A 329613-nucleotide genomic window follows, 5' to 3' on the forward strand; every position below is an offset into this window, starting at 1 on the left:
AAAAGGTAAAGATTATAACAAAAAAACAAAGATCATACTAAACCTGAAGTATCCTCAAAGACTAGGCATTTAAAAACCAATCTTGCATTATTTTTGCCTGATAGAGCTCAAAGATCATAAAAAAACCGTTTCATTCTTCGTCTTCCTATCCTAAAAAGAGCTCACTCATTTTGCAAAAACAAAGGAAAAAACGATGCATGAATTCATGGACCTTCTTGCAAAACATACCCACAATATTGAAAAAAGACTTGATACGCTTTTAAACTATAAAGCTCAAAACAATGAAACCGCTCGTCCTGAAATCTTAATCAAAGCCATGCGTCACGGCACGCTCAATGGTGGCAAACGTTTGCGTCCTTTTTTAGTTATCCAAAGTGCTGCACTTTTTGATATCCCCCTTGAACAATCTCTCGATATTGGCGTCGCATTGGAATGCGTTCATTGTTATTCGCTTATTCACGATGATCTTCCCGCCATGGATAATGACACACTACGGCGTGGAAAACCCACAGTTCATAAAGCATTTAATGAAGCCACAGCCATTCTAGCAGGCAATGCCCTTTTGACCCTTGCTTTTGAAATTGTTGCCCACAAAGCCTATGCTCTAAGCCCCCAAATAAGAATTGACCTTATCACAGCTCTTGCGCAAGCAGCAGGGCTTGGTGGTATGCTTGGTGGACAAATGCTTGACCTTGAAGCTGAAAACAAACCGCAAGATCATCATGCAATCATCACGCTACAACACATGAAAACAGCTGCTCTTATAAGCTTTGCTTGCCAAGCAGGTGCTATAATTGGCAATGCTTCTAAAACTCAGATTGAGCAACTTTCCACCTTTGGAACACATCTTGGGCTGGCTTTTCAATTAACAGACGACCTTCTTGATGTCACCATGAGTACAAAAACTCTTGGCAAAACTGCTGGAAAAGATAAAGAAGCCAATAAAGCCACTTTAGTCAGTCTCCACGGGATTGAAAAAACACAAAAAAAACGAGATACACTCATTACTCAAGCAGAAGAACTTCTCCACCCCTTTGGTGATAAAGCAAAACCTCTCAAACAAGCAGCACACTTTATTGCCACACGCAATAATTAAATGCCTCTCCCTCTCTTAAAATTGTCCCTTATTTTAAAGCGCATTACATCATTTAAACAACAAAAGAAAGAGAAGAAACAAACCACTTGTGTCTCTCTACCCAATTTGTCTAGTTCTGCCCAAAACGCGTGTGGATATAATCACCCAATATGCCTTCAAACTCTTCAGCAATATTGGGTCCACGCAAAACCTTTACCTTTTTGCCCTCAATAAAAACCGGTGCTGCTGGTTGTTCACCTGTTCCAGGCAGAGAAATGCCAATATCAGCATGTTTTGATTCCCCCGGCCCATTGACAATACACCCCATAACAGCCACCCTCAAACCTTCAACCCCAGGATATTTTTGACGCCAAACTGGCATATTCTTGCATAAATCAGCCTCAATTTTTTGCGCCAATGTCTGAAAAACCGTTGAAGTCGTACGCCCACACCCAGGACACGCAGCAACCACAGGCATAAACTGGCGAAATCCCATAACCTGCAAAAGCTCTTGGCACACCTTCACCTCTTGGGTCCTATCACCTCCCGGCTCAGGTGTGAGTGAAATACGAATGGTATCACCAATCCCTTGCTGTAACAAAATTCCCAAAGCCACTGAAGAAGCAACAATCCCCTTTGTCCCCATTCCCGCCTCTGTTAAACCCAAATGAAGTGCATGATCACAACGCTTTGCTAAAAGGCCATACACAGCAATTAAATCTTGTACATCACTCACTTTAGCCGAAAGAATAATTTGATCACGCCCCAATCCCAACTCCTCAGCAAAAAAAGCTGAATGCAATGCCGACTGAACCACAGACTCCCGCATCACTTCAACAGTTGACAAAGGCTTTTCTTGCTTTGCATTTTCATCCATAAGCCGGGTTAATAACCCCTCATCAAGTGACCCCCAATTTACTCCAATACGTATGGGTTTATGATAACGGCAAGCCATTTCAATAATTTCACTAAACTGCTGATCCTTTTTTGAACCAAAACCAACATTTCCAGGATTAATCCGATATTTTGAAAGAGCCTCAGCACATGCCGGGTGGGCTGCTAAAAGTTTGTGCCCAATATAATGAAAATCCCCCACCAACGGCACAAAAATACCTAACCGCTCCAATCGTTCACGTATTTTAGGGACAGCCGCTGCCGCTTCATCCCGATCAACAGTTACCCGTACCAATTGCGAACCTGCACGCCAAAGAGCACTAATTTGCATAACCGTCGCATCAATATCGGCAGTATCTGTATTCGTCATAGACTGGACAACAATCGGGTTATCACCACCAACAATCACATCACCAACTTTTACTCCAACAGATCGGCGACGCTCTAAAGGCTTAGATAAATAATATGGTGCGCTCATCAACTCCCCAATTTTTAAAAATCCACTTTATCTTTTTTCATCACACAAGTCATCATTATACGACCACAATACTACCCGTATCATAGAATAATTCGAACAAATAAATGAGTCAAAAATTGACTTAAAACAAGCCAATACTCGCGCAATGATCAACATAAACCAACAAGTAAGCGTTTTTCTCATGCAACTTTTCAATTTTCAAGTCGTTTAACAAGTCAGTCTTTCAACAAAATTCTAATTTAAAAGATGCTAAAACAATACGAAGGAGTCAACCTATGTGCACATTTCAGCCCCCCTGTTGCAGAGATACTAAAATTAAAAAACATATAGCACAATTAAAAGATGAATTGGTAACAATCAGCCGTTGGCGTCATGATAACAATACTTCAAATATCATTTTTGACCTCTTTGACACATGGAAACAAAAAGGCCGTCACGCTCTTTATCGCATTAACAATCACACTGAAGATCTGAAAAAAAAAGCAAAAGAAAACCCTAAAACAACAATCGTACTTATCACCGGTATTGTTCTAGCAAGCTGCCTGTTGACGCGTAAAATCAAATAACCAGCTCCTCTAAAGCCCGCCCAAAAAGCGGGCATCCCCCTTCTCCAAATCCTAAAAATAACTTACACCCCATATACCAGAACGCAAATATTATAAACCCAACAACATCCTCTACTATCAGCAACCATTTGCTATAAATAAGCAATATAAAAATCAAACCCAAAATAAATATCCTTTAGCCTTTTTAAATATGTCACGAAGTATCCACATATGTAACCACTGACATACCAGGAATAAGTCGCTCAGCCCCTATTTGCCCAGGATCTAAAGCAATACGAACTGAAATACGTTGTGCAATTTTAGTAAAATTTCCAATCGCAGTGTTTGTCTTCAATAATGAAAACTCCGAACCTGTCGCAGGAGCAAAACGTACTACACGACCTGTTAACTTTTGATTATTTAGGGCATCAACAAAAAAAACAACAGGTTGTCCAACGCGCATATGAGCAAGCTGTGTTTCTTTATAATTAGCAACAATCCAAATATCATCAGAAATAACAGCCACCAATTGCGTTCCAGGTAAAACATATTGCCCAACCCGCGCGCCAACAAGCCCAACTTGCCCAGCACAAGGAGAGACAATTTTGGTATGTGCCAAATTAAGCTCTGCCAATTCAACCCCTACCTTTGCCCCAGCAACATCTGACTGTAAACTTTGCCGTTCAAGATCCAATTGCTTTTGTAATCGGCGTTTTACTTCAAGTGCTGCTAATAATTGTGAAAGAGAAGAAGGTGGACGCAAAGTCTCATCAGTCCTTAAATTCTTCATTTCAGAAGTAATATTCGATAGCTTTTGTAAATGGGCCAATTCTGACTCTGCCGCATCAATTTCCTCCTGCAAAAGCTGAGTTTGTAGTAAAACACTTGCAAGCTTTGCATTCTTTGAATCAAAAATCGCTTGCGCTTGAGAAAGTTGTTGCCGAAAAAGAGTATCATCCAGTTCAAATAAAACAGTTCCCTTTTCAACTCTTTGATAATCTTGAATATAAATTTGTGTAACTACACCAGAAATCTGTGGGCTTACTAAAGTGACATCCCCCTTAACTGAAGCATTATCGGTTATTTGAATAGTGCTTACAAATGGTGGAAGCTTCCAAGCCCATAAAATTAATAAAATTCCCACAACTCCTGATATAAATGCAACAATTGTCGCTTTCGACCGCAATGCCCTTATCATCTTTTTTCACTTTTCTTCACTAAAACTGCCTTATCTTTCCAGTTCGGCTCCACAAGAATAAAAGGGCGCAATTGATAAATAATTTTGACAAGAAAAACAATTAATACAACCGCTGCAATATAAAAATAAAGCCGAAAAACATCATCATAAGCCAAAATATTTGCTGTCAACTTTAACTGCCCAATCAGATCAGACATGAACTGCCCACTCCCAATATTGCTAGGACTTAAAGCATTATAAGAAGACGATAATAAGGCATTTATCTCTTTTAAAATAAGAGGATCTGTAATAACAATTTCTTGCCTTAAACACTCAAAATGCTTATAGGCGAAAATAAATTGCAAACTCCCAAAAAAAGCTGCACTCATTAACCCTCCTGTTACCTGAGTTAGCAGAAAAATAGCAATAAAGCTTAAAACATAACTGGGGCCTCGTGCATTTGCTCTCACAAACCCATTAAATAAAGCTGGGGGTAAAAAAAGTGCATAGCCAAAACCTATCAAACCTTGACTCAACATCAGATCCTCTGGGCGCGTTAAGTGATTTACATAACTATCTAAATAAGAACCAAGCGCCAAACAGCTTAAAGACATAAAATAAAAATAGTCTTCACGGCCAGCGCGTAAAAAACAAACACAAATCCCGCCCCCTAAAAGCGTCCCAATGGTAACGGCAAAATACATTGGCGCCATATCACCATTTAACAAACCAAAAAGACCAAAAAAATCTGCTGCTAAAGTCGATTGCTCTGATAAAAGAATCCTAAAGACTAGCAATACCAAAACAACTTGCACCATTTCCTTACTAAAAAGCCAGCGTAAATCAATTAACGGGTGTTCTCTATTCAATTCAAAAATGGTTGCAATCACTAACGACAAAATTGCAAGAGCAAGCCCCCACCCAATCCACGGTGCCTCATGCCACCAGTAAAGCTTACCAACAGACATAATCATTGCATTTAAACCAAGCCCAAATGCAATCAAACTATAACTTACCCAATCGAACTTTCTAATCACCTTGTTGCATGCAACAGGTGTAAGCGGAAGAGAAAAAATACACCCCAAACTAATTAAAACAAGCCCCATCTCCATTGCCGAAAGACTAGAAAAACCCCCATTATTTTCCAGTAAATAAGGTGAAATCAAACGCGATAAAGGAACCGCTAAAGCTGCATTCATATAATTTAAACTAAGGCCAATTGTGAATTTTTTCTCCGGCGCAAAAGCCTCCAACATATATAAAAAAGCTAATGAAGCCATTGGTGCTGCAGTAATACCAGCAAAAAAACGAATAATCAGAGCTGAATGCAAATCTGTAACAAATAATTGCAAAATACAGACAAAAACAAATCCAAGGATCGATAATTCAGCAAAAGAACGCAACCCAAATTGATAACGAATTTTAATCAACATAATCGCAACACTGACATTGGGCGCCATATAAGCAGCAACCAACCATGTCGTTTCAGTAAGTGTCGCACGAAAATTACCAGAAAGTTGAAGAATGTTGGATTGAACCATATTCGCCCCTAAGCCATAAGCCCATTGCAAAATAAAAGAGGCAAAAATATAAACGAAACATTTCGGTAAAGGCCCTGCAAAAATAGGACCCGACTGGGGAAGATCCCCTTCACTTTCTTCAGCAGACATAATCGCGCTTTTTTTGCCGTTCATGTCTGCACTCCCTACATTCGCGCTACACCGCTGTTAACACACCGCCAACAGTCGTCAGTTGATGCAAAAATTCCTCCACCGGATCATTGGCCCCACCATTTAAACCCTCTTCTAACGCTGCACGAACTTTCAAAATCCGCTGTTCAAGTTCATCAAAAGAAAGATGATCAACAGCAACAACAGCCTCAGCCAAAAGAGAACATCTTGAAGGTGTAATGTCCGCAACCCCTCCACAAAGAGCAAACAATTTTTCACCTGAAGATGATAAAACGCGAATACTTCCTGGCATAAGGCGAACCATTAAAGGCGCGTGATTGGCCATAACTGTCAAATAGCCTGAAGCTGAGGGAAGAACAATCGATACCACTTCATCTGAAAAAATAAGTTTCTCAGGCGATATAAGCTCAAACAAAAAACGCTTTGCTCTATTGTTTTCCACAGCAACCTCTTGTCATTCCTACAACAAATATCCCTTACACAATTCCTCTGACATCCGTCATAGTAATTTCTTTATTTACCACAAAACTCCTTTTATGAAGAAGTTTCTGCCATTAAACGCTTGCCCTTTTCAATTGCTTCATCAATTGAACCAACCATATAAAAAGCCGCCTCTGGTAAATCATCATAATCACCAGCACAAAGACCTTTAAACCCCTTGATGGTGTCTTGTAAAGGCACAAGCTTCCCAGGAGAACCAGTAAAAACTTCAGCCACATGGAAAGGTTGTGAAAGGAAACGCTCAATTTTACGTGCCCGCCCTACCAAAGCCTTATCTTCTTCAGAAAGCTCATCCATTCCAAGGATAGCAATAATATCTTGCAAAGATTTATAACGCTGCAAAATCGTTTGAACTTGACAAGCAACAGCATAATGCTCCTCACCAACCACCATTGGATCCAACATGCGTGAAGAAGAATCGAGCGGATCCACCGCTGGATAAATACCTTTTTCAGCAATCGCACGAGAAAGAACTGTTGTTGCATCCAAGTGCGCAAAAGATGTTGCAGGTGCCGGATCAGTCAAATCATCAGCAGGAACATAAATAGCCTGAACAGACGTAATAGAACCTGTTTTAGTACTGGTAATACGTTCTTGCAAAGCTCCCATCTCTGTTGCCAAAGTTGGCTGATACCCCACAGCAGAAGGAATACGCCCTAAAAGAGCCGAAACTTCTGAACCTGCCTGTGTAAAACGGAACATATTATCCACAAAGAAAAGAACATCTTGACCTTCATCGCGAAAACTTTCCGCAACCGTCAAACCTGAAAGCGCAACACGTGCACGTGCTCCTGGTGGTTCATTCATCTGCCCATAAACAAGTGCACATTTTGACCCAGCAGCAGAACCCTTATTGTCTTTAGGGTTCACATTCACACGACTTTCGATCATTTCATAATAAAGGTCATTACCCTCACGTGTACGCTCCCCCACACCTGCAAACACAGAATAACCACCATGCGCCTTTGCAACATTGTTGATTAATTCCATAATCAACACGGTTTTACCAACACCAGCACCACCAAACAAACCAATTTTACCACCCTTGGCATAAGGCGCTAAAAGATCAACAACTTTAATACCCGTAACAAGAATCTCTGATTCCGTTGATTGTTCAACATATTCAGGAGCTTCTTGGTGAATTGAACGCGTTTTAGTCGCAACAATCGGACCAGCATTATCAACAGGCTCCCCAACCACATTCATAATACGCCCAAGTGTGGCCTCTCCAACAGGAACGCAAATTTGTGTTCCTGTATCAAAAACCTTTTGCCCGCGCACAAGACCATCTGTTGTGTCCATCGCAATGGTACGAACCGTGTTCTCACCCAAATGTTGCGCCACTTCCAAAACCAGCCGGTTGCCCATATTCTCAGTTTCTAATGCATTAAGAATATTGGGCAATTCTCCCTCAAACTGCACATCAACAACAGCCCCAATCACCTGCCTAATCTCACCAACTGATCCCTTACCACGAACAGGCTTAGAAGCACTAACAGATTTAGAAGAAGTGCGCGTAAGATTACCAGAACTCTTAGAACTCCCTTGAGACTTCGAGGCGGCTTTTTTTACGCCTGAACGAGCGGCTGATTTCTTTTCTTCAGCTTTTGGTGCTCCCTTTTTTGACGTCACTGCTTTTACCATCAATCCCTACCTTCTCAATTTAAAGCGCTTCAGCGCCCGCAATAATTTCAACTAACTCTGTGGTAATCTGCGCCTGACGCTGACGATTATAAGTCACTGTCAATTTATTAATCATCTCACCGGCATTGCGCGATGCATTATCCATAGCACTCATCTTTGCACCCATTTCACCAGCGACATTTTCAAGCAAAGCACGAAAAATTTGCGCAGAAAGATTACGTAAAACAAGTGTCTCTAGAAGAGAAGCTGCATCAGGCTCATAACTATAAACGGCCGATTGCAAAGCTTCCCCTTTATCCCCCTTCTTACCAACACCAACTTTTTCAACACAACATTCTTGAACAACAAATGGAATCAAACCCAAAGCTGTTGGGCGCTGATTAATCACAGAAACAAATTCAGAGTAAAAAAGTGTGCATACATCAAAAGCACCCTCATTGAATAAATCAACAATGCGCTCACCAATTCTTTTTGCATCTTCAAAACCTATAGATTTTACACAACGCAAATCAATATGGTCAATCATCAGAGCCTTAAAATCACGGCGCAAAATATCAGCACCTTTTTTACCCACAGTTAAAATTTTAACTTCTTTACCCTTAGAGAGAAGAGTGTGAATATGCTCACGTGCACAACGAGCAATATGCGTATTAAAAGCACCACACAAACCACGCTCAGCCGTGCAAACCACCAAAAGATGCACATTATCCAGGCCGCTACCACGCATTAAAAGCGGTGCATCAACCCCATCAACATTAGCGCTAACATTTGCCAAAACATGAGCCATACGCTGAGCATAAGGGCGCGCAGCCTCAGCCGCCTCTTGTGCACGGTGCAATTTTGTGGCTGCAACCATTTGCATGGCTTTAGTAATCTTTTGCGTTGCCTTAACCGAGGCGATACGGTCTCTTAAAGTCTTCAGCGATGCCATCCAAACATTCCATCAATCCGTGTTTTAAGAAAAATTCTTCTTGTAAGCATCAAGAATATCAACCAATTTACTCTTCAGAGCATCTGTAAGTTGCTTTTGATCACCAATCGCATCCAAAAGATCTGGATAATCTCTACGTAAAAGCGCCAACAGCCCCTGCTCAAATCGGCTAACATCACAAACAGCCAATGAATCAAGGTAACCATTCACACCAGCAAAAATCACAACAACCTGCTCTTGTATTTTAAGTGGTGAAAATTGCTTTTGCTTTAAAAGCTCAACCAAACGAGCACCACGATTTAAAAGACGTTGTGTTGATGCATCTAAATCTGAACCAAACTGCGCAAAAGCTGCCATTTCACGATATTGCGCTAATTCACCCTTAATCGAGCCTGCAACTTGTTTCATCGCCTTAATTTGCGCAGCAGAACCAACACGTGACACAGAAAGACCAACATTAATAGCAGGGCGTATTCCCTGATAAAATAAATTGGTTTCTAGAAAGATCTGACCATCTGTAATCGAAATAACATTCGTTGGAATATAAGCAGAAACGTCATTGGCTTGTGTCTCAATCACCGGCAAAGCAGTCAAAGACCCACTCCCATGATCAGCATTAAGCTTTGCAGCCCGCTCTAAAAGACGAGAGTGAAGGTAAAAAACATCTCCCGGGTAGGCTTCACGACCAGGCGGGCGACGAAGCAAAAGAGACATCTGGCGGTAAGCTACAGCCTGTTTTGAAAGATCATCATAACCAATCAAAGCATGCTGACCATTATCGCGGAAATATTCCCCCATAGCACAACCAGCAAGTGGGGCAATAAACTGCATCGGCGCCGGATCAGAAGCTGTAGCCGCCACAATAATTGAATAGTCAAGTGCCCCACGTTCTTCCAAAACTTTAACAAATTGCGCAACCGTTGAACGCTTTTGACCAATAGCCACATAAATACAATAAACTTTATCGTGCTCAGCACCCTTTTCATGGAAAGGCTTTTGGTTCAAAAACGCATCAAGCAAAATTGCCGTTTTACCTGTTTGACGATCACCAATCACCAATTCACGCTGACCACGTCCAATGGGAACTAACGCATCAATAGCCTTCAACCCTGTCACCATCGGCTCATGCACGGACTGACGCGGAATAATACCAGGGGCTTTCACATCCACTCTGCGACGATGCGGTGTCTGAATCGGCCCTTTTCCATCAAGCGGGTTACCCAATGCATCCACAACACGTCCGAGCAAAGCTGGCCCCACGGGGACATCAATAATAGACCCAAGTCGTTTAACACAATCACCCTCACGAATATCACGATCTGACCCAAAAATCACAACCCCGACATTATCCACTTCCAAATTAAGCGCCATACCGCGCACACCATTTGAAAAAGAAACCATTTCACCCGCCTGGACATTATCCAAACCATAAACGCGAGCGATACCATTACCTACAGACAAAACCCACCCAATTTCTGAAACTTCAGCTTTTTGGTCAAAGTTCTTGATTTGCTCTTTTAGGATTTTTGAAATTTCAGACGGTCTAATATCCATCAGCTGACCTCTTTTTTCAATGCAAGCTTAAGCGAAGACAATTTCCCCTCAAGAGAAGCATCAATCTGACATGACCCCAAGCGGACAATAAGCCCACCCAAAATCGTCGAATCGACAGACAAGCGTAGCGAAATTTTTCTCCCAACAACACCTTCCAAAGCCACGCGCAACTCCTCTTGTTGACGAACATCCAACGGATGTGCAGAAATAATATGTGCTGATGCTTCCCCACGAAATGAAGCAACACAACACTGAAAAGCACGTAAAATATCAGACAAAGCAAAAAGTCGACGATTTTCTACAATAACACGCAAAAAATTGCGCATAATTTGACCCGCCCCTTTGTCAGAAAACCTAAAACTCTCACAAATAGAATCAAGCGTTTGAACCTGTTCTTTTGTTGAAAAAAATGGGCTTTGTATTAAGCGCTTTAAATCTGTATTGTGATCCAAAATATCCAAAAAAGATGTAAATGCCTTTTCGAAATCTTTTACATAGCCTGCTTCTTGAACCAAATCAAAAAGCGCTTGCGCATAACGTCGGCTCGCTAATGGCAACGGCATACGAGAAAATGAATCCGACACGAAACCTCGCCTCTTTTCTTTTAGCGATTCTTTAATCTTGATCAAACAAAATGGATCAAATATCTCAAATTTTAAGAATCTTCTTCTTGAAATTCAGAATGAACAAATTTCTTCACTCCTAGCATAGACACAACCGACTCGCAACACCACAAAGCAATGCTTTTTGAAAATTTTAAATGAAATATTTACAATGCCCCTGAAAATTGCTCTTCTAATTCGCTATCAGGTCCACATTTTTCTCTCAACCCCTGTTTGATATCTTCAGACATATTTTTCAACTGATTCATATCTGCATCATGAAAAGTATCAAACACTAAAGCAGCAATATCAGCCCCAAACTTAGACAACAATATATCTATTTTTAAATTCTCATCTGTCAAAAAAGCTTCCACCACATCTGCAGAAAGGTTGAGTATATGAGCCTTTTCCATCAATTTGCGATGGGTGTGTAAATGCTCTAAAATTTGTGCTGTCATCACACCCTCCCTCTTTGTTCCATTAAGACTCAACTCTTTATTAAAAGCCATAATATTTTGCTCAAGCACCGTGTCATAAAAGGCTGCATATTGATAAATCAATTGGCGTGAATGCGCCACGGGAAAACCACAAAGAGACTGCATCGTTTGTTGTGGAGAAGTAATCATTGGTTGAAAAATTTTTTCGCTTTCTTTCATTAAGCGATAGGCAAAAACAAAAACTGTTGCATCAATGCTTTGCATTTCTTTTGTTTCATTGCTTTTAATCACATCTGTAACCGATGACAGGATAACCGATGAGTGTGCTCCCACTCCTCCTAAAAGCCAAGCGACAATAAAAACCACAAACCTCATCATTTTGTTCAAAACTATCCTCTCTCAAACAATATTTTTTAAAAACAAACGCATTTATTTTTATTGCTTTATTTTTTAAAGAAAACTTTGCGGATCAATATCAATTTGAACTTGAACTGAACCAGGTCTTTTGGGTGCATTTGCAATCATTGCACGAATAAACCCTTGCATATCAAACGAGCGCTGCCCATGCAGCAAAAGCCGAAAACGATATCGCCCGCGCACAAGTGCCAATTGTGCTTCTGCTGGCCCCATCAAGGAAACACCCTGCACTGTTGGCGCAACCCGGCGCAACGCACGTGCATAATTTTCTGCAGCTTTGCGCTCTTTTGAAGATACAATTAAAGATGCAAGCCGTCCATAAGGGGGTAAATGATAATGCTGACGCGTGGCAATCTCACGCGTATAAAAATTCTCGCGCTGTTGCGAAAGCAATGCTTGTATGACCGGATGATCTGGCTGATAAGTTTGCAACAATCCTAAACTTTCCAACCCCATACGCCCAGCCCTTCCTGTAACCTGCGACAAAAGCTGAAAAGTGCGTTCACTTGCCCGCAAATCACCATTAGCAAGACCAAGATCAGCATCAATCACCCCAACCAGAGAAAGACCAGGGAAATGATGCCCCTTAGCCACCAACTGTGTTCCAATAATAATATCTACATCCTTGTTTGTAATCGCTTCCAATTCCCGTCGTAACTGACCTATCCCACCTTTTAAATCCGTTGACAAAATCAGCAAACGTGCCTGTGGGAAAAGTTCGCGTGTTTCCTCTGCAATCCTTTCCACCCCCGGACCACAAGCAACAAGATGATCAAGCGTGCCACATTCAGGGCACGCCTCTGGAATAGGCTCGTGATAACCACAATGATGACATTTAAGTTGACCATACAAACGGTGTTCAACCAACCAACTTGAGCAATTGATACAATGAAAACGATGCCCACAAACCCGACACAGCGTTAAAGGTGCATAACCTCGCCTGTTGAGAAAAAGAAGAGCTTGCTCTCCTTTTTCTATAGTTTGTCTTAAAGCACGTTCAAGAACAGAAGAAATAAAGCGCCCCTTTTCTACCCCCCCTTTGCGCATATCCACCACTTGTAAGTGTGGCAGTGCAGCTGCTTGGAAACGCGATGATAAAGCAACCCGCTGATAACGCCCCCATAAAACATTAACCTGGCTTTCAATTGAAGGTGTAGCCGAAGATAAAATAATAGGGCACTTTTCAAAAGAACCCCGTGCAACAGCCATATCACGCGCATGATAAAAAACACGTTCTTCCTGTTTGTAAGAACCATCATGTTCTTCATCAACAACAATCAAACCAAGATCTTGAAATGGCAAAAAAAGTGCTGAACGCGCACCCGCAACAACTCGCACCTGCCCTTCTGCAACTTGCCTCCACACACGTTCGCGACGACGCGGTGTTAAATCTGAATGCCACTCAACCGCTGGTGTTCCAAAACGTGCATGAAACCGATCTAAAAACTGTTGTGTCAAAGCAATTTCTGGCAATAAAATCAAAACCTGCTTACCACATGTTAGTGCTTGAGCAACAGCCTCAAAATACACTTCCGTCTTACCTGCCCCAGTAACCCCATCAAGCAAAAAAACTTGAAATTGAGAAGACAAAACACCTTTGCGCAGAAGAGCTGCTGCCGATTTTTGCTCCTCTTCCAAAACAGGTACACAAAAATCAGGATCCGGCATTGCCACAAGTGGAAGAGCTGGCATCATCACTTCTTCAAAAACCCCAAGCCCCTTTAACCCCTCAACAACCGAGACAGAAGTCCCCGCTGCACGGGCAAGATCAGAGTGTGTCCACACCAGTCCCTCACGCGCCACCTCTAAAACTCGTGAACGCGCTGGTGTTAAACGGCCAACATCTCCCCCACAATAACGCAAACCTAAAGTCTGTGCTTCCGGCTCTAATGCTGTTGGCACACGCAAAACCAACCGTGCAACAAAGCCAAAAGGCGTCATTGTATAGTGACTGACAAAACGCAAAAACGCAATCATTTCAGCCTTTAGAGGTGGACAATCAAAAACATGCGTAATCAAGCGCAGCTTTTCACGCGCTATAGGAACAGCTCCCTGCCCCTCTTTATCATCTGTCTGCTCATCAACGGCCACCACAAAACCGCAAACCTCACGCCCCATTACAGGAACACGAACAAAAGACCCAATCTCCACCCCCATAGAAGGAGGAACCTCATAGCTATAAGCATGGGGAACAGGAAGTGGCACCAAAACCGAAACAATTTTTAGCTCTGTCACGTTTGATTTCCCCTTTTATACGAGCATTTCTTGGCATTGCATTGAGTTTAACAACTCTTAATCTCACCTTACTTATTATTCTTCCTTGTCGCTCCCCCACCCCATATCAACAATAATCAACCAATATTCCTTATTTATTCTCACTCCAATCAACCAGCCTTGCCACTTAAAAAACCTCTTAAGATCACCAACCTCACCACTTCACTTAAATCTCGCAAATCACACATCCCTTTATTTCTACCCCCCCTTTGCCAGAACATTCAATAATTATACAATCAATGCTTAGAAGCTGCTTTTATGAAATTTGCATCACACAAGATAAATAATACAAAACTCAAACCCTCCCCATTTGCACTATCTTTAACATTATTCATCCTGTCAAAAAGGCCACATTAAACAGTGCAGACGTAAAGCCTTTTTGTCAGAAATAATCTTATGTTCAAAATATCTTGTAATTGATAAACACCTTATCATTGATAAAAAAATGACAAATATTTCCAATCAATTGGTATTTTGACACCTCCTTTGTGCAAAAACCAACCAAACTTTCATTATGAATAAACTATTGCATAAAAAGCACTTAAAGTTTTACCAAGTCTTTTGAAAGTAACATAAAAATTTGCTCAGCCAACTCTTCAGCTACACGCTTTTGTGCATTTTCTTCAGCTTGCACTGTCGCATATTCTTGACGAAGCCGGTCAAAAGATGCACTCATAGCGCCTTTACCTTTAGCAACAACAACATTATTCATATCTCTTAATATATAAGAAGCCCTGCTTATCACTGTCCCAACAGAAGAACGCCCCATTCCATCTGGATCTTCATAAATTTCTACTTGCACAGATGTGTGCGTAGCAGCTGATGTGTGTAGTGATAATTGATAAACCGGAACTGAAGGTTTGCTTCCATTCCCATACATAAGAAACAATAAATGATTGCGAACCATCTGACCAAAACGATCTGAAGGTTCTTCAACAATAACTGTAGCAAATTTTGCAGCAAGATCTGAAGAAACCGCTTTTGAATGCTTCCCATGCAAGGCAGCACCACCCACTTGTGACGACGCCACCTGCACCCCCATTTGTGATCCCACCTGTTCCCCCCCTTGAACCTTTTGACGATAAAGAGGCTCGACACGACACCCATAAAGAAACATGAACAAACAGGTAAAACCAGCAAAAAATGCCCACTTAAATAACGACATTGATAATCCTTTGTGGAACAATAATAACTTTCTTCACCGGCTTTTCTACCAACTGCGCTTTAACACATTCAAGAGCCAAAACTGCCTCTTCAATTTCCTCTTTATTGGCTGTCACACAAAGGGTGATATCACCGCGTTTTTTACCATTAATCTGCACCGGCAAAGTAATAAACTCTTCAACTGTCAATGCAGGGTCAAAAACAGGCCAAGAAAGTTCACAAATGAGTGTTTTTCCCCCAAAAGCAGCATGACATTCTTCTGCCAAATGTGGCATTATAGGTGCAATCATTGCAAAGAAAAAATCCATTGCTTGGCGCAAAGCAGACTTCATCTCATCATCAATATTTTCCACTTTATTTAAAAATGGCGTCATCGTATTTAATAATTCATAAAGGCGTGCAACTGCCCGATTAAAGGCAAGTTTTTCTAAATCATCCTCCACAGCACAAAGCGTGCGATGTGCTGCCTTTGAAAGCTCCAAAGCTTCACCATGACGGCCTGTGCGCGGTTCAACTTCCTTTAAAACTGAAGCACTCAAAGCCACACAGCGCCAAATGCGTTGCACAAAGCGATGGGCTCCTTCAATTCCTGCTTCTGTCCAAATGACATCACGCTCAGGAGGAGAATCAGACAACATAAACCAGCGCACCGTATCTGCCCCGTAAGAAGCAATAATATCATCAGGATCAATGATATTCTTTTTTGATTTCGACATTTTTTCAATTGAACCAATCGTCACATGACTTTGATCAGTCAATTTATAAGCCTGGCGTTTCCCGTCTTTTTCAACAATGGAAACTTCTGCTGGTGCAACCCACCCTTGTTCATCACGGTAGGTTTCATGAACAACCATGCCTTGCGTAAACAACCCTTCAAAGGGCTCATCCACACTAACATGGCCAGAAATCTTCATCGCACGCATAAAAAAACGTGCATATAAAAGATGTAAAATCGCATGTTCAATACCACCAATATACTGTTGAACAGGCAACCACTGTGCCGTTTCTTTCTGGTCTGTTGGTTCTTGTGCTTGAGGCGCGATAAAACGCGCATAATACCAAGAAGAATCCACAAATGTATCCATTGTATCGGTTTCGCGCTTTGCCAACTGCCCGCAAGAAGGGCAAGTGACTTCTTGCCACTTTTCATGGCGTGTAAGAGGGTTGCCAGGCTTATCAAAAGTCACATCATCAGGCAAAACAACTGGCAAATCAGTGCGTGCTACAGGAACCACTCCGCAAGTAGCACAATGAACCATAGGTATCGGGCACCCCCAATAACGTTGACGCGAAATTCCCCAATCACGCAATCGAAACTGCACAGTTCTTTTCCCTTGAGGTTGACCATTTAAGATCTGTTCTTCAAGGCGTTTAGCAACCGCTTCAAAAGCCTCCCTCACCGTAAGACCATTCAAAAAGTCTGAATTAATCATCACGCCTTCACCACTGTAAGCCGTTTTGGAAATCATAAAATCCTCGGCATCAGCATCTTTTGGCAAAACCACCGCTCGTACGGGAAGATCATATTTACGCGCAAAATCTAAATCCCTTTGATCATGAGCAGGACACCCAAAAATAGCACCTGTTCCATAATCCATGAATACAAAATTAGCCACATAGATAGGAATACGCACCCTTGCATCAAATGGATGAACAGCTAAAAGCTTTGTGCGAAATCCTTGTTTTTCAGCTGTTTCAAGTGCTGCAGTTGTTGTACTACCACACCGACAATTCTCAATAAAAGCAGCAAGTTCTTTGTCTTGTTGTGCTAGTGTGTGCGCAATCGGGTGATCTATAGAAAGAGCCAAAAAAGACGCTCCAAATAAAGTATCCGGACGGGTTGAATAACAAACAACCTCATCAAATTCTTGGCATATATCATCAGCAACATTTGTCTTATCTAAAGCCCAGCTAATTAAGAGGCCTTGTGACTTACCAATCCAGTTTTTTTGCATAATGCGGACTTTTTCTGGCCATTTATCAAGCCTTTCAAGCCCTGCCAATAAATCCTCACTAAAGTCACTGATTTTGAAAAACCACTGCGTCAATTCTCGCTGTTCAACCAAAGCACCAGAACGCCAGCCTCTTCCATCAACAACCTGCTCATTGGCTAAAACTGTGTGGTCAACAGGGTCCCAATTTACCTTGGCCACTTTGCGTGCAATCAGTCCCTTTTCATAAAAGTCAAGAAAGATCATCTGTTGACGATGATAATATTCCACATCGCACGTTGCAAACTCACGCGACCAATCTAAAGAAAGCCCCAATTGCTTTAATTGCCCACGCATCACGGCAATATTTTGATAGGTCCAAACTTTTGGATGCACCTTATTTTGCATGGCAGCATTTTCAGCTGGCATACCAAAAGCATCCCACCCCATGGGATGGAGCACATTAAACCCTTTGGCACGTTTATAACGTGCAACAACATCTCCCATAGTATAATTGCGCACATGCCCCATATGAATGCGCCCTGAAGGATAGGGAAACATCTCTAAAACGTAATATTTTTCACGTCCATCATCATGAGAGGTTTGAAAAATTTGTCTCTCATCCCAAACCGCTTGCCATTGTTGTTCACGTGCACGTGGATTATAGCGCTCAATTGTCATTCCCATTATACTCTTTACAAAATTGAACCAAAAAGCTTTGTAAATGCTTCACCATGGATTAAAGCTATCGTCAACCTCTTCAATAGAAATTTTAAAAGCTTTTATAAACAATGATTCAAAACTTTAAACAAAAAACAGGAACAACAAAACATGAGCACACTCAATACCTCCCCCATTGAGGCGTGGAAAAACCTTCAACAAGACATTGCTGCAACATGTAAAGACTATCACCGCTCATTAGAAAGTGTTGAGCTAATTGCTGTTTCAAAAACTGTTGCTGCACAACAAATTGTTCCACTATTACAAGCAGGTCAACGACTCTTTGCCGAAAACCGTGTACAAGAAGCAGCACAAAAATGGCCTCGCCTACAAGAGCAATTTGAAGCCATAAAACTTCACCTTATCGGCCCTTTACAATCCAATAAAGTAGCAGAAGCTGTCAAAATTTTTGATGTTATTCAAACGGTTGACCGCGAAAAAATAGCCCAAAAATTATCCGAAGAAATGAACAAACAAAAAAAATATCTTCCCTGTTATGTTCAAGTCAATATCGGATTAGAACCACAAAAAAGTGGCATTGCACCACAAGAAGTGGCTGATTTTGTAACCCAATGCAAAAATCAACATGGGCTTGATATTATAGGCCTTATGGCAATTCCACCAGTTGAAGAAAATCCTGGCCCCTATTTTGCTCTTTTAGCTAAACTTGCAAAAAAAGCCGGTGTTTCAAAATTGTCTATGGGCATGTCAAATGACTTTAAAACCGCTCTTCAATTTGGTGCCAATGTCCTTCGTATTGGCACAGCTTTGTTTGGACAACGTCCACTCTAAACACCCTTTTACTTAAAATTATATACCCCTTTTTCCAAAAGGTGGCTCATATATCCACTTTCAAATCACCAATCAATTAAAAAGAATGACAAAGGGAACATTAAAGAACAAAGAACATTGAGTGTAAAAACTGAAAAAACTTGAAACTACTATAAAAAAAGTCAATGATAATGACTTAAATTCAAAAGCAAAAGTGGTAACTCAGAGTGATTCGTTTTGAAAATGTCGGTTTGCGCTATGGGATGGGGTCTGAAATCCTCCATGACATAAGCTTTCACATTCCGCATGGATCATTTCAGTTTTTAACTGGGGCATCGGGCGCAGGTAAAACATCCTTAATGCGTCTCATGTTTCTAGCCCTCAGACCAACGCGTGGTCATATTGATCTGTTTGGAAGTGATACAGCCTTACTTAAACGACAAGAGCTTCCTGCTTTAAGACGACGCATTGGTGTCGTCTTTCAAGATTTTCGCTTACTTGACCATATGACAACTTATGAAAATGTTGCATTACCTTTACGCATTAAAGGGCAAGAAGAAGCAACATATCGCAGTGAAGTGGAAGATCTCTTGCAGTGGGTTGGTCTTGGAAACCATATTCACGCTTTACCACCTGTTCTTTCAGGTGGAGAAAAGCAAAGAGTAGCAATTGCACGCGCTCTTATTGATCAGCCTGAAATTCTTCTTGCTGATGAACCCACAGGAAATGTTGATCCGCCTTTAGCAAAACGCCTCTTGCGCTTATTTATTGAATTAAACCGTTTTGGAACAGCTGTTGTCATTGCCACCCATGATGTCACATTGATGGAACAAGTCGCAGCACGACGTATGATTCTTCATAATGGACGGATGACAATTTATGACTAAGTCTTTCCCCATTTCTCACATTCAAAAATCAATTTTTATACGCAATAAAACAACTAAAACTGCTATTATTCCTAGTGACAATATTTCCGGACAAGCTTTGGTTGTTGTGATTGCTATTATGACATTTCTTGCAAGCTTAACATTAAGCAGTGTTGATTTAGTGCACCGGGCTGCTCACAATTGGAGTACTCAAATTAGCCATGAAGCAACAATTCACATACAGCCTGTTGAAAATGTCGATATTGAGCAAGCTCTGCGCAATGCAGTGCAATTAGTCACCACATTTCACGGTGTGAAGGAAGCCAAAATTGTTGATCAAACAGCCACTGAAAAATTGCTTGAGCCATGGCTTGGAGAAGGCTTAACTTTAAGCAAATTACCCATTCCCCGGCTCATTATTGTTACTTTAAACAAGGATGAAAAAACCGACTTTCACGCCATCAGCCAAGCTATAAAAACACATATCCCAGGTGGCCAATTTGATGATCATCGCTTCTGGGTCAATCGTTTTGCAACAATGGCACAAACAACTGTTTTTATCGGCTTTTCAATTTTAGCACTGGTTTTAAGCTCGCTTATGCTCACAATTATCTTTGCAACACGCAACGCTTTGGCAGAAAATTCTCATGTTATCAATGTCTTATATTTTCTGGGGACTGAAACCCATTTCATTGCCAAACAATTTGATTGGCATTTTTTCAAAACAGCACTGCGTGGTGCATTGTATGGTGGTGTGACAAGCGCACTTGTCTTTAGCGCTTTTTTCTTCTGGATAAACAATAACCTTGGCACAGCACAAAGCAGTCAAATCACCGCCTTGTTTGGGCATTTTTCGATAAATCTCACCACTTATTGGAAAATTCTTGGCCTTATTCTTTTTGTGTCCCTTCTCACCACACTAACAAGCCGGATTACCATTTTAGCACAACTTAAAAAAATTGATCACCACGAAAACGGTTTATTTTAGCGTCATGCTCCACAATTCACCTCATCCTCAATTATCACCACGCAATAATCAGCAAAAATGTTGCATTGCAAAATCCACCACAAGTGCCTTACGGTTTTATAAACGCTTTTCACGCTATGTGCCATTAACAGTCCTTGCTCTTTTCATTACAATTTTACTCATTGGTGCTACATTTGTTACTTTCTCGGAAAAAATTGAGCACTTAACCCCTCCAAATCCCTTACCAAAAGCAGATGCAATCATCGTCCTTACAGGTGGAGAAAACCGAATAAAAACAGGGTTTGATCTCTTGCAAAAAGGGCTTGGCTCTCGACTATTAATCAGTGGAGTCAACTCAACAATTGACCTTAATAAACTGATTGACGCCACATATATCAATCCGCATCTTTTGGTTTCTCGTGTTGATTTTGGATATGAAGCAACAAATACCAAAGGCAATGCTGAAGAAAGCGCTGCCTGGATCAAACAACACAACTATAAGACAGTTTATATTGTCACGCATGATTATCATATGGTGCGCTCTTTGCTCGAACTTAAATATTTAATGCCCCATATAGATTTCATTGCATATCCCATTAAAGAGAATACTACAGGCAGTTGGATCAAACAAATCAATCAAATGCGCATTCTTGTTTCCGAATATATCAAAAATATAGGAGTATACATCAGAACCGCATTTTAACCCTCACACACCACTTCACTTGATTTTACTTGTCATAAATTTTCTTCATTAAAACATTTAAGCTCTTATTTTTATCACCCTCAGGTCACACAAAACTCCCCTTCTTATACTCCATTACACCTTTGTGCTATAAGCACAGTTTCATATCTTGATTTTTTTAACAAACATTAAAACGTCCTCCCATCTTCCCTCTCATTAAAGCCCATTCAAAGGCTCTCATAAGGCTATCCCATATAGGCGCCCCATGCCCTTTACGCACAATCGTATTTTCCTGTTTATGAATCTTGCAAAATGCAAGAACCCTTTTCAAATTTTAAAGTCAATTAAATACGCAAAAATAATGAGCATTCAACTATAACAACTATTAACTTAAATCCCATTGTCTCTTGATCATATACAAAAAGTCAAATTATAAACTCAAACGCAACATCATCAGCTTTATGTTCATTAAAACACACCCATCAACGCTGTTGCACACTTATTCAACGCTACTGCACGCTTATTACGGCAATTATAATTCTTCTTTAAATTGATCCCTCAATCACGTGCCAGAGCAATCACAGGATCAAGCTGTGAAGCCTTGCGTGCTGGAAAAAAACCAAAACACACTCCAATAAAGGCTGAAAAAACAAAGGCTATAACGATTGAATTTATCGTATAAACCAATTGAATAGGTAGAGAAAACAGCGAAAACAAGCTGCCAACAGAAAGCCCTAAAAGAATTCCAAAACTCCCACCAATTGCACACATCAAAACTGCTTCGATCAGAAATTGCTGTAAAATATCACTTTGACGTGCACCAACTGCCATGCGCACCCCAATCTCACTGATCCGCTCAGAAACAGTCACAAGCATAATATTCATCACCCCAATGCCCCCCACAATCAGTGAAATTGCTGCAATTGAAGTCACTAAAAGCGTTAAAATCTGTGTACTCTGCATAAGACGTTGACGAAACGATTCTGAATTTCTAATGAAAAAATCTTCCTGACCATGGCGCGTAATTAAAAAACGCCGAACCTCAGCTTCTGCTAACTTTGAATCGACATCATCAGCAATTTTCACAGTAATTGCACGAACAATTGTGGTTCCAAGAAAACGGGTTTGCACCGCAGTATAAGGCAAATAAACCTGGAGTGTATTTGACGCACCTGCCTCATTGTTTGAAGCCACAACACCAATAATACGTGCAGGCACCTTACCCACACGCACCACTTTCCCAACAGGGCTTTCATGACTATGCGGAAAAAGAGAAGCAATGGCCTCCTTTTCAATCACCAAATCAACTGCTCGATCATGCACACTTTGTCGATTAAACAATTGTCCTTCAACAACGCTAAACCCGTGTGTCTGAAAAAATTGTTCTCCTACACCAGCAACCACAGCATTGGCTTCAATCCCCCCATAATAAACTGTCGAGCTCACTGAAATCTGAGGTGTTACACCATCAACATAAGGTAGCCCCGATAATGCTTGCGCATCATCTTCAACTAAACTTGTTATCTTGTCTGCTAATGGATCAGAAAAACTCTTACCCGGTAAAATTGTTAATATATTTGTGCCCAAACTCTTAAAATTTTCAAGAATTTTCTTTTGAGTCCCATTACCCAAAGACACCATCGCAATAACTGATGCAATGCCGATAATCACCCCAAGCATTGTTAAAAAAGTTCGCATCCGGTGTGCATTCATCGCAAACAAAGCCATAGTAAATGCTTCATAGAAACGATCCATAAAAGAACGAAAAACCCCAAGCTGTTGATGATCTTTTAAATCTTGCCTTTCATGAAGAGGCTCAATATCAACCTTAACCTTTTTAACTTTCGACACATTATCGGAAATAATTTCCCCATCACTGATCTCAATAATGCGCTGCGCTTTTTGAGCTACATCCATATCATGGGTTACAATAACAATGGTGCGCCCTTCTTGATGAAGCTCGTCTAAAATACGTAAAACTTCTTGCCCACTGTGTTTATCTAGTGCACCTGTTGGTTCATCTGCAAGAATAACATCAGCATCATTCATCAAGGCACGAGCAATTGATACACGTTGCTGTTGACCGCCTGAAAGTTGATTGGGGCGGTGGTTCATACGTTCACCCATCCCTAAGCGTGTTAAAAGGCTTTGTGCACGCTTTCTTCGTATTGCCGATGCACATCGTGCATAAACGGCTGGCATTTCAACATTCCCAAGAGCTGTTAATTCATGCAACAAATGATAACGCTGAAAAATAAATCCAAAATGGTTGCGCCGTAAAGCCGACAAGTCATCTGCTGAAAGTGAAGCAATCTCTTTTCCTGAAACCCAATAACGTCCCCCACTTGGTCGATCAAGGCAACCTAAAATATTCATCAACGTGGATTTTCCTGAACCAGAAGCCCCTACAATGGCCACCATTTCACCACGTTTAATGGTTAAATTAATATTTTTTAAAATAGGAACCAATGTTTCCCCTGCACGAAATTCGCGCGTGATATTTTCCAAGACAAGGACAGCATCTGTCTGCTTTGTTTCCATGTTTTAGATCTCGTCTTCACTTTGCCAATCGGTATCTTCTAATATCAATCCACCGTTTGAGCCGGTAATCACTACATCACCCTCATTTAATCCTGAAACAACCTCAGCCATCACTTTATTATTGAGCCCAATAGTCACCTGTTTTGCAACCACCCTATTTTTACCAACCAAAAGCCGAACCCACGCTTTATGATCTTTTGTCTCATCATGTAAAGCATCGCTTGGCACCAACAATACATTATGAGCACGACCTAAGATAATATGGACTTGAGCGGTCATATAAGTGCGCAAAAAATTGTCTTTATTGTCAACATGCACAAGCCCATTATAATAGATAGCTGATGATGCCAAAGCACTGCTCCCTCCAGACATCTCAGGGTGAATACTAATATCATTACGAATAGCTTCAGGTGCAGGCTCTATCGTTTCTAATATCCCATTATAACGGCGCTGTGAATCACCAAAAATCGTGAAATAAAGGGCTTGTCCAGCGTGAACTTTCAAAATATCAGCTTCTGAAATTTGCGCTTTCACTGTCATTTTTGACAAATCCCCTAAAATAACAATTGTTGGCACTGACTGAACTGCATTAACATTTTGTCCCTCTTCAACAACCGTTGCTAAAACCGTACCTGATGAAGGCGCTGTTATCCGCGTATAGCTTAAATTAACCTCTGCACTTTTAACATCAATTTGTGCCTGCACAATTTGTTCTCGAAGCTGAGCAATTTGAGCTTCACGTATTTTTACTTGTATTAGAGCATTATCAAAGTTAGCACGTGAAACTGCATGTGCTTTGACCATCTCTTTTTGACGTGCCAAATTTTTCTGCGCTAAAGTAAGGTTAGCTTCTTGCTCAACTAAACTGGCATAATAATGAGATAAAACAGCTTTTTTCCTTTTCAGATCATTTTCCTGATCTGTGAGATCAATCTCTGCCAATAAATCTCCTTCTTTCACAACACTACCAGGAGAAACATGCATTGCAATAACACGCCCTGTCGCGCGTGCACCAACAGCAACAAGCCGATAAGGGCGCACAATACCAGAAGCTAAAACACTTTCTTCAATATCACCACGTTTCACCACCGCTGTGATATAAGCCTGGGTGGAGTTTCCAAAAAAAAGAGCACGGATAAACCCTAAAAACACGACAAGAAAAGCCACAATGCATAAAATAAGCTTTTTGCGTTTCATGTTGTATTTCATCATAATTAAACTTTTTCTCCCTCATTTACTCTCAAGCGTAAACCCGTCACTCATCCACTATTTCCGGGCGTGAAACATCAACCACACCATCCCAACCACCACCTAATGCTTTCATCAAAGCAATATACTGTAAAGCCACATTAACATAGCTATTTTTAAGCGCCATTTGCGCAGAATAATATGAACGACGCGCATCTAAAAACTCAAAGAAACTAATATCCCCATTCTCAAAAAGGAGCTGGGAAAGCTTTAATGAACGCAAAGCAGCCGTATTTGCAACCGTCAGCTTTTCTAAACGCTGATGTTCCTTATAAAGTCTCACCAGTGCATTTTCTACATCTTCTAAAGCACCAAGCACCTCTGCTCGGTAAGTAATAAACGCTTGATCACGTTGTGCACGCGCCACTTCAACCGATGCAGCTCTCTGCCCCCCATCAAAAAAAGGAAATTGAAGACCAGGCCCAAAAGACCACCCAATGGTTGAACTTTCTCCCAAATGGCCAATCTGTGTTGCCATTGTTGAAATACGACCCGTTAAGGTGAGCGATGGGTAACGCTCTGCCTCACGCTGGCCAATGCGTGCTGTAGCTTGTGCATATTGGCGCTCTGCACGCCGTAAATCTGGACGCGTTAACAAAATATCAGCTGGAATTCCTGCAGGTATCGGCCATTGTGGTTGTGGAATTGCCCCTTCTTTTTTAGCACTCTTTTGTAAAAAAGCCTCCAAAGCCGTAGGAACACGACCAGTCAACACAGAAAGACGATGAATACTCATCGCTAAACTAGCTTCCATTTGGAATATATCAGCCTCTGTGTTAGCCATTTGTGCTTGCGCATTTAAAAAATCAAGTTCTGAAGCTTCACCAGCAGCCAATTTGGTACGCATAAGTTCAAAAGTTTTACGCTGTGACACAACAATTTGGCGTGCAATCAACAATTTTTGTTGCCAACCACGCATTTCAACATAATTTGTTGCCACATCTCCCAACAATGTTACCATTGTCGCTCGCATATCTTCTACAGCACTATCAAGACCATAACGGGCTGCCTCAACCGCTCGCTTATGACCTCCAAAAAGATCAAGCTCCCAGCTGGCATCAAAACCACCACGATATTGACTTAAAGATACATCAGGCTGTTCAGAAAAACGATTGCCTGAAATTGAACCAGAAACACTTGGTGCAAGATATCCTGCTGTTTGCCCCACACTGGCACGCGCTTCACGAACGCGTGCTTTTGCAACAGCAACGTTATTATTGCCAGATATCGCATCATCGATTAGCTCATTTAAAACAGGATCATTAAAACGCCGCCACCATCCCGCAAGTGCAACTGAGTGGTCAGATATTTGAGCAGATTTTCTCCCCCAAACTGCTGGAACACTGAAAGATGTCTTATGATAATCAGGGCCAACAGCACATCCTGACAACATCAAAAATACACAAAGGAAACTATAGTAAAGATTCTTTGAAGCAATCCACTTTAAAGTACTCATCCGCATCCACCCTCCTTGCGTGGTCTTCAAATCAACCTAGCTATGTTTCTTCAAGCATTTATTTCAAACTTCACGTGAAAAATCAAATACTGTCTGTACTGGAACGTGATCGGAAGGTTGAGGTTCCCCCCGTGCAGCACGGAAAATCGAAAGATCATCCATAAAAGGTGCTAAATCTGGTGAAGACCAAATATGATCAAGCCGTCGCCCACGGTCAGAAAGAGCAAAATCGCGTGCCCGATAACTCCACCAGGTATAAAGCTTAGCAGGAACTGGAAATTTAATGCGCATCAAATCAATCCATCCCCCTTCACGGCATAATGCTTGTAAACGCTCGGTTTCAACAGGCGTATGACTGACAACATTCAATAATTTCTTATGAGACCACACATCATCTTCCAAAGGAGCAATATTCAAATCGCCCAGTAAAAGAGAAGATAAACCATCGCCTTGATCCGCTCGGATAGAAGACATTTCCTCTAAAAAATCAAGCTTATGACGAAATTTTTCATTCACACTAATATCAGGCTCATCACCCCCAGCAGGAACATAAAAATTATGTATCCGAATCGTCCTACCACAGGGCTGAACAACCACTGAAAGATAACGGCATTCTTCTTTTTGACAAAAAAAACGCTTTTCAACATCCAACAAAGGCAAACGTGAAACAACCGCCACACCGTGGTAAGATTTTTGACCACTTAGTGCAATATGCTCATAACCTGCCGCTTGAAAAGGCTCACGTGGGAATAAATGATCTGGGCATTTAGTTTCTTGTAAACACAAAATATCTGGCGCAAAGAAATCCAAATATTGAAGGACTTGCGCAAGGCGTAAACGAATAGAATTAATATTCCAAGTAGCAATACGAAAAAACATCAATTTCCATTCCGATTGCGCGATATTGCAATATTTTTATAAGGAATCGTAAACATTCCATCAGCAAACCGAATCCCCGTGCGCACGTTCATAATTTGAACCGTTGTTTCCAAATTCTGCTGATCAACAATCGTCCATTGGCGCAAACTATAGTCTTTAGAATCAAAAATCATTCTTATCTGCCCTTTGCCAATGCTCTTATCATGCAAAACAATCGTTATCGCCCCAGGATCTTCACGAAGCGCTAATAAATTCTTCGATGATATATTAATTTTATCATCCAATAGAAATTTCATCGGTGTTTGAGAAAGTTGATAAAGGTTCCAAGTATTAAGCGCACGATTGTTCACGCCCACCATTTTACCATCTGCTATAATCTGCAAAGGCACCCCTTTATAACCAAAACGAATCCTACCAGGACGCTCTAAATAAAATGTTCCTTCACTCATTTTGCCCTTTGGGCTAAACTGAATAAAATCCCCTGTCATCGTTTTAATTTCGGAAAAATGATTAGCAATAGCCTGAGCCCGCGCTACCTGACGAGATGACTGCGCAAAAGAAGGCACAGCCAACAGCACACAAATAATAAAACCAAAAACAATAAATGCTCTTCTTGATGATAAATAATATGTCATCACAGACAACGCTCCTAATCGCTTAAAGCAACATATACTCATTTGAAAATATAAGAAGCAAACTTCAAAATATAAGTATCAAACAGGCCTTTAACTCGTAAATATTCATTAAAGTATTGTTTAAAAAATTCATTTAAAGGCTTTTATTTTAGCACGGCTCTTCTTCAGCAGGTACTAAAATTTCTCGTTTTCCCGCATGATTAGCAGAGCTAATAATTCCTTCTTCTTCCATTCGCTCAATCAGTGAAGCAGCACGATTATATCCAATCCCTAAACGACGCTGAATATAAGAAGTTGAAACCCTACGATCACGCAAAACAACTGCAACAGCTTGACTATAAGGATCATTTTGCGCAGGAGTGACAAGAGAAACATCAACGCCATGATCTGCCGTTTCTTGTGTAACAGCCTCTAAATAATCAGGCTGCGCTTGAGCTTTCAGATGAGCAACAACCTGTTCAACTTCATTATCAGCAACAAAAGGACCATGAACACGCTGAATACGCCCCCCTCCCATCATAAAAAGCATATCCCCTTGCCCTAGCAATTGTTCAGCTCCTTGTTCACCAAGAATTGTCCGACTATCAATCTTTGAACTAACAGAAAAAGAAATACGTGTAGGAAAATTAGCTTTAATCGTACCCGTAATAACATCCACCGAAGGACGCTGCGTGGCCATAATCACATGAATACCAGCAGCACGCGCCATTTGTGCTAAACGTTGAACTGCTCCTTCAATATCTTTCCCCGCAACAAGCATTAAATCTGCCATTTCATCAATAATAACAACAATATAGGGCATAGGATTTAAATCGAGAGTTTCTGATTCATAAAGGGGCTCACCAGTCGTGCGATCAAATCCCACTTGGACCGTTCGTGTCAATGTCTCGCCCTGACTTTGTGCCTCTTTTAAACGCGCATTAAACCCATCAATATTACGAACGCCAACTTTTGACATTTTACTATAGCGCTCTTCCATTTCACGAACAGCCCACTTAAGAGCAATCACTGCTTTTTTAGGATCTGTTACCACCGGCGTTAATAAATGCGGAATACCGTCATAAATCGAAAGTTCAAGCATCTTAGGATCGATCATAATTAAACGACATTGCTCAGGTGTCATACGATAAAGAAGTGACAAAATCATTGTATTAATAGCAACAGATTTACCCGACCCAGTGGTACCTGCTACCAAAAGATGCGGCATCTTTGCCAAATCTGCAATCACCGTTTCACCACCTATTGTTTTGCCCAAAGCAAGCGCTAAGTTTGCTTTGTTGTGGACAAATTCTTGAGCTTGCAAAATTTCCCGCAAATAAACCGTCTCACGCGTTGCATTGGGCAACTCTATTCCAATCACATTGCGCCCTGGAACAACAGCAACACGTGCTGAAATTGCACGCATTGAACGAGCAATATCATCAGCCAATCCAATAACACGTGAAGATTTAATACCAGCTGCTGGTTCAAATTCATATAAAGTCACAACTGGCCCAGGGCGTGCATTAATCATTTTACCCTTAACACCAAAATCTAATAAGATTGTCTCAAGTTCACGAGAATTTTCTTTTAAAGCAGTAGGAGACAATCTCGCATCTTTCTCAGCCGGTGGAAAAACAGAAAGATAATCCAAAAGCGGAAGCGTAAAACCATTTTTAAAAACAACTTTTGACGGCTTGAAAACACGGCCCTTGGAGGACGAAACAGATTCTTTATGGGGGCAAGACTCCTGCTTTCCTTCTTCTTCAAATAAAACCGGCTCAACCCGACCAAATACATTTTCTTCCCCCTCAGGGAGCCAACTTTGTTGCTCAGAAAGATCATCTCGTTTCTTAGAATTCTTGCTCCATGAAAAAAGGCGCCCCAAACGTGCTTGTAAAAAATAAAGAAAATGCAAAACTGCTCCAAAAACTGTAACAAAAAAACCAAGCAGCACTTCATAGATAGAGTGATGAGCCTCTTCCACATCATCACTGACTGAATCTGTTACTTTAACCTTTTTGTTTTTTTGTTTCTTTTTGTCATCATTCTTGCAACGCCACGCCACATTGCCAGCAAAAGCAGCTATCACAAAACCTAAAGGAGCAAGACAAACACCTATAAAAGCAATTTGTAAGGAAGAAAAAGAAGCAAAAAAGGAAGGAAAGAATAAATAAGCAGTATTTAAAATTTTATCACCCACAACGCCTCCAAAACCAATCGGCAATGGCCAACGCGTAAAAGAGGCAAAATGTGTCAACAAAGCAAAAACAGCTGAAAAATAAATCGCTGATACCCCCCACAAAAAAAGACGAAATATAAAATTACGAATATCTTTTTGTGCCAACAATAAAAGTGACCAAAAAAACGGGGGTAATAAAATGCACAAACTCGCCAAACCAAAAAACTGTATAGCAAAATCTGAAAAAATCGCACCAGGCCACCCCATAAGATTTGTAACCTCATGAGCATTGGCATAAGTCAATGATGGGTCTACAACATTCCATGTTGCTAAAGCTAAAACACAAAAAATAATAAGACCCAAAAGCCCAAGCCCAATGAAGGCACCAATCTGACGCAAAAATAAATTCACAAGACGTGGACTTTGATAATCAAGCCTTTCTGATAAATGATCAGAAGACAAATCTTGGCGCATCAATCAATTCCAAATATAAAACTTTTCATAAAAAACTGGTTGCACAGCTTATAGTTAAAAACATTACAGCTTATAGTTTTAAAATATTAATGCCATTTTAACCATTCTTATTACAACAATTTACAACAATTTCTTAATTAAGACTGTAAAAATAATTTTCAAAAAGGGTATTATTTTCATTTAAGAGCTAATAAACTACACAAAAGTAGAAAGAAATGTAGTGTCTTTTAATATGAATCAAAATATAAAACAATGTGATCTCCTCATCGCAGGGGGAGCAATTGTTGGTTTAACACTTGCGCTAGCACTCAAACAAGCCGCACCTGAGTTGAAAATAAACATTGTCGATGCCCCTCCTCAAGAGAATACCCCTAGTAAAAAAAGACAAGCGCTAGCTATTTCCGCTGCTTCTATTCGTATGTTAAAGCAATTGCAATGCTGGGAACATATCAAGCCTCATGCTCAACCTATTCATTCAATGCTCATTACTGATGCACGCGTTAATGATCCTTTCAAACCAACCCTTTTAACCTTTGAAGGAGATATCACCCCTGGCGAGCCCTTTGCCGCTATGATTGAAAATAAAGAGCTTACTGCTGCTTTAAAAAAACGTGTAAAAGAACTGAATATCCCTTTCATCAAAACTGCACGTGTTGTTGATTTTCACCAAGAAGACCACCACACAACTGTTACCTTGAGCAATAAAGAAATTTGGCAAACACAATTGCTGATCGCAGCCGATGGAACACGTTCCAAACTACGCGAGAAAGCAAACCTTAAAAACTTTGTGCACCCTTATAAACAAACAGCAATCATATGCACTATCGAACATAAAAAACCCCATCATGGTCAAGCAATTCAACATTTTTTGCCTGCCGGGCCTTTTGCTCTTTTGCCCCTTAAAGGCAATCGATCAGCCATTGTATGGAATGAAGACCATCAAACCGCTCAATATTACCTTAAAGCTGATCCTCTTATTTTTGAAACAGAACTCGAAAAACGTATTGGTCACCGATTTGGAAAACTAACTTGGGATGGCGAACGCCAAGGATTTCCCTTAGCCCTTTCGCTAGCATATTCTTGCATTAAACCCCGTTTTGCTCTTGTGGGAGATGCTGCCCACACAATTCACCCCATTGCAGGTCAAGGTCTTAACTTAGGGCTTCGTGACAGTGCAGCTTTGGCTGAAGTTATCATTAAAACAGCACGGTTAGGTCTTGATATTGGGTCAATCATCGCTCTTGAGCGCTATCAAAATTGGCGACGTTTCGAAACCGTGCGTATGGCCTTGAGTAATGACTGGATCAACAAGCTCTTTTCTAACGATACCCTATTTTTAAGAGTACTGCGTGATATTGGTCTTGGACTTGTTAATCAGAGGCCAAAAATAAAAAAATATTTCATTCAAGAAGCTTCCGGCCTTACCCCAAATGTCCCACGCCTTTTACGTGGACTCCCGCTCTAAATGAACCACAGCACCCCCTCCTCCCCTTTTTAAAAACAGTAAAAGCCCTTATTTACACAACCACACCTATCGTATTGTTCACGAACACAAGTGCGTTTCAAGAGCACAACACATCTCAAAAACACAAGTATAATTTCAAGGTGCTAATAGATTCTAAGATGCACAATACAAAAGAAAAGCAAGTACACAGTAAAAAAATTCAATAACTCCACCTTCCAAAGCACACAAAAAAAAGACAGGGGCACATATGCCCCCGCTTCCTCCTATTGTTTTTGTTGCTAGCTAATTTCTAAGCTAACAAATTTTTTAAAGACGGCGTTCAACCATAAGTTTTTTAATCTCAGCAATCGCTTTAGCCGGATTTAAACCCTTTGGGCAAGTTTGCGTACAATTCATAATCGTATGGCATCGATAAAGCCGGAAAGGATCCTCCAAATTATCAAGACGCTCCCCACTCATTTCATCGCGCGAATCAGCAATCCAACGATAAGCCTGAAGCAAAACAGCAGGCCCTAAATAACGATCACCATTCCACCAATAACTTGGACACGATGTTTGACAACACGCACAAAGAATACACTCATAAAGACCATCAATTTTTTGACGATCAGAATAGCTTTGCAACCATTCTTTTGCAGGCTCAGGTGAAACAGTTTGCAACCAAGGCTCAATAGCACGATGCTGCGCATAAAAACGCTTCAAATCAGGAACAAGATCTTTAACAACCGGCATAGAAGGAAGAGGATACACCTTGATGGGATGTTTCACATCATCCATCCCTTTAGTACAAGCCAGCGTATTGACCCCATCAATATTCATCGCACATGAACCACAAATACCCTCACGACACGACCGACGAAGCGCCAAAGTTGGATCAATATGATTCTTAATAAACAAAAGACCATCAAGAATCATCGGACCACATGCTGAACGATCTACATAATAAGTATCAAGACGAGGATTATCCCCATCATCAGGTGACCAACGATAAATGTGAAATTCTGTCAGCTGTGTCGCACCTTCAGGTTTAGGCCAAATCTTTCCAGCCTTTACACGAGAATTTTTGGGAAGCCTAATTTGAACCATGACTCATTCTCCCCTTAGTAAACACGTTTTTTAGGCACAATGCGTTTTAAGTCTATACCGCCATCTGCCTCAGATGTTAATGGATCCACGTGAACAGGCCGATAGGATAATGTCACTTTCCCATCTTTTGACAAATGCGAAAGTGTATGGCAACGCCAATTTTTGTCGTCACGCTCTGGATAATCTTCACGTGCATGCGCCCCACGGCTTTCTAAACGCGCAGCCGCAGAATGAACTGTCGTAATCGCATTTGCCATCAAATTCTCAAGCTCTAATGTTTCAACCAAATCAGAATTCCAAATCAACGAATGATCTGTCACTTTAAGATCAGAAAGTTCATTCCAGAGTTTACTTACACGCTGACATCCTTGCTCTAAAGAATCTGCCGTACGGAACACTGCAGCATCTTCCTGCATAGTCCGCTGCATTTTTTCACGCAACACCGCCGTTGGTGTATGCCCTTGAGCAAAACGCAAACGATCAAAACGTGCCATAATTTCATCAACAGCTGTTTCATTAATCGCCGGAATCTCTGCATTGCGGTCAATTACTTTTCCTGCACGAATTGCAGCCGCACGCCCAAATACCACAAGATCAATCAATGAATTAGAACCCAAACGGTTGGCACCATGAACAGATGCACACCCTGCCTCACCCACAGCCATCAACCCAGGTTGAACACAATCAGGCGAATCACTTGTTGGGTTTAAAACTTCCCCATAGTAATTGGTAGGAATACCGCCCATATTATAATGGACTGTTGGTAAAACCGGGATAGGATCTTTTGTCACATCAACACCTGCAAAAATTCGTGCTGATTCAGAAATCCCCGGTAAACGTTCATGCAATATAGCAGGATCAATATGATTGAGAACCAAATGAATATGGTCCTTCTTGGCACCAACCCCACGCCCTTCACGAATTTCAAGCGTAATACAACGTGAAACCAAATCACGTGAAGCCAAATCTTTAAAAGAAGGCGCATAACGCTCCATAAAACGCTCACCTTCAGAATTGATCAAATAACCACCTTCTCCACGCGCCCCTTCTGTGATTAAACAGCCAGAACCATAAATACCCGTGGGGTGAAATTGAACAAACTCCATATCCTGAAGTGGCAACCCAGCACGTGCAATCATTCCACCGCCATCACCTGTACATGTATGGGCTGATGTAGCAGAAAAATAAGCACGTCCATAACCACCTGTTGCCAAAACAACCATTTTAGCAGAAAAACGGTGAATTGTACCGTCATCTAAATTCCACGCCACAACACCTGTACACACACCATCGGTCATGATCAAATCAAGCGCAAAATATTCAATAAAAAATTGCGCATTATGCTTTAAGCTTTGCCCATAAAGCGCGTGCAAAATAGCATGCCCAGTACGATCAGCCGCCGCACAAGTACGTTGAACTGGCGGACCTTCCCCAAACTGCGTCGTATGCCCACCAAAAGGCCGTTGATAAATTTTACCCTCTTGTGTACGCGAAAAAGGAACCCCGTAATGCTCTAATTCATAAACAGCAGCAGGAGCATTGCGCACCAAATATTCCATCGCATCAGTGTCGCCAAGCCAATCAGAGCCTTTCACTGTATCATACAAATGCCACTGCCAATTGTCAGGCCCCATATTTGCAAGAGACGCCGCAATACCGCCTTGTGCTGCAACTGTATGTGAACGAGTGGGAAAAACCTTTGTAATACATGCTGTCCTCAACCCCTGTTCAGCCATGCCAAGGGTTGCACGCAAACCTGAACCGCCAGCGCCAATAACAACAACATCAAATTTATGATCTACATAATGATAAGGAGCATGACCCGCTTTAGGGCCCAAAGACGATACTGTAGCCACCATGTTGGTTAAACTCCCAATACGATTTTTAAAAGAGCAAAAATAATGCAACCACCCAAAACACAACAAAATAAGGTGTTTAATACTAAAAATAATATCCGCAAATTTCCATGTGGAATATAATCTTCAATAACAACTTGCATTCCAAGTTTCATATAATAAAGGCTTGAAAAAGTCATCAACCCCATTAAAACCGCCACAATAGGATGCGAAAGTCGCGCATAAATAACATCATACCCCTCCCCCACAAGCGAAATGACAAGAACAATAAAAAATATCCAAAGCAGCACACTGGTAAAACCTGTCAGATTTTCTAACCAAAAATGCCCTGTTCCCTCATGCGCACTTCCAAAACCGCGCACTTTCCCAAACTCTGTTCGAAAATCTTTTTTCATATCTTTCTCCATCCCCTATCAAGACAACCCATATCCAATAACCCAAATTGCGCATGTCACAATAAGGGTAATAAACACAGTTGCCCAAGCAGTCGCAGTTGCTTTTTCTTTTGCTAAAAGACAAGGCTTCATATTCCAAACAAGATGGCGAATACAGCCAACCATATGATGAACCCCAGCAAGCGTAAAAAGAAATAACACACACAACCCCGGGAAAGATCCATAAATCCCATTAACCGTTTTAAACGTATCACTCCCGCAAGCGATTGCCCCCAACCAAATGGCAAAACATATCATTCCAAAATAAAGCGCTACACCAGTGATACGGTGTGCAATCGACATCGCCATAGTAATCGACCAACGATAAATACTCAAATGGGGAGAATAAGGGCGATCTTTTATCCTAGATGTCTCTATCATAAAAACTCTGACCTGACTTTCATTGCAACTTTATCGCAAACGAGAAAACTCATAATAAACGATCAAGTACATTCCAATTTTGATACCTAAAGGCGCACATTACAGGTCGGTTATCTCAAATAACGGATTAAAGGTCGCGCATAAAAAAAACCGATTAGCTTATAGCAATAAACCATAAAGCCTGCTTTGTTTAGTACAATTTTATCTTCACGTCAAAGGCTTAAACATTGTTTCTTCAACGAAAACATGTATTTTTTTCAAACCCGCTCAAATCCCACCCATTAAATAGTAACGAAATACTTCACAATATTTACAGTTTAAATCATTAACTATATTAAATCATTATGAAAAAACGAAACCGCTTTTCTTTATAGAGAACTTTCAAATCACGCTTAACATTAAAATAAACCTCCCCTTATTAAAATAAGCTTCTCTTTTAAAGACACCCCCCTCTCTTAAGAAGATCAATAGATTGAGTACCCCAATAATCCACACATACCAAATTCAACTTCAATAACAATGTTACAGCTTTTTGCTGATATTTGTTCCTTCATCAAACCCGCATTTCCTTCATAAAAATACATTGAAAGACTCATTATAACGAAAATTATTGGAATAACTTTTAATTCACACGACCAAGGAGGCGCCATCCCTACATCTCCTCCAATCTCCCCATTTTTAAATGTACCCATTTTTATAAGAGCATATCGGTTTCTTGATAGTTTTTGTGTAAGCAATTTTTGCATCAAAAAAGTAACAAACAATTCATTACAAAAAATATTGTTAAAGTTACCACTACACACATTTTGTAAGATCAATACAAAGCAAATAAAAAAGACACCTTTCATTTTTCCATGAAAAAAATGATTCTCTAAAATTTGATCACCAAGCATCTCTATAGGGATCTCTCTTATTTTGTATAAAATTCCTTGATAAAGGAGTTTTTTAATCGTAATCCTCCCTCGCAAAGCAAAAAAGCGGCATAAAAGCCGCTTTTTAAAAAACTTTAAGGAAATATTTATTCAGCAGTTTTGTCTTCAACTTTTTCTGCAACGACTGCTTTTTCTCCTCCCTCAGAAACCTTAGCATTCTTACGGTAATCTCTCTTTTCAGCGATACGTGCAGCCTTTCCTCTTAAACCACGAAGGTAATAAAGCTTTGCACGACGCACCTTACCCCGGCGGACAATCTCAACACCTTCAACCAAGGGAGAATACATTGGAAATACACGCTCAACACCTTCACCATAAGAAATTTTGCGCACTGTAAAGCTCTCATTCAAACCACCGCCCGAACGTGCAATGCAAATTCCTTCATAAGCCTGAACACGTGTGCGCGTACCTTCCGTCACACGGACCAAAATGCGCAATGTATCTCCCACCTGAAACGCTGGAAATTGGCGTTTTTCTTCAATTTTTGCGCATTGTTCAGCTTCAAGCTGCGCTATAATATTCATTTCTTTCATCCTTCATGTTCTTTTCGAACAGTCAGAGCCTTCAACTCTTACCACAAAGCTGCCTTTCACATAAAAAGGATATTCTTTGGGTTCTGCTTTAAACACCTGGGCTCTGCTTTAAACAAGAGCGAATACACTATTTTTTTTCTTTTAGAATTTATTTCTTTTAAATCCATAGAAAGCTTTTTTCAAAAAACTCTCTTAAAAGTGCGTTGTGCAATACACCATCTTTAAAAATGAATCAAGCTTTTCGAAGATTTTTGGTATAAAGAGCATAAAGGTCAGGTCGACGTTGCTGTGTTAAACATTCGGCCTGCTCTTGACGCCAATTTGCAATAGCTTTGTGATGGCCTGATGTCAATACCGGTGGAATAGTAAGTCCTTCAAAAACTGAAGGACGTGTATAATGGGGATACTCAAGCAAATTATTCTCAAAACTTTCACATTCTCCAGAAGCTTGATTGCCCATAACACCGGGTAAAAGTCGCACAATTGCATCCATAAGAACCAATGCAGCCACCTCTCCACCTGAAAGAATATAATCACCAATTGAAATTTCTTCTAATTTTCGCGCTTTTATCACGCGTTCATCAACCCCTTCAAAACGACCACACACCAATATCGCGCCTAAACCACGTGCCAAAGAACGAGCATAGTTTTGGTTAAAAGGGCGTCCCCGTGGGCTCAACAAAAACCTTGGCAAATCAGGGGGGCAACTATCAATTGCAGCAGCTAACACATCTGCCCGCATCACCATACCAGCACCACCACCAGCTGGTGTATCATCAACACTGTGGTGTTTGTCAAAAGCAAAGTCTCTAATCTGTACTGTATTGAGCGACCATATCCCTCGCGCTAAAGCCTGCCCTGCTAAAGAATAACCCAATAATCCTGGAAACATTTCAGGATAAAGTGTTAAAATATGTGCTTGAAATCCCATGCTTATTCCCTCATCCCACTCTTTTGTTCAAATCTCCCTTGTTTATTATTCTTCTTTCATGTAAGCTAAACCCGCTGCCACTGGATTGATCACAATAAAACCAGAAGCAACACAAATTTCCGGCACAGCCGCCTTGCTAAATGGAATGAGCTCTCTCTTGCCGCCATCTAAACAGATTTCAAGCAAATCACCAGCACCAAAATTAAAAAAACCGCTCACTTCACCAAGAAGCTTGTTTGCATCATCATAAACGCAAAGCCCAATCAAATCGATTTGATAAAATTCATCCTCAGCCAAATCATCAAGCAATTGATCTCGCTTAATATAAAGGTTAATTCCCTTTAAAGCTTCGGCAGCACTGCGCTCCTCCACCCCTTTAAAACGCACAATTGCATCGTTTTTTTGCACCCGAAATGTTGCAATTTCATAACAGCGCCCTCCTTCATCATAAAGGACACCATAAGCCTTTAAACGCTGAGGTTCACCTCCCAATACCTTAACCCAAACATCCCCCCTAATTCCATGGGCAGCACCAATAATGGCAAGACAAATTGCCTTTTTAAGTTTTTTTCTCTTTTGTTTCATGTATAATATCATCTCTTCTAACAAGAAAGAATCATTATATACTTAATTATTGTCCATTAGAGCTTGTTGCCATACAAAAATCTTATAAAAGCGTATTTTGTGGCATATAGTGAATGAAAAAGGAGAAATCTGATGGCGAATATTATGCTTTTTTATAAAAATGTTACTCCAATCAACAAAACTTTTCATAGAAGTCTTAAATTCAATCCCTCACAAGATATGTCCTTTGCAAAAGATACTCATTGGGTTCCCCTAGCAAGTGATGAATATTTTCAAGCTGCTCTTGACTACCCTATCTTGTTTATGAGTGCAGAAGATGAACAAAAAAAGCGCCATTACACATCCATCGCTCTTGTAGGTCTTTCTAATGATGTAAATAATTACATTACTGCTGATAAAAGTTGGCAACGTGACACTTATATCCCTGCTTTTATTCGCCGTTATCCTTTTGTTCTTGCACAAATACAAGATCAAAAAGAGCTTTCTGTTTGCTTTGATCAACAATCTGGCATGTTTAATGACGTTACAGGCATAGAGCTTTTCAATTCTGATGGGTCTATTTCTCCCTTCATGGAAGAGCGTATCAATTTCCTTGAGCACTTTAAAATCGGTATGGAAAGAACAGCTGAATTTATTGATACCCTTGTCAAGATGGACCTTCTTAGTCAAAAATCAATTAATGTCAAAAATGACAAAGGTCTTTCAGCTCAATTAGAAGATTTCTGGATTGTTGATGAAGAAAAACTGCATAAATTACCGGCTCATCAACTTGCTAAATTGCATAAAAATGGCTTTTTAGGGCGGATTTTTGCGCATCTTTTATCAATGAATAACCTTCTAAAGGTGCTCTCTCTAAAAGGTGCAAGTCAAGCCGCTGCTAATTCTGCTGCCAATTCTATAGAAAAGAAAGAAAAAACAAATGGGCAGGCTAGTCTTGAAAAACCCAAAAAGGGAAAAAATACCCTTAACTAGAAATGTCTCCCAATAATGACAACAAAAAAGGCCAAAATGCTCCTCTGATCCCAGCGGAGCAGGGCCTTTTGGTTGCAAGAAAAAAATGGCTAGAGGGTCTTGTAAAAACGCGTCGTATGGCTACACACACAGCACAAGCTTATGAACGCGATACACGACAATTTTTGATTTTTTTGTGTCATCACCTCGGGCATGAAGTAACTTGCAAAGACCTTGCTGATTTGCGTGTAGCTGATTTGCGTGCTTATTTGGCTTATCGTCGTACGTTAAAAATAAGTGCACGCTCTTTAAGCCGAAATGTGGCGAGTTTGCGCTCTTTTTTCAATTACTTATCGCGTGAGGGAATCGTTGATACCTTAGCTGCTAAACTTATTCGCACACCAAAACACCCAAAGCTTTTGCCTAAACCTTTGAACGTACAAGCAGCATTGCATATCATCAAACCAGAAAATCAACAAGAAGATGAACCATGGATTATTGCCCGTAACGTTGCTGTTTTAGCACTCCTTTACGGCTGCGGAATGCGAATATCAGAAGCTTTAGCACTTACACCAGAACAATTTTCTGATCCAGAGATAACAAGTCTGTCTGTAATAGGAAAAGGGGGCAAAACGCGCCTAGTTCCACTGATTAAAACCGTTTACGAAATGGTCGAGGCTTATCTTAAATGCTGCCCTTACCCTTTAGTGAGCACTCAACCAATGTTTCGTGGTGTTCGAGGTGGCCCGCTACAGCCGGCTATTATTCAACGCCTTGTTCAAAATTTACGTGCTCGTCTTGGTTTACCAGAAACGACTACACCGCATGCATTGCGTCATTCTTTTGCAACCCACCTTTTGTCGCGTGGAGGGGATTTGCGTACCATTCAAGAATTACTTGGGCACGCTTGTTTATCGACAACACAAGTTTACACCCACATTGATACAGACCGCTTATTAGAAGTTTATCAAAAAGCACATCCTCGTGCTTCAAAAGTTATTGAAGCGGAAAAACCATCTTAAGCAGCTTCAACTTCAAGAGCCAAAGCGTGAATATGCGTCGTTAATTCTTGCTGTAAAACTTTATAAATCGCCCGGTGTCTTTCTACCCGTGACATACCTGAAAAAGAAGAAGAAAAAATTTTCACCCGAAAATGCGTTTCCCCATGACTATCAAAAACACCACCTTTATGACGATGCCCCGCATGAAGACTGCTTTCATTAATCACTTCAAGTTTTTGTGGGCAAAAAGCGTCACGAAGCTTTGTTTCGATGACTGTTTGAATCACAGTAGACATTTTTTCTTTACTCTCCACTAAAATGGATAGTGTAATTAGCCATCTTCGACACTACATTAAGTATGAAAATAAATTTTCAAAGTCAATCCTTGTCAAACACACTGATTTTGCATAAACCAAAAACATGGCTACAACATCTAAACTATTTGATTCAATTCGTATCAGCTCCAATAAAAGAAAACAAGGTGAAGCACAAGCCCAACAGTGTCAATGGGAGGGGTGTGAAAAAACCGGGGTGCACAAAGCGCCAGCAGGACGTAATCGTGAAGGGCAGTATTTTTACTTTTGCCTTGATCATGTACGTGCTTACAATAAAGACTTTAATTATTTCTCAGGCCTTAGTGATAAAGATATCGCCAATTTTCAGAAAGATGCCCTCACAGGGCACCGCCCTACGTGGTCTGCTGGGAGCAATAGTGCATCAAAAAAAACATCCCTTCATTATGCAACAATTCGCTCTGGAACAGCGGCTTATCAAAACCGTATGCGTGATCCTTTTTCATTTTTCACCAAACGGCACTCAGCCGGTACAACCTCACGAAAATTAAAACCTTTGGAAGCCAAAGCTTTTGATACTTTAGGGTTACAAGCAAATGCCTCAGCTGAGGATATTAAAACAAAATATAAAGAACTGGTCAAAAAACATCATCCTGATGCCAATGGTGGTAACCGTTCTTCAGAAGAACGTTTCCGCGATGTTTTACACGCCTATAATTTACTCAAGAAATCCGGCCTGTGCTAAAGTGCTAAAGGAGGGGCACCGTGCTTAAAGCAATTCACTTTAGTGCAAGAGTACAAGCTGTTTTCTTGTTTAATTTACTTGTTTTAAAAGCACCATGAAATATTAATCATTATCTCCCATCCCCTCTCTTTCTACAGAGCATTGCATCAGCAATTGATGTCTTGTATTGTTTTTCAACTCAAATAATAAAGAGTGGATACCCTTCCAAAAAAACAATGACAAAACCAAATCACGCTACCGATGTTCCTGATATCACAGTCTGCGCTCGTGATATATTCCATATTGATACAGACATGAAAGTACCCGCTTTTAGTGCAAAAAGCTTACATGTTCCTGACTTAGATCCCGATTATCTTTTTGACCAGCAAACAACTTTAGCCATTTTAGCAGGCTTTGCTTTTAATCGTCGTGTTATGATTTCTGGCTATCATGGCACTGGTAAATCAACACATATTGAACAAGTCGCAGCACGTCTTAACTGGCCTTGTATTCGAATTAATCTTGACAGTCACGTTAGTCGCATTGACCTTGTTGGAAAAGATGCCATCGTTTTAAAAGATGGCCTACAAATTACTGAATTTAAAGATGGCGTTTTACCCTGGGCTTATCAAAATAACATTGCTCTTGTCTTTGATGAATATGATGCAGGAAGACCTGATGTTATGTTTGTTATTCAACGGGTACTTGAAGCCTCTGGGCGGTTGAGCTTACTTGATCAAAACCGCGTTATCGCTCCTCATCCAGCATTTCGCCTTTTTGCAACAGCAAATACCATTGGCCTTGGCGATACAACAGGGCTTTATCATGGCATACAACAAATTAACCAAGCTCAAATGGACCGGTGGTCTATTGTAGCGATATTAAACTATTTACCCCATGACCATGAAGTTGACATTGTTTGTTCAAAAGTCAAATATTTCCAAACATCTCAAAGAAAAAAAACAGTTTCACAAATGGTGCATGTAGCCAACATGGTACGCCAAGCCTTTATCAATGGTGACCTTTCAACGGTTATGAGCCCGCGCAGCGTAATCACCTGGGCAGAAAATACTGAAATTTTTCAAAATGTTGACTTGGCTTTTCAATTAACCTTTCTTAACAAATGTGATGAACTCGAACACTCAATCGTTGCAGAGTTTTACCAACGTGCTTTTGGAAAAGAGCTTACTAAATCACTCAATTTATCCAAATCACTCAATCTATAACGTCTGATCTTTAAGGAATGCGTCAATTATGACGGCAGAAGTTGGTGACAACAGCAAACATCAAATAAACCACTCTCCCAATGGTAAGTTTGACATTGCAGCTTTTAAAAAAGCCGTTTCTATCTGTACCCGCACACTTTCTAGCACATGCAATTTTGAAGTCACTTTTAACAAAAGCAAATTATCTACAAATGACAATTATGTCCACCCATCAATATTACCACCACACATAACACAAAAAGATGTTACCATTACCCGTGCATTGGGAGATTGCATAGCACTACAAAAAGCATGGCATGATCCCCATATTCATGCCAAGTTTGCTCCAACACAACCAGAAGCACGTGCTATTTTTGATGCTCTTGAGCAAACACGTGTTGAAGCAATCGGCACCTTAGCAATGGAAGGAATTGCTCAAAATCTTGATACAATGCTCGCCGATAAATATCAAAAAACCCATTACCAAATGGTGCGCCATCAAAGTGAGGTTCCCCTAGAAGATGCACTTGCACTTTTACTGCGTGAAAAGATAACAAAACGCCCCCCTCCCCAAGAAGCTGAACCCATATTGGAATTATGGCGTCAATCAATTGAACAAAAAGCTGCAACAGAACTGCGTGAGCTTACATATCATATTTATAACCAAAAAGCTTTTGCACATATTGCTCATCAAATGCTTATTGCACTGAAAATTACCGACCAATTGAATGAAAATTCCAAGGGCGCGCACAGTAGAGAACCAAACAATGATCTTGAAACAAAAAGCCCAGATAAAGAAGAAAGCCAAAGCGCAAAATACTCTCAAAATAAAGAACAAAAAACAACTGACCAAAACAATGATAGATACGATAAAGAGAACACACGAAACACCCAATTAAGCGATGATGATACAACTCAAAAAAAACAAGAGAATAAACAAAGGAAATTCAAATGCTTTTCTGATGTTTCTCAGCCAATGGAGAAACTTGCTGATTATAAAATTTTCACGCGTCAATTTGATGAAATTTCAGAAGCGACTCATTTTTGTTCAGAAAGCGAATTAGATCATTTACGCCACTGCCTTGATAAACAATTAAATCATCTCCAAAACATTGTCGGACGCTTAGCAAACCGCCTGCAACGCCGTCTTATGGCACAACAAAATCGTTCTTGGCATTTTGATCTTGAAGAAGGACATCTGGATACAGCACGACTTGCACGCCTCATTATCGATCCTATGCAATCGCTTTCTTTTAAAAGAGAACACGATACACACTTTCGTGACACAGTTGTCTCATTACTCATTGATAATTCAGGATCAATGCGAGGACGACCAATTACTGTTGCAGCAAGTTGTGCTGATATTTTAGCGCAAACACTTGAACGCTGCAAAGTCAAAGTCGAAATTTTAGGCTTTACCACTAAAGCTTGGAAAGGCGGTCAAGCCCGGGAGGAATGGAACAACCAAAATAAACCTGACAATCCAGGGCGTTTGAATGATCTGCTCCATATCATCTACAAAAGTGCCGATACACCATGGCGTCGTGCCCGACGTAATTTAGGCCTAATGATGCAAGAAGGATTGCTCAAAGAAAATATTGATGGTGAAGCACTTATTTGGGCGCATCAGCGCCTTCTATCACGACACGAATCTCGCCGTATCCTCATGGTCATTTCTGATGGTGCACCAATTGACGATTCAACACTTTCTGTTAATCCTAGTTCTTATCTTGAAAAGCATTTGCACGCTGTCATCCAAGAAATCCAAACACATTCACCTATAGAATTAATTGCCATTGGCATTGGTCATGATGTCACACGTTATTACCAACGCGCCGTGACAATCGTCAACGCTGAAGAACTAGCAGATGCCATGACAAAACAATTAGCAACACTCTTTGACCCTAAAAAACCTAATCGCTCACACAATATTTTCAAAAGATAAACATCCACGATAAATGATTTGCATGCACCAAACACGTAAATAAAAGCACATTTCAAATGCCCTTTATTTCCACAAATACACTAAAAATCTGATCATATCTATGAATTGATGATAAATCTTAAAAAAACTAACGAAAAGCTTTCTTTTTAGTTCTCTGGTAAAAGTGAAGCTCTAAAACTTCTCAAAATTGTACCATAAGGCACAAGCATAACCAGACTCATCACTATTTTGACCGAAAAATCACCACAAGCAAGTGAGAACCAAACTGGAATGTCAAACCCAAAAAATATTGTTTTATCCAAGATAGAACTATCAACATAACCTGTCATGTGATCGATAAAGCTAAAATGACTAGAAAAAGCAATAGCAAAAAACAATACCGTATCCAAAGCTGAGCCAGCCAATGCTGCTGCTAAAGGTGCCTTCCACCATGTTTTACGTCGCAAAGGTGTAAAAACAAAAATATCCAGTAATTGCGCAAATAAAAATGCCATACTAGAAGCAATGGCAAGCCGTGGCGTAACTAATACCCAAGAAACAAAAAAAGCCGTTATAAAACCAGCATACACAACACGTCGCGCCGCAGCTGGACCATAAAAACGATTCGTTAAATCATTAATCAGAAAAGCAATTGGATAGGTAAAAGCCCCATAGGTCAAGATTTCATTCAAATCAAACCAATAAATAGGATATTGAACCAAAATATTGGAAGCAGTCACCGCCAAACACATTGCAAAACTTGCAAAAACAATATGCTTTTTTCTTTGCTGCTCTGCTAAAGATTTACAGGTTGAAAACATTCCTTGTAACCTGAGGTATAAACGCGAATCAATCAATAGTATAGCTAAACAACCAAAGATTTAAAATCTCACCCTTAAAAAACAAGAGCAAACATTTTTAATTCTGCCTTGAATCAAAATCAATCAAGCAGCTTGTTCAGCTTTTTTCTTCATGATCTGGCGTTTTAATAAACGCGCACGTTGCGATAACTCTTTATCATCAGCTTTCACCAAAAAGCAATCAAGACCACCACGATGTTCAACTGAACGTAAAGCATGCGCTGAAATGCGTAAACGGTAACTTTGCTGAAGCACTTCCGAAATTAATGTCACATTGCAAAGATTTGGCAAAAAACGACGACGCGTTTTATTATTGGCATGGCTAACATTATTCCCATACTGGACAGCTTTTCCTGTTAATTCGCAGGCACGAGACATAGACTTCACCTTTAAACTTTAAGAAACTTTTAAATTCCAAATCCAGCAATACAAAACGGGTGCCAAGCACACCAAATTTAGCCTTGAACAAGCATCATTGGAAATGTCGGGTTTATAAGGTGTTAGCACTAAAAGGTCAAGCATTTTGATATTTATCAATGCTTATTGATATTTATTTTATCAATTTTGTAGTTCCATCACCAATATCAACCATATTTTTTTCGCGTGATTCCCAATATTACTGCCTTTTTGACAGATATGTTACTCATTTTTGAAAAAACACATAAAATATTTTCTTTAAACACTGAACATGCTAAAAGAGAATTGATGACTAAAATGAAACAATCTCCAATAGAATCATACAACAAAAATATAAGTTTTTTTTCTATTCTGCTTGGCATTTTATGTATAAGCTTTTTTTTGCTTTTCAGTGCACTAGGCGTCTGGCAAATGCAACGGCTAAACTGGAAAACAAATCTTATTGCCAGTGCTAATCAGCGCATTCATTTACCCCCCATCAAAGCTCCCCCCCAAGATCAATGGGAGCATGTCACTTTTGATAAAGATGAATATCGCCCCGTCACACTTACCGGAAAGCTTTTAACAGACAAAAATATTCTTATAACAGCCCTCACTCAAGATGCCACTGGTTATTGGGTTTTAACCCCCTTACAAACAGCCGATAACACTCTAACCTTTGTAAACCGTGGTTTCATTCCTATGGATGCACGCCATCACTTTGAGCAAGAAAACACCCCACTTCATCCCCATTCTTCCACGAATACAGAGCAGACTACGATCACCGGTTTTTTACGTATGAGTGAAGGAGACGGAATATTTCCACGCAAAAATAACCCTGATCAAAATCTCTGGTATACACGCCAACTCCCCGCCATGGCCCAAAAGCTAGGACTTTCCAATGTAGCACCTTATTTTATTGATGTTACACAAAAAATAGCCACACAAGGAAATCTTCCTATTGTCGGTTTAACAGTTGTGCATTTTAACAATAATCACCTTAGCTATGCTCTCACATGGTTCATTTTAGCAGCTGGTGTTTTGGGTGCATCTTTTTTTCTGCTTTCAAAATATAATAACTAAAAAAGACAAAACCCTCAAATATCCCCATCTCATAAAATAAATATTCAAATACCCCCTCTTGTAAGAAGAGCATGCATTACTTAAGATATCATCATATTGTGCTGAAAATTACAGACTTTACTCGGTTTCTTTCAAAAAAACATCATTCATAAACTTGTAAAGCTGATAAGAAAAAAAATTCTCTTTTTTGCTCTCTTCCCCTATTTCTACAATAGGGGAAAACACAAACCCCACATCAAAACACCCCCCTTAAATTTCACACTCAAGTGATCACGTGTAAGCAGCACTTATCAAAAACAAACATCAAAGAGATTTGCGCGAAAAATGCCACGCAATTGAACGAATATCACCCCGATTAATACCAAGATCATTAAGTTCATATGTTGAAAGATTATTTAATGCCTTAACTGTCCGACGATAACGGCGCCAAGAACCAAAAGACTGCAGAATGTTCATGTTTTTTACCCAAATCTTACGTTAAATTCTTGAGTTCCATAAGATAGAGCAAATTTCACAAATAAGTTGTGCTATAATCACATAACTGTCGTGCGTTTATAGCATAGGAGCATATTGCCAAATTTCCTTCATTCGACTGGTAAACAAAAACAAATAAAAAACCATACGCTTTAATGGCGAAAATGGCGCACACCTGTAAAAACCATTGCCAAGTTATGCGCATCAGCCGCTGCAATAACTTCCTTATCGCGCATTGACCCACCTGGTTGAATAACTGCACTCACACTAGCTTCAGCAGCTGACAATAAACCATCAGCAAAGGGAAAAAACGCATCTGATGCAACAACAGATCCCTTGGTTAAAGGCTCTGTTAAACCCATTCCTTTTGCGTTTTCTTCAGCTTTATGAACTGCAATTTTAGCTGAATCAAGACGGCTCATTTGGCCAGCACCAATACCCACTGTTGCACTGTTTTTTGCATAAACAATAGCGTTTGACTTAACATGTTTAACAACACGAAACGCAAACTGAAGATCACGCATCTCATCTTGGGTGGGTGCCCGTTTCGTTACCACCTGGAGTTTCAAATCCTCAACTACTGCATTATCACGCGACTGCACTAAAACCCCCCCTGCAAGTGTTTTAAAAATCAGTCCTTCAGAACGTGGATTAGGCACCCCCCCCGTTATCAATAAGCGGAGATTTTTTTTCTGTGCAATGATTTCACGTGCCCCCATTGTCGCATCAGGAGCAATAATCACTTCTGTAAAAAGCTTAACAATCTCTCCTGCACACTCTTCATCTAAAGGGCGATTTAAAGCAACAATCCCACCAAATGCTGATATGTTATCACATCTTAAAGCATTTAAATAAGCTTCTTTTAAACTCTGCCCTTCCGCAACACCACAAGGATTGGCATGTTTAATAATAGCAACAGCAGCGGTTCTGCAAGGATCAAATTCTGCCACAAGCTCAAATGCTGCATCTGCATCATTCATATTATTATAAGAAAGTTCTTTACCCTGTAAAAGCGTTGCGGTTGCGACCCCAAAACGTTTATCACGCGTATGATAAAACGCTGCCCGTTGATGCGGATTTTCCCCATAACGCATCACACTATCAAGATGACCGGAAAAACTCTGCCAAGATGGCATTTCAACTTTTAAATCTTGTGCAAACCAAGCCGCTATTACTGCATCATAGGAAGCTGTGTGCTCATAAGCACGTGCTGCTAATTGACGACGCAATAAAAAGCTTAAACACCCATTATGTTTCTTTAACTCATCCAAAACCAAATCATAATCACAAACTGATGTCACAACACCCGTATAAGCATGGTTCTTAGCTGCTGCGCGAATCATCGCTGGGCCACCAATATCAATATTTTCAAGAATCGTTTGTGAATCTGCCCCCGATTGAATTGTTGCTTCAAAAGGATATAAATTAACCACAACAAGATCAATCCCACAAATACCATGTTCTTCCATAGCAGCTGCATGATCTGGGTCTTTTCTAATGCCCAATAAAGCACCATGAATCAATGGGTGGAGTGTTTTAACACGCCCATCCATAATTTCCGGAAATCCTGTTACCTTAGCAACATCTTTTACCGGTAAACCAGCATCCTTTAATGCTTTGGATGTCCCCCCCGTTGAAATCAGCTCAATCCCATAAGCGTGAAGCGCTTGTGCAAACTCCACCAAACCAGTTTTATCAGAAACAGAAAGAAGAGCACGACGAACCTGATGAAGATCAGGCGCAGAATAATTTTTTGAAATAGCAGCCATAAAGAAGATTCTAAAAATAAAAGGATTAAAATTCAAGCAAATTTATAATGTATTACTACAATAATATATGCCTTTTCCAAAAAACTGAAAGAACATAATGCTTAAAATTCTGAAATCCATAAATAATAAAACCACCTTCATTCCAACATCAAAAGCATATTCCTACCCTGACTCAAGGCGAACAAAACGCCAATGAATTTTTTCTGTCAACGCAGGGCGGAAATATAAAACAATTTGTTGTGTGCGTTGTGGGCCCGTTAATTCAGCAAAATCAATCGAATCTTCTAAAGAAATATCCGTATCAGGTGATATAAAATGCCACATCTTCTTACCTTCCACAGCCAAATGCACACTGTCCCCATTATGAATAACCTCAACTTTGGGGTGAAGATGAAACCGAACGGCAACACAATGAGACTCATTGCAATCAGCCCTATGACCATTTGAGTGAGCAGTATGCGGCATGAAAAAGCGATCAAACCCTTCAATAATCGCCCCATTTGTCGTTAAAGTAAGACCGCGTTCATGAATAAGATTAAAAGGTCGCACATACCCATCATGGCATGCAATAAAACCAATCTTTTCTGCTTCTTCTATACGTTGTACTTTAATATCCGTCGGTCCTTCAAGCAACAGGGAAGTATTTTTGTTCTTTTTTTTGCGAAAAATGCCCACCGAACAATCATTAATTGTTGCTGTTGAATGTGCCGCTGTGACACGCCCGAAATGCCGATACTCTTCCCCCCCATAAGGGGCAATACCCGCATTGATAATAAAGCGGTTTCCTTGAGAAGACATCTCAAATGATAAACATCCCGAACAAGCATATTCTGAAGCAAAATGTGGTGGAAATTTTCCCGTATCTGCAAGTACAGTTGTTTGATTGGCCTGTAAACGCTGGAAACCAGAATAACGCGCATAACTAAAAGGATTTGCCCCTGTTTCATCAAAATCTAAAATAGCCGATAGGTGCCCCGACATAACAGGACCAACCCCATTAAAATGTGCAAGTGTTTGATCTTCATGGATAAAAAACCGCAAAGCTGGTAACATGCGTTCAACTGAATCAATTAAAACACGTGGCAGTGTTTCATTGCTATGTTTGTAAAGATCACGCAAAGATAATAAATCCAACAGTAAATTGAGCAAAATAGCAGGACTGCGTGAAATATGCCCCCCATCGACAAGAATTTGACGTGAAAGTTCACGGATAAGATAGGTTTGCATTTTCTTCCTTGTGGCAGCACAAACAGGCAAAGCCAAAGAAGCAAATACCAAAGCGATCGCCGCTTGTAAGCGTTGATCATTTTCTTCCATACTGTGAATTAATATACGCAAATAACGAAATTGAAAACCAAGCGAATGTAAAAAACGCTTTTTAAACTGTTCACTTGCACCTTCCAACAATATTTGTGAATGACAAATCCATGAAATCAAACGTCGTGCAACAACCCCCCCACTCCAAGAAAGCCCTTTTATTTTCTTACCACTATGATCAAGCCAATCTTCTAATAAAGAGCGCGCATGTGCTATAGCTAATGGGTTGCGTGCTGGCGTCATATGCCGCAGCCAATGAAAATCATGAAGTGCTGCTTCCCATTCTGGCGTTGGTGGAACTAATGAAAAAGGCGAAAGAGAACCAGACTGAACAACCCGACCAGCAAAAGCAAAACGGCCATGGTAAAATTCATGTGCTACTTTTGAATCAGCTAAGTGCAAATCAATGGGATGGGCTAAAATTCTTTGCGGATGAAAACCCAAAAATCGCCAACGAAATAAAGGCCCCACCCATAAACGCCGTAGAGATTGTAACACCTTATACACAAAAACTGATGTCTTTACCTGATGACTTCCCACCGCAATCGCCACACTTATCTCTCCAGCCATTCTTTATCAAACAAAATGCTCAACCATTTCTTCATCAAACACAATGAATGTCGGCGATTTACGTAAATGAAACGTTAATTAAGCCACCTTGCGTAAACGTGCTGCAAAAAAACCATCCATTCCAAATAACAGAGGGTTTTCAACATCACAATTATCATAGCAACAATCAGCAGGCGTTGTGCGCAAAGTACCATCAGAAGAGAGCAAATGCTTCATAGAACCCATCTCCTCTGTTAAAATGGGATCTAAAATAATATCATCACGCGTAGACAAAATCTTTTTAATAAGGTCTTCTCCCTCTTGTCTTGCCAATGAACAATTAGAAAAAATAATGCATCCACCCTTCTTTACAAAAGCAATTGCTGCCAAAAGAAGATCATACTGCAGAGCCGCTAATTTGGTGATATCGTCAGACGATTTAGTCCATAAAATATCTGGATGACGGCGTATCGTCCCCGTAGAAGAACAAGGTGCATCAAGAAGAACCGCATCAAAAAGCCGCTCAGAATAAAAATCTCTCATATCACCAGTCCAATAATGGGCTGACAAATGAAGACGTTCCATATTTTCCTTTAAACGCTCTAATCGATTAGCCGAACTCTCAACAGCTGTCACATCTGCCCCTTGCAAAGCCAATTGAGCCGTTTTCCCACCAGGGCTTGCGCAAAAATCAACAACCCGTTTGCCACGAATATCTCCTAACAAACAAGCAGGTAATGCTGCTGCAAAATCTTGAACCCACCAAGCCCCTTGCGCATATCCTGGTAAATTAACCACAGAACCATCCAAAGCGCCAAGCCGAATTGAACCATTAGGCAAAACAACACCCCCAAGCCGCTTTGCCCAACCAATACTGTCTGATTTTACAGTCAAATCAAGCGATGGTGCATTATTTTGTATCGCTAAAATCTGATGCGCCTTATCAACCCCATATGTTGACACCAAAAGCTGCCCAAACCAAGCTGGAACATCCTTAATGGTTGGCTCTTGCACACGCAAACACACCGCCTCACGTGCAAAATTGCGTAAAATAGCATTCACTAACCCTGAAAAACGGCGTGTACGTGGGTCAATTTTAGCCATTTGCACCGCCAAATCAATCGCCGCATGATCAGGAATATCAAGATAAAGAATTTGTGCTGCACTGATATGTAAAAGATGCTGAAGCGACAATGCTTGAAGTGGCAAAGGCCGTTTTAAAAAACGCGATAAAGCAGCTGTAATCTGACCTCGATGACGCAAAGCCGCCATTAAAATAGCCCGACATAACAGGCGATCACGGTGTGAAAGCTTTAAATAATGTGGATGTCCATATTCATGATCGGTCAAACCAGAAAGAGACTTATGCTTATCAAGCACCACACCTAAAAGACGAGCACAAACTTGGCGAACAACTAATCCTGGAATATTCTTTTCAGACATACATCCCGCTTTTTTATTTTGCACAATAACACCTCTACACCTCCCCCTTTAAAAACACTATGACCGAGGCTTTTTAAAATTCTGATGACGAAGCCAAGAAGGACGATCTGTTGTACGCCGAAAAGCACCCCTTTCCTGACGATTAAGAGCATCGTTTTGAGCACTGAAATTTAAATCTTCATTCTCTAAATCTAAACCGCTTGCCTTTTCACCAAACATACTCTTTTTACCCTCTTTTATATTCTTGGCTTTGAATATATTCATTTCTTCAGCTTGCTTATAAAGAGCCGCAATACGATTTGCAGTCGCTGGATGAGTAGAAAAAAGACTATCAGCTCCCTCACCTTTCAAAGGATTAACAATAAACATATGAGCCGTTGCCGGATTATGCTCTGCCTGTTCATTATGCACCATATGTCCCCCACCTGCAATTTTACTCAAAGCCGAAGCCAACCATAAGGGATTACCGCATATTTCAGCTCCACGTCGATCAGCAGCATATTCACGTGTACGGCTAATAGCCATTTGCACCAACATAGCCGCAAAAGGTGCCACAAAAAGAGCAATAAGACTACCAAGCACCCCAGCACCATTCGAATGCTCTGAAGAAGAACGCTGCCCTCCTATTAATAAAGCAAAATTACCAAGCATAGAAATTGCCCCTGCAATTGTTGCGCTAAGAGTCATAATCAACGTATCACGATGCTGAATATGCGCTAACTCATGAGCCATGACCCCAGCAATTTCTTCTGAACTTAACCGCTCTAACAGCCCTGTACTTGCAACAACAGCTGCATTGTGCGGATTGCGTCCTGTAGCAAAAGCATTGGGTTGCCCACTGTCTATGATATAGACCTTCGGCTGTGGAAGAGAAGCTTTTTGCGCCAATTCACGCACAATCTTATAATAAACGGGTGCCGAATGTTGATCCACTTCACGCGCACCATACATGCGCAAAACGATTTTATCTGAATTCCAATAAGAAAAAAAGTTTAAGCCCCCTGCCATCAAAAGCGCAATAACCATACCATTGCTTCCTGCAATAAGATAACCCACCCCCATAAAAAGTGCAGTCATAAAAGCCACAAGCATTGTTGTGCGCAGGATATTCATTGCTTTAAAACTCCATGATAATACGTAATAATATCTATATGATAAGGATTTTTTGATTCTTCAATGGAAGAAAGGCATAAAATGGACCAAAAAGACAAGGCGATAAAACAAGATGCAACAAAACAAAATGCAGCTTCCCTTAAGCAGCGCCCCCTTCCCCCAGAAGCACAACGTGCCCTCAAAGAGGCTGCACAAAGGCGTAAACAAGCACTCCATGAAAATATGCCTTTGGAAAATGGTGGGCGCGGCGGAAAAGACCCAGCACGTTATGGAGACTGGGAAATTAAAGGCCGCGCTATTGACTTTTAAAAGGCTCAAATTAATGGCTTAAAAACCAAACCACCTTTTAAAAGACAAGCAAACATCTTTCAGATAAAAACAAGCAATGATTGCCTGCTTAAAACACAAGCTTTCACAACACTTCTCTTAAGTTAAGAGATTTAAAGCGCCTATGCTTCTCCTGATACAGTAGCCTCTTGCGATACAGCTACTTCTTCTGATACAGTTTCTTCAGCAATTGAAGCTGATGCTTCTTCGGCAGCTTGCTTTGCTGCTGCAGCACGTTCTTGTGCTTTTTTACCAGGCTCACCTTTGTGTGGGTTATTACGTGCTGGGCGTTTTTTCAAACCAGCAGCATCTAAAAACCGTAAAACACGATCTGTCGGCTGAGCACCCTGACCAAGCCAATATTGAATACGTTCTTCGTTTAGCTTTACACGCTGTTGATCTTTAGGCAACATGGGGTTCCACGCACCAACACGCTCAAGAAAACGCCCATCGCGCGGACTGCGCACATCCGCAACAACAATATGGTAATAAGGACGCTTTTTTGAGCCCCCACGAGACAAACGAATTTTTAATGCCATCTTTTTCTCCGATCAACTTTAACTTTTATCTAAATTAATTTGCTTTGTTTGTTTGCCTTTCAGCAACGATTATTATGGTGAATCACTTCTAATGGTGAAATTTAAAAACTTTTCAGCAAAATCAGGTTCAAGACAATTGTCCATAACCAATTGTCGCAAACCTGCAACCTTACTTTGCTCACACGTCACATAAATTGCAGATAAATCATAACGAGCTTTTAATTCTCCAATTGCTTGTACACAGCAAAAGCATTTTGCTAAAATATGAACCAGCGCCACACAAAAATTATCAATAGATGTTTGTAAACGCATCAAACCATCTGGTACTTTCTTTTGCATCACGCTTCCTTTTTTCTTGTGCTTTACGATTTCTTCTTAGGAAGCGGAGGTAATTTCCCCCCATTCCCAGAAAGGCCACTAGGAAGACCGGGAAATGGTAATCCACTCTGAGGAAGACCAGGTAATTTCTCTCCTAAATTACCATTTTTAATCTGCTTTTGTAACGCCGATAACTGTGCCGGATCAATTCCCGATAAATTAGGCATATTACCAGGAACACCCCCAGCCCCAAATCCTAGTTTGGAACCAAGCCCTCCTAACATTTTTCCCATCAAACCGCCTTTGCCCTTTCCTCCCATAGCTTTCATCATATCAGCCATCTGACGGTGCATTTTCAAAAGCTTATTAATATCAGCAGCACTTGTACCAGATCCTTTAGCAATTCTTTGTTTACGACTATGTTTCAAAATCTCAGGATTAGCACGCTCTGCAAATGTCATTGATGAAATAATAGCCAATTGACGATTCAAAAGATGATCATTAAGACCTGCAGCCGCTATTTGCTCTTTCATCTTTCCCAAACCCGGCATCATTCCCATAATGCTGCCCATACCCCCAAGTTTTTTCATTTTTTGTAATTGCTCTGCAAGATCATTAAGGTCAAATTTTCCAGCTTGCATCTTTTTTGCAAAATTCATCGCCTTTTCATGATCAATCGCTTCAGCAGTCTTTTCAACTAAAGAAACAATATCCCCCATGCCAAGGATACGATTTGCAATACGATGAGGGTGAAACTCTTCCAAAGCATCTATTTTTTCACCAACCCCAATGGCTTTGATCGGCTTTCCTGTAACAGCACGCATTGAAAGTGCTGCACCACCGCGGCCATCACTATCCATTCGTGTTAAAATAATTCCTGTAAGGCCTACACGTTCATCAAAAGAACGCGCAAGATGAACAGCATCTTGACCGGTAAGGCTATCAGCAACCAACATAATTTCATGAGGAAGCGACAATGCCTTGATCTCAGCCAATTCAATCATCAAAGCATCATCAAGATGATTGCGTCCTGCTGTATCAAGAAGCAAAACATCATAAGCGCCCAATTTTGCTGCCTGCACTGCCCGTGCAGTAATATCAACAGCAGATTGACCAGAAATAATGGGTAAGCTTGCAAGCTGCGCTTGCTCTCCTAATTGACGAAGCTGTTCTTGTGCTGCGGGGCGGCGTGTATCCAATGACGCCATCAAAACTTTTTTATTGTGTTTGTCAGTTAAACGCTTTGCAAGCTTTGCTGTCGTAGTTGTTTTCCCCGAACCTTGCAAACCAATCAACATGATAACAACTGGTGCTGGTGCGTTTAAATCACTAAGGACAGCCTCATCACCCAACATGCTCACAAGTTCATCGTGAACAATTTTAACAACCATTTGGCCAGGCTTAATAGATTTAACAATAGCAGAGCCAACAGCTTTTTCACGAACCCTATCAGTGAAAGAACGCACCACATCCAGTGCAACGTCAGCTTCTAACAAAGCACGACGAATCTCACGCAGCGCTGTTGCCACATCCTGATCTGACAAAGCACCACGCCCTGTCAAATTGGACAGAATGGAACCAAGACGCTCCTGCAAGGATTCAAACATCATCTAACCTCATTGACCACATAACAAACAAATCAAAATGGCACCCGAGGACGCAACGCGTTATCGGATGTTGACCTCTGGGATCTTTTTATACCCTTAAAACTAAGTGGGGTCCCAGTCGGTGGCTCCAAGTTAATTCTTGTCACTGAATGTTTGTTTCTTCAAACAACAAAAACTACTCTTTGTCAAGATTGATCATACACTACCTTTACACACAAAGATTAGGCAAGAAAAAGATATTTACGATCGGGTGAGTAATTTTTCCTCAACACGCATAAAACGCCCTGTTTCTTGTTCTAAGCTCCACAATTCACCGTTTGAAATATCAAACCAAGCACCATGAACTGTCAAAAGCCCCTGATCTTTACGTTCTTTTAACCATGGAAATGTCTCTAAATTTTTCAACGAATAACGAATAGAAAAATGCTCCAACGCAGCCTGTCGCTCTGTTTCAGTCATCGATTCACGACAGCAAGCCCCTTTTCCAACCGAGACCAAAAGATCCATCCATAGCCCCATACAATTATTCGATGACAAGGGTTTATACACCTCACCAAGAACAATATTAATCCCTCCACAACGCCCATGTCCTAAAATAACAACGTGCTTAACTTTCAGTGATTGCACTGCAAACTCAATTGCTGCTGCTGTCGCATCGTATTGATCACCAGGAGAAAAAGGTGGAACAAAATTTGCCACATTGCGCACAACAAAAATTTCACCAGGACTGGCATCAAAAATTGTTTCTGGCGCTGCACGCGAATCACAACACGCAATCATCAAAATCTCAGGCCTTTGCCCTTCCTCTGCTAATTGCCGATAACGCGCCGCTTGTTGCGAAAAATGATTGGTCATAAAGGACCGATAACCGTTTAAAAGTCTTTCTGGTAAATCTGTCATCTTTATATTCATTGTTAGTGTATATTTTTAAGATATGCTACTTTTTCATAGAAAAAATATCAATAAAAATATCTTTTCACTTACGCCAACTGTTTATCCAAAATTTACAGCATTACTCTAACTTGCGAAAAAATTTTATAATTATCTGAATAAATAACTATTCATTCAAAAATAAAATGGTACAATATAAAAATGACATAATAAAGATGACATAAACGACCTGCTCTTGTGAGGAGAAAAGGTCACCAAGAGCAAAAAGGGGAGTATAATTATGTCAAAACAAGAAGCATTAGATATCAAGAACAATCAAAAGCAATTAGCAAAAATCCTTTTCGCCCATACCGATAAAGAAGATATTGCTTGTTATAAAAAAGATGAACTCGAAAAAGCTGCGGCTATTGCTACTGAAGCGCTCAGCTTACATCAAGCAGGAAAAAGCACCATTTGCTTTGAACAAAAAGAGCTAACACGTAGCAGCAAACCTATAACTGCTATCACACTTGTCAATGATAACAAACCTTTCCTGCTTGATTCTGTTTTAAACGTCTTTAATCAACACGCAAACCACATTTATTTAATTGCACATCCTGTTCTTGATTGCCCTTCTGGACAACGTATTAGCCTTATACAAATTCACATTGAAGCATTAAGCAAACAAAAGGCCATAACACTCAAAGATGAGCTTGCCTTAGTTCTTGAACAAGTCAATGCCGCTGTGCAAGACTGGAAACCTATGTTGGAGGAACTTAAAAAGCACATCCACGCCTATCAAACAAACCTCCCGCAAAATTACCAAAAAGAAGGTGAAAAAACCATTGAGTTTCTCAACTGGCTTACAGATAATAATTTTATCTTCCTTGGAATGCGCACTTATGACTTCATTAAAAACAAAGAACCCCAAAACAGTTTGAAAGCTGGCAATATTGAATTGGGTATTCTCACAGATGCATCCATTCGCATTATTGGCGATACACATGTAGAAGAACGCCCAAAAGAAGTCTTATCCTTTATGGAAAGCGATGACCTTCTTATTGTAACAAAAGCCAATAGCCGCTCAAAAATCCACCGTCCCATTTGGTTAGATTATATTGGAATTAAAATTTTTGATAAAGAAGGGCGTGTATGTGGGGAATTACGCATTGTAGGGCTATTCACATCCTCTGCTTATACCCGTTCTGTTTTGCAAATTCCTTTCTTAAAAGAAAAAGCACAAACCATTATTCAACGCCTTGGATACAATCAGGCTGACTATTCTGGAAAAGCACTTATCAACGTTTTAGAAACTTACCCAAGAGATGAAATGTTTCGCTCTGATGTTGATACTTTAACAGAAAATGCCGAACTTATTTTGCAATTAGATGAACGTCCACGTTTGCGCGTGCTTGCGCACACTGATTCTTTTGGACGCTTTGTTTCCATACTTGTTTACGTCCCGCGTGATCAATACAGCAGTAATATTCCTGAAAAAATTGGCGCATATTTTGTCGAAACTTATGAAGGTGATTTCTTTGAATCTTACCCGCTCTTCCTAGAAAGCACACTCATTCGTATTCACTATATCATTCACCGCAAAGGAAACCATAGTGCTCCTGTTATTGAACGCACCATACTTGAACAACAAGTTCGCTCAATAACAAGAAACTGGGAAGATAATGTTCAAGCTGTAGCTCTTGCCCACAAAGCAACAGAACAACAAACGCTTCTAGCAAGCCAATTTCCAAACAGCTATCGTGACTTATTTTCAGCTGAAGATGCCATTGCAGACGCAAATCATATCTTAAGCCTTAATGATGAAAAGCCTCTTTTTGTCACTTTTTATCACACCCATCATAAAGAAAAACGCAACATTTCTCTCAGACTTTTTCACCGCCACGAAGCACTTGCCCTTTCTATACGTGTACCACTTCTTGAAAATATGGGCTTTCGTGTCATCGCTGAACAAACACTTGAATTACCAGATGGGCATGGGAAATATGTGTATCTTCATGATATGCAACTGGAAAGTGCTTTCCAAACTTGTATTGATCTTAATGAAAATGGTCAAAAACACGCTGAAACCTTTGAAGCCATTTGGGCTAAAAATGCCGATGATGATGCCTTTAATGCCTTAACACAAACTGCCCAACTTAATTGGCGTGAAATCGTTATTTTGCGCCATTACGGACGCTATCTCCAACAAGCTGGAATTCCTTATTCACAAAAACGTGTCGCTCAAACTTTAAATGCTTATCCCGACATTACCAAAGATCTTTACGCTTTGTTTCATTTGAAGTTTCATCCAAGCCACCAAGAGAAAGAACGCCAAAACAACGAACAGATCATTCAACAGCGTATTGAAGAAAAATTGCAGATGGTCCCCAATTTGGATGATGACCTCATTTTACGCCGCTATCGCAATCTCATTGCCGCAAGCTTACGGACCAATGCTTTTGTTCCCCTTGCAAATGGTAACCCACGGCGTATTTTGGCAACAAAGCTAGACCCACGCCAAATTGAAGGTTTACCTGAACCACGTCCTTATCGAGAAATTTTTGTTTACGGACCAGAAGTAGAAGGGGTTCATTTGCGTTTTGGTTCTATTGCTCGTGGTGGTATTCGTTGGTCAGACCGCGCATTAGATTACCGTACTGAAGTATTAGATTTAGTCAAAGCCCAACAGGTTAAAAATGCAGTTATTGTCCCTGTGGGTGCAAAAGGTGGCTTCTATCCCCACCACCTTCCCCAAACCAACGACCGCGCTGTGGTAGCAGAAGCAGCTAGACAAGCCTATATTGACTATATCACAGCTTTGCTTTCCATTACTGATAATCTCGTTAATGGCAAAATAAGTGCCCCCAAAAATGTGATTCGCCATGATGGTGACGATCCTTATTTTGTTGTTGCTGCAGACAAAGGCACAGCAACTTTTTCCGATACTGCAAACGCAATCAGCCAAGCAGGTAACTTTTGGCTTGATGATGCTTTTGCTTCTGGAGGATCAGCAGGTTATGACCACAAAGTCATTGGAATCACGGCTAAAGGCGCATGGGAAGCTGTTAAAAGACATTTTAGGGAATTGTTTGATCATGACATTCAAACAACCCCCTTTAGTTGTGTTGGCGTTGGCGACATGTCGGGAGATGTCTTTGGTAATGGAATGTTACTGTCCAAACAAACAAAACTTATCGCTGCTTTCGATCACCGCGATATTTTCATTGATCCACAACCCAACATAGCTGAAAGTTATGCAGAGCGTATGCGTCTGTTTCAACTCCCCCGCTCAAGTTGGCAAGATTATGACAAAGCGAAATTGTCAAAAGGTGGTGGTATCTTTTCACGAGCAGCCAAAACCATTACTCTTTCCCCTGAAGCTGCACAAGCCATTGGTTTTGAAAAACAAACAGGAACACCCTTTGAAATTATTTCAGCCATTTTAAAAGCTCCTGTTGATCTTTTATGGTTTGGTGGCATCGGTACCTACATACGTGCCATAACAGAAACCGATGCTCAAGTGGGTGACCGTGCTAATGATGCACTTCGCATTACCGGCGAACAAATACGCGCCAAAGTCATTGGTGAGGGGGCCAATCTTGGTCTTACCCAACGTGGTCGTATTGAATATGTCTTAAATGGTGGGCGGTGTAATACCGATGCCATTGACAATTCCGCAGGGGTCAATTGTTCCGACCTTGAAGTGAATATCAAAATTGTTCTTGCATCAGCAATGCGTGCTCAAATGCTTACGCGTAAAGAACGTGATACACTTTTAAAACAAATGACACCACAAGTTGAACAATTAGTTCTACGCAACAATTATCTGCAAACTCTTGCCCTTTCTTTGGCTGAAAGTCGTGGCATTATTGACCTACCTTACCAAGCCCGCTTTATACATGATTTAGAACAGAAAAAGCTGCTTGATCGCAGGGTTGAAATTCTGCCTGATGATCAAACTTTGCGCCAAAGAATGGCCCAAGGTCAAAGTCTTACACGCCCAGAACTGGCTGTTATTTTGGCTTATGCTAAATTAACGTTGCAAGAAGAAATCATTAACAATTCCATTGTTGACAATCATTATTTTGATACAACCTTGTTAAACTATTTTCCAACTCAACTCCAAAAAAGCTTTAAAAACGAAATTATTAACCACCAATTGCGTCGTGATATTATTGCCACGCTCATTGCCAACGATATTGTTAATCGTGGAGGGCCTACTTTTGTTAGTCGCCTGCAAGATAAAACGGGACAAAAGGTTGAAAATATTATTCGTGTGTTCATTGCTATTCGTGATGGATTTGAAATTCCTCAGCTTTCTGACCAAATTGATAATCTTGACAATAAAATATCCGGTGTTGTTCAAAATAAATTTTATGCAGCAATTACCTCAATGCTTTTTGAAACAACCAATTGGGGATTGCTCAATATCGATTTATCTGTATCACTAGAAGAACTTGTGACAACAATTCAACAAGCGCGTAAAGCCATTGAAAAACAGCTTACGCACTCCAACAATGAAGATATACATGAAAAAATTGCAGAAAAAGTAGCATTATATAGTGAAGAAGGAATACCAAATACTTTAGCAAAACAATTAGCTCTTCTTGAGGCTGCCCCAATGATTTGTGATATTTCTTTAATCGCAAAACAAAGTCAAAGTGATCTTACAAAAGCTGCAAAAATCTATTTTTCATTGACTCAGATTATTCGCATAAACCGCATTAATGACGCCAGTCAAACAATTCCTGTTCTTGATTATTATGATGGTATGGTCTTAAGCCAAGCTAAAGAAAACATTGCTGAAAACGTGCGGCAAATTGTTATAAAAATCTTAAAAAACTACGGTGATAAAAATGATCCACTTGCAGCATGGGTCAAAACAGAAGAAGATCAAATTTGCAATGTAACAAACCGAACTGGTGCTCTCATTGAAAGTGATCTCAATATTTCTCGCTTTATCTTTGCAGCCAACATGATTGCACAACTCAAAAACACTGCTTTTCAAACTTAAAGCGGTGTGTAAAGCAGTCAAGCTGAAAATACAGTTTTACTCACTCTTACGTGACCTATAACAATGACAATAAGCTGGCTGCTTGCAACTCTTCGAGCTATTAATTAAAAAAAAGCTTAAAAAACGGGCTTTGTGTACAAGAAAACAAACTACTTGCACAGTAGAGAAAGATTTTGCATGCAAAGAAACAGAAACTTAAATTTTGCGTGTCAAATATCCTTAATTATCAAAAGAAAGAAGCCATTTACACCAGATACTCCATCTGTATGAAAATTAATCGGCTATACTACAAAAACATCTCTTCTCTACAAATACCGTTTCCAATCAATTCTATCATCTACTATCGCATCTTCTTCCAAGAAATGAGGCATATCATTGAAACTTCACTCATAAAGCCCTATCAACTTTGAGAAGATCAACAAAATAAGAATGTCGTAAAAATAGAAAATCAAAAGTAACATACCCTAATAAATTATTGCCCTCACGCTTAATTAAAATACTATTATTATACTTTTTAGACTTAATAGATGCGAAACGAAATCCTGTTATCAGCATCACTTAAAAAAATATCTAAATTTCAAAATTTCCCCCTATTGTCTTGCGTACAGATATTTCCTTAACCCTCTGATTTTCAAAAACAGTGAAACGGTAGCAATTTTCCAAGCCCTTCAACTATAAGTCTCTCTCCCTTTCCCTTCCTCATGAAAAGCCTGTTTTGAAGAGCAAAATGTGTTAATATAGCATCAAAAAGCTCTTGTTCTGATATCCATTAATAGAATACCAACAAAACGAAAATTTTCTTTTTCAAAGATCATTTTCAAAATAAACATAATTTTTAAATTTATTTAACACCAAAAATTTGTTGCAATGCATTTTTAAACCACTGGCGCAAAGCTTTGTCATACATTAAGTAGCCTTGTAAATGTGCATAGGCAGGTTGGGCACCTTTTTTAGTCAATTTCTTAGCTGAACGCACGACCCAATGCTGCATCATAGCCCGTGTCAATTCAGCATGAAATTGCAAACCCCACGCATTATTTCCATAACGAAAAGCTTGTACAGGGTATGTTTGACCACTTGCTAAAAGAACTGCCTCTTTAGGTAAATCATAAATACCTTCATCATGAAAATGATAAACCATTTCAGGCCAATCCATAATCGCTCTACCTTGAGGTGTTGCTTCTAGTGGATACCAACCAACTTCAACAATTTTGTCACTTCTCGCACAAACACGCCCACCAAGATTTTGCGCTAACATTTGTGCCCCAAGACAAATACCTAAAAAAGGTTTATTTTCTTTCATGGATAAAGAAATCCAATTAATTTCTTCACGAATATATGCTTCCCCGTCATTGACACTCATCGGGCCACCTAAAATGACAACACCTGCGTAATGTTCCAATGTATCGGGAAGCTTTTGTCCTGCAATAGGGTAATAAGTATCAAGAACAAAACCGTTTTGTTGCAGAAATTGTCCCAAGCGGCCAATGCATGGAGATTGACGATGTAAAACCACTGCAATTCTTGGCTTTTTATTTTTCTGTTCTTTACCAAGATCCATTTTTGCCAAAAAATTCTTTTCAGTTATTATTGCAGCAATATAGTTTAGTTACGCGCTTCTAAAGCACAAGAAAATAATTTTTGTCAACAAAGTTTCCTTTAAACTTTTCTCTTTAAAATAATTGAAATTTCTTTTTTGATGTAGAAACCTTTTTTTTCGTTGTTTTAACGTTTGAATCATCAACATCTAAATGGATCTGATTGAGTGTTTCTTCATCCTGCTTGTTTGTGTAAACCTCAAAGGGGCTATCACTTTCTTTAGGTGGACATTTGCTTAAGAGATTATCTTTAAAAGCTATTTCAGTAACACTTTGTTTATCTTCTTTTTTCAGTACAATGTCATCAGCTCCTAATGTTAAAGGAAACCGACGAGGAGGTGCTTTCCATTCAAAACAGCCCAATCGCCCACTTATTGGAGAAACCGCTGACCAAGAAGAAAAAAGAGTATTATCACAAATCCATGTTGGATCACGTTCTGCATTGCGTGCTAAAGAGAGCCACTGATGCACTAACCCCTGATCATTTCCTTGCACTTCTTCAATATCTGCTAGTAATAAATACACACTTTCACGGGGGTGATAATTTAGTGCTTTTTTTGCTTGTTCTCTTGCTAATGTTAACTCACCTGCATCTAAAGCAGCCTTAGCAATAAGAAAGGCTGATTCAAAAGTGTTTTTATTATAAGAAGCCAGTTTTTTAGCTTTTTTCAAACGTCCAACAGCTCTTTCTTCTCTGCCAAGATAAAGTGCTCCAAAATCAGGATGAGGATCCTTCTTCCAAGCCTCAATGATTATTTTATCAGCTTTGCGGGTTTCATTTAATTTATAAAGAATACCGGCGGTTATAACCGTTATCGGTCCAAAATCAGGTACCAACTTATGTGCTTTTAAAATAGCGCTACGTGCTTTTACAGGATGGATTTTAAAGACATGAAGCGCCTTTCCACTCAATAACAAAGCATGGGTATGATTGCGCTCTGCAGTCAAACGGGCAGAGCGTGGTAAAGCTTTTTGCACTTTTTCAAAAACATCCAGTGCTTCATCCCATTGCCCCTCAGCACTCAATCGATCAAGCACAGCCTGATGAGCCCACACAAGTGATGGTGATAAAGTAAACGCCTCTTGTGCATAGTGCTGTGCTGCTTCATAAGTTTTCGTATCCATAGCCTCACGAAACAAACCATAAAGCCCAGCAAGTTTTGTTGATTTCTTTTGTCTCATCTCCTCATAGAGGTGAATGGCGCGAATAGAATCTTTTTGCAAAACCAGAGTTTGAGCTTGTAAAAGTTTTATCAACGGTTCACAATTTTCTTCAAGATACTTTAACGCCTGTGTTTCCATTTTTTGTGCTGTTAGATGGTCACCAATAAAGGCTGCAAGAAGGCCCTGTGAAAGAGCTTCACGACCACGTCTTTGACGGCGTGTATAAAAATAATTGTAGAAAGCCCCAGGTGCAAAACAAACAACATACAAAAGTCCCCATAAAATCCCTAAAAATACAATAAATGTACTTAAAAAAGCTAACAATGAAATAGATAATCGCGTGTGCATAAATGTTATGGTCACAACACTATTATGACTAGCAACCCATCCAAAAGCTGCACCAAGAACACAAACAACAAAAATATAAATAAAAACACGTATCATTCTTGGCCCCATTTACATTTTTATAGCCTTAGAAGATCCTTGTTGCACAAAAATCAGTAATTGCTGAAAAACACGTTGAACAGTTAAATGCCGTTTTAACTGCTGCATAAAATCTACTGAAATATCCTGAGCACTTTGCGGTAATGTTTGCCACTCTGCTAAAGCCTTTTCGTAATCTCCAACTTGAATGGCCATTTCTATCCGCGCTACAATCGCACCTACCGTCACACCTTCCACGTTTCCAACTGGCCGTAAAACAAATAAACTTTTTATCCAGGCCCAAATGTGTGCAAAAAAACCAGCATCTGGTGCAACAATATTTTGTTGCCCAACAATCGTATCTGCAATACTAGAAAAATCAGCCGCAAGCTTAGCAGGGCTTGGAAGACTTGTATTTGCTGTTTCTTGCAAAAGATCAAGCCCAGAAACTGAAGGTGAAAAACGCTGTATTATTTCCAATTCATTGGCATAAGGTTCACCCCGATCGACGGCATTTTTAAAGGCATTAATCGCCATTAAAAATTCAGGATCTATTCCCCCTTTTGTATCACTCTTAGCAGCAATTTCTTCTCGTAGAGTGTCTATTTGTTGCTTTAACACAGCAAAATCATTTGTATTGCTCTGCCCAGCTAATAAAGCTTCATGAATAGCGTGTGAGATTGCAATTAAATTTTGTATATTCTCTTCAAGAGCATTGACCTTTTTCTCTAAAGCCGCAAAAATTTCCTTACTTTCTTCTTGTGATGCCTCACCCCTTTGGAAAGACTTATCACCTTGTGATGAAAAAATAGAAAAAGCCGTCTTTAATGCATCAAGTTCTTGGATAATATGATGCAATTGCCGCGTTGTTTCTTCAGCTTGGCTTTTTGCAATTTCAGCAATCTGTAAAGCTTGTTCTTCTCTAATATGCTCGCTTCTCAAAAAAGGAGAAAAAAAACCCGCCCATTGCATTCCTATCCAAAAACTTAAGGTGATAAAACTGCCAACAATTACCAAAATCAACGAATGAAACCAAGCAATACCAGATGCTTTCCTCCCTTTTGCTTTTTGTTTGCTTTGTGTTTCCTTTGTCATTGATTCTGCTGAGTTTTGTGTTTCTTGCTCTAAATCACAATCTATCACATCACATTCAATTATAGGTGTTTTACGGTTAGTACCGGTATAATGTGGTTTTGCTCTGGGTTTTGAAAATTTTGCCATAAATGTCTCTTTTCTCCCGCTCATTTTTATTATAAAATAACAAAATGAAAGAAACTTTAAAAAAGCTAAGCATTGATTGAATATCTCGCTTTTTAAGTATTTTTACTCAATTTCTCTTAACTCACAAGCCAGATATTTCAATTAAACCAAATATTTTAATAGCCTATCCTCCCTCAAATATACTTAATATTTTAGAGAAAAAGTCTTGGAAGTACATCAAAATTGATGTTTAAAAAAAATCCTTAAAAATTGTTGATTATAAACAGTAAATGCAACAACCCCAATGTGCTAGCCACTCATTGTTAAAGCAGCCACTCATTGTCAAAAAATTAAAAAACATATCAATTTTGGGATAAACAACATCAAGTGTGCTAAAAACCTAATTGTAAAAAAACTTTCTAAGGTTTAACGCTGCCAACCTCTCACACTTACATCATATGGCTTGTACATCATATGGTTTGACTACAAAATTTCCAAGAACTAGTCACCAACATGACTTACCACATTTTAAAATGCATCCTATACTAAACATTCTACTTTTTTGTTGAATTTTCAAATGGAGCAATCCATCACTGACGACACCCCATAGACTATATCCAGATGCATTGTCTCTCATACACCTTATATTTTAAGAGAACTCTTTGCATCCCTCTTGATCCGTGGTACCCACTACATGAAAAATCTTCAACATAAGGTTATCCTGCAATGCGCCTATTGGGAATAGAAACAAGCTGTGATGAAACTGCTGCTGCTATTATTGAGCACAACAGTAATGGAAAAAGTCGTATTCTTTCCAACATCGTTTGGAGCCAAATTGAACATCACGCGCCTTATGGTGGCGTTGTTCCCGAAATTGCTGCTCGTGCTCATGTTGAAATTCTTGATAGCTTGATTCTTAAAGCACTTACACAAGCTAATATAAAGTTGAAAGATATTGATGCTATTGCAGCCACAAGTGGCCCTGGTCTGATTGGGGGGCTTTTAGTGGGACTTATGAGTGCAAAAGCATTAGCTCTTGCTACCGGAAAACCTTTTATTGCTGTCAATCATCTAGAAGGGCACGCTTTAACAGCACTCATGACTCATGATATAAATTTTCCCTATTTATTGCTCCTAGTCTCAGGCGGTCATACACAAATCATTCTTGTCCACGGAATAGGAAATTACCAACGCTTAGGAACAACCATTGATGATGCCTTGGGAGAAGCCTTTGATAAAACTGCAAATCTTTTAGGTCTTCCTTACCCTGGTGGTCCAGCTCTTGAAAAAGCCGCTTTATTAGGAGATAAAAATCGCATCTCTCTCCCACGACCTTTAAAGGGTGAAAAGCGGTTAGATTTTTCTTTTTCCGGCCTAAAAACTGCTGTTCGCAAAGCCGCAACAACAATGGCTCCTTTAACACAGCGTGATATTGCTGACATCGCTGCAAGTTTTCAAGCAGCAGTCATTGATACATTGCAAGATCGTGTTAGTTTAGCTTTGCAATATTTTACCCACCACTATCCCCTTGCTCATCAGAAAGAATGTCGCCCTCCTGCCTTGGTTGTTGCAGGTGGAGTATCAGCCAATCAAGCTATTCGTTTAAGTTTGCAAGAGCTGGCTTGCCAACATGGTTTTGAATTTATTGCTCCCCCTCCTTCTTTGTGCACAGACAATGCTGCAATGATTGCTTTTGCCGGTGCAAAACGCATAGAACAGGGGCAAACAAGCCCTCTTGATATTGCCCCTCGCTCACGCTGGCCGTTGGATGAAAAAGCACCCCCCTTAATCGGTACAGGACGGCGAGGAGCAAAAGTATGAGAACATAAAATCCCTATGGCTAAAATCCTTCCAACACTTATTTTTTATAAAATTAAACGCAAAAACCAAACACAGTGCATAAAAAAGGAGGCTAAATGGCTTATTGGCTTTTTAAATCTGAACCTCAAAAATGGTCATGGGCCATGCAAAAACAAAAAGGCGCACATGGCGAACAATGGGATGGTGTACGCAACTATCAAGCGCGCAATAATATGCGTGCCATGAAATATGGTGATAAAGGATTCTTCTATCATTCCAACAAAGGGTTAGAAATAGTAGGCATTGTAGAAGTATGTGCACAAGCACATCCTGATTCGACAACTTCTGATCCACGCTGGGAATGTGTAGATATCCGTGCCCTTTATGATATGCCAAACCCTGTTTCGTTAAAACAAATCAAAGCTAATCCAAAATTAAAAAACATGGCACTGGTTAAAACCATGCGCTTATCAGTACAACCTGTCACAGAAGATGAGTGGAAAGAAATTTGCTCTATGGGTGGGCTTAAACCAGAAATGCTTTTAACCTAAAACAACAATTCTTGTCCGCCAATTAATATAGGGTAAAAGACGCTCCATATCACGGCGCGAAAGTGCAATGCATCCTTCTGTTGGGGCATAATTGTCCCGTGCTAAATGCATAAAAATAGCGCTTCCTCTTTCCATTTTGCGCTGTGTGCTATTCCAATCTAGAATAAGGCCAATCGCGTAAAGACCATCTTCACGGTGCATCTTTTCAGCACTTTTAGGGTAAGGAAGGCGTACCAAACGATTATAATTAGCATCACCACTAGCATCACACCAACCATCTTGTGCACGAATACGATGAAAAGGCAAAACTGAACGTGGAAAAGGACGATAAAAATTATCGCGAAATCCTCCTAAACAACGCATATTTGCCAAAGGCGTAGCACCATCACCTTCGCGCTTATAAGGGGAAATACCACTTCGCCCTAAAGCACAAAAAAAACGATGCTGGCCAGCACAAAGAATACCTCGTGTATGGACACCTGCTTGTCGACGGATGACCATAAAAGCAACAAAAGTTTGTTTTTTATAGCATTTCTTTTTTAATTCTACTTGCATAAGATTTTATTTTCATGAAACTACTTTCCACAAAGTATAGCGCATATAGGCTTTATAAGGAAAAAAAATGAACAGCTACACCCTTTTAATTGTTGAAGAAGAGGATGACCTGCGCTCTATTCTGCTAGAACAATTGCAAATCCATGAAGAATTTGAAGTGCTCCAAGCAAAAACAGCCAAAGAAGGACTCGCAATAGCTTATAAAGAAAAAATCGATCTTGCTATTTTTGATATTAAACTGCCTGATCTAGATGGTCGCGAAGCTGTTAAAAAATTACGCAATCAAAAATTTCGTGCTCCCATTATTATGATAACTGACCATGACACAGATTGTGATACTTTTTTAAACCTTGAAGAAGGTGCCAATGACTATGTAACAAAACCCTTTCGTTTTGCAGTATTGTTAGCGCGTATTCGAACTCAATTACATCAATATGAACACCATGAAGATGTAATTTTTCGTATTGGTTCTTACACTTTTAAACCTGGGCAAAAACTTCTGATTGATTGCCATGGCAATAAAATCCGTCTTACCGAAAAAGAAGCGGCGATTCTTAAATATCTTTATAACACGCGTAACAAAGTTGTAAGCCGCGAAACATTGCTGGAACATATTTGGGGCTATAATAAAAACATTGTCACCCACACATTAGAAACCCACATTTATCGTTTACGCAAAAAAATTGAAAAAGACCCCTCTAATGCTCAGATTCTCGTTACAGATCAAAATGGCTATCGCCTTAATCTTTAAATTTTATGAGCAATGATTACCTTTAAAATAATTCTAATATCATCAATTTTTCTCTGAAACAAAATCAGATCCAGACAAGACATATCTCTCGCGGGCCTGTGGTGATAATGTAGGAATGAACACACGTCGTGATTGGCGGCGTTGTATACTGATACCTTGATAAATACGTTTGTGTGCCTGACACATTAAAAGCCCACCAAAATAAGGAAAAAGGTGGCGTATAAATGGTCTATAGAAAAACGAAAACAACCGCGCCGTATAATTTAAAGAAGGTGTATAATATACAATTTCTTGCACAGGTCCGGATATAAAATTTGTTTCTTCAAATAAACGAACAATTTGTTGGCGACTATAAGGTTCACCATAACCAAAAGGTGTACGATCATTGCGTGCCCAAAAACCGCTGCGATTGGGAACAATAACAATCAAATGACCATTAGGTGCTAAAACACGCCATATTTCTTTAAGAGTTTCGCGTGAATTTTCTGTATATTCAAGTGCATGTACCAATAAAACACAATCAATCGAAGCATCAGGAAGAGGTAAATCTTCTTCAAAAACAAGTGCTGTAGCAACCCTATCAGCACAAGGCCAAGGTAAAGCACCCTGACTAGCGGGCATAAAAGCAAAACAGTGTTTTGCACGCGTACACAACACAGAAAGGTAAGGAACTGCATAACCAAAACCCATTACTCGCTTATCAGCAAGATTTGGCCAATAGAAATTCAATTGGTCACAAATTGTCGTTTGCACCCGAAGACCAAGTGCAGAAGCATAAAAATCTTTGAGTGTAACTATATCCAATTTACATTACCGTGTAGAAACAAATATCAAACGTTGCAGCCTTTTATAATCAACTTATATGGGTTTGCACCCCTTTCCCTCAAGAGCAAAAACTTTCACCTTCCACTTTTAACCAAAATAATTCAAAAACAAAGTAACATAAGTAAAATACACCACGGTATTATCACTTCATCAAAAGCACGGTTACTTTGCTGTGTTCTTTATTTGGAGTGCACCTTATTTTATAAAAATTTTTAATGCGCTTTTTCTAATATTGATTTAAATTTGACTAACGAAAGTGAAGCAATCTTTCAAGATAGCTTTTTTCTGCCTCAGGAATACGACCATTATTAAGGCGTTTGCGAATTTCTTCCAAAATCTGTCGTGCACGCATTTGATCATTTTTCTGTGCTCCCCCCACACCTTCTTGACCTTGACCTGTCTGCGAAGAAAGCGGACGTCCTAATGGATCTTGAGGGCCATGAGCATCATTGTGATTATCCCCTTTTTTCAATATCTCACGCATTTCTTGTAGAACACTTTGCGCGCCTTGTCGCAGGGATTCTAAAGCCTCTGACTGATTTTGCATTGACGTTTCATAGTCCCCATTATCAAGAGCGGTCTTTGCTAAGTTCATTTTCTTTTCTGCCTCTTTCAACGCATCATTTTGTTTAAGACCTTGTGCTGAGAGTCCTTTTTCTAATTCTGATAACTCAGACTGCAATTCAATCAGACGATCTTCCAAAGCTTTGTTTTGCTTTTCCTCATTGCTTGTGACATCTGTTTCATCATAACGTTGTTTCTTTTCTAAATGGTGCGTATCATTAAGAATTTCCTGCTGTCGACGCATCAAATCACCAAGTTGATCTAGCTTTTTTTTCATTTGTGTTGCTTGATGATCATTTTCCTCTTTAGCTTGATTGCTTTTTCGATTCTGCAAATGATCAAGTGTCTGCTCAATTTCAGCTAAAAGCTGTTCAGCTGCAGAAGAAGAACCCAACTTAGCCATCTCTTCAATCGAATCCAACTTTTGGGATAATGAATCTTCAGAAAGTGTAGCTCTACGCTCATTGCTATCTTTTAATTCTTTTTCAGGCAAAGCACTAATATAATCATTCACAGCTTGGCGTAAATTTGCCATCAGTCGCTCAATTTCCTCACTTGAAGTGCCATGGCGCAATGCATCACGCAAAGCAGCCTGTGCTTGTTTTAATCTTTGCTGAGCAGACTCAAACTGATCACCTTCAATACCTAAAGCAATTTGCCATAAATAATGAACTACATCACGCAATTGATCATCTGTTTTTGCAGCAGAAAGCCTTATCCATGCACTTTGCAATGCCAGAAAATGTGTCACATTTTGAAGACCATCTTCCGGGCGCACAAGCAAGGCAGAAAGCATGTCAAGTACACGTTCTTGTGCATGTGCATCAAGTGCTAACAAACGACGCTGCTCATCTACTGCACGGGCAATAGGGTTGGCAAAAATACGCTGTGGTAACATCATAATAAAAGTTTTGCTACGCCCCTGCTGACCAGCCCCATCTTCTGCTACCAAAGTGATTTTAACCTCGCTACCAGCCCATGGATGACCAGATATATCTTGGACTGTTCGCATTTTACCTTTTCCACCACGCGCTAAAAGAAGGTTTATCTCAGGCGCTTTATAAAGAGGAGAAGCATTTTTATTCTGATCAAGAAGAGGTTCTATCGCAACAAAAGCCTTTGTTACACCATAATCATCATCCATCTCATAGCGCAATTCTAATGAACCAGCCAAAATCCGCTCTGGTTTTGCAAGCCAATGAATCGTCGGCCCTTTATCCTTAATCATGTGCAAATGCCATTGTTGTTGCCTATGACGCGATGACACAAACAAACGCATTGAACGATCTAAACGTGTTTCAAAACGAGTCATTGGATCATTTAAAGTCGTTTGCTCACTTTTTTCAGTAAGTAAAATTTTGTGTCCACCGTCTTCAGGCACAGCCTTAACCTTAACACCAGCGCCATTAACAACGCGCACAACAACATCACTACCTTCAGGAACAGTAAGCTTTGTTGTCTCACCTTGTGTTAAATAAATAGGTGCAATACCTGTGTAAGCAGGTGGTGTTACCCAAGCATCAATACGTATTGATGATTCATCAACCACAGGGCGTAGATCAAACGCATCCGATAAACGCCCCCCAGATGAGCCAAAAGAAAAACTAAAAGCACACACACACAACAAAATAAATAGTGCCCTAAGAGCTATAGGGTCATAGGCAGCACTATTGGGGTAAGCAAATCCGATTTGAACATGATGCAACTGTTCTGCCATGCGGCGTTGATGTTCACGCCAAATAACCACACTAGAACCATCATCATCTTCAACACACAAACGATCTTTTTGAACACTTAAAGGCTGGTTTTTAAACCCATTTGTCTTTTCAATATAACAATCAACATCCCTTACTGTTGGAAAGCGAAAGCCAAACAGCAGAAACAAACTTCCCAAAATAGCAAAAAGTACAAGCCAAAGAAAAAATAAATGCCACCAATAACTTAAGAGATTAAAAACACCAAACCAACTAAGTGAACATAAAAGACTTAACGCTAAAAAAAATGGTAACAGTCGCGGCCATATCCGCTCAAAAAATAAGAAACACCAAGCGAGAAGGCGCGCAAATAAAAGCCTTATTTTCAGAAAACCTTTGATGTTTTCATCTTTCATAGACAATCATTTGTCCTTTTTAAAATAAGTTTAAGAATCATAAGACCTATACAAAATAATTTGTACCATATAAATCGTTCCATAAAAGTTTATTGGAAACAATGTCAAAGACATTTAAAAATTTTCAACCCAATCTGGAATATGATCAAAGCCTATCAATTGCGCATAATCAAGACGTGGGCGAACAACAGCATAACGCGTATCTTGAACTAAAACCTCCGGTACCAAAAGTCGGCTATTATAGGTATTTGCCATCACCGCACCATAAGCGCCCGCTCCAGTAATTGCCAAAAGATCACCCGCCTCTAACACTGGCAGACAACGATCCAATGCTAAATAATCACCAGTTTCACAAACAGGGCCAACAATATCTGCATTGATCATCATACCATTTAATGGTGTTTTTTTCACTGGTATCACATCATGCCAAGCATCATAAAGTGTTGGACGCATAAAATCATTCATTGCTGCATCAACAATAACAAAATTGCGCCCCTTTCCTCTTTTGAAATATACAACAGATGTTACCAACACACCAGCATTGCCTACAATACTGCGCCCAGGCTCTAAAATTACAGTAATCCCTAAAGGTGCAATATGTTTCTTTACCAGTGCTGCATAATCAAAAGGAGAAGGCACTAAACACGACTCACGACCATAAGAAACCCCAAGCCCACCTCCAATATCTACATGGGTTATGGCATAACCATCATTGCGTAAATGGCGCACAAAATCTGCAGCAATTATAAATGCCTCTTCAAATGGTTTTAAATCACAAATCTGGCTACCAATATGCATAGCCACACCACACACTTGAAGACCAGGCAATTGTGCTGCTTTTTTATAGGCATCATATGCCAACACCAACGGAATACCAAATTTATTTTCAGACTTACCAGTTGTAATTTTCTGATGGGTCTTTGCATCTACATCTGGAGTAAGACGCAACGAAATACGTGCATTTTTTGAAAGTGCAACAGCCCGTGCTGATAATTGTTCAAGCTCCTGCTCTGATTCGACATTAAAACAGCAAATATCATGTGCAAGAGCAAAATCTATCTCTCTAACCGTTTTACCAACCCCAGCATAAACAATACGATGCGCAGGAATACCAACAGCTAAAGCACGTCGTAATTCACCTTCTGACACCACATCAGCGCCCGCTCCATTGCGTGCTAAAAGCCGTAAAATAGCCTGATTGGAATTTGCTTTGACCGCATAAGCAATAAGGCTAGCTATATCATGAAATGCATTTTGATAGTCTTGAAAATGTGTAACAAGTGCATTGGCTGAATAACAATAAAAAGGTGTTCCAACCTTATCTGCAAGTGTAGAAAGTGAAAGACCTTCAGCATAGAGCATGTCTTGATGATAAGGAAAAAAACGCATAAAAACCTCTATTGTATCAATCGATCGAGAATAAAAGGTTTATCCGTCTTTCTTTCAGAAACAAAAGCTCCTTGTGAAAACTCCACCGTTGTTGAAGAAGGTAATTCTAATGCCCCTTTACGCCCGCACCCAACTATAACAGCATTAAAAAAAAGGACAATTATTAAATTCTTTAAAATAGTTCTCATACGCCCTTTTCTTCTTATATCGATATTTTGCTGCATTTTTTGTATTTACAATTAAAATCTATTCACACACTCACAAGATACCTTTTCCAATAAGCAATTTGGCGAAGTACTTCTAAAGGCGCTGTTCTACCAAAACTTTTACGACTTTTAACTGATTTTTCAACTGTTAAAACATCAAAAACCGCTGTATTTACATCAGGATAGATCGTTTGAAGTTCAGCCAATAATAAATCATTAAGACGACATTTCTTTTTTTCCGCCAATGCCACTGATATGCCTAGTAATATAATGAGTCTCACGAAAGAAAAGCCCCAATTTGCGTACAAGCCAATCAGCTAAATCTGTTGCTACTGCATAACCAAAATCTGCTGCTTGTTTTATGAGTGTTTTATTTACTTCCAAATCACCAATGATCCCCGTCATTGCTGCCAGCTGACAATTCCAAGCTCAAAGCCCCATCAAACACATAAGTTTTATCCTCCTGCATATCCTTTGAACCTCTGCATATCCTTTAAATAAGCAAGAAGTAAGCCTTTCATCATTTTAAAAATCCAATAAACGCACCACTCAACCATCCCGATTTCGCCCGTATAAACTCAGAAGCATCAAAATTTCTCTATCAAGATTTCTCTTTTGTGGCATAATAGATGCACCTGTTAAAAAGCATCTGATAAATGAATAAACTGAAATTGTGCCCTCAACCACTGGATAATCTTTTCTACTAAACGTTGAAAGATGCATTGCAAAAAGCGCACCAGCGCTTAAAAATTCCAACGCAAAATCACGATCTGAAACACTATCTATTAAATTGTGCATTAGCTCATGAAACCCCAGTAGCTTGTATTGTCATAAAGCAATCGCTTGGAAAGCTTGTTTTCGCCAATGCACCAGCCCCTAGAGGTGACTCATTCATTCGCTCAAAGCATCACGCATACGTGATAAATCTCGGCCAAATATTTCAACATAAGCCATTATATTAAGCTATCATATAATGACCAAACATTACTGGCTGAGCAGTTTGTAAATGTGTAAAACCTAGCATAAAAATATAAAAGTATCGACATGCTATTCTGCTCAAATGAGCAATTGCTTTATGAATTCTTTTATACTTGCACTATTTTTTGTTCTACTTGCACTATCTTTTGCGTTTCATCACACACTTATAAATGAAAATCAACTACAACCTGATCATTACGAGATACACGCTGTGTGCAAACGGCCTGCTACAGAACCAATCAATTGGCTCAAACCGCGCCTTAATATTCATATGAATATCTTCAAGCTTTCGTGAAAAAGTAAACGTGCCTTTCTTTAACTTCTTGGCAAATAAACTCTAAACCATGCACAATTTTTTCATAATCAGAGTGTGAAATAATTTTCGTTTGTGCTAGCATCATTACATGAGAAAATGAACCTTCAATATCTTGCCGATAAAGTTTTTGATCACAATCAATGGAAGCATTAATGTCTTCCATAACCGCAGCAGGGCCTTGTGCAAAATGGCCACCCTACATTTATCTCAATTTATTATCTGTCATACCTTAAAAGCGCCCATCCAAAGGACAAAAATCATGATTTCTCAAACTTTTATCAACTGGAAAAATAAAAAAACACAACGCTTGCTTACATCCTTTATCATTGCCTTAAGTTTATACGTAACAATAAACCATGATAATAAAGCATCTCTTTTTCCTTATTTTATTTCAGTTGCAAAAGCACAAGAAACAAACGCCAATAAAATAAAAGAAGAAAAGATAACAGCGATCAAAAAAGAAGCCAAAGGCTCTTTTAAGCACCTCCGATTTGCCGATACATTTTATAATGTAAGCCAATTTTCCTTTAAAGATATTCAGGGAAAAGAGCATAAATTCTCCGAATTTACTGGAAAGCCACTGCTTATTAATCTATGGGCCATTTGGTGTGCACCTTGCCGTGTAGAAATGCCAGAGCTAGCACAATTAAAACACGATATGAAGGGAGAGAATTTTGATGTCATAGCCATTAACATCGATAAAGTCGCTTCTCCTGAAAAAATTCAACAATTTTTACGTGAAGTGCATGCTGATAATTTGACCTACTACCGCGACGAAAAAATGAACATTTTTACCAATATCCGCAAACAAGGACTAGCTTTAGGGCTACCCATTACACTCCTTGTTGATCAAGATGGTGACCTTATTGCTTCATTTAATGGTATAGCTCCATGGGCCAATAACGATGCCAAAGCACTTATAAAAGCTATCATTAAAGAAACAAAATAACGCTTTCAATGACCACAAATAACTATGTCTTAAAACCATTCAAAAATAAAAAATGATCATTAATAATAAAAAAGGTAAAGTCCATTTGCAAATTGGCCCACCTTCACAAACCTTCTATTAAAACACCTATCACTAAAGTTTAGTTGATTGAGCTTGCTGAATAAAAATATGCACTACTCAGTATTAAGTATAAGGTAAGCTCCACTTTGCTATTCCCACCCGCATCATCCATTGCCAAGGGCTTTAACCTGTCTTCACAATACACGACATCTCACGGTTTACAATTTACATTCCAAGTCTTGTACCGTCAAACTCCTTAGAAACAGCCTTTGTTAATAAGCGTTTTACTAAATAAGTATTCTAAGTATTGAGAATAAACAAAAGCAACTTAACTTGCCATAATACATATTTGAAACTGATGACGCATAATAAAATATACAATCAATTTTAGCTTTAGGCACAAAGCATCCTTATCAATCACCAAAAAGCGATAGTAGAATGTGCACCTTTATTTCCTAAATAAAAAGTTCTTTCATGAATCTGAATGTTGTAAACGAGTGCGATAAAACATAATTGCTGCGTTTATTTCACCCCCCAAAATAAAAATCGCACTCAACATATAAAGAAAAATAATAGCAATCATAATAGATGCTAACCCAGCATAAGTGGACACATAATTAAACATTGTTAAATAATGCGCAAAAGTAATCGATGCCGAAAACCACAAAAATAGTGTCACGATAATTCCTGGTAAAATATCTCTCAATTTCCTGCGCTTTGCTGGCAACCATTTATGAACAATCAAAAGACTGATAAATAAAACAACCACCGCAATCGTGTAACGCCATAAACGAATAACACCAATATATTCAACAATAAAAGGAAAATGATTTTGTGTAATTTTTATCAGCAAAGGTGCTAAAACTAATAAAAAGCTGATAACACTAATACCAATTGTTCCAATGATCACAAAAAACAAACTTTGAAAACGACAAAAAAGCAAACTTCGCTGATCAACAACACGATAAGCCTTATTCAAAGCTGCACGTAAAGCTTCTACCCCATTTGAAGCAAAATAAGCCGCCCCAACAAAAGAAAGCGTTAATAAGCCTCTTCGTTGCGTTACCAAAACATTGACGATTTCTTTAGAAAAAGGTTCTGCAATTGCATCGGGCAACAAGTGCATAAGCGCTTCAATTTTTTGCGGTGTATACGCAAAATCCCAAAAAAAACTGGCCAGAGACGCTCCAAAAATACAAAAAGGAAAAAATGCTAAAAGCCCTGAAAGTACGATATGACTTGCAAAAGCACTGCCATTATCACGTACATAATGACTTACTGCATTAATGAGAATACGACAGCCATAGTACAATACATTTTTTATCAAATCTTCATACTCTCTGATAACTTTCCTTTAAGTCTCTTTAAGCTTTATAAAAATAATCTAAACTTCATAAATGAAAGTTGTCTCGTATAAAACAGATATCTTTTTAAGGATAACAATTATGATAGCCAAATTTAAAAAAACTATACTAAAATCAACAACGATAAATCAACAAATTTCATTGATACCTCAAATTGTTCAGATCACTGCTTAACTGCCATGTTATCATTGATAAAGGAGTACTTCTTCATATACCGTACCCTAAAATATTAAGTAACCTTGTATTTTATACTTAAATCATGTTGTACAATGATCTTTTTGATCTTGATGCAAATTTGGCAATTACTCAAAACAAACAATGCTTGCTCGTATTACGCGCAATACTACAATCTCATGATCAAAAGCTTTTATGAATTATCATTTTTTGTCTTTTGACAAAAAAATCACCATAAAGGGAAAACATATTTCATAAATTACCCAAGTCACAAAAACACTTTAATGCCGATGGAGCCAATATTTTAAGAAGAGATGCGTTTTTGTGCACTAACTGCCAATCCTAATAAAACTTGATGAACAATAGCTTCACCCAAAAATGGATTTTTACGGCTATCTAAAACAGCGCACTGAATTTTTTCCATAGCATAAGCAATTTGTTCCAACCCCCAATATTTTAGGGCTTTTTCAACTATTTTTTCTCTACGAAAAAAAATCGGTGGCCGTGCTTGAGATATAACTGCAAAAGCAGCTTTCCCTTCAACTTCCACTTGATAGCGCAACAGCTGTAATTGTTGAAAATGCCTTTGCGCTGCACTTAAAACAAAAAAAAGTGTATTTTGCACAGTCGCATATCGACTAAAATGCATCTCAAAACCCGCCACATCCCCCAGCAAAATAGCATCAATGACCTCATCTTGAGAAAGAGCGCTAGCCTCACTTACCACAGCCTTCACATCTTCAAGCGTAACCTGATCTTTCTTTAAAGCATAAAGACAAAGCTTTTCCAATTCACCACGCGAAATAAGACGGTCCGCCCCTAAACTTTCGTATAACCACTTGCGCGCTTCCAAAGAAAGAGTCATTTTAAAATTATTCAAAACCTCATCAATCACTCTATCAAGGGAACGGATATCATCCGTATAACAGGGTAAAGCCAGAGCTGTTGATGCCGTTTCAACAATATTGCGCAACCCCACACCTTTTTTTAAATCCCCTGCTTCAATCAAAATGAAACACGCTTTGGGTGGTTCTTTAATTAAAAGCTTAAGAGCAGCAAGAAAACCTTTTTGATTCGCACCATTGGATATCCATATCAAACGATCACCACCAAAAAGTGATAAAGTATGGGCTTCATCCTGCAATCGTACGGGGTCTTTATCAATCTCAGCTGCATTGAGACGAATCGTAGAAAAAGGATCATCTATCGCCACTTGTGTGAGCTTAGCAAAACGTTGCGCACGTTCACAAACAAGACCACGATCAGGACCATAAATTAAAACAATGGGAAAGGAACGCGAAAAATGCGTGAGAAAATGATCAACTTCATGTGCTTTTTTTACAGCCAAAATATTAATCCACTACCAAAATATCAAATCTATTATAGTGTATCATGAGTATATCATTTCAAAAACTTCATGGTGAACTTTTTAAAGCATGCCAATCATGCCAAAAAATCCTAACATGCAATTTACATTTTCTTGAATACATGTCCAAGATCATTGTTCCACTACGCACCTCTCCATACACTATCTGTACACCGATCCCTCACATTTAAAAACTTGATATATAGAATGCATCACCATAATTGTGATTAGTTTATTCTCTTTAATAATCTTTTCAGTTAAATGTATTACAAAATCAAATAGTTACTAGATCTCAATGCTGAAGCTATATTTATTTAACTCCAAAATATCCACTTGCATTAAAATAGCAATCATAAATAAGCTAAGCCTTATGATATTGCTTATTTAAGTAAACTATCCACACGATTACGAAAAACTTTAGCAAGCTCAAAATCTTATTGAGTAACTCTATTTGACAAAAACTGCCACTTCTTATGATTTAAAATCGAATAAAATTTTTAATGCTCCTCCCAAAGAGTCACAAACACAATTTTTCAATCGTTAAAAAAACCACCCTAACCGGCTAATCAATCTTGAAAAACGCAAACAACGTTGCCAATCTCTTTAACTTATTGATAGATAAAAGAGTGTTTTTCTTAAATTTATAATCACTTAACCCTCCCTTGATAAGGGCATATTTGCTAAAATATAAAGTCAATTATCTAGCACTATTTAAATCATCGGTTGAATAACATTTTTTTAACCTTAAAAAATAAATTTCACTAACATCAAAATAAATTTTACTGAAACGTGATTTTTTTGTTGCAATTCAGACAAGGCTAAGCCATACAAAAGGCGTTTGAGAATGTGTGAGCGGGTGTAGCTCAGGGGTAGAGCACAACCTTGCCAAGGTTGGGGTCGTGGGTTCGAATCCCATCGCCCGCTCCAATAAAATATATTTTACTTCCACCAAAATTCACTTTGTAATACAAAGCACTTCTTCAAGTGATTTCTTATTTTTTGTAAAAATCGTTTTTTGATTTAAGTATTTACAAAAACTAAGTATTTACAAAAATAATGAAGTAAATTTAATGATTAAGCAAAACCCTCTGTAATAAGCTATGTTATCTGAGCATCTTAAGCCATATTTACTTGAATTTTGTATCAAATTGAATTTAATTCGATCAGTTAAAAAGGGCATCGTTTGCGTAAAAAACATAAAGCTATCTTACGTATTTAATACAGTCATAACTAACTACCGCACTTAATATTTTAAGCTTTTATTTCTAATAAAAATTCCAAATTTCTTTGAATTTCAATCTGATAAAAAAGCTCAAGATCAACTAATAGATAAAATTTGTTGAGAAAAGTTTGCTTCTAAAAACTTGTGATATTCTTAGTTTCTTGTTTTATAGTTTTAAATACATAAAAATAAGTATATTATAATAACGATATTTTCACACATAGAGTGGAACAACTAGAGCTTCAGCAAATATTAAATAAAAATATGGTACTTATCCTTCGTTCTCTTCTCTTTACGTTTGCTTTTTATACAACCACTTTTGTGCAAATGATTCTTTATGCCCCTTTTTATTTTTTAATGCCCCGTAAAAAAGCGTGGGTTATCCCTAAAACATGGGCACGTGTTACATTATTTTTACAAAAACATATCGCTGGAACACACTATGAAATTGAAGGCATAGAAAACCTCCCAAAGGGTGCATATATCATTGCTATAAAACATCAATCTGCGTGGGAAACTTTTAGCCTTGTACCCTATTTTGATGATCCTGCTCTTATTTTAAAACGTGAACTGATGTGGATCCCTTTTTTGGGCTGGTATATGGCCAAAACACAAGTTATCCCGATTAACCGAGCAACCCCTATTCAAACTCTCAAAATCATCATACAAAAAGCAAAACAAAAAGCAAAACAAGGGCGCCAAATTCTAATCTTTCCTGAAGGAACACGCCGACAACCCGGTCAAGAACCAAATTATAAACCAGGCATTACTGCTCTTTATAACGAATTAAAACTCCAAGTTGTACCCATTGCCCACAACGCTGGTTTATATTGGCCACGTGATAATTTTCGCCGCTATCCAGGAAAAATTCGTGTGCGTATTCTTCCTCCTATCGAAATTGGCTTAAATAAACGTGATTTTTTAGACCAATTAATCGAAAAAACAGAAAAAGCCTGTGATGAATTGCTCTTATTGGCCGCTCAAGACCCCACTCCTCCACCTATGCCACCCTTTGCTGTTAAAAGGCTTCGAGCGCTTGGTCATCATTGGAAGGGACCTATACGTAATTAAACGTTCCTTTCTTTATTTTATACATTCAAATCTATTGTATTTAAAGCTAAAACAGTTCTAAGTTACTTAAACTTAAACAATAATTGGACTTAAATTATATGCGTCAACTCTTATACAGCCTTTGTTTGTCTTTCATTTTAAGCATGACAAGCACTCTAGCTCTAGCTTATCCCTTTATTTCTGTTGACGCTGCAACTGGACGAATATTACAACATAACCAAGCTTTTGAACGATGGTACCCTGCTTCTTTAACAAAATTAATGACCACTTATGTCATTTTTCGTGCCATGAGCACAGGAAAAATTTCACCACAAAAACACATCACCATCAGCAAAAATGCATCACAAGCTTCTCCCTCTCACTCAGGTTATGAAGCAGGTTCCATCCTTACACTCGAAACAGCTTTAAGCATCACATTAGTTAAATCAGCCAATGATTTGGCCATTGCTTTAAGTGAAGCTGTTTCTGGTTCACAAGAAGCTTTTGTGCAACAAATGAATGTCCAAGCCCAACGTTTAGGCATGTTTGGAACTCATTTTGCCAATGCAAGTGGTTTGCCACATCCAGACAATTACACCACAGCACGCGATATTGCTCTTCTCGCTGTTCAAATCCGTCGGGAATTTCCCCAATATGCTCACTATTTTTCTATTCCAGCTATTGATTTTGGTGATGGGCGAAAAATCAAATTCAATTCAAACAACCTCATCAACCGTTTTAATGGAACAGATGGTATGAAAACTGGCTTTACTTGCGCCTCTGGTTTCAATCTTGTTGCTTCAGCAACCCGCAATAAACGTACGATTATTGCTGTCGTTTTAGGGTTAGATACCATTAATGCAAGAGAAGGAAAAGCAGCACAATTACTTGAAACAGGCTTTTCTCTTCAAGGTTCTGCACAATCAACATTAGCCACTTTAAAACCTTATGGCACTAAAATGACGCAAATCACCGATATGGAAGAACAAATATGCGATCCTGAAGTTGTAAAAAAACGCATAGAAGACACCTTCGATAAGGAAGGAAATGTTATCCTTACCTCTCCTTTAATCACTGCTTTACCTTCTTCCATTCTTCCTTTGACAGTACAACTCATTGCCGCACCACAGACATATAAAACTAATACAAGAATACCGCGCAAAATCCCCATCCCGCATAAACGACCAGCCTAAATATAAATAAATTATTGTTGATGATTCACGTGGAACATAGGAAAATAGCCTATATTTCTATTACCTTTTTTAACCAGTTTTCTACGTTTTTCGGTAATTCTGCTCAAATTTTCTACTAGAGCACGATAATATTATCATCGTAATAAATAGTGATCATTTTTAAATAAATTTAGCAAACTGGTTTTGAAAAATTATAAAAGACACGATATCTTTCATAATAAAATCTATATCTTATGGTCTTACCGCACTTAAACCTTTTTTGGTAAAACGATCGAAAACATAGCGTTTTTCGTAAACATCAATTTTTGAAGGCGCACGCTTGGCCTCAAAGAGATCGTAACCTTCTTTGAGCATCATCCAAAATGGATAATGAGGATTGTCACGATGACGCTCCATATTAGCATCGGTCATACGAAAGGGAAAGGTATGTAACTGAAATTCTTTCTGCCCACCCTTAAAAGCATCCCGTGCAAAAGCATAAATTTGTCCCATATTACTATCAGTCATTGCATAACAGCCTACAGAAGTACAACCCCCATGCACCATAAGATAACTACCCGTACGACCATGTACTTGATCATAAAGATTAGGAAAACCAATATTAAAAGAAAGATAACGACTCGAATAAGGATTCATTTGACTTGCGTTAACAGTATAAAAACCTTCTGGTGTTTGATAATCCCCTTCCTTATATTTAGGTCCAAGTTGGCCTGACCATTTACAAATGTCATAACTTGCCACAAGCACAAAACGCCCGGTGCGATCTTGCTTCCAAACTTCAGCAGTATTTTCTTCCTTAAAAAAACGCATCATAATTGGTGCATATGGATCGACATTATGTTCAACCATTTTATGTTGAATTTCTTTTGGTAATGGTTGCTTAACCTTAGCCTGAATAGAGGCAGGCAAACGCTCCTGACACGCTGCCAACATCCCAACTGCTAACAAAAAAAATGATAAAAAATATCGACTTAATTTCATTGAAATAAAACTCTAACCTATAAAGTCTCTCACACAAACAACTTCAATTAAGCCAAAGAACGGCCAATTTGAAGATATTTTTCCCAACGCTCCCGTTTTATGGTTTCACCATCTTTACCAGCCATAGAGTGTAAAGCAACAGAAATAATATTACTTGTCGTCTCCATCACAGCTTCCTTTCCCCGATGTGCTCCCCCTAAAGGCTCAGGAATAATGCCATCAATAACCTTTAGCTTATAAAGGTCTTGAGCAGTAATATGCATATTGGTTGCTGCATCTTTCGCACGAGTCGGATCACGCCATAAAATAGAAGCCGCCCCTTCTGGTGAAATAACTGAATAAATCGAATGCTCCAACATATAAACCTTATTAGCTGCAGCAATTGCTATTGCCCCTCCAGAACCACCTTCTCCAATAATGACTGAAACAACAGGAACGCGTAGACGTAAAGTTGCCGCTGTTGATTGTGCAATTGCCTCTGCCTGTCCACGTTCTTCAGCACTCACACCAGGATAAGCACCGGCTGTGTCAACAAAAGTTAATAATGGCAAATCAAAACGATCAGCCATTTCCATAATCCGCACAGCTTTACGATACCCCTCTGGGCGAGCAGAACCAAAATTATAGCGTAAACGTGTTTGTGTATCATGGCCTTTTTCCTGACCTATATAAGCAATCGCTTCACCCTTAAAGCGTGCAAAGCCAGCTTGAATAGCTTCATCTTCAGCAAATTTGCGATCACCTGCTAAAGGTGTAACATCACTCAATAAATATGATGAATAATCCATAAAATGAGGTCGATTAGGGTGGCGTGCCACTTGTGTTTTTTGCCACGGTGACAACTTTTTATAAAGATCGCGCAAAGCCGTCTGAGAACGCATCTCAAGACGTGCAATCTCATCCTTCATGTCAAGACTACCCTTTTCTTGAGCAATCTTTTTCAATTCAAAAATTTGCACATCTAGATCAGCAACAGGTTTTTCAAAATCAAGATAATTATACATTGTTCCTAACTTATTCGTGTATAACTTATATATCTATAATCTTTTTAAGTATTTTTCAAAATATTACTTTTTCTTTACCCGGCCTTCTGCTGATCGGCAAGTGGGTGATGCTCATTAACCAAACAATACAGCCTTTCTTCCAATACATGTGTATAAATCTGGGTAGTAGAAATATCACAATGCCCCAATAAATGCTGAACCACACGCAAATCAGCACCATTTTGCAAAAGATGACTAGCAAAAGCATGGCGCAACACATGGGGAGAAAAGTTGCTGCTTTTCACCCCTGCTCTTTCAGCAAGTTCTTTTAATCCTCGTGCAACAAACTGGCGGGCGACATATCCTGTTGATGAGCGAGCAGGAAAAAGATAAAAGCTTGCCGCATCTTTGCCCTGATCACGCAAAACTAACCACTGAGAAATAACTTGGCACGCCTTATCTGATAAGAGAACCATACGTTCTTTTTCTCCCTTACCACGAACAACAATAAATTGCTCCTTTCCGCGTACTGCTTGAACCGGAAGACTTATCAACTCACTAATGCGTAATCCTGTCGCATAAAGCATTTCAATTAATACCTGAAGACGCAACGCACGCATGTGATTTTTCGATCCATAATCTGTTTGATCTACTTCTAGTTGCGCACGATCAAGTAATTTTGTCACCGTATCTTCATTCATGGTTTTTGGTAAAAGACGTCTTTGACGAGGCGTATCAATATCATGAGAAGGGTCATCTGTTCTTAATCCCTCAGCATAAAGAAATTGATAAAACTGACGCAAAGTCGATAAACGACGTGCTTGCGAAGTAGCTGCAAAACCAGCAGTATGCATAAGCGACAAAAGATTGATTAAATCCTCTCTTTGTGCCGAAAAAAGTGAAACAGAGCATGAACACAACTGGTCATGTGCCCATTGTAAATCATTTTGATAAGCAGAAAGTGTATGAGTACAAGCCCCTCGTTCAGCACTCATCATTTCAAGAAAACGATCTATCACAGCATTACTTTTCATGGATTTGCTTTCAAAAACACATTGCATAAATTAAAAGGAACATTGCTACGCATATTTTTTATTATGAAATTCAACCCAAATTATAATCACTATCTATCATAAGACTGGAAAATAGCCGATTATAATGAAAAAACTTATCAAAATCAGGTTAATATTGGCATAAGAAAATAAATTATCCCAAAAATATTCCTAACTTTATTATGTCTAACAAAGATTAACAGAAATTGATTTTAAAGCAGATAAATATCGAAATAAAATCATGGAAAATAAGCAGCTTCAAAATACTTCAATAATACAAATAAAAAACCAACTATTATCACGTCTTAACCAACAAACACTTGTATTCGTTGGCCTTATGGGTTCAGGAAAATCCGTTGTTGGAAAACATGTCGCTGCTATACTCAGTTTGCCATTTTATGATTCTGATCAAGAAATCGAAAAAGCTGCACAGATGACAATCGCCCAATTATTTGAAATGTATGGCGAATCAAAATTTCGCGCTCTTGAACAGAAAGTTATTCTAAACATCATTAAAAAAGGTCCTCTCATTTTAGCAACAGGTGGAGGTGCTTATATGAATGAAAACATCCAAAAAGCCATTCATCAAAATGGTATATCCATATGGCTTAAAGCAGATCTTCATGTCCTTATAGAGCGCGTTTCAGGGTGTTTTGCGCGACCATTGCTTCAAACAGAAAATCCTAAAGAAACGATGCAAAAACTCATGGAGCAACGCTATCCTATTTACGCACAAGCAAATTTAACAATTAACAATCATGAAGAACATTATCATGTAGTAGCACATAATGTGATACAGGCTGTACAACGCTATTTATCCATAAAATAACGATAGAGATAAAAAGCATGCAAACCAAAATCGTTACTGTCAAATTGAATAAACATTGTTATGATATCGTTATCGGCTCAGGTTTAATTGCACAAGCAGTCTCAAAGATTAAGCATTATTTGCATCAAAAGAGTTCTCATCAAAAAATACGTTTAGCTATTGTTACAGATAAAAATGTTGCTGCTTTTCATTTGAACACATTGCAGACAAAATTAGTAGAAAATGAAATCTACACGATCCCTATCATCGTAGAAGCAGGAGAGCAATCAAAGTCGTTTCCAATTTTGCAAAATGTGATCGATAAAATTCTTGTCGCCCGTTTAGAAAGAGGCGATAGCATTATTGCTTTGGGGGGCGGTGTTATTGGTGATCTTGCAGGATTTGCTGCAAGCATCATACGCCGAGGTATGCACTTCATTCAAATGCCTACAACACTTCTAGCACAAATTGATTCATCCGTCGGTGGAAAAACCGGAATCAATAGTCTCTATGGTAAGAATCTCATCGGTACTTTTTATCAACCCCAATGCGTTATTGCTGACACTGATGTTCTCAATACATTACCTTCACGCGAATTTCGCGCTGGTTATGCAGAAATGGTTAAATATGGCCTCATTAATCAACCTCATTTTTTTGAATGGCTTGAAAAAAATTGGCAAAAAGTCTTTTCCAAAGGCCCAACACAAATAGAAGCTATTGCTCGTTCATGTCAATTTAAAGCTGATATTGTAACGCACGATGAACATGAAACAGGCCAACGCGCATTGCTAAATCTTGGTCATACATTTGGACATATGCTTGAAACAGCAACTACCTATGATTCAAATCGTTTAATCCATGGTGAAGCTGTAGCTATTGGAATAATTTTAGCCCACCAGTTTTCTGAACAATTAAATTTAATCAGCCCCACAGTGACACAACGTATTAAAGCACATTTTAAAACCGTTGGTTTACCAACACAACTACAAGATATCCCCGGCAAACTTCCAGATGCCGAAACACTTATGACCTTTATTGCCCAAGATAAAAAAGTTTCGCAAAATAACTTAACTTTTATCCTAACACGCGCACTGGGCCAATCATTTATCGCTAAAAACGTTTCACCAAATACAGTCTTGACTTTCCTGAAACAAAAATTAATGAAATCTGATTAATTTCTATTTATTAATTGATTAATTTTTATACTTTAGTTAAAAGAATAGATGTGATTTGAGTCTGCGTAGCTCAGTAGGATAGAGCACAGGATTCCTAAATGAATTGGGCGCTTTGAGGAGAAATCCTTAAAGTGGATCTGCTCAAATTCGGGGAAAGCTTCACAGGAAACTGTATGCCAATCCCGAGCCAAGCCTGTTTTTAAAAAAACAAGGAAGGTGTAGAGACTGAACGGGCAGTGCCTAAAAAGTGTATACTTCACGGTGAAGAGACAGTCCAGACCACAAACAGCTTACAATAACAAAGACTGGCGATGAAAATCGAAGTGGTATGAATCCTGGGGTCGTGGGTTCGAATCCCGCCGTAGACACCATTTCATTAATTAAGGTTATCACTTATGAGTAAGAAGGAAGCGTCAATGAAAAAAATTCTACCTATTTTAGGACTTTTTGCTTTAGGAGCTTTTGTTATTTTTTATTTCTTGTTCAATAAAACCAATATTTTTTCCAGTTCTTTAGTCATTGAAGTACCAAGCAATTCAAACCCCACGAAAGAAACAATTGTCTACCAATGTGGCACTCAAACTAATAGAGAACGTATCGAAGTTACTTATCTCAACGCTGGCAATATTTCGTTAGTTGATTTCACATGGAACGGTGAACGCATTGTTGGAGCAAATGTAATTTCAGCTTCAGGTTCAAAATATGCGGGAGCTCAATATATTTGGTGGACAACTAAAAATGAAGCCATACTTTATGACCTCATTAATGACCCTAATGAAGAAAAACCCATTATGTGTGAAGAAGAAAAAAACACAAAATAAAACAGATTTTAGATTAAAAGTCATACTGGTTTCAGTGTGATGTTTTATCTTCCAATGTAGGCAGTTTTTCTTCTGTCTCATTTAACAAAAAGGTTGGCGGCTTTTGCAGCCAATCTTCTGAGTGGTCTCGATGCACGGCAGCCTGTGAAAGAAGCATAGTCGTAACAGGTATTGTCACAAGCGTAAAAATTGCTAACAAAGCTTCATGCACAACAAAATGACCATCTACAAATATCGCATAAAGGATTGCAGCAATAACAATGCTTCCAGTTCCCAAGCTTGCACCTAATGAAGGCATATGGAGACGCTCATAAAAACAAGAAAAGCGCATAAGCCCTATTGCTCCAATAAGTGTAAGACCAGATCCCAGCACTAAAAAAATAGTAATAATAATAGCAATCCAAAGCGAAACATCATCTTTCATTCAATAATTTCTCCACGCATCAAAAATTTTGCTAAAGCAACACTTGAGATAGGACCTAAAAAACAAATCATAAGAGCAACATCAAAATAAATATTTGTCCCTGAACGAATATCAAATATAAGAAATAAAAGAACAGTCGTCATATAAAGAGTATCCAACCCCACAACTCGATCTTGTGCCCTTGGACCATAAATTAATCGAAAAAACGCCAGAATCATCGCCAAACTTAAGAAAATCTGTGAAAGGAAAATTCCCCAATAAAGGATCATCATACTCATTAGAAAATCTCCAAAAGCAATTGTTCATATCGTTGTTTGATCAGCTGTTGATAATCATTTCCATCTGCTAAATTGAGAACATGAATGAGAAGTTCACTATTTTTGCTATTATACGCAATCCAAACAGTACCTGGAATTGCCGAAAAGATACATGCTAAAATAGCTAAAGCTGTACGACTCTTAAGTGTAAGAGGAACAATAATAAAACCAGAGTGTTGTTCCTGGTGCTTTTTTGTTAAAATCAACCAAGCCATCATAATATTTGCATAAATAGAATCTACCAACACCCGAAAAACCAACCGAAAAACCGCATTCCAACTTTTAACTGTGATTTTTTCCGGTTCAAGCAGCTGCATCATCCAACCACCAAACAAAGAAATTACACTTCCTAAAAGGAACTGGCCTAAACTGAAACCGTTTAAAATAAGCCACATAAAAACAATCGCACCACTTAAGAAAGGATGAGGAAAAAAGCGCTTCATTGATTCCTCTCAGTGTTTTTGAGAGAAAAATCAAATAAAACACTCTCAATATAATTTTTAGGATCATGCAAAGTCTTAGCGGTTTCAGACATATAATGACTCACAGGGCTAGCTATAATTGTCATAATAAAACATAAAGAAAAAAGAGCAGCGATGGGTGCAAATTCAATCATTTGTATACGTGGAACTTTGCCTTCAAAAGAAACCCAAAAAGTTCGAATGCCCATACGTACCATTGCAACCAAAGTTGCAAAACCAGATAAAATAACAAAAACTATAAAAAACCAATCACGTAAAACTGGTACATAAGTAGAAAAATTTCCCTCGTTTGCGTTTAAAATGGCTGTAAGCATCATAAATTTTGCAACAAAACCAGAAAAAGGAGGCAATCCAATAATCAAAATTGCACAGATACTAAAACAAGCTCCAAGAACAGCCAACGTTACTGGTAAATAAGTACCAATTTCATCTTCCTTTTCTTCTTCATCCTCACTATACAACTCCATCGTAACAGCCAAAACATTAGTAGCCATATCTCGACTACGTTCAACCAATTCAACTAAAAGAAAAAAAGCTCCGAGTGCTAAAGTCGAAGAAACAATATAAAAAAGTATACCCGTAGTCAGTGCCACATTACCTGTTCCAATCGCTGTTAATACTGTACCAGAAGACACAAGAATACTGTAAGATGCCAAACGTCTTAAAACTTGGCTGGCTAACACTCCAATAACACCAAAAGTCAGCGTAGCAAGCCCACCATAAAATAAAACCGTATGACCAAAATGAGCCAAATATTCACTTTCAGAACCAAACCATAACAGCGTTAACCGCAAAATAACATAAATGCCCACTTTGCTTAAAATCACAAAAGAAGCACCAATAGGCGCTGCTGCTGCACTATAAGCTGGCACCAACCAAAAATTAAGCGGCCACATGCCAGCTTTGAGCAAAAAAGCAACACCTAAAAATGTTGCACCTACTTTAAATAAAACAATATCTGCATCAGCTATATGTTTTATTTTGATCGCTAAATCAGCCATATTAAGCGTACCAACCACCCCATAAATGAGTGCCGCGCCAATTAAGAAAAATAATGAAGCAACAAGGTTAATGACCACATAATGCATACCTGCACGCACCCGTGATTGACCCAAACCATGTAATGCAAGCCCATAAGAGGCGGTTAACATAACTTCAAAAAATACAAATAAATTGAATAAATCACCCGTTAAGAAAGCACCATTTATCCCCACCATCAAAAACTGCATCAGCGACTGAAAATGAGGGCCCGCTTTACACCAATAAGCTTGTGAAAAAATCAAACCAGCAGCAATCAACACATTTGAAAGCAAAAGCATCATAGCACTTAAGCGATCAAGAACCAAAACAATACCAAAAGGTGAAGGCCAATTGCCAAGCCGATATACATCTGAAGCTGGAGCTATTTCAACAGTACGCATAAGCAAAACAACAGAAATAACAACCAATAAACCCGCGGAAAAAAGGCTAACGCGTGATTTAAGTTGTGAACGACGTTCATCATAAAATAAAAGAATTGCTCCAATGCTTAATGGCACAAGAACAGGTAAAATAAGTAAATGATGCAGCCAAATTTCTGTCATCTTACTTCATGTCCATCAACGTGGTCTGAATTTGTTAAACCGCGTGAAACCAAAAGGATGACTAAAAATAGCGCTGTCGTTGCAAAACCAATCACAATTGCTGTCAAAACTAAAGCCTGAGGTAAAGGATCAACATAATTTGCAGGATTAATCACAACAGAAGGGTCAACAATAGGCGCTGCATTATTGCGTGGTCTGCTCATTGAAAATATAAAAAGGTTAACCCCATAAGAGAGCAACGACAAACCAAGAATAACTTGAAAAGTTCGTGGACGCAAAAGAAGCCAAATGCCTGATCCAATAAAAACACCAATGCCTAAAGAAAGAACAACTTCCATTAACTTTCCTTTTTCTTTGTAATAGATTTCTTACTAATTCGGTAAAAGCGTATTGATTGATGTGCAAGCGCAATTAAAATAAGAACGCTCGCTCCCAAAACCACAGAAAACACTCCAAAATCAAACAACAAAGCAGATGCTATTGGAATGTTTTCAATTAAAGGGAGATGAATATATTGAAAAAACGATGTTAAAAAAGGATATCCAAAAAACCAAGAACTTGTCCCAGTTAGCACTGATAATAATAAGCCAAAACCAATCCAACGAACAGGTAAAACACGTAAATGGCTTTCCACCCAGCGAATATTAGTAGCAAGATACTGTAGAATAAATCCAACCGCTAAAGTAATACCACCAGCAAACCCACCTCCTGGAAAATCATGCCCACGCATTAATAGATAAACCGCAATAGCGATAATAACAGGAAAAAGCCAATGCATAATAACAGAAGGAATAGTTAAATAATCCGATAAAGTATCTCCAACTTCACGATCGGGTTGCGCTGTATCAAAAGCTGTTTGAATGCGTTGCTGAAAAGGCGCATCAACACTTTCAGGAGCAGGGCGAAAACGCCGCAAAAGAGCAAAAACAGTGAGCGAAACGATACCCAAAACAACAATTTCTCCCATTGTATCAAAGCCACGAAAATCAACCAATAACACATTCACAACATTGCGACCACCAGCCTCAGAATAAGCGTGAGTAAGAAAAAAATCAGAAATTGTTACCCCTTGGGGGCGTGTCATTATCGCAAATGATAACCACGCCATACCTGCTCCTCCCACAAACGCTATGATAAAATCGCTCACACGGCGCAAACGCACAACAAAACCAACAGGCAGTGGAGCAGGATCATACAAACGCTTAGGCAACCACCGCAAACCAAGAAGTAAAAGAATTGCCGTTACAACTTCAACAACCAATTGTGTCAGCGCCAAATCGGGTGCAGAAAGCCATAAAAAAGACGCACAGGTCATTAAACCAGCACCACCTAAAAGCATTAATGATGCAAAACGATGAAATTTTGCATACAAAGCAACTAAAAAAGCACAAACCCCACCAATCAGCCAAATGGCTATGAAGGGTAAATCAAGTGGAAAAAGCAATAATGGACCAGCTGAAATCAAACCATCATGCCATAATAAAAAACCAACAAACGCAAAACAAACCAAAAGTGCCCAATGCAATTGAACTTGTAAACGACGTGTTGACAAAAGAGCTTCTGCTGCACGCGCCCATTTCCAAGAAATCATCATGAGAATTCGTTTAAAAACACGCTGCCTCTTTAAATAACGAAAAAAAGGAGGACCTTCATCACAAGATAGAAAATAACGACGCCCTAAAATATAAAGTAGTACCCCTCCTGATAAAGCGACCAAACTCATGATCAAAGGGGTATTAAAGCCATGCCAAACAGATAAACTATAAGAAACTCTCGCAGGCCCTAAAACAGCTATAACCGCATTATCTAAAATGAATCCCATTGTTAAATTGGGAAAAATACCAACTGCCAAACAAATAAAAACCAAAAACTCTATCGGAAAGCGCATAAAACGTGGTGGTTCACGCGGTATTTTGGGTAAATTGACAGGTTTTGGCCCAAAAAAGACACCATGAATAAAACGTACAGAATAAGTCACGCTAAACAGGCTAGCAAGCGTTGCCACGTAAGGTGCAATCCAATCCAACCACGATTCCATATGTGTTTCAACCGCTTGCGCAAAGAACATCTCTTTTGATAAAAAACCATTCAATAAAGGAACACCAGCCATCGCCGCACCCGCGACTAAAGCAAGAGTTCCTGTAATAGGCATATAACGAAAAAGACCTGTTAATTTGCGTATGTCACGCGTTCCTGTTTCATGATCAACAATACCGGCTGCCATAAATAAAGACGCTTTAAAGGTAGCATGATTAACAATATGAAAAATTGCTGCAACACATGCAAGTGGACTGCCAAGACTTAAAAGTGTTGTAATTAAACCAAGGTGACTAATAGTTGAATAAGCAAGAAGACCTTTCAAATCTTGCTGAAATATTGAAAAATAAGCCCCAAGGAGCAATGTTGTGAGACCTGCAAAACCTACTAGAAAAAACCAAGATTCTGTTCCCGATAAAACTGGCCATAAACGAATAAACAAAAACAACCCTGCTTTTACCATTGTTGCTGAATGCAAATAAGATGATACAGGCGTTGGGGCAGCCATGGCTTTTGGCAGCCAAAAATAAAAGGGAAATTGTGCACTCTTTGTTAACCCTCCCAATAAAATGCAAATAAGCACAGGTGTATAAAGAGAATTCGACCGGATGAGATCCCCAGATTGCAACACCTCATCTAAATCAAAACTGCCAACAATATGACCAATGAGTAAAACTCCCAAAAGTAGCGCAAAGCCCCCAAAACCCGTAACGATTAAAGCCATACGGGCCCCATCACGCGCACTAGCATTATGATACCAATAACCAATCAATAAAAAGGAAAAAATGCTGGTCAATTCCCAGAAAATGACTAAAAAGACGAGATTTCCTGATAAGATTACTCCTGTCATTGATCCCATGAAAGCTAGAAAAAAAGAAAAAAACCGTGGAACCGGATCTGCCGGGTTCATATAATAACGTGCATAAACAACAACAAGCAGGCCTATCCCTGTAATTAAAAGGCAAAAAAGCCACGATAAACCATCCATGCGCAAAGTTAAATTAACACCCCACTCAGGTAACCAAGCAATATCTAAACGTACTACATGATTTCCATAAAGCGTTGGATAAAGTATCAATGTGAAAAGAAGGCAAAAAAACGCTATTGCCCCAGCAAACCACGCTTCGTTATTTTTGGCAGTTGAACCAAAAAAACCGATGATAGCGCTACCACCAAGGGGAAGCAAAACTAGCAATATCAACATTGCTTCCCGTATTGTCATTATCCAAGCTCCACCCTATCTTTAATGCTTTGGTATTGGTAAAATAAAAACTTCTTTATTTCACAATTATGATAATAAAATTTAAACAAAATTAAAAAAATGTCGCAAATTTTCAGAAAATAACTGCTTTTTGAAAGAAAACTATACACACCACACCGTCTTAGCCTCTTGTGACTTTTTAAAAAGCATTTACCTATAAAGCTGACGATACAATAAAACTGATGACACAATGAATAATTATGATTATTTGGATCATAAATGATCAAAACAAAAATCATATACATCTTAAGGGCTGTAATCTTCTTTTCTAAAATTTCTCAAAAAAAGATCATAAATCTTTCTTTGAATTAATAATGCCCTTATAGCCGCCTATTTAACATCTGAATGTGCAAACACAACGAATATCATGCCGAAATATTATCACTTATCACTACATTTATAATAACAACACTGATAATAACGATAATCTTAAAATTCTTGAGCTTCTAACATCTTGTAACTGTTAAAATCTCTAGAGGAAAATAGCTAATGAAATTTTCCCATTTCAATATCGTTTTTATGCTAAATCAGCGGCATTTTTTGTTATTATGAATAACACTTACCCTAGATATAGAAGCTTTTAAAATAGTACAAATTTTAAAAGCAATGCATGTAGCACAAATCTCAAAATAACTTAAAACAATATGAGATAATAGATCATCTTTTTATAACTAGATATAGCAGATTTTCCTTTATGATACTTTTTCCCTTGAGACATCCTATTTCTATAGGTACTAAACATCGGTAGAAATAATAAGATTCTTCATAAGATTCTTCAAAAGAGAATGGATGAGCAATGATTAAAACCCCTTATTATCTTATAGATAAATCCAAACTCATAAAGAATATGGAAATTATTGCTCGTTTACGAGAAATGTCGGGAATAAAAGTCTTGCTGGCTTTGAAATGTTTTGCAACATGGAGTGTATTTGATTTCATGTCTGAATATATGGATGGAAGTACCTCATCATCTCTTTATGAATTACGCTTAGGAAGAGAAAAATTTGGAAAAGAAACTCATGCCTATTCGGTTGCTTGGGCAGATGATGAAATTGATGAAGTATGTACTTATGCAGACAAAATTATCTTTAATTCAATTCAACAACTCCAACGTTTTGCGAGCACTACCAAAACTATTCAACGAGGATTAAGGCTAAATCCAGGTATTAGTGCATCAAATTTTGATCTTGCAAATCCCTCTCGCCCTTTTAGCCGTTTGGGTGAAACCAACCAAAGTGCAATCGAAGAAGTCTTACCCCTTATAAATGGCTTAATGATCCACAATAATTGTGAAAATGCTGATTTTAATCTCTTCAACCAAATGCTTAATCATATTGAAGAAAAATTTAAAAAACTCTTCATCGCTGTTGATTGGATTAGTCTTGGTGGTGGAATTCATTTTACTGCTGATAATTATCCTCTAGAAGCTCTTGCAGAACGTTTAAAACGTTTTTCTCAAACTTATAATGTAACCGTTTTTCTGGAACCAGGGGAAGCTGCTATCACAAAAAGTACCACATTAGAAGTTAGTGTTCTGGATACACTGTATAATGAAAAAAACCTCGCTATTGTTGATAGCTCAATTGAAGCACATATGCTCGATCTTCTCATTTATCGTGAAAATGCAAAATTAGAACCAAATCAAGGATCACATGAAATCATGGTTTGCGGAAAGTCTTGTCTTGCTGGCGATATTTTTGGAACATTCCAATTTCCTGAATTACTTAAAATAGGCGACAGACTGTCTTTTCAAGATGCCGCAGGCTATACAATGGTTAAGAAAAACTGGTTTAATGGCGTTGCGATGCCAGCCATTGTTATTAAAGAATGCAATGGAAATCTAACCATTCAACGTCAATTCAACTATAATGACTATAAAAACAGTCTTTCATAATCAAAATAACATATAAAATTATGCAGCGATATTAAAAAGGAGACCAACTACAATGAAAAAAAATGTTCTCATTATTGGTGCTGGCGGTGTTGCACAAGTTGTCGCGCATAAATGCGCTCAAAACAACGATATACTTGGAGAAATTCATATCGCTTCACGAACACTCAAAAAATGTGAGGCAATAATTGCTTCCATTAAAGATAAAAAAGCAATGAAAGTAGCAGGTGTTCTTAAAAGCCATATGCTTAATGCAATGAACATCGAAGAAACTGTAAAGCTTATTCAACAGACCAAATGTGAGATTGTTATCAATGTTGGTTCTCCTTTTTTGAATATGTCTGTTCTTTCAGCCTGTATCAAAACAAAATGCGCTTATATTGATACTGCGATTCATGAAGACCCTTTAAAAATTTGTGAAACACCACCTTGGTACAACAATTACGAATGGCCCAGACGTAAAGAATGTGAACAAGCAGGTATAACGGCTATTTTAGGCGCAGGTTTCGACCCTGGTGTTGTTAATGCTTATGCAGCGTTAGCACATGATACTTATTTTGACACAATTTCTGACATTGATATTATTGATATTAACGCTGGAAAACATGGACGTTGGTTTGCAACCAATTTTGATCCAGAAATCAATTTTCGAGAATTTACAGGGCAAGTATGGTCATGGCAAAATAAAAAGTGGGTTTCCAATCAAATGTTTGAAATCAACCATGAATGGGATCTACCAGTTGTTGGAAAACAAAAGGCTTACATGACAGGGCATGATGAAATTCATTCGTTATCCAAAAATCTCGATGTTCAAAATATTCGTTTTTGGATGGGTTTTAGTGAACTCTATATTAATGTTTTTACCGTTTTAAAAAATCTTGGACTTTTATCAGAACAGGTTATTAAAACAGCAGAAGGTCAAGAAGTTGTTCCTTTGAAAGTCGTAAAAGCTGTCTTGCCTGACCCAGCTTCTCTAGCGCCAAACTATACAGGAAAAACCTGTATTGGAGACTTCATTAAAGGCATAAAAAACGGAACTCCAAGAGAAGTTTTTATTTATAATGTAGCTGATCATAAACAAGCTTTCAATGAAACAGGCGCACAAGGGATTTCCTATACAGCCGGTGTACCTGCAGCAGCTGCTGCCATTCTTATCGCCACAGGAATATGGGATGTGAAAACCATGGTTAATGTAGAAGAACTACCACCACTCCCCTTCCTTAAACAACTTGATCATATGGGACTTCCAACCTGTATAAGAGAAAAACAAGAAGATAAACAATTACAATTTTAATCCATCAATATGCTAAAATATAAAAAAACCGCCCCTTTTTTAAAGAGGCGGTTAATAAAACCATAAGGTACAAATTAATCTGTAAAACAGATGTCTCTTTCAAGAAACATCATAAAACTTTTTTAAAAATTTTCTTAAGTATGAAGTGGCTTAGAAAATGTCGCTAAAGCTGCTTCTCGTACCGCTTCTGATAAAGTGGGGTGTGCGTGGCAACAACGGCTCAAATCTTCTGATGAGCCACCAAATTCCATCAAAACCGCAATTTCATGAATCATCTCACCTGCACCAAATCCGAGAATGTGTCCACCCAATACTCGGTCTGTCTTTTTATCAGCAAGAATCTTAACAAAACCATCACTTTTTTGCATCGCGCGTGCACGTCCATTAGCCATAAAAGGAAATTTCCCAACACTATAGTCAATGCCGGCAGCCTTAAGCTCTTCTTCTGTCTTACCTACACTGGCAATTTCTGGCTGCGTATAAACAACACCAGGAATAACATCAAAATTAACATGACCTTTTTGACCTGCCAAAATTTCAGCCACAGCGATGCCCTCTTCCTCAGCTTTGTGCGCTAACATCGGGCCTTTAATGACATCACCAATTGCATAAATTCCTGGAATATTGGTTTGCCAATGCTGATCAGTTACAACACAACCACGCCCATCTAACTGAACACCCACCTCTGCTAAACCAAGACCCTCAACATACGGATGACGCCCAGTTGCAATCAAAACAACATCTGCTTCCAAAACTTCTTCTGTACCACCTTTAACAGGCTCAAAAACCACCTTAGCAGTTGATTTAGATTTAGTAACAGCTTTAACTTTCGCACCAAGTTTATATTCAATTCCTTGTTTTTCCATCAATTTTTGGAACTGACGCGAAATTTCACCATCCATTGATCCTAAAACTTTATCAAGAAATTCAACAACAGTAACCTTTGCACCCAAACGGCTCCACACTGAACCAAGTTCTGAACCAATAACACCTGCACCCACAACAACCATACGTGTTGGAACTTTTTCAAGCGCAAGTGCTCCTGTGGAAGATACAATAACCTTTTCATCAATTTCAACATTGACACCTGGAATACTTGAGTTATCTGAACCTGTAGCAATAACAATATTTTTTGTTGCAATTGTTTGTTGGCTACCATCCTTAGCGGTAATTTCAATTTGGCCTGCATTTAAAATCTTTGCTGTACCAAAAAAAGTATCAATTTTATTTTTCTTCATCAAAAAAGAAATACCACTCGTATTAGCCGTTATAACGGTTTCTTTATGCTCCATCATCTTTTTAAGATTAAGCTTAGGTTTGGAGACAGAAACACCAAGTTCTTCAAAACCATGCTGCGTTTCAGCAAATACCTCTGAAGCATGTAACAATGCCTTAGAAGGGATACAACCAACATTGAGACAGGTACCACCCAATGTCGCACGTTTTTCAACAATCGCGACTTTAAGACCTAATTGTGCCGCTTTAATCGCTGCAACGTAACCACCTGGGCCCGCTCCAATCACAACAACATCATAAGACATTCGTTTTTCCTTTCATCCCCAAAACTGCACTTCTACAAATCAAGAACAAGACGTTCCGGATCTTCTAAACTTTCCTTGACACGTACAAGGAAAGTTACAGCCTCTTGCCCATCGACAATACGGTGATCATAAGAAAGCGCTAAATACATCATTGGGCGGATCACAACTTGCCCTCCAACAACCATTGCACGCTCTTTAATCGCATGCATTCCTAAAATACCAGACTGTGGTGCATTTAAAATTGGCGTCGACATTAATGACCCATAAACACCACCATTGGTAATAGTAAATGTCCCACCCTGCATATCAGAAACCGCCAATTTTCCCTCACGAGCAAGGCGCCCTAAACGGCCAATTTCTTTTTCAATCTCTGAAATTGACATTTGGTCTGCGTCACGAACCACCGGAACAACAAGCCCTTTATCTGTTCCAACCGCAATTCCAGCATTGACATAGTTTTTATAAACAATATCCGTCCCATCAATTTCAGCATTAACTGCAGGAAGTTCTTTTAATGCGTGGCAAACAGCTTTGGTAAAAAAACCCATAAAACCAAGCTTAACATTGTGTTTCTTTTCAAAAAGATCTTTATAACGCTTACGCAAATCCATTACTGCAGACATATCAACTTCATTAAATGTCGTTAACATAGCTGCTGTATTTTGTGCATCCTTAAGACGACGAGCAATTGTTTGACGTAATTTTGTCATACGAACGCGCTCTTCACGCATTTCATTAGATGAAGAAACCGACACAGAAGCACCTGCTCCTGTTTTTTGCGTTAACGCATCAAGAACATCTCCTTTGAGAATCTGTCCGCGTTTGCCAGAACCTGAAATTTTATCTTTTTCAATATTATTTTCAGCCATCAACTTTGCTGCCGAAGGAGCAGGAGGCATTGCACCACCACCCAAAGAAGATGAAGCCGGTCCAGATGCTGCAACCGGACTTGGTGCAGAAAGAGAAGATGCAGACGATGACGAAGCACCAGCAGCTCCCGCTTCAATCAACCCTAAAAGAGCATTCACTTCAACTGTATCACCTTCTTTTGCAAGAATTTCTGATAATTTCCCTGCAACAGGTGCAGGAACTTCAACCGTTACTTTATCAGTTTCCAATTCAACCAAAGGCTCATCTACAGCAACGGCTTCACCACACTGTTTAAACCATTTGCCAATTGTTGCTTCAGTAACCGATTCGCCCAAAGTAGGAACACGGATTTCACTAGCCATAATATTTTTCCATACGTCAGAGTAATAATTAAGTTAAGAACCCAACGCGTCTTCAAGAAACGCGGCAAGTTGTTCAAGATGTTTAGACATTAATCCAGCAGCTGGCGATGCACTCGCAGGGCGCCCAGCATAACGCGCACGTGAATATTTTGCATTAATACGGGTTAAAACCTGCTCCAAGTAAGGCTCAATAAACGACCACGCTCCCATATTTTTGGGTTCTTCCTGGCACCAAACAATTTCAGCTTGTAAAAAGCGTGACAGTACATCCGCTAAAGCTTTCGCTGGAAAAGGATAAAGCTGTTCAACGCGAAGCAAATAAACATTATCAATTCCCCTTTTTTCACGCTCCTCATAAAGATCATAATAAACCTTACCCGTACAAAGAACAACACGGCGGATCTTATCATCTTTTTGCAACTTAATCGCAGAATCTTTAAGACATTGCGCATCATCAAGCAATAAATGGTGGAAATTCGTTTTTGGCCCCATTTCGCTTAAAGAAGAGACCGCCCGTTTATGACGCAAAAGTGATTTAGGCGTCATCAAAATCAATGGTTTCCGGAAATCGCGTTTAATTTGTCTCCGTAAAATATGAAAATAATTTGCAGGAGTTGTACAATTAGCAACCTGCATATTATCCTCCGCACAAAGTTGAAGATAACGCTCCAAACGTGCCGAAGAGTGCTCTGGCCCTTGCCCCTCAAAACCATGAGGTAACAAACAGACAAGACCAGACATACGAAGCCATTTATGCTCTGCAGATGAAATAAATTGATCAAAAATGACCTGTGCACCATTAGCAAAATCACCAAATTGTGCTTCCCAAAGCGTTAAACCACGTGGCTCAGCAAGTGAATATCCATACTCAAAACCAAGAACTGCTTCCTCAGAGAGCATGGAATTTACAACTTCATAAAGTGCTTGCTCTTTTTGTAAATTATTCAAAGGAATATAACGTGTTTCATTTTCTTGGTCATAAAGAACTGAGTGACGTTGCGAAAAGGTCCCACGTTCAACATCTTCACCAGAAAGACGAATTGGTGTTCCCTCTAAACAAAGTGAACCAAAAGCCAAAGCCTCAGCTGTTGCCCAATCAATTCCCTCACCGATCTCAAACATTTTAGCACGATTGTTTAAAAAACGCTGAATAGTTTTATGGACATGAAAACTTGATGGAACCTCGACAAGCTTTTGCCCAATTTCCTTTAAAGTTTTCAACTCAACGCCTGTTGCACCACAACACTGTTCTTCAGCATCACCAGCCGCTTTCAAACCTGACCAATTTCCATCAAGCCAATCAGCTTTATCGGGATTATAAGAAGCACCTGCTTCAAATTCAATCTCAAGCTTATCGCGCCATTCTTTCTTTTGGCGCTCAATTTCTTCTAAACCAATAACTCCTTGTGCTACCAACTGGTCACTATAAAGTTGAACTGTCGTCTTGTGGTTACGAATTGCTTTATACATAAGAGGTTGCGTAAAAGAAGGTTCATCGCCTTCATTGTGTCCATAACGGCGATAACAGAACATATCAATCACCACCGGCTTATGAAAAGTTTGACGGAACTCTGTTGCTATTTTTGCTGCAAAAACAACCGCTTCAGGATCATCACCATTAACATGAAAAATTGGTGCACCAATCATCTTCGCAATATCCGATGAATAAGATGAAGAGCGTGAAAAGCGCGGATTAGTTGTAAATCCAATCTGATTATTGACAATTACATGGATAGAGCCCGCAACACTATAACCTTTTAAACCTGAAAGACCAAAAGTTTCCTGAAGAACGCCTTGCCCTGCAAAAGCTGCATCACCATGAATTAACACAGGCATTACTTTTGAACGCTCACTTAACGGAATAACGTCAGTGCGTGCAGGGCCAACAAGTTGATCTTGTTTAGCGCGCGCTTTCCCAATAACAACCGGATCAATAATTTCAAGATGAGATGGATTAGGTAAAAGCGATAAATGAACTTTTTGACCATTAATTTCACGGTCAACTGAAGCTCCTAAGTGATATTTTACATCACCCGATCCCGCCACATCATCAGGCTTATAAGAACCACCTTTAAATTCATGGAAAATAGCCCGGTGCGGTTTTGCCAGAACTTGTGAAAGAACATTTAAACGGCCACGGTGAGCCATTCCAACAAGAACCTCTTGCACACCTAAAGCATTTCCACACTTAATAATTTGTTCAAGAGCAGGAATAAGTGCCTCACCACCATCAAGACCAAAACGCTTTGCACCTTTATATTTTGTATCTAAAAACTGTTCAAAACCTTCTGCTTCTATAAGCTTGTTAAGAATAGCTTTTTTATCTTCCTGTGTGAAAGCACTCTGCTTACCTGATCCCTCAATACGCTCTTGAATCCACACTCTTTGAGCGGGATCAGAAATATGCATATATTCTGCACCAATTGTTGAACAGTAAACACGGTTAAGAATCTCAAGCATTTGTGGAATGGTTGCGTATTCTAACCCTAACACATTATCAATAAAAATCGGGCGTTCATAATCTGCAGAACTAAAACCATAAGTTTCTGGAGATAGTTCTTTATAATCCTCAGGTTTTTCTGCCAACTGGAGCGGATCAAGCCGCGCACGAAGATGCCCATGTGTCCGATAAGCACGGATCATCATAAGGGCTTGAATAGAATCTCGAGTTGCTTGAACAATATCTTGTTTGCTAGAAGCCGCCCCTTTTTGCACAGCGGCTTTTGCCTTTAACTTATCACCTAAATGCTTTTCAAGGGCAGACCAATCACCATCTAAAGCACAAACCAATTCTCCACTTGCCTTTAACGGCCAATGGTCACGCTGCCATGTTGCCCCTTCAGCATTTTTAAGAACATCTTCTTTACTGTCTTGAAAACTCTCAAAAAAATCACGCCATTGCTCATCCACATTCGTGGGATTTTTTTCGTATTCGGCATAAAGCTGATCTATATAATCTGCATTCCCACCATACAGAAACGACGTTTGCGCAAAAAGACCATTTATCTCATTCTGCCTTGTCATATATCTTCCCGGAACATCTCGTTCCGTCTCCTTAATATACCCACATTACTTTTAACTAAGAATCGGGACATTGTAAAAAAAATTTTACTTTTCGGTTTATCTGGATGGATACAAAGACCCACCCAGATAAAACTTTCTTTTATCCCTTCAAAACTGAAACCAAAGTCTTACCAATTTGTGACGGTGAAGGAGAAACACGAATTCCAGCAGATTCCATTGCAGAAATCTTATCTTCTGCACCACCTTTACCACCAGAAATCACCGCTCCAGCATGCCCCATCGTACGCCCTGGAGGGGCTGTACGACCAGCAATAAAACCAACCATCGGTTTTTTACGGCCTTTTTTGGCTTCGTCTTTGATAAATTGTGCCGCTTCTTCTTCAGCGGAACCACCAATTTCTCCGATCATAACAATAGACTCGGTTTCATCATCAGCCAAAAACATTTCCAATACATCGATAAATTCAGTCCCCTTAACAGGATCACCTCCAATACCAATAGCAGTTGTCTGCCCAAGATCTTCACGACTCGTTTGAAACACTGCTTCATAGGTTAAAGTTCCCGACCGTGAAACAATACCAACAGAACCCTTCTTAAAAATAGAACCAGGCATAATACCGATCTTACATTCATTAGGCGTGAGAATACCAGGACAATTAGGGCCAATTAAGCGTGATTGTGACTGTTCTAATTTAGCCTTAACTTCAACCATATCCATAACCGGTATGCCTTCTGTAATACAGACAATTAAACCGATCTCAGCTTCTATAGCCTCTATAATAGCTGCCGCAGCACCTGCAGGGGGCACATAAATAACAGAAGCATCAGCACCCGTTTTTTCTTTACCCTCTGCAACACTGGCAAAAATAGGGAGAGTTTCTCCTTTTGACCCTTCCCACGTTTCACCCCCTTTTTTAGGGTTAATACCACCAACCATTTGCGTACCATGATAAGCAAGTGCCTGTTCTGTGTGAAACGTTCCCGTTTTCCCTGTAAGCCCTTGAACTAAAACTTTTGTATTTTTATTGACAAGAATCGACATAACTTAAGCTTCCTTCACGGCTGTAACAATTTTCTGAGCAGCATCATCTAAATCATCAGCAGAAATAACATTCAAACCACTATTATCGATAATTTCTTTACCGCGCTCAACATTGGTGCCTTCAAGACGAACAACTAAAGGAACTTTCAAACCAACATCCTTAACAGCAGCAACGACACCTTCAGCAATAACATCACAGCGCATAATTCCACCAAAAATATTGACCAAAATGCCTTTAACATTCGGATCAGCGGTAATAATTTTAAAAGCAGAAGTAACTTTTTCTTTTGAAGCACCACCACCAACATCAAGGAAATTGGCTGGCTCAGCTCCATAAAGTTTGATAATATCCATCGTTGCCATAGCAAGACCTGCACCATTTACCATGCAGCCAATCGTACCATCAAGAGCGATATAAGCAAGGTCATGCTTTGATGCTTCGATCTCTTTTGGATCCTCTTCTGAAACATCACGTAACTCTAAAATATCTGGATGACGAAACAAAGCATTATTATCAAAAGAAACTTTCGCATCAAGAACACGCAAATGACCATCTTTCATAACAATAAGTGGATTGATTTCAAGAAGACTCATATCCTTTTCACAAAAAGCTTTATAAAGAATAGGAAAGAGTTTTTCGCCATCTTCACGCGCACTATCATGCAAATCTAATGCATCACAAAGCTTCGTGCAATCTACAGAGGTAACACCCTTTGCGCAATCAATAGGAAGAGTGAGTATCTTTTCGGGTGTTTCTTCAGCAACCGTCTCAATGTCCATGCCCCCTTCTGTTGACACGACAAAAACAACCTGACCAACCGTACGATCAACTAAAAGTGAAAGGTAAAGCTCTCTTTCAATGTCAGCACCATCTTCAATATAAAGACGGTTAACCTGCTTACCTTCTGCACCTGTTTGTTTGGTTACCAAAGTTTTACCAAGCATTTCTTTTACATTAGCAACAACCTCTTCAACCGATTGTGCAAGCCGAACACCACCCTTTGCGTCAGGACCAAGTTCTTTGAACTTCCCCTTACCACGACCTCCAGCGTGAATTTGACTTTTTACCACGTAAAGTGGTCCCGGTAATTTTTTCGCCCACTTTTCAGCTTGTTCTACAGAATAAACAGCCACACCGTTTGCAATTGGTGCACCATATTCGTGAAGTATACGTTTGGCTTGATACTCATGAATATTCATTCGTTTTCCCTTTTCTTTTATGGACCACTAAATCAACCCTCAAACACTTAAAACATATTAATTTTAAGCGTAGAATTGAGCTTTATTTTTTAAGATTAGGTGCAATAGAAACGCAAGCCTCACAGAGCTTTTGCACTGCGTCGACTGACTTTTCGAAAGCATCTTTTTCATCCCTATTAAGATCAATTTCAACCACTCTTTCAACACCACCAGCACCAATAACAACAGGAACACCAACATACATATCTTTGATGCCATATTCACCTGAAAGATAAGCAGCAACAGGAACAACACGCTTAGTATCTTTCAAATAAGCTTCAGCCATAGAAACGGCAGAAGAAGCTGGTGCATAAAAAGCAGAACCTGTTTTGAGCAAACTCACAATTTCTGCACCGCCATCACGTGTACGTTGAACAATTTGATCAAGTTTTTCTTGAGTTGTCCAACCCATCTTAACAAGATCAGGCAAAGGAATACCACCAACAGTCGAATAGCGCACCAAAGGCACCATCGAATCACCATGCCCCCCTAAAACAAACGCTGTTACATCCTTAACAGAAACGTTAAATTCTTCAGACAAGAAATAACGAAACCGCGCCGAATCAAGAACACCGGCCATACCAACAACTTTTTGCACTGGAAGACCTGAAAATTTCTGTAACGCCCAAACCATCACATCAAGAGGATTTGTAATACAGATAACAAACGCTGAAGGTGCATATTTTTTAATTCCTGCACCAACCTGTTCCATAACTTTTAGATTAATCCCTAAAAGGTCATCACGACTCATACCAGGCTTGCGCGCAACACCTGCAGTTACAATAATAACATCAGCTCCTTCAATTGCTTCATAAGCATTAGAACCTGTTAAATTGACATCAAAACCATCAACCGGTGAAGATTCAGCTATATCGAGAGCTTTACCCTGCGGCATTCCCTCCATAATATCAAACAAGACGACATCACCAAGTTCTTTAAGCCCAATCATATGTGCTAAAGTACCCCCAATCATACCGGAGCCAATAAGAGCTATTTTCTTTCGTGCCATTTTTTCTTTCTCAATTTTTATCAGATAACCAAGCGCAAAATTCCCAGCGCCAATAAGATTGAATATTTCCCCTAAATTTATCAAAAATGGGAAAGTATGAAATTAATCACATTTCTCTCTTCATTGACATAAAATCCCTCTATAAATCAAAAATTAGAAATTTACTGCATTTTACCGATAAGATGAATCTTAAAAAAATACAATAGATTATTACAATACTTTTAAATTCAAAGAACTATTATTTTTATAGTTTATCTAAAGACAAAGTAATAATCATTTTATTTTATCCAAAAACTGTTTTTTCCAAATATCTAGATAGTCTTGGCTTTGCATTTCAAAAAGACGTGATTGTATTCTTTGAAACTCAAATGTTTCTGTTGTTTGCCAGTACCCTTGATATAAATCTTCAAGCCCTGCTGCCATCGACATAAACAGTCTTATGTGGCGTTCATAAAGGGTATCAATAAGCAAAATAAACCGTTTTGTTTCATTGCGATGGGTATCATCCATCACCGGAACATTATCAATAAAAATTGTATGATAACGCTCTCCTAACGCTAAATACTCAGCTACCGCCAAAGGTTTTGCACACAGATCTTGATAATCAAAGCGCACACACCCTGCACCAGAACGTGCAATATGAACAAAGCGCCCCCTTACAGATAGAGTATCAGACACTTCTTTTTGACCCTGCAGCACAAACTCCCATGCCTGATTCATACTTGCATCTGCCGCAGGCCCTAACGGTGTTACATACACATGGTGTAGATCTGACTTTTCAAGACGATAATCTGTTTTTGCATCAAGATTAACAACGTTAACATGGGTCTTTAAAATTTGAATAAAAGGCAAAAAAAGCTCTCGATTCAAACCATTACGATAAAGATCATCAGGAGCAACATTCGAAGTGGCAACGAAAATAACCCCATGATCAAACAAAGCCGTAATAAGGCGGTAGAGTACCATAGCATCTGCAATATCTGTTACACTAAATTCATCAAAACAAAGCACGCGCGCTTCTTGTGCAAGATCTTTTGCAACAGCTAAAATAGGATCATCTTGTTTAGCTTTTGTATCTTTAAGCATCTGACGATGTATTTTGATACGTTCATGGACATCAGCCATAAAATCATTGAAATGGGCGCGTTTTTTACTGCCTTGCGGTAAACAAGAGAAAAACAAATCCATTAACATGGTTTTGCCACGCCCTACTTCACCATAAATATATAGCCCCTGAATACGACCATGATTATCATTTTGTTTAAAAACACGTAAACAGGGTTGTTTTTTTCTTTTAAAGCGACGCCAAAATGCCCAAGACTGAAAAGTATTTTGTGCCGAAATTTCTTGCAGCAAACAATCAAAATATTTTATTAAAGCTAATTGAGCTGGATCCGAATTAATTTCTCCTTTGGAAACTAAACTTTCATAGCACGTCGAAACTAAAACCATCCAAGCGTCCCCTTTGCAAATCATTTTCAGTAAAAGAAAAATCCACACACATATTTATGAACAATCTTTCTTTTTTATCAACGGCTTAAAAAAACTGGCTGGTTATCAAATGTACGCCCCTCAAAATAATTCCCATTGGTGGAGTAAAAAGCAGCTACAGCGTGCCCTGAGTCATCATAGAAATATAATCTCTTTCCCTTGATAGCCCATGATTTAACTCCAGAAAATATTTTTGGACAAAGTAAAGGACCAGCACGGTACCCTTGACCAAATTTTGTCTGTGGGGTCGCAACTCGGCAAACCTTACCGTTTACAGACAAATTCCACACACCAGCAATACTGGCAGGAAATAAATCAACAGTATTACCTGGTAGCTCAATACTCGCTTCTTGTATTTCACTACTAGGATATTCACCCTCACTCATTGAAGAAACAGACGTTTCAATTTCTGTAAGATCAGATTCTGTTACAGATTCCGACATCTGCTGAACAGGATAAATAACCTCTTGTGTGTTACCATTATTCCCAAATCGGGATGTTGAACAACCACTTAAAATAGTTATAGCTGATAGTGCAATGAAAACTGAAACTCTTGAAAAGATCATATTTTACTCCTTCCCATAATAATAGCCTTCCATAAATAATAATAAATAAACGTACTCAAAAGACGTGAAAGCATTCTTATATGTGTACTACCATTTATATGTACCATTATATTAAGATAAATTAATAAATAAAAAAAACTCGTGAAATAAAGGCAAAAAACATGGAAATGCGATGAAAATCATCAATCTCGAATAATAATGCCTCTTCTTATTTAGCTTTATCTTGAACAAATACTAGTAATCTGAAAGATTTTCAGTCATATATTGCCTTATTGTGCTTATCATTTACCACTCAAAATAGAGAAATCTTATGAAGATACCTTTCAGCAAAATGAATGGTCTTGGAAATCAAATCATTGTTGCTGATATGCGTGAAAGCACACATAATATCACACCACAAGCAATTCTTACCCTAGCTGTAGATCCCCAAACACATTTTGATCAAATTATGGCTATTCATCCACCAATTCAAAATGATACAGACTTTCGCATCGAAATATGGAATGCTGATGGTTCAATAGCAAAAGCCTGCGGTAATGGTACACGTTGTGTTATCGAATGGCTCTCAAATCACACCCTTAATAAAAGCTTTCGATTAGAAACACCTGCCGGAATTGTTGAAGGTGAACGCCAAAGTAATGGTCTTATTTGCGTTGATATGGGGTGTCCACATCTTAATGCAAAAGATATGCCTGTTTCACGCGAAATAGCCGATACTAATCATGTAAAAATAACTGCCGGCCCCCTACAGGATGCCTGCCTTGTATCCGTCGGAAATTTGCATGCTATTTTTTTCGTCGATCACAATATTCAATCTATTCCATTAGAAAAATATGGACCAAAGCTTGAACATGACCTACTTTTTCCAGAACGGTGTAATATTTCTATTGCTTTTGTAACATCACAAAAAAGTCTAACCTTACGCACGTGGGAGCGGGGGGCTGGATTAACAAAAGCATGTGGGAGCGCTGCTTGTGCTAGTGCTGTAGCCGCTTACCGACGTGGATTAACTGAACGCCATATTGATGTAAATCTACCAGGAGGAACACTTGCTATTCATTATCGAGAAGATAACCATATTATCATGACAGGCCAGGCAGAATATGAATTCAACGGTCTTTTTGATCCCCTAACAGGGGCTTATGAAAAGGATTATTCCTGATGGCTATAAAAATTGTAACATTTGGTTGTCGACTTAATAGTTATGAATCAGAAGTCATTCGTGAAAAAAGTGCTTCTGCTGGTCTTGATAAGCTCAAAGGTGATGCCATTATCTTTAACACTTGTGCTGTTACTGCTGAAGCAGTGCGACAAGCCAAACAAGCTATCCGTAAAGCTAAACGTGAAAATCCTCATGCCCGTATTGTTGTTACAGGATGCGCAGCTCAAACAGAAGCAGAAAATTTTGCTCTTATGACAGAAGTGGATCTTGTTTTAGGGAATGAAGAAAAACTCCATACCCATTCCTATCGTCAATTTCCTGATTTTGGCATAAATCACGATGAAAAATTGCGTGTTAATGACATTATGGAGGTGCGCAACATTGCCCCCCACATGGTTGGTGCAATAGAAGGCCGTACGCGTGTTTTTGTACAAGTGCAAAATGGATGCGATCATCGCTGTACATTTTGCATTATTCCTTATAGCCGTGGGCCATCACGCTCAGTTCCTATGGGTACTATCATTGAACAAATTAAAAAGTTTATAGGCAATGGTGTTCAAGAAATAGTCCTCACAGGTGTTGACCTTACAAGTTATGGTGCCGATTTGCCAGGAAAAGCCTCGTTAGGAAAATTAGTTTCAGCCATCTTGCATCATGTCCCTGATTTACCACGACTACGTCTTTCATCAATCGATTCTATTGAAATAGATCAAGAATTAATCGATCTCCTAGCTTATGAAAAAAGAATAATGCCCTACCTGCATTTATCTTTACAAGCTGGCAGTAATATGATTCTAAAACGAATGAAACGGCGACATTTGCGTGAAAACGCAATCCAGTTTTGTCAAGACTTACGCGCTAAACGCCCTACAATGGTTTATGGTGCCGATCTAATTGCTGGTTTTCCAACCGAAACAGAAGAAATGTTTCAAAACAGTTTAGCTTTGATCGATGAATGTAATTTAACGCATCTTCATGTTTTTCCCTTTAGCCCAAGAGAAGGAACACCTGCTGCCCGTATGCCTCAAGTTAACCGCGAAATAATAAAAACTCGTGCAGAAAAGCTCCGTAATGCAGGAAAAAAAGCCTATCAAAAACATCTTTCTCATTTAAAAAACACTCAACAAACAATCCTTGTTGAAAAAGATGAAATTGGACGAACTGAAGATTACACACTCACACACATCAAAGGTACTAAAGCTGGAACAATCATTAAAGCCCTTATTATTGGCCATGATGGTAATAAATTAATTGCTGAACATATTAAATGGAATGCAGCTTGAATAGGAAAGCTCTTATGACACAGTCTTTTATCAAAAAAATATTCTCTTTCCGTAAATCTAAAGAGCAAACTATCAAACAAAAACAACAAGTTCCTACTCCTCATGAAACTTCTACAGCTGATACAGCTGAACAAACCACAAAGAATAATCACGCTTCTACATCTGAAAATACCCATATTGAAAAAGAAAAACAAAGGGAAACACCAACACAGAACAGTGAATCTTCATCTTTTGAATCTCTTTCTGGAAAAGTGATTGTCACTGACACAATTAAAGAAAAGACAATTGAAGAACACCTACCTTCCTTGCCTATTGAACAAAAAGAGGCATGGTTTGAGCGTCTTAAAAAAGGATTATCTCTTTCTTCTCAGCAATTAAGTGATTCCCTTGGTGCACTTTTTATCAAAAAGAAACTTGATGAAGACACATTGCAAGAGTTAGAAAATATTCTTATCCAAGCGGATCTTGGTGTAGAGACAGCCACACGCATTAGCGACATCTTAGCATCCAGCCGTTATGAGAAAGATTTATCTCTAGATGATCTTTATACCATCATGGCTGATGAAATCAAAAAAGTTCTTGAACCTGTTGCTATCCCGCTGGAACTTGATCTTAGTCATAAACCTCATGTTATTTTGCTGGTAGGTGTCAATGGAACAGGAAAAACAACAACTATTGGAAAATTAGCTGCTAAATTAGCAGAAGGTGGGTTGAAAATCACGTTGGCTGCTGGTGATACATTTCGTGCTGCAGCCATTGAACAATTACATATTTGGGGTGAACGTACAGGAGCTAATGTTATTTCAACTAAACTTGGTGCAGATGCTGCTAGTTTAGCTTTTGATGCTTATGAAAAAGCAAAAAAGGAAGAAAGTGATGTTTTAATCATCGACACCGCTGGACGCCTACAAAATAAAAGTGAATTAATGGATGAATTAGCAAAAATTATTCGTGTTTTAAAGAAACATAATCCTCAAGCACCCCACACAGTCCTTCAAACGCTTGATGCAACAACCGGGCAAAATGCACTCAATCAAGTAGATATTTTCCATAATGTTGCTGGTGTTAATGGTTTAGTTATGACAAAACTTGATGGTACTGCACGAGGGGGAATTCTAATCGCCATTGCAAATAAATATAAATTACCCGTCTATTTTATCGGTATAGGAGAAAAGATTGAGGATCTTGAACCTTTTTCTGCTTCTGATTTTGCGAAAGCTATTGTAGGAAAATCTTCATGAAACATTCTAAATCTAATTCATCCAACAACCCCGATTTGAAAAATATAAACAACAGCCGAGAAACATCCTCACCAACACTTAAACTTCTTTTAGAAATGGGTCCATTAGTTGTTTTTTTTCTCGCCAATTATAAAGGGCAATGGCTAATTAATAATATTGGACTCTTTAAAAGCTTTAACAAACCTATTTTTCCTGCAACTGCTGTTTTTATGATAGCGATTATTATTGCTTTAAGCTTATCATGGTTCATTATGCGCAAAATTCCCATAGTGCCACTTATCTCAGGGATATTCGTCCTGGTCTTTGGGTTTTTAACTCTCTGGCTTCATAATGACACTTTTATCAAAATGAAACCCACAATCATCAATAGTTTATTTGCGCTTATTCTTTTTGGTGGCCTATTATTCAAAAAACCATTATTGCGTTATGTTTTTGATTCTACTCTTAAAATGAACGATACAGGATGGCAAAAATTGACCTATCGGTGGGCATTTTTTTTCGTTTTTCTTGCTGTTCTAAATGAAGTCATTTGGCGTAACTTCAGTGATAATTTCTGGGCTAGTTTTAAAGTATTTGGTGTTATGTCCATAACTCTCATATTTATGCTATCACAAATAACTATCATTATGAAATATTCAACAACCCCTTTGATAAAAAAGGATAAATCTAATTCTCAAGCAGAGTAATATCTATTATCATTGAATGATTTTATAAATTCTTGCCCAGTATTATTTATGAATAAAAATTTATGTTAATCGAGCAATTTATTGATAGGAAAATTTTTTGATAAGCCTATTCATGCATAAAAAATATAATTTAACTTGATTTTCTAAAGACAAAGAAATCCATAATACCAGCTTATCATTGGTATATATTCTTTCAAAAAGGCATTATTAAATATTAAAATCTAAAGAAAGATTGTTAGTTTCTTTGATGAAATACTTTTTATCACAATCATAAAGATATTAAAATTAACGCTCTTTTTGCATTAATTACTGAGCCATATTTATCATCTAAAGAATGGAAAAATCTTTTTTGTCACAATGCAACAATACTATAATTCTACTAACGATTTTAGAACAAGAAAAATTATAAATTCTTTTCATTACTGAAATGAATAATACTTTGTAGAAAAATCTTGCCAACAAAAAAGCAAATAAAGAAAGTTGTTGCTAAAAAACTGTAAAAGAAGGGAATAGTTCTAACCATGTTGAAATTGGCATTGTATGTGTTTTTTATTTTACTCTCTCCCTTTGCGACATATGCTCAAAAAACAATGGCAAATGAAACAGATTATCATTCTGTTATAACATCTACTCTTCCCTCAAATATCGTTGCGAATTATCCTTTAACAGAAGATTTTCTTGTAAAAATGGAACAAATTAAAATAGAAGTTGCGAATTTACCCGCAGAACCAGACGCACCTGGTACTGGAAATGATAATAGTATTGAAGGGCTTGTTGCTTCTGTATCTGGTCGACCAAAACTTGCTGGCGTTTTAGAAAAACACAATATTACACCAAGAGATTATGTTGTTGGTTTTATGGCACTTCAAGCAACATTGGCTGCAGTATCAGCACTTGAAGACAACGATAATTTTGATGAAAAAATTACTTTATCTCAAAGTAATCTGGAATTTGGTCAAAAACATATTAACCGAATTCGTACTCTTTTGTGGACTATTGATTAACTTTGTAAACGCCGACAAATATCATCTAATTCTTCTAATGAAGAATAATGTATTTTTAAATCACCACCATCTTTACCGTGTCGAATGGCTACTTTCATTCCGATCATATCAGTCAATAATTTTTCTAAAGATTTTGTTTCCGTATCTTTTTCCACTAAAGTTCGTTTTTTAAGTTTAGGATTTGCCTGTTCATGTGTAAGCACTTCTGCCTGACGAACAGAGAGCCCTTCATGAATAATCTTTTCAGCCAAATCTTGTGGATTGTTGACAGTAATGAGGCAACGTGCATGACCAGCGGAAAGTTGGCCATCAATCAAAAATTTCTGTACTTCTGGTGGAAGTTTTAACAAACGAAGAGTATTTGTAACATAACTTCGGCTTTTTCCAATAACTTGTGCCAAATCTGCCTGAGTATAACCATGTTCATTAAGCAACATTTCATATCCCATTGCTTCTTCAATAGGATTAAGATCAGCACGTTGAATATTCTCAATAATAGCTAATTCTAAAGCTGTCTTATCATCTACATCGCGAATAATAACGGGTAATTGATTTAAATTGGCTCGTTGTGCAGCACGCCACCGCCGCTCACCAGCGATTAATTCAAACCGACCGGGGTGATGAGGTGAAGGCCTTACAAGAACAGGTTGAACAACACCATGTTGACGAATTGACTGAGCTAAATTTTCAAGTTCTAAATCCGTAAAGTGACGTCGTGGATTATTGGGATTACGTGAAATAAGTTCAATAGATACCAACCGTTCAGAAACGATAGAATCCATATTTGACTTCATTGTGAATCTCGCAGGATTTAATAGATGTGCAGGATCATTATTTAAACTGACATCTCCGATTAATGCTGCCAATCCACGACCTAGTCTTTTTTTTGATTGATCATCATTCATGATTTTACTCTTTGAACTAACCTCACAATAAATTACTTTAAATTACTTTTCTCACACTTTTTAAGCAGCAGTTTTTGCTTGTTTTTCGCGCTGAATAACCTCTGTTGCCAGTCGTAAATAGGCCTGACTACCAGCACATTTAAGATCATAAAGTAATGCCGGTTTACCAAAAGAAGGAGCTTCAGAAACACGTACATTACGTGGAATAACAGTACGGTAAACCTTTTCTCCCATAAAAGAGCGTACATCTTCAACAACTTGATTTGAAAGGTTATTACGTCCATCGTACATCGTTAAAACAATACCTTGAATTTCTAGAGATGGATTTAAAGCATACCGTACTTGTTTTACTGTTTCAAGCAATTGGCTTAAACCCTCAAGTGCTAAAAATTCGCATTGCATTGGCACCAAAACAGAATCTGCTGCCCCCATAGCATTTAATGTTAAAAGATTAAGTGAAGGAGGACAATCAATCAAAATATAACTGAATTTTTGAGACACCATCTGATCTTCACACAGAGCTTTGCGTAACCGCTGAATACGATCTTGCGATGAAGCAATTTCCATTTCAACACCTAAAAGATCAAGTGTAGAAGGTACAATATGCAAATTAGGCACAACTGTTTTTAAAGCAGCATCGACCACAGAAATTCCAGAAATTAAAACATCGTAAGAGGATAAAGGACGACTATTACGATCAATTCCAAGTCCTGTACTTGCATTACCTTGTGGATCAATATCCATAATAAGAATATTTTCACCTATAGCTGCCAAAGCTGTTGCAAGGTTAATAGCTGTCGTTGTTTTACCCACCCCACCTTTTTGGTTTGCAATAGCGATAATTCGTGTTTCGCTCATTTTGCCTTACCCTTTACATGATTGAACATGAGAAATTTCTAAGATAACAGAACTTGTATCAATTTTACTTTGATGTTTTAGCAGATCAAAACGCCAATTGGCAGAGGCATTTTTTATTTCTGTCATATAATCCCGACCTTTTTGAAAAAGAGCTATTGTTTTTTGTGTTAACAGAGGAGATAAAAGTTGTAAAAGAACATCCAACGAAGCCAAACCTCTCGCAGTTATAATCTCTGGCTTATTTATTTTCTGATATACATCTTCAATTCTACAATGATGAACTGTTGCTGGAAGATCCAAATGAGCAATGACTGTTCGTAAAAAAGCGACTTTTTTTCCATTGCTTTCAACCAAATCAATATGTCCTCCTTTTTTATTTTTGAGAAAAATAGCAATAACAATTGCGGGAAATCCCCCTCCTGATCCAAAATCACACCAATGCAAACACTGATTATGTAAAGGATAAATCTGAGCAGAATCTAAAATATGACGTGTCCATAAAGCTGGTACTGTCGCAGTAGATATTAAATTAATACGTTTATTCCATTGAATCACAAGAGATTCGAATCTCATTAAATTTTCTACCGTTTCACGTGAAACAGAAGGAACTAGATTTAAGAGATCCTGATATTTTTGTTCTATCAAGAAAGTCATTAAGTTGATTTTGCCTTTTCACGTCTTTGACGCTGAATAGATGTAATAATTAATGATAATGCTGCTGGTGTCATGCCATCAATTTTTTGTGCATCAGCAATTGAGCGTGGTGATGCTTGTTGAATTTTTGTTTTTAATTCATTTGAAAGCCCAGAAATTGCTTGAATGTCAAGAGAAGCAGGAATTTCTAAACGTTCATCTCGTTGAAGAACAGCAATATCTTGTGCTTGTCTTTCTAAATAAACTGCATATTGTGCTTCAATTTCTAGAGTTTCAACAGTTTTAGCATCGATTGATTGTAATTGAGGCCAAAAAGATGAAAGACGTTCTATATTCATACCAGGATAAGCTAAAAGATCATAAGCTGATCGCCGAACTCCATCATGATTTATATGTAATCCATGAGCAGATGCTTCATTGGGAGTTAAAAAGAGTTTTTGACAAATTGACCGTGCTTGATCAAGATATTTTTGTTTATGTTGATATAATTTCCATCGAGTATCACTAATAATACCCCATTGTTGTGCTAAAGGAGTTAAACGAGCATCAGCATTATCAGCACGTAAAGATAAACGAAATTCTGCCCGTGATGTAAACATTCGATAAGGTTCACAAACCCCTCGTGAAACTAAATCATCAACCATAACTCCAATATAAGCCACCGAACGGCTCAAAATAATTTTCTTTAAATCACCCACCTGACGGGCAGCATTGAGCCCTGCCAAAAGTCCCTGTGCTGCAGCTTCTTCATATCCTGTTGTACCATTAATCTGACCTGCTAAGAATAATCCTGGTAAAGATTTTAATTCTAAGGTTCTTGTCAGTTGTTTAGGATCAACAAAATCATATTCAATAGCGTAGCCTGGTTGTAAAACCTTTACGTTTTCTAATCCTTCAATAGTCTTCAAGAAAGAAATTTGTATATCCTCAGGAAGAGAGGTAGAAATACCATTTGGATAAATAATATCGCTATCTAATCCTTCTGGTTCTAAGAAGATTTGATGTCCATCTCGTTCACCAAATTTAATAATTTTATCCTCAATTGAAGGACAATAACGTGGTCCAGGCCCTTCAATAGCTCCTGAATATAAAGCAGAGCGATGTATATTTTCACTAATAATTTGATGTGTTTGCGCATTTGTACGTGTAATTGCACATTCAATCTGAGGTTGTTCTATTTTCTCTGTTAAAAAAGAAAAAGGTACTGGATATTCATCAGCTTGTTGTTTTGGAAGTATTTCCCAACGAATTGTTTTTTTACTAAGGCGAGGGGGAGTTCCTGTTTTTAATCGTCCAAGCTTTATGTCATATTCTTTCAAGCGCTCAGCAAGTTGCATACTTGATTGTTCACCCATACGACCGGCATGCCATGTTTTATCACCAATATAAATAAGACCACGCAGAAATGTACCTGTTGTTAAAACCACAGCTTTAGAAAAAATATTCCCTTGTTTTTTTAAACAAACACCTGAAACATGACCATTTTCAACAATTAGATCAATAACTTCATCTTCAATGAGCTTTAAATTTTCTTGTTTTTGTAAAAACCCTTGAATTGCGTTTTTATATAATTGTCGATCAGCTTGTGTGCGTGGTCCTCTGACTGCTGGTCCTTTACGCCGGTTAAGAAGTCTAAATTGTATTCCAGCAGCATCTGCAGCTTGCCCCATTAAGCCACCCAAAGCATCTATTTCACGGACGAGATGCCCTTTTCCAAGTCCGCCAATAGCAGGATTACATGACATTGTACCAAGTTCTGATATTTGATAAGTAACAAGTGCTGTTTTTGCTCCAACACGTGCTGAAGCTGAAGCAGCTTCACAGCCGGCGTGACCCCCTCCAACAACAATAACATCATACAATTGCATTTGTTTATTCCATATCAAACTATTTTAAAGTTTCACGTGAATCATTTATTTACCAACACAAAATTGTGAAAAAATAACATCAAGTAAATCTTCAACATTAATATCACCCGTGATTCGTCCAAGTGCATCACTTGCACGACGAAGATGTTCTGCACGTAAACTTAAATCAAGAGAAATATGATTTATTGAAGCATCAATTTCTTGAACAGCTTCTTTTAATAATTGGAGTTGTCTTTTTTGTGCTGAAACAACATTACCAATTTCAGCAACACGATGCAGACAAAATGATTCTATTTCCTTTATAAAATGATCAAAATTTAAGCCACTTAATGCTGAAAACTGTATAGACCAACGTGTTTTATCTCCTTTATAAAGATCAAGTTTATTGCCAACACGCCATATTTCAGCTGATGTTTTTGGTAAATGAATTTCTTGAGGATTATTCATATCATCAACCAAAATAACTAAATCAGCATCTATAATATGTTGTTTTGCAGTTTCTATACCTAATTGTTCAATTTTACTTTCTGTTTTTCTAAAACCAGCAGTATCTGTTAAAAAAACTGGCAAACCACCAAGTATTAATCTAATTTCTAAAGCATCACGAGTTGTCCCTGCTTCTTCCGTTACAATAGCAACAGGTTTTCCAGCCAAACGATTAATAATACTTGATTTTCCAGAATTTGGAGCACCTACAATAACAACTCGTAATCCATCAGTTAAGATATTTGCACGTTCTCCTGCAGCAATATGTTCACAAAGAGAACAGCTAAGTTTTTTCATATTTTCCCAAATTTCATCAGATATAGAATCTGGAATATCGTCTTCATCGGAAAAATCAATCTCAGCTTCTATTAAAGCACGTGCTGTTATAAGCTCATTACGCCAACCACGATAAAGTTTCGTTAAATGTCCACTTGTACCTATAACAGCTAAACGTCTTTGACCTTCTGTTTCTGCCTCTATTAAATCAGCAAGAGCTTCTGCTTGAATTAAATCTATTTTTCCTTCAGTAAATGCTCGACGAGAAAATTCACCTGCCTCAGCAATACGGCACTCAGGAAATGCAGATAATTCATCTAAAAAACGATTAACAACAGCCTTACCCCCATGTAAATGGAATTCTGCACAATCTTCACCTGTAAAACTATGAGGACCAGGAAAAAAAACAGTTAGAGCAGAATCTAAAAAGCTACCATCACGCCCAATAAGATTCCCATAATGCATAAACCGCGCTTTAGGTAAACAACCACAAAGCGTTTTAACAATATTCACAACATGAGGACCAGAAAGTCGAATAACTGCAACCCCTGAAGGTAACAATCCACTTGAAAGCGCAAAGATTGTATCCACAGGACTAATCCTATTTAAAACTATGATATTTCTAAGTATTCATTGAATCAAAAAATTCACTATTATTTTTTGTCTGTTTTAATTTATCAATTAAAAATTCAATTGCATCTGTTACATTCATAGGTGCTAAAATACGACGAAGTACAAAAATCTTATGTAAATCTTGACGAGCTACTAAAAGATCTTCTTTACGTGTTCCTGACTTTAGAACATCCATGGCTGGGAAAATACGTTTATCAGCAACTTTGCGATCAAGAACAATTTCTGAATTACCTGTTCCTTTAAATTCTTCAAAAATAACTTCATCCATACGACTACCTGTATCAATCAAAGCCGTTGCGATAATAGTTAAAGACCCACCTTCTTCAATATTGCGTGCTGCACCAAAAAAACGTTTAGGACGCTGTAAAGCGTTTGCATCAACACCACCTGTTAAAACCTTACCTGATGAGGGAACAACTGTATTATACGCACGTCCAAGACGTGTAATAGAATCAAGAAGGATAACAACATCACGTCCATATTCAACTAAGCGTTTAGCTTTTTCAATAACCATTTCAGCTACTTGTACGTGACGTATTGCTGGTTCATCAAAGGTAGAAGAAATTACCTCCCCCGTTACAGAACGTTGCATATCCGTTACTTCTTCTGGACGCTCATCAATCAAAAGAACGATAAGATAACATTCAGGGTGATTAGTTGTAATAGAGTGAGCAATATTTTGTAGTAAAACCGTTTTTCCTGTTCGAGGAGGTGCTACAATTAACCCTCGCTGACCTTTTCCTAACGGAGATATTAAATCAACAACTCGTGATGACATATCCTTATTCATAGAATCTTGCATTTCCATTTGGAAACGTTCATTTGAATAAAGAGGAGTTAAATTATCAAAATGAATTTTATAACGAATTTTTTCAGGATCTTCAAAGTTAATTGTATTAATCTTAAGAAGAGCAAAGTAACGCTCCCCTTCCTTTGGCCCACGAATAGGACCTTCAACCGTATCTCCTGTTTTTAAAGAAAAAGACTGAATCTGTGCAGGAGAAAGATAAATATCGTCAGGCCCTGGAAGATAATTAGCATCAGCAGATCGCAAAAATCCAAACCCATCTTGTAAAACTTCAACAACACCTTCCCCAATAATCTCTACATCTTGTAAAGCGAGTTTTTTCAAAATAGCAAACATTAATTCTTGTTTGCGCATTAATGAAGCATTCTCAACTTCTAATGTTTCAGCAAAAGTAACAAGTTCAACGGGATTTTTACTTTTGAGCTCTTGTAGTTTCATTTCTTGCATGAAATATTCTCTTTAATTAGAATGGGGAATTGTTTCTGAATAAAAAAATCAATGAGTTTATGGGGAATTTGAAGAATAAAACATTCTTATTCAAGAAGTAAATATTATACACTTAACTCTTTTAAACTGCAAGCATTACTCTATTAATTTGGATTTGTGTTTAATATAATAATTACAGTAGAAGTAATAATTATGATTAAGTTTAGAAATTAAATTAATACTATAAAAAATAACTTATTTTAAAAAATAAAATAATTTAGAGTTTTATTTTTAATTATTATTATACATATATTTTCTATTTTAATTTTTAAAATATTTATTTGTCTTTATATTATATATGTAATAATTCTCAATTATTACATATATAGAAAATTAAATAATTTATACTTTATTTTACTGTAATTTAAGTATTCATTATTATGACTAATTTTTTTCCAAAAAAATTTTCTAAATCTAAAGATATTTAAAAAAAGGAATTCTTCTTATTAAAACCTGTGTTTAATGTGGATTATTAGTTATACTTGTTCGTCCTCAGTTTTGTCCACAAAGAAGAGAGAGAAAAAATAAATAATAAAAATACTTTAGAAGTATTATCCCCATTCTTTTTTAAAAAGAGAAATTTATGTATCATAGTTATCTAGTTTGTGTATAAAAGCAAAATATTTTTTAAAAGTTTTTATTTTATGAATAAGTGTGAAGTTCTATACACATTTGTTAACAAGAAGTTAAAATTTCTATGCAAAAAGAAAAAAAAAGCTTCCATTTGTATATGATTTCTGATGCAACAGGGGAAACATTGATTTCTGCTGCAAGAGCTGTTACATCGCAATATACAATGTATCAGGCAATAGAACATCTTTACCCGATGATTCGTAATAAAATACAGTTGCAAAAAATTCTTGATGAAATTCAAGAAGAGCCGGGTATTGTTCTTTACACAATTATTGATGAAGAAATAAAACAACTTCTCAATAAAGTATGTGCAAAAATAGGCACTCCTTGTGTTGCCATTTTAGATCCTGTTTTAAATGCTTTTCAGTCTTATCTTGGAACACCAACAAATTTACGTGCTAGTGCGCAGCATGGTCTTAATGCAGATTATTTTCGTCGTATTGAAGCGTTGAATTTTACAATAGACCACGACGATGGACAATCTCCTGATAGTATATTAGATGCAGATGTAATTCTTGTAGGAATTTCAAGAACTTCTAAAACACCAACAAGTATCTATTTAGCAAATCGTGGAATAAAAACTGCTAACATACCTCTTATTCCAGGAATTGATTTACCACAAACTCTTTTGGAAGAAAAAAATGTTTTAGTTGTTGGTTTAATTGCTTCAGCTGAAAGAATTTCACATATTCGCCAAAATCGAGATTTGGGAGAAGGTTTTGCTATTGAAAATTATACTGATCGCACTAGCATAGCTAGAGAGTTGATTTATGCAAAACGCATTTATGAACGTTTTGGTTGGCCTATTATTGATGTAACAAGACGTTCTATTGAAGAAACTGCAGCAGCGGTATTTAAACTTTTATCACAATTTCGTGAGAGAAGATGAAAAAAATCATGGATGAAAATATGTTAATATTAGCATCTCTTAGCTCTTACCGTGCACAATTGTTAGACAAAGCTGGTTTAAAATTCTCCATTGAAGGGGCTTCTTTTGATGAAAGAAAAGTGGAAGAGAAAATAAAAACTAAAACTCCTAAAGAAAAGAGTTGTTTCCTTGCGAGTGCAAAAGCAAAAGATGTTTCTAAGCGTTTTCCTCATGCATTAGTTATAGGTTGTGATCAAATACTTGATCTAGAGGGCCAGATTTTTCATAAAGTTTCAAATATTAAAGAAGCACATCAACGATTACGTGTTTTATCAGGAAAAACACACACTCTTCATAGTGCAATAGCTTTAGTCAAAAATGGTCAAGAAATTTGGGTTGAAGCTTTTAGTGCTCATATGACGGTACGTTTTCTCTCATCGGAATTTATTGAACATTATCTAACGCATGTAGAAGCGGATGTTTTAAAAAGTGTAGGGGTATATCAAATTGAAAAAGAAGGAATCCATCTTTTTGATAAAATAGAAGGAGATTTTTTTACTATCATTGGCTTACCATTATTACCTTTGCTGGCTAAATTGCGTCATTTGGGAGTTATTGATGGTTAATTTTGCAATAAATTGCAAAAAAAAAGAGTATCCGTGTGCTTTTATTGCTGGTTATCCTATTCATCATTCAAAATCACCAAAGATTCACAATTTTTGGCTCAAACAATATGGTTTACAAGGTGAGTACCTTGCAAAAGAGGTGAAAACCGAAGAATTTAAGAGTTTTCTTATATCTTCACAAAAAAGGGGTTTTTGTGGAGGCAATGTTACCTTACCCCATAAACAGGAAGCTTTTCACTTAGCAACTTATAAAGATGAGATAGCAACAGCTATTGGTGCTGTTAATACATTATGGTTTGAGGGGCAAAAACTTTGTGCCACAAACACTGATGCATATGGTTTTAGTGCTAATCTTGATGAGTTTACTCCTGATTGGGTTAAAGAAACAGCACTTGTTTTTGGTGCAGGAGGTGCAGCACGCGCTGTTTTATATATCTTGAAAAAACGTGGATTTGAACGTATTTTCTTGCTTAATCGTACAAGACAACATGCAGACGATTTGGCTGAGTATTTTGGAAAACCTGTTGAAGTCTATGACTGGAATAATATTTACAAAATACTTTATCAAGTTGATTTCATTGTTAATGCAACTTCTGTAGGTATGACAAATCTTTATAGCGAACAAAAAGGTGTTTTTTTTGATTTTCATAAAGTTAAACCAACAGCATTAGTAACAGATGTTGTTTACACTCCATTGACAACTCCTTTTTTACAACAAGCAAAAGCTCATGGTTTGAAAACAGTTGATGGACTTGGTATGCTTTTACATCAGGCTGTACCTGGTTTTGAACGGTGGTTTGGAACAAGACCGCTTGTAACAAAGGCATTGCGAACAGCAATTGTAGAGGATATGAGTGAAAATAAAATATGAAAATTATAGGATTGACCGGATCAATTGCCATGGGCAAATCAACAACTGCTCGTTTTTTTGAACAAGCAGGTGTTCCTGTTTTTAGTGCTGATGAAGTAGTACACCAACTTTACCGTAGTGAGCCAGTCTTGTCGCTTATTATACGTACTTTTCCAGGTGTTGTTGAAAATGGTCAAGTTAATCGTTTAAAACTTTCTAAAGTTTTGATAAATAATCACGAAAAACTACAAACTTTAGAAAAAATAATTCATCCCTTAGTTTGGAAAAAAGAAGAAGAATTTGTTAATAGAGCACGCCAACAGGGAAAAAAACTAATAGTCCTTGATATTCCACTTCTTTTTGAAACAAACAGTGAAAATCGAGTAGATAGTGTAATTGTTGTATCTGCACCATCAGCAATACAAAAAAAGCGTGTAATGAATCGTCCAAATATGAGTGAGGAAAAATTTGCAGCGATCAGTACCAAACAAATATCCGATGAAAAAAAGAGAGAACGTGCGGATTTTGTGATTGATACGGGAAAAAGTTTAGATAATACACGTCAACAAGTTTTTCATATAATAAAGAGTTTACTAAAGGATGTATCTTTAAAGAATTAAAGAAATGCGTGAAATTATTTTTGATACCGAAACAACGGGTTTAGATAAAGACAGCGATCGTATTATTGAAATTGGTTGTGTAGAAATGGTTGATCGTTATCTTACGAAACGTCAATTCCATGTTTATTTAAATCCGCAAGGAGTCATTATCCCTGATGAAGTTGTAGCAATTCATGGATTGACCAATGAACGTTTAAAAAATGAAAAGAAATTTGAAGATATTGCTGATGAGTTTTTAGAATTTATCGATGGTGCAACAATGGTTGCTCATAATGCAAGTTTTGACATAAGCTTTCTTAATGCAGAATTAGGGCGGATCAATAAACCGCTTATCAGTGTTGATAATGTCATTGATACACTAGCTATAGCACGGCAAAAATTCCCTATGGGGCCTAATTCTCTTGATGTTTTATGTAAACGTTTTGGGATTGATAATAGTAATCGTGTTCTTCATGGTGCTCTACTTGATGCAGAGATTCTTGCTGATGTTTATATTGAGTTAATTGGTGGAAAACAGGGTGTACTTAGTTTTGATAACAATAGTGACCTTGATGAAAATGTTCAAAATGGCAAGAATATTCCCCATACAATTAAAGCTCGTCCCCACGCTTTACCTTCAAGGTTAAGCGCACAAGAAAAAGATATGCACGCTGATTTAGTTAAAAAAATAGGCGATAAGGCTTTGTGGAATAACTTCAAAATTTTTCAATAAGAATTTAATTCTTTGAAAAAATTATTAAAAATTTGGATTGGGTAATATAATTCTTAAAAATACGGCCGTTGTGGGGAGGGGAACACCACAACGACCTTACCGCTACGTTGTACCTCAGCTATCATAGAAGGAGTAAAATGAAAGCTATCATATCCTATAATAACAAAGAAAAGCTCTCGGTACTGACTATAAAACGCAACGGCTTTATACCTTATAAAAACAAAAAAATGGCTTTTCAGAGGCAACTCTATAAATTTTGAAATGAGATCAAAAAAAATATAAAAATAAATTTATTTTGCGCTAAAATGAAATTATCATGGAAACAAAAGATCACTTATTTTTAGTTGATGGATCAGGTTACATTTTTCGTGCTTATCACGCTTTACCACCCTTAAAACGCAAAAGGGATGGGCTTCCTGTAGGGGCTGTAGCCGGTTTTTGCAACATGTTATGGAAATTACTTTGTGATGCTCGCAATACGGCTGTTGGTATTGTGCCAACCCATTTTGCTGTTATTTTTGATTATTCGTCTGATACGTTTCGTAAACAAATTTATCCTCAATATAAAGCTAATCGTGCAGCCCCTCCTGAAGATCTTATTCCTCAATTTGCTCTGATACGACAAGCTACAAAAGCTTTTAATTTGCCTTGCATCGAAAAAGAAGGATTTGAAGCAGATGACTTAATTGCGACCTATGCGCAATTGGCAACTCAAGCGGGAGCGAAAACAACGATTATTTCCTCAGATAAAGATTTAATGCAATTGGTAAATACGCATGTATCTTTATATGATGGAATGAAAGATAAACATATCGGTGTTTCTGAAGTCATAGAAAAATGGGGTGTAACGCCTGAAAAAATGATTGATTTGCAAGCTTTAGTTGGAGATTCCACAGATAATATTCCAGGTGTTCCAGGTATTGGTCCAAAAATTGCAGCACAATTATTAAATCAATTTGGTACTCTCGATCTCTTATTGCAACACGCAGAAGAAATCAAACAAGTAAAACGGCGTGAAAATATTCAAGCTTATAAAGAGCAAACAAAGATTTCTCGTGAATTAGTAAAGCTTAAAACAGATGTCCCTATAGACAATAATTTAGATAATTTCATTTTAGAACCACAAGATGGCCCGCGTTTAATTGCTTTTTTAAAAGCTATGGAATTTACAACGTTAACCCGTCGTGTAGCAGAAGCAACAGCATGTGATGCAGAGGTTATTGATGCACTTGATATAGATACTGAGTGGACTCAAACTATTCATGGGCCTGACTTGGATAGTAAGAAAGTTGGTCCATTATTAACTCATGATTTTTGTAAAGATTCACCACAGACTTTAGCACAAAAACGTAAAGATCAAGCTCTTGTACAAAAAAATGTAGGAGATTCTTATAAGACCATCCTTGATGAGGAAATCTTAAGAGAATGGTTATTGGAAGCACAAGAGCAAGGTTATTTTGCTTTTAACATAGAAACAACCTCATTAAACCCTATACAAGCGAAAATTATTGGTTTTTCGTTGGCATTACAGCCAGAAAAAGCAGCTTATATACCACTAGAACACACTGAAGGAGGATGCGACCTTTTAGGAGGTGGGCGTGTAGCCACACAAATTGAAACACAAAAGGTTTTAGCGCTTTTAAAACCAATATTAGAAGATCAAGCTGTATTAAAAATTGGCTATAATATGAAATATAATTGGTTGATTATGAAACAATACGCCATTGTGACGCAACCTTTTGATGACATAATGCTCATATCATATGCTTTAGATGCTGGAACTTCGACTCATGATAGGGATATTTTATCTGAACGATGGCTTAAGCATAAACCAATTGCTTACAAAGATTTAACGCATAACGGAAAGAAAATTACTTCTTTTGCACAAGTGGATTTAAAACAGGCAACCTTTTATGCAGCAGAAGGCGCCGATATAACGCTACGGTTATGGCAAGTTTTAAAGCCACAACTTGTTGCACAAGGCGTGACGAAAATTTATGAACGTCTTGATCGACCACTGATAGAAGTTCTCGCAAAAATGGAAGAACGAGGGATTCTGGTTGATAGGCAAATTCTTTCGCGTCTTTCATGTGAGTTAGCGCAGGCTGCTCTTTCTTTAGAAGAGGAAATTTACCAGTTGGTTGGTGAACGATTTAATATTGCTTCACCAAAACAATTGAGTGATATTCTTTTTGGTAAAATGGGTTTATCTGGGGGTGTTAAAACCAAAAATGGTCAGTGGTCAACCTCTGCACAAATTTTAGAAGAATTAGCCGCTGAAGGTCACACTTTACCACGTAAAATCGTTGATTGGCGCCAACTTACAAAATTAAAATCCACTTATACAGATGCTTTACCTTATTACATTTTGCCTGAGACAGGGCGTGTTCACACTAATTATTCTTTAGCAACGACATCAACAGGGCGGTTATCTTCATCAGAGCCCAATCTGCAAAATATTCCAATACGAACGCCAGAAGGGCGCAAAATTCGAACAGCCTTTATTGCTCCAAAGGGATGTGTACTATTATCAGCCGACTATAGTCAGATTGAATTGCGCATTCTTGCACATATCGCCAATATCACTGCATTGAAAGAAGCGTTTGCACAAGATCAAGATATTCATGCTATAACCGCATCGCAAATATTTGGAGTTGCAGTAGAAGGAATGTCCTCAGATATACGCCGACGTGCAAAGGCGATTAATTTTGGTATTATTTATGGTATTTCAGCTTTTGGATTAGCAAACCAATTAAGTATTTCACGAAATGAGGCAAGTCGCTATATTGATATTTATTTTGAAAGGTTTCCAGGAATTAAAGATTATATGGAAACGACTAAATCATTTGCGCGCCAACATGGTTATGTAAAAACAATTTTTGGACGTCGTATTCATTACCCTGAAATAAAAGCGACTAATTCACAAGTCCGCACTTTCAATGAAAGAGCTGCTATCAACGCACCAATTCAAGGATCAGCTGCAGATATCATTCGCCGTGCTATGATTCAAATGGAAGGTACTTTGAAAAAAGAAAAACTGTCAGCAAAAATGCTACTACAGGTTCACGACGAACTGATTTTTGAAGTACCAGAAACTGAAAGTGAAAAAACAAAAGTCCTTGTTACAAAGGTGATGGAAAATGCTGCAATGCCTGCATTATCTTTGTCTGTCCCTCTTAAAGTAAAAGTCACTGCTGCGCAAAACTGGAATGAGGCACATTAGTTTTTCTCGCTTATTTGATCTTTAAATGTCGTCATTACATTGGCAAGGTTAAGATGAGCTTTAATTGGTAAGTGATCTGATGCAACACGTGCTAGTGGGGAATAATGACTTTCAATTTTTGTTACCAAATGGGGAGGAAAAGCAAAAATTCTATCAAGAGCTAAAAAAGGAAAACGAGAAGGAAAACTCGGTACAGTTCCTCGTGTAATATCAAAATAAGGAAAAAAATGATTTAATGACGATTTTTTCCCTACTCGCCATTCATTAAAATCACCAATAAGTAATGTGGGCATAAAAGAACGTTTTTGCAAAAGTGCAAGAAGCATTTTTACTTGCTGATTGCGAGAATGGCGTAACAAGCCAAAATGAGCTGCGATAATGCGAATAAAACCTGTCTCCATTTCTAATTCTGCCATTATAGCACCTCGTGGTTCAATACCAGGTAGGGAGATTTGTAAAATATCATGTACCTTCCCTTGACGCACAAAAAGAGCATTACCATGCCAACCATGGCCATTGGGTGACATGGTATTCAAAGGCACAGGAATCAAATTTGTTTCAGCTTTTAACAATTTAAGATCAATCAAACCAATGCGTTCACCAAAACGTTTATCTGCCTCTTGGAGTGCGAGAATATCAGCTTGTAATTCTGCAATAACACGTACAATGCGAGTAGGGTTGAAAACTTTATCAACACCTACGCATTTATGAACATTATAAGAAGCAACAACAAGATCATAATCTTTATCATAATTAACAGTATTTGGTCGGTAACCAGAACGATTACGAATAACCCTTAAGAGGGGGTTATGAAGCTTTTGCTGAATAAATGCAGTGGGCCAGCGAAATTTTGGTTTATGAGGCTTCTTTATCATTTTATGTTTGAGTTAGTTGTTCAGTACACGTAAATATAATGCTAAAAGATCAAAAAATACGAACTTATATTAAAAACAAAAAAGCCTTGTTTCTTGTATGAAACAAGGCTTTTCAATAAAACAATAACTGTATAGTTAATTGCGATTTGAACCCAAAAATTGCAACAAGAAAACAAACATATTAATGAAATCAAGATAGAGATTTAACGCACCCATAATAATTTTACGACCACGCGTGTCATCTGCATCACCTTCATAATACATTAATTTGATAGTCTGTGTATTATAAGCCGTTAAACCCGCAAAAACGAGAACACCAATTACTGAAATAGCAAATTGTAAGGCGCTTGATCCCAGAAAAATATTAACGACCATAGCAAGTAGCAGGCCGATCAACCCCATAAATAAGAACGACCCCATCGCTGTAAGATCACGTTTTGTAGTGTAGCCGTAAAGCGAAAGAGAGCCAAAAGCTGCAGAAGTGATAACAAAAGTCTGCACAATACTTTCAGGTGTGTAACGCAAAATAATTGACGACAGTGAAAGGCCAACAAGCGCTGCATAACCAAAAAAGAGACTACGAGCAGCATTGGTACTAAGCGTATTGATTTTAAAACTGAGAAATAATACAGCAACAAGTGGCGAAAACATGATGACATAAGATAAAGGTGACGTATAAAATGTCACTCCAAATGATGTTAAGTAAACGCTACCATTAATTTGTGCAACTGCTTGATTTATATCTGCTGTTGTGGCCAATGATGCAATTATATAAGCAGCAGAAGCTGTAATAAGTAAACCAATGGCCATTGTGTTATAGACGCCCAGCATATAACTGCGCAATCCTTGGTCGATTGATGCATCGGCGTGAGAAACAGACGCCGAACGTAAATTTTTGAAATCAGCCATAATAAAAAGTCCTTTAGCATATGTTCCGTCACGAGTTAGGATTAAAAGGTAAAAATTCCTTTTAATAACGTTATATAAGCTATTATTAAGCTCATATAAACAACCCTAAACGCTGCTGGTAAAATTCCAGCATACGCTTTTTCTATTATGGAGATTTATTTAAAAATTACAAGAGACTTTTATTGAAAGGAAAACTTACAAATTCGTAATGAAAGAGCGCATTTTAACTGGAAATATTTAATTGTTTCAAGGATATTTTAAAAGATTAGGTAATCTATTTTATCAGTAGCTGAAATGAACAATTTTGTTTGAATAAATTTAAAAAAAATTAGCTATATTCAGTAATATTTATTAATGCGTATAATTTCAAAAACTTAGCTAAGCACTTTATTTTTTTATGAATACTAAAGATTTTTCTATTTTGGGTGATTAACAATAATTCATAACTAAAGTACTATCCAGGCCAAATTTTAGTTGTCAGTACTTCAATAGCCAAAAGAGGCACTATTTTTATATCGTCAATTTTATAAAAACAAATCAAAATAATCTAAAACAGTAATAAAATCTGCTTTACTAATATCTCCAATATTGTATCATTTACTTGATGGTAGTAAAGGGCGTTAAAAATAGTCTATGAGATGTTAGATTTTAATCTAAAAGCATTTTTTTCTATTAGCTTAAATCCGTAATATTAATCCAGTGTTAGTTTTTTAACAATACGGCTTATACCATAATTATACATTAAAAATACTGCACAAAGCTGGAAGAAGCTTTAATAATAGCACAACTAAAGAATGAATATTGAATTTTTCCTTTGTAAATTAGGATTACAATTTCACTAAGCTCTGTAAAGAAAAAACAGTAGCAAATAGAGTGTAAATACGTTGTGGGTTAACCTTACCAGTAGATAAAATAAGAGGTTATATTTATAGCAGAAATAACTTCATAAATAATGAAGTAGTATATTATTTCGCGGAAGTATTATTATTGAGACAGCCTTTTTTTCGAAGCAAGAATACGGAATTCATCAATTAACACGGCAATGGATCCAAGTGTTATGAAAGTATCAGCGAGATTGAAAATAGCAAAAGAAAAGATGCCATCAATGTGGAATGATATATAATCAGTAACATAATGGAAACGAACACGATCAATAAGATTTCCGATTGCTCCACCAACAATCAAGACAATACCAAAATGTGTTAAAATTTTATCACGTTCGATATTTTTCCAAAACCATAGAAGGAAAATAATAATGATGAGTGTAAAAGCAATGAGTCCCCAATGGGAAAAAGAAGAAAGAAATGAAAATGCAATACCAGAATTGCGTACGTGGTAAAGCGAAATAAAAGGAAGAAGCGGAATTTTTGTTTCTAAAGGTATGGTCTGTATAACCCAAAATTTTATCGCTTGATCAAGTAAAACTGTAATAAACAAACCAGAAAAAAGGAAGGATAATGATTTGTGTGTCATATTTTGACCTCACATGAGTTCAAGTGTTAAATCGCGGGTTCAAGTGTTAAATAAGGACGGCGAATTTCATAAAGCATAACAGCTGTAGCTATAGCCAAATTAAGTGAATCGGCACGTCCATTTTGCGGAATACGCACCAGTTGATCACAGCAATCAACAAGGACATCTGGTAGACCTTGTTGTTCATTTCCCATTAAAAGTATAATAGGACCTTTTTTAAAATCAGCACTACGATAATCAACAGATGTTTTAAGATGTGTTCCAATGATGATGCCTTTAAAGTGTGTAGACCAATTCAAAAAGGCGCTTTCACTAAAACGGTAGAGTGGTACAGAAAAAATTGATCCCATTGTTGCACGTACTGTTTCGGGTGAAAAAGGATCTGTTGTTTCGCCAATCAACATAACCCCTTTTGCTCCCACTGCATCTGCAGTGCGGATAATGGTACCAAGATTTCCAGGATCACGTACACGATCAAGTGCAATATAGACATCTTGAGTTAGTCCCTTTATCATTTCAATAGGGTGCCACTGTTGTTTGAAAATGCCAACAACTGTTTGCGGATTATCACGCCGGGTAATAGATTCCATAACTTTTTGTGAAGCTTTAATGACAAAACCACCATGAGCTACAGTACGTGCAGCTATATTTTCAATAACAGTGTTACCAACTTTATTTTTAGATAAAATAAGTGTTTGAATTGCCCAGCCAAGGTTTAAAGCATCAATCACCAGTTTAAGTCCTTCTGCCATGAAGACTCCATCTCGATTACGGTTCTTCTTTTGATTGAGTGCTTTAAGGCTTTTAATAATAGGGTTGCTAAGAGAGGTGATTTCTTTAACTTGACCCGTTTTTTGTGTATCCATGTTCAAGCAATCCAACGGCTAAAGAGAGAAGTAGAAAGAGCACGTCCTGCAGTTTCTTCACGCAAAATTAGTTCTCCTGATTCAATTATACCACCAAGATTTATCAATTCATCACGCATTAAAGTATGAAGTGCATAAAAAGAAGCACGAATAGTATAGGCTGTAAGCACGATGGATAATGGTTTATCAGATAAAAGGTTGCGACAATTTTTAATCATTTCTGGTAAATGATCAAATAATTGCCAAACCTCACCATGAGGTCCACGTCCATAAGCAGGAGGATCAAGAAGAATTATATCGTAGGTTTTTTTACGACGTAATTCGCGTTCAACGAATTTTACAGCATCGTCACATATCCAACGAATGGAACGATCTGATAGTCCTGCTTTTTCCTGATTAGCTTTTGCCCAAGTGATGGCTTTTTTAGAAGCATCAACATGGGTAACAGTTGCACCTGCACGTGCACCAATCAAAGAAGCAACACCTGTGTAACCAAAAAGATTGAGCAATTTGATAGGGCGCTTGGCTTGAATAATTTGTTCTTCCATCAAACGCCAATGAGCATCTTGTTCGGGAAAAACGCCTACATGACGAAAAGAAGTAAAACGTCCCCAAAAAGGCAAACCATTCCAAAAAAGAGGCCATGTTTCATCAAGTTGTTTTTTAGGAAAATACCAACGACCAATACCCTCCTCGTCTCGATTACCTTTAAAAATGGCATCAACATCTATCCAATTTTCTTGTGGTAGAGCGGGTTTCCATAGTGCTTGACCTTCTGGTCGGATAATGCGGTAAGAGCCGTAACGTTCTAATTTTCGTCCATTACCAGAGTCAATTAAGGCATAGTCTGCACTGGGACTTGTTTCTAAAATAAGAGGTATTTTTTCTTGCGGGTACACACCATTGAAATGTGTTTGAAAGCATTTTGCAGACATATTTGGTGTCATAGTACTTTCTTTGCAAGAAGGTTTATTATGAAAGACTATTGAATTTCTAGAATAATGTGAAAGTTTGAAATTAATTAAACATTATAAAAAAAGCAAGAATGCCTTTAAGATTCATTGTCAAACACAATAAGGGTGAAATTCATTAAGGCGTCGTTATATTAAGGTTTTTAGCAATCGACGTCTTTAATTTCTCAAGCTCTGCTTTACTTTTTTTAAGAGCTTTTCGATATTGACGTTGTATAAGCCAATGCACTGCGCTACTCAACAAAATACCAAGAGCAAGAAAAATAAAAAGCCAAACAAAAAAGGGAGCTTGATAAGTAAAATTTTCAGAATTAGTTCGAAAAGGATCAAGCGTTAAAGTAACAATTTGACGATTAGCTACAGTAAAAGCAATCAAAAAAATTGTAAGAGGCACTAAAATAATTGCCAGAAGAATACGTTTGGTTGTCATTAGTTTACTCATTTATTCAGTCGATCCCGCAAATCTTTACCTGTCTTGAAAAAAGGAACCCATTTTTTTTCAACGACAACGGTTTCACCTGTTCGTGGATTACGACCATTGCGTGCTGAACGACTTTTAACGGCAAAAGCTCCAAAACCACGAAGTTCAATACGGTCGCCATTAATGAGCGCTGTTGAAATTTCTTCAAAAACAGCATTTACAATATTTTCTACATCACGCTGAAGAAGATGTGGGTTATAACGAGCAATAATTTGTATGAGCTCTGATTTGATCAAAATAGCCTCTCTATTTACGCAAAAAAGATTATATTTTACCAATTATGCATTCCATATGCGCACGTTATGCATATAGATTAATAAAAACAGAATAAAACCAAGAGCAGTCAGATTGCAAGAAGCAAAATTTAAAAATACATATTAAGAGATGCTACAGATTGAAAAAAGTAGAGTATTTGAGAGATAAAACAAATATGACTATGCACAATTACCGTGAAGATTTTTCAATAAAATCACCTTCTGATGATATTTTTAAGAAAGCATATCATCATTCGTGTCGAATTCGTTTATTAAAAATATTTTTACCTCTCGTAGCATTGATTATAGCGTTGGTTTTTTCTTGGTTTATATTTTTTTCTTTTTCTGCTTCCTCTGGTAATGTAGTTTTAAAGAGTGAAGATGATGAGATAGTAAAACTGATAATGGTTAATCCAAGATTAGAAAGCTATACGAGTTCTCACAAGCTTTATTGGCTTGAAGCGCAAGAAGCTTTTCAAGATTCTCTACATTCTGAGGTGGTTGGATTACAAGGTATTACAGCTGAAATACCTTCAGGCAAATTGGGGACAGCTTTTCTCCAGGCACAAAGTGGGACTTATGATCATATTAATAATCATTTGAAATTAGATAAGCCATTTACAGTCAAAACACAGGACAATATGGTCGCACAGTTTATAGCTGCCGATATCAATTTATCTGAAAGCCAATTGAAGACCGATCAATGTGTACATATTAAACGTGCAGGCTTATCTCTTAAAGCAAATACTTTGCAAATTCATGAAAAAGGGCAAAAGATATATTTTCAGGGTGATGTGCATTTAGTGATCGACAAACAATAAATTAAAACCAACACAAATCTTTAAATGATGTTTATGGGAGATAAATCTGTACATAAACAATGGAAAAATTGAGGATAATTTAAGTGCAGCCAAGAACATCATATACAAAACAAATGGGGTTATATTTAGCTTTAATCTTGGGAACATTAGGATTAACAATGATTTTAGGACATGCTGAGGAAGCCCATTTCGGGATTAATTTATCAAATAGTAAAGAGCCCATAGAATTGCATGCAGATTCTTTAGAAATACGCGATAAAGAGGAGGTTGCTGTTTTTAGTGGCAATGTTTCAATTGTTCAAGGTGAGCGACTGATGCAAACATCACAATTAATCGTTTATTATGATAAAACACATAAAGCAGTTGATGAAAATAAGAAAAGCATAGAGTCAACATCGCCTGTTGGTTTTGATGTAACAGGTATTAAGAAAATGGAAGCGTTGGGAAAGGTTTATATTAAAATAGCCACGCAAATTGCTACCGGTGATAAAGGTATTTTTGATGGACAATCAAATAAGATGATCTTGACAGGTAATAAAGTTGTCTTGAAAGATAATAATAATGTTGCGACAGGGTGCAAGTTGACAGTACATATGGAAAGTGGAAGAGCTTTTCTCGAAGGTTGTCAGGCGTTTGAGAAAAAGAATCGTGCTTCAATCATTTTAAAATCAAGTCAAAAATAGCTATTAAGGTTTTATGCTTAAAATCAAAAAAACAAAACAAACAACTAGATATGGTCTTGCAAGTGAAGCTTTAAAACAACCTTTAAAAGGAACTTTAGTTGCGCGTCATTTAGTTAAAGCTTATCGAGGAAGGCAGGTTGTTAAGGATGTTTCTTTTAATGTCTGCACCGGTGAAGCTGTAGGTATTTTAGGCCCTAATGGTGCTGGTAAAACTACTTGTTTTTATATGGTTACAGGTTTAGTTGAAGCCGATGGGGGGACAATTGAAATTAATGGGTTTAATGTCACCCATATGCCGATGTATCAACGTGCGCGTTTGGGTATTGGATATTTACCACAAGAAGCATCTATTTTTCGCGATCTTTCAGTAGAAAATAACATCAAGGCTGTTTTGGAAGTGATCGAAAAAGATCGGTTTAAACGTCGTGAAGAATTGGATGCACTTTTATGTGAATTCAAAATTGATCATTTACGCAAAACACCAGCTATTTCTTTATCTGGGGGTGAACGACGGCGACTTGAAATCGCACGTGCTTTAGCTTCACGCCCCAATTTTATGTTGCTTGATGAGCCATTTGCAGGAATTGACCCTATTGCTATTTCTGATATCCAACGACTCGTTCATCATTTAACTCAACGTGGTATCGGTGTTTTGATAACCGATCATAATGTGCGTGAAACATTAAATCTTGTTGATCGCGCTTATATTATTCATGAAGGACAGGTGTTAATTGATGGTTGTCCGAACGATATTATCAATAATGCTGATGTCCGCAGAATTTATTTGGGCAATCAGTTTTCTCTTTGATTATTTTAATGTGCTATAGAAGATCAAATTAAAATTAAAAGATCATAACTATAAAGGGTAAATGCTGCTTTCTATCAATTGCATCTGATTTGCATCTTTATATACGTCAAACCAATTACAAAATGTACACATAGCTTTTAATAGAGTGGTTGAATGTATTTTATACAGCTTTGTCGTTATCATTAATTGTTTTAAACCATACCGCTAATACTCCAAATAAAAATACCACTTTAGCTCAATATGTATGTGATATTATGGAGCTTATTGTGCGAAAGAGAACAATCTTCCAAAGGTTACAAATTAACTATAACAATTGAAAAGTTAATAAAAATGGTGACAGCTATTGCTAGAGCGGGAATTAAATTTTGATTGACACGGTAGTCTTATTTTTGTTTTCCCAATATTGTTGAAAACAAGCTGAACGTGTTTATCATTAAATTAATAGTGATATTAGAAAGATTAATTCATAGCTGTTATGAAAAAATAGCGTACATAAGATATTGACAGAAATCGACAAAAATTCTTAAAAATTAAGACTATTTTGGGATTTGCAAATAAGTATTCAAACGTAAAAAAAAGGAAATAAGTTATGAATTTGAGAGAATTAATTGCACCAGAAGCAATTATTCCGGTGCTTAAAGCAAATTCGAAAAAACAAGTCCTGAAAATTTTAGCTGAGAAAGCTAATGAGTTAACAGGCCTTGATGAGCGTATGGTTTTTGATGTTATTTTGCAGCGTGAAAAATTGGGATCAACTGGTGTGGGAAATGGCATTGCAATCCCTCATGGGAAATTTCCTAATATTGATCGAAATATCTGTATCTTTGCTCGTCTTGAACATCCAGTTGATTTTGAAACTTTTGATGATGAACCTGTTGATCTTGTTTTTCTACTCTTAGCACCAGAGCATGCTGGCACGGATAATTTGAAAGCTTTGTCACAAATTACGCGCATTTTGCATTACTCTGACGTTATTGACAAATTACGCAATACACATGATGTCGACGCACTTGATACTTTATTGCTTCAACATTTAACATTAAATGCAGCCTGAGAGGCAATATTGGTACATATATATTATGGTAGAAGTAATCGAAGGCTGAATATGACATAATTTATGTTAAAGTAATTAATCTTAAAAAAAGAAAAGATTAATATCCTGCTAGTCTCTAGTGTAAATATTTCAAAATTAGAAGGCACATAATATTTGATAATTTTGCGATATTTATTTTGAATAAGCAAAATAAAGAAAAGGCGTAAAATAGCATCACACATAAATTTAAAAGTTGGCTTTAATTGATAAGGAATGTGATGCTTGAGCTTTAAGCACACTATAGTGAGTGAACATAAAGTGCTCGTATTTGTGTATAGGCAAAGAATTGATCAATATAGAGACAAAACTGCTCTTGTATTTTTATGCGTGTAGATCCAATTTTTGATATCGATTAATGATAACAACAAGATTTTAAAATTCAGAATTTCCCACAAAAATATGTTTTTTCAAAGTTGTGTAATAATTCATTTGTATACAGTATGATTCTTACAATTTGTTGCTTAACGATTTGACAATGTATTCATTTTTTGTTCTATTTTGTAATCAAATTATCAAACAGAGTAAGGTATATTTTTATTTTTAAACGGCAGAAATATACTTGTTTACGAAAACATAAGTTCTTTATGCAAAGATAAATTTGACGAAATGAAATCAGAGTCTTGTCTTTTTATCTGGTTATAAATAAAAAAATTTATATTCCATAAAAGCCAAAAGGTTACACTAGAATGAAAGGCTTATTTTAATTGGGAGCCTTATTTTATTGTTAAATAATTAACAACAATAATGCTAAATTTAGCCAGCCTTTGTTGGGCTTTATTAATAAAAGAATTTTGTTAAAGAGAATAAAGAAGTGAGCTAAATGAAGATGTTAAAAAAGACTTTTATCACTACGTCTATTATGATTCTAGCTACTGCTGGGATAACATGGGCACAAACGCCAAACCGCTTAAATCAATTTGAAGCTTGGGGGGCTTATTCTTATAAATCATCAGAAAATACAGTTTGTTATGTGTTGTCAGTACCTTTAAGTGCGCTTCCAACAACTGTTAATCATGGTGATAATTTCTTTTTAGTTACTAAACGTTCTGATTCACCTATTACATTCGAACCGCAATTTATGGCTGGTTATACACTTAAAGAAGGGTCAAAAGTTACTGTAACCGTTGGAGATAAAGATTTTGACTTTTTTACAAAGGATTCATCAGCTTGGTTAGCATCATCGGAGATGGAAAAACAGCTTGTTTCTGCTATGCGTTCGGGTAAAGATATGGTGGTAAAAGCGACCTCAAAACGGGGAACGCATACTACTTACACTTATTCCTTAAAAGGGGTGACGGCTGCGTTAAATATGGCACAAAAATGTCATTAAAGCGCTTATAATTTTAAAAATAGCTATATAAACTGGAAATCAATAGCTATTTTATATGATTTTTCAATCAGGTGGTGCATGTCAAGTGCTCAAAGTAGATGATATTGAGATAAAGGAGAGGCCTAAACTATCCTTAATTGGCTTGTCGCATGATGAAATGGTGCAAGCTTTAGAGGAAATTGGTGTACCAAAACATCAAACGCGTATGCGCGTACGTCAACTTTGGCATTGGCTTTATGTGCGTGGTGTTTCACATTTTGATGAAATGTTAAATATTGCTAAGCCAATGCGCAGAATGCTTCAAGATCATTTTTCTATTGCGCGTCCGGAAATTGTTGAAGAACAAACATCAAACGATGGTACATGTAAATGGCTTTTGCGTTTCCCAGCGCGTGGTGCTGGAAAGCCTGTTGAAATTGAGACAGTTTATATTCCTGAAGAAGGGCGGGGTACTTTATGTATTTCATCTCAAGTAGGGTGTACATTAACCTGTTCTTTTTGTCATACAGGAACACAGACACTTGTTCGTAATTTGACAGCTGAAGAAATTTTGGCGCAATTATTAGTTGCACGTGATCGTTTGGGTGATTTTCCTGAGAAAAATACACCTGATGGTGCAGCTGTTTCAATCGAAGGGCGCAAAGTCACCAATATTGTTATGATGGGTATGGGTGAACCGCTTTATAATTTTGAAGCGGTCAAAAAAGCTTTATTGATTGCATCTGATGGTGATGGACTTTCTTTATCGAAACGGCGAATCACACTTTCAACAAGTGGAGTAGTTCCTGAAATTATACGAGCCGGAAAAGAAATTGGAGTTATGTTAGCAATCTCCCTTCATGCTGTACATGATGCATTACGAGATATATTGGTACCAATCAATAAAAAATATCCACTTGCTCTGTTAATGGACGCTTGTCGTAATTATCCTGGTCTTTCTAATGCAAAACGAATTACATTTGAATATGTTATGCTGAAAGACGTGAATGATAGTTTGGATGATGCTAAACAATTAGTACAATTGCTTAAAGGTATTCCTGCTAAGATCAATTTAATTCCTTTTAATTCATGGCCGGGAAGTCATTATCAATGTTCTGATTGGGAACAAATTGAACGCTTTGCTGATGTCATTAATCAAGCAGGTTATGCTTCACCCATTCGGATGCCGCGTGGTCGTGATATTTTAGCTGCCTGTGGACAGCTAAAATCAGCTTCAGAACGCTTGCGTAAATCTGAGCGATTGCACTGCGAAAATACAACTGGGGATGAATAAGCTTAATTTAGTGCGCTTTGATGATAAGTAGGCGTAAAGCAAAAATAATGAAGATAGCGGCAATAAGCCAATTGAGCATGCGAATGTAAAAAGGGTTTTCCTTTAAACTCGTGGAAAATTTGTTGGCCATAAGAACCAATAAAATTGTAATGGGTAAAGATATAGGAATATAGGAAAGCCCCAAAATAAACAATTTTTGTTTGACCATGGGGTCATTCACGTCGATAAATTGAGGTAAGAAAGTCATATTAAAAAGAATAACTTTGGGATTTAAAAGATTAATTCCAACTCCTGCAAGATAATTACGTTTGAGACTTTGATGTTTTGGTGGAGATGTTTGTTGTAGGGAAAATGTTGAGTTTTTTAACAATGTTTGAAAAGCAAGCCATAGAAGAAAGAAAGCACCAACAATTTTCAGAAGAAAAAAAGCCCTCGGTGAGGTGACAATAAGTGCTGATAAACCAATAGCTACAGCAGTAACTTGAATGGCAAAACCTGTTGCACTACCAAAGGCACACATAATCCCAGCTTTTTTATTTTGTGCAATAGTCCGTCCCACTGAAAGCATCATATCAGGTCCTGGGATAAGCGCTAAAATCAAAGATGTTAGAGCGAATTGTACAAAAATGGGCCATTCAGGGAAAAATGACATTTAAACTTCCTTTATATAAAGAGATTGCTATACCTTCTTAAACTTTTCACATACACATTTTTTTTAAGCTTTTTCATTCTTTTTTGCATCCTTTTAATATTGTTTAAAGGGAATTTGTTTTGATTGTTTGCGTGGGGTTGATTTCTGAATAAAAGAAAAGAAGGAAAATGGTGTAGAGCTTTAAAATGAAAAAATGGCAAGATATTAAGAAAGTTGTCTTATTATTCAGGGGGATTAGATACATTAATCATTCTTAAATGGTTACAAGGCGAACTCGGTGTTAAAGTTGTAACTTTTACAGCTTGATTTAGGGTAAGGGGAAGAATTAAAGCCTGCACGTTTAAAACCAAAATGCTTGGTATTAAGGAAATCTATATTGAAGATTTATGTGAAGAATTTGTACGTGATTTTGTGTTTCCAATATTTCGAACAAATGCAGTTTATGAAGGGGTTTATCTTTTAGGGATATCAATTGCTCGCTCACTTATTTCAAAACATCTTATTGAAATTACTAAAGAAACAGGTGCAGATGCAATTGCTCATGGCGCAACAGGAAAAAGGAATGATCAAGTACGTTTTGAACTTTTTGCCTATGCTCTTGGCCCCAATATTAAAGTTAAAGATGTTGCTGGCTTTATTAAATTAAATGCTTTACGCTTACGCACATTAGCAATGCGTTCATCAAAATTATGAAAATAATAAAAAACTACGTCAATATTTTTTCTGGAAAAATAACTTTTAGACAAAATATTTAACAAAGTTTTTTATTACTCATTTTCACCAACAACAGGTACGTTATTTGTCTATGTTGTCTTCAATATGAGAGGATTTGTTTTCTTTTGGAGTAAGTGTAGTAGGGTAAAGTTTAAAATGACAACACTTAAAAAAGCCAATTAAAGTATAAAAGCAAGGTTATTGTAAAATAATAAAATGAGATAAAAGAATTTTGCTACTTTTAACTTTGCTATTATTGACGAATAAATTCAATGACCATACACCATGGTATTAAACAGTTTAATTTAAGGATAAAAATTATAAATGCGTGATCAATGTGCTGCCCTTAGTCTTACACCCGAATTAATTGATGCAGCTGCCCAGTCGAAAGCTTGGCCGTTTGAAGAAGCACGCAAAATTATCAAGCGTTATGAAAAAACAGGTTATCCAGAGAGCGTTTTATTTGAAACAGGTTATGGGCCTTCTGGTTTGCCGCATATTGGTACCTTTGGAGAAGTAGCCCGCACGACCATGGTACGTCATGCGTTTCACATTTTAACTGAGAACCAAGTTAAAACAAAACTTTTGTGTTTTTCTGATGATATGGATGGTTTGCGCAAAGTTCCTGATAATGTACCTAACCGTGAAAAGATGGAGCGTTATCTTGGTCAGCCACTTAGTCGTGTGCCAGATCCTTTTGGGGATGTTTATCCTTCTTTTGGAGCAGCTAACAACGCGCGTTTGTGCACTTTTCTTGATCATTTTGGTTTTGATTATGAATTTGTCAGTTCTACCGATTATTATAACTCTGGTCGTTTTGATGAAGCACTTTTAAAAATACTTGCTTGTTATGACCAGGTTATGGACATTATTCTACCAACATTGGGTGAAGAGCGGCGGGCAACATATTCACTCTTTTTACCTATCTCTCCTGTTTCTGGAAAAGTCTTACAAGTACCAATGATTGATCGTAATGTTGAGAAAGGCACTGTCACTTATATAGAACCTGAAACAGGTGAAACAATTGAAACAGAAATCACACGTGGAAAGGTTAAATGCCAGTGGAAGGTGGATTGGGCAATGCGCTGGAAAGCGCTTGGGGTTGATTATGAAATGGCAGGAAAAGATCTTATCGATTCTGTCACTCTTTCTTCTAAAATTTGCAAAGTACTTGGTAGTAATCCGCCTGAAGGGTTCAATTATGAGCTTTTTTTAGATGATAAAGGACAAAAAATTTCCAAATCTAAAGGGAATGGTTTGACTATTGATGAATGGTTGACCTATGCACCAACAGAAAGCTTAGCACTTTATATGTTTTTAAAGCCTAAAACGGCAAAACGACTTTATTTTGATGTTATTCCAAAAGCTGTTGATGAATATTATGCACATCTTTCAGCTTATAATCGCCAGTTATGGAAAGAACGGTTAAATAACCCCGTATGGCATATCCATAATGGTTGCCCTCCACAGATTAGTTTGCCTGTATCTTTTGCTATGTTATTGAATTTAGTAAGTGCTTCAAATGCTGAAAATAAAGAAGTGCTTTGGGGATTTATTTCTCGCTATGCTAAAGGAGCAAATCCACAAACATACCCAATGCTTGACCAGTTAGTGGAATTTGCCATTAAATATTTTGGTATTTTTGTAAAACCAAACAAGAAATTTCGCATACCTGATGAAGATGAACGTTTAACATTGGCTAAAATTGATGAAAAATTAGCCAGCCTTCCAGAAACTGTTGATGAAAATACAATTCAAAGTGCGCTTCTTGATGTTGCACGTTTAACCGAGCGTTATCAAGATCATAACAAAAAAAGTCCTGAAGGGGGCCCTGGTGTTTCGAATGTTTTTTTTCAAATGCTCTATGAAGTCCTTTTAGGGCAAGAACGGGGACCAAGGTTTGGATCGTTTATTGCACTTTATGGAATTGATAAAATGCGTGCGCTCATTGCTGACGTGCTTTCACGATTTTAAGGGGGAAATAATGGAAAATAGAGCGCAAGAGGTAAAGCGGCGGCGTACATTTGCGATTATTGCTCACCCTGATGCAGGAAAGACGACGTTAACAGAAAAATTGTTACTGTTTGGTGGAGCTATTCAACTTGCTGGTGAGGTGAGAGCAAAAAAAGACCGTATTCAAACTCGTTCTGATTGGATGAAAATTGAACGTGACCGCGGTATTTCGGTTGTAACATCTGTGATGACATTTGAATATGAGGGGCATATTTTTAATTTATTAGATACTCCAGGCCATGCTGATTTTGCCGATGATACATATCGCACTCTCACGGCGGTTGATAGTGCTATCATGGTATTGGATGGTGCACGCGGAATTGAGCCTAGGACATTAAAGCTATTTGAAGTTTGCCGAATGAGGGACATTCCTATTGTTACTTTTGTTAACAAAATGGATCGTGAGGCGCGTGACCCCCTAGAAATTTTAGATGAAATTGAAGAAAAACTTGCTCTTGATACTGCTCCAATCACGTGGCCTGTAGGTATAGGTAAAGATTTTAAAGGTACTTTTGATCTTCATCATAATTATTTTCGTCAACATGATGATGAAGTAACTCCACAAGTAGTTTCTGGGCCTGTTGAGGTTTCTAATTTACTTCCTGAAAATCAACGTGCATCTTTTGTTGAAGGCGTAGAATTTGCCCGTGATGCATGCAAAAATTTTGATTTTCAAGCTTTCTGTGAAGGTCATATGACACCTGTTTATTTTGGTTCAGCTTTACGTAATTTTGGTGTTCGTGATTTGATAAATGCGTTAGTTGATTTTGGTCCAAGTCCTCGTGATCAGGTGGCTGATCAGCGCACCGTAATGGCTGTAGAATCCAAGATGACAGGGTTCGTTTTTAAAATTCAAGCCAATATGGACCCTAATCATCGTGATCGGATTGCGTTTTTACGGGTATGTTCGGGGACGCTTAAGCGTGGTATGAAGGCAAAATTAGTTCGGACGGGAAAACCAATGACACTTTCGACACCGCAATTTTTCTTTGCTCGTTCACGCCAAATTGCTGATCAAGCCTATGCTGGTGATGTAGTCGGGATTCCTAATCATGGAACTTTGCGAATTGGTGATACTTTGACTGAAGGGGAGGATATTCTCTTTAAAGGTTTACCAAATTTTGCACCAGAAATTTTGCGTCGCGTATGTTTGAACGATCCCATGAAAGCAAAAAAGCTTAAAGAAGCTTTGCGGCAAATGGCTGAAGAGGGAGTTGTTCAACTCTTTATTCCTGACGATGGATCACCTGCTCTTATTGGTGTTATTGGTGCTTTGCAAATTGATGTTTTAATAGAAAGACTGAAAGTGGAGTATTCTTTACCCGTAAGCTTTGAACCAGCGCGTTTTAATATTTGTCGTTGGATTTTTACAGACAATAAAGATGAACTTCAAAATTTTATCACAAACCACCGCTCTGCTATTGCTCATGATTTGGATGGTGATCCGGTTTTTTTAGCAGAAAATCATTTTTCATTAAATTATGAAGCAGAACGAGCCCCAAAAATAAAATTTTCACCTTTTAAGGATTATCAAATCCGTTCTAAATAATAATTTGTTTTAGCAAAGAAAATCGTTTTAAGAAGGTAAAGAACTCTTTAGAACTTCTCTCTTTATATAAAAGTTTATTATAAGAAGATTTAACCAAGCCCCTCTTTAATCCATTCGCAGAGGCGTCCTTTAGAAACGGCGCCAACCATATGAGATGAGATATTTCCATTTTTAAACATCAAAAGAGTGGGGATCGAGCGCACTCCATATTGTGTAGCCAGTTCTGGATTTTCATCAATATTGACTTTGGCAATTTTCACCTGGTCTTGCATTTCTATTGAAATTTCATCAAGGATTGGTGCAATCATTTTGCAAGGGCCACACCACTCTGCCCAAAAATCAACTACAACAGGGGTGGAAGAGGTAAGAACTTCGTTTTCGAAATTGCTATTATCAGTTTTTATACATGTCATTGATTGAGCCTTTATATATTCTTTTACATATTAAGATGACTTTGATTAATGTCAAGTAATGATAAAATAAAGGAGGGCAAGACCTTTTATAAAGTTTTTTTTCTTTATCAGGTAAATTCATTTAAACATGCATCGAGTTTTTTAGGAGTAAGTGTAAAAATTTTTGCTTCTTTACAATAAATAAGAAAGGCATCAATATTTTTATCTGGGTAAATAGTTTGCAGCAATTTTCGATAAAGAGCCATTTGTAATAAATAATTTGGTGCGATAGTCGTTTCATCTTCTGGTGGAATTCCTGTTTTAAAATCAGCAAAAAGAACGCTGTCTTGGGTGACACATAAACGGTCAATTTGGCCGGAAATTATCTGTTCTTTACCATGAATTTTGAAGGTACCCATAAGCGAAACTTCAGCGCGGGAATTATCAGAGAAAAGAGACTTGAGATGTGGATTTTCTAGCAATTTACAAACTTGTTGAAGTGCTTTTTCTCTTTGAATTTCAGGCCAATGGGAAGCCTTGATGTTAAGATAGCGCTGAGCATAATCAAAACGCTGTTGGGGAGGGCACTCAGGTAAATATTGTAGTAAGCGGTGAACCAAATTACCATATTCAATAGTGAAAATTTTGTTTGTATTTTTTTCTCCTAAAACAGGTGAAATGCTAAGGTGTGTTTGATTAGGGAAAGATTCAGCGTCAACATCAATGAAAGGACTAGCAACAGAAGGTCTTAAGGGTTTTGGTAAAGCTGGTTCTGAAGGCATTTTATGATGAAAAAAATCAGGTAAAGGTGGCAATGTTTGGTTGCCTTCATCAAGTATTTCTTTGTTTATTGGGGTAGAAGAAGGTGTAATAGAATAGCGCCAAACTGCTACATCTTCTGTCGGGTCTTTTATAGCAACGGTGTGGGGCTGAAGGGCTTTTTTTACTAATTTTAGCCATGTATTAGGGTTTTCTTGTTGACCGCTATAACCGCAAACAATTAATCGATCTTCAGCACGCGTCATTCCTACATAAAGAAGGCGCTTATACTCTTCTTCTGCACGCTCTTTTAAATATGAAAGTGCTTTTTCAAAAGGTTTTGCATTAAATTGTGTATTTGGGCGCCAAATAAGAGCTTTTCTTCCATTCAAAGGCAATGTGAAAAAGTGTGGTGTATAACGTGAATTCCAGATTGCACTACCTGGGTCAACCAGAAAAACAACAGGGCTTTCCAATCCTTTAGCAGCGTGGACAGTCATAATGCGAATTTCTTCATGGTTTTGATCAAGTTCACGCTTGATTTCTGGTTTATTGGCACTCAATGTTTCTAAAAAGGCTTGTAGTCCTGGCAAACCGGTTTTTTGAATCGTGAGTGTATAATCCATGAAAGCATCAAGAATTTCATTTGCTTCAGATCCTAGACGAGCGAGGATTTTTTGTCGTCCTTTGTCATTGTTGAGAATATGGCTATAAAATTCAAAAACGGGCATTTTATCAACAAAGGTACGGTATTTGCTTAAATTTTCAAAAGCATCTTTATAAGATACATGTGATGAAGCGTGGGTACAAAGGCTTTGCCAAAGCGATCCTGTACGTTTTGCTGCAAGGTGATAGAGTGCATCTTCGCTAAGCGCAAAAAGTGGACTTTTTAAAACACAGGCAAGAGAGAGGTCATCTTGTGGTTGCAAAACAAACTGTGCAAGCGCCATTAAATCGCGCACGCTAATATGGCTGGTTAATTGTAAACGGTCAGCGCCAGCCACAGGAACATTGTGTAATTTAAGTGCGCGAGAAAGAGCTGGTACAAATTGATCATGTCGCTTACGAACTAAAACCAGAATGTCGCTGGCACGCAGCAGACGCCCCTTTGCTGGAAGCATTTCACCTGAGTGCAACCAGTTAGCAATGGTTGCGGCAATTTTATTGGCTAAGCGTATTTCAGGTGTATCCAAATGATCAACAGTTAAATGCCAATCATCAGGAAGTTTGTTTGTTTCTTTGGAAATGGTGTCCCATAAAATAATTTCCCCTGGGCTGTTAATACGAACAGGTTCATGCACTGTTTTTACATTGTCTGCTGAAAGTCCTTTATAATTTTCTGGCGTTTCAAATACAAGATCAACACCTTTGAGGATATCAGCTGTAGAACGAAAAGAATAGTGCAGTTGTATTTTTTCAAATTTTTGATTAATGCGTTGCACTTGTTTTTGAAATGTGCGGCCGTTTTTAGCAAAATTTTCTGGCTGAGCACCTTGAAAAGAATAGATAGATTGCTTTTCATCACCAACAGCAAAAATAGTGCGGATGTTTGTGTGTTGACTATAGTCTGCAAAAAATTCCTGCGCTAAAAGCTGAATAATTTGCCATTGCTCAGGGTTGGTATCTTGTGCTTCATCGATAAGGATATGATCAATGCCACGATCAAGTTTATATTGCACCCACTGACTTGCACCTTTACGCTGCAATAAATAGAGTGTGCGTTCAATAAGGTCATCAAAATCTAACAGGCCATTGGCCTTTTTTAAATCCGCATAGATTTTAAGATAAGTAGCACAAATCTGAAAAGCAGCCATATTGAGTGTGACAAGTTTTACACCTTGATATTTCTCTAATAAAGTAGAAACCTTGTCTTGTTTTTCTTCAATCTCTTTTTGAATAAAAGACGAAGTTTCGTCTGATTTTTTGGAAAGAAGACGTGAAAAATCACGTGGTATGCCGTCAGCTGTAAAGTAAATGCTTGATACAACGTCTATAATATCTTCTTCATCTGAGACGGTCGCTAACTGAGAAAATTTCGCTATAATGTCTGTTGCTTTTTTATTACTGTAGGTTTGAAAATATTTGAAGGTATATGGAGACAATGAAGCGGTTTGTTGAATTTCTTTAAGTATTTGTGAATGTGTTTCATTGGGTGCTAAATTAAAAAATGCACGTAATTGCTGTTCTCCACTTTCAGATAAAATGAACGGTAAGAAATCAGAAAATTCATGCTGTTTTTGAGCAGCTTCATGTAGCAATTGATCAAATGTACTTTCGCTAATAGTTTTAAATAGCTCTTTTAAAGCTGATTGTATATGGTTATGTGCTAAAAGTTGGCAACGGGCTTGGTGCAATAACTGTGTTCGATTTGTATCATCAAGCAGTTCAAAATGACCAGCAATATTAGATTCTAGCGGAAATTGATGCAATAAAGCTTCACAAAATGCATGAATGGTTTGGATTTTTAAGCCACCTGGTGTTTCAAGGGCACGAGCAAAGAGTTTACGTGCATGAGCCAGTTTTTGTGCACTTGTGGGCTTATTTTCAAGTTGCGATAAAACTGTTTGAAGTTGCTCATCATTAAGTTCATTCCAACTAGAGAGTGTGCGAAAAATACGCGATTGCATCACAGAAGCGGCTGCGTTGGTATAAGTTAGACATAAAATACGCGCTGGAGGTGTGCCATTTAAAAGCAAGCGGATGACGCGTTCACTTAAAACGTGAGTTTTTCCAGATCCTGCATTTGCAGAAACCCACACATTTGTTTTCGGATGTGTCGCTTTTTTTTGTGCATCAAGGGCTGCTTCAGGAATAAAAAAAGTAGTCATGATGAACCTGCTTTATAAAAATTACTGGACCATTCCGATAATCGAGCCAAATGATCATAATCACCTTCATAACGATGAGGTGAAGGGAGTGCGTGTGAAAGATAACCTTGTTGTGGATTTTGATAGTACTCAATCAATGTAATAAGACGTTTCCATGCTTCTTGACCAAGTAAGACTGCACTTGTCTGATCTTTTGCTTTTTTTTGGTATGAAATAATCGATTGAGATTTGATTGGACCTTTTCCTTTAAGGGGGACGTAAAATAAGTTTGAAGGAGTAAGATCTTGGAAGTCTGTAAAAGCTCCTTGCATTAACAAAGCTGCTTCCAATGCCAATTGTGGATGTAATAAAGCACGAACCTGTTTAGATGAAGGAGGAGTATTGGTTTTAAAATCAAGAATTTCAACCATTTTATCAGGTAAAATATCAATACGATCAGCACGCCCTGAAAGAGTAATGCCTGTTGTGCCTATAGGCGTTTTTTGAGCAGCAACTTCAATATGTCGTTTACGAGGTCCAAGATTTTGTTCCCATTTAATAAAGCAAGGAGCAAAATTTTCAAAAATTGACCACCAAATTGCTTTAATGTCAGGAGGCAAATTTAATTTGTCAAATTCTTTGCGCCCAATGGCCATAAATGTCGCTAATGCATGAGCAACGTTTGGGTCTTTTATTTGTGTGCAAAAAGCGGCAAGAATAGCATGATATAAAATTCCACGGTCAGCTGCATAGGGGCTATAAATGAGAGCCTTAAGTGGTTTGAGGCGCAAGATTTTTTTAGCATAGATAGCATAAGGATTATAGCGCAATGTTTCTATTTCAGTCACTGAAAAATGACGTGGGCGCATATCGAGTGGCGGTACAGGGCAAGGTCGTGGTGTAAAACCAATCGTATCTGTTTTGTCGAGCATTTTTACCCAATGAAGAAATGTCTCTCCCCGTGAGCAGATTTGTTTCCAAACTTGTTTGCCCACTACTGTTTCTAAACGTTGCAACCAGCGTGAGGGAACAGAAGGAATATGGTTGACCCGCGTAGCTCGGCTCATCACCACTTTATTCATTCCCATGGCCCATTGAAAATCATGTGCTGCAAGGCCAATACGCTTTTCAGGTGGTTCAAGAGTTAGTGTCATTTTCATTGGCCGCGATAAAAAAGCATCATTGCGGGTTGTTGAGGGCCAAAACCCTTCATTAAGGCTGCCAAGAACAACTGTATCGACTGTTTGCAAGCGTGATTCTAAGGTCCCCCAAATAAATAAACGCGGATGCCCACCGGGAGAGGGGCTTACACAACGGGTTGCTATAAGAGCTGAAAACATAGCAGGCCATTCATAAAGATGAAACTTTAATCCTGATTGATCATTCACCAATTCATGCAAAAAAATTGATAGAGCTTTTCCTGCTTCATTTTGATAAAGGTGCACAAAAGAGTTATTATCGTCTCGCCCAAAATTTTCAAATGCCTCAACAGTTGCTATTGCAACTTCATTGATGGTACATTCTTTATCCTGTTTTATCAAAGACGCTAATGGTTCAACTGCTTTAACCAAAAGGTGACAAAGTGATCGTGCCTCTTCGGTTTTTTGTGGATCAAGGGGGCAGGTGTCAGACATGTTATAGGAATATCTTTGCACCCATGTTTCAAGAAATTGATCACATTTGCAAAGGTTGATACGATTAGGATTGCCTCGAAGAACAAATAATTCAAAATTTTCTACTATTTCACGTAAACGTTGACGATTTTGTCCTAGAATTGTGAGTGGGTGTTTAAGAAGAGATAGAAAGGCGATAGGATCACCAGGCTTAAATACATTCTCTAACAGCAGTCGTAATAGGGTTGCAGGTAATGTATGTGCAAGTGGTATTCCACCTGAATCATTTGCTTCAATCCCAAATCGCTGTAATTCAGCGACAACACGGCGTGCTAAGTTGCGGTCATTAGTAATAAGAGCTGCAATTTTTTGAGGCTCTTCAATGGCATTACGTAAAGCAATAGAAATGGCTAAAGCTTCTTCGCGTTCATTACTGGCTTCAATCAGTGACCAATCTGCGCAAACATTTTCATAATCATCACGCACGATTTGTGCCCATTGATCTGTAGTAGAAACGGGTCGTAGCGCTTCTGATACAATGGCAGCGCGTTTTGTTTGCATTATACTTCTTTGGCCAATTTCACTCACATGAATGCGTTGACATTTCATAAGAGATAAAAATTTCTTTAAATGATATTGAGGGTGACTAAAAGCACCAAGAGCATGATCAAAACAATCAAGAGTTGTTGTATCTTTATTCATTGTGCCTAATGCATCCCATTGCGCTTCATCCATATAAAGATCAAGTCCTGGGAGAACAACGGCTCCTTTGGGCAGATAGGCAACTACTTTTGAAAGATGGGCAACTGCAGGAATAGAACCTGTTGCACCAGCAACGATAATAGGTTTATTAGGTTGTGTGCGGTGTAAAATATCTGCTTGTATTTTGAGTGCTTGGTTGCGCCATTCAACCGGATTGCTTCGTTGTTTTTCCTTTAAAATTTGAGGCCAATTTTGTGTAATAATAGTTAAAAAATCTAAAGTAATTTGCCACCATTCAGCAACCATATCAGGGCAAATATCTTTAAGTTTTGACCAATCTGCAGATTCTGTTTCAACTTCATCCATCAAGCTTGCTAAATCTTGCGCAAGCCAAATTGCATCAGCGGTATTAGCAGGAATGAGCACATCTTCTGTACCAAATATAGCACGCAAATGGGCTGGTAGATTTTCACGCCAGGGACGAATAAGGCGTGCTAGAAGGAGAAGACGTTCACTTTCTTTAATAGGGGGATTGAGTGTTAAAATACTATCATGATTTTCAACAAAAAAAGAACTTTCTTCATCCATATCTCCTAAAGGGCGGATAGTGGGCAAAAAGCTCGATCGTGTATGACTTCTTTCAGCAAAGGCTGCACGTAAAGCGCGGGCAGCACGCCGTGTTGGTACATAAATAAGGGTATCAACAAGCGCAGCTTGGATATCTCCATTTGGTGCAAAGTCATCAATAAAGGTACCTGAGAGAAGTGCATCAACAAAATGAGGCAAAAAAGAAGTTCCAGGAGAAATAGAAAATACACGCGGTTTACGAGTCATTGAGCTTTGTTTTTGGAGCATAAAGATTCCATCTTAGTTATCTTTTGATTATTTCCATTGTATATTAATTTTCAATTAGCAAAAGCTTGAAAAACTGCGTTTATACAGTGGTTTTTCCAAAACAGAAGGAGGAGTGAAGTGTTGCGGTTGCATATAATACAACCATTACGCTTTGTTTTATAGTTTTGTGGCACATAGTGATTAAAGCAATAGATTTGTAAGGGCTAAAGATAATAATATCCCAATTTGTATGGAGCAAAAAGATTATGATTAATCAGGAGAAAATCTGCATTTTAAGAATAAGAGAAGACGATTTTGCGTTAAAAAAGTGGTTTAATGATACCAAATTAAATCTCATGAATTGTTTCCTACTCATGAGAAAATATGTATAAGACGCATAATAATATGCTCAATGATTAGATGCTTATAGTGTGTCTGCAAGTATACCCATTTCTTGATAAAGGCTTTGTAAATCAGCAAGAATTGGGTGTGAAAGATTACGGGCAAGATAATCTTGTAGATGGGGTAAATGTTTAAGGTAAGATGATTTTCCATCTTGTTGATGAAGCCGTATAAAAATTCCTAAAATTTTTGAAATTCGTTGAGCACCTGCAAACGCATAAAGTTTACGCAATTCGTTTTTATCAAAAGATTGTGATGCTTGACGGCGTGCATTGCAATAAGCATCGAGAATTTTTTCTTCCAATGTTGGTGAAATATAGCAACGTGCATCTTGCGCTAAAGAAACAAGGTCATAAACTGTTGGACCTTTCAAACCATCTTGAAAATCAATAAGACCAATACGATCGATACCTTTTTTATGAGCGCGCCAAAGAATGTTAGGCGAATGATAATCGCGCATAACAAAGGTATTTTCTCCTTGGATTAACATGTCAAGATAAGGGTGCCAACAGGTAAAAAAAGCTTCACGTTGTTTTTCATCTAAGGGTTTTTGTTTTTGAAAGGGTATATACCAGTCTAGCAGTAAGGAAAGTTCTGCTTGCATAGTTTGGTAATCATAACAGGGAATTTGAAGTAAAAATGTTGCAAATTGTTTTTTTGAAGGCCATGATTTTTGATGAAAAGTCGCCAATAGTTCACTACAAGCAAGATAACGCTCTTCTATAGGATTGCCTGTTTGATCTAAAAGTCCTTCACGCCCTAGATCTTCTAAAATTAAAAGGCCTTTTTCAAAATCTTCAACAAAAATACGAGGAGCAGAAAATCCATTATCCGAAATAAGCCGACTTATCCCTACAAATTGACGGATATCTTTTGCAAGATGTGTTATTTCTGAATAAGCCGAATTGGCATCATGTGTTGTTTGCATAATTGCTGCATCCATGAGAACTTCTTGATGGTGACCATCATCTAAAAGTTCATAGGAACGTGCTGAAGCATCACTTGCTAAAAAATAACGGTGAACATGACCACGGCCATGAGCTGTTAAGAAAGAGCGAATGGCAAAGGACCGTTGCAAGCGCTGGGCAGAATGTGCTGCTGATGTTACGCTAATGTAGCGTCCACAGTTTTCATGTTGTAAGGTGATGGCAAAGGTAGCAGGCCCTAAGAGATCTGCTCCTTTTTCTGGCCATTCTATCAATAAAACACTTTGTTCACGCGCTTCATGAAGCCCTAATTCATCAATTTCTTCCACCATAGAAAGGCGGTAAAAATCAGCATGGATGACTTCAAATTGCGGAAGCTGATAATTTTGAACAAGAGTAAAAGTAGGACTAGGAACATCCAATGTGTTATCGTTAGCAAGTGCACGGATAAGTGCGCGGGCAAGTGTTGATTTTCCTGCCCCAAGATTACCTTGGAGTGTTACAAGGTCACCTGGTTTTAAGGCAAGGGCTAAATCTTGCGCAAAAAGTTTAGTTGCTTCTTCATTTTCGAGAAAAAAACTAAAATTCATAAAGAATTCCATGAAATTTGTAGAAAAAAATTGTTATAATAACTAAAAGTAAGATTAAAAAATTATATCCTCTTTTTGCACTGGAAAAAAGCACTTAACTGTTGTCCCTTGGCCCGTACCGGTTAAAATTTTAACGTGTCCACCGTGGAGTTCAACGAAACTTTTGACAAGAGAGAGGCCAAGACCTGCTCCTGCACGTCCACCATGGTGCGGACGAGAAGAAAAACGTTTAAAGATACGATCCATAATATCAGTTGGGATATCAGACCCTTCATTATGGACGCTGAAAACAATGTTGTCTCCTTGTTTATTTGCACAAAATTCAATCGTGCTTTCTTCCGTTGCAAAATTGACAGCATTACTAAGTATATTAACAAAAATTTGGTGCAAACGTGTTGCATCAGCCAAAATGAAATTTAAAGAAGGAGAAATCTGTTGTGAAAATGTGATATAGCGCCCGTTAAGATGTTCTTCTACTCGGGCAACTGCTTGCGCCATAGCATCGGCAATGTTAACTGGTTTAATATCCAATTCCATAATGCCTGCATCAAGAGTTGCAAGGTCAAGAATATCATTAACAATATTCAAAAGAGCATTTGACTCTGATTGGATATGGCCAAGATATTCATGTTGGCGTTCATTGATAGAGCCAAAAATTTGGTCGCGTAAAATGTCAGAAAATCCAATAATATTGGTAAGGGGTGTACGTAATTCATAAGAAACATGTTGGACAAATTCGTTGCGTAAACGATCAGCACTTTCTAGAGCTTCATTCCTTTCTTGTAGCGCGCGCGCAATGTGAACACTATCGGTAACATTAACAAATGTTAGCATTGTTTGTCCGTTGGGCAATGGCACCAATGTATAATCAATAATCGTTCCATTTTTTAAGTCTATGCGACCTGAATATGCATCACGTTTATCAGCAAAACCAGTGATAAATTTGGTAAATTGTTCCCATTCTTGCCCCACTGTTAAAGTTGAACAATGGGTTTGTAATTGTGTAATATGGGTCCCTTCTACTAATAAATTATAAGGTAAAGACCACAATTTTGATAAAGCTGGATTTGATAAACGAAGGCGACCATCAGTCCCAAAAACCACTACACCTTCTGAAAGTTTATCAAGTGTTTCACCTTGTATTTTAATTAATGTGTTATAGCGTCGCTCAAGATCAATTTTTTCAGTAAGATTTTCGTAAAACCAAGTAACACCTCCTTGCGGATGAGGGCTAGCAATAACCCGCACTGTACGTCCATCGGGAAGATTCCAAATTTGTTGGTCCGATTCTATTTGCTGGTAAGCTTTAAAAAGCTCTTCTTTCCATGCACGCCAATCAGGATGTTCACCAAGCAATCCTTTTTCACGCAATTGTTCCAGAAGCAATGAATGACTTGGTTCACTTTCTAAAAAAGAATTTTCCAGTGGCCATAAAACCTTAAAGGCATGATTGCAGAATTTTAACTTTTGATGAGTATCAAAAATTGCCACAGCTGTTGAAATTTGGTCGAGTGTCTCACAATTATTTTGAAGAATTCGTCTCATTTCTTTGGTAAGATTTTCATGCGCGCTATCATCGCGGGCGAAAGCTGCCATCCCTTCTCTTGTTGTGACACGGGTGAGATGAAAGTGGCGCCGTTCTCCATCAACAACCGTATGCACATGTTCTTGAAAAACTGTTTCTGCTTCATCTGTTTTGCACTGTGTGGCTTCATTGAAAAGGTCAGTTATATAATTGCTGCCTTCTTTAAAGTCTGTTATTTCTCGGAAAGCGCGATTAATAAAGCAGATTTTCCCTTTACAGTCTTGGATCCACACAGGCTCTTGAATATGGTCAAGAAGGTTACGTTGTAGGTTCAGTTCCTTAAGTAACTCGGCGATATTTTTCTGTAAGCGAATATTTTCACTTTGTTGTGTTGAAATATCTTGAAAACGCGCAATGGCCGCTGTTCCTGAAATGACGCCTGTAACTTGCAACAATATTTTATTTGTCGTAGTAATAAAAAGCTCAAAAGGACAACCATTGCAACGCAATTGAATCAACGCTTGATCAAGTTGTCTTAGAGATGATTCTTCTAACCAACGTCCAAAACATTGAAAATTTTTCTGGTTAATTTCCATTTTTTGTAATGCAGAAATATTACCAACTATATGCGGTAAAGCTGTTGGATTTTCCCAAATGAGAAGGCACTGCTCTGTTTCTTCAAAAAGCCACTCATAATATTTAAGCTTTTCAAAAAAATCTGCTTGAATCATTTTCAACGGTTTCCATGAAGCTTTTTTTATAGCCATAATAACCGCTATACATATGAGCAGTGAGGCACAAGAAACACCCCCAAAGAGAGCTAAAATAAGCCATGAACCATCTGGCCAAGTGAAGTTAGAAAGAGAGGGGAATGCTAACGATTGAGCAACAGCTGGCAATGGAGAAAAAAAGAATAAGAAACAAAAAATACTGGTATAAATTTGAATGATTTTTTGAGTTTTTTCTTTGGAGGTATACTCACCAAAGTTGCGCACGATGCATCTCCTTTTTTTACCAGGGACACGTTCTAATAACGGTTATGATTTGGCTTATAAGATTTTTGTAGGTAACTCCAATATAGGTGGCTTATATCTTCCAATAGAACGTTTGATTTTATTTTTAACCGATCAAGATAAAGGTATGCAACTTTTTCATTAAAATATTTGGACAAAACGATTACTTTATTTTTGTAGTTTTCTGTACAAAAAATATATGCTTCACTTAAAGATTGATTAGAAGAAAATTCTTTACGACAAATCATCAGATTGAATATTTCTATTTTTGGCGAGGAATACCAGATTTCTTGCTAGCTATAAACAGAAAGTTCGGTATCTTTGATAACATTTATCATTTTTGTTTCTTTAAAATTACTTTGTTCAAAGTGATTAAAGAAGCTTAAAAAATGCACGCACATATAAAAATTTCTTTATATGTTTATATGATTTTAGATTTTCATGAGCCTATGCGACAATATATTGATATATTGGATGATTATACCCTCAACAAGCAATAAAATATTATAAATTCTATTGATAAAGCAAAACACTAATAGTTTGCAGTGATTTTGACATTGCAAAAAGAGGGACCAAAGAATTTATTCATAAGATTATATTGTCTGAAAAATAACACAATGAATAAGATTTGAGCGTCAGTACATCTGTACTTTTTCTTTTAGATTTTAAAAGTGTAGACATTATCAATTTAATCACAAAAAATGTGTATTAAGCTGATAAACTTTTAGAAAACTGCCCTTGAGGACGAAACCGCCATAGATAACTGGGTAAAATAGCGCTCATTGTTTTAGGGGTAATCCCGACCCCTTCTAAAGTTCGTCCATTTTTAATAGCTTCTTGAGAGACAATATTGTCTATTTGTAGAAAGCGTATTTGATCAGCTGTCATAAGTTCCGGCAATAAGGGTATTTTACCAATATTTCCTAAAATATTTCCCATGAAGAGACCGATGGAAAGAGGCATAGATAAAACTATTTTCTTGCGGTGAATGATTTTTAGTACATTTTCAATGGCATTCTGGAATGTCATAACTACAGGTCCACCAAGATCATAACTTTTTCCAGAAGCAACTTTTCCTTCCAAAGCGCGTGCAACAAATTCAGCGATATCACCAACATAAACAGGTTGCAATTTGCTTTGTCCACCACCAAAAAGTGGTATAATAGGCAAAAAGCGAGATAGATTTGCCAAGGTATTAAAAAAGCAATCTTCCGGTCCAAAAATAACCGATGGGCGCATAATAATTGCTTGAGGATGACTATGACGCACAATTTGCTCACTTGTAGATTTGACATGCGCATAAGAGCACGAGGTATTTTCATCATTGGCGATGAGTGTGGACATGTGAATGAGCGGAATATTCGCTTGAGCTGATAATTCTGCAACATTTTTTGTGCCATCAATTTGTGCATTTTGAAAATTTGACTGGCTTGCTTGTGTTAAGCTTCCAGGAAGAAAGATTGCACCGTCTGCTCCAAGCAATGCGCGGGCAACACAAGCACGGTTCTTAACATCAGTTGCAAGCATTTGGGTTTGGCCCACTTCGCCTACTTGTAACATGTAGTAAGCTTTTTGCGGATAACGAACAGCAATGCGAACGCGATAACCCTGTTTGGTTAAAGTTTCAACGATATGTCGTCCTACAAAACCTGATCCACCGAAAACAGTGATAAGTTTAGGATGTTGATAAAGAGTGTAATCAAGTTTCATGGTAAAAAATTCTATTTATTAAAGCTCTATGAAAGGAAATTTTTTAGCATGGTGGTGTTTCATTGTCACGTAAAATATCACCTGCAAAGTAAAGAGAGCCACCAATAAAGATGATTGCATCTTTATGTTCTAAACTAATTTTATAAAAAACAGTTTGTAGATTAGCTTGTGGGCTAGCAATAAGTCCTACTTTTTGAGCTGATTGAGCTAAGATTGTTGGGCATACACTCGCATCATTGGAATTTAATGGGATCGTGTAAACTTTATCTACGAGATTAGCCAGGGGGCGAAAATAACCAATAGCGTCTTTAGTTTTAAGCATACTAGCAATCATAATAATAGGACGGTTTGATTTTTTTTTCCATTGTGTAAGTTCTGCTGCAACAACTTTTCCAGCAGCGGGATTATGTCCGCCATCTAGCCATAAATCAGTACTGAGAGGAAGTTGATCAACCAGTCGTCCATGGGTGAGGTGCTGCATTCGTGCTGGCCAATAAAGATTGCGCAAAGCTTTGCTTATTGTTTGTTGTGAAAGTTGAAACCCTGCTTGATAGATTGCTTCGATAGAAGCACCAGCATTAGCGATTTGATGAGCGCCGATAAGGTTAGGAAGTGGTAAATCCATTAAGCCTTGATTATTTTGGAATACCATACGTCCATATTCTTCATAACTTTGATAATCCTGGTTAAAAATAAAATAAGGTGCTTTATTTTTATCGGCAAGAGTGCTTAAAACACAATGAGTTATATCATAATTTTGCTTGCCAATGACCACAGGGACAGTCTGTTTGATAATTCCTCCCTTTTCAAAAGCGATTTGTTCAATAGTGTTGCCAAGAAAGGTTTCATGATCATAGTCAATAGGCATAATAAGGGATACAGCTGGCTTGTTAATTACATTGGTAGCGTCAAAACGCCCTCCTAGTCCAACTTCTATAATTATTGCATCAGCTGGATTTGTGCTAAACAACATAAAAGTAGCTGCTGTGAGAATTTCAAAAACAGCGATTGGTTCGTTACGGTTTACTTCTATAATTTGGTGAATTGTTTTAATCAGTTGGCTATCTGTGACAAATTGACTGCTTAGTCGCCAGCGTTCATTCCAACGCACCAAATGAGGAGAGCTGTATACATGAACGCGGTAGCCTGCACTTTCCAACAAAGCCCGACAAATGGCTGAAGCAGATCCTTTACCATTTGTTCCAGCAATGTGAATAATGGGTGCAAGTTTTAAATGTGGGTTGCCAAGACACTCTAAAAGACGAGAAATACGTTCTAAAGAAGGAGCAAATTTTTTTGGATAGCTTTCCAGTAAATCATCAATTACTTTTTGTGTGCGGCTTTTTTTCATAATTTAAGCAGCATTTGTTTCAGAAAATACTGTTTGAAAATTTTGAGATGATGGGTAAGAAGGTTTTTGGGGTGCAGAATGTTTCATCATCAAGCGTAAAAGCCGTGCAATAGTGGCTTTCATTTCCAAGCGTGATACAACCATATCAATCATACCATGATTAAGCAGATATTCACTACTTTGGAAGCCTTCTGGTAAAGTTTCACGAATGGTTTGTTGAATGACACGTGGCCCCGCAAAACCAATCATGGCTCCAGGTTCGGCAATGTGGATATCTCCTAACATCGCGTAAGAAGCAGTTACACCACCAGTGGTAGGATTGGTTAGAACCACAATATAGGGAAGTTTTGCTTCTTTCATCATTTCAATTGCTACTGTTGTACGGGGCATTTGCATTAGTGACAATATTCCTTCTTGCATTCGTGCTCCACCAGAAGCAGCAAAAAGGACTAAAGGACATTTATCTTCAATGGCAGTGTGAAAAGCTTTGATAATAGCTTCCCCTGAAGCCATGCCAAGTGATCCACCCATAAAGGAAAAGTCTTGAACAGTGGCAATAATTGGTAAGCCTTCAATAGTTCCTCGTGCATTTAAAATATTATCATCAATACCGAGTTTAGAGCGATATTCTTTTAACCGATCAGTATAGCGTTTTGTATCACGAAATTTTAATGGGTCTGTGACGACTTTTGGATTTTCAAGTAATGTATAAACACCATCATCAAAAAAATGCATGAGACGATTTTTGGCACTAATGCGCATGTGATGACCAGAAGAAGGACTCACATATTGATTAGCTTCTAAATCTTTATGAAATACCATTTCACCATTAGTAGGATCTTTGATCCATAGATTGTCTGGAATTTCGCGGCGACCTAATATAGAATTAATTTTAGGACGAACATAATTTGTAATCCAATTCATTTGGTAACCTCCCTTTAGATGTTATACACTTTATATGGCTTAAGGGCATATTGGGATTGAATAGTCGGATTCTTTTAACTGATTAATCAACTATTTGTTTTATTTTTACCAGTGTTGGCTTTCAATATATCATTTTAGCTTCCCTTGTTTATTAATAGAGCAACAATGGCATAAGTTGAGAGTATTTCCTTTAATAAATCTGTTAACAATTTTAGCAATATAGTTTGCTTGTTTATTTGAATATTAAATCCTATTGTAGCAGGTAAGGATGTATTGTTTGGTCACTTTAACTATGGAGTTACTCTGGTTAATCAAAGATATTTCCTTTAACATTTGATTAGTGACATTTATTACAAAAACATAATAGACAAAATTTAAACTATTTTGCAAAATTTTTGATATCTGTTTGTTACTAACTGTTAAGATATTAATAGCTAAAATAAAATTTCATTATTCATTTTAACAGGAAAAATTTTTCATCTGTTTTTTCTGATAAGTCAACAATGATTCAATTATCAACCAAATAATGTAAATTTTCAGCCAAAAGAACTTTAATACTACAACATTATAATAACTTATAAAATAATGAGAGCAAAAGTTTATATGGGAAAATGCTGTCCATAAAAATGGATTTTTAAAAAATCTACTTCAATTTATGAATACATGATGTAGGTTTTGAATCATTAATTTATAAGTATATGACTTTAAAAGTGGCATGATAATCTCAATTACAAGTATTACTAGCTTAAGCTGTACCTTTATGAGAAAAATAAAACCAATAAAACAAACACGTTTTATTAATAAAATTAATTCTGGAATGAAATGCCTCTTTCGTAGATCAATTATTTGACTTGATTGAGTATAAATTATTTTTTGGATGTAAGTTATTTTAGTGTAATAAGTGTAGAGTGATTATGGGGGAGCATTTTATATAAATATGTCATAAAGGCAGCCGCAAAAAGTGGTGTTACTAAATTAACAATGGGAATAGAAACGAAAAACGCAATCACCAAACCAGCCCAAAATACTGTCATATGATGGATGCGTAAAAAACTATGAGCTTCTTTCTGAGATTGAAAACGATAAGCAGAGAGTAAAAAATATTCACGACCTAGCATATAACCATTAATAACATAAAAAGCGATCAAATTAACACCTGGTATGAAAAATAAAATAAAGGCAATTGCGTTACCTAAAAGGCTTATGACGGCAAATTTAAAAGAGAGAATAAGCGAAGACGTAAACGACATAGTTTGCCCAACAGGTTCATTGGGATAATCTTCCTTTTCAATAATTTCAGCGGCAGCATCAACGAAAAAACTACCAATTATAGCAGTAGTTGGAGCAATCAGAAAAGGCGCCAAGAAAGCTAGACCAAAGTTAAGAATGATTAATGTGCTAAGTTTTAATAATCCTGTCCAATCTGTTAATATGGGAAAAAAATGCGTAACCCAAAGCCAAAGATAAGGCATAAAAAGCTTGTGTATGAGTAGCCATATAATGATGAAGACAACACAAGTAAGCCCCAAAATTTTCAACATCATGATGCAGTATTGCGGGGTAAAAAGGCGTTTTAGAGCCAAATAAGTAGCGGTAAAAATCATAAACGATAGATAAGAAGAGAAGAATAGAAAACAAGAGATAGATTAAATAAATTAACATCATCATAGCTCGTATTAATGGTGTTTTATATAAGCTTTGTTTGGTAAATTATATGGTCCTTACGTAAATTGTATTAATTAAAATTTATCTCTTATTTTATGTTGTGTTTTTAAAACATCATCAACTTTTAAAAATTTTTATTTTATTGAAACAAGAAGCTTTTTCTTCTTCTAATCAGTAGTAGAAAGAGAATGAAAAAATGACACAATAATCTTTGCTAATTTTTCAGCTACTTGTTGTTTACTCATACATGGCCATTGTTCAACAGTTTTTCTACTGACCAGACAAATTCTGTTTGTATCTCCACCCATTATGCTTGTTCCATCAGTGTGGAGAGAAACATCGTTTGCAAGAATGAAATCTACTCCTTTTTGAACACATTTTTTTTGTGCGTTCACAATAATGTCACATGTTTCAGCAGCAAAACCAACAACGAGTGAGGGGCGGTTTGAAGCATGACCGATAGTTGCCAAAATATCAGGATTTTCAACCATATGCAAAGATGGTGGGATTTTATTATTTTCCTTTTTGATTTTTTGTAAAGATTGCGTTTGGCTACGCCAATCACAAACAGCAGCAACAAAAATAGCACCATCAGCAGGTAGTGCAGCTTGAACAGCTTCTAACATCTGACAAGCCGTTTCCACGTGAATAGTTTTTACATTTTGTGGATCAGGAAGGTCAACAGGTCCACAAATAAGTGTTACTGTAGCTCCCAAGTTGGCTAAAGCTGTTGCAATTGCATGGCCTTGTTTGCCTGAAGAGCGATTGGCAAGATAACGTATCGGGTCAATTGGTTCGTATGTGGGGCCAGAAGTAACAATGAAATGACGACCAGAAAGCGGTTTTTCTTGCTTTCTCAAAAGAATTTCTACTGAGGCTACAATGGTTAAGGGGTCACTCATACGTCCATAACCTATTTCATCTCGTTCAGCCATTTTACCATTTTCTGGCCCTACTATATGAACCCCATCAGCATGCAATTGTGCGACATTACGTACAGTTGTAGGATGAGCCCACATAGCCGGATTCATAGCTGGCGCAATCAAAAGTGGACAACGTGCTGCTAAAAGCACACAACCAGCCAGATCATCTGCTATACCGACGGCCATTTTTGCAATACGGTCAGCAGTAGCTGGTGCTAAAATAATTAAATCAGCATTGCGTGCTAGCCGAATATGGCTAATATCATGGTCTTTTTCGCGTGAAAATAAATCACTATAGACATCACCTCCATTCAGAGCTTCAGCTGCTAAAGGGGTAACAAATTTTTGAGCCGCTTTTGTCATAATAATGTTCAAATGCGCTCCACGTTCTTGTAAACGACGAATCAAATCAAGTGCTTTATAGGCAGCAATTCCACCACCGATAATGAGAAGTACAGATTTTGATTGCAATGATTGCATTTCGACAGTACTTGCTTGTAATGGTGGTGTGGGTAATGCGGTGGGATTACTCAACAAACGACGGGCTTCTTCTTCCATAGAAATACCATTTTGCGCTGCTCGTGTACGCAACATTGCTTTGGTTTCAGGTGAAAGATTACGGATAGTGATACTGGCCATAAAATGCTTCCAAAGGAATAAAGTGATTTCAATGATTTCATAAACTTTATTCTTTTTAGCATATTAAGCAAATTAGAAAAAATGAAAAAGAAAAAAGCCTAGAATAATGAAGCAAAGGGTCGTAATAAATAAATTATAACGGCTATAACGGTGATTACGATTTTGTTCGAAAACAAAGTGCTTAAAGGTGGAGGGGGAAAGATACAGTCCTGTTTTTGTCATTTGGCTGAGATTTTCTTCTATACGTTGAAAGTTTTGCACTAATTTTGGTGTTTGACGTGCCAGTGAAAACAGTGCTTGTGCTCCCTCATTAAAATCTTGGATAAGCCCCATAGGTCCTAAATTTTTGCCAATCCATTCTTTAACAACGGGTTCAGAGGCTTTCCACATATTAAAAGCTGGGTCCAATGTGCGAGCTACACCTTCTACAACAATCATAGTTTTTTGCAGCAACAAAAGTTCAGGTCGAGTTTTCATGTCAAATAATTCAGTAACTTCAAACAAAAGTGTGAGTAATTTAGCCATGGAAATGCTTTGTGCGGATTGTCCGTGAATGGGCTCACCAATAGCTCGGTTGGCTTGAGCAAAACTTTCAATACTGTGATGAGGTGGTACATATCCTGCTTCAAAGTGGGCGCGTGCCACTCGATAGTAATCACGAGTAATAAAACCATAAAGAATTTCAGCGAGGAAATATTTTTCTTTTTTACTAAGCCGCCCTGTAATTCCTAAATCAACTGCAACAATACACCCTTGTTGATCTACAAATAAATTACCAGGATGCATGTCAGCATGAAAAAAACCATCCCGTAGTGTGTGGCGAAGGAAAGATTGAATAAGCGTGGTTGCTAGATTTTTTAAATCAAAACCTGCTTCTTTAAGTGCTGGAATATTAGACATTTTTATGCCATCAATCCATTCCATCGTTAAAACATCGCGCCCTGTTCTTTCCCAATCAACAAGAGGCACTCGAAAACCTACATCATTTTGAATATTTTCAGCCATTTCTGATAGAGCAGCTGCTTCTAAGCGTAAATCCATTTCAATACGGGTAGTTTGTGCCAAAGTTTCAACAACACGAACAGGGCGTAAACGTCGAGAAGCGGGAATATAACGCTCTTGCAAACGAGCAATAAGGTAGAAACTTTTAAGATCTTTGGCAAAACGAGTTCTGATATTGGGGCGGATAACTTTAACAGCACATTTTTTTTTGTGACCTGTTTCATCATAATATTCAGCTGGATGAACTTGGGCAACAGAAGCAGCAGCAATAGGTGGGCAAAAGTCTATAAATAAATCATCCATAGGGCGACCTAGCGAACTTTCAATTTGGGCAATAGCTGCAGTACAAGGAAATGTTTGAACACAGTCTTGTAGCTGTGCCAGATCTTTAGCAATATCACGCCCTACAATATCAGGTCGGGTGGCAAGGAATTGACCAAGCTTAATATAAGAGGGGCCAAGCTTATTAATGGCGTGTGACATATTTTCAGATCGGTGCTTCTTTTTTGTTTTACGCCGTGCTAAAATTCTTGCTATATGGTGACATGTCGCTAAAGGACCATGAAGACCTTCTCTTGGAAGAGCACTAAGGACACCCTCGCGCGCTAAAATCCATCCTGCGCGCATAAGTTGGAAATAAGCGGAAATTTGTACCATTTTTCAGATCTTCCAGCCTGAATGTAATGCTGCAATAGCACCGGTGAGATTGCGATATGACACTCGCGAGAAACCTGCACGACTAATCATATGGGCAAAATCATCTTGTTTGGGAAATTTACGAATGGATTCAACCAAATAGCGATAAGCATCGCCATCACCAGTAATGAGTTGACCAAGTTGGGGAATGGCATGAAAAGACCAAAGATCATAAATTTTATCAAGAAAAGGCATTTCGACATTTGAAAATTCTAAACATAAAAAACGCCCGCCCGGTTTTAAAACACGCAAAGCCTCTTTAAGAGCTTTATCAATATGTGGCACATTGCGAATTCCAAAAGCAATTGTATAAGCATCAAAGCTTTGATCTTCAAAAGGAAGATCTTCTGCATTGGCTTCAACAAAATCAATAAAAGGAGCAAGACCATTTTTATGCGCACGCTCTTTGCCAATGTTGAGCATCGAATTATTAATATCAAGTACTGTAGCGTGAACTTGTTTGCGTGAAGCATTGAGAATACGAAAAGCAATATCACCCGTGCCACCAGCTACATCAAGAATTTTCCAGCCAGAAATCGCTGGTGGAGAGAGCCATGCAACCATGGAATTTTTCCACATACGGTGCAGCCCAAGAGACATAATGTCATTCATTTTGTCATAGTTTGTCGCAACAGAATGAAATACATCATCAACCATAGATTGCTTTTGCATTTCATCAACTTTTGTGAAACCAAAAGAATATTCCATGCCACCGTCAGCCCCTACGCGTTTCATTTCAGTTGGCATATGTGACGACCTTTCTTATTTTTCTTTTATGTAAATGAAGAATAGAGAAAATTCTCACATACAAAAAAGTAATACGCAAAACCCATGGTGCTTAAGCTTAAAACAAAAAAGTACTTTTAGATATCAAGATTGGCAACGCTTAAAGCATTATTTTGAATAAAAACTCGCCGTGGCTCAACTTCATCACCCATTAAACGGGAAAAGAGAGAATCTGCGTCAGTTGCATCATTGATTTTAACTTGTAAAAGAGAGCGCGCATCAGGATCAAGGGTTGTTTCCCAAAGCTGTTCAGCATTCATTTCTCCAAGACCTTTATAACGCTGTAGAGTGATGCCTTTTTTACCGTTTACAAAGATACTTTCTAATAAGCTCATTGGTCCAAAAATATGCTCTGATTTATCTTTGCGACGCAGAAGAGTAGGAGGGTTATATATTTCTGTGAGATTTTGACAAACACGATCAATTTGACGTGCATCTGCTGAATTTATAAGCCCTATATCGAGCACAACAGCCTCTTTAACGCCACGTAAAATGCGCTCAAAACACAAACCTCCATCTGGTGTACTATACCCACTCCAACCACGTTCCATATCATCAGCAATTAAGTCAAGGCGATGCACGACATTATCTATTGTTTTTTGGGTTTTCTCTGGTGTTGCAAAAGCTTCAGAATTAAAAACACCAGCAATTGCTGCTTGTTCAACAATATTGCGGTCATAACGGGTATGAAGACCATTTAAAAGTTGGCGCAACAAACAAGCATCTTGAACAAGTTGGCGTAAATCAGCGCCTGTACGAATCTCACCTGTTGATAATTCTAATGCTGTATCTTCCAATCCTGCATCGATCAAAAATTCTTCAAATGCTGTTTCATTTTTAATATATTGAAAAGACTTACCACGTGATACTTTATAAAGAGGTGGCTGAGCAATATAAAGGTGACCACGCTCAATCAATTCAGGCATTTGTCTAAAGAAGAAAGTGAGAAGCAAAGTACGAATATGGGCCCCATCGACATCCGCATCTGTCATAATGATGATTTTATGATAACGTAATTTATCAGGCGAGAATTCATCTTTACCGATAGAAGTGCCAAGAGCGGTGATAAGTGTACCAATCATTTCAGATGAGAGCATTCGGTCAAAACGCGCCCGTTCGACATTAAGAATTTTACCACGCAAAGGTAAAATCGCTTGATTTTGACGTGAACGCCCACTTTTAGCTGAACCACCAGCTGAATCTCCCTCAACGATAAAAATTTCTGATTTTGTGGGATCACGTTCTTGACAATCAGCAAGCTTTCCTGGAAGTGAAGTAATGTCAAGAGCTCCCTTTCGCCGTGTGAGTTCACGTGCTTTACGTGCTGCTTCACGGGCTGCTGCAGCTTCTACTACTTTACTGATGAGAATTTTCGCTTCATTAGGGTGTTCTTCTAGCCATGCTGAAAGACCCTCATTTACTAAATTTTCAACAATAGGACGTACTTCAGAAGAAACCAATTTATCCTTTGTTTGTGAGGAAAATTTTGGATCAGGAACTTTGACTGAAAGAATAGCTGTTAATCCTTCACGACAATCATCACCAGTTAAGTTGACCTTTTCTTTTTTTGTAATACCTGAAGATTCAGCATAACCATTGATTTGGCGTGTTAAGGCACTGCGAAAGCCTGCTAGATGAGTTCCTCCATCACGTTGCGGAATATTATTGGTAAAACATAATACTTTTTCATGGTAGGAATCATTCCACCATAAAGCAACCTCTACACTCATCCCATCCTTTTCACTTGTAATGTAAATAGGATTATCAATGAGCACTTTTTTAGACTGGTCAATATATTTTACAAATTCAATTAACCCACCGTCATAGTGTAATTTTACTGATTGAACATCAGCATGACGTTGGTCTGTGAGAAGAATATGTACACCAGAATTTAAAAAAGCTAACTCTCGCAAACGACGTTCTAGAGTTTCGAAATCAAATTTAGTTTTAGTGAAGATTTCAGAGCTTGGTAAAAAGCTAATTTCTGTTCCACTTTCTGCATCGCAATCACCAACAATTTTAAGTGGAGAATCGGCCACTCCACGGGTAAACGACATTTCATGGATTTTGCCATTACGTTTAATTTGTAGTCGCAACCAAACGGAGAGCGCATTGACAACAGAGACACCAACGCCGTGTAATCCTCCTGACACTTTATAAGAATTTTGATCAAATTTTCCACCAGCATGAAGTTGTGTCATAATGACTTCAGCTGCTGAAACACCTTCCGTTGGGTGAATATCAGTTGGAATTCCACGCCCATTATCACGAACAGAACAAGATCCATCGGCATGAAGCGTGACATTTACAAGGGTAGCATGACCAGCTAAAGCTTCATCAATAGCGTTGTCTACAACTTCGTAAACCATGTGGTGCAAACCGGAACCATCATCAGTATCACCGATATACATGCCGGGGCGTTTACGTACAGCATCAAGACCTTTGAGAACTTTGATGGAAGCGGCACCATACTCACTACTTGATGATGAGGTTGTTTCATCACTCATAAGTCAATCCATTTCTGTTTTGATATCAATATTTATTGGCTCTGTTCAGGTTTAGTATTCTAATGTGTTATTTACAATATGATTGCGTTAAAACATTTACCGTATATCAAGTATATATTCAACATTTGTTACTCTATAATTAGGTGGATTAATTTTTCCATACGTAAATGGTGTCAAATCTTTATTTTTTGCATTTATTTGATTAAAAGAAGAGCAGGAAAGTTTGATGATATTTTCTATACTCAAAGATCGCTTTTCTTTGTGTTTATGCTTCAAAAACATTTACAATGAGATTTACATTCTTACCTCTCATGTGTTCTGGATAAATGTATGAATTAATTATGTTTTTCTGACAATTTAAAAAAACATCAGACATTTTAGCTTATAAAACGCTCACTATTTTGATCAAGTTATGGCTAGAAGAAAACAATATTTTTGATGATTATGAACCTTAATCTTAATGGCTGAATGACCTAATAAGTTGATTGTTTTATTTTTTTAGGCGCTACTTGTATAGTTTTACAGTTGTCAGAGAGAAAAATGCGGAATGTTTTTGCAAAAAATGCAAAATTAATTAATGCACTTAAGTTATGTTCTTAAAATATTTGGAAATGATGATAAACTAATGAAGTTTTGTTTATATTATTTGCCGATTCATTTTTATTGACGAATAATTTCTTTAACCAATAGTTGTTAATTTTTCATTGTTTAATCGATAGGAAATGGCTTCTGCAAGATGATGGCGTGAAAGTTGATCTGCTTCATCAAGATCAGCGATAGTGCGTGCAACTTTGAGGATACGGTGATAAGCGCGTGCAGAAAAGCGCATTTTTTCACTAATATTTTGTAGCAATGTGGTTGCACTTTGATCTGGAATAGCAATTTGTTCAATAATTTTGCCAGGGCAATCACCGTTGGTGCGAATATGACCAAGGCCCAATTTTGCAAAACGTTTGGCTTGAATAACACGGGTTCGTGCAACGCGTTTTGCAACGTCACAGCTTTTTTCAGACTGTTCTGGTTGCATGAGATCCATAGCTGTTAGGGCAGGTACACAAATGCGTAAATCAATTCGATCGAGCAAAGGGTTAGAAATACGAGCTTGATAATCGCTCTGACAGCGTGGACCTTTAGCACAAACATGGCCTTCTTCGCCTGCCATGCCACATCGACAAGGATTCATTGCAGCAATGAGCTGGATGCGAGCGGGATAACTAATATGGTGATTAGCGCGGGCAACAATGCATTCTCCACTTTCTAAGGGTTGACGAAGAGAATCAAGGACTTGTGGAGAAAATTCAGGCAATTCATCGAGAAATAAAACGCCATTATGCGCAAGTGTTACTTCTCCTGGTTTTCCTTTGAGTCCACCACCAATTATTGCTGCCATGGAAGCAGAATGATGAGGAGAGCGAAAGGGACGATGGCGTGAAATGGTATTGTGTACTGTTTCTCCAGTAATGGAGGCAATCAGACAAACATCTAAAAGCTCACGGCTATCAAGAGGCGGTAAAATAGAAGGTAAGCATTGAGCTAACATAGATTTTCCTGCGCCAGGAGGACCTACAAATAAAAGATTATGCCGTCCAGCTGCACATACTTCTAAAGCACGTTTGGCGGCTTTTTGTCCTTTAATTTCACAAAGGTCTGGTAACTCAGTTTGGATTGTGTATTGGCGTGGTTGTGGACGCTTTAGGATTTGTGTTCCTTTAAAGTGGTTGACAATAGCAAGAAGTGTATCAGGTGCGAGAATATCCATATCTGCATTTGCCCATGCAGCTTCAGGTCCGCATTGGTGGGGACAAATTAACCCTTTATTAAGTGATAAAGCTGTCATTGCGGTTGGTAAAACCCCGTTGACAGCAGTAATAGAGCCATCCAGTGATAATTCTCCTAAAATGATATAATTTTGTGCTATTTTTGGAGGAAGAAGTCCCATAGCGAGCATTAAGCCTATTGCAATAGGAAGATCATAATGTGAGCCTTCTTTAGGTAAATCAGCTGGTGCAAGATTAATCGTAACTCGTTTGTTAGGCATGGAAAGTCCACAAGCATGTAGGGCTGCTTGCACACGTTCACGGCTTTCTGCGATAGCTTTATCTGCCAATCCAACAATAGCCATTCCTATCCTACCAGGAGCAATCATAACCTGCACATCAACAGGGATTGCTTCTAAACCACGAAAAGCAATTGTTGTAACACGCGCGACCATAAGTCTCCCCCTTTTTTTGATTGCGAAAAAACAACCATATCTGCTTATAAAAATCAAGCAGGGTCTGTGTGTGATGCTTTTGATGGAGCAATTTATTTGTACATATAAATAAATATATACAAGTTTTATGGCGTAGTTACAGATGGGGATTTACATAAATTTAACTATGGTAACATTACGGCTCGAGATATTGTAGAATGAGCTAATAAGGATGTTTAAAAAAAGAAAAAAGAGACTATTTGTTTTTATAATATCAGAGGCTTATAAACACGGGAAAATGATATGATATCACTATAAAAATATTGTTTGATGTAATCAAATGTGAAGAATTTAAAAAACAGACATATTTATTTTCTTTTTAGATGTTATGTATAAAAAACATACTATAGAATATTTATTTTAAGAGTATCTGATTTGGTAATATGTCAGAAAAAAGTTTTATCAAAATCAAAAACTATACCCAGCGTATTTGTGGGCTTATCTTTAGTTTTTGCTTTTCCGCAATCGCTTGCAGCGTTTGAGCTTTTTGGCATTCATTTGTGGGGTAAAAAAAAGCCAAATCTTTCTTCAGGTGATATGAGTGGTACGGAAAAATTTTATCAAGTTGAAGTTGTTGTACCACAAGGTGCGCCGCAAATAGGGGCTCAAATAGTTAAAGATGTGTCTTCTCTTGTTGCTGATCAAGATAAAGCAGTTTCCAGCTCTTCTGGTTTGTTGGCTAAAGCTCGTTCAAATTATCAAGCCATTCTTTCTGCTCTTTATGCTGATGGACGTTACGGGGGTGTTATTAGTATTAAGATTAATGGTTTGGAAGTTGCTGATTTGTCTCCTATGACTCAATTGCCAGTTCAATCTACCATTGTTATTACAGTTGATGCTGGGCCACAGTATGTTTTTAGTGCCGCAAGTATTACAGAGGCTGCTCCACTTATAAAAAAAACAAATTTAATGCCTTCAGTTGAAGAGCTGGGTTATAAGATTGGGGCTGTTGCAAAATCTGAAACTATTTTTAAGGCAGAACGATGGGTAATTGAAGGGTGGCGTCGACATGGACATGCTAAAGTTAACATTGTGAGCCGTGATGTGGTTGCTGATCACACTACACACCTTATTGATGCGCAGATTATAACTGACCCTGGGCAAAAAGCTTATTATGGTTCTTTAAGTGTGCGCAATGTGAGTGAACAACCACGCATAGATTCAAATTATGTTAAATGGATAACAGCATTAAAGCCAGGTCAGCAATATAATTCTGATGCATTAGCTAAAGCTAATAAACGGCTTGCACGGCTTGATGTTTTTCGTGCTGTCAATATACAAGAAGCTGATGCAATTAACCCTGATGGAAGTTTACCTCTGACGCTCGTTTTAGAGGAACGTAAACCACGACGTTTTGGTGTTGGTGGTAGCTATTCAACATTAGATGGCGCTGGTTTTGAAGCTTATTGGATGCATAACAATCTTTTTGGCCGTGCAGAGCGCCTTAAAATTGAAACTAAAATAAGTGGTATTGGCGATTATAAAACAAAATCCTATAATCCAAAGAATTTTAATTATCTTTTTGGAACGACATTAACAAAGCCTGGTATAATTACTCCTGACACAGACTTTGAAACAGAATTAAAAATGCAACGAGATAGCTTAGATAATTACACAACACAAGCTATCAAAGGAAAGTTTGGTCTTACCCATATTTTTAATGATAATTTATCCGGGCAGTTTGCTGTAGTAGCTTCTAATGGTCAGTCGCATGATGATTATCTTGGGAGCCGTGATTTTACGATGGTTGGGTTACAGAATGGTTTGATTTATGATAGCCGTGATAATAAGTTTAATGCGACAAAAGGTTTGTATGGTGAAACGATAATTGAGCCATTATATGAAGCGCATGCTAATGATTTTGTGACGAAAATAACAATAGAAGGTCGTTCTTATTGGGTGCTTGATGAACAAGATCGTTTTGTTTTTGCAATACGAACAAAACTTGGTACAATTATTGGGAGCGATAAAGCGAAGTTGCCTTCAGATATGCTTTTTTTTGCTGGGGGTGGAGGGTCTGTTCGTGGTTATGCTTATCACAATATTGGCATAAAGGCGAAAAATGATACTATTATTGGTGGACATGCACTTGTTGAAAGTTCAGCTGAATTACGTCTTTCTGTCAATGATACAATAGGATTGGTCAGTTTTATAGATGGTGGTCTTGTGAGGGCGAAGGCGCATTTTGATTTTTCGCAAGATATTAAATGGGGGGTAGGCATTGGGGGACGTTACATGACAGGTCTTGGTCCTTTACGGTTTGATTTGGCTTGGCCTCTTAAGCGAGAGAAAGGTGATCCACGTGTAGGTTTTTATGTGGGTATAGGGCAAGCATTCTAATGAAAAAAATATTGCGTTTCTTTGCCTTCTTATTTGGATTTTCTTTTCTTGTAATAAGCTTTTTTGTTTTTGTACAGAAAGGTGATTCACCTTTTAAAAACATAATAGGAGGTGAGCGTTCATGGTTTGTTTCTTTTATTGAACACAAACTTTCAACACCTAATCGTCAAATTCATTTGCATAATATACAAGGAATATTATCGTCTGAACCATCGATTGATGCCATTACAATAAGTGATCATAAAGGTGTTTGGCTTACCATTACCAATGCGAAAATAAATTGGAATCGTTTAGCGTTGTTAAGGGGGCGTATTGAGGTTAACGAGCTTTTGGTGGGGCATGTTACGTTTTTACGCAAACCATACAGTAGTTCTACATCTGTTTCTTTTTTGGAAGCTGATCAGTTTTCCATTCCCAAATTACCTATGTCTATTTCTGTCAATATGTTTAAGGCTGAACAGGTAACCTTTGGCCAAAATCTTTTTGGTCTTTCTTCTAATGTATCATTAGAAGGACGTTTAGCTTTAACCAATGCAACTATTGATGCTGCTGTAAAGGCTCATCGTTTAGATGCATCAGGTTATTTTTCTATTTTAACAAAAATATCCAAGAAAAGCCGTATAGCTCAAATTGATATTACCGTTAACGAACCGCAAAATGGTATATTAGCTAATATCTTTAATATTGAGAAACGCCCTGCATTAAATCTTGTCATTAAAGGTGATGGCACCTTTGATGACTTAGTTGTTGCGCTTCAGGCAGAGGTTGATCGCCAACCTATTTTAAATGGCAATATTGTTCTTGCAAGGGTTTTAGATGGTCATAGCCTTTCTGCGCAGTTGGCAGGTACAATTGGCCTTTTGATACCTTCTCAATATCGCAACCTTTTTGAATCTAATGTAACATTGGGAATAGAGGTGGTGATAACAAAAGAGGGTATCACACGCCTTGATCGTATGATTGTTCAAGGTAAAGCAATTAATGTTGTAGCGAATGCTGAGATAACAGCCGATGGATTTTTGCGGCGCCTTTTTGTTGATGGCAATATAGGTTTTGATCAAGCAAATGAATCTGCTCGTTTATTACCGTTAGAAGGTCAAACACATGTGAATAATCTGACTTTAACCATTGATTATGGTCGCCAAGATCAACAAGCTTGGAAAGGTCGGCTTATTGTACATCATTTGAGCAATGAAAATATTCGTATTCGTGATGCAGTTTTTGATATGGGGGGTGTGAGCGAAAATCTAGATGATCCAGCTTCCCGTCATGTTGGCATTCAGGTTAATGGTACTCTTCAGGGGGTTGCAAATACTAAGAATGCATTTGAAAATGGTCTAGATCAAGCGATTCATCTCCATATAGATACAGATGTTGTCTCTGGGAAACCGATATTAGTTCATGATTTTAGCATTGTGGCTCAAAGTTTTTCTGCTTGGTTAAAGGGAGAAGTAAATCGTTTTGTTTTTAAAGGGGATCTTGGTTTAAAAGCACAAACATTAACCCCTCTGGGTATGTTGATTGGGCGACCAATATCTGGCAACACAGATGTTAAAGCCAAAGGGAGTATGAGTTTACTTGGTAGCGCTTTTGATCTTGAGTTGTCAGGAGATGCTGATAACGTGATGATAGGTACTAAGGCTGTTGATTCTTTATTAAAAGGGAGGCTTGCCCTTTCAGGTAATGTTGCTCGAAACACGAAGGGTTTAATTTTACGTCATTTGCGGTTGAAAAGTGACTATGTCAATGTAACAGCTAATGGACATCTTTCAAGTGTGAGTGCTGAGATGGATGTTTATGCTCAAATATCTAGCCTTACCATGTTAGACCCAAGGATGGAGGGTGCGATCACTATACAGGGTGCTGCTAGAGGACATAATAGTCTTATAATGGTCAGTACGCACGCTGATATTACTGAAGCACTTTTTATGGGTAAAAAGCTTCAAAATACAATATTAAATGTCAATGCATTGGTGGATAATACATCGGTTTCTTCTAATGTAACTGGCTTTGTAGAAGGTAAAGGAATTTTTGCTCAACAACCGTTACAATTGTCTGCTTCTTTTGAAAATTTCAACCGTATTTGGAAGCTTCAGAATATCAATATTGAAGGAGCGTCTACAAAAATAACAGGTGATCTTTTTCAAACTTTTGAAGGTTTTATAAAGGGAACTTTGGATATTGACGTTGACGATATCTCAACGTTTGCTGCGTTATTTTCGCAGAAAGGTAGCGGAAAAGTAAGAGGGGAATTTGTTTTTGATGAACACAATGGTAAGCAAAAAACTAATCTGAAAATCAAGAGTGATCATTTAATATTTGCAAAAAATGAAATCAAAAAATTAGCAATGCAGGCTGATATATTCAATCCTTTCAATGCAATACAATTTAAAGGTTTTGTCAATGCAGAGCGTGTTCAAACATCATTTATGGTGGCCGATCGTTTAAAATTTCACGCTAATGGTAACAGTGAGCGAACAGTTTTTAGTGTTCAAGCGGTATTACCTAACAATACAAATACACAGTTTTCTGGTCGCATGATTACAGCAGGACTATCGACTGATGAGCAAAAAATCCAGTTCGATGCTATGGATATAAAATACTCCAATTTTCATGCAAAATTATTCACTCCAGCAACAATCATTTTTGGTGGGAACGGGGTAACAATAAGTGAATTAGGATTTATTGTCGATCAAGGTAAGATTGTGCTTAATGGTACTTTTCAGGATGTTTTAAATTTGCATCTTACTATGAATGCTATTCCTGTAGCTTTAGCTAACCTATGGAAACCGGATCTTGGTGCGGTTGGTACTTTGTCAGGGCAAGTTATGATTCATGGTCGTTTTGAAAATCCTGATATGACCTATGATATAAAAGGTTATGAGCTAACAATTGCAGCTCTCCAAGAGAGAAATATAAAACCTTTTATGTTTTCTGCTAGTGGTAAGGTGATAGATAAAACTTTTACTTTAGGGGCGAATTTAGCTGGAGAAGGGTTGCAAGCGCAAACACAAGGAACTGTATCTTTAGATAAAGGCGAACTTGATCTTCATATTGATTTGAAAAATTTATCTGCGCTTTTGTTTAACAGTTTTATTAAAGGGCAAGCTTTGAGAGGAGAGATAACTGGTAAGGTCGATATTGGGGGGACATTGAAGGATCCATCTGCGCATTTTGAATTTTCTAGTCAAAATTTAACAATCAATTCTATGCTTCATAAGAATGCATCATTAATTAATATAAATGCTCGTGGTTTTTATGAAAAATCAACACTTCATATTCAGCATATAACAGCGACTGGATCTAAAAATTTAGATCTTTTTGTAAATGGGCGTCTTTCTTTGGATAATTCACCAACTGACCTGAGTGTTAAAGGTATAATGCCTCTTGCTTTTGTTGATCAATTTTTAGCAAAACGTGGTGCGCATATAACAGGAATAGCAAAAATTGATGCTGTTTTAAATGGAACACTGTCTCAGCCACAGTTGATAGGATCTTTTTCGATAATAAATGGTGGTTTTTTTGATTCGCAAACAAATTTGGAGCTAAGCAATATAATGCTTAAAGCCAAATTGAATGGTGATCACATAATTTTAGAGCATGCTTCTGCTCGTTCATCTGGTGAGGGATCTGTTTCTGTTTCGGGCCGTATTTCTACAGATCTACAAACAGATTTATCTATTCACCTCGACCATATCAATTATAATGATAGATCTATGATTTTTGCGACGCTAACAGGCAAAACAACAATGACTGGTCATTTATTGAGCAATCTTGTTATTGATGGTGAAGTTACAGTTGAAAAGGCTGAAATTCTTATTCCTGATCATTTTCGAAATGCAACATTTCTTGATATTAGACATCATAATTTAACTAAATTAATTCTAAAAACGCTTGAACGTGCTGATGCTAAAGCTTACAGAAGCAATCATAATATTTCTAAAGAACCTTCTTCTGTTGTGCAATTAAATATGCGAATTAATGCTCACAACCAAATTTTTGTTCGTGGTCGAGGTTTAGATGCTGAGTTGGGGGGACGTATTAGTTTAACAGGTCCGTTACATGATGTACATCCAGTTGGAGAGCTTCAGATGATTCGTGGACGGTTTGATATTCTATCACAACGTCTCAATTTTGATAAAGGGCAGGCAAGTTTTAGTGGCAATCTCAATCCAACTGTTTATTTTGTTACTAACAGTAATAATGGCGACATTCATGTTACTGTAACAGTGAGCGGCACTATTGATAACCTTGATATTCAATTTGAGTCACAACCTATTTTACCACAAGATGAGGTATTAGCACGTTTGATTTTTAAGCGCTCTCTTAATGAATTATCGCCATTTCAAATTGCTCAACTTGCAGCAGCTGTAGCTGAGCTTGCTGGTGCTTCTAATACATCTTTATTGAATACTTTACGTGCTAAGGTTGGTCTTGATGATCTTGACGTTATTGTTGATGAAAATGGCAATACTGGTTTACGTGTTGGGCGTTATGTTCGCGATAATATTTATTTGGGTTTTGAGGCAGGGTTAGATGGCACAACAAAAGGAACAATTGATTTAGATATTTCACGCCATCTCAAGGCAAAAGGTGCTATAGGGAATGAAAACAATTCCAGTTTTGGTTTGTTTTATGAAAGAGAGTATTAAATACAAAGTTTTTAAAAGCTAATCGCCTAAAACTCTTGCTTTTTAAATTGAGTATTATGAAGCTTTTTATAAAGGCCTTTTTTCTTTGCTAACAATTCTATCTGAGTACCTTGTTCAACTAATTGCCCATTTTGTATTACAATAATTTTATCAGCATGCGCAATTGTTGAAAGACGGTGAGCAATCACAAGAATTGTACACTTTTTAGTAAGGTTTTGAATTGTCTCATTAATTTGAGCTTCAGCGTGTGAATCTAAAGCACTTGTAGCTTCATCAAAAATCAGGATTTTACTGTCATGAAGTATTGCACGGGCAATAGCGATACGCTGTTTTTGACCTCCTGAAAGATTATTCCCATTCTCGCCCACTTGTGTATCATAACCTTGGGGCAAATCCATAATAAAGTCATGAGCATTGGCTGCTTTTGCTGCTTTTATAATATCATTGTTGCTGGCACCTTTTTTTCCAAGCCCGATATTATATTTAATAGTTCCTTGAAACAAAAAAGTGTCCTGCCCTACATAAGCTATGAGGTTTCGAAGGGAATGAAAAGTGATGAAGCGAATGTCTTGATCATTAATGAATATAGATCCTTGTGTAGGGTCATAAAGGCGCATAATAAGATTGATAAGGGTTGATTTGCCTGAACCAGATGGCCCCACCAATGCTGTCATTTTTCCTGCTTCTATTTCCAGATTGATGTCGTTTAAGACTGTTTGATTATCCATATAAGCAAAAGAAACATTTTCAAAACGAATAGAACAGTGTGTTTTATTAAAGTCTTTAGCTTCTTTATGTTCTATAACAGTAAGTGGATGATCAAGTATTTCGAACATTGTACGAATGCTGACCAAACCAGATTCAATTTTGACACGCACATTTGCCAATCGTTTAGCAGGTTCATAAATGAGGAGCAAAGCTACAAGAAACGACATTAATTCACCTTGAACACCGGCACGCTGGGTTGCAAGATAGCCGGAAAAACAAATAATAACTGCAATTGCGATGCCGGCAAGCGTTTCCATGATTGGATGTGTAGCAGCTTCAAGCATTGCAATGCTGTTTGCTTGTTTTTCAACATCACAAATAGCTTTATTCATGCGTTTTTTCATCAACTCTTCTAATGAAAAAGCTTTAATTACGTGAATACCAACAGCAGTTTCTTGCATAACTTTGATAATTTCACCTAATGAGAGAAGTTCTTTTTCCATAAGGCCACGAATACGTTTTAAAGCCATTCGAACTCCTAAAAATGCAAGAGGTCCTACTGTTAAGGTAATGGCGATTAACGTAAAATTTTGAATAAACATAACAACCAAAAGGCCAATGACAGAGAGTAAATCACGCACAAAGGTTGTAATAATTATATCGATGATATTACGAGCTGCTGTTGCATTATGGGTTACACGAACAAGAAGACCAGATGAAGAATTATTTTGATAAAAAGAAACGCCTTGTTTCATAAGACGTGCGTAAATTTTACGCTGTTGTTCGGCAATGATACTATTGCCTGCTTTACTCAGACAATAGGTTTGAGCAAAAGTTGCAACCCCTTTGAGAATAAAAATAAATGCAAAAATACTAGAGATGAAAACAATCATATTAAAACTGTGTCCATCAATAATATGATTGACAATATCACGCATCATCCATGCACTAATTGCAGTGGCCAATGCAATGATGATCATTGCAACAATGGCTGCACTATACCAGTACACATGTTTACGAAAATTTTCTCGTAAAAGACGGGTGATAAGGTATTTACCAGAAAGGGATGTTTGTATTTTTGCCATGAAATACTTTTATTTTCTCTCATTATTTCACGCAAGATTAAAGTACTCCTTATAGAAAAGCAAACCCTCTTCTATAAGGAATACTCTCTAGAGAGATTTAGTGTGCCAATTTTTGTTTTCAAAAATATTACATCAGCACTCTACAATATTTTAAGATCATATTCACAACTTAACCAAAACGAGTTGTATTAAAGCACGTTTTCTCAATTAAAATTATTTAGGTGCTATAACCATCATCATCTGGCGACCTTCAAGTTTAGGCTCAGATTCAATTTTAGCAATTTCACTTGTATCTTCTTTAACTCGCTGAAGAAGCTTCATTCCAAGATCTTGGTGCGCCATTTCACGGCCACGGAAACGCAAAGTAATTTTTACTTTATTACCATGATCAATAAAGCGATGAACGGCCTTAAGTTTTACCTCATAATCATGAACGTCAACATTTGGTCGCATCTTGATTTCTTTGACTTCGATAGTCTTTTGTTTTTTACGCGTCTCAGCTGCTTTTTTTTGATTTTGATATTTCAGTTTGCCTAGATCAATAATTTTACAAACAGGCGGTTCTGCATTTGGCACAATCTCAACCAAATCAAGCCCAACATCTGCAGCCATAGCAAGCGCTTCTTGCGTTGCAATAATTCCCTGATTTTGTCCTTCATCATTAATGAGTTGAACGCAAGGAACACGAATATCTTGATTTGAACGTGGCCCATCTTTTTGGCTAGGCGTCATTTTAAATGATCGGCGAATGGTCTATGCTCCTTAATTTTGATTTATTTGTAGAATGCCTTAATATACAATATCTATACAGAAAAACAATAAGAATTCATGTTTTTTTCACTATCGTTAATACAAGCTTATTTATTCGTTGTTTTAAGTTTAGTTTTGAAAAAAGAGGTTTTTCTTTTATAGTAAAAAGTATTTCATTAAGGAAGAATGATGATAGATCAAAATATTCCTTGTCAGTTTTTTTCGTTTGAAGATACAGCTCTTGCTGTACGTCATCGTAAAGGTAGTCGTTTTCCGGGATTGGTTTGGTTATCTGGTTATCGATCTGATATGCTGGGAAGCAAGGCAATGGTGGTTGATGCTTTTGCTCAAAAAAATAATTTGTCTTGCTTGCGTTTTGATTATTCTGGTCATGGGGAATCAGAAGGAGATTTTTTTGAAGGTACGATTTCACGTTGGGTGAAAGAAAGCTTAGCGATTTTTGAAGCTTATTGTGAAGGACCACAAATTTTAATTGGTTCCTCTATGGGTGGGTGGATTGCTTTAAGGCTTGCTATGATGCTCGCGCAGCAAAATAGACCACTTGCCGGGATGATATTGATTGCACCTGCTCCGGATTTTACACAAGCTTTGATTGAACCAACTTTGACCACGGTAGAATGGAAAGCTTTGGAAGAAAAAGGTTATTTTGAGCGTTCTTCAGGTCATGATTTAGAGCCAACACCTTTTACAAAGGCATTACTTGAAGATGGGCGAAATAACTGTGTTATGAAAGGATGCATTGATATTGGGTGCTCAGTTCATATTCTACAAGGGATGGAAGATGAAATAGTTCCCTATCAACATGCATTAGCTTTACTTGATCATTTGCCTTTGCATGATGTAACATTAACACTTGTTCGTGATGCAAACCACCGGTTTTCACGTCCCCAAGATTTGGATTGTTTTGAAAAGGTGTTGATGTCATTAATTGATCGAATCAATGAATCATCAAGATCTAGTTGATTAGATTATAGAGACATGATGCATGGCTATTTATGAGCAAGATTTTATTCTCTCTGATCGTGTTGTGCCTTTACGGGTACGAGAACATAAACATGCACGCCGTTTTACGTTACGCATTGATGCGGATGGACAGGGGATTTGTTTAACAATACCACCAGCGATGAATCTTGATGCGGTTCAGTCTTTCCTTGAAAAACATCGTTGTTGGATAGAAACACATCTTACTCATGTTCTCATTTCACGTGAAAATTCTGATCTCAAGGAGGGTGCAACAATTCCTTTATTGGGTGTTGCGCACATTATAAAACATAAAGAAGGACGTGGGGTGGATGAAATCATTGCAGGTGGTATGGAACAAAAACCGCAAATTATTATCTATAGTCGGTTAGAATATTTGCCAAGGCGAATTGCTGATGTTTTAAAAAAACAAGCTAAAATCATTATAACACCGCTAGTAGAACAGTATGCACATAAAGTGGAACGTAAAGTTAAATCAATCCGTTATAAAGATATCAAAAGCCGCTGGGGATCATGTTCGGCAGATGGGCGTTTATCTTTTTCATGGCGTCTTGTTATGGCGCCAAGAGAAATTGTTGAATATGTTGTTGCACATGAAGTCGCTCACCTTATCGAAATGAATCATAGGTCACAATTTTGGGATCTTTGTGAGAAACTTTGCCCAGGTAGTAAAACTTATCATGCTTGGTTAAAGAAAAATGGTCATACATTGCACGCGATAAATTTTCACTAATACAAAGAATATTATAGTTATTTTTTAAACTTCATACATTTTTATTGATAATTATCTGCTATTTTTTGTCATTGTGTGCGATATCATCTCCCACTTTGTATTTTTTATACAAAGTTTTTTGCCCTTTATAGTTTATGCATACTTATCGATTAATGGGCTTATTGTAACAGATATTATTTTGTAAGCATTGACCAAAATATACTATCATTATTGGATGTACTAAATGAAAAGATCAGATTCTTTTACTATTTTTAATTATTCTTGTTTTTTCTGTGGGTTTGGTTTTATGATTTTTGAAGTACTAACTATTAAATCAAAAAATAGCTATATGTTGAAATCATTATTTAGTTGATATCTACAGTGGGTTTTCACTGCCTTTTATACAAAAAATTGTGCTTAGGTGGGCTTAATATCTAGCCATGTTGTTGATGATATTTTGATAAAAAGGCCACTAAGTCACTTTATTAAAATTGTTTTTTTGCTTTGTTTAGTAAGGGCTTTTAACATTTTTGCTTTATCTTTTTTGTGATTTAGCTTAACATTTTTAAATCACTCTTTGTACAGATTGGAATATATTTATGCCTGTTCTTACAGATCCTATTCAGTTATTGCAGGCGCTTATCCGTTGCCCTTCTGTTACACCTCATGAAGCAGGTGCTTTGTCGACTTTGGAACATTTTTTAACAAAACTGGGATTTACTGTTGAACGCCCTGTTTTTGTAGATAAAAATACAGAAGATGTTGAAAATCTTTATGCAAAGATTGGAAATAAAGGTCCACATCTTATGTTTGCGGGTCATAGTGATGTAGTTCCACCTGGTGAGTTGGGCAATTGGACTTATCCTCCTTTTAAAGGCGTCATAGATCAAGGGAAACTCTATGGAAGAGGTGCTGTTGATATGAAAGGAAGCATAGCGTGCTTTATAGCGGCGCTAGCGCGGGTTTTTAAGAAACAGCCAATTAAAGGGACAATAAGTTTTTTAATAACTGGTGATGAAGAAGGTCCCGCCCTTAACGGTACAGTAAAACTGTTAAAATGGGCAGTAGAAAAGGGCGAAAAATGGACTGCGGCTATTGTTGGTGAACCGACAAGTGTAAAAGTTGTTGGTGATATGATCAAAATTGGTCGTCGGGGGTCAATTTCCGGTATTATTAGAGTGCAGGGTCGGCAAGGTCATGTTGCTTTTCCTGAACGAGCAGCCAATCCATTACCTTTGGCACATAAGCTTATTCAGGCACTGATACAAACTCCTCTAGATCAGGGAACAAAAAATTTTCAAGCAAGTAATTTGGAATTAACAAGTATTGATACGGGTAATTGTGCTGTCAATATTATTCCTATGCACACAGTAATTCGTTTCAATATACGCTATAATGATCTTTGGACAAGAGAAACACTCATTGCTGAAATTGAAAATCGTCTTGCATCGGTACAATCAGAAGACAATCATAATGAGCTTCCATGTTATCAACTTGAGTGGGTGCCAAATTTAGGGAGTGTTTTCTTAACTCAAAATGGTAAGCTAATTGAAACTTTATCGAATGCTATTGAAAGTATGACAGGAAATAGACCAGAACTTTCAACTTCTGGCGGTACTTCAGATGCACGGTTTATTAAGGATTATTGCCCCGTTGTTGAATTTGGTTTACCAGGGCAAACCATGCATATGGTGGACGAATGCGTTACTCTTGATGCATTAGAAAGTCTCACTTCGATTTATGAACGCTTCATTGTTGATTTTTTTGCATAAAAACGATTACTATAAACGTAAAATAGGTTAATTATTAAAAGCGTTTTATAGTCAGGGTCATTATTCGTAATTTTTTACCTGAAACAGAAGTGCTAATTTGCCAATTGACTAATGATATAATCGAGAACAATAAATCCTTTAGTTGTAGCTTTTAAGCGCTGGTTGTCTACCATTTCTACCAAGCCTTGTTGTTGTAAATTGGCAAGTTTGACTGGTGATAAACTTTTTAAACTTAAGGTTTCATAGCGTGTAAGATCAAGACCTTCTGAAAGGCGCAAACCCATGAGCAACATTTCGTTGGCCTGTTGTTTTCTTGTTAATTGTTCTGTTTCGACACAGCCATGGCCTGTGGTTTCTACCAATTCAAGCCAACGTTCGGGATGTTTTTCATTCATTGTGACATAACGTTCAAATTTTTCAGTTTTGGATAGTTGTATTTTTGAAAAAGTAGGGAAATTTTCCATCGGGCGTTGTATAAAACGTCCATGTGCTCCTGGGCCAAAACCTGCATATTCATTATAGCGCCAATAAAGAAGATTATGACGAGATTCAGCACCAGGCATTGCATGGTTTGAGATTTCGTAAGCAGGAAGGCCGTGCATAGTTGTTATTTCTTGGGTAAGATTATAAAGGTCTGCTGCCAGCTGAGATACTGGAAGAATAAGTTTTCCTGCAGCGTAAAGCTTTTTAAAGACGGTCCCTTCTTCAATGGTTAGTTGGTAAAGGGAAAGGTGGTCTGCTGCTAAATCAATAGCTTGGGAAAGTTCATATTTCCACTGTTTAAGCGTTTGCTCAGGGCGGGCATAGATTAAATCAAAAGATAAACGTGTAAAGATTTCACGTGCTAAAGTGATAGCATGAAGAGCTTGTTTAACATCATGAAGACGGCCAAGTTGTCGCAGGGCTTTATCATTGAGTGCTTGTACACCTAAAGATAAGCGATTAATACCTGCCGCACGGTAGCCGCGAAAGCGCTCTGCTTCTACACTGGAAGGGTTGGCTTCTAACGTGATCTCAGTTTTATCGTCGATTGTCCAATTTTTGGCGACAGTTTGTAGTAAAGCATCAACAGTTTGAGGTGTCATAAGGGAAGGTGTACCACCGCCTATAAAGATACTTGTAATATGACGGGGGCCTATCATACGATATTGTGTTGCCATTTCGCGTTTAAAGGCGGCTACAAAACGCTGTTGATCCACCCCATTTTTGCGAACATGCGAATTAAAATCACAATAAGGACATTTAGCAACACAAAAAGGCCAATGAATATAAATACCGAAGGGTTTAGCCATTAGGATGCCAAAAAATTTTCCACAAAGAGCTTAAAAGCACGTGAGCGATGGGAAAGGGGTGTTTTATCATTAAGTGTCCAGCCATGTTTTTGCTCTGTTGACATTTCACCGAAGGTATTTTTATATCCATCTGGTAGAAAAATGGGATCAAAACCAAAACCTTTATCTCCACGTGGTGGCCAAATGAATGTGCCTTCAACACTGCCACGAAAATAATCTGCATAGCCATCGGGCCATGCAACACAGATGACTGATATAAACCGGCATTTACGCTGGCTTTTTTCGAGGGCTCCAATTTTTTGTAATTTATCTTCTATTTTTTGCATAGCTTTTGAAAAATTACGTGTACCGTCAGGCTGAATGGCCCAGTCGGCTGTATAGACGCCTGGTGCACCACCTAATGCGTCTATTTCTAAGCCAGAATCATCAGATAAAGCAGGAAGCTGTGTAGTTTTTGCTGCTGCAAAGGCTTTGATATAGGCATTTTTTTCAAATGTTGTTCCTGTTTCTTTTGGTTCGGGCAAGCCGAGCTCTTTTGCTGAGAGTGTTGTTAAGCCGAAGGGAGCAATTAATGCGGTGATTTCATGCAATTTTCCGGCGTTATGTGTAGCAATAACAAGTTTTTCATTTGCTATACGTTTCATACGATCTCTCCTGATATGAGGGATGAATTATTTGTTGGGGTGAGGATTTGTTTATAGGAGAATAAATTTAACAATATCGGTTTTGTAAATTCCAATAAATGAAGTGATCAATACAGCTTGAGAAATTTATTTGCGGTGGTTTTTTCACGTCCACAAGAGTTTTGCGACTTATTATAACGAAAATAGTATTTAATATTAGGTTTAGTTTGTAAATTTACATCATAGTTAAAGTCAATCATGAATATGTTTTTATAGATATGACAAAAAATAACACTCTTATGGTTTTTAAGGATTTTACTGTGAGAAAATTTTTTATATTGGTGTCTAACTTGAATAATTATAAAATGTGAGTATTGCCAAATTTTACGTAATTTGATCCTCCTATAATTTTTTTAGAGATCTTATTCAAAGAAGGTTATTTGCATTTGAGAAGGATGAAGATTAGAGTGCTACATAAAATAGCCTCTCTTTTGATGATAGTACCTTTGATAATAAAACGATAGTACTTTTGGCAGTAAATATGTAATATGCTTTTTACATTGCTTTAGACTATTTGACCAAACCTTAATAAAACTTATATAAGAAAAAGTGTTTTTGAAGTGGTGAAATAATTGTGATAAAACAAGCATCTATTACCGATGAGCTTAAAGGGCTTGATGAACGCTCGCGTGATATTTTTCGCCATATTGTTGAAGCCTATCTTAATGATGGTGAGCCGGTGGGATCACGTAATCTATCGCGGCTTTTACAACAAACATTATCACCTGCGACAATTCGCAATGTAATGAGTGATCTTGAACACCTTGGTTTGATTTATGCACCTCATGTGTCTGCAGGGCGAATGCCAACGCAATCAGGTTTACGATTTTTTGTTGATACATTTATGGAAGTAAGTGACTTACCATCTAAGGAACGTGAAAATATTGAATTTCAAGTCAAAGAAGCAGGTCATACACAATCAGTTGAACACTTTTTGATCCAAGCTAGCCAAATTCTTTCAGACCTTTCACGTGGAGCGGGGTTGGTTTTAGCGATGAAACATGAAGGTACATTAAAACATATTGAATTTGTACGTCTTGATTGCGAACATGCTCTTGCAGTTTTAGTGACACAACAAGGTGAGGTTGAAAACCGCATCATTCATTTGCCAGAAGGCGTTACGCATTCGCAATTGACGGAAGCAACGAATTTTCTCAATGCTCATATTCAAGGGCGTACACTCAATGAAGCTAAAACGGAAATTGCACGTTTATGTGTGGAAACGCGGGCTGCACTTGATCAATTATCCCATCATCTTGTTGAAACTGGATTAGCTCTTTGGGGGGGAGAAGATTCAGATCATAAGATGCATCTTATTGTTCGTGGGCGAAGCAATTTACTTGAAGATGTAAAAGCAGAAGAAGATTTAGAGCGGTTACGGCATTTATTTGATGATCTTGAAACGCGTGAAAGTATGGCACAATTGCTTGATTTAGCAGATGCAGGTTTGGGGGTTCGTATCTTTATCGGTTCGGAAAATAAGCTGTTTTCGCTTTCAGGTTCTTCTTTAGTGGTAGCACCTTATTGCGATTCACAGCAAAGGGTAATTGGTGCTTTGGGTGTTATTGGACCAACGCGGCTTAATTATGCAAGAATTGTACCTATGGTTGATTATACAGCTCAACTTATGTCACAGTTATTGCGTTAGCTTGTATCGGGCATTTTTATTGTAGACACTCATTATGTTAAGGTGAATAAATACCTCTTGATTTTTATCTGCAAAATTTCAATATCAAAAATAACAAATCTTATGAAGGAATGAAACTTTTATGTCTGACGAAAAAAACAAATTTGCTGATGCTTCATTTGAAAATTGTAATCTAAAAAATCCAAACGATCGTGAAGCACTTAAAAAAGCTGCTGATGAGCTTTTGAAAATGAATAAAGAAGAGGTTTGCGAAAACGTTGAAGAAAAAGAAAGTGAGTCTACAGATCCTTTAGCTGATTTACAGAATGAAAATAAGGAACTAAAAAATCAACTTTTACGTTTTGCTGCTGATATGGAAAATCTTCGACGTCGTACAACGCGTGATGTAGCTGATGCAAGGGCTTATGCGATCGCTAATTTTGCCCGCGATATGTTATCTGTTTCTGATAATCTTAATCGTGCTTTAGAAGCTATTCCAGAAGGTGCACGCGAAAATGATACTGGTTTGAAAATGCTAGCAGAAGGCGTTGAAATGACAGAGCGGGCCATGATGACAGCTTTAGAACGCCATGGAGTAAAAAAGATTCACCCAGAAGGGCAGAAATTTGATCCTCATTTTCATCAGGCAATGTTTGAAATTCCTAACACTGATGTTCCTGATAATACTGTACAGCAAGTCGTTCAGGCAGGTTATATTATTGGTGAGCGTGTTTTGCGTCCGGCCATGGTTGGTGTAGCTAAGGGGGGGCTTAAAGAAGATTCTGTTAAAGTTGATCCCGCCTCAACACATCAGTAAAAAAGATATTTTAAACTATAAAGGCATGTTATTTTATATTCGACCTTACATTGTTAAAGCAATTTTTAGAACAACTTTAAAGAGTACTTTGTTAAAGTGCTCTTACGCTTGAAGTGGCCAACTTCCTTTTACAATATAAAGGGCATCACTTGAGGGGTCTTTCGACAAGAGTAAAACAAAGTGATCAACTGCAAAGGGAGGAAAAGAAAAATCACTTTGAGCAGATAAATACGAAGAAAGGTCCTCAGGTTGAATACCGAGCAGTCGTGCAAGAGTAATATGCGGGGTATATTGCATCTCATCGGGAGTTAATCCTAAACGTTTTTGAATGCATAGTATTTTTTCATGTAAAAGGGTGAGGGGTTCACAAGGTTTTATGCGGACAACCAGAGAATGAGGGGAAGTTTCTGAACCAAAAATTTCAAAGCTATTAGGTTGGAGCATAAAAGGAGGGCATTTTATTATACCAAAAGCCTCAATAAGTTCATCAGCAACAGAGTTTGCAATCTCTCCAAAAAAAGACAAGGTGACATGGAAGTTTTGTGGGTTAATCCACTGGGCTTTTGGCAAGCCATTTTGCAGTGATATAAGTGCTTTTGTTGTTTCTTGAGGAATTTTAATAGCAGCAAATAGACGTGGCATAGAGCCTCCTTATTGGTTGGAAGATAATTTTAACGCTTAAAATGTTTTGAATGTGATGATGGATAAACTAAGATAGAGCCAATTATTATAAGATAGATAATGATGTAGACAGAAATAACGAGCCCTATATTATTAATTGAATTCATAAGATTATTTGTGCTGAAAAAGGTGGTACTGTCACCAATAAAAGAAACTTTTGCGTGAATATTAGAACAGCAAATTTGATATACAATTTGTGAAAAAATAAGATATCTGTCCATTTTAGTGGTACTGAATACGGCTTAAAATAAAGGGGACTTAAAAATTCTGATTATTTAATAACCTTTATTGACTCAAAAAAATGGCAAAAAGATTACGCTCTAATGCATCTAACTAAAAAGTAAGTTTTTCTGTTTTCGAGAATTTTTATTATTATACAAAACATTACAGTGTACTAAGAGTAATGTTTCTAAAAAGAATATTTGATAGCTTAACAAATGGCTATAAGTTGTATTTTATGAAAGCTAAAAAATTTTAAAAGAAGGATGTATTAATTCACAAATTCAATAATTTGATTAATGGAAAAATACTCATATTCAAAATTAAAGAGAATAATGCAGATTTTATTCTTTAGTTGGAGATAATTAGCACAGCAATATTTTATTTTTCTTGCACCTTGGTGTATTGTGAGTAGAAGGTTCTATTTGGCAAAGGGAAGAACAATGATAAACCGTGCACCAATTTTGCCATTTTCAAGTAAGGGGTCAATAATATTTTCAGCTGTGAGTGTTCCATTATGGGCTTCAATAATTTGCCGACTAATAGATAAACCAAGTCCTGAATTTTGTCCAAATGTATCTTCATTTGGTCTGTCAGTATAAAAACGTTCAAAAATGTGATCAATACTTTCTGAACGAATGCCAGGGCCATTATCTTCAACAGTTAAGGTAAGAGTTGAAGCATTATTTTTCATTGTAATACGGATTTCGCCATTGTTATGCGGAATGAAGGAACGTGCATTTTCAATGAGATTGGAAATGACTTGACCTAAACGTAATTCATGTCCCAAAACGAGATAGGGTTTATTGTAAGGGCGCGGCATAATATTAAGGCTGATATTAATAGTTTGCTTATTACGATATACTTCACGAACGGCATGAATAAGACTTTCCAAAAGCTGACTCATATCAACAATCTGCGCAGTTTCACGGGCAAGTTCTGCATCAAGCCGTGAGGCATCAGAAATATCGGTAATTAAACGGTCAAGACGGCGGACATCATGTTGGATAATTTCAAACAGTTGTTTTTGTGCTGCTTCATTTTTAGCCAATGGTAGCGTTTCAACAGCGCTGCGCAGTGAAGTAAGAGGATTTTTTAATTCATGGCTCACATCGGCAGCGAAGCGTTCAATAGCTTCAATACGTGTATAAAGGGCGTTAGTCATATCGCGTATAGAAGTTGAAAGATGGCCAATTTCATCTTCACGTTCTGAAAAGTCAGGAATTTCTACCCGCTTATTGTTGCCATGACGCACACGATTGGCAGAGGCAGATAATTTGCTCAATGGATTAGCAATTGTATAGGCTAAAAATAAAGAAAGTACAAAAAGTACACTACCAACAACTGCAAAAACTTTAAAAATAACAAGCCTTTCAGCTTTCACAATATTATCAATGTCTGAACTGAGGGTTGAAAGAAGAAGAGCACCAACTACTGCACGATAGCGTTGCACAGGAACAGCAACCGAAACAATCAGTTGTCCATGCTTGTTACGTCGTTGGGCAGTAGCGGAAGAACCATTTAATGCTTGATAAACTTCTGGATAGATATCACCATTATTTTTTGCTTGCTCTCTATCAAGAGCAAGGCCACCACCGTAGAGTGCATATGAAAACCATGAATATAAGCGTTTCCAGGGACTTTGTTTTGTTTCAATAGCGGGAAGATCATAGCTAGAAACTATTCCACTGGAATAAAGAACACGTGAATCAAGAAGCAAAGTGGCATCTCGATCATAAATACGTGCTCTTGTTGTTTTTGGTGTGATAAGGCGGCGTAAAAGTGGAGCTATTTGCTCCGGATTAATAGGAAAATCCCAAGTGTCGGTTGATTGGGGTGTTGGTGTAACACTTTCTCCAGCTTGTAATTCCAAAAGTTTTTGAGGATCAATTAAAATAGAATTAGTATCTACTGTTGCAGAAGCAGCAATGGCCCCAGCAATGATTTTTCCTTGGGTGCGCAAACTTTCAATTTTTGCTTCAATCAAACCATCACGAAATTGTTTAGGATACAAAATACTTGTAACCAAAATACCAAGAGCAGCGAGATTTAAAATGACAATGCGGCGTGTAAGACTAGAAAAAAACAATTGTCTAAATAAACGCTGTCCCCGAAAATGCAAATGAGTAAGTATAGGAAATCGTGTAGGGGAAACGTTATTGGGTGTTTTATTTGATACAGTGTTTGATTGAGTATTTGTTGTCATTGATTTGATTGTTGTTCAAACTGTCGTGACACAATAACTTTAACTTTAAACCTCATGGAAACGATAACCTACACCATAAAGCGTTTCAATCATTGCAAAATCATCATCCACTTGTTTAAATTTTTTACGCAAACGTTTAATATGACTATCAATGGTACGATCATCTACGTAAACTTGATCATTATAGGCGGCATCCATTAAAGCATCACGACTTTTAACAACTCCTGGTCGTTGCGCTAAAGTTTGCAGAATCAAAAATTCTGTAACTGTTAATATAACAGGTCTATTTTTCCATGTACAGGTGTGGCGTTCTTGATCCATAACAAGATCTCCACGTTTAAGAGAAGAGGCAGGTGATGTTCCTGTTAGAAGCGCTTGATTGCGAGCGTTTGAACGGCGTAAAATAGCTTTTACTCGCTCAATAAGAAGACGTTGAGAAAAGGGTTTGGTAATAAAATCGTCAGCACCCATTTTAAGCCCAAAAAGTTCATCAATTTCATCATCTTTAGATGTAAGAAAAATAACTGGGAGATCAGACTTTTGACGTAGTCGACGCAAAAGTTCCATTCCATCCATTCGTGGCATTTTAATATCAAAAATAGCTAAGTGAGGGGGATGTAACGTTAAGCCTTTAAGCGCAGATGCTCCATCTGTGTAGCTTTCAACCCGATAGCCTTCTGTTTCAAGTGCAAAAGATAAGGATGTCAAAATATTGCGATCATCATCAACAAGTACAATCGTCTGGGTGATTGCTGGAGTATCCTTCATAGCTTCTTAGACCTTTCTATCGCTGTGGCAGAGAATCGCCCATAGCTCTTATATGAGAGTTCATATTTTTTTTGCAAAACAAATATGGTACAAATTGTAGCAAAGTAAAATACATTTCGTCTTAATGGTAAAGACTATTTTTTCTTTGCAGTTTTGTAATGCGTTTTTGCTTAGTTAGGATTCCCTCGCTTAGTGTAGGTTTTCATTGAGGCGTTTTTTACAAAATCTACCATTATTTGTGCCAAAGAAGTGAAAGAGTTCATTTTTAATGGTTGGAGTTTATAAAGTGCACCTAATCTATTTTTACAGTATGGTGATATAGGGGGAACAGGTGCGCTATTAAAGATACGCTGTTATTGTCCGAAAGAAAATTATAAGAGGATTTTAAATTTTTCTAAAATTAGTCAATTAATATAGGCAATTATAAACAAAAAAAAACAACCTTAAAGCTGTGCTAATTTTCAGTTTGGTACAGAAAAAATCGATTTTAGATTGAAAATTGTGAAATTGTTTTGAACAGAGAAGTTCAAGATTAAAGAAACATTTGAAGGAGTGGTTTTAATCGTTAATAATTCGTATGGTATTTTTTTTGTTAATGTTTACCAATCTGATCGTAAGATTTACAAATCTATTGCTGTACAAGGTTTAAAAAACTAAAAAAAGTTTTATAGAAAAAGGCTAAAATACATTTGTTTTTGAAACCAATGAACCAATGTCAAAGCCGCTTGATAAATTACTTTGAACAATACTTATATATTGCTGACATTGGCCAAATATGATAAATAAGAGCGGTGGGAAACTCTCTATTTTTATGATAGATTATAGACCATTAGTGGTGTTTAAGAAAAATTGCAAAGCGTAAAAAACCTACTCTTATCGTATCCATATGACTTTTGTAAAAGTTTAGTGAGAGGTATGTGGCTTAGAAGATGATGTTACTCCTATAGCATCTACGAAAAAGTCAACATTAATTGCTCCAGCTTTCTCAAATGTTAACTTTGCATTGATTTTATTGCCTTGTTGAAATGGCTGTGAAAGCCCTATAAACATGATATGATTGCCACCAGGTTTCAATATGATTTCACCATTGCCGGGAATTTCAATGCCATTGGACAGTTTTTTCATTTGCATAATATTGTTAACTGCTGCCATGGAATGAATTTCTGTTTCTTGTACTCCGTCCATTGAAATAGCAATTAACCGATCGGGGGTATTGCCGTGATTAATAATATGGAGATAACCGCTGCCAACTTTTGCACTTTTAGGCGTTTCTCGTGTCCAAGGGTAAATGATTTCTAACTCGCCAAGTTTGTATTGGTTAACATTTGCAATTGCAGGTAGAGCTATAAAGGCAGAAATAAGAGTATACAAGATGCAGGTGATAATAGTTTTAAATGCATATTGTATAGAGGTAGTGTGTGTGTCCATAAAACTCTCCATTTTGGGGTGGTAGATGTCGCCATTGGTTTATTTTTAGTTTATTAAACTCATATTAATTGTAAGTACAATTTTTACACATATTAATAAAAGGTAATATTGCACAAATTATGTTGGTGTGAATGATTAAGAAAAAGGGTACATGCGTATATTGGTTAAAGAAATGAGAAAAGTTCAAAATGCTTAGAGAGAAAATATGTTAGGGAGTATATAAGAATTAAGAGTTTCACTTCATTTAAAGATTGAGTTTAATTTTATAAGTGATGCAGAAATACTTATGTGTAGCAATTAAGTCTGATCTATTGCAACCAATATAAAGTTTATTTAGTACGATTGGAAATATTTGAGTAAACTTATTGTGCACGAAGGATATTTTTACAAACTTTTCCTTGAATATTTTTAGTCACTATGAGAAATAAAGGTTAAGGAAAAGTGGAATAATCATTCTTATTCCTTCAAGTTTTATGGGCGTAATTTACAGCTTTGTGAGAGATATGCTATTGTACTTGTCTTAGTTGTAGAAATATATTTTAGCGAAGATATTAAAAGTACGAATGCTTATTTTAAAGAAAATTTTTATTTTAGAAATGTTTCTCTCGTTATTCTCTTGTAGGGGTAAAAAGCTGTTCTTATATACCAGCTAACAAGACTTGTTATGATTTTCAAGTTATCGTTTATAGTGTTGAAATCAAAAGCAGGCTTTAAATGTGATAAGGAGCTGTCTTAGAAAGATGCTTGATAAAGGTTTAGGCAGCTTGCTGAATGGAGATTAAAATATGGCAAAAGTAATTGGTATTGATTTGGGGACGACCAACTCCTGTGTTGCTGTCATGGATGGCAAAAATGCGAAGGTCATTGAAAATTCAGAAGGGGCACGGACCACACCTTCTGTTGTTGCCTTTACCGATAATGGTGAGCGGCTTGTTGGGCAACCTGCTAAACGGCAAGCGGTTACCAACCCTGAAGGAACGGTTTTTGCGGTTAAACGTCTAATTGGACGCCGCTTTGATGATCCTATGGTTGAAAAAGATAAAGTGCTTGTGCCTTATAAAATTGTTAAAGGTGACAATGGTGATGCATGGGTTGAGGAAGCAGGAAAGAAATATTCTCCATCGCAGATTTCTGCAATGATTTTGCAAAAAATGAAAGAGACTGCAGAATCTTATTTAGGTGAAAAGGTTGAGCAGGCGGTTATTACTGTTCCTGCCTATTTTAATGATGCGCAACGTCAAGCGACTAAAGATGCTGGTAAAATTGCTGGGCTTGAAGTTTTGCGAATCATTAATGAACCCACAGCTGCTGCTTTAGCTTATGGTTTAGATAAGAAGGACGGTAAAACTATTGCAGTTTATGACCTTGGGGGTGGTACATTTGATATTTCTGTTCTTGAAATTGGAGATGGTGTTTTTGAAGTTAAGTCAACCAATGGAGATACATTCTTAGGTGGTGAAGACTTCGATATGCGCTTGGTTAGCTATTTTTCGGATGAATTCAAGAAAGAACATGGAATTGATCTGAAAAATGATAAACTGGCTTTACAGCGCTTGAAAGAAGCAGCAGAGAAAGCAAAGATCGAGCTATCTTCTTCACAGCAGACTGAAGTTAATTTACCATTTATTACAGCTGATCAATCTGGTCCTAAACACTTAACGATGAAATTAACCAGAGCGAAATTTGAGTCGTTAGTAGAAGATTTGATTCAGCGCACTATTGAGCCTTGTAAAGCTGCATTAAAAGATGCAGGTTTAAGCGCTGGTGAAATTGATGAAGTCGTTTTGGTGGGTGGTATGACCCGTATGCCTAAAATTCAGGAAGTCGTACAAAGCTTCTTTGGTAAAGATCCACATAAAGGTGTTAATCCCGATGAAGTTGTGGCTATGGGTGCTGCTATTCAAGGGGGTGTATTACAAGGTGATGTAAAAGATGTATTGCTTTTAGATGTTACACCTTTATCTTTGGGTATTGAAACATTAGGTGGGGTATTTACGCGTCTAATTGAACGCAATACCACTATTCCGACTAAAAAGTCGCAAACTTTTTCAACAGCTGATGACAATCAGAATGCTGTTACTATTCGTGTTTTCCAAGGTGAACGCGAGATGGCTAGTGATAACAAATTATTAGCTCAGTTTGACCTTGTTGGTATTCCACCGGCACCACGTGGTGTTCCCCAGATTGAGGTCACTTTTGATATTGATGCAAATGGTATTGTGAATGTTTCTGCCAAGGATAAAGGTACTGGTAAGGAACATCAGATTCGCATTCAAGCATCGGGTGGTCTGAGTGATGCTGACATTGAAAATATGGTCAAAGATGCAGAAGCGCATGCTGCTGAAGATAAAAAGCGTCGTGAAAGTGTTGAAACGAGAAATCAGGCAGAAGCTCTTGTCCATTCAACTGAAAAATCTTTAGCTGAATATGGTGATAAAGTGTCGCCTGAAGATAAAGGTCAGATTGAGACAGCAATGGCTGATTTAAAGACTGCACTTGAGGGTACTGATACTGAAGAAGTAACAGTGAAGATGCAAAAGTTAGCAGAAGTTAGCATGAAGCTTGGACAAGCTATGTATGAGGCTTCAGCAACAGAAGAAAAGACTGATGCTGAAACAGATGCAAAAAATGATGATGTTGTGGACGCTGATTTTGAAGAAGTTAATGATCAAAAGAAATAGTTGAAGCAAATGTATTTATAAGTTAATAAACCCGGCCTGTGAAATATAAGGCTGGGTTTTGTTATTTAGGAGCAAGTTTATAACTTTGTTGCTTAAAGAATGTAGATTAAAACAAATATTATCTTGAGATGGATGACGGAAAATTTATCAGGAATACATGATGAAAGTTGATTATTACGAAATTCTCGGCGTAACGCGTGGATGTGATGATAAAAAGCTGAAATCTGCTTTTCGTAAGCTGGCAATGCAATATCATCCTGATCGTAATCCAGGGGATAAAGAAGCAGAGCAAAAATTCAAAGAAATTGGTGAAGCCTATGAAGTTCTGAAAGATCCTCAAAAGCGGGCTGCTTATGATCGATTTGGTCATGCCGCTTTTGAAAATGGTGGTCGTGAAGGGGCTGGTCCGTTTGGTGGTGGATTTGCTGATATTTTTGAAGATTTCTTTGGTGAAATCATGGGCGGTGGACATCGTAAACGGAGTGATGGCCGTGAACGTGGTGCAGACCTAAGTTATAATATGGAGGTGACATTAGAAGAAGCATTTGCAGGTAAAACGGCGCAAATTAATATTCCCAGTTCCATTGTGTGTGATGTTTGCGAGGGATCGGGTGCAAAAAAAGGCTCCAAGCCACAAACTTGTGGCACTTGTTATGGGGCTGGGCGTGTGCGTGCTTCGCAAGGCTTTTTTTCTATTGAACGAACATGTCCACTTTGTCATGGCCGTGGTGAAATTATTACAGATCCATGTTCAAAATGCCATGGTACAAGACGAGTGGAAGCAAACCGTTCGTTGCGGGTCAATATTCCAGCGGGTATTGAAGATGGTACTCGTGTTCGTCTTTCTGGCGAAGGTGATGCTGGAACTCGTGGAGGTCCTGCGGGTGATCTTTATATTTTTCTTTCCATTAAACCGCATGAATTTTTTCAGCGAGATGGAGCAGATCTTCATTGCCGTGTGCCTATTTCAATGATTACAGCTGCGTTAGGGGGAGAGTTTGAGGTTTCTGATCTTAATGGTGTCAAAGCCCGAGTGAAGGTTCCAGAAGGTACACAAAATGGGCATCAATTCCGCCTTAAAGGTAAAGGAATGCCTATGTTACGCCAACAAACAAGGGGTGATCTTTATATACATATCACTATTGAAACACCGCAAAAATTGACGCAAAAACAACGTGAATTATTGCAAGAATTTGATAAACTTTCCAACCATGAAAATTCACCGCAATCACACGGTTTTTTTTCACGTATGAAAGAGTTTTTTGAAAATATTGCTGGTCAAAATTCATAAAATAGACCAAGCAAAGAACGACAAAAAATACACACGAATGTTTTTGCAATAAATCTGTCATACATATTCTTAAATCAGGTAGCCTAACAGGTTTTTCTTTAAGTATAATCTCTAAAATACCTATAAAGGATAGTTTTAGAAAATATAAGAATGCTCAATCTTCTGCCTGAGGTTAAGGACGATAAGCATAGTTTCTTAAGATTTATGTATAAAATACTTTTCATTGGACGCAATCAGAGTGAGTAATCATTAACTATAGATTTCATGCATTTGTTCTTCAGTTTTTTTAGTTTTTACAGTATGAAGAGGTTGTAAATTGATTGCACAAATTTCAATATATTCAACGTTTTTTGTCATATGTTTTGTAAAATATAATAGAAAAACTCAAATCACATTTGATTTTTGTGTTTGAAAGAAAATTTTTGTTTTACAGCTTTAGTTTTACAGCAATGATAGTTGAGTAATTTAAATTTCAGTAGTTTGTAAAGCTATGGATTGTGAGAGAAAATAACGAATAAGTTTCAATATTACACAATGATGATAATTAATTTATTGGAAACTTATTAAGTTGCATCATAATTTGATAGTTAATTCTTCAAAAAGGATAGAGTGGATTGGGCCAATATGGTACAGATTATGATAAAAGTAAAACCCTTAAAAGATGGATATAGAGATTAAAATACAATCGCTTTTATGAATGTTTAACTTTTACGTAGAAATTGCTAAGGCTTGGATTCCATTAAACAATGTTTAATTAGTGATGATAATACATTTATGTATTAGAGATTATTACACTTACCAAGTTGTTCCATTTACTAAAGGTATGGCAATTAATTGCATTGTAGAAAAATATGTTTTCTCCATAAAACCATTGATTTTTTACAACCTATTTTGTTAAAGCGTTATTGTGTAGTTTAATCAGTAATTATATAGCATTTCCCAAAGGGTTTTCTATATTATCTGAGCACTTTTGATAAAGTAAGATTTAAAGTGGTGATATTTTTTGTTCCTCTTTTTTAAACACTCCAGTGTCAATAATTGCTTAAGGTGCATTTATCTAGTTTTGTTTGTTTTAAACGCAATTTTGGAAAAATCAGATGATTTTTAAGGAGTTGAATAAAAAATGTATTTCAAATCTGTTTTCATTTTCCCTAAATTTTATAAAAGAGGGCAAAAAATGATGAGGAGACTCTTTTAATGGGTGATATTGCAAATACTGCTGCAGATATTTTCGAAAAACAGGCAGCGTTTTTATCATCTGCTTTGCCTTACATGCAAAAATATGAAAATAAAACGGTTGTTGTAAAATATGGCGGACATGCTATGGGTGATCCTGCTTTGGGGCAGGCATTTGCACGTGATATTGCTCTTTTGAAACAATCAGGCATTAATCCTGTTGTAGTTCACGGGGGTGGCCCTCAGATCGCTGAAATTTTAAAGAAAATGGGTATCGAATCGCGATTTGAAAATGGTTTACGCGTAACTGATGAAAAAATCGTTGAAGTAGTTGAGATGGTGTTAGCAGGCTCCATCAATAAGGAAATTGTAGCTCTTATTAATGCTGAAGGAGAGTGGGCAATTGGTCTTTGTGGTAAAGATGGCAATATGGTTTTTGCTGAAAAAGCTTATAAGACTATAATTGACCCTGAGTCACACATTGAACGTGTTTTAGATTTAGGATTTGTTGGTGAACCTGTTGAAATTGACCGAACATTGCTGGATCTGTTAGCACGTTCTGAAATGATTCCGGTACTTGCTCCGGTTGCTCCGGGCCGCGACGGCAAAACCTATAATATTAATGCTGATATTTTTGCTGGAGCAATTGCTGGCGCTTTAAAAGCTAAACGCCTTTTATTTCTAACTGATGTTCCTGGTGTGTTGGATAAAAAGGGTAAAATTTTAAAAGAATTGACAATTTCTGAGGCTAAGCACCTTATCAAAGATGGAACAATTTCAGATGGTATGATTCCAAAAGTAGAAACTTGTATTGAGGCTATTCAAAATGGCGTGGAAGGTGTAGTTATTTTAAATGGTAAAACACCTCATTCTGTTTTGCTTGAATTATTTACCGAACATGGGGTTGGGACGCTTATCGTTTCATAAAATGTATCGGAATCAATTTAGGGATGGAACCTTTCATGGCTGAGATGCAACAATTGAGGCGTTTTTTATTCAGTAAACAAGAATTAGCATTATTTGCTGCGACAATACTTTGGGGTATTACATTTTTAATTATTCATATTGCAGTACAATATAGTGGGCCACTTTTTTTTGTAGGGTTTCGTTTCATTGTTGCGGCGCTCATATCTGGAATGATTTTTTGTCGCTCTATGAAAGGCGTAACCTTTTATGAAATTTTTGCTGGTATGAGCATCGGTTTGGGAATGTTTTTTGGTTATACTTTGCAAACAGCAGGACTTCAAACTATTATCAGTAGTCAGTCAGCATTTATCACTGCACTTTATGTGCCGATGGTTCCAATATTGCAATGGATTTTGTTTAAAAAGCCACCTCATTTTGCCAGTTGGATTGGTATTATTTTTGCTTTCGTCGGGCTTGTGTTGGTTTCGGGACAAGGATTTAAAGGTATTAATTTTTCAAAAGGTGAAATTCTTACTTTGCTAGGAGCTTTGGCGATTGCTGGGGAAATTATTCTCATTGGGCTTTTTGCAAATAAGGTTGATAGTCGGCGTATAACGGTTATACAATTATTTTTTGGTGGTGTTTTTTCATTTCTCTGTATGCCTTTAATGGGAGAAAATATTCCTGAATTTTCATGGGTTTGGCTAAATGTAGGTTTAAGTTTGGCTTTGATGAGTGCAGTAATCCAATTGACTATGAATTGGGCACAAAAATCTGTTTCACCTACCCGCGCAACACTCATTTATGCAGGTGAACCTGTTTGGGCTGGTATTGTTGGGCGTTTGGCTGGTGAGCGTTTGTCTGCTTCAGCTTTATTGGGTGGTTTATTTATTCTAATTGGGATTGTGATAGCTGAGTTACAGCCTGCGCAATGGCGTAAAAAAGGCGTAGTGAATAAAAAAATCAATTAACTTTTTCTTCTTAACAATTTTTATGACGATTTTGCTTGAGAGAGCTAGGTTATTGAAAATGTTTAGAGTCTATAGTTGATAAAAACCAAAATAAAGAATTTCATATTGAGTGATTGTCATTATGATTGAAGCAAATAAAAATTTAATCTTTGTTCAAGTTAATGGGGTTTTACGAACGATCTTCACCTCTATTCTTTTAAAGGTTTTCAAGAGTATATAATTGGTCTTTGCGTTTTGTTCTATTCTTTGCTAAATCGCCTTGTATGACAATAGATCGCAATTATATCCGTAATTTTTCCATTGTGGCACACATCGATCACGGAAAGTCAACTTTGGCTGACCGCTTGATTCAAATGACAGGTGGTCTTGAGACACGAGAGATGAAAGATCAAGTGCTCGATTCTATGGATATTGAGCGCGAACGTGGGATTACTATTAAAGCGCAAACAGTGCGTTTGCACTATAAAGCGAAGAATGGTGATACATATATCTTAAATCTTATCGATACACCTGGGCATGTTGATTTTGCTTATGAAGTATCGCGTTCATTGGCGGCTTGTGAGGGTTCATTATTAGTAGTGGATGCAAGTCAGGGGGTGGAAGCACAAACATTAGCAAATGTTTATCAGGCCATTGATAATAATCACGAATTGGTTGTTGTGCTCAATAAGGTGGATCTTCCAGCTGCAGAGCCTGAACGAATTAAAGAGCAAATTGAAGATGTGATCGGTATCGATGCATCTGGAGCGTTGGAAATATCGGCAAAAACAGGTTTAGGTGTTGTGGATGTTTTAGAAGCAATTGTTATGCACCTACCTCCTCCCCACGTTGGCGATGTTACAAAACCACTAAAGGCAATGCTAGTTGATAGTTGGTATGATGTTTATCTTGGTGTTGTTGTTTTGGTGCGGGTAATTGATGGTGTGTTAAAAAAAGGTCAAACCATTCGTATGATGGGCACGGGAGCAAAATATCCCGTTGAACGAGTTGGAGTGTTCACTCCAAAAATGATACAGGTTGATGAATTAGGGCCAGGAGAGATCGGTTTTATAACTGCTTCTATTAAAGAAGTTGCAGATACGCGTGTTGGGGATACTATTACTGAGGAACGCCGCCCTTGTGAAGATATGTTGCCTGGTTTTAAACCTGCTCAACCGGTTGTCTTTTGTGGCCTTTTTCCAATTGATGCAGCTCATTTTGAAGATTTACGTGCAGCTATGGGGAAATTGCGCTTAAATGACGCGAGCTTTTCTTTTGAAATGGAAACATCGGCTGCTTTGGGTTTTGGTTTTCGTTGTGGCTTTTTAGGGCTGCTTCATCTTGAAATTATTCAAGAACGATTAGAGCGCGAATTTAATTTAGATTTAATTGCAACAGCACCTTCTGTTGTTTATCGCATGCATATGACTAATGGTTCTGTTGAGGAATTGCACAATCCATCTGATATGCCTGATAGTGTTAAAATTGTTTCCATTGAAGAGCCATGGATTCGCGCAACAATTATGACACCTGATAATTATCTTGGGGCGATTTTGGAACTTTGCCAAGAACGGCGTGGGGTACAAGTTGGTTTATCATATGTTGGGACGCGTGCCATAGTAACGTATGATTTACCTCTAAATGAGGTAGTTTTTGATTTTTATGATCGGTTAAAGTCAATTTCAAAGGGATATGCTTCTTTTGATTACCAAATGATTGATTATTCTGAAGGTGATTTGGTTAAAATGTCTATTTTAGTCAATGGAGAACCTATTGACGCATTGTCAATGCTTGTACACCGCACTATAGCAGAAAAACGTGGGCGTTCTATGTGCGAAAAGCTTAAAGATCTTATTCCTCAACATATGTTTCAGATTCCAATTCAAGCAGCAATTGGTGGTAAAATTATTGCACGTGAAACAATTCGTGCTTTACGCAAAGATGTGACAGCTAAATGTTATGGTGGTGACATTACCCGTAAACGCAAATTGTTAGAAAAACAAAAAGAAGGCAAAAAACGCATGCGTCAGTTTGGGAAGGTAGAAATTCCACAGTCAGCCTTTATTCAAGCACTTAAAATGAATAAATAATTTAAAAAGGAAAGTGTTTGCCTTTTTTGATTATTTTGTTTGATATAATGTTTGTCGAGAAAGATCTTTAAACAGTACTTTTAGTCGCGTAGGAGGTCATTAATGGATGTTTTTTCCCGTGTTTTTTGATCGACTCGTTTGACAATGACAGCACAATAAAGGTTGGGACCTATTTCACCGTTGGGTAGTGGTTTTCCAGGAAGAGAACCTGGAACAACAACTGAATAGGCTGGTACTTCACCTATAAAGATTTCGCCTGTTGTACGGTCGATAATTTTTGTAGATTTTCCAATAAAAACTCCCATACCTAAAACAGCGCCTTCACGAATAATGCAACCTTCAACTATTTCAGAACGTGCACCGATAAAACAATGATCTTCAATAATTGTTGGGCCTGCTTGCAGTGGTTCTAAAACACCTCCAATGCCGACACCACCAGAAAGATGAACATGCTTACCAATTTGAGCACAAGAACCAACAGTAGTCCACGTATCAATCATTGTTCCTTCATCTATATAGGCACCAAGGTTAACAAAAGATGGCATTAAGATGACATTGGGCGCAATATAAGCAGAGTGGCGTACAATTGCTCCGGGAACTGAGCGGAAATTGGCTTGTTTAAAATCATCTTCTTGCCATCCAGAAAATTTTGAAGGTATTTTATCCCACCAACACGATCCATTTGTTTCACCAGAAATGATGCGCATAGGATTGAGTTTAAACGATAGAAGAATAGCTTTTTTTAACCATTGATGAATATGCCATTGACCATCTTCTTGGCGTTTTGCTACGCGGACTTCACCTTTGTCTAGAAGATTTAATGCATGTTCAACGCTATCACGAATTTCACCTTTTGTAGAAGTATTAATAGAATCGATATTGTTAAATGCTTTTTCAATAATCGTTTCAAGTTGTGTAAGATTGGTCATTGCCAAAGTTCCATTAAGCAAGTTGAAAGCATAAAGATTTATTGTTTATGGCCTACGTGAAGAAATGTGTGTAGTCAATAAAAGGGTTTTAAAAGAGTGTAACAGGTACAGGTATATAAAAAAAGGCTATAAAAGAATGGTAAAAAAAGAAGAAAAAAATAATACGCTATCTTCCTGTGCAAAAGAAGTTGGGCGACAAATGGATACAATATCTGACACACCACAGATGCGTTCACTTACTTACCGTATAGCTTATATGGATCAGGAATTTATGATGCGTCCTGAATTGCGTTCACAGCGTCTTGGTCTTGAGTTTTTAAAATCAGAAATGGTTTTTCAAGAATGTGGCATTCAATCAACTGTTGTTTTATTTGGTGGGGCACGTATTCCTGAACCTGGGCAAGAAGCATGGGCAGCAAAAAATCAACAACAAAAGAATAATTTGCAAAATATGTCTCATTATTATGATGAGGCAAGAGAGTTTGCGCGTTTGTGCTCGCACTATTCTTCTACCACAAAATATCGCGAATTCGTAATTGCAACGGGGGGAGGGCCTGGGGTAATGGAAGCAGGAAATCGTGGTGCTGATGATGTTGGGGCACCAACGGTTGGTTTGAATGTTTCTTTGCCTCATGAACAATGGCCCAATACTTATGTGACACCGCATTTGTGTTTTAATTTTCATTATTTAACAATACGAAAAATGCATTTTTTAATACGAGCGAAAGCATTGGCGATTTTTCCTGGGGGATTTGGCACTTTGGATGAGCTGTTTGAGGCAATAACTTTAATGCAAACAGGTCGTATGAAAAAGGTTCCTATTTTAATATTTGGGAAGGAATTTTGGAACAATGTTATCAATTTTGATTATTTGTCCACTCAAGGCATGATTTCTCCTTCTGATGTTGATCTTTTCACGTTCGTCAATACAGCAGAACAAGCTTTTGAAGTAATTCGTTCTTTTTATAAGTTGGGTTGATAGCTTAAGAAGACGTTTTTAAAATAGTTAATAATCAATTTTCATCAAATAAAGACCTGAAGGAGGTGCGACCATGCCACAGCGTGCACGATCCTTGGCATTAAGAGCTGCTTCAAGATCTTGAGCTGTCCATTGTCCAGTACCAACTTTCACAAGACTTCCTGTAAATGAACGGATTTGATGGTGAAGAAAAGAGCGAGCCTGTGCATAAAGGAGAATTTCTTCTCCTTTTCTGTACACATCTAAGCGTTCAAGGGTGCGAATAGGGCTTTTAGCCTGGCAGTGGGCTGAGCGGAAAGTAGTAAAATCATGCTGTCCCACGAGCTTTTGAGCTGCTTCATGCATAGCATCCGCATTAAGATGTTTTGGCAGCCACCACACACGTTTAACGTTTAGAGCTGGTGGTGAACGACGATTGAGAATTTTAAAAAGATAATAGCGTTTGGTTGCGCAAAATCGTGCATGAAAACTATCTGGGACATTTTGTACATTTAAAACAGCAATATTTTCACCTTGTTGCTGCAAATGAGCATTAAGTGCATTATGTACAGTATTAGCATGCCAGTTTTTCATAAAATCAACATGCGCAACTTGTTCTATAGCATGAACACCAGCATCGGTTCTACCAGCTGTAACGATGGTCAATTTTTCGCCGCTAAAGTTAAAAATAGCTTGTTCAATAGCACCTTGTATAGTGCGCAGCCCTGCTTGACGTTGCCAACCAGCATAATTTGAACCATCATATTCAAGAGTAAGTTTAAAACGTACCATATCAAAAAACTGCAGAAATGTTGGTTCCCCGCAAAAATGTTGGACTATCAAGAATTTTACCGCCAGATCGTTGGAGGTGAGTTATTTCTATTTGTCCTTTTCCGCAATGGATAATCAGATTTTTTTCTTCTATTCGACCAATTTCAAGTGAGACACCTTCTACTACGCGACTTCCAAGAATTTTCACCCGTTCTTGTTTTCCACCAATGTTCATAATGCACCAGCAACCAGGAAAAGGGGAGAGAGCGCAGATACATTTGTGGATGGATTGTGCAGATTGCGTCCAATCAATTCGGGTTTCTTCTTTTTTAATTTTGGCAGCATAGGTTACCCCTTCCAATGGTTGGGGGGTAAGTTTGAGTTGGTTTCTTTCAAGAGTTGATAGAGCTTCTACTATGAGCTTTGCTCCTATATGTGAAAGCTTGTTTGAAAGTTCATGAGCTGTCATATTATCGGTGATAGTGATTGAACGGGATAAAGCGATAGGCCCTGTATCTAGCCCTTCATCCATTTTCATAATCATGATTCCAGTTTCTTGGTCACCAGCCATAATCGCACGTTGAATAGGGGCTGCACCACGCCAGCGCGGTAATAATGAGGCATGAACATTCAAACAACCAAAGCGTGGTGTTTCAAGAATAGCTTTTGGTAAAAGTAATCCATAAGCTGCAACAACAGCAACATCAATAGATAATGCTGCAAACCGATCTTGTTCTTCAGATGTTTTGAGACTTTGAGGTGTGAAAACGGGGATAGATTTTGCTTGCGCTGCATTCTGGACAGGGGAAGGAACCAATTTAAGACCACGCCGTCCCGCTGGACGGGGAGGTTGGCTGTAGACTGCTACAATATCATGACCAGCATCTAATAAAGCATGTAAAATGGGCACAGAAAAATCAGGTGTTCCCATAAAACCTAATCGTAATACCATTAAACAATTGCTTTCTGTGTGTCTTTTTCTTTTGCGCGTTTTTTTAATTTTCGAATTACCATATCGCGCTTGATTTTTGAAATGTGATCAATAAAAAGGCAGCCATTCAAATGGTCGATTTCATGTTGCAGACAAGTAGCCAAAAGATCATCTGCTTCAATTTCTGTTTGCTTTCCTTCACGATCACTATAACGAACACGAAGACGTTTAGGACGTTCAACTTGTGCATAATATTCAGGAATAGAAAGACAACCCTCTTTGTAGATATTACGTTCATCTGATAGCCATAAAATTTCCGGATTGATCACAACAAGCGGATTTTTAGGGGTATTGTTTTCAGCAATATCTATAACCAGCATACGTAATGGCACACCAACTTGAATGGCAGCAAGACCGATGCCTTGAGCGTGATACATGGTTTCCAACATATCGTCGGCTAGCTTTTGAATGGCTAGATCGATATGTTCGACAGGTTTTGAAACTTCACGTAGAATCGGGTCAGGTAGAGTAACTAAAGATTTCATTAGCATAGAAATAAATTAATCAATGGTTTATGACTGGTCAATATTGAATAAGAGATTCGCGCACTTTTTCGTAATAAAATCGCTATATTACTGTTATGTTTGATTCGTTTTTTTCTTTGATACTCTCAAATGAGCGCTTTTATGGATTTATAGTTTTATTTTTACTAGCCGGTTTTGTGGTTATGATGATTATACGCAGTAACCGGAAAAAGACTATTGAAGCGACTACACATGCGCATGAAATGCAAATGCAGATGGCTGCATTGTTAAAAACCCAAGCGGAAATGCAAGGGCGCATGCAGACAATGGCAGAAATTTTTGGTCAAAGACAGGCTGAATTAAATCAGTCTATTCGCGAACAGCTCAATGGGATGACAACTAATTTAGGTCAAACTCTCCAAGTGCAGACCAAATCTACTTATGAAAATTTGACTCGTTTGCAAGAACGTTTAGCAGTCATTGATGCAGCACAAAATAATATTCAATCACTTACTGGGCAGATTATTCAACTGCAGGCTATTTTAAACAACAAGCAAACACGCGGCATCTTTGGTCAAGGACGGATGGAAGCTATTATTTCTGACGCTTTGCCAGCTAATACTTATGTTTTTCAAGCGGTTCTTTCAAATGGAAAACAACCAGATTGTCTCATTCATATGCCTAATAAAGCACCAGCCCTTGTTGTGGATGCTAAATTTCCTCTAGAAGCTTGGAATGCTATGCGTAAAGCATCATCTTCTGAAGAACGAAAAAGAGCTGAACGCCAATTTCGCACTGATATGGATGTCCATATTCGTGATATTGCGCAAAAATATTTAATTCCCGGAGAAACACATGATACGGCTTTTCTCTTTGTGCCATCAGAATCAATTTTTGCAACAATCTATGAAGATTTTGAACCATTAGTACAAAAAGCCAATCGTGCGCATGTGATTATTGTCTCGCCATCTTTGTTGATGTTATCTGTTCAAGTTGTACAAACTATTATGAAAGATGCAAAGATACGTGAACAAGCGCATTTGGTTCAATCAGAGGTAGCAAAATTAATAGAAGACTTTGGACGGATGGATATGCGTGTTCGTGCTTTACAAAAACATTTTTATAAAACAGGCGAAGATATTGAGGCAATTTTAACATCGTCTTCTAAAATCATGAGACGTGCTAGCCGCATTGAAGCTTTCGAATTAAAAGAAAATGATTTTGTGTCAAAGCCAATAACAGCGCATATTCAGTCACAAACATTGCGTTTGAGTGATGAGTAGTAAAATAAGATTACTCAAGTAAATAGAGGATAATTTTATCTTTTATGAATTTGGTAAGAATTTGGAAGTATTTATACCACGTTTTAGCTTTTTATAAGGGAATACAGGGTGATGCGGCGCCTTTTATTATTGGGGACATTTGTATTTTTTTTAGGCAGTTGCGCAACAAAGCCTCCCACATATACAAATAATGCTTGTGCTATTTTAGCTCAAAAAAATGGCTTTTTTGATAATTGGAAAAAAGCTTCTAGAAATGCAGAAATGCGTCATGGAATTCCTGCATCTATTATTCTTGCAACGATTAATACAGAATCGGGTTTTCGTTATAATGCGCGCCCTAAGCGTAAAAAACTTCTTGGTTTTATTCCGTGGAAGCGTCGTTCAACAGCTTACGGTTATGCTCAAGCGCTTGATAATACATGGGCAGTCTATATCCGCTCTACAGGAAGATCTTCTGCACGACGGACTAATTTTGCTGATTCTGCAGATTTTGTTGCTTGGTATCATCGCCAAAGTGTTAAACGCAATGGTATTAACCCCAATGATGCGTATAGTCTTTATTTAAATTATTATATGGGGCATGGTGCTTATGCTCGCAATAGAGGTCGTTCTACTCCAGCGATTACAGAAGCTGCACAACGTATGGATAAAATGGCAAGACGTTATAATCAGCAATTAAGAACGTGTGGTTGGCGCTAGAAAGATTATGCAAATAGCCGGATCAAAAAGTTATTAAATATTTTGGGAAAATTCATGTTTATTGTGAATGATATACAAGCAAATGATTGATTGCTTCTGTTTTTGTAGATCAAATTTATCCTGTTTAGTTGAAGCTTTTTAAGTTTTAAAGCTCATATTAGTCGGGAAGATGCAGTTATTATCTTCAACAATAATTATCACAAAATACGCTTATTTTTCTCATTTTTAAAAAAGCTAATTTTCTGCAATAGCTTTTATAGCAAGAATTAAAGCGAGAATTATGACTGTAAAATAGTTATAACACTTAAGTTCATAGATTGGGCCATTTCATAATTTATCTTAAAATAATTTAGTGCAATGTGACAATTTGTAACTCATGTTCATTGGCACCTGCAAGAGCGATAGAGCGCTCATCGGATAAAATGATTGGGTGGCCCGTTTCACCAAAGAGAGCCCATACTGTAATTCCTGGAGTCATTGGCGGAAGATCTGGAAAATTTTTAGCTAGATCGTCTGTACAAACTTTTTTTAAATAAGCAATTTGTCCTTCATTAGAAGATGCTGAGTCTTGTAATGACAAGATTTGTTTATGCTCACTCATTTCATTGGTCCTTTATGCATTGACTTTTGTTATTTTCACTGCTGACTTGAATTAGATCTATTGCATTTAATAAATAAAGAATAATTGATAAAAGATTATTTTTCAACTTAGTACTCATGCTATACATATCTTTAGTGAGAAGAAAAGCGCATTGAAACTTATGCAAAGTTATACCATGATAGAAATATTGATAGTTTTAACTGTTTGCTTATTGTGAATAGCCAGTTGATTCTCTTCTAGAGGAAGCTTAAGCGTATTAAATTTTGTGCGATAACAGCTAGAGTTTACACGTATAGCTCTCCTCATTATTTTTATGAAAATACGCACTATTTATAATTAACGTAAGCTTTATTAGTTATGTCAATATATTGTGACGTTTTATTCCTTTTTCAAATTTAAAAAGAAAAGAATACAATATGTATCATTGTAATAGTTACTCTTTAAAGTGATTAATTGACAAATCTTTAAAAAGCATTTTTCATATTTCTTTTATGGGGGCCAAGTGTGAGCAATAACTTCAAAGAAAATGAGAAAGAAGGTTGATGACTGACAAGACAAGGCAATTGAGAAAAGCGCAAAAAGTCGTCGGAACATTATATAGAAAAGATGAAATTGCAGAAATCTTTCGCCGTTTTTCTATTCAGCGCCCTACTCCCAAGAGTGATCTTGTGTATACGAATGCTTTTACTCTTTTGATTGCGGTTATTCTTTCAGCTCAGGCTACAGATGTTGGTGTTAATAAGGTTACACAAGAGTTATTTCCTCTTGCGGATAGACCGGAAAAAATGGTTGCATTAGGAGAAGAGGGGATCGCATCTTATATCCGAACCATTGGTCTTTGGCGTGCAAAGGCCCGAAATATTTATGCACTTTGTTGCCTTTTAATTGATCAATATGATGGCCAAGTGCCTGATAGTCGCGAAGCACTTATGGCGCTACCTGGTGTAGGGCGCAAAACGGCTAATGTTGTTTTGAATGTTGCTTTTGGTCAACCTACTCTAGCTGTAGATACGCATATTTTGCGCCTTGGAAACCGCCTTGGTTTAGCACCAGGTAAAACACCAGAGGTGGTTGAAGAGAAGTTAGTGAAAATTATACCAGCTTGTTATATGCATTATGCTCATCATTGGCTTATTTTACATGGGCGTTACATTTGCAAGGCGCGTAAAGCACTTTGTACACAGTGCATCATTGCTGATCTTTGTAAAGCAGCAATCAAAACAAATGCTATTCCAGCACCCTTGGTTGAAGTTAAAGGGAATGGAGCTCCTGTTTTTTTTTAATACGGCCTTGCTATTTTATGTATACTGGCTTATGAAAACATGGTTGGAACCGCCCGGCAGGGCATGCCGTGGCTGTTCAAATGGCTTATTCAAGTTTTGATCAATTTGATCAAATTTAAACATATGGAGTAGCAAAATGCCCAAAATGAAGACCAAATCATCTGCTAAGAAACGGTTCAAGATTACTGCACTAGGTCGGGTGAAAGCAGCAGCAGCAGGCAAACGTCACGGTATGATTAAACGTTCTAATAAGTTCATTCGTGATGCACGCGGAACAATGATTCTAGCTGAATCAGATGCTAAAAAAATCACTCAGTATTATTTACCCAATGGCCTTTAAGCCTTGCACTTTTGATTCATAGGAGATTGTCATATGGCACGTGTAAAAAGAGGTGTTACAGCTCACGCTAAACACAAAAAAGTTCTTAAAGAAGCTGAAGGTTTTCGTGGTCGGCGTAAAAATACCATTCGTGCAGCTAAAGCAGCGGTTGATCGTTCAAAACAATATGCTTATCGTGATCGTAAAAACCGCAAACGTACTTTCCGTTCTTTGTGGATTCAGCGGATCAATGCAGCTGTTCGTGTAGAAGGTTTAACTTATGGGCGTTTTATTGACGGACTGTCAAAGGCCGGTATTGAGATTGATCGTAAGGTTCTGTCTGATATAGCTATTTATGAGCCCACAGCATTTGCTGCTTTAGTGGTTTCTGCAAAGAAGGCTTTAGAATATTTAAAAGACACAACGCCTAATGCTTTTGAAGGCGCTGTCAAGTAAGCCAGTTTGCGTTTTCTTAAAGCATTTATTTATTCAAGATTCCGCTCTGGTTATTACTGGTGCGGTTTTTTTTTAATGTAAAATAGGCAGAAATATGAATGATCTTGAACGTCTAGAACAAGAAATTTGTTCAGCTTTAGAAGCAGCCAATGATGAACAGGCACTTGAAGCGGTACGTATTGCGGCATTGGGCAAAAAGGGTAGCATTTCTGAAAGATTAAAAGCATTAGGAAAGATGAATCCCGATGAACGCTGTAAAGTCGGGCCTATACTTAATGGATTAAAAAATCGTATTTTAGAATTGTGGGCGCAAAAGCGCGATGTTCTCAAACGTCATGCAACAGCTCTACGCCTGTCTAAGGAAACAATTGATGTAACTTTGCCTGTTCGTTCTTCGCCTATAGAGCGTGGTCGTATCCACCCTATTTCGCAAGTGATTGATGAAATCATAGCTATTTATGCGAATATGGGCTTTTCTATTGCTCAGGGACCAGATATTGAAACGGATTATTATAATTTTACTGCACTGAATTTTCCTGAAGATCACCCAGCGCGTGAAATGCACGATACCTTCTTTTTTGATAAGGATGAAGCGGGGAATCGGAAATTGTTGCGCACGCACACATCACCAGTACAAATTCGTGTAATGGAAAAGCAACAAACACCAATACGCATCATTATTCCTGGAAAAACTTACCGTATGGATTCTGATGCAACGCATTCACCGATGTTTCATCAGGTAGAAGGATTAGTGGTTGATAAAACTTCCACTATTGCACATATGATGTGGCTTCATGAAACTTTTTGTAAAGCTTTTTTCGAAGTATCTTCGGTAAAGATGCGTTTTCGCCCGTCTTTTTTTCCTTTTACTGAGCCATCTATGGAAGTAGACATTCAATGTAATCGTTCCGGTTCAGAAGTGAGGTTTGGAGAAGGTCGTGATTGGTTGGAGATTTTAGGGTGTGGTATGGTGCATCCTCATGTATTAAAGAATGCTGGTTTTGATCCGGATGAATATCAAGGATTTGCGTGGGGTATGGGGATTGATCGTATGGCTATGTTAAAATATGGCATGCCTGATTTACGGGCTTTTTTTGAAACTGATCTGCGTTGGTTGAATCATTATGGTTTTCGTTGCTTTGATGTGCCTGCCCTTTTTACTGGCTTGAGCAATGTATAATTTTGTCGCGGTTTTCATGTGAGGTTATAAGATGAAATTTACATTGTCTTGGTTGAAGGATCACTTAGAAACAGATGCATCTTTAGATGAAATTTGTAATAAATTGACAGCTATTGGTCTTGAGGTTGATCATATTGAAGATTATGCTTCTTTAGCAGGTTTTGTGAATGCAAAGGTTTTAACAGCTGTAAAACATCCTGATGCAGATAAATTACAAATTTTGTCAGTAGATACAGGGTCCAGTACACCTGTGCAGGTTGTGTGTGGGGCATCAAATGCACGTGTTGGGCTTGTTAGTGTTCTTGCATTGCCAGGCACCTATGTGCCAGGGCTTGATGTGACATTATCTGTGGGTAAAATCCGCGGTGTTGATAGTTTTGGTATGATGTGTTCAGCAGCAGAACTTAAATTGTTAGATGAGCATGATGGGATTATTGAATTGCCAGAGGATGCTCCTCTTGGAGTGCCATATGCAGATTATGCAGGTTTGAATGATCCTGTAATTGATGTTGGGCTAACGCCTAATCGTTCTGATTGCACGGGTGTTTATGGGGTTGCTCGTGATTTAGCTGCAGCTGGAATTGGGCGATTAAAAGAATTATCGATACCGCAGTTTGACACCTCTTTTGAAACATCAGTTCAAGTCACTTTGGATTTTTGTCAAAATACATCACTATGTTTAGGCTTTTCTTGGCGCGAAGTACGAAATGTGCAAAATAGTGCATCACCACAATGGATGCAACGACGTTTGAATGCAATCGGTTTAAGACCGATTAATGCGCTGGTTGATATAACAAACTATATAAGTTTTGATCTTGGTCGTCCACTTCATGTTTTTGATGCCGATAAAGTTAAAGGGGCTTTAAGAGTACGTTGTGGTTGTGAAGGTGAACAGCTTCAAGCTCTGAATGGTAAAACCTATAACTTGAGTACAAAGGATTGTGTCATTGCAGATGAAGAAGGGGTTGTTGCTATTGCTGGCATTATGGGTGGTGTCAGGACAAGTTGTGATGAAATGACACGCCGTGTCATTATTGAATCAGCTCTTTGGGATTCACGTAGCATTGCACAGACCGGTCGCACATTAGGCCTTATTAGTGATGCGCGTTATCGATTTGAACGGGGTGTTGATCCTGCTTTTATGGAATCGGGGCTTGAGATTGCAACACAGTTGGTGCTGAATCTTTGTGGTGGTGAGGTATCAAAAGCGCAAGTTGTTGGCTACCAGAAGCCAGAAGTTAAACAGATCAGCTTTCCATTTTCTGAAATTAAACGTTTGACTAATTTAGAAATAGAACGTGGAAAAGCCATTGCTATTTTAAAACAGCTTGGATTTGGCATTAAAGGAGAAGGAGATGTGGTTACGGTCGAAGTGCCAACATGGCGCTTTGATGTTGTGGGTAAAGCTGATTTAGTAGAAGAAGTGATACGAATTTATGGGCTGGATAAAATTGAACCTATACCATTGAAAGATTTTACTGGGGGAAATAATAAAATTTTAACGTTCTCGCAAATTGCCTCACGTGTTGCTCGCCGGGCTTTAGCGTGTAGAGGCATGGTGGAAGCTGTATCGTGGTCATTTATTTCTGAAAATCAGGCGCTGACTTTTGGAGGTGGTCAAGCGCAGCTTAAATTGGTAAACCCTATTGCAACGGATATGTCGGTGATGCGCCCTTCTCTTTTGCCTGGTTTGCTTATTGCTGCACAGCGAAATGTTGATCGTGGTTTCCCGGATTTTGCTTTGTTTGAAGTTTCAAGTATTTATAAGGGCGATGCACCTGATGAACAACAATGTGTTGCTGGTGGTATTCGTCGTGGTACAGAAAAATTTGAAGGATCTGGGCGTTTTTGGAGTGGAAATGCAAAAACAGTTGATGTTTTTGATGCCAAAGCAGATGCATTGGCTGTTTTGGAGGCGTGTGGTATAGATATTAGCAAAGTACAAATTGGAACTGAAACACCTAATTGGTATCATCCTGGTCGTTCAGGTGTCATTAAGCTTGGACCAAAGGTTATTCTTGGTTTCTTTGGTGTTTTTCATCCTGATACATTAGAAAAATTAGATGTTAGTGGTCCTTTATGCGGTTTTGAAGTTTTTCTTGACCAAATTCCGGAACCAAAGAAAAAGGCAACAAAAATCCGTTCTCCTTTAAAGTTGTTACCTTTTCAAATGGTACGACGCGATTTTGCATTTGTGGTTGATAAAGCAATAGCATCTTCTTTAATTGTTAATGCTGCACGTGGGGCAGATAAAAAACTTATTCATTCAGTACAGATTTTTGATCTTTTTGAAGATCCAAGTCTTGGTGAGGATAAAAAGTCTGTGGCGATTGAAGTTGCTATTCAACCTGTTGAACGAACCTTAACAGATGAAGATCTTGAAGAACTTGCTTTGAAAGTCGTGGAAAATGTTACTAAAGCAACAGGTGCATGTTTGCGTTGCTGAGCTTTATGTTTTGCACAGTTGGTTGCTATTCTTTTGTATGAATTATTTTATACATAAAGCGCCTTTGGGTATTTTTTTGTTGAGTACTAGAGCGGTAAATATGGGCCTTAAATTAAAGGGCCAGGGATTTTTTTGAAATTGATTTTCATGTCAGTAGACTATTAATTGAAATTATAAACAGTTTTCGGTGTAAAAAAAATTTTTTAAATAACTGAAAATAACAGAAAAAAACCGTTATTTTGGATAATTTCTCGTTGCAAAGGTAAAAATTAACTGCTAATTGATAATGCAAATCATTTGCAATAGAAAGTAGATCGATGAAAGTAAAAACGTTTTTTACTGCATTTTTTTTAGGTTTAATCTTTTTAATTCCTAACTTAGCTTTGAGCGCTAACAAATTTAAAGCTGTTACAACGTTCACTATTATTGCTGATATGGCACGTAATGTAGCAGGTGATGTTGCTGATGTTGAATCCATTACTAAACCAGGTGCTGAAATTCACGAATATCAACCTACACCGCGCGATCTTATGCGTGCGCAAGGCGCCAATCTTATATTGTGGAATGGGTTAGAATTAGAGCTTTGGTTTGAAAAATTTTTTCAAAATATTAAAGATGTTCCAAGTGTTGTTGTTTCACAAGGTGTTGTACCCATCGCAATTGGCGAGGGGCCTTTTAGCGGTAAACCGAATCCTCATGCGTGGATGTCACCGACTTTGGCTTTGATTTACATTGATAATATTCGTGATGCCTTTGTAAAGTATGATCCTGAGCATGCTAACATTTATAAAGAAAATGCTGAAATCTATAAGCAGAAAATTCGTTTAAGTCTTGATCCAATCAAAGCTGAATTGGAAGCATTGCCAGAAGATAAGCGTTGGCTTGTGACCAGTGAAGGTGCGTTTAGTTATTTGGCTCGTGATTTTGGTCTAAAAGAGCTTTATTTATGGCCAATAAATGCTGATCAACAGGGAACACCACAGCAAGTTAAGCATGTTATTGATATGGTTCGCAAATACCATATTCAAGTCATTTTTTCTGAAAGCACCATTTCTGATGCACCTGCCAAACAAGTTGCAAAAGAAACAGGTGCTCGATATGGCGGTGTTCTTTATGTTGATTCACTCAGTGAAAAAGGCGGGGAGGTTCCAACCTATATTGATTTGTTACGTGTTACGAGCGCGCGTATTGCCCAGGGGTTATCTGATGGGGTGAAAGGTCAATGATTGAATCTGGAATATCTGTTCAAGATGTAACGGTGATTTATCGCAATGGGCATATGGCTTTGCGCGAAGTAAGTTTTGAAAATCCAATTGGTTCGATTGCTGCATTGGTCGGGGTTAATGGATCAGGAAAGTCAACATTATTTAAAGCCATTATGGGATTTGTGCAGCCTTCAAAGGGGAGAATTCGCATTTTAGGTTTGCCGGTTAAGAAGGCTTTGAAACAAAATCTCATTGCTTATGTACCTCAGAGTGAAGATGTTGATTGGGATTTTCCTGTTCTTGTTGAAGACGTTGTATTAATGGGGCGGTACGGCCATATGAATTTTTTTCGCTATGCGCGCGCGCAAGATCGCGAAGCTGTTCGTTCTGCTTTAGAGCGTGTTGATATGTTAGCGTTTGCTAAACGCCAAATTGGGGAGCTTTCTGGTGGACAAAAAAAGCGTGTCTTCCTAGCACGTGCTTTAGCGCAGGAGGCAAAAGCTATTTTGTTAGATGAGCCATTTACGGGAGTTGATATTAAAACGGAAGATAAAATTATCGCTTTGTTGCAAGACCTTCGTAAAGAAGGGGCGATAATATTAGTTTCTACCCACAATTTAAGTTCTGTTTTTGAATTTTGTGATCGTACAGTTTTAATAAAAGGAACTGTTTTAGCTTCTGGATTGACACAAATGGTTTTCACGCAGAAAAATCTTGAACGAACTTTTGGTGGTGCATTACACCGCTATAATATTGATTTCCAAGGTGGAAAAAAAGATAATATTTTTGCAGATGGTGAAGAGCCTTTATTTTTTGACTACGATCAAGAACGGAAGCACGTTTCATGATGTCTTGGTTACTTGAGCCATTCAATTATCAATATATGGTCAATGCAATGTGGGTCTCGGGGTTGGTTGGGTGTGTTTGTGCATTTCTTTCAGCTTTTCTAATGTTAAAGGGCTGGTCGTTAATTGGTGATGCACTTTCTCATTCGATTGTGCCTGGGGTTGCTGGGGCTTATCTTTTAGGATTGCCTTTTTCGCTTGGGGCTTTTTTCTCTGGTGGGGCTGCTGCTGCCGCGATGTTATTTCTTAACCATCGAACAAAACTGAAAGAAGATACGATTATTGGTTTAACTTTTTCTTCCTTTTTTGCTCTTGGATTGTTTCTCAAGTCATTAAAACCAATGGCTGTTAACATTGATACGATTGTTCTTGGAAATGTTTTGGCAATTAGTTCATCAGATATTATGCAATTAGTTTGTATTAGTGTTTTCTCTTTGTTGATATTATGCGCGAAGTGGAAAGATTTATTAGTTTCTTTATTTGATGAAAGTCATGCACGTGCTCTTGGATTGAATGTAAAGCTATTGAAAATTCTCTTTTTTACACTTCTTGCCGCTTGCACTGTTGCTGCTATGCAAACAGTAGGAGCTTTTTTGGTTATTTGTCTTGTGGTAACACCAGGGGCTACGGCTTATCTTTTAAGTGATCGCTTTGTGAACCTTTTGATAATTGCAGTAGTGATTGGAACATTTACAAGTGTACTGGGTGTTTATGTAAGTTATTTTTTAAATGCGCATACCGGTGGTGTTGTTGTGCTTTTTCAAGCGTTTCTGTTTATTATAGCTTTTATTTTTTCTCCAAAATACGGTTTTCTCGCTGCCCGTTTGCGCGTGAGAATGGCAAAAAAAATGTGATAACAACATGATAGATCAATTACTGCTCCCTTTTCAGCTTTCTTTTATGGTTAAGGGTATGACTATTACCGTTATTCTTTCCATTCCGATGGCTATGCTTTCTTGTTTCCTTATTTTAAAAGGGTGGGCGCTTTTAGGAGATGCGATTTCTCACGCAGTTTTTCCTGGTGTGGTTATTGGTTATATGACAACACCATGGGTGATAACATTTTTAGCCTCTTTGCCGTTTTCTTGGTTTCATCATTTACATCCAGCCAATGTTACGATGATTTTAATTGTTTTTGGTGCTTTCATTGCTGGTATGATTTGTGCCATCACGACAGGTTTTTTAGGGAGCAATAGCCGTATAAAACAAGATACGGTTATGGGTGTTGTTTTTTCGTCTATGTTTGGTTTGGGGCTTGTTCTAGCAACGGCAATTTATAGTAATTTGGATTTAAATCACATCTTATTTGGTAATCTTTTGGGTGTTAATTGGCTTGATATTACGCAGACAGCAATAATTTCTATTATCATCACTTTAATTTTGGGAACAAAATGGCGTGATTTTATGCTGTATATTTTTGATTCGATTCAAGGGCGTGCAATAGGATTACAGATATCAGTGCTCCATTATACTCTGTTAACAATGATTTCTCTCACGATTGTTGCGGCTTTGAAAGCAGTTGGGATTATTTTAGTTATTTCTTTGTTGATTGCACCAGGGGCAATTGCTTACCTTATTACTAAGCGGTTTTTTTCTATGCTTTTGATTGCTGTATTGGTTGCTGTTTTTTCTAGTTTTTTAGGAATTTATCTAAGTTTATTTATTGGTTCTGATTCTGCTTCTACGATTGTATTGATTTTGACACTAATTTTTACTGCTGTTTTTATATGGATTTTTGTTCAACAGGCTACAACTCGGGAAACGCAAGTATAATAGATCTTTGCATAGCAGCCATGCATTTTTGTGTGTTGTTTTAAATTTTTCTTTTTATTAAATGGAGTGGTGCTAGGTTATTTTCCTCCTAATGTCTAGCCGATGGATGCAGTATTTTCTCCTCCCAACACTGCATTCGTGATTAAGAGGCTGCATTGATTTATCGTGCAGCCTTTTTATTTTTAAATGTCCTAAAAACTTATTTTCATTTCTTGAAAACTTTTAAATGATCATCATATTGCATAAACTGTCCTATATTTTAGGCAATGGTCATTGTTGAAAATATGCTTGTTGATGAAGAGTGTTCAGCAAGATTATGTGCTAAAATATATAAAAGGCAAAATTTTACATTATGATATTTGGATGAGAGAAGAAACAGCAATAAATGATAGAAAAAGATTTTAAGATATCTCGCCCTTTACGAGTTTTCTATTCTATATTGGGTTGGGTGATGATTGTATTAGGTCTGATCGGTGTGGTTTTACCTATCATGCCAACCGTACCTTTTTTATTAGTTGCTTCATGGTGTTTTGCCCGTTCATCACCACGGTTTCATTATTGGTTGCATAATCATCGAATTTTTGGTCTTCCCATTAAGCAATGGGAAGAAAAGAGAATCATCTCACCTTTTGTTAAAATTTTTGCTGTGGTAAGTATGATCGGTGGCTTTTTATCATTTTTAATAATTGTACACCCTGCTTTATGGTTTGCTTCCTCCACTGCAATTCTTTTGTTGGTGATTGCTGTTTATATTGTGACACGCCCATCCTCATCTACGTCATCATCATTATCAAAATAAAAAATTTTATTAATTAAGTCTGTCTTACATTTTTCTTGTTTTATTGAGGCTATTTACAAAAAGTTTTCTGACTAAAAACACTTAAGATAAAGTTTTCATCTATCAATATCAATATGCACATTAGCTGTCATTTTCTAAAGTAGTACAGGCATGTTCGCTAGATAAAGTATACGCTTCGTGAAAAATTTATCATCAATAGGAATTGTGCGTGGATGCTTTATTGAGTGTTGATCAGATCATTTTAATAAGCAATAAGAGGCCATTTATGTAATGATATTATTTTTGCCTGTTATAAGAGAAATAGAAATAATATCTGCCTATTTGGTTTGGGCAATGATTTATTTCATAGTTGGTTTCTTTTTTATCTAATCAGTTAATGATTAAATCTTGATGGGTTTGGTAATGGATAATTCAGGATTAAAAAAATTCAAATAACGTTGTATTTCTTGTAAATCTCCAATGGCTTTTTCAGGATTATCTGAAAGTTTTACAGTTGGTCGGCCATTAGCATGAGTGGCTTTGCAAACAAGGGAAGCAGCTTCAAGATTTGCGATGTTTTGGGGTGCACAATTTTCAAAATCATTGGTGAGATTGGTTCCCCACCCAAAACTCATGCGTACTTTACCATGAAAGTGATGATAGGTTTTTTCAATTGTATCTACATTTAGCGCATCGGAAAAAATCAATAATTTTTCTCGTGGATTTTTTCCTTTTTCTTGCCACCATTTTATAATGCGTTCGCCTCCTTCAATGGGTAGAGCACTGTCAATTCTAAATCCTGTCCAGTCTGCTACCCAGTCTGGTGCGTTGCGTAAAAATGCTTCTGTTCCAAAAGCATCAGGCAAAACAATCAAAAGATTTCCACCATAATAGCGGTTCCAATTTTGCAGAACTTGGTAAGACGCTTGGTGCAAGTCGTTATCATTATTAGCAAGGGCTGCGATAACCATAGGTAATTCATGTGCGTTTGTTCCAAGAGCTTCTAAGTCTGTGTCCATTGCTAGAAGGATATTGGAAGATCCCACCAGAGAATTGCCAATTCCTTCTTTTAACGCTTCGACACACCAACGTTGCCATAAAAAAGAATGGCGACGTCTAGTGCCAAAGTCAGCGATGTTAAGATCAGGCAATTGTTTCAGGCGTTCAATTTTACTCCACATTTTTGCTTTAGCACGAGCATAAAGGACATCGAGTGCAAAACGACCGAGATTTTTCATTGCAGCGCGTGAACGTAATTCACTGATAATAGAAAGGGCAGGGATTTCCCACATAGAGCTATAAGCCCATGGACCATGGAAATGTAGAATATATTGACCGTCTTTGTGGGTTAATTCGTATTCGGGTAGTTGAAATTTTTCAAGCCAATTAAGAAAATCCGGTTTAAAAATTTGTTTGCGTCCATAAAATGTATTACCAGCAAGCCAGATTATTTCTTTTTTGGTAAAGCGTAAACTGAGGGCATGATCAAGCTGAGCACGTAGCTCACCTTCATCAATATCATTGGCAAGACAAATTGTTTTACTGCGGTTTATAAGTGAGAAGGTGACATGAACATTTGGGTAAAGTCCCCAAATCATTTGTACCATAAGAAGCTTATAAAAATCCGTATCGAGAAGCGAGCGAATAATGGGGTCAAGTTTCCATGTGTGGTTATAAACGCGTCTAGCGATATCTGTATGATTCATGCCCCTGTTCTTTCAGTTTAGTGAAATCTAAAATTGTTGCATATCAATATAATCATCATAAAAAATATAAAAACTATAACAACTTTATAACTGTGAACAGTATAAAAAAGCTTTTCATTTTTTAGGAGTTGGGGATTTAAGAGTACGTATGATCTCATAAACACCTGTTTTTTGTAATTCTATACTTGCATCAATGTTGGCATATTCCGTGCTGTTAACACTGAGTGTATCTTTTGAAGCCCATTTAACTTTAATAATATAAACGGCTTCATAAAATTTCATTTTTACTTCATATTCAGGCCAACAGGAGGGTAAATGTGGGCGTAAAAATAACTGATTTGCTTGGATGTGAATCCCAAGAATAGTTTCTGTTGCTGCACGATAAAACCAGCTTGCTGAACCCGTATACCACGTCCAACCACCTTGTCCTCGGTGTGGTTCAACAGCATAGATATCTGCAGCCATGACATAAGGTTCAACACGGTAAATTTCAGGATTTTGACCATGGGTGATAGGGTTTATCATGGAAAATAAGTTATACGCTTTGTCTATTTCACCTATTTCTGCAAGCGCTATAATACTCCAAATAGCACCATGGGTATATTGTCCACCATTTTCTCGAATACCTGGTGGATACCCTTTAATGTAGCCGGGTTCGAGAGTGCTTTTATTAAAAGGCGGCCAGAAAAGACGAATAAGCCTACCTTGTTCATCGCATAAGTGATCAAGCATTGACATCATTGCTTGTTTTTGGCGATTGGGAGATGCCATTTTAGAAATTACAGCCCAAGATTGAGCGATGGCATCAATTTGACATTCAGTATTTATTTGAGAACCAAGAGGGGTTGCATCGTCAAAATAACCACGTCGATACCAAGCGCCATCCCAACCATTTTTTTCCAGAGCTTTTGTTAAACGTTTAAGATGTGTGCTCCAAGCTTTTACATGGTTATCGTCACCGCGGTTTTTAGCAATGGGAATGAATGCTTGTAATGTGGTGCCAAGAAACCAGCCCAACCAAATGCTTTCACCTTTTCCTTTGATGCCCACTAAATTCATACCATCATTCCAATCACCACCTAAAATAAGTGGGAGACCGTGTGGACCACAACGTTTAATAGTAAGATCTAAAGCTAGGGCACAATGTTCATAAAGTGTTGCAATTTTTGGCGATTGTGTGGGGTGAAAATAAGCATCATGTTGTTCTGTTTTAAGAGGAGCTCCTTCAATAAAAGGAATAAGAGTATCAAGAAATGTGTGCTCACCAGTAGTATTGACATAAAGGGCTGTTCCATAAGCAAGCCAGACTATGTCATCAGAAATGAGTGTGCGAACACCAGCGTTAGTATCAGGAAACCACCAATGTTGTACATCACCTTCAGTAAATTGACGGGCTGCAGCGCTTAATAATTGTTCACGCGCTAATTGTGGTTTAAGCAATAACAAAGATAAACTATCTTGTAACTGGTCACGAAAGCCAAATGCGCCACTGGCTTGGTAAAAAGCTGCACGTGCTATCATGCGGCATGCATAGATTTGGTAAGGAAGCCAATGATTGACCATAATGTCAAAAGAAGGATCAGGCGTTTTAACTTGCAAAGGAGAAACAAAATCATTCCATTGCTGTTTTTGTTGTGCAAGAATAACTTGAAAATCATCTATGTGTACTTGATCCAGCAATTTTTCAGCTTCTTGTCTATTTTCAGCACTACCAAGATAAAAGATGATCTCTTTTGTTTGGCCCGGTAATAGATAAATATCATAAGTTGATGCTGAACAAGGATCACGACCTGCTTCTACTGTATTTGAAAGTTCTTCAGCTTTGTAAATGGCATGAGGGTGTTTAACTGTTCCTGTTGAGCCAATAAATTCAGTGCGATCAGTCGTAACACTGGTTGGTATTTCGGATGCTGATAAAAAAGTGACCTGTTGAGATCTTTCGATGTGATAAGGATTTTGAATAAAATGTGCGCCACGTTTGGAATCGTAAGAGGGAATGATAAAGGGAGCGTATTTTGTACGTGCATTACCCAAAACCCACTCAACGTAATTATAAAGACGTAAACTGCGTGGTTTTTTGCTTTCATTTTTAATGATAAGGCGCGAAAAACGAACAGGTCTTTCTCGATCGAGCGTATGGGTAAGTTCTAATACAATATCGGAATGTGTGGATTTAAAGGTTGAAAATCCAAAACCATGGCAAGCTTCGTAAATAACACTGTCATCACATTCGACAGCAGAGACTGGAGAAAAACGTTTTAAAGAAAGACGATCAACAAGATATAGTGCTTCTCCTGGGCGATTGGAAACAGGATCGTTGATCCAAGGGGTTAAGTGATAATCACGACTATTATTAGCCCAGGTGAAGATTGCACCTTCAGCTGATACGTGAAAGCCAAAATTATGATTAGCAATGACATTAATCCATGGCTGTGGTGTAGTGGTATGCCCATTAAGATGCACCACATAATGATTATGTTGATTAAACCCCCCATAACCATTCCAATAACGCAGGTCTTTTCCGTTGATAAGAGGAGATGATTGTTTTTGTTGAGCTATAAGACCAATAGAAATAGATGAATTTTGTTCATCTTGCGTTTCTGCTTGTCTTTTTTTGTCATGTTTGCTGTGATTTAGTTTGTGATTAAAATCTTGCCTACGATTGCGAGTTATCAGATCGGGATCAATATTTTCTGTACATTTAAGCTGTTCAGATAAAGAACCATTTTGGGCATGAAGTATGATGCGGGCTGATGCAAGAAGTGTCTTGAAACTTTGCTCATTCATTTGATCACGTTGAAGGGTGAAAATGTGTTTATTTCCATTCATTTCGTTGGCATGACGACGGTAGGATTCACATGTCCATTCAATAGCGCGTTGAGTGTCTTGTATGTAAGAAAATGCCTGTTCATTCAAAACAACCATATCAACAATTAACCCTCGCATACGCCAATATTCATGTGCTTTAAGCAGGTCACGTAGTACAGTTATATTCGTTTCACTATCAATTCTGAGAAGACAAATAGGGTAATCTCCTGAGATGGACATTGGCCAAAGATCAGATTGTTTTCCAAGAGTATTAGCAAGCGTTTTAGAGGGAAGACGCCATGTTCTGTCGGGGTATATAAGTGGTGTTGCATATTTTTGATAAACAATAGCTTCTCTGGGGCGGATATTGTTTTGAAATAGTGAAACTTGCGAGCGTGTCCATGTTATAGAAAATTCTCGCTGAAACATATTAGGTTGGCGATAACGTTCAATATGATTTTGCAGCGTTTCTTTTGAATGAGCAGCAAATGTCCAAAAAATAAGTTCTCTTTTTTCATGTGCTGGAATTTTTAAGTAGCAGCGGATTGAGATAATCGGGTCAAGAACACAGCCTTGACGGTTACTAAAGTGGGCATTTTGATCAAATGCAGCTGGACGATAAATAGATCGACCACGACCAATAAAAATACAACGGTCAGTTTCAGCTTCTGATTTTGGAATAGTTCCAGATGGGTCAGTGACAAAATGGGCAATATGAATATCCGGATCACTAGGAGCGCGTTTGCGCCTTTTAGCAAAAATCATTCCACCTGAATCAGCAATTTCTGTTTCTACAAACATGTGTGAAAAAACAGGGTGAGCACAAACACTCTCCATAGTTGCTAGTGCTAGTTCACCATAAGATGTCACTTCAATAAAGCGATCTTTGTTGGTTGTATTCATAAGCTGAAGGCGCCTGCCTTCCCCATCACCTTCCGATGCCACAAGACATTCAAGCGTTGATTTTATACCATCAACCATTTTTGTATATTCAGCTTTTTCATCTGTAAAAATGGTGACTGATTCTTCTTCGACAATGCGTGTTGGCTCACCGGTGGCAGACCACCAGCGTCCATTTTGTGTATCACGTAGGAAAAACAAGGTACCTTGTTGATCTTCTGATGCATCAGGGATAAAGCGTGTGATAGCATAATCATGCCAACGGCTATAGCCGGAACCATTGGCTGTTAGCATTGTGGAATAACGACCATTGGATAAGAGCAAAGTCTCACGGGGTTTGAGAAGCGGGTTTGTGATAGTGCGCAAAGGGGCGTCATCAAATTCTCCAGAGTCATTGCGCATTGGGTTAGCAACTTTGGCGTGAATGATAGGAATTTGAAGGGGGGCTCTTTCTTGTAATAATAATTGTGTAGCTTCAATAACGGGATCACTGTGAAAACGGTTACGCATTCGTCCTTCAAAAATGACATTATTAATTGCAAGAATTGACATGCCGTGATGGTGCGCATAATAATTACGCACGATAGCATATTGTTCTCCTTTTGGCACACGCGAAGGAGTAAAATCAATAGAATCATAATATCCATAGGCTCCTAAAGCGCCAAGATCACGTAAACGTTTTAAATTTATGAGGGCTTGAGTTGGCATATATTGCGCAGCTAAAATGCTAGCGTAAGGGGCAATAACAGCATTACGTGATAAACCGCGTTGAAGTCCAAGGCTTGGAGCTCCAAAATTGGAATATTGGTAATTCATTAAATGATCGCGGGCATTAAACGCAGCTTCTGAAATACCCCATGGCAGTCCCCGTTTACGGGCGTATTGTATTTGATGGCGAATAATCAATCGATTAGTTTGATCTAGTATGGATCCTAAGGGTTCACGCATAACCAGAGAAGGCATAAGATATTCAAACATAGATCCCGACCATGATAGTAAAGCACCTTTCCAACCAATTGGGATGAGTAAACGGCCAAGATGAAACCAATGTTTGAATTTTATATCGCCTTTGGCAATAGCGAAAAGACTTGAGAGACGTGCTTCTGAAGCTAGAAGATCATAACAGCTTTCATCAAGTTTATTTTCCTGAACACGATAGCCGATAGACAAAAGTTGCCGTTCAGGTTGTTCTAAAAAATCAAATTTCATATCAAAAGCTATTTGTCGTGCTTTTGTCGCTAAAGTGTTTAATTGTTTGTGCAGTTTTTCGACATCATAGTCATAGGTAATATTATGGTGATGTGCTTCACAGGTTTCCACAAGACATTTAGCCCAAGACAGAGCGTGAGCAGATTCTATAGTTTGAATTTTTTTATCAAGTTCCTCTGTTAAGAGTGCAATATCACGAGCTAAGAGTGGAAAATTAATAGTGTATGAAGTTACAGTTTCTGTCTTTTCTTTGAAAGTACTAACGACACGACGAAAGTAAACAATGTGTTCTTCGATCTGTTGGTATAAAGAGCATGAAAAATGCTGATTATCAGGAATCTCTTTTAAAGTTTCTTCAAGAATATCACTAACATCAAGTAAGCCTGCTGGATCGCTTTGTAAAAACATGTCAGGTGTTTGAGCCCATTCATTTAAAGCCGAAGAGAGTGTCACTAAATGACCGGCAAGATTACCTGAATCAACTGTTGAAACATAAGTTGGCAATAAAGGTTTAAGTGTGTCTGTTTCATACCAATTATAAAGATGACCACGGAATTTTTCCATTTTTTCAAGAGTACTTAATGTACGCTTGATGCGTGTGATAGCATCTTTAAAGCTAATCCAACCAAAATCACGTGCGGCAATAGTGGAAAGAAGATAAACTCCAATATTGGTGGGGGATGTACGCTGAGCGACAAGGGGTTCGGGATCTTCTTGGAAATTATCAGGTGGCAAATAATTGTTTTGCGCATTGACAAAAGTTGCATAATAAAGCCACGTACGTCGTGCAATACACCGAAGTGCTTTTTCATCTTCTGAAGATATATCAAGCATATCTTGGAATGTTGCTGGTTGGCTTACAATCCACGCAATGAGTGGTGAGAAAAACCAAACCAGTCCAAAGGGCAAAGCAATGAAGATTGTCGGGCTATAAAAGGATATAGGTAGCGCTATGGCAATGGCACCAATCAGGGATGCTGGCCACATTGTGAGAATATAGAAGCCTAAACTATTGGGGATTAATTTTGTTGCAGCCGAGGTTTTCCATTCAAGGAGATGTTGTTTTGAAATCAACATGCGATAGAAAGTGCGAATGATTGCATCGGTTGCAAAATAAGCTGAATGAGCAATAAAGGTGGTTTTCAGGAGTATTTCTGCTGTCGTTGAAATAATACTGTTCAAAATTAATTTCAGCTGTCCACGCAAAGAATAATCAAGACTAAATGGCATGAATGCCTGAAGCATACCTAGAATTGGAGAGATAAATAGACTGAGCAGTAAAAATATTTGCCAGATAGTTGCTATCTTTAACGGTAAAATAGACCATCCCATGATTGCTGCAATTAGCCATGTAAGTGGTGTGAGAGAACGGCGTAAATTATCCTGAATCTTCCAACGATTCATAAGATTAATTTGACAGCGCTTAAAGAGATAAGGCAATAATTGCCAATCACCACGAATCCAACGGTGATGACGAGCAACATCAATGTTATAGGCTGTTGGATAATCCTCAATTACCTCTACATTACTCACAAGTGCTGCACGCGCATAGCTTCCTTCCAAAAGGTCATGACTAAGAACAGTGTTTTCTTTGATTTTTCCACTAAGTGCTTGTTCAAATGCATCGATATTATAAAGACCTTTTCCGGTAAAAGTTCCTTCTCCCCAAAGGTCTTGATAAGTATCAGAGACAGCAAAGACATAAGGATCAATTCCACGATTGGTAGAAAAAATTTGTTGAAAAATTGAGGTTTCTTTTCCTGTTGTAAGAGAAGGTGTAATACGCGGTTGTAAAATGCTATAGCCTTTTACAATTGTTCCATTTTGGGGGTCAAAAACGGGATGATTGAGTGGGTGGTTGAGCTTGCCAACAAGTTTAGTAACCCCTTCAGGTGTTAAACGTGTATCTGAATCCAGGGTCATAACGAAACGACAATCTACAGGAAGGCGTGGATCTGGAGTGTAAAAGCTCGTATTTTGATTTCCTCGTAGTAAAAGGTTGAGTTCATGAAGCTTACCACGTTTACGTTCCCACCCCATCCAGCATTTTTCGCTAGCATTGTAAAGGCGGCGGCGATGAAGAAGGAAAAACAAAGGAATGTCATCACGATGATAACGACGGTTAAGTTTAGCTATGCTCTCTTGTGCATAATGCAGCAAATCAAGGTCATCTTGTGTTTCTTCTAATGAAGAATCTGCCCAGTCCGTGATTAACGCAAAATGAATAGCACCTTGCGGGTTAGAAAGATAATGTACTTCAAGATTACGCACTTGTTCATCAATATAATCATATGAAGTAATTAAAGTGGGCACGACAACCATTGTACGTGCGTGTTTAGGAATCCCCTCTTTATATTCATAACCAATGAGCTGATTTGGTGGGATAAACCATGAAACAACAGTATTAAAAAAGGAAAAAGAAGCTTCCATGGCAGGAAAGAGTGCCAGAGCAGTAAAAATAAGATTCACCCATGGCGCTAGGTTGGATATCTGTAATAGAGTATAAGTTGCAAACAAAAGAATGAGCGTTAAAATAGAAACAGGGATTGCAATTGTTCCTACTTTTAAGTGATGGTAAGCACGTATCCATCTTATGAAAAGGGATGGAGTGTATTCACAGGCTTTTTCAAAGGCATAACGCCCGTTGTCGACAAGGTACCAGCCAATAGAAGAGTTATTTTGATGAGCGTCATCTTCAAGGAAGGTTTGCGTCATCTCTACGACTTTTTGCGTAACTTCCAATTCACTGAGTGGAGAACGGTGTGCGATTTTTTCAATCACTTGCCGATAGGTATTACGTGAATGAGAATCGAGTTCAGAAAAATCACTGTTTTGACGCAGGATAGAGTCCACATAGCTAACGGTTTCAAACCACGCTGTCCAATCAATGTCATCAATAGTTTTGAGAGCACGAATAATATTGCCCATGGTCACACCGTCTTTTGCTTGACGGGTATGTTCATCAGCTGTTGCAATTTCTGGATTACTGCCGTGATGATGTAATTGCTTTTCAAGCCAAGTCAGTGCCACTGTAACATCAACAGATGCACCCCGCAGGCGATAAAATAAATGAGTTGAAAAGGTTAAATTAGCAGTGAATTTTTCATAAAGAGTGAAAAGATTGTGTAATTCAGTCTCATTTTTTGCAAGGGTAATTTTGTTAGCCACTTGATTGGCAAGGTAACGCATATGCTGTGCTTGTTCAATACGCAATGAGAGACGACGAACATTTTCAATTAAAATCATACGAATAACAGAAGGCAAGGCCCACAATTCGCCAATTTTAAGGTTACATACTTCCTGAAAGCCATTAACCATGGCTGTAAGGGTTTCTTGTGAGAAACTGCTATCTGTATGGGCAATATAAAGCCAGGTTAAAGCAAAAATACGTGGGATTCCTGCTTTTTGTTCATCAAGAGAGAGTTTATTAGTGAGCGTTTTTGGAAAATTGCAGCGTAACTGTTGTATGGTTTTATCAATGGTGTAATGATTATCAATAAGCCATTGAGCAGATGGTGCTATAGTTTCATTGTTACGCGCGGCAACATCGCTAATGCGGAAAGCATGGAGAATAAGTTTAGCATTTTCAGTTAATCGTTTGCGAAAATCACTCTCTCCCTTGTATTCGGCAAGAAAATTGTTTTTGCCCAAAGCTATATCATGGCCTAATTTGTAAAGCTCTTCTTGCGATTTATCAGTTGAACGAATAGGGGAATCGGTTTCAGAAAAATAACAAATTTCTGTTTTTTGAGAAGAAAACCACTTCATGAAAAATAGTGTGGGTGCCATAATATTCTTTGCCACTCAATTATGCAAATTTCTCTTTATTTAATGAATTGTTAACATTTTATCCTAGTCATGAATGGTTAGTGAAAAAAATAAGTTTTTTATTGGAAAATATTTATTTTTTTGTCAGCCCGCTGAAAAGTCAAGAAAATGTTTCCAGCAAAAGATAAAAAAGACCGCTCAAAAATATAAGCGGTCTTAAGTATTAGTTATTGAGATTATCAATCTTGTTCTTGTTTTTTTAAGGCCACACCAAGAATGTCACCAAGAGAAGCACCAGAATCTGTTGATCCATATTGTGCTACTGCTTCTTTTTCTTCTGCAATTTCCAAGGCTTTGATGGATACTGACAGTTTCCTCGTTTTTTTATCGAATGTGGTGATGCAAGCATCAACTTTTTGTCCAATAGCAAAACGTTCAGGGTTTTGTTCATCACGATCACGGGCCAAATCAGAACGGCGAATAGTCGTTTCAAGGTTGTGATCAATTAATTTCACATCAATGCCATTTTCATTGATTCCGGAAACTTCACAGGTCACGATAGTACCTTTACGCAATTCACCAGAGGCTACTGCTTCTCCAACTTTATCGCAGGAAAGTTGCTTAATTCCCAAAGAGATGCGTTCTTTTTCAACGTCAACATCAAGAACAACAGCTTTAACGATATCACCTTTGTTATAAGTCTCGATGACTTGTTCACCAGGACGGTTCCAATCAAGATCAGATAAGTGTACCATCCCATCAACATCACCTTCAAGGCCGATAAAAAGACCAAATTCTGTCTTATTTTTAACTTCACCTTCAATTTGTGAATTTACAGGAAATTTATTAGCAAAAGCCACCCATGGATTTTCACATGTTTGCTTTAAACCAAGGGAAATACGCCGTTTAGAAGCGTCGATTTCAAGAACAACAACTTCTACTTCTTGTGACGTAGAAAGGAGCTTTCCAGGATGGATATTTTTCTTCGTCCAGCTCATTTCAGAGACATGAATTAACCCTTCAATTCCTGGTTCAATTTCAACAAAACCACCATAATCTGTAATGTTTGTAACAGCACCTGTAATTTTCTTACCAACTGGATATTTGTCACTAATGCTATCCCAGGGGTCATTTTCAAGTTGCTTCATCCCAAGTGAAATACGGTGCGTGTCCTGATTGATGCGAATAATTTGAACTTTAATAGTTTGACCCATTGTAAGGATTTCAGATGGGTGATTAATACGCCGCCATGCCATGTCGGTAACATGCAAAAGGCCGTCAATTCCACCAAGATCAACAAAGGCACCATAATCGGTAATATTTTTAACCACACCTTCAACAATTTGATTTTCTTCAAGATTTTGAACAATTTCTGAACGCTGTTCAGCACGGCTTTCTTCTAAGACGGTGCGGCGTGAAACAACAATATTACCACGGCGACGATCCATTTTTAGAATTTCAAAAGATTGTGGATTGTGCATTAAAGGTGCAACATCGCGGATAGGGCGAATGTCAACTTGGCTGCGGGGTAAGAAAGCAATGGCACCATCAAGATCGACTGTAAATCCACCTTTAACTTGGCTAAAGATAACTCCATCTACACGCGCACCGGCATTGAATTTTTCTTCAAGGCGAGTCCAGCTTTCTTCACGACGTGCTTTTTCGCGTGATAAAACAGCTTCACCCATCGCATTTTCGATGCGTTCAACATAAACTTCAACTTCATCACCAGCTTGCAAGGAACCGTCTTTACCTTTTGTGCCAAATTCCTTAAGTGGAATACGTCCTTCTACTTTAAGGCCAGCATCGATAATGACCATGTCTTTTTCGATTGCAATGATACGACCTTTCACAACGGATCCTTCAGTAAGATCGTTGGTTTGAAAGGATTCCATTAAAAGAGCTTCAAAATCCGCTGTTGTGGGATTATATTGTGACATAAGAACTCCTAAATATATACCTTTATTTAAAGAGGTATAAGCGCTGGGTTAGTGTTAATATGGGGTAATTCCATGATTTCTTATCTTTAATACAGGAAAGAAAAATTAGCGCTAAGCTGGAATTACCAGGATGATTTTATTTAACGGTATGAGCTTTTATGACAGGATCAATAAAGGTACACATAGCTGTTAATGCTTCTTCTATACTCAATTCTGACGTGTCAAGCAAGTGGGCGTTTTTTGCTGGTTTTAAAGGGCTTTGTTTGCGGGTTAAATCACGTTTGTCGCGTTGTTTAAGATTAGCAAGGATCTCATGATAATCTGCTTGTGCTCCTTTTTTTAAAATTTCTTGATGGCGGCGTTTTGCGCGTGTTTGAGCATTTGCAAAAACGTAGAATTTTATATTTGCGTCAGGGCAGACAACAGTGCCAATATCACGGCCATCAAGCACGCTGCCTGGCAGGGTTTTGGCAAAATTGCGTTGTTTTGCAACAAGAATTTCGCGCACAGCTGGTATGGTTGCTATTTTTGAAGCCGCTTCGCCAATTTCATGAGAAGTGAGAAGATTTGAATCTAAAGTGTTAAAATCAAGCTTTGTGGCGTATGTGATAGCACTGGTTTCATCATCAAGAGCCAATCCTTGCTGTAAAAGTACATAAGCAACACCACGATAGGTTAGACCAGTGTCTAAGTGGTAAAGGTGATAATGGGTTGCAATTTTACGGGCTAATGTTCCTTTACCAGAGGCTGCTGGGCCATCAATTGCAATGACAAACGGTTTCAAAGAATTTGACCTCCAAGTTGGTGCATTAAGGGGATAAACTCTGGAAAGCTGGTGGCAATCATTCGTGTATCATCGACGGTTACAGGTTTTTCTGATGCCAATCCAAAGACAAGAAAGCACATTGCAATTCGATGATCAAGATATGTTGTAACGCATCCACCTCCTAGGCTTTTTGTTGAATTTTGTCCATGGACAACAAGGAAGTCTACACCTTCTTCACAATCGACATTGTTGATTTTTAATCCTTGGGCAATGGCAGAAAGCCTGTCTGATTCTTTAACACGCAATTCTTCAATTCCTAGCATAGTTGTTTTACCTTCAGCAAAGGCTGCTGCTACTGCTAAAGCGGGATATTCATCAATCATTGATGGGGCTCGCTCTTTAGGTACAGTTATGCCTTTTAATATTGATGATCTGACCCGTAGATCGGCAATATCCTCTCCGCCTGTTTGGCGTTGATTTAAAAGATCAATCTTAGCTCCCATTTCCCACAATGTTTGGATAAGACCGATTCTAGAGTTGTTTATGAGAACATTTTCAATAATGATATCGGAGTCTTCCACAAGAAGGGCTGCAATGAGTGGAAAGGCAGCAGAGGAAGGATCCCCTGGAACATCTATAATTTGTCCAGTAAGATGTGGTTGGCCATTCAGATGAATGAAACGTGTACCTTTTTTATCTGTTTCTATCTCAAGTTCAGCACCAAATGCTTTTAACATTTTTTCCGTGTGATCTCGGGTGAGGATTGGTTCAATAACAGTAGTAATACCAGGAGTATTAAGACCTGCAAGAAGAATTGCTGATTTAACTTGGGCAGAAGCTATTGGTACATGATAATAAATTGGGTTAGCCATTTTAGGACCATAAAGCGTTAAAGGCAAATGATCATCACACATTTTTTCAACTGAAACGCCCATTAAACACAAAGGGTCAAGGATACGCTTCATTGGACGTTTAGATAGAGAAGAATCGCCAGTAAAAGTTGTTTTCATATGATAAGAACTGACCATTCCCATAATCAAGCGAGCGCTTGTTCCAGAATTTTTAAAATTTAAAGATGTCTGCGCTTGCAAAAGGCAGCCATTCCCAGTTCCGCGAATGACCCAGAGATTATTTTCCTTACGAATATGGGCACCCATAGCTTGCATAGCAGCAGCTGTTTGCAAAATGTCATCGCTTTCAAGAAGCCCGTGAATATGTGTTTCACCATTTGCAAGCCCCCCTAATATGAGAGATCGATGAGAGATTGATTTATCGCCTGGTATTTTGATCGTACCAGAAAGATTGGTAGATTTTTGAGCTGTTGCGGGTATTGCGTTTTGCATAGAAGCTTTATTAATTTTAATCTAAATTTTACAAAATTAAGTGTTCTTTAGCACACGCTTTAATAAGCGTCATGAGAAAATCCGTGTGAAACGATGCATTTATCTTTGACAAATACATTGTTTTTCGCTTAAGCACCTTAAATTCGTTTTTAAATGAAATTGTAGCTAACCAAAAAAGAGGCACGGTCCATGGCAAAACAGGAACTTGGAACCAAACGTGTTGACCCGGAAACGGGAAAGAAATTTTATGATCTTAATCGTGATCCTATTGTATCACCTTATACAGGGCTTTCTTATCCGCGCTCTTATTTTGAGGTTGCCGCAGCTGAAGCCAGTAGCGAAGAATAAGTTGACACTGAAGAGCTGGATACAGCACTTGAAAAGTCTGCTTTTATGTTGCTGGAAGAAGATGTTGACGATTCTAAGGATGATGATCTCCCTATTTTGGAAGATGATGATATGGATCTCGGGGATGACGACGATACATTTTTATCGCACACTGAAAGCGATGAGGATGACGATGTAACCGACATTATTGGTGGTAGTGTTCCAGACGATGATGGTACTTAAAAGAAACGAGAAGATTCAGTATTCGTTTTGTTGAAGACAAATTCTTCTTGATCTTCGATTTTTCTCGTTTTAGGAATCTTATTAGATTGTTAATCTTCCTTTTGGGAAGAGAGGGTGTCTTTTATGGGGCTATAGCTCAGCTGGGAGAGCGCTTGCATGGCATGCAAGAGGTCAGCGGTTCGATCCCGCTTAGCTCCACCAAAAAGGTCGGGGTGTTTTTCTCAATATAACGCAAATATTTGGAAAGAAGATTTATACATCGGTTAAGAAGACACTGTGGTTTTTGTGGTAAATCTCTTTTTTAAGAGGTTTATTCAATAGAGTTTGTAATATGTTTATTTTGCACTCATTCATTCTATGTCTTTTTGAATTTTTAACAGCCATAAAAATGAAAGTTTAATAAAAGCAAAGTAAAATAAACTATTCGCTAAACAAAAACTCTATTATTGCTCGAAGGCATTATAAAAAAGCCATTGATTGGATTATAGCCTGTAATAAAAGATCTCAAGAGTGGTGTAAAATTAGATCCATAAACTGAAAATAATGCTAACTTCATGATTCATAATGCACAGCACATATCAAAATAGCAATGGGATTTGAATTTGTCTTCAAGAAAAAATAATAAAATCAATGCATTATACATTATAAATTCATGATTTAAATTTTATTTATCATGAATTTAATTGATATTGGTTATTATTATTGTCTGGTTGTGCTTTTATTTAGTTCTTGTAAGTTATTGTTATATTTAATCAAACTTAAAGAAGTAATACATAGGATAATCTTATTGATTATGAATAAATAACAGCTATTAAATTGAATTTTATAAAGAATATTAGTCTTTTAGAGATTCAAATGCTTCAGTAGAACAATATTTTGTTTTTAGCGCTAAAATTCTTGTCTTTATAATTAGGGTGCAGCACAACAGAGAAGAATTTTAATTATTCAAGGAAAGAAATAATGCCTTTTTATCGTTCAAGAACATCAACTCATGGACGCAATATGGCAGGGGCTCGTGGTCTTTGGCGTGCAACAGGAATGAAAGATACGGATTTTGGTAAGCCCATTATTGCAATTGCGAATTCTTTCACACAATTTGTGCCAGGGCATGTACATTTGAAAGATCTTGGGCAACTTGTTGCACAAGAAATAGCTGCTGCTGGTGGTGTTGCGAAGGAATTTAATACCATTGCTATCGATGATGGGATTGCTATGGGGCATGATGGAATGCTTTATTCTTTACCTTCCCGTGAAATCATTGCTGATTCTGTTGAATATATGGTCAATGCCCATTGTGCAGATGCTCTTGTTTGCATTTCTAATTGTGACAAAATTACGCCTGGCATGTTGATGGCTTCTTTACGGTTAAATATTCCAACAATCTTTGTTTCAGGTGGTCCTATGGAAGCTGGCAAGATTAAATGGAAAGATCAGGATATTACTGTTGATTTAGTTGATTCAATGATTGTTGCGGCTGATGATCGTAATTCAGAGGAAGAAGTTTCTGAAATGGAACGCGCCGCTTGTCCTACATGTGGCTCTTGTTCAGGCATGTTTACTGCCAATTCTATGAATTGTCTTACAGAAGCATTAGGACTTTCTCTTCCTGGAAATGGATCTATGTTAGCTACACACGCAGATCGTCAGCAGCTTTTTGAAGAGGCAGGCCGGTGTATCGTTACATTAACAAAGCGTTATTATGAACAAGATGATGAGACAGTTTTGCCGCGTTCTATCGCTTCACGCAAGGCTTTTGAAAATGCAATGATTGTAGATATTTCTATGGGCGGATCAACTAATACTGTGCTGCATCTTTTAGCAGCAGCGCAAGAAAGCAAGGTGGATTTTACCATGGCTGATATTGACCGTCTTTCACGCCGTGTTCCTGTTTTGTGCAAAGTTGCACCTGCTATTGCTAATATTCATATGGAAGATGTTCATCGCGCTGGTGGTATTATGGGGCTTTTGGGTGAATTAGATGCAGCCGGACTTATCGATACATCAACTTACACGGTTCATGCAAAAACGATGAAAGAAGCTCTGTGTCGATGGAATGTGAAACAAACCAATGAAAAAAATATTCATGAATTCTATCGTGCGGCACCAGGTGGTGTATCAACACAGATAGCTTTTAGCCAAGCATCTCGTTATGATACTCTTGATCTTGATCGTGAAAAAGGTGTCATCCGTGATATTGCACACGCTTATTCGCAAGATGGAGGGTTGGCGGTTCTTTATGGGAACCTTGCACAAGATGGTTGTATTGTGAAAACCGCAGGTGTTGATCAGTCGATTTTAACTTTTAAAGGTCCTGCACGGATTTTTGAAAGTCAAGATTCAGCTGTTTCAGCAATCTTGGCTGATAAAATTAATCCAGGTGACATTGTTTTGATCCGTTATGAAGGTCCACGTGGTGGGCCTGGAATGCAAGAAATGCTCTATCCAACGAGCTATCTTAAATCTAAAGGATTAGGGAAGGTTTGCGCACTTATAACAGATGGTCGCTTTTCGGGGGGGTCTTCAGGGCTTTCTATCGGTCATATTTCACCAGAAGCTGCTGAAGGAGGCACAATTGCTTTAGTGGAAGAGGGCGATATCATAGAGATTGATATTCCAAACCGTATCATTCATTTGATGGTTGATGATGTTGAGATTGTGCGCCGTCGTGCCAAGATGGAAGAAAAAGGAAACACTGCTTGGCAACCGGTTGAAGAACGTAAACGTAAGGTTTCAAAAGCTCTAAAAGCTTATGCAGCTATGACTACTTCTGCCGCTAAAGGCGCGGTTCGTAGTATTTGATTTAAGTAAAATTTAAGTTTAGTGCAGATAAGTAAAATTGATCAAAACTTTAATTATTTCATAATTTTTCGAATTGTCACTCATTGGTAGAGGGGAGAGTTATGAACTATTTTGATTAAAGCTTAGAGGGATCAAAAAATGTAATGATGTAATTTTTGATTACTGTAGTTTCTCTAAGTCATAGAGAGCAAAAAGTTATCCCAAACAATACTATAAATAAGCTCTACTAAAATGCCAAAAGAAGATCTGCAGTTAAGGGATGAAATCAATTTACACTTATCTATAAGTTATGCTGATCGTAACAAAAAGCAATAATAATACAATGAGTTATAAGCATAAATGGGGAATGAATAGAGTGGTATATTTGAAGGTTATCTTGACAAGGTAAGAGTGTTTACCAAAGAAACTAATGCACCATAGTACTGATAACTAAATCACTTAATATTGTTGGTAAGGAAAAATCAGAAAAGTGAAGTTTACTTGTTAGATTGTTCATGTTTCAAATAAAAAATTATGAATCCTAAAAGGAGAAAAATCAAAAGGATTTAAATCCAAATAAAGCTTTTTTTAAAAATATGCTTAAGTAAATGATAAGAAATCTTGCTACAGTTTATTAGAAAATTCATTGTGCATTCAGCTGTTTAAGGCGATAGAGCTCTTCTAACGCAGCCTTAGGTGATAATTCATCAGGGTGGATATTATTTAAAGCTTCTTTAATTGCATAATATTTGTCTGTTTCTTCAGTTGTAGGTGATGTTGTTTGAGGAGAAAATAGCGGTAAGTTATCAATTAATTTGTTTCCTTTTCCAGCCATTTCACCTTTTTCTAATTGTTGTAGAACATCTGTAGCACGAGCAATAACTGCTGTGGGAAGTCCTGCAAGCTTTGCAACCTGTACACCATAGGATCGGTCAGCAGCTCCTTTAGTGACTTCATGCAGAAAGACCACATCACCATTCCAATTTTTGACTTTCATTGTTACATTATGAAGACGATTGAGTTTTTTAGTCAGCGCTGTCATTTCATGGAAATGTGTAGCAAGGATGGCACGACAGTGGTTTACCTCATGAAGATATTCAACGGCTGCCCAAGCAATTGAGAGGCCATCAAAGGTTGATGTACCCCGCCCGATTTCATCAAGAATAACGAGAGAACGGTTACTAGCGTGATTGAGAATGGTTGCTGTTTCAACCATTTCCATCATAAAAGTTGAACGCCCCCGTGCAAGATCATCGGAAGCACCAACACGACTAAACAAACGGTCAACAACACCAATATGAGCTGAAGCAGCTGGAACAAAGGAGCCCATTTGTGCCATAATAGCAATGAGAGCATTTTGCCGTAAAAAGGTTGATTTTCCTCCCATGTTTGGGCCTGTTAATAACCAAATTGCTGCATATTGATGGTCTTGTTGTGCAGAGAGATCGCAATCATTAGCAACAAATGATTCTGTTGCTTGTTTTCGTAATGCTTGTTCTACAACGGGGTGACGTCCACCAGTGATCTGAAAGGTAAGCGAATCGTCAATTTTGGGACGACAATATCCTTGTTCTTCAGCTAAATGAGCTAAAGCAACAGATACATCTAAAACAGCAAGCGCTTCAGAGGCTTTACGAATGAAATCAACGTGTGCGGTAATTTCATTAACAAGTGTATCAAAAATTTCTAATTCAAGCGTTATTGCGTGATTTGCTGCGTGAGCAATACGACTTTCAAGTTCAACAAGCTCTGTTGTAGTAAAGCGCATAGCGCTTGCCATTGTTTGCCGGTGGATAAAACGTTCTTTTGATTGCGGGTTATTTGTGAGAGCTGAAGCTTGTAAGCTTGTGACTTCAATGAAATATCCTAAAATGTTATTATGCTTAATCTTGAGTGTTTTAATATCTGTTTCTTGAGCATATTGTGCTTGAAGTTCAGCAATGATACGACGGGACTCGTCACGTAAACTGCGCGTTTCATCTAATTCTTGATGATAATTAGGACGAATAAAACCACCATCACGTTTAAGAAGAGGCAGATCATCGGCTAATGCTTTTTCTAATTGAACATGCAAAGAAATGGGTAAATGTGAGAATATTTCTCGTACGTCACCTATTTCTTGAGGAGGCAATTCATTGCTCAGAAGCTGATTAAGTTCATTAATAATTTCAAAACCACGCTGAATTGTGGCTATATCACGTGGTCCTCCTCGGCCAAGAGCTAAGCGTGAAACTGCACGCGGCATGTCTGCCCCCCCTTTTAAAATAAGACGGATAGCTTTTGCAAGGGAAGTATTGCTCAGAAAAAAGGTAATTGAATCAAGACGTTTATCAATGATTTCAGGAGTAGTAAGCGGGGAAACTAAGCGCTCAGCAAGAAGACGTGAACCACCTCCTGTGACAGTGCGGTCGATAGTTTTTAGTAAGCTCCCGTCGCGTTGTCCAGATGTGGTGCGAATAAGTTCAAGGTTAAGTCTAGTAGCTGCATCAATAAAAAGGGTGGCACTTTCATTTTGACGCTCAGGTCGCATAAGAGGGGGGCGATGAGTGATTTGCGTTTTTTCAATATAGCGGATGGCTGCTGCGATTGCTGAAAGTTCTGCAGGTGAATAGTCTGCAATGCCTTCAAGAGTTGATAGTTTAAAATAATTACAAATATCATGTTCAGCGGTTATTGTATCAAAAAGGCTAAGTGGTTGAGGTGAGACAATACGACCAAGAGCATTAAAGAGCGATTTTTGTGATGGATCATGGAAAAATGAGTCAGCTACGATCACTTCTTGTGGATCTACGCACATGATATCTGTCAAAAGCTTTTCATGGTGACTTTGTGTAACACGAAATATGCCCGTGGAAATATCAATCCAAGCAAGGGCAAATTCTTTTCTATCATGGGTTCTGGTGCGAGCAAGTGTCATCAAATAATTTGCGCGCGTTGGATCAAGGAGTTTTTCTTCTGTTATGGTTCCGGGTGTAACAAGGCGTACAACATCACGCTGAACAACGGATTTTGAGCCGCGCTTTTTTGCTTCTGCAGGGTCTTCTGTTTGTTCACATACAGCAACACGATAGCCACGAGCGATAAGCTTTTGCAAATAATCATCTGCAGAATGAACAGGGACACCACACATGGGAATGTCTTCGCCTAAATGTTTGCCACGTGTTGTGAGAGTGATTCCTAAAGCTTGTGAAGCTTCAATTGCATCATTGAAGAATAATTCATAAAAATCACCCATACGATAAAAAAGGAGAGAATCGCTGTTGACTGCCTTGATTTCTATATATTGCTCCATCATGGGTGTAAGGCGATCTTGATGTGCAGTTGCAGACTGTGGGATTAAATTATTTTTATATTCAGCCTTTTCTGTCATTTTGACGTGCCCATTTCCTTTGATATAGGTTTTTACGCCCTTTTTTATTTACTTCAATGCAGATCTTCATTATCTCTAAATTGAAACGTATAGTAAATTGTCTATTTAATGAAAACATAGCGATTTTTAGCATATGAATCAAACTTTAAAATCAAGTAGTTGCACTTGTTAGTAAGCAGAATATATACTGTTTTTGGAGAAAAATAAGTCAGATGAAAAAAAGTGAACAGGGTCAAAAAGTGCATAAAAAAGCTTATAGTGCAAGCGAGCAAGAGGCTCTTGATTTTCATAGTCGTGGTCGGCCAGGAAAGCTTGAAATTGTTGCAACAAAGTCTATGGCAACTCAGCGTGATTTAGCACTTGCTTATTCGCCGGGTGTGGCTGTTCCGGTTAAAGAAATCGCTTACGATTCAGCACTGGCTTATGATTATACAGCAAAAGGCAATTTTGTTGCTGTTATATCAAATGGGACTGCTATCTTAGGTTTAGGGAATTTAGGGGCACTGGCATCTAAGCCAGTGATGGAAGGAAAAGCGGTACTCTTTAAGCGTTTTTCAGATATCGATGCGATTGATTTAGAAATTGACACAAACGATACAGAAAGTTTTATCAATCTAGTGCGTCATTTGGAGCCATCTTTTGGGGGCATTAATCTTGAAGATATTAAGGCGCCTGATTGCTTTATTATCGAAAGCCGTTTGCGCGAGATAATGAACATTCCTGTTTTTCATGATGATCAACATGGAACAGCAGTTATCGTAGCTGCTGGTGTTCTCAATGCTTTGCATTTAACTGGGCGTGATATGAAGAATACGCGGTTGGTTTGCAATGGCGCTGGTTCTGCGGGGATTGCTTGTATTGAGCTCATCAAAGCAATGGGTTTTCGGCCTGAAAATATTATATTATGTGACACTAAAGGTGTTGTCTATGAAGGTCGTGAAGAGGGGATGAATCAGTGGAAGTCTGCTCATGCTACAAAGACAGATAAACGTAGTCTTGCCGAAGCAATGGAAGGGGCTGATATATTTTTCGGAGTTTCAGTTAAAGGTGCATTAACTCGTGAAATGGTCAAGTCAATGGCTCCACGACCAATCATTTTTGCTATGGCCAATCCCGATCCTGAAATTACACCTGAAGAGGTTATGCAAGTACGCGATGATGCTATTATAGCAACAGGTCGATCAGATTATCCCAATCAAATTAATAATGTTCTTTGTTTCCCATATATATTTCGCGGTGCGCTTGATGTGCGTGCGACAGTTATTAATGAAAGTATGAAGATTGCTGCAGCAAGAGCTATTGCTGGTTTAGCACATGAAGATGTGCCAGATAGCGTTGCAGAAGCTTACCATGGCAATCGGCTAAAATTTGGCCCAAACTATATTATTCCCGTTCCATTTGATCCACGTTTGCTTACAGTTGTTTCAATTGCAGTGGCAAAAGCAGCAATGGAGAGTGGTGTTGCAAGGAAGCATATTGATGATTTAGAGGCTTATGAGCGTGATTTAAATGCTAGGCGCGATCCTATTGCATCCATGATGCGTGGTGTTTACAATCGTGTTCGTCAAGCGCCAAAACAAATTGTTTTTGCAGAAGGCGAAGAAGAACAAGTGATGCGTGCAGCAGTTTCTTATGTTCATCAAAAATTGGGCAAGGCAATTTTAATTGGCCGTGAAGAACAGATTAAAGATACTGCTGTTGTTGCTGGAATTGATCTTGAACGTGAGGGTATTTCTATTGTTAATGCTAAGCTATCCGATTATACGGATGCTTATGCTGATTATCTTTATAAAAAAATGCAGCGTCAAGGTTGGTTGTTGAGAGACTGTCATCGCCGCATTAATAATGATCGCAATTATTTTGCCGCTTGTATGGTAGCATTGGGCCATGCTGATGTGATGATTACAGGGGTAACACGAAATTATGAAACAGCTTTAATGGATATACGCCGGGTAATTGATGAAAAACCAAAAGAACGGCTGCTTGGTATCTCAATGGCTATTTGTCGTGAACGAACTGTATTTATTGCTGATACAGCTATTTATGAACATCCTAGCGCTGAAGAACTTGCCGACATAGCTGAACAAACGGCTTCTTTTGTTCGTGGGTTGGGGTATCAGCCACGGGTAGCGTTTTTAGCATTCTCTACCTTTGGGTATATGAAAGGGCAGGTTACTCAGCATATTCAAGATGCTGTTGATCTTTTGTGTGAACGTAAGGTTGATTTTGAATTTGATGGAGAAATGAGTGCCGATGTAGCACTCAATCCAAAATTGATGCAGCAATATCCTTTTATGAAGTTAACAGAGCCTGCTAATATTTTGGTTATGCCTGGATATCATTCATCTTCAATTGCAAGTAAAATGTTACAAGAGCTTGGCCAAGCAACTATTATTGGCCCCATTTTAATTGGGTTGAAAAAATCTGTCCAAATTGTGCCGTTTAGTGGACACGACACAAATATTGTCAATATTGCAACACTAGCGGCTTATCATGCAGCAAAAATTGTTTGAGAGAAAAAACTGAAATTTTAAGATCTTTTTGATATTGGAAAACCAAAAATAGATCGCATCTGTTTTAAAACAATTTTTAAGATGGTTGTGTTGAGTTATTTTTTTGTTCTTCAGCAATACGCTTTTGAAATAAAGCTGCAAAATCGATAGGATCAATGCGCAAGGGTGGAAAACCACCATTGTGAGTAGCATCAGATATAATTTGCCGAGCAAAGGGAAACAAAAGACGGGGACATTCAATAAAGACTAATGGCATAACGTGTTCTTGTGGAATATTTTTAATATGGAAAATACCACCATAAATTAGTTCTACATGAAATAATATTTCAGCATCATCAAAGGCTTTGACTGAAAGTGATAAGGTTACATCATAATTATCGTTGCCAGCTGGGTTGGCATCAACATTTATGTTAATATCAATTTGCGGTGCTTTTTCTCGTGGACGCAATGACTGAGGGGCGTTTGGATTTTCGAATGAAAAATCTTTTAAGTACTGAGTCAATACAGCAAAAACTGGCCCTGCATTTTTATTATTTATTTCACCTTCGGCCATATTAAATACCTTTCATATGGAATGCATATATTTTTCAGGTTTCAAAATAAAGTGGTTACCATGCTTTGTGCAAGGTTACAAGAAACGTTCTTTTGTCTTCGTTATTTTTTGGTTTGTTGTCGCTTTTTTATATTTTAATGATCATCATTTATACGCCAAGGAGATTCCTTGATATTATAGCTTTGATAATCTTCTGCATTAAGCTCAATTATTTTTTCAGATTTATTTTGGGTATTGGCACTGGTTTTAGCATTAATTTTATTTTTTAATGATAAAAAGAGGAAACGGATAAAGATACGTATAGGTTTTATAAGGAGTGATATTCCTAAAATATCGCTTACAAAACCAGGAAAAATAAGTAAAATCGCACCAATAATAATGAGGACATCATCAGCTATATAATATTCTGACATAGTCCCTTGAATAAGTTCTCGTTGTATATTTTTTAAAAGGCTAATACCCTGACTACGTAATAAAATACTTCCAATTATCATTGTTAAAAGGATTAAACTTAAAGTTGCTAAAATTCCGATTTCATTCCCAACAACAATAAAACTGGCAATTTCGACAAAAAGAACGCTAAGGACAATAACCACAAAAAAGCGAGGCTTTATATGATAGAATTTTGTCACACGAAACTTCCCTTCTCAAGATTTTTTATAGGAAAATTTATATATAGTGTCTTTTCAACTTAAATTAGAGACCATAAACACTATTTGAATGGTAGATTTATTTAATTTATATATTTATTAATAAATAATATTAACTGCAATGTTTATTGCAGATCACTTTAAGTTTGGAGATTGACAGCACCCATGGAATTTGATGTTGTACTTGTAATAGCTCTTGTTGTTATGGTTGTTGTTTTTATGCAACTGCGTAATGTATTAGGAAAACGGACTGGTTTTGAAAGACCTCCCTTTGATCCTTATTCTGGTTGTTCTAAAAAGCAGATTGAAACAGAAACAGTCGATCATAGTCATTCGTTTCCTCATCAGGCTAACGCGCAAAAGAAAGATTTTAGCGAAATTGATGCAATTGCACCAGAAGGAAGCGCATTGAATGATGGTTTACGGGCTATCTGTCAGGCTGATTCTAATTTTTCTCCTCAATTTTTTGTCAATGGTGTTCAAATTGCTTATGAGATGATTATGACAGCTTTTGCACAAGGCGATCGTGATCAGCTTAAAAAGTTGCTTTCTCAAGATGTTTTTGAAAGTTTTTGTGTAGCTATTGAGCAGCGCGAGAAGAGAGAAGAGAAAGTCGAATTTACTTTTGTCGGGATTAATAAAGTTGAATTTGTTGCAGCAGAAATGCAAAAAAATGAAGAGTTTTTAACTGTGCTTATTGTGAGTGAAATTATTTCTGTAACTTATAATAAGCAAGACGAATGTATAGATGGTGATCCTGAAGCTATTGTAGAAATTAAAGATGTTTGGACCTTTGTTCGCAACAGTTTATCACAAGATCCAAATTGGAAACTTTTTGCAACAGAAGATGGAGATTAAAACGATTGTTCGTTTATTTGAGTTTTTTAAATTAAATTCAAGAAAATTGCAGGGTCAAAATGGCTAGAGGTCAAGAGGAGGAGGGGCATAAGTTATTGGTGTTAGAAGATAGCCTTTTGTGGGAGAAGGTTTGTCGTACTACGATACCACTTCATGATAGAAGCTCTCCTTTTATGAGAGGAGATATTCAAAATACCAAACATAAAAAACTGCAAGAAGAACATGTTCTTTCATTTTCTCAACAAAATCAAAAACAATTAACGATGGTTAAAAACAGTAGAGGGATGATAGAACAAACAGAAAAAATATATTTTTTCGATCGTGCAACACATCGTAAAATTGCAAAGGGTCACTATCCTATAGAAGCATGTATTGATCTTCATGGTTTTATACAGGATGAAGCCTATTTTTTCTTGAAAAAATTTCTACAATCATCTCAACAGCGTGGATTGCGCTATGTTCTAGTGATTACAGGAAAAGGCCAATCACATGGAAGTAATGGCGTTCTATGTCAGTATGTTCCTTATTGGTTATCAACACCAATTTTTCGGTATTATATTCATGCTTTTGAGAAAGCTTCTCGTCAGCATGGTGGAAATGGCGCACTTTATATCCGGTTACGCAGTTTACATAAGGGGAAATAGTTATGATGCTGTGTTTAGTGAAATTGTGCAAATCATGTTTATTGTTGAATTAAGAAGAAACAACTCTTCTTTGTTATAAGTAGAGATCATTCGTGTTCTGTTTCAGAAAATTCTTGTGGTTTGAAATAATAGACTGTTGAACAAAATTCACATGTGACTGAAATTTGTTGGTTTTCGATTGTTTGAGCACGTTCTTCAGTAGAAAATTTATCTAATATCATTTTAATTTTTTGGCGCGAGCAAGAACATTGAGCTACAATAGAAGAGGCTTTAAAAACTGTAACGCCTTGTTCATGAAAAAGACGGAACAGTAACCGTTTAGGACCAACTTGAGGGTCTGTAAGCTCTTCATTTTCAATGGTTTTAGTGAGTACTTTAACTTCTTGCCATTGATCTTTAAGTTGGGCATGAGTTTTGGTTTCTTTTACTTGTTTATGTGCTATATGCGTTTTATGATGGGGTGATGCTTGAGGCAAAAGTTGGGTTAAAATACCCCCTGCTCGCCAGGTTTTTGTTAATTTTCCTTGGTGATCATGATTGATTAACATGGCGACTGCCAAACGAATATCCGTGGAGATTTGTTCTGATTGATCAAAATAAGTACAGGCAACCTCCTGTAGGTTTGATCCATCTAATGCGACAATTCCTTGATAGCGTTTCGTATGGGAACCTTGATCGATGGTAAATGCTAAGGTTCCTTTGCCAAGCAGCATTTCTGAAGATGTTTGACCGTTGGTTATTGCTTGTTTTAAACTTTTTTCATCAAAGCGAGCGTAACCACGCAGCTGAGAGGGAGTAGTAAAGTCACATACCAGCATATTTACTGGTCCATTAGAGTGAGTTTGTAAGATAAATTTCCCTTTAATTTTGAGTGATGTTCCAAGCAGAACGGTTAAAACTAAAGCTTCTGCCAAAAGATAAGAGACAGGTTCAGGATATTGATGACTTGTAAGAATAGAATTTACAGCTTCTCCAAGTTGTACAATACGTCCACGCACGTCAAGTTCTTCAACTTGAAAGGGAATAACAGTATCATCTCCATTCAATAAGATGTCATTAGAATAAGTTTCGTTATTGGTTTTTTTGCTTTCAGCGTTCATGTCTTTGACTTTTTATGATTTTGAATAAGTTATTGTGTAGAGAAAAATGCGTCATGTAAACACCAAGCAAGAACTGCTTTTTGGGGATCGTTAGTAAGTGTAATATGAGCACCCCGTTTACGTGACCATTCAACATGTTTTGTTTGTGGTTTGCTGCCTTTGGGTATGGCAATGCGTAGATGAAAGTTAAAAAGGGCTGTCACTTTGATTAAGGAATGAAGAATATTATTACCGTTTCCCATCCAAGCAAATATTTTGCCAGAAATTAGTCCACGATGCTCTTCATAAGTAAGAATATCTGTTAGAATTTGGCAAGGATGCGTATCATCTGTGAAGGCGTTAATGACAGGAATTTGAACATGTTGTGCTAATTTGAGCATTCGATGGTGTACTGTAGTCCTTAGTGTAATGATGTCTACAAAACGCGATAATACTCGTGCTGTATCAGCAATGATTTTGCTGTGACTGAGTTGCATCTGTGAACCAGTTAACATAAGCGTTTCTCCACTAAGCTATCGCATGCCGATATCAAATGAAATGCGAGTGCGTGTGGACGGACGGTTTTTAAAAATCATTGCTAATGTTTTACCAACAAAGGGTTTTGAATTTTGCCCTGCTTTGAAAGTTGTTTTAAGGATTGCGGCATAATCGATGATAGTGCGTGCTGTTTGTGGGGTTAAAATGGATAAGTCAAAAAAATAGCAAAGAGCATTTATCATGAGATTACATTTATTTTTTTATGAATTTGAAAGATGAGCAATTGCTTTTTCAATACGGTGCAGACCTTCACGTATTTCTTCTTCAGTTATGATGAGAGGAGGTAAGAAACGCACAAAATTGTTGCCGGCACTAACACTTAAAATATATTCATTTTCCAATGCAGTGATGACATCATTTTGGGGGACGATACACTGGATACCTGTCATAAGGCCTTTTCCTTGAACTGAGCAAATAACATCAGGATAAGTTTCAAGAATAGTTAAAAGCCCTTGTTTTAGCTGATGAGCTACGTGTTGAACGTGGTTAAGAAAACCAGGCTCTGACACAACATCAAGAACACTATTGCAAACAGCCATACCAAGAAGATTGCCCCCAAAAGTTGAACCATGGGTTCCCGGTGTCATGCTTTTTGCAGCTTTATCTGTTGCAAGGCAAGCCCCTAATGGAAAGCCACCACCTAGCCCTTTTGCTAGAGTGAGAATATCAGGTGTAATATCACTCCATTCATAAGCGAAAAGTTTACCTGTTCGTCCAATACCAGTTTGAACTTCGTCTAAAATCAATAACAGACCATTTTCATCACATAGTTTGCGTAAAAGTTTTAGAGTTTCAAGAGGTACTACTCGAAGCCCCCCTTCTCCTTGAATGGGTTCAATAAGGATGGCTGCAGTATTTTTATTAATGGCACTACGTAAAGCTTTTTCATCCCCAAAGGGAACTTGAATAAAACCACTTACTTTAGGGCCAAAACCTTCAAGATATTTTTTTTGTCCGCTAGCAGCAAGCGTTGCAAGTGTACGGCCATGAAATGCATCTTCAAAAGTAATAATTTCAAAACGTTCTGGTTGACCATTTGCGTAGTGATAATGTCGTGCAGTTTTAAATGCACACTCTAATGCTTCTGCACCAGAGTTACAGAAAAAAACTTTGTCAGCAAAGCTATTTGCACAAAGACGTGTAGCAAGTGTTTCTTGTTCAGGTGATTGAAAAAGATTGGAAATATGCCAAAGTTTTTCAGCCTCTATTTTAAGAGCATCAATTAGTTTTGGATGAGCATATCCTAAAACATTGACAGCAACGCCAGATGTAAAATCAAGATAACGCTCTCCTTTGTCGGAAATAAGCCATACACCATTGCCTTGTTTAAAACACAAATTACGTCGAGCATAATTATTATAAAGTGATTGTGTAGAGGTGCTTCCCATCATTATTTCCTTTATTTCTTAAGCACCGCAATCTGATGAATAAATAATGCTACGCTTATCAATGCAATGTAATCGGTACTTCAAAATTATTGATAAACTATCGCGCCAATTTATAAAAAGTCAATTAAGGTTTCTAAAAGGTATGTTTACATCAAAAGGTTGGAGCAAAAGAAAGGATTTTGTCTATGATTGATTCGCAAGTTGGGGAAAACTTTTTAAAAAGACATTTCAGAAGGTAAAGGCTCTTGTCATAGAGTCAGTGCATATTATAGTCTAAATAAGCAAACGAAATTGTATTTACGTTTGTAAATCTACGAATCAAAAGAGATCTTTTTGCGCTTGATTTTAAAATATAAAAATTTGTTTAAAATAAAGTTAAGACATTTGAAAATGCGATAAAGATGCATTTCAATGATATAATCAGAAAGGAGTTCTTGTATGGGCTGGACATGTGAACGCGTTGAACTTCTTAAGAAGTTTTGGAGTGAGGGTCTAAGTGCAAGTCAGATCGCAGCTCAACTAGGTGGGGTTAGCAGAAATGCAGTGATCGGTAAAGTGCATCGGCTAAAATTACCAGGGCGTGGTAAAACAACACCTGTGATATCGCGTGTACAAAAAACATCAACAGGCGTTGGTTCATCGATACCACGAATGCGCCGTGCTGCATCTTCTGTAGTTCCAGAAAATGCTATTTCTTGCAGTGTTGGAGCTACAGCTTTGAAAATGGATTTTATAGCTGAGGATGTGGAAGCAGTTGATGTTCTAGAGCAATCAAAAGTGGTTGTTCCTATTTCACGTCATCTTAATCTTTTGCAATTGAGTGAAAATACATGTAGATGGCCAGTAGGAGATCCTTTGTCATCAGATTTTCATTTTTGTGGCGCTGATTCTGGTGAAGGTAACCCTTATTGCGCTTTTCATGCCAAAATAGCGTTTCAACCAATATCAGAAAAACGGCGAGTAAGAATATAATTAAAGGTATTATCCTATATCAGAGTTTGTATTTTATAAGTGAATTTTAGTTAAAAAAGTAAGAAATTATTTTTTAAATCTGGATCTTATAAAAGAGATCTTTTGTGAGGATATATATTTAAATGGATGTGAAATTTTTATTGGAATCTTTAGGGTTCAAATTTCACTTTTCGTGATTATTCGAATGATAATAGATAATACGCATTGGTGTGTGTATATAAATCATCGCAAAATTTAGACAAAATTTCATTATTCCGCGGATGTTTTGTTATCTGTAGATATTTCTTGATTCTTAAGGCTAAATTGTATCATTCAACTGGTGTATTTGATATTTACTTTTTTATTTTTTGATGCACTTTTATGATAAAAAAATTCTCCTAAAACAAAAGTTAATAGGAAGTTCAAGAAAGTTTTGGTGGTTATATCAAAGAACTAACTGTGCGTATTTAATTATTATTAGTTGTTAAGCAGTTTTATTGCTTCTTATTCATAGAGGTCCTTTGTTAATTGTTAACTATATATGTTAATTGAGGTTATTATTGATATTACAGCAATAAGGCCCATTATTGCATATTAACATGATTGGTTGAATTGTTTGAGATTACGGTTCATAGGGTAGAATGAGTAATATCATGTGTGGGTTGTGGTGTTAACCAAGTTATAGTGATTTAAGAGATAAAGTCTGTGCTTGTATAAAAAGTGCACATCAAGAGAATAAAGCTAAACTAAACATACAGTATGTAAACTAATTTTAAGGTTCCGTAAGAAAGCTGAAATGTCCACTTTAATATAGAAATGAGTTAAATCAAAAATAATTTCTTATTTGTTTTATTTCTTAATAAAGCACCAAAAGAGTAAAATTGTTTATTTGGGTGAAATAAATAATTTATCGTTAGAAGATCCTTTGACAGTTATAGCTTTTTCTATTTTTGGCAGAATTTCTTTTTGATAAATTTGCCATGTTAAAGGGCCGATATGCCTGGCAATGATGATGCTTTCTTTATCCAGAACAAAGGTTTCCGGTGGTCCATATACGCCCCAGTTAATGGCTGTATGGTTTGAAACATCAAAACCGATAAGTTTAAAAGGGTTGCCGAAATGAGTTAAAAAACGTTTGGCATTTTCTTTGTTATCTTTAAAATTAATTCCGATAAGATCAAAACGATGATCTTTTGCGATTTTCATAAGGACGGGATGTTCTTCACGGCAGGGTGGGCACCAGGATCCCCAAAAGTTAATTAATGTTATGCGTCCTTTAAACTGTTCTGAATTTAAATAATCGTCTTTGTTTAACAAGGGAAGGTTAGTTTTGGGAGCTTGTTTTCCAATTAATATATTTGGGGTGAGGGAGAGATCATTAGAGTGTTTGTTTTTTATAGAGCTAAAGAGCAGTAAGATCAGGAGAAGAAAGAGCAAAAATGGCGCAAGAAGGCCAAATAAAATAGATAAAGATATACTTTTTTTACATTTGGATGGAGTTGTTTTCATCGCATTTTTTTTCCAAAATAAACTCTTTTGCTTGTAGTTGTTGCAAGATTTTTCTTTGATGGGCTCCTTTACGGAGAATATGCCCAATAAAACAAAGCAGAGTAATTGCAGAAAGCATGTAACTTAAAATAACAGTTTGTTCATGGTGAAGAGTGCCAAGCAGAAAATCAATGCGCTGAGAAAAATTTTCTAAAAGTTTATTTTGCATATTATTTGAGTTGGGCATGGTAAAGAAGCTTTAGTGTTAAGTACGACGGGTTATTTTAGTTTGGAGTGCTTGAATATGACGACGAGTAATTTCATTTTGCATGGCCATTAAGTTTAATAAGATAAATAGAAGAATAAAACAAAACATCATAGTTATAAGTGGCCATAACATGGGGCCATCAATTGTTGTACCACCTGAACGTAAAAGTGATGCTGATTGATGAAGCGTATTCCACCAATTAACGGAAAATTTAATAATGGGGATGTTGACTAATCCAACCAGTGTTAAAATCGCTGTAGCACGTGCAGCTTTTACTTGGTTATCAAAAGCACGAGCGAGCGTGATAATAGCAAGATAAATAAAAAATAAGATTAAAACTGATGTTAATCTAGCATCCCATACCCACCATGTTCCCCATGTGGGGCGTCCCCAAAGGGCTCCTGTCATTAAGGCTAAAGCTGTAAAGATTGCTCCAATGGGAGCACTACATTTGAGTGCTATATCAGCAAGACAATTATTCCAAATCAGACTGCTTAGTGCAGCGGCACTCATCATAATGTAGCAAATTGTAGATAGCCACGCAAAAGGTACATGAATATACATAATCCTAACAGTAATACCTTGTTGATAGTCATCGGGAGAATGTATAACAAGAGCTAATCCTAAGATAAGAAAAAGCACTGTTGCGCTGGTTAACCAAGGCAAAACAGCACTGCTGATTTCCATAAAACGAGTTGAATTTATGAGGAAAAGCTTCGTATTTTTTTGACGTGGTAATTCATTCATAAGTTTATAATAAGCAAACTTTAGTTTTGCAGCAATTATCTTTTATTATTCTAATAAATATTTCAGTGTTATAGCTGCGACAAAAGAGCTAAAGACACTTAAAAAAAGTGAGAAAGCAATAAGAAAAGCCAAGGCAGTAAAGAAGATATTTGGTATTATTGGGGCTGTAGAAGCTGCAACACCAAAAATCATGATTGGAATTGTCCATGGCAGAATAATAATGAAAGTGAGGATAGTACTGTGCGGCAATGATATTGCCAATGCTGCACCAATGGCACCAATAAAAATGATAGCAGGTGTTCCACATAAAAGGGTGAGCATCGTTGCGAAAGTTGTTTTAGTATCTAAATGGAGCATAAATGCTAAAATAGGGCTAGCAAGAATAAGAGGCAGCATAGTGCCTGCCCAATGGGCAAGGCATTTGGTAAAAACAATAAGTGTTAAGCTTTGTCTGTGAGCGGCAAGAATAAGTTGATCAAGATTGCCATCATCATGATCAATTTGAAACAGTTTATTAAGGTTAAGTAGGCTAGCTAGAAGAGCACCAAGCCATAATATACCTGGACCTATTCGTGCGAGAATATCTGGATCTGGTCCGATGGCAAAAGGAATAATCATCATAACAGCAATAAAAAATAAGAGCTCTGTTAGTGAAGAAACTTGTGGTTCTAAGGTTAATTTAAGATCTCGCCAGAATAATGCTTTCATTTATACTTTCTCTTTATAAGGGTAGAAAATGCTCTAGGGCAATCGTGTAGTTTTCTGGAAGACCAAGGGGTATATGGGTTGCAGCAATAATCATGCCACCTTGGTTGAGATGATTTTGAAAAAGATTTGCGAAAATGATTTGGGTATGGCTATCAACACCAGATGTTGGTTCATCTAGAATCCAAACAGGACGATAGGATAGCAAAAGACGAGCAATAGCTACGCGTCTTTTTTGCCCAGTTGATAAAACGCGAAAAGGTAGGTGCCCAAGATCAGAAAGACCAACATCTGCAAGGGCTTCATGGGGCGTACGCAGATATTGACCGTAAAATGCTGCCCAAAATTGCAAATTATCAATGACTGATAAGGAGGATTTCATAGCATTTTGAATACTAAGATAATGACATACACTGGCTAAGGGATATGTTTGTGTATGTTCTTTAAAAATGACATGGCCTTCAGCAGCTTCAAGAAGGCCGACAATGATTCGCAACAATGTTGATTTTCCGATGCCATTTGGGCCTGTAATTGTCATGAGTTGTTGTGGGAGTAGACAAAAAGAAAAGCCTTGAAATAAAATTTCTTCATTTCTACGTGCTGCTAGATTTTTACCTAATAACACCATGTGATTGCCTGTTATTCTTATTATTTCTATAGCTTTTATTACATTGTAAAATAAAAAACACGTTTTTTATGTAATTGTATCTAGAATAGTTCTAGGAATAGTTTTATAAGGTGTATGTTCTATCAGTTGTCGATGTAGAATGGATTTTAGGATCGAGCTTGCGAATTGACCGAAGAAGGCGGGGAATGGATAGCGGAAGTGACTGCATTCGTATTCAAGCTGCATTTATATCTGTAGTTTGTGTTGTTCATTCCGGAAAATGGGTGAATATATAATATAAGGATGAACAATCATGTCTCAAATTGATAGTTTTAATTGTCGTAAAACTTTAAATGTTGGTGGCAAAGAATACGTTTATTATAGTTTGATTGAAGCAGAGAAAAACGGCCTTAAAGGTGTTTCTCGTTTGCCATTTTCCATGAAGGTTCTTCTCGAAAATCTGCTACGATTTGAAGATGGCCGTACAGTTAAAAAAGAAAATATTTTAAACATTGCTCATTGGCTGAATGATAAAGGCAGTGCTGGTGCAGAAATCTCTTATCGCCCTGCACGCGTCCTTATGCAAGATTTTACTGGCGTCCCTGCAATTGTTGACCTGGCTGCAATGCGCGATGCTATGGTCAAATTGGGAGGAGACGCTGAAAAAATTAACCCTCTCATTCCTGTTGACCTCGTCATTGACCACTCAATTATCGTTGATAATTTTGGCAATTCAATGGCATTTAAGAAAAATGTTGAACGTGAATATGAGCGCAATGGCGAGCGTTATCGTTTTCTTAAATGGGGGCAGAAAGCGTTTAAAAATTTTCGTGTTGTTCCTCCCAGAACAGGGATTTGTCATCAGGTCAATTTAGAATATTTAGCGCAATGTGTATGGATGAACGATAGGGATGGTTGTCAGACGGTTTATCCTGACACGTGCGTGGGAACTGATTCGCATACAACCATGGTGAATGGTTTGGGTGTTTTAGGTTGGGGTGTTGGCGGTATTGAAGCAGAAGCTGCCATGTTGGGACAGCCAGTTTCAATGTTATTACCTGAAGTTGTTGGTTTTCATTTAACGGGAAAACTGAAAGAAGGTGTAACTGCTACTGACTTAGTTCTAAGGGTAACACAAATTTTACGCCAAAAAGGTGTTGTTGGTAAATTTGTTGAATTTTTTGGTCCTGGTTTAGAGTATATGACGCTTGCTGATCGGGCGACAATTGCGAATATGGCGCCTGAATATGGGGCAACCTGTGGTTTTTTCCCAATTGATAAAGAAACAATACGCTATCTTGATATGACAGGGCGCGATGAAAGTCGGATTGCTTTGGTGGAGGCTTATTCTAAAGCACAAGGGATGTGGCGTGATGAAACAGGATCTGATCCTGTTTTTAGTGATGTAATTGAATTAGATATGGGAAGCATTGTGCCTTCTATGGCTGGCCCTAAACGTCCTGAAGGGCGGGTTCCATTGGAAGATGTGGGCCAAGGTTTTGAGACGGCATTGGTCCAGGATTATAAGAAAACTACTGGGCAAAATGACCGTTATAAGGTTGAGGGTGAGGAGTATGAGCTCGGTCATGGAGATGTGGTGATTGCTGCGATTACTTCTTGTACGAATACATCAAATCCAAGTGTTCTTATTGCTGCTGGCCTTTTGGCACGTAATGCTGTAGCAAAAGGTCTCAAAACCAAGCCATGGGTTAAGACTTCTCTTGCGCCTGGTTCACAGGTAGTTGAAGCTTATCTTCTTAGTTCAGGTCTTCAGAAAGATTTGGATGCTTTAGGGTTTAACTTAGTTGGGTTTGGATGCACGACATGTATCGGGAACTCTGGTCCTTTGCTGCCAGCCATTTCCAAAACGATAAACGATAATGGTTTAATTACTTCAGCAGTCCTTTCAGGTAATCGTAACTTTGAAGGGCGTGTATCGCCTGATGTGCAAGCAAATTATTTGGCTTCACCACCGTTAGTTGTAGCGCATGCTCTTATGGGGACGGTACGCAAAGATTTAACCAAAGAACCTCTTGGTAGAGGTTCGGATGGTCAGCCAGTTTACTTAAAAGATATTTGGCCTACTTCTAAAGAAATACAAGAATTTATCGAAGAAAATGTTACTCGTAAGATTTTTGTTGAGAAATATGCAGATGTGTTTAAGGGAGATGAAAATTGGCAAAAAGTCCAAGTGTCTTCTGGTGTTACCTATTCTTGGGATGATCAATCAACTTATGTACGTAATCCGCCTTATTTCGACGGTATGCTGAAAGTTCCTGGTGCATTAGAAGATATTAAAAATGCACGAATTTTAGGTTTGTTTGGTGATAAAATTACGACTGATCATATTTCTCCTGCTGGTTCTATTAAGGTTGATTCGCCTGCGGGGCAATATTTGACTGGTCATGGTGTTAAAATGGCTGATTTTAATCAGTATGGAACCCGTCGTGGAAATCATGAAGTTATGATGCGTGGGACCTTTGCTAACATTCGCATTCGTAATTTTATGTTGGGAGAAAGTGGTCGTGAAGGAGGTTATACAGTTCATTATCCATCCAAAGAGGAAACAACAATTTACGATGCAGCAATGACATATAAGCAAGAAGGAGTTCCGCTCATTATTTTTGCTGGTATTGAATATGGTAACGGGTCATCTCGTGATTGGGCAGCTAAAGGTACTAATCTTCTTGGTGTAAAAGCAGTGATTGCTCAATCTTTTGAGCGTATTCATCGGTCTAATCTTGTTGGTATGGGTATTGTTCCTTTTGTATTTGAAGCGGGTGCAAGTTGGCAATCGCTTGATTTAAAAGGAGATGAACAAATAACGATTGAAGGAATCGATAATTTGAAACCTCGTCAAAAGACTACAGCTACAATTACTTTTTCTAATGGAGTGGTGAAAATTGTACCATTATTATGTCGTGTTGATACTGAGGATGAGTTAGATTATTTGCATCATGGTGGCATTTTGCATTATGTTTTGCGTAATTTGGCAGGTTAAATAAAATTTATCTGTTTAACAGTGTGTTTAAGTAGGGTTTCAAAGAGGGATTTTGCTGATTTTTAGGTTCATCTTTGAGAATCTAATTGACGTTTGTTTTCAGATTACGTTATAAGAGCAGCAATAATGAACAGCTTTAGAGCTTAGACTTGTTTATTTCAGTAAAATATTTTGTTGAGTTAATTTTTACTGATTAGTTGAAAGAGAAAGATACGATGGCGAATACACTTTCAGCCAAAAAAGCGGTGCGCAAGATCGCAGCACGTACGCAGGTCAATAAGGCCCGCCGTTCACGTGTTCGCACTTTTATTCGTAAATTTAATGATGCTTTAGCTAGCGGTGATAAAGCTTCTGCAGAAGTAGCATTTAAAAATTTTGAACCTGAAATTATGCGTGCGGTTTCTAAAGGGGTTTTTCATAAGAATACTGCAGCACGAAAAGTGTCGTGTTTAGCGAAACGCTTAAAAGCCTTTAGCGCCTAAATTTTTTTCAATTTATCAAATTAAGTCAGTACCGAACAGGTGCTGGCTTTTTTATTTATTTTCAAACATGATGCTTTTTTATAAAAGCTATACGATGGTTATTACTGTTAAAAAATAGAATAAATTTATAATGTTAAGATAGTTATCCACAAGCCTTGTGGATTGTGATAGAGTCTTTTCTTGTCAAGCTTTTTTTATTTTTTTTTTAAATGAATGATTTTTTACATTAGTAGTAAATTTTTCGTAAAGAAAAAGTGAGTTGAATCAATGAACTTTCTTATTTGTTTTTTACGATTACAAAATTATTGCGGATTTTAATGGTCTTTCGATTTTATTTTGGCCTCTTGCATTTTACCTCTTCTGTTTTGTATGGTCTTTAATAGAAATTGAAAATGCACAAGGTTTACATCAGCTAGATGCTATAGCGTGTTAGGTGAAGAATGCTTTAGCTTAAGCGAGTTTTCGTGTGAGTTTTTTTGGTTTCTTTATTGATATGTTTTGTCATCTTGAAGAGCATATCGTACAATCAGTAAAAGATAAATCTTATTGGTCATCTTTATTAGTCAGGTTGTAATGAGGCTATCTTAGGGGAGGATGAATTATCTCATTTGGGGAAAGGAGCACTTGCCTTGGCTAAGTAGATATTTAGCTGTCTGGCAGGACAAGATTGTAGTTTTTATCGGAATAAAAAATGGTGGATAAATTGAGTTCTAGAGCTAATTCCTTGAAAAGGGTTTCGGTGGATGTCCTGTCGACAGAAAGAGCAATAAATCAAATGACGAATATAAATGAAATGGGTGGTACAAGCACTCTTGGAGAGCATTCAGTTATTTTGGAAGAAGAAGGTGCGGCTGCTTTTGCACGTGTGATGGCGCAATTAAAAGTGCGGGTTGGTGTTGAGGCTTATACCAGTTGGTTTGGTCGTTTGAAGCTTTCCGAGTATAATCGCAATCTTGTGAAACTTTCTGTTCCTACAGCATTTTTGCGTTCATGGATTAATAATCATTACGGTTCTCTTTTAACCAGTTTATGGCAACAGGAAAATTCAGCGATTCTTCGGGTTGAAGTTATTGTTCGTGATTTAAAGCGTGTTTCAAAAAATGGAGTATGCAAAACAAATGGAAGCTCTGTTATTGCAATTCCCGAGGAGCAGAATGCTTCATCTTTAGCTGAGAATTATGTGGAGCATTCAGCCAAGAATTCTCAGGCAGGAATTTTTGGTTCACCACTTGATTCGCGTTATACTTTTGAGAATTTTGTTGAGGGTGCTTCAAATCGTGTTGCTTTAGCTGCAGCGCGTTCAATTGCAGAGGGGCATAAAAGTGCGTTACGATTTAATCCTCTTTTTATTCATGCGTCAGTTGGTTTGGGAAAAACGCATTTGCTTCAAGCTATCGCAGCTGCCGCTTTGAAGCGTTTAACGCCAGCACGGGTTATTTATTTGACTGCTGAATATTTTATGTGGCGTTTTGCGACAGCTATTCGTGATAATAATGCTCTTTCTTTTAAAGAGCAGCTTCGCGATATTGATCTTTTAATTATTGATGATATGCAATTTTTACAGGGTAAATCAATACAGCACGAATTTTGCCATTTGCTCAACATGTTACTTGATAGTGCAAAGCAGGTTATCGTGGCTGCAGATCGTCCACCAGCGGAATTGGAATCGCTTGATCTTCGGGTTCGGTCTCGTCTTCAAGGGGGAGTTGCTCTTGAAATTGAAGCGCCAGATTATGAAATGCGCTTAAAAATGTTGCAGCAACGATTGAAGGTAGCACGGCAAGATGATAGTGCAATTGAAATTTCTAATGATATTTTAGAGTATATTGCTAAAACAATTTTAGGGTCAGGGCGCGATATTGAAGGAGCATTTAATCAGCTTTTATTCCGTCAGTCTTTTGAATCTGATTTGTCTTTAGAGCGTGTTAATGAATTATTAGGTCATTTGACACGTTCAGGTGAGCCAAAACGTATTCGAATTGAAGAAATTCAGCGTACGGTTGCACGCCATTATAACGTTTCTAAGCAGGATTTATTATCCAATCGCCGAACACGTACGGTTGTTAAGCCACGGCAAGTTGCAATGTATCTGGCAAAAGTGTTGACGCCTCGTTCGTTGCCTGAAATTGGGCGTCGTTTTGGAGGGCGCGATCATACAACAGTTTTACATGCTGTACGCAAAATTGAAGATTTGATTTATGATGATCAGACTTTAGCTAAAGAACTTGAGTTGCTTAAGCGACTAATTGGAGAACAGGCTGTATAACATTGATAATTTTTTATTCTATTTATTAATATGTTGGAAAGATCCAGTGAGAATAGTCGTTTTTGCTTGTGTGATGCCCTATTGCCATTTTAGTAGAGGTTGAATAAACTTCGACTATGATTCTTTAAATGAATCGAGTGCTTTGGCTGAGCGAATTCCTATAGTTATGAATAAATTATCAACGGGGATTTTTATGCACATTACAATTGACCGCAATCAATTTTTAAAGTCTCTTAATCGTGTTCATCGTGTGGTTGAGCGTCGTAATACGATTCCTATTTTGTCAAATGTGTTGATTAACGCAAGTGGTGATGGTGTACAATTAAAAGCAACAGATCTTGATCTTGAAGTTATAGAGTCTTCTTTGGCTAAAGTTGAGCAGGAAGGAGCAATAACTGTTCCAGCGCATTTGCTTTATGACATTGTTCGTAAGCTTTCCAGTGGAAGTGAGATTGTGCTAAAGGTTGATAACAATCAAGCAAATACAATGTCTGTTGTTTCTGGTTGTGCTAATTTCCAACTTCAATGTCTTCCTAAGGTAGATTTTCCAGAGTCACTTCCAGGTCAGTTTAGTTGTCGTTTTTCTTTATCGGCATCAGATTTAAAGCGCTTATTTGATTGTACGCAATTTGCTATTTCAACTGAAGAAACGCGTTATTATCTTAATGGTATTTATTTTCATGTCGTTGATGATGGTCTTTTGAAGTTGCGTTTGGTTGCAACTGATGGCCATCGTTTAGCGCAGGTTGATATGGAGGCGCCTTCAGAAATTAAGGATATGCCGGGTGTTATTATTCCTCGTAAAGCTGTGGGAGAGTTACAAAAACTACTTTCCGAAGAAACTGAGGGTGATGTTTCTATAGAACTCTCAGAAACAAAGATTCGTTTCTCTGTTGGGTCTGTGGTTTTGACATCGAAATTAATTGATGGAACATTTCCAGAATATCAACGTGTCATTCCTCTGCACAATGATAAAAAGCTGGCTGTCAATCGGCAGGATTTTTCTGCTGCAGTTGATCGTGTTTCAACAATTTCAAGTGATCGTGGTCGTGCGGTAAAATTAACAATCGAAAATGGGCAGCTAAAGCTTGTAGTTAATAACCCTGATTCTGGAAGTGCAGAAGATCAATTGGTTGCAGATTACACATCTGATCCGCTTGAGATAGGCTTTAATTCACGTTATCTTTTAGATATTGCTGCACAACTTACAAGTGATGAAATGATTTTTATGCTGGCTGATGCTGGGGCACCGGCACTGATTCGTGAAAGTGATGATGCAGCTGCACTTTATGTGCTGATGCCTATTCGTGTTTAAGGATAGTGTGTCTTGCAGTGCAGTGCTAGCCGTGTACATAAGGTAACAGTGAAGCAGCTGAAATTAACGCATTATCGCAATTATTGCTCTTTCAATATTCATTTATCAGGTCAGCATGTAGTTTTTACTGGTCATAACGGTGCTGGTAAAACTAATCTTTTAGAAGCATTATCTTTTCTTTCTCCTGGTCGTGGTTTACGGCGTGCGGCTTATTCTGATATCAGTTTTTCTAAGAGTGGAGGGGCTGCATTTGTTGTATTTGCTCGTCTCCAATGTGCTCTTTATGGTGAAGTGAATATTGGTACGACTTTAGAGACTGGTGATAGTGGCCGAAAAGTACATATCAATGGTGTGCATGAGTCGTGTGATTGTTTGACAGATTATTGTCATGTGAGTGTGTTGACTCCTTCTATGGATGGGCTTTTTATGGGGCCTTCACTTGATCGACGTCGTTTTTTAGATCGTATGGTTTTGGCTATTGATTCTTTACATGGCCGGCGTATTGCAGATTATGATAAGGCTATGCGCGCGCGTAATCGTTTGTTTTTAGATGGAAATGAAGATTGTGTTTGGTTTGATGCTTTAGAGGCGCAGATGGCTGAACTTGCGACAGCTATTGCAGCTGCACGGGTTGATGTTATTCAGCTTTTGAATGATATGTCTGAGCAAACGTCGTCTTATACACCTTTTCCACGGGCTTTTCTGCAAATTGATGGTTTTTTGGAAAAAGCTCTTGGAATGACATCAGCAATTGAGGTTGAAGAGCAGTTTTTAGAACGATTGCGTCGCAATCGCCCGGTAGATTGTGCTGCTAGGCGAACATTAGAAGGACCGCATCGCACAGATTTACAGGTTTTTTATGCGGATAAAAATATAGCTGCAACATCTTGTTCAACAGGTGAACAGAAGGCTTTGTTGACAGGTTTAGTTTTATGTCATGCGCGTTTAACAGGTATGATGTCAAATATGACACCTATTCTTCTTCTTGATGAAATGGCTGCTCATCTTGATTCTCATCGGCGTGCTGCTTTATTTGATATTCTTGATGATTTAGGCAGTCAAACATTTATGACGGGAACAGATCGTATTTTGTTTGATTCCTTAAAAGGACGAGCAGAGTTCTTTGAGATTGAAGATGGAGCTTTATTGCTGCAAGAAACCTATTCAAAGTTTGTGATGGGGTAATAATTGAAAAAAGAGGCTTGTTGTGTCTGCAATTATAACGGTTTTAAATGGTCCTAATTTGAATTTCCTTGGAAAACGTGAGCCAGAAATTTATGGCTGTGAAACCTTAGAAGATATTGAAAAGTCTTGCAAGAATTATGCAGTAAACCTTGGAATAACGGTGCAGTTTCATCAGAGTAATTGTGAAGGACAATTGATTGAGTGGATACAAGCAGCAACTGGAACGAGTGCTGGATTGATTATTAATCCAGCTGCTTATAGTCATACATCTCTTGCAATTCTTGATGCATTAAAAATGTTTTCAGGGCTAATAGTAGAGGTTCATTTGTCAAATATTTATCAGCGTGAATCCTTTCGTCACCATTCTTATATTTCTATGGGGGTAGATGCAGTTATTGCCGGGTGTGGGGGTGAAGGATATTTATTTGCACTTAATTATATTGCCAAGCGGCTAAAATGTGGTATAAAAAAGGCATAAATTGGACAATATTGATAAGGTGTGTTTGACATTTTCTTAATAATTTGTTTCAAATGAGTAAGATAACTTATAAAAATACTATTACTGTTTTTATGATAATTTATTAATACATATAACAGGCAGGTCAGAATGAGAAACTGTTTTGAACAAATTAAGATGCTTGCTATTTTAGGGGGAGCGTTACTTTTATCTGGTTGTAAAATGGATATTCTTCAACCTGGGGGATATATTGCACGTCAACAGCTTACTTTAATTGTTATATGTGTTCTTGTTATGCTTTGTGTCGTGATTCCAGTGATGATTGCAGTAGTCCTTTTGGCTATTAAATATCGCGCATCGAACACAGCGGCAGATTATTTGCCTGATTGGGGGCACTCAAATAAAATTGAAGCTTTTATGTGGGGTATTCCCATTGTTATTGTTGCGATTTTAGGTTTATTGACGGCCTATTACACTTATAGGCTTGAACCTTCAAATCCACTTCCAGTAGATGTTGCTGGCGAAGAAAAGCCGTTGCAGGTTGATGTTGTGGCTCTAGATTGGAAATGGTTGTTTATTTATCCTGAATATGGCGTTGCGTCGATCAATGAAATTTATGCGCCAGAAGGTCGTCAAGTATTGTTGCAGTTAACATCAGAAAATTCTGTTAATGCATTCTGGGTGCCAAAACTGGGTACAGTTCTTTATGCTATGCCACAGATGAATTCTAAATTACATTTAGTAGCTGATGAGCAAGGAATATTCAACGGGAGCTCGGCGAACTATAGTGGTGATGGTTTTTCAGGTATGCGTTTTCAATGGCATTCTGTGTCTTTAGAAGATTTCGATGATTGGATTGCTAAAGCTCGGGCGAGTGGACAAAAACTTGATCGTTCATCTTATCGTCAACTTTCAAGTGTACCTCGTATGGGTGATGTTGTCGCGAAAGAAAAAGATGCTGAAGTGCGTTATTTTGCACCTGTTGAAGAACGGCTTTATTATCGAATTGTTAACCGGTGTGTTGATGAAAATACGATATGTAATGAAGACTTAATGAAGCGTGCTGCCGCTCAAACACTTTGGGGTACACTTTGTTCTGTTTTTGATCCGGGTGTTCTTTAAGAAGGCATCAATCGAGAAAAAACTTTTTTAAAAAAGGTTTTTTAAAACTAAAATTCATTGGATATGGGGTGAGAAATGTTTGGAAGACTTACGGATCCTACGGCTGGTGCTTTTCATGCACTTACACATGAGCCAATTGTTCTTCATACATGTATTGCAATTGCTGTGATTGGCTTGGTCGCTGTTGTTGCTTTAACAGCGCTTGGCTGGTGGGGAATTCTTTGGCGCAATTGGATTACAACAGTTGATCATAAGCGCATTGGTATTATGTATATCGTTCTCGGGATTATCATGCTTGTGCGTGGTTTTGCTGACGCGATTATGATGCGAACACATCAGGCTATGGCGCTTGGTAATGAAACAGCAGGTTATTTGCCTCCTGAGCATTTTGATCAGATTTTCTCGGCTCATGGTGTTATTATGATTTTCTTCATGGCGACACCAATTTTGTTTGGTATTTTTAATTACCTTATACCTCTTCAAATCGGTGCTCGTGATGTCGCGTTTCCGTTTGCAAATAATCTAGGATTTTGGATTACGGTTGCGGGAGCAATACTGCTGAATATATCTCTTGGAGTTGGCAATTTTGGTCGTGGTGGTTGGTTGATGTATCCACCTTTCTCAGAGTTACAAAGTAGTCCAGATACAGGTGTCGATTATTATTTGTGGTCACTTCAGCTTTCTGGTATTGCGACAACGATGGGAGCAATCAATTTTGTTGCAACTATTATTAAAATGCGCGCTCCTGGGATGACATTGATGAAAATGCCCGTTTTTTGTTGGGGAGCTTTTGTTAGCAATATTCTTATTTTAGTTATTTATCCTGTTTTAGCTGTAGCGTTTGCGTTGTTAGCAGGTGACCGTTATTTGGGTATGAATTTTTTCACTAATGCAGCTGGTGGCAATCCAATGGTCTGGATTAATTATGTTTGGATTTTTGGTCACCCTGAAGTTTATGTTTTAGTTATCCCTGCTTTTGGGATTATTTCTGAAATCGTACCCACTTTTTCTTCAAAACGCCTTTTTGGGTATAGTTCAATGGTTTGGGCGATTTTGGTTATTTTGATTCTTTCACTTATTGTTTGGGGTCACCATTTCTTTACAATGGGTGGTGGTGAAGCTGTTAATACTTTCTTTGGTGTTGCAACGATGATTATTGCGATTCCAACGGGTGTTAAGGTCTTTAATTGGTTGCTCACTATGTATAAGGGTCGGATTCGCTTTGAGCCTCCTATGCTTTGGTGTATGGGGATGATGTTTACATTTGTTGGTGGTGGATTGACAGGTGTTTTGATGGCGATTGTGCCTGCTGATTGGCAATTTCATAATTCTCTATTTTTGGTGGGTCATTTTCACCATACAATTATTGGGGGTGTTGTCTTTGCTTATTTGGGTGGTCTGGCTTTTTGGTTTCCAAAAGTTTTTGGTGTTAAACCAAACCGCATGTTAGGTATTGCATCTTTCTGGTGTTGGTTTATTGGTTTTTACATTGCTTTCTTCCCGGTTTATATACTTGGTTTAATGGGTGCTACGCGTCGTCTCCAACACTATATTGAACCTAGTTGGCAGCCAATGTTTATTATTGCTGCGGTTGGAGCTTTTATTATTCTTCTTGGTATCCTTTGTTTTGTGCTCCAAGTTCTTTTGGCGATTTGGTATGGTATCAAGCATAAGGGGCGTTTGCCAGTAACATCGAATGATCCTTGGGGTGATGCACGTACGCTTGAATGGTTGGCTTCTTCTCCTCCTCCTGCTTATAATTTTGCAATTATTCCAGAGGTGCAGGCTGAGGATGCTTATTGGGATATGAAGAAAAATGGTTATCAGCGCCCAACGAGTGGATTTACAAAAATCCATATGCCGTCAAATACATCAGCTGGAGTTATTGCAGGTTTATTCTCATTAATTGTAGGTTTTGCGCTTGTCTGGCATATTTTGTGGCTTGTTGCGATTGGGGTGATTGGCTTTATTGCAACAATTGTTTGCCATTCATTAATGGGCGATCATCATGGTTATTATATTCCAGCTGAAGAAGTACAGAAAACAGAAGACACCTTCACAGCTGTTCTTAAAGAACAAGGAGTAAAAGCATGAGTGCGGTAACAATGAATAATGTTTGCACGGATGAACATCACCACGACAATAGTTCGGTAATGATATTTGGATTTTGGATTTATATCCTTTCGGACTTGATCGTGTTTGCGACGCTTTTTTCAAGTTTTGCTGTATTTTCTGCTTCTTATGGTGGAGGTAAAGCAGGCAGTGAGTTTATTGATTTAAACTTTGTGTTGGTTGAAACTGCTATTTTGTTGTTGTCATCAATTACCTACGGCTTTGTAATGGTACAAGCTCACAAGGGTAATTTGGCTGGCGTACGTTTATGGATGGCTATAACCTTTGTACTTGGATCTTGCTTTATTGGGATGGAAATTTATGAATTTCATGAACTTTTGAGTGAGGTATATTATTATGATGCTGGCGCTTATGCTGGTATTGATTTGACGACAGGTACGCAGCTTTTTGGGCGAGAAGTTCTGTCTGCTTATTGGTCAGCATTTTTTGCTTTGGTTGGTACGCACGGTCTCCATGTAAGTGTTGGTCTACTTTGGATGATTGTGATGTTTTTTCACCTATGTCGTAGTGGTTTGGATCAGAATAACAAAACACGTTTAACATGCCTTTCAATTTTCTGGCATTTGCTTGATATTGTTTGGGTTGGTGTTTTTACTATGGTTTACTTGTTAGGAGCACTGTAATGAGCATGCATGACAAAGCACATAATCCAAGTACTATCTCTTATTTGGTTGGTTTTATTCTGGCTGTTTTTTTTACTTTAGGTTCTTTTATTCCTGTAATGTATGGGATGTTGGACAGTTGGGCGGTTAGTACGAAAGTTATTTATCTCATTGGTATGGCGCTGATCCAGATTGTCGTACAGATTGTTTTCTTTTTGCACTTGAATTCTGGTCCAGATGCTAAGTGGAATTGGATAACTCTATGGTTTGCAGCTATGTGCGTTTTCATTATTATTGGGGGAACGTGGTGGGCTATTTCTCATTTGAATTATAATATGATGGGTGGTTCAGGACGCATTATTGTGCCAGAAGTATTAGAAATGAATGTAACTGAGCCAGAAGGGCCTGCATCAAGTATGCAAGAACAGGAGGAGCAAACATCAATACAGGAGCCGGAAGAACCAGTGCAAGGTGTGCAGGAACCGGCGTCAAGTGTGCAACAGCAGGAGGAATTAGCACCAGGTGTGCAAGAACCGGCATCAAATGCACAAAATCCGGAAGAACCAGCATTGAAAGATTCATCGTCTTTTAATGACTAGAATGCTTTCATTTTAAAAGAGAAAGAGAATGATTCTATAGTAAAAGGAATCATTCTCTTAAATAATTTATAGGCTTAAATATTTTTGCAGGAATTTGTAGGAATTATTGAATAAGTGTTTCTACTTTTTTCTAATGTCTAAACCATTATTCTCCTTGAGTTTCTTCACTTTGTTTTAGTTCTTCAAGTGTTGGCATGGACATAATGTTGTATCCTGAATCAACATAGTGGATTTCTCCAGTAACACCTGATGATAAATCAGAAAGCAAATAAAGAGCAGATTTCCCAATCTCATTAATGTTTACAGTGCGGCGGAGTGGTGCATTGCGACGTTGATATGAAAAGATTGCTCTTGCAGCTGCAATGCCATTGCCAGCTAAGGTTCTAACAGGACCAGCTGAAATTGCATTGACACGGATATTTTGAGGACCAAAATCTGCAGCTAAATAACGCACCATAGCTTCTAAGGCTGCTTTAGCAACGCCCATGATATTGTAGTTAGGAACAACTTGCTGTGAAGCTCCATAAGTGAGTGTTAAAAGTGTTCCACCATTGGGCATAAGCTTACCCGCGCGTTGAGCGATCTCTGTAAAAGAATAAGCTGAAATTACCATTGTGCGAGTAAAATTCTCGCGGGTTGTAACATCAACATAACGCCCTTTTAATTGTGTTTTATCTGAATAGCCAATGGCATGGACAACGAAATCAATCGACCCCCACTCTTTTTTTAAATATTCAAAAACTTGGTCGACATTTTCAATTTTTTCAACGTCACACTCAAGTAATAATTTGCAGCCAAGTTTTTTTGCAAGCGGTTGAACGCGTTTTCCAAAAGCATCTCCTTGATAAGTCAATGCTAGTTCAGCTCCTTCTTCTGCTAATTGACATGCAATGCCCCAAGCAATTGAATGATCATTCGCAATCCCCATAATGAGGCCACGCTTGCCCTCCATCAAACCTTTCATATTATTTCTCCGTAAGATCGTGCCATTGTCAATCAGTTAAGAATCATCATTTACGTATAACGTTGGAAAACAAGCGTTGCATTGGTACCTCCAAAACCAAATGTATTTGATAATACAGTATTTAATTCTTGGTGATCACGGCGTTTCCGGACAATCGGCATATCAGCAAAAGCGGGATCAAGTTCTTCAATATGAGCACTCTCACAAATAAAATTATGATTCATCATTAACAATGTATAAATCGCTTCTTGAACACCTGCTGCACCTAAAGAATGACCTGTTAAAGATTTTGTAGCAGAAATTGGTGGGCATTGATCACCTGTCCCAAAAATCTGGCGGATTGCTTCTATTTCAGGGGGATCACCAATAGGCGTTGCTGTTGCATGGGGATTGATGTAATCAATTTTATTTTTTACGGTTGCAAGTGCCATGCGCATGCATCTTTCTGCTCCTTCACCGGATGGAGAAACCATATCATGCCCATCAGATGTAGCACCATAACCAACAATTTCACCATAGATTTTTGCGCCACGTGCTTTGGCTATTTCTAACTCTTCAAGAACCAAAACACCAGCGCCACCAGCAATAACAAATCCATCTCGATTGATATCATACGCACGTGAAGCTTTTTCTGGTGTGTCGTTATATTTACTAGACATAGCACCCATGGCATCAAATAAAACAGATAACGTCCAATCTAAATCTTCACAACCTCCTGCAAAGACACGATTCTGTTTGCCGTATTGTATCATCTCATAAGCATTGCCAATGCAATGATTGGATGTAGCACAAGCTGAAGAGATCGAATAGTTTACTCCTTTAATTTTGAAGAACGTTGCAAGAGTTGCTGCTGCTGTGGAACTCATTGCTTTAGGTACCACAAAAGGACCAACGCGTTTAGGGCCTTTCTGACGTGTAATATCGGCAGCTTCAACGATTGAACGAGTGGAAGGTCCTCCAGAACCCATAATAATACCAGTGTGCTCATTTGATACTTCACTAGGTTCTAAACCTGCATCGGCTATTGCTTGATCCATAGCAATATGATTCCACGCTGTTCCATGACCATGAAAACGCATGGCTCGTCGATCAACCAATTCTTCTATATTTACATTTGGTTTGGCATAAACTTTGCTACGAAAGCCTAATTCAGCATATTCGGGTGCATAAGAAATTCCTGATTTTGCTTCACGCAAACTTGTTAAAACAGTTTGAAGTCCGTTTCCAATTGAGGAGATAATTCCCATTCCGGTTACAACAACTCGACGCATTCACACCTCCTTAGTTCAATAGAGCACAACAAAATGTTTTTTCTGATGGAATAATGTTAGTCTTCTTTAAATAAAGCAACGCGTAAATCATTGGCTTTGTAAATGGCTTTTCCATCTGCCTTCACCCATCCATCTGCTATTCCTAAGACCAAATTCCCACGTCGAATACGTTTAAAATTGATTTCATATTCAAGCAGTTGAGTTTGCGGAGTAACCATGCCTGATAATTTTGTTTCTCCTGTCGATATAGCACGCCCTTTTCCTGGTTCACCTAACCAACCAAGAAAAAAACCTGTTAATTGCCATAGTCCATCTAAGCCGAGACATCCTGGCATGACAGGGTCACCGATAAAATGACAATCGAAAAACCATAGATCTGGAGTGATGTCAAACTCCGCACGGACTATCCCTTTATTATATTCACCACCAGTTTCACTAATTTGGGTGATTCGGTGAATCATTAACATTGGTGGTGCAGGTAATTGCGCATTACCTTTACCAAACATTTCACCGCGAGCACAGCTTAGGAGCTCTTCATAAGTGTAGCGAGACTTTTGTTCAGCCATTGTTACTCCATTTATCTCCGTGTGTTTCATTGTGCCTTTTCAACTTATTTTTAAAGCAAATTTGAGGGAGAAGGAAATGATTTTATATGATTAAAGACCTTTTTTATATATTTTTATTATGAAAGGCTATTTTTGATAAAATCAAGAATTTATGTTTTATCTTCCTCATTTTCCTGAATGTCAACCTTACTTGAATATAAATGTAATGCAGTTTATATTGCGTCAATAAGCATAAACGATTTAGGATTTATGAAGAAAAATAGTTCGTGAGGGAGTTGTGAATTATTATTCCTTACCTGAATTAGAAAAACATTTACGTCAAAATGGTTTGCGGCCAACGCGCCAACGATTAGAGCTCGCCAAAATGATTTTTTCTCAAGGCAATCGCCATATTGCAGCTGAAGAGCTTTATGAAGAGGCGGTTAAATCGAATGTTCCTGTATCTTTAGCGACAGTTTATAATACACTTCATCAATTTACGGAAGCTGGTTTATTACGAATTATTGCTGTAGAAGGCTCAAAAACTTGGTTTGATACGAATACATCTGATCATTATCATTTCTATATTGAAGGTGAGAATCGTATTCTTGATATTCCTTGTAGTTTAAAAGGGTCTCCTATTATTGAAAATTTGCCTCAACCTCCGGAGGGGATGGAAATTTCGCATGTTGATTTAATTATTCGATTAAGACCCAAAACTTAGTTGATATTAGGAATTAAACAGTTTGATACATGAAAATTAAGTGCAGAAGCTGGAAAATCATTAATTTTTGATTTTTTCACCAGGATAAATTCCCCATAATTGGGTTTGATGAAGCCATCCGCGAATGTTGCGAATATCTAATTCACACCAATGCCCGTTACATTGACGAATATTCCCGATAATATTGGGTTCTACTTCTGCTAAAAGTTTTGCATTATCTGTTGGAGTTTGGCGTACCATAAGTCTTTTTGTTTTATCTTTTTGCCACGGAATAGTTATAGCAGTTCGTTTTCCCGATAAAAGCGATTGATAGACCCATCCTTCGTCTCCTTCAGCGTCACGAATTTTGCGCCATTGATCATATTCTTGAATAATTTCAATAGGTAAGCCCTGCTTTTGATAGGTGTAGATAATAGGATAATTACTTCCCGGCCCCACGCGTACATTAACACGTGCAGGCTTGATCGAAGCAAATCGCGGAAGTGGTAAACCACTTGGACCTAAATTTTGATTGGATGCTTGTGCATGCGAAAGAACAGGAAAACCAAATAAAAATTCTCCTGTTATTAATATACATGATAGGAATGTTGAAAATCGAAACCAGATGGAATTTTTCACTTTTCAACCTTTTTCTTATTCTACGCTTTTTGTATTTTTGTAATTTAACATTTGGAAAATAGGTCCGAGACTTATTTAATATGGCATATGTTTAGTTAAAGAGGTTTAAATTAATTAAGCAATTATGATAAAATTTATGAACAATACTAAAACATTTGAAAATATAGATGTACTGTAAGTACAGATTCATCATAATGTTAAAGTAAATTTTCTTCTTTTAATAAAGCAATGTGTAGACGAACTTTTTGGCATTCATTTGATTAAATGATACAATTTATAATACACAATAATAAAAGTTATTTTTAACATTTTAATGCTTATGTGTAAGTAAGCTGTCTTATGAGGGAAATACGTGCAAAATTATAAACAGAAATGTTTTAGTTGAAGTACGTAAATGAAAAGCCTTATAATAGGGGGTCAACTTTATATGTTTAAAAAAGTAAGTGTGGAATTCAGCTCTGCATTAATGAGTATATGAAAATCAAATTATTATTTTCCACATATGATAATAATAATTGCGTTGTTGTATTTTTTAAACTCTCTCATATGAGAGAACGTATATTATATTTTCTGGATTGGTCGACGTTTTGCTATGAGATGCTGATTTTTCTTAGCAAAATATGTGATAGCTTCTTCTAATGGTTCGATCATAACATCCATGGATTTGCCATTTGCGTGAATGATATTTTGGTGATCGACCATAATAGCAACATGGCCTTTCCAAAAAATCAAATCACCCCGTTGAAGATTTTCATCGTCTGTCAATTGTTTTCCTATGGTTTTCTGTTGCATATCGGCATCTCGTAAAACCATTTGACCGGTCATCATCATGGAAAGCTGGACCAGTCCCGAGCAATCAATACCAAAACCACTGACACCACCCCAAAGATAAGGTGTGCCGACAAGAGTTTGCGCAACTGTAACGTAATCTTCATAGATATATTCAATGGGCTTAAGGTGACAAGAAACAATAGCTTTTCCATTTTCAAGGATAGAATACATTGTATTTCGTGTTTCAATTTCATCAACGACACTTACTTTGCTTCCCATGGATAAGGCACTGTCTATTGGTCCACGTAAGTCAGCTTGTAAATATTGAAAGGTACGCGGCACTGAAACAATATGAGTTTGTTTTATAGTTGATGTACAAAGAATTTTTGTATCAATATAACCCACATAGTTGTCTTTGAGTGATTGCCCCCATGACATGGTTTCTCCTTGTTCAAAGATTAAAAGTTCTTCTCCAAAAAGGCATTCAGTTTGCCTTTCGCTTTTTTGATTTTTATCTTTAAACAAACCAGCAACTGCTGTATTAACGCGTTTTTTTTCTCCTTGAATAGGGCGTTGAGCTGTTATTTCTTTTATAATGTGCTGATCTGCAAGATCATTTCTGAATGGATATAATCGTGGATCTTTATGTGTCATTTATGTTAACTTTGGTCTTTGAAAAGATGATAAAGGGCACGAATAACTTGCGCACTACCACCAGTAGGATAACCTGGTTTTTCTTTTGGTATCCACCCGTACAGATCAAAATGAGCAAAGTGTTGGGTTTTTTCAACAAAAGAGTTGAGAAATAAGGCAGCAGTTATAGAGCCAGCGAAGTTATCCCGAGTTGCATTATTGAGATCAGCAATCGGTGATGATAATTTTTCTTTATAAGGTTGCCAGAGTGGCATTTGCCAAAGAGGATCACTAACACAGTTGGCAGCTTGAGAAATTTTTTGTGCCCATGATGAGTCATTACAATAAAATGCAGGAAGATCTGGACCTAACGCTATGCGAGCAGCCCCTGTTAAACTAGCCATACAAAGCATGAATTGAGGTTTGTTTTCATCACCATAGGTTAATGCATCGGCAAGAATAAGTCGGCCTTCAGCGTCTGTATTGCCAATTTCAACACTTAGTCCTTTTCGACTTTTTAAAATGTCACCTGGCCGAAAGGCGTTACCCGAAACTGCATTTTCAACGGCTGGAATCAGAACCTGTAAACGGAAGGGTAATTGTGCATCCATAATAAGCTTAGCTAAGCCTAAGACATGTGCACTACCACTCATATCTTTTTTCATTAACAGCATGTTGTTGGCTGATTTAATGTCTAATCCCCCAGTGTCAAAGGTCACGCCTTTACCAACTAATGTTATTTTAGGATGATTTTCCTGCCCCCATTGTAGTTCAATAAGTCGTGGTGCAATATTGCTTGCCCGCCCTACGGCGTGAATCATTGGAAAGTTTTGTGTAAGGAGTTCGTCTCCACAAATGCTTTTGACGCGAGCATTATAAGTTTGCCCTAGTTGGTGGGTTGTGGTCTCCAGAGTATCAGGGGTCATGTCATTGGCTGGAGTATTGATAAGATCACGGACAAAAAAGACTGTCTCATAAATTCGTTTGAGTTCATTAAGATCAATTGTGTCATGAACATGAATCGATAATGATTTGGAAGAAGGATTTTGGAGATAGCGATTAAATTGATAGCTTCCTAATGCTAATCCTAAATAAATATTTATTTCGTTTGCGGTTGATCCTTGTAAATGCCAATGGCCGGCGGGCAGATGTTTGGCAAGAAGCCCTGTGATAAAAGGTTCTTCACCATTGCCAATTCCAAATAAAACTTTTTTTAATTGTCCTGTTTCATGAGGAACAAATAATATTTGCCCTGCTTTTCCAGTAAAATTATTAACTTTCATCCATTTGGTTGTTGATGTATCAAAAGGTAAGTCAGCACAATTTTTTTGGCATACTAAAATAATAGGGCAGCTATTGTCAGCACGTGTTGAAGTGAAATTAATTTGGTGTTGAAGCATATCTATTTGATCCTTATAGTTTTCGAAGCGCGACATATTCGACTAAATGGTTTCTTCCTTTCCGTAGAATAAGGTTAGCCCGTGGCCGTGTTGGCAATATATTTTCCTGTAAATTTTTTAAGTTAATCGTATGCCAAAGATTTTCAGCAATTTTAAAGGCTTCTTCTTCATTTAAGAGTGCATAACGATGAAAATAAGATTCAGGATTTTGAAACGCTGTTTTACGTAAACGTTTGAAACGATCTAGATACCAATGGCGAATCATTTCTGTTTCAGCGTCTACATAGATTGAAAAATCAAAAAAATCTGAAACAAAAGGCATAATTTTTTTATCATTGAGAAAATTACTGACCTGAAGCACGTTAATACCTTCAACGATTAAAATATCAGGGCGGTCAATGATAGCTTCTTTATTTTCTACAACATCGTAGGTCATATGTGAATAAAGCGGCACGCTGACATTACCGATGCCAGCTTTTATGGCAGAAAGAAAGCTCAGCAATTTTTTAATATCATAAGAATCAGGAAAACCTTTACGATTCATACGATTTTTCTTCTGTAACACGGCATTAGGATAGAGAAAGCCATCAGTTGTTACGAGGTCGACTTTAAAGCTGGATGTCCAGCGCTTCAAAAGTTCTTGAAGGATGCGTGCAGTGGTTGATTTTCCTACTGCAACAGAGCCTGAAATGCCAATAATAAAAGGAGTTTTTATTGTGTCTTCTTGGTGCAAAAATTGTTGTCGTTTTTGGAAGAGTTTTTGCACTGCTTCAACGTGGCATGATAACAAACGCGACAACGAGAGATAAATGCGTTGTACTTCTTCAAGATCAATAGGATCGCCAATTGATCGTAGACGCTTAATTTCATCAAAGGTTAAAGTAAGTGGTGTATCTGCACGAAACTGTGACCATTCTTGTGCAGTAAAGACACTATAAGGAGAGTAGGGGCCAGAAATGTAGTTGATCAGATCATCTCCTTGATTGGTTTTTAGCAGATTGATATCAATCATTTTTTACCAGCCAAGGATTTTTGCTGGATTGCTTTTTTTGCAACAGCAATGCTTGAATATGAAAAGATAGGGCGCTTTATTGTCAGAAATATTTTATTGTGCATATTCTCTTCATTTAAGATAATCAACGGGTTTGCTCAACTTATAGTCCAATCATTCCAATACATATTAATTTGTTCTCGTGATAGACCTTGTGCCAAAAAAGCCCATAAAAGTAAACGCGCTTTCACTGCGGATAAATAACCTGACATTAAGGCGCCAGAAGCGATCATATCGATTTCTGAACCTTTATAACCATAGGTTGTTTTAGCTGTTGAGCCATTATAAGAACGGCTTGCGATGATAATTGGAATTTTCTTGGCGTATTGTCGTACAATGTCTGCTTCTTGAAAAGAGCAATGACCCGCACCAAAACCAGCTATAACAAGGCCTGCATAATGTCCACTTTCAAGACAGAATTTCATTAAGTTTGTATCAGATGAGAGAGAGGAGTGCAGGAGTGCAACTTGGTGATTATCCTTTTTGGGAAACGTAAAAGTTGTAGGGAAGAAATTTCGATCGTTGAAATAAATAAGTTTTCCTTCCAAAATTGTCCCTAAAGCGCCTGCTAAATCTGACTGAAATGTTTCAACCTTGACAGTATGGCTTTTCTGTACCCAGTAGGGTGAATGAATAGTGTCGTTGATCACAACCAAGACACCTCTGTTACGACTTTGTTGATCAGCGGCAACGCGGGTTGCAGCTAAAAGATTAGCCGGCCCATCAGCACCTGCATTACAGGGTAGACGCATAGCACCAGTTATAACGAGTGGTTCAACTTTATTCCAGTAAAGGGAAAGAAAAAAAGCTGTTTCTTCTAGTGTATCAGTACCTTGTGTTAAAACAATACCATCGGCACCGGCTGCAATTTGCTGTGTTGCCCATTCTATTGTTTCAAAAAGAATTTTAAAAGATAAAGATCCACTTGGTAATTGTGTTAATGTTTTAGCATAAATATCGGCAATATTTTTAAAATCAGGAACACTTTTTATAAGGATATCTGAAGTTAAAGTTGGTTGCATTTTCCCAAAATTATCGGGCGCCATTGCGATAGTGCCACCCAATGTTCCTATGGCTATTTTTTTCATAGTTTGCCCTTTAGAAAATGCAGATTACATGTGAAAGTTATTTAACAACAATTTAAGTTGGCAGCAACGGTATCATTTTCTTATTTAAATAATTGAGTTAAGCTTAGTCGTTGTGTTTTGCAATATATGTTCTTAAATAAAGAGGTAGATAGTTGCATTTTATGTCTGATAAAGGGAAGCAATATTAAGGAGTTTTCTTAATGACAGAACATAAGTCTGATAGAATGTATGGTACAACTATTGTTACTGTACGAAAGGGTGATAAAGTAGTTATGGCTGGTGATGGTCAGGTTTCACTTGGGCAAACTATTATGAAAGGTAATGCACGTAAAGTGCGTCGTCTTGGGAAGGGTGGAACGGTTATTGCTGGTTTTGCAGGCGCTACAGCGGATGCTTTCACATTGTTAGAAAGATTGGAAATTAAGCTTGAACAATATCCTGATCAGCTTATGCGTGCGTGTGTAGAGCTTGCAAAAGACTGGCGAACTGACCGCTATTTGCGTCGTCTTGAAGCAATGATGCTTGTGGCTGATAAAAAAGTAACTTTGGCTTTAACAGGTCTTGGAGATGTATTAGAACCAGAAGATGGAATCATGGCAATTGGTTCTGGGGGCAATTTTGCTTTATCGGCTGCGCGGGCACTCATAGATACGGATTTGGATGCAAAAGCTATTGCGTGTAAGGCGATGAGCATTGCTGCTGAAATTTGTGTTTATACCAATGGCAATTTCACGATTGAAACATTGGATACAGAGTTATAATTCTTTAGAGAAAGCTATTTGAATGTGTGTTGTATTTTCTCCTCGCGAAACTGTTTCTGAACTTGATCGTTTTATTATTGGTCAAAAAGACGCTAAACGTTCTGTTGCTATTGCTTTGCGTAATCGGTGGCGTCGGCAACAACTTGAAGGACAAATGCGTGAAGAAGTTATGCCGAAAAATATTTTAATGATAGGGCCGACAGGTGTTGGTAAAACAGGAATAGCACGTCGATTAGCAAAACTTGCTGGTGCGCCTTTTGTTAAAGTAGAAGCCACTAAATTTACCGAAGTTGGTTATGTTGGGCGTGATGTTGAACAAATTATTCGTGATCTTGTTGAAATAGCAATTTCTCTTGTACGCGAAAAAAAGCGGGATGAGGTGAAAGCTAAAGCCCATATAAATGCTGAAGAGCGAGTTTTGGATGCCCTTGTTGGCAAAACGGCAAGTCCTGCTACACGTGATAGTTTTCGTAAAAAATTACGCGAAGGTGAATTAGACGAAAAAGAAATTGAGATTGAAGTAGCCGATAATAGTAGTAATGGTACTCCCACCTTTGATATTCCTGGTATGCCTGGTGCACAAATGGGTATTATGAGTCTATCAGATATTTTTGGCAAAATGGGGACTCGTACAAAAATCCGCAAAACAACTGTGCGGGATGCTTTTAAACCATTAATTGATGATGAATCTGAAAAACTTCTTGATCAGGATCAAATTATTCAAGAAGCATTGCGTGTAGCTGAAAATGATGGAATTGTTTTCATTGATGAGATTGATAAGATTGCAACCAGAGACGGTGGAGCAGGTGCTACTGTTTCACGTGAAGGAGTTCAGCGAGATCTTTTGCCTTTAGTTGAGGGAACAACAGTTGCTACTAAATATGGGCAAATAAAAACAGATCATATTCTTTTTATTGCTTCTGGTGCGTTTCATGTGTCCAAGCCATCTGATTTGTTGCCAGAGCTTCAAGGCCGTTTGCCTATACGTGTAGAGTTAAATGCTTTAACGAGGGAAGATTTACGGCGTATTCTTACCGAACCTGAAGCAAGTTTGATTAAGCAATATATTGCTTTAATGGCGACAGAAGAGGTTCATTTAGAAATTACAGACGATGCAATTGATGCTTTGGCTGATATTGCTGTTGATTTAAACGCAAGAATTGAAAATATTGGGGCACGTCGCTTGCAAACAGTGATGGAGCGTGTTCTAGATGAAATTTCTTTTACAGCGCCTGATAAAGCTGGTACTTCATTTAAAGTTGATGCTGCTTATGTCAAACAATCTATAGGCGATCTGGCGGCTGATGTCGATCTTTCACGTTTTATTCTTTAAGGGTTATCGCTTGTTATTATCTTTTCGTTGTGCTTCGATAACTTTAAAAACTGTGTGCTTTTTATATATCAAAATTTTGTGAAAGAGTTTTTTACACTCTTTCACAAGAGTAGATATTGGTTAGCAAACAATAAAATAAGCTACTTTCTTATTTGAAGGATTTTGTAGGTATTAATAATCGCAATACTTTCTTTCTTAAGATGAAGATATTTATGTTTTGTTGTGTGAGATCGTGGATTTAAAATGATTGTATTATGAAAATCTGTGATAAACTCGTAAACAAGATCGTTCTAATAAAAAACCATGAAAATAATAGCTGTTAATTATTACATGTGTTTTGACTGCTTTCTGTTATGATTAATTTCATAAAAATTAAGTGCAGGCTAAGTTTTATTTATTTTCTTAGGTTTTTGCGTAAGAAAAGAAGTCTTAATCTTTCTACTAAAATAAAAGTTTTTCCAGAAATATACAAAATAACAAATATGGCAGATTCTGGAACAGTAACGACCATAAAAACATGCCAAAATGTTATGAAATGTATTTTCAAAACTGAGTAGTGGTGAACGAAACGATAAATATTATACCTATCTATATAGATAGCGATACTTAAAACCAAAATACAAGGCTGTGATTTTGTAATTTGTCACTAATATAATTTATCTATTTCATCATTGAAGTGATATTTGCTAGTTTTACTTTTGTTGATGACAATTTATATACTTGGTTTGACCTATTTAGGCAAATTCAAGAAGTAGTTTTTAGCGAGGATCATGGTATTTATCAAATTGTAAAAACACACCATCATGGGCAAATATTTAACTTGTTTGCAAAAGAAACGGAATTTGACATTGGTAGATTTTAAGAAATTTAATTACTAAGACGATTATAATTTAAAAGTTTGTATTTATTATTCATTGAGTATCTTAATTAAATCAGAAAACAGCCAATATTAATTTGAGTTAAGTTGAAGAAAATCATATTTTTCAAGATAGCAACAATGACACATTGGGTTCTTTCAAAAAAAAATGCTATCCTAACGTGAGGATAGCACTTTTTTCATGATAATAAGAAAAAGCTTAGTTTTCTTTTTTCTTACTGCGGCGTTTTCGTTCAGTGTTACTTTTTTTATCAGAACTATTTTCTTTTTCTGTCTTCATTGAATCATCGAGAGTAGTTTCTTTCCCGGTTTGTTGGTCAACAACTTTCATCGACAATCGGATTTTACCGCGTTCATCAAAGCCCATTAATTTAACCCAAACTTTATCACCCTCTTTAACGATATCAGTTGTTTTTTCTACGCGTTCTGATGCCAGTTGGGAAATATGAACAAGTCCATCGCGTGAGCCAAAAAAGTTCACAAATGCGCCAAATTCTGCAGTTTTTACAACTGTTCCTTGATAAATGGCACCAGTTTCGGGTTCATCAACAATCGAATGAATCCAACGTTTTGCTGCTTCAATGGCTTTAGCATCGGTAGAAGCAATCTTAATTGCACCATTATCTTCAATATTAATTTTAGCTCCAGTTTGTTCGACGATTTCCCGAATTACTTTTCCACCAGAGCCAATAACATCACGAATTTTATCTACAGGAATGTTCATCATTTCTATACGTGGAGAAAACTCGCTTAGTTCATCACGTGCGCTGGTTAAGGCTTTTGACATTTCATTGAGAATATGGATTCGACCATCTTTGGCTTGCTCAAGTGCTATTTTCATAATTTCTTCAGTAATACCATCGATTTTAATGTCCATTTGCAAAGATGTGATACCGTTTTTTGTACCTGCTACTTTGAAGTCCATATCACCAAGATGATCTTCATCGCCTAAAATGTCAGACAAAATAGCAAAACGTTCACCTTCTTTAATCAAGCCCATTGCAATACCTGCAACAGGACGAGCTAAAGGAACACCTGCATCCATGAGCGCAAGTGAAGTTCCACAGACAGTTGCCATTGAAGATGATCCATTAGATTCAGTAATTTCCGATACAGCACGAATAGTGTAAGGGAAAGAGTCTTTTGTTGGCAACATTGGGTGAATAGCACGCCATGCCAATTTACCATGACCAATTTCTCGACGACCAGGAGAACTAATACGTCCTGTTTCACCTACTGAAAAAGGTGGAAAATTGTAATGGAGTAAGAATGTTTCTTTGTACGTTCCTGTTAATGAGTCAATATATTGTTCGTCTTCACTCGTTCCCAAGGTTGCGATAACAAGTGCTTGTGTTTCACCACGGGTAAACAGCGCTGATCCGTGTGCACGAGGCAAAATACCAACTTCTGATTGAATTGAACGGACAGTTGAAAGGGTGCGTCCATCAATGCGTTTTCCAGTATCAAGAATATTTTGGCGAACAATTTTAGCCTGTAAATGCTTGAAAACAGTGGCAATTTGATCAGCATTAAATTCACAATTTTCTTCCATTTTCGACATAAATTTGTCGACAACTTCTGCTTTAATAGCGTCAATTGCAGTGTGACGTTCTTGTTTATCGGTGATTGTATAAGCTTTTTGAAGGTCTTTTTCGACCATTTCAAGCATAGCTGTTTCAAGGTCAGATAAATCTTCTGGAATAAAATCGCGCGGTTCTTTTGCAGCAACTTCGGCAAGTTTAATGATGGCGTCAATAACCGGTTGAAAACCTTTTTGACCAAATATAACAGCACCAAGCATGACATCTTCAGGTAATTCTTGTGCTTCTGATTCGACCATTAGCACGGCATTTTCTGTTCCGGCAACGACAAGATCAAGTTTTGATTCGGGCATTTCATCAATGTGAGGATTGAGAACATATTGCCCATTACAATAACCAACGCGAGCACCAGCAATAGGACCTACAAAAGGAATGCCTGATAAAGTTAATGCAGCAGAGGATGCAATCATAGCAAGAATATCAGGGTTGTTTTCTAAATCATGCTGTATAACAGAGACAATGACTTGAGTGTCATTCTTATAACCGTCGACAAAAAGAGGACGAATCGGACGATCAATCAAACGTGAAACCAATGTTTCATTTTCACTCGGCCGGCTTTCACGTTTGAAATAACCACCTGGTATTTTACCAACAGCATAGGTTTTTTCTTGATAATTAACGGTTAGTGGAAAAAAATCTTGATCTGGTTTTGGATTTTTTGCTGAAACGACGGTTGCCAAGACGATGGTTTCACCGTAGGTTGCGAGAACTGCACCATCAGCTTGACGTGCAATTTTTCCTGTTTCGAGGATGAGTGGCCGACCGGCCCATTCAATTTCTACCTTATGGGTTTTAAACATTTTTTATCCTTAATGGCCAGTGTTCACGTTCTAATTTTGTATGTTTTCTTTCAAATGCGGGCAAGACAACAAGATGCTTCTGTTCTTTCGCAAAGATAAGAATAAATCACAATTGAGATACGAAGCAACTGGCAATCCTGCCTTATGAAAATTTTTTATCAATTTTGAAGATGAAAGCAGTAAGCTGACATAAATGGATGTTTTTTGTAAAAACACCCATTTACTTTATTTTAGCGACGCAAGCCTAGTTTTCCGATCAACACCTGATAGCGATCTTGGTCAATTTCTTTAAGGTAGTCAAGAAGACGACGGCGTTTAGAAACCATCTTTAAAAGGCCACGACGAGAATGATTGTCCTTTTTGTGAGATTTAAAATGATTAGTTAAATTAGAAATACGTTCAGAAAGAACAGCAACTTGCACTTCTGGCGAACCTGTATCACCGGTTTTAGTTGCATATTCTGTAATGAGAGCGTGTTTACGTTCAGCTGTAATCGACATCATATCATCCTTTCAAAAAATGAGGAAACAACAGTCACCCATAGCCGAGATGTCGTCCAGCGAGGGTCTATGAAAAAACAAGCAGAACAAAAATTCTTACTTGCTTTGGTATTTATATAAGAAAGAAGAACAAAATACTAGCCCTTGAAAGTATATTGAAGATCTTCTTTAGAAATAAAGTTGTTTAGTTTAAGGCTATTTTATGAAATATGGCATATCTATTTGAGAGAAAGATTGCAGCTTTGCGCAATGTGTTTATGGTAAAAAGAAGATTAGACTGCCGATTTGGAGACAAAAGATGCAGAAAATTTCAACGTTAGAGCTTTTTCGAAATTCAATGTTTCGAAATTTATGGTCAGCGAATCTCATTTTTAATTTAGGAGTTGTTATACAAGCTGTAGGAGCAAGCTGGTTGATGACTTTGATTAGTTCGTCGCATTTCATGGTTGGGCTTGTTCAAGGTGCTACAGTATTACCGCTTGTTGTTTTTTCTCTGATGGCAGGAGCATTAGCCGATAATTTTAATCGGCGTCAAATTATGTTATTTGCACAAATAGTTATGATAATTGTATCAATTAATTTGACTGTTTTATCCTATTTAGGATTGATAACGCCTTGGCTTTTACTGTGTTTCACATTTTTGATTGGGTGTGGGCTTGCTTTTCATAATCCTGCTTGGCAAGCAACAATGGGGGATATTGTCAGTAGAGAAAATATCCCTGCTGCTGTTACTCTAAATAGTATTGGTTTTAATTTAATGCGCAGTATAGGTCCTGCTATCGGAGGAGTTGTTATTGCTGCTCTAGGTGGAACGGCTGCTTTTTTATTAAATGCTATGAGTTATATTCCTTTAACGAGTGCTTTATTTTTATGGAAACCAAACTATAAGACCAATACATTACCATTGCCACGAGAGAAATTTTTAGGGGCTATAGCAGATGGTCTGCGTTATGTTGTGATGTCGCCTAATCTTTTAAACGTTATGGCCAGAGCGTTTCTTTTTGGTATCGGGACGATTTCGGTTTCTGCTTTGTTACCAATTGTTGCATGTGACATTCTTGGGGGAGGTGCCCTTCTCTACGGTACGTTACTTGGTTGTTTTGGTATAGGTGCGATTACAGCTGGCTTTGTTAACTCGTATATACGGCATTGTTTTAGTTCAGAAACGATAGTTGCAACTTCATTTATTGGCTTTTCTTTTGTTTGCTTTGTTTTAGCAATGAGTCGTTCAATTGTTGTAAGCCATCTTGTTTTATTTCCTGCTGGTTTATTCTGGGTTTTAGCGTTGTCGCTGTTTAATACATCTGTACAACTTTCTACACCACGCTGGGTTGTTGCGCGTGCTTTAGCACTTTATCAAACTGCATCTTATGGTGGTATGGCAGTTGGTAGTGTGATCTGGGGTGTATTTGCTGATGCTTATTCTCCAACAGTGGCTTTGAGTGTTTGTGCTCTCTTCTTAATTTTAGGGGCTCTTGCGGGTATAAAGTTTAAAATCCAAGAAATTCCTCAGATAGATTTTGATCCACTTAATCAATTTAAAGAACCACAAGTTTTGCTTGACTTGGAAGCATGTAGTGGCCCTATCATGATTATGATTGATTATCAAATCAATGAAAATGATCTCGAAGAATTTCTTGAAGTTATGGCACGTCGTCGTCATATTCGTCGACGTGATGGTGCTCGCCAATGGGTTCTTGTACGTAATCTTGAAAAACCTGGCTATTGGACAGAAGTTTATCATATGCCAACATGGGTAGATTATTTACGCCATAATTATCGGGCTATAAAAGCAGATGCAGAAGTGAATAAACATCTTGATCGATTAAATTGTGCACCCGATGGTATAAGAGTACATCGTATGATTGAGTGGCAAACAATACCACAGGCTGATGAGGTATATTTGAAGTTTTCTACAGAACAATGATTTTAGTAGAACAGCTTGGATATAAAGTGGTAAAATAGATCAATTGTTCGTAATAAGTGTAAGAGAATATTTCGTTCCATAAAGAGGTTATCGCAGGCAGAAAGAAGTTCATCTATTTGTGAAAATACGTTTGGGTTTGAATTGGTTTTTTTCAATAGTACCTATAGCGAGAAGTTGGTCTTTGTAGATTATACAAACATCACTTTCATCAACGGATGTATTTTGATTATATAAGAGTACTGGATTGCCCGTTCTTAAATGCTGTGCTTGATTTTCGTTTATGGTGTAATGAGGGAGATGAACTAATGCGGCCTTTGTTTCAGTTAGTAGTTCATCAAGTATAGAGAAATCCCGTTTGGGAAATGCATAATTTTCTCCTTTTTCGTCTTTATGTGTTACGGCTGCCTCTAATTTATTCCATGGAATAAGATCATTTTCATTAAAAGGAGCTACTGCGATACGGCGTAAGTCAGCAATATATCCATAACAACCAAGATCACGTCCCATATCGCGTGCTAAGGAGCGTACATATGTTCCTTTTCCGCATGTTATTTCAAAAATGGAATGTCCTTGTGTGGTGGTTCCAGTAAGTTTGAGAGATTCAATTTTCACTTCGCGGGGTGGAATTTCAACAATTTCACCTGCACGGGCTAGATCATAAGCACGATTGCCGGCAATTTTGATTGCAGAAAATTTTGGAGGTGTTTGTAGAATAACACCTGTATATTTGGGTAAAAGGGCAAGGATATCTTCTTGTGTTGGACGTTGAGTCGCTGTTTTAATGACTTCACCTTCGAGATCATCTGTTGAGCGCTCTTCTCCCCAAGCTACGTGAAAGTGATAGGTTTTGACACCTTCCATAACATAAGGAATAGTTTTGGTTGCTTCACCTAATGCAATAGGTAACATACCAGAAGCAAGTGGATCAAGTGTGCCTGCATGCCCTGCTTTTTGTGCATTAAAGAGCCATTTGATTTGTGAGACAGCTTCTGTTGATCTCATTCCTTTTGGTTTGTCAAGAATTACCCAACCAGAGATAGAACGACCTTTTTTTTTGCGTTGTTGTGCCATGCTCTTTTAATTTTCAGGCTCGTTATTATGAAGAAGATCGCGTGCAACGTCAGGTGAATGGAGTAGAGCATCAATTTTTGAAAAATTATCAAAACTACTATCAAACCGAAAACGTAATTCAGGTATGTATTTCATTTGTCGCAATTGATGGCTAATTTCTTTACGGATAAAACGACTATGTTTATTTAAGACTTCTATAATAGCAGTGTGAGAAATATCGTGAACAGTACTGAGCGGAGAAACAAAGCAAGTGGCAATTTTCAAATCTGCTGACATACGTACTTCAGAGATAGAAATAACAACACCTTTTAAGACATCATCAAGTAAAATATCTCGTTGCAGTATATGAGCTAACACGTGGCGAACTTGTTCTCCCACTCTTAATTGCCGTTGTGATGGGCCTGTGTTTTTCATTGAACTCATAACCTTTATTACAATTTCTCTTCTCTTTACTTTTTTTAAAAAATTAAAAAGGAAAGAAACACCATCCATCAACCCAATAATTTCTCTCATTTAATAAAGAGGAAAGTTATCATGTGATTTTATAATGTGCGATTAATATGCTCGACTCGGAAAATTTCAACAATATCACCTATACGAGTATCTTCATAATTTTCAAATGCTATCCCACATTCTTGGCTAACTTGCACTTCATTGACTTCATCTTTGAAACGTTTAAGTGTTTTAAGTTTTCCTTCATGAATAACAATATTATCTCGAATGAGGCGAACACTTGCACCTCGTTCTATTTTACCTTCTGTAACTCGACAGCCAGCAACTTTTCCAATTTTTGTAATGTTAAAGACTTCCAAAATTTCAGCATTACCAAGAAATGTTTCACGTTTTTCTGGTGAAAGCAATCCTGACATAGCTGCTTTGACATCATCAACGAGATCGTAAATGATGTTATAATAGCGAATTTCAATTCCTTGAGCTGCAGCTAGATCACGCACTTGTTTATTAGCTCGGACATTAAAACCAATAACAGCAGAATTAGATGCTGCAGCAAGAGAAATATCACTTTCAGTGATTCCTCCAGTACCAGAGTGAACAATACGTGCACATACTTCCTCATTTCCGAGCTTTTCTAATACTGATGCAATCGCTTCAATAGATCCCCGAACGTCTCCTTTAATAATAAGCGGAAATTCTTTTATGCCAGCGGTTTGCAGTTTTGTCATCATTTGTTCAAGAGAACCACGAGAACCAGCTTTTCGTGCTACAGCTTTGTCACGTGCTAATCGTTGACGATATTCAGAAATTTCACGTGCTTTTTCTTCATTCACTACAACAGCAAAACGGTCACCAGCTTGCGGTGTACCTTGCATACCTAAAATTTCAACCGGTGTAGAAGGACCTGCTTCTTTAATATGGTTACCATGATCATCAATCAAGGCACGAACACGGCCCCATTCATTACCTGCTACGATAATATTGGAAAGATGCAATGCACCTTTTTGAATAAGAACAGTTGCAATGGATCCACGTCCTCTATCAAGTTTTGCTTCAATAACAATACCTTCTGCAGTTCGTTCTGAGTCTGCTTTCAGGTCAAGAATTTCAGCTTGAAGGAGAATAGCTTCTAGAAGTTTATCAAGATTTTGACCAGTTTTAGCAGAAACCTCAACCTCTAAAGTTTCCCCACCCATGGATTCTACGAAAACTTCGTGTTGCATAAGTTCTGTGCGCACTTTTTGTGCATCAGCAGTTGGTTTATCCGTTTTGTTAATGGCAACAATAATAGGCACACCAGCAGCTTTTGCATGATTGATTGATTCAATTGTTTGCGGCATAACACTATCATCTGCAGCGATTACCAGAATAGCAATGTCAGTGATTTGGGCACCTCGAGCACGCATGGCTGTAAAGGCAGAGTGTCCGGGTGTATCAATAAAGGTAATCTTTTGACCATTGTGTTCAATTTGATAAGCACCAATATGTTGCGTAATACTACCTGCTTCATTAGATGCAACATTGGCTTTGCGAATAGCATCGAGCAAAGACGTCTTTCCGTGATCGACATGCCCCATAATTGTTACCACTGGTGGACGTTGCCGCATTTTTTGAGGGTCATCAGCTATATTAAAGATGCCTTCTTCTACATCCGATTCTGAGACACATTTAACTGTATGACCAAATTCAATAGCAATAAGTTCAGCAGTATCTACATCAATAACATCGCCGGGCTTCATCATTTGGCCCTGTTTCATCAGAAATTTAATAACATCAACGGAGCGTTCAGCCATACGTTGTGCAAGTTCTTGGATGGTAATAGTTTCAGGAAGAATAACTTCACGAGAAATTTTTTCCCGTGGTTCTTGGTTTTGAGCGCGTTTAAATTTTTCTTGTCTGCGGCGCATTGCAGCCATTGAACGGCCACGTGCACTGCCTTCTTCATCTAAGGCACTATTAAGCGTGAGTTTTCCGCGGCGGCGTTCATCGGCACCTTTTACAGCTTTAGGTGCACGTATTTCTGATTTGGAAAGATTAGCGCGACGGTTACGCTTTTCTTCGTCTTCATTGTCATCTATGGCACGTTTTTCGATTGAAGCTGTATTTTTAAACGGGGCAGCTGCCTTTGCTGATTCTATTGGTTCTGTTAGAGAGACTGCGGGAGAGAAAGTTTGAGTTTGTACTACAGTGTGTTGATTGTCTTGCTGTTTTGTTTTTTCTTGAGCAGCTTGTAAACGCAAGCTTTCTTCACGTTCTTTGGCACGTCTTTCTTTTTCTTCAGCTTGTTGACGCGTTATCTGTTCTTGGATTTTTGCTTCTTCTAAAGCACGAAATCTTGCTTCTATTTCAGCTGATGAAAGATTACTTTGAGCCACAGATTTTTGGGCTATAGGTTTACTCGTTGTTTTTTCTTCAAACCGGGGTTTGGAGCGTGGTTGAGCCACATGTGGTTTAGTAATTGACGATGATGTCTCAACTTTTTCATCAGGACGTGTAATTTTACGTCGTTTAGTTTCGACAACTACAGCTTTTGTACGTCCATGACTAAAATTTTGTTTGACCATACTAGTTTCCAGCCCTGTTCGTTTGAGGGTCAGCGTCTTTTTAGCTGTTATCTTGTCATTATTATTTTCACTCATTGTATTTCCTTCACGGCTTTTGCCGTCATCTCACAAGGCTTATTGTATTTCTCGTTACGATAGGCGATCAATTTGTTTATCGTTTTGCTAAAACCCTCTGCAGATTTTGTATTCAATAAGGCTGCATGTATCACAAGATTAGCTCCAAAAGCCACACTCATTTCATCGCTTGTAAATAAAGATAAAACTTTTATATCCTGATTCGTTTTCTGTTGTATTGCATAGATTGCTTGTAAAATTTTCCGTTTACCATCTTCTGTAGCTTCTTTTGCATGCAGCACGAGAGCAACCTGACCAGAGCGGATAGCAGAATCAACTTTGGTTAAACCTGCAACAACAGCACCTGCTTTTCGCGCCATAGAAAGGCTCCCAAGGGCAGACTTTAAGAGGAGTTTATCCACAATATTAGCAAGATTTGAAGCAACCTCCACATCTGTTTTAAGATTTCTGCTAAAAGCTTTACGTTTAATTGCTTCTTCAATGGTATTATAATGAGCAGAAACCCAAATACCACGCCCAGGCAAATTAGCTTTAAGATCGGGGATAATTTGATTGTTTGGACCAACGACAAAGCGGATCAACGCCGCTGTTGAAGCGCTTTTCTTTGTCACAATACAGGTCCGCTCATTCATTTAAAGTGTGTCTCCTATTTTAAAGTGTATCTTCATCCACGTTATCTGTTTTCTCATTTTCTGTAGAATTTTCTGCGACACAATCAGTTTGGCATATCCAACCTGCTTGCACACGTGCAGCTAAAATCATAGCTTCTGCATCAGTACGTGTAATATCAAATGGAGTTAAGATACCAGAGAAGTTCTGAACTTGACCTCCTTTGCGTTCTCGCCAGCCAATTAAGTCGTCCACTGCATAACCTGCAAAATCGTCTATTGTTTTAATACCATCTTCGCCAATAGCAACCAACATTGCGTTTGTCATACCAGGAAGTGATCGCAATTCATCAGCAACACCGAGTTTTTTACGTTTTTCATCTAATTCTTTTTCTTTGCGTTCTAGGTATTCGCGTGCACGGCTTTGAATTTCTGAAGCAGTTTCATTATCAAAACCATCAATAGAAGCGATTTCTTCAAGATCAACATAGGCAATTTCTTCAATTGAAGCAAAACCTTCTGATGCCATAACTTGTCCGACCATTTCGTCAACATCTAAGGATTCCATGAAAAGTTTACTGCGTTCATTAAATTCTTTTTGGCGATTTTCGGATTCTTCTTGTTCTGTTAAGATATCAATGCTCCACCCTGTTAATTGCGAAGCTAAACGAACATTTTGCCCACGTCGCCCAATAGCGAGACTGAGTTGGTCATCAGGAACGACAACCTCAATACGTTCTGCATCTTCATCAAGAACGACCTTTGAAACTTCAGCAGGCTGTAGTGCATTGACAATAAATGTTGCAGCATCAGGTGACCAAGGAATAATGTCAATTTTTTCTCCTTGCAATTCTGCAACAACAGCTTGAACCCGGCTTCCTCGCATTCCAACGCACGCTCCAACAGGATCAATTGAGCCATCACGTGAAACGACAGCAATTTTGGCACGCGAACCTGGATCACGTGCAACGGATTTAATTTCTATAATACCATCATAAATTTCTGGCACTTCCATGGTAAAAAGTTTTGCCATAAATTGAGGGTGCGTACGCGAAAGAAAAATTTGCGGACCCCGCTGTTCACGATGTACGTCATTGACAAAGGCACGAATCCGATCTCCATAATGAAAGGACTCACGAGGAATTAGCTCATCACGTCGTATTATAGCTTCTCCACGTCCTAGATCGACAATAACATTACCGTATTCTACACGTTTGACTGTACCAGAAATTATTTCACCAACTTTGTTTTTGAACTCTTCAAATTGCTGGTCACGTTCCGCATCACGTACTTTTTGGACAATAACTTGTTTGGCAGATTGCGCTGCAATGCGCCCAAAATCCATAGGAGGTAAAGGGTCACAGAAAAAATCACCAATTTTTATATCGACTTGATGTTTTAAGGCGTCAGATAAAGCGATTTCATTTGTATAATCTTCAACAATATCAACGACTTGAAGCAAACGCTGCAATTTGATTTCACCGGTTTTAGAATTAATCTCAGCACGGATATTGGTTTCTTGACCATAACGTGAACGTGCTGCTTTTTGTATAGCATCAGCCATTGCAGAAATGACAATTTCACGGTCAATTGACTTTTCGCGTGCAACAGCATCTGCGATTTGCAGAAGTTCAAGCCTGTTAGCGCTTATAGCCATAGATTTTCTCCTTTTTTATACCATCCAAGCGGAATGATCCTAATTAATATTAATTTTGACAGTTTGTTTTCTCGGTTAAAGTGTTGAGATTATCTTCAGGGATTAGCTGTTGACGTAACTCTTTATCTTTTTTCAGTGCGTCGCGAATAAGTTCATCAGTGAGTATTAGACGCGCATTCGTAACATCAGCGAAGGGAATCAAAACATCCGCTATTTCTCCGTAAGAAGCTTTATCGGTATTTAAGGTAAAGCTATTTTGTGTAATATTTGTTAGTGTGCCACGAAATTTCTGGCGTCCATTAATAACAACACCAGTTTCAATTTTTGCAACATGTCCTTGCCACTTGAAAAAATCAGATTTTCTTACCAATGGGCGATCAATACCAGGAGATGAGATTTCCAAATGATATTTTCGTTCAATGATGTTTTGTACATCAAGAAAAGGCGAAACAGTGCGGCTAATAATTTCACAATCTTCTATTGTCATGGTGCCATCAGCGCGTTCAGCCATAATCTGAAGAGTTAAGCCATTTAAACCAGAGAATTTTACGCGAATTAAACGATAACTTAAAGGTTTGAGCAATGGTGAGACAAGAGCAGCCACACGCCCTTCGATGCCATCTTCTTCAAACAGACGCGGCTCATCAATGTTATTTATTGTTTCAGTTTCGTTTATATCATTCAAGTTGTTTTGACCCACTGATATTAAAAAAGAGCGGGTCCAAATAACCCACTCCTTATCACAAGATTAAGAATTCTTTTCATTATATTCTTAAATTTAAAGTTTTTCAAGTCGTCCATGGTAAAGTGTTTTATCAGCTATTTCCTAATAAAAGTGAGATAAGCAGGTGTTCTGCCTTCGCGCAAAGCTTTTGCTTCATAACGGGTGCTCTGCCATGACGGGTAGGGGTTTTTCCAATCTTGAGGATTTTCTGCTTGCCATTCAAAACTGTCGTGATGTGTGCAGTGATATAGGGTCCAATTAACATAAGTATCTATATCGCTGGCAAAACGGAATTTTTTACCTATTTTAAGAACTCGAGCAAAACGATTAAGGTTTTTTGTATTGATAAATCGCCGTTTCCAATGCTTTTTTTTAGGCCATGGATCGGGATAAAAAAGATCTATTCCATCAAGTGATGCTGTTGGCAGCCAATCAAGAAGTTGTGTGGCATCATTATCATAAAGGCGAAGATGATTTTGGTAATGTGTGTGTTTTTCAATATGGACCAATATTTTTGCCATACCGTTAATAAAGGGTTCTACGCCAATAAAACCAGTTTGTGGAAAACGTTCCATTTCATGAATTAAATTTTCACCTCCACCAAAACCAATTTCAAGCCGGACTTCTTTTACTTGAGTAGCAAATAAAGATGTTAACTCTAAGGGCGCTGGTTTGTTTAAATCAATATTAAGAGTGGGGAGAAGCGTTTTTATACACGAAATTTGATTGTTTCGTAACTGTTTCCCTTGTCGGCGACCAAAAAAAGCTTCGCTCATACGTGTTTTATGTGCAATCATGGTACTTTAATCATTGATTTAAGCGTTGCAATTAGATCAGTTTTTTCCCATGAAAATGAACCATCATGTTCTGGTTTGCGCCCAAAATGGCCATAAGCAGCTGTTTTGGCGTAAATGGGTTTGTTAAGACCAAGGTGTTTTCGGATACCTGTTGGTGAAAGATCCATTATTTTGCGGATTGCGGTTTCAATAGTATTTTCATCTACTTTTCCTGTTCCGTGAAGGTTAAGGTAAATAGATAAGGGTTGTGCAACGCCAATTGCATAAGAAAGTTGAATAGTGCACCGTTCTGCTAAATCAGCTGCAACAATATTCTTAGCTAGATAGCGTGCAGCATATGCTGCAGAACGGTCAACTTTTGTTGTGTCTTTACCTGAAAACGCCCCTCCACCATGGGGTGCTGCACCACCATAAGTATCAACAATGATTTTGCGTCCTGTTAACCCTGCATCACTTTGAGGCCCGCCAATAACAAATTTGCCTGTTGGGTTGATATACCAACTGCATTCATCAGAAATAGGAATATCACGTAAAGCTTGACGAATATAAGGCTCAACTACTGTTTGCACTTTATTTGAATCCCAATTTTCATCCAAATGTTGTGTTGAAAGAACAATAGACGTTACCTCTATAGGTTTTCCATTTTTATATCGTATTGTTATTTGACTTTTAGCGTCTGGCCCCAGTTTTCCAGCTTCTCCTTCTTTTTTATGGCGCGCTATGGCAAGAAGCTCTAAGATTTTGTGCGCATAATAGATTGGCGCAGGCATAAGGTCTGGTGTTTCACGGCAAGCATATCCAAACATAATGCCTTGATCGCCTGCTCCCTCTTGGCCTTGACGATCAGTTGCATTGTCAACCGCTTGTGCAATATCAGCCGATTGTTGACGCAAAAGAACATCAATTTTAACCGTTTTCCAATGAAAACCTGCCTGTTCATAACCAATTGCACGAATAGCTTGACGCGCAACTGTACGAAAATGAGTAGGGTTGATGATAGGAGAACCAATTTTATCATAAATAAATTCTCCATTTTTATCTCTTTTTAAGAGCGTATCAGGAACACGCATCTCACCAGCAATAACCACACGATTTATGCTTACTAAAGTTTCACAAGCGATTCGCATTAACCATGGATCAGTTCCAGTTTTCTGCGCTTCTTTATAAACCATATCAACGATTTCATCCGAAATACGATCACAGATTTTGTCAGGATGCCCTTCGGATACTGATTCACTAGTGAAAAAATAATTTTGATGCGGCATAAAAACTCCCTCAAAAAAGAAAACCGGCATTTTCTTATTATTTATTTAAAGTTTGCTCTATTTGCCAATCCTATGGCAAATCGTCAATGCTGATTTATGAGGCGATATTAAAGGAAAAATGTAATTTTTATTCTTATAATTTATTTGTTTGATCTTCTTCAGAAAGAGCTTTTGCTAAATCAATGATTTTTCGACGTACTTTAGCATCAAGTATATTAGTAAAAGCACGCATTAATTGGATTCCTTCGCTGCTAGAGCAAAAATCCATGAAATTACTCTCGTTTTCAGCAAAACCTTCTACGGATTGAGTAATGCCTTTATCAAAAAAATAAGAAACAGGAACATCCATAATTTCTGCAATTGCTTGAAGGCGACTTGCACCAACACGGTTTGTACCTTTTTCATATTTTTGGATTTGTTGAAAAGTAATACCTAATTGCTCACCTAATTTTTCTTGGGTAAGACCTAACATATTACGACGTAAACGAATACGAGTGCCAACATAAACATCTATTGGATCGGGCTTTTTTCTAGTTTCGGTCATACTGCAACTCTTTATTTTCAGCGCTTTGTTTCCAAATCAATATTAGATGCACGTAAAGTTAGTTTATCATAAATTAGGATAATATGTAATACTTTTCCCCAACGTTACTGGTACGCATAACATGATATTATACATAAGCACTCAATCATTAAGGTCGTCTTGTAAAGCCAAAACTAATACGGCACAATAGCATAAGAATGAATAAGATGAAAGTAGAGAATATTCTGTATTCATTATTCCATATTAGAATAATGGGTGATGGAATCGGAGAATCAAGAAAACCAATAGCATTTTGTTCAAGAGCATCAACGATTCGTCCATAAGGGTCAATCACAGCTGATATTCCATTGTTGGCTGCTCGTATAAGAGGTATTCCTAGTTCAACTGCACGCAGCCGTGCTTGCTGAAAATGTTGATACGGGCCAGGTGTTATGCCAAACCATGCATCATTTGTAACGTTAATAATTGCTTGAGGAGGAGGGCCTTTAAAAGTCATTTCATGGGGAAATATGGCTTCATAGCAAATGAGAGGAAGATAAGAAAATCCATTTGGCATCATAACAGTTTGGCGCTCAGAAGCAGAGCTATATCCACCAATTTTATCGGCAATGGCATTTAATCCAATTTTATTCCATAAACTTTGATAGGGGAGATATTCACCAAAAGGGACCAGATGGAGTTTATCGGAAGCGTTAAGAATATTACCTTTGGCGTCAATGACTTCAATTGTATTAAAATATTGTGTTTGGGCATTAGGGGAGTCAGTATTGGCTCGCACAGCACCAATAATAGCCCATTGTTGTGGCTTAAGAAGTGAGGCGATGCGCATTGTGATAGCAGAAGTACCTGTGAGAATGTAAGGAACAGATGTTTCAGGCCATACGATAAAGTCAGGCTTTAAAGTTTGATCAGTTTCTGACATTATACTTAAATTTAGATGAGCTGTGAATATATCTTCAGGTGTAGCATTGTCTAACTTTTTATTTTGTTGGATGGAAGGTTGAACAATGCGTACCCAATAACTACTCTTTTGATAATCAGCGATATTAGGTGCTGTATTCAGTCTATAAAATCCAAAGAAGCTATGGGTTAATGTAAGTAGAAAACAAAGAATAAGTGCAAATTTCTTTTTTTCATTCGTGAATAAAACTGTAGGTAAACTATAGACTAAAACAGCAAGAATATTCATTCCGTAAAGTCCTACAATCATATTTGATTGCATGAGCATCGGGGTTGGCATAGCCGTATAACCAAGTGCATTCCATGGAAATCCTGTAAACGAGATGGCGCGTAACCATTCTGCTAGTCCCAGTGCAAAAGCAAGGCCAAAAAAGCGTGTTATCCCTTTTGTCCATAACCAACCAACAATAAAACCAGCAAAAGCCCAATAAAGAGCAAGATAAGCAGGAAGACCAAAAATAACAAATGGCATTGTCCAAGCATAAGTAATCGGATCTATCAATAAAGCATTGCTTGTCCACCAAAGACTGCAAACAAAATAACCAAAGCCAAAATTTCCGCAGGTTAATGCACTTATCAAAAGGCGTTTTTTGAGATTTTGAATAGCGTAGATTGCATCAAGTAAGATAACGAAGACAGGAAAAGTTAAAAAGCTGACAGGTGTCAGATAAAAAGGTGGGAGCGCAAAGGATGTGAGTGCGCCACATAAAAAAACACATGTTTGCCGTTTCCAACCAGTGACAGAAAGTAGAAAAGCTGTGAGCTTATTAACAAGCACTTGACCATCACCCTTTTGAAGTAGCCTCTTCAGTTAAGTGCTCATTTTCTGGGATACGAACAATGCGTAATCGTTTGATCCGGCGTTTATCAGCTTCTAAAATACGGAATTTGTAGCCAGGTATAGCTTCAATGATTTCACCTTTTGAAGGAATGCGGTCAAGAATGGAAACAATCAAACCACCAATGGTGTCGACTTCATCACCATATTCTCCTACAATGAAATCAGGACCGAGAGCTTTTTCCACATCTTCTAATTCAGTTCTTGCATCAACAAGCCATTTATTATCGGGTTCACGCACAATAACATTGTTGATATTGTCGTGTTCATCTTCAATATCACCAACGATGAGCTCAACAATATCTTCCATAGAAACTAAACCGTCTGTGCCACCATATTCATCAATAACCAAAGCCATTTGTGTTCGTGTAGCTTGCATACGTGTTAATAATTTACTAGCAAGCATGGAGCTTGGAACAAATAAAACTGTTCGAATAAGATCTAGTTTACCAATTGGGGTATCTAAACCCTCTGTATGGTTTAACTGAAGTGGAACAGATTTTTGCCCATTTTTGTTGGAAACTGAACTGGTAATAAAACGGGTTATATGACTAAGGATATCACGAATATGGATTATACCTCGTGGATCATCTAAAGTTTCAGCATAAACAGGCATACGAGAATAGCCAATTTTTTCGAAACATTCGAGAGCTTCCCCAAGAGGGGTATTTATTTCTAATGCTTCGATTTCAGAGCGTGGGATCATCACATCATCAATGCGTGTTTCACGCAAGCGTAAGATATTGTGTAGCATAATACGCTCTTCGGGTGAGAAGAGTGTTGCGTTATCTTCATTGTGGGCAGCAAGGGCATCAGTTAAATCATCACGCAGTGATGTGGAGTTACGTCCACGTAAGAATGAAAACAAATGGCTCAGAAATGAATTTTTTTCTATATGATTTGTTCGTTGAGAGGAGGCTCCTTCAGTATGAGAAGATATTTGATTATTATTGTGTGTATTGATTTTATCCACCATGGTCCTAAGATTTTCTAAGCCTTCTTTTTATAATATAATGCATAAGATGCTTTAAGCTTTATTGTGTAATATCGGTTTTTAAAGTTTGATTTTTATCATTTTAAAGTAACTCAGTATAGGGATTTTTTATGGAAAGCTTGCTGAGGATTTCTCTTTCTAACGTTTCCATTTGATTAGCTTCATCATTTGTTTCATGATTGTAACCAAGAAGATGGAGGAGGCCATGAACAATCATATGCGTCAAGTGGTCTTGAAACGATTTCCCTTCTTCTTTTGCTTCTCGCATGATAGTTTCCCTTGCAATGATGATATCACCAAGCATAGGTTTAGGACTTTGTCCAACTTTGAGAGGAAAAGCAGGAAAGGATAAAACATTGGTGGGTTTGTTTTGAAAGCGCCATTGTGCATTGATTTGTGCTATGTGATCGTCATTTGTAAAAAGTAAGCTGAGTTCACTTGTTACTTTGTTTAATGATAAATGGTGCATTGTGGTGGTTAATGCTTTTGTGGTGATGTCATAAAGTACGTCCTCATTATCCCACTCAGAATCTTCAATAGTTATATCAATAGTAATCATGATGGATTTAATTCATTTTTCAATCAAGATCATTAGAATGATACTTTTTTGCTTGTTTGCCAGAATCGCGATCATAAGCGCGGACAATAGCAGCAACAAGAGGATGGCGTACAATATCTTTTTCGTCAAAACGAACGATCGAAATATTTTCTATATCTGAGAGAATGCGAATTGCTTCTGTTAAACCTGACTTTTGCTCTGCAGGAAGATCAATTTGGCTTATATCACCTGTAACAACAACACGCGCTCCTTCTCCAAGACGTGTGAGGAACATTTTCATTTGCATGGGTGTAGTATTTTGTGCTTCATCAAGGATGATAGCTGAATGAACAAGTGTTCGTCCGCGCATGAAAGCAAGAGGAGCAATTTCTATGACTCCAGAAGCTAAAATGCGTTCTACCTTTTCAGCAGACATCATATCGTAAAGGGCGTCATAAAGCGGGCGTAAATAGGGATCAACTTTTTCTTTGAGGTCACCAGGAAGAAAACCAAGACGTTCCCCAGTTTCAACTGCAGGACGTGAGAGGATAATTCGTTCAATAATACCGCGCTCTAAGAGCGTTACAGCGTGAACAACCGCAAGATATGTTTTGCCGGTTCCTGCTGGACCTATACCAAAAACAAGTTCAGAACACTCCATTGCTCGCAGATAAGCCTCTTGCATTGGGGTGCGGGGATAGATTGTTTTTTTATGAGTGCTCAACTGTATTGGTACATGTTTTGTCGTAGATTGAATTGTTTTTGGAGACTTTTGCTTTTCATTTGGCAAATTTGCCATAGCGAGTGCACTTTCTGTATCTGATAAAGTAAGCTCTTGACGTGTTTTTGCTAGTTTATAGAGCTGGCCTAATGCATATTGCGCGTGTTTTGTAGCAGCAGCACTTCCACGGATTGAAACTTTGTTACCGCGCGGGTAAATGTTAAGTCCGAGTTTTTGTTCAATATAAGAAAGATTTTCATCGAATTTTCCAAAAACTATTTTTGCATAATTGTTATTTTCAAAAGTTAAAACAATATGACCAGTTTCCGATAAGCTCTTTTTTTCAAAGATATTAATGTTTTTGGGGGAGGCATTTATTGCCTTTTTAATGTGTTTTGGTTTTTCGGTTGATACTTTCAACCTATTCTCCTGTGTTGTTTAAGTATGGTACATTTAAGATATAATTTTTTTCTTTAAAAATAAAAGAGTTTTTTGAGTTAATACTTTGAACAAAACTTTAGGAGTGTTTTTTAATATTTACTTTTTCTCCGACGAAACTGTTTGAACTCGCATTTTTAATATGAATCTCCATAATAGTGCCTGTAGAGACTTGTGCATCTACAACAACAGGTAAAAGCCAAGGAGAGCGACCTACCATTTGCCCAAGATGGCGACCAGATTTTTCAATGAGGATATTGGTTTTTTGACCAATTTTAGAACGTAAAAATGTATGTTGCTGGTCAAGAAGGAGTGCTTGTAAACGTTGAAGACGAGAATTTTTTACAGCTTCATCGACATGGTCTTTCATTGTTGCACCAGGTGTTCCAGGACGTGGTGAATATTTAAAAGAATAAGCTGAACTGTAACCCACTTGTTTAATGAGTTTAATGGTTTCTTCAAAATCTTCATCAGTTTCACCTGGAAATCCCACAATAAAATCGCCTGAAAAAGCAATATCTGGTCGTGCGGTACGAATTTTTTCAATAAGTCTAAGATAATGAATACTTTTGTGCTGGCGATTCATTGCTTTTAAAATACGATCTGAACCAGATTGGACAGGAAGGTGCAGATAAGGCATAAGCATATCAAGATCGCGATGTGCAGCAATAAGGCTGTCATCCATATCACGTGGGTGGCTGGTTGTATAACGCAAGCGCTTTAAACCATCAAGTTTGGCAAGATGATAGAGAAGGTCACCAAGACGCCAAGTTTTGCCATTAGCACTTTGTCCATGCCAGCCATTTACATTTTGCCCCAAAAGCGTAATTTCTTTGACACCAGCTTCAATAAGTTGGATGGCTTCATGAGTAATTTGTTCAACAGGTCGTGATGTTTCAGCACCCCGTGTATAAGGAACAACACAAAAGGTGCAAAATTTGTCACATCCTTCTTGTATTGTTAAAAATGCGCTAACACCCCGTTTTTGCACAGCATGTTTATTATGAGGTGGTAAATGAGTAAATTTATCTTCAACAGCATAATTCGTTTCAACGATTTTTTTTCCTTGTTTGGCCTGTTTTAATAACTCTGGCAAGCGATGATACATTTGCGGTCCAACAACAAGATCCACTGTCGGCGCACGACGCAAGATTTCATCTCCTTCGGCTTGTGCAACACAGCCCGTCACACCAATTATTAAAGGTTTACCAAGTGCACGTTTTTGACGTATCATCCGTAAGCGACCAAGATCAGAATAAAGTTTTTCTGCTGCTTTTTCACGAATATGGCAGGTGTTAACAAGAATAAGGTCGGCATCATTTGGTGTTTGTGTAGTTACATAACCTTCGGCACTAAGACTATCATTCATTCGTTGGCTGTCATAAGTATTCATTTGACAGCCGTAGGTTTTGATAAAAACCTTTTGGGGAGAAATAGAAAGTGTATTCTTAAGATGCGACTGCTTCATGATGCATTCCTAAACGCTTTTTGTATAAATCTCAATCTGTTTGCTTAAAAGTTTTTTGCATGATGATTGCATTTTTGCGGCCATTTGGTGATTGATAGTAAGCAAGACGTTTAGCAATCTTTTTGAATTCAAAATGCTGATAAAGAGCCAAGGCAGAAAGATTGGTTTCTTCAACTTCTAAAAATAGCTTTGCGGCACGTGCATGTTGAAGATAACAAAGTATACTATCGACAAGCAAAGAGCCAATTCCTTGTCTTTGGTAATGAGGTTGGACAGCAATTGTAATAATTTCTGCTTCATCAAGAATAAGACGGCATAGACAAAATCCTAAAATTTGATCAGGCTGATTAATAAGGTAAACTTTGTAGCCAAAAATAGAATGATCTTTTAAAAAAGTATCAAATGTTTGTTCTTCCCAAGCTGGAATAAAACAATTTTGGTGAATTTGATGAAGAAGAGCGCTATCATCAGTTTGTAGCGATGCAATCTCAAAATGTTTTTTTATGGATGAAACTTTAGCCATTATTTTTTCGTGGTAAGACAAAACTGGCGTTTTGTTTTGCGTCAGCATCGCGTAAATAAAGTGGGCGAGGTGCAGCTTGTGGCTGTTTGTTTGCCGCAAGGTGAGCATAGGTTAAAACATCAGCCGCTTCACATGGAATGAGATCTGATATGGTTGTGGTGTTTATTTTATTGTTTTTGATGTACGAAGCGATAATATCAGCAGCTGGACCAGTTAATACTGTTTGTTGTGGTAAAGCTGCGACGATATTCTCAAGTGTTTGTAAGCCAGGCACACATAAAGCTGTAAGGTCTTTGTTAAAATTTTGATAATAGAACATTCCTCTACCAGCTTCAATGACAACAGTGATTGTTGACATGGCATTTTTGTTAATTGCTTGTGCTGCTAATGCTTCAAGTGTACTCACCCCAATGGCTGGTACTTCTAGTGCTAATGCTAAAGCTCTTGCAGTTGAAACACCTGTACGTACACCTGTAAATGATCCAGGTCCGATATTAATGGCGATCCGATCAATTTGATCAAATGTGATGTCGGTTTGGTCAATTATTTGTGCAATTTGACCGATGAGTTTTTCAGCATGGCCTTTGGAAATGCGTTCGCTGATACGCGCAATAACAGCTTGATGGCGGGTAAGTGCAACGGCACAATAAATTGAAGCGGTGTCTATAGCAAGGATGAACATGAACGCATTTTTTTGACTGGATATAACAACAGATAAATAATTAGTTATAGTTTTTTGAGTATTTTTATTTTGTATATTTTGCAATGTTTGAAGACAATTGCAATATTAATAAACATTACGTTTTTGGAAATATTTTTCAGACTAGATTAGTGTTTAATGTGTGTCTTGGTATAGCATGGCAAAAGTGTACGCAAGGGTATCACTAAAAATATTAAAATTATCAAGGAGTAACCGAAAAAGAACCATAAAGTTCATATGCAGCATTAGAAGAATATGGCAAATATGGAAGATCCAAGGTTATTTAGATTTTAAGCCACAGGATATTTTACTGAAAAGACAATTATTACTCTGAAATGTGTGGTATTGTACAAACTAGTCAATTAATGAATTCTAATAAAACTGCCAAAGCTTTCAAACTGTGTTTCTGTATAAGCTATTTTTCTATAATTTTTAAGTTATACGCTCAGTCTTAAGTGTGTATATTATTAGTGTGTTATTATTAAAGCACGATCACAATTTATGAGAAGAGATAATCTCTTAACTATAGTCTTTTTGATATTTTTTCCTTTAAAAATACCATGACAGAAATAACAAGATAATAGAAAATTATATTTTAAAGATTGGTTCTCGCTCGTAGGGCTGCAGCTAAAGTTCCATCGTCAAGATAATCTAGTTCACCACCTACCGGTACTCCATGGGCAAGCCGGGTAATTTTAATTGAAAAATTAGACAGTTGATCGGTGATATAATGCGCTGTTGTTTGCCCTTCAACAGTTGCATTAACAGCTAGAATAACTTCTGTAATTGAATCATTAATAACACGGTTTATTAAAGAAGTGATGTTGAGTTCATCTGGGCCTATTCCATCCAATGGGGATAGTCGTCCACCTAATACATGATAACGTGCTGATAAAATTCCGGCTCGTTCAAGAGCCCAGAGATCAGAAATATCTTCAACAACAATAATCGTTGTATTATCACGGCGAGGGTCTGTACAAATCAAACAAGGATCAGTTGTATCCACATTGCCACAAATAGAACAAATGCTTACTTTGTTTACAGCTTCTTGTATCGCCGCTCCTAATGGCTCTAATAGTATTTCTTTTTTCTTGATGAGATGAAGGGCAGCCCGACGTGCTGACCGTGGTCCAAGACCCGGTATTCGCGCTAAAAGTTGAATGAGGCGCTCAATTTCAGGGCCTGCAATATGTTGAGACATACCATTATTCCAAAAAGATTAAATTAAAGCCACTTTATTAAAACGGAAGCTTGAAACCTGGTGGAATCGGTAAACCTGCTGTTATACTTTGTGTTTTTTCTGCTATAGCCGTTTCAATTTTTGCTTTTGCTTCATTATGGGCCGCCATAATGAGATCTTCAAGTATTTCAACCTCTTCAGGATTGATTAGTGACGGGTCAATTTTGATTGCTGATATAATATTTTTCCCATTTAAGGTGATACTAACGAGCCCGCCGCCGGCTGTACCTGTTATATGCAAATTAGCCAAATCATCTTGCATTTGCTGCATTTTTTCTTGCATTTCTTTGGCTTTTTTCATCATGCCCATCATATCACGCATAGTAATTAATTTCCTTATTCATCATTTGTATGATCATCGTTTTCATTGTCGAAGATATGAGGAGTTAAATCAAGATCATTTTCTTGTTTATTCAGACGAATATCGACAATTTTTGCTCCTGGGAAGTGGTTGAGAATTGTTGCAATATCAGGATCTGTTTCAACATCAGAAAAAAGAGCCCTTTGAGCGGCTGCGCTTTCTTCTTGTAAAGTTGGTCCTCCCCCTTCAGTGACAAAGGTTATTGTCCATTTTTTTTCAGTCCATTGATGTAACATTTTTTTTATATCACGAGCTAGTGAACGCGGAGCATTTTCAGCAAGTCTTAATGTTATATGCCCTGGTTCAAAAGAAACAGGGTGAACAAATTCTTTGATAAGCAATTTGAAATGTGTTTCGCGGTGTTGTTCAGCTAAATTAACGATATCATGTAGGGAGTTTATATTTAAGGATTTTTGTTCTGTTGTTTCCGTTTCTGGTTGAGAAGAAGCGTACGGTAAATGAACAACGTTGTTAGGAGATTCGATAGTTTGAATGTTATCAAGACTTTCTGTTGTTTTAAAAGAATCTGTATTTTCAGGAGTTTGAATCTTGAATGATTCTATTGGTTGAACGGAAAGGCTGGGTTGATTAGCTAAGGCTGGTTTTAAATTATGTTGGTTTTGCTGTGAGTTTGAAATTTGTGAGAAAGAGTGAGTCTGTCCACCATCAGCTTTTACGCTATGGTTTACATTGTTGGCTTCTTGATGGGAATTATTTTCGGTAATTGTGAGAGATGTTTTTTCTTGTGTGAGTTTTTTCAATGCTTCATCAAGAGTTGGCAAGTCAGCAGTGTGGGTAAGGCGAATCAATATCATTTCAGCAGCTTGAATGGGGCGTGCAGCTTTATTGACCTCCTGTAAGCCTTTGAGCAAAATTTGCCAGTTTCTGGAAAGAACGGGAATAGAAAGTTTTTGTGAAAAGTCTAAACCTCTTAAACGTTCCTCTTCTGTTAAGAAGAGATCTCCAGCTATCTCTGGTGTCAAACGCAATCGTGTGACCAAATGGTTGAAGTCAGACAATTCTGTTAATATCATAAAAGGGTCGGCACCTGCGTCATACTGGCTACGTAATTCACTCAATGCACTGACAATATTTCCTTTCATAACAAATTCAAACAGATCAATAATACGCGCTTGATCAGCTAGCCCTAACATTGTGCGTACTGAAACAGTACTGACTTTACCATTGCTATAGGCAATAGCTTGGTCAAAAATAGACAAAGCGTCACGTGCAGACCCTTCTGCAGCACGAACGATTAGAGATAAAGCTTGATCTTCTACTTTAATTTTTTCATGTTTAGCGATTTTACGCAAATGCTCTACTAAAACTTTTGATTCAATACGCCGTAAGTCAAAACGCTGGCAGCGTGAAAGGATTGTAATAGGGACTTTGCGAATTTCTGTTGTTGCAAAAATAAATTTTATATGGGGTGGTGGTTCTTCAAGCGTTTTTAATAGGCCATTAAATGCTTGTGTTGAAAGCATATGAATTTCGTCGATAATGTAAATTTTATAGCGTGCAGAAACAGGACGGTAACGTATTTGTTCAATAATTTCACGAATATCGTCAATGCCAGTGTGCGAGGCAGCATCCATTTCTATAACGTCAATATGGCGGCCTTCAATAATTTGTGCACAATGTTCACCAAGTGTATTAAGTGCAATAGTGGGTTGGTCAATATCTTTTGTTTTGTAGTTGAGCGCACGCGCTAAAATGCGTGCTGTTGTGGTTTTTCCTACTCCACGAATTCCTGTTAACATCCACGCTTGTGCAATGCGCCCTGTCTCAAAAGCATTAGTAAGGGTGCGCACCATTGCTTCTTGACCAATGAGGTCAGAGAAATTTTGAGGCCGATATTTGCGAGCGAGAACACGGTAAGTCGTTGCTGCAGGCAGTTTTTCCATCAATGATTCCAATTTTTAAAGCTCTTGTAAGTATATTACAATAACATGAAAACACAGATTAAAAATATACTCTACTATAAAAGGATTTTTTCTCAATCAATTTATTTTAAGAAAATAGGATCATTTCTTAAAAACGCCCAAGATTTCTTTATTTTTGGGAGGCAGAGTACTTATCTTATCACGAAGATTTGTAAAATAGCAAAGGCGTGATTCCATTTAATAAAAGTGGAAGGTCGGCACGATGACCCGTACCAGAGCTCGTTAGGGCTGCTTCTTTCCAGACCTGACCCGGTTGGCGAGTAGTTCGTCCATCACCAACCTCCCAATTTTATATTGTCGATTTAAAAAAGAAAATCAAGCTTTGAAACAAAAAACGTAGAAAGAATAGTTAAAAAGCTTTCTTTTGAATTTAATTTATATTTAGCATAAGAAATATTTTTGGTCTTTCTTTAACATTTTGTGATTTGCGGTTTTTGAATGATTTTGTTTTTTGTACTGTAGGTTGCTGAATATGCAAGAAATTTGTCAATTATTTATAATAAAGTAGCCTATGTTTTTGTTTGAAGTAGATAAAATATTGGCTTTGTTATAGGTAATTCTTGATCAAAGTTTTCTCTTATTTCTATGTTTGTTTGCAATGTAGCTTATAATTTACGAGGTGATTAGGCTATAAAAGTGAACGCCACTAATTAATGTGAAAATTAATTTTGCTTTTTAAAAAGTTTGGTTATCCAATCTGTTGGAAAATCTCTACAATATTCGAATTTCGTTGAATATATGTGGAGATATAAAATTACTCAAACTGAGTTGCGAGTGTTTTGCAAATCCAGTTTTAAAGAAGCATTTTTCCAAATAACTGAGTAGGTTCTATACATTTGGAACTCTTATAAATGCCATTTGCTAAGCGTAATCTTCTATAATGCAAGTCTATCTTAATGGCTTTTTATAAAAACTACAGCGTTTTCATAAAAGAAGTTTACACTTAGAAATTAGACGTTTTTAAGAATAATATCTTTTTTCTTTATGTGGCAATGTGAGTAAAAACAATAAGCCGTATGGCTATTGTTAGTGATAATTTTTAGCGTAGTGCAAAAGTGTTAATATGATTACAAAGAGTTGATTTCTTTATGTTAAGATTTTGCGTACTTTATCAAGATCAGACTGTGTGTCGACACTTAAGGGAATCGTATCGATTATTTCTATATCGATACGCATATTATTTTCTAATGCACGTAATTGTTCAAGTTTTTCGCGTTGTTCGAGTGTGGATGGTGCAAGAGTTACAAATCGTTCAAGTGCTTCACGTCGATAAGCATATAATCCAATATGATGGTAAAGAGGACCGTTTCCGTAAGGTGCAGTTGCGCGGGTGAAATAAAGAGCACGCAAACGGTTTTGAGAAAGCGGTGTACCAATAATTTTGACTACATTGGGATTTGTTTTTTCATCTTCTTCAATAAGTTTAGCACCCAGGGTTGCAATGTCAGTTAAGTCATTTTCTAAAGGCTGTAGAGCACTAATAATTTCGTGAGCGGTTATTGTTGGTAAATCACCTTGTAGATTTACAATAATATTGTAGTGTCGCTCAGGATCAATGATGGTTAAAGCTTCATAGATGCGATCAGATCCTGATTGATGGTCACTACGTGTTATGATGCATTCATGTCCGTAAGCTGTAACAGCTTGAGCGATGGTATTGTGGTCCGTTGCAACAATGATACGTCCTAATGCAGCTTTTTTTGCTTGTTCAGCTACATGAATAATCATAGGTTTTCCAGCGATTTCAGCGAGAGGTTTTCCTGGAAGACGAGATGAACCCATGCGAGCGGGAATAAGAATGAGTGGTTTAAAAGCCATCACTAGAGTTCCAAATGTTGTATATTTGATATATTTATAATGATATACTATAAGGAAAAACCTTAAACTGAAAATGATAAAAATTGAATATTTAGATTTTAATGAAACGATCTACATTTACCTATTTTATTTGTGCTTCTCTGTTTTTGCTAATTATTGCAGGGGGAATTTTCATTTTTAGTGATGTAATTTATGATTATTTTGCATCAGTTCAACATTCTTATACTGCAGATAATGATGAGCTTAAAGAAAAGCAGGGTCTATCTCACCATTATTTATCGTTAAATGAGCGTCTTCAACAAGGTGATCTTGAAAATGGGCGTAAAATTTTTCGTCAGTGTGCTCTATGTCATACTTCTAGGCGTGATAATTCTAACCGTGTTCTTGGCCCAACACTTTGGGAGATAGTAAATCGCCCTTTTGCGGATGCAAAAGATTTTACTTATTCAAGAGTGTTACGTGAAAATTCTGATAAAAAATGGGATTTTTCCACTTTAGATCGCTATCTTCAGTCACCTCGTAAAGCATTTCCAGGAACGACTATGTCATTTCGAGGGATTAAAAATGATCAAGATCGTGCTGATCTTTTACTCTATTTACGCAGTTTATCTGATGACCCTGTTCCTTTACCACTGGATAATGAAGATGCTAAACAAAATTAGTTTGTGCCAGAAGTTCTGACTTTAAAAGTATATGTTAGTTAGCTTTATTTGTGATTTGGTTTTATCAGGTTATCAGAAGAATTGTAAGCGATGTATTGTTTTAAATGATTTGGTGTGATTTGATCAAAAGGTAAAATAAGAAATGGTGGCCTATATTCTATGGCGTCTCTTACTAATTATACCGACACTGATTGGTATTTTGACGGTAACATTTGTCATTGTACAATTTACACCCGGTGGACCTATTGAGAATATTATTGCTCAATTACAAGGGATGGGTGGTGATGCTGTAGGACGAGTGGCTGGTGGTAGCGATCTTAGTCTTTCTTCTGATAGTGTTTTTGATGGCGCGCATGCTGATTTATCTGCTTATGGGAGTTCTAAGTACCGTGGAGCACAAGGGTTGGATCCAGAATTTATTGCCAAACTTGAACGGCAATTTGGTTTTGATAAGCCACCTTTGGAGCGTTATTTGACGATGCTTGGCAATTATATACGTTTTGATTTTGGGGAGTCTTATATACAAGGGCGTTCAGTTATTGAGTTGATTAAGAGTGCTCTACCTGTTTCTCTTTCTTTTGGTTTTTGGAATTTGCTGATTTCTTATGCTATTTCCATACCGTTAGGAATCCGTAAAGCTCTTAAAGAAGGCTCTGCTTTTGATGTATGGACGAGTGCTATTATTGTTATTGGCTATGCAATTCCTAATTTTCTCTTTGGAATTTTTTTAATGGTTTTTTTTGCTGGGGGATCTTTTTTTGATTGGTTTCCATTAGGTCATTTGACTTCGGATAATTTTGATAAATTATCCTTTGGAGGCAAGATATTAGATTACCTGTACCATTTAATTTTACCATTAACAGCGATGGTCATTTCTTCTTTTGCGACAACAACCTTGTTAACGAAAAATTGTTTTCTGGAAGAAATTCGTCAGCAATACGTCATTACAGCTCGCGCGAAGGGTTTAAGCGAACGCTCTATTCTTTATGGTCATATTTTTCGCAATGCGATATTGATTGTAATTGCCAGTTTTCCTGCAGCTTTTATGGGTTCATTTTTTAGCGGATCTTTATTGATTGAAATGCTGTATTCATTAAACGGTATGGGGCTTTTAAGTTATACATCTATTGTTAATCGTGATTACGCTGTTGTATTTGCCTGTCTTTATATTTTTTCGCTGATTGGTCTTGTTGTGAGTCTTATTTCTGATATCATTTATATGCTGGTTGATCCACGTATTGATTTTGATAGAAAAGATTTATGATGGAAAAGATAAAGTATGATCAATTCTGTGACTCGAAGTTACAAAAACGATCTTTTTTTTCTCCATTGAGTGCGCGTCGTTGGCGTAATTTCAAACAAAATCGTCGTGGTTGGTGGTCGTTGTGGCTCTTTTTATTTTTATGTTTTTGTTCTTTTTCAGCAGAATTTATTGCCAATGATCGCCCTATTATTGCTTCTTATAAGGGGGAGTTGCTATTCCCTGTTTTTTTTGATTATTCCGATGAAAAATTTGGTGGGAACTTAGCCGTAGCGGACTTTCGAGATTCTTTCATTCAAAATGAAATTGCAAAACATGGTTGGGCGGTGTGGCCACTAGTTCGTTATTCATATAATACAGTAGTAGGTAATAAAACTGTAGCATTATCACCTCCTTTTTGGCTTCAAAGTAAAGAAGAGCGTTGTATCAATTATGCACAAGGAAGCGCTGATCCGGAATGCACGATAAGTCGATGGAATTGGCTTGGGACAGATGATCTAACACGTGATGTTTTTGCGCGGGTTTTATATGGCTTTCGATTATCGATAATTTTTAGTATCCTTTTGACAGCTATTTCAACTATTATTGGTGTTATAGCAGGGGCAGTTCAGGGGTATTTTGGTGGTTGGGTTGATTTAATTTGTCAACGTTTGATTGAAATATGGTCTTCTGTACCGTCGCTTTATTTAATTATTATTATGGCTGCTGTTTTGGCGCAGGGTTTTTGGGTGTTGTTAGGGGTTATGCTTCTTTTTCAGTGGGTAGCATTGGTTGGTGTGGTGCGTGCAGAATTTTTACGTGCGCGCAATTTTGCCTATATTACTGCTGCACGCGCTTTAGGGGTGCCTGATCGCATTATTATAATACGTCATTTACTGCCAAATGCTATGGTTGCTTCCTTAACTTATATGCCATTTTTATTAACATCAGGTATTTCTTTACTGACGTCACTTGATTATTTAGGGTTTGGTCTTCCGCCTGGTTATCCTTCTTTGGGTGAGGTAATGCGGCAGGCTACTTCTAACTTAAACGCTCCTTGGATTGGCATTACAGGTTTTGTTGTTATTGCTACTTTATTGGCTTTGTTGGCTTTTATTGGTGAGGCAGTGCGGGATGCTTTTGATCCACGAAAGACATTGCAATGACAAAAATGCTTTCGGTACGTAATTTGTCGGTTGCATTTTGCCAAGCTAAAGAAAAAAAATGCGTTGTTGACCAAATTTCTTTCGATATTGGAAAGAGAGAGATAGTTGCTCTGGTAGGGGAGTCTGGTTCTGGAAAATCGGTAACAGCACTGTCTATTTTGCAACTTTTACCTTGTGTGAAAACACTTTATCAATCAGGTGAAATTCTTTTTAATAATCAAGATTTAATGAAACAGAAAGAAGAGGATTTGCGTAAAGTTCGTGGCAAAGATATTGCTATGATTTTTCAAGAACCAATGATTTCTCTTAATCCTTTGCATACTGTGGAACAGCAAATAGGTGAAGTTCTTAAAATACATTCAAACATATCTGGTAAATTATTACGCACACGTATTATTGATTTGCTCAATCAAATGGGAATTGATGAGCCGGAAAAACGTTTGGGCTCTTTCCCACATCAATTATCGGGTGGTCAACGGCAACGCGTGATGATTGCAATGGCGCTTGCAAATAAGCCACAGTTATTAATTGCCGACGAACCAACAACTGCACTTGATGTGACAGTTCAAGCACAAATTCTTAAACTCCTAGTGCAGCTTAAAAAAAACTGCAATATGTCAATGCTTTTAATTACTCACGATTTGGCTGTTGTGCGTCGTATTGCAGAGCGCGTTTATGTTATGAAAGAGGGGAAAATTATTGAAAATGGTACCACGAGTGAAATTTTTAACAATCCCCAGCATTCCTATACAAAGAAATTATTAGCGGCAGAGTTTCAAGGTTATCCCCTACAGGCTAATGATAATGCGCCCGTTTTGATGCAAGGTAAGAAAATACGTGTTTGGTTTCCAATTAAAAAAGGTTTATTGCGGCGAACAGTTGATTATGTAAAAGCTGTTCAAGATGTTGATATTACAGTTCGTACTGGACAGACACTTGGTGTTGTTGGTGAATCAGGTTCAGGGAAAACAACATTAGGGCTTGCACTGACACGAATGATTTCTTCCAAAGGTCAGATTTATTTTGATGGTGTTGATATTGGCAATTTTACTTTCAATCAGATGCGTTCTTTACGCCGCCATATTCAAATTGTTTTTCAAGATCCTTTTGGTTCGCTTTCACCACGTATGTCTGTAAGTGAGATTATCACTGAAGGGTTGTCGATTCACGAACCATATCTTTCTGATTATGAACGCGATGATCGCGTGATTGAAGCTTTGCGTGAGGTTGATCTTGATCCTGCTGTGCGCTATCGTTATCCCCATGAATTTTCCGGTGGACAAAGACAGCGAATTGCTTTTGCACGTGCAATTATTCTTAAGCCTCGCTTTATTATGCTTGATGAACCAACATCTGCTCTTGATATGAGTATGCAAGCACAGATTGTTGACCTTTTGCATCGTTTACAACAAAAATATCATTTGGGTTATTTGTTTATTAGCCATGATTTAAAAGTCGTTAAAGCGCTTGCTCATGAAGTACTCGTAATGCATAAAGGAAAAGTAGTTGAGTATGATTGCGCTGATCGTATTTTTTCTTGTCCCCAAAATTCTTATACGCAAGCTTTAATGGCTGCAGCATTTGCATTAGAATCTGGCCGTTTATAGACAATCACATCAAATTGCGCTGACAATCCATTATAGAGTAGGATTTTTCCTACTAAAGGTTCACCAATGTTTGTGATCAGTTTAATAGCTTCCATTGCTTGTAATGTCCCGATAACTCCAGGCAGAGGACTAATAATTCCGACTTCAGAACATGTGGGTATGACGCCAGTTGCAGGTGGGTTAGGAAACAAATCGCGATAGTGGGGATTATTGTCTTTATAAGGCATCAACACTGTCAGTGAGCCATTGAATCGGTTTATAGCACCGCTTATTAAAGGTTTAGCACATTGAGCAGCATGGTCAGCAAGTAGATAACGTGTTGCAAAATTATCGCTTCCATCGATAACAATATGATAAGTGTTGAGCAGTTTATCTACATTACTTTCATCTAAACGTAGACTATGTTTTTCAACTATAACGTGAGGGTTTATCGCTTTTATAGTAGTTTCAGCGCTAATGGTTTTGCATTGATTAATTGTATTTGTGTTATGAATAACTTGGCGTTGTAAATTGGAAAGTGAAACAATATCATCATCAACAATTCCAAGCGTTCCAACACCTGCTGCAGCAAGATAAGTAAGAACAGGGGAGGCAAGACCACCTGCACCTATGACAAGAACACGAGCAGTTTTAAGCTTTTGCTGTCCCGCACCACCGATTTCGGGTAAAACAATATGACGTGCGTAACGTTCAATTTCTTCTTTGCTTAATTTTGTATCACCTTTTTGTATCATAGATTTTCTCTTGTCATAGTTTTTTTATGATTTAATAAATTTATGGCGCATTAACCAGTCTGTTTTTAATGATAGGAGGTTTTATTTATGAAAATTGCTATTCAGATGGATCATATTTCAACGCTCCAGATCCAAGGAGATACTACATTTGCGCTTGCTTTAGCAGCGCAAGAACGTGGACACACTCTTTTTCATTATACACCAGATTACTTATCTATGCGTGGTGATTGCGTGATTGCACAGTTAGAGCCATTAATTGTGCGTGATGAAGAGGGGTGTCATTATAAATTGGAGGAGCCTGTATACACGCCGTTGATGGATATGGATGTAGTTCTTTTACGTCAAGATCCACCTTTTGATATGTATTATATCACCACAACTTATTTATTAGAGCGCATTCACCCTAAGACGCTTGTCGTAAATGATCCAACATGGGTACGTAATAGCCCAGAAAAGATTTTTGTTACTGAATTTTCTGATTTAATGCCAGAAACATTAATTACAAAAGATATTGAAGAAATAAAATCGTTTAGAAATAAGGTTGGTGATATTATTGTTAAACCACTCTATGGTAGTGGAGGGGCGGGTGTTTTTCATTTAAAACAAGATGATCGCAATCTAACATCGCTTGTAGAAATGTTTGAACACAGTTATCGTGAACCTTTTATTGTTCAGCGTTATTTAGATGTCGTTCGAAAAGGGGATAAGCGGGTTATTTTACTTGATGGCACACCTGTGGGGGCGATTAATCGGATTCCGGCGGAAATGGATGCTCGTTCCAATATGCATGTTGGAGGTCGAGCAGAAAGTATTGGCTTGACTGAACGTGATTATGAAATTTGTGCACGCATTGGTCCTACTTTGCAGAAACGAGGTTTTCTTCTTGTAGGAATTGATATAATTGGAGATTATATAACAGAAATCAATGTTACATCTCCCACTGGGATTCGTGAAATTAAACGCTTTGGAGGTGCGGATATCGCCTCTCTTTTTTGGGACATTGTTGAACGTAAGCGTTCAAGTTAATTTATTTAAGAAGATTACTAAATTTATTTTGTGATTCTACAAATGTAAACTAGAATTTGGGTCTTAGGGAGTGTATGAATGAGTAAGTTGTTATCAGTTGGAGTGGGGCTGATGTGCGTTACTGCGTTGCTGGTTGATATCGGTAATGCTCGCGATCAGATTAAGATTGCGGGTTCATCAACAGTTTTACCTTATGAAAAAATCGTTTCTGAGGTATTTGGAGAAATTTACCCTAATTTTAAAATTCCCGTTATCGAGTCTGGTGGTTCAGGTGCTGGTATTAAAGAGTTTTGCCGTGGTATTGGAGATAAAACGATTGATATCGTTAATAGTTCACGGCCAATGAAATCAGGTGAATTACAGTCCTGTTTTAATGCTGGTGTAAAAGATATTGAAGAAATGCGCATTGGGTATGATGGCATTGTTTTTGCAACAAATAGCAATGGACCTGACTGGGAATTACACTCTGTAGATGTATATAGGGCATTGGCGGCTCAAGTTGTGGTTGATGGGAAATTACAGTTAAATAAAGTTACGAAGTGGAATACAGTCAATAATTCTCTTCCTGATTGGGAAATTACAGTTTATATACCTGGTGAAAAACATGGAACACGTGAAGTTTTTGAAGAAAAATTATTAGCCGCAGGCTGTAAGGTTAGTGGGGCAGTTGAGGCAATGGAAGCTTTGGGAATGAATGAGAAGGAGATTAATGCTGCTTGTATTGCTGTACGTAAGGATGGGAAGGCCATTGATATTGATGGCGATTATTCTGAAACATTTGCTCATCTTGTGTCTAATAAAACAGGTATTGGTGTTTTGAGCTTGTCTTTTTACGAGAATAATGCTGACAAACTTAAAGTTGCACACATTAATGGTGTTGTTCCAAGTAGTGAAACAATTTCTAATGGTGAATATTCCCTTTCGCGTCCACTTTTCTTCTATGTTAAAAAAGCACATTTTAGTATTGTTCCAGGTTTGTGGGAATATGTTGACTTTTTTCTTTCCGATCAAATGATTGGTCCAGATGGTCCGTTAGCAGATTATGGTTTAGTTGCTGCTTCTAAAGAAGAGCGGCAGGTGCAGCGTGCTTCTTTTTATGCTGGTACAGTGATGACTTTAAAATAATTTTCTAAATAATGATGTAGGATTTCTCTGTGCTGCTTTTTTGTAAAAATTGAAAGACAATATGCCCATTTCTTTTGTTATTTTTCTGCTATTGATTTTTGGTTTTGTCGGCTTTTGCATTTCTTATATGCGAGCTCATTTCCTTGAGTTTATGAGATTCAAGATGCACTCTCGTGCGTATTATTACGGTTGGTGGACATTGTTAATAACTGTTATCCCAGCTTTTGTGTTTTTAGTTTTTTGGAACGTTGGGAGTGCAGTTTACTTGGAATATAATGCTTCGCAGGCAGTTAAGATATCTATAGTAGGTGCGATAGAAATAGAAAATCATGATCTTATTTTAGAGATAATTCGTGATTTGGTTAAAATTATTCACCATTTTAAGGGGGATTTGATGACAATTTCTTACGCAGATGTACAAGAGCAATTGTCGAAAAAAGGGTTTATTTTGCCTATGGATGTACCAGATTATGCGTTGAAGATAGCACAATCATGGTATTTTTCTTCTAAAAAACTGCAATTTATTGGTTATGGTTTATGTTTTATAATTGCACTTTGTGGTTTTATTTTTGGGATTATACATGTTTCTCCACAACAGCGAGCACGCAATAAGGTTGAGCGTTTCATTATTGTTGGGTTAATTTGTGCGTCTGCGATTACAGTTATAACAACGATAGGCATTGTCATTTCTATATTATTTCAGACGGTTAGTTTTTTTCAATCTGTACCGTTTTTAAACTTTTTTTGGGGAACAGTTTGGGATCCTCGTTTTTCAACCAATGGTTCAGGCGGTGAGATAGGGCAATTTGGTTTCATACCACTGTTGGCTGGCACGCTTTATATTGCGTTTGTAGCAATGCTTTTTGCTGTTCCTATTGGGTTGTTTGCTGCTCTTTATATGGCCGAATACGCTTCAAGCCGATTGCGCTCAATTGTAAAACCATTATTGGAGGTTCTTGCTGGTATTCCCACTATTGTTTATGGTTTCTTTGCTTTAATGGTTGTTGGGCCTTTTTTGCGTGACCTTTCTATTTCTCTTTCTGGTGGGGCCGGTTTTATTATGGCTCATAGCGTTTTAACTGCTGGTTTGGTTATGGGAATTATGTTGATTCCTTTTGTTTCATCTTTGTCAGATGATATTATTACTGCTGTTCCCCGTTCGTTGCGTGAAGGTTCTTACGGTTTGGGAGCAACACAATCTGAAACCATTAAAAAAGTCATTATACCAGCGGCACTTCCTGGTATTGTGGGGGCGCTTGTATTAACAGCGTCCAGGGCAATTGGGGAGACAATGATTGTTGTGTTAGCAGCAGGTGTTGCAGCCAATTTGACTCTTAATCCATTTGAGGCAATGACTACAATGACGGTTAAAATTGTTAATCAATTAACAGGTGATTTTGAGTTTAATTCGCCGCAAACTCTTGTAGCTTTTGCTTTGGGAATGACACTTTTTATTTTGACTCTTTTGATGAATATTTTTGCTCTTTATATAGTGCGTAAATATCGGGAGCAATATGAATGAATGGAGATTTTGTCTCGTATCGTCGTAATATTGGTCTGAGGCGTCGTTATTGGGCTGAACGCCGTTTTCGTGCTTATGGCTTTGTTGCTATTTTTATTAGTTTGTTTTTTTTAATTATTCTTTTATGGTCTATTGTCAGTCAGGGCTATACAGCCTTTTTTCATAGTGAAATGACATTATCAATTTATTTGGATGAAAAGGTGATTGATCCAGGTGATCAACGTGAAACTAATCCAAAGGTATTAATAACTGCAAATTATCCACTTCTTGTACGTAATGCTTTGGCTACAAAACTTGGAGTGGATTATAATGATCGGGCAGCTATGCGCGATATTAACCGTATGTTTTCTGGTAATGTTCGCGTGCAGTTACGTGATATGGTAGTAAAAAATCCAAACTTGATTGGTACAACGCAAAAAATTAGAATTTTAGCGGCGGCAGATGTTGATTTAGTTTATAAAGGACAGATTAATTTGCAAGTGGCAGAGGAAAAGCGTAAAGTTTCTAATCGACAGGTAGAATGGATTAGACGCTTAATTGATGACAATACGCTTTATAAAGCATTCAATCGCGGTTTTTTTACATTTGGTGCTTCAAGTCGTCCTGAAACTTCAGGATTAGGTGTTGCAATAATTGGTTCTTTTTATATGATGTTTATTGTCTTAGCAGTTGCGTTGCCCATAGGGGTGGCAACGGCTCTTTATCTTGAAGAATATGCACGTAAAAATACGTTTACAGATTTTATAGAAATTAATATCAATAACCTTGCTGCTATTCCTTCAATTATTTTTGGTCTTTTAGGGCTTTCTGTTTTTATTAATTTTTTAGGCATGCCGCGTTCTGCGTCTTTTGTTGGTGGGCTTGTTTTAACTCTTATGACGTTACCAACAATTATTATAGCTACACGCTCTGCTTTGCGAGCTGTTCCACTGTCTATTCGTACAGCAGCTTTAGGATTAGGTGCATCAAAAACGCAAATGGTTTTTCATCATGTTGTTCCTTTAGCGGTACCTGGTATTCTGACTGGCACGATTATTGGTTTGGCACAAGCGCTGGGTGAAACTGCTCCTTTACTTTTGATTGGAATGGTCGCTTTTGTTGCGAATATTCCTACTACACCAATGGATCCAGCGACTGCTTTGCCTGTGCAAATTTTTATGTGGGCGGGTGAAGCAGAACGTGCTTTTGTTGAAAAAACATCAGGCGCCATTATTGTATTGATGGTTTTTCTTGCTGTCATGAATATTTCAGCTGTTCTTTTGCGTCGACGATTTGAAAGACGTTTATAACTTCAGTAAAGTGTGTACATCAAGATAAGGTTAGGTCTACAATGAAGGTCAAAATGCGTGGTCAAGATGTTAAGGTTTTTTATGGAGGTAAAGAAGCACTCCACGGTATTACTCTTGATATCCCTGAGCATCAAGTTACTGCGTTAATCGGCCCTTCAGGCTGCGGAAAGTCAACTTTTTTACGTTGTTTTAATCGTATGAATGATACGATTGAAGGTGCTAAAGTAACAGGTTTGATTACTTTAGATAAGGAAGATATTTATGATTCGCACATTGATGTTGTAGAATTACGAGCACGTGTGGGGATGGTTTTTCAAAAGCCTAATCCTTTTCCAAAATCCATTTTTGACAATGTTGCTTATGGACCACGTATTCATGGTTTAGTAAAATCACGTACTGAATTGCATGATGTGGTTGAAAAAAGTTTGATGCAAGCAGGATTATTCGACGAAGTTAAAGATCGTCTCCATGGACCAGGAACAAGTTTGTCAGGAGGGCAGCAACAACGTTTGTGTATTGCGCGTGCTATTGCTGTGAATCCTGAAGTTATCTTAATGGATGAACCATGTTCAGCTCTTGATCCGATTGCGACGGCACGTATTGAGGAGCTTATCGATTCGTTACGACAAGATTACACAATCGTCATTGTAACACATTCGATGCAGCAAGCTGCACGTGTTTCTCAATACACGGCTATGTTTCATTTGGGGCATTTGGTGGAAGTTGATGAAACTGAAGTAATATTTACTTCACCAAAGGAACAACGTACGCAAGACTATATTACAGGGCGTTTTGGGTAAGTAATTTAGGAGTATAAAATATGCCTACAAGCCATACTGTCCGTTCTTATGATGCAGAGTTAAAATATTTAGCAGAAAAAATTGTGGAAATGGGTGGTTGCGCAGAAAGAATGATCGAGCGCTCTATAGCATCAATTATTCATGATGATTTTCAGCTTGCTACTGCGGTTATTGCTGATGATTTATTTTTGGATGAAGCAGAACGCGACATTGATGAAAAAGCGATTACTATTATTTGTAAACGCCAACCAATGGCTGTTGATTTGCGTGAAATTGTTGGAGCTATTCGCATTTCTTCTGATCTTGAGCGAATTGGGGATATGGCAAAAAACATTGCTAAACGGGCAGCTGCTATTTCAGAAATACGCCAACCTGAGGCTTTTTACTGTAAACTTGAAACGATTACGATTTTGGCGCTCAATCAGTTAAAGGAAGTGCTGGACGCTTATACTAAGCGCTTGTTAGATCGTATTGATGTGGTACGCGAGCGTGATAATGAAATTGATGCTTTATATACTTCTCTTTTTCGTGAGCTTTTAAATTATATGACAGAGGATATACATAATGTTGCGGTTTGTACGCATTTGCTTTTTTGTGTAAAGAGTATTGAACGGATTGGTGATCATGTTACCAATATTGCTGAAACGCTGCATTATATTATAACGGGTCATCATATGTCTTTTGATCGTCCTCGTGATGATCTTACGTATACAGTTGGAGTAGGCGATAAGAAAGCAGATTGAAGTTTTAAATCATATTTGCAAAATATGATATTTAAATGGATAATCTAGCCTTAGATATGCAGATCAGTAAGTACATTGAATGATAAAAAATGGAAAGATTGATTGATTTGCATAGTTAAAGGAATAAGGTGTGCTTTAAATTAAGATTTTTTTATTATTTTTTCGTGTAAATCTCTTTTAGTGCCTATTATATGTTAAGGGTTTACTGATAGGTAAATAATTAACAGTATAGTGTTATTTAATTGCATATTTAAAACTTATTTAAAATTTGAATGTTTTGAAAACATATGAATCTACTGTATAAAATAAAAAAAAATCGATGGATTGTACGTATAGCTGTTTCTATAATACCGCTAGTTACTGTGGGGTGCACATCAAATCATTTAAACGTTAAGAAGGTATCCAATAATCAGGTCATTAAAGTGACGACACCTTCGTTGACAGAGCGTCAATGTCTTATGCGTGCGATGTATTTTGAATCAAATCGTTCAAGCCGTGAGGGAATGATTGCAGTCGGAACGGTCGTTATGAACCGTGTTAATTCAAGTGCTTATCCGAAAACGATTTGCGGGGTCGTTGGTCAGCCCAAACAATTTGCTCCTGGTGTTTTAACACGTCCTATGACTGAGAAAGCATCTGTTGCTCGCGTTAAAGAGGCTGCAGATGCTGTTTTACGTGGTGAACGGGATAAGAAGAGTAAAAACGCTATGTTTTTTCATACCGCTGGGTTGTCTTTTCCTTATAAGAATATGCACTATGTTCGTGTTGCCGGAGGCAATGCTTTTTATGAGAAGCGGGCGCGTGATGGATCACTTCAAGTTCCTGTGAATGATCGTCCTTATAATGTTGCTTTTGCTTTTGCCCAAGATCAGGGCAATGTACCAAATTTCATAGATATGGGCTTAAAGAACAAGGGGACAAAAGTAGAAGAAATACAAATAGCATCTGCTTCAATAGAAGTTGCGCAAGTTAATTCTGTACCTTTTGTTATTACAAAACTTGACATGGTTCCTATTCCTACACCTGCACCTAATCGCATTGCTAAGACACAGGAAACTACGCCAATTATAGCATATACTGCGCCATCATTGGATAAGTTAAATACAGTTGTTGCAATGTTAGAAAAACAATACAGAACCCGGTAATTTTTTCATAATTTAAAAGGGCTGTAAATGATGTGTTGTGGCGTTCATGCGGTAATTTTGCGTGAAATGCCTTATCATTTTGCAAAAGTTACGGTAGGAGGGTGGCTTAAGTTATGAGAAAGGCAAGGCCTTGTTCTGACTGTTTTGATTATGATTTTGTAAATAGCATTTTGCTGTTTTGCGTTTTACAGAGTAAAATACTGATTTAATTGCTTGTTTAACAGATGTTAAGAGAGCGCAGAGGCTTCTATCACGCAAAATGGCGTTATTTATAATCTTCATATTTTGGCTGAAGAAGTGCTAAACTTTCCTCATATTTATAAGGCTAGAAATTTTATACATTCAATAAGACTATTTTTCTGTCAGAAGAGTATTGATTGATAATGTTAAGTAGGTTTTGAAGTGAGATGTATCGTTGCTGCACATGCTTTAATAAGTCAAAAAATTATTCCAAATAATGAGAATGTTAGTTGATTGGAGTGAGATTGCTCTTGTTTCGCATTCTTTGCTTATTAGGTTTGTTTTTATAATACCTTGTTGATGAAAATGCTGCACGTTACGTTGCTTTAGAGAATGTTCTTTCAAATGCTTTTTAGTAGCGCATTGTTTATAGTGAAAAAGATTGCAATATATTGTAACTATAAAAATATGCTTTATATTGATTGGGTAATTGGGAAGGGGTAATCAACATAGGTAGTCTTACTCAAATTAGCATGGCAGTTCCTATTGTTTTGTTAGGAACAATTGAGTTAATGTAATGAATTTTAGGAATATTTTATTTGAGTATGCGTCATATATTAGAAAGATAAATGCCGGAACTTCCTGAGGTAGAAACAGTTCGTCGTGGGCTTGAACCAGTTTTGACTGGTGCAAAAATTATATCTGTGACACTTAATCGTAAAAATTTGCGATTTCCTTTTCCGGAAGAGTTTTCTAAGAAGCTTGTTGGCAGAAGGATTATAGAACTTAATCGACGTGCAAAGTATTTATTGTTTCATCTTTCGCAAAATGAAACAATTTTAGGTCATATGGGAATGTCAGGAACATGGCGCATAGAAGATGAGCTTTTAAAAAAAGAGTATGCTTTTTCTATGGGCAAATTAGTTGCACATGATCATTTTATAATGGACGTTAGAGCAAAAAATGGTAAAGTTTATCATATTATTTATAATGATACCCGTCGTTTTGGTTTTATACTTTTAGTAGACACAATAAGGCTCAATGAGCACCCACTTTTAAAAAAATTAGGGGTTGAGCCTATGGGGGATGCGCTTTCTGGTTCTTATTTGCAAAAGGCTTTTATCAATAAAAAAACATCTCTTAAAATGGCTTTACTTGATCAGTCTATTATTGCAGGACTTGGGAATATTTATGTTTGCGAAGCACTTTGGCGTAGCCGTTTATCTCCACAGCGTAGCGCGTTTACATTGGCATTAAAAAGTGCGCGTGCATACGAATTGGCAAATTGTCTAGCACAAAATATACGTGATGTAATTTCTGAAGCGATAATTTCTGGTGGGTCTTCTTTACGTGATTATGTGCATATAGATGGTTCACTTGGTTATTTTCAACACAATTTTTCGGTTTATGGACGAGAAGGAAAGGCATGTTTGCAATGCGAGGTGCCTATTGTACGTATTTTGCAGGCTGGGCGCTCAAGTTTTTACTGCCCAAAGTGTCAGAAATGAATAAACATCTTGCAAAATCTTACAATAAGCTTAAAGTCGTGAATGACTTTCATTAAAATGGAGAGATTTTTATGCTTGATAAAGTGCTTACACATCTTGATGAAAATATAGATAAGAGTCTTGAACGTCTTTTTTCTCTTTTACGTTTTCATTCAATTTCTACAGATCCAGCTTATAAGGATTCATGCCGTCAAGCAGCTGATTGGTTGGTGGAAGATTTAAAAACTATAGGTTTTGAAGCTTCACGCCGTGATACACCTGGCCACCCGATGGTTGTTGGGCATCACCCAGGGCCTTCGGATGACTGTTTGCATGTCCTATTTTATGGGCATTATGATGTTCAACCAGTCGATCCCTTAAATTTATGGCACGATGATCCATTTGAACCTTCTTTGAAAGAACAGAATGGAGAAAAGATTATTTGTGCCCGTGGTGCTTCAGATGATAAAGGTCAGCTTATGACTTTTATTGAAGCGTGTCGTGCGTTTAAGAAGGAAACAGGCCAGCTTCCTGTTAAGGTCACTATTTTATTGGAAGGTGAAGAAGAAAGTAGCTCTCCTTCACTTATTCCTTTTTTAAAAGAAAATGCTGATGAGCTTAAGGCTGATTGTGCATTTGTTTGCGATACACCAATGTGGGATGCAAATACACCTTCAGTTTGTATCGGTCTTCGGGGGTTGTTAACAGAAGAAATCATTATCACGGGGGCTAAATGTGATTTGCATTCTGGTGCTTTTGGAGGGGCAGTAGCCAATCCTCTTCGTATTTTAACTAAAATTTTGGGTGGGCTTCATGATGAAAATAGTAGGGTGACCCTTCCTGGATTTTATGATGGTGTAGAAGAAACACCTCCACAAGTTTTGCAATCATGGAATAAACTTAATAGTAGTGTAGAAGCGTTGCTTCGTCCCTTTGGTCTTTCTGTTGCTGCTGGTGAGAAGGGGCGTAGTATTTTAGAACAAGTATGGGCTCGTCCTACAGCGGAAATCAATGGTATTAGTGGGGGTTATGCAGGTGAAGGGTTTAAAACGGTTATTCCTTCTCAAGCCAGTGCAAAAGTTTCTTTTCGCTTAGTCCATAAACAAGATCCTGAAAAAATACGTCAGGCTTTTCGTGATTATGTGCGCAGCCTTATTCCAGCAGATTGTACAGTTACATTTAAAGACCATGGTGCTTATTCAGCTGTTCAGTTATCTCCTGATTCACCTTTTGTTGAGGCAGCAAAGGATGCTTTAACACAAGAATGGAATAATCCTGCTTTATTAATTGCTATGGGTGGTTCAATTTCAATTGTTGGAAGCTTTCAATCAATTCTTGGTATGGAAAGTGTCTTGGTCGGATTTGCATTGGCTGATGATCGTATTCATTCACCTAATGAAAAATATAATTTAAAGTCATTTCATAAAGGACAGCGGTCTTGGGCGCGTATTCTTGAGACTTTTGCAAATAGGAGAATAAATGACAGAAATTCGTGTTCATCAAGGTGATTTGCCAAATTTAGATAATTATCACGTTGATGCTATTGCGGTTGATACTGAAACTTTAGGGTTACAACCATATCGTGATCGCTTGTGTGTTGTTCAGCTTTCTTCTGGGGATGGCACTGCTGATATTATACAGATTGCTAAAGGGCAAAGTAGCGCTCCTAATTTAGTCAAATTGCTTGAAGATAAGGCAATTACCAAAATATTCCATTTTGGGCGTTTTGATCTTGCCATTTTAGCGCATACTTTTGGAATTATGCCAGATGTTGTCTTTTGCACAAAGATTGCATCAAAGCTTACGCGCACTTATACTGATCGGCATGGTTTGAAAGAGATTTGTAGCGAATTGCTGAATATTAATATTTCTAAACAGCAACAATCTTCAGATTGGGCGACAGAAACTTTGTCGCGTGCACAAATTGAATATGCGGCATCTGATGTTTTATATCTACATCGTTTGAAAAGTGTGTTTGAAACACGTTTAAAGCGTGAAGAGCGAGAAAATGTTGCAAAAGCGTGTTTTCAATTTTTACCAACGAGAGCAAAACTCGATCTTTTAGGATGGCCAGAGACTGATATTTTTGCACATAGCTGAGTTTAAAAATTTTTTTTAATCTAAGCAGAAAAAGTTAATAGAATAAAATGCCTGTATTTTACGGGCATTTTTTATTTTCTTGTTTTTCTTAATATTTTTTTGAAAAATTTTATAGAACAGCTTTTATAAATCAATCTATTTGATCTGAAAATTATATCACACATATGTGCTCTTTTTATTGTAAGATATGCCTTTATGTGAGACCAAAAGACACAAAATAGGGGTATAGCAGTAGATAGAAGTAAGGGGCTATTGATATACGTTGAAGGTCAAAATAGGTATCTCTAAGAAGAGTTGTCGTTGGCGCTATAGCTATGGGTGGTGTTTTTTCTAAAGAAGTGGGCTAGTAATAAATAACTAGTGTGCAGTTTTATTTAACTCCTAATCACGCATTAATACCTAATATCGTGAAGGCGTGATTATGTATAGTTTTAAGGTATTTTTAATTTGAGATGCGTGAAAGACACTGTAAGTCCATTGTGGGTAATGGGTGGGTATAAGGTGTTTCTTGGTTATATCCTTGGTATTGAATATTCAATAGCCGGTAAAGTTATCATCCCGTACAAAAGATTAATATTTGAATTTCAAGAAAAAGAAATTTGAAAAAAACGAGGTTTTAGATTGGTTGCCAAATCAATTTTTTATATTGGTATGCACCATGCACAATCTTCATTTATGAGAGATTATATTTTTTAATAACCTATTTTGATGAATCTTTCACTTTTTTCTTAATTTTCCTATGGATATTTGGAGTGAAGCGATTATATATAAAATCCGTTTTGGATATTTTGTATGGAGGTCAATCTATGAACATAAAACATTTCGGATTTATATTTTTTTTCGCTTTTGGTTCAACTTCTTCAGTCCAGGGAGCTAGTCTTATGAGTGTGAAAGGATTGACACAGGATGTTGCCAACATTTTTGCTTCTACAGATTTGCATTTTGGTGAGCAGGATAGTGATACTACGAATGGTGCTTTTCTAAATATTTCTTGTACTGACCACAATAAATGGACAACGAATTATGGACAGGGTGTAGTTTCTTTAGTTAAAAACGATGGAGGCAATAAAAATAAGATATCACCAAATAAAAGATCACGGCGTTCATCGTGGTTTAGAAGGCATTCATTGAGTTTTTAGTTAATAATGAAACGGCTTCAGTGACGTTTTGAACAAGAGTAATAGAAAGTGAGGTGAGTGTATTTGCATTTTTCTGCACCTTATCTGGTTTTGTTTGCGTTTTAGCTATTTGGGATTTCAGAGTAGTATTTTAAGTTTAGTCAATCCATAGAAATGGATGATTGGGTTATTTCTAGTCGTTAATGGATGGCAGAAAGGCGTCATTTATTTATGTTTTGCTGGACGGCGAGAGTGGTTGATTCTGAACGATTGTTATTTGTGTAAATGAGCATTTGGATTTCGGTAGACATTTGAACAGAAGCTTAAATTTACGAGAGTGCTACACGATTACTGGGCTATTGTAGCTTATGAATCTCATGTATTGAGACGTTAAAGTTGTGTCTCTATTCTTAACGGTGCGCTTATTTAGAAAAGCCAATTTTATTTATTATCCTACTTATTTAAGGGGGAGGTACGGTATTGTGGTGAACAGGTTGATGGAGCTTCGGTAAAAGATTTATTAGATAATATAAGGACATACATAACAGTTACAATACAGTACCATATAGTATTTCAAACATATAAAACTTTTTATGTATTTAATAAGATGCTGAATTTATTATTTATTGGTTTTATTAAGTGAAATGCTTGTCACGTTTTTTGTCAAATAGTGAAATATCTTTCTATTATTTATCGCTATCTTTTTAGACTATGTTGCTGTTGGCAGGTTTTTAAGTCGATTATTACCAATAATAAACAAAAAAATAACTTAATAAGACTCATTTCTATAATATGTGTCCTCTTGTTAATGAAGAGCCGAGAATTATTTTTCTATAGATAATTGAAATAAAATATTATAAAATACATTTTGAATCATATTATGGAGACCGATCTATGATAAGATGCTTTATTGTTATATGTGCTCTTACTTTATTCTCAACTTCTGTTGTGCGAGCATCCGGTTATATGGTTATTCAAGAACCAATACCAGTTTTTGTTCCTTCTACTTTTTCTTGGGAAGGTTTGTATTTTGGGGGGCAAATTGGTGGGGCATTGGGCAAACTTTCTGTAAGTTCTCGTGTTATTTCTGGTAAAAATACTATTAGAAAAAAATCTCAAATAGTTTCGAGTGATAAGCATAATCTTGCAGGTTTTATAGGTGGTTTTTACGCAGGTTCCAACCTTAGGCTCGATAATGGCCTTATCTTAAGCGTTGATACAGACATCGTTTGGTCTAACCAAAAGAATGTACAATTTGGTAAGCGGATGATTGTAGGTGATCAATCAGCTCGTGTACATAACGCACTCGTTAGTCGTTTTGGGCACAAAAAATCTGGCTTGGTTAAAGTGGGCGATGAGGTAACTTATAATACTACTCGTAAAGAGAAATGGGCTGGTGCCACACGGATTCGTATTGGTTTTGCTGCTGATCGTATTATGCCTTATATTGCCGGCGGCATTGCTTATACAAAGGTTCAAATTACCCCCTGGTTTTTAGTTAATTCAGCAAATCCTTTAAATTTAATGGCAGAAAAAAAGGCGATGATTGGTTATACTCTTGGTGCAGGGGTTAATTTTGCAGTAAGTGATAATGTTATTCTTCGTGGGGAATATCGTTATTCAGATTTTGGTAAAAAGAAATTTATGGAGAGTCCGGTAAACGTTAGTTATAGCACCCATGACTTGCGTGTGGGTGTGGCATACAAATTGTAACTTTTTGTTAAGATTAATTGATAAAGAATTCTATTTTTAGTGAAACTCTCAACGTTTAATTGAGAGGTGTGTCTTTTTTGCTACAGATATTTAGCGAAAGTAGTTTATATAAGTTTCATATTCACACATTAGCTATGGAGTAAATTATGAATATGAAATGTGTAATAACAGCGTCTATTTTCGCTTTAGTTTCAGCATCTGCAGCTCAAGCAGCAGATATGCCAGTTCAGGAAAGACCAACACCAGTGTTGCCACAGGTTGTTGTTGCTCCTGCTTTTTCTTGGACAGGTTTTTACCTTGGTGGTCAGATCGGTGGCTTTTCAAGTAACAGCAGTTCGGCACAAACTTATGGTGCAACACAAGAGATTCTTGTCAACAATAAAGCATTTCCTAAATTTTCAGGTTTTGTAGGGGGTCTTTACGCAGGTTCTAACGTTGATTTCGGCAATGGTTTTGTTTTAGGTGTTGACACAGACATCGTTTGGTCTGGAGAAAAAGCTAAAGCATCAAGAAGCTACGCTTTGGCTCAGACTGATGATGAGGCAAGATTCGCAGCGCGTGAAGATCTTGAAGAAGAAGAAGAAGAAATTGAAGAAACCGCATCAGTTTCTAATGTAACTAGAAATGTTACTTTTAACACTAAATGGTCTGGTGCTACACGGGTTCGTCTTGGTTTTGCCTTTGACCGTATTATGCCTTATGTTGCTGGTGGTGTTGCTTATTCGCAAATTAAAGCTTCAGTTGCACAAAGAGCTGAAGGAGCAAGCGTAGAAACAGCTCTTGAAGACTTGTCAGGTTCAAAAACATTGGTTGGATACACTCTTGGTGCCGGTGTTGACTTCGCAATGACTGACAGTGTTATATTACGTGCGGAATACCGTTACTCAGACTTTGGTAAAAAGTCATTTATCAATGACAACGTTGAAGTTGATGTTAAAACCAATGATTTCCGCGTTGGTGTAGCATACAAATTCTAATTTGTTGTAAGATTTAAGTTTTTTAAAGGCTCTGTCTTTGGCAGGGCCTTTATTTCTTGATAAATTTATTTTTAATAGAACTCTTAGCGTTTAATTGAGGGTTGTGTTATTTTTACTACAGATATTTAGCGAAAGTAGTTTATACAAGTTGACATATTCACACATTAGCTATGGAGTAAATTATGAATATGAAATGTGTAATAACAGCGTCTATTTTCGCTTTAGTTTCAGCATCTGCAGCTCAAGCAG

262 protein-coding genes, 2 tRNA genes, 1 other RNA gene and 7 pseudogenes are annotated in these 329613 nt (G+C 37.7%); 111 read left to right on the plus strand and 161 right to left on the minus strand.

The features are described 5' to 3' along the window. Positions 1–193 precede the first annotated feature (193 nt). Positions 194–1096, plus strand: a complete 903-nt coding sequence (locus GGR10_RS02935; RefSeq protein ID WP_182479830.1) for a polyprenyl synthetase family protein — start codon at positions 194–196, stop codon at positions 1094–1096. Positions 1097–1205: 109 nt separating this feature from the next. Here the strand turns inward: GGR10_RS02935 and ispG are convergent, their stop codons facing one another. Then, positions 1206–2447, minus strand: a complete 1242-nt coding sequence (ispG, locus tag GGR10_RS02940) for a flavodoxin-dependent (E)-4-hydroxy-3-methylbut-2-enyl-diphosphate synthase (protein ID WP_182479831.1) — start codon at positions 2445–2447, stop codon at positions 1206–1208. A gap of 275 nt (positions 2448–2722) precedes the next feature. On the opposite strand from ispG, the gene GGR10_RS02945 reads away from it, so the two are divergent. After that, positions 2723–3013, plus strand: coding sequence for a hypothetical protein (locus GGR10_RS02945; RefSeq protein WP_182479833.1), 291 nt, complete (start codon positions 2723–2725; stop codon positions 3011–3013). Between the two features lie 193 nt (positions 3014–3206). Here GGR10_RS02945 and GGR10_RS02950 read toward each other — a convergent pair whose 3' ends face one another. The 11 genes from GGR10_RS02950 to leuS all read right to left on the minus strand — a co-directional run bounded on the left by GGR10_RS02950 (position 3207) and on the right by leuS (position 17996). Beyond that, positions 3207–4190: an HlyD family secretion protein gene (locus GGR10_RS02950; RefSeq protein WP_182479834.1), complete on the minus strand. Its 984-nt coding sequence runs from the start codon at positions 4188–4190 to the stop codon at positions 3207–3209. Then, a complete protein-coding gene (locus GGR10_RS02955; RefSeq protein WP_182479836.1) occupies positions 4187–5863 on the minus strand; it encodes an MFS transporter in 1677 nt (558 codons plus the stop codon). Before GGR10_RS02955 ends, GGR10_RS02950 begins: the two co-directional genes overlap by 4 nt. A 22-nt stretch (positions 5864–5885) precedes the next feature. Beyond that, entirely contained in the window at positions 5886–6302 is a 417-nt protein-coding gene (gene atpC, locus GGR10_RS02960; protein WP_182479837.1) for an ATP synthase F1 subunit epsilon, read from the minus strand. A 92-nt stretch (positions 6303–6394) separates the two neighbouring features. Then, positions 6395–8005: a F0F1 ATP synthase subunit beta gene (gene atpD / locus GGR10_RS02965; protein WP_182479838.1), complete on the minus strand. Its 1611-nt coding sequence runs from the start codon at positions 8003–8005 to the stop codon at positions 6395–6397. Between the two features lie 19 nt (positions 8006–8024). Next, complete coding sequence (locus tag GGR10_RS02970) at positions 8025–8936, minus strand: F0F1 ATP synthase subunit gamma (protein ID WP_182479839.1); 912 nt, start codon at positions 8934–8936, stop codon at positions 8025–8027. Between the two features lie 24 nt (positions 8937–8960). Further along, complete coding sequence (atpA, locus tag GGR10_RS02975) at positions 8961–10490, minus strand: F0F1 ATP synthase subunit alpha (RefSeq protein WP_182479841.1); 1530 nt, start codon at positions 10488–10490, stop codon at positions 8961–8963. Continuing rightward, positions 10490–11074, minus strand: coding sequence for a F0F1 ATP synthase subunit delta (locus tag GGR10_RS02980; protein WP_010704368.1), 585 nt, complete (start codon positions 11072–11074; stop codon positions 10490–10492). The genes atpA and GGR10_RS02980 overlap by 1 nt, the downstream gene beginning before the upstream one ends. 185 nt (positions 11075–11259) lie before the next feature. Next, the gene (locus GGR10_RS02985) at positions 11260–11907 is read right to left on the minus strand and encodes a hypothetical protein (protein WP_182479843.1); all 648 of its coding nucleotides are present in this window, start codon (positions 11905–11907) and stop codon (positions 11260–11262) included. A 72-nt stretch (positions 11908–11979) separates the two neighbouring features. Further along, entirely contained in the window at positions 11980–14181 is a 2202-nt protein-coding gene (locus tag GGR10_RS02990) for a primosomal protein N' (RefSeq protein ID WP_182479845.1), read from the minus strand. 580 nt (positions 14182–14761) lie between these two features. Continuing rightward, complete coding sequence (gene lptE, locus GGR10_RS02995; RefSeq protein WP_182479846.1) at positions 14762–15385, minus strand: LPS assembly lipoprotein LptE; 624 nt, start codon at positions 15383–15385, stop codon at positions 14762–14764. After that, positions 15372–17996: a leucine--tRNA ligase gene (gene leuS / locus GGR10_RS03000; RefSeq protein ID WP_182479848.1), complete on the minus strand. Its 2625-nt coding sequence runs from the start codon at positions 17994–17996 to the stop codon at positions 15372–15374. Before leuS ends, lptE begins: the two co-directional genes overlap by 14 nt. A gap of 150 nt (positions 17997–18146) precedes the next feature. Between leuS and GGR10_RS03005 the strand changes: the two genes are divergently transcribed. From GGR10_RS03005 to GGR10_RS03020, 4 genes are all read left to right on the plus strand, one after another. Then, the gene (locus GGR10_RS03005; protein WP_182479849.1) at positions 18147–18827 is read left to right on the plus strand and encodes a YggS family pyridoxal phosphate-dependent enzyme; all 681 of its coding nucleotides are present in this window, start codon (positions 18147–18149) and stop codon (positions 18825–18827) included. Positions 18828–19033: 206 nt separating this feature from the next. Next, positions 19034–19693, plus strand: coding sequence for a cell division ATP-binding protein FtsE (ftsE, locus tag GGR10_RS03010; protein WP_010704374.1), 660 nt, complete (start codon positions 19034–19036; stop codon positions 19691–19693). After that, positions 19686–20660 carry a cell division protein FtsX gene (locus GGR10_RS03015; RefSeq protein WP_182479851.1) on the plus strand — a complete coding sequence of 325 codons (975 nt, stop codon included), beginning with the start codon at positions 19686–19688 and terminating at the stop codon, positions 20658–20660. The genes ftsE and GGR10_RS03015 overlap by 8 nt, the downstream gene beginning before the upstream one ends. Before the next feature lie 4 nt (positions 20661–20664). After that, a complete protein-coding gene (locus GGR10_RS03020) occupies positions 20665–21342 on the plus strand; it encodes a YdcF family protein (protein WP_182479853.1) in 678 nt (225 codons plus the stop codon). Positions 21343–21879: 537 nt separating this feature from the next. Here the strand turns inward: GGR10_RS03020 and GGR10_RS03025 are convergent. The 6 genes from GGR10_RS03025 to GGR10_RS03050 all read right to left on the minus strand — a co-directional run bounded on the left by GGR10_RS03025 (position 21880) and on the right by GGR10_RS03050 (position 30715). Next, entirely contained in the window at positions 21880–23862 is a 1983-nt protein-coding gene (locus GGR10_RS03025) for a MacB family efflux pump subunit (RefSeq protein WP_182479855.1), read from the minus strand. A gap of 3 nt (positions 23863–23865) precedes the next feature. Continuing rightward, positions 23866–25074 carry an efflux RND transporter periplasmic adaptor subunit gene (locus GGR10_RS03030; RefSeq protein WP_182479857.1) on the minus strand — a complete coding sequence of 403 codons (1209 nt, stop codon included), beginning with the start codon at positions 25072–25074 and terminating at the stop codon, positions 23866–23868. Between the two features lie 43 nt (positions 25075–25117). Continuing rightward, entirely contained in the window at positions 25118–26572 is a 1455-nt protein-coding gene (locus GGR10_RS03035; RefSeq protein ID WP_182479859.1) for an efflux transporter outer membrane subunit, read from the minus strand. 57 nt (positions 26573–26629) lie between these two features. Beyond that, complete coding sequence (locus GGR10_RS03040; protein ID WP_182480077.1) at positions 26630–27445, minus strand: exodeoxyribonuclease III; 816 nt, start codon at positions 27443–27445, stop codon at positions 26630–26632. After that, a complete protein-coding gene (locus GGR10_RS03045; RefSeq protein WP_182480078.1) occupies positions 27445–28080 on the minus strand; it encodes a LolA family protein in 636 nt (211 codons plus the stop codon). Before GGR10_RS03045 ends, GGR10_RS03040 begins: the two co-directional genes overlap by 1 nt. Positions 28081–28228: 148 nt before the next feature. Further along, positions 28229–30715, minus strand: coding sequence for an FtsK/SpoIIIE family DNA translocase (locus GGR10_RS03050; RefSeq protein WP_182479861.1), 2487 nt, complete (start codon positions 30713–30715; stop codon positions 28229–28231). 232 nt (positions 30716–30947) lie between these two features. Between GGR10_RS03050 and GGR10_RS03055 the strand changes: the two genes are divergently transcribed. Further along, positions 30948–32180 carry a ubiquinone biosynthesis hydroxylase gene (locus GGR10_RS03055; protein ID WP_182480079.1) on the plus strand — a complete coding sequence of 411 codons (1233 nt, stop codon included), beginning with the start codon at positions 30948–30950 and terminating at the stop codon, positions 32178–32180. Positions 32181–32486: 306 nt separating this feature from the next. Here GGR10_RS03055 and GGR10_RS03060 read toward each other — a convergent pair whose 3' ends face one another. The 8 genes from GGR10_RS03060 to rimM form a co-directional block, all read right to left on the minus strand. Next, complete coding sequence (locus GGR10_RS03060; protein WP_010704384.1) at positions 32487–33266, minus strand: succinate dehydrogenase iron-sulfur subunit; 780 nt, start codon at positions 33264–33266, stop codon at positions 32487–32489. A 14-nt stretch (positions 33267–33280) separates the two neighbouring features. After that, positions 33281–35125 (minus strand): succinate dehydrogenase flavoprotein subunit, encoded by a 1845-nt coding sequence (sdhA, locus tag GGR10_RS03065; protein WP_182479863.1) that lies wholly within the window; start codon positions 35123–35125, stop codon positions 33281–33283. 5 nt (positions 35126–35130) lie between these two features. Beyond that, positions 35131–35517 carry a succinate dehydrogenase, hydrophobic membrane anchor protein gene (gene sdhD / locus GGR10_RS03070; RefSeq protein ID WP_182479865.1) on the minus strand — a complete coding sequence of 129 codons (387 nt, stop codon included), beginning with the start codon at positions 35515–35517 and terminating at the stop codon, positions 35131–35133. Between the two features lie 18 nt (positions 35518–35535). Further along, a complete protein-coding gene (gene sdhC, locus GGR10_RS03075; RefSeq protein ID WP_078690223.1) occupies positions 35536–35937 on the minus strand; it encodes a succinate dehydrogenase, cytochrome b556 subunit in 402 nt (133 codons plus the stop codon). A gap of 464 nt (positions 35938–36401) precedes the next feature. After that, positions 36402–36629, minus strand: coding sequence for a hypothetical protein (locus tag GGR10_RS03080; protein ID WP_182479867.1), 228 nt, complete (start codon positions 36627–36629; stop codon positions 36402–36404). 326 nt (positions 36630–36955) lie between these two features. Next, entirely contained in the window at positions 36956–37393 is a 438-nt protein-coding gene (gene rplS / locus GGR10_RS03085) for a 50S ribosomal protein L19 (protein WP_182480080.1), read from the minus strand. A gap of 241 nt (positions 37394–37634) precedes the next feature. Beyond that, positions 37635–38333: a tRNA (guanosine(37)-N1)-methyltransferase TrmD gene (gene trmD, locus GGR10_RS03090; protein WP_182479869.1), complete on the minus strand. Its 699-nt coding sequence runs from the start codon at positions 38331–38333 to the stop codon at positions 37635–37637. A gap of 45 nt (positions 38334–38378) precedes the next feature. After that, positions 38379–38918 (minus strand): ribosome maturation factor RimM, encoded by a 540-nt coding sequence (gene rimM / locus GGR10_RS03095; protein ID WP_182479870.1) that lies wholly within the window; start codon positions 38916–38918, stop codon positions 38379–38381. A gap of 132 nt (positions 38919–39050) precedes the next feature. On the opposite strand from rimM, the gene GGR10_RS03100 reads away from it, so the two are divergent. After that, positions 39051–39890, plus strand: coding sequence for a SapC family protein (locus tag GGR10_RS03100; protein ID WP_182479872.1), 840 nt, complete (start codon positions 39051–39053; stop codon positions 39888–39890). A gap of 2 nt (positions 39891–39892) precedes the next feature. Continuing rightward, positions 39893–40891: a tyrosine recombinase XerC gene (locus tag GGR10_RS03105; protein WP_182479874.1), complete on the plus strand. Its 999-nt coding sequence runs from the start codon at positions 39893–39895 to the stop codon at positions 40889–40891. On the opposite strand, the gene GGR10_RS03110 is transcribed toward GGR10_RS03105, so the two are convergent. After that, the gene (locus GGR10_RS03110; RefSeq protein WP_182479876.1) at positions 40888–41166 is read right to left on the minus strand and encodes a BolA family protein; all 279 of its coding nucleotides are present in this window, start codon (positions 41164–41166) and stop codon (positions 40888–40890) included. The genes GGR10_RS03105 and GGR10_RS03110 overlap by 4 nt on opposite strands. A gap of 124 nt (positions 41167–41290) precedes the next feature. Here GGR10_RS03110 and GGR10_RS03115 point away from each other — a divergent pair, with 124 nt between their 5' ends. The 3 genes from GGR10_RS03115 (at position 41291) to cobT (ending at position 45037) form a co-directional block, all read left to right on the plus strand. Next, positions 41291–41908 (plus strand): J domain-containing protein, encoded by a 618-nt coding sequence (locus tag GGR10_RS03115; RefSeq protein WP_182479877.1) that lies wholly within the window; start codon positions 41291–41293, stop codon positions 41906–41908. 215 nt (positions 41909–42123) lie between these two features. After that, on the plus strand, positions 42124–43113 hold the full coding sequence (cobS, locus tag GGR10_RS03120) for a cobaltochelatase subunit CobS (protein ID WP_182479878.1): 990 nt from the start codon (positions 42124–42126) through the stop codon (positions 43111–43113). 28 nt (positions 43114–43141) lie between these two features. After that, complete coding sequence (gene cobT, locus GGR10_RS03125; protein ID WP_182479879.1) at positions 43142–45037, plus strand: cobaltochelatase subunit CobT; 1896 nt, start codon at positions 43142–43144, stop codon at positions 45035–45037. 146 nt (positions 45038–45183) lie between these two features. On the opposite strand, the gene GGR10_RS03130 is transcribed toward cobT, so the two are convergent. Both GGR10_RS03130 and rpmB read right to left on the minus strand, forming a co-directional pair. Then, the gene (locus GGR10_RS03130; protein WP_182479880.1) at positions 45184–45837 is read right to left on the minus strand and encodes a VUT family protein; all 654 of its coding nucleotides are present in this window, start codon (positions 45835–45837) and stop codon (positions 45184–45186) included. A gap of 123 nt (positions 45838–45960) precedes the next feature. After that, positions 45961–46254, minus strand: coding sequence for a 50S ribosomal protein L28 (gene rpmB, locus GGR10_RS03135; protein ID WP_007476415.1), 294 nt, complete (start codon positions 46252–46254; stop codon positions 45961–45963). A 327-nt stretch (positions 46255–46581) separates the two neighbouring features. Here rpmB and GGR10_RS03140 point away from each other — a divergent pair, with 327 nt between their 5' ends. Next, positions 46582–47355 carry an SURF1 family protein gene (locus GGR10_RS03140; RefSeq protein WP_182479881.1) on the plus strand — a complete coding sequence of 258 codons (774 nt, stop codon included), beginning with the start codon at positions 46582–46584 and terminating at the stop codon, positions 47353–47355. A gap of 303 nt (positions 47356–47658) precedes the next feature. On the opposite strand, the gene GGR10_RS03145 is transcribed toward GGR10_RS03140, so the two are convergent. The 5 genes from GGR10_RS03145 to htpX all read right to left on the minus strand — a co-directional run bounded on the left by GGR10_RS03145 (position 47659) and on the right by htpX (position 54020). Beyond that, positions 47659–47811: a DUF1127 domain-containing protein gene (locus GGR10_RS03145; protein WP_182479882.1), complete on the minus strand. Its 153-nt coding sequence runs from the start codon at positions 47809–47811 to the stop codon at positions 47659–47661. Positions 47812–47981: 170 nt separating this feature from the next. Further along, the gene (purH, locus tag GGR10_RS03150) at positions 47982–49598 is read right to left on the minus strand and encodes a bifunctional phosphoribosylaminoimidazolecarboxamide formyltransferase/IMP cyclohydrolase (RefSeq protein WP_182479883.1); all 1617 of its coding nucleotides are present in this window, start codon (positions 49596–49598) and stop codon (positions 47982–47984) included. Positions 49599–49760: 162 nt separating this feature from the next. Beyond that, the gene (locus GGR10_RS03155; protein WP_182479884.1) at positions 49761–51485 is read right to left on the minus strand and encodes a heparinase II/III family protein; all 1725 of its coding nucleotides are present in this window, start codon (positions 51483–51485) and stop codon (positions 49761–49763) included. Between the two features lie 78 nt (positions 51486–51563). After that, positions 51564–52931 (minus strand): RsmB/NOP family class I SAM-dependent RNA methyltransferase, encoded by a 1368-nt coding sequence (locus tag GGR10_RS03160; protein WP_182479885.1) that lies wholly within the window; start codon positions 52929–52931, stop codon positions 51564–51566. A gap of 33 nt (positions 52932–52964) precedes the next feature. Further along, entirely contained in the window at positions 52965–54020 is a 1056-nt protein-coding gene (gene htpX / locus GGR10_RS03165) for a zinc metalloprotease HtpX (protein WP_182479886.1), read from the minus strand. An 81-nt stretch (positions 54021–54101) separates the two neighbouring features. On the opposite strand from htpX, the gene GGR10_RS03170 reads away from it, so the two are divergent. Continuing rightward, a complete protein-coding gene (locus GGR10_RS03170) occupies positions 54102–54329 on the plus strand; it encodes a DUF1674 domain-containing protein (protein ID WP_182480081.1) in 228 nt (75 codons plus the stop codon). 140 nt (positions 54330–54469) lie between these two features. Here the strand turns inward: GGR10_RS03170 and rpsP are convergent, their stop codons facing one another. The 4 genes from rpsP to GGR10_RS03190 form a co-directional block, all read right to left on the minus strand. Continuing rightward, positions 54470–54886, minus strand: a complete 417-nt coding sequence (gene rpsP, locus GGR10_RS03175; protein ID WP_182479887.1) for a 30S ribosomal protein S16 — start codon at positions 54884–54886, stop codon at positions 54470–54472. Between the two features lie 72 nt (positions 54887–54958). After that, positions 54959–55225, minus strand: coding sequence for a chorismate mutase family protein (locus GGR10_RS03180; protein ID WP_182479888.1), 267 nt, complete (start codon positions 55223–55225; stop codon positions 54959–54961). A gap of 23 nt (positions 55226–55248) precedes the next feature. Further along, positions 55249–56811, minus strand: coding sequence for a signal recognition particle protein (ffh, locus tag GGR10_RS03185; RefSeq protein ID WP_010704407.1), 1563 nt, complete (start codon positions 56809–56811; stop codon positions 55249–55251). 240 nt (positions 56812–57051) lie between these two features. Further along, the gene (locus GGR10_RS03190) at positions 57052–57711 is read right to left on the minus strand and encodes a carbonic anhydrase (protein ID WP_182479889.1); all 660 of its coding nucleotides are present in this window, start codon (positions 57709–57711) and stop codon (positions 57052–57054) included. Between the two features lie 271 nt (positions 57712–57982). Between GGR10_RS03190 and GGR10_RS03195 the strand changes: the two genes are divergently transcribed. After that, positions 57983–62695: an NAD-glutamate dehydrogenase gene (locus GGR10_RS03195; protein ID WP_182479890.1), complete on the plus strand. Its 4713-nt coding sequence runs from the start codon at positions 57983–57985 to the stop codon at positions 62693–62695. An 841-nt stretch (positions 62696–63536) separates the two neighbouring features. On the opposite strand, the gene GGR10_RS03200 is transcribed toward GGR10_RS03195, so the two are convergent. The 3 genes from GGR10_RS03200 to GGR10_RS03210 form a co-directional block, all read right to left on the minus strand. Next, the gene (locus tag GGR10_RS03200; protein WP_182480082.1) at positions 63537–64256 is read right to left on the minus strand and encodes a glutamine amidotransferase; all 720 of its coding nucleotides are present in this window, start codon (positions 64254–64256) and stop codon (positions 63537–63539) included. Positions 64257–64368: 112 nt separating this feature from the next. Further along, positions 64369–65901 carry a heme biosynthesis protein HemY gene (locus GGR10_RS03205; RefSeq protein WP_182479891.1) on the minus strand — a complete coding sequence of 511 codons (1533 nt, stop codon included), beginning with the start codon at positions 65899–65901 and terminating at the stop codon, positions 64369–64371. A gap of 12 nt (positions 65902–65913) precedes the next feature. Beyond that, entirely contained in the window at positions 65914–67101 is a 1188-nt protein-coding gene (locus GGR10_RS03210; protein WP_182479892.1) for a COG4223 family protein, read from the minus strand. Between the two features lie 705 nt (positions 67102–67806). On the opposite strand from GGR10_RS03210, the gene tsaD reads away from it, so the two are divergent. Further along, positions 67807–68901, plus strand: coding sequence for a tRNA (adenosine(37)-N6)-threonylcarbamoyltransferase complex transferase subunit TsaD (gene tsaD / locus GGR10_RS03215; RefSeq protein ID WP_182479893.1), 1095 nt, complete (start codon positions 67807–67809; stop codon positions 68899–68901). Between the two features lie 95 nt (positions 68902–68996). Further along, positions 68997–69431 carry an EVE domain-containing protein gene (locus GGR10_RS03220; protein WP_182479894.1) on the plus strand — a complete coding sequence of 145 codons (435 nt, stop codon included), beginning with the start codon at positions 68997–68999 and terminating at the stop codon, positions 69429–69431. Here the strand turns inward: GGR10_RS03220 and GGR10_RS03225 are convergent. Further along, positions 69423–69986 carry a L,D-transpeptidase family protein gene (locus tag GGR10_RS03225; protein WP_182479895.1) on the minus strand — a complete coding sequence of 188 codons (564 nt, stop codon included), beginning with the start codon at positions 69984–69986 and terminating at the stop codon, positions 69423–69425. The genes GGR10_RS03220 and GGR10_RS03225 overlap by 9 nt on opposite strands. A gap of 67 nt (positions 69987–70053) precedes the next feature. Here GGR10_RS03225 and GGR10_RS03230 point away from each other — a divergent pair, with 67 nt between their 5' ends. Next, complete coding sequence (locus GGR10_RS03230) at positions 70054–70737, plus strand: response regulator transcription factor (RefSeq protein WP_182479896.1); 684 nt, start codon at positions 70054–70056, stop codon at positions 70735–70737. A gap of 42 nt (positions 70738–70779) precedes the next feature. On the opposite strand, the gene GGR10_RS03235 is transcribed toward GGR10_RS03230, so the two are convergent. From GGR10_RS03235 to GGR10_RS07005, 9 genes and pseudogenes are all read right to left on the minus strand, one after another. Next, entirely contained in the window at positions 70780–71541 is a 762-nt protein-coding gene (locus tag GGR10_RS03235; RefSeq protein ID WP_182479897.1) for a class I SAM-dependent methyltransferase, read from the minus strand. A gap of 268 nt (positions 71542–71809) precedes the next feature. Continuing rightward, positions 71810–74236, minus strand: a complete 2427-nt coding sequence (locus GGR10_RS03240) for a TIGR02302 family protein (protein WP_182479898.1) — start codon at positions 74234–74236, stop codon at positions 71810–71812. A 114-nt stretch (positions 74237–74350) separates the two neighbouring features. Further along, positions 74351–75625, minus strand: a complete 1275-nt coding sequence (gene lysA / locus GGR10_RS03245) for a diaminopimelate decarboxylase (RefSeq protein ID WP_182479899.1) — start codon at positions 75623–75625, stop codon at positions 74351–74353. An 8-nt stretch (positions 75626–75633) separates the two neighbouring features. After that, entirely contained in the window at positions 75634–75813 is a 180-nt protein-coding gene (lptM, locus tag GGR10_RS03250; RefSeq protein ID WP_182479900.1) for an LPS translocon maturation chaperone LptM, read from the minus strand. A 62-nt stretch (positions 75814–75875) separates the two neighbouring features. After that, the gene (locus GGR10_RS06845) at positions 75876–76082 is read right to left on the minus strand and encodes a hypothetical protein (RefSeq protein WP_246316830.1); all 207 of its coding nucleotides are present in this window, start codon (positions 76080–76082) and stop codon (positions 75876–75878) included. Further along, positions 76048–76236 carry a hypothetical protein gene (locus GGR10_RS06850; RefSeq protein WP_246316831.1) on the minus strand — a complete coding sequence of 63 codons (189 nt, stop codon included), beginning with the start codon at positions 76234–76236 and terminating at the stop codon, positions 76048–76050. Before GGR10_RS06850 ends, GGR10_RS06845 begins: the two co-directional genes overlap by 35 nt. Positions 76237–76380: 144 nt before the next feature. Beyond that, positions 76381–76629, minus strand: coding sequence for a lyase family protein (locus tag GGR10_RS06855; protein WP_246316832.1), 249 nt, complete (start codon positions 76627–76629; stop codon positions 76381–76383). 160 nt (positions 76630–76789) lie between these two features. Beyond that, positions 76790–76891: a lyase family protein gene (locus GGR10_RS06860; RefSeq protein ID WP_246316833.1), complete on the minus strand. Its 102-nt coding sequence runs from the start codon at positions 76889–76891 to the stop codon at positions 76790–76792. Between the two features lie 85 nt (positions 76892–76976). Continuing rightward, positions 76977–77288: pseudogene (locus GGR10_RS07005) on the minus strand (lyase family protein); the annotation flags it as partial. Positions 77289–77384: 96 nt separating this feature from the next. Between GGR10_RS07005 and GGR10_RS03260 the strand changes: the two are divergent. After that, positions 77385–78074, plus strand: coding sequence for a TlpA disulfide reductase family protein (locus GGR10_RS03260; protein WP_182479901.1), 690 nt, complete (start codon positions 77385–77387; stop codon positions 78072–78074). A 532-nt stretch (positions 78075–78606) separates the two neighbouring features. On the opposite strand, the gene GGR10_RS03265 is transcribed toward GGR10_RS03260, so the two are convergent. Further along, complete coding sequence (locus GGR10_RS03265) at positions 78607–79461, minus strand: YihY/virulence factor BrkB family protein (protein ID WP_182479902.1); 855 nt, start codon at positions 79459–79461, stop codon at positions 78607–78609. 515 nt (positions 79462–79976) lie between these two features. After that, entirely contained in the window at positions 79977–81020 is a 1044-nt protein-coding gene (gene holA / locus GGR10_RS03270; RefSeq protein ID WP_182479903.1) for a DNA polymerase III subunit delta, read from the minus strand. Between the two features lie 870 nt (positions 81021–81890). On the opposite strand from holA, the gene GGR10_RS03275 reads away from it, so the two are divergent. The 3 genes from GGR10_RS03275 to GGR10_RS03285 all read left to right on the plus strand — a co-directional run bounded on the left by GGR10_RS03275 (position 81891) and on the right by GGR10_RS03285 (position 84503). After that, positions 81891–81965, plus strand: a tRNA-Gly gene (locus tag GGR10_RS03275). A gap of 559 nt (positions 81966–82524) precedes the next feature. Beyond that, positions 82525–83331 (plus strand): lysophospholipid acyltransferase family protein, encoded by an 807-nt coding sequence (locus GGR10_RS03280; RefSeq protein ID WP_182479904.1) that lies wholly within the window; start codon positions 82525–82527, stop codon positions 83329–83331. A gap of 98 nt (positions 83332–83429) precedes the next feature. Beyond that, a complete protein-coding gene (locus tag GGR10_RS03285) occupies positions 83430–84503 on the plus strand; it encodes a D-alanyl-D-alanine carboxypeptidase family protein (RefSeq protein WP_182479905.1) in 1074 nt (357 codons plus the stop codon). 231 nt (positions 84504–84734) lie between these two features. Here GGR10_RS03285 and GGR10_RS03290 read toward each other — a convergent pair whose 3' ends face one another. The 3 genes from GGR10_RS03290 to GGR10_RS03300 all read right to left on the minus strand — a co-directional run bounded on the left by GGR10_RS03290 (position 84735) and on the right by GGR10_RS03300 (position 87501). Further along, positions 84735–85484 carry a L,D-transpeptidase family protein gene (locus GGR10_RS03290; protein ID WP_182479906.1) on the minus strand — a complete coding sequence of 250 codons (750 nt, stop codon included), beginning with the start codon at positions 85482–85484 and terminating at the stop codon, positions 84735–84737. Positions 85485–85531: 47 nt separating this feature from the next. Beyond that, the gene (locus GGR10_RS03295) at positions 85532–86488 is read right to left on the minus strand and encodes an acetyl-CoA carboxylase carboxyltransferase subunit alpha (RefSeq protein ID WP_182479907.1); all 957 of its coding nucleotides are present in this window, start codon (positions 86486–86488) and stop codon (positions 85532–85534) included. Positions 86489–86562: 74 nt separating this feature from the next. Continuing rightward, a complete protein-coding gene (locus GGR10_RS03300) occupies positions 86563–87501 on the minus strand; it encodes a site-specific tyrosine recombinase XerD (protein ID WP_182479908.1) in 939 nt (312 codons plus the stop codon). 259 nt (positions 87502–87760) lie between these two features. Here GGR10_RS03300 and GGR10_RS03305 point away from each other — a divergent pair. The 3 genes and pseudogenes from GGR10_RS03305 (at position 87761) to GGR10_RS03315 (ending at position 90323) form a co-directional block, all read left to right on the plus strand. After that, positions 87761–88400: pseudogene (locus GGR10_RS03305) on the plus strand (shikimate kinase). Further along, a complete protein-coding gene (aroB, locus tag GGR10_RS03310) occupies positions 88366–89502 on the plus strand; it encodes a 3-dehydroquinate synthase (RefSeq protein ID WP_182479910.1) in 1137 nt (378 codons plus the stop codon). Before GGR10_RS03305 ends, aroB begins: the two are co-directional and overlap by 35 nt. Before the next feature lie 416 nt (positions 89503–89918). Beyond that, positions 89919–90323, plus strand: coding sequence for an MliC family protein (locus GGR10_RS03315; protein ID WP_182479911.1), 405 nt, complete (start codon positions 89919–89921; stop codon positions 90321–90323). 31 nt (positions 90324–90354) lie between these two features. On the opposite strand, the gene mnhG is transcribed toward GGR10_RS03315, so the two are convergent. Genes mnhG through GGR10_RS03345 form a run of 6 tightly spaced genes read right to left on the minus strand, consistent with a single transcriptional unit; the run spans position 90355 to position 96388 of the window. Beyond that, positions 90355–90747, minus strand: coding sequence for a monovalent cation/H(+) antiporter subunit G (mnhG, locus tag GGR10_RS03320; RefSeq protein WP_182479912.1), 393 nt, complete (start codon positions 90745–90747; stop codon positions 90355–90357). Beyond that, positions 90744–91025, minus strand: a complete 282-nt coding sequence (locus GGR10_RS03325) for a K+/H+ antiporter subunit F (protein ID WP_182479913.1) — start codon at positions 91023–91025, stop codon at positions 90744–90746. The genes mnhG and GGR10_RS03325 overlap by 4 nt, the downstream gene beginning before the upstream one ends. Next, positions 91025–91507, minus strand: a complete 483-nt coding sequence (locus tag GGR10_RS03330; protein WP_182479914.1) for a Na+/H+ antiporter subunit E — start codon at positions 91505–91507, stop codon at positions 91025–91027. Before GGR10_RS03330 ends, GGR10_RS03325 begins: the two co-directional genes overlap by 1 nt. Further along, positions 91504–93129, minus strand: coding sequence for a monovalent cation/H+ antiporter subunit D (locus tag GGR10_RS03335; protein WP_182479915.1), 1626 nt, complete (start codon positions 93127–93129; stop codon positions 91504–91506). The genes GGR10_RS03330 and GGR10_RS03335 overlap by 4 nt, the downstream gene beginning before the upstream one ends. Then, positions 93126–93467 (minus strand): Na+/H+ antiporter subunit C, encoded by a 342-nt coding sequence (locus GGR10_RS03340; RefSeq protein WP_010704436.1) that lies wholly within the window; start codon positions 93465–93467, stop codon positions 93126–93128. The genes GGR10_RS03335 and GGR10_RS03340 overlap by 4 nt, the downstream gene beginning before the upstream one ends. Then, positions 93467–96388, minus strand: a complete 2922-nt coding sequence (locus tag GGR10_RS03345) for a monovalent cation/H+ antiporter subunit A (protein ID WP_182479916.1) — start codon at positions 96386–96388, stop codon at positions 93467–93469. Before GGR10_RS03345 ends, GGR10_RS03340 begins: the two co-directional genes overlap by 1 nt. Positions 96389–97223: 835 nt before the next feature. On the opposite strand from GGR10_RS03345, the gene nspC reads away from it, so the two are divergent. Further along, positions 97224–98321 (plus strand): carboxynorspermidine decarboxylase, encoded by a 1098-nt coding sequence (nspC, locus tag GGR10_RS03350; RefSeq protein WP_182479917.1) that lies wholly within the window; start codon positions 97224–97226, stop codon positions 98319–98321. A gap of 52 nt (positions 98322–98373) precedes the next feature. After that, positions 98374–99612, plus strand: coding sequence for a saccharopine dehydrogenase family protein (locus GGR10_RS03355; RefSeq protein WP_182479918.1), 1239 nt, complete (start codon positions 98374–98376; stop codon positions 99610–99612). Between the two features lie 134 nt (positions 99613–99746). Here the strand turns inward: GGR10_RS03355 and lpdA are convergent, their stop codons facing one another. From lpdA to GGR10_RS03395, 8 genes are all read right to left on the minus strand, one after another. Next, positions 99747–101153 (minus strand): dihydrolipoyl dehydrogenase, encoded by a 1407-nt coding sequence (lpdA, locus tag GGR10_RS03360; protein WP_182479919.1) that lies wholly within the window; start codon positions 101151–101153, stop codon positions 99747–99749. Between the two features lie 32 nt (positions 101154–101185). Beyond that, the gene (odhB, locus tag GGR10_RS03365) at positions 101186–102385 is read right to left on the minus strand and encodes a 2-oxoglutarate dehydrogenase complex dihydrolipoyllysine-residue succinyltransferase (RefSeq protein ID WP_182479920.1); all 1200 of its coding nucleotides are present in this window, start codon (positions 102383–102385) and stop codon (positions 101186–101188) included. 33 nt (positions 102386–102418) lie between these two features. Continuing rightward, the gene (locus GGR10_RS03370) at positions 102419–105409 is read right to left on the minus strand and encodes a 2-oxoglutarate dehydrogenase E1 component (RefSeq protein WP_182479921.1); all 2991 of its coding nucleotides are present in this window, start codon (positions 105407–105409) and stop codon (positions 102419–102421) included. A 139-nt stretch (positions 105410–105548) separates the two neighbouring features. Then, positions 105549–106451, minus strand: coding sequence for a succinate--CoA ligase subunit alpha (gene sucD, locus GGR10_RS03375; protein ID WP_010704443.1), 903 nt, complete (start codon positions 106449–106451; stop codon positions 105549–105551). Positions 106452–106454: 3 nt separating this feature from the next. Beyond that, positions 106455–107651, minus strand: coding sequence for an ADP-forming succinate--CoA ligase subunit beta (gene sucC / locus GGR10_RS03380; RefSeq protein WP_182479922.1), 1197 nt, complete (start codon positions 107649–107651; stop codon positions 106455–106457). 82 nt (positions 107652–107733) lie between these two features. Then, positions 107734–108699 (minus strand): malate dehydrogenase, encoded by a 966-nt coding sequence (mdh, locus tag GGR10_RS03385; RefSeq protein ID WP_182479923.1) that lies wholly within the window; start codon positions 108697–108699, stop codon positions 107734–107736. A 273-nt stretch (positions 108700–108972) separates the two neighbouring features. Beyond that, positions 108973–110151 (minus strand): cell division protein ZapE, encoded by a 1179-nt coding sequence (gene zapE / locus GGR10_RS03390; RefSeq protein ID WP_182479924.1) that lies wholly within the window; start codon positions 110149–110151, stop codon positions 108973–108975. 77 nt (positions 110152–110228) lie between these two features. After that, positions 110229–110756: an AprI/Inh family metalloprotease inhibitor gene (locus tag GGR10_RS03395; protein WP_182479925.1), complete on the minus strand. Its 528-nt coding sequence runs from the start codon at positions 110754–110756 to the stop codon at positions 110229–110231. A gap of 310 nt (positions 110757–111066) precedes the next feature. Between GGR10_RS03395 and dapF the strand changes: the two genes are divergently transcribed. From dapF to GGR10_RS03420, 5 genes are all read left to right on the plus strand, one after another. Then, entirely contained in the window at positions 111067–111918 is an 852-nt protein-coding gene (gene dapF, locus GGR10_RS03400; protein ID WP_182479926.1) for a diaminopimelate epimerase, read from the plus strand. Further along, positions 111918–113201, plus strand: a complete 1284-nt coding sequence (mtaB, locus tag GGR10_RS03405; RefSeq protein WP_182479927.1) for a tRNA (N(6)-L-threonylcarbamoyladenosine(37)-C(2))-methylthiotransferase MtaB — start codon at positions 111918–111920, stop codon at positions 113199–113201. The genes dapF and mtaB overlap by 1 nt, the downstream gene beginning before the upstream one ends. A 14-nt stretch (positions 113202–113215) precedes the next feature. Beyond that, positions 113216–114442 (plus strand): signal recognition particle-docking protein FtsY, encoded by a 1227-nt coding sequence (ftsY, locus tag GGR10_RS03410; protein WP_182479928.1) that lies wholly within the window; start codon positions 113216–113218, stop codon positions 114440–114442. After that, positions 114439–115128: a septation protein A gene (locus GGR10_RS03415; protein ID WP_182479929.1), complete on the plus strand. Its 690-nt coding sequence runs from the start codon at positions 114439–114441 to the stop codon at positions 115126–115128. Before ftsY ends, GGR10_RS03415 begins: the two co-directional genes overlap by 4 nt. A gap of 542 nt (positions 115129–115670) precedes the next feature. Then, complete coding sequence (locus GGR10_RS03420) at positions 115671–116132, plus strand: hypothetical protein (protein ID WP_246784631.1); 462 nt, start codon at positions 115671–115673, stop codon at positions 116130–116132. On the opposite strand, the gene GGR10_RS03425 is transcribed toward GGR10_RS03420, so the two are convergent. From GGR10_RS03425 to rho, 6 genes are read right to left on the minus strand one after another with little or no spacing between them, the layout of a single operon-like run. Next, positions 116129–117037 (minus strand): ParB/RepB/Spo0J family partition protein, encoded by a 909-nt coding sequence (locus GGR10_RS03425; protein WP_010704453.1) that lies wholly within the window; start codon positions 117035–117037, stop codon positions 116129–116131. The two genes, GGR10_RS03420 and GGR10_RS03425, sit on opposite strands and share 4 nt — an antisense overlap. Positions 117038–117097: 60 nt before the next feature. Further along, a complete protein-coding gene (locus GGR10_RS03430) occupies positions 117098–117895 on the minus strand; it encodes a ParA family protein (protein WP_182479931.1) in 798 nt (265 codons plus the stop codon). A 6-nt stretch (positions 117896–117901) separates the two neighbouring features. Then, entirely contained in the window at positions 117902–118549 is a 648-nt protein-coding gene (gene rsmG, locus GGR10_RS03435) for a 16S rRNA (guanine(527)-N(7))-methyltransferase RsmG (protein ID WP_182479932.1), read from the minus strand. Next, complete coding sequence (gene mnmG, locus GGR10_RS03440) at positions 118549–120417, minus strand: tRNA uridine-5-carboxymethylaminomethyl(34) synthesis enzyme MnmG (protein WP_182479933.1); 1869 nt, start codon at positions 120415–120417, stop codon at positions 118549–118551. The genes rsmG and mnmG overlap by 1 nt, the downstream gene beginning before the upstream one ends. A gap of 45 nt (positions 120418–120462) precedes the next feature. Further along, complete coding sequence (gene mnmE / locus GGR10_RS03445) at positions 120463–121770, minus strand: tRNA uridine-5-carboxymethylaminomethyl(34) synthesis GTPase MnmE (RefSeq protein WP_182479934.1); 1308 nt, start codon at positions 121768–121770, stop codon at positions 120463–120465. Positions 121771–121801: 31 nt separating this feature from the next. Continuing rightward, a complete protein-coding gene (gene rho, locus GGR10_RS03450) occupies positions 121802–123067 on the minus strand; it encodes a transcription termination factor Rho (RefSeq protein ID WP_182479935.1) in 1266 nt (421 codons plus the stop codon). A 736-nt stretch (positions 123068–123803) separates the two neighbouring features. Between rho and GGR10_RS03455 the strand changes: the two genes are divergently transcribed. The 6 genes from GGR10_RS03455 (at position 123804) to polA (ending at position 130638) form a co-directional block, all read left to right on the plus strand. Next, on the plus strand, positions 123804–124628 hold the full coding sequence (locus GGR10_RS03455; RefSeq protein WP_182479936.1) for a pyruvate, water dikinase regulatory protein: 825 nt from the start codon (positions 123804–123806) through the stop codon (positions 124626–124628). A gap of 8 nt (positions 124629–124636) precedes the next feature. Continuing rightward, positions 124637–125233 (plus strand): Maf family nucleotide pyrophosphatase, encoded by a 597-nt coding sequence (locus GGR10_RS03460; protein WP_182480083.1) that lies wholly within the window; start codon positions 124637–124639, stop codon positions 125231–125233. Further along, positions 125226–126104 (plus strand): shikimate dehydrogenase, encoded by an 879-nt coding sequence (locus tag GGR10_RS03465; RefSeq protein ID WP_182479937.1) that lies wholly within the window; start codon positions 125226–125228, stop codon positions 126102–126104. Before GGR10_RS03460 ends, GGR10_RS03465 begins: the two co-directional genes overlap by 8 nt. Continuing rightward, positions 126101–126703 (plus strand): dephospho-CoA kinase, encoded by a 603-nt coding sequence (gene coaE / locus GGR10_RS03470; RefSeq protein WP_182479938.1) that lies wholly within the window; start codon positions 126101–126103, stop codon positions 126701–126703. The genes GGR10_RS03465 and coaE overlap by 4 nt, the downstream gene beginning before the upstream one ends. Before the next feature lie 4 nt (positions 126704–126707). Continuing rightward, a complete protein-coding gene (dnaQ, locus tag GGR10_RS03475) occupies positions 126708–127415 on the plus strand; it encodes a DNA polymerase III subunit epsilon (protein WP_182479939.1) in 708 nt (235 codons plus the stop codon). Between the two features lie 316 nt (positions 127416–127731). Next, positions 127732–130638, plus strand: a complete 2907-nt coding sequence (gene polA, locus GGR10_RS03480) for a DNA polymerase I (protein WP_182479940.1) — start codon at positions 127732–127734, stop codon at positions 130636–130638. On the opposite strand, the gene GGR10_RS03485 is transcribed toward polA, so the two are convergent. The 7 genes from GGR10_RS03485 to ihfB all read right to left on the minus strand — a co-directional run bounded on the left by GGR10_RS03485 (position 130635) and on the right by ihfB (position 136449). Beyond that, on the minus strand, positions 130635–131513 hold the full coding sequence (locus GGR10_RS03485; protein WP_182479941.1) for an endonuclease/exonuclease/phosphatase family protein: 879 nt from the start codon (positions 131511–131513) through the stop codon (positions 130635–130637). The genes polA and GGR10_RS03485 overlap by 4 nt on opposite strands. A 135-nt stretch (positions 131514–131648) precedes the next feature. Beyond that, a complete protein-coding gene (locus tag GGR10_RS03490) occupies positions 131649–132422 on the minus strand; it encodes a Bax inhibitor-1/YccA family protein (RefSeq protein WP_182479942.1) in 774 nt (257 codons plus the stop codon). Between the two features lie 984 nt (positions 132423–133406). After that, positions 133407–133895 (minus strand): signal peptidase II, encoded by a 489-nt coding sequence (gene lspA, locus GGR10_RS03495; RefSeq protein ID WP_182479943.1) that lies wholly within the window; start codon positions 133893–133895, stop codon positions 133407–133409. 26 nt (positions 133896–133921) lie between these two features. Beyond that, entirely contained in the window at positions 133922–134761 is an 840-nt protein-coding gene (locus tag GGR10_RS03500) for a TrmH family RNA methyltransferase (RefSeq protein ID WP_182479944.1), read from the minus strand. Positions 134762–134763: 2 nt separating this feature from the next. Further along, on the minus strand, positions 134764–135696 hold the full coding sequence (locus GGR10_RS03505; RefSeq protein WP_182480084.1) for a class I SAM-dependent methyltransferase: 933 nt from the start codon (positions 135694–135696) through the stop codon (positions 134764–134766). Positions 135697–135850: 154 nt separating this feature from the next. Further along, complete coding sequence (locus GGR10_RS03510) at positions 135851–136162, minus strand: LapA family protein (RefSeq protein WP_182479945.1); 312 nt, start codon at positions 136160–136162, stop codon at positions 135851–135853. 8 nt (positions 136163–136170) lie between these two features. Continuing rightward, complete coding sequence (gene ihfB / locus GGR10_RS03515) at positions 136171–136449, minus strand: integration host factor subunit beta (protein ID WP_010703183.1); 279 nt, start codon at positions 136447–136449, stop codon at positions 136171–136173. 194 nt (positions 136450–136643) lie between these two features. Between ihfB and lptC the strand changes: the two genes are divergently transcribed. The 6 genes and pseudogenes from lptC (at position 136644) to rlmN (ending at position 142475) form a co-directional block, all read left to right on the plus strand. Further along, positions 136644–137288: an LPS export ABC transporter periplasmic protein LptC gene (gene lptC / locus GGR10_RS03520; RefSeq protein WP_182479946.1), complete on the plus strand. Its 645-nt coding sequence runs from the start codon at positions 136644–136646 to the stop codon at positions 137286–137288. An 83-nt stretch (positions 137289–137371) separates the two neighbouring features. After that, positions 137372–137971: an LptA/OstA family protein gene (locus GGR10_RS03525; RefSeq protein ID WP_182479947.1), complete on the plus strand. Its 600-nt coding sequence runs from the start codon at positions 137372–137374 to the stop codon at positions 137969–137971. An 82-nt stretch (positions 137972–138053) separates the two neighbouring features. Further along, positions 138054–138779, plus strand: a pseudogene (gene lptB, locus GGR10_RS03530) (LPS export ABC transporter ATP-binding protein); the annotation flags it as partial. Between the two features lie 589 nt (positions 138780–139368). After that, complete coding sequence (ptsN, locus tag GGR10_RS03535) at positions 139369–139833, plus strand: PTS IIA-like nitrogen regulatory protein PtsN (RefSeq protein WP_182479949.1); 465 nt, start codon at positions 139369–139371, stop codon at positions 139831–139833. An 865-nt stretch (positions 139834–140698) separates the two neighbouring features. After that, positions 140699–141202: an invasion associated locus B family protein gene (locus GGR10_RS03540; RefSeq protein ID WP_182480085.1), complete on the plus strand. Its 504-nt coding sequence runs from the start codon at positions 140699–140701 to the stop codon at positions 141200–141202. Positions 141203–141257: 55 nt separating this feature from the next. Next, positions 141258–142475, plus strand: a complete 1218-nt coding sequence (gene rlmN, locus GGR10_RS03545; protein ID WP_182479950.1) for a dual-specificity RNA methyltransferase RlmN — start codon at positions 141258–141260, stop codon at positions 142473–142475. Between the two features lie 7 nt (positions 142476–142482). On the opposite strand, the gene GGR10_RS03550 is transcribed toward rlmN, so the two are convergent. Further along, positions 142483–143127 (minus strand): LysE family translocator, encoded by a 645-nt coding sequence (locus tag GGR10_RS03550; RefSeq protein WP_182479951.1) that lies wholly within the window; start codon positions 143125–143127, stop codon positions 142483–142485. A 185-nt stretch (positions 143128–143312) separates the two neighbouring features. Here GGR10_RS03550 and GGR10_RS03555 point away from each other — a divergent pair. From GGR10_RS03555 to GGR10_RS03565, 3 genes and pseudogenes are all read left to right on the plus strand, one after another. Next, positions 143313–143745: pseudogene (locus GGR10_RS03555) on the plus strand (argininosuccinate synthase domain-containing protein); the annotation flags it as partial. Positions 143746–144165: 420 nt separating this feature from the next. Then, entirely contained in the window at positions 144166–145815 is a 1650-nt protein-coding gene (locus GGR10_RS03560; RefSeq protein ID WP_182479952.1) for a lysine--tRNA ligase, read from the plus strand. 10 nt (positions 145816–145825) lie between these two features. Continuing rightward, entirely contained in the window at positions 145826–147403 is a 1578-nt protein-coding gene (locus GGR10_RS03565; protein ID WP_182479953.1) for a peptide chain release factor 3, read from the plus strand. Positions 147404–147492: 89 nt separating this feature from the next. On the opposite strand, the gene trxA is transcribed toward GGR10_RS03565, so the two are convergent. The 15 genes from trxA to GGR10_RS03635 form a co-directional block, all read right to left on the minus strand. After that, complete coding sequence (trxA, locus tag GGR10_RS03570) at positions 147493–147816, minus strand: thioredoxin (protein WP_182479954.1); 324 nt, start codon at positions 147814–147816, stop codon at positions 147493–147495. A 107-nt stretch (positions 147817–147923) separates the two neighbouring features. After that, positions 147924–151382 (minus strand): double-strand break repair helicase AddA, encoded by a 3459-nt coding sequence (gene addA, locus GGR10_RS03575; RefSeq protein WP_182479955.1) that lies wholly within the window; start codon positions 151380–151382, stop codon positions 147924–147926. After that, positions 151379–154510, minus strand: coding sequence for a double-strand break repair protein AddB (addB, locus tag GGR10_RS03580; protein WP_182479956.1), 3132 nt, complete (start codon positions 154508–154510; stop codon positions 151379–151381). Before addB ends, addA begins: the two co-directional genes overlap by 4 nt. Positions 154511–154934: 424 nt before the next feature. Next, the gene (gene tsaE / locus GGR10_RS03585; RefSeq protein ID WP_182479957.1) at positions 154935–156428 is read right to left on the minus strand and encodes a tRNA (adenosine(37)-N6)-threonylcarbamoyltransferase complex ATPase subunit type 1 TsaE; all 1494 of its coding nucleotides are present in this window, start codon (positions 156426–156428) and stop codon (positions 154935–154937) included. A gap of 54 nt (positions 156429–156482) precedes the next feature. After that, on the minus strand, positions 156483–158948 hold the full coding sequence (locus GGR10_RS03590; protein ID WP_182479958.1) for a sensor histidine kinase: 2466 nt from the start codon (positions 158946–158948) through the stop codon (positions 156483–156485). Between the two features lie 32 nt (positions 158949–158980). After that, positions 158981–159214 (minus strand): adenosylhomocysteinase, encoded by a 234-nt coding sequence (locus tag GGR10_RS07010; RefSeq protein WP_422614134.1) that lies wholly within the window; start codon positions 159212–159214, stop codon positions 158981–158983. Between the two features lie 460 nt (positions 159215–159674). Continuing rightward, a complete protein-coding gene (locus tag GGR10_RS03595) occupies positions 159675–160676 on the minus strand; it encodes a complex I NDUFA9 subunit family protein (RefSeq protein ID WP_182479959.1) in 1002 nt (333 codons plus the stop codon). A gap of 43 nt (positions 160677–160719) precedes the next feature. After that, positions 160720–162027 (minus strand): bifunctional folylpolyglutamate synthase/dihydrofolate synthase, encoded by a 1308-nt coding sequence (locus tag GGR10_RS03600; RefSeq protein WP_182479960.1) that lies wholly within the window; start codon positions 162025–162027, stop codon positions 160720–160722. 3 nt (positions 162028–162030) lie between these two features. Next, positions 162031–162951, minus strand: coding sequence for an acetyl-CoA carboxylase, carboxyltransferase subunit beta (gene accD / locus GGR10_RS03605; protein WP_182479961.1), 921 nt, complete (start codon positions 162949–162951; stop codon positions 162031–162033). 884 nt (positions 162952–163835) lie between these two features. Beyond that, positions 163836–164555: a sulfate transporter family protein gene (locus GGR10_RS03610; protein WP_182479962.1), complete on the minus strand. Its 720-nt coding sequence runs from the start codon at positions 164553–164555 to the stop codon at positions 163836–163838. A gap of 228 nt (positions 164556–164783) precedes the next feature. Beyond that, complete coding sequence (gene coaBC / locus GGR10_RS03615; protein ID WP_208431711.1) at positions 164784–166178, minus strand: bifunctional phosphopantothenoylcysteine decarboxylase/phosphopantothenate--cysteine ligase CoaBC; 1395 nt, start codon at positions 166176–166178, stop codon at positions 164784–164786. Between the two features lie 72 nt (positions 166179–166250). Continuing rightward, positions 166251–167837 carry a 2-polyprenylphenol 6-hydroxylase gene (gene ubiB / locus GGR10_RS03620; protein ID WP_182479963.1) on the minus strand — a complete coding sequence of 529 codons (1587 nt, stop codon included), beginning with the start codon at positions 167835–167837 and terminating at the stop codon, positions 166251–166253. A gap of 3 nt (positions 167838–167840) precedes the next feature. Then, positions 167841–168623, minus strand: coding sequence for a bifunctional demethylmenaquinone methyltransferase/2-methoxy-6-polyprenyl-1,4-benzoquinol methylase UbiE (ubiE, locus tag GGR10_RS03625; RefSeq protein ID WP_010703203.1), 783 nt, complete (start codon positions 168621–168623; stop codon positions 167841–167843). 116 nt (positions 168624–168739) lie between these two features. Beyond that, positions 168740–171169 carry a DNA topoisomerase (ATP-hydrolyzing) subunit B gene (gene gyrB / locus GGR10_RS03630; RefSeq protein WP_182479964.1) on the minus strand — a complete coding sequence of 810 codons (2430 nt, stop codon included), beginning with the start codon at positions 171167–171169 and terminating at the stop codon, positions 168740–168742. A gap of 679 nt (positions 171170–171848) precedes the next feature. Continuing rightward, complete coding sequence (locus tag GGR10_RS03635; protein ID WP_182479965.1) at positions 171849–173381, minus strand: YifB family Mg chelatase-like AAA ATPase; 1533 nt, start codon at positions 173379–173381, stop codon at positions 171849–171851. Positions 173382–173852: 471 nt separating this feature from the next. Between GGR10_RS03635 and GGR10_RS03640 the strand changes: the two genes are divergently transcribed. Together GGR10_RS03640 and GGR10_RS03645 are read left to right on the plus strand one after the other, a co-directional pair. Continuing rightward, positions 173853–175760: an autotransporter assembly complex protein TamA gene (locus tag GGR10_RS03640; RefSeq protein ID WP_246784632.1), complete on the plus strand. Its 1908-nt coding sequence runs from the start codon at positions 173853–173855 to the stop codon at positions 175758–175760. Next, on the plus strand, positions 175760–180412 hold the full coding sequence (locus GGR10_RS03645) for a translocation/assembly module TamB domain-containing protein (RefSeq protein ID WP_182479967.1): 4653 nt from the start codon (positions 175760–175762) through the stop codon (positions 180410–180412). The genes GGR10_RS03640 and GGR10_RS03645 overlap by 1 nt, the downstream gene beginning before the upstream one ends. Positions 180413–180438: 26 nt before the next feature. Here GGR10_RS03645 and GGR10_RS03650 read toward each other — a convergent pair whose 3' ends face one another. Both GGR10_RS03650 and infC read right to left on the minus strand, forming a co-directional pair. After that, positions 180439–182205, minus strand: coding sequence for an ABC transporter ATP-binding protein (locus GGR10_RS03650; RefSeq protein ID WP_182479968.1), 1767 nt, complete (start codon positions 182203–182205; stop codon positions 180439–180441). 213 nt (positions 182206–182418) lie between these two features. Beyond that, positions 182419–182937, minus strand: coding sequence for a translation initiation factor IF-3 (infC, locus tag GGR10_RS03655; RefSeq protein WP_010703209.1), 519 nt, complete (start codon positions 182935–182937; stop codon positions 182419–182421). 210 nt (positions 182938–183147) lie between these two features. Here infC and GGR10_RS03660 point away from each other — a divergent pair, with 210 nt between their 5' ends. From GGR10_RS03660 to dapE, 3 genes are all read left to right on the plus strand, one after another. Beyond that, a complete protein-coding gene (locus GGR10_RS03660; protein ID WP_182480087.1) occupies positions 183148–183939 on the plus strand; it encodes an alpha/beta hydrolase in 792 nt (263 codons plus the stop codon). 22 nt (positions 183940–183961) lie between these two features. Further along, entirely contained in the window at positions 183962–184690 is a 729-nt protein-coding gene (locus tag GGR10_RS03665) for a M48 family metallopeptidase (RefSeq protein ID WP_182479969.1), read from the plus strand. A 578-nt stretch (positions 184691–185268) separates the two neighbouring features. Continuing rightward, a complete protein-coding gene (gene dapE, locus GGR10_RS03670) occupies positions 185269–186441 on the plus strand; it encodes a succinyl-diaminopimelate desuccinylase (RefSeq protein WP_182479970.1) in 1173 nt (390 codons plus the stop codon). A 92-nt stretch (positions 186442–186533) separates the two neighbouring features. Here dapE and hemW read toward each other — a convergent pair whose 3' ends face one another. Further along, the gene (gene hemW, locus GGR10_RS03675) at positions 186534–187733 is read right to left on the minus strand and encodes a radical SAM family heme chaperone HemW (RefSeq protein WP_182479971.1); all 1200 of its coding nucleotides are present in this window, start codon (positions 187731–187733) and stop codon (positions 186534–186536) included. Next, on the minus strand, positions 187733–188377 hold the full coding sequence (gene rdgB, locus GGR10_RS03680) for an RdgB/HAM1 family non-canonical purine NTP pyrophosphatase (protein ID WP_182479972.1): 645 nt from the start codon (positions 188375–188377) through the stop codon (positions 187733–187735). Before rdgB ends, hemW begins: the two co-directional genes overlap by 1 nt. A 616-nt stretch (positions 188378–188993) precedes the next feature. Here rdgB and hrcA point away from each other — a divergent pair. Both hrcA and grpE read left to right on the plus strand, forming a co-directional pair. Further along, complete coding sequence (hrcA, locus tag GGR10_RS03685; protein ID WP_182480088.1) at positions 188994–190064, plus strand: heat-inducible transcriptional repressor HrcA; 1071 nt, start codon at positions 188994–188996, stop codon at positions 190062–190064. A gap of 121 nt (positions 190065–190185) precedes the next feature. Next, complete coding sequence (grpE, locus tag GGR10_RS03690) at positions 190186–190860, plus strand: nucleotide exchange factor GrpE (protein ID WP_182479973.1); 675 nt, start codon at positions 190186–190188, stop codon at positions 190858–190860. 102 nt (positions 190861–190962) lie between these two features. On the opposite strand, the gene thpR is transcribed toward grpE, so the two are convergent. The 4 genes from thpR to GGR10_RS03710 all read right to left on the minus strand — a co-directional run bounded on the left by thpR (position 190963) and on the right by GGR10_RS03710 (position 196162). Next, positions 190963–191502, minus strand: coding sequence for an RNA 2',3'-cyclic phosphodiesterase (gene thpR, locus GGR10_RS03695; RefSeq protein WP_182479974.1), 540 nt, complete (start codon positions 191500–191502; stop codon positions 190963–190965). 679 nt (positions 191503–192181) lie between these two features. Continuing rightward, positions 192182–193966, minus strand: a complete 1785-nt coding sequence (locus GGR10_RS03700) for a sensor histidine kinase (RefSeq protein ID WP_182479975.1) — start codon at positions 193964–193966, stop codon at positions 192182–192184. A gap of 45 nt (positions 193967–194011) precedes the next feature. Further along, positions 194012–194734: a response regulator transcription factor gene (locus tag GGR10_RS03705; RefSeq protein ID WP_010703219.1), complete on the minus strand. Its 723-nt coding sequence runs from the start codon at positions 194732–194734 to the stop codon at positions 194012–194014. 903 nt (positions 194735–195637) lie between these two features. Then, positions 195638–196162 (minus strand): copper chaperone PCu(A)C, encoded by a 525-nt coding sequence (locus GGR10_RS03710; protein WP_182479976.1) that lies wholly within the window; start codon positions 196160–196162, stop codon positions 195638–195640. A gap of 785 nt (positions 196163–196947) precedes the next feature. Here GGR10_RS03710 and dnaK point away from each other — a divergent pair. From dnaK to lepA, 5 genes are all read left to right on the plus strand, one after another. Continuing rightward, entirely contained in the window at positions 196948–198843 is a 1896-nt protein-coding gene (gene dnaK, locus GGR10_RS03715) for a molecular chaperone DnaK (RefSeq protein ID WP_010703221.1), read from the plus strand. 160 nt (positions 198844–199003) lie between these two features. Continuing rightward, a complete protein-coding gene (gene dnaJ / locus GGR10_RS03720) occupies positions 199004–200134 on the plus strand; it encodes a molecular chaperone DnaJ (protein WP_010703222.1) in 1131 nt (376 codons plus the stop codon). Positions 200135–201331: 1197 nt separating this feature from the next. Further along, positions 201332–202237: an acetylglutamate kinase gene (gene argB, locus GGR10_RS03725; RefSeq protein WP_010703223.1), complete on the plus strand. Its 906-nt coding sequence runs from the start codon at positions 201332–201334 to the stop codon at positions 202235–202237. Positions 202238–202272: 35 nt separating this feature from the next. After that, complete coding sequence (locus GGR10_RS03730) at positions 202273–203187, plus strand: DMT family transporter (protein ID WP_010703224.1); 915 nt, start codon at positions 202273–202275, stop codon at positions 203185–203187. A gap of 263 nt (positions 203188–203450) precedes the next feature. Continuing rightward, entirely contained in the window at positions 203451–205256 is a 1806-nt protein-coding gene (gene lepA / locus GGR10_RS03735) for a translation elongation factor 4 (protein WP_182479977.1), read from the plus strand. 80 nt (positions 205257–205336) lie between these two features. Here the strand turns inward: lepA and dapD are convergent, their stop codons facing one another. Then, positions 205337–206185, minus strand: a complete 849-nt coding sequence (gene dapD, locus GGR10_RS03740) for a 2,3,4,5-tetrahydropyridine-2,6-dicarboxylate N-succinyltransferase (RefSeq protein WP_182479978.1) — start codon at positions 206183–206185, stop codon at positions 205337–205339. 199 nt (positions 206186–206384) lie between these two features. On the opposite strand from dapD, the gene GGR10_RS03745 reads away from it, so the two are divergent. Then, positions 206385–207164 carry an LOG family protein gene (locus tag GGR10_RS03745; RefSeq protein WP_422614138.1) on the plus strand — a complete coding sequence of 260 codons (780 nt, stop codon included), beginning with the start codon at positions 206385–206387 and terminating at the stop codon, positions 207162–207164. Positions 207165–207191: 27 nt separating this feature from the next. Here the strand turns inward: GGR10_RS03745 and truA are convergent, their stop codons facing one another. Genes truA through def form a run of 3 tightly spaced genes read right to left on the minus strand, consistent with a single transcriptional unit; the run spans position 207192 to position 209396 of the window. Beyond that, on the minus strand, positions 207192–207935 hold the full coding sequence (gene truA / locus GGR10_RS03750; protein WP_182479979.1) for a tRNA pseudouridine(38-40) synthase TruA: 744 nt from the start codon (positions 207933–207935) through the stop codon (positions 207192–207194). Position 207936: 1 nt separating this feature from the next. Further along, the gene (gene fmt / locus GGR10_RS03755; protein ID WP_182479980.1) at positions 207937–208866 is read right to left on the minus strand and encodes a methionyl-tRNA formyltransferase; all 930 of its coding nucleotides are present in this window, start codon (positions 208864–208866) and stop codon (positions 207937–207939) included. After that, a complete protein-coding gene (gene def / locus GGR10_RS03760) occupies positions 208866–209396 on the minus strand; it encodes a peptide deformylase (RefSeq protein ID WP_034989926.1) in 531 nt (176 codons plus the stop codon). The genes fmt and def overlap by 1 nt, the downstream gene beginning before the upstream one ends. 89 nt (positions 209397–209485) lie before the next feature. On the opposite strand from def, the gene GGR10_RS03765 reads away from it, so the two are divergent. Both GGR10_RS03765 and GGR10_RS03770 read left to right on the plus strand, forming a co-directional pair. After that, positions 209486–210652 carry a DNA recombination protein RmuC gene (locus tag GGR10_RS03765; RefSeq protein ID WP_182479981.1) on the plus strand — a complete coding sequence of 389 codons (1167 nt, stop codon included), beginning with the start codon at positions 209486–209488 and terminating at the stop codon, positions 210650–210652. A 111-nt stretch (positions 210653–210763) separates the two neighbouring features. Further along, positions 210764–211351 carry a transglycosylase SLT domain-containing protein gene (locus tag GGR10_RS03770; RefSeq protein ID WP_182480090.1) on the plus strand — a complete coding sequence of 196 codons (588 nt, stop codon included), beginning with the start codon at positions 210764–210766 and terminating at the stop codon, positions 211349–211351. A gap of 349 nt (positions 211352–211700) precedes the next feature. On the opposite strand, the gene GGR10_RS03775 is transcribed toward GGR10_RS03770, so the two are convergent. Continuing rightward, a complete protein-coding gene (locus tag GGR10_RS03775; protein WP_182479982.1) occupies positions 211701–211952 on the minus strand; it encodes a BQ00720 family protein in 252 nt (83 codons plus the stop codon). Positions 211953–212494: 542 nt separating this feature from the next. On the opposite strand from GGR10_RS03775, the gene nth reads away from it, so the two are divergent. The 10 genes from nth to GGR10_RS03825 all read left to right on the plus strand — a co-directional run bounded on the left by nth (position 212495) and on the right by GGR10_RS03825 (position 222258). Next, entirely contained in the window at positions 212495–213235 is a 741-nt protein-coding gene (nth, locus tag GGR10_RS03780) for an endonuclease III (RefSeq protein WP_182479983.1), read from the plus strand. Positions 213236–213371: 136 nt separating this feature from the next. Next, complete coding sequence (gene rpmI, locus GGR10_RS03785; RefSeq protein WP_010700643.1) at positions 213372–213575, plus strand: 50S ribosomal protein L35; 204 nt, start codon at positions 213372–213374, stop codon at positions 213573–213575. 33 nt (positions 213576–213608) lie between these two features. Next, a complete protein-coding gene (gene rplT, locus GGR10_RS03790) occupies positions 213609–214010 on the plus strand; it encodes a 50S ribosomal protein L20 (RefSeq protein WP_007476181.1) in 402 nt (133 codons plus the stop codon). Between the two features lie 94 nt (positions 214011–214104). Then, entirely contained in the window at positions 214105–215190 is a 1086-nt protein-coding gene (gene pheS, locus GGR10_RS03795) for a phenylalanine--tRNA ligase subunit alpha (protein ID WP_182479984.1), read from the plus strand. A 31-nt stretch (positions 215191–215221) separates the two neighbouring features. After that, positions 215222–217636 (plus strand): phenylalanine--tRNA ligase subunit beta, encoded by a 2415-nt coding sequence (gene pheT, locus GGR10_RS03800; protein ID WP_182479985.1) that lies wholly within the window; start codon positions 215222–215224, stop codon positions 217634–217636. 317 nt (positions 217637–217953) lie between these two features. Beyond that, positions 217954–218862 carry a metal ABC transporter substrate-binding protein gene (locus GGR10_RS03805; RefSeq protein ID WP_010703237.1) on the plus strand — a complete coding sequence of 303 codons (909 nt, stop codon included), beginning with the start codon at positions 217954–217956 and terminating at the stop codon, positions 218860–218862. Further along, on the plus strand, positions 218859–219689 hold the full coding sequence (locus tag GGR10_RS03810) for a manganese/iron ABC transporter ATP-binding protein (RefSeq protein WP_182479986.1): 831 nt from the start codon (positions 218859–218861) through the stop codon (positions 219687–219689). The genes GGR10_RS03805 and GGR10_RS03810 overlap by 4 nt, the downstream gene beginning before the upstream one ends. Further along, positions 219686–220540, plus strand: a complete 855-nt coding sequence (locus tag GGR10_RS03815) for a metal ABC transporter permease (RefSeq protein WP_281371266.1) — start codon at positions 219686–219688, stop codon at positions 220538–220540. Before GGR10_RS03810 ends, GGR10_RS03815 begins: the two co-directional genes overlap by 4 nt. 7 nt (positions 220541–220547) lie before the next feature. Next, positions 220548–221459 (plus strand): metal ABC transporter permease, encoded by a 912-nt coding sequence (locus tag GGR10_RS03820; RefSeq protein WP_182479987.1) that lies wholly within the window; start codon positions 220548–220550, stop codon positions 221457–221459. 388 nt (positions 221460–221847) lie between these two features. Beyond that, a complete protein-coding gene (locus GGR10_RS03825) occupies positions 221848–222258 on the plus strand; it encodes a YbaN family protein (RefSeq protein WP_182480092.1) in 411 nt (136 codons plus the stop codon). 380 nt (positions 222259–222638) lie between these two features. Here GGR10_RS03825 and pncB read toward each other — a convergent pair whose 3' ends face one another. The 5 genes from pncB to aroA form a co-directional block, all read right to left on the minus strand. Beyond that, positions 222639–223943 (minus strand): nicotinate phosphoribosyltransferase, encoded by a 1305-nt coding sequence (pncB, locus tag GGR10_RS03830; protein WP_182479988.1) that lies wholly within the window; start codon positions 223941–223943, stop codon positions 222639–222641. Positions 223944–224057: 114 nt separating this feature from the next. Beyond that, positions 224058–232649, minus strand: a complete 8592-nt coding sequence (locus GGR10_RS03835; protein WP_182480093.1) for a GH36-type glycosyl hydrolase domain-containing protein — start codon at positions 232647–232649, stop codon at positions 224058–224060. A 218-nt stretch (positions 232650–232867) separates the two neighbouring features. Next, positions 232868–234568 carry a 30S ribosomal protein S1 gene (rpsA, locus tag GGR10_RS03840; protein WP_010703244.1) on the minus strand — a complete coding sequence of 567 codons (1701 nt, stop codon included), beginning with the start codon at positions 234566–234568 and terminating at the stop codon, positions 232868–232870. Positions 234569–234704: 136 nt separating this feature from the next. Next, positions 234705–235352, minus strand: a complete 648-nt coding sequence (cmk, locus tag GGR10_RS03845) for a (d)CMP kinase (protein WP_182479989.1) — start codon at positions 235350–235352, stop codon at positions 234705–234707. Further along, positions 235349–236677 (minus strand): 3-phosphoshikimate 1-carboxyvinyltransferase, encoded by a 1329-nt coding sequence (aroA, locus tag GGR10_RS03850; protein WP_182479990.1) that lies wholly within the window; start codon positions 236675–236677, stop codon positions 235349–235351. Before aroA ends, cmk begins: the two co-directional genes overlap by 4 nt. A 189-nt stretch (positions 236678–236866) precedes the next feature. Here aroA and GGR10_RS03855 point away from each other — a divergent pair. From GGR10_RS03855 to ilvD, 3 genes and pseudogenes are all read left to right on the plus strand, one after another. Next, positions 236867–237247 (plus strand): annotated as a pseudogene (locus GGR10_RS03855) (TIGR02300 family protein). Positions 237248–237372: 125 nt separating this feature from the next. Then, a tRNA-Ala gene (locus tag GGR10_RS03860) sits at positions 237373–237448 on the plus strand. A gap of 759 nt (positions 237449–238207) precedes the next feature. Then, positions 238208–240046: a dihydroxy-acid dehydratase gene (gene ilvD / locus GGR10_RS03865; protein WP_182479991.1), complete on the plus strand. Its 1839-nt coding sequence runs from the start codon at positions 238208–238210 to the stop codon at positions 240044–240046. 622 nt (positions 240047–240668) lie between these two features. Here the strand turns inward: ilvD and mutS are convergent. Further along, positions 240669–243395: a DNA mismatch repair protein MutS gene (gene mutS, locus GGR10_RS03870; protein ID WP_182479992.1), complete on the minus strand. Its 2727-nt coding sequence runs from the start codon at positions 243393–243395 to the stop codon at positions 240669–240671. Between the two features lie 212 nt (positions 243396–243607). Between mutS and GGR10_RS03875 the strand changes: the two genes are divergently transcribed. Continuing rightward, entirely contained in the window at positions 243608–245908 is a 2301-nt protein-coding gene (locus GGR10_RS03875) for an NADP-dependent malic enzyme (RefSeq protein ID WP_182479993.1), read from the plus strand. A gap of 76 nt (positions 245909–245984) precedes the next feature. Here the strand turns inward: GGR10_RS03875 and secB are convergent, their stop codons facing one another. Both secB and GGR10_RS03885 read right to left on the minus strand, forming a co-directional pair. Next, positions 245985–246461 carry a protein-export chaperone SecB gene (secB, locus tag GGR10_RS03880; RefSeq protein WP_010703251.1) on the minus strand — a complete coding sequence of 159 codons (477 nt, stop codon included), beginning with the start codon at positions 246459–246461 and terminating at the stop codon, positions 245985–245987. A gap of 134 nt (positions 246462–246595) precedes the next feature. Continuing rightward, a complete protein-coding gene (locus GGR10_RS03885; protein ID WP_182479994.1) occupies positions 246596–247093 on the minus strand; it encodes an FxsA family protein in 498 nt (165 codons plus the stop codon). 183 nt (positions 247094–247276) lie between these two features. On the opposite strand from GGR10_RS03885, the gene GGR10_RS03890 reads away from it, so the two are divergent. Both GGR10_RS03890 and GGR10_RS03895 read left to right on the plus strand, forming a co-directional pair. Further along, positions 247277–247969 carry a Tim44/TimA family putative adaptor protein gene (locus tag GGR10_RS03890; protein ID WP_182479995.1) on the plus strand — a complete coding sequence of 231 codons (693 nt, stop codon included), beginning with the start codon at positions 247277–247279 and terminating at the stop codon, positions 247967–247969. Positions 247970–248028: 59 nt separating this feature from the next. After that, complete coding sequence (locus tag GGR10_RS03895) at positions 248029–248613, plus strand: Smr/MutS family protein (RefSeq protein WP_182479996.1); 585 nt, start codon at positions 248029–248031, stop codon at positions 248611–248613. 86 nt (positions 248614–248699) lie between these two features. Here GGR10_RS03895 and GGR10_RS03900 read toward each other — a convergent pair whose 3' ends face one another. From GGR10_RS03900 to GGR10_RS03910, 4 genes and pseudogenes are all read right to left on the minus strand, one after another. Beyond that, positions 248700–249713 carry an Hsp33 family molecular chaperone gene (locus GGR10_RS03900; RefSeq protein ID WP_182479997.1) on the minus strand — a complete coding sequence of 338 codons (1014 nt, stop codon included), beginning with the start codon at positions 249711–249713 and terminating at the stop codon, positions 248700–248702. 29 nt (positions 249714–249742) lie between these two features. Further along, positions 249743–250066 carry a Rossmann-fold NAD(P)-binding domain-containing protein gene (locus GGR10_RS07015; RefSeq protein WP_422614299.1) on the minus strand — a complete coding sequence of 108 codons (324 nt, stop codon included), beginning with the start codon at positions 250064–250066 and terminating at the stop codon, positions 249743–249745. Further along, a pseudogene (locus GGR10_RS07020) lies at positions 250052–250432 on the minus strand (Rossmann-fold NAD(P)-binding domain-containing protein); the annotation flags it as partial. The gene GGR10_RS07015 and the pseudogene GGR10_RS07020, both read right to left, overlap by 15 nt. 18 nt (positions 250433–250450) lie before the next feature. Next, positions 250451–251638 (minus strand): aspartate aminotransferase family protein, encoded by a 1188-nt coding sequence (locus tag GGR10_RS03910; protein WP_182480094.1) that lies wholly within the window; start codon positions 251636–251638, stop codon positions 250451–250453. A gap of 438 nt (positions 251639–252076) precedes the next feature. On the opposite strand from GGR10_RS03910, the gene GGR10_RS03915 reads away from it, so the two are divergent. After that, positions 252077–252610 carry a GcrA family cell cycle regulator gene (locus GGR10_RS03915; protein ID WP_010703258.1) on the plus strand — a complete coding sequence of 178 codons (534 nt, stop codon included), beginning with the start codon at positions 252077–252079 and terminating at the stop codon, positions 252608–252610. Positions 252611–253474: 864 nt separating this feature from the next. On the opposite strand, the gene GGR10_RS03920 is transcribed toward GGR10_RS03915, so the two are convergent. From GGR10_RS03920 to ccmA, 5 genes are read right to left on the minus strand one after another with little or no spacing between them, the layout of a single operon-like run. Then, entirely contained in the window at positions 253475–254098 is a 624-nt protein-coding gene (locus GGR10_RS03920; RefSeq protein WP_182479998.1) for a DsbE family thiol:disulfide interchange protein, read from the minus strand. Continuing rightward, positions 254073–254324, minus strand: coding sequence for a heme exporter protein CcmD (gene ccmD, locus GGR10_RS03925; protein WP_182479999.1), 252 nt, complete (start codon positions 254322–254324; stop codon positions 254073–254075). Before ccmD ends, GGR10_RS03920 begins: the two co-directional genes overlap by 26 nt. 18 nt (positions 254325–254342) lie before the next feature. Next, entirely contained in the window at positions 254343–255092 is a 750-nt protein-coding gene (locus GGR10_RS03930) for a heme ABC transporter permease (protein ID WP_182480000.1), read from the minus strand. A gap of 45 nt (positions 255093–255137) precedes the next feature. Then, positions 255138–255800 carry a heme exporter protein CcmB gene (gene ccmB / locus GGR10_RS03935; RefSeq protein WP_182480001.1) on the minus strand — a complete coding sequence of 221 codons (663 nt, stop codon included), beginning with the start codon at positions 255798–255800 and terminating at the stop codon, positions 255138–255140. A gap of 13 nt (positions 255801–255813) precedes the next feature. Beyond that, on the minus strand, positions 255814–256425 hold the full coding sequence (ccmA, locus tag GGR10_RS03940) for a heme ABC exporter ATP-binding protein CcmA (protein WP_182480002.1): 612 nt from the start codon (positions 256423–256425) through the stop codon (positions 255814–255816). Positions 256426–256535: 110 nt separating this feature from the next. On the opposite strand from ccmA, the gene GGR10_RS03945 reads away from it, so the two are divergent. The 11 genes from GGR10_RS03945 to cyoD all read left to right on the plus strand — a co-directional run bounded on the left by GGR10_RS03945 (position 256536) and on the right by cyoD (position 269566). Further along, positions 256536–256700, plus strand: a complete 165-nt coding sequence (locus GGR10_RS03945; RefSeq protein ID WP_176692428.1) for a hypothetical protein — start codon at positions 256536–256538, stop codon at positions 256698–256700. Positions 256701–256717: 17 nt separating this feature from the next. Then, positions 256718–259405: an aconitate hydratase AcnA gene (gene acnA / locus GGR10_RS03950; protein ID WP_182480003.1), complete on the plus strand. Its 2688-nt coding sequence runs from the start codon at positions 256718–256720 to the stop codon at positions 259403–259405. 215 nt (positions 259406–259620) lie between these two features. Beyond that, positions 259621–259887, plus strand: a complete 267-nt coding sequence (rpsT, locus tag GGR10_RS03955) for a 30S ribosomal protein S20 (protein ID WP_007476123.1) — start codon at positions 259621–259623, stop codon at positions 259885–259887. A gap of 691 nt (positions 259888–260578) precedes the next feature. After that, positions 260579–262153 carry a chromosomal replication initiator protein DnaA gene (gene dnaA, locus GGR10_RS03960; protein WP_182480004.1) on the plus strand — a complete coding sequence of 525 codons (1575 nt, stop codon included), beginning with the start codon at positions 260579–260581 and terminating at the stop codon, positions 262151–262153. Positions 262154–262346: 193 nt separating this feature from the next. Beyond that, on the plus strand, positions 262347–263468 hold the full coding sequence (gene dnaN, locus GGR10_RS03965) for a DNA polymerase III subunit beta (RefSeq protein WP_182480005.1): 1122 nt from the start codon (positions 262347–262349) through the stop codon (positions 263466–263468). Positions 263469–263480: 12 nt separating this feature from the next. Further along, complete coding sequence (gene recF / locus GGR10_RS03970) at positions 263481–264653, plus strand: DNA replication/repair protein RecF (RefSeq protein ID WP_182480006.1); 1173 nt, start codon at positions 263481–263483, stop codon at positions 264651–264653. A gap of 22 nt (positions 264654–264675) precedes the next feature. Beyond that, positions 264676–265131, plus strand: coding sequence for a type II 3-dehydroquinate dehydratase (gene aroQ, locus GGR10_RS03975; RefSeq protein ID WP_182480007.1), 456 nt, complete (start codon positions 264676–264678; stop codon positions 265129–265131). Positions 265132–265260: 129 nt separating this feature from the next. Further along, complete coding sequence (gene cyoA, locus GGR10_RS03980; protein WP_182480008.1) at positions 265261–266232, plus strand: ubiquinol oxidase subunit II; 972 nt, start codon at positions 265261–265263, stop codon at positions 266230–266232. A gap of 75 nt (positions 266233–266307) precedes the next feature. After that, entirely contained in the window at positions 266308–268326 is a 2019-nt protein-coding gene (gene cyoB, locus GGR10_RS03985) for a cytochrome o ubiquinol oxidase subunit I (RefSeq protein WP_182480009.1), read from the plus strand. Next, complete coding sequence (locus GGR10_RS03990) at positions 268323–268988, plus strand: cytochrome (ubi)quinol oxidase subunit III (protein ID WP_182480010.1); 666 nt, start codon at positions 268323–268325, stop codon at positions 268986–268988. The genes cyoB and GGR10_RS03990 overlap by 4 nt, the downstream gene beginning before the upstream one ends. Then, positions 268988–269566 carry a cytochrome o ubiquinol oxidase subunit IV gene (cyoD, locus tag GGR10_RS03995; protein ID WP_182480011.1) on the plus strand — a complete coding sequence of 193 codons (579 nt, stop codon included), beginning with the start codon at positions 268988–268990 and terminating at the stop codon, positions 269564–269566. Before GGR10_RS03990 ends, cyoD begins: the two co-directional genes overlap by 1 nt. Before the next feature lie 145 nt (positions 269567–269711). On the opposite strand, the gene fabI is transcribed toward cyoD, so the two are convergent. The 3 genes from fabI to fabA are packed head-to-tail and all read right to left on the minus strand — an operon-like array spanning position 269712 to position 272367. Continuing rightward, entirely contained in the window at positions 269712–270530 is an 819-nt protein-coding gene (gene fabI, locus GGR10_RS04000) for an enoyl-ACP reductase FabI (protein ID WP_078689345.1), read from the minus strand. A 50-nt stretch (positions 270531–270580) separates the two neighbouring features. After that, positions 270581–271801, minus strand: coding sequence for a beta-ketoacyl-ACP synthase I (fabB, locus tag GGR10_RS04005; protein WP_182480012.1), 1221 nt, complete (start codon positions 271799–271801; stop codon positions 270581–270583). Between the two features lie 56 nt (positions 271802–271857). Beyond that, positions 271858–272367 (minus strand): 3-hydroxyacyl-[acyl-carrier-protein] dehydratase FabA, encoded by a 510-nt coding sequence (gene fabA / locus GGR10_RS04010; RefSeq protein ID WP_007476100.1) that lies wholly within the window; start codon positions 272365–272367, stop codon positions 271858–271860. Positions 272368–272626: 259 nt separating this feature from the next. On the opposite strand from fabA, the gene irrA reads away from it, so the two are divergent. Continuing rightward, positions 272627–273070 (plus strand): iron response transcriptional regulator IrrA, encoded by a 444-nt coding sequence (gene irrA, locus GGR10_RS04015; protein ID WP_422614140.1) that lies wholly within the window; start codon positions 272627–272629, stop codon positions 273068–273070. Between the two features lie 60 nt (positions 273071–273130). Here the strand turns inward: irrA and GGR10_RS04020 are convergent, their stop codons facing one another. The 5 genes from GGR10_RS04020 to GGR10_RS04040 all read right to left on the minus strand — a co-directional run bounded on the left by GGR10_RS04020 (position 273131) and on the right by GGR10_RS04040 (position 278631). Beyond that, complete coding sequence (locus GGR10_RS04020; protein WP_182480014.1) at positions 273131–273688, minus strand: SH3 domain-containing protein; 558 nt, start codon at positions 273686–273688, stop codon at positions 273131–273133. Between the two features lie 561 nt (positions 273689–274249). Next, entirely contained in the window at positions 274250–275113 is an 864-nt protein-coding gene (locus GGR10_RS04025) for a C40 family peptidase (protein WP_182480015.1), read from the minus strand. Between the two features lie 5 nt (positions 275114–275118). Continuing rightward, positions 275119–276492 (minus strand): leucyl aminopeptidase family protein, encoded by a 1374-nt coding sequence (locus tag GGR10_RS04030; RefSeq protein ID WP_182480016.1) that lies wholly within the window; start codon positions 276490–276492, stop codon positions 275119–275121. A 13-nt stretch (positions 276493–276505) separates the two neighbouring features. Next, entirely contained in the window at positions 276506–277504 is a 999-nt protein-coding gene (coaA, locus tag GGR10_RS04035) for a type I pantothenate kinase (RefSeq protein WP_182480017.1), read from the minus strand. Positions 277505–277641: 137 nt separating this feature from the next. Beyond that, positions 277642–278631 carry an asparaginase gene (locus GGR10_RS04040; RefSeq protein ID WP_182480018.1) on the minus strand — a complete coding sequence of 330 codons (990 nt, stop codon included), beginning with the start codon at positions 278629–278631 and terminating at the stop codon, positions 277642–277644. Between the two features lie 200 nt (positions 278632–278831). Between GGR10_RS04040 and hslV the strand changes: the two are divergent. Together hslV and hslU are read left to right on the plus strand one after the other, a co-directional pair. Then, positions 278832–279414, plus strand: a pseudogene (gene hslV, locus GGR10_RS04045) (ATP-dependent protease subunit HslV). Then, on the plus strand, positions 279415–280725 hold the full coding sequence (hslU, locus tag GGR10_RS04050; protein WP_182480019.1) for an ATP-dependent protease ATPase subunit HslU: 1311 nt from the start codon (positions 279415–279417) through the stop codon (positions 280723–280725). Between the two features lie 1076 nt (positions 280726–281801). Here the strand turns inward: hslU and pnp are convergent. Continuing rightward, a complete protein-coding gene (gene pnp / locus GGR10_RS04055; protein ID WP_182480020.1) occupies positions 281802–284003 on the minus strand; it encodes a polyribonucleotide nucleotidyltransferase in 2202 nt (733 codons plus the stop codon). 230 nt (positions 284004–284233) lie between these two features. Continuing rightward, positions 284234–284503: a 30S ribosomal protein S15 gene (gene rpsO / locus GGR10_RS04060; protein ID WP_007476079.1), complete on the minus strand. Its 270-nt coding sequence runs from the start codon at positions 284501–284503 to the stop codon at positions 284234–284236. Between the two features lie 298 nt (positions 284504–284801). Between rpsO and GGR10_RS04065 the strand changes: the two genes are divergently transcribed. Further along, the gene (locus GGR10_RS04065) at positions 284802–286430 is read left to right on the plus strand and encodes an MFS transporter (protein ID WP_182480021.1); all 1629 of its coding nucleotides are present in this window, start codon (positions 284802–284804) and stop codon (positions 286428–286430) included. 108 nt (positions 286431–286538) lie between these two features. Here GGR10_RS04065 and truB read toward each other — a convergent pair whose 3' ends face one another. The 21 genes from truB to GGR10_RS04170 form a co-directional block, all read right to left on the minus strand. Continuing rightward, a complete protein-coding gene (gene truB / locus GGR10_RS04070; RefSeq protein ID WP_182480022.1) occupies positions 286539–287501 on the minus strand; it encodes a tRNA pseudouridine(55) synthase TruB in 963 nt (320 codons plus the stop codon). 6 nt (positions 287502–287507) lie between these two features. After that, complete coding sequence (rbfA, locus tag GGR10_RS04075; RefSeq protein ID WP_182480023.1) at positions 287508–287915, minus strand: 30S ribosome-binding factor RbfA; 408 nt, start codon at positions 287913–287915, stop codon at positions 287508–287510. A 128-nt stretch (positions 287916–288043) separates the two neighbouring features. After that, complete coding sequence (infB, locus tag GGR10_RS04080) at positions 288044–290593, minus strand: translation initiation factor IF-2 (protein WP_182480024.1); 2550 nt, start codon at positions 290591–290593, stop codon at positions 288044–288046. Further along, positions 290590–291225 (minus strand): RNA-binding protein, encoded by a 636-nt coding sequence (locus GGR10_RS04085; protein ID WP_182480025.1) that lies wholly within the window; start codon positions 291223–291225, stop codon positions 290590–290592. Before GGR10_RS04085 ends, infB begins: the two co-directional genes overlap by 4 nt. A gap of 19 nt (positions 291226–291244) precedes the next feature. Next, positions 291245–292858: a transcription termination factor NusA gene (gene nusA / locus GGR10_RS04090; protein WP_010703288.1), complete on the minus strand. Its 1614-nt coding sequence runs from the start codon at positions 292856–292858 to the stop codon at positions 291245–291247. A gap of 49 nt (positions 292859–292907) precedes the next feature. Then, positions 292908–293534: a ribosome maturation factor RimP gene (rimP, locus tag GGR10_RS04095; protein WP_182480095.1), complete on the minus strand. Its 627-nt coding sequence runs from the start codon at positions 293532–293534 to the stop codon at positions 292908–292910. A 143-nt stretch (positions 293535–293677) separates the two neighbouring features. After that, the gene (gene trmB / locus GGR10_RS04100) at positions 293678–294379 is read right to left on the minus strand and encodes a tRNA (guanine(46)-N(7))-methyltransferase TrmB (protein WP_182480026.1); all 702 of its coding nucleotides are present in this window, start codon (positions 294377–294379) and stop codon (positions 293678–293680) included. Further along, a complete protein-coding gene (gene metK / locus GGR10_RS04105) occupies positions 294376–295644 on the minus strand; it encodes a methionine adenosyltransferase (protein WP_182480027.1) in 1269 nt (422 codons plus the stop codon). The genes trmB and metK overlap by 4 nt, the downstream gene beginning before the upstream one ends. Positions 295645–295777: 133 nt before the next feature. Further along, positions 295778–296188, minus strand: coding sequence for a helix-turn-helix domain-containing protein (locus tag GGR10_RS04110; protein ID WP_007476066.1), 411 nt, complete (start codon positions 296186–296188; stop codon positions 295778–295780). Positions 296189–296336: 148 nt separating this feature from the next. After that, complete coding sequence (lnt, locus tag GGR10_RS04115; RefSeq protein WP_182480028.1) at positions 296337–297926, minus strand: apolipoprotein N-acyltransferase; 1590 nt, start codon at positions 297924–297926, stop codon at positions 296337–296339. 7 nt (positions 297927–297933) lie between these two features. Further along, complete coding sequence (locus tag GGR10_RS04120; RefSeq protein WP_182480029.1) at positions 297934–298962, minus strand: hemolysin family protein; 1029 nt, start codon at positions 298960–298962, stop codon at positions 297934–297936. 100 nt (positions 298963–299062) lie between these two features. Further along, positions 299063–299539 (minus strand): rRNA maturation RNase YbeY, encoded by a 477-nt coding sequence (gene ybeY, locus GGR10_RS04125; RefSeq protein ID WP_182480030.1) that lies wholly within the window; start codon positions 299537–299539, stop codon positions 299063–299065. 19 nt (positions 299540–299558) lie between these two features. After that, positions 299559–300659, minus strand: a complete 1101-nt coding sequence (locus GGR10_RS04130; RefSeq protein WP_182480031.1) for a PhoH family protein — start codon at positions 300657–300659, stop codon at positions 299559–299561. Between the two features lie 97 nt (positions 300660–300756). Beyond that, positions 300757–302145, minus strand: coding sequence for a tRNA (N6-isopentenyl adenosine(37)-C2)-methylthiotransferase MiaB (miaB, locus tag GGR10_RS04135; protein WP_182480032.1), 1389 nt, complete (start codon positions 302143–302145; stop codon positions 300757–300759). Positions 302146–302176: 31 nt separating this feature from the next. Further along, complete coding sequence (rimI, locus tag GGR10_RS04140; protein ID WP_182480033.1) at positions 302177–302668, minus strand: ribosomal protein S18-alanine N-acetyltransferase; 492 nt, start codon at positions 302666–302668, stop codon at positions 302177–302179. Beyond that, the gene (tsaB, locus tag GGR10_RS04145; RefSeq protein WP_010703299.1) at positions 302661–303350 is read right to left on the minus strand and encodes a tRNA (adenosine(37)-N6)-threonylcarbamoyltransferase complex dimerization subunit type 1 TsaB; all 690 of its coding nucleotides are present in this window, start codon (positions 303348–303350) and stop codon (positions 302661–302663) included. The genes rimI and tsaB overlap by 8 nt, the downstream gene beginning before the upstream one ends. 613 nt (positions 303351–303963) lie before the next feature. Next, complete coding sequence (gene recR, locus GGR10_RS04150; RefSeq protein ID WP_182480034.1) at positions 303964–304569, minus strand: recombination mediator RecR; 606 nt, start codon at positions 304567–304569, stop codon at positions 303964–303966. A 37-nt stretch (positions 304570–304606) separates the two neighbouring features. Then, complete coding sequence (locus GGR10_RS04155; protein WP_010703301.1) at positions 304607–304930, minus strand: YbaB/EbfC family nucleoid-associated protein; 324 nt, start codon at positions 304928–304930, stop codon at positions 304607–304609. Between the two features lie 14 nt (positions 304931–304944). Then, on the minus strand, positions 304945–306873 hold the full coding sequence (locus tag GGR10_RS04160; protein WP_182480035.1) for a DNA polymerase III subunit gamma/tau: 1929 nt from the start codon (positions 306871–306873) through the stop codon (positions 304945–304947). Between the two features lie 225 nt (positions 306874–307098). Continuing rightward, an RNA gene (gene ffs, locus GGR10_RS04165) (signal recognition particle sRNA small type) lies at positions 307099–307196 on the minus strand. Between the two features lie 802 nt (positions 307197–307998). After that, positions 307999–308730: a 3-deoxy-manno-octulosonate cytidylyltransferase gene (locus GGR10_RS04170; RefSeq protein ID WP_182480036.1), complete on the minus strand. Its 732-nt coding sequence runs from the start codon at positions 308728–308730 to the stop codon at positions 307999–308001. A gap of 101 nt (positions 308731–308831) precedes the next feature. Between GGR10_RS04170 and GGR10_RS04175 the strand changes: the two genes are divergently transcribed. The 4 genes from GGR10_RS04175 to GGR10_RS04190 all read left to right on the plus strand — a co-directional run bounded on the left by GGR10_RS04175 (position 308832) and on the right by GGR10_RS04190 (position 313405). After that, positions 308832–309392 carry a c-type cytochrome gene (locus tag GGR10_RS04175; RefSeq protein WP_182480037.1) on the plus strand — a complete coding sequence of 187 codons (561 nt, stop codon included), beginning with the start codon at positions 308832–308834 and terminating at the stop codon, positions 309390–309392. Positions 309393–309534: 142 nt separating this feature from the next. Further along, entirely contained in the window at positions 309535–310656 is a 1122-nt protein-coding gene (locus GGR10_RS04180) for a microcin C ABC transporter permease YejB (RefSeq protein ID WP_182480038.1), read from the plus strand. Next, positions 310653–311798 (plus strand): ABC transporter permease, encoded by a 1146-nt coding sequence (locus tag GGR10_RS04185; RefSeq protein ID WP_182480039.1) that lies wholly within the window; start codon positions 310653–310655, stop codon positions 311796–311798. The genes GGR10_RS04180 and GGR10_RS04185 overlap by 4 nt, the downstream gene beginning before the upstream one ends. Further along, a complete protein-coding gene (locus tag GGR10_RS04190; protein ID WP_182480040.1) occupies positions 311795–313405 on the plus strand; it encodes an ABC transporter ATP-binding protein in 1611 nt (536 codons plus the stop codon). Before GGR10_RS04185 ends, GGR10_RS04190 begins: the two co-directional genes overlap by 4 nt. On the opposite strand, the gene GGR10_RS04195 is transcribed toward GGR10_RS04190, so the two are convergent. Beyond that, positions 313351–314139, minus strand: a complete 789-nt coding sequence (locus GGR10_RS04195; protein ID WP_182480041.1) for a molybdopterin-synthase adenylyltransferase MoeB — start codon at positions 314137–314139, stop codon at positions 313351–313353. The two genes, GGR10_RS04190 and GGR10_RS04195, sit on opposite strands and share 55 nt — an antisense overlap. A gap of 87 nt (positions 314140–314226) precedes the next feature. On the opposite strand from GGR10_RS04195, the gene gshB reads away from it, so the two are divergent. From gshB to GGR10_RS04260, 13 genes are all read left to right on the plus strand, one after another. Then, a complete protein-coding gene (gene gshB / locus GGR10_RS04200; RefSeq protein WP_182480042.1) occupies positions 314227–315165 on the plus strand; it encodes a glutathione synthase in 939 nt (312 codons plus the stop codon). Positions 315166–315243: 78 nt separating this feature from the next. Further along, positions 315244–316290 carry a PstS family phosphate ABC transporter substrate-binding protein gene (locus tag GGR10_RS04205; protein WP_182480043.1) on the plus strand — a complete coding sequence of 349 codons (1047 nt, stop codon included), beginning with the start codon at positions 315244–315246 and terminating at the stop codon, positions 316288–316290. A 61-nt stretch (positions 316291–316351) separates the two neighbouring features. Continuing rightward, on the plus strand, positions 316352–317812 hold the full coding sequence (pstC, locus tag GGR10_RS04210) for a phosphate ABC transporter permease subunit PstC (protein WP_182480044.1): 1461 nt from the start codon (positions 316352–316354) through the stop codon (positions 317810–317812). Then, on the plus strand, positions 317809–319101 hold the full coding sequence (gene pstA, locus GGR10_RS04215) for a phosphate ABC transporter permease PstA (protein ID WP_182480045.1): 1293 nt from the start codon (positions 317809–317811) through the stop codon (positions 319099–319101). The genes pstC and pstA overlap by 4 nt, the downstream gene beginning before the upstream one ends. Before the next feature lie 41 nt (positions 319102–319142). Beyond that, positions 319143–319901 (plus strand): phosphate ABC transporter ATP-binding protein PstB, encoded by a 759-nt coding sequence (gene pstB / locus GGR10_RS04220; protein ID WP_210268771.1) that lies wholly within the window; start codon positions 319143–319145, stop codon positions 319899–319901. A 20-nt stretch (positions 319902–319921) separates the two neighbouring features. Further along, positions 319922–320644: a phosphate signaling complex protein PhoU gene (gene phoU / locus GGR10_RS04225; protein WP_182480046.1), complete on the plus strand. Its 723-nt coding sequence runs from the start codon at positions 319922–319924 to the stop codon at positions 320642–320644. Positions 320645–320949: 305 nt separating this feature from the next. Beyond that, positions 320950–321789, plus strand: a complete 840-nt coding sequence (locus GGR10_RS04230) for a cell wall hydrolase (RefSeq protein WP_182480097.1) — start codon at positions 320950–320952, stop codon at positions 321787–321789. Positions 321790–322598: 809 nt separating this feature from the next. Further along, positions 322599–323477, plus strand: a complete 879-nt coding sequence (gene mutM / locus GGR10_RS04235; protein ID WP_182480047.1) for a bifunctional DNA-formamidopyrimidine glycosylase/DNA-(apurinic or apyrimidinic site) lyase — start codon at positions 322599–322601, stop codon at positions 323475–323477. Between the two features lie 71 nt (positions 323478–323548). After that, on the plus strand, positions 323549–324964 hold the full coding sequence (locus GGR10_RS04240) for a M20/M25/M40 family metallo-hydrolase (protein WP_182480048.1): 1416 nt from the start codon (positions 323549–323551) through the stop codon (positions 324962–324964). After that, complete coding sequence (locus GGR10_RS04245) at positions 324936–325556, plus strand: ribonuclease D (RefSeq protein WP_182480049.1); 621 nt, start codon at positions 324936–324938, stop codon at positions 325554–325556. Before GGR10_RS04240 ends, GGR10_RS04245 begins: the two co-directional genes overlap by 29 nt. An 881-nt stretch (positions 325557–326437) precedes the next feature. Continuing rightward, complete coding sequence (locus GGR10_RS04250) at positions 326438–326695, plus strand: hypothetical protein (protein ID WP_182480050.1); 258 nt, start codon at positions 326438–326440, stop codon at positions 326693–326695. 873 nt (positions 326696–327568) lie between these two features. Next, on the plus strand, positions 327569–328387 hold the full coding sequence (locus GGR10_RS04255; protein WP_182480051.1) for an outer membrane protein: 819 nt from the start codon (positions 327569–327571) through the stop codon (positions 328385–328387). 146 nt (positions 328388–328533) lie between these two features. Further along, positions 328534–329364: an outer membrane protein gene (locus GGR10_RS04260; protein ID WP_182480052.1), complete on the plus strand. Its 831-nt coding sequence runs from the start codon at positions 328534–328536 to the stop codon at positions 329362–329364. Positions 329365–329613 lie beyond the last annotated feature (249 nt).

This window comes from Bartonella chomelii (genome assembly GCF_014138465.1).
GTDB lineage: Bacteria > Pseudomonadota > Alphaproteobacteria > Rhizobiales > Rhizobiaceae > Bartonella > Bartonella schoenbuchensis.

Excerpts from the sequence above, each read along its gene's own strand:
- truA (WP_182479979.1), bottom strand. The coding sequence starts at position 207,935 with ATGGTACGTTTTAAACTTACTCTTGAATATGATGGTTCAAATTATGCT.
- cyoD (WP_182480011.1), top strand. The coding sequence starts at position 268,988 with ATGAGCATGCATGACAAAGCACATAATCCAAGTACTATCTCTTATTTG.
- phoU (WP_182480046.1), top strand. The coding sequence starts at position 319,922 with ATGCCTACAAGCCATACTGTCCGTTCTTATGATGCAGAGTTAAAATAT.
- lysA (WP_182479899.1), bottom strand. The coding sequence starts at position 75,625 with ATGCGTTTTTTTCCTTATCATCAAGACATGCTCTATGCTGAAGGTCTT.
- accD (WP_182479961.1), bottom strand. The coding sequence starts at position 162,951 with ATGAATTGGATTACAAATTATGTTCGTCCTAAAATTAATTCTATATTA.
- GGR10_RS03895 (WP_182479996.1), top strand. The coding sequence starts at position 248,029 with ATGGCTAGAGGTCAAGAGGAGGAGGGGCATAAGTTATTGGTGTTAGAA.
- GGR10_RS03650 (WP_182479968.1), bottom strand. The coding sequence starts at position 182,205 with ATGGCAAAAATACAAACATCCCTTTCTGGTAAATACCTTATCACCCGT.
- GGR10_RS03595 (WP_182479959.1), bottom strand. The coding sequence starts at position 160,676 with ATGAAACTTGATTACACTCTTTATCAACATCCTAAACTTATCACTGTT.
- GGR10_RS03540 (WP_182480085.1), top strand. The coding sequence starts at position 140,699 with ATGTTAAAAAAGACTTTTATCACTACGTCTATTATGATTCTAGCTACT.
- GGR10_RS03190 (WP_182479889.1), bottom strand. The coding sequence starts at position 57,711 with ATGACAGATTTACCAGAAAGACTTTTAAACGGTTATCGGTCCTTTATG.
- GGR10_RS03430 (WP_182479931.1), bottom strand. The coding sequence starts at position 117,895 with ATGAGCGAAACACGAATTATCGCTATTGCAAACCAAAAAGGTGGGGTG.
- trmD (WP_182479869.1), bottom strand. The coding sequence starts at position 38,333 with ATGGGATTTCAAGCACATATTTTAACACTTTATCCTGAAATGTTTCCA.
- hslU (WP_182480019.1), top strand. The coding sequence starts at position 279,415 with ATGTGTGTTGTATTTTCTCCTCGCGAAACTGTTTCTGAACTTGATCGT.
- pheT (WP_182479985.1), top strand. The coding sequence starts at position 215,222 with ATGAAATTTACATTGTCTTGGTTGAAGGATCACTTAGAAACAGATGCA.
- rpsP (WP_182479887.1), bottom strand. The coding sequence starts at position 54,886 with ATGGCATTAAAAATTCGTTTGTCTCGTGGGGGCTCAAAAAAGCGTCCT.
- GGR10_RS03465 (WP_182479937.1), top strand. The coding sequence starts at position 125,226 with ATGGTTAATTTTGCAATAAATTGCAAAAAAAAAGAGTATCCGTGTGCT.
- GGR10_RS03665 (WP_182479969.1), top strand. The coding sequence starts at position 183,962 with ATGGCTATTTATGAGCAAGATTTTATTCTCTCTGATCGTGTTGTGCCT.
- GGR10_RS03225 (WP_182479895.1), bottom strand. The coding sequence starts at position 69,986 with ATGCAAGTAGAATTAAAAAAGAAATGCTATAAAAAACAAACTTTTGTT.
- acnA (WP_182480003.1), top strand. The coding sequence starts at position 256,718 with ATGTCTCAAATTGATAGTTTTAATTGTCGTAAAACTTTAAATGTTGGT.
- ptsN (WP_182479949.1), top strand. The coding sequence starts at position 139,369 with ATGAATTTGAGAGAATTAATTGCACCAGAAGCAATTATTCCGGTGCTT.
- pstA (WP_182480045.1), top strand. The coding sequence starts at position 317,809 with ATGAATGGAGATTTTGTCTCGTATCGTCGTAATATTGGTCTGAGGCGT.
- GGR10_RS03060 (WP_010704384.1), bottom strand. The coding sequence starts at position 33,266 with ATGGTTCAAATTAGGCTTCCCAAAAATTCTCGTGTAAAGGCTGGAAAG.
- GGR10_RS03500 (WP_182479944.1), bottom strand. The coding sequence starts at position 134,761 with ATGGATACACAAAAAACGGGTCAAGTTAAAGAAATCACCTCTCTTAGC.
- GGR10_RS03130 (WP_182479880.1), bottom strand. The coding sequence starts at position 45,837 with ATGTTTTCAACCTGTAAATCTTTAGCAGAGCAGCAAAGAAAAAAGCAT.
- GGR10_RS04175 (WP_182480037.1), top strand. The coding sequence starts at position 308,832 with ATGAAACGATCTACATTTACCTATTTTATTTGTGCTTCTCTGTTTTTG.
- sucC (WP_182479922.1), bottom strand. The coding sequence starts at position 107,651 with ATGAATATTCATGAGTATCAAGCCAAACGTATACTTCACGAATATGGT.
- GGR10_RS03080 (WP_182479867.1), bottom strand. The coding sequence starts at position 36,629 with ATGGGTACATTTAAAAATGGGGAGATTGGAGGAGATGTAGGGATGGCG.
- GGR10_RS04170 (WP_182480036.1), bottom strand. The coding sequence starts at position 308,730 with ATGGCTTTTAAACCACTCATTCTTATTCCCGCTCGCATGGGTTCATCT.
- argB (WP_010703223.1), top strand. The coding sequence starts at position 201,332 with ATGGGTGATATTGCAAATACTGCTGCAGATATTTTCGAAAAACAGGCA.
- GGR10_RS04190 (WP_182480040.1), top strand. The coding sequence starts at position 311,795 with ATGACAAAAATGCTTTCGGTACGTAATTTGTCGGTTGCATTTTGCCAA.
- GGR10_RS03005 (WP_182479849.1), top strand. The coding sequence starts at position 18,147 with ATGAGCACACTCAATACCTCCCCCATTGAGGCGTGGAAAAACCTTCAA.
- GGR10_RS03600 (WP_182479960.1), bottom strand. The coding sequence starts at position 162,027 with ATGAAAAAAAGCCGCACACAAAAAGTAATTGATGATTTACTGGAAAGC.
- dapD (WP_182479978.1), bottom strand. The coding sequence starts at position 206,185 with ATGACCAATCTTACACAACTTGAAACGATTATTGAAAAAGCATTTAAC.
- atpD (WP_182479838.1), bottom strand. The coding sequence starts at position 8,005 with ATGGTAAAAGCAGTGACGTCAAAAAAGGGAGCACCAAAAGCTGAAGAA.
- GGR10_RS04245 (WP_182480049.1), top strand. The coding sequence starts at position 324,936 with ATGACAGAAATTCGTGTTCATCAAGGTGATTTGCCAAATTTAGATAAT.
- fmt (WP_182479980.1), bottom strand. The coding sequence starts at position 208,866 with ATGGTATTACGATTAGGTTTTATGGGAACACCTGATTTTTCTGTGCCC.
- zapE (WP_182479924.1), bottom strand. The coding sequence starts at position 110,151 with ATGGTTTTAGTTTCGACGTGCTATGAAAGTTTAGTTTCCAAAGGAGAA.
- ccmA (WP_182480002.1), bottom strand. The coding sequence starts at position 256,425 with ATGGTGTTATTAGGTAAAAATCTAGCAGCACGTAGAAATGAAGAAATT.
- fabA (WP_007476100.1), bottom strand. The coding sequence starts at position 272,367 with ATGGCTGAACAAAAGTCTCGCTACACTTATGAAGAGCTCCTAAGCTGT.
- GGR10_RS03195 (WP_182479890.1), top strand. The coding sequence starts at position 57,983 with ATGTCAAAACAAGAAGCATTAGATATCAAGAACAATCAAAAGCAATTA.
- GGR10_RS03455 (WP_182479936.1), top strand. The coding sequence starts at position 123,804 with ATGCAAAAAGAAAAAAAAAGCTTCCATTTGTATATGATTTCTGATGCA.
- aroB (WP_182479910.1), top strand. The coding sequence starts at position 88,366 with ATGCAAACCAAAATCGTTACTGTCAAATTGAATAAACATTGTTATGAT.
- mutS (WP_182479992.1), bottom strand. The coding sequence starts at position 243,395 with ATGACAGAAAAGGCTGAATATAAAAATAATTTAATCCCACAGTCTGCA.
- GGR10_RS04260 (WP_182480052.1), top strand. The coding sequence starts at position 328,534 with ATGAATATGAAATGTGTAATAACAGCGTCTATTTTCGCTTTAGTTTCA.
- GGR10_RS04195 (WP_182480041.1), bottom strand. The coding sequence starts at position 314,139 with ATGATACAAAAAGGTGATACAAAATTAAGCAAAGAAGAAATTGAACGT.
- GGR10_RS03890 (WP_182479995.1), top strand. The coding sequence starts at position 247,277 with ATGGAATTTGATGTTGTACTTGTAATAGCTCTTGTTGTTATGGTTGTT.
- GGR10_RS03745 (WP_422614138.1), top strand. The coding sequence starts at position 206,385 with ATGGATACAATATCTGACACACCACAGATGCGTTCACTTACTTACCGT.
- rplS (WP_182480080.1), bottom strand. The coding sequence starts at position 37,393 with ATGAATATTATAGCGCAGCTTGAAGCTGAACAATGCGCAAAAATTGAA.
- GGR10_RS03645 (WP_182479967.1), top strand. The coding sequence starts at position 175,760 with ATGAAAAAAATATTGCGTTTCTTTGCCTTCTTATTTGGATTTTCTTTT.
- hemW (WP_182479971.1), bottom strand. The coding sequence starts at position 187,733 with ATGGCTAAACCCTTCGGTATTTATATTCATTGGCCTTTTTGTGTTGCT.
- leuS (WP_182479848.1), bottom strand. The coding sequence starts at position 17,996 with ATGACAATTGAGCGCTATAATCCACGTGCACGTGAACAACAATGGCAA.
- secB (WP_010703251.1), bottom strand. The coding sequence starts at position 246,461 with ATGGCCGAAGGTGAAATAAATAATAAAAATGCAGGGCCAGTTTTTGCT.
- GGR10_RS03345 (WP_182479916.1), bottom strand. The coding sequence starts at position 96,388 with ATGACAATACGGGAAGCAATGTTGATATTGCTAGTTTTGCTTCCCCTT.
- tsaD (WP_182479893.1), top strand. The coding sequence starts at position 67,807 with ATGCGCCTATTGGGAATAGAAACAAGCTGTGATGAAACTGCTGCTGCT.
- rpmB (WP_007476415.1), bottom strand. The coding sequence starts at position 46,254 with ATGTCTCGTGCCTGCGAATTAACAGGAAAAGCTGTCCAGTATGGGAAT.
- addB (WP_182479956.1), bottom strand. The coding sequence starts at position 154,510 with ATGACTCGTAAACCGCGTGTATTTTCTATTTCTCCTGGAACTTCTTTT.
- ybeY (WP_182480030.1), bottom strand. The coding sequence starts at position 299,539 with ATGATTACTATTGATATAACTATTGAAGATTCTGAGTGGGATAATGAG.
- GGR10_RS02935 (WP_182479830.1), top strand. The coding sequence starts at position 194 with ATGCATGAATTCATGGACCTTCTTGCAAAACATACCCACAATATTGAA.
- GGR10_RS03765 (WP_182479981.1), top strand. The coding sequence starts at position 209,486 with ATGTTTGATTCGTTTTTTTCTTTGATACTCTCAAATGAGCGCTTTTAT.
- GGR10_RS03290 (WP_182479906.1), bottom strand. The coding sequence starts at position 85,484 with ATGAAATTAAGTCGATATTTTTTATCATTTTTTTTGTTAGCAGTTGGG.
- GGR10_RS02945 (WP_182479833.1), top strand. The coding sequence starts at position 2,723 with ATGTGCACATTTCAGCCCCCCTGTTGCAGAGATACTAAAATTAAAAAA.
- GGR10_RS03505 (WP_182480084.1), bottom strand. The coding sequence starts at position 135,696 with ATGTCTGCAAAATGCTTTCAAACACATTTCAATGGTGTGTACCCGCAA.
- GGR10_RS03115 (WP_182479877.1), top strand. The coding sequence starts at position 41,291 with ATGGCTACAACATCTAAACTATTTGATTCAATTCGTATCAGCTCCAAT.
- GGR10_RS03205 (WP_182479891.1), bottom strand. The coding sequence starts at position 65,901 with ATGATACGTGTTTTTATTTATATTTTTGTTGTTTGTGTTCTTGGTGCA.
- coaBC (WP_208431711.1), bottom strand. The coding sequence starts at position 166,178 with ATGGCCAGTATCACTATCCGTAATCTTTCACCTGAAACCAAAGCAATG.
- GGR10_RS03110 (WP_182479876.1), bottom strand. The coding sequence starts at position 41,166 with ATGTCTACTGTGATTCAAACAGTCATCGAAACAAAGCTTCGTGACGCT.
- rimI (WP_182480033.1), bottom strand. The coding sequence starts at position 302,668 with ATGGCTAAAGTTTCATCCATAAAAAAACATTTTGAGATTGCATCGCTA.
- GGR10_RS03820 (WP_182479987.1), top strand. The coding sequence starts at position 220,548 with ATGATAGATCAATTACTGCTCCCTTTTCAGCTTTCTTTTATGGTTAAG.
- rpsA (WP_010703244.1), bottom strand. The coding sequence starts at position 234,568 with ATGTCACAATATAATCCCACAACAGCGGATTTTGAAGCTCTTTTAATG.
- GGR10_RS04205 (WP_182480043.1), top strand. The coding sequence starts at position 315,244 with ATGAGTAAGTTGTTATCAGTTGGAGTGGGGCTGATGTGCGTTACTGCG.
- GGR10_RS02970 (WP_182479839.1), bottom strand. The coding sequence starts at position 8,936 with ATGGCATCGCTGAAGACTTTAAGAGACCGTATCGCCTCGGTTAAGGCA.
- pstB (WP_210268771.1), top strand. The coding sequence starts at position 319,143 with ATGAAGGTCAAAATGCGTGGTCAAGATGTTAAGGTTTTTTATGGAGGT.
- mutM (WP_182480047.1), top strand. The coding sequence starts at position 322,599 with ATGCCGGAACTTCCTGAGGTAGAAACAGTTCGTCGTGGGCTTGAACCA.
- GGR10_RS03170 (WP_182480081.1), top strand. The coding sequence starts at position 54,102 with ATGGACCAAAAAGACAAGGCGATAAAACAAGATGCAACAAAACAAAAT.
- thpR (WP_182479974.1), bottom strand. The coding sequence starts at position 191,502 with ATGCCACGTCTATTTGCTGCTATTAAAATTCCTCAAGAAACAACAAAA.
- GGR10_RS03900 (WP_182479997.1), bottom strand. The coding sequence starts at position 249,713 with ATGAACGCTGAAAGCAAAAAAACCAATAACGAAACTTATTCTAATGAC.
- GGR10_RS03485 (WP_182479941.1), bottom strand. The coding sequence starts at position 131,513 with ATGATAAAGAAGCCTCATAAACCAAAATTTCGCTGGCCCACTGCATTT.
- mnhG (WP_182479912.1), bottom strand. The coding sequence starts at position 90,747 with ATGAAAGATGATGTTTCGCTTTGGATTGCTATTATTATTACTATTTTT.
- GGR10_RS03635 (WP_182479965.1), bottom strand. The coding sequence starts at position 173,381 with ATGGTCGCGCGTGTTACAACAATTGCTTTTCGTGGTTTAGAAGCAATC.
- rho (WP_182479935.1), bottom strand. The coding sequence starts at position 123,067 with ATGCAAGAAATGAAACTACAAGAGCTCAAAAGTAAAAATCCCGTTGAA.
- GGR10_RS03330 (WP_182479914.1), bottom strand. The coding sequence starts at position 91,507 with ATGAAGCGCTTTTTTCCTCATCCTTTCTTAAGTGGTGCGATTGTTTTT.
- GGR10_RS03490 (WP_182479942.1), bottom strand. The coding sequence starts at position 132,422 with ATGGCTGATTTCAAAAATTTACGTTCGGCGTCTGTTTCTCACGCCGAT.
- dnaQ (WP_182479939.1), top strand. The coding sequence starts at position 126,708 with ATGCGTGAAATTATTTTTGATACCGAAACAACGGGTTTAGATAAAGAC.
- GGR10_RS07010 (WP_422614134.1), bottom strand. The coding sequence starts at position 159,214 with ATGATTTGTCGTAAAGAATTTTCTTCTAATCAATCTTTAAGTGAAGCA.
- trxA (WP_182479954.1), bottom strand. The coding sequence starts at position 147,816 with ATGACATGTATAAAAACTGATAATAGCAATTTCGAAAACGAAGTTCTT.
- GGR10_RS04180 (WP_182480038.1), top strand. The coding sequence starts at position 309,535 with ATGGTGGCCTATATTCTATGGCGTCTCTTACTAATTATACCGACACTG.
- GGR10_RS03355 (WP_182479918.1), top strand. The coding sequence starts at position 98,374 with ATGAAAAAAAATGTTCTCATTATTGGTGCTGGCGGTGTTGCACAAGTT.
- ftsY (WP_182479928.1), top strand. The coding sequence starts at position 113,216 with ATGACACAGTCTTTTATCAAAAAAATATTCTCTTTCCGTAAATCTAAA.
- GGR10_RS02985 (WP_182479843.1), bottom strand. The coding sequence starts at position 11,907 with ATGATGAGGTTTGTGGTTTTTATTGTCGCTTGGCTTTTAGGAGGAGTG.
- rpsT (WP_007476123.1), top strand. The coding sequence starts at position 259,621 with ATGGCGAATACACTTTCAGCCAAAAAAGCGGTGCGCAAGATCGCAGCA.
- GGR10_RS04025 (WP_182480015.1), bottom strand. The coding sequence starts at position 275,113 with ATGACACATAAAGATCCACGATTATATCCATTCAGAAATGATCTTGCA.
- GGR10_RS03460 (WP_182480083.1), top strand. The coding sequence starts at position 124,637 with ATGGATGAAAATATGTTAATATTAGCATCTCTTAGCTCTTACCGTGCA.
- GGR10_RS03300 (WP_182479908.1), bottom strand. The coding sequence starts at position 87,501 with ATGAAAAGTAATGCTGTGATAGATCGTTTTCTTGAAATGATGAGTGCT.
- GGR10_RS04255 (WP_182480051.1), top strand. The coding sequence starts at position 327,569 with ATGATAAGATGCTTTATTGTTATATGTGCTCTTACTTTATTCTCAACT.
- pncB (WP_182479988.1), bottom strand. The coding sequence starts at position 223,943 with ATGAATCATACAGATATCGCTAGACGCGTTTATAACCACACATGGAAA.
- pstC (WP_182480044.1), top strand. The coding sequence starts at position 316,352 with ATGCCCATTTCTTTTGTTATTTTTCTGCTATTGATTTTTGGTTTTGTC.
- GGR10_RS04250 (WP_182480050.1), top strand. The coding sequence starts at position 326,438 with ATGAGTGTGAAAGGATTGACACAGGATGTTGCCAACATTTTTGCTTCT.
- GGR10_RS03875 (WP_182479993.1), top strand. The coding sequence starts at position 243,608 with ATGAAAAAAAGTGAACAGGGTCAAAAAGTGCATAAAAAAGCTTATAGT.
- GGR10_RS04085 (WP_182480025.1), bottom strand. The coding sequence starts at position 291,225 with ATGAATGAGCGGACCTGTATTGTGACAAAGAAAAGCGCTTCAACAGCG.
- lpdA (WP_182479919.1), bottom strand. The coding sequence starts at position 101,153 with ATGTCTTATGATGTTGTTGTGATTGGAGCGGGCCCAGGTGGTTACGTT.
- lptM (WP_182479900.1), bottom strand. The coding sequence starts at position 75,813 with ATGAGAACTATTTTAAAGAATTTAATAATTGTCCTTTTTTTTAATGCT.
- sdhC (WP_078690223.1), bottom strand. The coding sequence starts at position 35,937 with ATGATAGAGACATCTAGGATAAAAGATCGCCCTTATTCTCCCCATTTG.
- recR (WP_182480034.1), bottom strand. The coding sequence starts at position 304,569 with ATGTCTCAACATATTGCAGGCCCTGAAATTGAGCGCCTCATTCAACTT.
- GGR10_RS03035 (WP_182479859.1), bottom strand. The coding sequence starts at position 26,572 with ATGCGGATGAGTACTTTAAAGTGGATTGCTTCAAAGAATCTTTACTAT.
- GGR10_RS02955 (WP_182479836.1), bottom strand. The coding sequence starts at position 5,863 with ATGAACGGCAAAAAAAGCGCGATTATGTCTGCTGAAGAAAGTGAAGGG.
- GGR10_RS03295 (WP_182479907.1), bottom strand. The coding sequence starts at position 86,488 with ATGTATAATTATCTTGATTTTGAAAAACCTGTTGCTGATCTAGATGTG.
- dnaJ (WP_010703222.1), top strand. The coding sequence starts at position 199,004 with ATGAAAGTTGATTATTACGAAATTCTCGGCGTAACGCGTGGATGTGAT.
- gyrB (WP_182479964.1), bottom strand. The coding sequence starts at position 171,169 with ATGAGTGATGAAACAACCTCATCATCAAGTAGTGAGTATGGTGCCGCT.
- GGR10_RS06850 (WP_246316831.1), bottom strand. The coding sequence starts at position 76,236 with ATGACGGGGATCATTGGTGATTTGGAAGTAAATAAAACACTCATAAAA.
- GGR10_RS03030 (WP_182479857.1), bottom strand. The coding sequence starts at position 25,074 with ATGATGAAATACAACATGAAACGCAAAAAGCTTATTTTATGCATTGTG.
- sdhA (WP_182479863.1), bottom strand. The coding sequence starts at position 35,125 with ATGGTGGCTACAGTATCGTCTTTGGGCCCTAAAGCGGGTCATGCTCCT.
- cobS (WP_182479878.1), top strand. The coding sequence starts at position 42,124 with ATGACAAAACCAAATCACGCTACCGATGTTCCTGATATCACAGTCTGC.
- aroA (WP_182479990.1), bottom strand. The coding sequence starts at position 236,677 with ATGCAAAACGCAATACCCGCAACAGCTCAAAAATCTACCAATCTTTCT.
- GGR10_RS03560 (WP_182479952.1), top strand. The coding sequence starts at position 144,166 with ATGCGTGATCAATGTGCTGCCCTTAGTCTTACACCCGAATTAATTGAT.
- GGR10_RS03915 (WP_010703258.1), top strand. The coding sequence starts at position 252,077 with ATGGGCTGGACATGTGAACGCGTTGAACTTCTTAAGAAGTTTTGGAGT.
- GGR10_RS03050 (WP_182479861.1), bottom strand. The coding sequence starts at position 30,715 with ATGCGCCAAGATTTGTCTTCTGATCATTTATCAGAAAGGCTTGATTAT.
- GGR10_RS03565 (WP_182479953.1), top strand. The coding sequence starts at position 145,826 with ATGGAAAATAGAGCGCAAGAGGTAAAGCGGCGGCGTACATTTGCGATT.
- rdgB (WP_182479972.1), bottom strand. The coding sequence starts at position 188,377 with ATGAAACGTATAGCAAATGAAAAACTTGTTATTGCTACACATAACGCC.
- ilvD (WP_182479991.1), top strand. The coding sequence starts at position 238,208 with ATGCCTTTTTATCGTTCAAGAACATCAACTCATGGACGCAATATGGCA.
- dnaA (WP_182480004.1), top strand. The coding sequence starts at position 260,579 with ATGGTGGATAAATTGAGTTCTAGAGCTAATTCCTTGAAAAGGGTTTCG.
- GGR10_RS03315 (WP_182479911.1), top strand. The coding sequence starts at position 89,919 with ATGAAAAAAATTCTACCTATTTTAGGACTTTTTGCTTTAGGAGCTTTT.
- ffh (WP_010704407.1), bottom strand. The coding sequence starts at position 56,811 with ATGTTTGAATCCTTGCAGGAGCGTCTTGGTTCCATTCTGTCCAATTTG.
- GGR10_RS03210 (WP_182479892.1), bottom strand. The coding sequence starts at position 67,101 with ATGGCAAAATTTTCAAAACCCAGAGCAAAACCACATTATACCGGTACT.
- GGR10_RS03370 (WP_182479921.1), bottom strand. The coding sequence starts at position 105,409 with ATGACAAGGCAGAATGAGATAAATGGTCTTTTTGCGCAAACGTCGTTT.
- GGR10_RS03835 (WP_182480093.1), bottom strand. The coding sequence starts at position 232,649 with ATGGCACCCACACTATTTTTCATGAAGTGGTTTTCTTCTCAAAAAACA.
- coaE (WP_182479938.1), top strand. The coding sequence starts at position 126,101 with ATGAAAATTATAGGATTGACCGGATCAATTGCCATGGGCAAATCAACA.
- tsaB (WP_010703299.1), bottom strand. The coding sequence starts at position 303,350 with ATGTTCATCCTTGCTATAGACACCGCTTCAATTTATTGTGCCGTTGCA.
- GGR10_RS06855 (WP_246316832.1), bottom strand. The coding sequence starts at position 76,629 with ATGCACAATTTAATAGATAGTGTTTCAGATCGTGATTTTGCGTTGGAA.
- GGR10_RS04240 (WP_182480048.1), top strand. The coding sequence starts at position 323,549 with ATGCTTGATAAAGTGCTTACACATCTTGATGAAAATATAGATAAGAGT.
- cyoA (WP_182480008.1), top strand. The coding sequence starts at position 265,261 with ATGAGAAACTGTTTTGAACAAATTAAGATGCTTGCTATTTTAGGGGGA.
- GGR10_RS03200 (WP_182480082.1), bottom strand. The coding sequence starts at position 64,256 with ATGGATCTTGGTAAAGAACAGAAAAATAAAAAGCCAAGAATTGCAGTG.
- gshB (WP_182480042.1), top strand. The coding sequence starts at position 314,227 with ATGAAAATTGCTATTCAGATGGATCATATTTCAACGCTCCAGATCCAA.
- GGR10_RS03040 (WP_182480077.1), bottom strand. The coding sequence starts at position 27,445 with ATGTTTTTTCGTATTGCTACTTGGAATATTAATTCTATTCGTTTACGC.
- atpA (WP_182479841.1), bottom strand. The coding sequence starts at position 10,490 with ATGGATATTAGACCGTCTGAAATTTCAAAAATCCTAAAAGAGCAAATC.
- nth (WP_182479983.1), top strand. The coding sequence starts at position 212,495 with ATGACTGACAAGACAAGGCAATTGAGAAAAGCGCAAAAAGTCGTCGGA.
- GGR10_RS03815 (WP_281371266.1), top strand. The coding sequence starts at position 219,686 with ATGATGTCTTGGTTACTTGAGCCATTCAATTATCAATATATGGTCAAT.
- GGR10_RS03045 (WP_182480078.1), bottom strand. The coding sequence starts at position 28,080 with ATGACATATTATTTATCATCAAGAAGAGCATTTATTGTTTTTGGTTTT.
- ccmD (WP_182479999.1), bottom strand. The coding sequence starts at position 254,324 with ATGCCCAACTCAAATAATATGCAAAATAAACTTTTAGAAAATTTTTCT.
- grpE (WP_182479973.1), top strand. The coding sequence starts at position 190,186 with ATGTCTGACGAAAAAAACAAATTTGCTGATGCTTCATTTGAAAATTGT.
- GGR10_RS03910 (WP_182480094.1), bottom strand. The coding sequence starts at position 251,638 with ATGGGAAGCACCTCTACACAATCACTTTATAATAATTATGCTCGACGT.
- GGR10_RS03280 (WP_182479904.1), top strand. The coding sequence starts at position 82,525 with ATGGTACTTATCCTTCGTTCTCTTCTCTTTACGTTTGCTTTTTATACA.
- addA (WP_182479955.1), bottom strand. The coding sequence starts at position 151,382 with ATGACTACTTTTTTTATTCCTGAAGCAGCCCTTGATGCACAAAAAAAA.
- infB (WP_182480024.1), bottom strand. The coding sequence starts at position 290,593 with ATGAGTGAAAATAATAATGACAAGATAACAGCTAAAAAGACGCTGACC.
- GGR10_RS03810 (WP_182479986.1), top strand. The coding sequence starts at position 218,859 with ATGATTGAATCTGGAATATCTGTTCAAGATGTAACGGTGATTTATCGC.
- GGR10_RS04155 (WP_010703301.1), bottom strand. The coding sequence starts at position 304,930 with ATGCGTGATATGATGGGCATGATGAAAAAAGCCAAAGAAATGCAAGAA.
- GGR10_RS03610 (WP_182479962.1), bottom strand. The coding sequence starts at position 164,555 with ATGATTTTTACCGCTACTTATTTGGCTCTAAAACGCCTTTTTACCCCG.
- GGR10_RS03015 (WP_182479851.1), top strand. The coding sequence starts at position 19,686 with ATGACTAAGTCTTTCCCCATTTCTCACATTCAAAAATCAATTTTTATA.
- infC (WP_010703209.1), bottom strand. The coding sequence starts at position 182,937 with ATGACGCCTAGCCAAAAAGATGGGCCACGTTCAAATCAAGATATTCGT.
- sdhD (WP_182479865.1), bottom strand. The coding sequence starts at position 35,517 with ATGAAAAAAGATTTTCGAACAGAGTTTGGGAAAGTGCGCGGTTTTGGA.
- GGR10_RS04030 (WP_182480016.1), bottom strand. The coding sequence starts at position 276,492 with ATGCTTCAACACCAAATTAATTTCACTTCAACACGTGCTGACAATAGC.
- GGR10_RS04185 (WP_182480039.1), top strand. The coding sequence starts at position 310,653 with ATGATGGAAAAGATAAAGTATGATCAATTCTGTGACTCGAAGTTACAA.
- GGR10_RS04065 (WP_182480021.1), top strand. The coding sequence starts at position 284,802 with ATGCAGAAAATTTCAACGTTAGAGCTTTTTCGAAATTCAATGTTTCGA.
- GGR10_RS03550 (WP_182479951.1), bottom strand. The coding sequence starts at position 143,127 with ATGTCATTTTTCCCTGAATGGCCCATTTTTGTACAATTCGCTCTAACA.
- GGR10_RS03055 (WP_182480079.1), top strand. The coding sequence starts at position 30,948 with ATGAATCAAAATATAAAACAATGTGATCTCCTCATCGCAGGGGGAGCA.
- GGR10_RS02950 (WP_182479834.1), bottom strand. The coding sequence starts at position 4,190 with ATGATAAGGGCATTGCGGTCGAAAGCGACAATTGTTGCATTTATATCA.
- GGR10_RS03990 (WP_182480010.1), top strand. The coding sequence starts at position 268,323 with ATGAGTGCGGTAACAATGAATAATGTTTGCACGGATGAACATCACCAC.
- rpsO (WP_007476079.1), bottom strand. The coding sequence starts at position 284,503 with ATGTCGATTACAGCTGAACGTAAACACGCTCTCATTACAGAATATGCA.
- GGR10_RS03285 (WP_182479905.1), top strand. The coding sequence starts at position 83,430 with ATGCGTCAACTCTTATACAGCCTTTGTTTGTCTTTCATTTTAAGCATG.
- GGR10_RS03105 (WP_182479874.1), top strand. The coding sequence starts at position 39,893 with ATGTCTCCCAATAATGACAACAAAAAAGGCCAAAATGCTCCTCTGATC.
- trmB (WP_182480026.1), bottom strand. The coding sequence starts at position 294,379 with ATGATTGCACATAAAACACGTATGAGCGAAGCTTTTTTTGGTCGCCGA.
- mtaB (WP_182479927.1), top strand. The coding sequence starts at position 111,918 with ATGGCTATAAAAATTGTAACATTTGGTTGTCGACTTAATAGTTATGAA.
- nusA (WP_010703288.1), bottom strand. The coding sequence starts at position 292,858 with ATGGCTATAAGCGCTAACAGGCTTGAACTTCTGCAAATCGCAGATGCT.
- ccmB (WP_182480001.1), bottom strand. The coding sequence starts at position 255,800 with ATGAAAGCATTATTCTGGCGAGATCTTAAATTAACCTTAGAACCACAA.
- GGR10_RS03770 (WP_182480090.1), top strand. The coding sequence starts at position 210,764 with ATGCGGCGCCTTTTATTATTGGGGACATTTGTATTTTTTTTAGGCAGT.
- ispG (WP_182479831.1), bottom strand. The coding sequence starts at position 2,447 with ATGAGCGCACCATATTATTTATCTAAGCCTTTAGAGCGTCGCCGATCT.
- fabB (WP_182480012.1), bottom strand. The coding sequence starts at position 271,801 with ATGCGTCGAGTTGTTGTAACCGGAATGGGAATTATCTCCTCAATTGGA.
- truB (WP_182480022.1), bottom strand. The coding sequence starts at position 287,501 with ATGGCACAACAACGCAAAAAAAAAGGTCGTTCTATCTCTGGTTGGGTA.
- rlmN (WP_182479950.1), top strand. The coding sequence starts at position 141,258 with ATGATTTTTCAATCAGGTGGTGCATGTCAAGTGCTCAAAGTAGATGAT.
- GGR10_RS03805 (WP_010703237.1), top strand. The coding sequence starts at position 217,954 with ATGAAAGTAAAAACGTTTTTTACTGCATTTTTTTTAGGTTTAATCTTT.
- GGR10_RS03230 (WP_182479896.1), top strand. The coding sequence starts at position 70,054 with ATGAACAGCTACACCCTTTTAATTGTTGAAGAAGAGGATGACCTGCGC.
- GGR10_RS03395 (WP_182479925.1), bottom strand. The coding sequence starts at position 110,756 with ATGATCTTTTCAAGAGTTTCAGTTTTCATTGCACTATCAGCTATAACT.
- GGR10_RS03415 (WP_182479929.1), top strand. The coding sequence starts at position 114,439 with ATGAAACATTCTAAATCTAATTCATCCAACAACCCCGATTTGAAAAAT.
- ubiE (WP_010703203.1), bottom strand. The coding sequence starts at position 168,623 with ATGCCAACTGAAATGAAACGCGTAGGGGCTGACGGTGGCATGGAATAT.
- cobT (WP_182479879.1), top strand. The coding sequence starts at position 43,142 with ATGACGGCAGAAGTTGGTGACAACAGCAAACATCAAATAAACCACTCT.
- sucD (WP_010704443.1), bottom strand. The coding sequence starts at position 106,451 with ATGTCGATTCTTGTCAATAAAAATACAAAAGTTTTAGTTCAAGGGCTT.
- GGR10_RS03340 (WP_010704436.1), bottom strand. The coding sequence starts at position 93,467 with ATGGAAGTTGTTCTTTCTTTAGGCATTGGTGTTTTTATTGGATCAGGC.
- rsmG (WP_182479932.1), bottom strand. The coding sequence starts at position 118,549 with ATGACTTTCTTGATAGAACAAAAATATCAGGATCTCTTAAATCTAGTT.
- coaA (WP_182480017.1), bottom strand. The coding sequence starts at position 277,504 with ATGATTGATATCAATCTGCTAAAAACCAATCAAGGAGATGATCTGATC.
- dnaK (WP_010703221.1), top strand. The coding sequence starts at position 196,948 with ATGGCAAAAGTAATTGGTATTGATTTGGGGACGACCAACTCCTGTGTT.
- GGR10_RS03100 (WP_182479872.1), top strand. The coding sequence starts at position 39,051 with ATGGCGAATATTATGCTTTTTTATAAAAATGTTACTCCAATCAACAAA.
- dapE (WP_182479970.1), top strand. The coding sequence starts at position 185,269 with ATGCCTGTTCTTACAGATCCTATTCAGTTATTGCAGGCGCTTATCCGT.
- GGR10_RS03705 (WP_010703219.1), bottom strand. The coding sequence starts at position 194,734 with ATGAAGGATACTCCAGCAATCACCCAGACGATTGTACTTGTTGATGAT.
- lepA (WP_182479977.1), top strand. The coding sequence starts at position 203,451 with ATGACAATAGATCGCAATTATATCCGTAATTTTTCCATTGTGGCACAC.
- metK (WP_182480027.1), bottom strand. The coding sequence starts at position 295,644 with ATGCCGCATCAAAATTATTTTTTCACTAGTGAATCAGTATCCGAAGGG.
- dnaN (WP_182480005.1), top strand. The coding sequence starts at position 262,347 with ATGCACATTACAATTGACCGCAATCAATTTTTAAAGTCTCTTAATCGT.
- GGR10_RS03025 (WP_182479855.1), bottom strand. The coding sequence starts at position 23,862 with ATGGAAACAAAGCAGACAGATGCTGTCCTTGTCTTGGAAAATATCACG.
- rplT (WP_007476181.1), top strand. The coding sequence starts at position 213,609 with ATGGCACGTGTAAAAAGAGGTGTTACAGCTCACGCTAAACACAAAAAA.
- rimM (WP_182479870.1), bottom strand. The coding sequence starts at position 38,918 with ATGAAACAAAAGAGAAAAAAACTTAAAAAGGCAATTTGTCTTGCCATT.
- lptE (WP_182479846.1), bottom strand. The coding sequence starts at position 15,385 with ATGTCGTTATTTAAGTGGGCATTTTTTGCTGGTTTTACCTGTTTGTTC.
- GGR10_RS03775 (WP_182479982.1), bottom strand. The coding sequence starts at position 211,952 with ATGAGTGAGCATAAACAAATCTTGTCATTACAAGACTCAGCATCTTCT.
- cyoB (WP_182480009.1), top strand. The coding sequence starts at position 266,308 with ATGTTTGGAAGACTTACGGATCCTACGGCTGGTGCTTTTCATGCACTT.
- mnmG (WP_182479933.1), bottom strand. The coding sequence starts at position 120,417 with ATGCAATTGTATGATGTTATTGTTGTTGGAGGGGGTCACGCCGGCTGT.
- GGR10_RS03710 (WP_182479976.1), bottom strand. The coding sequence starts at position 196,162 with ATGGACACACACACTACCTCTATACAATATGCATTTAAAACTATTATC.
- GGR10_RS03700 (WP_182479975.1), bottom strand. The coding sequence starts at position 193,966 with ATGACAACAAATACTCAATCAAACACTGTATCAAATAAAACACCCAAT.
- rpmI (WP_010700643.1), top strand. The coding sequence starts at position 213,372 with ATGCCCAAAATGAAGACCAAATCATCTGCTAAGAAACGGTTCAAGATT.
- pheS (WP_182479984.1), top strand. The coding sequence starts at position 214,105 with ATGAATGATCTTGAACGTCTAGAACAAGAAATTTGTTCAGCTTTAGAA.
- GGR10_RS03325 (WP_182479913.1), bottom strand. The coding sequence starts at position 91,025 with ATGAGTATGATGATCCTTTATTGGGGAATTTTCCTTTCACAGATTTTC.
- GGR10_RS03260 (WP_182479901.1), top strand. The coding sequence starts at position 77,385 with ATGATTTCTCAAACTTTTATCAACTGGAAAAATAAAAAAACACAACGC.
- lptC (WP_182479946.1), top strand. The coding sequence starts at position 136,644 with ATGACTATGCACAATTACCGTGAAGATTTTTCAATAAAATCACCTTCT.
- polA (WP_182479940.1), top strand. The coding sequence starts at position 127,732 with ATGGAAACAAAAGATCACTTATTTTTAGTTGATGGATCAGGTTACATT.
- nspC (WP_182479917.1), top strand. The coding sequence starts at position 97,224 with ATGATTAAAACCCCTTATTATCTTATAGATAAATCCAAACTCATAAAG.
- GGR10_RS03220 (WP_182479894.1), top strand. The coding sequence starts at position 68,997 with ATGGCTTATTGGCTTTTTAAATCTGAACCTCAAAAATGGTCATGGGCC.
- GGR10_RS03140 (WP_182479881.1), top strand. The coding sequence starts at position 46,582 with ATGACTAAAATGAAACAATCTCCAATAGAATCATACAACAAAAATATA.
- ubiB (WP_182479963.1), bottom strand. The coding sequence starts at position 167,837 with ATGGTACAAATTTCCGCTTATTTCCAACTTATGCGCGCAGGATGGATT.
- GGR10_RS03180 (WP_182479888.1), bottom strand. The coding sequence starts at position 55,225 with ATGCAAAAGAAAGTACCAGATGGTTTGATGCGTTTACAAACATCTATT.
- GGR10_RS03335 (WP_182479915.1), bottom strand. The coding sequence starts at position 93,129 with ATGACAGAAATTTGGCTGCATCATTTACTTATTTTACCTGTTCTTGTG.
- GGR10_RS04120 (WP_182480029.1), bottom strand. The coding sequence starts at position 298,962 with ATGGTGGATAAAATCAATACACACAATAATAATCAAATATCTTCTCAT.
- dapF (WP_182479926.1), top strand. The coding sequence starts at position 111,067 with ATGAAGATACCTTTCAGCAAAATGAATGGTCTTGGAAATCAAATCATT.
- pnp (WP_182480020.1), bottom strand. The coding sequence starts at position 284,003 with ATGTTTAAAACCCATAAGGTAGAAATTGAATGGGCCGGTCGGCCACTC.
- GGR10_RS03240 (WP_182479898.1), bottom strand. The coding sequence starts at position 74,236 with ATGAAAGATGAAAACATCAAAGGTTTTCTGAAAATAAGGCTTTTATTT.
- GGR10_RS04040 (WP_182480018.1), bottom strand. The coding sequence starts at position 278,631 with ATGAAAAAAATAGCCATAGGAACATTGGGTGGCACTATCGCAATGGCG.
- GGR10_RS03920 (WP_182479998.1), bottom strand. The coding sequence starts at position 254,098 with ATGAAAACAACTCCATCCAAATGTAAAAAAAGTATATCTTTATCTATT.
- miaB (WP_182480032.1), bottom strand. The coding sequence starts at position 302,145 with ATGAAGCAGTCGCATCTTAAGAATACACTTTCTATTTCTCCCCAAAAG.
- fabI (WP_078689345.1), bottom strand. The coding sequence starts at position 270,530 with ATGAAAGGTTTGATGGAGGGCAAGCGTGGCCTCATTATGGGGATTGCG.
- GGR10_RS03425 (WP_010704453.1), bottom strand. The coding sequence starts at position 117,037 with ATGAATGATGATCAATCAAAAAAAAGACTAGGTCGTGGATTGGCAGCA.
- GGR10_RS03155 (WP_182479884.1), bottom strand. The coding sequence starts at position 51,485 with ATGGCTGGAGAGATAAGTGTGGCGATTGCGGTGGGAAGTCATCAGGTA.
- GGR10_RS03930 (WP_182480000.1), bottom strand. The coding sequence starts at position 255,092 with ATGAATGAATTACCACGTCAAAAAAATACGAAGCTTTTCCTCATAAAT.
- rbfA (WP_182480023.1), bottom strand. The coding sequence starts at position 287,915 with ATGAAAAACACAGGCCCATCACAACGGCAATTAAGAGTGGGAGAACAA.
- def (WP_034989926.1), bottom strand. The coding sequence starts at position 209,396 with ATGCTAATGAAATCTTTAGTTACTCTACCTGACCCGATTCTACGTGAA.
- mdh (WP_182479923.1), bottom strand. The coding sequence starts at position 108,699 with ATGGCACGAAAGAAAATAGCTCTTATTGGCTCCGGTATGATTGGGGGT.
- GGR10_RS04160 (WP_182480035.1), bottom strand. The coding sequence starts at position 306,873 with ATGGAAAAACTGCCTGCAGCAACGACTTACCGTGTTCTCGCTCGCAAA.
- GGR10_RS04110 (WP_007476066.1), bottom strand. The coding sequence starts at position 296,188 with ATGACCGAAACTAGAAAAAAGCCCGATCCAATAGATGTTTATGTTGGC.
- tsaE (WP_182479957.1), bottom strand. The coding sequence starts at position 156,428 with ATGAATTTTAGTTTTTTTCTCGAAAATGAAGAAGCAACTAAACTTTTT.
- GGR10_RS03730 (WP_010703224.1), top strand. The coding sequence starts at position 202,273 with ATGGCTGAGATGCAACAATTGAGGCGTTTTTTATTCAGTAAACAAGAA.
- purH (WP_182479883.1), bottom strand. The coding sequence starts at position 49,598 with ATGGCTGCTATTTCAAAAAATTATTCTGCGCCTGATCTTCATCAGGTT.
- lspA (WP_182479943.1), bottom strand. The coding sequence starts at position 133,895 with ATGACACACAAATCATTATCCTTCCTTTTTTCTGGTTTGTTTATTACA.
- GGR10_RS03145 (WP_182479882.1), bottom strand. The coding sequence starts at position 47,811 with ATGAACATTCTGCAGTCTTTTGGTTCTTGGCGCCGTTATCGTCGGACA.
- GGR10_RS03020 (WP_182479853.1), top strand. The coding sequence starts at position 20,665 with ATGCTCCACAATTCACCTCATCCTCAATTATCACCACGCAATAATCAG.
- htpX (WP_182479886.1), bottom strand. The coding sequence starts at position 54,020 with ATGAATATCCTGCGCACAACAATGCTTGTGGCTTTTATGACTGCACTT.
- odhB (WP_182479920.1), bottom strand. The coding sequence starts at position 102,385 with ATGGCTAGTGAAATCCGTGTTCCTACTTTGGGCGAATCGGTTACTGAA.
- GGR10_RS03510 (WP_182479945.1), bottom strand. The coding sequence starts at position 136,162 with ATGACAACCAAACGTATTCTTCTGGCAATTATTTTAGTGCCTCTTACA.